Origin of the sequence: Thalassobius vesicularis (assembly GCF_004799325.1) — a bacterium.
Taxonomy (GTDB): Bacteria; Pseudomonadota; Alphaproteobacteria; order Rhodobacterales; family Rhodobacteraceae; genus Thalassobius; species Thalassobius vesicularis.
This window is the reverse complement of sequence record NZ_SSMD01000004.1, coordinates 56,271-430,918: the sequence shown is the minus strand read 5'-3', so window position 1 is coordinate 430,918 and position 374,648 is coordinate 56,271. Positions and strand designations below refer to the sequence as shown.

Annotated in this window: 367 protein-coding genes, 2 tRNA genes, 1 pseudogene and 1 riboswitch (1 of these 371 only partly in view); of the genes and pseudogenes, 166 read left to right on the top strand and 204 right to left on the bottom strand. The window is 63.8% G+C overall.

Translation table 11 applies throughout. The annotated features are described in order from the left end of the window. Positions 1 to 342, top strand: a pseudogene (locus E7681_RS18955) (hypothetical protein); the annotation flags it as partial. Between the two features lie 146 nt (positions 343 to 488). On the opposite strand, the gene msrQ reads toward E7681_RS18955, so the two are convergent. Continuing rightward, positions 489 to 1,088, bottom strand: a complete 600-nt coding sequence (msrQ, locus tag E7681_RS11030; protein ID WP_136339336.1) for a protein-methionine-sulfoxide reductase heme-binding subunit MsrQ — start codon at positions 1,086 to 1,088, stop codon at positions 489 to 491. Then, complete coding sequence (gene msrP, locus E7681_RS11025) at positions 1,088 to 1,987, bottom strand: protein-methionine-sulfoxide reductase catalytic subunit MsrP (RefSeq protein ID WP_136339335.1); 900 nt, start codon at positions 1,985 to 1,987, stop codon at positions 1,088 to 1,090. The genes msrQ and msrP overlap by 1 nt, the downstream gene beginning before the upstream one ends. A 230-nt stretch (positions 1,988 to 2,217) precedes the next feature. On the opposite strand from msrP, the gene E7681_RS11020 reads away from it, so the two are divergent. Further along, a complete protein-coding gene (locus tag E7681_RS11020; protein WP_136339334.1) occupies positions 2,218 to 2,661 on the top strand; it encodes a DUF302 domain-containing protein in 444 nt (147 codons plus the stop codon). A 196-nt stretch (positions 2,662 to 2,857) separates the two neighbouring features. Continuing rightward, entirely contained in the window at positions 2,858 to 3,340 is a 483-nt protein-coding gene (locus E7681_RS11015) for a fasciclin domain-containing protein (RefSeq protein WP_136339333.1), read from the top strand. Between the two features lie 48 nt (positions 3,341 to 3,388). Here E7681_RS11015 and E7681_RS11010 read toward each other — a convergent pair whose 3' ends face one another. Then, positions 3,389 to 4,246, bottom strand: a complete 858-nt coding sequence (locus E7681_RS11010; RefSeq protein ID WP_136339332.1) for an SDR family oxidoreductase — start codon at positions 4,244 to 4,246, stop codon at positions 3,389 to 3,391. A gap of 83 nt (positions 4,247 to 4,329) precedes the next feature. Here E7681_RS11010 and E7681_RS11005 point away from each other — a divergent pair, with 83 nt between their 5' ends. Then, positions 4,330 to 4,779 carry a winged helix-turn-helix transcriptional regulator gene (locus E7681_RS11005; protein WP_136339331.1) on the top strand — a complete coding sequence of 150 codons (450 nt, stop codon included), beginning with the start codon at positions 4,330 to 4,332 and terminating at the stop codon, positions 4,777 to 4,779. Positions 4,780 to 4,812: 33 nt separating this feature from the next. On the opposite strand, the gene clpB is transcribed toward E7681_RS11005, so the two are convergent. After that, positions 4,813 to 7,431 carry an ATP-dependent chaperone ClpB gene (gene clpB / locus E7681_RS11000; RefSeq protein ID WP_136339330.1) on the bottom strand — a complete coding sequence of 873 codons (2,619 nt, stop codon included), beginning with the start codon at positions 7,429 to 7,431 and terminating at the stop codon, positions 4,813 to 4,815. Between the two features lie 196 nt (positions 7,432 to 7,627). Between clpB and E7681_RS10995 the strand changes: the two genes are divergently transcribed. After that, entirely contained in the window at positions 7,628 to 7,867 is a 240-nt protein-coding gene (locus E7681_RS10995; RefSeq protein WP_136339329.1) for a hypothetical protein, read from the top strand. 56 nt (positions 7,868 to 7,923) lie between these two features. Further along, entirely contained in the window at positions 7,924 to 8,619 is a 696-nt protein-coding gene (gene pyrF / locus E7681_RS10990) for an orotidine-5'-phosphate decarboxylase (protein ID WP_136339328.1), read from the top strand. Positions 8,620 to 8,621: 2 nt separating this feature from the next. Here pyrF and E7681_RS10985 read toward each other — a convergent pair whose 3' ends face one another. Then, positions 8,622 to 9,050: an NUDIX hydrolase gene (locus E7681_RS10985; protein ID WP_136339327.1), complete on the bottom strand. Its 429-nt coding sequence runs from the start codon at positions 9,048 to 9,050 to the stop codon at positions 8,622 to 8,624. 82 nt (positions 9,051 to 9,132) lie between these two features. Between E7681_RS10985 and E7681_RS10980 the strand changes: the two genes are divergently transcribed. Next, positions 9,133 to 10,386 carry a DNA polymerase IV gene (locus E7681_RS10980; protein WP_136339326.1) on the top strand — a complete coding sequence of 418 codons (1,254 nt, stop codon included), beginning with the start codon at positions 9,133 to 9,135 and terminating at the stop codon, positions 10,384 to 10,386. Here E7681_RS10980 and E7681_RS10975 read toward each other — a convergent pair whose 3' ends face one another. Beyond that, entirely contained in the window at positions 10,387 to 11,247 is an 861-nt protein-coding gene (locus E7681_RS10975; RefSeq protein WP_136339325.1) for an N-formylglutamate amidohydrolase, read from the bottom strand. It abuts the gene before it with no gap. 150 nt (positions 11,248 to 11,397) lie between these two features. On the opposite strand from E7681_RS10975, the gene E7681_RS10970 reads away from it, so the two are divergent. The 3 genes from E7681_RS10970 to E7681_RS10960 all read left to right on the top strand — a co-directional run bounded on the left by E7681_RS10970 (position 11,398) and on the right by E7681_RS10960 (position 13,641). Continuing rightward, positions 11,398 to 11,472: transfer RNA gene (locus E7681_RS10970), tRNA-Val, on the top strand. 68 nt (positions 11,473 to 11,540) lie between these two features. Next, complete coding sequence (gene ykgO / locus E7681_RS10965; RefSeq protein WP_012177066.1) at positions 11,541 to 11,666, top strand: type B 50S ribosomal protein L36; 126 nt, start codon at positions 11,541 to 11,543, stop codon at positions 11,664 to 11,666. Between the two features lie 148 nt (positions 11,667 to 11,814). Beyond that, positions 11,815 to 13,641, top strand: coding sequence for a PHA/PHB synthase family protein (locus E7681_RS10960; RefSeq protein ID WP_136339324.1), 1,827 nt, complete (start codon positions 11,815 to 11,817; stop codon positions 13,639 to 13,641). A gap of 2 nt (positions 13,642 to 13,643) precedes the next feature. Here the strand turns inward: E7681_RS10960 and E7681_RS10955 are convergent, their stop codons facing one another. The 9 genes from E7681_RS10955 to E7681_RS10915 all read right to left on the bottom strand — a co-directional run bounded on the left by E7681_RS10955 (position 13,644) and on the right by E7681_RS10915 (position 24,002). Further along, a complete protein-coding gene (locus E7681_RS10955) occupies positions 13,644 to 15,269 on the bottom strand; it encodes a peptidoglycan-binding protein (protein WP_136339323.1) in 1,626 nt (541 codons plus the stop codon). Positions 15,270 to 15,310: 41 nt separating this feature from the next. Continuing rightward, entirely contained in the window at positions 15,311 to 16,531 is a 1,221-nt protein-coding gene (locus E7681_RS10950; RefSeq protein WP_136339322.1) for a phenylacetate--CoA ligase family protein, read from the bottom strand. A gap of 101 nt (positions 16,532 to 16,632) precedes the next feature. Further along, positions 16,633 to 17,457 (bottom strand): ABC transporter ATP-binding protein, encoded by an 825-nt coding sequence (locus E7681_RS10945; protein WP_136339321.1) that lies wholly within the window; start codon positions 17,455 to 17,457, stop codon positions 16,633 to 16,635. Between the two features lie 76 nt (positions 17,458 to 17,533). Then, complete coding sequence (locus E7681_RS10940; RefSeq protein ID WP_136339320.1) at positions 17,534 to 18,817, bottom strand: ABC transporter substrate-binding protein; 1,284 nt, start codon at positions 18,815 to 18,817, stop codon at positions 17,534 to 17,536. 82 nt (positions 18,818 to 18,899) lie between these two features. Continuing rightward, the gene (locus E7681_RS10935) at positions 18,900 to 19,976 is read right to left on the bottom strand and encodes a branched-chain amino acid ABC transporter permease (protein WP_136339319.1); all 1,077 of its coding nucleotides are present in this window, start codon (positions 19,974 to 19,976) and stop codon (positions 18,900 to 18,902) included. A 6-nt stretch (positions 19,977 to 19,982) separates the two neighbouring features. After that, complete coding sequence (locus tag E7681_RS10930; protein WP_136339318.1) at positions 19,983 to 20,210, bottom strand: hypothetical protein; 228 nt, start codon at positions 20,208 to 20,210, stop codon at positions 19,983 to 19,985. Positions 20,211 to 20,212: 2 nt separating this feature from the next. Further along, positions 20,213 to 21,199, bottom strand: a complete 987-nt coding sequence (locus E7681_RS10925; protein ID WP_136339317.1) for a branched-chain amino acid ABC transporter permease — start codon at positions 21,197 to 21,199, stop codon at positions 20,213 to 20,215. Positions 21,200 to 21,240: 41 nt separating this feature from the next. Then, positions 21,241 to 22,062: an ABC transporter ATP-binding protein gene (locus E7681_RS10920; protein WP_136339316.1), complete on the bottom strand. Its 822-nt coding sequence runs from the start codon at positions 22,060 to 22,062 to the stop codon at positions 21,241 to 21,243. Beyond that, entirely contained in the window at positions 22,059 to 24,002 is a 1,944-nt protein-coding gene (locus E7681_RS10915; RefSeq protein WP_136339362.1) for an AMP-binding protein, read from the bottom strand. Before E7681_RS10915 ends, E7681_RS10920 begins: the two co-directional genes overlap by 4 nt. A gap of 284 nt (positions 24,003 to 24,286) precedes the next feature. Between E7681_RS10915 and E7681_RS10910 the strand changes: the two genes are divergently transcribed. From E7681_RS10910 to E7681_RS10880, 7 genes are all read left to right on the top strand, one after another. Further along, complete coding sequence (locus E7681_RS10910) at positions 24,287 to 26,200, top strand: hybrid sensor histidine kinase/response regulator (RefSeq protein ID WP_136339315.1); 1,914 nt, start codon at positions 24,287 to 24,289, stop codon at positions 26,198 to 26,200. Beyond that, a complete protein-coding gene (locus tag E7681_RS10905; RefSeq protein WP_136339314.1) occupies positions 26,197 to 26,901 on the top strand; it encodes a response regulator transcription factor in 705 nt (234 codons plus the stop codon). The genes E7681_RS10910 and E7681_RS10905 overlap by 4 nt, the downstream gene beginning before the upstream one ends. Before the next feature lie 58 nt (positions 26,902 to 26,959). Continuing rightward, positions 26,960 to 27,193, top strand: coding sequence for a WGR domain-containing protein (locus tag E7681_RS10900; protein WP_136339313.1), 234 nt, complete (start codon positions 26,960 to 26,962; stop codon positions 27,191 to 27,193). A 68-nt stretch (positions 27,194 to 27,261) separates the two neighbouring features. Further along, a complete protein-coding gene (locus E7681_RS10895; RefSeq protein WP_136339312.1) occupies positions 27,262 to 27,921 on the top strand; it encodes a histidine phosphatase family protein in 660 nt (219 codons plus the stop codon). Between the two features lie 25 nt (positions 27,922 to 27,946). Further along, positions 27,947 to 28,999, top strand: a complete 1,053-nt coding sequence (locus E7681_RS10890) for a saccharopine dehydrogenase (protein ID WP_136339311.1) — start codon at positions 27,947 to 27,949, stop codon at positions 28,997 to 28,999. Between the two features lie 3 nt (positions 29,000 to 29,002). Beyond that, positions 29,003 to 29,251 (top strand): SemiSWEET family sugar transporter, encoded by a 249-nt coding sequence (locus tag E7681_RS10885; protein WP_136339310.1) that lies wholly within the window; start codon positions 29,003 to 29,005, stop codon positions 29,249 to 29,251. A gap of 14 nt (positions 29,252 to 29,265) precedes the next feature. Beyond that, positions 29,266 to 30,405 carry a saccharopine dehydrogenase family protein gene (locus E7681_RS10880; RefSeq protein WP_136339309.1) on the top strand — a complete coding sequence of 380 codons (1,140 nt, stop codon included), beginning with the start codon at positions 29,266 to 29,268 and terminating at the stop codon, positions 30,403 to 30,405. A gap of 51 nt (positions 30,406 to 30,456) precedes the next feature. Here the strand turns inward: E7681_RS10880 and E7681_RS10875 are convergent, their stop codons facing one another. The 5 genes from E7681_RS10875 to E7681_RS10855 all read right to left on the bottom strand — a co-directional run bounded on the left by E7681_RS10875 (position 30,457) and on the right by E7681_RS10855 (position 35,857). Beyond that, positions 30,457 to 30,762 carry a hypothetical protein gene (locus tag E7681_RS10875; RefSeq protein WP_136339308.1) on the bottom strand — a complete coding sequence of 102 codons (306 nt, stop codon included), beginning with the start codon at positions 30,760 to 30,762 and terminating at the stop codon, positions 30,457 to 30,459. 308 nt (positions 30,763 to 31,070) lie between these two features. After that, positions 31,071 to 31,397, bottom strand: a complete 327-nt coding sequence (locus tag E7681_RS10870) for a DUF3775 domain-containing protein (protein WP_136339307.1) — start codon at positions 31,395 to 31,397, stop codon at positions 31,071 to 31,073. Between the two features lie 86 nt (positions 31,398 to 31,483). Then, positions 31,484 to 32,659, bottom strand: coding sequence for a DNA recombination protein RmuC (locus E7681_RS10865; protein ID WP_136339306.1), 1,176 nt, complete (start codon positions 32,657 to 32,659; stop codon positions 31,484 to 31,486). Continuing rightward, the gene (gene mutL / locus E7681_RS10860; RefSeq protein ID WP_136339305.1) at positions 32,656 to 34,506 is read right to left on the bottom strand and encodes a DNA mismatch repair endonuclease MutL; all 1,851 of its coding nucleotides are present in this window, start codon (positions 34,504 to 34,506) and stop codon (positions 32,656 to 32,658) included. The genes E7681_RS10865 and mutL overlap by 4 nt, the downstream gene beginning before the upstream one ends. Before the next feature lie 130 nt (positions 34,507 to 34,636). Next, complete coding sequence (locus E7681_RS10855; protein WP_136339304.1) at positions 34,637 to 35,857, bottom strand: urate hydroxylase PuuD; 1,221 nt, start codon at positions 35,855 to 35,857, stop codon at positions 34,637 to 34,639. Positions 35,858 to 35,952: 95 nt separating this feature from the next. Here E7681_RS10855 and E7681_RS10850 point away from each other — a divergent pair, with 95 nt between their 5' ends. From E7681_RS10850 to E7681_RS19285, 3 genes are all read left to right on the top strand, one after another. After that, entirely contained in the window at positions 35,953 to 36,888 is a 936-nt protein-coding gene (locus E7681_RS10850) for a LysR family transcriptional regulator (protein ID WP_136339303.1), read from the top strand. Between the two features lie 27 nt (positions 36,889 to 36,915). After that, the gene (locus tag E7681_RS10845) at positions 36,916 to 37,293 is read left to right on the top strand and encodes a rhodanese-like domain-containing protein (RefSeq protein WP_136339302.1); all 378 of its coding nucleotides are present in this window, start codon (positions 36,916 to 36,918) and stop codon (positions 37,291 to 37,293) included. Between the two features lie 187 nt (positions 37,294 to 37,480). Next, complete coding sequence (locus tag E7681_RS19285; RefSeq protein ID WP_211089789.1) at positions 37,481 to 38,386, top strand: collagen-like triple helix repeat-containing protein; 906 nt, start codon at positions 37,481 to 37,483, stop codon at positions 38,384 to 38,386. Between the two features lie 48 nt (positions 38,387 to 38,434). On the opposite strand, the gene E7681_RS10835 is transcribed toward E7681_RS19285, so the two are convergent. The 3 genes from E7681_RS10835 to E7681_RS10825 all read right to left on the bottom strand — a co-directional run bounded on the left by E7681_RS10835 (position 38,435) and on the right by E7681_RS10825 (position 40,683). Then, positions 38,435 to 38,857: a PACE efflux transporter gene (locus E7681_RS10835; RefSeq protein ID WP_136339301.1), complete on the bottom strand. Its 423-nt coding sequence runs from the start codon at positions 38,855 to 38,857 to the stop codon at positions 38,435 to 38,437. A gap of 130 nt (positions 38,858 to 38,987) precedes the next feature. Beyond that, positions 38,988 to 40,313 carry an ammonium transporter gene (locus tag E7681_RS10830; protein ID WP_136339300.1) on the bottom strand — a complete coding sequence of 442 codons (1,326 nt, stop codon included), beginning with the start codon at positions 40,311 to 40,313 and terminating at the stop codon, positions 38,988 to 38,990. 31 nt (positions 40,314 to 40,344) lie between these two features. After that, positions 40,345 to 40,683, bottom strand: coding sequence for a P-II family nitrogen regulator (locus E7681_RS10825; protein ID WP_136339299.1), 339 nt, complete (start codon positions 40,681 to 40,683; stop codon positions 40,345 to 40,347). 258 nt (positions 40,684 to 40,941) lie between these two features. Between E7681_RS10825 and E7681_RS10820 the strand changes: the two genes are divergently transcribed. Next, positions 40,942 to 43,089: a transglycosylase domain-containing protein gene (locus E7681_RS10820; RefSeq protein WP_136339298.1), complete on the top strand. Its 2,148-nt coding sequence runs from the start codon at positions 40,942 to 40,944 to the stop codon at positions 43,087 to 43,089. A 146-nt stretch (positions 43,090 to 43,235) separates the two neighbouring features. Here E7681_RS10820 and E7681_RS10815 read toward each other — a convergent pair whose 3' ends face one another. Together E7681_RS10815 and E7681_RS10810 are read right to left on the bottom strand one after the other, a co-directional pair. Next, positions 43,236 to 43,838, bottom strand: coding sequence for an MlaC/ttg2D family ABC transporter substrate-binding protein (locus E7681_RS10815; protein ID WP_136339297.1), 603 nt, complete (start codon positions 43,836 to 43,838; stop codon positions 43,236 to 43,238). A gap of 2 nt (positions 43,839 to 43,840) precedes the next feature. Further along, positions 43,841 to 44,572 carry an MlaA family lipoprotein gene (locus E7681_RS10810; RefSeq protein WP_136339296.1) on the bottom strand — a complete coding sequence of 244 codons (732 nt, stop codon included), beginning with the start codon at positions 44,570 to 44,572 and terminating at the stop codon, positions 43,841 to 43,843. 221 nt (positions 44,573 to 44,793) lie between these two features. Here E7681_RS10810 and E7681_RS10805 point away from each other — a divergent pair, with 221 nt between their 5' ends. From E7681_RS10805 to E7681_RS10780, 6 genes are all read left to right on the top strand, one after another. Further along, on the top strand, positions 44,794 to 46,527 hold the full coding sequence (locus E7681_RS10805; RefSeq protein WP_136339295.1) for a type I secretion system permease/ATPase: 1,734 nt from the start codon (positions 44,794 to 44,796) through the stop codon (positions 46,525 to 46,527). Further along, a complete protein-coding gene (locus E7681_RS10800) occupies positions 46,524 to 47,831 on the top strand; it encodes an HlyD family type I secretion periplasmic adaptor subunit (RefSeq protein ID WP_136339294.1) in 1,308 nt (435 codons plus the stop codon). Before E7681_RS10805 ends, E7681_RS10800 begins: the two co-directional genes overlap by 4 nt. A gap of 114 nt (positions 47,832 to 47,945) precedes the next feature. Continuing rightward, positions 47,946 to 48,407 carry a RidA family protein gene (locus E7681_RS10795; RefSeq protein ID WP_136339293.1) on the top strand — a complete coding sequence of 154 codons (462 nt, stop codon included), beginning with the start codon at positions 47,946 to 47,948 and terminating at the stop codon, positions 48,405 to 48,407. Beyond that, positions 48,404 to 49,168, top strand: coding sequence for a glycerophosphodiester phosphodiesterase family protein (locus E7681_RS10790; RefSeq protein WP_136339292.1), 765 nt, complete (start codon positions 48,404 to 48,406; stop codon positions 49,166 to 49,168). The genes E7681_RS10795 and E7681_RS10790 overlap by 4 nt, the downstream gene beginning before the upstream one ends. 48 nt (positions 49,169 to 49,216) lie before the next feature. Next, positions 49,217 to 50,395, top strand: coding sequence for a GNAT family N-acetyltransferase (locus tag E7681_RS10785; RefSeq protein ID WP_136339361.1), 1,179 nt, complete (start codon positions 49,217 to 49,219; stop codon positions 50,393 to 50,395). Beyond that, positions 50,392 to 50,685 (top strand): 4a-hydroxytetrahydrobiopterin dehydratase, encoded by a 294-nt coding sequence (locus E7681_RS10780; RefSeq protein WP_136339291.1) that lies wholly within the window; start codon positions 50,392 to 50,394, stop codon positions 50,683 to 50,685. The genes E7681_RS10785 and E7681_RS10780 overlap by 4 nt, the downstream gene beginning before the upstream one ends. Before the next feature lie 136 nt (positions 50,686 to 50,821). Here the strand turns inward: E7681_RS10780 and E7681_RS10775 are convergent, their stop codons facing one another. Beyond that, a complete protein-coding gene (locus E7681_RS10775; RefSeq protein ID WP_136339290.1) occupies positions 50,822 to 51,307 on the bottom strand; it encodes a peroxiredoxin in 486 nt (161 codons plus the stop codon). Positions 51,308 to 51,396: 89 nt separating this feature from the next. On the opposite strand from E7681_RS10775, the gene E7681_RS10770 reads away from it, so the two are divergent. Continuing rightward, positions 51,397 to 52,605: an NAD(P)/FAD-dependent oxidoreductase gene (locus E7681_RS10770; protein WP_136339289.1), complete on the top strand. Its 1,209-nt coding sequence runs from the start codon at positions 51,397 to 51,399 to the stop codon at positions 52,603 to 52,605. Continuing rightward, positions 52,602 to 53,159, top strand: coding sequence for a 16S rRNA (guanine(966)-N(2))-methyltransferase RsmD (gene rsmD / locus E7681_RS10765; RefSeq protein ID WP_136339288.1), 558 nt, complete (start codon positions 52,602 to 52,604; stop codon positions 53,157 to 53,159). Before E7681_RS10770 ends, rsmD begins: the two co-directional genes overlap by 4 nt. Before the next feature lie 94 nt (positions 53,160 to 53,253). On the opposite strand, the gene E7681_RS10760 is transcribed toward rsmD, so the two are convergent. From E7681_RS10760 to sfsA, 4 genes are all read right to left on the bottom strand, one after another. Next, positions 53,254 to 54,105 (bottom strand): universal stress protein, encoded by an 852-nt coding sequence (locus E7681_RS10760; protein ID WP_136339287.1) that lies wholly within the window; start codon positions 54,103 to 54,105, stop codon positions 53,254 to 53,256. A 10-nt stretch (positions 54,106 to 54,115) separates the two neighbouring features. Then, positions 54,116 to 55,600 carry a SulP family inorganic anion transporter gene (locus E7681_RS10755; RefSeq protein ID WP_136339286.1) on the bottom strand — a complete coding sequence of 495 codons (1,485 nt, stop codon included), beginning with the start codon at positions 55,598 to 55,600 and terminating at the stop codon, positions 54,116 to 54,118. A gap of 410 nt (positions 55,601 to 56,010) precedes the next feature. Continuing rightward, positions 56,011 to 56,826: a type I methionyl aminopeptidase gene (gene map, locus E7681_RS10750; RefSeq protein WP_136339285.1), complete on the bottom strand. Its 816-nt coding sequence runs from the start codon at positions 56,824 to 56,826 to the stop codon at positions 56,011 to 56,013. A 28-nt stretch (positions 56,827 to 56,854) separates the two neighbouring features. Further along, positions 56,855 to 57,592, bottom strand: a complete 738-nt coding sequence (gene sfsA / locus E7681_RS10745) for a DNA/RNA nuclease SfsA (protein WP_136339284.1) — start codon at positions 57,590 to 57,592, stop codon at positions 56,855 to 56,857. Positions 57,593 to 57,643: 51 nt separating this feature from the next. On the opposite strand from sfsA, the gene E7681_RS10740 reads away from it, so the two are divergent. The 4 genes from E7681_RS10740 to E7681_RS10725 are packed head-to-tail and all read left to right on the top strand — an operon-like array spanning position 57,644 to position 60,597. After that, on the top strand, positions 57,644 to 58,363 hold the full coding sequence (locus E7681_RS10740; RefSeq protein ID WP_136339283.1) for a competence/damage-inducible protein A: 720 nt from the start codon (positions 57,644 to 57,646) through the stop codon (positions 58,361 to 58,363). Beyond that, a complete protein-coding gene (locus E7681_RS10735; RefSeq protein ID WP_136339282.1) occupies positions 58,360 to 59,091 on the top strand; it encodes a GNAT family N-acetyltransferase in 732 nt (243 codons plus the stop codon). The genes E7681_RS10740 and E7681_RS10735 overlap by 4 nt, the downstream gene beginning before the upstream one ends. A 1-nt stretch (position 59,092) precedes the next feature. Further along, entirely contained in the window at positions 59,093 to 59,665 is a 573-nt protein-coding gene (locus tag E7681_RS10730; RefSeq protein WP_136339281.1) for a peroxidase-related enzyme, read from the top strand. Continuing rightward, positions 59,665 to 60,597: an OmpA family protein gene (locus tag E7681_RS10725; protein ID WP_136339280.1), complete on the top strand. Its 933-nt coding sequence runs from the start codon at positions 59,665 to 59,667 to the stop codon at positions 60,595 to 60,597. Before E7681_RS10730 ends, E7681_RS10725 begins: the two co-directional genes overlap by 1 nt. Positions 60,598 to 60,622: 25 nt before the next feature. Here the strand turns inward: E7681_RS10725 and E7681_RS10720 are convergent, their stop codons facing one another. Together E7681_RS10720 and E7681_RS10715 are read right to left on the bottom strand one after the other, a co-directional pair. Then, positions 60,623 to 61,201, bottom strand: a complete 579-nt coding sequence (locus tag E7681_RS10720) for a LysE family translocator (protein WP_136339279.1) — start codon at positions 61,199 to 61,201, stop codon at positions 60,623 to 60,625. A 71-nt stretch (positions 61,202 to 61,272) separates the two neighbouring features. After that, positions 61,273 to 62,529, bottom strand: a complete 1,257-nt coding sequence (locus E7681_RS10715; protein ID WP_136339278.1) for a glycerate kinase type-2 family protein — start codon at positions 62,527 to 62,529, stop codon at positions 61,273 to 61,275. A 326-nt stretch (positions 62,530 to 62,855) separates the two neighbouring features. Here E7681_RS10715 and E7681_RS10710 point away from each other — a divergent pair, with 326 nt between their 5' ends. Next, positions 62,856 to 64,253, top strand: coding sequence for an aminotransferase family protein (locus E7681_RS10710; RefSeq protein ID WP_136339360.1), 1,398 nt, complete (start codon positions 62,856 to 62,858; stop codon positions 64,251 to 64,253). 83 nt (positions 64,254 to 64,336) lie between these two features. Here E7681_RS10710 and E7681_RS10705 read toward each other — a convergent pair whose 3' ends face one another. Continuing rightward, positions 64,337 to 65,221: a ketopantoate reductase family protein gene (locus E7681_RS10705; RefSeq protein WP_136339277.1), complete on the bottom strand. Its 885-nt coding sequence runs from the start codon at positions 65,219 to 65,221 to the stop codon at positions 64,337 to 64,339. A gap of 97 nt (positions 65,222 to 65,318) precedes the next feature. Here E7681_RS10705 and pdxR point away from each other — a divergent pair, with 97 nt between their 5' ends. The 3 genes from pdxR (at position 65,319) to E7681_RS10690 (ending at position 68,907) form a co-directional block, all read left to right on the top strand. Then, positions 65,319 to 66,785, top strand: a complete 1,467-nt coding sequence (pdxR, locus tag E7681_RS10700; protein WP_136339276.1) for a MocR-like pyridoxine biosynthesis transcription factor PdxR — start codon at positions 65,319 to 65,321, stop codon at positions 66,783 to 66,785. Between the two features lie 113 nt (positions 66,786 to 66,898). Continuing rightward, a complete protein-coding gene (locus E7681_RS10695; protein ID WP_246032462.1) occupies positions 66,899 to 67,849 on the top strand; it encodes a phosphate acyltransferase in 951 nt (316 codons plus the stop codon). Then, entirely contained in the window at positions 67,846 to 68,907 is a 1,062-nt protein-coding gene (locus E7681_RS10690) for an acetate/propionate family kinase (protein WP_136339275.1), read from the top strand. Before E7681_RS10695 ends, E7681_RS10690 begins: the two co-directional genes overlap by 4 nt. A 33-nt stretch (positions 68,908 to 68,940) precedes the next feature. Here the strand turns inward: E7681_RS10690 and E7681_RS10685 are convergent, their stop codons facing one another. The 7 genes from E7681_RS10685 to E7681_RS10655 form a co-directional block, all read right to left on the bottom strand. After that, positions 68,941 to 69,588, bottom strand: coding sequence for a DUF1523 family protein (locus E7681_RS10685; RefSeq protein WP_136339274.1), 648 nt, complete (start codon positions 69,586 to 69,588; stop codon positions 68,941 to 68,943). A gap of 12 nt (positions 69,589 to 69,600) precedes the next feature. Next, positions 69,601 to 69,867: a hypothetical protein gene (locus tag E7681_RS10680; RefSeq protein ID WP_136339273.1), complete on the bottom strand. Its 267-nt coding sequence runs from the start codon at positions 69,865 to 69,867 to the stop codon at positions 69,601 to 69,603. A 9-nt stretch (positions 69,868 to 69,876) separates the two neighbouring features. Then, positions 69,877 to 71,268, bottom strand: a complete 1,392-nt coding sequence (locus E7681_RS10675; RefSeq protein WP_136339272.1) for a DUF6638 family protein — start codon at positions 71,266 to 71,268, stop codon at positions 69,877 to 69,879. Next, on the bottom strand, positions 71,265 to 71,606 hold the full coding sequence (locus E7681_RS10670; RefSeq protein WP_136339271.1) for a hypothetical protein: 342 nt from the start codon (positions 71,604 to 71,606) through the stop codon (positions 71,265 to 71,267). Before E7681_RS10670 ends, E7681_RS10675 begins: the two co-directional genes overlap by 4 nt. A gap of 49 nt (positions 71,607 to 71,655) precedes the next feature. Beyond that, complete coding sequence (locus E7681_RS10665; RefSeq protein WP_136339270.1) at positions 71,656 to 73,590, bottom strand: AAA family ATPase; 1,935 nt, start codon at positions 73,588 to 73,590, stop codon at positions 71,656 to 71,658. A gap of 107 nt (positions 73,591 to 73,697) precedes the next feature. Then, on the bottom strand, positions 73,698 to 74,828 hold the full coding sequence (locus E7681_RS10660) for a hypothetical protein (RefSeq protein ID WP_136339269.1): 1,131 nt from the start codon (positions 74,826 to 74,828) through the stop codon (positions 73,698 to 73,700). Beyond that, entirely contained in the window at positions 74,829 to 75,905 is a 1,077-nt protein-coding gene (locus E7681_RS10655) for a coiled-coil domain-containing protein (RefSeq protein WP_136339268.1), read from the bottom strand. 205 nt (positions 75,906 to 76,110) lie between these two features. Between E7681_RS10655 and E7681_RS10650 the strand changes: the two genes are divergently transcribed. Both E7681_RS10650 and E7681_RS10645 read left to right on the top strand, forming a co-directional pair. Then, complete coding sequence (locus E7681_RS10650) at positions 76,111 to 76,665, top strand: hypothetical protein (protein WP_136339267.1); 555 nt, start codon at positions 76,111 to 76,113, stop codon at positions 76,663 to 76,665. 34 nt (positions 76,666 to 76,699) lie between these two features. Beyond that, the gene (locus E7681_RS10645) at positions 76,700 to 77,038 is read left to right on the top strand and encodes a cupin domain-containing protein (RefSeq protein WP_136339266.1); all 339 of its coding nucleotides are present in this window, start codon (positions 76,700 to 76,702) and stop codon (positions 77,036 to 77,038) included. Between the two features lie 74 nt (positions 77,039 to 77,112). Here E7681_RS10645 and E7681_RS10640 read toward each other — a convergent pair whose 3' ends face one another. After that, a complete protein-coding gene (locus E7681_RS10640) occupies positions 77,113 to 78,321 on the bottom strand; it encodes an aminopeptidase P family protein (protein ID WP_136339265.1) in 1,209 nt (402 codons plus the stop codon). A gap of 162 nt (positions 78,322 to 78,483) precedes the next feature. Here E7681_RS10640 and E7681_RS10635 point away from each other — a divergent pair, with 162 nt between their 5' ends. Continuing rightward, positions 78,484 to 79,485, top strand: a complete 1,002-nt coding sequence (locus E7681_RS10635; protein WP_136339264.1) for a P1 family peptidase — start codon at positions 78,484 to 78,486, stop codon at positions 79,483 to 79,485. Positions 79,486 to 79,578: 93 nt separating this feature from the next. Here E7681_RS10635 and E7681_RS10630 read toward each other — a convergent pair whose 3' ends face one another. Beyond that, positions 79,579 to 80,385 (bottom strand): alpha/beta hydrolase, encoded by an 807-nt coding sequence (locus tag E7681_RS10630; protein ID WP_136339263.1) that lies wholly within the window; start codon positions 80,383 to 80,385, stop codon positions 79,579 to 79,581. Between the two features lie 97 nt (positions 80,386 to 80,482). On the opposite strand from E7681_RS10630, the gene E7681_RS10625 reads away from it, so the two are divergent. Further along, positions 80,483 to 81,964, top strand: coding sequence for an NAD-dependent succinate-semialdehyde dehydrogenase (locus E7681_RS10625; protein ID WP_136339262.1), 1,482 nt, complete (start codon positions 80,483 to 80,485; stop codon positions 81,962 to 81,964). A 12-nt stretch (positions 81,965 to 81,976) separates the two neighbouring features. Here the strand turns inward: E7681_RS10625 and E7681_RS10620 are convergent, their stop codons facing one another. The 7 genes from E7681_RS10620 to E7681_RS10590 all read right to left on the bottom strand — a co-directional run bounded on the left by E7681_RS10620 (position 81,977) and on the right by E7681_RS10590 (position 89,315). After that, positions 81,977 to 82,384, bottom strand: a complete 408-nt coding sequence (locus tag E7681_RS10620; protein WP_168733192.1) for a globin domain-containing protein — start codon at positions 82,382 to 82,384, stop codon at positions 81,977 to 81,979. 112 nt (positions 82,385 to 82,496) lie between these two features. Further along, the gene (locus E7681_RS10615) at positions 82,497 to 83,711 is read right to left on the bottom strand and encodes an aminotransferase-like domain-containing protein (protein WP_136339260.1); all 1,215 of its coding nucleotides are present in this window, start codon (positions 83,709 to 83,711) and stop codon (positions 82,497 to 82,499) included. 179 nt (positions 83,712 to 83,890) lie between these two features. Then, positions 83,891 to 84,358, bottom strand: a complete 468-nt coding sequence (locus tag E7681_RS10610) for an Hsp20 family protein (RefSeq protein ID WP_136339259.1) — start codon at positions 84,356 to 84,358, stop codon at positions 83,891 to 83,893. A 126-nt stretch (positions 84,359 to 84,484) separates the two neighbouring features. Beyond that, positions 84,485 to 85,300, bottom strand: coding sequence for a trypsin-like serine peptidase (locus E7681_RS10605; protein WP_136339258.1), 816 nt, complete (start codon positions 85,298 to 85,300; stop codon positions 84,485 to 84,487). Between the two features lie 63 nt (positions 85,301 to 85,363). Continuing rightward, positions 85,364 to 86,686: a glycolate oxidase subunit GlcF gene (glcF, locus tag E7681_RS10600; RefSeq protein WP_136339257.1), complete on the bottom strand. Its 1,323-nt coding sequence runs from the start codon at positions 86,684 to 86,686 to the stop codon at positions 85,364 to 85,366. After that, positions 86,686 to 87,798: a glycolate oxidase subunit GlcE gene (gene glcE, locus E7681_RS10595; RefSeq protein WP_136339256.1), complete on the bottom strand. Its 1,113-nt coding sequence runs from the start codon at positions 87,796 to 87,798 to the stop codon at positions 86,686 to 86,688. Before glcE ends, glcF begins: the two co-directional genes overlap by 1 nt. Positions 87,799 to 87,881: 83 nt before the next feature. Beyond that, positions 87,882 to 89,315 (bottom strand): FAD-linked oxidase C-terminal domain-containing protein, encoded by a 1,434-nt coding sequence (locus E7681_RS10590; protein WP_136339255.1) that lies wholly within the window; start codon positions 89,313 to 89,315, stop codon positions 87,882 to 87,884. Positions 89,316 to 89,433: 118 nt separating this feature from the next. Between E7681_RS10590 and E7681_RS10585 the strand changes: the two genes are divergently transcribed. The 3 genes from E7681_RS10585 to E7681_RS10575 are packed head-to-tail and all read left to right on the top strand — an operon-like array spanning position 89,434 to position 90,960. Next, on the top strand, positions 89,434 to 89,844 hold the full coding sequence (locus tag E7681_RS10585; RefSeq protein WP_136339254.1) for a CopD family protein: 411 nt from the start codon (positions 89,434 to 89,436) through the stop codon (positions 89,842 to 89,844). A 3-nt stretch (positions 89,845 to 89,847) separates the two neighbouring features. Further along, the gene (locus E7681_RS10580; RefSeq protein WP_136339253.1) at positions 89,848 to 90,579 is read left to right on the top strand and encodes a DUF599 domain-containing protein; all 732 of its coding nucleotides are present in this window, start codon (positions 89,848 to 89,850) and stop codon (positions 90,577 to 90,579) included. A 24-nt stretch (positions 90,580 to 90,603) separates the two neighbouring features. Beyond that, complete coding sequence (locus tag E7681_RS10575; protein ID WP_136339252.1) at positions 90,604 to 90,960, top strand: hypothetical protein; 357 nt, start codon at positions 90,604 to 90,606, stop codon at positions 90,958 to 90,960. Between the two features lies 1 nt (position 90,961). Here the strand turns inward: E7681_RS10575 and E7681_RS10570 are convergent, their stop codons facing one another. From E7681_RS10570 to E7681_RS10555, 4 genes are read right to left on the bottom strand one after another with little or no spacing between them, the layout of a single operon-like run. Beyond that, positions 90,962 to 93,007, bottom strand: coding sequence for a glutamine amidotransferase (locus tag E7681_RS10570; RefSeq protein WP_136339251.1), 2,046 nt, complete (start codon positions 93,005 to 93,007; stop codon positions 90,962 to 90,964). Further along, positions 93,004 to 95,736, bottom strand: coding sequence for a DUF4159 domain-containing protein (locus E7681_RS10565; RefSeq protein ID WP_136339358.1), 2,733 nt, complete (start codon positions 95,734 to 95,736; stop codon positions 93,004 to 93,006). The genes E7681_RS10570 and E7681_RS10565 overlap by 4 nt, the downstream gene beginning before the upstream one ends. Further along, positions 95,736 to 96,611, bottom strand: a complete 876-nt coding sequence (locus E7681_RS10560; RefSeq protein ID WP_136339250.1) for a DUF58 domain-containing protein — start codon at positions 96,609 to 96,611, stop codon at positions 95,736 to 95,738. The genes E7681_RS10565 and E7681_RS10560 overlap by 1 nt, the downstream gene beginning before the upstream one ends. Then, the gene (locus E7681_RS10555; RefSeq protein ID WP_136339249.1) at positions 96,608 to 97,624 is read right to left on the bottom strand and encodes an AAA family ATPase; all 1,017 of its coding nucleotides are present in this window, start codon (positions 97,622 to 97,624) and stop codon (positions 96,608 to 96,610) included. Before E7681_RS10555 ends, E7681_RS10560 begins: the two co-directional genes overlap by 4 nt. 69 nt (positions 97,625 to 97,693) lie before the next feature. Here E7681_RS10555 and E7681_RS10550 point away from each other — a divergent pair, with 69 nt between their 5' ends. Further along, positions 97,694 to 98,284, top strand: coding sequence for a DUF1285 domain-containing protein (locus E7681_RS10550; protein WP_136339248.1), 591 nt, complete (start codon positions 97,694 to 97,696; stop codon positions 98,282 to 98,284). 8 nt (positions 98,285 to 98,292) lie between these two features. Next, complete coding sequence (locus E7681_RS10545) at positions 98,293 to 99,051, top strand: hydroxypyruvate isomerase family protein (protein ID WP_136339247.1); 759 nt, start codon at positions 98,293 to 98,295, stop codon at positions 99,049 to 99,051. A 16-nt stretch (positions 99,052 to 99,067) separates the two neighbouring features. Here the strand turns inward: E7681_RS10545 and E7681_RS10540 are convergent, their stop codons facing one another. From E7681_RS10540 to E7681_RS10530, 3 genes are all read right to left on the bottom strand, one after another. Then, on the bottom strand, positions 99,068 to 99,952 hold the full coding sequence (locus tag E7681_RS10540; RefSeq protein WP_136339246.1) for an acyl-CoA thioesterase: 885 nt from the start codon (positions 99,950 to 99,952) through the stop codon (positions 99,068 to 99,070). A gap of 87 nt (positions 99,953 to 100,039) precedes the next feature. Beyond that, positions 100,040 to 100,972, bottom strand: a complete 933-nt coding sequence (locus E7681_RS10535; protein ID WP_136339245.1) for a cation diffusion facilitator family transporter — start codon at positions 100,970 to 100,972, stop codon at positions 100,040 to 100,042. Between the two features lie 8 nt (positions 100,973 to 100,980). After that, the gene (locus E7681_RS10530) at positions 100,981 to 101,910 is read right to left on the bottom strand and encodes an ABC transporter ATP-binding protein (protein ID WP_136339244.1); all 930 of its coding nucleotides are present in this window, start codon (positions 101,908 to 101,910) and stop codon (positions 100,981 to 100,983) included. 75 nt (positions 101,911 to 101,985) lie between these two features. Between E7681_RS10530 and E7681_RS10525 the strand changes: the two genes are divergently transcribed. Continuing rightward, positions 101,986 to 102,162, top strand: a complete 177-nt coding sequence (locus E7681_RS10525) for a zinc-finger domain-containing protein (protein WP_136339243.1) — start codon at positions 101,986 to 101,988, stop codon at positions 102,160 to 102,162. A 140-nt stretch (positions 102,163 to 102,302) separates the two neighbouring features. Beyond that, the gene (gene polA / locus E7681_RS10520; RefSeq protein WP_136339242.1) at positions 102,303 to 105,104 is read left to right on the top strand and encodes a DNA polymerase I; all 2,802 of its coding nucleotides are present in this window, start codon (positions 102,303 to 102,305) and stop codon (positions 105,102 to 105,104) included. 238 nt (positions 105,105 to 105,342) lie between these two features. On the opposite strand, the gene E7681_RS10515 is transcribed toward polA, so the two are convergent. Together E7681_RS10515 and E7681_RS10510 are read right to left on the bottom strand one after the other, a co-directional pair. Next, entirely contained in the window at positions 105,343 to 105,729 is a 387-nt protein-coding gene (locus E7681_RS10515) for an HIT domain-containing protein (RefSeq protein ID WP_136339241.1), read from the bottom strand. 8 nt (positions 105,730 to 105,737) lie between these two features. Next, positions 105,738 to 107,315, bottom strand: a complete 1,578-nt coding sequence (locus E7681_RS10510) for a DUF5928 domain-containing protein (protein ID WP_136339240.1) — start codon at positions 107,313 to 107,315, stop codon at positions 105,738 to 105,740. A 208-nt stretch (positions 107,316 to 107,523) separates the two neighbouring features. On the opposite strand from E7681_RS10510, the gene E7681_RS10505 reads away from it, so the two are divergent. Next, on the top strand, positions 107,524 to 108,342 hold the full coding sequence (locus tag E7681_RS10505; RefSeq protein ID WP_136339239.1) for a sulfotransferase family protein: 819 nt from the start codon (positions 107,524 to 107,526) through the stop codon (positions 108,340 to 108,342). Positions 108,343 to 108,426: 84 nt separating this feature from the next. Here the strand turns inward: E7681_RS10505 and E7681_RS10500 are convergent, their stop codons facing one another. After that, positions 108,427 to 109,416, bottom strand: a complete 990-nt coding sequence (locus tag E7681_RS10500; protein ID WP_136339238.1) for an adenosine kinase — start codon at positions 109,414 to 109,416, stop codon at positions 108,427 to 108,429. Continuing rightward, positions 109,413 to 110,057, bottom strand: a complete 645-nt coding sequence (nth, locus tag E7681_RS10495) for an endonuclease III (RefSeq protein ID WP_136339237.1) — start codon at positions 110,055 to 110,057, stop codon at positions 109,413 to 109,415. Before nth ends, E7681_RS10500 begins: the two co-directional genes overlap by 4 nt. A gap of 109 nt (positions 110,058 to 110,166) precedes the next feature. On the opposite strand from nth, the gene E7681_RS10490 reads away from it, so the two are divergent. The 3 genes from E7681_RS10490 to E7681_RS10480 all read left to right on the top strand — a co-directional run bounded on the left by E7681_RS10490 (position 110,167) and on the right by E7681_RS10480 (position 112,374). Continuing rightward, a complete protein-coding gene (locus E7681_RS10490) occupies positions 110,167 to 111,000 on the top strand; it encodes a methylated-DNA--[protein]-cysteine S-methyltransferase (RefSeq protein WP_136339236.1) in 834 nt (277 codons plus the stop codon). A gap of 114 nt (positions 111,001 to 111,114) precedes the next feature. Then, complete coding sequence (locus E7681_RS10485) at positions 111,115 to 111,768, top strand: YiaD family glycine zipper/OmpA-like lipoprotein (protein ID WP_136339235.1); 654 nt, start codon at positions 111,115 to 111,117, stop codon at positions 111,766 to 111,768. Positions 111,769 to 111,837: 69 nt separating this feature from the next. After that, positions 111,838 to 112,374 (top strand): NADPH-dependent FMN reductase, encoded by a 537-nt coding sequence (locus E7681_RS10480; RefSeq protein ID WP_136339234.1) that lies wholly within the window; start codon positions 111,838 to 111,840, stop codon positions 112,372 to 112,374. On the opposite strand, the gene E7681_RS10475 is transcribed toward E7681_RS10480, so the two are convergent. Beyond that, positions 112,371 to 112,769 carry a VOC family protein gene (locus E7681_RS10475; protein ID WP_136339233.1) on the bottom strand — a complete coding sequence of 133 codons (399 nt, stop codon included), beginning with the start codon at positions 112,767 to 112,769 and terminating at the stop codon, positions 112,371 to 112,373. The genes E7681_RS10480 and E7681_RS10475 overlap by 4 nt on opposite strands. A gap of 44 nt (positions 112,770 to 112,813) precedes the next feature. Between E7681_RS10475 and E7681_RS10470 the strand changes: the two genes are divergently transcribed. Beyond that, complete coding sequence (locus E7681_RS10470) at positions 112,814 to 113,617, top strand: HTD2 family dehydratase (RefSeq protein WP_136339232.1); 804 nt, start codon at positions 112,814 to 112,816, stop codon at positions 113,615 to 113,617. A gap of 61 nt (positions 113,618 to 113,678) precedes the next feature. Here E7681_RS10470 and E7681_RS10465 read toward each other — a convergent pair whose 3' ends face one another. Next, positions 113,679 to 114,545 carry a DMT family transporter gene (locus tag E7681_RS10465; RefSeq protein WP_136339231.1) on the bottom strand — a complete coding sequence of 289 codons (867 nt, stop codon included), beginning with the start codon at positions 114,543 to 114,545 and terminating at the stop codon, positions 113,679 to 113,681. Further along, a complete protein-coding gene (gene mnmC2, locus E7681_RS10460; RefSeq protein ID WP_136339230.1) occupies positions 114,542 to 115,213 on the bottom strand; it encodes a tRNA (5-methylaminomethyl-2-thiouridine)(34)-methyltransferase MnmC2 in 672 nt (223 codons plus the stop codon). Before mnmC2 ends, E7681_RS10465 begins: the two co-directional genes overlap by 4 nt. Positions 115,214 to 115,278: 65 nt before the next feature. Here mnmC2 and E7681_RS10455 point away from each other — a divergent pair, with 65 nt between their 5' ends. Then, on the top strand, positions 115,279 to 116,313 hold the full coding sequence (locus E7681_RS10455; protein WP_136339229.1) for an NAD(P)/FAD-dependent oxidoreductase: 1,035 nt from the start codon (positions 115,279 to 115,281) through the stop codon (positions 116,311 to 116,313). Positions 116,314 to 116,402: 89 nt separating this feature from the next. Here the strand turns inward: E7681_RS10455 and E7681_RS10450 are convergent, their stop codons facing one another. Next, the gene (locus tag E7681_RS10450; RefSeq protein WP_136339228.1) at positions 116,403 to 118,361 is read right to left on the bottom strand and encodes a lytic transglycosylase domain-containing protein; all 1,959 of its coding nucleotides are present in this window, start codon (positions 118,359 to 118,361) and stop codon (positions 116,403 to 116,405) included. Positions 118,362 to 118,513: 152 nt separating this feature from the next. On the opposite strand from E7681_RS10450, the gene dapA reads away from it, so the two are divergent. Further along, a complete protein-coding gene (dapA, locus tag E7681_RS10445) occupies positions 118,514 to 119,386 on the top strand; it encodes a 4-hydroxy-tetrahydrodipicolinate synthase (RefSeq protein WP_136339227.1) in 873 nt (290 codons plus the stop codon). A gap of 279 nt (positions 119,387 to 119,665) precedes the next feature. Here the strand turns inward: dapA and E7681_RS10440 are convergent, their stop codons facing one another. From E7681_RS10440 to uraH, 5 genes are all read right to left on the bottom strand, one after another. Next, complete coding sequence (locus E7681_RS10440) at positions 119,666 to 119,872, bottom strand: cold-shock protein (RefSeq protein WP_136339226.1); 207 nt, start codon at positions 119,870 to 119,872, stop codon at positions 119,666 to 119,668. Positions 119,873 to 120,081: 209 nt separating this feature from the next. Then, a complete protein-coding gene (locus E7681_RS10435) occupies positions 120,082 to 121,266 on the bottom strand; it encodes an amino acid aminotransferase (RefSeq protein WP_136339225.1) in 1,185 nt (394 codons plus the stop codon). A 6-nt stretch (positions 121,267 to 121,272) separates the two neighbouring features. Next, the gene (sseA, locus tag E7681_RS10430) at positions 121,273 to 122,130 is read right to left on the bottom strand and encodes a 3-mercaptopyruvate sulfurtransferase (RefSeq protein ID WP_136339224.1); all 858 of its coding nucleotides are present in this window, start codon (positions 122,128 to 122,130) and stop codon (positions 121,273 to 121,275) included. Positions 122,131 to 122,199: 69 nt separating this feature from the next. Continuing rightward, on the bottom strand, positions 122,200 to 122,673 hold the full coding sequence (gene smpB / locus E7681_RS10425) for an SsrA-binding protein SmpB (RefSeq protein ID WP_136339223.1): 474 nt from the start codon (positions 122,671 to 122,673) through the stop codon (positions 122,200 to 122,202). Positions 122,674 to 122,815: 142 nt separating this feature from the next. Continuing rightward, entirely contained in the window at positions 122,816 to 123,175 is a 360-nt protein-coding gene (gene uraH, locus E7681_RS10420; protein ID WP_136339222.1) for a hydroxyisourate hydrolase, read from the bottom strand. Between the two features lie 155 nt (positions 123,176 to 123,330). Between uraH and puuE the strand changes: the two genes are divergently transcribed. The 11 genes from puuE (at position 123,331) to E7681_RS10365 (ending at position 137,018) form a co-directional block, all read left to right on the top strand. After that, on the top strand, positions 123,331 to 124,734 hold the full coding sequence (gene puuE, locus E7681_RS10415; RefSeq protein ID WP_136339221.1) for an allantoinase PuuE: 1,404 nt from the start codon (positions 123,331 to 123,333) through the stop codon (positions 124,732 to 124,734). Beyond that, on the top strand, positions 124,731 to 125,549 hold the full coding sequence (locus tag E7681_RS10410) for a bifunctional allantoicase/(S)-ureidoglycine aminohydrolase (RefSeq protein WP_136339220.1): 819 nt from the start codon (positions 124,731 to 124,733) through the stop codon (positions 125,547 to 125,549). The genes puuE and E7681_RS10410 overlap by 4 nt, the downstream gene beginning before the upstream one ends. Positions 125,550 to 125,623: 74 nt before the next feature. Then, a complete protein-coding gene (locus tag E7681_RS10405) occupies positions 125,624 to 126,112 on the top strand; it encodes an ureidoglycolate lyase (RefSeq protein ID WP_136339219.1) in 489 nt (162 codons plus the stop codon). A gap of 36 nt (positions 126,113 to 126,148) precedes the next feature. Continuing rightward, a complete protein-coding gene (locus tag E7681_RS10400) occupies positions 126,149 to 127,498 on the top strand; it encodes a uracil-xanthine permease family protein (protein WP_136339218.1) in 1,350 nt (449 codons plus the stop codon). A gap of 152 nt (positions 127,499 to 127,650) precedes the next feature. Further along, entirely contained in the window at positions 127,651 to 129,000 is a 1,350-nt protein-coding gene (locus E7681_RS10395; protein WP_136339217.1) for an aminotransferase class III-fold pyridoxal phosphate-dependent enzyme, read from the top strand. A gap of 125 nt (positions 129,001 to 129,125) precedes the next feature. Next, positions 129,126 to 129,362, top strand: coding sequence for a YgaP family membrane protein (locus tag E7681_RS10390; protein ID WP_342777057.1), 237 nt, complete (start codon positions 129,126 to 129,128; stop codon positions 129,360 to 129,362). 32 nt (positions 129,363 to 129,394) lie between these two features. Further along, positions 129,395 to 131,068 carry a bifunctional protein tyrosine phosphatase family protein/NAD(P)/FAD-dependent oxidoreductase gene (locus tag E7681_RS10385; RefSeq protein ID WP_136339215.1) on the top strand — a complete coding sequence of 558 codons (1,674 nt, stop codon included), beginning with the start codon at positions 129,395 to 129,397 and terminating at the stop codon, positions 131,066 to 131,068. Between the two features lie 70 nt (positions 131,069 to 131,138). Further along, positions 131,139 to 132,890 (top strand): SulP family inorganic anion transporter, encoded by a 1,752-nt coding sequence (locus tag E7681_RS10380; protein WP_136339214.1) that lies wholly within the window; start codon positions 131,139 to 131,141, stop codon positions 132,888 to 132,890. 35 nt (positions 132,891 to 132,925) lie between these two features. After that, entirely contained in the window at positions 132,926 to 133,612 is a 687-nt protein-coding gene (locus E7681_RS10375) for a 2-dehydro-3-deoxygalactonokinase (RefSeq protein WP_168733190.1), read from the top strand. Positions 133,613 to 133,684: 72 nt separating this feature from the next. Continuing rightward, positions 133,685 to 134,674, top strand: a complete 990-nt coding sequence (gene deoC / locus E7681_RS10370; RefSeq protein ID WP_246032461.1) for a deoxyribose-phosphate aldolase — start codon at positions 133,685 to 133,687, stop codon at positions 134,672 to 134,674. 4 nt (positions 134,675 to 134,678) lie between these two features. Next, entirely contained in the window at positions 134,679 to 137,018 is a 2,340-nt protein-coding gene (locus tag E7681_RS10365; protein WP_136339212.1) for an aldehyde dehydrogenase family protein, read from the top strand. 165 nt (positions 137,019 to 137,183) lie between these two features. On the opposite strand, the gene E7681_RS10360 is transcribed toward E7681_RS10365, so the two are convergent. From E7681_RS10360 to E7681_RS10320, 9 genes are all read right to left on the bottom strand, one after another. Beyond that, positions 137,184 to 137,726 carry a VOC family protein gene (locus E7681_RS10360; RefSeq protein WP_136339211.1) on the bottom strand — a complete coding sequence of 181 codons (543 nt, stop codon included), beginning with the start codon at positions 137,724 to 137,726 and terminating at the stop codon, positions 137,184 to 137,186. Between the two features lie 103 nt (positions 137,727 to 137,829). After that, positions 137,830 to 138,936 carry a THUMP domain-containing class I SAM-dependent RNA methyltransferase gene (locus tag E7681_RS10355; RefSeq protein ID WP_136339210.1) on the bottom strand — a complete coding sequence of 369 codons (1,107 nt, stop codon included), beginning with the start codon at positions 138,934 to 138,936 and terminating at the stop codon, positions 137,830 to 137,832. A gap of 47 nt (positions 138,937 to 138,983) precedes the next feature. Further along, entirely contained in the window at positions 138,984 to 140,294 is a 1,311-nt protein-coding gene (locus tag E7681_RS10350; protein WP_136339209.1) for a M16 family metallopeptidase, read from the bottom strand. After that, a complete protein-coding gene (locus E7681_RS10345; RefSeq protein WP_136339208.1) occupies positions 140,291 to 141,625 on the bottom strand; it encodes a M16 family metallopeptidase in 1,335 nt (444 codons plus the stop codon). The genes E7681_RS10350 and E7681_RS10345 overlap by 4 nt, the downstream gene beginning before the upstream one ends. A gap of 75 nt (positions 141,626 to 141,700) precedes the next feature. Continuing rightward, positions 141,701 to 142,216 (bottom strand): DUF3035 domain-containing protein, encoded by a 516-nt coding sequence (locus E7681_RS10340; protein WP_211089788.1) that lies wholly within the window; start codon positions 142,214 to 142,216, stop codon positions 141,701 to 141,703. A gap of 51 nt (positions 142,217 to 142,267) precedes the next feature. Beyond that, positions 142,268 to 142,738, bottom strand: coding sequence for a signal peptidase II (gene lspA, locus E7681_RS10335; protein WP_136339207.1), 471 nt, complete (start codon positions 142,736 to 142,738; stop codon positions 142,268 to 142,270). A gap of 111 nt (positions 142,739 to 142,849) precedes the next feature. Continuing rightward, the gene (gene purH / locus E7681_RS10330; protein WP_136339206.1) at positions 142,850 to 144,436 is read right to left on the bottom strand and encodes a bifunctional phosphoribosylaminoimidazolecarboxamide formyltransferase/IMP cyclohydrolase; all 1,587 of its coding nucleotides are present in this window, start codon (positions 144,434 to 144,436) and stop codon (positions 142,850 to 142,852) included. Positions 144,437 to 144,458: 22 nt separating this feature from the next. Further along, a complete protein-coding gene (locus tag E7681_RS10325) occupies positions 144,459 to 146,189 on the bottom strand; it encodes a heparinase II/III family protein (protein WP_136339205.1) in 1,731 nt (576 codons plus the stop codon). A gap of 93 nt (positions 146,190 to 146,282) precedes the next feature. Further along, positions 146,283 to 147,554 (bottom strand): RsmB/NOP family class I SAM-dependent RNA methyltransferase, encoded by a 1,272-nt coding sequence (locus E7681_RS10320; RefSeq protein ID WP_136339204.1) that lies wholly within the window; start codon positions 147,552 to 147,554, stop codon positions 146,283 to 146,285. Between the two features lie 66 nt (positions 147,555 to 147,620). Here E7681_RS10320 and E7681_RS10315 point away from each other — a divergent pair, with 66 nt between their 5' ends. Further along, positions 147,621 to 147,815 (top strand): DUF1674 domain-containing protein, encoded by a 195-nt coding sequence (locus E7681_RS10315; protein ID WP_136339203.1) that lies wholly within the window; start codon positions 147,621 to 147,623, stop codon positions 147,813 to 147,815. Between the two features lie 146 nt (positions 147,816 to 147,961). Here E7681_RS10315 and dapB read toward each other — a convergent pair whose 3' ends face one another. Next, positions 147,962 to 148,771: a 4-hydroxy-tetrahydrodipicolinate reductase gene (gene dapB, locus E7681_RS10310; protein ID WP_136339202.1), complete on the bottom strand. Its 810-nt coding sequence runs from the start codon at positions 148,769 to 148,771 to the stop codon at positions 147,962 to 147,964. A gap of 89 nt (positions 148,772 to 148,860) precedes the next feature. Here dapB and rbfA point away from each other — a divergent pair, with 89 nt between their 5' ends. The 10 genes from rbfA (at position 148,861) to pnp (ending at position 157,759) form a co-directional block, all read left to right on the top strand. Then, positions 148,861 to 149,283 (top strand): 30S ribosome-binding factor RbfA, encoded by a 423-nt coding sequence (gene rbfA / locus E7681_RS10305; protein ID WP_246032460.1) that lies wholly within the window; start codon positions 148,861 to 148,863, stop codon positions 149,281 to 149,283. Further along, positions 149,280 to 150,023 carry a phosphodiester glycosidase family protein gene (locus E7681_RS10300; protein WP_136339200.1) on the top strand — a complete coding sequence of 248 codons (744 nt, stop codon included), beginning with the start codon at positions 149,280 to 149,282 and terminating at the stop codon, positions 150,021 to 150,023. Before rbfA ends, E7681_RS10300 begins: the two co-directional genes overlap by 4 nt. A 57-nt stretch (positions 150,024 to 150,080) precedes the next feature. Further along, entirely contained in the window at positions 150,081 to 150,992 is a 912-nt protein-coding gene (gene truB / locus E7681_RS10295; RefSeq protein WP_136339199.1) for a tRNA pseudouridine(55) synthase TruB, read from the top strand. Between the two features lie 39 nt (positions 150,993 to 151,031). After that, entirely contained in the window at positions 151,032 to 151,556 is a 525-nt protein-coding gene (locus E7681_RS10290; protein WP_136339198.1) for a DUF1643 domain-containing protein, read from the top strand. Continuing rightward, entirely contained in the window at positions 151,553 to 151,867 is a 315-nt protein-coding gene (locus E7681_RS10285) for a DUF5665 domain-containing protein (RefSeq protein ID WP_136339197.1), read from the top strand. The genes E7681_RS10290 and E7681_RS10285 overlap by 4 nt, the downstream gene beginning before the upstream one ends. Positions 151,868 to 151,928: 61 nt before the next feature. Next, on the top strand, positions 151,929 to 152,849 hold the full coding sequence (locus E7681_RS10280; protein WP_136339196.1) for a calcium-binding protein: 921 nt from the start codon (positions 151,929 to 151,931) through the stop codon (positions 152,847 to 152,849). Positions 152,850 to 152,990: 141 nt separating this feature from the next. Continuing rightward, positions 152,991 to 153,260: a 30S ribosomal protein S15 gene (gene rpsO, locus E7681_RS10275; protein WP_136339195.1), complete on the top strand. Its 270-nt coding sequence runs from the start codon at positions 152,991 to 152,993 to the stop codon at positions 153,258 to 153,260. A gap of 303 nt (positions 153,261 to 153,563) precedes the next feature. After that, a complete protein-coding gene (locus tag E7681_RS10270; protein WP_136339194.1) occupies positions 153,564 to 154,481 on the top strand; it encodes a hypothetical protein in 918 nt (305 codons plus the stop codon). A 165-nt stretch (positions 154,482 to 154,646) separates the two neighbouring features. Further along, positions 154,647 to 155,411 (top strand): phytochelatin synthase family protein, encoded by a 765-nt coding sequence (locus tag E7681_RS10265; protein WP_136339193.1) that lies wholly within the window; start codon positions 154,647 to 154,649, stop codon positions 155,409 to 155,411. Positions 155,412 to 155,617: 206 nt separating this feature from the next. Next, positions 155,618 to 157,759 carry a polyribonucleotide nucleotidyltransferase gene (gene pnp, locus E7681_RS10260; protein ID WP_136339192.1) on the top strand — a complete coding sequence of 714 codons (2,142 nt, stop codon included), beginning with the start codon at positions 155,618 to 155,620 and terminating at the stop codon, positions 157,757 to 157,759. A 61-nt stretch (positions 157,760 to 157,820) separates the two neighbouring features. Here pnp and E7681_RS10255 read toward each other — a convergent pair whose 3' ends face one another. The 4 genes from E7681_RS10255 to ubiT form a co-directional block, all read right to left on the bottom strand. After that, positions 157,821 to 158,930, bottom strand: coding sequence for an NADH:flavin oxidoreductase (locus tag E7681_RS10255; RefSeq protein ID WP_136339191.1), 1,110 nt, complete (start codon positions 158,928 to 158,930; stop codon positions 157,821 to 157,823). Between the two features lie 125 nt (positions 158,931 to 159,055). Then, on the bottom strand, positions 159,056 to 159,952 hold the full coding sequence (gene ubiV / locus E7681_RS10250) for a ubiquinone anaerobic biosynthesis protein UbiV (RefSeq protein ID WP_136339190.1): 897 nt from the start codon (positions 159,950 to 159,952) through the stop codon (positions 159,056 to 159,058). Positions 159,953 to 159,954: 2 nt separating this feature from the next. Then, on the bottom strand, positions 159,955 to 160,932 hold the full coding sequence (ubiU, locus tag E7681_RS10245) for a ubiquinone anaerobic biosynthesis protein UbiU (protein ID WP_136339189.1): 978 nt from the start codon (positions 160,930 to 160,932) through the stop codon (positions 159,955 to 159,957). Further along, complete coding sequence (ubiT, locus tag E7681_RS10240; protein WP_136339188.1) at positions 160,932 to 161,480, bottom strand: ubiquinone anaerobic biosynthesis accessory factor UbiT; 549 nt, start codon at positions 161,478 to 161,480, stop codon at positions 160,932 to 160,934. The genes ubiU and ubiT overlap by 1 nt, the downstream gene beginning before the upstream one ends. A 127-nt stretch (positions 161,481 to 161,607) precedes the next feature. On the opposite strand from ubiT, the gene E7681_RS10235 reads away from it, so the two are divergent. From E7681_RS10235 to E7681_RS10225, 3 genes are all read left to right on the top strand, one after another. Further along, positions 161,608 to 163,113 (top strand): UbiD family decarboxylase, encoded by a 1,506-nt coding sequence (locus E7681_RS10235; protein ID WP_136339187.1) that lies wholly within the window; start codon positions 161,608 to 161,610, stop codon positions 163,111 to 163,113. Then, positions 163,110 to 163,679, top strand: a complete 570-nt coding sequence (locus E7681_RS10230; protein ID WP_136339186.1) for a UbiX family flavin prenyltransferase — start codon at positions 163,110 to 163,112, stop codon at positions 163,677 to 163,679. Before E7681_RS10235 ends, E7681_RS10230 begins: the two co-directional genes overlap by 4 nt. Before the next feature lie 111 nt (positions 163,680 to 163,790). Continuing rightward, positions 163,791 to 164,219 carry a YqaA family protein gene (locus tag E7681_RS10225; protein ID WP_136339185.1) on the top strand — a complete coding sequence of 143 codons (429 nt, stop codon included), beginning with the start codon at positions 163,791 to 163,793 and terminating at the stop codon, positions 164,217 to 164,219. A gap of 12 nt (positions 164,220 to 164,231) precedes the next feature. Here E7681_RS10225 and E7681_RS10220 read toward each other — a convergent pair whose 3' ends face one another. Together E7681_RS10220 and E7681_RS10215 are read right to left on the bottom strand one after the other, a co-directional pair. Continuing rightward, a complete protein-coding gene (locus E7681_RS10220; RefSeq protein WP_136339184.1) occupies positions 164,232 to 164,663 on the bottom strand; it encodes a c-type cytochrome in 432 nt (143 codons plus the stop codon). Positions 164,664 to 164,711: 48 nt separating this feature from the next. Next, complete coding sequence (locus tag E7681_RS10215) at positions 164,712 to 165,044, bottom strand: hypothetical protein (protein ID WP_136339183.1); 333 nt, start codon at positions 165,042 to 165,044, stop codon at positions 164,712 to 164,714. A 140-nt stretch (positions 165,045 to 165,184) separates the two neighbouring features. Between E7681_RS10215 and E7681_RS10210 the strand changes: the two genes are divergently transcribed. The 3 genes from E7681_RS10210 to arsJ are packed head-to-tail and all read left to right on the top strand — an operon-like array spanning position 165,185 to position 168,317. Further along, entirely contained in the window at positions 165,185 to 166,030 is an 846-nt protein-coding gene (locus E7681_RS10210) for a metalloregulator ArsR/SmtB family transcription factor (RefSeq protein ID WP_136339182.1), read from the top strand. Next, positions 166,030 to 167,037, top strand: a complete 1,008-nt coding sequence (locus E7681_RS10205) for an ArsJ-associated glyceraldehyde-3-phosphate dehydrogenase (protein WP_136339181.1) — start codon at positions 166,030 to 166,032, stop codon at positions 167,035 to 167,037. Before E7681_RS10210 ends, E7681_RS10205 begins: the two co-directional genes overlap by 1 nt. Positions 167,038 to 167,042: 5 nt before the next feature. Next, a complete protein-coding gene (gene arsJ, locus E7681_RS10200) occupies positions 167,043 to 168,317 on the top strand; it encodes an organoarsenical effux MFS transporter ArsJ (protein ID WP_136339355.1) in 1,275 nt (424 codons plus the stop codon). Here the strand turns inward: arsJ and E7681_RS10195 are convergent. Beyond that, positions 168,289 to 168,747, bottom strand: a complete 459-nt coding sequence (locus E7681_RS10195; protein WP_136339180.1) for an Lrp/AsnC family transcriptional regulator — start codon at positions 168,745 to 168,747, stop codon at positions 168,289 to 168,291. The genes arsJ and E7681_RS10195 overlap by 29 nt on opposite strands. A gap of 131 nt (positions 168,748 to 168,878) precedes the next feature. Between E7681_RS10195 and E7681_RS10190 the strand changes: the two genes are divergently transcribed. The 3 genes from E7681_RS10190 (at position 168,879) to E7681_RS10180 (ending at position 175,208) form a co-directional block, all read left to right on the top strand. Continuing rightward, positions 168,879 to 172,301, top strand: coding sequence for an indolepyruvate ferredoxin oxidoreductase family protein (locus tag E7681_RS10190; RefSeq protein WP_136339179.1), 3,423 nt, complete (start codon positions 168,879 to 168,881; stop codon positions 172,299 to 172,301). 99 nt (positions 172,302 to 172,400) lie between these two features. Continuing rightward, on the top strand, positions 172,401 to 173,348 hold the full coding sequence (locus E7681_RS10185) for a TAXI family TRAP transporter solute-binding subunit (protein ID WP_136339354.1): 948 nt from the start codon (positions 172,401 to 172,403) through the stop codon (positions 173,346 to 173,348). 66 nt (positions 173,349 to 173,414) lie between these two features. Continuing rightward, positions 173,415 to 175,208 (top strand): TRAP transporter permease, encoded by a 1,794-nt coding sequence (locus E7681_RS10180; RefSeq protein ID WP_136339178.1) that lies wholly within the window; start codon positions 173,415 to 173,417, stop codon positions 175,206 to 175,208. A 6-nt stretch (positions 175,209 to 175,214) separates the two neighbouring features. On the opposite strand, the gene E7681_RS10175 is transcribed toward E7681_RS10180, so the two are convergent. From E7681_RS10175 to E7681_RS10160, 4 genes are read right to left on the bottom strand one after another with little or no spacing between them, the layout of a single operon-like run. Beyond that, a complete protein-coding gene (locus E7681_RS10175) occupies positions 175,215 to 175,763 on the bottom strand; it encodes a hypothetical protein (protein WP_168733189.1) in 549 nt (182 codons plus the stop codon). Positions 175,764 to 175,797: 34 nt separating this feature from the next. Next, a complete protein-coding gene (locus E7681_RS10170) occupies positions 175,798 to 177,261 on the bottom strand; it encodes a glutamine synthetase family protein (RefSeq protein WP_136339176.1) in 1,464 nt (487 codons plus the stop codon). Positions 177,262 to 177,268: 7 nt separating this feature from the next. Beyond that, on the bottom strand, positions 177,269 to 178,492 hold the full coding sequence (locus tag E7681_RS10165) for an aromatic ring-hydroxylating oxygenase subunit alpha (protein ID WP_136339175.1): 1,224 nt from the start codon (positions 178,490 to 178,492) through the stop codon (positions 177,269 to 177,271). After that, positions 178,489 to 178,890, bottom strand: a complete 402-nt coding sequence (locus E7681_RS10160) for a Rieske 2Fe-2S domain-containing protein (protein WP_246032459.1) — start codon at positions 178,888 to 178,890, stop codon at positions 178,489 to 178,491. Before E7681_RS10160 ends, E7681_RS10165 begins: the two co-directional genes overlap by 4 nt. A gap of 87 nt (positions 178,891 to 178,977) precedes the next feature. On the opposite strand from E7681_RS10160, the gene E7681_RS10155 reads away from it, so the two are divergent. Beyond that, the gene (locus tag E7681_RS10155) at positions 178,978 to 179,739 is read left to right on the top strand and encodes an IclR family transcriptional regulator (RefSeq protein ID WP_168733188.1); all 762 of its coding nucleotides are present in this window, start codon (positions 178,978 to 178,980) and stop codon (positions 179,737 to 179,739) included. Positions 179,740 to 179,758: 19 nt separating this feature from the next. On the opposite strand, the gene E7681_RS10150 is transcribed toward E7681_RS10155, so the two are convergent. From E7681_RS10150 to E7681_RS10130, 5 genes are all read right to left on the bottom strand, one after another. Next, the gene (locus E7681_RS10150) at positions 179,759 to 181,099 is read right to left on the bottom strand and encodes an NAD(P)/FAD-dependent oxidoreductase (RefSeq protein ID WP_136339172.1); all 1,341 of its coding nucleotides are present in this window, start codon (positions 181,097 to 181,099) and stop codon (positions 179,759 to 179,761) included. After that, a complete protein-coding gene (locus E7681_RS10145) occupies positions 181,096 to 182,592 on the bottom strand; it encodes an aldehyde dehydrogenase (RefSeq protein ID WP_136339171.1) in 1,497 nt (498 codons plus the stop codon). The genes E7681_RS10150 and E7681_RS10145 overlap by 4 nt, the downstream gene beginning before the upstream one ends. A 3-nt stretch (positions 182,593 to 182,595) precedes the next feature. After that, positions 182,596 to 183,513 carry a dihydrodipicolinate synthase family protein gene (locus tag E7681_RS10140; protein WP_136339170.1) on the bottom strand — a complete coding sequence of 306 codons (918 nt, stop codon included), beginning with the start codon at positions 183,511 to 183,513 and terminating at the stop codon, positions 182,596 to 182,598. Between the two features lie 8 nt (positions 183,514 to 183,521). Further along, a complete protein-coding gene (locus E7681_RS10135) occupies positions 183,522 to 184,226 on the bottom strand; it encodes a GntR family transcriptional regulator (RefSeq protein WP_136339169.1) in 705 nt (234 codons plus the stop codon). Positions 184,227 to 184,361: 135 nt separating this feature from the next. Beyond that, on the bottom strand, positions 184,362 to 184,805 hold the full coding sequence (locus tag E7681_RS10130) for a winged helix-turn-helix transcriptional regulator (protein ID WP_136339168.1): 444 nt from the start codon (positions 184,803 to 184,805) through the stop codon (positions 184,362 to 184,364). A 90-nt stretch (positions 184,806 to 184,895) separates the two neighbouring features. Between E7681_RS10130 and E7681_RS10125 the strand changes: the two genes are divergently transcribed. Both E7681_RS10125 and E7681_RS10120 read left to right on the top strand, forming a co-directional pair. Then, on the top strand, positions 184,896 to 185,414 hold the full coding sequence (locus E7681_RS10125) for a PaaI family thioesterase (protein ID WP_211089787.1): 519 nt from the start codon (positions 184,896 to 184,898) through the stop codon (positions 185,412 to 185,414). Further along, complete coding sequence (locus E7681_RS10120; RefSeq protein WP_136339167.1) at positions 185,411 to 186,769, top strand: MATE family efflux transporter; 1,359 nt, start codon at positions 185,411 to 185,413, stop codon at positions 186,767 to 186,769. The genes E7681_RS10125 and E7681_RS10120 overlap by 4 nt, the downstream gene beginning before the upstream one ends. Positions 186,770 to 186,786: 17 nt before the next feature. Here the strand turns inward: E7681_RS10120 and E7681_RS10115 are convergent, their stop codons facing one another. From E7681_RS10115 to E7681_RS10085, 7 genes are read right to left on the bottom strand one after another with little or no spacing between them, the layout of a single operon-like run. Continuing rightward, on the bottom strand, positions 186,787 to 187,317 hold the full coding sequence (locus E7681_RS10115) for a gamma carbonic anhydrase family protein (protein WP_136339166.1): 531 nt from the start codon (positions 187,315 to 187,317) through the stop codon (positions 186,787 to 186,789). A 26-nt stretch (positions 187,318 to 187,343) separates the two neighbouring features. After that, on the bottom strand, positions 187,344 to 188,972 hold the full coding sequence (locus tag E7681_RS10110) for a thiamine pyrophosphate-binding protein (RefSeq protein ID WP_136339165.1): 1,629 nt from the start codon (positions 188,970 to 188,972) through the stop codon (positions 187,344 to 187,346). An 18-nt stretch (positions 188,973 to 188,990) separates the two neighbouring features. Continuing rightward, a complete protein-coding gene (locus E7681_RS10105) occupies positions 188,991 to 190,277 on the bottom strand; it encodes a TRAP transporter large permease (protein WP_136339164.1) in 1,287 nt (428 codons plus the stop codon). Further along, entirely contained in the window at positions 190,274 to 190,807 is a 534-nt protein-coding gene (locus tag E7681_RS10100) for a TRAP transporter small permease (protein ID WP_136339163.1), read from the bottom strand. The genes E7681_RS10105 and E7681_RS10100 overlap by 4 nt, the downstream gene beginning before the upstream one ends. 1 nt (position 190,808) lies before the next feature. Continuing rightward, complete coding sequence (dctP, locus tag E7681_RS10095) at positions 190,809 to 191,807, bottom strand: TRAP transporter substrate-binding protein DctP (RefSeq protein ID WP_136339162.1); 999 nt, start codon at positions 191,805 to 191,807, stop codon at positions 190,809 to 190,811. A 38-nt stretch (positions 191,808 to 191,845) separates the two neighbouring features. Beyond that, positions 191,846 to 192,787, bottom strand: a complete 942-nt coding sequence (locus tag E7681_RS10090) for a beta/alpha barrel domain-containing protein (RefSeq protein ID WP_136339161.1) — start codon at positions 192,785 to 192,787, stop codon at positions 191,846 to 191,848. Then, positions 192,784 to 193,977: a CaiB/BaiF CoA transferase family protein gene (locus E7681_RS10085; RefSeq protein ID WP_136339160.1), complete on the bottom strand. Its 1,194-nt coding sequence runs from the start codon at positions 193,975 to 193,977 to the stop codon at positions 192,784 to 192,786. Before E7681_RS10085 ends, E7681_RS10090 begins: the two co-directional genes overlap by 4 nt. Positions 193,978 to 194,068: 91 nt before the next feature. Between E7681_RS10085 and E7681_RS10080 the strand changes: the two genes are divergently transcribed. Further along, on the top strand, positions 194,069 to 194,992 hold the full coding sequence (locus E7681_RS10080; protein ID WP_136339159.1) for a LysR family transcriptional regulator: 924 nt from the start codon (positions 194,069 to 194,071) through the stop codon (positions 194,990 to 194,992). A 13-nt stretch (positions 194,993 to 195,005) separates the two neighbouring features. Here the strand turns inward: E7681_RS10080 and E7681_RS10075 are convergent, their stop codons facing one another. The 3 genes from E7681_RS10075 to E7681_RS10065 are packed head-to-tail and all read right to left on the bottom strand — an operon-like array spanning position 195,006 to position 198,461. Continuing rightward, complete coding sequence (locus tag E7681_RS10075) at positions 195,006 to 195,950, bottom strand: AEC family transporter (RefSeq protein ID WP_136339158.1); 945 nt, start codon at positions 195,948 to 195,950, stop codon at positions 195,006 to 195,008. Position 195,951: 1 nt separating this feature from the next. After that, positions 195,952 to 196,764, bottom strand: a complete 813-nt coding sequence (locus E7681_RS10070) for a sugar phosphate isomerase/epimerase family protein (RefSeq protein WP_136339157.1) — start codon at positions 196,762 to 196,764, stop codon at positions 195,952 to 195,954. Beyond that, positions 196,761 to 198,461, bottom strand: coding sequence for an FAD-dependent oxidoreductase (locus tag E7681_RS10065; protein ID WP_136339156.1), 1,701 nt, complete (start codon positions 198,459 to 198,461; stop codon positions 196,761 to 196,763). The genes E7681_RS10070 and E7681_RS10065 overlap by 4 nt, the downstream gene beginning before the upstream one ends. A gap of 112 nt (positions 198,462 to 198,573) precedes the next feature. Between E7681_RS10065 and E7681_RS10060 the strand changes: the two genes are divergently transcribed. The 6 genes from E7681_RS10060 (at position 198,574) to E7681_RS10035 (ending at position 205,531) form a co-directional block, all read left to right on the top strand. Further along, a complete protein-coding gene (locus E7681_RS10060; RefSeq protein WP_136339155.1) occupies positions 198,574 to 199,482 on the top strand; it encodes a LysR family transcriptional regulator in 909 nt (302 codons plus the stop codon). A 130-nt stretch (positions 199,483 to 199,612) separates the two neighbouring features. After that, positions 199,613 to 200,611 carry a Bug family tripartite tricarboxylate transporter substrate binding protein gene (locus E7681_RS10055; protein WP_136339154.1) on the top strand — a complete coding sequence of 333 codons (999 nt, stop codon included), beginning with the start codon at positions 199,613 to 199,615 and terminating at the stop codon, positions 200,609 to 200,611. A gap of 111 nt (positions 200,612 to 200,722) precedes the next feature. Further along, complete coding sequence (locus tag E7681_RS10050; RefSeq protein ID WP_136339153.1) at positions 200,723 to 201,295, top strand: tripartite tricarboxylate transporter TctB family protein; 573 nt, start codon at positions 200,723 to 200,725, stop codon at positions 201,293 to 201,295. Then, entirely contained in the window at positions 201,295 to 202,815 is a 1,521-nt protein-coding gene (locus tag E7681_RS10045; protein WP_136339152.1) for a tripartite tricarboxylate transporter permease, read from the top strand. Before E7681_RS10050 ends, E7681_RS10045 begins: the two co-directional genes overlap by 1 nt. Then, entirely contained in the window at positions 202,812 to 203,657 is an 846-nt protein-coding gene (locus E7681_RS10040; protein WP_136339151.1) for a shikimate dehydrogenase family protein, read from the top strand. The genes E7681_RS10045 and E7681_RS10040 overlap by 4 nt, the downstream gene beginning before the upstream one ends. Further along, positions 203,654 to 205,531: a bifunctional sugar phosphate isomerase/epimerase/4-hydroxyphenylpyruvate dioxygenase family protein gene (locus E7681_RS10035; protein ID WP_136339150.1), complete on the top strand. Its 1,878-nt coding sequence runs from the start codon at positions 203,654 to 203,656 to the stop codon at positions 205,529 to 205,531. The genes E7681_RS10040 and E7681_RS10035 overlap by 4 nt, the downstream gene beginning before the upstream one ends. Positions 205,532 to 206,030: 499 nt before the next feature. On the opposite strand, the gene E7681_RS10030 is transcribed toward E7681_RS10035, so the two are convergent. From E7681_RS10030 to urtA, 6 genes are all read right to left on the bottom strand, one after another. After that, positions 206,031 to 206,107 (bottom strand) — tRNA-Met (locus E7681_RS10030). A 91-nt stretch (positions 206,108 to 206,198) separates the two neighbouring features. Next, positions 206,199 to 206,894, bottom strand: a complete 696-nt coding sequence (gene urtE, locus E7681_RS10025) for an urea ABC transporter ATP-binding subunit UrtE (protein ID WP_136339149.1) — start codon at positions 206,892 to 206,894, stop codon at positions 206,199 to 206,201. Positions 206,895 to 206,897: 3 nt separating this feature from the next. Beyond that, on the bottom strand, positions 206,898 to 207,638 hold the full coding sequence (urtD, locus tag E7681_RS10020) for an urea ABC transporter ATP-binding protein UrtD (protein WP_136339148.1): 741 nt from the start codon (positions 207,636 to 207,638) through the stop codon (positions 206,898 to 206,900). Then, entirely contained in the window at positions 207,635 to 208,867 is a 1,233-nt protein-coding gene (gene urtC / locus E7681_RS10015; RefSeq protein ID WP_136339147.1) for an urea ABC transporter permease subunit UrtC, read from the bottom strand. Before urtC ends, urtD begins: the two co-directional genes overlap by 4 nt. A gap of 1 nt (position 208,868) precedes the next feature. Beyond that, positions 208,869 to 210,824, bottom strand: a complete 1,956-nt coding sequence (gene urtB, locus E7681_RS10010) for an urea ABC transporter permease subunit UrtB (protein WP_136339146.1) — start codon at positions 210,822 to 210,824, stop codon at positions 208,869 to 208,871. Between the two features lie 68 nt (positions 210,825 to 210,892). After that, on the bottom strand, positions 210,893 to 212,173 hold the full coding sequence (urtA, locus tag E7681_RS10005) for an urea ABC transporter substrate-binding protein (RefSeq protein ID WP_136339145.1): 1,281 nt from the start codon (positions 212,171 to 212,173) through the stop codon (positions 210,893 to 210,895). Positions 212,174 to 212,742: 569 nt separating this feature from the next. Between urtA and E7681_RS10000 the strand changes: the two genes are divergently transcribed. The 11 genes from E7681_RS10000 (at position 212,743) to E7681_RS09955 (ending at position 225,061) form a co-directional block, all read left to right on the top strand. Next, entirely contained in the window at positions 212,743 to 213,405 is a 663-nt protein-coding gene (locus E7681_RS10000) for an urease accessory protein UreD (protein WP_246032458.1), read from the top strand. A 2-nt stretch (positions 213,406 to 213,407) separates the two neighbouring features. Next, positions 213,408 to 213,710 (top strand): urease subunit gamma, encoded by a 303-nt coding sequence (locus tag E7681_RS09995; RefSeq protein WP_136339144.1) that lies wholly within the window; start codon positions 213,408 to 213,410, stop codon positions 213,708 to 213,710. 11 nt (positions 213,711 to 213,721) lie between these two features. Continuing rightward, positions 213,722 to 213,886, top strand: coding sequence for a hypothetical protein (locus E7681_RS18820; protein ID WP_168733187.1), 165 nt, complete (start codon positions 213,722 to 213,724; stop codon positions 213,884 to 213,886). Then, positions 213,883 to 214,188 carry an urease subunit beta gene (locus E7681_RS09990; RefSeq protein ID WP_136339351.1) on the top strand — a complete coding sequence of 102 codons (306 nt, stop codon included), beginning with the start codon at positions 213,883 to 213,885 and terminating at the stop codon, positions 214,186 to 214,188. The genes E7681_RS18820 and E7681_RS09990 overlap by 4 nt, the downstream gene beginning before the upstream one ends. A 547-nt stretch (positions 214,189 to 214,735) precedes the next feature. Next, positions 214,736 to 216,445 (top strand): urease subunit alpha, encoded by a 1,710-nt coding sequence (ureC, locus tag E7681_RS09985; protein WP_136339143.1) that lies wholly within the window; start codon positions 214,736 to 214,738, stop codon positions 216,443 to 216,445. Positions 216,446 to 216,452: 7 nt separating this feature from the next. Further along, positions 216,453 to 216,986: an urease accessory protein UreE gene (gene ureE, locus E7681_RS09980; RefSeq protein WP_136339142.1), complete on the top strand. Its 534-nt coding sequence runs from the start codon at positions 216,453 to 216,455 to the stop codon at positions 216,984 to 216,986. Continuing rightward, positions 216,976 to 217,614, top strand: a complete 639-nt coding sequence (locus E7681_RS09975) for an urease accessory protein UreF (RefSeq protein ID WP_136339141.1) — start codon at positions 216,976 to 216,978, stop codon at positions 217,612 to 217,614. Before ureE ends, E7681_RS09975 begins: the two co-directional genes overlap by 11 nt. Then, complete coding sequence (ureG, locus tag E7681_RS09970) at positions 217,611 to 218,234, top strand: urease accessory protein UreG (RefSeq protein WP_136339140.1); 624 nt, start codon at positions 217,611 to 217,613, stop codon at positions 218,232 to 218,234. Before E7681_RS09975 ends, ureG begins: the two co-directional genes overlap by 4 nt. A 130-nt stretch (positions 218,235 to 218,364) precedes the next feature. Next, positions 218,365 to 221,772, top strand: coding sequence for a transglutaminase family protein (locus E7681_RS09965; RefSeq protein WP_136339139.1), 3,408 nt, complete (start codon positions 218,365 to 218,367; stop codon positions 221,770 to 221,772). A 3-nt stretch (positions 221,773 to 221,775) separates the two neighbouring features. After that, a complete protein-coding gene (locus tag E7681_RS09960) occupies positions 221,776 to 224,175 on the top strand; it encodes a circularly permuted type 2 ATP-grasp protein (RefSeq protein ID WP_136339138.1) in 2,400 nt (799 codons plus the stop codon). A 4-nt stretch (positions 224,176 to 224,179) separates the two neighbouring features. After that, positions 224,180 to 225,061 carry a transglutaminase family protein gene (locus tag E7681_RS09955; RefSeq protein ID WP_136339137.1) on the top strand — a complete coding sequence of 294 codons (882 nt, stop codon included), beginning with the start codon at positions 224,180 to 224,182 and terminating at the stop codon, positions 225,059 to 225,061. A 59-nt stretch (positions 225,062 to 225,120) separates the two neighbouring features. Here E7681_RS09955 and E7681_RS09950 read toward each other — a convergent pair whose 3' ends face one another. The 8 genes from E7681_RS09950 to E7681_RS09915 form a co-directional block, all read right to left on the bottom strand. After that, entirely contained in the window at positions 225,121 to 226,026 is a 906-nt protein-coding gene (locus E7681_RS09950; RefSeq protein ID WP_136339136.1) for a LysR family transcriptional regulator, read from the bottom strand. Between the two features lie 150 nt (positions 226,027 to 226,176). Then, positions 226,177 to 227,091, bottom strand: coding sequence for an AEC family transporter (locus E7681_RS09945; RefSeq protein ID WP_211089786.1), 915 nt, complete (start codon positions 227,089 to 227,091; stop codon positions 226,177 to 226,179). Positions 227,092 to 227,158: 67 nt separating this feature from the next. After that, positions 227,159 to 229,192 carry an NADPH-dependent 2,4-dienoyl-CoA reductase gene (locus tag E7681_RS09940; protein WP_136339135.1) on the bottom strand — a complete coding sequence of 678 codons (2,034 nt, stop codon included), beginning with the start codon at positions 229,190 to 229,192 and terminating at the stop codon, positions 227,159 to 227,161. Positions 229,193 to 229,272: 80 nt separating this feature from the next. After that, the gene (locus E7681_RS09935) at positions 229,273 to 229,566 is read right to left on the bottom strand and encodes a monooxygenase (protein WP_136339134.1); all 294 of its coding nucleotides are present in this window, start codon (positions 229,564 to 229,566) and stop codon (positions 229,273 to 229,275) included. Between the two features lie 35 nt (positions 229,567 to 229,601). Next, positions 229,602 to 230,027 carry a GFA family protein gene (locus E7681_RS09930; protein ID WP_211089785.1) on the bottom strand — a complete coding sequence of 142 codons (426 nt, stop codon included), beginning with the start codon at positions 230,025 to 230,027 and terminating at the stop codon, positions 229,602 to 229,604. Beyond that, positions 230,024 to 230,401, bottom strand: coding sequence for a hypothetical protein (locus E7681_RS09925; RefSeq protein WP_136339133.1), 378 nt, complete (start codon positions 230,399 to 230,401; stop codon positions 230,024 to 230,026). The genes E7681_RS09930 and E7681_RS09925 overlap by 4 nt, the downstream gene beginning before the upstream one ends. A gap of 10 nt (positions 230,402 to 230,411) precedes the next feature. Then, a complete protein-coding gene (locus tag E7681_RS09920; protein ID WP_136339132.1) occupies positions 230,412 to 231,185 on the bottom strand; it encodes a DUF6478 family protein in 774 nt (257 codons plus the stop codon). 79 nt (positions 231,186 to 231,264) lie between these two features. Continuing rightward, positions 231,265 to 231,885 carry a hypothetical protein gene (locus tag E7681_RS09915; protein ID WP_136339131.1) on the bottom strand — a complete coding sequence of 207 codons (621 nt, stop codon included), beginning with the start codon at positions 231,883 to 231,885 and terminating at the stop codon, positions 231,265 to 231,267. A 132-nt stretch (positions 231,886 to 232,017) separates the two neighbouring features. On the opposite strand from E7681_RS09915, the gene E7681_RS09910 reads away from it, so the two are divergent. The 4 genes from E7681_RS09910 to E7681_RS09895 all read left to right on the top strand — a co-directional run bounded on the left by E7681_RS09910 (position 232,018) and on the right by E7681_RS09895 (position 236,069). Then, the gene (locus E7681_RS09910; RefSeq protein WP_136339130.1) at positions 232,018 to 232,911 is read left to right on the top strand and encodes a CPBP family intramembrane glutamic endopeptidase; all 894 of its coding nucleotides are present in this window, start codon (positions 232,018 to 232,020) and stop codon (positions 232,909 to 232,911) included. Further along, positions 232,878 to 233,813 (top strand): CPBP family intramembrane glutamic endopeptidase, encoded by a 936-nt coding sequence (locus E7681_RS09905; RefSeq protein ID WP_168733186.1) that lies wholly within the window; start codon positions 232,878 to 232,880, stop codon positions 233,811 to 233,813. The genes E7681_RS09910 and E7681_RS09905 overlap by 34 nt, the downstream gene beginning before the upstream one ends. Positions 233,814 to 233,877: 64 nt before the next feature. Next, positions 233,878 to 234,801 carry an acetyl-CoA carboxylase, carboxyltransferase subunit beta gene (accD, locus tag E7681_RS09900; protein WP_136339128.1) on the top strand — a complete coding sequence of 308 codons (924 nt, stop codon included), beginning with the start codon at positions 233,878 to 233,880 and terminating at the stop codon, positions 234,799 to 234,801. Further along, entirely contained in the window at positions 234,798 to 236,069 is a 1,272-nt protein-coding gene (locus E7681_RS09895) for a bifunctional folylpolyglutamate synthase/dihydrofolate synthase (protein ID WP_136339127.1), read from the top strand. Before accD ends, E7681_RS09895 begins: the two co-directional genes overlap by 4 nt. Before the next feature lie 389 nt (positions 236,070 to 236,458). Here the strand turns inward: E7681_RS09895 and zapE are convergent, their stop codons facing one another. Then, positions 236,459 to 237,520: a cell division protein ZapE gene (zapE, locus tag E7681_RS09890; RefSeq protein ID WP_136339126.1), complete on the bottom strand. Its 1,062-nt coding sequence runs from the start codon at positions 237,518 to 237,520 to the stop codon at positions 236,459 to 236,461. A gap of 121 nt (positions 237,521 to 237,641) precedes the next feature. On the opposite strand from zapE, the gene E7681_RS09885 reads away from it, so the two are divergent. Next, positions 237,642 to 238,877 carry an MFS transporter gene (locus E7681_RS09885; protein ID WP_136339125.1) on the top strand — a complete coding sequence of 412 codons (1,236 nt, stop codon included), beginning with the start codon at positions 237,642 to 237,644 and terminating at the stop codon, positions 238,875 to 238,877. Here the strand turns inward: E7681_RS09885 and E7681_RS09880 are convergent. From E7681_RS09880 to mbfA, 7 genes are all read right to left on the bottom strand, one after another. Beyond that, complete coding sequence (locus E7681_RS09880) at positions 238,859 to 239,794, bottom strand: alpha/beta fold hydrolase (protein ID WP_136339124.1); 936 nt, start codon at positions 239,792 to 239,794, stop codon at positions 238,859 to 238,861. The two genes, E7681_RS09885 and E7681_RS09880, sit on opposite strands and share 19 nt — an antisense overlap. Continuing rightward, positions 239,779 to 240,693 carry an ornithine cyclodeaminase family protein gene (locus tag E7681_RS09875; protein ID WP_136339123.1) on the bottom strand — a complete coding sequence of 305 codons (915 nt, stop codon included), beginning with the start codon at positions 240,691 to 240,693 and terminating at the stop codon, positions 239,779 to 239,781. The genes E7681_RS09880 and E7681_RS09875 overlap by 16 nt, the downstream gene beginning before the upstream one ends. Further along, positions 240,690 to 241,307: an HAD family hydrolase gene (locus tag E7681_RS09870; protein WP_342777055.1), complete on the bottom strand. Its 618-nt coding sequence runs from the start codon at positions 241,305 to 241,307 to the stop codon at positions 240,690 to 240,692. The genes E7681_RS09875 and E7681_RS09870 overlap by 4 nt, the downstream gene beginning before the upstream one ends. Beyond that, entirely contained in the window at positions 241,304 to 241,753 is a 450-nt protein-coding gene (locus tag E7681_RS09865; protein ID WP_136339121.1) for a YaiI/YqxD family protein, read from the bottom strand. Before E7681_RS09865 ends, E7681_RS09870 begins: the two co-directional genes overlap by 4 nt. Then, positions 241,750 to 242,580 (bottom strand): S-formylglutathione hydrolase, encoded by an 831-nt coding sequence (gene fghA, locus E7681_RS09860; RefSeq protein ID WP_136339120.1) that lies wholly within the window; start codon positions 242,578 to 242,580, stop codon positions 241,750 to 241,752. Before fghA ends, E7681_RS09865 begins: the two co-directional genes overlap by 4 nt. Before the next feature lie 57 nt (positions 242,581 to 242,637). Further along, entirely contained in the window at positions 242,638 to 243,567 is a 930-nt protein-coding gene (locus tag E7681_RS09855; RefSeq protein WP_136339119.1) for an AEC family transporter, read from the bottom strand. Positions 243,568 to 243,872: 305 nt separating this feature from the next. Continuing rightward, positions 243,873 to 244,847, bottom strand: coding sequence for an iron exporter MbfA (gene mbfA, locus E7681_RS09850; protein ID WP_136339118.1), 975 nt, complete (start codon positions 244,845 to 244,847; stop codon positions 243,873 to 243,875). 126 nt (positions 244,848 to 244,973) lie between these two features. Here mbfA and E7681_RS09845 point away from each other — a divergent pair, with 126 nt between their 5' ends. After that, positions 244,974 to 245,594: a TetR/AcrR family transcriptional regulator gene (locus E7681_RS09845; RefSeq protein ID WP_136339117.1), complete on the top strand. Its 621-nt coding sequence runs from the start codon at positions 244,974 to 244,976 to the stop codon at positions 245,592 to 245,594. On the opposite strand, the gene E7681_RS09840 is transcribed toward E7681_RS09845, so the two are convergent. From E7681_RS09840 to paaI, 6 genes are all read right to left on the bottom strand, one after another. After that, complete coding sequence (locus E7681_RS09840; protein ID WP_136339116.1) at positions 245,591 to 246,718, bottom strand: S-(hydroxymethyl)glutathione dehydrogenase/class III alcohol dehydrogenase; 1,128 nt, start codon at positions 246,716 to 246,718, stop codon at positions 245,591 to 245,593. The two genes, E7681_RS09845 and E7681_RS09840, sit on opposite strands and share 4 nt — an antisense overlap. Before the next feature lie 68 nt (positions 246,719 to 246,786). Continuing rightward, a complete protein-coding gene (locus E7681_RS09835; protein ID WP_136339115.1) occupies positions 246,787 to 247,221 on the bottom strand; it encodes a c-type cytochrome in 435 nt (144 codons plus the stop codon). A 93-nt stretch (positions 247,222 to 247,314) separates the two neighbouring features. Beyond that, complete coding sequence (locus tag E7681_RS09830; protein WP_136339114.1) at positions 247,315 to 247,890, bottom strand: TetR/AcrR family transcriptional regulator; 576 nt, start codon at positions 247,888 to 247,890, stop codon at positions 247,315 to 247,317. Continuing rightward, positions 247,890 to 249,200: a phenylacetate--CoA ligase PaaK gene (paaK, locus tag E7681_RS09825; protein ID WP_136339113.1), complete on the bottom strand. Its 1,311-nt coding sequence runs from the start codon at positions 249,198 to 249,200 to the stop codon at positions 247,890 to 247,892. Before paaK ends, E7681_RS09830 begins: the two co-directional genes overlap by 1 nt. 41 nt (positions 249,201 to 249,241) lie before the next feature. After that, positions 249,242 to 250,435 (bottom strand): 3-oxoadipyl-CoA thiolase, encoded by a 1,194-nt coding sequence (gene pcaF / locus E7681_RS09820; RefSeq protein ID WP_136339112.1) that lies wholly within the window; start codon positions 250,433 to 250,435, stop codon positions 249,242 to 249,244. Beyond that, positions 250,432 to 250,866 carry a hydroxyphenylacetyl-CoA thioesterase PaaI gene (gene paaI, locus E7681_RS09815; RefSeq protein ID WP_136339111.1) on the bottom strand — a complete coding sequence of 145 codons (435 nt, stop codon included), beginning with the start codon at positions 250,864 to 250,866 and terminating at the stop codon, positions 250,432 to 250,434. Before paaI ends, pcaF begins: the two co-directional genes overlap by 4 nt. A 116-nt stretch (positions 250,867 to 250,982) precedes the next feature. Between paaI and paaZ the strand changes: the two genes are divergently transcribed. The 4 genes from paaZ to E7681_RS09795 all read left to right on the top strand — a co-directional run bounded on the left by paaZ (position 250,983) and on the right by E7681_RS09795 (position 255,222). After that, on the top strand, positions 250,983 to 253,010 hold the full coding sequence (gene paaZ / locus E7681_RS09810) for a phenylacetic acid degradation bifunctional protein PaaZ (RefSeq protein ID WP_136339110.1): 2,028 nt from the start codon (positions 250,983 to 250,985) through the stop codon (positions 253,008 to 253,010). A 95-nt stretch (positions 253,011 to 253,105) separates the two neighbouring features. Beyond that, the gene (locus E7681_RS09805) at positions 253,106 to 253,900 is read left to right on the top strand and encodes a PaaX family transcriptional regulator C-terminal domain-containing protein (RefSeq protein WP_136339109.1); all 795 of its coding nucleotides are present in this window, start codon (positions 253,106 to 253,108) and stop codon (positions 253,898 to 253,900) included. Positions 253,901 to 253,948: 48 nt separating this feature from the next. Beyond that, positions 253,949 to 254,293, top strand: coding sequence for a DUF2794 domain-containing protein (locus E7681_RS09800; RefSeq protein WP_136339108.1), 345 nt, complete (start codon positions 253,949 to 253,951; stop codon positions 254,291 to 254,293). 2 nt (positions 254,294 to 254,295) lie between these two features. Further along, a complete protein-coding gene (locus E7681_RS09795) occupies positions 254,296 to 255,222 on the top strand; it encodes a 3-hydroxyacyl-CoA dehydrogenase NAD-binding domain-containing protein (RefSeq protein ID WP_136339107.1) in 927 nt (308 codons plus the stop codon). A gap of 18 nt (positions 255,223 to 255,240) precedes the next feature. On the opposite strand, the gene speB is transcribed toward E7681_RS09795, so the two are convergent. From speB to E7681_RS09775, 4 genes are read right to left on the bottom strand one after another with little or no spacing between them, the layout of a single operon-like run. After that, a complete protein-coding gene (gene speB / locus E7681_RS09790) occupies positions 255,241 to 256,188 on the bottom strand; it encodes an agmatinase (RefSeq protein ID WP_136339106.1) in 948 nt (315 codons plus the stop codon). Next, entirely contained in the window at positions 256,185 to 257,030 is an 846-nt protein-coding gene (locus tag E7681_RS09785; RefSeq protein WP_136339105.1) for a C40 family peptidase, read from the bottom strand. The genes speB and E7681_RS09785 overlap by 4 nt, the downstream gene beginning before the upstream one ends. 3 nt (positions 257,031 to 257,033) lie before the next feature. Next, on the bottom strand, positions 257,034 to 258,419 hold the full coding sequence (locus E7681_RS09780) for a leucyl aminopeptidase family protein (protein ID WP_136339104.1): 1,386 nt from the start codon (positions 258,417 to 258,419) through the stop codon (positions 257,034 to 257,036). Positions 258,420 to 258,479: 60 nt separating this feature from the next. Then, a complete protein-coding gene (locus E7681_RS09775) occupies positions 258,480 to 258,860 on the bottom strand; it encodes a hypothetical protein (protein WP_136339103.1) in 381 nt (126 codons plus the stop codon). A gap of 155 nt (positions 258,861 to 259,015) precedes the next feature. Between E7681_RS09775 and E7681_RS09770 the strand changes: the two genes are divergently transcribed. Beyond that, positions 259,016 to 259,666: a carbonic anhydrase gene (locus tag E7681_RS09770; protein WP_136339102.1), complete on the top strand. Its 651-nt coding sequence runs from the start codon at positions 259,016 to 259,018 to the stop codon at positions 259,664 to 259,666. A gap of 83 nt (positions 259,667 to 259,749) precedes the next feature. On the opposite strand, the gene E7681_RS09765 is transcribed toward E7681_RS09770, so the two are convergent. From E7681_RS09765 to E7681_RS09690, 16 genes are all read right to left on the bottom strand, one after another. After that, the gene (locus E7681_RS09765; RefSeq protein ID WP_136339101.1) at positions 259,750 to 260,772 is read right to left on the bottom strand and encodes an aspartate-semialdehyde dehydrogenase; all 1,023 of its coding nucleotides are present in this window, start codon (positions 260,770 to 260,772) and stop codon (positions 259,750 to 259,752) included. 68 nt (positions 260,773 to 260,840) lie between these two features. Further along, entirely contained in the window at positions 260,841 to 262,019 is a 1,179-nt protein-coding gene (locus tag E7681_RS09760) for an MFS transporter (RefSeq protein WP_136339100.1), read from the bottom strand. Between the two features lie 137 nt (positions 262,020 to 262,156). Further along, positions 262,157 to 263,212: a branched-chain amino acid ABC transporter permease gene (locus tag E7681_RS09755; RefSeq protein ID WP_136339099.1), complete on the bottom strand. Its 1,056-nt coding sequence runs from the start codon at positions 263,210 to 263,212 to the stop codon at positions 262,157 to 262,159. A gap of 1 nt (position 263,213) precedes the next feature. Then, entirely contained in the window at positions 263,214 to 264,245 is a 1,032-nt protein-coding gene (locus E7681_RS09750) for a branched-chain amino acid ABC transporter permease (protein WP_136339098.1), read from the bottom strand. Positions 264,246 to 264,306: 61 nt separating this feature from the next. Next, positions 264,307 to 265,032 carry an ABC transporter ATP-binding protein gene (locus E7681_RS09745; protein WP_136339097.1) on the bottom strand — a complete coding sequence of 242 codons (726 nt, stop codon included), beginning with the start codon at positions 265,030 to 265,032 and terminating at the stop codon, positions 264,307 to 264,309. Beyond that, positions 265,025 to 265,789 carry an ABC transporter ATP-binding protein gene (locus tag E7681_RS09740; RefSeq protein WP_136339096.1) on the bottom strand — a complete coding sequence of 255 codons (765 nt, stop codon included), beginning with the start codon at positions 265,787 to 265,789 and terminating at the stop codon, positions 265,025 to 265,027. Before E7681_RS09740 ends, E7681_RS09745 begins: the two co-directional genes overlap by 8 nt. A gap of 93 nt (positions 265,790 to 265,882) precedes the next feature. Continuing rightward, positions 265,883 to 267,064 (bottom strand): substrate-binding domain-containing protein, encoded by a 1,182-nt coding sequence (locus tag E7681_RS09735; protein ID WP_136339095.1) that lies wholly within the window; start codon positions 267,062 to 267,064, stop codon positions 265,883 to 265,885. A 171-nt stretch (positions 267,065 to 267,235) separates the two neighbouring features. Beyond that, complete coding sequence (locus tag E7681_RS09730; protein ID WP_246032457.1) at positions 267,236 to 267,976, bottom strand: sulfite exporter TauE/SafE family protein; 741 nt, start codon at positions 267,974 to 267,976, stop codon at positions 267,236 to 267,238. A 10-nt stretch (positions 267,977 to 267,986) separates the two neighbouring features. After that, positions 267,987 to 268,727 (bottom strand): SDR family oxidoreductase, encoded by a 741-nt coding sequence (locus E7681_RS09725; protein ID WP_136339094.1) that lies wholly within the window; start codon positions 268,725 to 268,727, stop codon positions 267,987 to 267,989. Then, a complete protein-coding gene (locus tag E7681_RS09720) occupies positions 268,717 to 269,181 on the bottom strand; it encodes a transglutaminase domain-containing protein (protein ID WP_136339093.1) in 465 nt (154 codons plus the stop codon). The genes E7681_RS09725 and E7681_RS09720 overlap by 11 nt, the downstream gene beginning before the upstream one ends. After that, a complete protein-coding gene (locus E7681_RS09715) occupies positions 269,174 to 270,625 on the bottom strand; it encodes an aldehyde dehydrogenase family protein (protein ID WP_136339092.1) in 1,452 nt (483 codons plus the stop codon). Before E7681_RS09715 ends, E7681_RS09720 begins: the two co-directional genes overlap by 8 nt. Continuing rightward, positions 270,600 to 272,213: an ABC transporter ATP-binding protein gene (locus E7681_RS09710; RefSeq protein ID WP_136339091.1), complete on the bottom strand. Its 1,614-nt coding sequence runs from the start codon at positions 272,211 to 272,213 to the stop codon at positions 270,600 to 270,602. The genes E7681_RS09715 and E7681_RS09710 overlap by 26 nt, the downstream gene beginning before the upstream one ends. Further along, on the bottom strand, positions 272,210 to 273,028 hold the full coding sequence (locus tag E7681_RS09705) for an ABC transporter permease (protein WP_136339090.1): 819 nt from the start codon (positions 273,026 to 273,028) through the stop codon (positions 272,210 to 272,212). Before E7681_RS09705 ends, E7681_RS09710 begins: the two co-directional genes overlap by 4 nt. Beyond that, positions 273,025 to 273,972: an ABC transporter permease gene (locus E7681_RS09700; protein WP_136339089.1), complete on the bottom strand. Its 948-nt coding sequence runs from the start codon at positions 273,970 to 273,972 to the stop codon at positions 273,025 to 273,027. The genes E7681_RS09705 and E7681_RS09700 overlap by 4 nt, the downstream gene beginning before the upstream one ends. A gap of 115 nt (positions 273,973 to 274,087) precedes the next feature. Further along, positions 274,088 to 275,572 (bottom strand): ABC transporter substrate-binding protein, encoded by a 1,485-nt coding sequence (locus tag E7681_RS09695; RefSeq protein ID WP_136339088.1) that lies wholly within the window; start codon positions 275,570 to 275,572, stop codon positions 274,088 to 274,090. Positions 275,573 to 275,586: 14 nt separating this feature from the next. Continuing rightward, on the bottom strand, positions 275,587 to 276,885 hold the full coding sequence (locus E7681_RS09690; RefSeq protein WP_136339087.1) for an acetylornithine deacetylase/succinyl-diaminopimelate desuccinylase family protein: 1,299 nt from the start codon (positions 276,883 to 276,885) through the stop codon (positions 275,587 to 275,589). 90 nt (positions 276,886 to 276,975) lie between these two features. Between E7681_RS09690 and E7681_RS09685 the strand changes: the two genes are divergently transcribed. Next, positions 276,976 to 277,521: a PAS and helix-turn-helix domain-containing protein gene (locus E7681_RS09685; protein ID WP_136339086.1), complete on the top strand. Its 546-nt coding sequence runs from the start codon at positions 276,976 to 276,978 to the stop codon at positions 277,519 to 277,521. A gap of 84 nt (positions 277,522 to 277,605) precedes the next feature. Here the strand turns inward: E7681_RS09685 and E7681_RS09680 are convergent, their stop codons facing one another. The 9 genes from E7681_RS09680 to E7681_RS09640 all read right to left on the bottom strand — a co-directional run bounded on the left by E7681_RS09680 (position 277,606) and on the right by E7681_RS09640 (position 287,340). After that, positions 277,606 to 278,310: an HAD family hydrolase gene (locus tag E7681_RS09680; RefSeq protein ID WP_136339085.1), complete on the bottom strand. Its 705-nt coding sequence runs from the start codon at positions 278,308 to 278,310 to the stop codon at positions 277,606 to 277,608. Further along, positions 278,304 to 278,969, bottom strand: coding sequence for a phosphoglycolate phosphatase (gene gph / locus E7681_RS09675; RefSeq protein WP_168733185.1), 666 nt, complete (start codon positions 278,967 to 278,969; stop codon positions 278,304 to 278,306). The genes E7681_RS09680 and gph overlap by 7 nt, the downstream gene beginning before the upstream one ends. A 60-nt stretch (positions 278,970 to 279,029) precedes the next feature. After that, positions 279,030 to 279,719, bottom strand: a complete 690-nt coding sequence (gene rpe, locus E7681_RS09670) for a ribulose-phosphate 3-epimerase (protein WP_136339083.1) — start codon at positions 279,717 to 279,719, stop codon at positions 279,030 to 279,032. A 54-nt stretch (positions 279,720 to 279,773) separates the two neighbouring features. Continuing rightward, the gene (locus E7681_RS09665; RefSeq protein WP_136339082.1) at positions 279,774 to 281,159 is read right to left on the bottom strand and encodes a ribulose-bisphosphate carboxylase; all 1,386 of its coding nucleotides are present in this window, start codon (positions 281,157 to 281,159) and stop codon (positions 279,774 to 279,776) included. A gap of 43 nt (positions 281,160 to 281,202) precedes the next feature. Continuing rightward, the gene (fba, locus tag E7681_RS09660; RefSeq protein WP_136339081.1) at positions 281,203 to 282,258 is read right to left on the bottom strand and encodes a class II fructose-bisphosphate aldolase; all 1,056 of its coding nucleotides are present in this window, start codon (positions 282,256 to 282,258) and stop codon (positions 281,203 to 281,205) included. Positions 282,259 to 282,424: 166 nt separating this feature from the next. Further along, positions 282,425 to 283,426 carry a type I glyceraldehyde-3-phosphate dehydrogenase gene (gene gap / locus E7681_RS09655; protein WP_136339080.1) on the bottom strand — a complete coding sequence of 334 codons (1,002 nt, stop codon included), beginning with the start codon at positions 283,424 to 283,426 and terminating at the stop codon, positions 282,425 to 282,427. A gap of 9 nt (positions 283,427 to 283,435) precedes the next feature. Further along, positions 283,436 to 285,421 (bottom strand): transketolase, encoded by a 1,986-nt coding sequence (gene tkt / locus E7681_RS09650; RefSeq protein WP_136339079.1) that lies wholly within the window; start codon positions 285,419 to 285,421, stop codon positions 283,436 to 283,438. 11 nt (positions 285,422 to 285,432) lie between these two features. Further along, positions 285,433 to 286,305, bottom strand: coding sequence for a phosphoribulokinase (locus E7681_RS09645; protein WP_136339078.1), 873 nt, complete (start codon positions 286,303 to 286,305; stop codon positions 285,433 to 285,435). Positions 286,306 to 286,332: 27 nt separating this feature from the next. Beyond that, positions 286,333 to 287,340 carry a class 1 fructose-bisphosphatase gene (locus tag E7681_RS09640; RefSeq protein ID WP_136339077.1) on the bottom strand — a complete coding sequence of 336 codons (1,008 nt, stop codon included), beginning with the start codon at positions 287,338 to 287,340 and terminating at the stop codon, positions 286,333 to 286,335. 105 nt (positions 287,341 to 287,445) lie between these two features. On the opposite strand from E7681_RS09640, the gene cbbR reads away from it, so the two are divergent. From cbbR to E7681_RS09620, 4 genes are all read left to right on the top strand, one after another. Continuing rightward, positions 287,446 to 288,366, top strand: a complete 921-nt coding sequence (cbbR, locus tag E7681_RS09635; RefSeq protein ID WP_136339076.1) for a LysR family regulator CbbR — start codon at positions 287,446 to 287,448, stop codon at positions 288,364 to 288,366. Between the two features lie 90 nt (positions 288,367 to 288,456). Further along, the gene (locus E7681_RS09630; protein WP_136339075.1) at positions 288,457 to 289,221 is read left to right on the top strand and encodes an SDR family NAD(P)-dependent oxidoreductase; all 765 of its coding nucleotides are present in this window, start codon (positions 288,457 to 288,459) and stop codon (positions 289,219 to 289,221) included. Between the two features lie 14 nt (positions 289,222 to 289,235). Then, positions 289,236 to 290,915 (top strand): long-chain-fatty-acid--CoA ligase, encoded by a 1,680-nt coding sequence (locus tag E7681_RS09625; RefSeq protein ID WP_136339347.1) that lies wholly within the window; start codon positions 289,236 to 289,238, stop codon positions 290,913 to 290,915. A gap of 94 nt (positions 290,916 to 291,009) precedes the next feature. Beyond that, positions 291,010 to 291,837, top strand: coding sequence for an IclR family transcriptional regulator (locus E7681_RS09620; protein WP_136339074.1), 828 nt, complete (start codon positions 291,010 to 291,012; stop codon positions 291,835 to 291,837). Positions 291,838 to 291,900: 63 nt separating this feature from the next. Here E7681_RS09620 and E7681_RS09615 read toward each other — a convergent pair whose 3' ends face one another. Next, positions 291,901 to 292,866, bottom strand: a complete 966-nt coding sequence (locus tag E7681_RS09615) for an NADPH:quinone oxidoreductase family protein (RefSeq protein WP_136339073.1) — start codon at positions 292,864 to 292,866, stop codon at positions 291,901 to 291,903. Positions 292,867 to 293,147: 281 nt separating this feature from the next. On the opposite strand from E7681_RS09615, the gene E7681_RS09610 reads away from it, so the two are divergent. After that, positions 293,148 to 294,779, top strand: coding sequence for a long-chain fatty acid--CoA ligase (locus tag E7681_RS09610; RefSeq protein WP_136339072.1), 1,632 nt, complete (start codon positions 293,148 to 293,150; stop codon positions 294,777 to 294,779). Positions 294,780 to 294,865: 86 nt separating this feature from the next. Here the strand turns inward: E7681_RS09610 and E7681_RS09605 are convergent, their stop codons facing one another. From E7681_RS09605 to E7681_RS09585, 5 genes are all read right to left on the bottom strand, one after another. Further along, on the bottom strand, positions 294,866 to 295,573 hold the full coding sequence (locus E7681_RS09605) for an ABC transporter ATP-binding protein (protein ID WP_246032456.1): 708 nt from the start codon (positions 295,571 to 295,573) through the stop codon (positions 294,866 to 294,868). Continuing rightward, positions 295,570 to 296,346: an ABC transporter ATP-binding protein gene (locus tag E7681_RS09600; RefSeq protein WP_136339071.1), complete on the bottom strand. Its 777-nt coding sequence runs from the start codon at positions 296,344 to 296,346 to the stop codon at positions 295,570 to 295,572. Before E7681_RS09600 ends, E7681_RS09605 begins: the two co-directional genes overlap by 4 nt. Next, positions 296,343 to 297,626 carry a branched-chain amino acid ABC transporter permease gene (locus E7681_RS09595; protein WP_136339070.1) on the bottom strand — a complete coding sequence of 428 codons (1,284 nt, stop codon included), beginning with the start codon at positions 297,624 to 297,626 and terminating at the stop codon, positions 296,343 to 296,345. The genes E7681_RS09600 and E7681_RS09595 overlap by 4 nt, the downstream gene beginning before the upstream one ends. Then, a complete protein-coding gene (locus E7681_RS09590) occupies positions 297,623 to 298,555 on the bottom strand; it encodes a branched-chain amino acid ABC transporter permease (protein WP_136339069.1) in 933 nt (310 codons plus the stop codon). Before E7681_RS09590 ends, E7681_RS09595 begins: the two co-directional genes overlap by 4 nt. A 70-nt stretch (positions 298,556 to 298,625) precedes the next feature. After that, complete coding sequence (locus E7681_RS09585) at positions 298,626 to 299,861, bottom strand: branched-chain amino acid ABC transporter substrate-binding protein (protein WP_136339068.1); 1,236 nt, start codon at positions 299,859 to 299,861, stop codon at positions 298,626 to 298,628. A 140-nt stretch (positions 299,862 to 300,001) separates the two neighbouring features. Between E7681_RS09585 and E7681_RS09580 the strand changes: the two genes are divergently transcribed. Genes E7681_RS09580 through E7681_RS09535 form a run of 10 tightly spaced genes read left to right on the top strand, consistent with a single transcriptional unit; the run spans position 300,002 to position 308,987 of the window. Further along, on the top strand, positions 300,002 to 301,198 hold the full coding sequence (locus E7681_RS09580) for an acyl-CoA dehydrogenase family protein (protein ID WP_136339067.1): 1,197 nt from the start codon (positions 300,002 to 300,004) through the stop codon (positions 301,196 to 301,198). 11 nt (positions 301,199 to 301,209) lie between these two features. Then, positions 301,210 to 302,331 (top strand): acyl-CoA dehydrogenase family protein, encoded by a 1,122-nt coding sequence (locus E7681_RS09575; protein WP_211089784.1) that lies wholly within the window; start codon positions 301,210 to 301,212, stop codon positions 302,329 to 302,331. A 5-nt stretch (positions 302,332 to 302,336) separates the two neighbouring features. Beyond that, entirely contained in the window at positions 302,337 to 303,155 is an 819-nt protein-coding gene (locus E7681_RS09570; protein ID WP_136339344.1) for an SDR family NAD(P)-dependent oxidoreductase, read from the top strand. A 2-nt stretch (positions 303,156 to 303,157) separates the two neighbouring features. After that, entirely contained in the window at positions 303,158 to 303,622 is a 465-nt protein-coding gene (locus E7681_RS09565) for a MaoC family dehydratase (RefSeq protein ID WP_136339066.1), read from the top strand. Continuing rightward, entirely contained in the window at positions 303,623 to 304,555 is a 933-nt protein-coding gene (locus tag E7681_RS09560) for an SDR family NAD(P)-dependent oxidoreductase (protein WP_136339065.1), read from the top strand. Between the two features lie 3 nt (positions 304,556 to 304,558). Next, a complete protein-coding gene (locus E7681_RS09555; protein WP_136339064.1) occupies positions 304,559 to 305,761 on the top strand; it encodes an acetyl-CoA C-acyltransferase in 1,203 nt (400 codons plus the stop codon). A gap of 51 nt (positions 305,762 to 305,812) precedes the next feature. Further along, complete coding sequence (locus E7681_RS09550) at positions 305,813 to 306,481, top strand: histidine phosphatase family protein (RefSeq protein WP_136339063.1); 669 nt, start codon at positions 305,813 to 305,815, stop codon at positions 306,479 to 306,481. A 9-nt stretch (positions 306,482 to 306,490) separates the two neighbouring features. After that, positions 306,491 to 307,519: a phosphotransferase family protein gene (locus E7681_RS09545; RefSeq protein ID WP_136339062.1), complete on the top strand. Its 1,029-nt coding sequence runs from the start codon at positions 306,491 to 306,493 to the stop codon at positions 307,517 to 307,519. Beyond that, entirely contained in the window at positions 307,519 to 307,917 is a 399-nt protein-coding gene (locus tag E7681_RS09540) for a PaaI family thioesterase (RefSeq protein WP_136339343.1), read from the top strand. Before E7681_RS09545 ends, E7681_RS09540 begins: the two co-directional genes overlap by 1 nt. A gap of 35 nt (positions 307,918 to 307,952) precedes the next feature. Continuing rightward, positions 307,953 to 308,987 (top strand): NADP-dependent oxidoreductase, encoded by a 1,035-nt coding sequence (locus E7681_RS09535; protein WP_136339061.1) that lies wholly within the window; start codon positions 307,953 to 307,955, stop codon positions 308,985 to 308,987. Positions 308,988 to 309,153: 166 nt separating this feature from the next. Here E7681_RS09535 and E7681_RS09530 read toward each other — a convergent pair whose 3' ends face one another. From E7681_RS09530 to ade, 4 genes are all read right to left on the bottom strand, one after another. Further along, positions 309,154 to 310,227 carry an acyl-CoA dehydrogenase family protein gene (locus E7681_RS09530; protein WP_136339060.1) on the bottom strand — a complete coding sequence of 358 codons (1,074 nt, stop codon included), beginning with the start codon at positions 310,225 to 310,227 and terminating at the stop codon, positions 309,154 to 309,156. A gap of 3 nt (positions 310,228 to 310,230) precedes the next feature. Then, positions 310,231 to 311,418, bottom strand: coding sequence for an acyl-CoA dehydrogenase family protein (locus E7681_RS09525; protein ID WP_136339059.1), 1,188 nt, complete (start codon positions 311,416 to 311,418; stop codon positions 310,231 to 310,233). 12 nt (positions 311,419 to 311,430) lie between these two features. Further along, positions 311,431 to 313,524, bottom strand: coding sequence for a 3-hydroxyacyl-CoA dehydrogenase NAD-binding domain-containing protein (locus E7681_RS09520; RefSeq protein WP_136339058.1), 2,094 nt, complete (start codon positions 313,522 to 313,524; stop codon positions 311,431 to 311,433). Between the two features lie 155 nt (positions 313,525 to 313,679). Beyond that, positions 313,680 to 315,374, bottom strand: a complete 1,695-nt coding sequence (ade, locus tag E7681_RS09515; RefSeq protein ID WP_136339057.1) for an adenine deaminase — start codon at positions 315,372 to 315,374, stop codon at positions 313,680 to 313,682. Positions 315,375 to 315,541: 167 nt separating this feature from the next. Here ade and E7681_RS09510 point away from each other — a divergent pair, with 167 nt between their 5' ends. Then, entirely contained in the window at positions 315,542 to 316,837 is a 1,296-nt protein-coding gene (locus E7681_RS09510) for an efflux RND transporter periplasmic adaptor subunit (protein WP_136339056.1), read from the top strand. Next, positions 316,834 to 319,914 carry an efflux RND transporter permease subunit gene (locus E7681_RS09505; protein ID WP_136339055.1) on the top strand — a complete coding sequence of 1,027 codons (3,081 nt, stop codon included), beginning with the start codon at positions 316,834 to 316,836 and terminating at the stop codon, positions 319,912 to 319,914. The genes E7681_RS09510 and E7681_RS09505 overlap by 4 nt, the downstream gene beginning before the upstream one ends. A gap of 28 nt (positions 319,915 to 319,942) precedes the next feature. On the opposite strand, the gene gyrB is transcribed toward E7681_RS09505, so the two are convergent. The 11 genes from gyrB to mutM all read right to left on the bottom strand — a co-directional run bounded on the left by gyrB (position 319,943) and on the right by mutM (position 334,207). Continuing rightward, positions 319,943 to 322,360 carry a DNA topoisomerase (ATP-hydrolyzing) subunit B gene (gene gyrB / locus E7681_RS09500; RefSeq protein WP_136339054.1) on the bottom strand — a complete coding sequence of 806 codons (2,418 nt, stop codon included), beginning with the start codon at positions 322,358 to 322,360 and terminating at the stop codon, positions 319,943 to 319,945. 98 nt (positions 322,361 to 322,458) lie between these two features. After that, positions 322,459 to 324,354, bottom strand: coding sequence for a polysaccharide biosynthesis protein (locus E7681_RS09495; protein WP_136339053.1), 1,896 nt, complete (start codon positions 324,352 to 324,354; stop codon positions 322,459 to 322,461). Between the two features lie 175 nt (positions 324,355 to 324,529). Further along, positions 324,530 to 325,141, bottom strand: a complete 612-nt coding sequence (locus E7681_RS09490) for a sugar transferase (RefSeq protein WP_136339052.1) — start codon at positions 325,139 to 325,141, stop codon at positions 324,530 to 324,532. Next, positions 325,138 to 325,965 carry an NAD-dependent epimerase/dehydratase family protein gene (locus E7681_RS09485; protein ID WP_136339051.1) on the bottom strand — a complete coding sequence of 276 codons (828 nt, stop codon included), beginning with the start codon at positions 325,963 to 325,965 and terminating at the stop codon, positions 325,138 to 325,140. Before E7681_RS09485 ends, E7681_RS09490 begins: the two co-directional genes overlap by 4 nt. 66 nt (positions 325,966 to 326,031) lie before the next feature. Beyond that, entirely contained in the window at positions 326,032 to 327,561 is a 1,530-nt protein-coding gene (locus tag E7681_RS09480; protein ID WP_136339050.1) for a class I adenylate-forming enzyme family protein, read from the bottom strand. A gap of 51 nt (positions 327,562 to 327,612) precedes the next feature. Next, entirely contained in the window at positions 327,613 to 328,719 is a 1,107-nt protein-coding gene (gene recF / locus E7681_RS09475) for a DNA replication/repair protein RecF (protein ID WP_136339049.1), read from the bottom strand. Between the two features lie 58 nt (positions 328,720 to 328,777). Further along, positions 328,778 to 329,896, bottom strand: coding sequence for a DNA polymerase III subunit beta (gene dnaN / locus E7681_RS09470; protein WP_136339048.1), 1,119 nt, complete (start codon positions 329,894 to 329,896; stop codon positions 328,778 to 328,780). A 156-nt stretch (positions 329,897 to 330,052) separates the two neighbouring features. Continuing rightward, the gene (gene dnaA, locus E7681_RS09465) at positions 330,053 to 331,423 is read right to left on the bottom strand and encodes a chromosomal replication initiator protein DnaA (RefSeq protein ID WP_136339047.1); all 1,371 of its coding nucleotides are present in this window, start codon (positions 331,421 to 331,423) and stop codon (positions 330,053 to 330,055) included. Positions 331,424 to 331,969: 546 nt separating this feature from the next. Continuing rightward, positions 331,970 to 332,233 carry a 30S ribosomal protein S20 gene (rpsT, locus tag E7681_RS09460; protein ID WP_136339046.1) on the bottom strand — a complete coding sequence of 88 codons (264 nt, stop codon included), beginning with the start codon at positions 332,231 to 332,233 and terminating at the stop codon, positions 331,970 to 331,972. Positions 332,234 to 332,513: 280 nt separating this feature from the next. Further along, on the bottom strand, positions 332,514 to 333,290 hold the full coding sequence (locus E7681_RS09455) for an enoyl-CoA hydratase (protein WP_136339045.1): 777 nt from the start codon (positions 333,288 to 333,290) through the stop codon (positions 332,514 to 332,516). Positions 333,291 to 333,355: 65 nt separating this feature from the next. Next, on the bottom strand, positions 333,356 to 334,207 hold the full coding sequence (gene mutM / locus E7681_RS09450) for a bifunctional DNA-formamidopyrimidine glycosylase/DNA-(apurinic or apyrimidinic site) lyase (RefSeq protein ID WP_136339044.1): 852 nt from the start codon (positions 334,205 to 334,207) through the stop codon (positions 333,356 to 333,358). 85 nt (positions 334,208 to 334,292) lie between these two features. Between mutM and ubiE the strand changes: the two genes are divergently transcribed. Together ubiE and ubiB are read left to right on the top strand one after the other, a co-directional pair. Continuing rightward, entirely contained in the window at positions 334,293 to 335,045 is a 753-nt protein-coding gene (ubiE, locus tag E7681_RS09445; protein WP_136339043.1) for a bifunctional demethylmenaquinone methyltransferase/2-methoxy-6-polyprenyl-1,4-benzoquinol methylase UbiE, read from the top strand. Position 335,046: 1 nt separating this feature from the next. Then, positions 335,047 to 336,579, top strand: coding sequence for a 2-polyprenylphenol 6-hydroxylase (gene ubiB / locus E7681_RS09440; protein ID WP_136339042.1), 1,533 nt, complete (start codon positions 335,047 to 335,049; stop codon positions 336,577 to 336,579). Here ubiB and E7681_RS09435 read toward each other — a convergent pair. The 3 genes from E7681_RS09435 to E7681_RS09425 are packed head-to-tail and all read right to left on the bottom strand — an operon-like array spanning position 336,571 to position 339,469. Then, a complete protein-coding gene (locus tag E7681_RS09435; protein WP_136339041.1) occupies positions 336,571 to 337,407 on the bottom strand; it encodes a phosphotransferase family protein in 837 nt (278 codons plus the stop codon). The two genes, ubiB and E7681_RS09435, sit on opposite strands and share 9 nt — an antisense overlap. 60 nt (positions 337,408 to 337,467) lie before the next feature. Further along, positions 337,468 to 338,124 (bottom strand): flagellar hook capping FlgD N-terminal domain-containing protein, encoded by a 657-nt coding sequence (locus tag E7681_RS09430; protein ID WP_136339040.1) that lies wholly within the window; start codon positions 338,122 to 338,124, stop codon positions 337,468 to 337,470. Positions 338,125 to 338,134: 10 nt separating this feature from the next. Beyond that, positions 338,135 to 339,469, bottom strand: coding sequence for a flagellar hook-length control protein FliK (locus E7681_RS09425; protein ID WP_211089783.1), 1,335 nt, complete (start codon positions 339,467 to 339,469; stop codon positions 338,135 to 338,137). On the opposite strand from E7681_RS09425, the gene E7681_RS18945 reads away from it, so the two are divergent. From E7681_RS18945 to E7681_RS09395, 7 genes are all read left to right on the top strand, one after another. Continuing rightward, positions 339,450 to 339,719 (top strand): hypothetical protein, encoded by a 270-nt coding sequence (locus E7681_RS18945; RefSeq protein ID WP_211089782.1) that lies wholly within the window; start codon positions 339,450 to 339,452, stop codon positions 339,717 to 339,719. The genes E7681_RS09425 and E7681_RS18945 overlap by 20 nt on opposite strands. Then, positions 339,685 to 339,957, top strand: coding sequence for a rod-binding protein (locus tag E7681_RS09420; protein WP_136339038.1), 273 nt, complete (start codon positions 339,685 to 339,687; stop codon positions 339,955 to 339,957). Before E7681_RS18945 ends, E7681_RS09420 begins: the two co-directional genes overlap by 35 nt. Continuing rightward, on the top strand, positions 339,947 to 340,291 hold the full coding sequence (locus E7681_RS09415; protein ID WP_136339037.1) for a hypothetical protein: 345 nt from the start codon (positions 339,947 to 339,949) through the stop codon (positions 340,289 to 340,291). The genes E7681_RS09420 and E7681_RS09415 overlap by 11 nt, the downstream gene beginning before the upstream one ends. A 206-nt stretch (positions 340,292 to 340,497) precedes the next feature. Further along, entirely contained in the window at positions 340,498 to 341,709 is a 1,212-nt protein-coding gene (locus E7681_RS09410; protein WP_136339036.1) for a flagellin, read from the top strand. 74 nt (positions 341,710 to 341,783) lie between these two features. Continuing rightward, entirely contained in the window at positions 341,784 to 342,152 is a 369-nt protein-coding gene (flaF, locus tag E7681_RS09405; protein ID WP_136339035.1) for a flagellar biosynthesis regulator FlaF, read from the top strand. Beyond that, positions 342,152 to 342,556: a flagellar biosynthesis repressor FlbT gene (flbT, locus tag E7681_RS09400; protein WP_136339034.1), complete on the top strand. Its 405-nt coding sequence runs from the start codon at positions 342,152 to 342,154 to the stop codon at positions 342,554 to 342,556. Before flaF ends, flbT begins: the two co-directional genes overlap by 1 nt. Beyond that, complete coding sequence (locus E7681_RS09395) at positions 342,553 to 343,341, top strand: DUF1217 domain-containing protein (protein ID WP_136339033.1); 789 nt, start codon at positions 342,553 to 342,555, stop codon at positions 343,339 to 343,341. The genes flbT and E7681_RS09395 overlap by 4 nt, the downstream gene beginning before the upstream one ends. Here E7681_RS09395 and E7681_RS09390 read toward each other — a convergent pair. Then, positions 343,288 to 344,706 carry a FliI/YscN family ATPase gene (locus E7681_RS09390; RefSeq protein WP_136339032.1) on the bottom strand — a complete coding sequence of 473 codons (1,419 nt, stop codon included), beginning with the start codon at positions 344,704 to 344,706 and terminating at the stop codon, positions 343,288 to 343,290. The genes E7681_RS09395 and E7681_RS09390 overlap by 54 nt on opposite strands. A gap of 84 nt (positions 344,707 to 344,790) precedes the next feature. On the opposite strand from E7681_RS09390, the gene E7681_RS09385 reads away from it, so the two are divergent. The 9 genes from E7681_RS09385 to E7681_RS09345 are packed head-to-tail and all read left to right on the top strand — an operon-like array spanning position 344,791 to position 349,331. Next, on the top strand, positions 344,791 to 345,162 hold the full coding sequence (locus E7681_RS09385) for a FlgB family protein (RefSeq protein ID WP_136339031.1): 372 nt from the start codon (positions 344,791 to 344,793) through the stop codon (positions 345,160 to 345,162). Between the two features lie 10 nt (positions 345,163 to 345,172). Continuing rightward, positions 345,173 to 345,565: a flagellar basal body rod protein FlgC gene (gene flgC / locus E7681_RS09380; RefSeq protein ID WP_136339030.1), complete on the top strand. Its 393-nt coding sequence runs from the start codon at positions 345,173 to 345,175 to the stop codon at positions 345,563 to 345,565. A 36-nt stretch (positions 345,566 to 345,601) separates the two neighbouring features. Beyond that, entirely contained in the window at positions 345,602 to 345,892 is a 291-nt protein-coding gene (gene fliE, locus E7681_RS09375; protein ID WP_136339029.1) for a flagellar hook-basal body complex protein FliE, read from the top strand. Continuing rightward, positions 345,892 to 346,161 (top strand): flagellar biosynthetic protein FliQ, encoded by a 270-nt coding sequence (locus tag E7681_RS09370; protein WP_136339028.1) that lies wholly within the window; start codon positions 345,892 to 345,894, stop codon positions 346,159 to 346,161. Before fliE ends, E7681_RS09370 begins: the two co-directional genes overlap by 1 nt. Before the next feature lie 3 nt (positions 346,162 to 346,164). Then, the gene (locus E7681_RS09365; protein WP_136339027.1) at positions 346,165 to 346,878 is read left to right on the top strand and encodes a flagellar hook-basal body complex protein; all 714 of its coding nucleotides are present in this window, start codon (positions 346,165 to 346,167) and stop codon (positions 346,876 to 346,878) included. 21 nt (positions 346,879 to 346,899) lie between these two features. Beyond that, positions 346,900 to 347,685, top strand: coding sequence for a flagellar basal-body rod protein FlgG (flgG, locus tag E7681_RS09360; RefSeq protein ID WP_136339026.1), 786 nt, complete (start codon positions 346,900 to 346,902; stop codon positions 347,683 to 347,685). Then, on the top strand, positions 347,685 to 348,095 hold the full coding sequence (flgA, locus tag E7681_RS09355) for a flagellar basal body P-ring formation chaperone FlgA (RefSeq protein ID WP_136339025.1): 411 nt from the start codon (positions 347,685 to 347,687) through the stop codon (positions 348,093 to 348,095). Before flgG ends, flgA begins: the two co-directional genes overlap by 1 nt. A 7-nt stretch (positions 348,096 to 348,102) precedes the next feature. Beyond that, entirely contained in the window at positions 348,103 to 348,828 is a 726-nt protein-coding gene (flgH, locus tag E7681_RS09350; protein ID WP_136339024.1) for a flagellar basal body L-ring protein FlgH, read from the top strand. Between the two features lie 11 nt (positions 348,829 to 348,839). Beyond that, positions 348,840 to 349,331, top strand: a complete 492-nt coding sequence (locus E7681_RS09345) for a flagellar basal body-associated FliL family protein (RefSeq protein ID WP_136339023.1) — start codon at positions 348,840 to 348,842, stop codon at positions 349,329 to 349,331. Here E7681_RS09345 and E7681_RS09340 read toward each other — a convergent pair. The 9 genes from E7681_RS09340 to E7681_RS09300 form a co-directional block, all read right to left on the bottom strand. After that, positions 349,303 to 349,680 (bottom strand): hypothetical protein, encoded by a 378-nt coding sequence (locus E7681_RS09340; RefSeq protein WP_136339022.1) that lies wholly within the window; start codon positions 349,678 to 349,680, stop codon positions 349,303 to 349,305. The genes E7681_RS09345 and E7681_RS09340 overlap by 29 nt on opposite strands. Continuing rightward, entirely contained in the window at positions 349,677 to 350,759 is a 1,083-nt protein-coding gene (locus E7681_RS09335) for an EscU/YscU/HrcU family type III secretion system export apparatus switch protein (RefSeq protein WP_136339021.1), read from the bottom strand. Before E7681_RS09335 ends, E7681_RS09340 begins: the two co-directional genes overlap by 4 nt. Continuing rightward, positions 350,756 to 351,508 carry a flagellar biosynthetic protein FliR gene (locus E7681_RS09330; RefSeq protein ID WP_246032455.1) on the bottom strand — a complete coding sequence of 251 codons (753 nt, stop codon included), beginning with the start codon at positions 351,506 to 351,508 and terminating at the stop codon, positions 350,756 to 350,758. Before E7681_RS09330 ends, E7681_RS09335 begins: the two co-directional genes overlap by 4 nt. A gap of 14 nt (positions 351,509 to 351,522) precedes the next feature. Continuing rightward, on the bottom strand, positions 351,523 to 353,547 hold the full coding sequence (gene flhA, locus E7681_RS09325; RefSeq protein ID WP_246032454.1) for a flagellar biosynthesis protein FlhA: 2,025 nt from the start codon (positions 353,545 to 353,547) through the stop codon (positions 351,523 to 351,525). A gap of 267 nt (positions 353,548 to 353,814) precedes the next feature. Beyond that, on the bottom strand, positions 353,815 to 355,740 hold the full coding sequence (locus E7681_RS09320; RefSeq protein ID WP_136339019.1) for a hypothetical protein: 1,926 nt from the start codon (positions 355,738 to 355,740) through the stop codon (positions 353,815 to 353,817). Further along, positions 355,740 to 356,609, bottom strand: a complete 870-nt coding sequence (gene motA / locus E7681_RS09315) for a flagellar motor stator protein MotA (RefSeq protein ID WP_136339018.1) — start codon at positions 356,607 to 356,609, stop codon at positions 355,740 to 355,742. The genes E7681_RS09320 and motA overlap by 1 nt, the downstream gene beginning before the upstream one ends. Before the next feature lie 63 nt (positions 356,610 to 356,672). Then, a complete protein-coding gene (locus E7681_RS09310; protein ID WP_136339017.1) occupies positions 356,673 to 357,290 on the bottom strand; it encodes a MotE family protein in 618 nt (205 codons plus the stop codon). Next, positions 357,287 to 357,655 (bottom strand): SlyX family protein, encoded by a 369-nt coding sequence (locus E7681_RS09305; protein ID WP_136339016.1) that lies wholly within the window; start codon positions 357,653 to 357,655, stop codon positions 357,287 to 357,289. Before E7681_RS09305 ends, E7681_RS09310 begins: the two co-directional genes overlap by 4 nt. Before the next feature lie 13 nt (positions 357,656 to 357,668). Beyond that, positions 357,669 to 358,208, bottom strand: a complete 540-nt coding sequence (locus E7681_RS09300) for a flagellar basal body-associated FliL family protein (protein WP_136339341.1) — start codon at positions 358,206 to 358,208, stop codon at positions 357,669 to 357,671. Between the two features lie 120 nt (positions 358,209 to 358,328). On the opposite strand from E7681_RS09300, the gene fliF reads away from it, so the two are divergent. Genes fliF through fliP form a run of 4 tightly spaced genes read left to right on the top strand, consistent with a single transcriptional unit; the run spans position 358,329 to position 361,522 of the window. Next, the gene (gene fliF, locus E7681_RS09295; protein WP_136339015.1) at positions 358,329 to 359,912 is read left to right on the top strand and encodes a flagellar basal-body MS-ring/collar protein FliF; all 1,584 of its coding nucleotides are present in this window, start codon (positions 358,329 to 358,331) and stop codon (positions 359,910 to 359,912) included. Then, positions 359,912 to 360,508 carry a FliH/SctL family protein gene (locus E7681_RS09290; protein WP_136339014.1) on the top strand — a complete coding sequence of 199 codons (597 nt, stop codon included), beginning with the start codon at positions 359,912 to 359,914 and terminating at the stop codon, positions 360,506 to 360,508. Before fliF ends, E7681_RS09290 begins: the two co-directional genes overlap by 1 nt. Next, positions 360,501 to 360,794 carry a FliM/FliN family flagellar motor switch protein gene (locus E7681_RS09285; RefSeq protein ID WP_136339013.1) on the top strand — a complete coding sequence of 98 codons (294 nt, stop codon included), beginning with the start codon at positions 360,501 to 360,503 and terminating at the stop codon, positions 360,792 to 360,794. The genes E7681_RS09290 and E7681_RS09285 overlap by 8 nt, the downstream gene beginning before the upstream one ends. Beyond that, positions 360,791 to 361,522: a flagellar type III secretion system pore protein FliP gene (gene fliP, locus E7681_RS09280; protein ID WP_136339012.1), complete on the top strand. Its 732-nt coding sequence runs from the start codon at positions 360,791 to 360,793 to the stop codon at positions 361,520 to 361,522. Before E7681_RS09285 ends, fliP begins: the two co-directional genes overlap by 4 nt. Here fliP and E7681_RS09275 read toward each other — a convergent pair. Beyond that, positions 361,519 to 362,379, bottom strand: coding sequence for a LytTR family DNA-binding domain-containing protein (locus E7681_RS09275; RefSeq protein WP_211089781.1), 861 nt, complete (start codon positions 362,377 to 362,379; stop codon positions 361,519 to 361,521). The genes fliP and E7681_RS09275 overlap by 4 nt on opposite strands. Before the next feature lie 107 nt (positions 362,380 to 362,486). After that, the gene (locus E7681_RS18940) at positions 362,487 to 362,627 is read right to left on the bottom strand and encodes a hypothetical protein (RefSeq protein WP_211089780.1); all 141 of its coding nucleotides are present in this window, start codon (positions 362,625 to 362,627) and stop codon (positions 362,487 to 362,489) included. Positions 362,628 to 362,710: 83 nt separating this feature from the next. On the opposite strand from E7681_RS18940, the gene E7681_RS09270 reads away from it, so the two are divergent. The 5 genes from E7681_RS09270 to E7681_RS09250 all read left to right on the top strand — a co-directional run bounded on the left by E7681_RS09270 (position 362,711) and on the right by E7681_RS09250 (position 366,264). Continuing rightward, positions 362,711 to 363,568: a DMT family transporter gene (locus E7681_RS09270; protein ID WP_168733183.1), complete on the top strand. Its 858-nt coding sequence runs from the start codon at positions 362,711 to 362,713 to the stop codon at positions 363,566 to 363,568. Positions 363,569 to 363,625: 57 nt separating this feature from the next. After that, on the top strand, positions 363,626 to 364,414 hold the full coding sequence (locus E7681_RS09265) for an exodeoxyribonuclease III (protein WP_136339009.1): 789 nt from the start codon (positions 363,626 to 363,628) through the stop codon (positions 364,412 to 364,414). 69 nt (positions 364,415 to 364,483) lie between these two features. After that, positions 364,484 to 365,419, top strand: coding sequence for a tetratricopeptide repeat protein (locus tag E7681_RS09260; protein ID WP_425471381.1), 936 nt, complete (start codon positions 364,484 to 364,486; stop codon positions 365,417 to 365,419). 27 nt (positions 365,420 to 365,446) lie between these two features. Next, a complete protein-coding gene (locus E7681_RS09255) occupies positions 365,447 to 366,085 on the top strand; it encodes an LON peptidase substrate-binding domain-containing protein (protein ID WP_136339007.1) in 639 nt (212 codons plus the stop codon). Beyond that, positions 366,082 to 366,264 carry a Trm112 family protein gene (locus tag E7681_RS09250; protein ID WP_136339006.1) on the top strand — a complete coding sequence of 61 codons (183 nt, stop codon included), beginning with the start codon at positions 366,082 to 366,084 and terminating at the stop codon, positions 366,262 to 366,264. Before E7681_RS09255 ends, E7681_RS09250 begins: the two co-directional genes overlap by 4 nt. 40 nt (positions 366,265 to 366,304) lie before the next feature. Here E7681_RS09250 and E7681_RS09245 read toward each other — a convergent pair whose 3' ends face one another. Genes E7681_RS09245 through thiB form a run of 3 tightly spaced genes read right to left on the bottom strand, consistent with a single transcriptional unit; the run spans position 366,305 to position 369,502 of the window. Then, on the bottom strand, positions 366,305 to 367,009 hold the full coding sequence (locus E7681_RS09245; protein ID WP_136339005.1) for a thiamine ABC transporter ATP-binding protein: 705 nt from the start codon (positions 367,007 to 367,009) through the stop codon (positions 366,305 to 366,307). Further along, positions 366,996 to 368,549, bottom strand: coding sequence for a thiamine/thiamine pyrophosphate ABC transporter permease ThiP (locus E7681_RS09240; RefSeq protein WP_136339004.1), 1,554 nt, complete (start codon positions 368,547 to 368,549; stop codon positions 366,996 to 366,998). The genes E7681_RS09245 and E7681_RS09240 overlap by 14 nt, the downstream gene beginning before the upstream one ends. Further along, on the bottom strand, positions 368,525 to 369,502 hold the full coding sequence (thiB, locus tag E7681_RS09235; RefSeq protein ID WP_136339003.1) for a thiamine ABC transporter substrate binding subunit: 978 nt from the start codon (positions 369,500 to 369,502) through the stop codon (positions 368,525 to 368,527). Before thiB ends, E7681_RS09240 begins: the two co-directional genes overlap by 25 nt. Positions 369,503 to 369,540: 38 nt before the next feature. Further along, positions 369,541 to 369,651: riboswitch (TPP riboswitch) on the bottom strand. 90 nt (positions 369,652 to 369,741) lie between these two features. Between thiB and aroC the strand changes: the two genes are divergently transcribed. From aroC to E7681_RS09220, 3 genes are read left to right on the top strand one after another with little or no spacing between them, the layout of a single operon-like run. Then, the gene (gene aroC, locus E7681_RS09230) at positions 369,742 to 370,845 is read left to right on the top strand and encodes a chorismate synthase (RefSeq protein ID WP_136339002.1); all 1,104 of its coding nucleotides are present in this window, start codon (positions 369,742 to 369,744) and stop codon (positions 370,843 to 370,845) included. After that, entirely contained in the window at positions 370,845 to 371,501 is a 657-nt protein-coding gene (locus E7681_RS09225; protein ID WP_136339001.1) for an HD domain-containing protein, read from the top strand. Before aroC ends, E7681_RS09225 begins: the two co-directional genes overlap by 1 nt. Continuing rightward, the gene (locus tag E7681_RS09220; RefSeq protein ID WP_136339000.1) at positions 371,486 to 372,430 is read left to right on the top strand and encodes an AEC family transporter; all 945 of its coding nucleotides are present in this window, start codon (positions 371,486 to 371,488) and stop codon (positions 372,428 to 372,430) included. The genes E7681_RS09225 and E7681_RS09220 overlap by 16 nt, the downstream gene beginning before the upstream one ends. 94 nt (positions 372,431 to 372,524) lie before the next feature. Here E7681_RS09220 and E7681_RS09215 read toward each other — a convergent pair whose 3' ends face one another. The 3 genes from E7681_RS09215 to E7681_RS09205 all read right to left on the bottom strand — a co-directional run. Next, positions 372,525 to 373,397: a DMT family transporter gene (locus E7681_RS09215; RefSeq protein WP_136338999.1), complete on the bottom strand. Its 873-nt coding sequence runs from the start codon at positions 373,395 to 373,397 to the stop codon at positions 372,525 to 372,527. Between the two features lie 72 nt (positions 373,398 to 373,469). Further along, a complete protein-coding gene (locus E7681_RS09210; protein ID WP_136338998.1) occupies positions 373,470 to 373,757 on the bottom strand; it encodes an HU family DNA-binding protein in 288 nt (95 codons plus the stop codon). Positions 373,758 to 373,902: 145 nt separating this feature from the next. Continuing rightward, positions 373,903 to 374,648 carry the 3' portion of an AMP nucleosidase gene (locus E7681_RS09205; RefSeq protein ID WP_211089779.1) on the bottom strand. Its footprint extends 736 nt past the window's final position, so 746 of the gene's 1,482 nt are visible here — the last part of the coding sequence; its start codon lies beyond the right edge, outside the window; its stop codon occupies positions 373,903 to 373,905.

Below are 374,648 nucleotides of genomic sequence, written 5' to 3'. Positions count from 1 at the left end.
CGGCCGAAGCCTAAGGACCCCGATATGCAGTTGTTTGTTCATCGAATGAACCAAACCGCCCACATATCTCTTCAGATATTATCAATGTCAAAGAGCGCGGAGCCTAAGCCCCAGAGACAAAATCAACGGGAAGCGCCAGTTCTTCTTGGCGCAACCTGCGTCAGATGCCTCAGATTTCGTTCCGAACTTCCCTCAAGAGCACCGCCCCGTCGTTCCGACCGTACCACCGTCAAGCGCCTCAGCGCCGCCGGTGAAGGGGGTTCTATGGCTTTCACCAAAGACCCGCAAGCGCTTTTTTCATATTTCCCAATCTTTTTTCAAAAAACCGTCACAACACAATAAAATCAATAACTTACACCAAACCAACACCCCAAAATCACCGCAATGCCGCATTTGCATTGCCGCATCGCGGCAAGACGCACATCAGCATCTTGGGTTATCCTCAGAGTTACCCACAAGATGCCGAAGACTCGGGTACTCAGGGGCGGTCATGCGGCGTTGCGGCGACTCGCGCGCAGCGGCAATCTGAGGGCCAGCAACAGCAGGATTCCGGCCAGATAGAGCATCGGCTCCTGCTGAAGACCCTTTCGCAGCATCAGAAAATGCACGCCGGCCAGCAGAACCGCCGGATAGGTGAGCTTGTGCAACTTGCGCCACCCCTGCCCCATTCGGCGGACCGAGGCGTTATTCGAGGTCGCGGCCAGCGGCACCAGCAGGACAAGGCCCAGCATCCCCACCGTTATATAGGGCCGCTTTACGATATCTGCCCAGATGCGCGACAGGCTTTGGATATCCAGCACGGCCCAGACAGCCAGGTGACACAGTACCAGCGCAAAGGCGGACAGGCCCAAGGCGCGGCGGAAACGGATCAGGTTCAGTCCGGTGTGCCGCCGCAGGGGTGTTACCGCCAGGCCGACCATCAGCAGGATCAGGGCGGACTGGCCGTATTCATGCTCCAGCGCCTTGATCGGTTCCGGCCCCAACTGGCCCGTGGCACCCTGCCAGAACAGGAACGCCGCCCAGAGGGCCGTACATATATATATGCACCAGGTCGGGACGGTGCGCAGGGCGCGGTTCAGGCGATCCATCAGAAGTTCCGCTTCAGGTCCATGCCAGCATAGAGACCGGCCACCTGATCGGCATAGCCGTTGAACATCAGCGTGTCCTGCTTGGACGAGAACAACCCGCCGCCGATCACCCGCTCGGTCGCCTGGGACCAGCGGGGGTGATCCACCTGCGGGTTCACGTTGCTATAGAAGCCGTACTCGTTCGGCAGCAGCTTGTTCCAGCTGGTGGGCGGCTTGCGGTCGGTCAGGGTGATGCGGACCACGGACTTGATCGACTTGAAGCCATACTTCCACGGCACCACCAGACGCAGAGGCGCGCCGTTCTGGTTGGGCAGCGGTTTGCCGTAAAGGCCGGTGGCCATCAGGGTCAGGGGGTGGCGGGCCTCGTCCAGGCGCAGGCCTTCGACATAGGGCCAGTCGATCAGGGCGTATTTCTGGCCGGGCATTTCATCGGGACGATAGAGCGTCTCGAACGCCACGTATTTCGCGCCGTCCTGCACGCCGACCAGATCCAGCAGGTCCGCCAGTTCGAACCCGTTCCACGGGACGACCATCGACCATGCCTCGACACAGCGGAAACGGTAGATGCGTTCCTCGATCGTCATCTTGGAGAGGATGTCCTCGATCGCGTAATCGCCCGGGCGATCGACCATGCCGTCGATCTTTACCGTCCAGGGGGCGGTCGTCAGCGATTTGGCATAGCGTTTGGGGTCGTCCTTGCCGGTGCCGAATTCGTAGAAGTTGTTGTAGGAGGTAATGTCCTCCCAGCTGTTTGGCTGCAGCGCCTCGGCCTGCGCAGGGGCGGCCAGACCGGCAAGGGCGGTACCGGCGACACCGGCCATGATCTGACGGCGGCTGAGATACAGGTGCTCGGGCGTGATGTCGCCACGGGTAAGATCGTTCGTCCAGCGGTTGGCCATGGGTCCCCTCATTATTCGTTGAGGCCGAAGGTAAGGCCGCGCCCGGTTTGCGCCAATGAACAAGTTCTCACGTTGGCGTGGCCGGACTGTAACGAAACCGCCTGCGTCAGTCTGCCGGGTGGTGAAGAACCCAAGACATACGAGATTGTGAATACGTTAAGCGAATGAGCGGTTCTGCTTTGCCCCGCGCGGGGTATAATGGAGCGATACAAACCCGGAGGAGGCACCCAATGAAAGCTCTGGTTCTGGCGGCGGGTCTGGCCGTGGCGGCGACGGCCGCAGCGGCGGATGGCGTCATTTCCTACACCACGGACGAGTCGTTCGACGACGTGGTTTTCGGCCTTGAGAACGCGATCACCGATCAGGGTCTGGTCATCGACGGCATGTCCCATGTCGGCGAGATGCTGGAACGTACCAAGGCCGATGTCGGCTCGGACGTGACGGTTTTCGTGCGGGCGGACGTGTATTCGTTCTGCTCGGCCAAGCTGTCGCGCAAGGTAATGGAAGTGAACCCGATGAATATCCGGTTCTGCCCCTATGACATCTTTGTCGCCCAGCTGCCGGACAACCCGGACCAGACGGTGATCGGCTATCGCGAATTCCCCGAGGGCGAGATGCAAGAGGTGCAGGCGCTGCTGGACGCGATCGTACGCTCGGCTATCAGCCTGGACTGAGGGCGATCCGATCACGCCGCGCTGTCATTCGGTCACAAGGATGTCAGTTGAAATCCAACGCCCCGCTGGCTTAGCCGCGGGGCGTTTCGCGTCAAGCCCGCCCACGAAAATGTCAGACTGAACCAAGGCGGCAATGGGTCCGTAAACCTGTCGATGTCTCCGATGGCATCTCACATGTTTTCAAGGGAGATCTGACATGTTTCGCAGAACCGTTCTTGCACTGACCGCAGCCGCTGCTTTTGCTGGCCCCGCCTTTGCGGGTGGGCATTCGATGGATATCGTCGATACCGCCGTGGGTGCCGGCACCTTCAAGACCCTGGTCGCCGCCGTGGGCGCGGCAGGGCTGGTCGACACGCTGAAGGGCGAAGGCCCGTTCACCGTGTTCGCCCCCACCGATGACGCCTTTGCCAAGCTGCCCGCTGGCACCGTCGAGGACCTGCTGAAGCCCGAGAACAAGGACAAGCTAGTCGCCGTGCTGACCTATCACGTGGTGCCGGGCAAGGTGATGTCCACCGATCTGTCGAACGGCATGACCGCCGCGACCGTTCAGGGCGGCGAGATCACCATCATGACCGAAGGCGGTGTGATGGTGAACGATGCCAAGGTGACGGCGGCGGATATCGAGGCGTCGAACGGCGTGATCCACGTCATCGACTCGGTGATCCTGCCCAAGATGTAATCTGCGCATGGGGCGGCCCGGCGAATGTCTCGCCGGGCCGTTTTCGCATCAGGCGGCCAGCAGTCCGGCCAGCACCTGCTGCCAGGGCGTGGTCGGGCGCCCGATCAGCGTGCTGAGGTCACGGCTGTTGTTTTCCAACGCGCCCTTGGCGGCGCCGACGTCGGAATCGGCAAGCAGGTCGGCAAAGCCCTGCGGCAGTCCGACCTGCACCAGCGCCTCGGCATAGGCGGCCTGCGGCAGGTCGGTATAGGAGACGGGTTTGCCCGACAGGCGCGCGGTTTCGGCGGCCAGATCCGGCAGCGAGTACGAGGTGTCGCCCGCCAGCTCATACACCTTGCCCGCTTGCTGCGCGTCCGAGGTCAGCACGGCAGCGGCGGCGGCGGCGTAATCGGCGCGCGCGGCACCGGAAATCCGGCCATCGCCAATCGCACCGATATAGGTGCCATGCTCGATCGCGGCGGGGGCGTTGCCAAGGTTGTTTTCCGCATACCAACCATTGCGCAGCACCACATGAGGCACGCCGCTGGCGGCTAGATACGCCTCGGTCTCGACATGCTCTGCGGCCAGACCCAGCGGAGAGCGATCGGCGTGCAGCAGGCTGGTATAGGCGATCAGTTTCACGCCCGCCGCCTTGGCCGCGTCGATCACGTTGCGGTGCTGGGCGGCGCGCTGGCCCACTTCGGAGGACGAGATCAGCAGCAGCTTTTCAATGCCCTGCATCGCGGCGGTCAGCGCGGCGGGATCGGTGTAATCACCCAGGCGCGCCTCGACCGGCAGGGCCTGGGCGGCTTCGGGTCGGCGCACCAGTGCTGCGATCTGCCCGGCGGGCACGGTTTTCAGCAGCTCGGTCAGAACAAGCGCGCCAAGCTGGCCGCTGGCGCCGGTGATCAGGATGGTCGGGGTCATGTTGGGGTTCCTTTCGGTCTTGATTCCAGAGATGGTCTCTTTCCTAGACCACTGATTCAGTGTCCGTAAGGAGGCAGGTTTTCATGACCAAGGCACATCAAGGTAACCTTGTGACCGCAGAACTGCTGGCCCGGTTCTGGGCGTGGAAAGGGCAAGAGGTCGACCCCGCCGCCTGCCCCGTGCGCGACGTGCTGGACCGGGTGGGCGAGAAGTGGACGACGCTGCTGCTGATCCTGCTGGCCGAGGGGCCGAAACGGTTTTCGGAGCTGCAACGGGGCGTGCCGGATATCTCGAAACGGATGCTGACCCAAAGCCTGCGCAATCTGGAACGCGACGGGCTGATCACGCGGACGGTGTTTCCGACCAAGCCGCCCAGCGTGGAATATGCGCTGACCGAGATGGGGCAGTCGGTGATGACACCGCTGGCGCATTTGCTGAACTGGGCCGAGACGCATCACCAAGGCATCCGCGACGCCCGCGCCCGGTTCGATCAAGCGCAGGAACCGCAACGCAACCTGATCCCCTACGCATGAAAAAGGCCCGCCGTTTCCGGCGGGCCTGTTCGTTTAGTGGACCACCGCGTCCTGCGGCGGTTTGCGATCCGAAGTGCCGACACGATCCCCGATGATCAGGCCGTCGGGGCCTGCGCTGACGGGGACGGTGGCGCCATCCTTGATCTCGCCGCCCAGCAAAAGCTCGGCCAGCGGATCCTGAAGCGCCCGTTGGATGACGCGCTTCAGCGGGCGGGCACCAAAGACCGGGTCGTACCCTTCATCCGCCAGCCATTTCTTGGCGTCCCCGTCCAGTTGCAGCGCGATCTTGCGCTGCGCCAGACGTTTGCCCAGACGGGCCAGCTGGATATCGACGATGCCGTCCATGTCCTTGCGGCCCAGGCGGTCGAAGATGATGATCTCGTCCAGACGGTTCAGGAATTCGGGGCGGAAATGCGCCCGCACCGCATCCATCACGTCACGCTTGGCATCCGCGCTGTCCGCGCCATCCGGCAACTGGCTGAGCGCCTGCGCACCCAGGTTCGAGGTCAGGATGATCAGTGTCTGCTTGAAGTCCACGGTGCGGCCCTGACCATCGGTCAACACGCCGTCATCCAGCACTTGCAGCAGGACGTTGAACACGTCCGGGTGGGCCTTTTCGACCTCGTCGAACAGCACGACTTGATAGGGCCGGCGGCGCACGGCCTCGGTCAGGACACCGCCTTCGTCATAGCCGACATAGCCCGGAGGGGCACCGATCAGACGGCTGACCGAGTGTTTCTCCATGAACTCGGACATGTCGATGCGGACCATCGCGTTGTCGTCATCGAACAGGAACTCGGCCACGGCTTTGGTCAGCTCGGTCTTACCCACACCGGTCGGGCCGAGGAACAGGAAGCTGCCCAGCGGGCGCCCCTCGTCGTTCAGCCCGGCGCGCGCACGGCGCACGGCGTTGGACACAGCTTTGACGGCCGCCTTCTGGCCGATGACGCGCTTGTGCAGGCCGGATTCCATCGCCAGCAGCTTTTCACGCTCGCCTTCCAGCATCTTCGCGGTCGGGATGCCGGTCCAGCGCTCCACGACTTGGGCGATCTGCTCGGGGCGGACGGCCTCTTCGACCATGACGCCATCGTCCTCGGCCGCTTCGGCCTCGGCTAGCTGTTTTTCCAGCTGCGGAATCACGCCGTAGGACAGCTCGCCGGCCTTGGCCAGATTACCTTCGCGCTTGGCGATTTCCAGATCGGCGCGGGCACGTTCGAGCTTTTCTTTCAGGTCGCGGGCCCCGGCGAGTTTATCGCGTTCGGCCTGCCACTTGGCGGTCATCTCGGCGCTGCGGTCCTGCAGGTCGGCCAGTTCCTTTTCCAGCTTGGCCAGACGGTCCTTGCTGGCGGCGTCGTCCTCCAGCTTCAGGGCCTCGACCTCGATCTGCATTTGCAGGATCTGGCGGTCGAGCTGGTCCAGCTCTTCGGGTTTGCTGTCCACTTCCATCCGCAGACGGCTGGCGGCTTCGTCCACCAGGTCGATCGCCTTGTCGGGCAGGAAGCGGTCGGTGATGTAGCGATGCGAGAGCGTCGCCGCCGCCACCAGGGCCGAGTCGCTGATCCGCACGCCGTGGTGCAGTTCGTACTTTTCCTTGATGCCGCGCAGGATCGAGATCGTGTCCTCGACCGTCGGTTCCTCGACCATCACGGGCTGGAAACGCCGGGCCAGGGCCGCGTCTTTCTCGACGTATTTACGGTACTCATCCAGCGTGGTCGCGCCTATGCAGTGCAATTCACCGCGCGCGAGGGCCGGTTTGATCAGGTTGGCGGCATCCATCGCGCCGTCGGTTTTACCGGCGCCGACAAGGGTGTGCATCTCGTCGATGAACAGGATCACCTCGCCCGCGGCGGCCTCGATTTCCTTCAGGATCGCTTTCAGGCGTTCCTCGAACTCACCCCGGTATTTCGCACCGGCGATCAGAGCGCCCATGTCCAGCGCCAACAGCTTCTTGTTGCGCAGGGATTCCGGCACGTCGCCGTTGATGATGCGCAGCGCCATGCCCTCGGCAATCGCGGTTTTACCGACGCCGGGTTCACCGATCAGCACCGGGTTGTTCTTGGTGCGACGGCTCAGCACCTGCATCGCGCGGCGGATTTCATCGTCGCGGCCGATGATCGGGTCGATCTTGCCTTGCTCGGCGGCCTCGGTCAGATCGCGGGCGTATTTTTTCAGCGCGTCATACCCTTCCTCGGCCGAGGCGCTGTCAGCGGTCCGGCCCTTGCGGATGTCATTGATCGCGGTGTTCAGTTTTTGCGGCGTCACGGCGCCCGCATCCAGCGCGTCCTGCGCCTTGGATTTCACCAGCGCCAGCGCCATCAGGATGCGTTCCACGGGGACAAAGCTGTCGCCCGCTTTCTTGGCGACCTGCTCGGCCTCGTCCAGCACCTTGCCGGTCAGGCTGTCCAGATAGACCTGCCCCGCATCGCCCGAGACCTTGGGCATTTTCGCCACGGCGGCATCCACCGCTTCGCGCACTCGGGCGGGTTCGCCACCGGCGCGTTTGATCAGGTTGGCCGAAAGCCCCTGATCGTCGTCCATCAATGCCTTAAGAATGTGTTCCGGGGCCAGTCGTTGGTGACCTTCCCGCATGGCGATCGTCTGGGCGGCCTGAATGAAACCGCGCGACCGCTCCGTGAACTTGTTCAAGTCCATGGTTCTCTCCTTCTCCTAAGCGCCCGATTGCCGGATGCCCACCCTTGCGGCACATCCCCTGTCCGGGCCTTGAACCTAAGGTGGCGATCATGGCCGCGCGCTTCAAGCCCGAAGCTGCAATTTTCGTCGGACGTTTTGCGGTTAACTGGCGATTAACCAACTGCCTTTATCCCATGAGGATACAGGAGGGCGCGACATGGATGTGATCGAGGTTGGCATTTCCCAGATGCACGAAAACCCCGCCACTCGGCGGGTCACCGGTGTCGTGACCCTTCTGACGGCTGGCCGGCATATCGTCTTGCATTGTCAGACCGAGTATCCGGCCGACGGGCGCAATCGCGCGGCGCTGGTTCAGGATGCGTTGCGACAGCTGTCACGCATGCCCGAATACCGGCACATGGACCGACCCCTGCGCTGTCGCCTTGTCGCCGCTTGACGCAGCAGCCCGATCCCGCGAAAAGGGCGCAACCCTGAAAACAAGGAGCTGCCCCAATGTCCGATGACCGCCTGATTGTTGCCCTCGACGTTCCGAACGTGGTCGCGGGGATGGAGCTGGCGAACACGCTGGGCGACGCCGTGTCCTTCTATAAGATCGGCCTGGGGATGCTGACCGGCGGCGGTCTGGCCCTGGCGAACGAACTGAAGCAAGAACACGGCAAGCGCATCTTTCTGGACATGAAGTTCTTCGACATCGGCGCGACCGTGGAAAACGCGGTGCGCGGCGTGGCGCAGTTCGATCTGGATTTCCTGACGGTGCACGGCGACCCGCATGTGGTGCGCGCCGCCAAGGAAGGCGCCAGCGGTAAGGATCTGAAGATCCTGGCGGTCACGATCCTGACCTCGCTGGATCGCGGCGATCTGGATGCCGGCCTGATCAAACCCGGCGACGTGAAGGAGCTGGTGCTGGAACGCGCCGCCCGCGCGTTCGAGGCCGGGGCCGATGGCGTCATCGCCAGCCCGCAAGAGGCCGCGCTGATCCGCGCCCTGCCCCAGGCCGAAGGCCGCCTGATCGTCACGCCCGGCGTGCGCCCCGCAGGCGCGGCACTGGGCGATCAGAAACGCGTGGCCACCCCGGCGCAGGCGCTGACCGACGGGGCCGACCACATCGTCGTGGGCCGCCCGATCTGGGCCGCAGCAGACCCGCGTCAGGCCGCACTGGCCATTCTGGACGAAATCAAGTCGGTCTGAGATCAGTCGCGGGCCTCGACCTCAAGCAGGTAAAGGCGGACGCGTTCGGCGAAATGCGGAATTGCGCGCGGGTGCGCCAGGTAATCCTGCGGCGCCATCAGGGTCCAATACTGGCCTTCGGGGCCAAAGCGGATGTCCTGCGCGCGATGCGCGTCCAACTCGGCGGCAAAGAACCAGACGGGTTCGCCTGTGCGGGCACGGAAAGCACGCTTCCAGATCAGCGCCTCTTCGGGCAGGTCAAGGCCCAGCTCCTCTCGGGTTTCGCGCAGGGCGCAATCCTCGGGGCGTTCCAGCCCTTCGCGGCCCCCGCCGGGCAGGTCCAGATAGCCCGCCCAAGGTAGGTCCGGCTTGTCGTCGCGCATGATTACGGCCAATTGGCCGCCGATGAACAGCGCCAGCTTGGCGCCCCGGAATTCAGCTTCGTTGCTCATGGCCTGCATATTCTTTCGCCCTTTGCAGGTATATAATCCGACAGAGACGACCAACCGATGACAATCACGAAACTCTGATGTGATGCCCGCCCTCTGCCGCGACTGCCTGACCATGTTCGACGCCGGACGGCGCTGCCCGTCCTGCGGGCGGCCACGCATCGTGTCGCACCCCGAGCTGTTCGACCTGTCCATCGCCCACATGGATTGCGACGCCTTCTATGCCAGCGTCGAAAAACGCGACAACCCCGAGCTGGCGGACAAGCCGGTTATCATCGGCGGCGGGCGGCGCGGGGTGGTCTCGACCGCCTGCTATGTGGCGCGAATCCGGGGCGTACGCTCGGCCATGCCGATGTTTCAGGCGCTGAAACTGTGCCCCGACGCCGTGGTCATCAAACCCCGGATGGAGGTCTACGCCGAAGTCAGCCGCGCCATCCGCGCCATGATGGAAGAGCTGACCCCCGCGATCCAGCCGCTGTCGCTGGACGAGGCGTTTCTGGACCTGACCGGCACGCAACGCCTGCACGGCGCGCCGCCCGCAGTGATGCTGGCGCGGCTGGTCAAACGGATGAAGGCCGAGCTAGGCGTCACCGGCTCGATCGGGCTGAGCCATAACAAGTTCCTGGCCAAGGTCGCCTCGGACCTGGACAAACCCCACGGATTCGCGGTGATCGGTCAGGCGGAAACGGCGGATTTCCTGCGTGACAAACCGGTGCGAATGATCTGGGGGGTCGGTCAGGCCACGCAAAGCGCGCTGGAAAAGGCGGGGATTCGGACCTTTACCGACCTGCTGCGCTGGGACCGGCAGGATTTGCACCTGCGATTTGGCAGCATGGGCGACCGGCTGTGGCATCTGGCGCGCGGTCAGGACAGTCGCCGGGTGACGGCGCATGAGCCGATCAAGTCGATCTCGAAGGAAACCACGTTTTTCGAGGACACGGGCGACGCCGACATTCTGGATGGTCACATCTGGCGGCTGGCCGTGCAGGTCGCGGACCGGGCCAAGGCGCGCGGGCTGGCCGGGCAGGTCATCACGCTGAAACTGAAACGCGCCGACCACAGCCTGCTGACCCGTCGCCAAAGCCAGCGCGAGCCGGTGCAACTGGCCGACCGGATCTATCGCGTCGCGCGGTCGCTGTTCGACCAGGTGCCTGCGGGCGGGCAATACCGGCTGATCGGCGTCGGGATCTCGGAGCTGTCGCCGGACAGCGAGACCGGGCTGGACGGAGACTTGCTGGACCCGCAAGCCGCCACCCGCAGCCGGGCCGAGCGCGCCACGGACGAAATCCGCAAGCGGTTCGGCAAGGACGCAATCGTCAAGGGACGGTCGTTTCGCTGATCACTCGGCCGCCAGACGCTGCTGCGCCTCGCCGTAAGCGGTGATGCGGGCAATGACACGGCCCACGATGGCCTGCATCGCGGCAAAATTGCCGTTCGGGCGGATCATCTGCTCGTTCATGTAAAGCGCGCGGTCGATCTCGACCTGAATCACGTGCTGACGGCGCGAGGGGCGGCCGTAATGCTGGGTCGTGTAGGCCCCGGCGAAGGGGACGTTGCGGGCGACGACCAGCCCCTCTTGGGCAAAGGCGTCTTCGAGGACTTCCATCACCTCGGGGGCCGAAGCCGCGCCGAAACGGTCACCCAGCACGACCTCGGGGCGGCGCGAGCCGGATCGGGCGATACTGTCCAGCGCCTCGTGCGGCATGGAATGGCAGTCGATCAGGATCGCCTCTCCGAACAGTGCGTGCGATTCGGACAGAAGTGCCTGCAGACGCGCGTGATACGGGTGCCAATAGCGATCCAGCCGTCCGCGCACCTCCTCAAGCGGTAGCTTGCCGCGATAAATACAGCGCGAATTGGCCACCACGCGCGGCACCACGCCAAGGCCCGACACGATTCGCGGGTTGTAGGTCGTGTTGCGCATCCCCTGAATCAGCGCGGGGTCCAGCTCGTCCGGGCTGCGATTCATGTCGACATAGGCGCGCGGCGCCCCCGCTTCGAGGAACGGCGCACCGTGATGCGGGGCAACGTTGAACAGTTGATCGACGAATGCGTCCTCGGAGCTGCGAATCGAATGGTCGTCCAGCACCGATTGCTGCAAAAACGCCTTTGGATAGTCCCTGCTGCTGTGCGGAGACGCGAATATCACGCTGGTCGAGCGTGTCTGCGGCATCAGCAATCTGTAAGCAGCCTTGGGCATGTCTCCTCCTGTCACAAGAAATATCATAGACAGATTATTCTTGTTACCAAAAGCCCTTGATCCCCCCGCCGACTCTTTATATAGAGCGCAAACCGGCGCGGAATTCCGCGCCCCTTTCTTTCAGGGGCGAGGGCCGCAAAGGGAAAATATGGGCGGTTAGCTCAGCGGTAGAGCACTACGTTGACATCGTAGGGGTCACAAGTTCGATCCTTGTACCGCCCACCATTTACCTCGCCTTTTCAAGGCGACCCGCAAACCCAAGGCGCATGGCGCCGCGAATGAAGGAGAGGACCATGAAGGTCAAGAACTCGCTCCGCTCGCTGAAGCAGCGTCACCGCGACTGCCGTGTCGTGCGCCGTAAAGGCCGCGTCTACGTCATCAACAAGACGCAGCGTCGGTTCAAAGCCCGCCAGGGCTGAGTCTGAACAGACTTTGAGCAAAAGACCGCTTGGGCCGCCGCCTGAGTGGTCTTTTTCTTTGCGCGCGCAGAAATTTTGACGTGGGTCAAGAAAACGACACGCCTTGTTCCCATATGGGTGGTGCACCGACCTCAGAAGGTAATCGTTGATGCCCGCCAAGACCAAGCCCGCCGCCGCCCCTGTCACCGATCAGGCTCAGCTGCCCGTCCCAGTGGCCAAACCGCAGTCGCAGGTCCGTCCGACGCCGCAGCAGCAGCACAAGTACGAGACCTTTGACCGGGCTGTGCGGGCCTCGATGGCGCGGATGACGGCGGGGCTGTCGCCCTATGCGGCCGCTGTGGCATGGGCCGACTGGATAGCGCATCTGGCCACCGCGCCGGGCCGCCAGTTGGAGATGATCGAGCAGGCACAGAAAAACGCGCTGCGCCTGACCACCTACTTGACCGGCCAGACCCACGCCAGCGCCGAGCCTCCGTTCAAGCCCAAGCCCGAGGATCACCGTTTCGCCCATCCCAGCTGGCAGAAACCGCCGTTCAACATGCTGGCGCAAAGCTTTCTGGCCACTCAGGACTGGTGGGACAAGGCGACGTGCTGCGTGCCGGGTGCGATTCCCCAGAACACCGACCGGGTCGATTTCATGGTGCGGCAGATGCTGGACATGATCGCGCCCTCGAACATCCCCGCGCTGAACCCCGAGATTCTGGACGCCGCCCGTAACACCAAGGGCCAGTCGCTGATCGAAGGGTTCGAGCTGTGGATGCGCGATCTGGAGGACGCCGCGACCGGCGAAACCCACGCCGACACCGGTGACTTCGTCGTCGGAGAGACGCTGGCCTGCACCCCCGGCCAGGTTGTTTATCGCAACCAACTGATCGAGCTGCTGCAATACAGCCCGCAGACCGAAGCCGTGCATGCGGAGCCGATCCTGATCGTGCCCGCCTGGATCATGAAGTACTACATTCTGGACCTGAGCCAGCACAACTCGCTGATCAACTATCTGGTCGGTCAGGGCTTTACCGTCTTTGCGATCTCGTGGGTCAATCCCGGCGAAGAACTGCGCGACGTGACGCTGGATGATTACCGTCAGCAGGGCGTTCTGGCCGCGCTGGATGCGATCGGCACCATCATCCCGGATCAGAAGGTCCACGCCTGCGGCTATTGCCTGGGCGGCACGATCCTGTCGATCACGGCGGCCACGATGGCGCGAGAGCGCGACGACCGGCTGGCCTCGGTCACGCTGCTGGCCGCGCAGACGGATTTCACCGAAGCCGGAGAGCTGATGCTGTTCCTGGACGACAGTCAGGTCGCCTATCTAGAGGACATGATGTGGGATCAGGGCTTCTTGGATCAGCGCCAAATGAGCGGCGCCTTTCAGGCTCTGCGCGCCGAGGATCTGATCTGGACCCGCGCCGTGCGCCGCTACCTGATGGGGCTGGACGACAAGGCCGCCGACATCTCGGTCTGGAATATGGACGCGACGCGGATGCCCTACAAGATGCACAGCCAGTACCTGCGCGGGCTGTTCATGGAGAATCGTCTGACCGCCGGCCGCTATGCCGTCGATGGCCGGGTGATTGCGCTGAAGGACGTGCAGGTGCCGTTCTTTATCGTCGGCACGGAAAAGGACCACATCGCGCCGTGGCATTCCGTCTACAAAACGGCGCTGTTCACCAATGGCGACCTGACTTTTGTGCTGGTGAAGGGCGGCCATAACGGCGGCATCGTCAGCGAGCCGGGACACCCGCATCGCCACTACCGCAAGGGTCACCGCGCGCCGAACGCGCTGTACATGGACCCCGACACCTGGCTGGCCAGCCATGACAAGATCGAAGGGTCGTGGTGGCCGGAATGGAGCGAGTGGCTGACCTCGGTTCAGGGGGATGCGACGCTGGTCACACCGCCCCGGATGGGGGCGGCCGAGAAGGGCCTGCCGCCGCTTGCGCCGGCGCCAGGCACCTATGTGTTCATCAAGTAGCCTTAGCGGCTGAGCAACCGCACCATCGTCGCCTGCGAAACGTATCCGGTCACCGGCAGCTGGCTGGCGCGCTGGAACTGGCGGATCGCCTTGCGGGTGGCCTTGTCGAACTCGCCATCCGGGTTGCCGGGATCAAAACCCCGGTTTCGCAGGGTATTTTCCACCAGCAAGCGGGTGATCGGGTTGCCCGCCACGACGGCCTCTTCGGCCTTGTCCTTTTCGATCTGGTCGGCGTTTTTGCGTTCCTCGTCCAGCTCCTCGATCCGGGCGCGCGCGGTGGGCGCGAAGTCGCTTTCGGGGTATTGCGCCAGGAACCGGCGGTAGGCCGAGATCGTGTCGGCGGTGCGCGCCTCGTCCCAGGCGACCCGCATCCGGTAATCGGCATCGCGGCGGCGGCGCAGGTCGTATTCATCCAGACGGGCACGTGCCTCGTCCGAGAAAATGCCATCCGGGAAGCGGCGCAGGTATTCGCGCAGGCTGGCCTCGTCCCCGCGTACGCCGACGGTGGCCCAGAAATCGCGGTCACGCCGCTCTTCCTCGGCGCGGCGACGGCGCTCTTCTTCTTCCAGTTCGCGGGCGCGCCGCAGGGCATCCTGTCGCAGCGTTTCCAACTGGCCGTTGTTCACATATCCGGTTTCGATCCAGCCCTTCGAGCGCTGGTAGGCCACGATCGCGGTACGGGTGCCCGCGCCGAAAATGCCGTCAATCCCGCGGGTATCAAAGCCCAGCAGAGTCAGTTGACGCTGGATTTCACGCCGCGCATCGCGGGACAGGTTCAGCGCGGCCTCATCGGCTTCGGCCTCGCGGTTGGGGTGCTGGAGGATGTCCTCGATCATGCGCCGCGCCTCGTTGATGTACATGCCGCGCGGGAAACGCGACAGGTAGGCGCGATAGGCCTCGATCGTGCCGATGTCGCGGGCCGCACTCCAATAAGCCGACTCGCTATCCACCACGGGGCCCGAGGTCGCGCCAAGGGGTTGATCGGACACATAGCCCTGGAATGTGATGCCCTGCCCGGTTTGCGCCAGCTGTGCCAGCGACACGCGGGATTGCAGGATCTGGTCGCGCAGCACCGGCAACATCCGCTCCGCCCGCCCCTGCATCGCCGCCACGCCCTGCGGCAGGTCCGGCACTACGGCACCAGCGACAAGGCCCGCGCCGACCGGCGTATTATCGGGGCGCGAGGCCGAGATCAGCATCAGCGCCTTGCCGGGGTAATCTCCCAGCATATCCGCCAAGGCGTTCACCGACATCGCGTATTGCCCGACGTTGAGCGAGGTCACCTGACCGTAATCGCGCGCCAGCAGCCAGCCGTCGGTGGGCCCTTCGGCCATGCGGCCCGACAGGACCACGACAACGCGATCCACCTGACCCGAGGCCAGAGCCTGCTGGAAGTCATTCGCCGCGCGGGCCATGTTCCAGGCGTTCCAGCTTTCGCCGCCGAACACGCGGAAGCCCTGCTGCTGCAACGCACCGGCATAGGAAACGTAGGAGGCCGCATCCGTCGCCGTCGAGACGCGATCATAGTCGCGGTTGGTCAGGATCAGGGCATAGTCGGCCGCCCATGAAGAAAGGGCCGTGGTCGCCCAAAGCGCCGCGGCCCCAAGGATGGAGTGGGTGAATCGCATGACAGTCCTCCTTCTCGGGTCCTGTCATCATAGCAATCAAATCAGTCGTATGTTCTTTGATCTTCGATAACTTTGCCGTCATTCGGCAAGGAACCGGGGGTCAGAACCTCGATTTTGCCCTTCAGCTTCAGAACTTCGACGACAGATTTGCCGAAAGCGTCGATGCTGCCGCCGTTCGCTTCGATCTGAACGGTCATTGTGTCCATCTCGCCGTCGCGGCCGGCAATGACGCGGGCCTTGACGATTTCCGGGTGCTTGGCGACCAGCGAAGCCACCTGTTCGGGGCGCACGAACATGCCCTTGATCTTGGTGGTCTGGTCCGCACGGCCCATCCAGCCCTTGATCCGGGTGTTGGTGCGGCCGCAGGGGCTGATACCGGGCAGGATCGCGCTCAGATCGCCGGTAGCGAAACGGATCAACGGGTAATCGGGGTTCAGCGTGGTCACGACGACCTCGCCCACCTGGCCGGGGGCGACGGGGTCGCCGGTGCCGGGGGTGACGATCTCGACGATGACATGCTCGTCCACGATCATGCCTTCCATCGCGGCGGATTCGTAGGCGATATTGCCCAGATCGGCGGTGGCATAGCATTGCAGGCAGTCGATGCCGCGGTCCTTGTATTCCTGACGCAGCGAGGGGAACAGCGCCCCGCCACCAACGGCAGCCTTGGTAATACCCAGCGACAGGCCCATCGCGTCGGCCTTGTCCAGAATCACCTTCAGGTAATCGGGCGTGCCGGCATAGGCGGTCACGCCGACATCGGCGGCAGCGCGGGCCTGCAGTTCGGTCTGGCCGGTGCCGGCGGGCAGCACGGCGGCGCCAACGGCGCGCGCACCGGATTCAAAGATCATGCCGGCGGGCGTCAGGTGGTAGCCAAAGCAGTTCTGCACGATGTCGCCCAGACCAATGCCACAGGCATGCAGGAAGCGGCCCATGCGCCACCAGTCATGCTCGGTTCCGCCCGGTTCATAGATCGGACCCGGCGATTGGAAGATATGCGCGAACCCGCTGGCCGGACGCGTGGTCAACCCGCCGAACGGAGAGGCATTGGCCTGCGCCTTGCCCAGATCGGATTTGCGCAGCACCGGCAGACGCGCCAGATCGGCAACCGAGGCAATCTGATCGGCGTCGAAACCCGCCAGACTGTCACCATACCCGGCCAGAGCCTGCGCGCGGGCGATCTGCCTCGGCAGCGCCTCGGCGAGGGCCGCAGCGCGCTGATCGTCGCTGCGCGTTTCGAGGTCATCGAAGAAACGGGTCATGTACAGGTCTCCTGGCCGAGGAACATCATCTGCCCGGCAATCACTTGCTTTTCGCTGGGGCGGGATCGGCCCGCCCCCTGTCTTTTCGTTGTGAGCGGCCGTTAGCTGAGCCAACGCTTGCGGCGACGATAGGACCGCACTTCGCGGAAGCTCTTGCGGCCCTCATCAGACATGCCGAGGTAGAACTCTTTCACGTCGGGGTTTTCGCGCAGATCCTTGGCCGGGCCGTCCATCACGACACGCCCCGATTCCAGGATGTAGCCATAATGCGCAAACCGCAGCGCCACGTTGGTGTTCTGTTCGGCCAGAAGGAAGGTCACGCCTTCTTTCTCGTTCAAGCCTTTGACGATGTTGAAGATTTCTTCAACCAGCTGCGGCGCCAGACCCATCGAGGGTTCGTCCAGCAGGATGGTTTCGGGCTTCGACATGATGGCACGGCCAATGGCGACCATCTGCTGCTCACCGCCCGAGGTATAGCCAGCCTGACTGCGGCGGCGTTCCTTTAGACGGGGGAAATAGTCGTAAACCATGTTCAGGTCGGCATCGATATCGCCGCGCGACGCGCCGCGCGTGTACGAGCCGGTCAGCAGGTTTTCCTCGACCGTGAGGTGTTCAAAGCAGTGACGGCCTTCCATGACCTGGATCACGCCCTTTTTCACCAGCTCTGCCGGGTTCAGGTCCTGCACGCGCTCGCCGCGATAGTTGATCGAGCCCTTGGTGACCTCGCCGCGCTCAGAGTGCAGCAGGTTCGAAATCGCCTTGAGCGTGGTGGTCTTGCCTGCGCCGTTGCCGCCCAGCAAGGCGGTGATGCCGCCCTTGGGGACTTTCAGGCTGACGCCCTTCAGCACAAGGATAACGTGGTTGTAGATCACCTCGATGTTGTTGACCTCCAGAAGGGTCTCATCGGTGGGTCCAGCGTCCAGCATCTGCGTCTACTTTCTGATAATCGTTCGGGTAGGCCCCGGCCACGCACAAGGCGCAGCCGGGACGGTGATCAAGGACTTAGTTACAGCCCGGCGTGATGCCATTTTCCTTGGCATACGCTTCCGAGTCGCCAGCGATCAGCGGGTTCAGAACCTCTTGATCCGACTGCATGTACTCGGTGATCATGTTCCATTTGCCAGCTTTTGCATCCCACTGGGTCACAGCACCAAAGCCATCACCACCGTGGTTGGCGCAGGACACCTTGAACGACGGGCCGAAGTTCGGCAGACCCAGAGCGGTCATTTTGTCTTCGGTCATTTCAAGGTTTTCCATCCCGTCGCGCATTTGCTGCGGGGTGATGGTCGCGGTGCCGTGCATCGCCTGTGCGGTCTTGGCTGCTTCTGCGGCCAGCATTGCGGCATACAGACCACGGTTATACAGAACCGTACCCAGTTGATCGCCCGCGCCTGCGGCTTTGCCTGCGTCAACGACATATTTCTTGATGTCGTCATACAGCGGGTAATCCGAACCGACGTTGTGGAAGGTCAGCGCCTTGTAGCCGTTGGCACCTTCACCGGCGGGCAGCACGTCGTTTTCCGAACCCGACCACCAGATACCGATGAAGTTTTCCATCGGGTAACGGATGTTCACAGCTTCCTGAATGGCAACCTGGTTCATTACGCCCCAGCCCCACATGATCACATAATCCGGGCGTTCGCGGCGGATTTGCAGCCACTGGGATTTCTGTTCCTGACCGGGGTGGTCAACAGCCAGTTGGGTCAGAGTGTAGCCGTGCTTTTTCGACAGTTCTTCCAGCGTGCGGATCGGTTCCTTACCGTAGGCCGAGTTGTGGTAAACCAGCGCGATTTTCTTGCCCTTCAGATCACCGCCATTGAGGTCCAGCAGGTGCTTGATCGCAACCGAAGCGCCATCCCAGTAGTTTGCGGGATAGTTGAAGATGTTGTTGAACACAGCGCCGTTCTTGGCCGAGGTCCGACCATAGCCCATCGAGTGAACCGGAATACCGTCTGCGGTGGCTTTGGGGATCAGCTGATAGGTGATACCAGTCGACAGCGGTTGATACACCAGCGCGCCCGAACCTTTGGTGGATTCATAGCATTCCACGCCTTTTTCGGTGTTATAGCCGGTTTCGCATTCCACCAGATTGATCTTTTCACCGCCGATGCCGCCATCGCGTTCGTTCAGCAGGGTGAAATAGTCCTGATAGCCATCCGCAAAGGGGATGCCGTTCGCGGCATAGGGACCAGTCCGGTAGCTCAGCGCGGAAAAGGTCAGGTCAGCCATTGCCGGGGCTGCGGCCACAATGGCAGCAACAGCGGCAGAGATCAGTTTCAGTTTCATCGGTTTAATTCCTCCCTTTGGTCATATCCGATGGTTTCGGTTTACCGAGGGTTTTGCCCCCCGGTGTTTGGCTGGCCCCGCCTTAGTGCGGGAAGGGCCAAAGCCGTAGTTTTTCCTTGGCGACGCGCCACAGTTGCGCCAGCCCATGTGGTTCGGCGATCAGGAACGTGATGATCAGACCGCCCACAATCATGAATTCCAGATGCGCAGCCAGATCGGTGGGCCAGCCCAGACCGGACACCAGCACGTTCTTCAGCAGCACCGGCAACAGCACCAGGAACGCCGCCCCGGCGAAAGAGCCAAAGATCGACCCCAGACCGCCGATGATGATCATGAACAGCACCAGGAACGATTTGTTGATGCCGAAAGCCTCCCCAACTTCGACAGCGCCCAGGTAGACCGAGAAGAACAGCGCCCCGGACACCCCGATGAAGAACGAGCTGACAGCGAAGGCGCTGAGCTTCGAACGCAGGGGATCCACGCCGATGATCTCGGCCGCGATGTCCATGTCACGGATCGCCATCCACTTACGACCGACCGAACCACGGGTCAGGTTACGGGCGATGATGGCGCAGATGGTCACGAACACCAGGCAGAACAGGTAGGTCGTCCAGGCCGAGGCATGGGGGCCGGTCACGGCATAGCCGAACACCGTCCGCTCGGGCGAGCTGATCTGACCCGAGGCCGAGTAGTTGTAGAACCACGGCACCTTGTTGAACAGCCAGACCAGGAAGAACTGCGCCGCCAGCGTTGCCACGGCCAGATAGAAGCCCTTGATCCGCAGCGACGGCAGGCCGAACAGCACACCGACGATGGCGGTGATGCCACCGGCCAGCAGGACGTGGAAGAACACGTTCACTTCGGGGAAGGCGGTCATCAACTTGTAGACGGCATAGGCGCCCACAGCCATGAAACCCCCGGTGCCCAGCGAAACCTGGCCGCAATAGCCCACCAGGATGTTCAGACCGATCGCCGCGATCGAGTAGATCAGGAACGGCAGCAGAACGGCGTTGGCCCAGTAGTCGTTCACGATGAACGGGATCACGCAGAAGGCGACGAACAGGACAAAGTAGTACCGGTACCGATCGAACTTGATCGGAAAGGTCTGGTTGTCATCGGTGTAGGACGTTTTGAAATCGCCCGCTTCACGATAGAACATGTTTCCTTACCCCTGCTCTTGTGCGTGGGTGAACCCCATCGCCGAATTGTTGATCTTGTGGCCGCGCGAGAGTTTCAGATAGGCGAGAACGCCCGTCAGAAAGCCCAGTCCGGCCAGCGCAGTCGCCGTGATGATCTGCGATTGCGTCATGTCGCTGGCGGTCAGGGCGATGTAGCCAAAGGCCCAGAACCCCGACCAGGAGATCACGTTGATGATGGCAATCAGCTTGTTCATGCTCAGACCCTCTCGATGATCTTTTCGCCGAACAGGCCCTGCGGACGGAACACCAGGAACAGCAGCGCCAGCACGTAGGCGAACCAGTTCTCGGTCGCGCCGCCGACCATCGGGCCGATCAGGAATTCGAACATCTTCTCGCCCACACCGATGATCAGGCCGCCAACGATGGCGCCGGGGATCGAGGTGAAGCCACCCAGCATCAGAACCGGCAGGGCCTTCAGTGCGATCAGCGACAGCGAGAACTGCACGCCCGACTTGGCACCCCACATGATACCGGCAACCAGCGCGACGAAGCCCGCAACCGACCAAACCATGACCCAGATGAAGTTCAGCGAGATGCCGACCGACAGAGCGGCCTGGTGATCGTCCGCCACGGCGCGCATGGCGCGGCCTTGCTTGGTGTACTGGCTGAACAGAACCAGCAGGATCACTAGGATGGTCGCGATGACAGCCGCAACGATGTCCAGGTTGTCGATGAAGAAGCCGTAGCCGAACGCGCCGTAGGTCACTTCGTCGATCAGGGCGTTCATGCCCTGGGGAATACCGACATCCAGTTTCTTGATGTCCGAGCCCCACATGATGTCGCCGAAGCCTTCCATGAAGTAGGCAAGACCGATGGTCGCCATGAACAGGATGATCGGTTCCTGGTTGACCAGGTGACGGAAGATCAGCTGCTGCACGATCCAAGCAAGCGCCACCATCACACCCATTGTCAGGATGATCGCCAGGAAGGATGGGATGTTCCAGCCGAAGTGGTGCACCTCGGTGCCGAATACAGCGTTGATCAGGTGCGCGAACGGCACCTGGCCGTCCATGATACCCACCAGCGTCAGTGCTGCGAACAGCGCCATCACGCCCTGGGCGTAGTTGAAGATGCCCGACGCCTTGTAGATCAGAACGAAGCCCAGTGCGACGAGTGCATAAAGCACGCCCGCCATCAGGCCGTTCAGGAAGACCTCGGTGCCGAAGAGAAGTTGATCAGGCATGGCTCGTGCCTCCGGTCAGAGTGGTCGGGAAAAGTGCGAAATCAGTCATGAGAAACCCCCAGATAGGCGTCGATCACGTCCTGGTTGTTTCGCACTTCGTCGGGAGTGCCGTCACCGATCTTCTTGCCGTAGTCCATCACGACCACGCGGTCGCTAAGGTCCATCACGACGCCCATGTCGTGTTCGATCAGGGCGATGGTCGTGCCGAATTCGTCGTTCACGTCCAGGATAAAGCGGGACATGTCCTCTTTTTCCTCGACGTTCATGCCGGCCATCGGTTCGTCCAGCAGCAGCAGGCTGGGTTCAGCCGCCAGTGCGCGCGCCAGTTCGACACGCTTTTTCAGACCATAGGGCAGACGGGCCACCGGGGTCTTGCGGATCGACTGGATTTCCAGGAAGTCGATGACCTTTTCCACGACTTCGCGGTTGGCCACTTCTTCCTTCTCGGCAGCACCTTTCCAGATCGCCTGCTGGGCCATGTTGGCCTTCATGTGGTTCAGGCGGCCGGTCATGACGTTGTCCAGCACGGTCATGCCTTCGAACAGCGCGATGTTCTGGAAAGTACGGGCGATGCCCTGACGGGCGACCTCGTAGGGCTTCATCGAAGGACGACGCGCGCCCTTGTACCAGACTTCGCCCTCTTGCGGGACGTAGAAACCCGAAATCACGTTCAGCATCGAGGACTTACCAGCACCGTTCGGGCCGATGATGGCGCGAATTTCGCCTTCCTTGATGTCAAAGCTGATGTCCGTGATCGCCTTCACACCGCCAAAGCGCAGCGTGATGTTCTTCATCTCCATCAGAGTGCCGCCGATTTTGCGGCCGTCTGCGGTGACGTATCCTTCGTTCTTGTTCTCGCTCATTCCGCAGCCACCTTCTGAGTAGTCACCGGCGCAATCGCCGCATCGATCAGTTTCAGCGTTGCGCTGATCGAACCTTTGCGACCGTCTTCGTAGGTCACTTCGGTGGTGGTAAAGATCTGGTCCTTACCGTCGTACAGCGCGTCGATCAGATCCTGGAATTTCTCTTCCACGATCCGGCGGCGCACCTTACGGGTCCGGGTCATTTCGCCGTCATCCGCATCCAGTTCCTTGTGCAGAACCAGGAAGCGGTGGATCTGGCAGCCCGACAGCATCTCGTCCTGGGCGACCGAGCGGTTCACCTCTTCGACGTGCGCTTTGATGGCGTCCAGAACCTTCGGGTGACCGGCCAGTTCCTGATACGAGGAATAGGCGATGTTGTTCCGTTCGGCCCAGTTGCCGACGGCACCCATGTCGATGTTGATGAACGCCATGCAGCGATCACGGCCATTGCCGAACAGCACGGCTTCCAGAATGTTCGGGAAGAACTTCAGCTTGTTCTCGACATACTTGGGCGCGAACATGCTGCCATCGGCCATTTTGCCAACGTCCTTGGCACGGTCGATGATGCGCAGGTGGCCGGTGTCGGGCTCGATGAAGCCAGCGTCGCCGGTGGCAACCCAACCCTCGGCATCCTTGGTCGAGGCGGTGCTTTCCGGGTTCTTGTAGTATTCTTCGAACACGCCGGGGCTGCGATAGAACACCTCGCCGCTGTCGTCGATCCGCAGTTCCACGCCGGGGGCCGGTACGCCAACGGTATCGTTGCGCACTTCGCCATCGGGCTGAACGGTGATGAACACGGTGGCTTCGGTCTGGCCGTACAGCTGCTTCAGGTTGATACCCAGCGAGCGGTAGAATTCAAAGATTTCCGGACCGATCGCCTCACCCGCAGTGTAGCCGACGCGAACGCGGCTCAGGCCCAGGGTGTTCTTCAGCGGACCGTAAATGAACAGGTCACCCAGCGCATATTGCAGACGGTCGATAAAGCCGACCGGCTTGCCGTCCAGGATCTTGGGGCCGACGCGCTTGGCCACGGCCATGTACTTGTCGAACAGGCGCTTCTTGAACTTGCTGGCGTCTTCCATGCGGATCATGACGTTGGTCAGCTGGGTTTCGAACACGCGCGGCGGGGCGAAATAGTAGGTCGGCCCGATTTCGCGCAGGTCTGCTGCCATGGTCTCGGGGCTTTCGGGGCAGTTCACGCAGAACCCGCACCAATAGGCTTGACCCAGCGAAAAGATGAAGTCACCGACCCATGCCATCGGCAGGTAAGCCAGGATTTCTTCGTCGATCTTCAGATGGTCGAACTCGGCCGAGTTCTTGGCGCTCTCGATCACGTTGCGGTTCGACAGAACCACGCCCTTCGGCTTGCCGGTCGTACCCGAGGTGTACAGCATAACGCAGGTGCTGGAGTAATCCAGCTTGGCCTTGCGGTTATTCAGCTCGGGGGTCAGTTCGTCACGGGCGGCAAAGCCCTGTTCCTGAACGTGGCTGAATTCATGCAGGCGCGTGTGGTCGTATTTGCGCATGCCGCGCGGATCGACATAGATCATGTGCTCGAACTGATGCAGGCGGTCCTGCACCTCGATGACCTTGTCGACCTGTTCCTGATCTTCGGCGATGACGAAACGCGCACCGCAGTGATCCAGAACATAGGCCATCTCTTCGGCGGCGCTGTCCTGATAGATCGGCACCGGGATGGCACCCACCGACTGCGCGGCGACCATCGACCAGTAGAAGTGCGGACGGTTGCGGCCAATGATGGCGATGAAGTCGCCCTCGTTGACGCCCAGATTGATCAAACCACGCGCAAGATTGTTGATCTCGCGCTTGGTTTCATTCCACGTCCAGCTCTGCCAGATGCCAAACTCTTTTTCCCGATATGCGGGTCTGTTCCCGAACTCGGTGGCGTTACGGTGCAAAAGCGCCGGAATGGACTGCAGTCCACCGGCCGCCTGTGACGACTGTGCCAATTCTATTCCTCCCAAATGGCCGTTCTGCCTGGCCTGCGACCGCCTGCAAACGGCGATTCTCCCGCTTGCTAGGGTGCGCATCCATATTGCGCCGTCAACTTTTTCCTGAACATTTCGCAAATCTTACGAATTGTAACAGGATGAATTTATTCACTTTTTCCGCAGCGCAGCATAACAATGGGGGGCTTTCCCCGCTTGGCACAATGATGCTAATCGTTTGAAATCCTTGGCTCACAAAGGGAAGGCCGCCCAAGATGCGCGACACCGAAGCCCTGACCATGGCAGGACTGAATTTGATCCAGCAGGCCCTGTCGATCTACGACAGCAAGCTGAATCTGGTGATTTGTAACCGTCGTTTTCAGGAAATGTTCGAGCTTCCCGAGGCACTTGTGACCCCCGGGGCCAGTTTCGCGGACACCATCCGGTTCCTGTCTGAACGCGGCGAATACGGCCCCCTTGCCGACCATGACGAGGTGGTCGCCTACCGCGTGGAACAGGCGCTGGCCTTTGCGCCGCACTATATCGAACGGGTCCGCCCCAACGGGCAGCGCATCTCGGTCGAGGGGAACCCGCTGCCGCAGGGCGGCTGGGTTGCGGTCTACACCGACATCACCCGGATGAAGCAGCAAGAGGAATTGCTGCGCACCCGATCCGAGGAAATGACAGACAAGGTGCTGGCCTATGCCGAGGAGCTGGCCACCGCGAACCGCAAGCTGCAATCGACCATCGCCGCGCTGGAAGAAACCAAGCGTTTTGTCGTCGAGGCCGAGGCCCGCACCCGTCTGACGACGGAAATGATGCCCGCCCATATCGCGCATGTGGGGCGGGACCGGTGCTATACCTTCTCGAACCGTCGCTTATCCTCGGTCATGCCTGGGCGTCCGGTGGACATCATCGGGCTCAACATCGGCGACGCCTTGGGTGAATCGGCCTATGCCGCGATCCGCCCGCATCTGGACGAAGCCTTTGCTGGCAAGGCTTCTGCGTTCGAGTTCAATGACGAGATCAGCTCGCGCCGCATTCGCACCTCGTTCACGCCGGACATGACGAAGGACGGCAAGATCGCTGGCGTCTACATCATGTCGGTGGATATCACGCAGGAAACGCAGGCGCGCTCGGCCTTGCAACAGACCCGCCGCCGGGAAATGGCCGCGCAGCTGACCAGTGGGATGGCGCATGATTTCTCGAACCTGCTGACTATCATCCTTGGCAGCCAATCCCGCCTGCAACGGATGGAGCTACCGGATGCCGCCCGCGAGTTGGTCAACGCCACGCTGTCGGCGGCGCATCGGGGGGGCAGTTTGCTCAACCGGCTGGCCGACATCACGGGCGCGCGCGACTGGAACCCGCAGCCCGCCAGCCTGTCCGCTGTGCTGGCCGATTTGCGGACTCTGGCCCTGCCCGCTTTGCCGGAAACGATCCGGTTTCACCTGAACAACCTGATGCGCGACGACATGCTAATGCTGGACACCGGCATGTTGCAGGACTCGCTGTTGAACCTGATCCTGAACGCGCGGGATGCCTGCGGCGGCAACGGGAAAATCACGCTGACCGTGACCCCGGTTCAGGGGCTTTGGGTGGAATTCGCGGTCATGGACACCGGCCCCGGTTTCTCTGAGGCCGCAATGGCCCACGCGTTGGAGCCGTTCTTTACCACCAAGGGCGGCGAAGGGTCGGGCCTGGGGCTGGCTATGGTCTATGACATGACGAAACTGGCCGGTGGGCGCGTTCGCTTGGGCAATACCGAGGACGGCGGCGGCCTTGTCGTGCTGCGCCTGCCCCTGCGGCTGGCCGCGCCCGCGGTGGCACCCGGCCTTGTCCTGCTGGTCGAGGACAGCCCCGATCTGCGCACGGGCATCCGCGAAATGCTGACGGATATGGGCCACACCGTGATCGAAGCCGCCAGCGCCGAAGAGGCGTTGCTGCTCAATTCCGAGCTTCCCGAAATCTCGCGCATTCTGTCGGATATCACGCTGGCCGGGGACATGACTGGCGTAGATTTTGTGCAGGCCCTTCCAAAGGGGCACCCACCCTGTTACCTCATGACATCGCTCAACCCCGAGGATGCCCTGTTCCGAGAGGCCGAAGATTTGGCCCCGGTTCTGCGTAAACCCTTCTCGGGAAAACAACTTTCGACACTATTCGCAACGACGAAGACGACCCAATGACCCAAGCGCCCCTTGTCACGATCCTGGACGACGAACCGGCCATCCGCACCATGCTGGCCGACGCGCTGGAGGAAGCCGGGTTCCGCACCATGGGATTCGCCCGCGCGACCGAGTTCGAAGCGGCCCTGAAAACCGCCGCCCCGGATGTGTGCCTGGTCGATCTGTCGCTGCCCGACCGCGACGGGCTGAGCCTGGTGCACCGCCTGGCGCTGGAGCAAGGCGCGACGGTCATCATCATCTCGGGGCGCGCGCAGGTACAGGACCGGGTAACCGGGCTGGAACTGGGCGCCGACGACTACATCATCAAGCCGTTCGATCCGTCCGAAGTGGTGGCCCGCATCCGCGCCCGGCTGCGCCGCGAAAAGCCCGCCACCCAAACCGGAAACACCGCCCGTTTCAACGGCTGGACCGCACATTTCGACAGCTACATCCTGACGGATGAGACCGGCGCAGAAACCCCGTTTTCACATGCCGAGGGCGAGGTCCTGCGCCTATTCCTGGAACGGCCAAAGCGTTTGATCTCGCGCGCGATCATGCAAGAAACCCTGGGCGGTGCGGCAGGCGAAAGTTTCGACCGGGCGATGGATGTACGGATTTCCCGCCTGCGCACCAAACTGCGCGAAGATCCCAAGAACCCCCGCCTGATCAAAACGATCTACGGTGCAGGCTACATCTTTCTGGGCGACGTCAGCTGGAGCTGAGTTTTCCGAGCAGAGTCAGGCTCTTGCCCCCGTCCGCAGGCGCGGATACGATTCGGGTATGCTCAGCTGCCTCATGTATCGAACCTGCCAGAAATCCGGTCGCCGACGCTTCTACCGCGTCGAGCTGACCTATAACCTGTTCCAAGAGGTTTCGGTGCTGCGCGAATGGGGCCTGAGCGGCGGGCGCGGGGTGTCGCGGATCGACATCTACCACAGCCTGCGCAACGCCTCGGAAGCGGCGGACCGCATTCGCAACAACACCCTGAAACGCGGGTATTCCCGCGCCGCGTGACCTTGCACAGCGGGTTGCGCCCGGCCTCGGAACGCCCTACCCCTGTGGCGAACAGGAACGAGGCCCCAATGTCCACGATTACCCTAGTACGCCACGGTCAGGCCAACACCTCGGCCCAGGACGAACACAACTACGACCGGCTCAGCGATCTGGGGCACCGTCAGGCACAATGGCTGGGCGACCACCTGGACGCCACGGGCGAGCATTTCGAGCGTGTCTACTGCGGCACCCTGCTGCGCCACCGCCAGACCGCCGAGGGGATGCGCGCTCAGAACCGTTCCACCCTTGTCGTCGACAAACGCCTGAACGAGATGGAGTTCTTTACCCTGGCGAACCTGCTGCGCGACCAGCAGGGCGTTCCCATGCCAAGCTCTCGCGAGGCCTTCGTGACCTACATGCCGATGCTGCTGGCAAAATGGCAGGCGGGCGAGATCGCCTCGCCCCCCGAGACGTTCCAGCAATTCGAATCCCGCGTGGCCGAGATTCTGGCCGAAATCGCCGCAGGACGCGGACCGGCGCTGGTGGTGACGTCGGGCGGGCTGATCGGGATGGCGTTTCGTCAGGCCATGGGGTTGGACATCACCGCATTTTCACGGACTTGCATTGCGATCATGAATACCTCAGTTCATCGACTGCATCCGATCGGAGAGCGCCTCTCGATGACGCAGTTCAACGCTGTGCCGCATCTGGATCGCCCGGACCGCCAGTTTGCCCAGACCCATCTGTAACCCGACGCCAGCAAAGGACGAACCGATGACACATCTGTGGGTACGCGCCGAACAACGCCCGAACGAAGACCGCGTCGGATTGACCCCCGAAGGGGCCGCCGCGCTGATCGCCGCCGGCATCCGCGTCACGGTCGAGGAAAGCGCGACCCGCGCGATCCCAATGAAAGGCTATGTCGAGGCAGGCGTCGAAATCGCACCGGAAAACAGCTGGCCCGATGCTCCGCTGGACGCGATCATCTTTGGCCTGAAAGAGCTGCCCGACGATGGCACGCCCCTGCCGCATCGTCACATCATGTTCGGCCACGCCTTCAAGGGCCAGTATTCCGGCAAACGGCTGTTGGAGCGGTTCAAGGTCGGCGGTGGCACGCTCTATGATCTGGAATATCTGGTCGACGAAACCGGCCGCCGTGTCGCGGCCTTTGGCTATTGGGCCGGCTATGCGGGCGCTGCGGTCACGCTGAAGGCGTGGGCGGCACAGCAACGCGGCGAACTCTGCGGTCCGGTCGGGGCCTATCCGGGCAAAGACGCCCTAAACGCTGAACTTCTGGCCGAGTTGGAGCAGATCGGCACCCGGCCAAGCGCCATCGTCATCGGCGCGCTGGGTCGCGTCGGCACCGGCGCGTCGGACCTGTGCGAGGCGATGGGCATCACCGTCACCAAATGGGACATGGCGGAAACCGCAAGCGGTGGCCCCTTCCCTGAAATTCTGGACCACGACCTGTTCCTGAACTGCATCTTCGCACGCCCCGGCACCCCGGTGTTTGTGCCTCGGGAATCCCTGTTGTGGGCCCGCAAACTGACGGCCATTGGCGACATCGCCTGCGACCCGGACAGCGATTACAACCCCGTGCCGGTCTATGACCGCGCCACCAGCTGGCAGGCCCCGGCCCTGCGCGTCGCCGAAGATCCGGTGATGGATGTCATGGCGATCGACAACTTGCCCTCGATGCTGCCGGTTGAAAGCTCTGAGGATTATGCGGCGCAATTGCTGCCGTCGCTGCTGACCCTGACCGAGCTGGAAAAGGGCGTCTGGAACCGGGCCCGAGAAACCTACCTGCAGCACGTCGCAAAGGTGTAGGCCATGGCGCTCTATGTTGGGTATCTCGCAGCGTTTCTGGGTATGGTCTGCTGGATTCCGCAGGCGCGGCAGGTCTGGGTGACCAAGGACACCAAATCGCTGTCACTGACGGCCAACCTGCTGTTTCTGGCCACGGTCAGCCTGTGGCTGGTCTATGGCTTGATGATTACCGACTGGCCGATCATTCTGGCCAATATCGTGGCCGTGATCGCGATGATCGCCATCGTCGCGGCCAAACTAAAGTTCAAATAGACGGAGGACACCCCATGACCATCCACTGGTGCGGCACCGGCCTTTCGGCCATCCCCGGCCTGCGTCGGCTGTTGCAGGCGGGGCAGCCTGTCACGGTCTGGAACCGAACCACCGCCAAAGCCCAAGAGGCCGTCGGCGACCTGACCCAGAACATCCACGCCTTCAGCCTTGAGGCGCTGACCGCCGTTCTGGCCAAGGGCGACGTGGTGGTCTCGATGCTGCCGGCGGACATGCACGTCCCGCTGGCGCAGCTGTGCCTTGAGAAGGACGCGCATTTCGTCTCGTCCTCCTACATCTCGCCGGAAATGCGCGCGCTGGATGATGCCGCCCGTGAAAAGGGCCTGCGCTTTGTGAACGAGGTCGGTCTGGACCCGGGCATCGACCACCTGATGGCTCATGCGCTGGTCGCGGATTATCGTGCGTCGGATGCCTATGACGCCTCCAACACGATCTCTTTCACCTCCTATTGCGGCGGCGTTCCGAAGATCCCGAACGCGTTCCGGTATAAATTCAGCTGGTCGCCACTTGGCGTGCTGAAGGCGCTGCGCTCGCCTTCACGCTCAATCCGCGACTTCTCCGAACTGCGCGTGAACCGCCCGTGGGACGCGATCACCAGCTACGACGCCCCCCTGCCCCAACCCGAAACCTTCGAGGTTTACCCGAACCGCGACTCGCTGCCGTTCATCGAGGATTACAAGTTCGATCCGAATTGGCCCGTGAAGGAATTCGTACGTGGCACGATCCGACTGAACGGCTGGGCCGATGCCTGGGCAAGCGTCTTCCGCGAGATCGAAACCCTGACCGGCCCCGAGGGCGATGCGCGCCTGAAGCAGATGTCCGATCAGTTCTGGGCCGAGAATGCGTATGACGAGGATGAGCCCGACCGCGTGGTCCTGTTCGTCGACCTGATCGCCCAGAAGGACGGGCAGGATGTCTGGCACAAGACCTATGTCATGGATGCCTGGGGCGACGCCCGTGGCACGGCGATGGCGCGCCTGGTTTCGGTTCCCGTGTCCCTGGCCGTCGAGGCGGTTCTGAACCGCACGGTGCCGGCCGGTGTCACGGCCGCCCCGTCTGACCCGAAACTGGTCAGCGAGTGGATGGGGGAAATCGACAAACTGGCGCAGCACTTGCAAATCGTGACCCGCGCCTGAAACGCAAAAGCGCCCGCCTGAAAAGGCGGGCGCTTTCGTCAAGTCCGGCGCTTAGCGTGCGCCGAAGCCGGTTTCGACAGCCACATCCGAGCCACCGAAGTTGTACGCCACGACAGCGCCGTTTTCGGCGATGGCGGCTTCGCTCGGGTTCAGCAGGTCCGCGGCTTCCAGCGACAGTTGGTCACCAACGGTGACGCTCAGTGCGCCAAACAGGGCAATCGCGGCATCACGCGGTGCCAGGATGCTTTCGGCGGGCACGTTGCGGGTCATCAGGGTGCCTTTGGCATAACCATCCTCGGCCACTGCGGCAGAGGCGAAACCAAGGGCTGCGATGGAGGCGATCAGTGCGTATTTCATTGTATTTCCTTTCCGTTTTTCTAGGGGCGATCATTCGTCCTGGCTGGGAAATGGGAGGGATTTCGGGGGACTTCAAGGAACGCAACCCGTTGAGAAACGTGCGAAAATTGAGGATCAGCCTGCATTCTTGCACGACACATCGGCGTGATTGAACCCGGCCTTGCTGCACTGGCAAATCGCGCATTTGCCGCCCGTTTTCCCACACGTTCGATCACGAAAAATCACGGAGCGTGCGAACCCATCGCCGCCCCTTGAAACGAAAAAACGGGCCGATTGGCCCGTTTTGGAACTCCGGTCAGGGCGACAGGTCAGCCCCCGCGGATCAAATCGTCTTCTTCGTCGTAGGCTGACAGCCCCAATTCCTCTAACCCGGCCTCAAGATGGTCCGACAGATGCGGTGTTCCCATCAGATAATCGGGCGTTGGCACGGTCGCTTCGGCCATCGCCGTTTCGCGGGCCTCTTGAAACTCGTCGGCATCGAAACTGCCACGGCCGACCCACATCAGGGCGACAAGGTCTGTCTGCTCTTCTTCGGTCAGCCGCTCCAGAAAGGCGCGCAACTCTCCCTCGGCACGATCCAGCTCTCGTGCCATCAAGATGACATTGGCGACTTTGTTCAGCGAGATCTCAAGCATCGGGGGGCCCTCCTGTCTGCGCATGCTTGCATGACAGGTTCCTCTGCGACAAGGGATAAGTCCTTGATCTGGGGCAAATCGCCGGGTCAGTTATCTTGCGGATGTTCCAGACGCAGGACCGGCGTTTCAGGCTCGGGCGCCAGTTCCTCAAAGTCGAAATTGTCCAGACGGCGCGCACGGCGACCGGCCTTGTCGGCGCTGATCTTGATCTCGGCGATGTCCTTGGCGGCCTGGCCGAAATGACGGTCCAGGTTTTCAACACGCGTGCCCAGGCGTTCGACATCGGCAAACAGCAGCCCCAACTCGCGCCGGATCGCGCCCGCCTGTTCGCGCATCCTTGCGTCCTTGAGGATCGCGCGCATCGTGTTCAGCGTGGCCATGCAGGTGGTCGGAGACACGATCCAGACCCGCGCGGCAAAGCCTTCGCGCACCAGTTCGGGGAAATTGGCGTGCAGCTCGGCATAGACCGCCTCGGACGGCAGGAACATCAGCGCGCCGTCGGCTGTTTCACCCTCGATCAGGTAGCGTTCGGAAATCGCGCGGATGTGGGTGCGTACGGTTTGCCGCAAAAGTTGTGCAGCGCGGTTGAGTTGATCCTGAGTTTCAGCGCGGCGCAGGGCCTCGTAGGCCTCCAGCGGGAATTTCGAGTCGATCACGATCGGCCCCGGCGGGTTGGGCAGATGGATCAGGCAGTCAGCCCGCCGCCCGTTCGAAAGCGTTGCCTGCCAGGTGTAACTGTCTGACGGCAAAGCCTTTCCCACGATGTCGCGCAATTGGATTTCTCCGAATGCGCCGCGGGTTTGCTTGTTCGACAAGATGTCCTGCAGGCTGAGAACGTCGCCAGACAGCTTGGTGATATTCTCTTGCGCCTTGTCGATGGCCTGCAGACGCTGCTGCAATTCACCTAGCGAATGCGCCGTCCGACGGGCCGAGCCTTGCAGGTTCTCGTTCATCTGCAAGCTGACCTGCGCCAGACGTTTTTCCATCAATTGCAGCATGTTAGCCTGGCTGGCCGCCTGCGCTTCGGACACGTGGTGCAGCCCACCGGCCAGTTGCTGCTGCCCGTCCGAAAGCGACTGCACCCGCTGGCCCAGCACCTGCATCTGCTGCGAAATCGGGGCGGCCAAGCGGGCGGATTGACCGGCTGCGCGCACCGCCATGATCAGCAGGATCAGCACCAAAAGGACCACCCCGGCACCGGCCAAAACGGCCAAAACCAAAGGATCGTTTAACGCATAGCTCTGTCCACCGATGGTAATCATGTGCGCCCAAAAAGTCGTTCAATATCAGAGAGTTTCAGTTCCACATAGGTGGGACGGCCGTGGTTGCACTGGCCCGAATGCGGGGTCGATTCCATCTCTCTTAACAGAGCGTTCATCTCTTCTGCGCGCATGCGGCGGCCGGAGCGGATGGAGCCGTGGCAGGCGACGCGCGACAGGATCGCCTCGATACGTGCGTTAACCAATTGCGAGTCGCCCATGTCCGACAGCTCGTCCAGCACGTCCAGAACCAAGGCGCGGGCGTTCACTTCGCCCAGAATGGCAGGGGTTTCGCGCACGGCGATGGCGCCGCCGCCAAACGGCTCCAGAAATAGGCCAACACGTTGTAAATCATCGGAAATATCCATGATCCGCGCGCAGTCCGCGGGCGAGAGTTCGACCACTTCGGGGATCAGCAGCGCCTGCGACGGGACGCCGTTTTCGGCCATCTGCTTTTTCAGTTTTTCATAGACCAGCCGTTCGTGGGCGGCGTGTTGGTCCACGATCACCATCCCAGTATCCGTCTGGGCGATGATATAATTTTCGTGAAGTTGCGCCCGCGCAGCACCAAGCGGAAGGGTTTCGAGCCTCTCGTCGCTGCCTTCCGGGCGCGCCTCGATCACTTCGACCCGCGCGCTGTAGCTTTGGCTGAGTTCGGCAAAGCCCGGCGTGGGCATTTGCGCCTGGTAAACGCTGCGCACGGTTGCAGGGTTGGGCCGATCCATTTGGTAAACGCGGGGTGTCGTTTCCGGACGGAAGGCGCCAAGCGTCGCAGAAGCCACCGTCGAGGACGCCCGATGCCCCGATTCGGCCAGTGCATGACGCAGCGCCGAGACGATCAAACCGCGGACGATGCCGGGGTCGCGGAAGCGGACTTCGGATTTGGCGGGGTGGACGTTCACGTCGACCAGATGGGGGTCGCATTCTATGAACAAGGCCGCCGCGGGGTGGCGATCGCGGCTGAGAAAGTCGAAATATGCCCCCTTCAGGGCCCCGATCAGCAGCTTGTCCCGCACCGGGCGGCCGTTGACGAACAGGAACTGCGCCACCGCCGAACCGCGCGAATAGGTCGGCAGGGCGGCGTAGCCGGTCAGCATGAAGCCTTCGCGTTCCGCGTTGATTTTCAAAGAGTTTTCCGCAAATTCAGCCCCCAGGACGGTGGCCAGACGGCCATGCAGCGCGTCGAACAGGTCGCCGGTTTCGGGGTCGGCGCGAAAGGTCACGCGGCCCTCCCCTCCCTTTTCCGTCACGTCACGCAAAATAAATCCGACGAAGGGTTCGGCCATCGCCAGACGTTTGACCGTGTCGGTGATGGCCTGCATCTCGGCGCGGTCGGTTCGCAGAAATTTAAGACGTGCGGGGGTGGCGTAGAACAGGTCTCGCAGCTCGACCACGGTGCCACGGGTCAGCGCGGCGGGTTTGACCGGCCCGATCTGCCCGCCCGAGACGGTGATCTGCGCGGCGTCATGGCCCCCGGCGCGGCTGGTGATCGACAGGCGGCCAACGGCGCCCAAAGAGGGTAACGCCTCGCCGCGAAAGCCAAAACTGTGGATGTCCAGCAGGTCAGAGCCGTCGATTTTCGAGGTCGCATGACGCGACAGGGCCAGCGGCAACTGATCCGGCGTGATGCCGCATCCATCGTCGGCCACACGGATCAGCGTCTTGCCGCCATCGGCGATGGCGATGTCGATTCGGCGCGCGCCGGCATCGAGCGCATTCTCAACCAGTTCTTTGACGGCAGAGGCGGGGCGTTCGACCACCTCGCCCGCCGCGATTCGGTTGATTGCGGCCTCGTCCAGCTGCCGGATTACGGGCTGATCTGTGGATATTTTGGGGTTCGCCTGCGACATACCCCAATCTGTAGCATGGCCCCGCCCGATTCTGCCAACGGGATTTCGGCCAGTCGTAAACGCGCCAAACGCGGCTTTACGATCCGTTAAGGCGCGAAATTGTATGATTCTTGTCGATTTTTGTACGCTGTTAACCGGCCAATGCGGCGCGGTACCAGGCGGCGAGTTTGGCGCGCTCCTCGGGCTCCATCCAGGACAGGTTGGCGGGGGGCATGGCGTGGGTGATCCCGGCCTGAAGGTAGATGTCGCGGGCGTGGCGGGCGATCTGGGCCTCGGTTTCCAGCACGACGCCCTTGGGCGCGTGGCGGAGGCCGTCCCAGGAGGGTTCGGCGGCGTGGCACATGGAGCAGCGGCCCATCACGATGTCATAGGTGTCGGCGAAACCGTCCGCCTCGACAAAGCGGGCCTCGGCGGCGGTCAGTTCCTCGGGGGCGTCTTTCCACATGGGGGCCAGCGACAGGGCCATGACGGCGATGAACAGCGCGGCGGTCAAGGCCCAGGTCCAGTAGGGCGTGCCTTTGCGGGCGTGCATCGAGTTGAAGAAATGCCGGATGGTGACGCCCATCAGAAAGACCAGCGCGGCGATCAGCCAGTTGTATTCAGTGGCGAAGGCCAGCGGGTAGTGGTTCGACAGCATCATGAAGATGACCGGCAGCGTCAGGTAGTTGTTGTGGGTGCTGCGCTGCTTGGCGATCTTGCCGAACTTGGGGTCGGGTTTGCGGCCAGCGATCAGGTCGGCGACGACGATCTTCTGGTTCGGGATGATGATGAAGAACACGTTGGCGGACATGATGGTGGCGGTGAAGGCCCCAAGGTGCAGCAGCGCGGCGCGGCCCGCGAAGACGGAAGTGTAGAAGTAGCTCATGCCGACCAGCACCACGAAAAGGGCGAGCATCAGCACGGTCTGGTTGGCGTTCACGAAGAGCTTGCACAGGGTGTTGTAGACGATCCAGCCAAAGGCCAGCGAGGCGACGGAGATGCCGATGGCCTGCCAGGTGGTAAGTTCCAGCACGGCGGGGTCGACCAAGTAGAACTCGGCCCCCCAGTAGTAGACCACGGCCAGCAGGGCGAAGCCGGTCAGCCAGGTGGAGTAGCTCTCCCACTTAAACCACACGAGGCCGTCGGGCATGTTGGCGGGGGCGACCAGGTATTTCTGGATGTGGTAGAAGCCGCCGCCGTGGACCTGCCATTCCTCTCCGTCCGCGCCCGATGCTAGGTTGCGGTCGCGGTGCAGGCCCAGATCCAGCGCGATGAAGTAGAAGGACGAGCCGATCCAGGCGATCGCGGTGACGACGTGCAGCCAGCGCACGGCAAATTCCAGCCATTCGGTGATGGCGATCCAGTCCAGCATTTGGCCTCTCCTGTTCGTTTTGTGCAGGCTATCGCGGCGGGCACTTGTTTGTTAATCCTCACAATCGCAGCAACAGTTTCAAGAGATCGCTGAAAATGTCCTATGTGAACAATATCCGCATGTTCGTGCGCGTCTACGAATTGGGCAGCATGAGCGCGGCGGCACGGGATCAGCGGTGCTCGCCTGCCGTGGCGTCGGCACGGATCGCGGAGTTGGAGAAACATCTGGGCGTGCGGCTGTTCAACCGGACCACGCGGGCGCTGAGTGCGACGGAGCACGGAGAGCTGTTCTATGACGGCGCCAACCGCATCCTTGAGGCGATCGACAGCGCCGAGGCGGCGGTGATGGAGGCTAGCCAGTCGCCGCGCGGGACGCTGTTCGTCTCGGCCCCGCTGGGGGTGGGGCGGCGGTTCATCGCGCCCGCCGTGCCCGCGTTCAAGGCGCAGTACCCGGAAATCGACATCCGCCTGCGCCTGTCGGACCGGGTGATTGACGTGACCGGCGAAGGGCTGGACCTGGCGTTTCATCTGGGGCCGCTGGGCGATAGCGACCTGAAAATCCGGGTGATCGCGGATTGCCCGCGCATCCTGTGCGCCGCCCCCGACTATATCGCCCGACGCGGCATGCCCGAGGACGGACAGGCGCTGGTCGACGAAGGCCACGACTGCCTGAACCTGCGATTCCCCGGCGCGAAGGAATTCCAGTGGACCCTGCAAACCCAACGCGGCCCCCGCAAGTTCGAAATCCGCGGCCCGTTTGAATCCGATGATGGCGACGTGCTGACCGGATGGGCGCTGGCCGGGGCGGGGATCGTGCTGAAGCCGGTGTTCGAAGTGGCCGAGCATTTGCGCTCGGGCGCACTGGTGCCGGTGGCGGTGGCGACGCCGCCTTTGCCTACGCAATTGGCATCGCTGGCCCCCAGCCGCAAATTTCGTGACCCGAAAGTGCGGCTTTTTGCCGATTTCATCACGACCCACTGCAAGGAGGCGCTGGCCTCCTTACATTCCGGTCATGACTTGCGTCCCGAGTGACGCCAGACCCAAACAGGAGACCCCGATATGAAAACCGAAACCGTTGGCAGCGCGACGCTGGAAACATGGACCGTGGACGAGGTGCAGGCCGCGTTCGACGCCGATCAGATCGTGCTGATCGACGTGCGCACCCCGCAGGAATACATGTTCGAACATATCGACGGCGCGCTGCTGATGCCGATGGCGTTTTTCAAGGCGGCCAAGCTGCCGGGGCAAAGCGACAAACGGATCGTGTTCCATTGCGGTTCCGGCATGCGGTCCGAGCGCGTGGCGCGGGCGGCGATCGAGGGCGGGATCACCAACATCGCCCACATGGCCGGCGGCATGGGCGCGTGGAAAGAGGCGCAAAAGCCCTATATCGGCACCAACATGGCCACCGGCGCCCCTCAGCGCGTCGAGGCGTAACTCACCAGCTAGAATAAGGCCGCGCCTGCGAGTGCGGCCTTTATTATTTTGGGCAATGCTCTGAAGGTCTAAGAAAACAGTCAACGCTGCGCCCAAATTTATCTGATTCAGCCACCCAGGATTGTTGTACCCCCCTTAAATTTATCTAATATTCAACTGAAAATTTCATTCAGGGGGAGGGTAGCAAGTGAGCTTTAAAGAACACATCCCGATAATTAAGGATCTTGGGACACTTGGCATTGCGGTTGTAAGCCTCGTGATGTCAGGAACATCACTGCGACAGACTAATGAGTTGTCTGTCGCCGATTACGCAGAGCGTATTCGTGAGAACGAGACCCGTTTGAAATACGTCGAAACAGGACAATCATCAGCAACCACAAAATTGGACGCGCTGACTTCGCGGGTTGCTAGTCAGACGACGGTTGGCGATGTCGAGTTGCTGCGAAGCAAGATTTCCCAGCTAGAGGCTGAACTGGCGCGTGTCGCCGAGCTGAAGACATCCGGCGGCGCGGGGCCGTCGGCTGAACAGGTCGCCTCGGTGCTGGCGAACCGTTATTCAGAGGTGCTGCGCGGCCCAGACGGGCCGCAGGGTCCGCAAGGGCCGAAGGGCGAAGCGGGGCCAGCCGGACCTCAAGGGCCAGCCGGGGCGGCAGGAACAGGAGGAGCTACAGCGCTACCGGCATCCGATCCGGCGGTTCGGGCGGGGCTGGTGTTCACGAGCGATTTTCCGGCGCGACAGGTCGGGGATATGAAGATCGAATTGGTGAAATGCAACAATGGCGGGTCTTCGGTGTCTTGTGAGTTTCAGATGACGTCATCAAGAGAAGAATTGGGCGATTGGATGCCCAAAGCTTACAACTCTTATGTCGCATTGGAAAATTCAAAATGGTTGGAGGGTGATCGCGTAACTATTTTGGGCGTTAGCGACAATGCCGTTAGACACACATTCATCAAAGATATTCCCGTCCGTGTCACGATGAACTTTGTCTCAAAGGGTTCCATCAGCGGCTCAGGCTTGGCACACGTCAAGTTTTGCAGTGGAGACAATTGCAGAACCAAGGCTGAATGGAGCAACGTAGCCTTTGCGTCATGACAATCTAAGTAATCGCACAAAAAGTCCGCGCCTTAGGTGCGGATTTTTTTATGCCGGACCATTCTGAAACGGAAACACCAGGTCGTAGCCCCAGTTGAAGACGAAGGCGTAGACCAGGTAGAACAGCGACAGCGACACATCCATCGTCAGCGCCTCGGCCAGCCCGACGCCCAGATACCATGCGATGAAGGGCACGAGGACGATCAGCAGCATCGCCTCGAACCCGATGGCGTGGAGGATGCGGATCGGCACGGTCTTGCGCAGGGACATCCCCAGCCGCAGCAGCACGTGGTCAAAGCCCAGATTGTAGACGTAGTTGCCGGCCATCGCGATGGCCGAGCTGACGGCCGCGACGACCCCGAAATGCCCCATCGACACGCCGAAGACCGATCCGCCCAGAGGCGCAAGGATCGCAAGGGCAATCAGTTCGAAGGCGACCGCGTGGCGAAGGCGGTCCAGGCGGGTTCTCATGCGGGCACCGGATGGTTGATCTGGCCGCGAGACTAGCCGCACCACGCGCAGGCGCAAGGCGTCCCGCCAAAGAAAAAACCCGGGCGACGCGCGCCCGGGTCAGGGAGTAAAAGCTGATCAGGAAGGTATATCAGCCTTTGGAGAACTCCGGGTAGGCCTCCATGCCCAGCTCTGCCATGTCGAGACCGTTGATCTCGTCCTCGGCGGGGACGCGGATGCCGATGGTCACTTTCAGGATGAACCAGATCACCGCCGACACCACGAAGGTGAAGATACCGACGATCACGATCGAAGCCAGCTGACCGTACAGGGTTGCGTCCGAGTTGGTCAGGACAACTGCGATGGTGCCCCAGATACCGCAAACCAGGTGGACCGGGATTGCGCCGACGACGTCGTCGATCTTCAGCTTGTCCAGCAGCGGGACCACGAAGACAACCAGCACACCGCCCACGGCACCGATCAGGGTTGCTGCGCCCAACGACGGGGTCAGCGGTTCTGCGGTGATCGAGACCAGGCCAGCCAGAGCGCCGTTCAGAACCATGGTCAGGTCGGGCTTCTTGTACAGCAGCTGGGTCATGATCAGGGCTGCGATTGCGCCGCCTGCGGCTGCAGTGTTGGTGTTTGCGAAGATACGGCTGATGTCAGCAACGTTGGCAGCGGTGTCCATGTACAGCTGCGAGCCGCCGTTGAAGCCGAACCAACCCAGCCACAGGATGAACGTACCCAGGGTTGCCAGCGTCAGGTTCGAACCGGGCATCGGAACGGTACGGCCATCTTTGTACTTGCCGATACGCGGACCCAGGATCAGCGCGCCAGCCAGAGCCGCCCAGCCACCAACCGAGTGCACAACGGTCGAGCCTGCGAAGTCCAGGAAGCCGAAATCTGCGTCCAGGAAGCCACCGCCCCATTTCCACGATGCCTGGATCGGGTAGATGAAACCGGTCAGGATCACGGTGAAGATCAGGAAGGGCCACAGCTTGATACGCTCGGCCAGAGTGCCCGACACGATCGAGGCCGTGGTGGCGCAGAACATCAGCTGGAAGAAGAAGTCCGAGCCAACCGACGCATAGGTCAGATCGGTTTCGGTGTCGGCCAGACCGACCGGCTCCATCGCTGCGGTGCCGAAGGCGCCCAGGATGTTGGTCACGGTCCAGGCATCACCCGGATACATCAGGTTGTAGCCAACCAGGTAGTACATCAGGCCCGCAATCGCGAACAGCGCGACGTTTTTCAGCGACTGCATCGCCACGTTCTTGGAGCGGACCAGGCCTGCTTCGAGCATCGAGAAGCCCGCGCCCATCCACATCACCAGGAAGCCGCACACCAGGAACATGAAGGTGTTGAGAATATAGCCGATCTCTGCGTTCGGCGGGGTCACATCGGCCTCTTGGGCCAGACCCAGGCTGGGCATCGCGATCAACGCGGCGGCCACGGCCAGTTTCGAGAAAGTATTCATTTGCATTTCCTAAATTTCCCCCGTCCGCGGATCAGATCGCGTCTTCGTTCGATTCACCGGTGCGCACGCGAACCGCCTGTGCGACATCCAGCACAAAAATCTTGCCGTCACCGATCTTGCCGGTGCGGGCGGTGTTGACGATCGTCTCGACGACCTGATCGGCCATGGACGCGTTCACCACGATTTCCAGTTTGATTTTCGGCACGAAATTCACGGCGTATTCCGCGCCGCGGTAAATCTCCGTGTGGCCCGACTGCGAACCGAAACCCTTGATTTCGGTCACCATCATGCCGCGCACGCCGATCTCGGTCAGCGCCTCGCGGACCTCCTCGAGCTTGAACGGTTTGATCGTTGCAATGATGAGTTTCACCTTGATCCCCTTGTCGTTATGCTGCGGAAAGCCCGCATGTTGCATCCGCAGCAAAGCACGACATGAGGGCCTCGAGGGAAGCTGACAGCCCAAAATCTCGACTTGAATTGTGATCTTGCGCCTGTTTTTTGTGCGACCGGAATTTTTCGCATAAAATTAAGGCATGATAAAAACGGTATCTGCAGTGCAGCTATGCCTCAACATTCAAGACTCAGGGCGTTATGATGCGAAAAAAGGCAGGCTCGGGCAGGGCAGAGAATGAGTGATTCAGGGCGCAGGAAACCGCCATTGGTGGCGGAGAAGCGGTACAAGAGCGCGGCGAAACCGGCCAAGCCGGCGAAAAAGCCGTCCCCCAAGCGCAAGAAACCCGCCCCGCGCAAACGCGGCAACTTTGTCACCAATGCCATCACCGGCCTGTTTCGGTGGATTCTGCGCCTGATCTGGGCCTTCACCTGGCGCATCGGCCTGCTGAGCTGCGTCCTGCTGGGATTGGCGGTCGGCTATTTCTACCTGACCCTGCCCCCGGTCACGGAATTGCTGGACGGGCGGGCCAATGGCTCGGTCACGATGATGGACCGCGACGCCAAGATCTTTGCCTGGCGCGGCGACACGTTCGGCGGCGCGGTGACGGCCAGCTCGGTCAGCCCGCACCTGAAGAACGCGGTGATCGCGACCGAGGACAAGCGGTTCTACTATCACTTCGGCGTCAGCCCGCGCGGCATCGCCAGCGCCATCCGCATCAACCTGCGCGAAGGGCGCGGGCCGCTGTCGGGGCATGGCGGGTCGACCATCACCCAGCAGACGGCGAAACTGCTGTGCCTGGGCGTGAAATACGACGAAACCCAATGGGAGAGCGAAGCCGCCTATGAGGCGGACTGCCGGAAGGGCTCGCTGTGGCGCAAGGGCAAGGAAGCGATCTTTGCCATGGCGATGGAGACGAAGTACTCGAAGGACGAGATCCTGAGCATCTACCTGAACCGCGCCTATATGGGTGGCGGCGCCTACGGGGCCGAAGCGGCCGCGCAGCGGTTCTTTGGCAAGTCGGCGGCGCAACTGAACCCCGCCGAGGGCGCGATGCTGGCCGGTCTGCTGACCGCGCCGACCAGCCTGGCCCCGACCAACGACCTGGAAAAATCGCAAAACCGCGCGGGCGTGGTGATCGGGCTGATGCAGGAACAGGGTTACCTGTCGGACCGCGCCGCCAAAGAGGCGCTGGCCAACCCCGCCGAGCTGTCCGAGGCCGCCGAGGCGCGCGCAGGCGGCTATTTCGCGGATTGGGTGATGTCCTCGGGACCCGAGTTCTTTACCCGCAACTCGACCGCGGACGTCGTGATCCGCACGACGCTGGATCAGCGCATCCAGAAGGCCGCCGAGGACGCGCTGGCCTATATCTTTGAGAACAAGGTTTCCGAGGGGTCCAAGGCGCAGGCCGCCATCGTGGTGATGAGCGCGGACGGCGCGGTGCGGGCCATGGTGGGCGGACGCAAGACCAAGGTGGCGGGCGCGTTCAACCGCGCGACACAGGCGCTGCGGCAGACCGGGTCCAGCTTCAAGCCGTTCGTCTATGCGACGGCGCTGGAGATGGGGTGGTCCTCGAACGACACGATCCTGGACGAGGAGTTGACGATCAATATCCCCGGCTCCGGCCCGTGGACGCCGCAGAACTATGACCGGAAATTCCACGGCCGGGTGACGCTGACCGAGGCGCTGCAATCCTCGCTGAACATCCCGGCGGTGAAACTGGCGCAGAATGTCGGCCTGGAGAACGTGCGCCAGATCGCGGCGGACTTTGGCCTGCAATCGGACCTGGCACAGGGGCCGGCGCTGGCGCTGGGGGCCTCGGAATCGACGCTGATCGAGATGACGGGCGCCTATGCGGGTATCCTGAACGGCGGTAGCTCGGTCACGCCGTACGGGCTGGTGGAACTGAAGATGCAGGGCGACGACGAGCCGCTGATGACCGCCACCGGCGGCATCGGCGAGCGGGTGATCCGCGAGGACGCCGCGCGCGAGCTGATCTGGATGATGTACAACGTAGCCCAGCATGGCTCGGGCCGGAGGGCGCTGCTGGATGACCGGCAGATCGCGGGCAAAACCGGCACGACACAGGCGGCGCGGGACGCTTGGTTCATCGGGTTCAGCGCGGATTACGTGGCGGGCGTGTGGATGGGCTATGACGACAACACCCCGCTGAAGGGCGTCACCGGATCGGGCCTGCCGGCCGAGATCTGGCACGAGACCATGGTGCGTGTGCACGAAGGCGTGCCGGTGTCGCCGCTACCGATGCTGGAAGGCGGATCGGACCCGAAGAAGTCGCCGGGCGCCGGGAATGGCGAGAATGATCGCACCCGCCGGGGGATCGAGAAACTGCTGGACGACCTGCTGGGCAACGGCGGCAACCGTTAAGCCTGAAGGCTTGGGTGGCGCGGTAGAAAATTCCTGCAAGGAATTTTGAACGGAAAATTTGAAATTTTCCGTGCCTCCGGCGGGAGTATTTCGGATCAGAAAGAAGCGGGAAAGAAAAAGGCCACCCGAGGGTGGCCTTTGATGGGTCAGCCGGCCTTGGCCAGGTCGGCGATCATGGCATCGATATCGCCTTTGCGGCGGTCGAGCATCGAGCCGACCTCTTCCCGCTCGGTCAGGAGCATGTTGATGCCCTCGATATACATGTTGAAGAACAGGTTCTTGCCGCTGCGGTCGGAGACGTGGAAGTCCACCTCGAACGGGGCTTCGCCGCGCAGGAAGGCGGTCGTGGTGACCTGGTAGAAGCTTTTGACCTGTTTCACGCCCTGCACTTCGAGGCGGCCGCCGATGAATTCGCGGAAGCGTTTGCCGTATTTGCGCGAGATGTAGCCGGTGAAGGCGTTGGTGAACGCCTTTTTCTGGCTGTCGCTGGCGCGGCGGGCGTCGACGCCCATTGCATAGGCGGCGATATAGGGCAGGTCGGCGTATTTGCGGAAGATCCGCTCGAAATCGCCGTACATCGCGGTTTCGGATTTGCCCGAGGCGATGACGTCGTTGATCTCGCTCACGAGGTTGTCGACGAGGCCGCGGGCCTCGGCGTCATTCAGCGCGAAGGCGGGCAGCGGCAGGGCCAGCGCCATCAGGGCGGCGGCAGAGGTGGCCATGAAGGTGCGACGGGTGAAACGACTCATGCTCAGAAACCTTGGGTGTTGACGTCTTCGGGCGCGATATAGGTATCTTCGGTGTCCATTCCCAGATCATGCCGACGATTTTGCAGATAAAGGATGCGGCCCTGCGCATAGCTGTCCGCACTTTCGTACAGCACCGAATCGACCAGATCCGAATAGCGGCCGCGATCGCCCAGCTTGGCGGCGACTTTGGCGCTGTTGGCGGCGGCGGCCTCTTGCGTGGGCAGGACGTAGCTGAGCGGGTTGGTGAACATGTCGACGACCCGGCCGGCGGCGTCACGCTCGGTCGAGGGGCCGAAGACGGGCAGTTCGACATAGGCGCCTTCGGACGCGCCCCAGACGTGCAGGGTTTCGCCGAAATCGGTCTTGTCGGGATAGAGGCCGAAATCCGAGGCCGGATCGAACAGCCCCGCGAATCCCAGTGTCGAGTTGATCAGGAACCGGGTCACGTTGCGCCCCACGCCGCGGACATTGCCCTGCAGCAGGTGGTTCACGGCGTTCGATGGCTCGCCCAGGTTTTCAGCGAATTTGCCGACGCTGATGACGATGCCATCAGGCACGACGGCGACATAGCCCTTGGCCAGTGGGCGCAGCAGGGCGCGATCGACGTCACGGTTGAATTCGTGGGTTTTGCGGTTGCCGGACTCGTACGGATCAAAGATGCCGTCGCGCCCTTCGTACTGGGCAGGTCGGGTGCAGCCCGCAACACCCAGAACGGTGACTGCGGCAAGGGCCATGATTGCACTGCGAGAAAAGGAACTGTATCGCTGTACCGGCACGTGTTTTTCCAATATCTGAATTCTTGTGATCTATTTAGTCGATGTCTTAATGAAACCCAGCCATGTTGACCGGCAAGGATGGCGCCTGTGGCAGAACTGCGACAGCCCCATCGAAACGGACCATACCGAAGCCCGTGGCAAAAGCCTAGGCGTGATAAAAGAACGGCGGAATTGAGCTTATGATTAACCACCGACTCGAGGCAGGCAAAGACGAACTGCGGGCAGCACGGCGCGAAAGCCGGGGCCTGTTCTGGGCGGTCGCCCTGTTCAGCCTGATGGTAAACCTGCTGATGCTGACGGGCCCGCTGTACATGCTGCAGGTCTATGACCGCGTGCTGGGCAGCCGCTCGTTCGAGACGCTGATCGGCCTGACGCTGATCGTGGCGTTCCTGTACGGCATGATGGGCCTTCTGGATTTTTCCCGCGCACGAATCATGGCGCGGGTCGGCAGCCGGTTTCAGGCGCGTCTGGACCGGCGGGTGTTCGATGCGGTGATCCGCAAATCGGCCGTCGCCCCGGATGAGACCAGCACCACGGGTCTGCGTGATCTGGAGTCGATCCAACGGTTGCTGATCTCTCCGGCGTTGATGTCGCTGTTCGACATGCCCTGGACGCCGTTCTTTCTGGCCGGGATCATGCTGTTTCACCCGTGGCTGGGCTATCTGGCCATCGGCGGCGGGCTGTTCCTGATCGCGCTGGCCATTCTGAACCAGACCACGACGCGCCTGCCGATCGCCAAGGCGAACATGGCCGTGGTGCAATCCGAGAAGATCTCGGGGCAGTTGGTGAATGAGGCTGAGATGGTGCAGGCGATGGGCATGCGCGAGGCCGGGTTCCGCCGCTGGGAGGCCGCGCGCAACGATTCGCTGTCGCAGTCGCTGGCGGCCTCGGACGCGGGCGGCATGTACGGCACGCTGACCAAGACGTTCCGCCTGTTCCTGCAATCGGCGATGCTGGGTCTGGGCGCCTACCTGGTGCTGCAAGGCGAGCTGAGCCCGGGCGCGATGATCGCGGGCTCGATCCTGATGGGCCGTGCGCTGGCCCCGATCGAGCAGGCCATCGGCCAGTGGCCGATGTTCCAGCGCGCCAAGAAGGGTTGGGATTCGCTGGCGATGCTGCTGGGCAGTGTCCCGGTTGAGCCGGCCCGCACCGCCCTGCCCGCCCCGCAAGCCAAGCTGGAGGTGCAGCAGCTGACCGTGGTGCCCCCGGGCCAAAATCAAGCCACGCTGCGAATGGTCAACTGCGTGGTGCAACCCGGGCAGGCCTTGGGCGTGATCGGCACTTCGGGCGCGGGGAAATCCACGCTGGCCCGCGCGATCACCGGCCTCTGGCGCCCCGCTGGCGGCAAGATCCGCCTGGATGGCGCGGCGCTGGACCAATACGACCCCTCGGTTCTGGGTCAGCTGATCGGCTATCTGCCGCAGCGGGTGGAACTGTTCGACGGCACCATCGCCGAGAATATCGCCCGTCTGGACCCCAACCCCGACGCGGAAAAGATCGTGGCCGCCGCCCGCAAAGCCGACGCGCATGACATGATCCTGAAGATGCCCGACGGGTACGACACCCGCGTCTCGGCCTCGGGCGGGCGGTTGTCGGGCGGACAGATCCAGCGGATCGGGCTGGCCCGCGCGATGTATTCCGACCCCGTGATCCTGGTGCTGGACGAGCCGAACTCGAACCTCGACAACGAGGGCAGCATGGCGCTGAACACGGCGATCCGGGCGATGAAAGAGGCGGGCAAATCGGTGCTGATCATGGCCCACCGCCCCGCGGCGATCCAGGAATGCGATCTGCTGCTGATGCTGGAGGGCGGCAATGTCCGCGCCTTCGGCCCGAAAGATGAGGTTCTGAAGAAGATGGTGCAAAACCACCAGACCATCGCCCGCGACGGCAACCCCGGAGGCATGCGATGAGCGATCCAGTCAACTCGCGCTTTCCGGTGCGCAGCCCGTTGGTTCTGGGCATGTTGGCGCTGGTGCTGTTGGTGGTGGGCTTTGGCGGCTGGGCCGCGATGACCACGATTTCAGGCGCCGTGGTGTCCAGCGGACGGATCGAGGTGGATCAGAACCGCCAGGTCGTGCAGCACCCGGACGGCGGCGTGATCGAGGAAATCCTGGTGGACGAGGGCGACCTGGTCGAGGCCGGTCAACTGCTGATTCGGCTGGACCCGACGGACCTGACCTCGCAGCTGACGATCCTAGAGGGGCAGCTTTACGAACTGATGGCGCGCCGTGGCCGGCTGGAGGCCGAGCGCGACGGGCTGGACGACATCACCTATGACCCCGAACTGCTGGAAGCCGCCGCGCTGAGCCCCAAGGTGGCCGCGCTGGTGGACGGGCAGACGCAGCTGATGGCGGCCCGCACGGCCTCGATCCGGCAGGAGGTGGACCAGCTGGACAAGCGCCGCATCCAGATCCAGGCACAGATCGTCGGGATTGATGCTCAAAGCGCGGCGCTGCAATCGCAGCTGACCCTGATCCAAGAGGAACTGTCGGGCCAGAAAACCCTGCTGGACAAGGGGCTGGCGCAAGCCGCCCGCGTGCTGGCGCTGCAACGCGAAGAGGCGAAACTGGCCGGGCAAGTGGGTCAGCTGGCCTCGGAACGGGCGCAGGCCGAGGGGCGGATCACCGAGATCGACCTTGAGATCCTGAAAAAGGACACCCTGCGCCGCGAAGAGGCCCTGACCACCCTGCGCGACATCGAATATCGCGAGCTGGAGATCGCCGAGAACCGCCGCGCCGTGCGTCAGCGGCTGGACCGTCTGGACATCCGCGCGCCGGTCTCGGGCGTGGTCTACGGGCTGCAGTTCTTCGCGCCGCGCTCGGTCATCAAACCGGCCGATCCGGTGCTGTTCCTGGTGCCGCAGGACCGGCCGCTGATCATCGCGGCGCAGGCGCTGCCGATCCATGTGGACCAGATCTATGTCGGCCAACAGGTGACGCTGCGATTCTCGGCCTTCGACCAGCGCAGCACGCCCGAGCTGTTCGGCACCGTGGTGCAGGTCTCGGCGGATGCGTTCACCGATCAGGCGACTCAGCGCAGTTTCTACCGGGTGGAAATCGACGTGAACGACGGCGAGTTGGAGCGCCTGCCCGAGGGCATGACGCTGCTGCCGGGGATGCCGGTCGAGGCGTTCCTGCGCACGCAGGACCGCACGCCGCTGGCCTATCTGGTCAAACCGCTGGCGGATTATTTCGCCAAGGCCTTCCGCGAATGACGAAACGGCGCCTTCGGGCGCCGTTTTCGTATCACCGACCGGAACCACACGGGGTTTGCAAGCGCGCGCCACCCCGCTAGCCTGCGCGCAAAACCAACCGGAAGGACCACCGACATGAGCACCATCGAATCCCGCCTGGCCGAGCTGGGCGTCACCCTGCCCGACGCCCCTGCCCCGGCTGCCAACTATGTGCCGTACGTGATCGTGGGCGACATGGTCTACGTGTCCGGGCAGGTGTCCGCGAATGCTGACGGCTTCATCAAGGGCAAGGTCGGCGCGGACATGACCACGGAACAGGGCGCCGAGGCGGCGAAACGCTGCGCGATCAGCCTGCTGGCCCAACTGAAGGCAGCCTGCGGCGGCGACATTGACCGGCTGGTTCGCGTGGTGAAACTGGTGGGCTTCGTCAACTCGACCCCCGATTATGTCGAGCAGCCCAAGGTCATCAACGGCGCGTCGGATTTCCTGGTCGCGGCGCTTGGGGATGCGGGTCGTCATGCGCGCTCGGCCGTGTCGGCGGCGGCATTGCCGCTGGGCGTCGCCGTCGAAATCGAAGCGATTTTCCAGATCAAATGAGCCTGCCCGCCAGCTTTCTGACCGCCCCAATCGCCCATCGCGCCTATCATGACAAGGCGGCGGGACGGGTCGAAAACTCGCCCGCTGCGATCCGCGCGGCGGTCGAGGCGGGCTATGGGATCGAGATCGACCTGCAACTGTCCGCGGACGGGCAGGCGATGGTGTTCCACGATTATGACCTGAAGCGGCTGACCGGCCAGCCCGGTCCGATCCGGGGCAAAACCGCTGCCGAGTTGGGCCAGATCACCCTGACCGGTGGCAATGACACGATCCCGACCTTTGCGCAGGTGCTGGAGATGGTCGCGGGCCGCGTGCCCCTGCTGGTCGAGATCAAGGATCAGGACGGCGCGATGGGGGCCAATGTCGGCCAGCTGGAACGTGCCGCGGCCGAGGCGGCGCAGGGCTACGACGGGCCGCTGGCCTTCATGTCGTTCAACCCGAACTCGGTCCTGCAAATGGCAATTCTGGCCCCGGACATCCCGCGCGGCCTGACCACCAGCGCCTACACGCAGCAGGATTGGCAACTGCTGCCCGCCCGCACCCGCGACAAGCTGCGCGAGATCCCGGATTACGACTCGACTGGATCGTGTTTCATCAGCCACGAAGCCGCCGATCTGGAGCGCCCCCGCGTGGCCGATCTGAAACGGCGCGGCGCAGCGGTGCTGTGCTGGACCATCCGCTCGCCCCAAGCCGAGGCAAAGGCGCGCGAGGTCGCCCAGAATGTCACGTTCGAGGGTTACGCCGCCGCGATCCCCGCTTGATCGCGGCCCCCACGGCCCCAGATACTGAGGGGCGAGGGAATGGGTGACATGGACGGACAGACCATCGAAATTCAGGTGCTGGGCAGCCTGACCCAGATCGACGCGGGCGCATGGGATGCCTGCGCGCGGGCGGGCTCGGGTCGTGCGACCGATCCGTTCACCACCCACCGCTTCCTGAGCGCGATCGAGCAGAGCGGCTCCGTCGGGCCGGGCACTGGCTGGCAGCCGCGCTATCTGGCGGCCTATGCGGGTAGGCAGCTGATCGCCTGCGCGCCGATGTACGGCAAATCCCACAGCCAGGGCGAATACGTGTTCGACCACTCCTGGGCCAACGCGTATGAACGCGCGGGCGGGCGCTATTACCCCAAGCTACAGATCGCGGTGCCGTTCACGCCGGTCACAGGGCGGCGCTTTCTGACCCTGCCGGGGCACGAGGTGCAGGGCATGCACGCGCTGATCCAGGGCGCCACGCAACTGGCCGAGCAGAACCGGGTCTCCTCGGTCCACGCCACGTTCTGCACCGAAGCCGAGGTCGCCGCGGGCGAGGCGATGGGCCTGATGCACCGCACCGGGCAACAGTTCCACTGGCTCAACCGGGGCTACGCGGGCTTCGACGATTTCCTGGCCGACCTCTCCTCGCGCAAGCGCAAGACCATCCGCAAGGAACGCACCACGGCGCAGGCGTTCGGCGGCACGATCCGGCAGCTGACCGGGGACCAGATCGAACCGCATCACTGGGATGCATTCTGGACCTTCTACCAGGACACCGGCGCGCGCAAATGGGGCCAACCCTACCTGACACGCGCGTTCTTCGATCAGGTCCACGACACGATGCGCGACGACGTACTGCTGATCCTGGCGGAACGGAACGGCCAACCCGTGGCCGGCGCGATGAACTTTATCGGCGCGGACACGTTATATGGCAGGTACTGGGGCTGCACCGAGGATCACCCGTGCCTGCATTTCGAAGCGTGCTATTATCAGGCCATCGAAACTGCCATCGCGCAGGGCCTGACCAAGATCGAGGCCGGCGCACAAGGCGAACACAAACTGGCGCGGGGATACCTGCCGGTGACGACCCACTCGCTGCATTGGGTGGCCGACCCCGGCTTCGCCCGCGCCGTGCAGGATTTTCTGGCGCAGGAACGCGCCGCCGTGGCCGAGGATATCGAAATCCTGACCGACTACGGCCCGTTCCGCAAAGCCAAAGCGGAGGACAAGGAATGACCGAACGACTGAGCGACACAGGTCGCAAAACCATGCTGGAGCCACTGCTGGCCAACGGCTGGCGCCTGCTGGACGGGCGCGACGCGATCATCAAAACCTACGAATTCACCGACTTCCCCGAAGCCTTCGCCTTCATGACCCGCGCAGCCCTGTGGGCGGAAAAGTGGAACCACCACCCGGATTGGACCAACGCCTGGAACCGGGTCACCGTGACGCTGACCACCCATGACGTGGGCGGCCTCAGCGCCCAGGACGTAAAACTGGCCCGCAAGCTGGATCAACTAACCTAGCCAGACGAAAAAAGGCCGCCCCAAACCCGGCGCGGCCCCCTGTTTCTTTCTGACAAGAAATACTCCCGCCGGAGGCTCGGAAAATTTCAAATTTTCCGATCAAAATTCCGTGCCGGAATTTTCCCCCTGGACGATGTCACATATCGTCCAGCAGTGCTTCGCCGCTGGAAATCTCGCAGCCGCGCGTTGTTTCAGGATGGAACACCGTCACCACCCCATCCTCGACCAGCATCGCGTAGCGCTTGGAACGCCCGTAAAAGCCCACCACGGGCGCTTCCATCACCTGGCCAAGCGCCTTGGCATAGCTGCCATCGGCATCCGACAGGCAGGTGATCCCGGCCTTGTCCGCGCCGGTCGCCTCGGCCCACATCTTCATCACGAAGGGGTCGTTAACGGCCACGCAGATGATCTCGTCCACGCCCTTGGCCGCGAACTGATCCTTGGTGCGGATGAAGCTGGGCATGTGTGCGACGTGGCAGGTGGTCGAAAACGCCCCCGGCACGGCAAAGATCACGACCTTGCGGCCCTTGGTCTTTTCGGCCAGCGATACGGTCGCGGGGCCTTGGTCAGTCATCACCAGAAAGTTGGCTTCTGGCAGGCGGTCTCCGACGGCAATTGTCATTGGGGTGTCCTTCATTGCGTTCCCTGTCCGGCAGGATATAGGGTGCGGCCCATGGCGGACCAGAGGCAATGAACACGAAGGAACGAATGATGCAAAAGATCGTTGTCATAGGGGCCGGACAGGCCGGAGCCTCGGCCGTTGCCAAGCTGCGCGCATTGGGATTTGACGGCTCGATCACCCTGATCGGCGAGGAATCGGCCCCGCCCTACCAGCGCCCGCCGCTGTCCAAGAAATACCTGCTGGGCGAGATGGAGCTGGAGCGGCTGTACCTGCGCCCCCTGTCCTTTTACGCCGAGAACAGCATCGACCTGCGCCTGAACTGCCGCGCCGATGCGATCGACCGCGCCGACAAGGTGGTGATCGCGGGCGGTCAGCAGATCGCGTATGACGCGCTGATCCTGGCGACCGGCTCGGTCCCGCGCCGCCTGCCGCATGCGATCGGAGGCGCGCTGGACGGCGTCCACGTCGTGCGCGGGCTGGAGGACGTCGACGCCATGGCCCCCGAGTTCCGCCCCGGCGCGCGGGTGCTGATCGTGGGCGGCGGCTATATCGGGCTTGAGGCCGCTGCCGTCGCTGCCGCGAAGGGTCTGCACGTCACGCTGGTGGAAATGTCCGAGCGTATCCTGCAACGCGTCGCCAGCCCCGAAACCAGCGACTATTTCCGCCAGTTGCACCAATCCCACGGCGTCGAGATCCGCGAAGGCACCGGCCTGACCCGCCTGACCGGCGACACCCGCGTCACCGGGGCCGAGCTGTCGGACGGCACCTCGCTGCAGGTGGATTTCGTGATCGTCGGCGTCGGCATCACCCCCGCCACCGCCCTGGCCGAAGCCGCCGGGCTGGAGCTGGACAACGGCATCAAGACCGACACCCAGGGCCGCACCAGCGACCCCTCGATCTGGGCGGCAGGCGACTGCGCTTCGTTCCCCTACCGCGACGGGCGCATCCGGCTGGAATCCGTCCCCAACGCCATCGACCAGGCCGAATGCGTGGCTGAAAACGTGCTGGGGGCAGGTAAAACCTATGTCCCGCAGCCGTGGTTCTGGTCAGATCAATACGACGTGAAACTGCAGATCGCCGGGCTGAACACCGGCTATGACCGCGTGATCAGCCGCCCCGGCGACAAACCCGGCGCGATGTCCTTCTGGTACTACCGGGGCGACACGCTGCTGGCCGTGGACGCCGCCAATGACGCCCGCGCCTACATGATAGGCAAACGCCTGATTGACGGCAGCAAATCCCCCGACCCACTGGCAATCGCAAGCCCCGAAACCGACCTGAAGGCGCTGCTGAAATGAGGATCGTCGCTGGCGCCTTCAAGGGCCGCGCACTGGCCGCCGTCGGCAAGGGTGACCCAGGCGCACACCTGCGCCCCACCACCGACCGCACCCGCGAAAGCCTGTTCAACATGCTGGCGGGCGGCCGCTTCGGCGCCCCGATCGAGGGCGCCCGCGTGCTGGACCTGTTCGCCGGCACCGGCGCATTGGGGCTCGAGGCGCTGTCACGCGGCGCCGACCACGTCACCTTTGTCGACGATGGCAACAAATCCAACACATTGATCCGAGAGAACATCCGCATCTGCAACGCACAGGCGCAAACGAAAATCATCCGCCGCGACGCCCGCAAACTGCCCGCCAATCCCGACGCGCCCTATGACCTGATCTTTCTCGACCCACCCTATGCCAAGGGCCTGGGCGAGGTCGCGATGCAAACCGCCCTGACCCAAGGCTGGATCGCCGAAAGCGCCCTGATCGTGTGGGAGGACAGCGCCCCCATCACCCCGCCCGACGCCCTGACCCTGCTGGAAGCGCGCCAATACGGGGACACCACGATTTCCATCCTGGAAACCTGACCCTGGTTTCTTTCTGACGCAAAATACTCCCGCCGGAGGCGCGGAAAATTTCAAATTTTCCGATCAAAATTCCGTAGCGGAATTTTGCCCCGCCCTACTTGACCAACACCACCGGTACCTTGCAGGTGCGGATCATCTGCGTTGTGGTCGAGCCGATGATCATCGCGCGAATCCGTGAATGCCCATAGGCGCCCATCACCAGCAGGTCATAACCCTTGCCCTCGACCAACTCGCCCAGCGCCGTTTCAGGCGCGCCCTGCACAACCTCGACCGCCGCCTTGTGACCACCCGCTGCCAGCGTGGCGCGTGCATCCTCCAGACCGCGCTTCACCGCGTCCGAGGGCGTGCCCACCGTCACCAGCGTGCAGTCCATCCCGGCGAACAGCGCGTTGCGAGCGACGTAATCCACCGCCTTCATCGCGGACACCCCGCCGTCATAGGCGATCAGCACCCGCTCGATCGGCTTGAAGGCCCGGCTGGCGACAAACACCGGCGCCTTCACCGCGCGCACGATCCGCTCTAGGTTCGAGCCAAGGTGCATCTTGGCGAAATCCGCAGCCTCGCCACGTTTACCGATCACCACCATCGAGGCGTCGGCCTCTTGCTCGGCTACCGTCTCGACGATGTCGCCGTTGCGCAGGCGTAGGGCCACTTCGGCCACGCCGTCGCCCTCGATGATCGCCTTGGCGTCGTCCAGAATGGCGCGCCCCTGCGCTTGCGCCAGCTTGGCGCGTTGGGCGTCCAGCTCGGCCAGTTCGGACATGATCTTGGTCCGCGCACCCAGCCGCAGGTTGCCGCTCAGATCGCCCGAGCCGCCCTCGCGCCGACCCAGCACATGGAACAATTCGACCGGGGCCTGCGTCCGCCCGGCGATCCAGGCGACGTGGTGGCACACGCTCTCGGAATAGATCGAGCCATCCACCAATGCGATGATTTTGCCAGTCATGTCCGCCTCCTCAATGTGCCAGCAGCTTGTCGGCCGCGCCGGGTTTGTCATGCTCGCCCAGCCGGTCGACGATAGTGCGCGACGCTTCGTTCATGCCCAGGATCTCGACCTCGGCCCCTTCGCGGCGGAATTTCAACACCGCCATGTCCAGCGCCGCAACCGAGGAAATGTCCCAGATATGCGCGCGGGTAACGTCGATAACGACACGCTCCAGCGCCTCGCGGAAATCGAACGCCTTCATGAAATCCTCGGATGAAGCAAAGAACAACTGCCCCTCGACGATATAGCGCCGCTCGCGCCCGTCCGCCGACAGCTCGGATCGCACGCCGAACAGCTGCGCGATCTTCCAGGCAAAGAAGATGCCCGACAGCAGCACGCCCACCAGCACGCCAATCGCCAGGTTATGGGTGAAAACCACGAACACCACGGTCGCCACCATCACGATCGAAGACGAAGGCGGGTGATCGCGCAGGCTCTTGAGCGACGACCAGCTGAACGTCCCGACCGAGACCATGATCATGATCGCCACCAGTGCAGCCATCGGAATGCGTGCCACGTAATCGCCCAGAAACACCACCAGGATCAGCAGAACCGCGCCTGCGACAAAGGTCGACAAGCGCCCGCGCCCGCCGGATTTCACATTGATCATCGACTGGCCGATCATCGCACAGCCCGCCATACCACCAATGAAACCGGTGCAGAAATTCGCCACGCCCTGACCGATACACTCCTGGTTTTTGCTGGAGGTCGTGTCCGTCAGCTCATCCACCAGGTTCTGCGTCATCAGGCTTTCCAGCAGGCCCACGGCGGCCACGGCAGCCGAGTAGGGCAGGATGATCATCAGCGTCTCCCAGGTCAACGGGATGTCCGGCAGCAGAAAGATCGGCAGGGTATCGGGCAGCTCGCCCATGTCGCCCACGGTGCGCAGATCCAGCCCCAGAGTCAGCGACACGGCAGTCAGGATAAGGATACACACCAGCGGCGAGGGGATCGCCTTGGTCAGCAGCGGGAAGGTGTAGATGATCACCAGACCGGCCGCGACCATCACATAGGTCAGATACGGCACCCCGATCAGCTCGGGCAGTTGCGCCATGAAAATCAGGATCGCCAGCGCATTCACAAAGCCCGTCATGACCGAGCGCGACACGAAGCGCATCACATAGCCCAAGCGCAGCAACCCCGCACCGATCTGCAACACACCCGCCAGAACGGTCGCGGCCAGCAGGTATTGCAGCCCATGCTCTTTTACCAGCGTCACCATAAGCACGGCGGTCGCAGCCGTGGCAGCTGAGATCATCCCCGGACGCCCGCCCACGATGGCCGTAATCACCGCGATGGAAAACGACGCATAAAGCCCGACCTTGGGATCAACCCCGGCGATGATCGAAAAGGCAATCGCCTCGGGGATCAGCGCCAGTGCCACGACCAACCCGGACAGCAGGTCGCCTTTCACGTTGCGGGTCCATTCCCGGCCATAGGAAGATAGGGAAATCATCGGCAATCGAGCCTCCGTCTCCAGCGCGCATACGCGCTGAACCATGCGTTCATCTGTCTGCAATTCCCGGCCCGACCCCAACAGCCAGCCCGCGCGTTCCCCCCGCGCTTATACGCCTGCCCCCCGAAGGGCAACCAAAACGCCCGGAATCTGGCTGGTTTCGCCCAGAAGACCGGACCACGCACAGAGACTGAACAGGGAAAGGGGGCCAGCCCCCTCGGCCTGCGGCCTCACCCCCGGGATATTTGGAAAAAGAAGAAGGACAAGGCGCGCTCTTCCTTCTTCTTTTTCTTAAATATCCCGGGGGGAATGCGCCAAAGGCGCAGGGGGGCCGCGCCCCCAAACCCGCAGGCAGCGGCCGCAGGACGATGACGAGATATCATGCGCGCGCCTTGGCGCGCACAATGGGATCACTCGGAATAGGTCGGGTGGAACGTGCCTGCGGGCGACAGGGTGAAGATGTCGAACCCGTCTGCTGTCACGCCGATGGAATGTTCGAACTGCGCCGACAGGGATTTGTCGCGGGTGACCGCCGTCCAGTCGTCGGCCAGCACCTTGGTTTCGGGGCGGCCGAGGTTCACCATGGGTTCGATGGTGAAGAACATGCCTTCTTCCAGCACGGGGCCGGTTCCGGGGCGGCCGTAGTGCAGCACGTTGGGCGGGGCGTGGAAGACGCGGCCCAGGCCGTGGCCGCAGAAGTCGCGGACGACGCTCATGCGGTGGGCCTCGACGTAGGATTGGATCGCGTGGCCGATGTCGCCGAAGGTGTTGCCGGGCTTGACCATTTCGATGCCCTTGAACAGAGCGTCATGGGTCACCTGGATCAGGCGTTCGGCCTTGCGGGGCAGTTTGCCCGCCACGTACATGCGCGAGGTGTCGCCGAACCAGCCGTCCACGATCACCGTCACGTCGATGTTCAGGATGTCGCCATCCTTCAGCTTCTTATCACCGGGGATGCCGTGGCAGACCACGTGGTTGATCGAGATGCAGCTGGCGTGCTGATAGCCCTTGTACCCGATCGTCGCGGATTTCGAGCCCTTCTCGGTCACCTTTGCCTCGATGATCTGGTCGATCTCGGCGGTGGTCTGGCCGGGGAAGACATGCTCGGCGATCTCGTCCAGGATTTCGGCGGCGATGCGGCCAGCCTTGTGCATCCCGGCGAAATCCGCCTCTTGGTGGATACGGATCCCCTCGCGGGTCACGCGGCCATCGTGCTTGTCCTTCAAAAGTCTTCTCCGTCGCAGGATCGTTTGGTCAGCTTTTACATTGATCTGGCGCCAAGGGCCAGTGCGGCAGTTCGGCCAAGGGCAGCGGCGCGCCCAGGTCGACGCCCTCGGGGCTGATCCTGGTGTCAAAGCCCAGCACTTGTACCCCCGCCCGACGCGCCGCGACAAAGGCGGCGTCATAGGTGGGGTCGATGTCTGCGGCCAGGGTGAAGCGGGTGCAATCGTTGCGCTGCACCAGGTACAGCATCACCGCGTTGTGCCCCTGCGCGACCATCGCCGCCAGTTCCGCCAGGTGTTTGGCGCCGCGCGCGGTGACGCTGTCGGGAAACTCGGCCAGGCCGTGCTGGCGGCTGAGGGTCACCGATTTCACCTCGACATAGGTGTCTTGTGCGCCCGACAGCAAGAAGTCGATCCGGCTGTTCGCGCCGTATTTCACCTCGGCCCGCACGGTTTCATAGGCGGGCAGGCCCGGCACCTGGTGCGCCTCCAGCGCGGCCTTCAGCGCGCGGTTGGGGACGGATGTATCGACGCCGGTGAAATGGCCGCCGTCATGTTCGACCAGCCGCCAGCCGTATTTCAGCTTCTTCTTGGGATCGTCGTTCGGCTCCAGCCAGATTCGCATTCCCGGCTCGGCCAGACCCAGCATCGAGCCGGGGTTGGCGCAGTGGGCGACCACCTCTTGCCCATCTTCCAGCAGGCAGTCGGCCAGAAACCGCTTATACCGGCGGATCAGCGTGGCGGGCACAAGAGGGGTTTGAAAGCGCATATCCCGCGCCTATACCGGTGACAGAGTATTCGCAAGACGAGGGAGCACGCGATGGCCAATCCGACCGCAGCCATTCTGGTCATCGGGGACGAGATCCTCTCGGGGCGGACCCGCGACAGCAACATGCATTACCTGGCGCGCGAGCTGACCCGCGTCGGCATCGACCTGCAAGAGGCGCGCGTCGTGTCCGACAACCGCCGCGCCATCATCAAGGCCGTGAAATCGCTGTCGGCGGCTTACGGCTCTGTGTTCACTTCGGGGGGGATCGGGCCGACGCATGACGACATCACCGCCGAATGCGTGGCCGAGGCGTTCGACACCCCGATCAGCATCCGCGACGACGCGCGCGCTCTGCTGGCCGCCCATTACGCCCGCACCGGCGCCGAGCTGAACGAGGCCCGCCTGCGCATGGCGCGCATCCCCGACGGGGCCACGCTGATCGAAAACCCGGTCTCGGTCGCGCCCGGTTTCACCATCCAGAACGTGCATGTCATGGCTGGCGTCCCGGCGGTGTTCGAGGCGATGGTGGCGAGCGTGCTGCCGACGCTGACCGGCGGCTCGCCGCTGTTGTCGCAATCGCTGCGGATCGAACGTGGCGAGGGCGAGATCGCCGGCCCGCTGTCAAAGCTGGCCGATGATTTCCCCGAGCTGTCCATCGGCTCTTATCCCTTTCAAAACAATGGCATATACGGCGCCAACATCGTGATCCGCGGCCATGACGGCGCGCAGGTCGATGCCGCCATGACTCGCCTGTCGGAGATGTTCGCATGACCCTGCCCACCGCCGCGCAACTTTATGATGTGACCGATGGCACCTGGCCTGCCGCCGCTGAAAAAACGCTGGGCCCCTGGCTGATCCGCGAAGGCAAGAATGGTGGCCAGCGTGTCTCGGCCACCGTGGCCATGCAGCCGGTGACGGCGCAAGATCTGCCCGCCGCCGAGGCCGCCATGCAGGCGCTGCACCAGCCCCGCCTGTTCCAGGTCCGCGAAGGTCAGGGCGATCTGGACGCCCTGCTGGCCGAGCACAACTATGCCATCGTCGATCCGGTCAACCTGTGGGTCGCACATGTCGATACCGTCGCCACGCAATTCCCGCCGCCCGTCACCGCCTTTGCCGTGTGGGAACCGCTGGCGATCCAGATCGACATCTGGGCCAAGGGCAAGATCGGCCCCGGCCGCATCGCCGTGATGGACCGCGCGCCGCAGCCCAAGACCGCCCTGCTGGGCCGCCTTAACGACAGCCCCGCCGGCACGGCCTTTGTCGGCATCCACGGCGACACCGCCATGCTGCACGCCATGTACGTGCTGCCGCATCAGCGCAAGCAGGGCATGGCCCGCTGGTTCATGCGTCTGGCCGCCTTCTGGGCGCGCGACAACGGGGCCAGCTACCTGTCGGTCGTCTGCACACAAGACAACACGGCCGCGAATGCGCTATATTCCGACCTCGGAATGGCCCTTGTCGGGCAGTACCATTACAGAAAACACAAAGAAGATATTTGAGATGAGCACCCCCGAGCGCCCCATTGCGCTGAACCTGCCGCCGCTGGACCCGCTGCCCGAGGCAACCGCCAAGTATTTCCGCATCTGTCAGGAAAAGCTGGGCCTGATCCCCAACGTGCTGATGGCCCACGCCTTTGACATCGAAAAGCTGAACGCCTTCACCGCGCTTTATAACGACCTGATGCTGGGCGACAGCGGCCTGACCAAGCTGGAGCGCGAGATGATCGCGGTCACGGTGTCCTCGGAAAACAAGTGCTTCTACTGCCTGACCGCCCACGGCGCCGCCGTGCGCGAGATCTCGGGCGATCCGATCCTGGGCGAGGCGCTGGTGATGAACTACCGCGTTGCTGATCTGACCCCGAAACAGCGCGCCATGCTGGATTTCGCCGTGCAGATGACCAAGGCCAGCGCCACGATCGAGGAAGCCGACCGTCAGGCCCTGCGCGATGCCGGTTGGACCGACCGCGACATCTGGGACATCGCCAACACGGCGGCGTTCTACAATATGACCAACCGCGTGGCCTCGGCCCTGGATATGCGTCCGAACCGGGAATACCACGCTCAGGCCCGGTGATGCTGCGCGCGCTCGCCCTGTGCTGTGCCGCCCTGTCCCTGTCCGGGACGGCCCATGCGCTGACGCTGGAACTGCCTGCCTCTGCCAAGCCGCTGGCCGATCTGTCCAGCGCGGCCGACAGCTATGCCCTGCCGCTGGGATCGTTTGCCGATGGCGCGGTGCCCGTTCAGGACCTGGAGGGCGCCGTCACCCGCCAAAGCTGGCTGATCGGCGCGCAGGGGCTGACCTCGCTGCAGATTTTCGGGCCGTTGCGCCAGCAGCTCGAGGATGACGGCTACGAGATCCTGTTCGAATGCGGCGATGATGCCTGCGGCGGGTTCGATTTCCGCTTTGGCACCTTCATCTTGCCCGCCCCCGACATGCATGTGGACCTGACCGATTTCCGGTTCCTTTCAGCCCGCAACGGAGACAAGGATCACCTGTCGCTGCTGGTCAGCCGCACCGACAACGCCGGCTTCGTCCAGCTGATCCGCGTAACGACCGAGGCGATGGAACCCGCCAAGATGTCCACCATGACGGGCACAGCGCGGCTGGCCCCGGCGGCCGCCCAAGGCAAACCGCTGGGCGAAAGCCTGTCGACCCTGGGCCATGCCGTCCTACACGATCTGACGTTCGAGACTGGCTCCTCCTCGCTGGGTGAGGGGCCGTTCGCCTCGCTTCAGGCGCTGTCGGCGTTCCTGCTGGCCGATCCGTCCCGCCGCGTGGCGCTGGTCGGCCACACCGATGCCGTCGGCGCGCTGGAGGGCAACGTCGCCCTGTCCAAACGCCGCGCCGCCTCTGTTCTGGAACGGCTGGTCAGCATCTACGGCGTCCCCCGCGCCCAGATGGAGGCCGAGGGCATGGGCTATCTCTCCCCCATCGCGCCCAACCAGACGGAAACCGGTCGCGAGGCCAACCGCCGCGTCGAAGTGGTGCTGCTGAACACCCAATGACCGGCTGGGCGAAAGCCCCGCCCCCTCAGCCCAGCAGCATCCACACCGCCACCCCGGCCAGAATCGCCCCGAACAGCTGGTTCGCCCCGCCTCTAGCCGCGAACAGCCGCCCGATCCGGTCGCCCAGCAGGGTCCATGCCGAAAACGCCACCAGATTGTTCAGGGTAAAGACGCTGGCGATCAGCAGCACCGCGCCCCAGCCCGCCGCCTCGCCCAGGAATTGCGAGAACATCAGCGCGATGATGACATAGGCCTTGGGGTTCAACAGCAACAGTAGCGCCCCATCGCCAAACCCCGCCGGTCGCGCCTGCCCCTGCGCCGCCCCTCCGGCCCGCGCCAGCCCCCAGGCCAGCCACAGCACATAGCCCGCCCCGGCCCATCGCAGCACCAGCATCGCCTGCGGCACCGCCGCCAACAGACTGGCAAAGCCCAGCCCGATCGCCACCGTCACCACCCACGTCGCCACATGATACCCGACCGAGGCCGGCAGCGTCGCCCGAAACCCGAAGCGCGCCCCGTTGGCGGCAAAGAACATGTTGCCGGGGCCGGGGCTATAGGCCAGCGGCAGCAGGAAAAGCAGCAAAGCGGGAACGATCTGGATCATGGGGCACCTCTGGTCACGGGACCACACTGCCCTTGGCTGCGCGCCAGGGCGATCCGATTGGTGCGCAAAGCTCAGCGGATCAGGATCGCCCGGAAATCGTTCACATTGGTGCCGGTCGGGCCGGGTGCGAACAGCCCGTCGATGGCGTTGAACGCGGTCCAGGCATCATTGCCCGCCAAGGCCTGCGCCGGGTCCACCCCGGCCCGCCGCATCTGCGCGGCACTGGTCCCGTCAGCAAAGGCACCCGCGTTATCCTCGGACCCGTCGATGCCATCCGTGTCGGCGGCCAGCGCGGTGATGCCCGTGACCCCGTCAATCTCCAGCACCAGCGACAGCAGGAATTCACTGTTGCGCCCGCCCTTTCCTTTGCCGCGCAGGGTCACCGTGGTTTCGCCCCCAGACAAGATCACCACCGGCTTGGCAAAGGGTCGATTGCGCAAGGCCACCTCGCGCGCCATCGCGGCATGCACCTTGGCCACCTCGCGCGCCTCGCCCTCGATCGCATCGGACAGGATCGCGGCAGATATACCCGCCGCCTCTGCCACCTCGGCCGCCGCCTCCAGAGATTTCGCGGCCGAGGCGATGACATGCACCTCATTGCGGGCAAAACGCGGGTCATCCGGGGATGGCGCATCCTCGGGCGCATCTCGCAGGAAATCGGCAATACGCTCTGGCAGGGCAATTCCGTAATCGCGCACGGCCGCCAGCGCCTCGGCCCTGCCCACACGGTCAGGCACGGTCGGCCCGCTGGCCACCTGCGCCGGATCATCGCCGGGCACGTCCGAGACGATCAGACTGATCACTCGCGCCGGAGACGCCGCCGCCGCCAGACGCCCGCCCTTGATCCGGCTGACCTGCTTGCGCACCGCGTTCATCGCCCCGATCGGCGCCCCGCTGGCCAATAGCGCGCGGTTCAGCGCCACCTCGTCCTCCAGCGCCAACCCTTCGGCCGGGGCCGCCAACAGGGCCGAACCACCGCCACAAACCAGCGCCACCACCAGATCGTCAGGGCCAAGCCCGCGCACCGCCTCGAACAGCGCCTGAGACGCGGCCAACCCCGCCTCGTCCGGCACCGGATGCGCTGCTTCCAGCACGCGCACATGGCGACACGGACAGGCATAGCCGTAACGGGTCACCACAACCCCTTCGACCGGATCGCCCCACAGCTCCTCGAACGCGGCGGCCAGTTGCGCCGCCCCCTTGCCCGCGCCAACCACCACGACACGCCCCTTGGGCCGCGCTGGCAGTTGCACCGCCAGCGCCTGCTTCGGATCCGCCGCCCGGATCGCCGCCTCGAACAACGATGTCAGAAAATCTCGCTCTGCCATGGCTCCCCCTTTTCCTCTATCCGACCGCCCCCTGCCCGAAACCGCAAGCCCAATTCGCAAGCCAGCGCCGACTCTGCCTTCGGGACGCCTCCGGCGGGGGAGTATTTTTCATCAGAAAGAAGGCCAATTCTGCTTCTTTCTGATCCTAAATACTCATGGCCCAGCGGCCGCGGCCGCGATGACGAGTCTTTGGGATCGCCACATCTGGACTTATCAACGTGCCACACTGGACCTATTCAACAGGCCCCTTGCGGGTGTGTAATGCCGGTAGCAGTCCACGCCGGTTTCAGCGTGGCATTATTCTTTTCTGACGGAGCCCGAAGATGATGGATGGCACTCTCGACAACGATATTCGCGCCGTGGTGGACGCTGACCGCGCCCATGTCTGGCATCACCTGACCCAGCACAAGCCGTTCGAGACCGGCGATCCGCGTATCATCATCGAAGGCAAAGGGATGCGCGTTTGGGATCAGAACGGCAAGGAATACCTGGACGCTGTCTCGGGCGGGGTGTGGACTGTGAACGTCGGCTACGGGCGTGCGCAGATTGCCGATGCGGTGCGCGATCAGCTGATGAAACTGTGCTATTTCGCGCAGTCGGCGGGCTCGATCCCCGGGTCGATCTTTGCCCAGAAGCTGATCGAGAAGATGCCGGGGATGAGCCGGGTCTACTATACCAACTCGGGCTCTGAGGCGAACGAGAAGGCGTTCAAGATGATCCGCCAGATCGCGCACAAGAAATACGGCGGCACCAAGCACAAGATCCTGTACCGCGACCGCGATTACCACGGTGGCACTCTGGCCGCGATGTCGGCGGGTGGGCAGGACGAGCGCAACATGCAGTACGGCCCCTTCGCGCCGGGCTTTGTGCGTGTGCCGCATTGCCTGGAGTATCGCAAGGAAGAGCTGGGCCTGGGCCATCTGTCGGGTCGTGAGTTCGGCATTGCTGCCGCGAACCTGATCGAAGAGGTCATTCTGCGCGAAGGCCCCGACACCATCGGCGGGCTGTGTCTGGAGCCGGTCACCGCGGGTGGCGGCGTCATCACCCCGCCCGAGGGCTATTGGGAGCGCGTGCAGGAGATCTGCAAGCAATACAACATCCTGCTGCATATCGACGAGGTGGTCTGCGGCATCGGGCGGACCGGCTCGCAATGGTTCGGGTATCAGCATTACGGCATCAAGCCGGATTTCGTGACGATGGCGAAGGGTGTGGCCTCGGGCTATGCGGCGATCGCGATCTGTGTGACCACCGAAGAGGTGTTCGAGATGTTCAAATCCGATCCCTCGGACAAGCTGGACCATTTCCGCGATATCTCGACCTTTGGCGGTTGCGTGGCCGGACCGGCGGCGGCGCTGGAGAACATGAAGATCATCGAGGACGAGGGTCTGCTGGAGAACTGCACCGCCATGGGCGCGCGGCTGATGGGCAACCTCCGCGCGCTGATGGAGAAGCATGCGGTGATCGGTGACGTGCGCGGGATCGGCCTGTTCCAGGGCGCCGAGCTGGTGAAGGATCGCACCACGAAAGAGCCGGTGGACGAGAAGGACATGGCGGCCGTGGTTGCGGCCTGTGGCGCGGCGGGGCTGATCATCGGGGCGTCCAACCGCTCGATCCCCGGGCGGAACAACGTGCTGTGTTTCTCGCCGGCGCTGATCGTGACGGCGGATGATATCGACTTCATCACCAACACGGTGGACGCGGCGCTGACGAAGGTGTTCGGGTAAGGGGGCGCTGCCCCCCGGCCTGCGGCCTCCCCCCGGGATATTTGGAAAAAGAAGAAGGGCTGGGGAGTTTTCCCGGCCCTTTTTTACTGCATCTCGGCCAGCTTGGTCAGCAGGGTCAGGGTGCGGTTGATCGGCACGTCGATGCCGTGGCGCGCGGCGCGGCGCAGGATTTCGCCGTTGAGGAAGTCGATTTCCGTGGGGCGGCCGCGCATCACGTCCTGCGCGGTCGAGGAATATTGCGCGGGCATCCAGCCGGGGACGTTGCGGATTGTTTGCAGGGTGCCTTCGGGGAGGGTGACGCCCTCGGCCCGGGCGACGGCGAGGCATTCGGCGGTGATATCCTCGATCAGTTGGGGAAGTCCGTCGACGGCGTAGAAGGTGCCGTAGGGCATGCGCGCGATGGCCGAGATCGCGTTGTAGGCGCAGTTGATCAGCAATTTGCCCCACAACAGGCCCATGACGTTAGCCGACACCTCGGTCTGGATTTGCGCGGCGTTCAGGGTTTCGGCGGCGCGTGTGGCATCGGGGCCGCCGATGGCCAGCTCGCCGCGCCCTTCGTGGCGCACGACGCCCGGGGCGACCATTGCGCTGGCCATGTAGACGACGGCGGCGATGGCCTTGTGATCCGTGGCGTGCTCCAGCGTTTCGGGGTTCGAAATGCCGTTTTGCAGGCTCAGCAGCAGGGTGTCATCGCCAAGGTACGGGGCGATCTGGGCGCCTGCAGCGGCGGTGTCGCCGGATTTGACGCAGAACAGCACCATCTGGGCCCCGGTGATTGCAGAGGGGTCGGTGCTGGCCTGCACCGCGCAGACATGGCGCGCGCCGGCTTTCTCCAGGATCAGGCCGTTGGCCGAGACCGCCTCGACCAATGCGGGGCGTCCGATCAGGGTGACCTGGTGCCCCGCCAGCGCCAGCATCGCGCCGTAGTAGCACCCGACCGCACCCGCGCCCATCACTGCAATCTTCATCTGCGCCTCCTGTCGTTACCGACCAACCTGCCCGATCCGCCGCCCGATGTCATCAGACCAGATTGTTTCGCGGATAAGTCCAGACTAAGCTGATCGCATGAGCATTCCGGCGGAAACCTTTTTCCTGGACCCGCAGTCGCAGGGCACCTTTCAGGCGCAGATCCAGCAGATGATCGCGCAAGGCATCCTGTCCGGCCGGTTCGCGCGCGGGGAAAAGCTGCCCTCGTCCCGCAAGCTGGCCCTGCACCTGGGCGTCAGCCGGATCACCGTGACCCTGGCCTATACCGAGCTGGTCGCCAGCGACTATCTGTCGTCGCGGGGGCGCTCGGGGTATTTCGTGTCGGACACGGCGCCCGAGCCGCCCGCCGATCCGCCGCAAGTGGCCCCGTCCGAGGCGGTGGATTGGGCGCGCGCCATCGGTCAGCGCTTCACCGGCGGGGTCGTGCCCGAGCGCCCGCAGGACTGGTCTCGCTACCGGTATCCGTTCATCTACGGGCAGACGGACCCGGCGCTGTTCGACCATGCGAACTGGCGGCTATGTGCGCTCAAGGCGTTGGGGCAAAAGGATTTTACCGCCCTCACCACCGACTATTACGACAAGGACGACCCCAAGCTGATCGAGTTCATCCTGCGCCACAGCCTGCCCCGGCGCGGGATCATTGCGCGGCCCGATCAGGTGCTGCTGACGCTGGGCGCGCAGAATGCGTTGTGGCTGGCCGCGCAGGTGCTGCTGACCCAGCGGCGCGTCGCCGTGGTCGAAAACCCCTGCTACAGCGCGCTGCGGGATATCCTGACGCAATCGCGCTGTCACATGGCCCCGGTCAGCGTCGATTCCAACGGCTTGCCGCCGCAGGACATCCCGCAGGCGGACGTGATTTTCACCACTCCGTCGCACCAATGTCCGACCGCCGCGACCATGCCGCTGGACCGCCGCCGCGCGTTGCTGCGCCGGGCACGAGAGATGGACGCGCTGATCGTCGAGGATGACTACGAGTTCGAGATGTCGTTCCTCTCGCCGCCATCGCCAGCCCTGAAATCGCTGGATGCGGACGGGCGGGTGATCTATGTCGGCAGCTTCTCCAAGTCGCTGTTTCCGGGGTTGCGGCTGGGTTATCTGGTCGGCTCCGAACCCTTCATCCGCGAGGCCCGCGCCCTGCGTGCCAGCGTGCTGCGCCACCCGCCGGGGCATGTGCAGCGCACCGCCGCCTATTTCCTGTCGCTGGGCCATTACGACGCGCAAATCCGCAAGATGGGCAAGGTGCTGGCCGACCGTCGTCGCGTGATGGAGGCCGCGATCCGCCAGCATGGCCTGACCATCGCGGGCAGCGGCGCGTTTGGCGGCTCGTCCTTCTGGATGCGCGCGCCCGATCACGTGGACACGCAGGCTTTGACCGCCGCCCTGATGCAGCGCGACGTGCTGATCGAGCCGGGGCGGCACTTCTTTTCCGCCCCCAATCCGCCCGCGAATTTCTACCGTCTGGCCTATTCCTCGATCCCGGCCGAGCGGATCCCCGAAGGCATCGCGCGCATCGCCCAGGCGATCGCCGCCCTGCCCGCCCCGTAGGCGGACAAAAATGCCGCAGCGCGGCGACCGCAACGGAAGGTATGGCCCCCCGACACGGCTCTGTTACGCTGCCCAGCGATGCAAAGGCTGCCCCGCAGCGAAAGGTAAGTACGATGCAAATGTCGGTTCGTGACCCGTTTCCGTTTCTGTCCCCCGTCACCGCGCAGGCCCCGCAGCGCCTGCTGAATCAGGCGCATGACCTGCCCAAACCGCGCGTCGCGCTGGTCAACGCGGGCTCTGTCAACGCGTTGGAGGGGATCCGCGAAGCCGCCGATCTGGGGCTGGCCAAGCCGGTGCTGATCGGCGACGTCGACAAGATCAAGGCCACCGCCGACGAGATCGAGTGGGACATCACCGGCATCCCCCTGATCGAGGCCCCCCACGTAACCGCCGCCCCCAAGGCCGCCGAACTGGCCCGCAACGGCGAGGTGCAGGCGATCATGAAGGGGCAGATCCACACCTCGACCTTCCTCAAGGGGTTGCTGCCGGTCTCGGCTGGCCTGCGTGAACCCGGCACCCGCTGCGGCCACGTGTTTCACATCACCGCGCCCGGTTCGGACCGGCCGTTGCTGATGACCGACGGCGCGCTGAACGTCGATCCGGATGTCGAGACCCGCAAGGAATGCCTGCGCCACGCCGTAAAACTGGCGCATCAGTTGGGCATCAAGGACCCGAAATGCGGGATTCTGTCCGCGACCGAGGACCCGATCCCCTCGCTGCCGAACTCGGTCGAAGCGCGCCAGATCGCCGAGTGGGCCAAGGACGCCCTGCCCCATTGCGTCGTGACCGGCCCGATGGCGATGGACCTGATCCTGTCGAAAGAGGCCGCCATCGCCAAGGGCTTTGACTCGCCCGTCTGTGGCGATGCGGACATCATCCTCAGCCCCAACATCACCACCGCCAACGCCGTGTTCAAGCTGATGGTGCTGGGCATGGGCTGCTGCGCCGCCGGTCTGGTGCTGGGGGCCAAGGTACCGATCCTGCTGACCTCGCGCGCGCAAGCGGCCCCGGCGCGCATCGCCTCGGCCGCGTTGGGCGTGATCGCGGCGGGGGCACCGGAATGATCCTGGTCGTCAATGCTGGCTCCAGCTCGATCAAGGTCGAGCTGTTCGACGAACACCTGACCGCGATCCTGCAAGGCAAGGTGACCGAGATCGGCGGCAAGGCCCGCATCAAGCTGGGCACGCTGGACCAGCCCGCCTTTGCCCCCGACCACAAGGCCGCGTTCAAGACGATCCTGCAGGCGCTGGCCGCTCAGGGCCACCCGGCCGAGGCGCTGACCGGCGCCGCCCACCGCATCGTCCACGGCGGAGAATTGCACGACCCGGTGCGCCTGACCGACGCCGTGATGACGCAGATCGAGGGGTATAACCCCTTGGCACCGCTGCACAATCCGCACAACCTGTCGGCCATCCGCGCGCTGGCCGCGCTGGTGCCGGACCTGCCGCAATATGCCAGCTTCGACACCGCCTTTCACGCTGGCAACGCGCCCCTCGTAACCACCTACGCCATCCCGCAATCCGAGCGGGACAAGGGCATCCGCCGCTACGGGTTCCACGGGCTGTCCTATGCCTCGCTGGTCGAGGCGCTGGGGCCCTCCCTGCCGCGCCGCCTGCTGGCGCTGCATCTGGGCAACGGCTCATCGCTGTGCGCGATTGTCGATGGCAAATCCGTCGCCAGTTCGATGGGTTATTCCCCGGTCGAGGGGCTGGTCATGGGCACCCGTCCCGGTGCCTTCGACAGCATGGCCGTGCTGCGACTGGCGCAGGATTACGGCATCGACGCCACCATCAAGATGCTGAACAAGGACTGCGGGTTGAAGGGTCTGGGCGGCACCAATGACATGGTGCAACTGCTGGCCACCGACGCCCCCGAGGCGCATTTCGCGATCGAGCATTACTGCTATTGGGCGGCGCGAGAGGCAGGCTCGGCCATCGTTGCAATGGGGGGCATCGACGCCATCGCCTTTACCGGCGGGATCGGTGAGAATGCGGAACCCATACGCACCCGTATCCTACAGCATCTGGCATTCCTGGGGGATCTGCCCGTGCATGTCGTTCCGGCGGACGAAGAGCGTCAGATCGCCCGCGATGCGCTGAACCTGATCGCCGCGGGGCGCTAAGCGAAAGGCCGGGCGAACCGCCCGGCCCTTGCCTCATTTCTTGGATTTCCAGCTGTCCAGCCAGCGCCGCACCCGGCCGCGTTTTTCCGCGATCCGGTCGCCCGCGGCGTCCCAGCCGTCCTCGATATCCTCCAGCACCGGGTCGATCCGCGCCTGACGGAAGCGGATCCAGCGCACGCGCACGGCCCAGATCAGCGCAAAGAACAGCGTCAGGATCAGGATGTTCAGCCACGGAATAATCGTCGCATCAGGCCCGTCCACCCGCTTGATCGCCACCGCGTTGGGGAAGACCGTCCAGTATTCGTTGCGCCAGCCGTAATGGGTGATCGCGTACCACTCGGGGTTTTCCTTGGTGGATTTCGCGTCATTCGCCTCGGTGTACAGGTTGGCCGTGTCGAACTTGAAATAGGGCGGCCAGTGCCAGCCGGTATCCTCGTTGCGATAGACCTTGGCCTTGCCCTCGGGGGTGACCGCCTGAATGAACTGCACATCGCGGTTGATCAGGTTGGCCGACTGGTCGTCCGGCGTCGCCCAGAAGATGCGGGTCCAGTCGCCCAGTTCCTCGCGTTCTTCGTAGGTGTTGACGATGCGCACGATGTCGTGTTGCGGCAGCGTGTAGTGAAAGAACGCCCCGACGATCAGCCAGATCGTGATCCAGAACGTCCATTTGACATAGACCATTCGCGGCCCTCCTTAGTAGATGTTCACCATGTAGATGATCGCCAGAACGATCACCACCGGGATGATGTAGACCAGCCAGATCAGCTTGCGCCGGAACGAGTTTTCGTACTCGTCCAGCCCGTCCTCGACGAAATCCTCGCGGTCGCCCTTCTTGACCTCTTCGTCCCATTCGCGTTCCAGCTTGTCGCGCCGGACCGAGCGGGAATAGAGCGACACGCCCACATAGATAATGGTCAGGATGACAAATCCAATGATCACCAGGCGCAGCAGTCCGAACATTGCTCCCTCCTATCCGCCCCAGGGGCCCTTGATTTTCTTTGGTTGCGCCCGGCGCACCGCGCCCCACGGACCGACCTGATCCAGCAGGTCCCGCTTTGGCGCGGGCGGAGGCGGCGGCGGCGCGGGTTCTGCCATCGGCGCATCATGCCCGAACAGCGCCCGACGCGCGCCCGCTTTGTCCGCCTGATACTCGCGTTCCAGGAAATCGGCCACATAGGATTTCTTGGTCTCGGACCAGCCGGCATAAAGCCTGTAGAACAGCTCTTTGTGGCAGATGAACAGCTGCCGCACGTCCTTGGGCGACAGCTCGGCCAGCAGCATGTTCACCAGGTCCGCATCCGGGTGATCGGCCGCCCGCAGCGTGTAGAAATAGGCTGGGTGATCGCTGCCGATGCGGGGCCATTCGCCCTCGTCCTCGGCCCAGCGCACCAGCGCCTGTAGCCCGTGAAACTCTGCCGGCAGGGCATCCGCATGGGCCCGCGCCAGCGCCCGGATATCGCGCCGCGTGGCCCCCGTCAGGTCGATGCCGCGATCCTGCGCCACGTCCACGACGATGAAGTCCATCTTCTGCCGCAGGATCGCCCCCGCATCGATGCCCCGCGCCTTGACGATGGGTTCGGCCAGGCGGTTCAGCTCCAGGAAATGGGCGATCTGGTTGCGGTCGGCAAAGTCGAACACGTGCTTCATCGCGATATCCCGCAGCGCCGTTTTGTCCTGCGCGATCACCGCCGGATGCGGAACCGAGCGGAACAGGTACACCCCGCCGAAATGCGCCGTCCAATAGTTGTCCTGCGTGAACTCCATCTGTTTCAGCCGCACCGGGTTGCGCGTCACGTCGCCCGTGCGTTTGGCCAGCCCGATCATGTCCGCGATCAGCACGTCGTCGAACCAGGCGTCGTCCTCCTCCATGAAGCGGTCGACCATCTTGCCCAGCTTTTCGGCGTCCTTGACCGTGCCCGCCGTCGTATCCGCCTCGATCTTGATCTTGCGAATGTCCAGCAGCCGCGCCGGATCGGCCACCGAATAGACCGAGTTCAACAGCTCCCCCGCCACCGCATCCCGCGCCGTCAGGGCGAACAGCTGCGCCTCGTTCTCCTCGATGAACTGGCGCAGAATGCTGCGCGACATCGAGAACTTGGCATTCAACAAAGGCGCCGTCTTCTGCGCGGTACTCAGCAGGATGAACTGCCGGTTACACCCCCCCTGATTGAGGTAGAGCATATCCCCCAGCTCGTCCCCCACCTCGGGCGAGTAGCCGCTGATGTCGATGTGAAAATCCGTCAGCTGCGTCCGCTTGCCCGTCAGATGGATCAACGCCCGGTTATACCGCTCGACCAGCGCAGGCGAGGACACATGGATCAGGTTCCCGAACATCAGGCCTTTTTCGATGAGGCGTTTCATTGGCTGGCCTCCCGTGCTCTTTTTCGGTCATTCAGACCATTCCAGACAGGGCCGAAAATCATCAAAACCACCAGCGAGAAGGGTAAGCCAAGTCCAGTCATCCACAGGCGCGTGACGGGGCCAACCGCAAACCCGCTGTCGTAATGCCCGCCACCAAAGGCCGCGTAACACAGCAGCACGATCACCGAAAAGGCGACCGCCACACCCCAGTAATTCGACCCCGCGAAACCGGCTTCGGGGTGCCGGCCCCACGCGCGATTGATGTACCAGGCAAGGAAGATCAAACCAAAGAAGGTGTTCAAAACGAAATACCCGGTGGCATAGCTCAGCAACAGCATCTTGCCCTCCCAGCAGACTGGCGTTTCCCTCTGGTGTCAGAAACAGCCATCACCCCTTCCCCTCCAGATACCGCCGTTTCGCCTCTTCCGTACGCCCGAAATCCCGTACCATTGCCTCGATGGCCACCTCGTCCGACTTGTCGGCATAGCGGAACTCAGAGTCGGCGTAGCGGTTGATCTCCTGGATCACCATCTCCACCGTGATCGGGCGGCGCAGGTCTTCGATCATCGCCAGCTTGCGTTCATACGGTTGGAACAGGAACAGGTCGGGCTGCTCCATCCACTCATCCGGCAGCTCGAAATCCATCGCGCGGACCTTCACGGCGTCGGTGATGTTCTTGATCGCCCGCCCGGTGAACCGTTCATCCGCCTGCTGGATCGCCTTCAGGTACGTCCCCAGCTTGGCAATCGTGTTCAGATCCCCGACCTGCCCCTGCACGCGGTCGTAAACATCGATCAGTCCGGCCTCATGCGGGCGCGCGTGCCCCTCGAACGAGCGTGCAACAGCCCGCTTGATCTCCTGGGCGGCGTAAAGCTCATGCTCACCCAGCGGGATGTCGTGCTTCTTGCCCAACAGCAGCGCCAGGATGTCGATGTAATCCTCGCGCGTTTGCGGCCCGTCCACCAGGAACCGCGCCCCGGCCCGCTGGCGCAAGGCGTCGTCCACGTTCTCGGGGTAGTTCGAGAACATCCCGAAGGTGCAGTTCCCCCGCACCACCGTATTGGCCCCGGCGAATGCTTCCATGAACACCGCCGTCACCTCTTGCTGGCCCGCGCTGGACTGACGATCCCCCCGCTTCCCCGCGATCTGGTCGATGTCGTCGATGGTCCCAAATCCGATCACCGAAGGATCCAACACGTTGTTCACAAAGGCCTTTGCATTCTGCCCCGACTTGCCCTGATAGCTGTCGATATTGTCGATGCCAAAGTTCTGATACCGGAACGGATAGCCCGCCACCTGACAATATTCGTGAACCAACCCCGCCATCATCTGGATCAAGGTCGTCTTGCCCGTTCCCGGCTTGCCGTCGCCCATAAAGGTGAAAATGAAGCCGCCCAGTTCCGCGAACGGGTTCAGTTTCCGCGAAAAATCATAGGCCATCAGCATCTTGGCCAGACGCATCGCCTGATACTTGGCGATGTGGTTGCCCACCACCTGATGCGGCGCCTTGAACTGCATGGTCAGGGTCGTGCCCACCGCCTTGCGCGCGGGGGTAAAGCCCTGCAGCGTCAGATCATCCGCCTCGATCCGCCAACTGGCCGTGCCGAACCCCTCCAGCCGCGGCGCGGATTGGGCACGCAAGGCCACCCGCTCCATCAGCGCCTCGGCAAACGCGGCCAGCGTGGCCACCAGATGCGGCTCGTCAGAGGCATGGGTTGCGATATCCTGATCCAGCTCCCACAACACACCGTGCAAAGCCAGCTGAGCATTGTCCGTCAACACCTCCTGCGGCTGGGCCACGGCCACCGCCAGCTCGGGCTGATGCGGCGCCAAAAGATACGCCAGCGTATTGCCGAAGACATGCATCGAAACCAACGCCTCAGCGGCCAGCAACTCCGCAAACTCGCCCTTGCGCGCGGGCGGCAAAGACCCCTCCAGATTGGCCCGCTTCAACGCGTCCAAGCCGACCTGTGCCGCATAGCCCTGCCCCATCGCCAAGGCGACCGCCAAGGCCCGCCGCAACGCATTCATCACCGTCGCCTGCAAGGGCGAGACCAACGCATCCCCCCCATCCGCCGCCTCGATCCGCTCCAACAGGCGCACCCCTTCGGCCCGCACGGTCGAACGCGTCACCATCCCCGGCGTGGTCGAACGGAACCGCCGATGCCCCACCACCCCCGAGGACCGCTCCGGCCCCGGCACATCCCGCGCCTTGCCCAGCCGCGGCGTGTGGTCAAACCCCTCCAACAACGCCAAGGCCGCCGGATAATGCGCGCGAATCTCGTCTTCGCGCAGCTCCATCAAATCGCTCGTCAGGCTCATCTCACAGCCCTTTCGCTTCTTTCTGACTCAAATACTCCCGCCGGAGGCACGGAAAATTCCCAATTTTCCGTTCAAAATTCCGTCCCGGAATTTTCCTCCGCCAGACATCACCGATAACTCAACACCCGACCTGCGGCGCCCACGACGAACTTGCGCACGCTGGCGAACCCGGCCGGCGCTTTCTCGGCCAGCACCTGATAGGGCCGCTCCGGCAGGATGATGCTCCGCTCGGTCCGCGTGGCCCCGGTATCCACGCCGCGCCCGCCGAACGGGTCCAGCGCGAACACCTCGCGCTCGGCGGTGCTGAACCAGCCGACCTTGGCCTCGGTCACCCGCTCGCTTTCCAGCTCTTCCACGGTCCAGGCCAACGCCCAGTCCTGACCTTCGGGGCTTTCGGCCTCGGCCAGCACCTCGCGCAGCGGGCCTGATTGCAGCGTGTAGGCATGCGAATACATCGGCCCCAGATGGATACGCCGCAGCCGCTTGGGATGCAGGTCGTTGAACTGCTCGTCGAAGCCCTTGGCAATGGTCACCAGCTTCAGCCCGCCCAGGGATTGCCCCATCAGGTGCGCCTGCGCTTCGGGCCAGCGGTGTTCGTCCTTGGGCAGGGCGTCCTTGCCGCTGTCCTCGACCTCCATCATGTAGATCACCGGCAGGTTCAGCTGGCTGTCATAGACCGCCCAGTGCAGCAGATAGCGCCGCCGGTCCTCCAGCCCGCTCAACCAGATCGCCCGAGGATCGTTGCGTGCCCAGAACAGCTGTCCACGCTGCAATTCCTCGTAGTACAGCCGCTGCGACAGCGCGAATTGCAGCCGCGTCGGCAGGCTCTGCTGGCCGACGATCTGCTCGACCATCTGCCGTTTGATCGCCTCGACGCCGGGCAACCCCTCCAGATGTTGCCGCGCCTGCAACGCGTCATTGGCCATCACCAGCAACTCGTTGAACACCGGGAACCCGCTGTCCACCGTGTCGATCGAGAGCGAGCCAAAGAACTGCCCCGTCTCGCGCCCGACCAGCAGGTATTTCATGCTCAGCGCGCGGAAGGTGTAGCCGATCATCGCCAGATAGCGCGTCAGCACCTCGACCTCGTCGCCCGACAATTCCCCGTCCGCGCGCATCTGCGCGGCGACGCGGGTCAGGTGGCCGGTGATCACATCGAACTTGCGGAAATACCTCCGGCTGGCGAAGGTATCGCGCAGCGCCGCGTGATCGGCCTGAAGATCGACCTTGTCCGCCATTTACTGACCATACAGGTTCTTGTCGTGCTTCTCGACGATGGCTTGGAACCGACGGGCAAAGCGTTCGTCCGCCTTGGCCTTGGCCTCCAGCACCTGCCGGGCAAAGACCATGTGTTCCTCGTGCTTTTCCATCATGTCGGCCATGCGCTGGTTGGTCGCCGTGCCGATCGCGGCCATGGCGGCCTGCGCTTCCTTGTCGGTCTGCACGCCGATCTCGTTGATCCGGTGCGCGATGTCCTGCTGCTGGGCGGTTTTCAGCGACTTGGTCAGCGCATCGTACAGGATCACCCGCTGCTTGGTATCCGTCTGCAGCTTGTTGATCAGCACCATCTGCGTCGCCGCCTGGTTCTGCAGGGAATCGACCCAGGTCTTGCCCTTCTCGATATAGCGTTCCAGCGTCTGCGACTTGGCCAGCTTGACCTGCTCTTGCTGCACCAGCTCGTTGTACTGCTTGTTCAGCTCGGCCAGCTGAGTCTCCAGCTTGGTGCGTTCCGCCGCGTCCTGCGTGACGCTGATCTTGTTCTCCAGCTCGATGATCTTGGGGTCCATGCCCAGGATCTCGGCCCGCACGGTTTCCAGCTCCTGCACGGTGAATTCCCGCTCGTCCAGCGTTTCCGTCAGGTTGGTTTCCACCTTGCCCTTCTGGTCGTTCAGCGTGGCCAGCTGGCTTTCCAGCAGCTTGGTGATGATGTCCGACTTGCCGATCAGGTCCTGCAGCTTGTCGTCGATATTGGCCGTGCGCATCCGCTCCTGCCGCAATGAGTCTGACTTGCCCTTGCTGAAGATGCCGACAAAACTTTCCCACCCGGTTTTCGAGCGCATTTCGTCGAAATCCTTGGAAAACGCCGCCGTCACATCGTCCAGCCCCATGATCAGCTCGGCGATATTGGCGTTCATCACCTCGGTATGGGCGTGCACGTCGTCCAGCGTCGCGTTCTCGATGTCGATCATCGCGTCGTCGCCGGTCTTGATCTTCTGGCGTGCCGTGTCGATGCGGGCGGTCAGCTCCGAAATCCGGGCCTGCGCCTCGGCCACCTGCTTTTGCGATTCCAGGACCTGCGCTTCAAAATTCGCCATCACATACTCCCTGAATGAAACCTTTAATTCATATGGGGGATGTGAAACGGCTTTACATCCCCCGGTCAAAACGAAACCTGCAGGGATGTTCGCAAATCGCCCCCCCGTTGGAAAGAGGCAAGCCGCCAAAGGTCAGGAAAATCCCACTTGCCCGCGCGCACACGCCCCGCCACAGTCCGATCATTCCCAACCCCCGGAGATTTCGATGACCCGCCTGATTGCCCCGCTCCTTGCGCTTGCCCTGCTGCCCGCCACCGCCCACGCGGACGAGATCACGGACGCGCTCGACGCCGCCACCGCCGCCTACAAGAACGGCGAAATCCAATACGCGCTCGAGGAGCTCGACTTCGCCCGCAACAAGATGCTGACCCTGAAAACCGACGCGCTGACCGCCTACCTGCCCGAGGCCCCCGCCGGCTGGACCCGCACCGTCAACACCGAGATGAACGCCGGCATGGCCATGATGGGCGGCGGTGTCGGTGCCGAGGCGCGCTATAATTCCGACGACGCCGAGTTCACCATCACCATGATGGCCGACAACCCGATGGTCGCCAGCATGGGCGCGATGCTGGCCAATGCCGGCATGATGGGCCTGAAACTCGAACGCATCGGGCGCCAGAAATTCATGGTGCAAGAGGGCGAATATACCGGCCTCGTCGACAACCGCGTCCTGATCCAGGCCCGCGGCGACCAGCCCGATCTGATCCTCGACACCCTGAAAACCATCGACTTCACGGCCCTTGGCAAATTCGGCAACTAAGGCCAGTCTGGCGCGAAACAGCCAAAGGCCCGCCATGACCGAATACCTGCCCGTCACCGCCTCCGTCCCCCCGGAAACCGACCGACCCGCCCCCGATCGCCTGATCGAGGGCGACCCGGTCTTCACCACCTGGAACCTGGAAGAGGCCGACGGCCTCTATTGCGGCATCTGGCGCTCCACCCCGGGCACCTGGCGCGTGCAATATGACGAATGGGAATACTGCCGCATCCTGTCCGGCCTCTCCATCCTCACCCAGGACGGCCAGCCCCCGGTGACCCTGCGCGCCGGAGACAGCTTCATCCTGCGCCCCGGCTTCCGCGGCACCTGGCAGGTCGTCGAAACCACGACCAAGGACTACGTCATCCGTCTCTGACGCCTGTCCTTCTTCTTTTTCCAAATATCCCGGGGGGCGGCCGCAGGCCGGTTGGGGGGCAGCGCCCCCCTCCCTCAGCCCACCACGTTGAACTCCGGCCCGTACGGGTAGCCCGTGATATCCTCGGCCCCGTCCTCGGTGATGACCAGGATATCATGCTCGCGGTATCCCCCGGCCCCCGGCTGGCCATCCGCGATGGTCAGCATCGGCTCCATGCTGATCACCATGCCCGGTTCCAGCACCGTGTCGATATCCTCGCGCAGCTCCAGCCCCGCCTCGCGCCCGTAATAGTGCGACAGCACCCCGAACGAGTGTCCATACCCAAACGTACGGTACTGCAGCAGGTCGCGCTCCTCGAAGAAGGCGTTTACCGCATGCGTCACCTCGGAGCAGCTGACCCCCGGCTTCAACAGGCTCATCCCGTATTCATGGGCGGCGACGTTGGCCTCCCAGATTTTCAGGCTGGCCGCATCGACCTCGTGCACGAACATGGTGCGCTCCAGCGCGGTGTAATAGCCGCTGATCATCGGAAAGGTGTTGAGGCTCAGGATATCGCCCCGCTCCAGCACCCGCGCCGTCACCGGGTTATGCGCACCATCGGTGTTCAGCCCCGACTGGAACCACACCCAGGTGTCGCGGTATTCGGCATCGGGGAAAGAGCGTGCGATCTCCGCCTCCATCGCATCCCGACCGGCCATCGCCACGTCAATCTCGCGCGCGCCCAGCTTCACCGCATCACGGATCGCATAACCGCCCACATCCGCAACCCGAGCCCCCTCGCGGATCAGCGCGATCTCGGCCTCGGATTTGTGCATACGCTGCCGCATGGTCGCCTCGTGCAGGTCCACCATCCGGGCCGGCGCCAGGAACGCCTGCAGCTTGGCGCGCTGCAACATGGTCAGGTGGTCGCCCTCATAGCCGATCACCGCCGCCGATCCCGCGACCGAGCGCACCGCCCGCCAGTAGTTATCCCGCTGCCAGTCGGTATAGGTGATGTTATCGCACCAGCACCGCCGCCACGGCTGCCCCGCGTCGATGCCCGCGCTGATCGTCACGCAATCGCTCGCCGTCACGACCAGCCCATAGGGCCGCCCGAACGAGCAATACAGAAACCCGCTGTAATACGCGATATTGTGCATCGAGGTCAGCACAACCGCGCCCACCCCCGCATCCGCCATAATCGCGCGCAGCCCGGCCACGCGCGCCTCATACTCAGCCACCGCGAACGGCAGGACAACCTTGTCCCCGTTGTGATAGCGATACATTTCAGGACGTTCAGTCATTTCGACCCTCCTAAGAAATAGAAAGGTCCCGGCGTACAGGACGGCAAAGGGCGCATGATCTCACGTCATGTGGCGACGCCATCGCCTCGCCCTGCGCACACCTTGCCCAATCCGCCCGATCTGGCAAGATGGTTTGCGACACATAGACAGGATTTCCGACAGATGAGCAGCACTCCGCGCCCCGGCCCGCAGAATTTGATCACCGATGTGGCGGGGCTGCGAGTCGGCAACGCGCAGGACGACCACATCAAGACCGGCGTGACCGTGCTGGTGGCCGACGCGCCCTTCACCGCGGGCGTCTGCGTCATGGGCGGCGCCCCCGGTGCGCGCGAAACAGACCTGCTGGCCCCCGACAAGACCGTGGAACAGGTGGACGCCCTCGTCCTCGCCGGCGGCTCGGCCTTCGGTCTGGACGCCGCCTCGGGCGTAGCCGACGCCCTGCGCGCCCAAGGCCGAGGCTTTGCCGTGGGTGACCAGCGCGTCCCCATCGTCCCCGGTGCGATCCTGTTCGACCTGATCAACGGCGGCGACAAGAACTGGCCCGAGAACCCCTATAAACGCCTCGGCGCCCAGGCCCTCGCCAACGCCGCCCCCCATTTCACGCTGGGCACCACAGGCGCCGGGACAGGCGCCACAACGGCCAACTGGAAAGGCGGCCTCGGCTCCGCCTCCATCGTGCTGCCCTCGGGCCACACGGTCGGCGCGCTGGTCGCGGTGAACGCCCTCGGCTCGGCGACGGTCGGCGACAGCAAACACTTCTGGGCCGCCCCGTTCGAGCACGCCTCCGAATACGGCCACCACGGCCCCGCGCTGCACTACGAGGACACTCATATCCCGCCGACGAAACTGGCCAGCCACGCCAACACGACGATCGGCATCGTCGCCACCGACGCCCACCTGACCCAAGCCCAATGCACCCGCATGGCCACGGCCGCACATGACGGCTACGCCCGCGCGCTCTTCCCGTCCCACACCCCAATGGACGGAGACCTGATCTTCGCAGCCGCCACCGGCACCAAACCGCTGGGCCACGTCGCATCGGACACGCTCTACCTCGGCCACGCCGCCGCCACCGTCATGGCCCGCGCCATCGCCCGCGCCATCCACGCAGCGATCACGGCCCCGGGCGACACGCACCCGACCTACCGCTCCCGCCACGGCTGACCTGGTTTCTTTCTGAACCAAATACTCCCGCCGGAGGCCCGGAAAATTTCAAATTTTCCGGTCAAAATTCCTCGAAGGAATTTTGCGCCCCGCTCAGAGGTCCGGCAACAGCCGGGCCAGCATCCGGCTTCCCACCTCGGCCATCCCGTCGACCACATCGAAATGATGCTTGCCCGGGTCGATCACGCAAGGACAGCCCCAGGCCTCGGCCAGTGCGGCGGCTTGCTCCAGGAACACCGGGCGTTCCTCGGCCCCGACCCAGACGACCACGGCGATCCCTTCGCGCGGCACCATCAGCGCCGGGCTTTCGGCTTCGGCCGCCGCCAGATCCAGCTTGAACGCGTCGTTCATCGAGGTCCGCAGCAACGGCCGCAGATCCGCCACCGGCGAGATCGGCATCACGCGCACCACCCGCTCGGCCACCGTCTCGGGCAGCACGCCGGGCACGCACATCCGCGCCACCAGGTGCCCGCCCGCCGAATGCCCCACCAGCACGATCGGCCCGGCCACCATGTCGGCCGCCACCGGGATCATATGCGCGATCTGCTGCGTGATATCCGCAATCGACACGTCCGGGCACAGATCATAGCTGGGCATCGCCACCGCCCAACCCGCCTGCACCGCGCCAGCCGCGAATCCCGACCAGTAGGACTTGTCGAACCGCAGCCAATAGCCCCCGTGCACGAAAACCAGCAGCCCCTTTGCCGTGCCCTCGGGCAGGAACAGGTCGAACCGCTGCCGCGCCGATGGCCCGTAGGGGATGTTCAGCTCGGCCGCTCCGGCCTCGCTCATCCCTTCGCGAAAGGCGGCTGCAGTTTCGGCCCAACGCAGCGGAAACGCATCGGCACCGGGAATATACGCCGCATTGGCATAGGCATCATCGAGGGTATCTTGACTCATTTGCTTAACATGTTAAGTTTCATTTGATCAAACGCGCTGGACAACCGTACTGCCAAGTGTTTTCCCTGTGCCAGAGCAAAATTCGAGAGGGGATGTTATGCTGGACACCAAAACCGATCTCAAATCGCTGTTGAAAGACCCCAGCCTGCTGGCCGAACGCGCCTATGCGGGCGGCGAGTGGCTGGACGGCGAAAATGGCGCGACCTTCCCGGTCACCAACCCGGCGCGTGGCGATGTCATCGCCAACATGTCCGATCTGTCGCGCGCGCAGGTGGCTCAGACCATCGCCGTGGCCGAAAAGGCCCAGAAAGAATGGGCCAAGTGGACCGGCAAGGAACGCGCCGCCGTCATGCGTCGCTGGTTCGACCTGATGATCGAAAACGCCGACGACCTGGCCACGATCCTGACCGCCGAGCAGGGCAAACCCCTGGCCGAAGCGCGCGGCGAAATCGTCTATGGCGCCTCGTTCATCGAATTCTTCGGCGAAGAGGCCAAGCGCATCTACGGCGAAACCATCCCCGGCCACCAGCGTGACAAGCGCATCACCGTGATCAAGCAGCCCATCGGTGTGGCCGCCTCGATCACGCCGTGGAACTTCCCGAACGCGATGATCACCCGCAAGGCCGGCCCCGCGCTGGCCGCCGGTTGCGCCTTTGTCGCCCGTCCCGCCGCCGAAACGCCGCTGTCGGCCACCGTTCTGGCCGTTCTGGCCGAGCGCGCCGGCATTCCCAAGGGCGTGTTCAGCGTCGTCACCTCGTCGCGCAGCAGCGAGATCGGCAAGGAGTTCTGCGAGAACCCCGCCGTCCGCAAGCTGACCTTCACCGGCTCGACCGAGGTTGGCCGCATCCTGCTGCGTCAGGCCGCCGATCAGGTCATGAAATGCTCGATGGAGCTGGGCGGCAACGCGCCCTTCATCGTGTTCGATGACGCCGATCTGGACGCCGCCGTCGCGGGCGCGATCCTGTGCAAGTTCCGCAACAACGGCCAGACCTGCGTTTGCGCGAACCGCATCTACGTGCAGGACGGCGTGTACGACGCCTTTGCCGAAAAGCTGAAGATCGCCGTCAGCCAGCTGAAGGTCGGCGATGGCCTGACCGCCGGCACCGATCTGGGCCCGCTGATCAACACCGACGCGATCACCAAGGTGCAGGAACACGTCGCCGACGCCACCGCCAAGGGCGGCAAGGTGATTCTGGGCGGCGGTGATCCGATCCAGGGCGCGGGGTATTTCCTGCCCCCGACCATCGTCACCGGCGCGACTCAGGACATGATGTTCGCCACCGACGAAACCTTTGGCCCGCTCGCGCCGCTGTTCCGCTTCAAGGACGAGGACGAGGTGATCCACATGGCCAATGACACGATCTTCGGTCTGGCCTCGTACTTCTACGCCAAGGACCTGAGCCGCGTGTACAAGGTCGCCGAGGCGCTGGAATACGGCATCGTCGGCGTCAACACCGGCATCATCTCGACCGAGGTCGCCCCCTTTGGCGGCGTCAAGCAGTCCGGTCTGGGCCGCGAAGGCAGCCACCACGGGATCGAGGATTACCTGGAGATGAAATACATCTGCATGTCCGTCTGATCACGACTCCGGTTAGTTTTCTGGCGGGTCGATCATTGCCGCGATCACCCGCCGGATCGCCGCCTGCCAGGCCAACAGGGCCGGCGGCGGCAGCTTGGGCGCCATCACGCTGCCCAACGCCTCCATCAGGGCCGTCTCTCCGGCGCGGAACTGCGCTTCGGTGATGCCCAGCCCGGCATGACTGCGCGCCAGCCGCGCGATGACGTCCTGCAATTTCTCCGGATCGAAACTCGCCTTGGCCAGCGTCGTCAGCACCGAGGCCAGCATTTCCTTTTGCGTCGCCATCTCGGCCCGGAACATCTGCCGCGTCTCAGGCACGGACGCGAACAGCCGGTCATAGAACTGCGTCGCAATTTCCGCCTTGTGCTGGAAAACCGACGGAAAGCTGTCCTTGATCAGGTTCAGGTTCTGCGGGTCCAAGGCGTGCCTCCGGAATGAAATGGGTTGGGCGAAATAGTCAGGGTCAGATTGCGCGAAATGCCTTAGCAAACCCTTAACGCGGCACGGAAAATCGGCCGCCTTCGCCCCCCATTCACGCCGGGGTCAGCGCCGCCGTCAGCACACGACCCAGCCGCGCGATGCCTTCGTCGATCGCCTGCTGCGACGGGCTGGAGAAGTTCAGCCGCAGCGAGTTCCGCCCCGAGCCGTCCGCAAAGAACGCGCCACCCGGCACGAACGCCACCTTTTCCGTCCGCAGCGCCTGCGCCAACAGCTCGGCCCCGTCCATGCCCTTGGGCAGGGTCAGCCAGACGAACATGCCGCCCTCGGGCCGGGTCCATTCCACGCCCGCCGGCATGTGCCGCTCCAGCGCCGCCAACATACGGTCCCGTCTGGAGCGATACAGCGCCCGCACCTGCTCGATATGGCCGTCGAAATCGTCGTTGGCGACCTCGGCAATCGCCATCTGGTTCAGCGTCGGCGTGTGCAGGTCGCCCGCCTGTTTCAGCAGCACCATCTGGCTGATCACCGGCTTGGCCGCACAGACCCAGCCGATCCGCAGACCCGGCGACAGCGTCTTGGAGAACGAGCCGCAATAGACCGTCCGGCAGGCGTCAATCGATCCCTTCCGCGCGATCTCCAGCGACAGGATCGGCGGGATCGCGGGGCCGTCATAGCGCAGCGACTGATAGGCCGCGTCCTCGATCACGGCGCAGTCCAGCTCCTCGGCCAGATCCAGCACCTGCTCGCGCTCGGTCTGGGTCAGCGTCACCCCGGTCGGGTTGGCGAAATCCACCGACAGGTAGGCGAACTTCACCCGGCCCGGCGCAGCCTGCGCGGCATAGTCCTGCGCGCTGCGATTGCCGCCCGGCTGCAGCCGGTCATAGCGCGGCTCATAGGCGTTGAACGCCCCCAGCGCGCCCAGATAGGTCGGCCAGCCCACCAGCGCGGTATCACCCGGCGACAGGAACAGCTTGCCCAGATAGTCCAGCGCCTGCTGAGACCCGCTGGTGATCAGGATATTGTCCGGCGTGCAGGCGATGCCGATGCGGCCCATCTCGGCCGCGATCCACTCGCGCAGCGGCTTATGCCCCTCGGACGTCGAATACTGCAGCGAGGCCGCGTGATTCCCGCCCCCCAGCACCTTGGCCATCGCCGCCTGGAACTTCTCGACCGGGAACAGCGCCGGGTCGGGGATGCCGCCGGCAAAGCTGATGATGTCGGGCTGATCCAGCAGTTTCAGCAGCTCCCGGATTTCCGAGGCCTTCATTCCCTTGATCCGGGTAGCGAAAAGATTAGGCAAGCTCATGGCCCGACTCCTGCAATTATGTTGCGCACCTTCGGGCAAGCGCGACATTAAGTCAATATAGCTGACATAATTCGTGATCGGCACGAAAAAGCCCGCCTTGCGGCAGGAGCAAGGCGGGCGCGCAGGGTCAGATTTCGGACGTACGGTTTACGGCAGAAATCTTACGATTCGGCGGGTTATCAATTCACTGCCTTGGCGTCCAAAACGTCCTTTTGGGCCGCAACACCGTTGGCGATTTCGATGCGCCGGGGCTTCAGCGCCTCGGGCATTTCGCGGATCAGATCGATGTGCAGCATCCCGTCGGCATGGGCCGCGCCGGTGACGCGCACGTGGTCGGCCAGGGTGAAGCGACGCTCGAACGCGCGGGTGGCGATGCCACGGTGCAGGTAGGTGCGCGGCTCGGCCTCTTCGGCTTTGCGGGCGGACACGACCAGCGCGTTTTCCTTCACCTCGACCGACAGATCATCGGCGGAAAACCCGGCGACAGCGATCGAGATGCGGTACGCATTCTCGTCGGTTTTTTCAATGTTATAAGGGGGATAGCTGGGCTGAGCCACATCGGCTGCAAACGCCCGGTCCACCATGTCCGCCAGTTGGTCAAAGCCGACAGTGGCGCGGTACAGGGGGGCAAGATCAAAGCTACGCATCGGGAATCCTCCGGTTGAGCGATACCAAAATTGGGTGCCTTCCAATGTGGACAGGCGGGTTGGGGGACCCATCCTTGGCGTCCCCGTATCGTTCAGGTGGTGGTGGATTTCCCCGGTTTCAAGGGGTTACGGTTTGACCGACTTCGCCCCGCCCGGGAACCGCCCCGTCACGGGGACCGCACCCTTGATCCGCGGCATGAAATCCTGGGTGACGCCGACGCCGCTAACCAATTGATTTTTCAGCAATTCCACGGCCCCATCCAGCTGTGCCCCCAAGGCGACACGCTTGCCCCCCATCTCGGCCTTGGCCGACACGACCGAGACAACCTGCGCCTGCCCGTTCCGCACCCGGAAAATCGGCGCCCCGGACGAGCCGAAATTCACGTCGCAACTGGTCACCAGCACGCCTTTGGTCCGCTGCAATACGTTGCAGCTGTTCTGCAGCGACGGTGCCGCCGCCCGGTCCAGCGCATAGGATACCACGCTGACGGATTCGCCCCGATCTGCCTGTTCCGCGGTCTCGAACGGGGTCACGATTGTGTTCTGCACCGGGCGCAAAAGTTGCAGCAATGCCAAGTCGTTACGTACTCTTTCAGCGGTGACATCCCCCTCGTACCGGTACGAGGGATGGATCACCACGCGCCGCACCCGGCGGTAAGCTTCGGCGCGGCCGTTGCGCAGGCCGGCCAGGAATTCGATGCTGCCGAAATCCACGCGCTGTCCGGTCGATGGTTCAAACAGGCAATGCGCCGCCGTCAGCACCAGATCGGGCGCGATCAGCGTGCCGGTGCAAAAGCCCTTGCCGCCCAGCTCCAGCCGCCCCACGGCTTCCCACCCGCGCGACTCGTCGCCCGTGTTCAACCGGCGTAGCGCCGAATCCTCGGCGCAAGCCGTTGAGACGACGCTGAAAAACGCCAATACGCTCAGGATCGCGCGGATCATGCTGCCTCCGGGTGTCTTGCCTGTTACGGTCTTATAGCACCGATTTGGCGAAAATTGGGCAGGTCAGCGCAGGATCGGCACGCCGTCATTGCGCCGCGCCTTGCCGTCCAGCGCCGGCGGGATCGGCCCGCCCGTCGCCCAATCCAGCAGCTCGACCGTATGCACCACCGGCACCTGCGTGCCAGATCCGATCTGGACCATGCACCCGATGTTCCCCGCCGCGATGATATCCGGCTTCACCGCCTCCAGCGTGCGCACCTTGCGCGCCTTCAGCTTGGCCGAAATCTCGGGCTGCATCAGGTTGTAAGTCCCTGCAGATCCACAACAAAGATGGCTATCCGCCGGCTCCGCCACCTTGAAGCCCGCGCGTTTCAGCAGGTCCTTGGGAAAGGTTTTCACCTTCTGCCCGTGCTGCAGAGAACAGGCGGCGTGATAGCCCACGGTCAGCTTCTTGTCCTCGCCTTCGGGCAAGTCCAGCTTCATCAGCAGCTCGGACACGTCCATCGCAATCCCCGAGACCCGCGCCGCGTCCGCAGCCAGCGGCTCGTTGCGGAACATGTAGCCGTAATCCTTCACCGTGGTGCCGCAGCCGCTGGTGTTGATGACGATCGCATCCAGCCCGTCGCCGTCCATCTCGGCCACCCAAGCCCGGATATTTTTCGCAGCAGTTGCGTGCGACTCGTCCTCGCGCCCCATATGATGTGTCAGCGCCCCGCAACAGCCCGCGCCCTTGGCCACGACCACCTCGCAGCCCAGACGGCGCAGCAGGCGGATCGTGGCGTCGTTGATGTCGGTGTTCAGTGCCTTCTGCGCACAGCCCGTCATCAGCGCCACCCGCATCTTGCGCGGCCCCTGCGGAGCAAAGCTTTGCGGGTCGTCATTGCGGCTGACCGGAGGGATGCTCTTCGGCGCCATCTGCAGCATCGCCTTCAGCCGCGCATCCGGCATCAGGAACGCAAACGGCCGCCCGATCTTGGCCCCCAACAGCGCCAGCCGGAACCGCCCCGGATAGGGCAGGATGCGCGACAGGATCCAGCGCAAGGCCCGGTCACTGAACGGCCGCTTGTATTTCTGCTCGATATAGGCCCGCGCCTGGTCGATCAGGTGCATGTAATGCACCCCACTGGGGCAGGTCGTCATGCACGCCAGACAGGACAGGCAGCGGTCGATATGCTTGACGGTCTTGGCGTCGGGGACCCGCTCGTTCTCCAGCATATCCTTGATCAGGTAGATACGCCCGCGCGGGCTGTCCAATTCGTCGCCCAAGACCTGGTAGGTCGGGCAGGTCGCAGTACAAAATCCGCAATGCACACAGGCGCGCAGGATTTCGTTGGCGCGCTGGAGCGCCGGGTCTTCCAGCTGTTTTTCTGTGAAATAAGTCTGCATCAGCCCATCAGCCCCGGATTGAAAATGCCACGCGGGTCGAACTTCGCCCGCAACCCGCTAGAGATCGCCGCCACCGGCGCCAGCTCGGGCTGGAACACCGGCACACCGGCCTGCGCCCGCCCCCGGATCAGCGTCGCATGGCCGCCAAACGCCGCCAGAGCGGGCCGAATGGCCGTCGCATCACCCGGTTGCACCAACAGCCAGACCAAACCACCACCCCAATCGTAAATCGCCCGGTGCCGCACACCCGCCGCGTCCAGCGCCTCGCTCAGCTTCGGCCCGTCGGACGGCTTAACCGACACGCGCCACACATCGCCCTCGGCCTCAGCAAAGGGCGTGACATCGCGCACCTCCTGCCACAGCGCCTGGCTTTCCGCCCCCTCGACCACATCGAACCCCGCCAGACAGCCCTTGCGCAACTGATCCACACGGTAAGCGACCGAGCCCGCCAGCCCCTCCAGCCGAACCTGCGTCCGCCCTTCCAGATGCGCCGCCCCCGACACGTCATAAGGCGCGCCCAAGGCTTCGCTCAGCAGCGCCACGCCCTCAGCCGCACTCGCCCCGCGCTTGACCAGCGTGGCCTCGGCCTGCGGCACAGCCAGCACCTTGAACGACAGCTCGGTCATCACGCCCAACGTGCCCCACGACCCCGCCATCAATTTCACCAGATCATAGCCGGTCACGTTCTTCATCACGCGCCCACCGTTCTTCAGCACCCGGCCCGTACCATCGACGAACCGCACCCCCAGCAAGAAATCCCGGCACGCCCCAACCTGCACACGCCGAGGCCCGCTGACATTCGCCGCAACAACCCCGCCCATGGTCGGCTCCCCGTCCGAGCCCAGCAAAGCCCGATGATCCATGGGCTCGAACGGCAGTCGCTGCCCCTCGGCCGCCAGCACCCGCTCCACCTCGGCGACCGGCGTCCCCGCCTTCACCACCAGCGTCAACGCCCCCGGCTCATGCAGCACCACTCCCGACATCCCGGACATGTCCAGCACCTCGCCCGCCATCGGCGCCCCGATCGGCCGAGTTCCACCGCCGCGCACCCGCAAGGGCCCGTTGGTTCCGGCCACCATCTCGGCCAGTTCGGCCTCTGTCTGCGGTTTCATATCGTCTTCTTTCTGATGCAAATACTCTGGGGGTGAATGCGTTGAAAATGCACGCATTTTCGACGGAGAGGGGGCAACGCCCCCTACCCCGCCCGCCGCAGGCGAGACGCCTCCAACGGGAACACTTTCGCCGGGTTCAGCAGCCATTTCGGGTCGAACACGTCCTTCACGGCCATCTGGATATCCAGATCATCCGGCTCGAACTGGCTGACCATCAGGTCGCGTTTCTCGATGCCCACGCCGTGCTCTCCGGTCAGGCAACCTCCCACCTCGACGCACAGCCGCAGGATATCGGCCCCGAACGCCTCGCACAGTTCCAGATCGCCCGGCTTGTTGGCGTTGAACAGGATCAGAGGGTGCATGTTCCCGTCACCCGCGTGGAACACGTTACCCACGTCCAGACCGTATTCTTTCGACATCTCTCCGATCCGGCGCAGCACGAACGGCAATTGGCTGACGGGGATCGTCCCGTCCAGGCACATGTAGTCGTTGATCTGCCCCATCGCGCCAAAGGCCGATTTCCGGCCCAGCCAGATCTTGGCGCTTTCCTCGGCGCTGGTGCTTTCGCGCAACTCCACCGGATTGTGACTACGCGCGATTTCCAGGATCAGGTCCAGCTGCTCCTTGATTTCCGCGTCCGAGCCTTCGACCTCGACGATCAGCAGCGCCTCGCAATCCGGGTAGCCCGCCTTGGCAAAGGCTTCGGTGGCGCGGATGCAGGGGCGGTCCATGAACTCGATCGCCACCGGCAGCACCCCGGCCTTGATGATGTCGCTGACGCACTGGCCGGCCACTTCGTTGCTATCGAATCCCATCAGCACGGGCCGCGCGCCCTCGGGCTTGCGCAGGATGCGCAGCGTCGCCTCGGTCACCACGCCCAGCTGCCCTTCGGAGCCGCAAATCACCCCCAGCAGGTCCAACCCGCCCGAGTCCAGATGCGCGCCGCCGATCTCGACCACGGTGCCGTCCATCATCACCAGCGTCACGCCCAGCAGGTTGTTCGTCGTCACCCCGTATTTCAGGCAATGCGCCCCGCCCGAGTTCATCGCGATATTCCCCGCGATCGCGCAGGCCAGCTGGCTGGACGGGTCGGGCGCGTAAAAGAAATCGTCCTGCTCGACCGCGCCGGTGACGCTCAGGTTGGTGCGCCCGGTCTGCACGCGGACGAAACGGTTGTCATAGTCCGTCTCCAGCACCGCGTTCATCCGTGCCACGCCCAGAATCACGCTATCCGCCGTCGGCAGCGCCCCCCCGGCCAGCGAGGTGCCCGAACCGCGCGGCACAACCGGCACGCCCATCTCGTGGCAAATGCGCAGCACATCCGATACTTCCTGCGTCGAGGACGGCAGCACCGCGCACATCGGCGGGCACTTGTAAGCCGTCAGCGCGTCGCATTCATAGGCGCGGGTCTCGGCGTCGTCATGGATGACGGCGTCGGCCGGCAGCACCTGCAGCAGGCGTTTCACCAGTTGCGGCTTTTTCGCCAGCACTGCCAGATCGGGTTTCGGCATTTCCACGGGCAATCTCCTCAAATTGGTAAAATAATATAACCAAAATCATGCGCGGCGCAATTCTTTTCCCCGGCACCTGCCGCGACATCTTGCGTCGCCCTGCGCAGAACGCCATCAAGGATGCATGGAATGGGTGAAAATCATACATATTCTCTGCGTGATGGGGTGGATGACCTCGATCTTCGCAGTTCCGCGCGCGCTGATCTACTGGAAGCGTGAATTTGACCGCCTGCAGGAATTCGGCCCGCTGGGCGACCTGACGATCCGCCTCTACCGGTTTTCAGCAGGGTTGGCGGTGATCGCCATCGCGACCGGCCTGTGGCTGGCCTGGGATCTGGGCTGGCCCGCCTGGGTGCACCTGAAGCTGGCGCTGGTCACCGCACTGGTCCTCCACTACGTCTGGACCGGGCGCCTGGTCATCCGCGCCAAGCGCGGGCAATTCGACGAATCCGAGCTTTTCCTGCGCATTTTCAACGAGGTCAGCGTGTTCGGCGCCATCGCGGTTCTTTGGACCGTCGTCACCAAACCGTTCTGAGCCATGAGCTGGGCCGAGTTCCAAAGCCTGTTCTCGCCGCTGGATCTGGCGGCGGTCTGCGTGTTGTTCGCGGCCTGGCTGTCCATCGGCTGGCGGATTGAACACCCCAGCGCCCGTCGCCCCTCGGTGTCCCGCCTGATGGCGGAATACCGGCGCGAATGGATGCGCCAGATGGTGATGCGCAACCCCCGGATATTCGATGCGCAAACCCTGTCCACCCTACGGCAGGGCACCTCGTTCTTTGCGTCGGCCTCGATGCTGGCGATCGGTGCGGTGCTGGCGGCCATCGGCAACGCCGAACAGCTTGTGGGCATCGCCCAGGACCTGTCCATCGCCCATGACCCCAAGCTGGTGTGGGAGGTCAAACTGCTGGTCGTGATGTTCTTCCTGACCAATGCCTTCCTGAAATTCGTGTGGTCGCACCGGCTGTTCGGCTATTGCGCCGTGCTGATGGGCGCGGTCCCCAACGACCCGGCCGATCCCGTCGCCATCCCCCGCGCTGCCAAGGCCGGCGAGATCAACATCACCGGCGCGCGCAGCTACAATCAGGGGCTTCGCTCGGTCTATTTCGCGCTTGGCTCGACTGCGTGGCTGTTGGGTCCGTGGCTTCTGATCGGGGCTGTTGCGGTGACCTGCTGGGTGCTGTGGCGTCGTGAATTCGCGTCCCGCTCGCGCTCGTTCCTGATCGAGAACGCCGACGGCATGGGCCACACGCGAACGTCAACGGACAAGTAAGCAAACCGCTGCTAGGATCGGGGCATGACTCGCACATTTCTGCTTCTTCTTGCCCTAGGCACCGCCCCCGCGCTGGCCGACGCCCCCGAGGTCAAACAGGTGCGGGCGGAACGCTCCGGCATGGGCTGGCGGATCAACGTCACCGTGCAGCACCCCGATGTCGGCTGGGATCATTTCGCCGATGGGTGGGAGGTTCTGGACGCCGCCGGGCATCGCCTGGGCTACCGCGAGTTAATGCATCCCCACGTGGCCGAGCAGCCCTTCACCCGGTCCCTGTTCGACATCATGATCCCCGATGGCACGCGCGAGGTTTTCGTGCGCACGCGCTGCTCGGTCGGGGGCTGGTCCAAGACCCTGACGCGGGTCGAGCTGCGCCGCTGATCTAGCGCCGCCCCTCGCGCAGCCAGCCGATCAGCGTCAATCCCAGCACCATCAGCAGCACCAGCCACGCGGGCAACAGCGGCACCTGCGTCACGGCCAGCGTTTCATAGGCGTTGCGCGGGGTCAGCCCGATCCAACCGCGCCCCGATGCCGGACGGCCCGCCCGCACATCGCGGACAGATGGCAGACCCGCGCTGACCGGCATCACACCACCGCGCATCGCCTCGACCGCAGGCATCAGTGCGCTGGCATCTGCGATGGTCGCCTCGAACTCTTTCGGGGCCGAGGGGCCCAGCCCGATCACAGCCATCTTGTCGCCGTTAGCCAAATGGTACAGCCCGATATCAGGGCCGGTATAGTCCGCTTCGAACCGACCCGGGCTGGTCTCGCTCAGCGTCAGGTCGACTGTTTCGCCGGTCGGCGTGGTTACCGTCACCGGCGCGACCGTATCCGCCAAAGTGCGGCGCACGATCTTCATCGTTTGTCCCACCGGCTCGGCCCAAAGCGCCTCTTCCTCCAGTTCGGGTTCCTTCATCATCCAATGGGCCAGCCGGCGCAGCAGTTCCAGCTGCGGGCCGCCGCCTTCGAACCCGCGATCCCACAGCCATGCCTGATCCGAGGCCAACAGCGCCACGCGCCCCTCGCCGACCCGGTTCAGCACCAACAGCGGCTTGTCCTCGACGCCCGACATGACAGTGCTGCCCGCGACCGGCTCCACCTCGATCTGGCGCAGCCAGCGGCCCCAGTCGCCTTCGCCTTTGGGGGCCAATCCGGCCGTAACGGGGTGACGCTGTCCCAGATCCGTGACTGCCGGGCGATAGCCCTGATCGATCACCCGCGCCGACGGCCGCGCCGGGATGACCGACGACAAGGGCGAGCGGAAAATCGAATCCGCGCTGGCGAAATCGGGGCCCGCCGCGATCAGCACGGCGCCGCCCTTCTCGATGTAATTCTTGACGTTCTCCAAGTAGATCGAGGGCAGGATCCCTCGCCGCTTGTACCGATCAAAGATGATCAGGTCGAAATCGTCGATCTTCTCCAGGAACAGCTCGCGCGTCGGAAAGGCGATCAGCGACAGCTCTCCGACCGGGACGCCATCCTGTTTCTCGGGCGGGCGCAGGATGGTGAAATGCACCAGATCGACCGAGCTGTCGGACTTCAGCAGGTTCCGCCAGGTCCGCCCGCCGGGGTGCGGCTCTCCGCTGACCAGTAGAACGCGCAGGCGGTCGCGCACGCCGTTGATCTGGATGACCGCGCTGTTGTTGCGGTCCGTCAACTCGCCCTCGGCCAGCGGCAGCGAGAACCGGATGACGTTCATGCCACCATGCTCCAGCGTCAGCGGCAGTTCGATCGGCTGGCCAACCGGCACCGAGAACGGCCCCATCTCGACCCCGTCGATCGACACATCCATCGGCGTGTGCGTCACACCGGACGGCGCGGCGCCCATGTCCTGGATTTGCAGCTTCAGCGTGATCGGCTCGCCCAGAATGGCAAAGGCGGGCGCGGTTTCCACGATCAGGCGGCGGTCCCAATCCTCGGGCTGGCCCGACAGCAGCACGTGCAGCGGTGCGGGCAGATCCGGCGCGCGCTCGGCGTCGTGGATCTGGCCGTCGGTCAGCGCGACGATCCCGGCGATCCGGCTTTCGGGTTCCTCGGCCAGCACCTCGGCCAGCTTGCTCATGACCAGCGTGCCGGAATCGTCCGGCCCGTCACCGACATCGACCCGGCGCACCTCGGTATTGGGACGGGCGCGCAGGCGGGCCTCCATCGCGTCGGCGGCAGTCTGCATCTGTGCGGGGCGCGTTGCCAGCCCCTGACTGGCCGAGCCATCGACCAGCATCACCACGATATCCGACAGGGTGCCGCGATCCTCGGTCCGTAGCGAGGGGCCGGCCAGCGCCATCAGGATCAGCGCCGCCGCAAACCCGCGCCACATCCACCCCGCCAGCCCGCGCCACAGCGCCAAGGCCACGGCCAGCGCGGCGATGCCCGCCAACGCGCCCCAGGCCATCCACGGCAGCAGAGGATCAAACACGACCGAGCTCATTGTCCCAACCTGTCCAGCAGCGCAGGCACGTGCACCTGGTCCGATTTGTAGTTGCCCGTCAGCACATGCATCATCAGGTTCACACCAAAGCGATAGGCCAGTTCGCGCTGCCGCTCGCCGGTATAGCCGCGCCCGACCGGGTACAGCGGATTGCCCCGGTCATCGGTGGCCCATGCGGCGGCCCAGTCGTTGCCCCCGATCACCACCGGCGTCACCCCGTCATTGAGGTTGCGGAACGGCATCCCCTCGACTTTTTCGGCACCCGGAGGGGCGGCCTCGACCCAGACATCGCGGCTGGTGAAGCGGCCCGGAAAATCCTGCAACAGGTAGAAACTGCGCGTCAGAACGTGGTCATTCGGCACCGGCTCCAGCGGCGGAATATCCAGCGGGGCCGCCAGTTGCCGCAGCTTGCGCCCGTTCGGGCTGGACGACCCGAACCGCGCAATATCAGCGTCCCGCGTGTCGAACAGGATCATCCCGCCCGAGCGCAGATAGCGGTTCAGCCGGACATAGGCCTCGGCCGAGGGGGTCGCCTGCGTGGTCGTGATCGGCCAGTAGATCATCGGAAAGAATGCCAGTTCATCCGCCTCCAGGTTCACGCCGATGGGCGGCGCGGGTTCGACCGAGGTGCGAAAGAACAGTACGTCGGACAGGCCCAGCAACCCGGCGGCGGACATCTTGTCCTGCTCGGCATCGCCGGTGATGACATAGGCCAGCACCACCTCTTGCGTGGCGGCAATCGCGGCGGCATCGTCAGCCTTGGAGTGCGAGGGCAGCATCACCGCCGCCAGCAGCATCGCCACCGCCCGCGCCCCGAACAACCGCCCCGACAGCGCGAGCGAGGCCAGAACATCCGCCATCAGCAACCCGATCGCAGCCGCCAGCACGTAGCCGCCCAAGGGCAGCTCGGACGGGCCCTGCATCCCGGTGACGGGGATGCGCGCGGGCCATTGGAAAGGGGTCAACGCCCGCTCGGCGGTCAGCGCGTTCAGCGCAAGACGCCGCTCGCTGCTTTCGTAAATACCGGGGCGCAAATCGGGGCCAAGGCGCGCGTCGGCCAGCACGGCCCCGTCGATCCCCGGCAGGTTCCCTGCGTCCTCGCTCCGGCCCAGCCCGTCCAGCACCTGAAGGGGTTTCCAGATGGTGCCCGCCATCTCGGTCGCCTCGGCGGACACCCCGCCCGAGGACACCGACAAACGCTCCAGCATCCGCACGAACAGACCCGACAGCGGCAGGCTGCTCCACTCCGCATTGGCCGAGACGTGGAACAGCACCACCTGCCCCTGCCCGATCGGCTTGCGCGTGACCAGAGGGGTGCCGTCGCTCAGCTGCGCGATCACGCGGTCGGCCAGCGTCGGGTCCGGCTGCGCCATGACCTGAGAGCTGACCTGCACATCCCCCGCCACCGGCAGCCCGTAGAACGGCGTACCTTCGCGGAATGGCGCCAGCGTTTTCGGCTCGCCCCAGCTCATGGCCCCACCCACATTGCGCCCTCCCGAGCGCAGGCGGACCGGCATCAGCGGGTCTTCTTCGGCGCGACTGACCTCGCTTCCGGCCAGACGCGGGCCGGCAAACCGGATCAGCAGCCCGCCCTTGTCCGCCCACTCCTGCAGGCTGGTGCTTTCGGCATCGGCCAGCGTGGCAACATCGGCCAGAATGATGACATCGGGATTGGCGGGGATCACATCGCTCAGCGCGCCGTTCAGCAGGTCAGTCGTCGGTGCCAAGGCCTGCGTCAGGTAGTGCAGCGGATCCAGCAGCTCCAACCCCTCGCGGTCATCGCGCCCGGCGATCAGGGCGACTTCGCGGCGGCGCAGGCTGTCATCCGTCAGCGCCACCGCCCCGGCAGAACGCACGCCTTCCAGTTCAAACCGCGTGATGCGCGCGCGCAATTCCGCGGGCAAAATCAGGGTGTTCGACGCCTCAACCGCGTCCGGTTCAAACCGCAGCGGCAGGCGCGCCAGAACCCGTTGCACCCCGTTCGGATCGCGCCCATGCGCCAGCGCCGTCACCTCGCGCGCGGGGCCGGGGACCGAGCGGACCGACCTCACCTCCAGCCCGCCATCGGCCACGGTGACGGGCCGCAGCCCCAGCACCGCGCGCCCGCTTTCGTAGACATGCACGGCGCCGCGTTTTTCCAACTCGGCCAGCAGAGCGCCTTGTCCGTCCCAGGCCACACCATCCGACAGCCACGCCGTGTCAAACACCCCGTCGCCCAAGGCAGCCAGCGCGCGGGTCGCATCCGCCTCCCATGGCATCGGAGCGAACCCGGCCAGTCGCCCCCGCCAAGCCTCTGGCGTCTGGAATTGCACCGGTTCGGGCGCGGTCAAACGCAGGATCGCCACCGGGCGCACGGCCCGCGCGGCCTCGGCCAGCAACTGGTTGGCCTGCTGGCTACGCAGGCTCCAGTCCTGCGCGCCGGTCCAGCCGCCATCCATCACGATCAGCAGCGGCCCCTTGCCCTGCCCCTGATCCGGTTCGGGGTTCAGCACAGGCCCTGCCAGCCCGACAATCACCGCAGCCGCCGCCAGCATCCGCAGCAACAGCAGCCACCACGGCGTGCGATCGGTGACCGAGTCGTCATCCTTCAGCCCCAGCAGCAGCGCCACACCCGGAAACCGCCGCCGGATCGGCGCGGGGGGCACGGCGCGCAGGATCAGCCACAGCACCGGCAGCAGCACCAGCGCCCACAGCAACATCGGTGCGGCAAACCCCACCGGCCCCAGCATCACGCCGTCCCCCGGTTCAGCGCCTGCCACAGCCACAGCAGCGCCGCCTGCGCGCTGTCGCTGCTGTGATGCGTGTGGAATTGCCAGCCGGTGGCGCGGCACAGCGCGTCCAGCTCGTCCTTGCGAGCGGCCAAGCGTTGCAAATAGCGGTCCCGCAGATCCCCCGCCTTCAGCGTTTCATGCACCAGAGAGCCGCCCATCGACTGGAAAATTGTCCGCCCGGTGAAGGGAAACGCCTCCTCTGACGGGTCCAGCACCTGCATCAGGATGCCCCGAACACCACGATCCGCGGCCTTGGTCAGCGCCGTGCGCACCGCCGCGATATCGCCCATGAAATCCGACATGAACACCGCCCGCGCATGGGGGATCATCGCGCGGGATTCAGGCTCGGCGTAATCTTCGGGCGCGTCGATGGAGAAAAACTCGGCCAGCCGCAGGATCTGGTTCTGCCCCCGTCGCGGCGGCAGGCTGGAGCCGGTCAGGCCCACACGTTCGCCGCCCCGCACCAGCAGGATCGCCACGGCCAGCGCCAGCAGGCGCGCGCGGTCGGCCTTGTCCGGCAGGTTCTTGTCCGACGAAAACCGCATCGAGGCGCTCTGATCCACCCACAGCATCACGCTTTGGGCAATCTGCCATTCGCGTTCACGCACGAATTGCGCATCTCCCCGTGCGGACCTGCGCCAATCGATCATGCGGCTGGTATCGCCGGGCTGCACCGGGCGGTATTGCCAGAAATCATCCCCCAACCCCGCGCGGCGTCGCCCGTGTTCGCCCAGCAGAACGGTGCCGGCCAGATGCTCGGCCCGCGCCAGCAGGGGCGGCAGGCGCGCGGCCTGATCCTCGGACCGGGCGCGCAGGGTTTGGGGGGAATTCAAGCGGCCACCTCGACCCGCGTGATCCGGGTCGCCGTGGTGTCGATCAGGTCGGCCAGGCTATCGCCACGTGCCCGCGAGGCGAAATTCAGCGCCATCCGGTGCGACAGCACAGGGCGTGCCATCGCGACCACATCCTCGACCGAGGGGGCCAGCCGCCCTTGCAGCATCGCCCGTGCCCGCACCGTCAGCATCAGCGCCTGCGCGGCACGCGGCCCCGGGCCCCAGGCCACAGTCTGGCGCACACGCTCATCGGCAGAGGCATCCTGCGGACGGAAGGCGCGGACCAGGTCCAGGATCGTCTCGACCACGCTGTCGCCCACCGGCATACGACGCAGCAGCGCCTGAGCCTCCAGCAACTCGGCGGCGGTGAAAACCTCGTGCGCCTGTTCCTCGGTCGCGCCGGTGGTGGCCAGCAGGATGTCCCGCTCAGTCGCGCGGTCCGGATAGGTCACGTCGATCTGCACCAGGAACCGGTCCAGCTGCGCCTCGGGCAGCGGATAGGTGCCTTCTTGCTCGATCGGGTTCTGCGTCGCCAGCACGTGGAAGGGCACGCCCAAAACGCGGTCTTCTCCGGCCACGGTCACGCGCTTTTCCTGCATCGCCTGCAGCAGCGCCGACTGGGTGCGCGGGCTGGCGCGGTTGATCTCGTCCGCCATCAGCAACTGGCAAAACACCGGCCCCGGCACGAAGCGGAACTGCCGTTTGCCGTCCGCCCCGGTCTCCAACACCTCCGAGCCCAGAATGTCCGCCGGCATCAGGTCCGGCGTGAACTGGATGCGGTTGCCATGCAGGCCCATGACGGTGCTCAGCGCCTCGACCAGGCGGGTTTTTCCCAGCCCCGGCAGGCCGATCAGCAGCCCGTGCCCGCCGCACAACAGCGCCGAAAGGGTCAGGTCCACGACCCGTTCCTGCCCGATGAATCGCCGCGTGATCGAGGCCTTGGCCTCCGCCAGTTTCTCCTCCAGCGTTTCGATCCGGGCGACCAGATCCTCGGGGCCGGGTGCATCGGTCATGGTCAAACTCCTGCTCAGACACTATGTTCTGAAACAACTGTATCGCGCCGCACGGAAATGGCAAAAACTATGAGCGAACAAATGATCGTGAGCCCAACCGCAGACGGCATCGCCGCCGCTGCCCGCGCCGCCGCCAAGGGCAAGGGCCTGCCCCCGGTGCATAAGTGGAATCCGCCGTTTTGTGGCGATCTGGACATTCGCATCGCCCGCAACGGCACGTGGTTCTACCTTGGCACCCCCTTTGGCCGTCCGGAACTGGTGCGCCTGTTCTCGACCATCCTGCGCAAGGACGGAGATGCCTATTTTCTGGTCACCCCGGTCGAAAAGGTCGGGATCACGGTCGAGGACGCGCCCTTTGTCGCCGTCGATTTCGACGTGACGGGCGAGGGGCAGGATCAGTCGCTGACCTTTCACACCAACGTGGGCGATCAGACCTCCGCAGGCCCGAACGCCCCGATCCGTGTGGTCCGCGACCCCGAAACGGGTGAACCGTCGCCCTACGTGCTGGTGCGCGCCAACCTCGAGGCGCTGATCGACCGCAAAAGCTTCTACCGGCTGGTGGATCTGGGCGCCCATCATGACGTCGACGGAACCAGCTGGTTCGGCCTGTGGTCGGGCGGCCAATTCTTCCCGGTCATCCCGTCCGCCGAACTGCCCTGACGGCGCCGATGCCGAAGTTTGCCGCAAACCTGACCCTGCTGTTCACCGAACTGCCGCTGCTGGAGCGTTTCGACGCCGCCCACCGCGCCGGGTTCCGCGCCGTTGAACTACTGATCCCCTACGATGCCCCGGTTGACGACCTAGCCCACGCGCTGCGCGACACCGGCCTGCATCTGGCCTTGATCAACACCCCCGCGCCCGACTGGGCAGCCGGTCAACGCGGCCTTGCTGCCCTCCCCGGCCAGACCGCCGCGTTCCGCGACACGTTCGAGACCGCCCTGCACTACGCCGCCCACCTGCGCCCCGACCACATCCACGTCATGGCCGGTCTGGCAGTCGGCCCCGAGGCGCACGCGACCTATCTGCAAAACCTCCGCTGGGCCAGTCAACGCGCCCCCGACCAATCCCTGCTGATCGAGCCGATCAATCCCCACGACATGCCCGGCTTTTTCCTGAACGATTTCGCGCAAGTCGCCGCGATTCTGGACGAGATCGCCGCCCCCAACCTGGCCCTGCAATTCGACGCCTATCACGCCCACCGCATCACCGGTGACATGCCCGGCGCTTGGGCCAAATACGGCCCCCGCGCCCGCCACATCCAGGTCGCCAGCGCCGAAGGCCGGCACGAGCCCAACCGGGGCGCCATCGACTACCCCGCCTTCTTTGCGCTGCTGGATGCACAGGGCTACACCGGCCACGTCGCAGGCGAATACGTCCCCTCCGCCCGGACCGAGGATGGTCTGGACTGGATCAAAGCCGGCGTTTGACTGTCTGCGAAGGCGATCAGCCCTTGAATCCGACGTTCCGCACCAGACCCTCTTGCGCTGTGCTGGCGACAAGACGCCCGTCGCGGGTGAAGATCTGACCGCGGTTGAACCCGCGCGCACCACCGGCCCAGGTGCTGTCCATCGTGTACAGCAGCCATTCATCCATGCGGAAATCGTCGTGGAACCAGACCGCGTGGTCCAGGCTGGCGAATTGCATATCCGTGTCCGAGAACGCCTTGCCGAACGGCAGCACACAGGTGCCCAGCAGCCCGAAATCCGAGGTATAGGCCAGCGCCGCCCGGTGCATCGCCGGCTCATCCCCCAGATTGCCGCGCACCCGCATCCACATGGATTGCGACGCCTCGCGGGCACCACGCTGGAACGGCGGGCGCAGCTCGATCGGGCGCATCTCGACGGGGCGGGGCGTGTTCAGCCATTCCAGAAACAGCGGTGGCAGATCCCCGGCACGCTCGGCGCCCAGCTCTTCCTCGTTCTTCAGGTCTTCGGGCATCGGCACGTCGGGCATCTGCGACTGGTGATGCAGCCCCGGCTCGGCCTGATGGAACGAGGCCGCAAGGTTCAGGATCGGCTTGCCGCCCTGCACCGCGATCACCCGGCGTGTGGCGAAGCTGCGGCCATCGCGGTCACGCTCGACCTGGTACAGCACGGGCTGCGTGGCGTCGCCAGGGCGCATGAAATAGGCGTGCAACGAGTGTACCGGCCGTTCTTCCCCCACGGTGCGGATTGCCGACATCAGCGCCTGCCCGACCACCTGTCCGCCAAAGGACCGACCCTTGCCCTGAGGCGTGGCGATCCCGCGGAAATAGTTCAGCTCGACCTGCTCGACATCCAGCACATCATGCAGCCACTGGCCAAGTTCGCGATCTTCCTGTGCGCTCATCTGCGTCCCCACTGATTTCCCTCGGGTCACCAGTCAGGGCCAAATCCGTGCCGGTTGCAAGGGGTTTCGCGGCGTCGCGGCGTGCGATCAGTGCCCGACGACCCGCGCATCCGGGCAAACCGCACCCGCCGCTTCCAGCTCCAGCACCGTGTGACGGATACCGAAGCGGTCGCGCAGCACCGTCTTTGCGGCATGTTTGACCTGCTCGGGCTCGCCACCCGGCTCCAGCACGACATGCGCCTCAAGTGCGGTTTCGTGTTCCTGCATCCGCCACAGGTGGACGTGGTGCACGCTGGCCAGCCCATCGACGCCGCGCAGGGCGGTCAACACCTCGTCCAGATCGGTATCTTCGGGCGCGCCCAGCATCAGGATGCGGATCACCGGCATGATCCCCTGCCACGAGTGCCACAGGATGTACCCCGCGATCATCAGCGTCACGATCGGGTCGACCAGCCGCCAGTCATACAGCAGGATCATCGTCCCCCCGACAATCACCGCGACCGAGCCCAACGCATCCGCCACGTTATGCAGGAACGCCGCGCGCATGTTGGCGCTGTCCTTGCTGAGCCGCATCACCAGCAGCGCCGTGATCGTGTCGATCACCAGTGCCACACCGGCGACGACAACCACGATCCAGCCCTCGACCTCTTGCGGGTTGAACAGGCGCTGCACGCCCTCGGCCGCCAGGTAAAAGGCCACAACGATCAGCGTGGTATAGTTGATCAGGGCTGCCACCACCTCGGCCCGGCCATAGCCAAAGGTCATATGCGCGTCCGCTGGCCACTTGCCGATCCGCCGCGCGAAGAACGCGATGACCAGCGACAGCGCGTCGGACAGGTTGTGGATCGCATCCGCGATCATCGCCAGAGAACCCGAGACCACCCCGGCGACGATCTGCGCCAGCGTCAGCAGGATGTTGACCGCTACCGCCGCGACGACGCGCTTGTCACCGCTGTCCAGATCGGCGTGGTGGTGGTGCGCATGGCCGTGGTCGTGCCCGTGATGATGGTCGTGCGGCATGGGCCCTCTTATCGGCTGCGGGTCAGTTCCAGAAAGACGTCCTGAAGATCGGCCTCTTCGGTCTTCACGTCGCGGATGCGGATGCCCGCGGCATGGACGGCGGCCAGAACGGCCTCGGCGCTGGTCTGACGGGCGTGATAGCTGAGCGCAATCGCCCCGCCGGGACGGGTCGAAACCTCGACCCCCTCGGCTTGCGGCAGTTGCGCGGGGGGATGGTCGGGCTGGATGATCATGGTCTTGGCGTCGATGCTGCCCAGCAGGTTCGCCGTGGTATCGCGCGCCACCAGCGTACCCTGATTGATGATGGCGATCTCGTCGCACATCTCCTCGGCCTCTTCCAGGTAATGGGTCGTCAGGATGATCGTCATGCCCTGCCGGTTCAGCATCCGCACGTTTTCCCACAGCATCTGGCGCAGCTCGATATCCACGCCCGCCGTGGGTTCGTCCAGCACCAGGATATGCGGCTGATGCACCAGCGCCTTGCCCAACAGCAGCCGCCGCCGCATCCCGCCCGAGAGGGTGCGGGCATAAGCCTCGGCCTTGTCCTGAAGACCGACCAGACGCAGGATTTCATCCGCGCGGCGCTGCGATTTCGGCACGCCGTAGAGGCCCGCCTGCACCTCTAGCGCGCCACGCGGGGTGAAGAACGGATCAAGGTTCAGCTCTTGCGGCATGACGCCAATCGAGGCGCGCGACTGGCGTGGATTCACGTCCTGATCAAAGCCCCAGATTCGCACCGAGCCTTCGGTTTTCACCACCAAACCGGCCAGAATGTTGATCAGCGTCGATTTCCCGGCCCCGTTCGGCCCCAGCAACCCAAAAACCGAGCCGCGCGGGATGTCCAGATCGACGCCTTTGAGCGCCTCTTTGGGCGGCTGGCCATGCTGACCGCCGTAAACCTTGCGCAAACCCCGGATTTCAATTGCGTTGTCGCTCATGGCGCCCTTGCCCCTGCTCGTCTGATCGCTCATAACAGGACCTAATTCTTTTGCAGCCAAAAGGAAACGGCCCGGATGACGACGCAAGCGCCCGAAACCAAGATTGTCGAGAAATCCAAGATTGCCTGCGACGGCGGCGAGGGTGCTTTGGGCCATCCCCGCGTCTGGCTGACGATCGCCGAGACCGAAGGGTCCGTCGAATGCCCCTATTGCGACGCGAAATACGTCCTGAAGGGCCGCGACGCCGCGTGATCGGCCAATGACGGTGCCCCGTGGCGGGTGCCGAATTTGAGTATTTTCATCAGAAAGAAGCAGCAGGGCGTGCCGGGATACTGGCCGCGCCCTCTTTGGCATGGCACAAAGGCCGCACGCGCAACAGGAAGGGGATCGTCATGCAATTCGGAAAAGGGTGCCACCTGCACCTGATCGACGGCTCGGCCTTCATCTTTCGCGCCTATCACGCGCTGCCGCCGCTAACGCGGAAATCGGATGGGTTGCCGGTGGGGGCCGTGGCCGGGTTCTGCAACATGATCCACAAGTATGTCGAGGCGAATACCGGCCCCGATGCGCCGACCCATGTGGCGGTGATCTTTGACCATTCCGGCAAATCGTTCCGCAATGATCTCTACGACAAGTACAAGGCCAACCGCCCGCCCGCGCCCGAGGATCTGGTGCCGCAATTCCCGCTGACCCGCGAGGCGACCCGCGCTTTCAACATCGCCTGCAAGGAGCTGAAGGGCTATGAGGCCGACGACATCATCGCCACCCTATCCTGCCAGGCGCGCGACGCCGGGGGGCGGGTGACGATCATCAGCTCGGACAAGGACTTGATGCAGCTGGTCGGCGGCGGCGTCGAAATGCTGGACGCGATGAAGAACAAGCGCATCGACCGCGACGGCGTGGTCGAGAAATTCGGCGTCTACCCCGAACGCGTGGTCGACGTGCAGGCCCTGGCCGGGGACAGCGTGGACAACGTACCGGGCGCGCCGGGGATCGGGATCAAGACGGCAGCACTGCTGATCAATGAATTTGGCTCGTTGGAGGAGTTGCTGGAGCGCGCCGCAGAGATCAAGCAGCCCAAGCGCCGCGAGACCCTGATCGGGATGCGCGACCAGATCGAGCTGTCCAAGCGGCTGGTCCAGCTGGACTGCAACACCCCGCTGGATTTCACGCTGGACGATCTGGAGGTGCGCGAGCCTGACCCCGAGGTGTTGCTGCCCTTCCTGGCGGCGATGGAGTTCCGCACCCTGACCAAGCGCGTGGCCGAGCAGTTGGGCGCCGAGGCGCCGGCGATCACCGACACCGACCCGCGCGGGGCCGAGCCTGAGGCCGCCGATGCGCCCGACGCGATGCCCTTCAAGCCCGAAACCTACACCTGCGTCCGCGATGCTGCGGGGCTGGCTCCGTGGCTGGAGCGTGCGCGGGAGCGCGGCTATGTCGCCGTCGATACCGAGACCACCAGCCTTGACGAAATGCGTGCAGACCTGGTCGGGATTTCCCTGTGCATTGACGCGGGGCAGGCCTGCTATATCCCGGTCGGCCACAAGGACGGCTCGGACGATTTGTTCGGCAGCGACAACCTGGCCGAAGGGCAGATGCCGCTGGATCAGGCGCTGGAGATGCTGAAGCCGGTGCTTGAGGACGCCTCGATCCTGAAAATCGGGCAGAACATGAAATACGACGCCAAGATTTTCGCGCGTCTGGGTATCACTGTCGCCCCGTTCGATGACACCATGCTGATGTCCTATGCGCTGAATGCGGGGCTGCACGGACATGGGATGGACGCGCTCTCGGAACGCTACATGTCGCACACGCCGATCCCGATCAAATCCCTGCTGGGCACCGGCAAATCCGCCATCACCTTTGACCGCGTGCCAATCGACGACGCCGTAAAATACGCCGCCGAAGACGCCGACATCACCCTGCGCCTGTGGGAACTGTTCAAGCCGCAACTGCACCAGGCCCGCGTCACCACCGTCTACGAGACACTGGAGCGCCCCCTCGCCCCTGTCCTGGCGCGGATGGAGATGCACGGCATCAAGGTCGACCGCGATACCCTGTCGCGCATGTCCAACGCCTTCGCCCAGAAAATGGCGGGGCTGGAGGCCGAGCTGTACGAGCTGGCCGGCCATGATTTCAACGTGCAATCCCCCGCACAGGTCGGCGCGATCCTGTTCGAGGAAATGGGTCTGGAGGGCGGCAAGAAAACCAAGACCGGCCAATGGTCCACCCCCGCCGATGTGCTCGAGGATCTGGCCACCGAACACGATTTCGCCGCCCGCGTGCTGGATTACCGCCAGCTGCAAAAACTGAAATCGACCTACACGGACGCGCTGCAAGACCACATCAACCCCGAAACCGGGCGCGTGCACACCTCCTACATCCAGACCGGCGCGAACACCGGGCGTCTGGCCTCGACCGACCCGAACCTGCAAAACATCCCCGTCCGGTCCGAGGAAGGCCGCCGCATCCGCGAGGCCTTCGTCGCGGACAAGGGCAAGGTGCTGCTGTCGCTCGACTATAGCCAGATCGAGCTGCGCATCCTCGCCGAAATGGCCGACATCCCCGCGCTGAAACAGGCGTTCAAGGACGGGCTGGACATCCACGCGATGACCGCTTCGGAAATGTTCGACGTACCCCTGGACCAGATGACCCCCGACATCCGCCGCCGCGCCAAGGCAATCAACTTCGGCGTGATCTATGGCATCTCGGGCTTCGGCCTGGCCCGCAACCTGCGCATCCCGCGGGCCGAGGCGCAGGGCTTCATCGACCGCTATTTCGAACGCTTCCCCGGCATCCGCAGCTACATGGATGTGACCACGAACTTCGCCAAGGAACACGGCTACGTTCAGACCATGTTCGGTCGCAAGATCCACACGCCCGAGATCAACGCCAAAGGCCCCGGCGCCGGCTTCGCCAAACGCGCCGCGATCAACGCGCCCATTCAGGGCACCGCCGCCGACGTCATCCGCCGCGCCATGATCCGCATGGAGGACGCCATCACCGGCCTGCCCGCGAAAATGCTGCTGCAGGTCCACGACGAACTGCTGTTCGAGGTGGACGCAGACCGCGCCGACGACGTGATAGCCCGCGCCCGCGAGGTCATGGAATCCGCCGCCGCCCCCGCGTTGCATCTGTCCGTCCCGCTGACCGTGGACGCCGGACAAGGCCAGAACTGGGCCGAAGCACACTAATCCCCGCCGCGTGCCCGGCCATCGCGTTGAGCCGTGAGTATTTTCATCAGAAAGAAGCAGCAGGCTTCGCCCCGTTCCCCCGCCGTCTCCGGGTTGGGAACGGGGCGGCTTCTTCCTGAGCGGTCATCGGCTCTCCAGCCTGTACCGCGCCAATGGGATCGCACGGCAGGGTTAAGAAAGCCTTTCTCTGGCTTCTTTCTGATAAAAATACTCACGGCGCGACCTGCGCCATCAGCGCTCAGGTTCCCGGGTCGCGCAGCATCCGCCCCAGCAGGCGCCCGCCAAGGATGTGGACGTGCAAGTGCGGCACTTCCTGGATGGCGGCCCTGCCGGAATTGGCGATCAGGCGATAGCCACCGCCACCTTCGCCGGGCTGGACTTCTGTCATCTTGCAGATTTCACCCACGGTGCGGGTGAAGTCGACGATCTCGGCCTCTGACGCCTCCAGCGCGAAGTGGTCATAGGTCACGTAGCGCCCTTTGGGGATCACCAGCACATGCACGGGCGCCTGTGGATCGATGTCGTGGAAGGCCAGCGAGTGCGGCGTCTCCAGCGCCTTTTTACACGGGATTTCGCCGCGTAGGATGCGGGCAAAGACGTTCTGGTCGTCATAGGCGTAGGGCATTTGGGTCCTCAGTCGGAAAACAGGTAATCGGCGTCCAGAATCTCGCGCGCCTTGTCCTGCGGGATCGACAGGAAGCGCGCCAGGCTGGCGGCGTTTTCATCCAGCGAGGCGCTCTGGCGCAGGCGCGTGTGGTTCTCGAACTCGGCGTCGCGGATGGTGTCGCTTTCGTAGACGATGTCGTAGCGGATGGTGGGGATCAGACGTTCCCACGTCTCGGGCGAGGTGTGTTCGCCCGCCAGCCCGATCCGCATGGCGTGGCCCACCAGGAAGTCGTCGCTGAACTCGCACTCGACCTCCAGCATGCGGGTGACGGATCGATCCCCGGCAAAGTCGCGCAGCAGCTCGATATTGGCGGGGTCGACGCAGATGATCAGCCGGTTGGTGTTGAAATAGTCGAACAGCATCCGCATCAGCGCGCGCTGGTGGCGCATCCGTTTGGGCAGGCTAGCCTGGATGCCCCCCAGATCGGGCAGCAGCGTGTCTTCTTCGCTGAACAGGTATTCGATGGCGGGCACGTCCATGTGGTGCTTGATGAAGCCCAGCAGGCGCTTGGCCACGTGCCATTTCTTGCAGACCACGATCAGCAATTCGCGTTCGCGGCCCAGGGTGCTTTCGGTTTCCCAGAAGCGTTGGCCAAAGCGGCGGCCGATCCGGCCCCGGCCAACCAGGAATTTGTACAGGCTGCGCCCCTCGTTCGAGACCTTGAAGCGCACGCCCGTCGCCGAATAGAGATCGCCCAGCCGTTCCTTCAGCTCGGTCGCTTCGGGGCTGATCTTGCGGGCGAACAGGAAATCCTGGCTGAGAAGCAGATCGTAGTGATCGTTGTAGAACGTCACCGGCATCCCGTAGTCCGAGAACATCAGGAATGTCAGCGTCCGGCAGCGGATTTCGCCCTCGGGCACCAGGTGGCGGACGAGGGTCTGGAAAAACGTCTCATCGGGAATCCAGGTGGTGCGGAAAAAGCGCATCACGTCGGGACGCTTGCGGATGAAATCCAGGATCCACTCGATCGTGCGGCGGCGCAGGCACCACCACTGGCTGCCGATCATGATCTGCAAATCCTCGGGGATGGCGCGTTTCAGGCCCAGTTTGCGTTGGGTTTCCAGCGCCCAGTAGAACAGCCGCTTGTGTTTGCGTTCGTTCAGGTAGTGGCGGTAGATCAGCCGCTCGTCCTTCATCCCGGTCTTGATCCAGTCGCTTTCGAAGAAATCGAAGCTTTCGACATAGTCGCAGTCGTCGGCATCCAGGAATTCGTGGGCGTATTCCGCCGACTTGATCGCCATGCAGTCGCCCGACACCATCATGAAATGCGTGGCGCGCGGAAAGGCGTCAACTGCGGCCTCGACCGCGTTCAGGGTGGCTTGCACCAGGCTCCATTCACCCCAGCCGCACTTGATCCGGCGCTTGGCAAAGGTGACACGAGGGTTATCCGCCAGCGCATCGCGGATTTTCGCGTAATCGGCCGCACCGGCATTGGCGTCGAAATGGATCGCCATGCAGTCGCCAGCCGCCGTCAGCCGCTGCGCCTGCTGGATGATGGCCTCGGGGTCCTTGTGGCACAAAAGGATGAAGGCGATGGTGGCCATATGTGGGCGAACACTCCGGGTGTCAGACGCGGTACGGTTATCTTAGGCGGCATTTTCGCCGTGGGGAACAGGCCAGCCGCATTTTCCGCACCCTGCCGGGCGCCCTGCTTGCGATTGACCAAACGTCACCCAACCAAGTAACTTGGCGAAATAAATGTATAATTAAGGCGGATGGTTTGTTAATCGCCTGAAAACGGAGGCAGTTTTCATGGGTTTTCCCGGCACATGGATGACGGAAAGCGAAAGCGTCATCTATCGCGTAGTTCCGAAATGCGCCTGCTCGACCATCGGGCAGATCATGTATTATTCGGATCACGGCGCCTTTTTTGACGGTGACATCCACGATGCCGACGCAGGCCTGCACAAATGGGCCTTTGACGCCAGCCAGCCGGTGATCGAGGCCGCGGTGCGCGATCACACCGCCTATGCTTTCACCTGCGTGCGCAATCCCTATACGCGGGTGCTGTCCTCGTTCTTTGACAAGATTTGCGGCATCCAACGCAACGGCAAACGCTATCGCGGTAACCTAGTGCCGCTGTTGATCCAGAAATACGGGATCGAGGTGGGCGGCCCCGACGGCAAGGACGAGTTCGACCAGATCCGCAGCTTCCGCCGCTTCCTGCTGTTCGTGCGCGACACCATCCGGTTCCGCAAACCGATGGACCCGGATATCCACTGGTCCTCGGTTTCGGGGCATGTGTCGACGTTCATCCATAACGGCGGCAGCTACGACCACATCTTCTGGACCGAGGCGTTCAACGACGGGATGCAGACCGTGCTGGACAATATCGAGACGAAGCACCCCGTGGTGCTGTCCGACATCCCGCGCTTCAACGAATCCGAGGGGCACGGGCCGAAACGCCTGCACCCGGTCGAGGACTATTTCGACGACCTGTCGATGCACCTGATGTACGAGATCTACAAACCGGATTTCGAGCTGTTCCGCTATGATTTCGAGAACCCGGGCAACAAGATGCCGCTGGGCGAGATCGACCTGGCCGAGGTGCACGCGAAACTGGGCAGCTAGGGGGGCGCTGCCCCCCACGTTGAACCCTGCGGCTTCAACGCCCCCCCCCGGGATATTTTCAAAAAGAAGAAGGCAGGGCCGCGCTCAGATCAGCCCGGCCTTTTTGAAGAGCGCCTTGGTGTCAGCCTCGGGGCGGGCACCGATATGCGAGATGACCTCGGCCGCGGTGATGCAGCCCATGCGGCCAGCGACATCCAGCGGCGCGCCGGTGGCGTAGCCGTAGAGGAAGCCCGCGGCGAACTGGTCGCCCGCGCCGGTGGCATCCACAGGGGTGATTTCCGTGACGGGGACGGTGACCTGTTCGTCGCCGCGCACCAGCACCACGTCATGGCCCGAACGGGTGCAGACCACCAGCCCGGCATCCTGCGCGGCCTGTTCCAGCGCGCTGCCCAGGTCGGTCTGGTAGAGCGATTCCCATTCGTGCTGGTTGCCGATCACGTAGTCCAACTCTTTGACCAGACGGCGGAAATCATTGCGGTGACGATCGACGCAGAACGGATCGCTGAGCGCGATCCCGGCGCGGCCACCGGCGGTGCGGCAGGCGCGGGCGGCGGCCTCGAACGCCTCTTTGCCCTTGGGTTTGTCGTACAGGTAGCCTTCGAGGAACAGCACCTCGGCCTGGCCTGCCACGTCGTCGGACACGTCATCGGGGCCCAGTTCCGAGGAAATCCCCAGGTAGGTGTTCATCGAGCGTTCGCCATCCGGCGTCACGAAGATCATCGAGCGCGAGGTGGGCAGATCGCCCGCCCCCATCGCGACCGGCGCATTGGGGAAATCGGTGCCGCCCTTGGCCATTTCTTCGGCGTAGAAACGGCCCAGCGCGTCGGCGCGAACGCGGCCGATAAACGCGGTGGACAGGCCCAGATTGCCAAGCCCTGCCAACGTGTTGGCGACCGAGCCACCGGGGATTTTCAGGTGATCGGCCATGTGATCGTAGAGGTGTTCGCCCCGGTCCTGTTCGACCAGTTGCATGATCCCCTTTTCGATTCCCATCTTCGACAGAAAGGCATCGTCGCAGCGGCTGATCACGTCGACGATGGCATTACCGATGCCGACAACCTGGTATTTCTTCATGGGGTCTTGTCCTCAAACATGCACAGATCGCGGATCAGGCAGGCGTTGCATTTGGGTTTGCGCGCGACGCAGGTATAGCGCCCGTGCAGGATCATCCAGTGGTGGGCGTGCAGCTGGAAATCGACGGGGATGTTGTCCTCGATCGCGCGTTCCACGGCGACCACGTCCTTGCCCGGACACACGCCCGAGCGGTTGCCGAAGCGAAAGATATGCGTGTCCACCGCCTGCGCCGGGTAGCGCCACCACATGTTCAGCACCACGTTCGCCGTCTTGCGGCCCACGCCGGGTAGCGATTCCAGCGCGGCGCGGGAACATGGCACCTCTCCGCCGTAGTCATCGACCAGGATGCGGGACATCTTCATCACGTTCTTGGCCTTGTTGCGATAGAGGCCGATGGTCTTGATGTGCTCGATCAGCCCCTCTTCGCCCAGATCCAGCATCTTTTGCGGGGTGTCGGCGATCTTGAACAGCTCGGCCGTGGCCTTGTTCACGCCCTTGTCCGTGGCCTGCGCCGACAGCGCGACCGCCACCACCAGCGTGTAGGCGTTGACGTGGTCCAGCTCTCCTTTCGGCTCGGGTTCGGCCTCTTGGAAGCGGGTGAAAATCTCTCGGATCGTGTGATAGTCAAGCTGCTGTGCCATGGGTCTGCTATGCCCCGACCTGCCGCCACGCTCAAGCCTTTCCCGCATGTTTCGGGTCGATTGGCCGCGCCGTTCCGGTCTATCGTGGTCCCAACGAAAGAGGCCCGACATGCACGACACCGACCCCGGATACCATTACCACGTGATGCGCCGCGCGCTGGATCTGATCGACGCCGAGCCGGGCCTGTCCCTGGCCGATCTGTCCGACCGCATGAACATGAGCCGCGGCCATTTCCAGCGCATCTTCTCGCAATGGGTGGGGGTGTCGCCGAAGCGGTATCAGCAATACCTCACGCTGGATCACGCCAAGGCGATGCTGCGTGACAACATGACCACGCTTGAGGTCAGCCATAACGTCGGCCTGTCCGGCAACGGCCGCCTGCACGACCTGTTCATCCGCTGGGAAGCGATGAGCCCCGGCGACTATGCCCGCGCCGGCGAAGGCGTCACGATCTACTGGGGCTGGTTCGACAGCCCCTTCGATCTGGCGCTGGTAATGGGCACGGATCGCGGACTGTGCGGTCTGGCCTTCGCCGCCGAAACGGGGACCGAGCACGCCATGCAGGACATGCGCAGCCGCTGGCCCAAGGCCACCTTCGTCGAGGATCCGATGGCGCTGAAGCCGCTGGTTGACGCGGCCTTTGCGCAAAAGGGCGAAACCGCGCTGCACATGATCGGCGCGCCCTTCCAGATCAAGGTGTGGGAGGCGCTGCTGCAGATCCCCTCGGGGCACGTCACGACCTATTCCGAGATCGCCCACTCCATCGGCAGCCCCAAGGCCGTCCGCGCCGTCGGCACCGCCGTGGGGCGCAACCCGGTCAGCTGGCTGATCCCCTGCCACCGCGCCCTGCGCAAATCCGGCGCTTTGGGCGGGTATCACTGGGGCCTGCCGGTCAAACGCGCGCTGCTGGCCTACGAATCCGCCCGCGCCGAGGCTGTCTGACCCATGCGCGAAATCCCGCGCAAGTTTACACAATCGTGTTTAGCGCGGAACAAATCACCCGCATATACTGTTGAAGACCCGACATATCGGAACACTTCAATAAGGCATTTGATCATGACTATCGCCCGCAAATCCGTCGCCTTTCTGGCAGCCTCGGCGCTGCTGCTGACCACCGCCTGCACCGACGGCGCCATGAGCGACTCGGACCCCAACAAGAACGCCAAGGAAGGCGCCCTTGTCGGCGGCATCATCGGTGCCGTGGGCGGCGCAATGCTGTCCGGCAACAAGAAAAAAGGCGCCATCGTCGGCGCGGCGCTGGGGGCTGGCGTGGGTGCCGCCATCGGCAACAACCTTGATAAGCAAGAGGCCGAGCTGCGCCAAAGCCTGGACGGCCGCGTCCGCATCATCAACGAAGGCGACCGCCTTGTCGTGATCATGCCGCAGGACATCCTGTTCGGCACCGACAGCACCTATGTGCAGGGCGGCCTGCGCGACGATATCCAGGCCGTCGCCACCAGTCTGAACCGCTATCCCGAATCCACCGTGCAGGTGATCGGCCACACCGACAACACCGGCTCGGCCCAGTATAACCTGGACCTGTCGCAGCGCCGCGCCGCCGCCGTTGCGAACATCCTGATCGGCTCGGGCGTCTATTCGGGCCGCGTTCAGATCATCGGCCGGGGCGAGGATGCGCCCATCGCCACCAACCTCACCCCCGAAGGCCGCGCCCAGAACCGCCGGGTCGAGATTGTCATCCTGCCGAACTGATCCATCTATACGGACAGACCGAAACGCCCCGCGCCCCCTCGGCCGGGGCGTTTTCACATGAGGGACCCGATGACCGAACCGACACTCCTGACGATCTCCGGCTCGCTGCGCGCGGGCAGCTACAACCGCAAACTGCTGGCCCAAGCCGTGCAGGCCTTTGGCCCCGCCACCGTCGTGCAGGCCGACCTGCGCCTGCCGCTTTACGACGGTGATCTGGAAGCCGCCGAAGGCATCCCCGCCGCCGTCCTGACCCTGGCCGAGCAGATCCGCAACGCCGACGCCATCGTCATCGCCTCGCCCGAGTACAACAAGGGCATCACCGGCGTGCTGAAGAACGCGCTCGACTGGGTCAGCCGGGTCGAGGGCAACGTCCTGCGCGGCAAACCCCTCGCCGTGATGTCCGCCAACGGCGGCCGCACGGGCGGCGAAACCGGCCAATACATGCTGCGCGCCTGCCTGACCCCGCTACAACCCCGCCTGATCCCCGGCCCCTTCGTCATGGTCGCCAACGCGTCCAAGGAATTTGAGACCGGCACGCTGGACAACGCCCACTACCTGAAAGCCATCTCCGAACTGATGCAGGCCCTGCGCGCCGAGATCCGCTAAGCGGCGGTCGACACCTCGATCAGGTTGCCATCCGGGTCGCGCACATACAGCGACATGATCGCCCCGGTGGCCCCGGTGCGCTGCACCGGCCCTTCCTCGACCGTGACGTGATGATCGGCGAACTGCGCCAGCCATACCTCCAGCGGCGCATCCGTCAGGAAACACAGATCGGCCGAGCCCCGCATCGGCACCGCCGCCTTCGGCTCGAACTCCTGCCCGGCCTGGTGCAGGTTGATCTTCTGTTGCCCGAACAGCAGCGCCTGCCGCTCTGTCCCATCCGAGCCCCGGAACGCCTGCGCCTGCATCCCCATCACCTCGGTGTAAAACCGGACCGAGGCCGCAATATCCCCCACCGTCAGAACCAGATGGTCCAGCGCCTTCAGCTTTGCCGTCATTTCCCGATTGCCCCCACTGCCATTCATTCTGTACCGTTTCGCTCATGCAGAATGACGCCCCGATTCAAACCCGTCAAACCGATGTGATGGACCCCGCCCGCGCCAAAGCGCTGCAGGCGACCCTCGGTCTGCACGTCACGATCGAGGACGGCTCCCCGCTGCCCCCGTTCTTCCACCAGATCTACTTCTGGCAGCCCGAGCCGCCGACCCGTCTGGGCCGCGACGGCCACCCCAAAACCGGCCTCGGCATCATCCCCGATCTGGGCCTGCCGCGCCGCATGTGGGCTGGCGGGCGCCTTGCCTTCCACGGCCCCCTGCGCGCCGGACGCGTGGCCGAAAAGGTCACCACCCTGGAAAGCACCACCCGCAAGGACGGCCGCACCGGCCCCCTCGCCTTCGTCACCCTGCGCCACGACATCTGGCAGGACGGCGTGATTCGCGTCACCGAATGGCAGGACCTGGTCTACCGCGAGGACCCCGCCCCCGGCACCCCCGCGCCGACACCCCCCACCGCCCGCACCGACGAAACCGCCGCGGAAACCGCCAGCTTCACCTCGACCCTGCTGTTCCGCTACTCCGCGCTCACCTTCAACGGCCACCGCATCCACTACGACGAACCCTACTCCCGCGGGACCGAGGGGTATGACGGCCTCGTCACCCACGGTCCCCTGCTGGCACAATTGCTGATGCTGATGGCCGAACGCAAACTCGGAAAACTGTCCGAGTTCAGCTTCCGCGCCTCCTCCCCGCTTATGCACCACGAGGACGCCACCCTGTGCTGGTCCGACGGCCAGATGTGGGTCCGCGCCCCCGACGGCCGCCAGAACATGACCGCTCAGGCCCGCTGACGCAGCCCCTGCTTCTTTCTGACCCAAATACTCAAATCCCCGCCCACCACGGGCGACGACCTCACCGCGCCTGGCGCTCGCGCCACAGGGTGAACAGCCCCGCCGCCACGATCAGCCCGGCCCCGATCAGCACGTTGGTCCGGATCGTCTCGGCAAAGACGAACACCCCGATCACCGCGCCGAACGGCAGCTGCAGATAGGCAAAGGGCTGCACCGCGCTCGCCTCGGCCACCTCGTAGCAGCGGATCAGCAGGTAATGCCCCGTCGCCCCGGTCAGGCACAGCGCCGCCATCCAGATCCAGTCGGGGCCGGTCATCGGCTCCCATGTCCAGATGCCCACGGCGGTCATCGCCAACATCCCCACCGTCCCCGTCCAGAAGAACGAGGTCGCCGACTTGTCCTTGCGCGCCGCATAGCGCGTCAGCAGCCCGTACAGCGCGAACATCAGCGCCGACAGCAGCGGGATCGCGGCGGCGGGTTTGAACACGCCGTATCCCGGCTCCAGGATGATCAGCACGCCGACAAAGCCGACCCCGATCGCCACCCAGCGCCGCCAGCCCACACGCTCGCCCAGCACCGGGCCGGAGAGCGCCGCCACCATCAGCGGATAGCTGGCAAAGGCGGCATGGCTTTCCACCAGCCCCAGGATGGTAAAGCCCCAGATCGCCACGCAAATCTCGGCCACCAGCAGCACCGCGCGAAAGGTCTGCAACCACGGCTGGCTGGTCGCTGCCGCCTGCCGCAACCCGCCCGCCTTGCGCGCCGCCACGGCCATCACGAAGGCCGCAAAGAACCAATAGCGGATCATCACCACCATCAGCACGTTGTATTCCCCCGCCAAATGGCGCGAGATCCCGTCCTGCATCGCAAAGACAAAGGTCGCGGCGACCATCAGCATGATGCCCAGCCGGGTTTGATCCTGACTCATGAATGGCCCTTTCGCGCGACCGTCATATGCCGTTTTCGCCCGAACCCGGGTCGGCGCTCTACACTGAAACCGGCATCCTGCAGCCCGCGACGGACAAACCCCGCCGCCGTATAGGTCGCCGCCGTACCATCCGCTTGCGTATGGTCAGCCACATGCCGCATCAGCGACGGCTCCCACAGCTCGGGGTTCTTGGCGGGCGAGAATCCGTCCAGAAACCATGCATCCGCGCGCCCCTCCCACCCCGGCAAGGTCTCGCGCGCGTCTCCCTTGATCATGCGGAACTCCAGCCCCGGCAACGACAGCTTGCGCGCGGGCCAATGCGGCGCGAACTCGGCCGCGATCTCGGCGATCTCGGGAAACGCCGCCTGCGCACGGATCATCTCGGGCCCAGTCATCGGGAACGCCTCGAACGTGGTGTAATGCAGTGTCCCCGCCTGCCCGCTTTCGCGCCACAGCTTGACCGCCGCCAGCAGGTTCAGCCCGGTGCCAAAGCCCAACTCGGCAATGCGGAACCCGTCGCGAAACCGCCCCGGCAGCCCGTTGCCGTCCAGAAACACATAGGCCGTTTCGGCCAACCCGTTATCCAGGCTGAAATACGGATCGTCGAACCGGGTCGAGACCGGGATCTCGCCGTCGCGCCATTCCAGTTCGGCATGCTGGTCATGCATCCGTCGATCCCTTAAGAAGCCGTGGAAAACCAGCCGAGAATGCATCAGGCACAAGGGGAATGGCAATGGTCGATGTCACAGTTTACGGCGCGGGCGCGTTCGGCCTGTCGGTGGCCTGGTCCTGCGCCCGGCGCGGTGCCTCGGTCCGGGTGATCGACCCCAACGGCCCCGGCGCCGGCAGCAGCGGCGGGCTGGTCGGCGCACTGGCCCCGCACGTCCCCGAAAACTGGAACGACAAGAAACAGTTCCAGCTCGAATCCCTCCTGATGGCCGCCGACTGGTGGGCCGAGGTCGCCGCAACCGGCGGTCAGGACAGCGGTTATGGCCGCACCGGCCGCCTGCAACCCGTCGCCAACGAGGACGCCCTGACCCTCGCCCATGCCCGCGCCGAAGGGGCCGCCCAGCTGTGGCACGGCCGCGCCGACTGGTCCGTGATCCCCGCCGATCAGGCCGGGGATTTCGCGCCGCTCACGCCCACCGGCTGGCTGATCCGCGACACGCTGACGGCCCGGATGCACCCCCGCATGGCCTGCGCCGCCCTGATCGCCGCCATTACCGCGCGCGGCGGCCAGATCACCCGCGACGGCGACCCCGAGGGCCGCATCGTCTGGGCCACCGGCGTCGCCGGCCTCGAACAGATCAGCGCCGCCCATACCCGCAGCTTCGGCACCGGCGTCAAAGGCCAGGCCGCCCTGCTGCAATTCGACCGGCGCAGCGCGCCGCAACTCTTCGCGGACACCGTCCACATCGTGCCCCACGCCGACGGCACCGTTGCGATCGGCTCCACGTCCGAGCGTGACTACACCGACCCCACCTCGACCGATGCCCAGCTCGACACCGTGCTGGCCCGCGCCATCGCCGCCGTCCCGGCCCTGGCCGACGCGCCCATCCTCGAACGCTGGGCCGGGGTGCGCCCGCGCGCCCGCTCCCGCGCGCCCGTGCTGGGCGAACACCCGCTCCGCCCCGGCGAGTTCATCGCCAACGGCGGCTTCAAGATCGGCTTCGGCATGGCCCCCAAAACCGCAGAGACAATGGCCGACCTCATCCTCGACGGCCGCGACACCATCCCGCCCGGTTTCGCGCCCGCCGCCAGCCTCTGACCAGACCCGATTCGCCTTAACAAATCCCTGCTTCTTTCTGAGCGGAAATACTCCCGCCGGAGGCTCCCTCACCCCCCACCAGCGCGCCTTTACCGACGGCGCACCGTCGCGCCCACCAGCTCTCGGCTGAACGGCACCGGATGCGGGTTCAGCCCCAGGCGCGCGCGGTAAACCGGCAGCGATTCAGCCACCCGCATCACGTAGTTCTGGGTCTCGGTGAAGGGGATCATCTCGATCCAGTCCACCACGTCCACACCACCCCCGCGCGGATCACCGAAGCGCTCGATCCACTGGTCCGGCCGGCTGGGTCCGGCGTTATACCCCGCCGCGACCATCACCACGTTGCCATCGAACCGGTCCGCCAGCTTGGCCAGATAGGCGCTGCCCAGCGTCGCGTTATAGCTCCAGTCGCTCAGCACCTGGCTCGCCTGATGCGTCACGCCCAGCTCGCGCGCCATCTGCGCCGCCGTGCCCGGCATCAGCTGCATCAGCCCCTGCGCCCCGGCCCCGCTGATCACCGATGGATCAAACTCCGATTCCCGGCGGGCGATCGACAGCGCCAGCTCTACCGGCACCGGCAGGGTCATCTTGCGCATCGGGTGCAGCGCGTAATAGGGCGCGTGGATCGTGATGCCCTTTTGCGCGGCCGCCTTGGCGATCATCACCTGCAAATGCGGCTGTTTCAGTTCTTCGGCCATGTCAGCCAGCTGCCCCATGCCGGTGCGGTCCAGCCCCTCGGCCAGATGCGTAAAGAACTGCTCTGACAGCGAGACCTCACCCGCGTTCAGCGCCAGAATGCCCGCCTGATAGACCTCGGACTTCACGAACGCCGCCTGCCGCCAATCCGGGAACCGCTCGGTTCCCGCCAGGCTGGCATCGAACGCCACGCCGCCACGCTCTGCCGCCAGCAAGCCGTAAAAACTGGTCTGGAACTGCGCGCCCTCGGCATAGGCGTGCTTGGCGGCTTCCTTGTCGCCCAACGCCTCTTGCGTGCGCCCGATCCAATATCCCGCCCGGCCGAGCGAGATCGGAGTCTCCACCGACGCCCGGAACCGCTGGAAATGGTCCAGCGCGCGCTCGGGTGCCTTCAGGAACCGCAGCGACAGGTAGCCCGACAGCCATTCCAGATCCGAATAGCCATAGCCATCCTCGGACCGCATGTAATGGGCCGAGGCGACGCGGTACGCCTTGTCATACTGTCCATCGCGCATCAGGTCGCGCACCACGTAGCGCCGCCAGCCCGACCATTCCTCGGGCCGCCCAAGCGCCTTGGCGCTGGTGCTTTGCGCGATGATCAGATCGACCGCATCCGCGCGGCCCTTACGGACGCGCCACAGGAACCGCTCATAGGCCAGACCCGGATCGGACTGCAGCTTGCCCGGCACCGCGCCGATCAGCCCGTCCACGCCCTTGGCCTGCGCTCGCAGCCCCAGCCGCGCGCGCGCCAGCGCCTGCCAGCCCTCGCTGACCAGCGGCATCATCTTTTCGGCGTCGCCCTTCAGCCCGCGCCACAGCGCCATGTCCATGCGCTGCGGGTGATGCGGCGCCAGCACCTTGCCGAACGCCGCCACCAGCGCATCGTGCGAATCCGCGTCCAGATCCATTGTCTGCCACGCCCGCACCAGCATCTTTTCCGCCTCGGCCGTCTGCCCTTTGGCCGTCAGCGCCTGCGCCAGCGCCAGCACCCCCGCCCCGGTCTGCGGCGCGGCCCCGTCAAAGAACGCAACCACCTGCGAAGACGAGGCCTCCGCCAGCCCGGATTCCGCGCGCTTGCGCATCAGCGACAGCCCCGGCCAGTCGGGATGGGCGGCCAGAAAGGCGCGGACCTCGGCGAAACTGCCCTCTCCGGCGCGCAGGCGCGTCCATGTCAGCAGGGCGCTGCCCACCGGCCCCGCGCGTGCTGCGATGGCGTCGGCGTTGCTCCAATTCCCCGCGCGCGCGGCTTCCAGAGCGCTGGCGATCGGCTGCGGCCCCTCGGCCCGTGCGGGCCCCGCGATGGGGGCCAGACCAAGGCAAATCGCCAAAAACAGGGTAAAACCGCGCAACATCTCTTGCCTTTCCAAACGAACAAAGGATATGCAACCGCAGCTTAATTGTGCGACCTGCCGCCTGCAAATCACGAAGACGCAGGCGGGCGAATCCTCGCCGGGTGCACAAATATCCTCCGGGTCTTTACCCGCCAACACGAAAGGAGCGTGTCATGTTCAAAGGGTCCTATCCTGCCCTGGTCACGCCGTTCAAGAACGGCGAGCTGGATCTGGAGACGTTGAAGAAACTCATCGAGTGGCATATCGGCGAAGGCACCAACGGGTTCGTTCCCGTCGGCACCACCGGCGAAAGCCCCACCCTGACCCACCGCGAGCATGAGATCATGATCGAGGAAGTGGTCAAGGCCGTCGCGGGCCGCGTGCCCGTCATCGCCGGTGCGGGCAGCAACAACACGCTCGAAGGCATCCGCCTGATCCAGCACGCGCAGAAAGTCGGCGCCGATGCGGCCCTGGTCGTGACGCCCTACTACAACAAGCCGACCCAACGCGGCCTGATCGCGCATTTCACCGCGATGCACGATTGCTGCACCCTGCCGATCATCATCTACAACATTCCCGGTCGCTCGGTCATCGACATGACGCCCGAGACGATGGGCGAACTGGCGAAACTGCCCCGCATCGTCGGGGTCAAGGACGCCACCGGCAAGATCGAGCGTGTCAGCCAGCAGCGTGCCGCCTGCGGCGCGGATTTCATCCAGCTGTCCGGCGAAGACGCGACCGCTCTGGGCTTCAACGCCCACGGTGGCGTTGGCTGCATCTCGGTCACCGCGAACGTGGCCCCGCGCCTGTGCGCTGAATTCCAGGCCGCAACCCTGGCCGGCGACTACGCCAAGGCGCTGGAGTATCAGGACCGTCTGATGCCCCTGCACGAAGCGATCTTTATCGAGCCCGGCCTCGTCGGCGCCAAGTACGGCATGTCGCGTCTGGGCCTGTGCTCCGAAGAGGTGCGCCTGCCCCTGACCGGCCTGACCGACAGCACCAAGGCCCGCATCGACGCGGCCATGCGGCACGCCGGTCTGCTCTGACCACGGCCCAAGCCTGAACAACAAAGCCCGCCTTCCCGGCGGGCTTTTTCATGGGCGCTAAGGGCTGCGCCCGACCCTGGGTGGGCGCTCCGCCCGGTTGATCCGCGAACCACCTCAAAGCCCGAATGCCGCCCCCATTCCGCTCGACATCGCCAATGCGCCCTCCCGGGGGGGAGGGTCGGGCGCGGCCCGGGCTGACGCCCGTGCCAAACATCTTGGCCCCACAAACGAAAAACGCGGCCCCAAGGGGCCGCGCTTCAATCCGTCCTGATATCGAAATCAGGCGACAGCGATGTTCACTGCCGATTCGCGGCCGTCACGGCCTGCTTCGATGTCGAAGGTCACCTTCTGGTTGTCCTTCAGACCGGTCAGGCCCGAACGCTCGACGGCCGAGATGTGCACGAACACGTCTTTTTTGCCGCCTTCGGGTGCGATGAAGCCGTAGCCTTTGGTGGTGTTGAACCATTTCACGGTGCCGTTGGCCATATCCGTGGTCTCCTGTTTTAAAATACAGCCCGCGGAAGTGCGGCTGTCCGGCGTAGTCGGTCTGTATCGAAGACTGAACGCCGTCAGAAACGGGAGACAGGTCGAGATAGAATAACGTTAGCCCTTTTGATATGCGCTAACATCGAGGCAATTTCAAGCCCCCTCAGCGAAAGGGCGGACCCAAGGCCCGCCCTTCGCGTATTTCCGGCTCAAATCCCGGTATCGACGATCGCTTTGGCCAGGATCGGCACCGTGGTGCTGTTCAGCCCGGCGATGTTCAGGCGCGAATCGCCCACCATGTAGATCGCGTGCTCGGCGCGCAGGCGCTCGACCATTTCGGGCGTGGTGCCCAGCCGCGAGAACATGCCCCGGTGCTGTGCGATGAACCCGAACCGGTCCGAGCCCGACAGCCGCTGCAGCTCGTCCGCCATCTGCTGACGCAGGTTCAGCATCGACAGGCGCACTTCTTCCAGCTCGGTCGCCCATTCGGTGCGCAGCTTGGGGTCGTTCAGGATCATCGTCACCAGACGCGCGCCGTGATCCGGCGGGAACGAGTAGTTCTGGCGGTTCAGGTAGTTCAGCGTGCCCTGGGTCAGGGTCCGCAGGCCCTTGTCCTGCGCGACGGCCATCAGGATGCCGGTGCGTTCGCGGTAGATCCCGAAGTTCTTGGAACAGCTGGCCGCGATCAGGCATTCCGGCACCGACGAGGCCACCAGGCGGGTCGCCGCCGCGTCTTCGTCCAAGCCGTCGCCAAAGCCCTGATAGGCCAGGTCGATCATCGGCACGCCACCGGTTTTCAGCAGCACGTCCACCACGGCCTGCCACTGGGTCAGGTTCAGGTTGGCGCCGGTCGGGTTGTGGCAGCAGCCGTGCAGCAGCACGACGTCGCCCGCCTTGACCTGCTGCAGGTCAGCCAGCATGCCTTCGAAGTCCACACCGCGCGACTCGGCGTCGAAGTAGCGATACTCGACCACCGGCATGTTCAGGTGCTTCAGGATCGACAGGTGGTTCGGCCAGGTCGGGTTCGACACGAAAATCCGTGCGTCGGGGTTGGCCATCTTGACCATCTCGAACGCCTGACGGCACGCGCCGGTGCCGCCCGGGGTTGCTGCCGCCGCCACGTTTTCACGCGCGACCGCACCGGCCAGCACCATGTCCACCATCGCGTCTGCGAACCCGGGGTCACCGGCCAGCGCGACATAGGTCTTGGTGGTTTCCTGTTCCCACAGCTGTTTTTCGGCGGCCTTCACGGCGCGCATCACCGGGGTCAGCCCGGTTGCGTCCTTGTACACACCGACGCCCAGGTCGATCTTGTTGGGGCGCGGGTCGTCCTTGTACAGCTGCATCAGCGCAAGGATCTTGTCTGCGGGGTGGGTCTTCAGGTTGCTGAACATTTTCTCTCAGGCTTCTCCGGTGGCGACGGGCAAGGTGGGGAAGGCCCCCCATTCGGTCCAGGACCCGTCATAAATCGAGTGATCGGTTTTCCCCATCCGCTCCAGCGCCAGGCACAGCACGGCGGCGGTCACGCCAGAACCGCAGGACGCGATCACCGGCTTGCCCAGATCGACGCCGGCGGCCTCGAACACGGCGCGGCAGTCATCGGGGGATTTCAGGGTGCCGTCGGCCTGCAACAGCGTGTTGAACGGCACGTTGCGCGCGCCGGGGATGTGGCCACGACGCAGACCGGCGCGGGGCTCGTCCACCTCGCCGCGGAACCGCTCGGCCGAGCGCGCGTCCACGATCACGTAATCCCCCAGCTTCGACGCCGAGGACACCTGCGTGACGTCCTTCACCATGTGGTTCTGACGGCGCGTGGTCATGTGGCGGTCGCGCACGATCGGCGGCATGTCCTCGGTCTCGCGACCTTCGGCAACCCATTTCGGCAGGCCACCGTCCAGCACCGCGATGTTGTCCTGACCCATCAGGCGGAACAGCCACCACACGCGCGGCGCCGAGTAGATCCCCTGGCTGTCATAGACCACCACCTGGTGCCCGTCGCCCACGCCCATCGCCCGCAGGCGCGACATGAATTTCTCGACCGGGGGCACCATGTGCGGCAGTTCGGACCGCAGATCGCTGATCTCGTCCACGTCAAAGAAACGCGCGTTCGGGATGTGGGCCTGGTCGTATTCGGCCTTCGCGTCCCGTCCGACGCCCGGCAGGAACATCGAGGCATCCAGAATCCGCAGATCCGGGTCCTTGATATGTGCGGCCAGCCATTCGGTGGAAACAAGCGTTTTAGGATCGTCTTGTGCCATGCGGTCCCCCATGTATTAAGCTTTGTCCTGCCTACAATGCAGGGGGATGAAGGGCAAGACTAGGTGGCGTCAGCCCTCCTTCAGAAGGCGTGCTTTCTGGCGATTCCAGTCGCGTTCTGCCTCGGATGCGCGCTTGTCGTGGTTCTTCTTGCCCTTGGCGATGCCGATCTTCAGCTTCACCAGGCCCTTGTGGTTGAAATACATGACCAGCGGGACCAGCGTCATGCCCTTGCGCTGGGTCGCGTTCCACATCCGCGCCAGCTCTTTTTTCGACACCAGCAGCTTGCGCTTGCGCCGCTCTTCGTGCCCCCAGGTTTTCGCCTGTTCATAGGGCGCGATGTAGCCGTTGATCAGCCACAGCTCGCCCTCTTCGACCGAGGCGTAGCTTTCCGTGATATTGGCCGAGTTCTCGCGCAGCGATTTCACCTCAGAGCCCTGCAGAATGATCCCGCATTCCAGATCGTCCTCGATCGCATAATCGAAGCGCGCCCGGCGGTTCTCGGCGATGATCTTGTAGTTGGGGTCTGATTTCTGCTTGGCCATGCGCCTTCCCTATCGCGCCCCTTCGGCGCTGTCCATCGGAAGGCCAGATATAGGCGCGTCGGGGGCGGAAAAACAGGGGAAACGAATCGTACGGTTTTCGCCGGAAATCTGGCGATTTTCCGGGTTAACGGGGTGTTGCGGCTCAGCTCCCGCGGTAGGTCGACATGCCGAACGGGCTGATCAGCAGCGGCACGTGGTAATGCGCCTGGTCGTCCGAAATCCCGAAGCGGATCGGCACGACGTCCAGAAAACGCGGGCTTTCGGCGGGGGCGCCGCTGGCATCCAGATAGGCGCCGGCCTCGAATACCAGCTCGTAAGTGCCTGTATTCATTTGCCCCTTCGGCAGGATCGGGCTGTCGGTGCGACCGTCATCATTGGTCACCATCTGTGCCAGCTGGGTGCGCGTCTCGCCCTCCAGCCGGAACAGCGTGATCCGCAGGCCCGCGGCGGGGCATCCCTTCGCGGTGTCCAGCACATGGGTGGTCAGATAACCTTCGGACATGAAATCGCTCCTTTTTCAGGCACTTAGCCTATATGATGCCGACAGGATAGGCGGCAGCGCGCGGCAACTCACCCCTGAAAGTGTTTCAAGAATTTCTTGAAAGTGGCAAGCGCTCCTACTGCCGTACAACCGTTCACACGTGAAAGAGGTCAAAAATGCAGCGCTATCCCCGCAACCTGATCGGCTACGGCCCCCGCACCCCCGACGCCCAATGGCCGGGCGGGGCGAAAATTGCCGTGCAATTCGTGCTAAACTACGAAGAAGGCGGGGAAAATTCCGTTCTGCACGGCGATGCCGCGTCCGAGGCCTTCCTTTCCGACATCGCCGGCGCCGCACCCTGGCCTGGTCAGCGCCACTGGAACATGGAGTCGATCTACGACTACGGCGCCCGCGCGGGCTTTTGGCGACTGCATCGCCTGTTCACCGGCGCCAACATCCCCGTCACCATCTACGGCGTCGCCACCGCCCTCGCCCGTTCGCCTGAACAGGTCGAGGCCATGAAAGAGGCCAGGTGGGAGATCGCCTCCCACGGGCTGAAATGGGTCGAACACAAAGACATGCCCGAGGACGCCGAGCGCGCCGCCATCACCGAAGCAATCCGCCTGCATACCGAGGTCGTCGGCGAACGCCCGCGCGGCTGGTACACCGGGCGGTGCTCGGCCAACACGGTCCGGCTGGTCGCCGAAGAGGGCGGTTTCGATTATATTTCCGACACTTACGACGACGATCTGCCCTATTGGTTGCCTGTCGGGGACCGCGACCAACTGATCATCCCCTACACGCTCGAAGCCAACGACATGCGTTTCGCCACCGCCCCCGGCTACATCACCGGCGAGCAGTTCTTCACCTATCTCAAAGACGCCTTCGACACGCTGTATGCCGAGGACAAGCCCAAGATGCTCAGCATCGGCCTGCACTGCCGCCTCATCGGGCGCCCCGGCAAACTGGCCGGTCTGAAGCGCTTCATCGACTACATCCAGTCGCATCCCAACGTCTGGACGCCCCGCCGCCTCGACATCGCCCGCCACTGGGCCACCACCCATCCGCCACAGCGCAAGGACCGCCCCAGCCAGATGGATCGCGCCACCTTTGTCACCAAATACGGCAGCATTTTCGAGCATTCCGCATGGATCGCGGATCGCGCCTTTGATCTGGAACTTGGGCCAGCGCATGACACGCCTGCGGGCCTGCACAACGCCCTGGCGCGTATCTTCCGCAGCGCAACGCCGGACGAACGCCTTGGCGTCCTGCGCGCTCACCCCGATCTGGCCGGCAAACTGGCCGCCGCCAAACGCCTGACCGCTGATTCGACCGCCGAACAGTCCAGCGCCGGCCTCGACGCCCTGACCGATCAGGAACGCGCCGATTTTACCCAGCTGAATCAAGACTATACCCAGAAACACGGCTTCCCCTTCATCATCGCCGTCCGCGATCACACAAAGGCCAGCATCCTGGAAAACTTCAAACGCCGGGTTAACAACGACACCGAGATCGAGCTGCAAGAGGCCTGCAAGCAGGTCGAACGCATCGCCCGCCTACGACTGGAGCCCCTGCTGTGACCACCTACGCCTTCCCCCCCGGCGGCCTGCCCGACCAAACAGTTAACCCCGAAGGAACCGCCATCTTTACAGAGGCTTACGCCGTCATCCCGGCCCATACGATGCGCGACATCGTGACCAGCTTCCTGCCCGGCTGGACAGGTGCGCGCGCTTGGATTCTGGCCCGACCGCTGACCGGCTTTGCCGAAACCTTCGCCCAATACGCGGTCGAGCTGTCCCCCGGCGGCGGCAGCGCCGAACCCGAACCCAACCCCGAGGCGCAGGCCGTCATCTTCATCGCCCACGGCACAGCCCGCCTGACCCTTGGCCGCGACGCCTACGACCTCGGTCCGGGCCACTTCGCCTTCATCCCCGCCAGCGCCGTCTGGACCCTGTGGAACACCGGCGACACCCCCTGCGGTTTCCACTGGATTCGCAAACGCTTCGAACCCGTGCCCGGCCAACTCCCGCCCGAGGCCCGCGTCGTCCACGAAACCGACGTTCCCAAATCCGCCATGCCGGGAACCGAGGGTATCTGGGAAACCCAACGCTTCGCCGACCCGCTCGACCTTCGACACGATTTCCACGTCAACATCGTGAACTTCGCCCCCGGCGGCCGCATCCCTTTCGCCGAAACCCACGTGATGGAGCACGGCCTCTACGTCCTCCAGGGCACCGCCCGCTACCTGCTGAACAAGGACTGGGTCGAGGTCGGCCCCGGCGATTTCATGTGGCTGCGCGCCTTCTGCCCTCAAGCCTGTATCGCCACCGGCACCGAGCCCTTCCGTTACCTCCTCTACAAGGACGTGAACCGCCACCCCAAGCTGACCCTCTGACTTCTTCTTTTTGCAAATATCCTCGGGGGGTGCGGGGGGCAGACAGCCCCCCGCCTGCCCGGACCAGGACGCCCATGACCACTTCGATCCATCTCGAACCGCTGACCGCCACCGCCTTCGCACCTTATGGGGACGTACTCGATGCGTCCGGCGACCCTGACAAGATCATCAACCAGGGCAATTGCGGGCGCTTCCACGACCGCGCGCGGCTGGACTTCGGGCCGCAGGGCCGTGCCGGCATCTCGATCTTCCACGCCCGCCCGCGCAGCCTGCCCTACACGCTCGACCTGCTGGAGCGTCACCCCGACGGCAGCCAGGCCTTCCTTCCGATGTCGCAACATGAATGGCTGGTGATCGTCGCCAGCGACGCCAACGGCACCCCCGCCAACATCCGTGCCTTTCTGGCCGCGCCGGGTCAGGGCATCAACCTGCACCGAGGCACCTGGCACGGCGTGCTGACGCCGCTGCATGAACCCGGCCTTTTCGCCGTGGTCGACCGGATCGGCGGCACCCCGAACCTGCAAGAGTACACACTACCCCAACCCATTCAAATCACACGATAACCCCCGCCAAGAGGGGCCCCCAACAGGAGTAGAGGGATGACTAACAGCTACCTAGGAACTCCGGATCAGTTAAAAGATCCGAACTACACCCCGCCGTTGATCGACGCGGTACCGCTGGGCATCCAGCACGTGCTGGCGATGTTCGCCAGCAACGTCACCCCGGCAATCATCGTCGCGGGGGCGGCGGGCTTCGGCTTTGGCTCGAACAGCCCGGATTTCCCGAACCTGATCTACATGATCCAGATGTCGATGCTGTTCGCAGGCATCGCCACGCTGTTCCAGACGCTGGGCATGGGCCCCGTCGGCGCGCGTCTGCCGATCGTGCAGGGCACCTCGTTCGCGTTCCTGCCGGTGATGATCCCGGCGGTCGCGGGTCAGGGCACCGCCGGTCTGGCCGGGCTGATGACCGGCATCGTGATCGGCGGCATCTTCCACTTCTGTCTGGGCACCGTGATCGGCAAGATCCGCTTTGCCCTGCCGCCGCTGGTCACCGGGCTGATCGTGCTGATGATCGGTCTGTCGTTGCTCAAGGTCGGCATCCAATACGCCGCTGGGGGTGTGCCGCTGATGGGTAAGCCCGAATTCGGCACACTGGCGATGTGGACCCCGGCTCTGGTCGTGATTCTGGTCACGCTGGGCTTCAAGTTCTTCACCCGCGGCCTGTCCTCGGTCGCAGCCGTTCTGATCGGCCTGATCGCGGGCTATGTCGTCGCCTATCTGATGGGTCAGGTGAACTTCGGCAATATCGGCCGCGCAGCGGTGTTCGCCCTGCCCATGCCCTTCAAATGGGGGGTCGAATTCAACGGCGCGATCATCCTCGGCATGTGCTTCATGGCGGTGATCTCGGCGATTGAGACCGTGGGCGATGTCAGCGGCATCACCAAGGGCGGCGCGGGCCGCGAGGCGACCGACAAGGAGATCGCCGGTGCGACCTTTGCAGACGGCCTTGGCACCGCCGTCGCGGGTGTGTTCGGCGCCCTGCCCAACACCTCGTTCAGCCAGAACGTCGGCCTGATCAGCATCACCGGCGTCATGAGCCGCCACGTCGTCACCATCGGCGCGATCTTCCTGATCGTCTGCGGCCTGATCCCCAAATTCGGGGCCATCGTGTCCACCGTGCCGATCAACGTGCTGGGCGGCGGCGTGATCGTCATGTTCGGCATGGTCGCCGCAGCGGGCGTCAACATGCTGTCCGAAGTATCCTGGAACCGCCGCAACATGGTGATCTTCGCGATCTCGCTGTCGGTCGGCTTTGGCCTGCAACTCGAACCCTCGGCGCTGCAGCACCTGCCCAAGACGGCGCAGATTCTGCTGACCTCGGGCCTGTTGCCTGCCGCCGGGCTGTCGATCCTGCTGAATTTGATCCTGCCGGAAGAGCTGGACTAAGCCAAACGGGCTGAAAACCGGCCGGAATACCGTAAAACCCCCGTCCCCGTGGCGGGGGTTTTCGTTTTCCAACGCCGAATGTCGCGGATAGGCTTGGAGTGGGTAAAGACTCGGGATAACATTTGATCAAATTCCCGCTTCGGAGTAGCGACATGAAAGACCAGAACTTCCTTAAAGAGAACAACGCGCGCCAGCTGTGGCACCCGATGGGGGCCCCCGCCGACATCCGTGCGAACGCGCCGACCATCATCACCAGCGCCGAAGGGGTGAAGATCACCGACATCGACGGGCATTCCGTCGTGGACGCCGTGGGCGGCCTGTGGTGCGTGAACTTGGGCTACTCGAACAACGTCGTCAAAGACGCCATCGCCAAGCAGCTGTACGATCTGCCCTATTACTCGGCCTTCGCCGGCTCGACCAACCCGCCCGCGATCGAGGCCGCCTACGCGGTCCAGGAAATGTTCGCCGAAGATGGCGTCGAGCGCGTGTTCTTCACCTCGGGCGGTTCTGACTCGGTGGAAACCACCCTGCGTCTGGCGCGCCAGTACCACCGCCTGCGTGGCGAGCCGACCCGCACCAAGTTCCTGTCGCTGAAAAAGGGCTATCACGGCACCCATTTCGGCGGCGCGTCGGTGAACGGCAACGCACGTTTCCGCACCGCGTATGAACCGCTGCTGGCGGGCTGTTTCCACCTGCCCAGCCCCTACACCTATCGCAACCCCTATAACGAGACCGACCCGGCCAAGCTGGCGCAGAACATCGCCGCCGCGATGGAGGACGAGATCGCGTTCCAGGACCCGAAAACCATCGCCGCCTTCATCATGGAGCCGATCCAGGGCGCGGGCGGGGTGATCGTGCCCGACGCCTCGTTCATGAAGCTGATGCGCGACATCTGCGACCGCCACGGCATCCTGCTGATCTCGGACGAGGTCATCACCGGCTTTGGCCGCACCGGCGACTGGTCGGGCGCGCGTCATTGGGGCGTGAAGCCCGACATGATGAGCATGGCCAAGGGCATCACCTCGGGCTACTTCCCGGTCGGCGCGGCGCTGATCAGCGGCAAGGTCGCCGAAGTGTTCGAAGGCGCGGGTTCCGAGGGCGGCATCTACCACGGCTACACCTACTCGGCCCATCCGGTGGGCGCGGCTGCCGTCACCGCCACGATCTCGGAAACCCTGCGTCTGGACACCAAGACCAACGCGGCCGCGCGTGGCAAGCAGCTGCACGAGGGCATCCTGAAACTGGCCGAAAAGCACGACATCATCGGTGACGTGCGTGGCGGCCACGGCCTGATGCACGGGATCGAGATCGTCAGCGACAAGGCTGCCAAGACCCCGATGGACGCCGCCTCTATGAAGCGCATTCACACCGCCGCCTATCAGGCCGGTGCGATGGTCCGTCTGGGGATGCACAACATCCTGATGTCGCCGCCGCTGACCATCACCGAGGCCGAAGTGCAGGTGATTCTGGACGCGCTGGACGCCGGTTTCTCGGCCGTCTGATCCACGCCAAACCCCTTGCGAAAGGCCCGCCGTTCTGGCGGGCCTTTTGTTTTGGGGAATTATTCCCGCTCCATTCCGCCGCACCCGGTACAGAGTTGTTGAAATATACATTCACATTACTTTATATGTTCACTATCCGAGGAGGAGCCATGACCTGTAACGTTGGAAATTTGGACCGGTTGGTCCGACTAGTCGCCGGAGTGGGTATCTTTCTGATGCCGTTTGTTGCTGGATGGGACATCTGGAACGTTGATGCGGCCAAGTACGCCGTCGCCGCGATTGGCGGCGCGATTGCTTTGACCTCGGCCTTCCGTATCTGCCCGCTGTACCGCGTACTGGGGCTGAACACCTGCCGCTTGTGACCCCCCCAAAGACCCCAACAAGGACCCCCCACATGGACCCCAAGAAAATCTCTGACGAGCTGTCCGTCGCCGCCCAGATCCTGCCCGAAGACGTGGCCGAGCTGGCGCGGATGGGCTTCCGCTCGATCATCTGCAACCGCCCCGATGGCGAGGCCGCCGACCAGCCCACCTTTGACGAGGTGGACGCCGCCGCGCAGGCCGCCGGTCTGCAAACCCGTTATCTGCCGATCGAATCCGGCAAGGTGCTGGACAGCGACGCCGCCGATTTCGGCAAGGCCCTGATCGAGCTGCCCGGCCCGACCCTGGCCTATTGCCGGACCGGCACGCGCTCGACCACGTTGTGGTCGCTGGCCGTGGCGAAATCCAAACCGGCCTCCGAGATTCTGGCCGCGACCAAGGCCGCTGGCTATGACATGGCCGGCGTGGTTCGCCGCATCGTGAACGGCGGCAAGACGCCGACCGATACCGGCGACGCGAAATTCGACGTGGTGATCGTCGGCGGCGGCGCGGCAGGCATTGCCGTGGCCTCCTCGATCAAGGCGCGCAAGGGCGATCTGAACATCGCGATTCTGGATCCCGCCGACATTCACTATTACCAGCCCGGCTGGACCATGGTCGGCGCGGGCGTGTTCGACGCCCAGACCACCGCCAAGACGATGGGCAGCCTGATCCCGCAAGGCGTGCACTGGATCAAATCCGCCGTCGCCGCGTTTGAACCTGCCGACAACGCCGTCATCCTGGATGGCTGCCGCGTGGTGAAATACGACCGTCTGGTCGTTTGCCCGGGCCTGAAACTGGACTGGCACAAGGTCGAAGGCCTGGTCGAAACGCTGGGCAAGAACGGCGTCACCTCGAACTACCGCTACGATCTGGCCCCCTATACCTGGGAACTGGTCAAGGGCCTGAAGAAAGGCCGCGCGCTGTTCACCCAGCCGCCGATGCCGATCAAATGCGCCGGGGCGCCGCAAAAGGCGATGTACCTGTCCGGCGACCATTGGTTCAAATCCGGCGTCCTGAACAACATCGACATCAACTTCATGAACGCCGGTGGTGTGCTTTTCGGGGTCAAGGACTACGTCCCCGCGCTGGAGCAATACGTCAAGAAATACGACGCCAAGCTGAACTTCTTCCACAACCTCGTGGCCGTGGACGGCCCGGCGAAGAAGGCATGGTTCGACGTGGCCAAGCCCGACACGCCCAAGGAACGCATCGAGGTCGAGTTCGACATGATGCACGTCTGCCCGCCGCAAACCGCGCCCGATTTCATCCGGGTGTCACCGCTGGCCGATGCCGCTGGCTGGGTCGACGTGGATCAGGCCACCCTGCGCCACAAGACTTATGACAACGTCTGGTCACTGGGCGACGTGATGAACGCGCCGAATGCCAAAACCGCCGCCGCCGCCCGGATGCAGGCCCCGATCGTGGCCGAAAACCTGGTGGACGACATCCTCGGGAAATCGCCAACCGCCATCTACAACGGCTACGGCTCGTGCCCGCTGACGGTGGAGCGCGGCAAGATCGTCCTGGCCGAATTCGGCTATGGCGGGGCGCTGCTGCCTTCGTTCCCGAAATGGATGATCGACGGCACCAAACCGACCCGCGCCGCCTGGATCCTGAAGGAACAGATCCTGCCGCCCGTCTACTGGAAGGCGATGCTGCGCGGCAAGGAATGGCTGGCCAAACCCGAGAAGGTCTCGGCCAAGTAACCCAAAACGACAAACAGGGCGGGGCCTTCCCCGCCCTGAGACTTTCCTCACCCGCAAGGACCCAAAGCCGATGCGCTTGCCGACACTGACCCGCAAATCCCTGGAACGCCACTTGCCGATCCTGGGCTGGTCGAAAACCTACGACAAGGACACGCTGACCAACGATCTGGTCGCCGCCCTGATCGTGACCATCATGCTGATCCCGCAATCGCTGGCCTATGCGCTGCTGGCGGGTCTGCCAGCCGAGATGGGGCTGTACGCGTCGATCCTGCCGCTGGTGGCCTACGCGATCTTCGGCACCTCGCGCGCGCTGGCCGTGGGTCCGGTGGCCGTGGTGTCGCTGATGACCGCCGCCGCCGTGGGCAATATCGCGGTGCAAGGCACGCCCGAATACGCCGCCGCCGCGATCACGCTGGCCTTTCTGTCGGGTCTACTGCTGACCGTGATGGGGATCTTCCGGCTGGGCTTTCTGGCGAATTTCCTGTCCCACCCGGTGATTGCGGGCTTCATCACCGCCTCGGGCGTGCTGATCGCGACCTCGCAGCTGAAGCACATCTTCGGGATCAAGGCCGAGGGTCACAACCTGATCCAGCTGACCGTCTCGCTGTTCGAAAACCAGCACCTGGCCAACCCGATCACCCTGTTCATCGGCCTTGCCACCACCGGCTTTCTGTTCTGGGTCCGCAAGGGGCTGAAACCTCTGCTGCTCAGCCTGGGCCTGAAGCCCCGCCTGGCCGACATTCTGGCCAAGGCGGGCCCCGTGGGCGCCGTTGCCGTGACCACGCTGGTGACCTTTGCCTTCGGGCTTCAGGACAAAGGCGTGAAGATCGTCGGTGACGTGCCGATGGGCCTGCCGCCGCTGACCCTGCCCTCGTTCGATGCGGGCATGTGGTCGTCGCTGTTCATGTCGGCGGTGCTGATCTCGATCATCGGCTTTGTCGAGTCCGTCTCGGTCGCGCAAACCCTGGCCACCAAGAAACGCCAGCGCATCGTGCCCGACCAGGAACTGGTGGGCCTTGGCACCTCGAACATCGCGGCCGCGCTGACCGGCGGCTACCCGGTGACAGGCGGCTTTGCGCGCTCGGTCGTCAACTTCGACGCGGGCGCTGAAACCCCGGCTGCCGGTGCCTTTACCGCCGTCGGCATCCTGCTGGCCGCCCTGTTGCTGACCCCGCTGCTGTACTTCCTGCCGCAGGCGACGCTGGCCGCCACGATCATCGTCGCCGTGCTGTCGCTGGTCGATTTCTCGATCCTGAAAAAGACCTGGACCTACTCCAAGGTCGATTTCGCCGCCGTGGCCGCGACCATCCTGCTGACGCTGGGCTTTGGTGTGGAAATGGGCGTGTCCGCAGGCGTGATCCTGTCGATCGGCCTGTTCCTCTATAAAACCTCGCGCCCGCACGTGGCCGAGGTGGGCCTGGTCCCCGGCACCCACCATTTCCGCAACATCCTGCGCCACAAGGTCGAAACCCACCCCGAGATCGTGACCCTGCGCATCGACGAAAGCCTGTATTTCGCCAATGCCCGGTTCCTCGAGGATTACATCTACAACCGCATCGCTTGCGATCAGCCGATTCGGCATGTGGTGCTGATGTGCTCGGCCGTGAATGAAATCGACATGTCCGCGCTGGAAAGCCTTGAGGCGATCAACACCCGCCTCAAGGATCTGGGCATCAAGCTGCACCTGACCGAGGTGAAAGGCCCCGTGATGGACCGCCTCAAGCGCAGCCATTTCCTTGAGGAACTGACCGGAGAGGTCTTCCTGGCCCAGTATGACGCGGTCATCAAACTGGCACGCCCGTCCGCGATGGCGGCGCAGTGATTGACGCCATGCCCCGCGGGTCCTATCTGCGGGGCATGAGCGACTGGATCGGTATCATCGAAGACAAGAACGGCGTGCGTGGCTGGGGCTTTCGCGGCGACACGGTGGTGTCCGAGGCGACGGGCCTGACCGCCGATGCAATCCTGGCCGACCTGGGCGAGGCGGACGTGATCGCCGTCGCTCCCTCGCGTCAGGTGGCAAGCGTTCCCGCGAAACTCGCCCCCGCTGGCGCGTTTGTGGACCTGCAAGACGGAACCAGCCGCCTGCCCGCGCCGCAACGCCTGCAACTGCTGGGGTTTCAGACGGATCATGCCGATTGGGACGGCGTGGCGCTGATCCTGACGGGATCGCACAGCTACTGGTGCCTGCTGTCCGCGCGCGAACTGGTCGGGTTTCAGACCTTCCTGACGCCCCGCCTGATCCATGCCCTTGCCTGCCCTGACGGCGCAAGTCCGGGCGCTCTGGCCGAAACCCTGTCGCGCCCCGAACGTCTGGCCGCGCATCTGGCCGCCTCAGAGGCCGATCCCGCGGCCCAAACCGGTCACCTGATCGGGGCCGAGATGGGCGCCGCCCGCGCTTGGTGGCTGGGTCAGCAGGTCGCGATCCTGTCCGACACCCCCTTGTCCCAATCCTATGCCGAAGGGCTGCGTGCGCAGGGCGTTCCCGTCACCTTGCATGACGACCCCAGCCCGCGCGGGCTGATCGCGCTGCGCACCGCCTGACCCCACGCCCTGCCTTGCCAATCGCCCCGCGCCCGTGTCACCCTGCCCGCGAAACCGCGAAGGGAGGGACCGGTGCACACCGAACCCCAAGTCATTCAAACCCATCTGCCGCAGCTGACCGAACCCCGCAATCCGGGGATGGAGTTGGACCTGGACTGGGTGCGCACCGCGCAGGCCAACACCTCGGCGATCGAGCGGCGCGCCGCCACCCTGCCGGGCCGTCGCAGCGTGAAAAAGGACTATCAGGCCGCGTGGCTGTGCAAGGCGATCTCGTGCATCGACCTGACCACGCTGGCTGGCGATGACACCGCAGGCCGCGTCCAGCGCCTGTGCGCCAAGGCCCGCCAACCCGTCCGCGCCGACCTGTTGCAGGCGCTGGGGATGCAGGGTCTGACCGTCGGCGCCGTCTGCGTCTATCACGACATGATCGCCCCTGCCGTCGAGGCGCTGAAGGGCTCGGGCATCCCCGTCGCTGCCGTCTCGACCGGCTTCCCGGCGGGCCTGTCGCCCTTCCACCTGCGCGTCGCCGAGATCGAGGAAAGCGTGAAGGCCGGGGCGCATGAGATCGACATCGTGATCTCGCGCCGCCACGTCCTGACCGGCGACTGGCAGGCGCTGTATGACGAGATGAAGACCTTCCGCGCCGCCTGTGGCGATGCCCATGTCAAAGCGATCCTCGCCACCGGAGAGTTGGGTAGCCTGCGCAACGTCGCCCGTGCCAGCCTGATCTGCATGATGGCCGGGGCCGATTTCATCAAGACCTCGACCGGCAAGGAAAGCGTCAACGCCACCCTGCCCGTCAGCCTGGTGATGATCCGCGCCATCCGCGACTATTATGACCGCACCGGCTATCGCGTCGGCTACAAACCGGCGGGCGGGATTTCCAAGGCCAAGGACTCGCTGGTTTACCTGTCCCTGATCAAGGAAGAGCTGGGCAATCGCTGGCTGCAACCCGACCTGTTCCGCTTTGGCGCCTCGTCCCTGCTGGGCGATATCGAGCGCCAGCTGGAGCATCACGTTACCGGCGCCTACTCTGCCTCTTACCGCCATCCGATGGGCTAAGCACATGACTGTCAAAGATATCTTCGAAACCATGGACTACGGCCCCGCCCCCGAATCCGCTGCTGATGCACTGGCCTGGCTGGTCGATCAAGGCGACCGCTTCGGGCATTTCATCAACGGCGCATTCACCGAACCCGGCGACGGATTCGACTCGAAAAACCCCGCCACCGGTGAAACCCTCGCCACCCTGACTCAGGCCACCCAAGCCGATGTGGACGCCGCCGTTGCCGCCGCCCGCAAGGCACAGCCGAAATGGGCGAAACTGGGCGGACATGGCCGCGCCCGCCACCTCTATGCCCTCGCCCGCCTGCTGCAAAAACACGCCCGCCTGTTCGCGGTGCTTGAGACGCTGGACAACGGCAAACCGATCCGGGAATCGCGCGACATCGACATCCCGCTGGCGCAGCGGCATTTCTACTATCACGCCGGCATGGCCCAGCTGATGGACAGCGAACTGTCGGGGCGCGAGGCATTGGGTGTCTGCGGCCAGATCATCCCGTGGAACTTCCCTCTCTTGATGCTGGCGTGGAAGGTCGCGCCCGCGCTGGCGATGGGTAACACCGTGGTGCTGAAACCGGCCGAGTATACCTCGCTCACAGCCTTACTCTTCGCCGACATCTGCCGTCAGGCGGGCCTGCCCAAGGGCGTCGTCAACATCGTCACCGGCGACGGCGCGGTCGGTCAGATGATCACCGCCCATCCCGGCATCGACAAGATCGCCTTCACCGGCTCGACCGAGGTCGGCCGCCAGATCCGCGCCGCAACCGCTGGCAGCGGCAAGGCGCTGACATTGGAACTGGGCGGCAAATCCCCCTACATCGTGTTCGACGACGCCGATCTGGATTCCGCCATCGAGGGGCTGGTCGATGCGATCTGGTTCAATCAGGGACAGGTCTGCTGCGCCGGATCACGTCTGTTGGTGCAGGAAGGCATCGCCGCGCGATTCCACGACAAGCTGCGCGCCCGGATGCAGACCCTGCGCATCGGTAACCCGCTGGACAAAAGCATCGACATGGGCGCGCTGGCCGACCCGATCCAGCTGCAGACCATCCGTGACATGGTCGACAGCAACACCGATGGCGAAACCTTCCGCGTCAACGCCCAACTGCCGGCCGAGGGGTGCTACTACCCGCCAACCCTGATCACCGGGCTGGACCCCGCGCATCGCCTGATGCAGGACGAAATCTTTGGTCCCGTGCTGGTGTCCACGACCTTCCGCACCCCGGCCGAGGCCGTGCAGATCGCCAACAACACCCGTTACGGGCTGGCCGCCACGGTCTGGACAGAAAACGTGAACCTCGCCCTCGACATCGCGCCGAAACTGGCTGCCGGGGTGGTCTGGGTGAACGCCACCAACCTGTTCGACGCTGCCGCCGGGTTCGGCGGCATCCGCGACAGCGGATTTGGCCGCGAGGGCGGATGGGAAGGCCTGCGCGCCTACACCAAGCCCACCGGCAAGCCCAAACCACTGGCCCCGATCGCGGCCTACGAGGGCGACGGTGCCGCCGACGGGATCGACCGCACCCCGAAACTCTATATCGGCGGCAAGCAGGCGCGCCCTGATGGCGGCTACTCGCAGGCCATCTATGGCAAGTCCGGCAAGCTGTTGGGCCACGCCCCCATCGCCAGCCGCAAGGACATCCGCAACGCGGTCGAGGCGGCGCGCGGTGCGTCAGGCTGGGCCAAATCCACCGCCCATCTGCGCGCGCAAATCCTGTATTACATCGCCGAGAACCTCTCCTCCCGCGCCAGCGAATTTGCTGCCCGGATCGACGCGCTGACCGGCACCCGTCAGGGCGCGCAAGAGGTCGAGACCGCGATCACCCGCCTGTTCACCGCCGCCGCATGGGCCGACAAGCTGGACGGCGCGGTGAAATCCGTCCCGATCCGGGGCGTCGCCATGGCGATGCACGAACCCGTCGGCGTCATCGGTGCGCTGTGCCCGGACGAAGCGCCGCTGCTGGGCCTGATCTCGGTCATGGCCCCGGCGATTGCGATGGGCAACCGCGTGGTGCTGTGCGCCAGCCAGCCCTTCCCGCTGGCCGCCACCGATTTCTACCAGGTGCTGGACACGTCCGACGTGCCCGCCGGGGTCGTCAACATCCTGACAGGCCCGCATGCCGATCTGGCCCCGACGCTGGCCAGCCATATGGACGTGGACGCGGTCTGGAGCTTCTCCTCCACCGACCTGTCCGCCACCATCGAACGCGCCAGCGCCGGGAACCTGAAACGCACCTGGGTCAACAATGGCCATGCCCGCGACTGGCAGGCCGACCACAGCCGCGCCGTCATGGACGCCGCGACCGAGATCAAGACCATCTGGGTGCCCTACGGCGAGGGCTGACGAGTCATCGCCAGTCCGGGGGATGGCGATCCACCGGAGGAGCGAGGCGCTTTATCCCCGCCAAATCCGGCAAACGCCGAAACAGATCGTGCCAAAACAAAATCGCCAGCCCGCGGGACGGACTGGCGATGGCGCGGCGGCCTTCGGCCTCGATTCCGCGGTGACTTACACGTCCGACAGTTCCTTGGCGTGCATCCATTCCGCGTGTTTGGGGGCTTTCTTGGTGCGCGACCATTCCTCCAGCATGTCCCACTTCACGCTGTCCAGACGGGCCAGCATCGCCTCTTCTTCGGGATCCGGGCAGGCCAGTTCCACGCGGTGGCCGTTCGGATCGAAGAAATAGATCGAGTGGAAGATCGAGTGATCGGTCACGCCCAGCACCTCGACCCCCTTGGCCTCCAGATGCTCTTTGAAGGCGACCAGTTCGTCGCGGTCCTTCACCTTGAACGCGATGTGCTGCACCCAGATCGGGGTGTTCGGATCACGGCCCATTTCGGGCTTGGTCGGCAGTTCAAAGAAGGCCAGTACGTTGCCATTTCCGGCATCCAGGAAGATGTGCATGTAGGGGTCCGGCTCGTGGGTCGAGGGCACGTGATCCTCGGCAATCGCCAGGATGAAATCCATGTTCAGCATGTCGCGATACCACTCGACCGTCTGCTTGGCGTCCTTGCAGCGATAGGCGACGTGGTGGATTTGTTCGATCTTCATGGGGTCCTCCTCGGGGTGTTTCCGAAGGGGATATTTGTTACATTTGTAACCATCAATGCGAAACTTGCTTTGTTATGTAATGTTCCGCATGCGGGGATTTCGCTTACAGCGGATCGGTGCGGTACAGGTCCACCTTCAGCCCGCCATGCGCGATCGACGGGCCCTTGGGCAGGAACGGCAGCGCCGTCGCCTTGGCCAGACCGGGGTCCGAGGTGATGATCGCGACGCGCCAGCCCCGGAACCGTTCCTTCAGCACCGTCCCCATCGAGCCATAGAGCGCGAACAGCGGCTTTTTATTACCGATTCGCGCGCCGTAGGGCGGGTTGCCGATGATCAGCCCGGCGGGGCCGGCGGGCGGGGTGATGTCGCTGATTGGCAGGGTCTGGAACTCGGTCCAGGCGCTGACACCCGCGCGTTCGGCATTGGCTTGGCTCATCCGGATCGCTCCGGCATCCCGGTCGGAACCATAGAACCGCGCCGCAGGCTGGCGCGTTTTCACCGCCGCCTTCATCTGCGTCCAGGCTGCCTCGTCATAGCTGGCCAGCCGCTGGAACGCGAAATCGCGGGTGCGTCCGGGGGCCAGACCCGCCGCCATCTCGGCCGCCTCGATGACAAACGTCCCCGAGCCGCACATCGGGTCCAGCACCGTTTGCGTGCCGTCAAACCCGCATTGGCGCAGGAACATCGCCGCCATCGTCTCGCGCATGGGGGCCTTGTTCACGGCCTCTTTGTGCCCGCGCTTGTGCAGGCTTTCGCCCGAGGTATCGACGCTGAAGGTGCACAGGTTGTCGTCGATCCGCAGCTTCAGCACCAGATCGGCCTCGGGTGACAGGGGGATGCCCGCCGTCGTCAGCGCGCCCTCGACCCGTTGGGCCGCAGCCCCTGCGTGGTAAATCTTTGATCGTTTCGAGGTCGCCTCGACCCGCACCGGCACATCCGGGCGCAGCACCGCGCGCCAGTCGAATTTCGTCGCCCGCTTGTCCAGCTGCGCCAGATGGAACGCCCGGAATTCCCCGATCCGCGCCAGCACCCGCGTCGCACCGCGCAGCACCAGATTGGCGCGCCAGACATCCGGCCAGCCGCCCTGAAAGGTGACGCCGCCGGGAATCAGCGTGGCACCGGCGAAACCGGCCTCATGAGCCTCGGCCAGCAGGGGGGCCTCCAACCCGGGGGTGGCGACCAGGAAAATCTCGAAACGGGGGTGTGTCATGCGCCCGCCTTAAACCAGAAACGCGGGCGCAGCGACAGGTATTTCGTTCAGTTCGCGGGCAGGTCCTGCGGCTGACCCACGATGACAAAGGTCAGGTGCGCCGGGTCCACCAGCCGCTTGGCGACGCGCTGGATATCCTCCAGCGTCACCGCGTTCACCTTGTCGTTGCGGGTGGCGATATAGTCGATCGGCCGCCCCGAGGTCTGCATCCCCACCAGGATTTGCGCGATCTGCGCGTTGCCGTCGAACCGCAGCGGATAGGCGCCGGTCAGATAGGTCTTGGCGTCGTCCAGCTCTTTCTGGGTCACGCCGTGCTCTTGCAGCTTCTGCCATTCGTCGCGGATCACCTGAACGGCCTGCGCCACGCGCTCGTTCCCTGACGCGACCGAGCCCATCCACAACTGCGCCCCGTCCTTGTCGGCCAGGTAGGTGTAGACGCCATAGGTCAGCCCGCGTTTTTCGCGCACCTCGTGCATCAGCCGGCTTTCGAAACCGCCACCACCCAGGATCAGGTCCAGCACGAAGGCCGGAAAGAAATCCGGGTCGTCCTGACTGATGCCGGGTTGCGCGAACAGCACCACCGATTGCGGGGTCTGGTAATCGGTCACTTGCACGCCGCCGGGCAGGTTCAGCGCTGCGGCGGCGGGCAGTTCGGGCCCGGTTGCGGGCAGATCGGCCAGCAGCGTGTCCATCAGCTGCGCCAGCTCGTCCGGAGTGATATCCCCCACCGCGCCGATATAGACCCGGTCGCGGGTCAGCGCGGACTTATGCGCAGCGATCAAGTCATCACGGGTCAGCGCCGTCACCGTTTCGGCGGTGCCGCTTTGCGGACGGGCATAGGGGTGGTCGCCATAAACCAGCTCTCGGAACTGGCGCGAGGCGATGTCGCGCGGGTCTTTGTCATCGGACATGATGCCCGACAGAACCTGCTGGCGCACGCGCTCCACCGCGTCCTCGTCAAAGCGCGGGGCAATCAGACTGTCGCGCAGCAGCGCCACCGCCTGGTCCCGGTTCTCCGTCAGGAACTTGGCCGAGACCGAGGTGAAATCGTCCGAAAGGTCATAGCCGAAACTCGCGGCCAGCTCCTCCAGCGCGCGGGCGAACTGGCGAGAATCACGGTCACCCGCGCCTTCCTCCAGCAGCCCGACCATCAGGTTCGTCGCGCCCGATTTGTCCGCCGCATCCAGACGCGCGCCGCCACGGAACCGCAGCTCCAGCGCGGTGAAGGGGATGGTGTGATCCTCGACCAGCCACGCCTTCAGCCCACTGGCCGAGGTCACCTGCTGGATATTCACGTCGGCCCAGGCCGGCAAAGCGGCCAGCAACAGGCCCAGCGACAGAATAAAACGCGCGATCATTGGCCCACCTCTTCACTCATCAACCAGCCGGTCACGGATTGGCGGCGATCCAACACGCGGCGCGCCACGTCCAGCACATCCGCCACTGAGACAGCCTGCAACACGTTCGGCCATTCCTGCACGTCCTGGATCGTCAGCCCCTGCGTCAGCGCGCGGCCATAGCGGTTGGCCAGCCCCTCGGTATCGTCCAGCGCATAGATCTCCGAGGCGCGCACCTGCATCTTCACGCGGGCCAGCCGCTCTTCGTCGATGCCGTTTTCCAGCAGGCCCGACAGCACGTCATCCATCGCATCCTCGGCCTGTTGCATGGTGACACCCGGCGCGGGCACGACGACCAGCTCGAACGTGGTCCGGTCCAGCGAGGTGCCGCCATAATAGGCCGCCGTGTACAGCGCGGTCTTGCTGTCGAATTGCAACTTTTCCGCCATGATCGAGGTGGTCGAACCGCCCAGAACCTCGGCCAGAATCGCCAGCGCGGCGGCGTCGGTCTGCGCACCGCTGTCACGTTCCGGCGCCAGGTACGAGCGCACTACATAAGGCTGCGCCACCCGCGCGTCCCGGAACAGCAAGCGCCGCTCGGCAGTTTGCGGCGGCTCGGCGCTGCGGTAGCGTTCGGCGGGTAGATCCGGGTTGGCCGGGATCACGCCGTAATACTGCTTGGCCAGGTCCAGCACCGCGTCGGGCTGCACGTCCCCGGCCACGACCAGAATCGCATCGTTGGGCGAATAATAGGTGCCGTAAAAGGACAGCGCGTCGTCCAGACCCAACTCGGCCATTTCATGACGCCAACCGATCACCGGCACGCCGTAGCGGTGGTTCAGGTACTGCGCCGCCGCCAGCTGTTCGCGGAACAAGGCCGAGGCGTTGTTCTCGACCCGCATGTTGCGCTCTTCCAGGATCACGTTGCGCTCGGTCACGATGTCGCCCTCGGACAGGCGCAGGTTCTTCATCCTGTCCGCTTCCATCTTCATCATCAGCGGCAGGCGGTCCGCCGCGACGCGCTGGTAATAGGCGGTGTAATCGTAGCTGGTAAAGGCGTTGTCCGTGCCCCCGTTCAGCGCCACCGTCGCCGAGAACTCGCCCGGGGCCAGCGTATCCGTGCCCTTGAACAGCAGGTGTTCCAGGAAATGCGCGACACCGGACTGACCCGGCGGCTCATCGGCCGATCCGGCGCGATACCAGACCATGTGCACGACGACCGGGGCGCGGTGATCCTCGATCACCACGACCTTCATGCCGTTATCCAGTTGGAAATCGCTGACCGTGCCCGCAGCCAGCAGCGGAGAAGACAGAACCAGAGTCGCCAGCAGGGCGACGGCAGCTCGGATCATGGGCAACCTCCCGTTGTTTTTCCGAAAGATACGCCCAATGCCTGCCCGTGCAACCCCGCGCACGCGGTTGTGACCTTAGCGGTTCGAGGGCGGCGCCGAGGGAACGTTCGCACCGGCGGCACGCCAGCGATCCGCCTCGGCATAGGCGTCCAGACGCTGCTTGCGATAGGCTTGCTCGTAGCGATCGATCCGGATCAGGCGAATCTTGGTAAAGCGCGACTGCGACTTGCGGAACTTCTCGTCCTCGGCGGCCAGATCGGCGCGGATCGACGGCGTCACGCCATTACGGCTGACATGATTGACCAGCGCCACCTCGGTCGAGGGCACGCCCGACGGAACCAAGCGCGAGGGCTTGCCGCCCAGGGCCGCAACCGCATCCTGCAGCGGGTACTGGTCCGTCAGGTTGGCCCCGCCCGGCGTCGGCGCGGGCAGAGAAGTGTAATCCTTGGGCTGCTGCAATTCCTTGCCCGGCAGAATGCCGAACTCATCCGGCCCGCCCGTGAAAGAGCGCAGATCCCGCAAACGGGTATCCCCGCTGCAAGCCGCCAGGCCGAAACACGCAACAATGATCAACGCGCGAGAGATCCGCATCGCCACCCTCCAGTACAGTCAGCCAAGCTTTAGCCGATCAAGACGGCCGCGTCACGACTGCTTTTTCCTGCCACCCAGCACGATCAGCCCGAATGCGCCGACAAAGATCGCAATATCGGCAATGTTGAACGCATAGGGGTTGGAAATCCCGCAGCACGACATGTTCAGGAAATCGGCAACCGCCCCGTACAGCAGCCGGTCCACCACGTTCCCCAGCGCCCCGCCGATCAGCAACCCGGCCGACAGCATCCCCCAGCGCCCCTGCGGGTCCGAGTTCACCCACCACAGAACCGCGGCCACGATGACCAACGCCAGCACGATCAGCCCCCAGCGCACCACGTCCGATCCGCTGGCGAACAGGCCGAAATTCACGCCCTCGTTCCAGGCCATGCGCAGGTTCAGAATCGGGGGGATGACGTCGATTTCGCCACGCACGCGCAGGTTCAGGATATGCACCACAAGGTACTTGCTGGCCTGATCCAAAAGGAACGTCCAGAAGCCTGCCCAGAAAACCAGCCTCATATGCCTACCCTATCCTGCCTCGTGCCGGATCCGTTTGCCGGACCTCGGAAATGAATTGTCCAGCGAGTCTATCACGATCCCGCCGGACTTGCTGTTTTTTTGTGCGCCGCCTTAGTGGCGGAAATGGCGCATCCCGGTAAAGACCATCGCCAGCCCGCGTTCGTTTGCGGCGTCGATGACCTCTTGGTCGCGCATCGAGCCACCGGGCTGGATGATCGCGGTCGCACCGGCCTCGGCGGCGGTGATCAGGCCATCAGCGAACGGGAAGAACGCGTCCGATGCCACGACCGAGCCCTTGGTCAGCGGCTGCTCCAGCCCCATCACCTCGGCCATGTCCTGTGCCTTGCGCGCGGCGATACGGGTCGAGTCGACGCGGCTCATCTGGCCCGCACCCACACCGACGGTGGCGCCGTCCTTGACGTAGATGATGGCGTTCGACTTGACGTGCTTGGCGACTTTCCACGCGAAAAGCAGGTCGCGCAGTTCGTCCTGGGTGGGCTGGCGCTCGGTCACGACCTTCAGATCGTCCAGCGAGATCGCGCCGTTGTCCTTGCCCTGCACCAGGAAACCGCCGCCAACCTGGCGGAAGGTGGTGATCGCCGACTTCGGATCGGGCAGCGCGCCGGTGGTCAGCAGGCGCAGGTTCTTCTTGGCCGCAAAGATCGCCTTGGCCTCGTCGGTGGCTTCGGGGGCGATGACGACCTCGGTGAAGATCTTGCAGATTTCCTCGGCGGTGGGCGCGTCCAGGGTCTGGTTCAGCGCGATGATCCCGCCAAAGGCCGAGGTCCGGTCGCAGTCGAACGCACGGCTATACGCTTCGGCCAGGGTCGCGCCCGAGGCAACGCCGCAGGGGTTGGCGTGCTTGATGATCGCGCAGGCCGGGGCATCCGAGCCGAACTCGGCCACCAGCTCGAACGCGGCATCGGTGTCGTTGATGTTGTTATAGGACAGCTCTTTGCCCTGATGCTGCTGCGCGGTCGCCACGCCGGGGCGGTTCGAGCCATCCAGGTAGAACGCCGCCGACTGGTGCGGGTTTTCGCCGTAACGCAGGGTCTGGGCCAGCTCGCCGGCGAACACGCGGCGACGCGGGGTTTCCTGACCGATAGCGCCAGCCATCCAGGTGCTGACCGCAGCGTCATAGGCACCGGTGCGGGCATAGGCGATCTGAGCCATCTTCTGGCGGAATTTCAGGCAGGTCTGGCCGTCGTGGCGGTCCAGCTCGGCCAGCAGGGCGTCGTAATCCTGAACGTCCACCACGGTGGTGACGAAGCCGTGGTTCTTGGCTGCGGCGCGGATCATCGCGGGGCCACCGATGTCGATGTTCTCGATCATCTCGTCATAGTCGGCGCCACGGGCCAGCGCGGCCTCGAACGGGTACAGGTTCACGACCAGCAGGTCGATGCCGCCGATGTCGTGCTGCTCCATCGCGGCGACGTGGTCGGCGTTGTCACGCAGCGCCAGCAGGCCGCCATGCACCTTGGGGTGCAGGGTCTTGACGCGGCCGTCCATCATTTCCGGGAACCCGGTCACATCCGCCACGTCGCGCACATCCAGCCCCGCATCGCGCAGCGCCTTGGCCGACCCGCCGGTGGACAGCAGCTCGACGCCACGCGCGGACAGCGCCTGGCCCAGCTCGATCAGGCCGGTCTTGTCGGAAACGGAAATCAGCGCGCGGCGCACGGGATAAAGGTTCGTCATGGGGCAGCTCTTTTACTCTGGTTCAGCTCAGGTCAGGCTCGTCCCGGTTCAGGTCGCGGATACTGATTGGGGTATCCTGCGGCTTGGCCAGGGACCAGCGGATGCGCGTCGCATAGTCCATCGCGCGCCCAGATAAAACGATTTGTTTGGTCGCACGTGGGCGCAAACGGCCTTTTTCCAGGAAAACCGAGGGTTCCAGCGTCATCTCGGCGACCCCTTCGTGCCGGAACAGCCACAATTCCCCGCTTTTCAGCGCCAGCGAGATCGACGCCCCCCCCATGTCCACGGTCGCATCGACCTCGGGGTGCAGGTGGAACCGGATGTGAAAGGGGATGCCCTCCAGCGCCACGACTTGCGGCACCTTGTCGAACCGACGCTTGGCCTTGTCGCTCAGCGCGATCAGCAGCTCTTCGCCCGCCATGGCCCGCCCGTCAAAGGTCATCTCCAGCGTACGCGCGTGGGTCAGCCCATAGGTCTTGGCATAGCCGTCATGCGCGCCTTCGAACCGCACGCCGTCCGGGGCCTGGCTGACCTCGATCGGCACTTCGCGCGGGGCGTCGGTCAGCAGCTCGGCCTTGCCGCGCGTGCCCAGCCGCGCGCTGGACAGCCCGTCCAGACACAGCGTTGAATGGCTGGGCGTCGCCCGCCCCGCCCGTCGCCATTTCGCACCGAAAATCGCGCCCGAGCCGCAATTGACCACAACCGGCCTGCGCCCCGAGGTCAGCTCGAACGCCAGCGTCGAGGCATGCGCATTATACGACGCCTTCCCACCCGGCGGCGGGCTGGCATCCACGATCACGCTGGTGCGCCCCGCCGACAGCCGCGCATAGCCCATCGCCAGCCCGTCCGGCGCGCGCGATTTCACGCCCGAGGCCGCCAGCGCCGTGTCCAGCCGCCCCTCGATCCCGCGCCCGCCACCGTGGAACCGCGCCAGCCCGCCATCCGCATGGCGCAGGGTGCGCAGCGTGGGGGCGATGCGTTCGATCGCGGCCTGATGTTCGGGCAAAACTGCCTGCCCCGCCTCGATCAGCGCGGCGGCGGCCCAGGTCAGCAGGGTGAAAACCTCCAGCAACTCCTCGGGGTTGCGCGTGGGTATACCGCCCTGCGCATCCACCTGCGCGGCGCAGTCGCGCGACAGGGCCTGCACGGCGGGACCGACATGTTTCGCCATCCCCTGCAGCGACAGGCCCGCATAGATCAGCCCCGTCAGCGCCTCGAACCGCGGCAAACCGGGCGAACACGCCCGCCAGCGCCGCGACAAGAACACCGTCTGCCGCGAGAGCGAGCGATAGAACGCGTCCGATTGCTCCTTATCCACACCGCGCAGCACGAACAGCGCGTGGTGGATCCAGCGGATCAGCCGGCGGCCGGTCAGGTCCGGCGTCCAGCCCGGCCCCTTGCCCGCGCCGTACCGCTCGATCCAGGCAAACAGCCAGGCCTGTGCGCGTTCCCGCGTCGACGGGTCAGCCACGGCAGCCAGATCGTCCAGCCAGCCAAAGCCGTGGATTTCTTCCTCATAGGCGGCATCAGGGGTATCGGCGTCCCACAGAAGGGTGTTCGGCGCCTCGACCAGATGACCCGCGAACAGGAAATTCCCGGCCAACAATTGGCGGCCCTTGGCAAAGCTGCCGATGGTGCGTGGTTCAGGCTGGCTGACAAAACCGGTGGCCGGACGCGACAGGCCACTCAGCCGCGCATGCAGCCGGTGATTCCAGCGCGTCAGGCGCGCCGTCGTCCGGTCGGGTTTGAACATTGCTCTGCCTCTCACGCTCTGACGGCGGGTTGGCGGCAGAATAGACCCAGAGAGCGCCTGTGTCACCGTCCAATGCCGGTGCTCACAGGATTATCAATCCTTGCGCAGACAGGCGATATAGAATCCGTCCATCCCGCCCTGCTTGCGCCAGTAAGAGGGCAACAGACGCAGCCCGCCCTCCTCGGTCCGCCACGCAGGGTCGATGCCGGGCAGGTCCAGCGCGTCCGGGTCGGTGCGCAGGCCGGGATGCCGCGCCAGCGCCTCGTCGATCTGCACTTCGCCCTCGTCGGGCAGCAGCGAACAGGTGGCATAAACCAGCCGCCCGCCGGGTTTCAGCAGGCTCAGCGCGTGGTCCAGCATCCGCGCCTGCAATTCGAACAGCTGCCAGAAATCCGAGCCATCCTTGGCCTGCGGCAAATCCGGGTGACGGCGGATGGTGCCCGTGGCCGAGCACGGCGCATCCAGCAGAATCGCATCGTATTGGCCGGTGTGTTCCAGCGCATCGCCGGTCACCAGATGCGCAGACAGGCCGGTCCGCGTCAGGTTCTCCTGCACACGGGCCATGCGCGGCGCGGAGATATCCAGCGCGGTCACATCCGCACCCGCGGCGGCCAGTTGCATCGTCTTGCCACCCGGGGCCGCACACATGTCCAGCACGGTTTCACCCGGTTGGGCGCTCAGCACCTTGGCAGGCAGCGCGGCGGCGGCATCCTGCACCCACCAGTCGCCCGGCTGAAACCCCGGCAGGGCCGAGACCTGACCGGCCTCTGCCAGCCGCACTGACCCCGTCGGCATCAACTCTCCGCCCAGTGCGTCACACACCGCCTGCGCGTCGGCCTTGGCCGAGATATCCAGCGGAGCACCGGCGAAATGCGCCTGCTCCATCCGCGCGACCTCTTCGGGGCCGTAGCAATCCACCAGCGGATCGCGCAGCCAGCGCGGCAGGCGCGGGGCGCGTTGCTTGGCCCAATCCTCGACAGCGGTTTCCGCGACCTTGCGCAGCACCGCGTTGACCATGCCCTTCATCGTCTGAATGCGCTTGTTGGCGCCGGTCAGCGTCACCGCCTCGTTCACCACGCCATGCGCGTCGCCGCCCTGCGCCAGTTCCACCGCGGCCAGCCGCAGGATGTTGCGCACGGCCAGCGGCGGGGCCTTTTTCAGGTGCTTCGCCAGCAGCTTATCGGCGCGCTCAAGCCCGCGCAGCGTGTCCATCGCCAGCCGTTGCGCCCTTGCGCGATCGGCGGGGTCCAGCCGCTCCAACGCGCCTTGGGCGGTCAATTCCGAGACCAGCCGCCGCTCGACCAGCACCTGGTTGAGCAGGTACAAAGCTGCCTTGCGCGGGGTCTGGGCGGGGCGTGAGGTCATGTGTCATCCTTGCGGTCGGGCTGTGGGCGCGTATATCAACAGGCAGCCGCATAAGGAAGAGACCCCATGAGCGAGCCCGCAGACGAGCCGAAAAAAGACCTGCCCCCCGCCGCGATCCGCGCCCTTGCCGAAGCCGAAGAGCGTCGCAAGAAGGCCGAGGCCGACGCCAAGGCCATGCCCAAGGAACTGGGCGGCCGCGACGGCCCCGAACCCGTGCGCTACGGCGACTGGGAGAAAAAGGGCATCGCGATCGATTTCTGAGTGGTGCTGCGCATCGTCGGGCCGCGGTGCGGCGATCCGCGCTTGGATCAGTGGTGCTTTATGACTGCCAAACACCGCCGACAGTCGCACGTCGCGCCTGTGGCAATCAAATCGCCGTGCCGGGGGGCGGCCCGGCGATGCGCGGCTTACAGTCCCAGCACGTCCATCATGTCATATTCGCCGGGCTTCTGGCCCTGACCCCACAGTGCAGCCTTCACGGCCCCGCGCGCGAAAATCGCACGGTCAGTGGCGACGTGGCGCAGGATGATGCGCTCTCCGGGGGCGGCGAACAGCACGTCATGCTCGCCCACGATGTCGCCGCCACGGATGGCGGTGAAGCCGATATGCCCACGCTCCCGCGCGCCGGTGATGCCGTCGCGGCCCCGATCCGACACCGCATCCAGCGACACGCCGCGCCCATCGGCGGCGGCCTGCCCCAGCATCAGCGCAGTCCCGGACGGAGCATCCACCTTCTTGTTATGGTGCGCCTCGATCACCTCGATGTCGAAATCCTCGTCCAGCGCGGCGGCGACCTTCTTGGTCAGCTGCACCAGCAGGTTCACGCCCAGCGACATGTTCCCCGCGCGCACGATGATCGCGTGACGGGCGGCGGCATTGATCTTGGCCAGATGCTCGGCATCCATGCCAGTGGTGCCGATCACGTGCACGATACGCGCCTGCGCGGCGATGGCGGCAAATTCAACGGTGGCCGCCGGAGCGGTGAAATCAATCACCGCCTGCGCGTGCAGGAACGTCTGCAGCGGGTCATCCGACACCACCACGCCAATCGGCGCGCCGCCCATGCACTCGCCGACATCGCGGCCCACCCAATCATGACCCGAGCGTTCAACCGCGCCCACAAGCTTGCACTTGTCACTGTCCTGAATGGTGCGGATCAGCATCTGGCCCATGCGGCCCGAGGCTCCGGTCACGACGATTCCGGGCAGGTTGGTCATCGGTCATACTCCAAGGTTTCTGCGGTCCCGCCCTCTTACCCGCTTGCACGGCGCTTGGCAAAGCCATTGCGAAGGCGTAGATGCGGGGCATGGCCAAAGGTAACAGCTCTTTCGGTTCCGGACCCGGCATGCGCCAGCTGCGGGTGGGGGAACAAATCCGCCGGACGATGTCCGAACTCCTGATGCGTGGGGAAATCCATGATCCGGATCTCAACCGCATGTCGATCACCGTGGGCGAGGTCCGCCTCAGCGGCGACCTGCGCGTCGCCACCGTCTATGTCCTGCCGCTGGGCGGCGAGGGCAAAGAGGACGCGATCCGCCTGCTGTCGCGCCATCAGGGCGAACTGCGCCACCTGATCGGCCGCAAGATCGGCCTGAAACACACGCCCGAGCTGCGCTTCCAGCTGGACCAGACCTTTGATCGCATGGACGAAACCCGCCGCCTGCTGTCGCAAGACGAGGTGCGCCGCGATCTGGACGCCCGCGACGAAAACGGGGACGAGGAAGAATGACCCGTGCAGGGCGCTGGCTGCTGCGCGCGGCGCTGGCCCTGCTGCCCCTTCCCGCCCTCGCCGTCGAGTGCCGCGACATCGACCTTGGCACCAACCGCTTCACCGTGTGCGAGGCCCGCGCCGCCGAAGACATCCGCCTGTTCCTGCGCGATGAAACCGGGGCTGTGATCGGGCATTTCTCGACCCTCGCCGACCGGCTGGCCGCACAGGGGCAAACCCTGCAACTGGCGATGAACGGGGGCATGTATCACGACGACCGCGCGCCCGTCGGCCTCTATATCGAGAACGGCCAGCAGGAAATGCGGCTGATCCCCAACGCCGGCCCCGGCAATTTCGGGATGCTGCCCAACGGCGTCTTCTGCATCCGCAACGGCCGCGCCGACGTGATCGAGACCCTGCTGTTCCAGCGCGAAGCCCCCGCCTGCCGCTATGCCACGCAATCCGGCCCGATGCTGGTGATCGACGGCGCGCTGCATCCGCGGTTCCTGCCCGACAGCACCTCTCGCAACCTACGCAACGGGGTTGGCACCTCGGCGGACGGGCAGCGCGTGGTGTTTGCCATCTCGCGCAATCTGGTGACGTTCCACGAATTCGCCAGCCTGTTCCGCGACACGCTGGGCCTGCCCAACGCGCTGTATCTCGACGGCAAGGTCTCGCGCCTGTACGCGCCGCAGATCGGTCGGGACGATCCCGGTTTCTGGCTGGGGCCCATCGTCGGAATCGTCACGCCTGCAAATTGACAGCGCGGGCGGCTTGGCGTAGGTCGCCACCCTTGAACGATTGAACGGAACGGGATCATGGGACGCAAACGCAAGGGACGCGATATTTCCGGCTGGCTGGTGGTGGACAAGCCCGCGGGCATGACCTCGACCGCCGTGGTGAACAAGGTCAAATGGGCCTTCAACGCCAACAAGGCCGGCCACGCGGGCACGCTTGACCCCGATGCCACCGGCGTTCTGGCCGTCGCCTTGGGCGAGGCCACCAAGACCGTCCCCTTCATCACCGACGCGCTGAAAGCCTACCGTTTCAGCGTCCGTCTGGGGCAGGCCACCAACACCGATGACTCCGAAGGCGAAGTGATCGCCCAATCCGACGCGCGCCCCACCGACGAGCAGATCAAAGAGGCGCTCAGCGGCTTTCTGGGTGACATCATGCAGGTGCCGCCGAAATTCTCGGCCGTGAAAATCGACGGGCAGCGCGCCTATAAACTCGCCCGCGCCGACGAAGAGTTCGAGATCGAGGCCCGCCCGCTCTGGGTCGAGGAACTGGTCATGGACGACCGCCCCGACGCCGACCACGTGGTGCTGGAAATGACCTGCGGCAAGGGCGGCTACGTCCGCGCCGTCGCCCGCGATCTGGGCGAGGCTCTGGGCTGTTACGGCCACGTCGAATGGCTGCGCCGCGTCTGGTCCGGCCCCTTTGACGCGGACGAAGACGGCGTCAGCATCGAGCGTATCAACGAGCTGGCCCGCACCCCCGAACTGGACGCCCTGCTGCGCCCGATCGAAGAAGGCCTGATCGACCTGCCCGAAGTCAAAGCCACCGATGCCGGCGCCGTCCGCCTGCGCAACGGCAATCCCGGCATGGTCATCGCCCATGACGTGGAGTTTGGCGAGGAATGCTGGGCCTCTTACAACGGCAAACCGCTGGCCGTGGGCATCCTGCAAGGCGCCGAACTGCACCCCAACCGCGTGTTCAACCTGGACTGAGCGCTTGCGCCGCCCGCGCGGCACAGGCACAAACAGCCCATGATCACGCGCGATTTCCAAAAGGGCGACGCCCACTCGACCGCCGTCTATTCCGACTGCGAGAAATACCGCTATCTGCTGACCCGCACCTGGGATCCGGCGGGGCGCAAGGCGCTGTTCGTGATGCTCAACCCCTCGACCGCGACCGAGGTGCAGAACGACCCCACCGTCGAACGCTGCGAGCGCCGCGCCCGCGCCCTGGGCTTTGGCGCGTTCCGCGTGACCAACATCTTTGCCTGGCGCGACACCGATCCCCGCGCCATGCGCGCCGCCGCCGATCCCGTGGGCCCCGCCAATGACGCCGCCATCACCGACAGCTGCGCCTGGGCCGACCAGATCGTCGCCGCCTGGGGCACCCACGGCGCCCATCTGGACCGTGGGGCGCAAGTGGCGCGGCTGCTGCGCAACACCGGCCTGCCGATCTTTCATCTGGGGCTGACAAAGGACGGTCATCCAAAGCATCCTTTGTACATCGCCTATACCCAGCAGCCCCAGAAATGGGACCAGCCCAAGGATCCCCGATGACTCAGCCGCCCCCGCAGGACGACACGCTGGCCGCCCTCCACCAGTTGACCAAAGAGCTGAAGGTGCTGAACAGCCACCGTTTCATCACCGTGCAGAACTCGGTCATCCGGGGCGTGGTGTTCCAATTCGTGCGCGGGCTGGCCTTCGGGCTTGGCTCGGTTCTGGGAGCGACGCTGCTGGTGTCGATCATCACCTGGTGGCTGTCGCATCTGGATTTCCTGCCCATCATCGGCGACTGGCTGGTCCAGCTGGCCAATGAATTCGAGCGCGCCGCCAGCGGTCAACCAGCGATTAACCAGACGACCCAATAGGTTTTGACCGACTCGACCCGACATGCGGTAATACCGGCGGACCATTCCGTGGGTGAAAAAGATGTTACTTATTGCGGGTTTGCTGGGCATCATGGCGGTCAGCGCCGTGTTCATCGGCAGTGATTTCAGCGACGATACTGACCTCGATCCGGACGACACCAGTACGGCCGAAGATGACACGATCGACACCGGCGAGCCCAGCGGCGGCGCCGACATTCTGGCCGGTGGCACCGAGGGTGACGTGATCGATGGCGGCGCGGGCGACGACCAGCTGAACGGCTACGGCGGCGACGATGTCGTCGACGGCGGCACTGGCGACGACGACCTGCACGGCTGGGACGGCGAGGATACGCTGCTGGGCGGCGACGGCTCTGACACCCTACATGGCGAGGGCGGCGCGGACGACATCTCGGGCGGCGCGGGCGACGACCACCTGTTCGGCCATAACGGCGACGACAGCCTCAGCGGCGATGACGGCAGCGACAGCCTCGTCGGCGGCGCAGGCGACGATTCCCTTGACGGTGGCGAAGGCGACGACGCCCTGCACGGCGGGCTGGACAACGACACCCTGACCGGCGGCGCAGGCAACGACACATTGTTCGGTGGCGCAGGCAACGACCTGCTGCGCGGCGACGATGATTCCGAGGCGGACTTCCTCAATGGCGGCGACGGCAACGACACAATCATCGCCGGAGGGGGTGATTTTATCGATACAGGAAACGGCGCCGACATGGTGCTGATCGGAGATTGGCTGGACAATCCCACCACGGTTCAGGATTTCGACCCCGAGTCTGACCGCCTCGCCGTGATCTACGACGACACCACTGGCGCCGAACCCGATCTTGACCTCGTCCCCGCGACTGACGGCACGGATACGATGGCGCTGATGGTCAACGGGGTGCAGGTCGCCACGCTGTCCGGCGCCTCGGGGCTCAGCGTCTCTGACATCGCCTTGGTCGCGCGCTCGGACACTGCGCTGTAAGGCGGTTTTCCCTTTCCTTTCACGCAAAATCCCCGTATACGCGCGCATCCGTTGCGGCCTGTGCCGGGGCGGATACCTCCATGGACCTGGCTGGACGACATCCCGGCTACGGCCCCAACCCTTAACCGTAAGGAGACCCCGATGTCGATCACCGTTGAAGAAAAGAACCGCGTTATCAAAGAGTTCGCCACCAAAGCAGGCGACACCGGTTCCCCCGAAGTCCAGGTTGCGATCCTGTCGTCGCGCATCGCCACCCTGACCGAGCACTTCAAGACTCACACCAAGGACAACCACGGCCGCCGCGGCCTGCTGAAGCTGGTTGCCCAGCGTCGTAAGCTGCTGGACTACCTGAAAGCCAAGGACGAAGCCCGTTACGCCTCGCTGATCGAGCGTCTGGGCCTGCGTCGCTAAGCCGACCGGTTCCGCTGGAACTCCGAAACGCCCGCTTCCCCGAAGCGGGCGTTTTTCTTTGCGCGCATACGGCGCCAAACCTGCCCTGCGACCGCATCATTGCGTGCCCGCACAGGCCCCCGCCCCACCGCTTTTCAAAAACGGAAACGATCTGTTTCGCCTGAAACGATCACCGTCGACTCGGGCCACCCCATAAATTGTGGCAACTTTCGGGCAGAATTAAGTCAGCAACCGATCTGGCCCCTTACGGCACTCGTCAGGCGACACCCGCCTGACCAGATCGATTTACTTGGGGAAGTTATCATGCCTGATGTTAAAACGTTTTCTTACTCGGTCGAGGGGCTGTCCTACACCGTCACAGTGTACGAAGATCCCGACAACGCCGGCCAGTTTCTGGCCGATATCACCGTCAACGAAGGCGCGATGGACGTGAACGCCGTCTACTTCGGCGATGACGAATTTTCCGGCGACAGCGCCGATCTGGGCAAGGCGCTGAACATGAACGGCCGGACACTGGATGGTCAGGAAATCCAGTGGGACGACGCCGTCAAACTCAGCGATCCGGGTCTGGGGCCGGACGGCGCCGACAAGGAAACCTATGTCACCGAGGGCGACACCCTGACCATCTCGCTGGACATCAACAGCCTGGATGACATCGACGTGTTCGGCATCCGCGCCACCTCGACCACGAATGACGCGGGCTCGATCAAGGGCGTCTCCGAGGAAGACCCCGAGGACGACGACGAACCCACCTTCGACAAGGTCGGCTTCGGCATCGAGATGGCGGATAACGGCTTCATCGCGAACGGCGTCTACATCTTCGAGGACAACCTGCCCGAAGGCGAAGAAGGCACGTTCGAAAACTACGTCAACTTCTACGAAAGCCAGTTCGGCGACGATCCCGATTACAATATCACCCAGGTCGACTCCGTCATCTTCTTCAACGTGACCGAGGAAACCCTGCCCGATGGCAGCACGATCGAAGTCCCGACCGAGCTGTTCCGCCTCGACGCCCCCGAGGGTGGCTGGCAAAGCGCCGACGACCTGCTGGACGCCTATGACGAGGCCATCGCCAACGGCGCGCTGGACGGCGTCAGCCCGGCCGACGATGGCGGCCTCAACTTGATGGCCGCACTGGATATGGGCGCGACCTCGGAAGACGACGAACCCGGCGAGGAAGACCCAAGCCAGGAAGAAGAGGAACTGGACGAACTCGTCTGATCCCCTGCCGATCCGGTCCGGACGGGCCCGTTGACCGCCAAAGGTGCACCCGGACCTTTGGCGGTTTCGCATCTCCGCCCCTGACCCGACGTCGCCCAACACGCCCGATTGACGGAAAACCGGCCCATGCTACCGTCGGCTGTCCAACTTTCATTGGTGTTCATCATGACGTTACGGTTCCCCACGACGCCCCTGGCCGCGCTGGCCCTGGGTGCATTTTTCCTGTCCCTGCCCGCCAGCGCGGCCGAGGAAACGCCGCTGCCGAAACTCGGCCCCAACGCGGTTCCGATCACCGCCGACAACGCCTATCTGCGCAGCCATGACGCGCCCGATTACTGGGCCTTTTCCCCCTTCGTGAAGCCGCAATTCACCACCTCGGCCTGCTCGATCGCTGCCGTGACGGCCGCGCTCAACGGGCTTGGCGGCCTGCCCGCCCTGGCCGAGGAGACCGTCACCACCCAGCCCGCCCTGCTGGAGGCCGTGAACAGCGCCGACTGGTCCGCCCTGTCCGCCGAAGGCGGGGATGGCGTGAAGTTCGACCAGCTGGTCGAGTTCACCCGCGCCGCCGTCAACGTCACCGGCCTGCACGGGGCCGAGGTCGCGCCCTGGAAACCCGCCGACGACAGCGCCGACACCCTGGCCGCGCTGAAGGCCGCCCTGACCGCGAACGAGGCCAGCGCCACCGACGCCCTGCTGATCTACTTCAACCAAGGGGTCGTTACCGGCGACTGGGACGGCCCGCACGTGTCCCTGATCGGCGCCTATGACGCCGAGGCCGACAAGGTGCTGATCCTCGAGGTCGATCAGGAATGGTACATCCCCTACTGGACGCCCACCCCCGTCCTGCTGGCCGCGCTGCTGAAACCCACCTCGGCTGAACATGGCCCGCTCGAAGGCGAAACCGGCGGGCTGGTCCGGATCATGAAATAAAGGCCCCGGCAGGCCCTGCACGCGGGGCCTGCCTGCAAACTCAGCACTTTTCTAATCGCGCGTTTTCCTATATGGCCCCCCTATCTGAGACGTGGCGCCCGGACCCCGGCGCCGTGAAGGATTGATAGAGGGGTCGGCGGCAATGGGGCCGCCATGCAAAACGGGAGACCCGGAGGGCCGGGAGTGCTCCCATAAGGATACGCTAGATGTTTAACGTTACGACCAAAACCATGCAGTGGGGCGATGAGACGCTGACACTGGAAACGGGCAAGATTGCCCGTCAGGCCGACGGCACCGTGATCGCCACCCTGGGCGAGACCTCGGTCATGGCCAACGTGACCTTCGCGAAAGAGCCGAAGCCGGGCCAGGACTTCTTTCCGCTGACCGTCCACTACCAGGAAAAATACTACGCCGCCGGTAAAGTGCCGGGTGGCTTCTTCAAGCGCGAAGCGCGTCCGACCGAAAAGGAAACGCTGACCGCGCGCCTGATCGACCGTCCGATCCGCCCGCTGTTCGTCGATGGCTTCAAGCACGAAGTGCTGGTCATGTGCACCGTGCTCAGCCACGACCTGGTCAACGACCCCGACGTCGTCGCCATGATCGCCGCTTCGGCCGCGCTGACCATCTCGGGCGTGCCGTTCATGGGCCCGATCGCGGGCTGCCGCGTTGGCTTCGTCGATGGCGACTACGTGCTGAACCCGTCCGTCGATGACATGCAGACCCTGCGCAACAACCCTGAACAGCGTCTGGACCTGGTCGTCGCCGGCACCAAAGACGCCGTGATGATGGTGGAATCCGAAGCTTACGAGCTGACCGAAGCCGAAATGCTGGGCGCCGTGACCTTTGCACACGCACAGATCCAGCCGGTGATCGACCTGATCATCAGCCTGGCCGAATCCGCCGCGAAAGAGCCGTTCGCCTTTGCCGCCCCGGATTACTCGGACCTGTACAACGTCGTGAAAGCCGCCGGCGAAGAGCAGATGCGCGCCGCCTACGCGATCACCATCAAGCAAGAGCGCGTCGCCGCCGTTGCCGCCGCGAAGGAAGCCATCAAGGCCACCCTGACCGAAGAGCAACTGGCCGACGCCAACCTGGGCCCGGCGATCAAAAAGCTGGAATCCTCGGTTCTGCGCGGCACCGTCGTGAAAGAAGGCAAGCGGATCGACGGCCGTGCGCTGGATCAGGTGCGCCCGATCGTGTGCGAAACCGGCCTGCTGCCGCGGACCCACGGTTCGGCTCTGTTCACCCGCGGTGAAACCCAGGGCCTGGTCGTGACCACGCTGGGCACCGGCGATGACGAACAGATCATCGACGCCCTGCACGGGAACTTCCGCTCGAACTTCCTGCTGCACTACAACTTCCCGCCGTACTCGGTTGGCGAGGTTGGCCGCGTTGGTTCGCCCGGTCGCCGCGAAATCGGCCACGGCAAGCTGGCATGGCGCGCGCTGCAAGCCGTGCTACCCGCCGCCACCGACTTCCCCTACACCATCCGCGTTGTCTCCGAGATCACCGAGTCGAACGGCTCGTCCTCGATGGCATCGGTTTGCGGTGGCTCGCTGTCCATGATGGACGCAGGCGTTCCGCTGAAATCGGCCGTTGCCGGTGTGGCCATGGGTCTGGTGCTGGAAGATGACGGTTCCTACGCCGTTCTGACCGACATCCTGGGTGACGAAGACCACCTGGGCGACATGGACTTCAAAGTGGCTGGTACCGAAGCAGGCATCACCTCGCTGCAGATGGACATCAAGGTCGCGGGCATCACCCCCGAGATCATGGAGAAAGCCCTGGCACAAGCCAAAGAGGGCCGGATGCACATCCTGGGCGAGATGAACAAGGCCCTGTCGGGTGCTGGCTCGTTCAGCGTCCACGCGCCGCGCATCGAGACCATGCAGATCCCCACCGACAAGATCCGCGAAGTGATCGGCTCGGGCGGTAAGGTCATCCGCGAAATCGTCGAAGTGTCGGGCGCCAAGGTCGACATCAGCGACGACGGCACCATCAAGATCGCTTCGGCCAACGGTGAAGCCATCCAGAAGGCATACGACATGATCTACTCGATCGTGGCCGAGCCCGAAGAAGGCGGCATCTACAAAGGCAAGGTCGTGAAGATCGTCGATTTCGGCGCCTTCGTGAACTTCTTCGGCAAGCGCGACGGCCTGGTGCACGTCAGCCAGATCGAAAACCGCCGCCTGAACCACCCCTCGGACGTCCTGAAAGAAGGCCAAGAGGTTTGGGTCAAGCTGCTGGGCTTTGACGATCGCGGCAAGGTGCGCCTGTCGATGAAAGTCGTCGATCAGGAAACCGGCAAAGAAGCCGTAAAAGAAGCGAAAGAGGGCGACGCGGAATAATCCGCCCCTCGGACAAACGAAAAGCCCCGGTGCATCACCGGGGCTTTTTGCGTTTCAGGGCTTAGTGCAGCTTGTGCAGCATCTCTTTTTCGTAGGCGGCCAGATGCGCGAAATTGCCCGCCTGCACCTGGTTGGCCCAATCCGGGTTGGCGATCAGCGCGCGGCCCACGGCGACCAGGTCGAACTCGTCCCGCTCGGCGCGCTCCAGCAGGTTGTCGATGCTGGCGGGCTGGGCCTCGCGGAAATCGGCGGTGCCGTCATCGGGCAGGAAGTCGGCGTTCAGCCCGACGCTGCCCACGGTGATCGCGGGCTTGCCGGTCAGCTTGCGCGCCCACCCGGCCAGGTTCAGGTCGCTGCCTTCGAACTCGGGTTCCCAGAACCGGCGGGTCGAGCAATGGAAGATGTCCACGCCCGCCTCGGCCAGCGGGGTCAGGAACGCGCCCAGCGCCTCGGGGGTTTCGCACAGGCGCGCGCTGTAATCCTGCTGTTTCCACTGCGAAAAGCGGAAGATGATCGGGAAATCCGGGCCAACGGCGGCGCGAACGGCGCGCACGATCTCCAGCGCAAAGCGCGACCGCGCAGCCAGATCGCCGTTATAGCCGTCCTCGCGCTGGTTGGTCCCCTCCCAGAAGAACTGGTCGATCAGATAGCCATGCGCGCCGTGCAGCTCGATCGCGTCAAAGCCGATCCGCTTGGCATCCGCCGCGGCCTTGGCAAACCCGGCGACCACGTCGTCGATATCCTGCTGGGTCATGGCATGGCCCGTCACCTTGCCCGGCCGCGCCATCCCCGAGGGGCTGTGTCCGGGCGTCGCCCCACCGGGGTTCACGCCGGGGCGCCGAATGCCGCCCACATGCCACAGCTGCGGCGCGATCTTGCCCCCCGCCGCATGAACGGCATCGACAACGCGCTTCCAGCCGGCCAGCGCCTCTTCGCCGTAGAAAGACGGCACGTTCGGATAGCCGCTGGCCGCCGGGTGATCGATGCAGGTGCCCTCGGTGATGATCAGGCCGACACCGCCTTCGGCGCGGCGGCGATAGTAGTCCACCACCAGATCGTTGGGAATGTTGCCGGGCGAAAACGTGCGCGTCATCGGCGCCATCACGATGCGGTTTTTCAGGCTCAGCTTGCCCAGATCAACGGGGCGGAACAGGGTGTCGGTGCGGCTCATGGCGGGGTCCTTTATTGCGTCAGGGCCGGTCGCCCGCTGGGGCGAACACGGCGAATTGGCATAAGGAGTAATGCCCTTCGGCTCCGAAGCAATTGTTCCCTTCCGTCACAAATTGAACACGAGTGTCAGCCCCGCGACCACGCAACCCCGGTTTCGCCGGTCAGGAACCCGTCGCTCAGCCGCGTTCCAGCGGGCGAGGCCGCGCGCAATCGCGCCTCCAGCGCCGTGTCGGTGATCGCCCCGTCCAGCGCCCCGCGATAGGCGGCGCACACCTCGTCGAACCCTTGCGATTGCGGCGACAGACGCAGCGCGCCAACGCCCGCCTCTTGCAGCAGGTCCAGCTGATAGGCCGCGCAGGCATGAGTGTCCGACAGGGTCTGCACCCCGTTGATCGCCAGAAACGGCGTGTCGTCCAGCGTCCGCACATCCGCGCCGTCGGGGTCATCCTCGCAGGCGAACAGGCAATTGTCCTTGGGCCGGCCATGCATCCGCGCGTGGTAGCACCGCCCCGAGATCGCCAGCGGCAGCCTTCCGTGCCCCCAGACCTCGATCATCACGCCATTGTCCCGCGCCGCCCGCACCAGCGCCTGAACCGAGGCGATGGGCAATTCCGGCGGCAGGCTGATCCGTGTCGCCCCGCGCCGGGCCAGCCACTCCAGCGTGCCCGCGCTGTAAACGTTGACCAGCGGCCCCACCGAGAACGCCGCCCCCTGCGGCAGATAGGCCAGCGCGGTCAGGTCGTTCACCTCGACCTCCATCCCCATTTCCGCCAGTTCCGCCGTTTGCTTGCGTTCCCGCTTCAGCGTCACCAGCGCCAGACTTGTCACCGCCACCTGCTTGCCCGCCGCCTGTAGGGCCGCCAGCGCCTCGGGGATGCGGTGCTGAAAGAACGGCAACCGTTTCGAGCAGACCAGCTCCCCCACGACCACCCGGTCCACCGGGCTGTCGGCCAATCGGGTATAGAAATCGGCCCAGTTGTCCTCGCTCCAGAAATACTGGATCGGTCCCACGGTCAGTTCCATCGTCATCTCCAGGTTTTCTTGTAGGCCCCGGCGGTCATCGCCTGCCCCTCGGACAGCCGCGCCAGCATCCCTTCGGGCATGGGTCGTCCCTGATCCAGCGCGTCGACGGCCATGCGGAAATTGCGCACCACCTGCGACACGTACGAGGCCGAGCGTTGCCGCCCCTCGATCTTCAGCGCCGTGACGCCCGCCTTTTGCAGCGCGGGCATCAGCGCCTCGGCGTTCAGGCTCACGGGGTCTTCGAACAGGTGGCCGGTCTTGTCCCCCGCGCTGAAACAGCCCTTGCACAGGGTCGGATAGGGCGCCGGTTCGCCCGCCCCCACGCGGTGGATCGTGTACCCACCCAGCTGCGCATCCAGACGGCCCGCGGTCTCATGATAGGCCACGTGACTGGCGGGCGAGCACACCCCGTTCATGTTCGGCGACTTCCCCGTCGCGTAGGACGACAAAGAGCACCGCCCCTCAGCCATCACGCACAGCCCGCCAAAGACGAACACCTCGGTCTCGACCTCGGTTTCGGCGTTGATCGCGGCGATTTCGGGCACCGACAACACGCGCGGCAGCACCACGCGCTTCACCCCGAATTCCCGCCCGTAAAAATTGATGGCATCCGCATTCGCCGCCGCAGCCTGCACCGACAGGTGCCGCCGCAGCCCCGGATGGTGCCGCGCGGCGTGGTCCAGCAGGCCAATGTCGGCCAGTATCACCGCATCCGCGCCGAACCGTTCCGCATCCGCGATGGCCTGATGCCATATCCCTTCGGCCCCGGCGCGTGGATAGGTGTTGATGGCGATCAGCACCTTGGCCCCGTAGTCATGAGCCAGCGCGATGCTCTCCTCCATCTCGTCGCGGTCAAAGTTCAGGCCGGGAAAATTGCGCGCGTTGGTCTCATCCGCGAACCCACAATAGACGGTATGCGCCCCGGCCTTCACGGCAGCACGCAAGGCGGCAGGGGTGCCCGCCGGACAGACGATTTCCATTACCAATGCTCTGCCTCCTCGTGGCGGGTCAGGGCGACGCCGGTACGTTTCTCGACATACTCGCTCAGCCGTTCGATCATCACCCGCGCCGGGCCAGCGGCCTGCGCCAACTCTCCGGTCAGGTCGATCTCGGCGGCGTCGATCGCGTTGCGCAGGGCCAGCACGGCGGCGGTATCCCCTTCGATCACCAGATCGCGCGAGAAAAACAGCGCATCGCCATCATAGGCCCCGTGCACCATTCCCAGCAGCGCCGCCATCGGCCCCGCGATTCGCGCATCACAAGGCTGCGCGCTCCGCGTCAGCCTCACCGAGGGCGTGCCGCCCCTCGGCTCGATCTGGATCAGGAACGGCAGGTCCGTCGGGTCCAGTTCGAACCGGGCATGGGCGTGCTCTCGCATCCGGCGGAACATCTTGGGGTGGGTTTTGCCGACCTGCTTGGCGAACCGGTCCAGCACCACCTGAATCGGGTACAGCGGTAGAACGGTCAGCGGCGCCGCGGCCAGACGCGGAAAGAGCGGGATCCGCTCCGAAGTATGCATGGCGTCCATTCAGGACTCCCTGTGGCAACTGTTGCTGCCCCGGTTCTAGCCGCCCCGTCCCCGCCCCAACTTGACAATTCTCAAGAGAACACAAGCCCGCCCTTGCTATGGCTCGCAAAACCGATGGGGAATAGAGATGAGAGAGCTGCCCGCCTTCCGATCCTTGCGCGGCTTTCTGGACTGGTGCCACGACCAGGGCCAGCTGCTGACCCTGCCCGAGCCCGTGAACATCGCCCACCAGATGACCGCCGTCCACCGCGCCGTGCTGGAAACCGGCGGGCCGGTGCTGCGCTTTGATGCGCCCACGCACAATGGACAAGCGCTGGACATCCCCGTGATCGCCAACCTGTTCGGCACGCGCGAACGGGTCATGGCCGGGCTTGGCGTCTCGGACGAAACGCTGGACGGGTTCGCCGCGTTTCTGGCCGCCCTGCGCGCCCCCACCCCGCCGCAAGGGATGCGCGACGCGCTGTCCCGCTGGCCGATGCTGCGCGCCGCCCTGTCCACCCGCCCCGTCCTGCAACGCGCCGCCTCGGTGCAACAGGTCGTGCACACCGGCGACCAGATCGACCTGTCGCGCCTGCCGATCCAGACCCACTGGCCCGAGGACGCCGGCCCGCTGATCACATGGCCCGTCGTGATGACCCGCCCGCATGGTTCGGACCCGCAAGAGGCCGCGCTCTACAATTGCGGCGTCTACCGCGCGCAGATGCTGGACGGCCAGCGCCTGATCCTGCGCTGGCTGGCCCATCGTGGCGGCGCCGCGCATCACCGCAGCTGGGCCAGGGCCGGGCAGGACATGCCCGTCGCCATCGCACTGGGTGCTTCGCCGGGCCTGCTGCTGTCCTCTGCCCTGCCGCTGCCCGAAACCGTGTCCGAGCTGACCTTCTCCGGCGTTCTGTCCGGCGCCCGCCCGCGCCTGACCCCGGCGCATTCGATCCCCATGCTGGTCCCCGCCGACGCCGAGATCGTGATCGAGGGCACCGTCAGCCCCTCCGACACCGCCCCCGAAGGGCCCTTCGGCGATCACACCGGCTATTACAACGCGGTCGAGCCGTTCCCCGTGATGACCGTCACCGCCATCACCCACCGCCGCGACCCGCTGTACCTGTCCACCTATACCGGCCGCCCCCCCGACGAACCCGCGATCATCGGAGAGGTGTTCAACCGCCTCGCCCTGCCCACCATCCGCGCCCAGATCCCCGAGGTCCGCGACCTCTGGCTGCCGCCCGCCGCCTGCTCCTACCGCATGGCCGTGGTCAGCATCGACAAGCGCTATCCCGGTCAGGCGCGGCGCGTGATGATGGCGCTGTGGGGGATGCTGCCGCAGTTCAGCTACACCAAGACGATCATCGTCGTGGATGACGACATCGACCCCGCCAATTGGGATGACGTCGCTTGGGCGATGGCCACCCGCATGGACCCGTCGCGCGACGTGATGTTGCTGTCGGACACGCCGATGGACTACCTCGATTTCGCCTCGCCGCAGCCGGGGCTGGCCGGCAAGATGGGCATCGACGCCACCAACAAGCTGGGCTCTGAGACCACCCGCGAATGGGGCCGCGTCATGCAGATGCGCCCGCAGGACATCGCCTTTGCCAGCGATCTGCTGGCCCGCCATACCCCCAAAGGTGCCGCATGAAGAACCCGCACGTCATCCTTGGCATCTCGGGCGCGTCCGGTGCCGCCCTCGGGGTCTGGGCCGCGCAGCATCTGGCGAAACTGGGCGCTCAAATCCACCTGGTCTGCAGCCCCGCCGCCCACCGCACCATCGCCGAGGAATGCGCCCCCGGCACCCTGTCCGCCCTCGAACAGATCGTGACGCAGGTTCACCCCGCCACCGACATCGGCGCCACCATCGCCTCGGGCTCTTTCCCCGTGGCCGGGATGATCGTCGCCCCCTGCTCGATGCGCAGTCTGGCGGCCATCGCCCACGGGCTGGACGACAACCTGCTGACCCGCGCCGCCTCGGTCCAACTGAAGGAGCGCCGCCCGCTGATCCTTCTGACCCGCGAGGCCCCCCTGACCCTGGCCCATCTACAGAACATGACCGCCGTCACCCAGATGGGCGGCATCATCATGCCCCCGGTCCCGGCCTTCTACCTCAAGCCCGAAACGGTCGAAGACATGACCCGCCAGATCGCCGCCCGCGCGGTCGACATGCTGCGCCTTGGCGAGCGTCAGGCGGCCGCGTGGTCGCCCACCTGAAACGGCGTACAAAAATCGCCCAAAACCTTACGATTCGCCGGGTAAACACCCCGTTACCCCGCCGCACATACCCGTTGCGCGCCGCGCCCCTCTCATGCACTGAGGGGGCACATGAACGCGATCATCGGCCTTTTCCTTGCTGCATTCCTTGCGGCCTCACTGTTTCCCGCCCAGTCCGAGGCCGTTCTGGTCGGCCTTTTGCTGTCCGAAACCCATCCCGCCTGGCTGTTATTCGCCGCCGCGACGGTGGGTAACGTATTGGGATCACTACTGAATTGGCTGATTGGCCGGTTTCTGGCCCATTACGCTGACCGCCGCTGGTTTCCCGTCTCACCGCGTCAGTTCGACAAGGCAGCGGGCTGGTATGCGCGCTGGGGATATTGGAGCCTGCTGGCCTCGTGGGTGCCGATCATCGGCGATCCGCTGACCCTCGTCGCCGGAGTCCTGCGCGAACCCCTCTGGCGTTTCACGCTGATCGTAACCGTGGCAAAGGGCGGCCGGTATCTGGTTTTGACACTGGCCACCCTGTCATTTATTTGACTTTAGTTTCAATCAGTTGATGCCATTTGCGCGCTGCAACTCGCGCACGTAGGCGGTGATCGCGATCACGTCCGCCTGGGTCAGCCCGGGCTGCGGAGGCATGTTGCCGAACCGCCAGTGGTGCGACTGAACACCGCGCTGAACGGCCATCACGAACGACATGTCGCCGTGATGCGAGGGCTCATAGATGACATGCACCAACGGCGGCCCAAACCCCTCGACGCCAGAGCCGTTCAGCCCGTGGCAGGTGGCGCATTTCACGTCAAAGGCCCGCTGGCCTATTTTCGCATTTTCTGACAGGTTATCAGGCACTTGGACCTGAACAATAGCCGCGCCTTTGGCCGGTTTTCCGGCCTGTTCAGGGGCGTCAGCGGGGGCATAGGCAAGGTATCCGGCCAAGCCAAGCGCCACCGCGCCAGCCGCCAGCAGCAGGGATTTTTTCATAGGAGTCTCCGTATCATTTCGGGGCGGCACCACGTGCCGCTTCGGGGTTCAAACAGTGCTGAACCGGATACGAGGAGGCGGCAAATCCAGCGCCAACGGCGGCGCACGCAGCACCGCGTCAGCCATTTGAGGATAACGGAACGGCGCCGTGACCTGCCCGAATTCGCCATCCACCAAGACGGCCAAAGTGGCTGGCAGGCACAAGGCGCACTGCTGGCACGGCATTGAATGGTCGTCGGCCAGGTCCACGCAATCAGGACAACCGTCGTGTTGGGACATCGACATATTGTGGCCCGCAACCTCGGCCCGCACCATCCCTGCCCCGGAAACCGAGAACACGGCCAGCAGGCCGACCAGAAGGATGATGAGTGCGGCGCGCACGGTGCCTCCGATTTTGACGCGGCCCCACCATGCGTCAGGCGGCACGGGCGGTCAACGCGTCACCGCCTGCCATCTTGCCGCGCCCCGACTGTCATCAAAGTTTCACTCGACTCCACCAATATTTCCGATATTCCGGAATTATGGATACCTCAACAGCCGCCCACGCCTTTGCTACCCTTGGTCACCCGGATCGCCTTGCCGTGTTCCGGCTGCTGATGCGGTTCACCCCGCGCAGCGTCCGCCCGACCGAGATCGCCGCAGCCCTAGGCCTGAAACAAAACACCCTGTCGCACCACCTGTCCGACCTGACCGCCGCGCGTCTGGTGCAGGTCCGCCGCGAGGGGCGCTCGCTGTATTACTCGGTCGACCTTCACACGACTGAAACGCTGCTTGGCTATCTGGCACTGGATGTCGGACGGGCGCGTCCGGATTTGCTTGGCGGCCTCATCGCCGCCCCACACGAGGACAAACCGATGGAGAACAAGACTTGGAACGTTCTTTTCATCTGCTCGGGCAACTCCGCCCGCTCGCTGTTCGCCGAGGCGCTGCTGCGCGATCTGGGGCAAGGCAAATTCGCCGCCTACTCTGCCGGAACGCAACCCGCCAAGGGGCCGAACCCCTTCGTTCTGGACGTGTTGAAACGCAATGGCCATGACGTGACGGGCCTGCGCTCCAAGGACATTTCCGAGTTTCAGGGGCCCGACGCCCCCCGCATGGATTTCGTCTTTACCGTCTGTGACCATGCCGCCGCCGAAGAATGCCCGCCCTGGAGCGGCCAGCCCATCACCGGCCATTGGGGCCTGCCCGACCCGGTAAAGGCGACCGGCACGGATGCCGAAAAAGCCCTTGTTTTTGCTCGTACTTATGGCGCCCTGCGCCGCCGCATCGCGGCCTTTGTCGAGCTGCCATTCGCCAGCCTTGACAGGCTGTCCCTGCAATCGCGCGTCGATGAAATCGGCGCACCCTTTCCCGAAGGAGCCGAATAATGACCCGCATCGCACTCAATGGCCTTGGCCGCATCGGCAAACTGGTGCTGCGTGACCTGATCGACACCGGCATGGGCGGCGAGCTTGTCCTGATCAACGAGCCCATCGGCGATGCCGAGCAACTGGCCCTGCTGACCGAATTCGACTCGGTCCACGGTCGCTGGCACCGCCCTGTCACCCATCAGGACGGCGCGCTGGTGCTGGACGGCAAACCCGTCCGCCTGACCAACGAAAAAACGATCGAGGCCCTGCCCCTGCAAGAGATGGGCGTCGATCTGGTCATCGACTGCACCGGCGTGTTCAAGACGGCAGCCAAGATCGCCCCCTATTACGCAGCCGGCGTCAAGAAGGTGGTGGTCAGCGCCCCGGTCAAGGATGGCGGCGCGCTGAACATCGTCTACGGCATCAACCATGATCTGTACGACGGCTCGCAGCCGCTGGTGACGGCGGCGTCCTGCACCACGAACTGCTTGGCCCCGGTGGTCAAGGTGATCCACGAGTCGCTGGGCATCCGCCACGGCTCGATCACCACGATCCACGACGTGACCAACACCCAGACCATCGTCGACCGCCCGGCCAAGGACATGCGCCGCGCCCGTTCCGCGATGACGAACCTGATCCCCACAACCACCGGCAGCGCGACGGCGATCACCCTGATTTATCCCGAGCTGAAGGGCCGCCTCAACGGCCACGCCGTCCGGGTGCCGCTGCTGAACGCCTCGCTGACCGATTGCGTGTTCGAGGTCGAGCGCACAACCACCGCCGAAGAGGTGAACGAACTGTTCCGCGCCGCCGCCGAAGGGCCGCTGAACGGCATCCTCGGCTATGAGACCCGTCCGCTTGTGTCGTGCGACTTCACCAATGACGCGCGCTCATCAATCATCGACGGCCCCTCGACCATGGTCATCAACGGCACGCAGGTGAAAATCTACGCCTGGTATGACAACGAGTGGGGCTATTCCTGCCGTCTGGGCGATATCGTCCGCATGGTCACGGCCTCGATGTGAGCGACATGAGTCAGCCCGCCAATCCCTTGCGCGCCTATGCGGCCGTCACGGCGGCCTACTGGGCCTTCATGCTGTCCGACGGCGCCCTGCGGATGCTAGTTCTGCTGCAATTTCATAGCCTTGGCTTTACTCCGGTACAGCTGGCCTGGCTGTTCCTGCTATATGAAATCGCCGGGATCGTGACCAATCTGGGTGCCGGCTGGCTGGCCGCGCGCTTTGGCTTGGCGGCCACGCTGTATGGCGGGCTTACGCTGCAGATCGGAGCATTGGTCGCGCTGGCACAGCTGGACCCAAGCTGGGGCGTCACCGCCTCGGTCATCTTCGTGATGGCCGTGCAGGGTGTGTCGGGCGTGGCCAAGGATTTGGCCAAGATGTCCTCGAAATCGGCAGTCAAACTGCTGGCCCCGTCCGAGGATGGCGGGCTGTTCCGCTGGGTTGCGGCGCTGACGGGCTCGAAAAACGCGGTCAAGGGGCTGGGCTTTTTCCTAGGCGCGGCGCTGCTGGGTTTGGCGGGATTTGAGGCCGCGATCTGGGGCATGGCCGCCGTTTTGGCGCTGATCCTGACGGGCGTCGTTCTGTTCCTGCCTGCGGGCCTGCCCGGACGGATGAAATCCTCGGAAAGCTGGTCGGGATGGCGCTCCAAGGACGCACGGGTGAACCGGCTAAGCCTGGCCCGCATGTTCCTGTTCGGGGCCCGCGATGTCTGGTTCGTGGTCGGCATCCCGGTCTATTTCCAGTCCGTCCTCTCGGACGGCACCGAGGGCGGTCGGCGCGAAGCGTTCTTTCTGGTCGGCGGCTTCATGGCGCTTTGGATCATTGCGTACGGACTGGTTCAGGCCCTCGCCCCGCGCCTGTTGGGCCGCAAGGGCCAGCCCGAGGGCGACATCGTGCACAAGGCCATCCTGTGGTCGGGCTTTCTGGTCCCGATCCCGTTTGCTTTGGCCGCAGCGGCATGGCTATCCGGCGGGGTGGCCCCGTGGCTGACGGTGACGCTGGTCGCGGGCCTGCTGGTGTTCGGCTTCGTGTTCGCGGTGAATTCCTCGGTCCATTCCTACCTGATCCTTGCCTTCGGCTCGGCCGAGCGGATCACGCGAGATGTCGGGTTCTACTACATGGCCAACGCGGCGGGGCGGCTGATCGGCGCGCTTCTGTCCGGCGTCAGCTTTCAGCTCGGCGGGTTGCCCCTGTGTCTGGCCACCGCCGGAGCCATGGCCGCTGCCAGTTGGCTGGCCGCGCGGCGGTTGGCCGACCTCAGACCGGCACCTGCGGACTGCGCTTGATCTCACGCAGCACCACGTTGGTTTGCGCACTTTCCACGGCCGGCAGGCGGAACAGGAAGTTCTCGAGGAAATCGTTATAGGCGGCGATGTCCCGGCACAGCACCCGCAGGTGATAGTCGGCCTGCCCGGTGGTGGCGTAGCAATCCACGACCTCTTGCCGGGTTTTGACGGCGGTGATGAAGTCCGTCAGATGCTCGGGATTGTGGCGGGCCAGTTGCACATGGACCAGCGCCTGGAACCCTAGGCCGACCGCCTGCGGCGACACCCCGGCGCGATAACCTTCGATGACGCCGCCGTCCTCCAACGCGCGGATCTTGCGCCAGCAGGCCGAGGCCGACATGCTGACCTGCTCGGCCAGATCGGCGTTGGAAATCCGGCAGTCCGATTGCAAAAGTTTCAGAATCTGCTTGTCCCGCTCATCCAGCTGCATTCGGTCATCCTGTTCATCTTGCGGCCAATTTCTGAACAGGTTAACCGAACAAAGGGTAAGAGGCGAGCAAATCTGGTCACTCTTTTCACGCATTACCGGGCAAAATGAGAGAAATTTCCGGAAGTGAGCCCATGAAAGACACAGTCCACCAGCCCCAGCCCTATGCCCTGTCAGACCGTTACACCCTGCCCGAGGGGCGCGTCTTCCTGACCGGCACGCAGGCGCTGGTGCGGATCATGCTGGATCAGGCGCGGCGCGATCGCCGGAACGGGCTGAACACGGCCGGGTTCGTCTCGGGCTATCGCGGCTCGCCGCTGGGGGCGCTGGATCTGGAGATGTGGCGCGCGAAACAGGAAACCGCCCGCAACAACATCACCTTTCTGCCCGCCGTGAACGAAGACCTGGGCGCCACTGCCGTTCTGGGTGCGCAACAAGCCACGCTGGACCCGGCCTGCGAGGTCGAGGGCGTGTTCTCCATGTGGTACGGCAAGGGCCCGGGCGTGGACCGCTCCGGCGACGCGCTGCGCCACGGCAACGCCTATGGCTCGGCTCCGAAGGGCGGCGTGCTGGTGGTCGCGGGCGACGACCACGGCTGCGTGTCCTCGTCGATGCCGCACCAGTCGGACGTGGCCTTCATGACGTGGTTCATCCCGACGCTGAACCCCGCCAGCGTGGGCGAATACCTGGCCTTTGGCGAATACGGGCTGGCGCTTAGCCGCTATTCGGGCACTTGGGTCGGGTTCAAGGCGATCTCGGAAACCGTCGAAAGCGGCCAGTCGGTCGAATTGCAGCCCGACCGCAGCTTTGTTCTGCCGCAGATCGATCTGCCCCCCGGCGGCCTGCACGTCCGCCGCTCGGACCTGCCAAGCGCCGAGATCGAAACCCGGATCGAGCACAAGCTGCGCGCCGTCGAAGCCTTTGTCGAAGCCAACCCGATCGACCATCGGATCTATGACATCGACGCGGCCAAGTTCGGCATCGTCACCACCGGCAAGGGCCATCTGGACCTGATGGAGGCGATGCGCCTGCTGGGTCTGGACGAACCCGCCTGCCGCCGCCTGGGCATCGACATCTACAAGGTCGGCATGGTCTGGCCGCTGGCCCGCCGCGACGCGCTGGCCTTTGTGCGCGGCAAAAAAGAGGTGCTGGTGATCGAGGAAAAGCGGGGCATCATCGAAAGCCAGTTCAAGGAATATTTCTATGACTGGCCGGGCGACAAACCCGAAAAGATGGTCGGCAAACACCGCGCCGCCGGCGACCCCCTGCTGCCCTGGACCGGAGAGCTGAGCCCCCTGGCCATCGTCCCTGTACTGGCCGAACGACTGAACGAGTTCTTTCCCGATGAGCGCCTGATCGAAAAGGCGCGCGCGCTGTGCGGCCAGCAACCGCCCGTCCTCAGCATCCCCGGTGCGACGCGGACGCCCTATTTCTGCTCGGGCTGCCCACATAACAGCTCGACCAAACTGTCTGAGGGCAGCACCGCCGCATCTGGCATCGGCTGCCACGTCATGGCCAGCTGGATGAACCGCAACACCTTTGGCTTTGCGCAAATGGGCGGCGAAGGGGTGCCCCATGCGGTGGCGTCGAAATTCAACGGCGGCAAGCATATCTTCCAGAACCTGGGCGAGGGCACTTGGTATCACTCCGGCTCGCTGGCGATCCGGCAGGCCGTCGCGGCCAAGACCAACATCACCTACAAAATCCTGTTCAACGATGCCGTCGCCATGACCGGCGGACAGCCGGTGGACGGGCCGGTCAGCGTGTCAGGCATCGCGCAAACCTGCCGGGCCGAGGGCGTGCAGCGGATTGCGCTGGTCTCGGACGACATCGCCAAGTTCGACCGCGCCGATTTCCCCGGCGGGACCACCTTCCACGACCGCGCCGATCTGGATGCTGTGCAACGCGAATTGCGGGACATCCCCGGCGTGACCGTTCTGATCTACGAACAGACCTGCGCCACCGAAAAGCGCCGCCGCCGCAAGCGGGGCAAGATGGACGACCCCAAGCGGTTCGCCTTCATCAACCCCGCCGTCTGCGAAGGCTGCGGCGATTGCTCGGTCGAAAGCAACTGCCTCAGCATCGAACCGCTGGAGACCGAGTTCGGCCGCAAGCGTAAGGTGAACCTGTCCACCTGTAACAAGGATTTCTCGTGCCTGAATGGGTTCTGCCCCAGCTTCGTCACCGTCGAAGGGGCCGTGCGCCGCAAGAAAACCGGCGCGGATATCGACCTGCCGGCGTTGCTGCGCGATCTGCCCAAGCCGGTCTTGCCCGCGCTGGACGACCCGTTCGACCTGCTGGTGACGGGGGTCGGCGGCACCGGGGTTGTGACCGTCGGCGCGCTGATCACCATGGCCGCGCATCTGGAGGGCAAGGGCTCCAGCGTGCTGGATTTCACCGGTTTCGCGCAGAAATTCGGCACCGTCCTCAGCTATATCCGGCTGGGCAAGACGCCCGAAGCGATCAACCAGGTCCGGATCGAGAAAGGCGCTGCAGACGCGGTAATCGGCTGTGACGTCGTGGTGTCGTCCGCCCCCAAGGCGTCGATCCATTACCGCACGGGCACGCAGGTCGTTCTGAACACCGCCGAGATGCCGACGGGTGATCTGGTGCTGCACCGGGATGCCCAACTGAAGGTAGACCAGCGCGTGGCCGCAATCGGCAAGGCGGTTGGCGATGATGCGGTCTGGACGCTGAACGCCAACCAGCTGGCCGAGACCTTCCTCGGCGACAGCGTCTTCGCCAACGTCATCATGCTGGGTTTTGCCTGGCAGCGCGGCCTTGTCCCGGTCAGCGAGGACGCCCTGAAACAGGCGATCACCCTGAACGGCGTCGCGATGGAGCGGAACACCCGCGCGTTCGAGCTGGGCCGGGTTCTGGCCGCCGCGCCGGACTCTGTCCTGGTAGAACCCGCCCCCACCCCGGCGCTGACCGCCGCCCAACTGATCGACCGGAACGCCGCGTGGCTGACCGAGTATCAGGACGCCGCCTATGCCGCCCGCTATCGCGCGACGCTGGCGCAGTTCCGCGCGACCCTGCCCCAAAACGAAGCCGACGACCTTTTGGCCACAGCCGCCAAATCGCTGTTCAAACTGATGGCGATCAAGGACGAATACGAGGTGTCCCGCCAGCACATGCACCCCGATTTCCAAGCCATGCTTGAGGCCGAGTTCGAACCGGGCTTCAGCATCAACTACCACCTCGCTCCGCCACTTCTGGCGCGGGGCAAAGATGCGCGCGGACGCCCCCTGAAACGCCGCTACGGCGCATGGCTGTCGCCCGTCCTGTCCCTGCTGTCTCGGGTGCGCCGCATCCGTGGCACCGCGCTGGACCCGTTCCGCTGGACCCATGATCGGAAACAGGAACTGGCGCTGATCGCGTGGTACGAGGACGTTCTGACCCAGCTATCTGCCCTGCCCGCAACGGCCGATCCCAAGGCAATGGCCAAAATTCTGGCCGCCCCGATGGACATCCGCGGCTTTGGCCCGGTGCGCGAGACCGCCGCAAGTGACTGCCGCGCCCGCGTTCTGACACACCTCGAGGAGCTGACCCGCTAACCCCCGTCGCGGCAGTGCAGCGAACTTCGCCGATTGACCGCCCCCCGATTATGTTGCTTGCTAACGAAATCAAAGGGAGGTTTTCAGATGTTCAATGCAATGAAGTGGGCAACCGGTGCGGTTCTGGCCAGCGCGATTCTGGCGCTGCCGGCAGCGGCCGAAACGCGTATCACGTACAAATCGGCCAAGGCCGGCACCTCGTACTACCAGATGGGTGTGCAGATCGCCGAGGCGATGAAATCCGGCTCGGACGGCGGCATTATCGTCACCGTCGAAGAGGGCCAGGGCTCGGTCCAGAACGTGATGGAGGTGCGCGCACGTGGCGGCGACTACGTCTTCACCACCCCGCCCAGCCTGGTCGGGCTGGCGCAGGCTGGCAAAGCGATGTTCGACGGCAAGGGTGATCCGGCCTTTGACGAGATTCGCGCGCTGTTCCCCATCCCCTCGCTGACCATGCATTTCGTGATGTCTGCAGCAAGCGGTGCAACTGATTTCGCAAGCCTCGAAGGTAAGACGATCCTGTTGGGCAAGGGCAGCTTTGGCGCCAAAGAAGGCGAAAAATACCTGGGCCTCTTCGGGCTGGAGGGCAAGGTGACCATCGCCGACGCCGAGCTGTCCAACGCCACCGCCGCGCTGAAGAACGGCCAGATCGACGGCTTCGTCACCGCCGGATCTTGGCCCGCGCCCAACGTGGTCGAAGCCGCCGCCTCGACCGGGGTCGTCGTTCTGTCGCTGAATGACGAGCAGGTTGCCCAAACCAAACGCACCCGTCTGGTCATTCCCGCTGGCACCTATGCCGGGCAGGACACGGACATCGTCACGACCTCGCTGCCAGTGGTCGCCTATGCCACCACCAAGATGGATGACGAAACCGCCTATCAGCTGACCAAGACCTTCTGGGACAGCAAGGCCACGATGGCCGAGGGCGCGGCATGGTGGGGCGGCGTCGATGCGTCGATGCTGTCCAACATCAACGGCAAAATCCACCCCGGCGCGGCACGCTACTATGCCGAGGCAGGCATCGCCCTGACCGCCGAGCAGCAGTAAACCGCCCCCGCGTGACAACACAGGCCGGGCCAGCGCGCCCGGCCTTCCGTTTGGAATATCAAGGTCATGGCCGAAAACTCCGATCTTCCCCGCAATCGCTGGCTGCGCCTGATGTGGATCACGCTGGCCGTGGCGCTGGTCGCGTTTCACATCGGCCTGATCTTTTCGGGACTGGTGCCCAACCTGGTCAGCCGCCCGCTGCATCTGGCGCTGATCCTGCCGTGGGTCTTCGTGTTCGGGGTGACGGGGCGCTGGCGCCTGACCTCGGGCGTTGTGCTGAGCGTCATTGGTATCGCGGCGGCCCTTTGGGTCGCGCTGAACGCCGATATGCTGGGCGATCAATACGGATTTCTGGAAAGCCGCTTCCAGATCGGCGTCGGTTTCGCCCTTCTGGCCGTGGTGATCGAAGCCGCCCGCCGCGCGATCGGCTGGCCCCTGCCGATGGTCGCCAGCGCGGCGCTTCTCTACGCGTTTTTCGGCCACCACATCCCCGGAGAATTCGGCCATTCCGGGCTGCCGCTGCGCTCGTTCCTGGGCACGATGACCATTGCCGAGGGCGGCATCTGGGGCAGCCTGACCGCCGTCTCCGTCGGCGTCGTGTCGATCTTCGTGATCTTCGGCGCGGTCCTGAACGCGGGCGAGGCCGGACAAGGTTTCATGAACATCGCTGCTGCCGCCGCCGGGCGGCTGAGCGGCGGGGCGGCCAAGGTCTCGGTCCTGTCTTCAGCTTTGTTCGGCTCGATCTCGGGCTCGGCCAGCGCGAATGTCGCCTCGACCGGCGCGATCACCCTGCCCGCTATGACTCGCCTGGGATATCCCAAACGCCTTGCCGCCGGGGTCGAGGCAGTGGCCAGTTCCGGCGGCCAGATCATGCCGCCACTGATGGGCGCCGGCGCCTTTGTAATGGTCGAGCTGACCAGCACCCCCTACACCCAAATCATGGGTGCCGCCCTACTGCCAGCGATCCTGTATTTCTGGGCGGTTTGGGTCGGCATCGACGCCTATGCCACCCGCTATGATCTGAAGGGGCTGGACGCCGCCGACCGCCCCGCCCCGCGCGACGTGATCGTGACCTCGCTGTTCTTTCTGCTGCCCTTCACGGTGCTGATGCTGGGCATGTTCGCCGCCGGGTACACGCCGCAATACGCCGCTTGTCTGGCCATTCTGACCGGAGCCATTCTGCTGTTGCTGGACGGCAAACTGACCTTTGACATGACGCGTACATCGCAACGGCTGATCGAGGCGCTTCTGACCGCCTCTCGGCAGGTGGCGATGATCGCGGCGATCATCTTTTGCGCGTCGATCATCATCGGGGTGTTGGGGTCCACGGGGCTGGGGGTCAAAATCACCTCGGTCATCCTGCAAGGCTCGGGCGGCACGCTTTGGGGCTCGCTGCTGCTGACGGCGCTGGCCTGCCTGATCCTGGGGATGGAGGTGCCGACGACCGCCGCCTACGTGATCTGCGTTTCTGTCGCCGGCCCCGCACTGATGAAACTGGGGTTGGAGCCGTTGCAGGCGCACCTGTTCGTGTTCTGGTTCGCCCTGCTATCCACGATCACCCCCCCCGTTTGCGGCGCGGTGTTCATCGCCTCGGGGATGGTGCAAGAGAACTGGATCAAGGTAGCCGTCACCTCGATGGCGCTGGGGGTCGGGCTGTACCTGATCCCGCTGGGCATGGTGACGTGGCCCGCTGTGATCCGCCTGCCCTCGGACCCGGTTGGTGCGATGGGGGCTTTCGTGGTGCTGGGCGTGGCGCTGGCTGCGCTGTCCTTTGCCCTGATCAGCCGCAGACCAAGGGCGCAGCGCGCGGGTCTGCTGATCCTTGGGGCGGGGTTGCTGTTCGGGCCAGCGTTTCTGTAGACCCGCTCAGATCTGCCAGTCACGCTTCATCTGTGCCGCCTTGGCGGGCGTCGCAGCGTCCGGCGCATGTACCACCAGATCGGCGCGAGGGGAGCTGTCGCCCGCAGAAACCACGGCCTCTGACAGGCTGACAATCCCGTTGGACGCATCGAACCCCCAGCTCTGAGCAAACCCGTCCGGCCCCGACAGCCGCCACAGGCAGCCGTCCACATCCTGCGCCACGGCGATGCCGCGCACAAAGGCAGGCTCGGCCAGACGCGTATCCGGCGTCAGCGCGGCTGCGCTGTCACCGTGATGCCAACGCCATGCCCCGACACCGCGCAACTCAGCTTGCCCGGTTTCATCCAACCGCACGACCATCATCAGCCGCCGCACAAGGCCCGAAACCTCGGCCTCCAGCCGCAGCGGCACCGGCGCATCGCCCGGCCGGTCGGGCAAATGCAGGATCGGCGCGTAGGTCAGCACGAACAGCCCCGTCGCCGCCCGCTGCCGGATCAGGCACTGGCGCAGGCTTTCGCGCAGGGGGAAATAGCCGTCGAGGATATCTTCGAACAACCAGCCATCGCATGTGGGAACCGCGCCCGTCATCCTAGTATAGATTGAAATATTCGGTCTGCTCCCATTCCGAGACCGTCATCAGGTATCGCTGCCATTCTGCGCGCTTCAGATGCGCCAGGTACCGGGGGAAATCCGCGCCGAACGTGTCCGCGAACAGGGGACTGCCCTCGAACGCCTCGATCGCGGCGATCAGGCTGGGCGGCAGCATCACGTTGTCCTTGGCATAGGGCGTGTCCGTCGGCGCCGGAGCCTTGGCCTTGCGCGTCAGCCCGTGCAGCCCGGCCACGATCTGCGAGGCCAGCGCGAAATACGGGTTGGCGGTGGTGTCCGCGACCCGGTTCTCGACCCGCGATGCCGGATCGCCCGCGTAAAGCAGCGCCCGCAGCATCGCGCCCCGGTTATCCGTGGCCCATTGCACCCGGTTGGGGGCCAGCTGGAACTCGGTGAACCGTTTGTAGCTGTTGACCGTCGGGTTGGTCATCAGGCAGCACGCGGCGGCGTGGTCCAGCAGCCCGGCCACCCAATGGCTGGCGGTTTCGGTCAACGCACCATCGGCATCGGGGGTGAACACGTTCTGGCCGGTCTCGCGCGACACCAGCGATTGGTGGATATGCCAGCCGTTGGCGGCCGAGTTGGCCACGCGCGGTTTCGCCATGAAACTGGCGTGCAGTCCCTGCGCGCGGCAGACCTCTTTCACCATGGTGCGGAACAGCACGAAACGGTCGGCCTGCGTCAGCGGATCGCTGGCGTCAAAGGTGAACTCGAACTGGCTGGGCCCCATCTCGATCTCGACCGAGCGGGGGGAAAGCCCCATCGCCTCGGCATGGCGGCGCAGGGTGTCCAGCAGCCCTTCGACCTCGCCGTAGCGGGTCTCAGACAGGTAGGACCAGCCTTGCGTCAGGTTCCGGGTGCGGATCGCGGCGGGGGGCATAGTGGCGTCGGTATGCGCCAGCCCGTCTTCTTCGATCTGAAAGACCTGGAACTCGACCTCCAGCCCCATGACGGCGTTCAGACCCGCGGCGGCCAGTCGATCAACGGCGCGGCGCAGGATACCACGCGGCGCGACGGACACCGGCCCGCCCGAGGCATAGGCCAGATCGCACATCAGGATCGCGGAATGCGGCGACCACGGCAGCCGGGTCAGCGCGTCGGGATCGGGCACCAGCACCACATCCCCCGCCCCGGACAAAGGTCGGCCGTCCAGCGTCACATCCCCGGCCCAGATGTCAAAGACGGTCCGGTTCGCGGTGTCTTTCAGCAGCACGGTCGAAGGCACCGACAGCCCTGACGCAAAGACCGAGGCCAAGGTGCGCGCGGCGATGTTCTTGCCGCGCAACAGGCCGTGCTGATCGGGGAAAACGACGCGGATCGTCTCGAGCCCCAGCGCGGTGACTTCGGACACCAGATGGGCGGCGCGCGTCACCTGTTCATCGGTCAGCAGCCCGCGTTGGGCCAGCTTTCCGGCTGCAATCTGCTCCAGCGTCTGTTTGCTCATGGGCGGCTCATACCGAGGCATCCCAGGGGCACGCAGCGCGGCGCTGCATATCGGCCTGATGGCTTGCGTTACGCCAGTCGTCGCTTTGAGCGATCGCGTCGTTTGACAGCGGGCCGCGCATGTTCGCGGTCTCGTCCTCTTGCATCAGCAGGGTCTGGTCCGCGCCCTGTTCAAGCGCGTCCATCGCGCGGCGCAGCAGGCGGCGGTAGCGGATGATCGCCACGTCCGACCGACCCAGATGTTCCTGCGTGCGGTCCTGGATCGCGCCCATCCCTTCGACGGCCCACTGGTCGTGTACGTTGATGTCCAGCCCCATGCCCGTATAGGTCAGCGAGGCTTGCTCGGACGGGTCATAGTGGTAGTCGTTGGCGCGGTTCTTTAGCGGGGCGTAATCCGGCAGGCTGTGCTCTTTCAGACGCTGGGCGCGCATCAATTCCTTGTTCACGGGCTTGTCGAAGCTGGTGAAGATCGTGAACCAGTAGCAGGTTCGGTCGTCGACCGGCACGTGCCATTGGGTGATTGTCATCTCGCGCGACATCGGAATGCAGATCGCATCCGGGAAAATCTGGTTGGTGACGCGGACATGTGTCCGGCCGTCCTCCATATGGCGCAGGGCGGTGATTTTCAGGCCGTAATCAGTCTCATCGACCAGAATGTCCGGGCGCGGGTAATCGCGCAGCAGCTTGGTCATCGGGATGTTGGTGCTGCCCGCCTTGTCGCGGAACTGTTTGCCATAGCTTTGATCGGGATCCTCATCCTCGAGGAACCGATGCAGGAAAGAGGCATGGGCCGGGTCGATCCCGATCTCCAGCGCCTGTAGCCAGTTGCATTCCCACAGCCCTTTGAACGCAAAGACATGGGTGTCAGGCGCGCGGAAACAGTCGAAATCCGGAAAAGCCGGGGGCGTCCCGCCGCCCAGATATGCGAACACCGCGCCAGCACGCTGCACCACCGGATAGGTCGGGCCGTCGGCGTCGATCTGGATCTGGTCCGAGGGCGGATAATGCGTCGGCGCCTCATCGGCATCTGCCACGCGGGTCGCCAGCAGCAACTGCCCCGCATCGTCGCGGATCAGGGCCAGACGCTCGCCCATCAGGTTCACGGGGACACGCGCGCCATGCTCCAACTCTTCGATCAGGGCGGCGGGCTGCCAATAGCGCCGCAATACCGCCCCCGCCGGAGTGCCCGGCCCGACCCGTGTGATCCGCTTGTTCAACTCTTCGCTGATCATTTCCCCGTTTCCTTTCCCGCGGACTGTTCCAGTTCGCTGCCCAGCAGGGCCAGAATTTCCCCGTCCCGCTCGATCACCGGCACCATCGGCACCTTGATCTGCTGGTACATGACCGAGCCTTCGGGCTCTGCCGGTTGTTCCACGCATTGGCCGGTGCGGTCGAAATGCCAGCCGTGGAACGGACAGCGCAGGCCGTTATCCTCCAGTCGACCATAGCACAGATCAGCGCCCCGATGCGGGCAATGTCGCCCGATCAGGCCAAGCTGGCCGTCGTCATCGCGGAACAGCACCAGCCGCCGCCCTTGCAGGGTGATCGGCATCACCGGGCGTGGGATGTCCAGATCGGCGCTTTGGGCGATCCGCACCCACGTCTCCCCGTCGATTTGCGTGGCTTGCATTGAGCCGGCCCTCCCCTTGCAATCCGTGCGATATTCGCACATAATATGTATTTATCGAACAGTGACAGAGCGTCAGGCAGGTGTCAAATGATCAATCGCGACATCGCGGCGACCTTGGCCAAGGGGCTGGATGCCCTGGCCTGTTTTGAACAAAGAGGCGGCACTCTGACGATGCCCGAGCTGGGCGAGCTCAGCGGTTTCGACCGCGCCACCACCCGGCGGTTATGCCTGACGCTTGAACATTGCGGCTATCTGGAACGGCACGGCAAAGGCTACCGCCTGGCCCCGCGCGTGCTGTCACTGGCCGGCGGCTACCTGCATCAGATCGAGGCAGGACGGAAAGTTCAGCCCCTGCTGCGCCACGCCGCCGAAACGCTGGATCTGGAGGTCGCCCTTGCCACCCGTGACCGCATGCAGGCCGTGTATGTGGACCGCGCCGCGCCTGCCTCGGCCCGGGTGACATTGGGCCTGTCGGTGGGCAGCACCCTGCCACTGCTGCATACGGCGGTCGGGCGGATGCTGCTGGCACGCAGCGCGCCCGAAACCGTGCAACAGGCGCTGGAGCAGGCGAACAACCGCCCCCACACCGAAGCCTCGCAGATGGACCCGGACGCATTGCGCGCCGCCATCCAAACCGCGCGCGATCAGGGTTATTGCCTCGCCCGCAACGAATTCGAAACGGGCGCGGCCGGTGTGGCCGTGCCGGTCGGCGCCCTGGACGACACACCCTTCGTTCTGGGCGTCACGGCGTCGGTCAACCGGTTCGATGACAGTACAACGCTGGACCGGGTGCTGGACGTCCTGCGCCACACCGCGATTTCAGTCGGACGCATAAGCGCCGACGCATAAGCTTGCACAGTTCGGCCCGTTATTCGGCGCGGGCTTTCCACTCTTTCCACCGCAGCACGGTGTTCGCCCCCAGATCACGCACAGGCCGGGGCGGCAGTCGTTTCGGCGCCTCCTCGGTCCCGAAATGCCGCGTGATGTCCGAGGTCACGCCGCAGGCCAGCTCAGCCGCACCGATCCCCGTCAGCGTGCCCCGCGCGGTGCCCAGACCGTTCTGAACGCACCCGGCGAAGACGCCCTGCTCCAGCTCTCGCATCACCGCCACGCCGTTCAGGCTCAGGCACAGGTGTCCGGCCCAGGCGTGCTCCATTTTCAGCCCCGCCAATTGGGGGAACCGGCTGTCGAATTTCGTCTGCATGACCCGCGCGGCACGGGCCAGATCCTGCGCCGTCGCCTGCATCCCCGAGCGCAGCACCGCGCATGTCCGCGTCACGATCCGGTTGCCCCCCTGCCCCGAGTCTATCCGGCGCATCGTGGTCCCCATCGGGTCGGACGGGGTGATGCCCCAACGGCTTTGCCCCCCAAGTGCATCCAGCGCCGCTGCGGGCAGTTCCGGCGTCATCGTGGCGAACAGGAACAGTTGCATCAGCCGCCCCCGCTGCACGCCGAAGCTCTCCAGATGCCCGTTCACCGTCAGGATCACCTTGCCGGTCGCCACCGTTGCGCGCGGGGTCTGCACGACCCAGCCGTCACCCTTCTGCGTGAACTGGCTGACTGGGCTGTTCTCGTAGATCGCCACGCCCGAACGGCGCAACCCATCCGCCATACCACGCACGAACCCGGCGGGCTGCAGCATCACCGTCCCCGGCGTGTACAGGCCCGACAGGTAGTGCGGGCTGCCCGTCATCTGTTGCATGGCCTGCGCGTCCAGCATTTCCGACGCCTCACCCAGCGTCTGCAAATGCTGCGCATAGCTGAGGTTGTGGGAATGGGCCCCTTCACTGGCCGCCCCGTTCACCTTGCCCGCCCGGTCAAAGAAGTTCCGGTCGATCCCGTAGTCCTCGACCGCCTCGGCCGCGAAGACCTGTGCATGGCGGTTTAACGCAATCACCGCGCGGTCGTCGCCCGTGCCCGCGTAATCCTCGCTGGTCAGCTCGTGCGGCAGGTCGATCATGAAGCCCGAATTGCGCCCCGAGGCGCCTTCGGCAATGCCGCCCGCCTCCAGCACCACGATTTTGGCGCCGGGGGCCAGTTGCGTCAGCCGCCGCGCCGCCGCCAGCCCGGCGAAGCCGCCGCCTATGATGGTGAAGTCGGCGGTCCGGTCCGCCTCCAACGCCGGCCCAGCGGGACGGGCAGGCAGGATCGCGCTCCACCCCGCTGGGCCCCGGTGCAGAGGCAGATGCGTGGCGCGATAGAGGCTCAATCCACGGCCTCGTCCGTGTCGTCAGCCAGGTCGATCCAGATGGTTTTCAGCTGGGTGTACTGGTCATGCGCATGAATGCCATTGTCGCGCCCGCCAAAGCCGGACTGCTTCCAGCCGCCGAACGGTGTGGTGATGTCGCCCTCGCCAAAGCTGTTGACGGTCACGGTGCCTGCCCGCAACGCCCGCGCGCCGCGGATCGCCCGTTTGACGTTTGCCGTGAAGATCGAGGCGCACAGCCCATATTCGGTATCATTGGCTACCGCGATCGCCTCGTCGAAACTGGCGACCTCGATCACGCTCAGCACCGGGCCAAAGATTTCCTCGCGCGCCAGCGCCACGTCATTGCCCGACACTTCGACCACCGTCGCCTCGACGAACCCGTCCGCTGCCTTGCCGCCCAGAACGATGTTCTCGGCCTGCTCCAGATAGCTGCAAACCTTTGCGAAATGCGCCTTGGATACCAGCGCGCCCATCCGGGTTTCCGGGTCCAGCGGGTCGCCCACGTTCCACTGTTTGGCGTGGTGCGCGATCCGGGTCAGCAACTCGGCCTTGACCGATTTATGCACGATCAGCCGGGACGAGGCCGAGCAGTTCTCGCCCATATTCCAGAACGCCCCGTTGACGACATGCTGCGCCACGCGGTCCAGATTTTCGGCATCGTCCATCACGATGGCGGGGTTCTTGCCGCCCATCTCCAGCACGACTTCCTTGGCGTTGGATTCGGCGGAGTAGGACAGGAACCGCTTGCCCGTCACGGTCGAGCCGGTGAAGGAGACCGCGTCCACATCCATGTGACGGCCCAGCGGTTCGCCCACTTCGGCACCACCACCGGGGACCACGTTGAACACACCACGCGGCAGGCCCGCCTCGATGGCCAACTCGGCCATGCGCAGGGTGGTCAGGGTCGTCTCAGCCGCAGGTTTCACCACGACCGAGCAGCCCGCCGCCAGCGCCGGCCCGATCTTCCACGCCAGCATCAGCAAGGGGAAGTTCCACGGCAGCACCAGCCCCACCACACCCACGGGTTCGCGCACCACCATCGCGATATGGTCGTCGGAGGCAGGCGAGACCTGATCGTAGATCTTGTCGATAAGCTCGGCATGCCATTTCAGGACGTGGATGGTTTCGGGGATATCCACCGTCTCGCAGTCATAGATCGTTTTGCCGCTGTCGATGCTCTCCATCACCGCGAGTTCACGCGCATTGCGGGTCATCAACTTGGCCAGCCGGATCAGCACGTCCTTACGCTCCGCCGGATGCAGGCGCGACCAGCGACCATCGTCGAACGCCTCACGCGCCTTTTGCACGGCGAAATCCACGTCCGTTGCATCGCAGGCCGCAATGTCGGCCAGATGCGCGCCCGTCGCCGGGTTCACGCTGGCAAAGGTTTTCCCCGAGGCCGCAGGCCGGGACATCCCGTCGATGAACGCCCCGGTCGGCAGGTCCAGCCCGGCGGCGATGGCCGTGTATTCGTCTTTCGTCAGCAAGGTCATGGCTCAGCCCTCCGCCCGGATGTTGGCAATCGTCGATTTCAGTACGCGCACCACCTGTTCCAGCTGGCGCTTGTCGTCCTTGTTCAGCCCGCGCAGCGGCGCGCGCATAGGGCCGGTGTCGATCCCGTTCATGGTGACGCCGTGCTTGATCGTCTGGATGAACTTGCCGCCCTGCTCCAGCACCCGCATCAGCGGCATCATCGCACTCATGATCCGGCGACCCTTGGCGAAATCGCCTTGCAGCACGCAGGCCTCGTACAGCGCGACATGTTCCGCCGGCAGGAAGTTCGAGCCACCACACACCCAGAACGGCGCGCCCCAGGCAAAGAACTCCAGCGCCTGATCGTCCATGCCGCAACCCAGCTGGATATGCGGATAGTCCCGCGCCAGCAGGTGCACCCGGTTGATATCGCCCGAGCTTTCCTTGATCCCGCAGAAATTCCGGCTGCGTCCAACGCGGTCCAGAAACTCCTCTCCCATCATGGTGCCGGTGCGGTGCGGGTAGTTGTAGAGCATGATCGGCAGGTCAGCCGCCTTATCGATGGCCAGCGCGTTCAGCGCGTTTTCCTGATCGGTCGGCACCGCATAGGGCGGGCTAGCCAGCAGGATCGCATCCGCCCCCATCTGACGCGCGCCACTGGCCAGCGCGATCGAGTCGCTGGTCAGCATCGCCCCCGTCCCCACGACAAAAGGCAACCGCCCGTTCAGGCGGTCGTGGGTGAAACGCGCGATCTCCAGCCGCTCGGCCACCGTCTGGGCATAATTCTCGCCGGTGGACCCGCCCGAGATCAGCCCATGCACGCCATGCGCAACCAGGTATTCGACCACATCGGCCAACGCGTCCCAATGCACCGAGCCATCGGCGTGAAAGGGGGTGACAACGGGGGTATAGATCCCCTGGAATTGAAAGATCGGGGTCATGTGGTCCCTCATGCAGATGTCTTGCGGGTGATTTCGCCCAACGGCGCATCAAGTGCTGCAGGCATCACGAACAGCTCGATCTGGTCGCGCGACAGCGCCCAGTGATCCTCGGCCAGCTCGGCGGCGCGGTCTTCGTCACCGACCTCGATGGCGGCGATGATCAGGTCGTGGTGGTGCCGCGCCGTGTCCAGGTTCTGCACCATCTGGCTGGTGCGCGGCCGGTAAAAGCTCATGCCGATGCGGGCATGGTCGATCAGTAGCCGCTGGAACGAGGGCAGCAGGTAGATGTTGCCCGCCATCTCTCCGGTGATCTCGTGAAAGCGGTTGTTGGCCAGCGCCCGTTCGGCGGCAACGCCGGTGCGCAACGCCTCGCGGAACTGCGCCTGTGCAGCCTTCAGCGCCTCGATCTGGGCCGGGCGGGCATTGCGCGCGGCCAGCCGCAGGATCGCGGCATAGATCATCGGTGCAGCCAGAAAGAAATCGCGCAAAGTCGTGTGCGACAGCGCCGCCACCCGTGCGCCGCGATTGTCACGCAATTCAACAAATCCCAGCCCGTCCAGCTGGCGGAACACCTCGCGCACCGGGGTGCGCGACAGCTCGAACGCCTCACCCAGCGCGACCTCGTCCAGGTCCGAGCCCGGCTCCAGCTCCAGCGTCAGGATGGCGTGTTTCAGATGGTCAATCAGCGCGGTCTTGCGGTCTTTGGCGGCCATTGCACCCTCCTTTCAGATGGAATCGGAGTGGGGAAGTTGCGTGACCCTAGCAAATATACCAATTGTATTCAATTTGTATTTTCTGGACACAGCAACGCCAAAACCCACCACCACACAGCCCATCCTGTCGGGATTTCAGCGGTTCGAGCGCGCCGTCACAGTCAAATGCGTGATCTTCTGCCCGGTTTTCGCGTCGGTCAGCGTCGGCTCCAACGGCTCTCCGGTGTCGCGCGACAGCAGGGTGATGCCGGATTGTTCACGCGCGGGGACGTGCTGATCGGCCCATGCCACCAAGGAAACCAGCACCGGATACAGCGCCTTACCCTTTTCCGTCAGCCGATATTCGAATCGCGCAGGACGCTCCTGGTACTGATCGCGGCGAAGCACTCCATCGGCTTCCAGCTTGCGCAGCCGATCCGCCAGAACGTGCCGCGTGATACCCAGACGGGCCTGCATTTCTTCGAACCGGCGGATGCCGAGAAAGCAATCACGCAAGACAAGCATCGTCCAACGGTCGCCAATCACGGACAAGCCGCGGGCGACGGGGCAGTCTTCTTCTCTCAGCTCGTCCCATTTCATGCGCTGACCATATCGCAAGTTGACAGGTTCCAAAAGGGAACTTATCAAACAAGTGCGTTCCTTTTTGGAACTTACGAAAAAGGAAACCCCATGACCATGATGACCCGCAGCTACGACTACGCGCCCGCCACCTTCGATCCGACGGCAGCGATGCGGATGAACGGTCTGGACTACATGAAGGCGCTGGCGGCGGGTGAGATCGGTGCGCAGCCTTCGATCGCGGCGACCATCGGCATGTCGGCAGCCAAGCAGTTGGAGTACGGCAAGGTCACCTTCGAATGCCAGCCCGGAGATTTCCTGCTGAACCCGATGGGCACCGTCCACGGCGGCTTTGCGGCGACAGTGCTGGACTCGGCCCTGGGCATTTCCGTGCACACCACGCTGGAGCCCGGCTGGGGCTTCACCACCGCCGAGCTGAAAATCAACTACACCCGCGCCATCCGCCCCGACATCGGCCTGATGCGCGCCGAAGGCACGGTGATCCACCGCGGTCGACGCATGGCCACCTCCGAAGGGCGGCTGATCGGGGTCGAGGACGGCAAGCTTTACGCCCACGGCTCGACCACCTGCTTCCTGTTCCCCCTGACCGAAGCGCAGTCGGCCAAATGAGCGCCGCCGCTGCACGGGCCGCGCGCACCCGCGCCATGCTAGAGGGGCCGATCGGCCCCACGCTGGCCCGTCTGGCCGCGCCCAACGTGCTGGCGATGATCGTGCAGGCGTTGATGAGCATTTCCGAGGGCATCTTTGCCAGCCGCCTGGGCGTCGACTCGCTGGCCGGGCTGGCGTTGGTGTTTCCGCTGGTCATGCTGACGCAGATGTTGTCCGCGGGTGCGATGGGCGGGGCGATCTCCTCGGCCGTGGCCCGGGCGCTTGGCGCGGGCTCGCCCGAGCGGGCGGGCAACGTCGCCCTGGCCGGGCTGGCCATCGCGGTTGTCTCGGCGCTCCTCTCTGCCGCCCTGATGGCCGGCCTCGGCAGACCCGTGTTCGAGCTGCTGGGTGGCGCGGGCCAACCTGCCGAAGCCGCGCTTAGCTATGCCGCGCTTTTCTTTCCCGGCTGCATCACGATCTGGCTGTGCCACGCCACCCTCAGCGTCATTCGCGGCACCGGCGGGATGATGTTCGCCTCTCTGACACTGCTGTTCGTGTCGCTGGTGTCGATCCCGCTGGCGGGTACCTTTGCGCTGGGATGGCTGGGCCTGCCCGCCCTTGGCATGGCGGGCCTTGCGCTGGGAACCGTCGCCGCGCACGCGCTTGGCGGGATGGTGGCGCTCGTCTATGTGCTGACGGGTCGCGCCGGGCTGACCCTGAGCGGCACCCGCCTGCAAGCGGACATGTTCAACGAAATCCTGAAGGTCGGCCTGATCGCCTCGGCCAACTCGGCCCTGACCGTGCTGACCATCGTCCTGATGGTTGGTGCCGTCGGTCGCCATGGCAAAGAGGCGCTGGCGGGCTACGGTCTGGGCGCGCGGTTGGAATTCCTGCTGATCCCCATCGTCTTCGGGATCGGAGCGGCCATGACCGCTATGGTCGGCGCCAATATCGGCGCGCACCAGAAACGCCGTGCCTTGCAGATCGCCTGGACAGGCTCTGTCGCCGCTGCCCTCATCGTCGGGCTGATCGGGTTGGTCGTCGCCATTGCACCCGACCTGTGGCTGGGGCTGTTCCTGTCCCCGAGCGAGTCCGGACCCCTGGCCGCCGGGCGCAGCTATTTCCGCGTCGTCGCGCCGTTCTACAGCTTTTTCGCCATCGGTCTGGCGATGTACTTTGCCAGCCAGGGCGCGGGCCGGATGCTCTGGCCGTTCCTGGGCGGCGTCGTTCGCATCAGCGTCGCCTTCGGAGGCGCGATCTACCTGAGCGGCACCACCGATCTGGGCGTGACCGCCGTGTTCGTGGCTATCGCGGGCGGCATGGTGAGCTACGGCATCTTCATCGTCGCCAGCATCCTGCTGACCAAGTGGCGCTGATGGCGCAACCCAAGCCGTCAGGCTTCGGCGCTTAGATCCCGCGCAAAGCGTTTCCAGTTATCGACATAGGACCGCGCCGATGCGCCCAAGCCTGCAATCGCGGTTTCATCGAGCGCGCGCAGGACCTTGGCCGGGCTTCCGACCACCAGTGATCCGTCCAGAATGTCCTTGCCCTCGGTCACCAGCGCCCCCGCCCCGATCAGGCAGTTCTTGCCGATCTTGGCACCGTTCAGGATCACCGCCCCCATCCCGACCAGCGTGCCGTCGCCAATCGAGCATCCATGAACGATTGCCCTGTGGCCGATGGTAACGTCCTCTCCGATCGTCAACGGATAGCCAGGGTCGGAATGCAGCATCGCGTGTTCCTGAATGTTCGTTCTGGCGCCGATGGTCATGGGCTCATTATCGCCACGCAGCACGGCGCAAAACCAGATGCCGACGTCCGGGCCAAGGCGGACATCGCCAATGACATGGGCCCCGGGCGCGATCCAGTAGTCACCGGACGCAGTCAAAGAGGGCGCTGCCGCACCCAGAGAATAGATCGTCATGTCGGTCTCCTAGTTTGTGTGCCGGATCAGATCCGCATGCGTGGCACATCGTTGGGGTCGAGGCGCAGCTCGATCAGAAGCGGGCGGTCGCGGGTCTCGATCGCGCGGATCGCAAGGCCCAGGTCTTCGTCAGACCGGACACTTACCCCCTGCCCGCCAAGCGCAGTCGCCACGTCGGCAAAGCTGGGCCATTCGAACATGGCAAGGCCGGGGTCCATTTGGCGGTCGAGGAACTGGATATGCTCGGCCCCATAGGCCGAGTCGTTGGCGACGATCACGATCAGGTCCTGCTTCAACCGGACGGCGGTGTTGAACTCGTTCACCCCGCCCATCATGAAACCACCGTCCCCGGTGAACAGAACCACGGGCCGGTCAGGATCGGCCAGGCCCGCGCCAATCGCCTCTTGCAGGCCCAGCCCGATAGAGCCGAAATTCGCCGTCACGATAAAGCTGCGCGGATCAGGGGCCGAGATACGGCACCAGACCTCAGTCATGAAGCGGCCGCCATCCGTGGTCAGGATGCGGTTCTTGGGCAACGCCTGCTCCAGCTGCTCCAGCGCGTAGACGTAAGACACGAACCCGTCTCCCGATGTCCCCGGCTGGCCCGCCGGATGCGCCGTCAGCATTTCCATGTCCAACTCAGCGGTGAAGCCGCTGGGGGCGATCTCGGCCTCGTCCAGCCAATAGACGATGTTATCCGCCGTCAGCCCCGCATCGGCCACAAGGGCTGCATCGGGATGAAAATTCTTGCTGACCTCGGTCACGGTATCGTTGACCTGCACGATCCGCTTGCCCTTCATCAGCGCGCCCTTGTCGGTGGTGAAATGGTGCAGACTGGTGCCGAAACAGATGATGCAATCGGCCTTGGCAATCGCGTCATAGGTTGCCGGAGTGCTAAGCGTGCCGAAGATGTCCATGTTGTAAGGGTGGCCGTTGAACAGCCCCTTAGCCTTGAGCGTGGTCGCCAGCGGCGCCTGCAGACGGTCGGCCAGCCGGATCAGCTTGTCCCGCGCGTCGACGGCCCCACCCCCGGCCAGCACCACGGGCCGCCGGGCCGAGGCGATCATGCCCACCGCCTGATCCAGATCGTCGCCTTCGGGCACCATCGCGGGGGCTGAAAACGCCGGGAACATCACGGGGGTATGCGGCACCTCTTGCCACATGAAATCCGACGGCATGTTCAGCACGATAGGCCGTTTCTCGACCCGCGCCCGATAGAAGGCATGCGCCACGTCATGGGCCGCCGTCGCGGCCGAGCGCATCTGTTCGAACCCCGCGCCGGTGACTTTGACCGCCTCACGCTGGTCGATGTTCTGCAGGTTCTGCGGGTTCATCACCGGGGTATCCCCGGCCAGCAGCACCATCGGGATATGCCCGCGCGCGCCTTCGGTCAGCGCCGTGATGCAGTTGGTCAGGGCCGGCCCATGCGTCACCGTGGCAACCCCGATCCGGCCCGAGACATGGGCGTATGCCTGCGCCATCAGCACCGCGCTACCCTCGTAGGCGACGGGGACGAACGTCCCTTTGCACGCCCGAACGTAGTGATCCACCATGAACAGGTTGGCATCGCCCATCAGGCCGAACATGGTCGTTACGCCATGATCCTGTAGCGCCTGCGCAATGGATTGGAACGCGTATGATTTACCGTCAGTCATGTTTCCCCCGCTGTGCCGTTATTGCCCGAACCCTGCGGCATAAGGCAGCCACGTGGCCAGCCCCGGCACCAGCATCATCAACACCAGACCGCCCAACATCAAGATGACATAGGGCGCGGCACCCCGCACCACCTCGGACAGCGGGGCATCGGTGATCCCCTTGATCACGAACAGGTTCATCCCGACGGGCGGCGTGATCATCGCCAGCTCAAGGTTGATCATCAGCAAGACCCCGTACCAGATCAGGTCGATATCCAGCATGTGCATGGTTGGCAGCAGGATCGGCGTGGTGATCAGGATGATGGCGATGGATTCAAAGAACATCCCCATCACAAAGATCATCGCCATGACCATCAGCACGAACCCCAGCGGGCCCAGCCCCATGTTCGCGACAAGCTCGGTCACGCCCATGGGCAGGCGGATGATCGTGATCGCGTGGCCGAACATCGCGGCCCCGGCAATGATCATGAACACCATCATCGAGGTCAGCATGGACTGGCGCGCGCATTCCCAGATCTGGCGCAGGCCCAGGCTGCGATAGACCGTCAGTGCCACGATCAGCGCATAGAGAGAACCGAAGGCGGCCGCCTCGCCAGCGGTGAAAACGCCGAAATAGATACCGCCCATCACGATCGGCGGGGCCATGACCGCCCAGATCGACCGGCGCAGCGCCGAAAGCACACGGCCCCATCCCGCCCAATCCGGCGCAACCTGCGACGGATCACGGCTGGCCCGAACGACGCAGTAGACCGAGAAGATCAGCGCCAGCAGCAGACCAGGAACGATCCCCGCCAGGAACAGCGCGCCGATCGAAACTTCGGACACGATGGCATAAAGGATCATCGGCCCCGACGGCGGGATCAGAATGCCCAGCGTCCCGCCCGCAGCGATCACGCCCAGTGCGTCACGCTCGGGGTAGCCAAAGCGCTTCATCTGCGGAATGGCGCTGGAACCGATGGACAAGGCGGTCGCCACCGAAGACCCCGAGATCGCGGCGAAGATGGTACAGGACAGCACGGTGGCCACGCCCAGCCCGCCCCGGATATGGCCGACGACCGTGTGCGCCATGTCATACAGATCGTCGATCACCTTGGCGCGGATCATCAGCTGCGCCATGAACACGAACAGCGGAATGGTCATCAGGATCGGCTTGTCGAAATTGGCAAAGACGGTGTCGGCGATGCTGCCGATGTTGCCCTCGAAGATCAGCAAAATCGCACTGGCGGACAGGCCCAGGGCCACGAAAATCGGCATACCGCTCAGCAGCAACAGAATCAGCCCGCCGAAAACAAGGATCATGGTCATTTCGAGCTTCCTTTGCTCAGTCGGGTCAGAATGCGGCTGATCGCGACCAGCCCCAGCAAGGCCGCGCCGATCGGCAGCGGAAGCTGGACTTGCCAAAGCGGCACCTCGACGGTGCCCGAGGTATAGGCATCAAACGCGTACGAGAACGTCACCGCCTCCCACGCGCTGATGCCCAGCAGGATGGCACAGGTCAGCACCGCCAGATCGGCAAAGGTTTCCTGCGCGCCCTTGGCCTTGTTGCCCAGGCGCGCGGTCAACAGGTCAATACCGATATGGATGTCCCTGCGGTATGCCTCGGCGCAGCCCAGCATGATCAGCGTCACCAGCATCCAGCCCGACGCATCGTCCGACCACATCAGCGGGGCGTTGACGACGTAGCGCATGAACACCGCAAAGATGGTCAGCGCAAAGGCCACCAGGATCAGCGCAGTGCTGAGCGCGCCCGCGATCTGCACCACGGCATCGGCCAACCGGGAAACGGCACCTTTCGGTGCCGCCCCCTTTGATTTGATGTTCGCGCCGGTTTCCATGTCAGCCCTGACCGCGCAGCTGGTCGATCAGCTCCAGCAGCTTCTGGCTTTCGGGATCGTCCGAGCTGAACTTGGCGTCAAAGGCAGGTTGCATCACCGCCTCCAGCGCTTTGTTCTCTTCGGGCGTCAGCGTGTAGACGTTCACGCCTTTCGTAGCCAGATCAGCGGGCGCGGCAGCGGCGGCGGCCTCAGCCTCCTCCACGGCCCAGACGGCGGCTTTCTTACCTGCTTCGTCCAGCGCGGCCTTGGCGGTGTCGGACAGGCCCGCATAGAATTTCGGGTTCAGGTAGCCGTGGAAGTAGACCGAGATCACGGGAACCACTGCGAAATGGTCCTGCACCTCGTAGTATTTGCGGGACACGGCCGCGTCAGTGCCCGTCAGCGCCGCGTCGATCACGCCGGTCGCCAAGCCCTGATAAACCTCGCCACCCGACATCGACACGGGCGACGCGCCCAGTGCCTCGATCGCCGAGTTGAAGGCGGGCACCAGGCCACGGATTTTCAAGCCTTTGAAATCCTCGGGGGCCTTCAGGTACTTGCCCTTCGAGGTGAAAACCGAATCCGAGGTCTGGAACAGCCATACGACGTTTTCGACACCCTTCTGGCGCAGCTTGTCCTCAAGGAAATTGGCCGCGTCAGAGCCGTCCCAGTTCCGCCAGATATTCATGTCGGAAAACGCGAAGGGACGAGTCGTCACGGTCATGATCGGCAGGGTCTTGCCCCACTGGAACTGCACCGAGAACGCGCATTCGATATCGCCCTTGGCGGTGGCGGTGATGTTCTCTTTGGCGCCCACCAGACTGTCCGCGCCAAAGACCTGAACGTCGATCTCGCCCTGCGACAGGGTTTCGACTTCGGCCGCCCAGCGGTCGATGACCTTTGACACGGCATGGGCTGGCGGCAGCTGGTGGCTACACCGCATGGCAGTGGCATCGGCCAAAGCCGTCGTGGCAGTCAGCGAAAGCGTTGTGGCGACAAGCGCCTTGGTCAGATGTTTCATGGGTTCCTCCCTTATTTGAACTCTTTCAGACCGCCTCCTCAAGCGGTCCATTTCACACGCGGCGGCAAACCCGAGCGGGCCAGCGCGCCATGCAGCTCTTCTTCTGGCATTTCGGTTTCGAGAATCCGGCGCACCGCGATCAGCGCGGCCAGGTCGATGCCGGTCGGCACGCCCATCCGTTCACACAGGAACACCAGATCCTCGAACACCGCGTTCCCCGTTGCGCCGGGGGCAAACGGACAGCCACCCAGCCCGCCAAGCGAGCCATCCAGCGCACGCGCACCGGCATCAATGGCGGCGGCGGCATTGACGACGGCCATGCCGCGCGTGTCATGCAGGTGCACCAGCACCGGAATGTCGCCGCACAGGTCCACAAGCTGGCGGGTCAGCGCGGCCACCTGCGTGGGCCCCGCGAAGCCGACCGTATCGGCGACGCCGATGGCATCCGCGCCCGCCTCCAGACATCCCTCGGCAAGGCGCAGCACGTCCTCGGGCTTCACCTCTCCGGCGATCGAACAGCCAAAGGCCATCGCGATCCCTGCGTTGACCAGGGGCTTGTGATCGCTTGCGGCCGACAGCGCCTTTGACCGGCGCACCAGCTCGACCGCATCAGCGCGCGACCGGCGCATGTTGGCCTGGCTGTGCTCTTCGGTGGCCGAGATGACGTTGATGATTTCGTCCACCCCGGCGGCGCAGGCATCCATCGCCCCGCGTTCATTCAGGGCCAGCGCCGATGACCAGGCACCCAGCCGCGCTGTCTCGTCGATCAGCTCGCGGACGTCGGCGAATTGCGGCATCCGCGACGCGGGCAGGAACGATCCCACCTCGAAATGCCGCACACCCGCCGCGTATTCCTGACGCAGCCACTGCTTTTTCGCCTCGGTCGAGGGGAACCGGCGTACCAGTTGCAGCCCGTCCCGCAGCCCGACCTCGCGCAACGTGATCTGTCCCGCTGGATAAAGGTGCTGGGCGGAAATCATGCCACCTGCCTCCGCGCCTGACCCGAGGCCGTGCGAATCTCATCCGGCTCCAAACCCAGGGCGCCAAGGATTTCAGCGGTGTCGTCCCCGACATCGGGCAGATCGACCGAGGCAGGCACGGCAGGCCGCCCGTCAACCTCGAACGGCAGACCCGGCGCACGATAGCTGCCGCCCTCGGGCAGGGTCGAGGTCATCAGACCACCGGGCCGCGTGACATGCGGGTCGTCATACATCTGCGCCGGACGCGCGATCGGGGAAAAGGGGATGCCATCGCGCTCTAACGCAGAAGCGAGGGGCGCGTAGGTCTGACGCGCGATGGCATTTGCGATGATGGGCAAGGTCCAGTCACGGGCCTTGATCTGGTCGGGGCGTGTCTGAAGCCGGGAGTCTGCCTTCAGCGCGGCCAGACCCAACACATCGCAAAGTTTGGCCCATTGGCCTTCGGTGACGGCGCCGACGAAAATCGACTGCGCGTCACTTGTGTGGAAAATATCGTAGACCGGCCACGAGAAATCGCGCTCGGGCATCGGCGGTGCCTCGGTCCCTTCGATGTCGTATTGCACCATGTGCTGCGCGACCAGCAGCAGGCAGTTTTCGAACAGCCCAATGCGCACCGCATGGCCCTGCCCGTCGCGATCCCGCTGCATCAACGCCGCCAGAACCGAGAACGCGCCGAACAGCCCGCCCATGATGTCATTGGCCGACGATCCAATCCGCAGCGGCCGCCCGGTCGGGCCGGTCATGTAGGCCATTCCGGTCATCATCTGAACGACCTCGTCCATCGCGGTGCGGTTTTCGTACGGCCCGTGCAGGAACCCCTTGCACGACGCAACGATCAGCGTCGGGTGACGCTGCCGCAGAACTTCGGGCGCAAACCCCATCGCAGCCAGCGAACTATCCCGAAAATTCTCGACAAAGACGTCGGCGTCTTTCAGCAGCCCGTCCAGCGCGGCGCGGCCAGCCTCGGATTTCAGGTCCAGCGTGATCGACTTCTTGCCGCGATTGAAGGTAGGGAAAAAGCCGCGCCCCATCCCGGTCAGATCGCGCGTCTTATCGCCTTCGGGCGGCTCGACCTTGATGACCTCGGCCCCCAGAAACGCCAGGAACATCCCGCAGGACGGCCCCATGATCATGTGGCTCATCTCGATGACACGCACGCCCTCCAGCGGGGCAAAACCAGTGACGCTCATTGCCGTCCTCCCTTTCGAGACGACCATAGGCTTGCCAGTGAATTATAAAAATTATAGAGTTTAGAAGGTTCCGTTCTAGAATTTAGAAACCATGGACTCTCGTCAGCTTCGATACTTTGCCGCCATCCATGAACACGGCTCGCTCTCTCGGGCGGCAGAAAACCTGCATGTGGCCACGTCGGCGCTCAGCCATCACCTCGCCAACCTCGAGGATCACTTGGGCACGCAGCTTTTCGTCCGCCGCCCCCGTGGATTGGTGCCAACCGCCGCCGGAGAGCGGCTGTACGAGCACGCACGCGGCATCCTGCGTTCGATGGAGGCGGCCGAACAGGACGTGCGCGGCGAGGCGCGCGATATCGTCGGGGAAATCTCGGTCGGCATGGCGCATTCAGCTGTGCGGGCCATCGGCCTGACGCTGATCGAAACGGTGCTGCGCGACTACCCGCGCCTGAAACTCACCCTCTCCGAAAGCCTGTCAGGCTCGACGCTGGTGCATCTCATGGCGTCCGAGGTTGATCTGGCCGTCGTCTACAACCCCCCACAGGACGCCGCGCTACGCACCCAGCCGATACTCGAGGAACGGATGGTCTGCGTCGGTCGCCCAGAACTGATTGGCGACACCACCGAGCCGATCACCTTTGACGCGTTGCTGGAGCTACCCATCATCCTGCTGAAACAGGGCCTGTCTGCGCGGGCCCTGATGGATGACGTCAATCTGCTGAAAAAGCTCGAGGCCCGGGCGCGTCTGAACCTGAACTCGGTCAGCGCGATCTCGGGGGCGCTGAAGGCCGGGCTGGGCTGCGCCATCGGCACCTCGCTGTTCATGCACGATCAGCTGCAATCCGGCGATCTGGTCGCGCGTCCGATCATCGAACCAGAGCTCAGCCGAACGCTCTACATCTGCGAACTGTCCGACCGCCCCGCGACCTTTGCGCTAGAGCGGGTGCGCAGCCTGATCCTGCAAATGATCTTTGACGCGATCGCCAAGGGCGAATGGGACGCCCGGGCCGCCTAGACCATCCACAAGCCTAAAGGCGCAGCAACGCCAGCACGCCACTCATCGTCAGGAACGACAGCGCCGTGACGACCAACATGACCTGAGACGCGGTCCGCTCCTCTCCGAATTGCTGGGCGAGGACGGGGTAAACGCTCATCGTCGGGACCGAGGCCAGCAGCACGCCAGCCGCGAACATGGTCTCGCTGACATCAAACCCCGCGGCCCGGACCGCCACCATGCCCAGCATGACCAGAACCGGATGCATGACCAACTTGCCCAACGTCACCGACAGCACTGCCCCGCCGATCCGCCGCAACGGGATCGCTGCGACCATGCCTCCGATGGCAACCAGCGACAAAGCCGAGCTGGCATTGGCCAACATGTCGATGGGCCGGGACACGACCGAGGGGATCGGCACGCGCAGCGCGGACAGGATTGCCCCGAGAATGAGTGCAAAAATGATCGGATTTCGTACAAGACGCCCTCCGATCACCGTGACCAAGCCAGTCTGACCGGCAGCCTTGCCCCTGGCATTTTCGGCCAAGGCCAGCGCCAGCGGGATCATCACCAGATTCTCGACGATCATGTTCAGCGCCAGTGCCGGCCCCGCGACCTGCGGGATCACTAGCAACAACACCGGATAGCCAACGAACCCGGAATTGCCATTCGCCGCTCCCATGGATCGGAACGTACTGGCGATCGCACTCTCCTTGTCGATGTATCGCGCCCAGCCGTATTGAAAGGCAAAGGCCGCCAGCGACCCGAACAGCACGGCCAGCAGATAGCCGGTGTCGAACACCTCGCCCAGCGGCCGAGACAGAAGGGCGCGCAGGATCAGGGCAGGCAGCGCGATACGCACGACGAACCGGCCGAGCGTGGCGAAATCCGCCGCCGAGAAAATCTGACCGCGCGCCAGTGCGAACCCGACGCCGATCAGCGCAAAGATCGAGCCGGTGATCGAAAGGACCGTGAACATCTCAGCCCGTCAGTCCGTTCAGAAACCGGCGCGTCGAACTCATGATGCGCTCGATCACCGCCTTCGGTCCTTCGGCAGAGGCGAGCGCAGTCATCGGCACTTCCAGCGCCAAAGGCAGGTCACAAGGCAGCGCGTTCACAAAGCTGGCAAGGTCGATCTGCCCCTCGCCGGGCGCCAGACGCTCGGCCCGGCCCGCGAACAGCAGGTCTTCGGTGCTATAGGGCGGATGGACCGGCGCGTCGCACAGATGTGCGAAACGCAGACGCTCGGGTGCCAGCGTGCGCAGGGTGTCCAACCGGCTGGGGGAGCGGTCGAAATGCAGGCTGTCCGGCAGGATGCCAACGGTCGGGCCAGCGGCGGTGACGACGTCCAGCGCGGCCTTGAGCGTCGGCACAACGGTCCAGGGAAAGAACTCCAGCACCACGCCAAGACCACGGGCATTCGCGCGCTCCGTCAGATCGGCCAGCCGGTCGGCAAGGCGGCCAAGATCGGGGTCGTAGGGGGCGGTGATGACCTCGGTCGCGCCCAGCTCGGCACCGGCATCCAGAACCCGCTCCAGCGCGGCAACATCCGTGTGCGGCTCGATCTTGATGAACTCGATGTCATGGACCTTCAGGCCGGTGGCCTGTATGGCCGCGCGGGTCGCCCGCATCATCGCGGCATCGTCCATCAGGGCGTAGCCCGGGCTGGTCTCGGTCACCCGGATCAAGCGCAATCCGACCGCGCCGAACCCAACATCCGCGGCCGTATGGATCAGCTCGGGCGGGGGCAGATCAATCGCCGACAGGTGGGCAAGGGACAGAAGGCGGCTCATTTCGCACCTCCGGCGGCGTGACGTCCGGCGATGTAGCCAAAGGTCAGTGCCGGGCCCAGATTTATCCCGCCCGCCGGGTAATGCCCGCCCATGACGCTGGCCATGTCCGTTCCGGCAGCATAGAGGCCCGCGATGGGTCGCCCGTCCGCATCCAGCACGCGCGCATCGCCATCGGTTTGCAGCCCGGCGAAGGTGCCGAAACTGCCGGGGATAACGCGAACCGCGTAGAACGGCCCCGTTTCGATGGGGGCCAGACACGGGTTCGGCGAGACATCGGGGTCGCCTTGAAGGCGCATGTAGGGCGTGGTGCCGCGATGGAACTCGGGGTCTTCGCCGTTGGCAGCATGGGTGTTGAAACGGGCAACCGTGTCCTCAAGGCCAGCCGGATCAATGCCGCAGGTGCGGGCCAGATCACCCAGCGTTACGCCGGTCGACAGATAGCCCGACTTGATCCACGGCCCCAGCGGCAGCGGCGCGGGGCGCACGATGCCCAGCCCGTAGCGACGGATGAACCGGTGATCACAGATCAGCCAGGACTCAACGGGCGATCCGCCCGGCACGGCGTTGTACAATTCTTTGACGTAATCGTAATATCCCAGCCCCTCGTTGCAGAACCGGCGCCCCGAGGCGAGCACGCCGATCACGCCGGGTTTGCCGCGCTCGATGATATGGGGAAACACGCCTTTGGAGCCATCGGGCCAAAGAACCTCGGACACGGGGCACCACGCGCCCGCAGAGGCGAGCGTTTGCGCCTGATGACCGCCCGCCGCTTCGCCCAGTTGAAGCCCGTCGCCGGTTGCACTTGGCACCGCCAGGGTCCGGTGCTGATCCGGATGCGGAAAGGTCGCCTTGCGGCGCGCCAGATCGTAGGGATAGCCGCCGCAGGCCAGCACGACGCCGCGTGCAGATGCGACCCGCGAGGGGCCAGCCGGGCCATCCAGTACAGCGCCGCTCACCTGACCGTTGTCGCGCAGCAGTTCTGTCACGGCGACACCAGTGCGCAGCTCGACCCCGGCGTCCAAAGCCGCGCGCATCAGCCGGGCAACCAGAGCATTGCCGTTGCGCAGCTCCATCCCCCGGCCATAGCGCGCCAGCGACCACAGGTGCCGCGTCAGCCGCAACCCCACATGCACCGCCGAGCGCACCGAGCGCGTTGCCGTCATGAACGCCCGCAAATCCGCACCCGCCTGGATCGTCATCCCGATGAACGAAGTCTCGCGCATCGGACGCCGCAGCATCCCGATCGCGCCGCCCAGCCGTCGGCCATCATAGGGCGCTGCGATGACCGAACGGCCGCCCGTCCCCGCACCCGGCAGGTGGCCATAGGTGTCGGGAATGCGCGCACCGCATTCGAACTCCATCCCCGCATCTTCGAGAAAGCCGATCATCTCGGGTGCGGCGTCCAGAAAGGCATCCACCAGTTCGGGGTTGAAATTGTTGCCCTGCACCGCTTCGAGGTAGGTGCGCGGCCCGCTGCTGTCTTCGGTGAACCCGTTGCGGCGGGCGACGGGGTTGCAGGGCGCCCAGATCCAGCCACCGGACCAGGCGGTGGTGCCGCCGATCACCTCGGCCTTCTCGGCCACGATGACCTTCAGCCCGCGCCGTGCGGCCGCCACAGCGGCGGCAAGCCCCGCAGCCCCCGACCCCGCAACCAGCAGATCACAGGTTTCATTCCACTCTGCGCGGGCGTCGGACATTTTGGACCCTCCTATTCCAGCCCCGGTTTTTCCGCCACGCGGCCCTAACGTCAAATGCTTGTTTGCGCGATTGCGTAACATCAGGTTAAATGCGCCAATCAGGGAGGATCACATGCGGGAAATCACATTGCGCCAGGTCGAGGTGATCCGGGCGGTCATGCTTCGCGGCACGATCAGCGGCGCGGCCGAGCTGCTGGGCGTCTCGGCCCCCGGCATTTCGCGGCTGGTCAAGCACACCGAGGAAACGCTGGGCCTGCGGCTGTTCGAACGCCGCGCCGGGCTGTTCGTACCTTCGGTCGAGGCTGGCAAGGTGTTTGACCAAATCCGCGAGGTCTATAAGGGCGTCGCCAACCTGCAATCCGCCATCGACTCGCTTCAAAAAGGGGAAGAGGTCCAGCTGTCCTTTGCCTCGGCCCCGTCCGTCGCGCAGTTCATCGCCGCGCGGGCGCTGCGGACCATCCGGTCGCGCTATCCCGATTTGTACATCGACCTGAACATCCTGAAGATCGAAGAAACGGCCGACTACCTGCTGCTTGAACGGGGCGAGTTCGTGATCATGAGCTCGGCCATCCACAACCCCGGCATCCAGAACGAGAAGCTGGCACATGGCCGTGTGATGGCGATCCTGCCGGAAAATCACCCGCTGGCCGACCGGGATGTGGTGTCGGTCCATGATCTGGCGAATGACGCTCTGGTGGGGATCGACCCTTCGGATCCGTATGGTCGAATCGTCTCGCGCCCCTTTCACGAGGCCGGGATCGACATCCGGCATTCGATGCGCGGACGGTTTGCCCAGACTATCGTAAGCCTGGTTCGGCACGGGCTTGGCGTGGCCCTGATCGACGAATTTTCGGTGGCCGAGGTGTACCTGCCCGGCATCGTTCGCAAGCCGATCCTCGAAGAAACATTCATCGATATCTACGCCGTCACCAAGAAAGACAGGGTGCTGTCGAACTTTGCCGAATACAGCATCAAGCAGTTCCGAAAAGAGTTGCTGGATGCAGGGCGGCATTGGGCCTAGTCGAAACCAAAATAACATCATGTTAATGATGGCGCAGTAATCGTATTTGACGTTACGCAACAGGTTGGCGCATTACCGATGCATCGGACGCGTGGAGGATCGCGTTCATTGCTTTAACGGGAGGAACCTCATGAAGCGTTTCGTATTCGGCGCCGTATCGGCGCTTGTCCTTGGTGTGTCGGCAGCAGCCGCAGCTGATTATCCGGCCAAGGAAATCCAGGGCATCATCCAGTGGGGGGCCGGCGGCTCTACCGACACCGTGATGCGCTCTGTCACCCCCCATGCCGAGGCCGTTCTGGGCGGCACCGTCGTCATGCAGAACATGACCGGCGGCGTCGGTGCCATCGCGCTGAACCATGTCGCAGGTCAGGATGCTGACGGCTACACCCTGCTGATGGGCGCGGAAAACCCGCTGCTGTACAAGGTCATGGGCCTGGGCGACAAGGACTACTCGGACTTCATCCCGATCTCGATCCTGGCACGCGGCACCCCGATCTTGGTGGCCAACCCGGACGCGCCCTTTAACGACTACGCCGGCATGATGGCCTATATCAAAGAGCACCCCGGCGAGCTGCGCGTCGGCGCAACCGGCCCCGGCGGTCTGCCCTCGGTCGTGACCGCGATGATCAACACCGTCGAAGGCAAGATGAACGTCATCTCGGTGCCCTACGATGGCGACGGCCCCGCACTGACCGCGCTGCAGGGTGGCGCAATCGACGTGATGCCCGCCGTTCTGGGTGCAGCGATCGAAGGCATCCGCGCTGGCAAGATGAAGCCACTGGCGATCTTCGACGTCGCCGCGAACCCCAAGCTGCCGGACGTGCCGCCGGTCACCGACTTCAACGCGGCCTATAGCACCTATCTGCCCTGGGGCCCGTTCTTCGGTGTCTTCGTCAAGAAGGGCACGCCGGACGATGTCGTCGCCAAGCTGGCCGCCGCCTACGCCAAAGGAGCCGAGAACGCCGAGTTCAAAGAGCTGATGGACAACCGCGGCTTCAACATGCTGGCGATCTCGGGTGCCGAGGCCGAAGCCTTCCTGGCCAAGTGGCAGCAGGGCACGACCTGGCTGCTGCAGGACGCTGGCCTGACCAAAACCTCGCCCGAAGCGTTCGGTATCGCCCGTCCGTAACACCGGGCCGTTCGGCGCCTGAAACCTGAACGACCAAGCTGGCGCCGCACTTTGCACTGAAGTGCGGCGCCTTTGATTTTCGCGGTCACCGCGGACGCGGGAGGAAACCCAATGACCAAGATTGAAACCGACCACCACGACGGAACCTCGGATGCAACACCCGGCGGGTACGAGGGGCAGCGCCGCCCGGGCGAGTTGGTCTTCGGCGCGCTGCTGACCCTGGCCAGCCTGGTCCTGCTGTGGGACGCCTGGGGCATCGAGAACACCTTTGGCCCCAACGGTTTGTCCTCGCCGCGGGCGATCCCGCTGGCCACGACCCTGGTCATGGTGATCGCGGCAGCAGTCATCCTGCTGAAAGATATGCGCCTGCCCCGCGTCACCGGCGAAACGGTGATGAAGGACATCCTGCCGACCACTGTGATCATCGTGGCCGTGCTGCTGGTCGCGTTCGGCGTGCTGCTGAAACCGCTGGGCTTCCTGCCGACCTCGGCCCTGTTCCTGATCGCCACGATCAAGCTGCTGGGCGACCGTGGTTGGGGCTGGACGATCGGCGTCGCCCTCGCTTGCCTGGTGCTGATCTGGATCGTCTTCCGCATCGTTTTCACCGTCCTGATGCCCGCCGGGATCGTCCCCGAGGCCGAGCTGATTCAAGTCGTCCGCAACCTCTTTGAAGGAGCCAAGTGATGGACGCCGTTCTTGCCTTCCTGACTGTCTTTACCCACCCCGAGCTGTTGCTGCTGGTCGGACTGGGCACCTTTGCCGGGGTCTATGTCGGCGCCATTCCGGGCCTTTCGGTGACCATGGCGGTGTCGATCCTGATCTCGTTCACCTTTTCCTGGGACGTCCATCCTGCCATCGCGCTGATGATCGGCATCTATATGGGCGGCGTCTATGGCGGCTCGCGCACGGCGATCCTGCTGAACATTCCCGGTGCCCCGTCGGCCATCGCCACCGCGCTGGACGGCTACCCGATGGCCAAACGCGGAGAGGCGGGCACCGCCATCGGCGTGACCACGGTGATGTCCTTTATCGGCGGGTTCATCGGCATCGGCGTGCTGGCCGTCGCGGCACCCTTCGTGTCGGATTTCGCACTGAAATTCCAGCCGCGGGACTACATGCTGCTGGCCGTTCTGGGCATCCTTCTGGTCGGTTCGCTGTCCACGGGCAGCCTGGTGAAGGGCATCTTCGCCGGCGCGCTGGGGATTGCCATCGGGGCTGTCGGGCGTGACCCGCTGACCTTTTCCGAGCGGTTCACCTTTGATCTGCCGCTGATGCAGGGCGGGATTTCCTTCATCGCGGTGATGATCGGTATGTTCGGTGTGTCCGAGGCGCTGATGCAGCTGCACCACGTCAACAAGGACGCCGTCCGCCAACAGATCAGCCGCATCGTTCCCTCGCTGAGCACCGTGAAAAAGCACCTGCCGCTGTCGGTCCAGACCTCGGCCATCGGGGTGCTGATCGGCGCCCTGCCCGGCACTGGTGGCGACATCGCGGCGCTGATGGCCTATGACCACGCCAAGCGCGTCACCAAGAACCCCGAGCGCCCCTTCGGTGATGGTGCTATGGAAGGGCTGGTCGCCCCGGAAACGGCAAACAACGCGGCCGTGGGTGGGGCCTTCATTCCGATGATGACGCTTGGCATTCCCGGAGACGCAGTGACCGCGATCATGATCGGTGCGCTGTTCATCCACGGCCTGAACCCCGGCCCGATGCTGATGATCGACCAGCCGGACATGTTCTGGTTCATCGTCGGCGCGCTGGTGATGGCGAACTTCTTCATGCTGCTGTTCGGCCTGACCGGTATCAAGCTGTTTACCAAGATCGTCGAGATGCCGCGCTCGGTGCTGATCCCGCTGATCATGCTGCTGTCCATCGTCGGGGCCTATGCGGTGAACAACTCGCTGACCGACGTCTACTGGATGCTGGGCTTTGGCTTCTTCGGCTACTTCATGCGGCACTACGGTTATCCGCTGGGTCCGGTGATCCTGGGCGTGATCCTGTCGCGCCTGCTGGACGACAACTGGCGCCGGGCGATCATCTCGGAACGCGAGGATCTGGGCCGGTTCTTCCACGGTGTGTTCACCAGCCCGCTGTCGACGGTGCTGTTCATCGCGGTGATCCTGATCTTCGTCTCGCAGACCCCGATTTGGGCAAAGGCAAAGGCGAAACTGCTGGGCGGCTCTGGCCAAGGGGTGGAACAATGACCAACACGCTGAAACTGGGTCTGATCGGCGACAACATCGCGCGTTCGCGCTCGCCGCTGCTGCATCGCCTAGCCGGCGAGCAGAATGGGGTCGCCGTAACCTATGACCGGCTGGTGCCCAAGGATCTGGAGCTGACCTTTGACGAGGTCTTCTCCAGCTGCGCCTCGGCCGGGTATCGCGGGATCAACGTGACATATCCCTACAAAGAGATCGCGGCGGGCAAGGTTCAGGTCGACGACCCGCTGGTCCGCGCGGTGGGGGCAGTCAACACGGTCATCTTCGCTGCGGATGGCCCCAAGGGGTTCAACACCGACTACTCGGGCTTCATGGCGGCCTATCGCAACGTGCGCGGCGAGAAACCGACCGGCCCGGTGCTGATGATCGGCACCGGCGGGGTCGGACGGGCGGTTGCCTTCGGTCTGGCCGGGCTGGGTACGCGTGTGCTGCGTCTGGTTGACCGTGACCCCGCCAAGGCCGAGGCGCTGGCAGCGGCCTTGCAGACGGTGGTGCCCGACATGGACATCACGATCTGGCAAAGCCCCGAAAAGGCGGCCGAAGGGGCGACCGGGCTGATCAACTGCACCCCCGTTGGCATGGTGGGCTATGGCGGCACGCCGCTCAACGCTGCGGCCATGCCGGGGGCCGAATGGGCGTTCGACGCGGTCTACACCCCGACCGACACGCAGTTCATGACCGACGCCGAGGCTGCGGGCCTGTCGACGATTTCCGGGTGGGAGCTGTTCTTCTTTCAGGGCGTCCACGCCTGGGCGCTGTTTTCGGGCCTGGGTCTGGACGAGGCCGGATTGCGCTCCAGCTTGCTGACCACCGGAGAAGCCGCATGAAAACCGCGATCGCAACGGTGTCGATCTCTGGCACTCTGGCCGAGAAGCTGGACGCAATTGCGGACGCTGGCTTTGACGGAATCGAGATCTTCGAGCAGGACTTCATCACCGATGCAGGCAGCGCGAAAGACGTGGGCAATCGCATCCGTGACAAGGGGCTGGAGATCAGCCTGTTCCAGCCGTTCCGCGATTTCGAAGGGTTGCCTGCTGACCTGCGCGCCAAGGCGTTTGATCGGGCGGAACGCAAGTTCGACCTCATGCAGGACTTGGGGGCCGAGTTGATCCTTGTCTGCTCGTCAGTGCATCCCAAGGCGCTTGGCGGGATCGACCGCGCCGCCGATGACCTGCGCGAACTTGGCGAACGCGCGGCCGCACGTGGCCTGCGCATCGGCTACGAGGCGCTGGCATGGGGCCGCCATGTCAACGACCACCGCGACGCATGGGAAATCGTGCGCCGCGCCGATCATGCGAATGTCGGGATCATCCTCGACAGTTTCCACACGTTGGGGCGCGGGCTGGACCCCGAGTCGATCCGGCGCATCCCCGGCGACCGGATATTCTTTGTCCAGATGGCCGACGCGCCAAAGATCGACATGGACCTGCTGTACTGGTCCCGCCATTTCCGCAACATGCCGGGCGAAGGCGACCTGCCCGTAACCGACTTCATGCGCGCCGTTCTGGCCGCCGGGTATGCAGGCCCCGTCAGCCTTGAGATTTTCAACGACCAGTTCCGGGGTGGTTCGGCCCGGACCATCGCAAAGGACGGCTACCGCTCGCTCATCACGCTGCTGGACGACGTGCGCCGCGCCGAGCCCGAGATCGACGTCCACCTGCCGCCGATCCCCGCGCGCCAGCATGTCGATGGTACCGCCTTTGTCGAATTCACCACGCGCGGGGCCGAGGGCGACGAGCTCAAGGCGCAACTGTCGGCACTGGGATTTGCCGAAACCGGGCGGCATCTGGCAAAGGCGATCACGCTTTGGCAGCAGGGCGATATCCGCCTTGTCCTGAACGAAGAAAAGTCGGATTTCGCCGGTTCGGCCTTCAACATGCACGGAACATCCGTATGTGACATCGGCCTTTCGGTGTCATCGGCCGCCGACACCATGGCTCGTGCCGCCGCGCTTGGCTCGCGCAGCTTTGAGCAGGTGCCGGCGGTCGGTCAGCTGGATATTCCAGCGATCAGGGGGCTGGGCGGCAGTGTGCTGCACTTCCTTGATCGCGGTCATGCAGACGTCTGGGAAACCGAATTCGGTGCCAATGCGACGGGGCCGATAGGCGCGGGCCTGCAAGTGGTCGATCACATCGCGCAGACCATGACCTATGACGAGATGCTCAGCTGGTCCCTGTTTTACGGGTCGCTGTTCGAAATGACAAAGGCCCCGATGGTCGATGTTGTCGATCCGGACGGTCTGGTCCGCTCGCAAGCTCTGGGGACAGAAGACGGCGCATTCCGCATCACCCTGAACGGAGCCGAGACGCACCGCACCCTTGCGGGGTCGTTCTTGGCCAGCAGCTTCGGCGCGCCCGTGCAGCATATCGCGCTGACGACCGATGATATCTTTGCTACGGCAGAGCAGCTGTTCGTAAGCGGCTTCAACGCGCTGCCGATGCCCGACAACTACTATCAGGACCTGATTGCGCGCTTCGACATCGACCCGGCCCGTCTGGCCGAAATGAAGCGGTTTCAGATCCTCTATGACGCGGATGAGGATGGCGCATTTTTCCAGCTTTACAGCCAGCCGACACAGAACGGGTTCTTCTTCGAGATCGTGCAGCGCAACGGGTATCTGGGCTATGGCGCGCCGAACGCACCCTTCCGGATTGCCGCGCAAAAGCGGCTTGGACGGCAAAAAGGCGTGCCGTCGAACTAGGCGCGCTACGTGGACTTGAATAGCCTTACCCCAGCTCAGTCAGGGTGATGTTGTCAGCCCAAGCAGGCATGGCAATGAACGCCGCCAAGGCGACTGCGGCACAGCCGCGCGTAAACGATTTGAACAAAGGTTTTCCTTTGGTTCACAAGAGATATCCACCGCCCGCCAAAAGGGCGGTCCGGATCGATCAGTCAGTTTGTGAAGTTCAAAGGGTCGGAGGGGCTCGACTGTGGAAATCCGCCCCGAGGCGCAGCGGTTTATGCGGCTGCGGAGACAGAGCCAGATCATGCTGATAGCTGCGCGCCGCAAAAGGTCTCCATCACCAGCAGAAATCGCCTGTTGATCTCAAGTCCAACGAACAGATTCAACCCAGCATGGAGTGTCGCGATGAAGGCGGCCACTCGGCAAATTTCCGCGAAGGATGGAATTCTGCGCTTCGGGGTCTGCGGGCACCCAACGACCCGAACAGGGGCGCAGCAAACCATCGATGTAGGGGGGATGGTAGCGGAGGAGGGACTTGAACCCCCGACACGCGGATTATGATTCCGCTGCTCTAACCAACTGAGCTACTCCGCCAGAGTGGGTGCGAATTACGCAAGCTGGGCGCGGGCGTCAAGGGCGAAAAGACAGGTCCCCGCGCATTTTTTCCGCCCACCCCCCGATGGCGTCAGACCGAGACGGCCTCAACCAGTTCCTCGCGCGTCAACTCGGCCTTGGTGCCTTGTTTCAGGACCGCGCCGCGGCGCATCACCACGAATTTGTCGGCCAGGCCGTAAGCGAAATCGAAATACTGTTCGACCAGCACGATCGCCATTGTCTGCTGGTCGCGAAGGTATTCGATCACGCGGCCGATCTGCTGGATGATGTTCGGCTGGATGCCCTCGGTCGGTTCGTCCAGCAGCAGCAGTTTCGGCTTTGTGATCATCGCACGGGCAATCGCCAGCTGTTGTTGCTGGCCGCCCGACAGGTCGCCGCCCCGGCGATGCAAGAAGTCCTTGAGGATCGGGAACAGCTCGAACACCTCTCTAGGGATCTTGTGTTCGGATCGCGGCAGGCAAGCGTATCCCGTCTCCAGGTTCTCTTTCACGGTCAGCAGCGGGAAAATGTCCCGCCCCTGTGGCACGTAGCCGATCCCCTTGCGGGCCAGCGCGTAGGCGGGCAGCTTGCCAATCTGTTCGCCGTCCAGCTCCATCATCCCGCCGGACCGCGCATGCGTACCCGAGATCGCCTTCAGCAGGCTGGTCTTGCCGACGCCGTTGGTGCCCATCACGCAAGTAACCTGGCCCAGGGCGGCCTCCATGCTGATGCCGTTCAGGATTTGCGAGCTGCCATAGTGCAGGGTCAAATTGTCGATCTTCAGCATGTCTTAGCGCCCCAGATAGACGTCGATGACGTCCTGATTTTGTGTCACGTGGTCCAGCGAACCCTCGGCCAGAACGCTGCCTTCGTGCAGCACGGTGACTTTGCAGTTCAGACGGCGGACGAATTCCATATCGTGTTCCACCACCACCACGGCGCGGGTTTTCGCGGCTTCGACCAGGATGTCGGTGGTGTGCTCACGCTCGGCCAAGGTCATGCCCGCGGCGGGTTCGTCCACCAGCAGCAGGCGCGGTTCCTGCGCCAGCAGCATGCCGATTTCCAGCCATTGCTTTTGACCGTGCGACAGCTCGCCAGACTTGCGGTGCAGCTCGTCCGACAGACCGATTTCCGAGGCCAGTTCCTCGACCTTGCCCAAGTCCTTGAACTTGGGCTTGAAGGTCAGCACCTGCCACGGCGAACGCTCGTTTTTCAGCGCCATCAGCAGGTTGTCGAACACGGACTGATCCTCGAACACGGTGGGGCGCTGGAACTTGCGGCCCACACCCGCGCGGGCGATTTGCGCCTCGTTCATCTTCAGCAAGGACACCGATTTCTCACCCCAGACCACGCGGCCCTCGTCTGGCTTGGTCTTGCCGGTGATGATGTCCATGAACGTGGTCTTGCCCGCCCCGTTCGGGCCGATGATGGCGCGCATCTCGGCCGGGCCGATGCGGAACGACAGGTTGTTGATGGCCTTGAACCCGTCAAAGCTGACCGAGACGCCCGAGACCTCCAGCAGAGTGCTCATTCCTGGGCCTCCTTCTCTTGCAATGCGCCTTGGCCGGGGCCCAGCGGCTGACCGTGACGGCGCGGAGCGCGAATGCCTTGCGCTAGGTCGAACAGACCTCCGATGCCCTTCGGCGCGAAAAGGGTGACCAGCACAAAGCTGAGGCCCAGAACGACCTGCCACCAGTCCACCCAGTTGATCGTGTAAAAGCCCAGCGGGATCGACGGCGCCTGCCCGCCCGTGAACCATGTCGAGACCAGCGAGACGAAGGCCGCGCCGATCACCGCGCCATACAGCCGTCCGCGCCCGCCGATGGCCACCCAGACCGCCAGATAGATCGAGGCGATGGGCGCAATCTCGGCCGGGTTGATGATGCCCGCCTGCGGGTAATACAGCGCCCCGGCGATGCCCGCGATCATGGCGGTCAGCACGAAGATGAACAGCTTGTAACCCTCGACCGAGTAGCCAAGGAAACGCACGCGCTGCTCGTCATCGCGGATACCGCGAATGACCGAGCCGAATTTGCCCGACACGACCCACGCGGCCAGCACGTAGCCCAGCCCCAGCGCCAAGGCTGAGGCCCAGAAGAACCACATCGAGATCACGCTTTGCGGCACCGAGCCCAGACCGGGCAGGTTTTGCAGGCCCGACAGACCGTTGTTGCCGCGCAGACCCGAGTCGTTCTGGAACAGGTACAACGACAGCGCCAGCGTCATCGCCTGTGTCAGGATCGACAGGTACACGCCGGTGACGCGGCTGCGGAAGGCCAACCAGCCAAAGACCAGCGCCAGCAGGCCGGGGATGATCAGCACCAGCGCCAATTGCAGCGTCAGGCTGTCCGCAAAGGCCCAGACCAGGGGAAACTCGCTGCTGCCTACGACGCCGAAGATCTGAGTGCCGATGGCGTCCACCACCTCTTGGGGTGTGGGCGGAATCTCGGTGTTGGCCAGCGATTTCTCGACGATGAGGCGGGTGCGTTCGTACATCAGCCACATGCCGACCATGTAGCCGCCCAGCCCGAAAAAGGCGAAGTGGCCCAGCGACAGGATCCCGCAATAGCCCCAGACCAGATCCATCGCGATGGCGATCAGGCACAGGCACAGGGTCTTGCCCAGCGTCTTGACAAACGAGGTCGAGATCAGCGCCGCGCCCGTTGCCTCGGACATCAAGGTGACGCCCAGGGTGAACAGGGCCAGCAGACCAAGGAAGACCAGAACCGAAGGGTTACGCATCAGGAAGGTGTTTTTCATGTCAATCTCCTGCCGCGCGACCCTTGAGGGCGATGATCCCACGGGGGCGGAACTGGATGAAGATGATGATGAAGATGATCATGTAGGTCTGTGCCGCCAGGGTGTTCGACGGGTTCAGCCACTCGATCCCTTTCTGCAGGAAGCCGATCATCGCGGCGCCCGCCAGCGTGCCCCAGATGTTGCCGACACCGCCGACAACCACGGTCATGAAGCTTTGAACAATGTAGTCAGAGCCGAGCTCGGACGTGACCTTGGCGAACAGGCCGATGGCGACACCGGCGATGCCAGCAATGCCCGAGCCAAGGCCAAAGGTCAGCATGTTCACACGATCCTTGTTGATACCCATGCTGGAGGCCATGCGTGGGTTTTGCGTCACTGCGCGGGTTTCCAGACCCAGACGGGTTTTCTTCATCAGGAACAGGAAGAAGCCCAGGAAGATCAGCGCCAGCACGAAAATCGCGATACGGATATAGCTGATCGAAACCACGTCGTTCATCACCCACGCCCCGTCCAGCCATGCCGGAGAGGTCAACGGACGCGCCTGCGTGCCGAAGATGTTCTTGGCGACCTGCTGCAGGGCGATCGAGATCCCGAAGGTGGCCAGCAGGGTTTCCAGCGGACGGTTGTACAGCCAGCGGATCACCAACCGCTCCATCGCCACGCCAGCGGCAAAGGTCACAGCAAAGGCCATCGGGATCGCGACGATGATCGAGAGCGTGTAATCGGGAATGATCTGCTGAACGACATAGCCGGTATAGGCGCCCATCATGATGAACTCGCCATGCGCCATGTTGATGACGCCCATCACACCAAAGGTGATGGCCAGACCAATCGCCGCCAGGAAATAGATCGAGGCCAGCGACAGCGCGTCCAGCCCCAGGTCCAGCGCCTGGTTCAACCCGACGCGCATCTGGATCGCATCCATCGCATCGCTTGCGGCATCGGTGACGGCCTTTGACGGTTCTGCATAGACGTCAACAAAGCTGTGGGCGGCCAGGGCAGCCTCGAACTGCGCTTCGGTCACGGTCGGGGCGGCCTTACCGCCGGCGGCCAGAGCGGCATAAGCCGTGGCGCGCGCCTCGTCCGAGTTCAACTGAGCGACAGGGATGCCCGCCACCTTGCCATCCACGATATTGGCAGCCAGCGCCGCGCGTTTGTCGGAGGCAGAAATCCGCGGCGTGCTAAGCCTGGCATCCACCAGCATTGCGTAGGCGGCGTCGCGAGGCAGCTCATCGCTGCCGGGGCGCAGGGTCCGCGCGATATTCAATTCGGCGCCGGGTTTACCGGCAACCACGATGCGACGCGTCGCCAGCAACGGGTTCAGCGTGGCGCGAAGATCGACACCCAGATCACCGCCGAAGCTTTCAATCGCGGCAATACGCGCCTCGATTTCAGGATCGAAACGGATGGTCAGCAACCGCTCCAGACGCTGTTTGCGAGCCAAAACCGCGGGATCAGCCTCGGTGGCGATCGACTTTCGCAGGGGCTCCAGATGGTCGGCGGCGGCGTTGCGTTCGATGGCGGTCAGCGCATCGGAACGGCGCGCGGGATCGGGGTCGGACAGCTGGAACTGCACCAATGCAGTGGCGATCACGGCGCGGATGCCGCTGTTGGGCTTCAGCTGGTCGATCTCGTCCTTCGCGACTTCGCCAACCGTCTCGCCGGTATCGAAATCAATCAGGGCATAAGTCTTTGCGTTGACCTTTTTGGCTTCGAAAAAGAACCCGTCGGACTTGCGCTGCCACATGTCCTTGGCCTGCCAGGTTTCCAGAACCTTCTGGGCTTGGGGCAAACCGCTGTTGGCCAGCGCATCAATGGCGGGTTCGATGGTCTTGCGCGAGCTTTTCTCGATCACTGCGCGATAGTTTTGCAGGATGTCCTGGACCGGACCGGCCATCAGCTGCGCCGGAAGCGCAAGCAAGACCAGCGCGAGCAGGACGTGAAAGAAGTGCCGCATGTCAAAAACCGAATTTCAGGGATGGGGCGGAGGGGGCGCGAACGCCGCCCTCCAGTGATCAACAGAGATCAGTAGTTCGACTTGATCTGCACGCAGGTCTTGGTGTCGGTGTTGTACATACCGCAACCCAGGTCTTTCCAATCCGAGTCCAGCACGGCCGATTCCGGCAGGAAGTCGGTCCAGGCGTCGCCGGCGACCGGCTCGGTCTGGCTGATGATGTCGAACTGGCCGTCTGCGCGGATTTCGCCGATCAGGACGGGCTTCGACAGGTGATGGTTCACGCCCATCTTCGAGATGCCGCCGGTCAGGTTCGGGAATTCCTGGCCCCACATTGCCGTGCGGACAGCGTCAACATCGGTGGTGCCGGCTTGGGTCACGGCGTTCACCCACATGTTGAAACCGATGTAGTGCGCTTCCATCGGGTCGTTGGTGACGCGCTTTTCGTCGCCGATGAAGGCATGCCAGGACTTGATGAATTCAGCGTTGGCGTCGCCTTCGGCGGTCATGAAGTAGTTCCATGCGGCCAGGTGGCCGACCAGGTTCGCGGTATCGAGGCCCGACAGTTCCTCTTCGCCGACCGAGAAGGCCACGACGGGGATGTCATCAGCCGAAACGCCAGCTGCGGCCAGTTCCTTGTAGAAACCGATGTTGGCGTCGCCGTTGATGGTGCTGATCACGCCGACTTTCTTGCCGTCAGCGCCCAGGGCCACGACGTCAGCCACGATCTTCGACCAGTCCGAGTGACCGAACGGGGTGTAGTTGACGAAGATGTCGTCCTTGGCGATGCCTTTGCCCGTCAGGTAGCTTTCCAGGATGTTGTTGGTGGTACGCGGGTACACATAGTCGGTGCCCAGCAGCGCGAATTTCTCGACGCCCAGTTCTTCCAGAAAGTAGTCAACAGCCGGGATCGCCTGCTGGTTCGGGGCCGCACCGGTGTAGAACACGTTCTTCGACGATTCTTCGCCTTCGTACTGGACCGGGTAGAACAGCAGGCCGTTCAGTTCCTCGATCACCGGCAGAACCGATTTACGCGACACCGAGGTCCAGCAGCCGAACATGACATCGACGTTCTGCACGGTCATCAGTTCGCGGGCTTTTTCAGCGAACAGCGGCCAGTCCGATGCGGGGTCGACAACGACGGCTTCCAGCTGTTTGCCCAGCAGGCCGCCCTTTTTGTTCTGCTCGTCGATCAGCATCAGCATTGTGTCTTTCAGAGTGGTCTCCGAAATGGCCATGGTGCCGGACAGCGAGTGCAGCACACCAACCTTGATGGTGTCTTCGGCGGCGAAGGCCGGGACGGTCAGACCCAGACTCAGGGCGCCCGCCAGAGTGGCTTTGAGAAAATTCATGTCATCCTCCGAGGCGGGGCGCGCAGGCTGGGCCTTGCGCCAGGCGGTCCGAGACCTTACCTGACCCCCGCAACATTGTTTTTGTTGCATCCGTGTGGCGGCCGTTTCTGATTTCCACGCCAGGGCGGTCGTCACACACCCAGATCACGCCGATGTGAGGCTATGAGCGGGCATCGCCAGCAAGCGCACGAAGATGCTGCGGTCGCAAAGTCCTTAACGGGAGTCGCGTCGCACTTGGCCAATTCTGATTAATTTCTAGCCAGACGCCGGCGAAACTGCCCGCTTTTCACGCGACGTTGATCCGCGCCGCGCCTTCCAGCCCGCATTTTCAGCATCCAGCTTCCTCCTGCTGCGTGCGTGTGCGACTCATGCCGCAACCGATGGAGGGGCCAATCACCACCTTGACCGACATAGCGACCGAAAGGCCAAGCCCGCGCCAACCACGCGCAGTTGGCCGCGCTTTTTTGCGCTCCAAGGCCCGTGATGGCCTGTCGGTTTTGTCGGACCTGAAGACTCAGGGCTGTCTCAAGACACTTTTCCCACACGGGGCCCGCGACCGTTTAACGGGGGTGTTGCTGAATACAGCTGGCGGCATCACTGGCGGCGACCACCTGCAATTCAATGCGGGCGCGCGCGAGGGGTCTCGCCTGTGCCTGACCACCCAAGCCGCCGAACGCATCTACCGCGCCCAACCCGGCGAGGTTGGCCGGGTCGAAAACCGCCTGACCATTGAAGCTGGCGCCCGTCTGGACTGGCTACCGCAGGAAACCATCCTGTTCGACCACGGGGCGCTGGACCGCGCTCTGCATGTCGACATGGCCGCCGATGCGCGTCTGCTGGCGGTGGAATCGCTGGTTCTGGGCCGCAGCGCGATGGGCGAGACGCTGACCGCCACCCATCTGATTGACCGCATTCGCATCCGTCGCGGCGGCGATCTGGTCTTTGCCGACACCCTGCGCCTGAGCACCCAGACCCTGCCCCGCCTGACCGCGCCCGCCATGCTGGGCCATGCCAGCGCGCTGGCCTCGGTCCTGCTGGTCGCCCCCGAGGCCGAGGGCCACCTGCCCGCCCTGCGTGATCTGATGCCCGCCACCGGGGGTGTCTCGCTGATCCGCCCCGGCGTTCTGTTCGCCCGTATCCTGGCCGAGGACAGCTTTGTCCTGCGCCAAACCCTCATCCCCGTTCTGACCCATTTGAACGGCGCCTCTCTTCCACGAACCTGGATGATCTGACCATGAACCTGACCCCCCGCGAAAAAGACAAACTCCTGATATCGATGGCTGCCGAGGTCGCCCGCAAACGCCTGGCCCGTGGCGTCAAACTGAACCACCCCGAGGCCATCGCCCTGATCACCGACGCCGTGGTCGAAGGGGCCCGCGACGGGCGCAGCGTGGCCGACCTGATGATGGCCGGCGCGCAAGTCATCACCCGTGACCAATGCATGGAGGGCATCCCCGAGATGATCCACGAAGTGCAGGTCGAAGCCACCTTTCCCGACGGCACCAAGCTGGTCACCGTCCACAACCCCATCCGCTGAAAGGAACCGCCATGAAACGCCTCGCCGCAACCGCCCTGATCCTGTCCGCCGCGCCCGCACTGGCCCATGACGGTGTGCACATTCTGCCCCATGCCAGCGATCCCAACTGGCTGCCGCTGATCGCCGGGTCTGTCGCCGTCGGCCTGGCTGCGCTGGTCGCATGGGGCCGCAAATGATCCCCGGAGAGCTGTTCCCCGCCGAGGGCGACCTGATCCTGAACGAAGGGCGCGAGGCGCTGACCCTGATGGTTGCCAATACCGGCGACCGCCCGGTTCAGGTCGGCTCGCACTACCATTTCTACGAAACCAACCCCGCGCTGGACTTCGACCGCAACGCCGCCCGCGGCATGCGCCTGAACATCGCCGCCGGCACCGCCGTCCGGTTCGAGCCCGGCCAACGCCGCGAAGTGACCCTGGTCCCGATCTCCGGCGCCCGCACGGTCTACGGCTTCAACCAAAAGGTCATGGGGGCGCTGTGATTTGTTGACGGCCCCTGTATCATACGCCCAACGCAGGTTCGCGCCCGGCCCGAGGGTGGGTGCGTATTCGCGCCCGCCCTGGGGGGCGGGTCGGGCGCGAACCGGATCGCAAGCGATCCGGTGGGATCAGAACCAGCCACGGTATTTCCCCCAAATGGCCAGAGCTGCAAGAAACAGTGAAAAGAGTCGGAGCGATAGCTCGATAGTTGTCAAAGTTGCCTCCTTAGACGGGCTTTCAGGCTCATCCCGAAAGCTGGCAACCTCTCTAATAGTCACGAAATTTGGTTCGGTGTGGTTTATTTTATACCGACTGGGCGACCCACTAATTTCCACTTTTCTGTACACGTTGAAATTTCAGATGCTTAAGAGAAATAGGCTACGATATTCTGCCCTAGAGGTCGGCCGCATCCTTCAATATTTTCAAGACCTTATTCCATCTTCACATTTTTCATTTCGCCTTTTTTTCGATCGAGAACAAAAGCTTAAGCCGCGTCCGAGCGAACAGATTCGGACGGCTGCAACACTATGAAACAGTTGTGAGGATTCCATGCCCGCCAAAATCTCCCGCTCCGACTATGCCGCCATGTATGGCCCCACCACCGGCGACCGCCTGCGTCTGGCCGATACCAATCTGATCATCGAGGTGGAAAAAGACCTGACCACCTATGGCGAAGAGGTCAAATTCGGCGGCGGCAAGGTGATCCGCGACGGCATGGGCCAGTCCCAGGCCACCCGCGCTGCAGGGGCGGTGGATACGGTCATCACCAACGCCCTGATCGTAGACCATACCGGCATCTACAAGGCGGACGTGGGCCTAAAAAACGGTCGCATCCACAAGATCGGCAAGGCGGGCAACCCGGATACGCAACCGGGCGTGGACATCATCGTCGGCCCCGGCACCGAGGCCATCGCGGGCGAGGGCAAGATCCTGACGGCGGGCGGGTTCGACAGCCACATCCACTATATCTGCCCGCAGCAGATCGAGGACGCGCTGCATTCCGGTCTGACCACCATGCTGGGCGGCGGCACCGGCCCTGCGCATGGTACGCTGGCCACCACCTGCACCCCCGGCCCCTGGCATATCGGGCGGATGCTGCAAGCCGCCGATGCCTTCCCGATGAACTTGGCCTTTGCGGGCAAGGGCAACGCCTCCCTTCCCGCCGCGTTGGAGGAACAGGTCCGCGCCGGGGCCTGCGCCCTGAAACTGCACGAGGATTGGGGCACCACCCCCGCCGCCATCGACTGCTGCCTAGGCGTGGCCGACGCGATGGATGTGCAGGTGATGATCCACACCGACACGCTCAACGAATCCGGGTTCGTTGAACACACCGTGAAGGCCATGAAAGGCCGGACCATCCATGCCTTCCACACCGAGGGCGCGGGTGGCGGACACGCCCCCGACATCATCAAGATCTGCGGCGAGAGCTTCGTTCTGCCGTCCTCGACCAACCCGACCCGCCCGTTCACTGTGAACACCGTCGATGAACACCTCGACATGCTGATGGTCTGCCACCACCTGGATAAATCCATCCCCGAGGACGTGGCCTTTGCCGAATCCCGCATCCGCCGCGAAACCATCGCCGCCGAGGATATCCTCCACGATATGGGCGCATTTTCTATCATCGCGTCGGACAGTCAGGCGATGGGTCGTGTCGGCGAGGTGCTGATCCGAACCTGGCAGACCGCCGATAAGATGAAGAAGCAGCGCGGCCGTCTGGCCGAGGAAACCGGCGACAACGACAATTTCCGCGTCCGCCGCTACATCGCCAAATACACCATCAACCCCGCAATCGCACATGGGATCAGCCACGAGATCGGCTCGATCGAAGAAGGCAAACGCGCCGACCTGGTGCTGTGGAACCCGGCCTTCTTTGGTGTGAAGCCCGAGATGGTCCTGATGTCCGGTACCATCGTCATGGCACAAATGGGCGACCCCAATGCCTCGATCCCGACGCCGCAGCCGGTCTATTCGCGCCCGATGTTCGGGGCCTATGGTCGTTCGGTCGAACATTCCGCCGTCGTGTTCGTGTCCGAGGCCGCGCAGGCCGACAGCATCCGCGACAAGCTGGGCCTGGCCAAGCAAACCGTCGCCGTCCAGAAAACCCGCAACATTGGCAAGGCCGACCTGAAGCTGAACACCGCCATGCCGCATATCGAGGTGCACCCCGAAACCTACGAGGTGCGCGCCGATGGTGAATTGCTGACCTGCCAACCCGCCGAGGTTCTGCCGATGGCCCAACGCTACTTCATGTTCTGAGGCCGAAATGACCCAGCCCACCGCCCACACCATCCTGCACGCAGGCGATGCCCAGGCCACCGATCTGGTCACGCTGACCTATGACGAACGGTTCCTGCGCCGCAAGGTTCTGACCACCGTTCAAGGCGATCGCTTCCTTGTCGATCTGGAGCACACGACATCCCTGGATCACGGCGATCTGTTCCTGCTGACCGATGGCCGCTGCATCGAGGTGATCGCCGCCGAGGAGAACTTGCTGGCCGTCACCGGCCCCGACATGCCGCGCCTGGCCTGGCATATCGGTAACCGTCACACCCCCTGCCAGATCGAGGCCGACCGCCTGCTGATCCAGCGCGATCACGTCATCATGGCGATGCTCTCGCATCTGGGGGCGACGGTGACCGAGGTGTCTGAGCCTTTCACCCCCGAAGGCGGCGCATATGGTCATGGCCGCACCCACGCGCATGAACACGGGAACACGCTGCACACCCACAGCCATGACCATACGCATTCGAATGGTCATTCTCATGACGACGGGCACCATCATCCCCATGATCACTGACGCGGCCCTTCTGACCCTGGCGCAATGGCTGTCGCCCGCCTATCCGGTGGGGGCGTTCAGCTATAGCCACGGACTGGAATGGGCGATCGAGGCGCAGCAAGTCACAAACGCCGCCAGCTTCCGCGACTGGCTTACGGACATCCTGCAACACGGCACCGGGCGCAATGATGCGATCCTTCTGTGCCACGCCTATCGCGCCGATGATCCGAGCGAAATCGACGAACTGGCGCGCGCCTTTGCGCCGTCCGCCGAACGGCTGTTGGAAACAGAGCAACAGGGCGCAGCCTTCTGCCGGACCACCACCGCGATCTGGGGCGATGCACTACCCGCGCTGACCTACCCGGTCGCTTTGGGCCATGCCGCCGCGCGTCAGGGCCTGCCGCTGCAACAGACCTGCGCGATGTATCTGCATGCGTTCGCGTCCAACCTGACCTCGGCCGCGATCCGGCTGGTGCCGCTGGGACAAACCGAAGGTCAGGCCAGCCTGACCCCGCTGGCCCCGTTGTGCCAGACCCTTGCCGCCGAAGCCCTGCATCTGACGCTGGACGATCTGGGCGGGTCTGTCATGCTGGCTGACATCGCCTCGATGAAACACGAAACCCAATATACAAGGCTTTTCCGCTCATGAGCTCTCCTCACGGTCCACTTCGTATCGGTATCGGCGGCCCCGTTGGCGCAGGGAAAACCACGCTGACGGCGACCCTGTGCAAGGCGCTGTCGCAGAAATATTCCATCGGTGCGATCACCAATGACATCTACACCCAAGAGGATGCCGAGGCGCTGATGCGGATGCAGGTGCTGCCGCAAGACCGCATCATCGGCGTCGAAACCGGCGGCTGCCCGCATACCGCGATCCGCGAGGATGCCTCGATCAACCTGGCTGCCGTGGACGAGATGCGCAAACGGCACCCCGAGGTCGAGATCGTGCTGATCGAAAGCGGCGGTGACAACCTGTCGGCGACCTTCAGCCCCGAACTGGCGGACCTGACGCTCTATGTGATCGACGTCGCCGCGGGCGAGGAAATCCCCCGCAAGGGCGGCCCAGCCATCACCAAATCCGACGTGCTGATCATCAACAAGACCGACCTGGCCCCCTATGTCGGCGCCTCGCTAGAGGTGATGGACCGCGACGCCACCCGGATGCGCGCCGGTCGCCCGTTTGTCTTTACCGCCCTGCGTCACGGCAAGGGCGTGGATCAGGTCATCGCCCTGATCGAGGAAATCGGTGGGCTGGTTCCGGTCGCCTGACCGGGACCGCCTGAATATTAAACAGTTTACCCGGCCAGACTTTGCAAGTCAGAATGCCAGGGCGTTTCCAACTGTCGCCGACCCGCAGGCTGATCATACTGCAGGGACTTCACTCACGAACGGGCACCCAATGGCCATTATCGCAAGCATCCACCACCTGACCCATTACAAATACGATCGCCCCGTGACTCTGGGCCCGCAGATCATCCGCCTGCGGCCTGCCCCGCATGGGCGCACACGCGTGATCGCGCATTCGCTGAAGGTGGGGCCGCAGCCGCATTTCGTGAACCACCAGCAGGACCCCTATGGCAACTGGCTGGCGCGCTTCGTTTTCCCCGAGCCGGTGACCGAGTTCAAGATCGAGGTGGACCTGACCGCCGACATGTCGGTCTACAACCCGTTCGACTTTTTCGTCGAGGAAAGCGCCGAGCATTGGCCGTTCGAGTACCCGCTGGACATCGACCAAGACCTGTCGATCTACCTGAAACCCGAGCCGACCAGCCACCATTTCGACCAGTTCTTGCACACCGTTCCGCGCGACAAGATGCGGATCGTGGACAAGCTGGTGCAGCTGAACCAACTGGTCGCGAACCACGTGAACTACACCATCCGGCTGGAACCGGGCGTGCAAACGCCTGACGAGACGCTGGAGATCGGCAGCGGATCCTGCCGCGATTCCAGCTGGTTGCTGGTGCAGGTACTGCGGCATCTGGGGATCGCCGCGCGGTTTGTCTCGGGCTATCTGATCCAGCTGAAACCGGACCTCAAGGCGCTGGACGGCCCGTCGGGCACCGAGGTGGATTTCACCGACCTGCACGCCTGGGTCGAGGCCTACATCCCCGGCGCGGGCTGGATCGGGCTGGACCCGACCTCGGGCCTCTTGGCGGGTGAAAGCCACATCCCGCTGGCCGCCACCCCGCATTACCGCAACGCCGCGCCCATCGCGGGCATGGCCAGCTATGCCGAGGTCGATTTCAGTTTCGACATGACGGTGAAACGGGTCTCCGAACACCCGCGCATCACCAAACCGTTCTCGGACGACGCCTGGGACGACCTGCTGAAACTGGGCCACAAGGTGGACGAAAGCCTGGCCGAAGGCGACGTTCGCCTGACAATGGGCGGCGAGCCGACCTTTGTCTCGATCGACGATTTCGAAAGCGCCGAGTGGAACACCGCCGCCGTCGGGCCGCAGAAACGCGGGCTGGCGGATACGCTCATCCGCCGCTTGCGCGACCGCTTCGCGCCGGGCGGGTTCCTGCACTATGGTCAGGGCAAATGGTATCCGGGCGAGACGCTGCCGCGCTGGACCTTCTCGCTCTACTGGCGCCGCGACGGGAAACCGGTGTGGAAGAACCCCGACCTGATCGCCCGCGAAACCATTAAGCAACGGGCCAGCGCCGACGATGCCGGACTGTTCCTGGGGTGCTTTGCCAAAAAGCTGGGCGTGAACCCCGACTATGCACAGCCGACCTATGAAGACCCCGGCGAGTGGATACTGAGAGAGGCGAACCTGCCGCCGAACGTCTCGCCTGAGAATTCGAAGCTGAAGGATGCCGAGGAACGCGCCCGTTTCGCCCGCGTGTTCAGCCGCGGCCTGACTGAACCGGCGGGCTATGTCCTGCCGGTGCAACGCTGGCAAAGCCGCAACGCGCCCGAACGCTGGCGGTCCGAGATGTGGCGCCCCCGGCGCGGGCACATCTTCCTGGTCCCCGGTGACAGCCCGGTCGGCTTCCGCCTGCCGCTGAACGCGTTGCCCTATGTGCCGCCCTCACAGTACCCCTACACCTATCCGGCGGACCCGACCGTGCCCGTGGCGCCGCTGCCCGATTTCCACGCCGCGCTCACCGAACGCCGCCGTTTGGTTCAGGCCGAAATCGACCGCCTGGCCGAGGAAGAGGCCGAGCGCGAGGCGATGATGCCCGCCGTCTCCGAAGGGCATTCGCAGCCGTCCGAGACAACCGCCGAAAACACCCCGCGCCAGAAGGTGATGGAACAAGGCGTCGATCCGGCCGGCGGCGCCGTCCGCACCGCGATCGCCGTGGAACCCCGCGACGGGCGGCTGTGCGTCTTCATGCCCCCGACCGAAACGCTGGAGGATTACCTGGAGCTGCTGGCGACCGCCGAGGCCGCTGCCGAAGAAACCGGCCTGCCCGTGCATATCGAGGGCTACGCGCCGCCCCATGACAGCCGCCTGAACGTGATCCGTGTCGCCCCCGACCCCGGCGTGATCGAGGTGAACATTCACCCCGCCGCCAACTGGGATGAATGCGTCGCCACCACGCAGGCGATCTATGAAGAGGCCCGCCAGTCCCGCTTGGGTGCCGACAAGTTCATGATCGACGGTCGCCACACCGGCACCGGCGGCGGCAACCATGTCGTCGTGGGTGGCGAAACCCCCAACGACTCGCCCTTCCTGCGGCGGCCCGACCTGCTGCGCTCGCTGATCCTGTATTGGCAGCGCCACCCCTCGCTGAGCTACCTATTCTCGGGTCTGTTCATCGGCCCGACCAGCCAGGCGCCGCGCATCGACGAAGCCCGCCATGACAGCCTGTACGAGCTGGAAATCGCGCTGAGCCAGATCCCCAACCCGGACGAAGGCATGCAGCCTCCGGCCTGGCTGGTGGACCGTCTGCTGCGCAACATCCTGATCGACGTGACCGGCAACACCCACCGGGCCGAGATCTGCATCGACAAGCTCTATTCCCCCGACGGCCCCACCGGCCGCCTGGGCCTGGTCGAATTCCGCGGATTCGAGATGCCGCCGGACGCCAAGATGTCGCTGGCCCAGCAATTGCTGATCCGCGCCATCATCGCGCGCATGTGGAAATCCCCGCTCAAGGGCAAACCCGTCCGCTGGGGCACCGTACTGCACGACCGTTACATGCTGCCGCATTTCCTGTGGCAAGACCTGCTGGACGTGCTGCGCGATCTGGGCGACCATGGGTTCCAGATGAACCCCGAATGGTACAAGGCGCAGGCCGAGTTCCGCTTCCCCTTCTGTGGCGAAGTCACGTACGAAGGCACCACGCTAGAGCTGAAACAGGCGCTGGAACCCTGGCATGTGCTGGGCGAAACCGGCGCCATCGGCGGCACCGTGCGCTACACCGACAGCTCGGTCGAGCGTCTGCAAGCCAAGCTGATCACGCCCAACCCGGACCGCTACATCGTCACCTGCAACCAACGCCGCGTGCCCATGGCAGCGACCGAGGAATCCGGCACCTTTATCGGCGGCGTGCGGTTCAAAGCGTGGCAGCCGCCCTCAGCCCTGCATCCGGTGCTACCGATCAACGCGCCCTTGACCTTTGACATCTACGACACCTGGTCGAACCGGGCGATCGGCGGTTGCGTTTATCACGTCGCGCATCCGGGCGGACGCAACTACGACACCTTCCCGGTGAACGGCAACGAGGCGCAGGCACGCAGGCTTGCACGGTTCCAGCCGAACGGGCATACATCGGGGGGATACCTGCCACCGACAGAAACGCCGCACCCCGAGTTTCCGCTGACGCTGGACCTGAGGCGGCCCACCGGGGTTTAACCCATGTCCGAAACCTCTTCCGCGCCGCAGGCCCTGCCGGGCGCGGACATCCTGAGCGACTACGCGGTGCCCACCGGCACCGCCGACGAGTTATTCGACGCATCTGGCCATATGCGCCCCGTGTGGGAGCCCTTCATCTCGCGGCTTCAGGAACTCTCGCCCGAGGAGATCGACGAGCGCATCGCGCGTGGCGACCAGTACCTGCGCGACGCGGGTGTGTATTTCCGGCGCTATTCGGACAAGACCCCGGGCGAGCGGGATTGGCCGCTGTCCCACATTCCAGTTCTGCTGCCCGAGGCGGAATGGGCGGACATCTCGGACGCGATGACGCAACGCGCGGATATCCTTGAACGGATCGTGGCCGACATCTACGGCGAACAGACGCTGGTGCGGGACGGACACCTGCCTGCCAGCTTCCTTGCGCAGAACCCCGAGTGGCTGCGCCCGATGGTCGGCGTGCGCCCGGTCTCGGGCTATTTCCTGCACCACATCGCGTTCGAGATCGGCCGCAACCCCGACGGCAGCTGGTTCGTGCTGGGCGACCGCACGCAAGCCCCCTCGGGCGCCGGGTTCGCGCTGGAAAACCGCCGCGCGACAAGCCGCGTGTTCCCGGGTCTGTTCGCCCATACCAACGTCCACCGGCTGGCGGGCTTTTTCCGGGCGTTCCAAACCGCCCTTGGCGCGCGCGGGGCGCAAGGCCGCGACGCACCGGCGATCCTGACCCCAGGCCCCGGAACCGACACCTATTTCGAGCATGTCTACATCGCCCGTTACCTGGGCCTGATGCTGCTGGAAGGCGAAGATCTGACCATCGAGAACGGCCAGGCGATGGTGCGCACCGTAGACGGATTGAAACCGATCAGCCTGTTGTGGCGCCGGATGGATGCGCGCTTTGCCGACCCGCTGGAATTGGACGAAACCTCGCGCATCGGCACGCCGGGCATGCTCAACGCGATCCGTTCGGGACGACTGCAGATGGTGAACGCGCTTGGCACCGGCATTCTGGAAACCCGCGCGCTGCTGGCCTTTGTCCCCCGCATCGCCGAGGCCGCCTATGGCATGCCGCTGAAGATGCCCAACATCGCCACCTGGTGGTGCGGCACCCAGTCCGAGCGCGATTACGTCATGGCCAATGCCGAGCATATGACGCTTGGCCCCGCGCTTTCTACGGGCCTTCCGTTTGACCCGAATTCGATCGTGTCCGTCGCAGGCGCCAGCAAGGCCGAAGGTCAGGAAGCACTGGCCGACCGCGTGGCCCGCGAAGGCGAACAACTGGTCGCGCAACAGGCGGTGACGCTGTCGACCACCCCGGTCTATGCCGATGGCAAGCTTTCGGCGCGACCGATGACCGTTCGGGTGTTCATGGCGCGTACGGCGGACGGCTGGGCCATCATGCCCGGCGGCTACGCTCGCATCGGCGCATCCGGCGAAAGCACCGCAATCGCCATGCAGCGCGGCGGCACGGTTGCCGATGTCTGGGTGGTGTCGGACTCGCCCGTTCAGCCCGAAACCCTGACCCCCGGCAATGGCGTCCAACGACTGCCGGAAAACCCGCTGCCCAGCCGCGCCGCCGACAACCTGTACTGGATGGGCCGCTACGTTGAACGCGCGGAAACCACGATCCGAATTTTGCGGGCCTATCATCTGCGGCTGGCCGAAACCGGCAATGCCGAGGACGTGAACGTCCAGCAAATCTCGGACTACCTGAAGGGTTTTGGCACCGACACGGATGAACCGATCCCCAGCAACCTGATCGCCCAGATCGGCGCAGCAGCGGGTTGCGCGTCCAAGGTGCGGGACAGGTTCTCGGTCGATGGCTGGGCGGCGTTGCGCGACTTGCAACGATCGCTGAACCAGCTGCAAGGCACGACACAGCCGGGGGCCGACTGCGCCCGGGCGATGGTCACCCTGCTGCAGATGCTGTCCGGGTTCGCCGGGTTGGTGCAGGACAACATGTATCGCTCGACCGGGTGGCAGTTCCTGGAATTCGGCCGCGCGCTGGAGCGGGCCCAAAGCACCACGCTGATGCTGTCCAAGTTCGCCGATTTCGACGCCCCCTCGGGCAGTGTCGATATCGCGGTCGAGCTGGGCGACAGCATCATCATCCACCAGCGCCACTACATGGGCGACCCGACCCCCGCCAGCGTGGTCGACCTGCTGGCGCTGGACGTGCGCAACCCGCGCTCGATTCTGTTCCAGTTGGAAACCATGCGCGACCTGCTGGCCACGCTGCCCCACCCCGGAGAGGCTGGCCAACTTACCCCCCTGCGCCGCGAGGCCCTGCGCCTGCATACGCAACTGGCCGTCGCCGCACCGAAAGATATGACGCTGAAGGCATTGAAATCGCTGAATAAAGCACTGTCAGAAATGTCCAATCTTCTGTACAACACCTACCTTGGATAGGGCCATGCTTTACGATTTGTCACTTGTCCTGACGAACACCTATCCCGGCAGCACGGATAGTGTGCGCAACCTTGTGCGCTTGATGCCGTTGTCTTTGCCCGGCCAGCAGCAACTGGTGACGGGTCTTGTGCAGGTGTCTCCGCGTCCGTCCGAACGGATCGAACGGCACGATTTTTTCGGCAATGCCGTGACCGAAATCGCCTTTCGCCAACCCCTGACAGAGCTGACTGTCACGCTGAAGGCCCGCGTCATGCGCACCGCGCAGGCACCGGCGTTGGATCTGTCCCCGACGCTCCCCACCCTGACGACAGAGCTGCAATCGGTGACGGACCTGTCGCCGCATTCGCCATTGCACTATCTGGCCCCGTCCCCTCGTGTCCGCCCGAATGCCGAGTTCGCCGACTATGCCACCGCGTGCAGAACCCCCGGCCAGACGGTGATGCAAACCGTTCTGGTACTGGGCAAATCGCTGCACACCGACATGCGTTTTGACGCCAACGCCACCGACGTCGACACCCCCCCGATCGAGGCGTTCCGTAACCGGCATGGTGTCTGTCAGGACTTTTCCCATATCATGCTGGCCTGCCTGCGGGCCCTTGGGATACCCGCAAGTTACGTTAGCGGCTTCCTGCGGACCACCCCACCCGAGGGGCAGGAACGGCTCGAAGGCGCAGACGCAATGCATGCCTGGATTCGCGCCTGGTGCGGGCAGGAGCTGGGTTGGATCGAATATGACCCCACCAACGACCTGCTGGTCGGCACGGATCACATCGTGGTCGGCTATGGCCGCGATTATTCGGACGTCTCGCCGCTGAAGGGCGTGCTGCGCACCTCGGGCGGGCAATCGGGCAAACATGCCGTCGACGTCATCCCCGTATCCAACTGATCCAAAAGAAAAACGCGCCCCGAAGGGCGCGGAGTTTCAGGAGGATACTCGGAGGAAAATTACCAGTCGTTCGGGCCCTTGTCCGCGAACTGATGCACAAGGAAGTCGATGAACGCGCGGACCTTGGGCTGCGTGAAACGGCCCGGCGGATAGACCGCATAGATGCCCTGCGTTTCGACGGGCAGGTCGGGGATCGCGTCCTCGACCAGACCCTGCGCCATCGCGTCGGCGTACAGGAACGAGTGCAGATAGGCGATGCCCAGGCCGGAAACCGCAGCGTTCAGCAGCGACTGACCGTCGTTCACGCTCAGCCAGCCAGCGGTGCGCACCTGGCGCTTCTCGCCGGACGGAGCGGTGATTTTCCACACGTTTCCAGCGGCTTGGCTGGAATAGTGCAGCAGCTTGTGCTCGTTCAGATCGTCGATCTTGGTCGGGCGACCGTATTTTTCGAAATACGCGGGCGAGGCGATCATCCGTTTGGTCGTCTCGGTCAGCTTGCGAGCCCGCAGGGTGCTGTCCTCCAGCTCGCCGATGCGAATGGCCATATCAAAGCCCTCGCTGATCAGCTCGACATAGCGGTTGTTCAGCACCATGTTGACCGTAATATCCGGGAATTCCGCCAGAAATTCGCCCAGCACGGGGCTCAGGTGATTGACCCCGAAATCGGTGGCGACACTGATCCGCAGCAGACCCGACGGCGCGGATTGCATCGAGGTGACCAGCGCGTCGGCCTCTCCGGCATCGTTCAGCACGCGGCGTGCACGGTCGTAGTAGGCCAGGCCGATCTCGGTCGGGCTGACCCGGCGGGTCGTGCGGTTCAACAGGCGGGCGCCCAGGCGGGCCTCCAGGCTGGAGACATGCTTTGACACCGCCGATTTAGAGATGCCCATTTTCTTGGCGGCATCGGTAAACCCACCTTGGTCTACCACGGTGGCAAAGGCTTCCATCTCGGTCAGGCGGTCCATTCGCGATCCCCTTCGGTATTCGTCATTCCTCAGCATCTGGTATTGCCGAAGATTGGGGCGCGACTGGGGCACGGGACGGACAATATCGGGGTAATCTGTGGGATCGTTTAAGGCGGGGAAACACGGAAACAATCGGTCAGACGCGCCATTTCAGCCGAAAAAAGTCAATTGTGCCAATGTGATCCACACCGGTAACGTCACTGCGGCCAGCAATGTTGTCTGGGCAACCAGCGTTGCGGCCAATTCCCGATCCGCCCCAAACCCCGCCGCCAACACGTGCGCGGCCGACGCGGTTGGGAGGGCGGAAAAAAGGACCAGCGTGGCCGAAATCGCCGGATCGATGCCCAGGGCCAGACAGGTCGAAATGGTTAACGCGGGCAAAAAAATCAGCTTTGTCGCCACAATTATTCCGCTGAAGGCGTTCAGACGGGCCAGCGCGCCCCAGTTCATCGTCGCGCCGACCGAGATCAGGGCCACCGGGATCGCGGCGCGTGACAGCATCTCGAGCGGAGCCATGATGGGCCCCGGAATTTTCAGGCCAGACAGGCCGACAAGCACGCCGCAGACCGATGCCAGAAGGAAAGGATTGGTCCCGATCTTAACCATTGTGTGCCGAAATCCGCCTGCCCCGCGCGACAGGGCGGTGACGGCAAACAGGTTCGCCATCGGGATCGCCATACCCACCGCGACGGCCAGAATACCGACAGGTTTAACCGAGAGTGTCTCGACCGCGACGAAGCCAAGCGCCGTGTTGAAACGCCACGCCGTCTGCCAAGCCCCTGCAAAATCAGTAAAATTTTTGGGACCAAAGCGCCGAGCCCCATAGCCCAGACACAGCCCCGCCAGCAGGATCGCCCAGACCGCCGGACCAATATGCACGATGTCCGCCACGGCGATGGGGCGGCTGGAGGCGGCGGTGAAGATGAGGGCGGGGAACAGGATTTCGAAGTTCAGCCGATCCAGACCCTGCCACGCGTTAACCGATAGCCGGTTGCGGATCACTCCGCCCAGAATGACCATCAGAAAGCTGGGCAAAAGCCCCAGCAGGATCGTCAGAAAGACCATGTATGTTTCCCCCGCGCATGGCCATTAGACCGCCGCGAGGGAAAAATACAAGTGTAACGCCAAGACCTTAGAGCGACAGCGCCAGACGGACGCCCTGATTGATGGCGCGTTTGGCGTCCAGTTCCGCCGCGACATCGGCCCCGCCGATAACGTGACAGGGGATGCCGCGCTGTTCCAGCGTGTCGGCAAGGCTGCGATCGGACAGCTGACCGGCGCACAGAACCACGGTATCGACGGCGATCACGGTCGGATTTTCGCGCGCCTCGCCGAACGAGACATGCAGGCCGTCATCATCGATGCGTTCGTAATTCACGCCGCCCAACATCTTGACGCCCTTCATCTTCAGCGCGGCGCGGTGAATCCAACCCGTTGTTTTTCCAAGACCTTTCCCCAAAGCCTGCGCCTTGCGCTGCATCAGGGTGACCTGGCGGACGGGCGGTTCGGGCTGCGGGCCTTCGGGGGCCAGACCGCCGCGAACGGCCTCGGGATCGGTGACGCCCCATTCGCGGAGCCACTCGGGCAGGTTCTCGGTCGGGCTGTCGCCGGTGACCAGATATTCGGCCACATCAAAGCCGATGCCGCCCGCGCCGATCACCGCGACGCGATCCCCCACAGGTTTTTTATCGCGCAAAACATCTATGTAACTCAGGACGTTAGCGCGATCCTGACCCGGAATTTCCGGATCACGCGGAATAATTCCGGTGGCGACGATCACCTGGTCGAAATCACCCAGCATATCGGCGGTGACCTCGGTGTTCAGGCGGAGGGTGATTCCCTCGTGCGCGACCATGCGTTCGTACCAGTCGACAAGGCCGTGAAACTCTTCTTTTCCGGGCACTTGGCGGGCCATGTTCAGCTGTCCGCCAACCCGCCCGGCGCGGTCGAACAGGGTGACATCCCAGCCGCGGCCAGCGGCCGTCAAAGAGGCTGACAACCCAGCGGGGCCCGCCCCGATAACGGCCAGTTTACCCCGTTTTTCGTCAGATTTTGCCGAAGAATCGTACAACTCGGTTTCGTGGCAGGCATAGGGGTTCACCAGGCACGAGGTCAGCTTGCCGCCGAAGGTGTGATCAAGGCAGGCCTGGTTGCAGCCGATGCAGGGGGCGATCAGATCGGCCTGATCGTTGGCGGCCTTGGCGACGAAATCGGCGTCGGCGAGGAAGGGGCGCGCCATCGAGACCATATCGGCGCAACCCTCGGCCAGGACCTGTTCGGCGACCTCGGGGGTGTTGATGCGGTTCGAGGTGATGACGGGGATCGTGACGTGGCCCATCAGTTTCTTGGTGACCCAGGCAAAGGCGCGGCGGGGAACCGAGGTGGCGATGGTGGGAATGCGCGCCTCGTGCCAGCCGATGCCAGTGTTGATGATCGAGGCACCGGCGGCCTCGATCGCTTTGGCCAGTTGGATCACTTCGTCGAAGGTCGAGCCGTTGGGGACGAGGTCGATCATCGACAGGCGGTAGATGATGATGAAATCCGGGCCGGTCGCCTCGCGGACGCGGCGGACGATCTCGGTCGCCAGTCGGATGCGGTTTTCGTAGGAGCCACCCCAGCGGTCGGTACGCTTGTTGGTGTGGGTCACGATGAACTGGTTGATGAAGTAGCCCTCGGAGCCCATCACCTCGACCCCGTCATAGCCGGCTTTCTGGGCCAGCGTGGCGGCGGTGACAAAATCGGCGATCTGTTTCTCGATCCCGTCCTCGTCCAGCTCTTGCGGCGAGAAGGGGGAGATGGGGGATTTCACCGGCGAAGGGGCGACGCATTTGGGGTTATAGGCGTAGCGGCCCGCGTGCAGGATCTGCATGGCGATCTTGCCGCCCGCATCGTGCACGGCCTTGGTGACGACGGAATGGTTGGCGACGTCCTTTTCGGTGGTCATCATGGAGGCGCCGAACGCGACCGAGCCTTCGGGGTTCGGGCCGATGCCGCCGGTGACCATCAGGCCGACACCGCCGCGGGCGCGGGCGGCGTAGAACTCGGCCACGCGGGGCCAGTCGCCGGTTTCTTCGAGCCCGGTGTGCATCGAGCCCATCAGGACGCGGTTCTTCAGCGTGGTGTGGCCCAGATCCAACGGGGCCAACAGGTGCGGATATGATGTCATGGCGTGCCTCCCAGCTTTGGCTCAGTCTGGGGGCGGTTGCTGGCGTTTGTCACGCCCAAACGCGACGTCAGGCCGCTGCGTCAATGGCCGTTGTCTATGATGAACAGGGCGTCGAAGTAGTCGAAATGCGGCGGGCTGCCGTACATCTCCTCGGCCATCTTGCACCAAGCGGCATCGTGGGCGGCCTTTGCGGCGGCCTTGGATTTCCACAGGTAGATGCCACCGCCCCGATTGGTGTCGGGGTCATAGACATAGGTCTTGCGGATCAGATCCTTGTTGGCCCGCCAGCGCGGCACGGTGGCGTTGTACTTGTCCAGAAGCTCGGATTTGGTGATGCCTGCGGGCAAGGAAAAGGTGACGATTTCGGTGATCATGTGCGCCTCCCTGAGTGGGGAAAGCATAGCACGGATCAGGGCATCGCGGGAAATTTCGGAAGCTGCGGATGCATCAGATCCCAGGGCTGGGCGCTGGCCGTGTAGATGTCGCGGCTGGGGTGATACCACGAGGGATCATCCAGACTGCCGGCATAGATCACCACCATCCCCGACCGCGCGGTGTTGTCCAACAGCACCGGAGAGCCGCACTCGCCGCAAAAGCCGCGGCGCATGGCGTGGCCGGCATCGGCGGGGCGGGTGAACCATTTCGGCTGACCGCGCTCCAGCGTGAAATCCGTGTCCTTGACCACCACGGCCGGGAAATAGGCGCTGCCGGTGGCCTGCTGGCAGTCGCGGCAATGGCAATTGCCCATGTAGCGCGCCGCATGGGCCGAGCGGTAGCGGATCGCGCCGCAGGCACAGCCGCCGGTGAAGGTGTCGGGGATCGGCGCCGCGCTCATGCGGTTTCGACGCAATGGCGGCGGAAGGCGCGTTTGAGCATGTCCAGCTCCTCGCGTAGCAGGGTGACTTCGGCGCGCAGGTCGTCGCCCAGCGCCTCTCCGGCGAGGATGGCAAAGCTGTTCAGCACCTCGCCGCTGCGTTTTTCGCGGATGACAAAGGTCTGCACCCCGTCCGAGAGGGTTTCCAGCGGCACCGGGATGCGGACGACCCAATGGCCGTTCTCTCGGTCCTCGGTCATTTGCAGGCCAAGGACGGGTTCGTTCAGGTGGGTGACTTCCAGTTCCGGCTGGAGGTTGTCCATCGAGGCCGAGGTCAGGAACCCCTCCCACACGCCTTCGAACAGGCGGGTCTTGGTCAGTTTCAACTCGCTCATCTGCATCCTCTCACAATTCGGCGCGCGGGCGGCGGCTGAAGGTCAGATCGCGGATCGTGACCTGGTTCATCTCGGGGCCCTCGAAGATGAGGTCGATCCACGCCTTGTCGATCCGCTTTTCGTTCAGGCGGGAATAGGCGAGGTCGAACTCGACCATGATCTCGGACTCGTGCAGGGGCAGTTCGCGCACCAGCTGTTCGGTGTTCGGCCCGTGGCGGATGTTCAGGCGGGCGAAAATCTCCAGCGGTTTTTCCATCTCGACGATGGTGTCCATGCGGATCAGGTGTTTCTTTTGCAGCCCGTCGAGCGCGCCCTGCGGCAGGTCCACGACCAGCGACAGGAACGAGCCGTCAAAGCGGAACACGTCCAGCCGCAAGCCATAGGGTGCCAGATCGGATTCGCGCTGGTTGCGCAACTGGCGCAGGGTCAGTTCGGAAAAATGGCAGTCGTGGAACAGCGTCACCTCGTCCCCCAGCATCTTGCCGTTGGGGACCGAGGACATGCCGGGCACAGGCAGCGGGCCGCGCCACAGTTCTGGCCGCCACGACCAGTCCGAGCCGTGCGGCTTGCGGAACGCGGTGTTGCCCAGCAGGGGCAGCGCAAGGCGGTTGTCGGCGTCGTGGATCAGGGCGTCCAGCTGGGCCCGCAGCTCGCGCGCCATGGTGCGCTGCTGGCGCAGGCGGTGCAGCCCGGTGGTGCCCGCATCGCGCGCCAAGGCCGCCCAGTGGCGAACCACGCGGCGATGGGCCAGTCTGCTGAGAATGCGGCTGTTGATCAATGACATGCGAATTGGCCTGTACCTGCGCGCCTATCCTACGGGAAACCGTTCTAAGGGGAAGCCCGTTAATGAAACCTGCATACCCTCAGGATTTCGAGCGGGCCTTGGCGGTGGCCGTGCGCACGCCCTGTGCCAGTTTGGTCAGCAAGGCGCGGCCCTTGTCGCCCGCGATCCCGTCATTGCCATAGACCGCCATCGTCACCAGCGCCCCGTCCAACACCATCGCGCCGCGCCAATGGGTGGGGTCGCTGCCCTCGGGGACCAGTTTGTCGTCGCGGACCTGCACGATCAGCAGCCCGTCCTTTTCCGAGCGGGAAAGGATGTCGTCCTCGCCCAGCGCGCGGAGCATGTTCTGGACGTCCGGGGTGCCCTGCTGCGGGATCAGCGCCGAAACGGTCAGGATCGCCGGCGTGACCATCGATCCGGGCGGCAGACCCGACAGGCCGTCGCACCCGGCCATCAGCACGAAACCGGCGCGGGCGTGGTCTTTCTGGCTGGCGGGATCGACGCAATAGCCCTGCGGCGCGGGGATCTGGATCTGGCCCTGCAACAGGGACGATTTGCGCAGCGCCACGCGGTCCTTTGTCTGGCTGCCGCCATCCGACGGCAGGCAGCCGGCCACCAGGACCAGGCCCAGCGCGGCACTCAGCCCGCGCGCGTATGAGATCGGTGTCCGGATGGGATCGTCCTCGTGGTTGTCGTCCAAACGGGATAGCGCGCGTCTGCGCACCGGGCAAGAGGGACCAAGGGGGGAAAAAGTTACCCCGACTTGCCCCTGTCACACCGCCCCAAAGCCGGATAAACAGGTTTGGACCCGATTTCCCGCCCGAGGCCAGACATGCCGCCCGCCTACGCCGCCCACGAGTTGATGCTGCGCCCTGCCCGCGCCCGCGCGGAACTGTGGCGGACGGGGATGGGGCTGGCCGTGGGGACGGTGATCTTTGCAGGGCTGCAATGGGCGGTGATCGCGGTGCTGATCGCGCTGCTGCCGCCCGACGCCCTGATGACCGTGCAGACCGAGATGGCCCTGGGCAACACCCAGATGGGCGCGGTGATGATGCTGGCCAGTTTCGGGCTGATGGCGATCTCGGTCATGGCTGTCGCCGGGCAGGTGCACAAGCGCCCCGCGCTGAGCCTGCTGGGCCATCTGCCGCTGGTCGGGCCGCAATTCGTGCGGGTGCTGGCGGCTGTGGCCCTGCTGAACGTGGTGATCTGGATCCTGCCCCCGTCCGAGGCGCTGGACGGGATCGAGGCGAATGTTCCCCTGTCGAACTGGCTGCGCTTTCTGCCGCTGGCCCTGCCTGCGCTGCTGATTCAGGTCAGCGCCGAGGAGATGCTGTTCCGGGGCTACCTGCAACAGCAACTGGGCGCACGTTTCGCAAGCCCGTGGGTCTGGATGGGCGTTCCGGCGATGATGTTCGGGCTGCTGCACTACCGCCCGGATCTGCCCGAGACGACGTGGCTGATGATCGCCTGGGCCGTGCTGTTCGGCGTGCTGGCGGCGGATTTGACGGCGCGCTCAGGTTCGCTGGGGCCGGCGATCGCGCTGCATTTCGCCACCAATGCCTCGGCCATCCTGTTCGTGGCGCCGGATGACCTGCTGTCGGGGCTGGCGCTGTACCGGCTGCCAGTGTCGCTGGACGACCCGGACCGGCTGTGGCCCTACCTGCTGATTGATCTGGGCGTGATGGTGACATCGTGGCTGGCCGCCCGTCTGGCGCTGAAATGCTGAGCGCGTATCGCCTGCACGAACATATCGTAGCCCCCGCCCGCGCGGTGTCTGACCCGGTGCGGCTGCTGATCGGCGTGGCTCTGGTCGAGGCGCTGTATGCCGCGGCGATGGCACTGACCGACGCGATGCTGGACCCTCTGCCCGGTGTCTGGACCGAGGGGTACTATTACGGCACGACCCGACTGGGGCTGATCGCGCAGCTGTTCAGCTTTGTGCTGCTGGGGGCGGCGGTGGTGCTGGCCGCCAAGATCCTGCAGCGGCGAGAGGCTTTGGGGCTGTTCGGCATCGGCCCCGGATGGCGGCAGATGCGGCAGGTGACGCTGGCGGTGCTGGGCCTGTTCCTGCTGACCGAGCTGCTGCCCCCCTACTGGAACACCGACGGGATCGTGGTGAGCGGCCTGTTCAGCTGGATCGCGCTGATGCCGGTGACGCTGGCCGCCCTGCTGACCCAGGTCGGCGCCGAGGAGCTGTTCTATCGCGGCTACGTGCAAAGCCAGATCGCCGCGCGGTTCAACAGCCCCTGGGTCTGGCTGACGGTGCCCAACCTGCTGTTCGCTTATGCCCACTGGGATTCGGCAGCGCCGCTGAACGATGCGATCCAATACGTGGTCTGGGCGTTCTGTTTCGGGGTCGCCGCCTCGGATCTGACGGCGCGGACGGGCAATCTGGGGGCCGCGGCGGGGTTCCATCTGGCCAACAACATCTACGCCTTCATGTTCTTCGGCGACGAGGGCATGGACGACAGCGGCCTTGCGCTGTTCCTGTTCCCCTCGGACGGGGGCGAGGAATACGGCACTTACGCCGAGGGCGCGCCGCTGGACTGGCTGAACGCAAGCTTCGCCGTCGAGCTGGGTTTCGTGCTGCTGATGTGGCTGGCAGCACGGGTCGCGGTACGGCGCTGATTGCATTTCCCTTGCGTCCGCCTTATCTGACTGTGCAACACCGTATAACAGGGGCCCTTGCCGTATGAACTGGATCACCAACTACGTCCGCCCGCGCATCAACTCCATCTTCTCGCGCCGTGAGGTGCCCGAGAACCTGTGGACCAAGTGTGACGAATGCGGAACGATGCTGTTCCACCGCGAGCTGTCGGACAACCTGAACGTCTGCACCAACTGCGGCCACCACATGGCGATCACCCCGCGCGCGCGCTTTGACGCGCTGTTCGACGGCGGTGTCTACAACGAGGTGGACGTGCCGGAACCGCTGGCCGACCCGCTGCATTTCCGCGACCAGAAGAAATACCCCGACCGCATGAAGTCGGCCCAGAAATCCACCGGCGAGAAAGAGGCGATGCTGGTCGCCCACGGCGAGATCGGCCGCACGCCGATCGTGGCCGCCTGCCAGGATTTCAGCTTCATGGGTGGCTCGATGGGGATGTATGTCGGCAACGCCATCATCGCCGCCGCCGAAAAGGCAGTGGAACTGAACCGCCCGCTGGTGCTGTTCTCGGCCGCCGGTGGCGCGCGCATGCAAGAAGGCATCCTGTCGCTGATGCAGATGCCCCGCACCACCGTCGCCGTGCAGATGCTGAAAGAGGCGGGCCTGCCCTATATCGTCGTGCTGACCCACCCGACCACGGGCGGCGTCACCGCGTCCTACGCGATGCTGGGCGACGTGCAAATCGCCGAGCCCAACGCGCTGATCTGTTTCGCCGGTCCCCGCGTGATCGAACAGACCATCCGTGAAAAGCTGCCCGAAGGGTTCCAGCGCGCCGAATACTTGCTGGATCACGGCATGCTGGACCGCGTCACCCCGCGCACCGAGATGCGGGACGAGCTGATCACCATCATCCGCATGCTGCTGGCGATGCCCCCCGCGGTGATGGGCGACCTGCCCGCCCCCGAGGACGAAGCCGCCCCCGAAGCGCCCGCCAAGCCCAAGAAATGAGCCCGGACGCCTCCTCTGCCCTTCTGGAGCGGATGAAGACCCTGCACCCCGTCACCATCGACCTGGTGCTGGACCGCATGTGGCGCCTGCTGCACGCGCTGGACGACCCGCAGGACAAGCTGCCCCCGGTGATCCATATCGCCGGGACGAACGGCAAGGGCTCGACCCAGGCGATGATCCGGGCGGGGCTGGAATCGCAGGGGCTGCGTGTGCATGCCTATACCTCGCCGCATCTGGCGCGGTTTCATGAGCGTATCCGGCTGAGCGGGCAGATCATCTCGGAACCCGCGCTGGCGCACGTGCTGGAGGATTGCCTGACCGCGAATGCCGGGCAAGAGATCACGTTCTTCGAAATCACCACCGCCGCCGCCCTGCTGGCAATGGCGCGCGAGCCCGCCGATTACTGCCTGCTGGAGGTCGGCCTGGGCGGCCGCCTGGACGCAACCAACGTGATCCCGCACCCGGCGATGACGATCATCACCCCGGTCTCGCTGGACCACGAAAGCTATCTGGGCACCACCCTGGCGCAGATCGCCGGCGAAAAGGCCGGGATCCTCAAGCGCGGCGTGCCCTGCGTCGTCGGCCCGCAAGAGGACGCGGCGCTGGAGGTGATCGAGGCCAAAGCCGCCCGCCTCGGCGCGCCGCTGCTGGTCTACGGGCAACACTGGCAGGTGTGGGAAGAACGCGGGCGGATGATCTATCAGGACGAACGCGGCCTGCTGGACCTGCCCCTGCCCAACCTGCCCGGCGCGCATCAGCTGCACAACGCAGGCGCCGCCCTGGCCGCCTTGCGCCACCTTGGGATGGACGCCGCCGCCGAGCCCGCCGTCACCCGCGCCGACTGGCCCGCCCGGATGCAACGCCTGCGCCACGGCCCGCTTGTGGAGGCCGCCCCAGGGGTCGAGCTTTGGCTGGACGGCGGCCACAATCCCGCCGCCGGTCAGGCGCTGGCCGCACATCTGGCCACGCTGCCGAAACGCCCGACCTACCTGATCTGCGGGATGCTCAACACCAAGGACGTGGTGGGCTACCTGACCCCGCTGGCCGGTCTGGCCGAACGCCTCTATGCCGTCACCATCCCCGACGAGCCACTGACCCTGCCCGCCGAAGCCACAGCAGCCGCCGCCACAAAGGCAAAGCTGCCGAACGAGATCGCCACAACCACGCTCTCGGCCCTGCAGGCAATCGCAGCCACCGACGCCCATGCGCGCGTCCTGATCTGCGGGTCGCTGCACCTGGCCGGCGCGGTGCTGCGCGAAAACGGCTGATCCCGAATCGGACCGAATCACTTTCTGTTGACTGATTCGCACCGATTCGCCTATGGTCGACCCAAGGCATTCGTCGGTGGCCCACCCACCGAACCGTAGATGGTACATCCGCACCATCCGGGACGACAGGTTAGACAGGCAGGACAGAAAGAGGGGCCGAACCAACGGCCCCCTTTTTATTAGGGGGCGCTGCCCCCGTCCTCTTTCAGAGGACTCCCCCGGAGTATTTTAGTCAGAAAGAAGCCAAGACGCGCGCTTATCTTCTTCTTTTTGAAAATATCCCGGGGTGAATTGGCCGCAGGCCAAGAGGGGCAGCGCCCCTCAACACCGCAGGCAACGGCCGCAGGCCGATGCCAAGATATCCAGCGCGCCGCAGGCGCACAATTGGATCAGTCTTCGGCGGCCCAGTCCTCGGACTGCATTTCGCGCAGGCGGCTGGCGGTGCGTTCGAACTCGAACACGCCTTCGCCTTCGATGTACAGGCTCTCGGGTTCGTCCGCGGCTGAGCAGATCAGCCGGACCTTGGCCTCGTACAGGGCGTCGATCAGGGTGACGAAGCGTTTGGCCTCGTTGAAGTTCGTGCGGCCCAGGCGGGGGACGTTTTCCAGGATCAGCACCTTTACCGCCTCGGCGATGGCCAGGTAGTCGCCGGCGCCCAGCATCTTGCCGCACAGGTCGTAGAAGCTGGCGCGCGCGACGCCGTTGCGGAACTCGGGCAGTTCGACGTCGCGGCCTTTGACCTTGAGCACCAGTTTCTCGGACTCGCCGCCCGACAGGTGTTCCCAGACTTCGCGGATTTTCTGGCGGCTGGCGTCGTTGATCGGCGAGAAGTAGACTGGCGCGCCCTTGAGGCGGTCCTGGCGGTAATCGCGGGGAGAGATCATTTCCCACACGACCATCTGGTCCTTGATGATCTCGATAAAGGGCAGGAACAGTTGGCGGTTCAGGCCGTTCTTGTACAGGTCATCCGGCACGCGGTTCGAGGTCGTCACCACGACCACCCCCTTGGCGAACAGGATCTCGAACAGGCGGCCCACGATCATCGCGTCGGTGATGTCGGTGATCTGCATCTCGTCGAAGGCCAGCACCTTGACCGAGGCGGCGACGTCGTTCGCGACGGGGGCCAGCGCGTCCTCGACCCCGGCCTGACGGTTCAAGTGCATGGCGGCGTGGATTTCCTGCATGAAGGCGTGGAAATGCACGCGGCGGGCGGGCACGGTCAGGTGGTCGACGAACAGGTCCATCAGCATGGATTTTCCGCGACCGACCCCGCCCCACAGGTACAGGCCCTTGGGCGGCGGCGGGGCCTTGCGGAACAGGCCCTTTTTCGCGGGGCGCGAGACCTCCTCGCAGATGCGGTCAAACTCGGGCAGGACGGCTTGCTGCGCCTCGTCGGCGTGCAAAGAGCCATCGGCCACGCGGGTGCGGTATGTGTCCTGAATCCGGGTCATGGCGAGTGGCATACCGTGGGATGCGGGCGTTGTCACGAAAAGTGATGCTGCAGTGCACAAATCCTGAATTGACGCTGCCCGTAATTGTCTTACGAATGCCCGGCGCAACAGGAGAGCCGACATGCAGGCCAAAGCCCCCCTTTTCAATCCCGTGCTGGTCATTGGCTGTCTGATCATCCTGGTCGGCTTTTCCGTGCGGGCCAGTTTCGGCGTGTTCCAGATCCCGATCGCGACCGAGTTCAACTGGCCGCGGGCCGAGTTTTCGCTGGCGATTGCCATTCAGAACCTGGCCTGGGGGATCGGGCAGCCGCTGTTCGGCGCGCTGGCCGAGAAGGTCGGGGATCGCAAGGCTATCGTCGTGGGCGCGTTGTTCTATGCCGCCGGATTGGTGCTGTCGTCCTTTGCGGTGACGCCTGAGGCGCACCAACTGTATGAAATCCTTGTCGGTTTCGGCGTTGCGGGCACCGGGTTCGGGGTGATCCTGGCGGTGGTCGGACGGGCGGCCTCGGATGCCAACCGTTCGATGTCGCTGGCGATTGCAACGGCGGCGGGTTCGGCGGGCCAAGTGTTCGGCGCCCCGGTGGCCGAGTGGATGCTGAGCATGATGCCCTGGCAAGAGGTGTTCCTGGTCTTCGCCGCCGCGCTGATCGTGATGCTGGCGCTGCTGCCGATGATGCGCAGCCCGGTCACCGCCAGCAAGGCCGAGCTGGAGGAAAGCATGGGCACGATCCTGCGCCGTGCGTTCCGCGACCCCAGCTATACGTTCATCTTTTTGGGCTTCTTTTCCTGCGGCTACCAGCTGGCCTTTGTGACCGCCCACTTCCCCGCCTTCGTGACCGAGATGTGCGGCCCCATCGGCGACGGCAGCATCCTGGCCGCGCTGGGGATCAGCAGCACCTCGGCGCTTGGGGCGGCAGCGATTTCGCTGATCGGTCTGGCCAATATCGGCGGCACGCTGCTGGCCGGGTGGCTGGGCAACCGGTACCAGAAAAAGTACCTGCTGGCCGGGATTTACGCGTTGCGCACCATGGTGGCTGCGGCGTTCATTCTGGTGCCGATGACGCCGGCGACGGTGATCCTGTTCTCGATCAGCATGGGCGCGCTGTGGCTGGCGACGGTGCCACTGACCAGCGGGCTGGTCGCGCATATCTACGGTCTGCGCTACATGGGCACGCTGTACGGCATCGTGTTCTTCAGCCATCAGCTGGGCAGCTTTCTGGGCGTCTGGCTGGGGGGCCGGATGTACGACATTTACGGCGATTACACCGCGGTGTGGTGGGTCGGCGTGGGGGTTGGCGCGTTCTCGGCGCTGATCAACCTGCCCATCCGTGAAAAGCGTCAGGCCGTTCCCGCCTGAGCCATGAAGGCCCGCATCGCCGCCGTCAGGTCGGGGGTGTGGGTGTAGACCAGCCCATGCCCGGCCCCGGCCACGGTGTGGTGCTGCAAGGCAGGGTTCCAGCCTGCGGCGACGTCGCGGGCGGCGATGGGGATGGTGCGGTCCTCTGCCCCCCACAGCGCCAGCATCGGCAGGCCCGAGCGCGCCAGCTTCAGGTGGTCGTCGCGGCGCGGCTCGGCGATGATGCCGCGCAACGAAGACAGGACCGCCGGCACATAGCCCGAGGTTTTCGGCTGCGACAGCTGGTAGGCGCCCATGCCGGGGATGAAGGTCGGCAGGGTGGCCTCGGCCGCGACGGCCTGTTGCTGCGAGCGTGCGAACAGCACCCGCATCAGCCAATCCCCCAGCACGGGCAGATCGGCCAGCTTTTGCGCACGGCCCAGCTGGTGTCCCATGCCGACGGGGGCGAACAGGATCAACTGGCGCAGCATTCGGGCATGGCGAGCGGCAAAGCGGGTCGCGATCGCCCCACCCATCGAGTAGCCCAGCAGCGTAATGTCGTCGTGCAGGTTCAGGTGGGCCAGCAGTTCCTCGAGTTGATCGAGGAAGAACGCGCTGTCCTGTCGCCCGTAAGGCCGGTCGGAATAACCGCGCCCGTAAAGGTCATAGACCAGCACCCGGAAGCCCTGCGCGATCAGGTCATCGGCAATCGCGTCCCACACCCGCGAGGGGGTCGTCAGCCCGTGAACGCAGACCGCGACGGGGCCATCGCGCCGCCCGCGCCAGTGGTAATGGGTGATGCCGCGCGACAGCTGAACGAACTCTCCGGGCGCGTCGGTGCGGGCGTTGGAGATGCGCGGCTTGGCCGCCTCGCGCAGGAAGGGCGCTGCCGCGATCGCAGCAAGGGCGGCGACCGGCCAGATCACCGCGCCCGCCATTGATCGAGGATGTAGCGGCTGGTCATCAGGTCCAGATGCGCGCCGCCGCCGTTCTTGAACAGGGTGATCTCGTCATCGCTGCTGCGCTGGAATTTGGCGATGTCATAGTAATCGGCGATCAGGTGGTCGCGAGTGATCGCGCCGGTTTGCAGGGGGATCTCGATCTCGCCGATATGGCCGATGGTAGTGTCGAAGCTGTCCACGAACACGCGGGCGCGTTGCAGGGCGGTGTCGTCAGCCTCGCGCATGTCGGGGCGGTAGGCGCCGATCAGGTCGAGGTGCTGGCCGGGGCGCAGCCAGTCGCCCTTGATGTTGGGCTGGGTGGACATGGTGGCAGAGGTCACGATGTCAGCGGCGCGGACGGCGGTTTCCAGATCGGTGGCGACCTGCATTCCGGGGAATTCGTCGGCCATCGCCCGAGCATTCGCCACCGTACGGTTCCAGATGGTAAAAGTGGCATCCGGGAAGGCCGCGCCATAAGCCTGCCGCAGCGAGCGGCCCACGGTGCCGGCACCGACGATCAGGATGTTGCGGCTGTCGGGACGGGCAAGCTTGGTGGCGGCCAGCAGGCTGTCGCCGGCGGTTTTCCACTTGGTCACCAGGTGGAAATCGACCAGCGCCTCGAGCATCCCGTCCGTGTCGGAGTAGAGCGACACGCCGCCGTTGACCACGCCCAGCCCGCGCGCCGGGTTTCCCGGAAACACGGTGGCAGATTTCACGGCCAGGCCCATTCCGTCGATCCACGCGGCGCGGTTCAGCAGGGTGTCCTTGCCACGGTAAAGGAAGGTGTCCGCGATCTCGGCCTTCGGCAGCTTATGCCCGGCCTCAAGTGCGGCGATGAAGCCCATCCAGTCGAGCAGTTTCTCGCCTTCGTCAAAGGGGATCATGGGGATGGTCATTGGATATCCTCGTGGTTCAGCAGGCCGTGGGCCAGCAGGCAATCGGCCCAGCCGTCGGGGCCTTGGAACAGGTGGGTCTGCCAGCCGCGCGCGGCGGCGGTGGCGATGTTCTCGGGCTTGTCGTCGGTAAAGAGCAGACGGGACGGAGCATAACCGCTGTCACGCTCCAACGTCTCGTAGAAATCGGGGTTGGGTTTGATCTGGCCCAGATGCGCCGAGATATAGGCGCGGTCGAAGGTGGTCAGGAACGGGTAGCGGGCGCAGGCGATGTCAAAGGTTTCGCGGCCGAAATTGGACAGGGCCAGTACCGGGATACCGCGTTGTTTCAGCGTGACCAACAGGCGGACCGAGCCGGGGATTTCGGGGCTGGCCATGTCGATCCAGTGATCCCAGAACATACCGATTTCATTGGCGAAATCGGGGTGGTCGGCAGCAGCCTCGGCCATGGTGTCGCGCAGGGGTTCGCCAGCGTCCGAGCGCAGGTTGTAGGACTCAAGATCGACGGTGTCGAACAGGGCCTTGGTGCGGTCTGGGCCAACGGCGCCGGTAAAGAACCGTACGGGATCGTATTCAATCAGAACGCGGCCGATATCCCACACCACGGCGTCGATCATGATTTGGCCTTTCGCAGCACACGCTCCAGCGCGTCCAGAAAGCGCGAGCGGTCGGATTTCGAGAATCCCTTGCCGCCGCCCTGCCGGAACGGATCGGCGGCGCGCAGGTCTTGCATCAGGTCGCGCATCGCAAGGGCGTTGCCGATATTGACCTGGGTCAGCGCCTCGCCATCATGTTTCAGCACCTGGGCACCAGCCGCCACGCATTTCGCGGCCAGAGGGATATCGCCGGTGATCACCACATCCCCAGGCCCGGCGCGGTCGGCGATCCACATGTCGGCCACGTCCGGCCCTTCGGGAACGATGACCACCTCGACCAGCGGGTTTTGCGACAGGCGCAGGCCGCCGTTGCAGACCAGTTTCACCGGGACGCGGTGACGGGTGGCCACGCGCTCGGCCTCGTCCTTGACGGGGCAGGCATCGGCATCGACGTAGAGGGTGGTCACGAATACAGCGCCTCGGCGTGGAAGGCGACGTGATCCTCCATGAAGGTAGAGACGAAGAAGTAGCTGTGATCGTAGCCCTTTTGCAGGCGCAACTGCGCGGGGATGCGGCGGGCCATGACGGCGTTGGCCAGCGCCTCGGGCATCAGGTGATCAAGGAACTGGTCGTTCGAGCCGGTGTCCACCAGCAGCGGGATGTCCAGCCCTTCGGCCTGCATCATCAGGGTGGCGTCGTGGGGTGTCCACATATCCTCGTCCGGGCCGAGATAGGCCAGCAGTTGCTTGCGGCCCCATTCCCCGGCAGTCGGGTGGCAGATCGGCGCAAAGGCCGAGACCGAGCGGAACCGCCCCGGCAGGCCCATCGCCAGCGTCAGCGCGCCGTGGCCGCCCATGGAATGGCCGGTGATCGACTGGCGGTCCTCATCGACGTTGAAATTGGCGGTGATGATGCGGGGCAGCTCCTCGGCCACGTAGTCCCACATTTGGTAATGCGGCGCCCAGGGGTCTTGCGTGGCGTTGACGTAGAACCCAGCGCCCTTGCCCAGATCGTAGCCCGGATCGTCGGCCACATCTGCCCCGCGCGGAGAGGTGTCGGGAAAGACCAGCGCGATGCCCTGCTCGGCCGCCCAGGCCTGCGCGCCCGCCTTGACCATCGCGTTTTCATGGGTGCAGGTCAGGCCCGACAGATACCACAGGACGGGCACCGGGGCGTGCTGCGCCTCTTCGGGCATGAACAGCCCGAACGTCATGCTGCAATTCGTGCTGTGCGAGGGATGGCGGTAGACGCCCTGAGTGCCCCCGTAGCAGCGGTTTTCCGAAATCGTTTCCATCGCACTCTCCTGCAGCTTTGCCCAATGGCTAGCGCAGGGGGCGCGCATGGGCAAGGATCACGGCAGCTGAACCCATGCGATCACGGCGGAAACCGTGAAAATGCTCAGCGCGGTGGAGATCAGGATCGAGGCAGAGACGCGATGCGGCGCCACCCCGTAATGCCGCGCCAGGATGTAGACGTTGCCCGCGACCGGCAAAGCCGCCGCAGCGATCATGACCGAGGCGGCGTAGGGCTCGACCTCGAACAGTACCAGCGCGGCAAAGGCGACGGCAGCGGGATGGAGCACCAGCTTGCCAAAGGACAGCCATCCGGCCACCGCCAGCCGCTCGGCCGATTTGGAGGCCAGCGACGCCCCGATCGCAAACAGAGCGCCGGGCGTGGCGGCGGCACCTAGGATGCTGACGAACTCGTTCAGAGGAGTGGGGATCGGAATGCGCAGCGCCGACCAGGTCAGGCCAAGGGTAATCGACACGATCATCGGGTTCTTCAAAAGGCCCATCCCGACGGTGCGCAGGATCGCAGGCGACACCCGCCCGTCGCGCGCCCCGGTGATCAGGATCACGATCAGGCTGCCGAACACGATCAGATCAACCGCCAGCACCAGCATGACAGGCCCGATCGCCGCCTCACCCATCAGCAGCACCAGCATCGGCACGCCGAGGAAACCGACATTGCCGATCACGGCGCATTGCGCCTCGACGGCGGCCTCTTCGATCCCGCGTTTGCGCAGCAGGGCCACGGCAGTCGCCACCAAATAGATCGCGCCGGTGCCCGCCAGGTAGGCCAGAACAAACGGCAGATCGAAGACCTCGGCCAGGGTCAGGTTGGCAGAGAACCGGAACAGCATGGCGGATAGCGCGAAGTAGAAGACAAACTTCGTCAGCCAACCCGTCGCCTCGTCTGTAAAGAACCGGGTTCGCCCGGCGCCATAGCCCAGCCCAATCAGCGCAAAGAAAGGAAGCGTTTTGAAGAAAATCTCGATCATTGGGCATGCGTAGCAGGATGGTGTTCTTCGTCAATCGTTTTGGCAGACTGAGAGGGAGGAAAGGGGGGCTGTCTGCCCCCCTCGGCCTGCGGCCTCACCCCCCGAGGATATTTTCTAAAAGAAGAAGCAACGGAATGTTAACCAAACCCCGCCATACCGGACGGGCGGTACAGGCGGGGACGCCGATGACCGTAAAAGGAGAAGCCCCCTGCCGTCCGATGTGATGCGCAGGGGGTCGCCTTGTCTTCTTCTTTTTCCAAATATCCCGGGGGAGTCGCCCGTAGGGCGGCGGGGGCAGCGCCCCCTTAACCCGAGCCGATCAGCACGCCCGCCGCGAAGACAAGGGCGCCGCCTAGAACCACCTGAAAGGCCGCGCGGAAGAACGGGGTATCCATGTATTTGTTCTGGATCCAGGCGATGGCCCACAGCTCGAAGAACACCACGACGAAGGCGGTGATGGTGGCCGTCCAGAAATCCGGGATCAGGTAGGGCAACGCGTGGCCCAGGCCGCCGACTGCGGTCATAACGCCCGACGCCACGCCGCGTTTCACCGGCGAGCCACGGCCGGAGAGTTCGCCGTCGTCCGAGGCGGCTTCGGTGAAGCCCATCGAGATGCCCGCGCCGATGGAGGCGGCGAGGCCGACGAGGAATGTCTCCCAAGTGTTTTGCGTAGCGAAGGCGGCGGCGAAGATCGGGGCCAGGGTCGAGACCGAGCCGTCCATCAGCCCGGCCAGGCCCGGCTGCACCCAGGTCAGCACGAATTGGCGGTGCGCGGCGCGGTTTTCGGTGTCGCGGGCGTCGTCATCCAGGTGTTTCTTTTCCAGCTTACCGGCGGTGTACTGGTGGCCCGCTTCGGCGGCGGCCAGGTCGCCCAGCAGTTTGCGCGTGTCGGCATCCTGGGTGCGCTTTGCGGCGGCCAGGTAGAAATGCTCGGCGTCGCGTTCCATCGCCTCGGCCTCGGCGCGGATGCGTTCCAGGCCCAGGTTCTCGACCAGCCATACGGGGCGACGCGCGTAGTAGCCGGCGACGTGTTCGCGGCGGATCAGGGGGATGACCTCGCCAAAGCGGCGGCGGTGCAGCTCGATCAGGCGGGCGCGATGGCCGTCTTCTTCTTCGGCCATGCCTTCGAAGATCTTGGCGGTGTCGGGAAATTCGGCGTGCAGCATCTGGCCGTAGCTGCGGTAGATGCGGGCGTCGTCCTCCTCGGACGAGATGGCAAGCGCCAGGACCTCTTGCTCGGACAGGTCGCGAAAGCGGCGGCGTTGGCTGAAGAAACGCATGGCGAACCCTTTTTGGAATAATTCTAATCATATTGGCCTTTTGGGCGGCGACAAGCCCCCTCTGGCACCTTGCTGAAACTAAACCGGACAGTTTATAGTTTTGCAATCGCACCCAAGGACGCAGGCATGGACCAAGCCGAAAAGCCGATCATTCGTACCGGACGCAAATTCGAGCAAGTTCTTGAAGGGGCGCGTGAAATCTTTATGCGGGATGGGTTCGAAGGCGCCAGCGTGGACGACATCGCGCGGGCGGCGGGCGTGTCCAAGGCGACGCTGTACAGCTATTTCCCGGACAAGCGGCTGCTGTTCATGGAGGTCGCGCAGACCGAGTGCAACAGGCAGGCAAACGAGTCGATGGACCTGGTGGATCGGCACGCGCCGGTGCGGCAGGTGCTGGAGTTCGGCGCGCGGCGGATGGTGCAGATTCTGACCTCGGACTTTTCGCAGCAGATGTTCCGGGTCTGCGTGGCCGAAAGCGAACGCTTTCCCGAGTTGGGGCGCAAGTTCTACGAATCCGGCCCGGCGACGGGCAGGCGGCACATCATGGATTACCTGAAAGAGGCCGCGCAGCGCGGCGAGGTGGCGATCGAGGATATCGAGTTGGCCGCCGATCAGTTCATGGAGCTGTGCAAGGCCGATCTGTTCGTGAAGATGGTCTTTGGTATCCGCAACAGCTTTACCCCCGTGGAAATCGACCGCGTCGTGATGGGCGCGGTCGATACGTTCATGGCGCGGTACGGGGCTTAGTAGACCACGACGGCGCGGATCGACTTACCCTCGTGCATCAGGTCGAAGCCGTCGTTGATCTGCTCCAGACTGAGGGTGTGGGTGATCATCGGGTCGATCTCGATCTTGCCGTTCATGTACCAATCCACGAATTTCGGCACGTCGGTGCGGCCCTTGGCGCCGCCGAACGCGGTGCCTTTCCAGACCCGGCCGGTGACCAGCTGGAACGGACGGGTGCTGATCTCGGCGCCCGCGGGGGCGACGCCGATGATGACGCTGACACCCCAACCGCGGTGCGAGCATTCCAGCGCGTCGCGCATGACCTTGACGTTGCCGGTGGCGTCAAAGGAGTAATCGACGCCGCCGATCTGGTCCTTCTCGGTCTTGGTCAGGTCAACGATGGCCTGAACGGTGTTGTCCACCTTGGACGGGTTCACGAAATGGGTCATGCCGAACTTCTTGGCCATCTCGGCCTTGTCGTCGTTCAGGTCCACACCGATGATCATGTCGGCCCCGGCCATGCGCAGGCCCTGGATCACGTTCAGACCGATGCCGCCCAGACCGAAGACAGCGGCCTTTGAGCCGATCTCGACCCCTGCCGTATTGATCACCGCGCCGATGCCGGTGGTGACGCCGCAGCCGATGTAGCAGATCTTGTCGAAGGGGGCGTCCTCGCGCACCTTGGCCAGCGCGATTTCGGGCATCACGGTGTGGTTGGCGAAGGTCGAGCAGCCCATGTAGTGATAGATCGGCGTGCCATCCAGCATGCTGAACCGGGTGGTGCCGTCGGGCATCAGGCCCTGACCTTGGGTGTTGCGGATCGCGGTGCACAGGTTGGTCTTGCCCGACAGGCAGGACGGGCATTCGCGGCACTCGGGCGTGTAAAGCGGGATGACGTGATCGCCGGGCTTCAGGGTGGTGACGCCCTCGCCGACCTCGATCACCACGCCTGCGCCTTCGTGGCCCAGAATGCAGGGGAACAGCCCTTCGGGGTCCGCGCCGGAACGGGTGAATTCATCCGTGTGGCAGATGCCGGTGGCCTTGATCTCGACCAGGACTTCGCCCTTTTTGGGGCCGTCCAGGTTGACTTCCATGATCTGCAGGGGTTCGCCGGCCTTCAGGGCCACGGCTGCCTTGGTACGCATATATTCCCTCCGATGCGTTTACTCGTTCTAACCATACGCTTGCGTATGCAATGGCATCGCCCGCGCGCCTAGTTGTCCATGCGGTAGAGCTTATGGCAAGCGCCACATGTCTGCCCAATGGTTCGCATCCCGGTTTGGACGCTTTCCAGCGAGTCCACATTCACGGATGCGACCGCCCGGCCCATGTCTGCGGCCTTGGCGGTGAAATCGTCCCAATTCTGCCAGATCGCGGGCAGGGCCTCGGATTTCGGATCGGTGGCAGGGGATTTGAAGGCCGCCGGGATGGCGGCGGCGTTTTCGATCAGCGCGGCCTTGGCCTGTTCGACCGCGTCGGGATCAAAGGCCAGCGCGCCCTTTGCGGTGTCGCCCAGCACGGCCATGTTGTTCTTGACCGAGCCCATCAGGTCCATGCGCGCCTTGACCTGCGGATCCTTGACCCCGCCATGAGCCAGCGCGGCGCTGGCGGCAATCAGGGCCACGAAGGTCAGATATCGGATTTTCATGCGGCCTCCTGTGATTTGTACAGGGGGACAGCCTAGCCCGTTGGACGGGAATGAAAACCAAGGCGAGGCGATTTTTCGCCTCGCGGTGCGTTTTTATAGCGCGCGCAAGCCGCCCACCACGAAATCCGTCGCCAACACGGCATAGGTCGCGCGGTCCATCCCCTTGCCGGGGCGGTGCCACATGTAGAACCAGTTCAGGATGGCGAACACCGTCATGGTGGCGCCGCGCAGACGCTCGGCATCGTTCGCCAGTTTGGGCTGAACCTGCAGAACGGCGGTGCTCATGATCTCGACCAGTTCGCGCTGGGTGGCGACCAGCGGGGCCTGCTTGTCCTTGGGCAACACGCCCAACGCGTCGATCTGGAGCTTATGCTCGGCGTCGGCGTCTTCGTAGGCCGTCAGGATGGCGCGGATCAGCTGGCCGATCCCCTCGCCCTCGGACGCCTGAACCTGATCCAGCAGCTGGCCCAGATGATCGTCGAGGATGTCGAACAGCAGATCCTCTTTCGAGGACCAGTAGTGGTAGATCAGCGCCTTTGACACGCCACAGGATTTCGCCGCGCCGGTCATGCTGGCGCGGTCGAACCCGTGGGCGGCGAAATAGGCCGCCGCCCCCTTGCGCAGGCTTGCGCGTTTCTCGTCGTGATCTCTGGCCAGACCCCTCGCCATCAGCGTTCCTTAGGACGGTTGTCGATGATGCGAACCGCCTTACCCTCGGAACGGGCCACTTTACCAGAGCCAGCGACGTTCACCTTGACGCTGATGCCGACGTTCGACTTGACCTTGCCGGCCAGATCGCGCGCCGCGCGCTCGGTCACGTCCAGCGACATCCCCTCGGCCAGTTCGACATGCACGGTCATGATGTCCATGCGGTCGGGGCGGCTGAGTTCGATCTGGAAATGCGGCGCCAGGGCCGGAATTTCCATCAGCTGTTCCTCGATCTGGGTCGGGAAGACGTTGACGCCGCGCAGGATGATCATGTCGTCCGAACGGCCCGTGATCTTTTCCATCCGGCGCATCGAGCGCGCGGTGCCCGGCAGCAGGCGGGTCAGGTCGCGGGTGCGGTAACGGATGATCGGGAAGCCCTCTTTGGTGAGCGAGGTAAAGACCAGCTCGCCCAGCTCGCCGTCGGGCAGCACTTCGCCGGTGTTGGGGTCGATCACCTCGGGGTAGAAGTGGTCCTCCCAGATGTGCAGGCCATCCTTGGTTTCGACGCACTCATTCGCGACGCCGGGGCCGATGACTTCGGACAGGCCGTAGATATCGACGGCGTGCATGTCGAAGGCGTCTTCGATCTCGCGGCGCATGGCGTTGGTCCAAGGTTCCGCGCCGAAGATGCCGACCTTGAGCGGCGATTTGCGCGGGTCCAGGCCCTGCTTGGCATATTCGTCCAGAATGGACAGCGCGTAGGAGGGGGTCACGGTGATGCCGTCGGCGCCGAAATCCTCGATCAGGCGCACCTGGCGCTGGGTCATGCCGCCCGAGACCGGGACCACGGTCAGACCGGCACGCTCGGCGCCGCCGTGGATGCCCAGACCGCCAGTGAACAGGCCATAGCCATAGGCGTTGTGCAGCACGTCGCCCGCCCGCAGACCCGAGGCGCGCAGGCAGCGCGCGACCACGTCGGCCCACATGGACAGGTCGTTCTTGGTGTAGCCCACCACGGTCGGTTGGCCGGTCGTCCCCGAGGACGCATGCAGGCGCGCGATCTGTTCGCGCGGCACGGCAAACAGGCCGAACGGGTAGTTGTCGCGCAGGTCCTGTTTGACGGTGAAGGGGAACTTCGCCAGATCAGACAGGGATTTCAGGTCGTCTGGATGCACGCCCGCCGCGTCGAATTTCTGACGGTAGAACGGGACGTTATCGTAGGCGTGCCGCAGCGACCACTTCATGCGTTGCAACTGCAGCGACGCGATTTCGTCACGCGATGCGGTTTCAATAGGGTCCAGGTCGCCGGGCTTGGGCGAAAGATCTTTCATGACACGTTCCTCCACTAAACGGTGCCGTATGGTTTATTCGGTCAGACGGATTCCAGCATCAGGGCGATGCCTTGGCCCACACCGATACACATCGTGCAGATCGCGCGTTTGGCGCCTGCATCCATCAGGTTGATCGAGGCGGTCAGCGCCAGTCGCGCGCCGGACATGCCCAGCGGGTGACCCAGCGCAATCGCGCCGCCATTCGGGTTCACATGATCGGCGTCATCGGGCAGACCCAGCTGCCGCATCGAGGCCAGACCCTGCGCGGCAAAGGCCTCGTTCAGCTCGATGAAATCGACGTCGCTGATCTTCAGCCCGTGGCGATCCAGCAGGGCCTGCGTCGCCGGGGCCGGGCCGATGCCCATGATGCGCGGCGGCACACCGACGGTGGCCATCGAGACGATCCGCGCCTTGGGCGTCAGGCCGTATTTTTCAACCGCTGCCTTGCTGGCGATGATCAGCGCAGCCGCACCGTCATTCACGCCCGAGGCGTTGCCAGCGGTGATCGAACCACCCTCGCGGAAGGGGGTCGAGAGTTTGGCCAACTGCTCCAGCGTGGTGGCGCGGGGGTGTTCGTCGGTGTCCACGATCACCGCGTCGCCCTTGCGCTGCGGGATGCTGACCGGGGTGATTTCCCGCGCCAGACGGCCCGAGGCAATCGCCGCAATCGCCTTGGTCTGCGAGCGCAGGGCAAAGGCGTCCTGATCGGCGCGCGAGATGTTGAAATCCTCGGCCACGTTTTCCGCCGTTTCGGGCATGGAATGGGTGCCGTATTGCTTGTGAATCAGCTTGTTGACGAAGCGCCAGCCGATGGTGGTGTCGTAGATTTCGGCCTTGCGGGAAAAGGCGCTGTCGGCCTTGCCCATGACGAACGGCGCGCGGGACATCGACTCGACCCCGCCAGCGATCATGACGTCCGCCTCGCCGCACTTGATGGCGCGCGCGGCGGTACCGACCGCATCCAGGCCCGAGCCGCACAGACGGTTCAGCGTGACACCCGGCACGCCCTCGCCCAGACCGGCCAGCAGGGCGGACATGCGGGCGACGTTGCGGTTGTCTTCGCCCGCGCCGTTGGCGTTGCCCATGATGACTTCGTCGACCTTCAGCCCCTCGAACGGGGCGACCAGTTCGCGCATCACATGCGCCAGCATGTCATCCGGCCGCACCGAGGCCAAAGCCCCGCCGTAACGGCCAATCGGGGTGCGCAGCCCCTCGCACAGGTAGGCTTCGGTCATTGATCGGTCTCCTCGAAATGCTGGCCCTTGATCTGGCGCGAGAGGCCGCGGAACAGGGCGACCTTGCGCCCGTCCTCGCCGGTGACCAGCACGTCGTAGACGCCTGATCGCCCGGTCAGCGAGATCTCGTCGGCGACGGCGGTCAACAACTCGCCGTGCTTGCCGGGGGCCAGAAAGGTGATGGTGTTTTCCTGCGCCACAACCAGCGCGTTATGGCTGTTGCAGGCATAGGCAAATGCGGTGTCGGCCAAGGTAAAGATGTACCCGCCGTGGCAGATCGAATGCCCGTTCAGCATGTCGTCGCGCACCGGCATCGTCATGGTCGCCTGACCCGGCGCGATGCGTGTCAGTTCCATGCCGGCGGCATGCGCGGCCACGTCCTTGGACCACATCGCAGCAGCACTGCGTTCGGCTATTTCCTGTGGTGTCATCCGGCCCTTCCTCCCTGTCGCCAATCAAAGCTTGCACAAAACCGACCGGTCGGTCAATAGTGTTGAAACAGGAATTATTTTGCTCCATAGTGCGGCAAACCCGGAGGAGAGACCCGATGCTGAAACCCGAAAGCTTTATCGCTGGCGCATGGATCGCGCCCGGTGCCGCCGCCACGTCCGTGATTGGCCCCGTCAGCGCCACGCAGATCGCGCTGGCAGGCGGTTCCGCGCTGGATACGGACGCCATGCTGGCCCATGCCCGGCAGGTCGGCGGCCCCGCCCTGCGCGCGCTAACCTTCCATGATCGCGCGAAAATTCTGAAGAAGCTGGCGCTGTACATCGACAGCCGCAAGGAAGAGCTTTACGCGATCAACGGCCTGACCGGCGCCACCCGCCGTGACGGTGGCGTGGACATCGAGGGCGGCATCGGCACGCTGTTCGTCTATGCCTCGAAGGGACGCAGCGGCCTACCTGATTCGCATGTCTACGTGGATGGTGAGGTCGAACAACTGGGCCGCTCGGGCGCCTTCCTTGGGCAACATATTGCAACCCCGCTGCAGGGCGTCGCCGTTCACATCAACGCGTTCAACTTCCCGGTCTGGGGCATGTTGGAGAAACTGGCCCCCACCCTGCTGGCCGGTGTTCCCGCAATCGTGAAACCGGCGACTCAGACCTGCTATCTGACCGAGGCGTGCTTCCGCATGATCATCGAATCGGGCCTGCTGCCCGAGGGCGCGGTGCAGCTGATCATCGGTCGCACCGGTGATCTGCTGGACAAGATGGGCCCGCAAGATGTGGTCAGCTTCACCGGCTCGGCCGACACCGCGATGATGCTGCGCAACACCCCCGCGCTGATCCGCAACTCGACCCGGTTCATGTCGGAACAGGACAGCCTGAACGCCTCGATCCTCGGCCCGGATGCGGATGTTGACAGCCCCGAATTCGCGCTGTTCCTGAAAGAGGCAGTGACCGAGATCACCACCAAAGCGGGCCAGAAATGCACCGCGATGCGCCGCCTGCTGGTGCCCGCGCACCTGGCCGATACCGTCGCTGCCGCGCTGGCGGATCGCCTGGGCCAGATCACCGTTGGCCACCCCGATGCCGATGGCGTCCGCATGGGCGCGCTGGCCTCGCTTAGCCAGAAATCCGACGTTCTGGCCAAGGCCGCTCAGATCGGCACCGAGGCGCGCATGATCTGCGGTTCGCTGGACGGGTTCCAGCCTGTCGATGCCTCGCCCGAGGCTGCGTTTATCCCGCCGACCCTGTTCCAGTGCGATGACCCGGACGCCGCCAAGATCATCCACGAGGTCGAAGCCTTCGGCCCCGTCTCAACCATCCTGCCTTACCGCGACACCGCCCACGCCGCCGAGCTGGCCAACCGCGGCGAAGGCTCGCTGGTCGCCTCGGTCTTCACCCATGACCCGCAAGTCGCGCGCGAGATCACCCTGTCCAGCGCCGCTTGGCATGGCCGCCTCTACATCAACAACCGCGACACTGGGCGCGAGGCCACGGGCCACGGCGCACCGATGCCCCACATGATCCACGGCGGCCCCGGCCGCGCTGGCGGCGGCGAGGAACTGGGCGGTGTGCGCGGCGTCATGCACTACATGCAGCGCACCGCGATCCAGGGCACCCCGGAAATCATCAGCGCCATCACCGGCCAATGGATCAAAGGCGCTCCGGAGAAATCCAACCCGACCCACCCGTTCCAGCGCACCTTCACCGAGATCGAGATCGGCGAGACCATCCACACCGATCCGCGCACGATCACCATGGACGATATCGAGCATTTCGCCCATTTCACCGGTGACACCTTCTACGCCCACATGGACGAAGACGCCGCCAAGCGGAACCCGTTCTTCCCGGGCCGCGTCGCGCATGGCTACCTGCTGCTCAGCTTTGCCGCTGGTCTGTTCGTGGAACCCAACGAAGGCCCGGTTCTGGCCAATACCGGCCTCAACGGCCTGTCGTTCCAGAAACCTGTCAGCGCCGGCGACAGCATCAAGGTCCGCCTGACCTGCAAACGCAAGACCAAGCGCACCGACACCTATGGCGAGGTCGCCTGGAACGTCACCCTGACCAACCAGGACGGCGACCAGGTCGCGGAATACGAACTGCTGACGATGGTCTCCTACGACCGCTAAGGCTTCTTTCTGAGCCAAATACTCCCGCCGGAGGCGTGCAACAGCGCCTTCGGCACCCCCTTTCGCAGGAGCAAAACCCCGTGTAACAAGGGGTTATGGACCCGCTTGCCCCACTCATCTCTGCCCTGCATGCCGAAGGACGCCTGCGCGTCTGGTCGCTGGTCATCACCGTTTTCGGGGACAGCGTGCAATATCGCGGCGGGCGCATCTCGAACGTCCGTTTGCAGGCGCTGCTGGGCCGTCTTGGGGTCGAACCCGGTGCCATCCGCACCGCCCTGTCGCGGCTGGGGCGCGATGGCTGGCTGACCTCGGAACGCGAGGGGCGCAACAGCTATTACCAACTGACCCCGCAAGGCCAGGCGCGGTTCACCGACGCGACCAGCCGCATCTACGCAGCCCCCCGACAAGACCCGGTGACGCGCTGGACTCTGGCTGTCGGCCCCGGGCAACCCGGCCTGCCCGTCGCCCCCGGCATCGTTCTGCGCCCCGCCGATCAGCCCGCGCCGACACCGCCCGATTGCGCCGTGACCGGATCGCTGACCGAGCTTGCGCCGCAGCTACGTGCCGCCCTGCTGACCCCGACCCACCATGCCGCACTGACCGCGCTTTATACCGATCTCGAAACGCTGCGCCCGCTGCGGCTCAGCGGTCTGGATGCTGCCGCCGCGCGGACCCTGCTGATCCACCGCTGGCGCCGGATCGTGCTGCGCCACCCCGAGCCGCCGGTCGAACTGTTGCCCCCCGACCTGTCGCGCCAAGACCCCCGCACCGCCGTCGCTGCCGCCTACGAGGCCCTGACCTCGGCCGCCGAGGAATGGCTGGACACGCCCATTCAGGACATCGCACCGATGCCCAAGGCGCACCCACTTTTCGCGCGACGTTTCCTCTGATCCGCGCATTGTCTTGATTTGCGGCCCGTTTGGCGCAACTCTGTACCCATGAACGTGCAAACTCCCACCCCCTTTCCCCGCCCCGGAGTGCCCGAGCAAGTGGCCTTTGACCGGCATGAGTTGGGCGCGATCCTTGGTCTTTATGGCCGCATGGTCGCCGCCGGGGAATGGCGGGATTACGGCATCTCGCACCTGCGCGATCATGCGGTGTTCGCCGTGTTCCGGCGCACTGCGGAAAACCCGCTTTACCGCATTGAAAAGCACCCCAAGTTGCGCGCGCGTCAGGGCATGTACGTGGTGTTCGGCACCGACGGGCAGGTGCTGAAACGCGGCCACGACCTGCCAACCGTGCTGCGGGTGCTGGAGCGTAAACTCATCCGACCGGTGGACTGATCATGCAGATTGCAATTCTTGGCGGCGGCCTGATCGGGGCCAGCTGGGCCGCGCTGTTCCTGGCGCATGGACACTCGGCACATGTGGCCGACCCGAACCCCGCCGCGCCGGACTACGTGCGCGATTTCATCCGCAAGGCATGGCCGCATCTTGCGCAGCTGACTCCGGATTTGCCCGACGTGGCACCGCTAGAGAGGCTGTCCTTCACGCAGGACATCGCCACTGCCTGCGCGGGGGCCGAGTTCGTGCAGGAATGCGGGCCGGACCGGATCGGGCCGAAACAGCAGATCGTCGCGTTGGCCGAGACCACACTTGCGCCCGACGTGCTGATCGCCTCGTCCACGTCCTCGCTGATGGCGTCGGACATTCAGGCGCAGGCCCGCCATCCCGGCCGCATCCTTGTGGCGCATCCGATGAACCCGCCGCACCTGGTGCCGTTGGTCGAGCTGGTCGCCGGCCAAAAGACCGACACCGACGCGCTGATCCGGGCCGAGGCGTTCTACCAATCGCTGGACCGCGTCACCATCCGCGTGCAAAAGGAACGGCCCGGCCATCTGGCGAACCGGTTGACCTCGGCCCTGTATCGCGAGGCGGTGAATATCGTGGCAGAGGGGATCGCCAGCGTCGCCGACGTGGACCGTGCGATAGCGTATGGTCCGGGGATGCGGTGGGCGCTGATGGGGCCGCACCTGATCTATCACCTGGGTGGCGGACCCGGCGGCTATCGCCATTACCTGGACCATCTGGGCCCGACGCAAGAGGCGCGGTGGAAAGACCTGGGCGAGCCGAAACTGACGCCCGAACTGGTCGCGCAACTGGTCCAAGGGCTGGAGTCCGAGATCGCCGGAATCGACCCGGACGATCTGGAAACCTCGCGCGATCGGGCGTTGGTGGCGCTGGCCAAGCTGAAGCAGGGCCTGCCGTTTTGATCGCATCCGGGGCCGTGGTCAGGCCATGACGCAGAGCATCTCGAACATGATCGACACCGCCAGATAGGCCGTGGCGCCGCTTTGATCGAAAGGCGGCGACACCTCGACCACATCCGCGCCCACGATCTGCACGCCTTTCAGCCCGCGCACCACTTGCAACGCCTGGTACGAGTTCGGCCCGCCAACCTCAGGCGTGCCGGTGCCGGGGGCAAAGGCCGGGTCCACGAAGTCGATGTCGTAAGACACATAGGTGGGCGCGGCGCCAACGATTTCTCGCGCCTCGGTCATCACGTCCTCGGGGCCGCGGGCGTGAAACTCGTCAATGGTGATGACGCGGATGCCCTCGGCCTTGGCGAAGTCCAGATCTTCGCCATCGTATTGCGTGCCGCGAATGCCGATCTGCACCATGCGGCGCGGGTCCAGCAGCCCCTCTTCGACGGCGCGGCGGAAGGGGGTGCCGTGGGTGTACATCTGCCCGTTGAAATAGGAGTGGTAGAGGTCGGTGTGGCTGTCGAAGTGGATCAACCCAAGCGGCCCGTCCGCAGCAACGGCGCGCAAAACGGGCAGCGTGGTCAGGTGATCGCCGCCCGCAGTCAGCGGCCGGATACCGGCCCCCACGACCTGTCGGTAGAACGCGGTGATCCGATCCATACTGTCCCGTATGTCGGCAGGATTGGGGCCGACATCGCCCAGATCCGCGCAATTCATCGCTTCGAACGGGCGCACGCCGGACAGCAGGTGCTGAGCGCGGATCATGGTCGAGGCATCGCGCATCTGTCGCGGCCCATGACGCGGACCGGGGCGGTTGGTGGTGCCGCTGTCCCACGGCACACCGATAAGGCCGACATCGACATCACCAAAGCGGTCATGGCCGGGCTGCACCAGCGGCAGGCGCATGAACGTGGGCACCCCGGCAAAGCGCGGCAACTCGAACCCCGAGACGGGATGGAAGAACGGGTCGTTCATCTTGTGTCTTTCTTCACGGTCGGCAACCGGCGGCGAGCCACGACGGGGCCGCTCCCCTGCGCCTCGATCCGGGCGAGGGCGACGTCCAAATCCTCGCACGCAACGGCCATGTGGTGGGCGTTGGCGTGCAGCAGCTTGTTCTTGCCGGCGACCAGCGCGACGTGCCCTTTCCAGAACAGCAGATCGCCCCGGCGTAGCGGGACATCCTCGGCCAGAACGCGGCCCGCGTTGGCCTGTTGCATGTCACTGTCGCCCGGGCAGGGAATGCCGCAGCCATAGCAGGCCGCCTGCACCAGACCCGAGCAATCAATCCCCCAGATCGAGTTTCCGCCCCACAGGTACGGTACGCCCAGATAACGCTCGGCCACTTCGACAGGGTCGCGGGCCAGTTTTGACAGCTCGGCCAGGTGCGGTTTGGGGATGTAGCCCAGCGGCGTTTCATAGAAGCGCGCGGTTTCCCCGATCACCCGAAACTGAGAGCCCATCGACAGGCACATCCGCTCGTGGCTTTTGAAATCCGGCTCGGTGTACAGATGCGAGGCGCGCGCGATCACCCAATGGGTCGCGGGGCGGCGCTCCTCTAGCTGGTCAAAGCGCAGGTAGCCGACATAGCCGTCTTTCTCCGCCTGAACAAAGGCCCAGCCCGCGCGTTCTTCGTACATGGCGACGCGTTCGCCCAGCAGCAATTGCCGTTCGCGGCGACCATGTGGGGCGGACAGCAGGTCGGCCAGCGGCACCGCGACCATCTTTTCGGTCCCCGAGACGTAGCGCGGTGCCTCGACCTTGCCGCGCAGAAAGGCGGCGGCGACGCGGGCGTTGGCGGGGATCAGGCGGCGGTCCATCGGTCAGATCCCCAGCAGTTCGGGCAGCGCCTCCAAGAGGGCGCGGGCCCCCATCCCGACACCGCCCTTGGGCCGCGCCGGTTTGCTGGAAGGGGACCAGCCATAAATGTCGAAATGAGTGTAGCGGCAAGCATCCCCGGCAAAGCGGCGCAAGAACAGCGCGGCGGTGATCGCCCCGCCGAAACCGCCCTTGGGGGCGTTGTCCAGATCGGCAATGCCGGGTTCCAGATCGGCCTCGTACGGGTCCCAGAACGGCAGACGCCAGACCGGATCGGCGACACGCGTGGCGGCGGCGGACAGCGAGGTCGCCAGCGCCTCGTCATCGGTGAAGAACGGCGACAGGTCCGGCCCGACGGCCACACGGGCGGCGCCGGTCAGAGTGGCCATCGACAGCATCAGGTCGGGTTGCCCCTCGGCCCCCAGCGCCAGCGCGTCGGCCAGAACCAACCGCCCCTCGGCGTCGGTATTATTGATCTCGACGGTCAGGCCCTTGCGACTGGTCAGGATGTCACCGGGGCGGAAGGCGTTGGAGGAAACGCTGTTTTCCACCGCCGGGATCAGCACGCGCAAGCGCAGGTTCAGGCCCAGAGACATAATCATATGGGCCAGACCCAGCACCGTGGCCGCCCCGCCCATGTCCTTTTTCATCAGCCCCATCGTGGTCGAGGATTTCAGGTCCAGACCGCCGGTATCAAAGCAAACGCCCTTGCCCACCAGCACCAGCGACGGCCCCGTATCACCCCAAGTCATGTCGATCAGGCGCGGCGGCTGGGCAGCAGCACGGCCAACGGCGTGGATCATCGGGAAGTTCTGCGCCAGAAGATCCTCGCCCACCGTCACTTTGATCGAGGCACCGTGGCTGGCCGCCAGATCACGGGCAGCCTGCTCCAACGCGCGGGGGCCCATGTCGTTGGCGGGGGTGTTGATCAGGTCGCGGGTCAGACGCTCGCCTGCGGCGATGACCTCCAGCCGCGGGGCATCCACGCCTTCGGGGGCAACCAGCCGCGCCGAAGAGCCGTGCGATTTGTGATAGCGGCCAAAGCTGTAGGCCGACAGCAGCCAGCCCAGGGCCTCCTCTTGCGCCATGTCTTCGGGCAGACCGTCCGCGATGCGGTAGATGCCTTCGGGCAGGGCGGCGGCGACGGCGGCCAGATGGAACCGCCCGCGCTTGCGCTGATCAGCCGAGCCATAGCCCGCCAGAACGGCGACCGGTTTGCCATTGGCGTCGGGGATCAGCAGGGATTTCCCCAGGCTGCCTTTGAACCCGCTGGCCCGCACCCAGTTCTGCACCGGCGTTGGCTGCGCCTCTAGCCAGGCAGGCAGGGCGTCCGACTCCAGAACATGAACGGGAATGGCATCCGAAGATGCCGCGGCAAAGGTCATAGTCATCTGAGGCCCCATTGTTGCGTGACCCCAGCCTACGCCGATTGTCGGCACCTGCAAGGGGGGCTAAAGCGACTGGCCCTGCAACTCCCACACGGCGGTCAGCGACCCCTCTCCGATGCGCAAAAGCCGGGCCAGTGTCGCGGCCAGGGCCACTGGGTCACCCCGGTCGATGCAGCCCACCACGTCGCATGCGACGCGCGCCAGTTTGGGCATGCCCATCTGCCGGGATATGCCCACCAACGAGCGCGTGGTCTTGCGCAGGTCCAGAAAGCGGCCATCGGAATAGTGCTTCTCGGCCTCGGTCAGGCGCTGCGCCACCTCGTCCAGCGCGCGGCAGATCACCTCTCCGGCACCGACATCGCCCAGTTCGCGGTACAGGTTGCCAAGTTGCCCTGCATCCAGCCGAACGGGTTCGTTCATCTCGATCAAAGTTACGTAATTCATGGTCTCACCCCATATCAGGCCCCCACGGCCCGGGCGGACCTTGCCCTGCAAGAGGTTCCCAAAAGGTTGAGGCGGACAATTGTTTTCCCTCGAAAACTGGTTAAATGCGGGGTATCTCACTCGGTCAATAGTAGACGAGACGCAAGGACGACGACATGCACAACGCCAAGCCCCTGCCCAGCTATCTGGTCCAAAGGTATCACGGTTGGAAAGCAACCACCTACTCAGAGAACCAGAGCTGGTATCGCCGCTTGGCGGACGAGGGCCAGCGCCCCCGCGCGATGGTCATCTCGTGCTGCGATTCCCGGGTCCATGTGACCGCGATCTTCGGCGCAGATCAGGGCGAATTCTTCATCCACCGCAACATTGCCAACCTGGTGCCCAGCTACGAGCCCGACGGCCAGCAGCACGGCACCTCGGCCGCGGTGGAATACGCGGTGACGGCGCTGAAGGTGTCGCACATCGTCGTGATGGGGCATTCGCAATGCGGCGGCGTCGCGGGTTGCCACGACATGTGCACCGGCCACGCCCCGGCGCTGGAGGAGAAATCCTCGTTCGTGGGCCGCTGGATGGACATCCTGCGCCCCGGCTTTGAAAAGGTGAAAGACATCGCCGACGAGGCCGAACGCAAGCGCGCCCTGGAAAAGCAGGCGGTGCTGACCTCGCTCGACAACCTGATGACGTTCCCCTTCGTTCGGGAAGCCGTGGAAAAGGGCGACCTGTCGCTGCACGGTCTGTGGAACGACATCGGCGAGGGCACGCTGGAGCAGTACCTTCCGGCCGAGGACACGTTCAAGGTCATCTGATTAACGACCCGCTGCAGACCCCACAAAATCAAACGGGCGCCCAACTGGACGCCCGTTTCTTTTTGGCAAGGTTCTGAGAGACCTCAGCCCTTTTTCAGCACTTCGCGGCCCAGCAGCTCGGCGATCTGGACGGCGTTCAGGGCAGCGCCCTTACGCAGGTTGTCCGACACGCACCACAGGTTCAGGCCGTTCTCGACGGTCGAGTCCTGACGGATCCGGCTGATGAAGGTCGCGTAGTCGCCCACGCATTCCTTCGGGGTCACGTAGCCGCCCGGCTCACGCTTGTCGATCACCATGATGCCCGGCGATTCCCGCAGGATGTCGCGTGCTTCGTCTTCGTCCAGGAACTCTTCGAACTCGATGTTGATCGCTTCCGAGTGGCCAACGAACACCGGCACGCGCACACAGGTCGCGGTGACCTTGATCGAGGGGTCGACGATCTTCTTGGTCTCGACGACCATCTTCCACTCTTCCTTGGTCGAGCCGTCTTCCATGAAGACGTCGATCTGCGGGATCACGTTGAAGGCGATTTCCTTCTGGAACTTCTTCGCCGGCACGTCCGCGGTGGGGTTATAGACCGCCTTGGTCTGTTCCCACAGCTCGTCCATGCCGTCCTTGCCCGCGCCCGACACCGACTGGTAGGTCGACACGACGACGCGCTTGACCTTGGCACGGTCATGCAGCGGCTTCAGTGCGACAACCATCTGCGCGGTCGAGCAGTTGGGGTTCGCGATGATGTTCTTGTTCTTGTAATCGTGGATGGCCTGCGGGTTGCATTCCGGCACGATCAGCGGGATTTCCGGGTCGTAGCGATACAGCGACGAATTGTCGATCACCACGCAGCCAGCGGCAGCCGCCTTGGGCGCGTATTTTTTGGTGGCTTCCGAACCCACGGCAAACAGGGCGATATCCCAGCCGGTGAAATCGAAAGTGTCCAGGTCCTTGGTAGTGATGGTCTTGTCGCCAAAGCTGACCTCGGTGCCCAGCGATTTCCGGCTGGCCAGAGCGGCAATTTCATCCACCGGGAACATACGTTCCGCCAGGATATTCAGCATTTCACGGCCCACATTCCCCGTGGCACCGGCAACAACGACCTTATAGCCCATTTCGAGCGACTCCTTTGTTTAGGACGAGGCTCCATACCGCAGGGGAACGCAGGTTTAAAGAGGTTTTGCTAGTCCACACGGTCGCGGCAAAACAGGTATAGCGCCAGCCCCACAACCATAGCCCCAAAGAACAACGCAAAGAGCGCGTCGAATGGCACCTCGGGGGTTGCAGCCCCAACACTGGCGGCACGATAGACCTTGCCGGTGACCACCTGGAATATGCCCACCCCCCCGATCGAGAACAGGTTCATAAGCGTCACCCCGCGCCCCACCAGATGCGGCGGAAAGAAACTGCGCCCATGCGCCATCATCATCGGATAAGCCGCGCAGAAGAACCCGACCGCCGCGAACAGCGCGACCGAGGTCCAGGCGCTCCCCGCCGGCAGCAGCCACAGCGTGCCCAAGGCCACGGCCCCGATCAGGTTGCCACCAAAAATCACCCATTTGCGCGTGCCCAGGATGCGGTCCAGCGGCCCATAGGCAAAGGTGCCCAGGATCATCGCCACGCCCATCACCAGCGTCGCATTGCCCACCTGCCCGGCATCAAAGCCGAACACATCCGTCAGATAGGGCCCGACCCACAGCCCGCGCAGCCCCGCAGCAGGGGCATATTGCACAAAGGTCAGCGGAAAGATCAGCCACAAGGCGGGCATCTTCAGCAGGTCCAGCACGCTGCCCTTCTGGTCATGTACCACGCGCTCGGGGTCCTTCACCGTCACCAGCAGCCCCAGCGCCACCACGGCACTGACAGCAGCCAGCCCGAACAAGGTCTCGCGCCAGCCTAACACCTCAGCCGCCCGCGCCATCGGCAAGGCCCCCAACAGGTTGCCCAAACTGCCCACGCCCAGCAGCACCGCCGCCAGCGTGGCAAAAACCCGTGCCGGGTAATTGCGCGCGAAAATGTAATAAGAGGCCATCAGCACCGGCGAACAACCCACGCCAATCAGCCCCATCGCCAACAGGATATGCACCGGCTGCGTCGCCATTCCGAACAGCGCCGCCCCCCCGGCCCCACCGATCAGCAACAACACCCCCGCCGTGCGCCGCGGCCCGATCCGGTCCAACGCCGCGCCGACCGGGATCTGCATTGCCGCAAAGGTCAGGAACCACAGCCCCGAGGCATTGGCCAGATCCTCGGGCACCGCGCCCACATCCTGCTCCAACACCTTGGTCAACACCGCCAGAAACGAGCGATAGAACTGACTCAACACATAGGCCGCACAAAGCAGCACCAGACCTGCGCGCATTTCCGCCTCCTCCCAAAAGCCCCCAAGCTTTCCCTGAAAACCACAAGGGGCGCAACCCCGATACTGGCCGCGCCCCTGGCTTCTTTCTGATCCAAATACTCACCGGTGCGCGCCCTCAGTCCGCGCGCGGCCGGGGCTTATTTCCCGGCCCGCAGCCGCCCGACCACTCCGGTAGGGAAGAAATAGACGCTCAGGATGAACAGGATCCCCAGCCACAGCAGCCAACGATCCGCATCCAGCAGCTGCGGCAACAGCGGTACCCCCTCGACGGAGTTCGAGGCGACCTCCATCAGCTCTTGCAGGTAGTTCTGCGCCACCACCAGCACCGTCGCCCCGATCACTGCGCCATACATCGTGCCCATGCCGCCGATCACGACCATCAGCAGGATGTCCACCATGATCTCGAAGCTCAGCACCGTGTCCGGCCCGACATAGCGCAGCCAGATCGCATAGAGCGACCCTGCCAGCGCCGCCACCGCAGCCGAGATACAGGTCGCCGCCGTGCGGTAGTTCACCACGCGATAGCCCACCGACTCGGCGCGGAAATCGTTCTCGCGGATCGCCTGCAGCACCCGGCCAAAAGGCGAGTTCACGATGCGCAGCAGCACCAGGAACAGGATCAGCGACCCGCCGAACACCAGGTAGTAGTTCAACAGCTTGCCATTCAGCTTCACGCCCATCACCTCGCCGCCGAACTTGAAGGCCGGTGTCAGCTCGCGCGGGATCTGATAGTTCAGCCCGTCCTCGCCGCCGGTCAGACCCGACAGCTGACTGACCAACACTGCAACAGCCGAGGCCACCGCCAGCGTGATCATCGCAAAGAAAATCGCGCGAACCCGCAGGCTGAAAAGCCCGATCAGAAACGCCACGACAGCCGCCAGAACGGCCCCCGCCACGGCCCCCACGATCAGCGCATCATAGCCGCGCCCCATATGGGTACTGGCCAGCGCCACGCCATAGGCACCCATGCCGAAGAACATCGTATGGGCAAAGCTGACGATCCCACCGTACCCAAGCATCAGGTCGTAGGACGCCACCAGCAGGATGAACACGCAGATCCGCGCCGCCGTATCGACCGAGCGGATGCCCGGAAACAGGAACGGAGCCAGCGCCAGCGCCACCAGGATCATCAACAGGATCGCGCCCAGGATTTTCGAGCGGGGCGTATCCCCCGACAACAATTTCACGATCATCTCACTTCGCCTTCACAACCGGGATCATGCCCTGCGGCCGCCACATCAAAATGGCCACCATCAGCGCGATATTGGAAATCAGAGCGGCTTTGGGCTCAATGAAGGCAATGTAGTTCTGCAACAGCCCCACCAGCAGCGCGCCGATGAAACAGCCCTCGACACTGCCCAGGCCCCCGATGATCACCACGATGAAGATCAGGATCATCATCTGCTGGCCCATATGCGCGGTGATCACCTCTTGGTAGAGGCCCCACATCACGCCGCCCAAACCCGCCAGCGCCGAACCCGCCACGAACACGCCCACGAAGACCAGCCGCAGCCGGTATCCCAGCGCCTCGACCATCTCGCCGTTCTCAACGCCCGCGCGGACGATCAGCCCGATCTTGGTCGAGCGCAGCACATAGCGCATCCCCAGGAACAGCACCAAACCCACAGCGACGGCGACCAAGCGGTATTTCTCCAACGCGGCCCCGGCAAAGGTGATCGCGCCCTGCAAGGCTTGCGGCCGAAGGATGTAGATCTCTTCCGGACCCCAGAGAACGACGATCAGCTGCTCGACCACGATCAAGCCGCCCATTGTCACCAGGATCTGCTTCAGGTGCGCGCCGTAGACCGGTTTGACGATGACTTTTTCAAAGGCCCAGCCCAAGCCGCCCGTCGCAATTGCCGCTGCGATGATCGCCAACAGCACGGCCAACAGGTTCAGCACCAGGCTGGGGGCCTCGGTCATGCTGGCCAGCACCATCAGCACGCTGACGCCCACGAAGGCCCCAACCGAGATGAACACCCCGTGGCCGAAATTGATGACGTCCATCAAGCCAAACACAAGCGTCATGCCCGAGGCCATGATGAAGATCATCATCCCCATCGCCAGCCCGCTGACCGTCAGCGTCAGCCAGCTGGACATGGACGGGATCGAGGCCAGACCCAGCACCATGATCGCCGGCACCAGCAGCATCGGCAGCCACGGACCGATCTTGTCCGCAAAACTCATCTTCGCCATCGTCGGCGCGTGTTTCGGAGCCGCACTCATTGCACCCACCCCCAGCGAGGCTCGCCCGTAACGGAGGGGCGAGCGTTTCCACCCAAACAAATCATTGATGCGCCTCCATGCTCAGCCCCATCAGGCGCTCTTGCAGCCCGGCATCGGTGGCCAGCTCGGCCATTTCGCCCGACCAGACCACGCGCCCGTCATCCATCACGACACAGCTGTCGCCCAGCGCCTTGGCAACGCTGAAATTCTGTTCCACCAGCAGGATGCTCGCCCCCTGCTCTTTCAACTCGCGCAGCGCCCGGGCCATCGTGCTGATGATCGCCGGAGCCAGCCCCTTGGTCGGTTCATCGATCAGGTAAAGGCGCCGCTCCTCGACCATCGCCCGCGCGATCGAGAGCATCTGCTTCTGCCCGCCCGACAGGTTGCCTGCGTGGCCTTTCCAGAACGTCTTGAGCGGCGGGAAGGCCGAGAAAACCCACTCCAGCCGCGCCGGATCAATCGGGCCGGACACGGCCGCCAGGATCATGTTTTCCTCGACGGTCAGGTCGCTGAAAATTCCCATGTTCTCGGGCACAAAGCCCACGCCTGCCCGCGCGATCTGCGGGGTCGGCAGCGTGGTGATATCCTGCCCGTCCAGCAGCACCTTGCCGGTCTTGGCCCGCCAATGGCCCATCACCGTGCGCAGCGTGGTCGTCTTGCCCACACCGTTACGGCCCAGCAGCATCGTCACGCCACCGCGCGGCACCTCTAGGTCCACCCCTTGCAGGATGTGGTATTGCGCGATGTCGGTGTAGACGCCTTCGAGTTTCAGGATGGGGTCAGACATCGGTCAGCTCCTTGCCCATATAGGCCTCTTGCACCACGTCCGAGGCCATCACCTCGGCCGGGTCACCATCGGCGGCCAGTGCGCCGTTGTGCAGCACTATGATACGATCCGCCAGCGTACGGATCACGTCCATCTTGTGCTCCACCAATAGAATCGTGCGGTCCTTTTCGGCCTTCAGTTCTGCGATCAGGTCCAGCACGACGGGGGCCTCGTCCACGCTCATCCCGGCGGTGGGTTCGTCGAACATGTAAACCGCCGGGTCCAGCGCGATCAGCATCGCAACCTCCAGCTTGCGCTGGTTGCCGTGGCTCAGCGCCGAGACCGCCTGATCCTTCAGAGAAAACAGTTTTACCTTGTCCAGCACCGACAGCGCACGGTCGGTGATCTCGGAATGGCTGTCCGCCATGCTGAAGAAACTGAAGCCCAGCTTCGCCCGTTGCTGGATCACCAGCCGGACGTTTTCCAGCACGGTCAGGTTCGGGAACAGGTTGGTCAGCTGGAACGCCCGCCCGATCCCCAAATCACAGCGCTGCGAGACCGAGGCCCGCGTGATGTCGCGCCCGTTCAGTTCGACCCGTCCTTCGGAAATCGGGATCTGCCCCGAGATCAGGTTGAAATAGGTCGTCTTGCCCGCGCCATTGGGGCCGACGATGGCCGTCAGCTCGCCCGTTTTGAAGGCGCAGCTCACGTGGTCCACGGCCACATGCCCGCCGAAACGGACCGTCAGGTCGTGGGTTTGCAGTATCACCCTGCTCATCCGAAACATCCTGTCTGGAAAATCACCCCACCCCGGGGAAAAGCAACACCGGGGGCCGCACCTACGCCGCCCCCGGTGCCATAGCCGTTCAGATCACTTGCCGTTGCGGATCGGAATCGGCAGATCGTCGATGGTCAGTTCGCGCACCAGCTCGGGGATGGCCCAATCGACGCCGTCTTCGACCTTGATCTTGAAGTGGTACATGGACTGCAGCGCCTGGTGGTCTTCGGCGCGGAACTTCATCTTACCCTTGGGGGTGTCCCACTCCATGCCTTCCATCGCGGTGATCAGCGCCTCGGTGTCGGTGCCACCGGCCTTCTTGATCGCTTCGACCACGGCCAGACCGGCCGCCATGCCACCCGCGGTGAAGAAATCCGGCGGAGTGCCGAACCGCTCCTGGTGGGTTTTCACCAGCCAGTCGTTGATCTCGTTCTTCGGGTTTTCATAGAAGTAGTAGGTCGCGCCTTCCATGCCCGGGAACTGCTTGTACGCTGCCAGAGCCGCCAGGATGTTGCCGCCGGTCGCCATTTCGATGCCGAAACGGCTGGGGTCCATCGCCTGGATCTTGCTCATCGGGTTGCCGCCGCCGGCCCAGATCACGAACAGCTTCTTGGTGCCATCCACGTCCTTCATCGCGTTGAAGATACGCTCGGCCGCTGCGGTGAAATCGGTGGTGTCGGTGGGAACGTATTCCTCGCTCACGATCTCGGCGCCGGTGTTGGCCAGAGCTTCCTTGAACGCGGCCACACCATCACGGCCAAACGCATAGTCCTGCGCCAGGGTGGCGATCTTCACGTTCTCGCCGCCCAAAGCAATCGCGTTCGCAACCGCATCCTGCGAGCTGTTACGCCCGGTGCGGAAGATATAGCGGTTCCAGTTTTCCCCGGTGATCGAGTCGGCCACGGCGGGTTCCACGATCAGGATCTTTTCATATTCTTCGGCCACGGGCAGCATCGCCAGCGCCACGCCCGAGCTGACGGGACCAACGGCCAGATCCACCTCGTCGTCGCCATAGGCTTCGGCCAGCAGCGCCTTGCCGTTGTCCGGCTTCAGCTGGGTGTCCTTCTCGATCACGACGATCTTCTCGCCGTTGATCTCCATGGTGCCGCCGGTGGCGTATTCCAAGCCCAGCATCAGGCCATCATGCGATTGCTTGGCATAGGCCTCGAACGGGCCGGTTTTGCCATACACGTGGGCGATCTTGATGTCGGCCAGTGCGCCCGAGGCAGCCAGAGCCAGAACCGAGGCGAGCCCGGCCAGAACAGTACGTTTCACGGTGATCCTCCCTGATCAAAAAAGATGCGTTCAACCATCTGTCCATATGCTAGATTTTGGGCTTCCAACCTGTCAATCAGTACAAACCCGTACATTTTGCAGGGCCGTTTCGCCCTTTGAAAACAGGGGTTTTCGACGATTTTCCTACCGGAAACTACGTAGGTCAAAGCTTCAGGCAAACGCGCCCCAGATCAGCTTGGCCGCCAGGATCGACAGCACCCCAAGGATGATCCGGTCGAACGCCTGCTGCGACAGTTTCCGCCCCAGCCAGGCCCCGATCGGCATGCCACTGACCAGCGGAATCAGCGCACCGGCCGACAGCGCGGCCATGTGGGTGTCCAGCAGCCCGTACCAGATCAGCAACGGCAGTTGCACCAACCCCAGCCCCACGAAAAACGCCGAGGCCGTCGGCATGAACGTCTCGCGCCGCAGCCGCATCGCGTTCAGGAATGTGATCGAGACTGGCGCCGACAACCCCGCCGCCGTCTGCATCGTTCCGGCAACGAAGCCGGCCACCGGAGCCAGTGGCAACGCGCGCTCATAGCTCAGCATCCAGCCGGGTCGTGCCAGTCGCAGCACGATATACAGCACCAACGCGCCCGCGACGCCCAGCACCAGCCAGTCGGTGTGCACGTTGGCCAACACCCAGGTGCCCACCGCCGCGCCTGCCATCCCCGTCAGCACAAAACGCGCGATGAACGCGCGTGGCAGCAGCGTCTTGCGATAGGCCCAGACCTGCCAGATGTTGGGCACCAAATTGGGGATCGAAAACACCACGATCGCAAAGCGTACATCCACCGCCGCTGCCAGCAACGGCACCGCGATCAGGGGCGCGCCCACTCCGGTCGCGCCCTTCAGGATGCCACCCAGCACAAAGCCGATGGCGACGATGGCGATGACCTCGGGGGTCACGAGGACGGCCTCAGATACACCGCCCGCCGTCCACTTCCATCGCGACGCCCGTGATCATGCTCGCTTCGTCGCTGCACAGGAAGCAGGCTGCATTGCCCATATCCTCGGGCTGCGAGAACCGCCCCAGCGGGATCGTCGACAGGAACTTTGCGCGCATCTCCGGCGTGTCCTCACCCATGAAGCTGGCCAGCAACGGCGTTTCACCGGCCACCGGGCAAAGGGCGTTCACGCGGATACCCTTGGGCGCCAGTTCCACCGCCATCGTTTTGGTCGCGGTGATCATCCACCCCTTCGAGGCATTGTACCAGTTCAGGTTCGGACGCGGACTGAGCCCCGCGGTCGAGGCGACGTTCAGCACCGCCCCCTTACCCGCCGCGATCATCATCGGGTTGAACGCCCGCGCCATAAGGTAGACTGACTTGCAGTTGACCCGGAACACCCGGTCGAACTCCTCTTCGGTGACCGTCTCCATCGGCTTCGGCAGGTGCGTGATGCCCGCGTTGTTCACGATGATGTCGACACCGCCCCAGGCTGCCTCGGCCGCCCTGGCCATCGCCGCCACGCTGTCGCCGCTGCTGACATCCGCGTGCTGGGCGATCCCACCCACCTCGTCCGCCACCTGCTGTGCCAGCGCGATATTCAGATCGGCCACCATCACCTTCGCGCCCTCGGCTGCGAATTTGCGCACGATCCCCGCACCGAACCCGCTGGCCCCGCCGGTCACGATTGCCCGTTTTCCTTCAAGTCGCATAAATCTCTCCCTCGCGTTCATTCCATTCCACCATCAGCCGCCGGGCCACTTTCTCCCGCCGGGCCAGAAACTCTGGCGCCGAGCCATCGACTCCGGCCTTGTACCGCCGATCACCCACATAGGTGACGATCACCGGATCATCCCCGAATTGATCCGCCGTCACGTCCACGATCCAGCCCGCGCACTCCACCCAGGCGTGCCCACACCATACGGTACCGCATCGAAACCCTTCATCGCCTTCCGAGGGCGTACCCGCCACGAACTCTGCCTGAAGCCCGTGGCCGCGCAGCACGTCGCGCAGAAACAGGCTCGACCGTCCACACGTCCCCTGAGAGGGCGTCTTCAGGCTGGGGCTGCCCTCGTGCAAGTGCCACTCCGCCCAGCGAGGCTCCAGAAACGCCCGGACAGCCCGCGCGATCGCCTCGATCCGGCCGGACAGGCAGACGTCATCCATGAAACGCCGCCACGGTCTTCAAAGTGGTGAAGCCGTACATCGCCTCGAACCCCTTTTCCCGCCCGTGACCCGACTTGCCGCGCCCACCAAAGGGCAGTTCGACCCCGCCGCCGGCCCCGTAGTTGTTGATGAACACCTGCCCCGTGCGAATGCGTTTCGCCATCCGCATCTGCCGCGCCCCGTCGCGCGTCCAGACGCTGGCGACCAGCCCGTAATCGGTGCCGTTTGCGATCGCGATCGCCTCGTCCTCATCATCGAAGGGGATCACCACCTGCACCGGCCCGAAAATCTCGTCCCGCGCCAAAACGTGGTCGGGCCGCACGCCTGCGAACAGCGTTGGCTGCACATAGTTCCCGCCCGCCGGAGCATCCTGCAACAGACCCTGCGCCGCCGTCTCCAGATCATGACCCAGATCCAGGAACCCGCTAACGATCCCGCGTTGCTTGGCCGAGATCAACGGCCCCACGTCCAGGTCCGCCATCGCCGGACCGACCCGCAGCGCGCCGTAGCGTTCGGCCATCTTTGCCAGTACCTCGTCATGGATCGAGCGGTGCACCAGAATGCGCGAGGACGCCGAGCAGGTCTGCCCCGCGTTCTGAACCCCCGCGTTCACCAGGAACGGCAACGCCGCCGCGATATCCGCGTCGCCGAACACGACTTGCGGCGACTTGCCCCCCAGCTCCAGCGTCACCGGCACCACGTTATGCGCGGCGGCCAGTTGCACCTGAATGCCCGTCGCGACCGAGCCGGTAAAGCTGATGTGGTCGATCCCCGGATGCCCGCTCAGCGCGGCACCGGCCTCGCTTCCCAGCCCAGGCACCACGTTCAGTGCCCCGTCCGGGAAGCCCGCCGCCTTGGCCAGATCGGCAAAGGCCAGCGCGGTCAGGCAGGCATCCTCGGCGGGTTTCAGCACGCAGGCATTGCCCGTCGCCAAGGCCGCCCCGACCGAGCGCCCGATGATTTGCATTGGATAGTTCCACGGCACGATATGCCCCGTCACCCCATGCGGTTCACGCAGGGTGTAAACGGTGTAGCCGTCCAGATAGGGGATCGTTTCGCCATGCAGCTTGTCCGCAGCCCCACCGTAGAATTCGCAATACCGCGCCAGAGCGATTGCATCCGCCCGAGCTTGTTTCAGCGGCTTGCCGACATCCATCGCCTCAATCCGGGCCAGATCCTCGACCCGCTCAAGCACCAGGTCGCGCAGCTTCAGCAACATACGTCCACGTATGGCTGCCGGAGTCCGCCCCCATTCCCCTTCGTACGCCGCCCGCGCCGCAGCCACGGCAGCATCCACATCGTCCGCCCCACCGCGCGCGATTTCGCCAATCTGTTCGCCGGTCGAGGGGTCCATCAACGGCAGTACCCGCCCACCGACCGGCGCCACCCATTCGCCGTTGATCAGGCATTTTGACGGGTCAAACCACAGGTTCAGGTCGGTCATGTCTCTCTCCTCCGGTGACGTCCGCAGGCAGCACGGGCGCTGCGGCGATCAGTTGTTTCGTGTACTCATGCTGCGGGGCGTCGAAAACCGCCGCTGTCTCGCCCTGCTCGACGATCTCGCCCGACTTCATCACCATCACCCGGTCTGTGATCGAGCGCACCACACTCAGATCATGGCTGATGAACAGGTAAGACAGCCCGTACTCACCCTGTAATTTCGCCAGCAAATCAAGGATTTGTGCGCGGATCGACACATCCAGCGCCGAGACCGCTTCGTCCAAGATCACGATTTCGGGACGCAGGATCAGGGCCCGCGCGATGGCGATCCGCTGCCGCTGTCCGCCGCTGAACTCATGGATGTAGCGATCCATCGCCTCCGGTTCCAGCCCAACATCCTGCAAAACCTTCGCCACGCGGTCCCGCCAATCGTCGGGGCGTTGCGACATCAGATGGAAGGGTTCGGCGACCAGCCGCGCCACCTTCCAGCGCGGGTTGAAGCTGCTGTACGGGTCCTGAAACACCACCTGAATTCCAGATCGCAGCGCGTTCGGAAAGTCCCGCCCAACAGGAACGCCAAACGCCCGGATTTCGCCGCCCTGAATCTCCTCCAGCCCCAGAATTGCGCGCGTCAGCGTAGATTTCCCGCAGCCGGATTCCCCGACCAATCCCAGGCTCTCGCCTTTGCGCAGCTGGAACGAAACCCCCTTCACCGCGCGGAATGTTTCCATCCCACCCCACCAGCCCTTGCGGTGGATCGTGTAGTCGCGCACCACCTCGCGCACGTCCAGCAGAACGTCGTGCTGCTCTTCGGCCGATCGGTCCGGTTGGTGGGTCGAGGCCGCCAACAGCGCCTTGGAATACGGGTGCTGCATGTTGCGCAGCAGCCAGTCGGCGGGGCCGCTCTCCACCACCTCGCCCTTGCGCATGATGACGATCTCGTCCGCCATGTCCGCGACCACCGCCAGATCGTGAGAGATCAGCAGCAGGCCCATTCCTTCTTCATCCACCAGCCGCCGTAGCAGCTTCAGGATCTGCGCCTGAGTGGTCACGTCCAGCGCCGTCGTCGGCTCGTCCGCGATCAGCAATTTGGGCCGCAGCGCGATCGCCATCGCGATCACCACGCGCTGCCGCTGCCCACCCGACAGCTCGTGCGGATAACGGCTCAGCGGGAACCGATCCTGAGGCAACTCGGCCCGCCGCAACGCCTCGGCCGCGCGTTCCATCGCCTCGGCCCGCGTCACATCCTCGTGGATCAGGATCGTCTCGGCAACCTGCTCCCCAATGGTCTTGATCGGGTTGAGCGCGGTCATCGGCTCCTGGAATACCATGCCCACATCGCGGCCGCGCATCTTGCACAGGTTTGCTTCGGACAGCGCCAGAACCTCGCGCCCGCCCAGGTCGATCCGGCCAGAACATACGGAGCCGTACGGTAACAGCTGCATCGCCGCAAAGGCCGTCATCGACTTGCCCGAGCCACTCTCTCCGATCACGCCCACCACCTGCCCAGCGCTGACGCTCAGCGAGACGCCCTTCAGGATCGGCGCGCCGTGGATCTCAAGGCTCAGGCGATCGATCACCAAGAGACTCATGCCCGCGCCCTCCGCAATTTCGGGTCCAGCAAGTCGCGCAGCCCGTCGCCCATCAGGTTCAGCCCCAGCACCGTCAACAAGATCGCCAGACCGGGAAACAAGGCCATATGTGGCGCGAACGAAATCATCGTTTGGCTATCCGCCAGCATCCGCCCCCAGCTGGGAATGGGCGGCTGCGCGCCCAAGCCAACATAGCTCAGCCCCGCCTCGGCCAGGATACCCAGCGAAAACTGAATTGTCCCCTGGACGGTCAACAAATTCAACACGTTGGGCAGGATATGCTCGACCGAAATCCGCGCCGCCCCCTTGCCCGAAACCCGCGCCGCCATAACGTAATCACGCGTCCACAGGCTCAGCGCGCCCGAGCGTGTCAGCCGCGCGAAAACCGGGATATTGAAAATCCCGATGGCGATGATCGCGTTTAGCGCAGATGCCCCAAACACCGCGGTAATCATGATCGCGATCAGCAACGACGGAAACGCGAACACCAGATCGTTGCCGCGCATGATCAGCTCGTCCAGCAGGCTGCCTTTGCGCGCCGCCGCCGCCAGCCCCAGGGGCACACCGATCCCCATCCCGATCCCCACGGCCACCAGCGCCACAGCGATCGAGGTCCGCGCACCCACCATGATCATGCTCAGGATATCGCGCCCAAAATGGTCGGTGCCCAGCCAATGCGCGCCGCTCGGCCCCTTGATCTTGTTGGCAATATCCAGCGCCGTTACGTCATACGGCACCCAGATCAGGCTAACCAAGGCCGCCACCACAAACACTGCCGACAGCAGCCCGCCGATCCACAGGTTCCGCGCCCTCATCTGCGCCCCCTCAACCGCGGATCCACCACGGCATATGCCATGTCCACCGCGAAATTCACCACGATCACGGCGAACACCAGCAACATCACCACGCTTTCCACCACGATCAGGTCACGCGCAGAAATCGACTGGAAAACCAGCCGACCCAGGCCGGGCAAGAAGAACACGTTCTCGATGATGATCGCCCCGGCCAGCAGGAACGAAAACTGCAATCCGATGATCGTCAGCACCGGGATCAGCGCGTTTCTCAAAGCATGCCGCCACAATGCCTGCCGCTGGCTCAGCCCTTTGGCCCGCGCGGTCCGTATGAAATCCTCGCTCAGCGTGTCCAGCAACGAGCTGCGCATGACACGCGCCAGAATGCTCGCCTGCGGCAAGGCCAGTGCCACCGCCGGCAGCGTCAGCGATTTCATCGCCACGAAAAACCCGGTATCCCAGCCCGGAAACCCGCCCGCACTGAACCAACGCAGGTTGATTGCAAAGACCAGCACCATCAGCATCGCGAACCAGAAATTCGGGATCGCCACACCCAGCTGCGTCACTCCCATCACCGAGACATCCACGGCCGAGCCACGCTTGCTGGCCGCCCAGATTCCCGCCGGAAACGCAATCGCCGTGCTAAGCGTCAGCGCGTAAAGCGCCAACGGCAGCGAAATCCATAGCCGCTCGCCGATCATCTCGGCCACAGGCGTCCGATATGTGTAGGAGACACCGAAATCCCCGGTCAGCAGCCCGCCGACCCAGCCCGCATACCGCGCCCAGACCGAACCATTCAGCCCCAGCTCTTCGCGCAGCGCCGCCAGCGTATCCTCTTGCGCGTTGATCCCCAGCATATAGGCCGCCGGATCCCCCGGCACGACCTCCAGCGCCAGGAAAATCACCCCCGAGGCCACCACCAGGCTCAGCCCCAAAGACACCAACCGTTTCAGGAAATAGCGCAGCATTCCGCCCGTCACCCACGCCCGCAGGCTTGGCGCCCGGGCCTTGTTTCTTTCTGACGGAAATACTCCCGCCGGAGGCGTCCGCACGCGTCACACGCGCGAACGCCCAAGGATCAGATCAGTCTTCCCAATACACCGCAGTCAGGTCCGTGGCCTGGGTCGGCGCGTCCTTCCACAGGCCCTTGATCTTGGCATTCGCCACGGTCGGGAAGGCCAGCTCGAACAGGTAGCCGTTGACGTAATCCTTGGCGATCATCGTCTGTGCTTCCTTCAGGATCTCCGAGCGTTTCGCCGGGTCGGTGGTGGCGTTCAGGTCGGTCATCAGCTGCTGGAACGCCGGGTTGTCATACTGGAAGTAGTAGTCCGGACGCGCATAGATGCCGATGTCGAAGGGCTCGGTATGGCTGACGATGGTCAGGCCAAAATCCTTGCCGCGGAACACCTGCTCCAGCCACTGGGCCCATTCCAGATTGCTGATCTCGGTTTCAATGCCGACGGCCCGCAACTGCGCCGCGATGATCTCACCCCCGCGCCGCGCATAGGACGGCGGCGGCAGTTTCAGCGTGGTTTTGAACCCGTCGGGGAACCCGGCCTCGGCCAGCAGCTTTTTCGACAGGTCCGGATCATAGGCGCTCATCCCGGTCAGATCGACGTAATCGGGGTTGTGCGGCGCGAAGTGGGTGCCGATGGGTGTACCATAGCCGAACATCGCGCCGTCGATGATCGCCTGACGGTCAATCGCATGGGCCACGGCCTCGCGCACCTTCACGTTGTCAAACGGAGGCATCTTGTTGTTGGTCGACAGGATCGTCTCACCCTCGGTCGAGCCAACCAGAACCTGGAACCGTGCATCCGCTTCGAACTGCGGCAGGTTCTCTGGCGCGGGGAAGCCGACGAAGGCGTTCACATCCTCGGCCATCACAGCGGCAAAGGCGGCGGTCGGGTCGCTGATGAACTTGAAGGTCACCTTGTCCAGCTTGGCCGGAGTACCCCAGTAATCTGCGTTCTTCTCCAGGTCGATCTTGTCGCCCTGAACCCAGTTGGTGAACTTGAACGCACCGGTGCCGACCGGGTTGGTCTTGATGTTCTCGATCGACTCGGGCGCCACGATCACCGCGTCACCCCAGGCCATGTTGAACAGGAAATTCCCGTTCGGCCCGTCCAGCGTGACCTTCACGGTCATCGGGTCAACCACGGTCACGTCCGTGATCCCCTTGAACAGCGCCTTCTGCGCGTTGGCGCTGTCTTCGGCGCGAGCGCGGTCCAGGCTGAACTTCACGTCCTCGGCGTCCATCGCAGAACCGTCGTGGAACTTCACGCCCTCGTTCAGGTGAAAGGTGTAGACGGTGCCGTCCTCGGAAATCTCCCAGCTGGCCGCCAGACCGGGGTTAACCGACCCGTCCGAACCGAAGCGCGTCAGCCCCTCGAACACGTTGGAATACAGCACCGAGTCAATCGCCCCGGCCGCGGCCGAGGTCGGATCCAGGTGCGGCGGCTCCAGCTGCATCGCCACCACGATGTCGCTTTTTGCCTGGGCCATGCCCATGCTGGCTGCCAGCGCCAAGGCACTGATCAGACCGGTCTTGAAAACCTTCTTAGTCATCCACTTACTCCCTGTTATAAGGCCGCCTCTTCCGGGCTTGCCAAAAGCGCGATCAGCGTGCGGCCCATCACCTTTGCGGAATCGAGCATATCATCCACGCCAACATATTCATCCGGTTTATGCGCCAGATCCAAAATCCCCGGACCATAGGCGATGCAGTTCTTCAGCTTGCCGATCCGGTCAATGTGTTTCTGGTCATAAGTCCCTGGGGACACGACATATTCCGCATCCTTCCCAAGAGTCTTAGCGATCGCCTGCGCGACCTGCTGCACGATCGGGGCGGATTTTTCCGTCATCGTCGGCAGCACCCGATGCAGTTCCGTCACGTCATAGCGGAAGGCGTCCCGCTTGCCCTCGACCCGCTTCAGAACATCCATGATCTCGGCCTGAACGTCGTCGATATTCTCTTCGATCAGGAACCGACGGTCGATGATCATCCGGCAGCTGTCAGGCACGCAGGGGCTGGGCAACCCGGTGAAATCCGCGTCCCCCTCGGCCTGCCCGCCGTGGATCGAGTTGATGTTCAGCGTCGACTGTTTCGCCCCCTCCGGCACCACCGGCATATCCGTGCGTTTCAGCGCCAGCGCCGGGAACAGGGTCTCTTCCATCTCCTGCATCACGGCCCCCATGTGCCGCACAGCGCAATCCCCCAGAAACGGCATCGAGCCATGCGCAATCTCGCCATAGGTCTCGATCTCGGCCCACCACACACCGCGATGGCCCAAGCAAATTCGGTCCTTGTTCAGCGGCTCCGGGATGATCACGTGCTGCACCCGTTCGGGCGCAAAGAACCCCTGCTTGGCCAGATAGGCAACACCGCCGAACCCACCCGATTCCTCGTCCGCCGTCCCGCTGATCTCGATCGCACCGGCGAAATCCGGGCACACGGCGATGAATGCCTCGGCCGCCACGATAGACGCTGCCAGCCCGCCCTTCATGTCACAGGCCCCTCGGCCATAGACCTTGCCATCCTTCAATACGCCACCGAATGGGTCGACGGTCCAGCCCTTGCCCACATCCACCACGTCGATATGGCTGTTGAAATGGACACACTCGCCCGCACGCTTGCCTTCTCGCCGCGCGATCACGTTCCAACGCGGATATTTCTCGGAATCCCCCGGCGTCCCATGCGCCCGCACCAACTCGATCTCGAACCCCTTGCCGCGCAACCGCTTGGCCAGAAACTCGCAAATGTCCCGGTAATTCTCACCCGGAGGGTTCAGCGTCGGAATACGGATAAGATCCCCCGTCAGCTGGATCAAATCCTCGCGGCGGGCGTCGATCTCGTCACTCAGGCGCTGGTCGATGGACATGAAGGCAGGCTTCCTCGAGTCTTGCAATTGTCACCAAAACCATGCATCTCTGTCGCATACGGTGCCAATACCGTATGAACACGGTGAGCAATGGACGACCTCGAAACCCTAGCCTTCGATCAGGCCCCGATGGGCATCGCCCTGACCGAGCATCGCATGATCCGCGCCTGCAACGACACCTTCGCGCAGATGTTCGGCTTTGCGAAACCCGAGTTGATCGGCCAAAGTTTCCGCCTGCTCTACGGCACGGATCAAGAGTTTCACCAGATCCGCGACATCGGCCTGGAGCCCCTGCGCCAATCGCTGCCCTATTCGGACGAACGCATCATGCGCCACCGCGACGGGACGCAATTCTGGTGCCGCTTCCGCGCCCGCACCCTGACACCCGACGACCCGCTTGCCCGCATCGTCCTCAGCTTTGCGCTGATCGACACCGACAGCACCGGCCCCACTTTGACCCCGCGCGAACGCGAGGTGCTGATGTGGCTATCACGCGGCTATACCAGCAAGGAAATCGCCAAGGTGCTCGACCTCTCCCCCCGCACGATCGAGGACGTCCGCGCCCGCCTCCTGCGCAAGTTCAAGGTCAAGAACGTCGCCGTCCTTCTCTCGCGCCTCTCCGGCGTCGCCCACTAAACACGCGCCGAATCAGCGCCCGCCCTATTGCTTCTTTCTGATGCAAATACTCACGGCTCCACGCCGCAACGGGCGCAGGTCAAGTCAGGCGCGCGCCATCACCGCTCCGGCCAACATCCCCGGCAGGTTCTCGGCGCGCAGATCGGAAATCACCCACTCTGCGCTGCCGAAATCATCCGCCTGCGTGTAGGCTGAAGGCGTCACCAAAACCCGCAGCCCCGCCCCTTGCGCCGACAGCACGCCGTTGCGGCTGTCCTCGAACGCGATGCAGTCACCCGCCGGCAACCCCAGCCGCTCCAGCGCCAGCAGGAACACGTCCGGCGCGGGTTTCTTGGCTGTCACCATGTCGCCTGCTGCGATCACCTCGAACACCCCTGTCGCCGGGCGCCCCCAGCAGCACTGTGCCAAAGCCTCGACGTTGGGCGTGTTCGTCGTCGTGGCCACCGCCACCCGCACGCCCGCCGCCTTGGCTGCCTCAATCAGCTCGGCCACACCGGGGCGCAGCTCCAGTTCTCCGCGCGCCAGAATATCGGCATAGGCCTGCGTCTTTTCCTTGTGCAGCGCTGCGATCTCGTCGTCCGTCAGCCGCCGCGCGTCTTGGGGCAAGTTTTGCTGGAATCGCTTCATCCGTTCCTTGCCGCCGGTGGTTTTCAGCAGCCAGGCATAGTCCTCACGGCTCCAGTTCCAGTCCAGCCCCCACGCCCTAAACGTCGCGTTGAAGGCCGCGCGATGCGCTTCTTCGGTTTCGGCCAGCGTGCCGTCCACGTCGAAAATAAGTGCCTTCAGCATGTCTGCTCCTCCCGTAGCGCGCGCTCGACCAGCCCCGGCAGGGTGGTGAAATCGCTGAATTGATGCTGGTGCGGAATCGCCTCGACCGGGCTTTTGCGATAGCCCTCGGTGAACAGCGCGAACCGCACCCCGGCGCGCACCGCCGTTTCCGCGTCCACCTCGCTGTCCCCGACGTAGAGTGCTGGCCCCTCCCCCAAATGGCGGATGATGTGCAGCAGTGGCTCGGGGTCCGGCTTTTTCACCGCCAGTGTATCGCCCCCAACGACTCCGTTGAAGAACCGCTCGATCCGCAGATCGCGCAGGATCGAGCGGGCGGGTTCCTCGGGCTTGTTGGTGCACATGGCCAGCACATGCCCCGCCGCCGACAGGGCCTCCAGCGCCTGAACGACGCCGGGATAAGGACGCGTCAGATCGGTCGTCGCCGCGTTGTAATGGGCCAGCGTGACCGCCGTCAGCTCGCTGTGCCGGGACATGTCCAGCCCCGTCCGCTGCATCACCCGCTCTACCAGTTTCGGCAGACCGTTCCCGATGAAGCTGATGATCGTCGGCAGGTCCAGCCCGGCGATCCCCTGCTCGCACAGCATCTTGTTCGCCGCCGCGCGGATGTCGGGGGCCGAGTCGATCAGCGTCCCGTCCAGATCGAAAACTACGATGGCCATGGGCATACCTTTCCTGTCCCCACCCTTTCGGGTCGGGTAAATTCGTTGAATGTCAGTCTCTTACAGGGCCGTTTCGGCAGCTGCCCGGATCGCGCGGATGTTGTCGCCATAGACGCTGGGGTTCGACACCGAGCCACCCTTGAACACTGCCGACCCCGCAACAAAGCAATCCGCCCCGGCGGCCACCAGTGGGCCAACGGTGACGGGGTCAACGCCGCCATCCACCTGGATCATGATCTCGCGATCGCCGATCATTTCGCGGACTTGGCGCACCTTTTCGATCGACGAGGGGATGAACTTCTGCCCGCCAAAACCGGGGTTCACACTCATCACTAGCACCATGTCGACCAGGTCCAGCACCTCGGAAATCACGCTGGCGGGCGTGCCCGGGTTCAGCGAGATGCCCGCCATTTTCCCCGTCGCCTTGATCGCTTGCAGCGTGCGGTGCGGGTGGGGGCCGGCCTCCCAGTGGGCGGTGATCATGTCGGCGCCCGCGTCGGCATAGGCCTGAATATACGGGTCGACCGGCGCGATCATCAGGTGCACATCCATGAAGGTTTTCACATGCGGACGGAACGCCTTCACGGCGGGCGGGCCAAAGGTCAGGTTCGGCACGAAATGCCCGTCCATCACGTCCACATGGACCCAGTCGGCCCCCTGTGCCTCGATGGCCTGGATCTCTTGTCCGAAGTTGGCGAAATCGGCGGACAGGATCGACGGAGCGATCTTGATGGAGCGGTCAAACGACATGCGGCTATTCCTTTTGATCGGTCAGGGCGGGGGCAGAACCCCCGCCCCCCTATATTACGCGGCCGAGTTGATGCGAAGGGCCTGACGCCAGTTCGGGAACAATTTGTCCGCATCTTTCGGGAAGGATTCGAAGGCACGTGCGAATTCTTTGTGCTCTTTGGCGAATTCGACCGGGTCTGCACCCTCTTTCCAGCACTGTTCGGCCTGACGCAGACTGGTCGCCCCCGCAGCCGCACCGTCGATATGCCCGAACGAGCCACCGCCCGCGGTCATCACCAAGTTCGAGTGCCCAAGGTTCGAGAAGAACCCCGGCATCCGCAGCGCGTTCATCCCGCCCGAGATGATCGGCGTGGTCGGCGCCATTCCGGCCCATTCCTGGTGGAAGTAGGGCCCATCGGCGCTATCCTCGGTGATCATGTAGGCGATTGCCCGGTCGGCGGCCTCGCCCTCCATCTTGCCGAAGCCCATGGTGCCGACATGGATGCCCGACGCCCCCTGCATCCGCGCCATTTTCGACAACACGAAGGCGGTATAGCCACGCTGCGTCTGCGGGCTGGTCACCGCCCCATGCCCGGCACGGTGATAGTGCAAGTACTGACGCGGGAAGCGACGCCGCGCGGTGGTGATCGCCGCCGGGCCAGTGACATAACCATCCACCAGAAAGGCAACGTGATCGGCGTTTTCGGCAAACGTCTCCAGAATGAACTCGGCGCGAGCGATCATCTCGAACGGGTCATCGGCGGTGATATTCGCGCTGAACAGCTTGGCCTGGCCGGTCTTGTCCTGCGCGCGCTTCATCGCATCCGCGACCAGCCGCATCGTGTCCTTCATCGGAGCGAAGATCTGGTTGCCCTGCGGTTCATCGTTCTTGATGAAATCGCCGCCCAGCCAGAAATCATAGCACGCATCGGCGAAGGGCTTGGGACGCAGGCCCAGCTTGGGCTTGATGATCGTGCCCACGACAAAGCCGCCATTCACATGCGGACGGCCCAGCACACGCCACATATCGGCGATGGTAGTCGAGGGACCATCGAACAGGCGCAGGTAATCCGGCGGCACGTAGAAGTCATGCATCTTGGCATATTCCACGTCGCCCATGCCCTGGTTGTTGCCAATGGCCAGCGTCAGGAACGAGCAGATCATCGCCCGCCCGTCGGTGATGTTCCGGTCGAACAGGTCGACCGGATAGGCGATCTTCATCAGCTCTTTGTCCGGGTCGATTTCATACACCAGCGCGTCCACGCCGCGGGTGAAATCGTCGGTCGTGGACACGTCCACGTTCGTTCCGGTCGAGCTTTCGGCCGCGAAGTGGGCCGCCGTTTCCAGGTATCCGTACCCCGCCTTGGGCTTCATGATGTAGGCGACCAGCACATGGCGGCCTCCGGCGATCAGGTCTGCCTCTTTCAGGTCAAGACGGGCGTAACGATTTGACTGGTCCATAGTCATTCCTCCTGCTGGGTTGGCGGCCCCCTCCCGGGCCGCCTTATGGGTCGAGCGACCCGCTTTCGTAGCGGGCCGCCATGTCATCCATGGAAATGACCTTGATCTTGCTGGCATTGCCGGCGGTGCCGAAGCGTTCGAAACGATCGCGGCACAGGTCTTCCATTTCCTTCATTGCGGGAACCAGGAATTTGCGCGGGTCAAATTCCTGCGGGTTCTGAGTGGCCACCTTGCGGAACTGGCCGGTCATGGCCATGCGGCAGTCGGTGTCGATATTCACCTTTCGCACGCCATGTTTGATGCCGCGCTCGATCTCTTCGACCGGCACGCCATAGGTTTGGGGCATCTCGCCGCCATATGCGTTGATCAGGTCCTGCAATTCCTGCGGAACCGAGCTTGATCCATGCATCACCAGGTGAATCCCCGGCAGCTTCTTGTTGATCGCCTCGATGGTGGCCATCGACAGGATATCGCCATCGGGTTTGCGGCTGAACTTGTAGGCGCCGTGGCTGGTGCCGCAGGCAATCGCCAGCGCGTCGCACTTGGTGGCCTTCACGAATTCCACAGCCTGATCGGGGTCGGTCAGCAGCTGGTCATGGCTCAGCTTGCCTTCGGCACCCGAGCCATCCTCGGCCGCAGCCTCGCCCGTCTCCAGGCTGCCAAGCACACCCAGTTCGCCCTCGACCGAGGCACCGACCCAGTGGGCAGCGTCGGTCACGCGCTTGGTGATGTCCAGGTTATACTCGTAGGACGCGGGGGTCTTCATGTCCGCCTCAAGCGAGCCATCCATCATCACGCTGGTGAACCCGTGACGGATCGCGCTCAGGCAGGTCGCTTCGTTGTTGCCGTGATCCTGGTGCATACAGACGGGGATGTCGGGGTACATTTCCGACAGCGCCTGCACCATGTGGCGAAGCATGATGTCGCCCGCGTATTTCCGGGCCCCGCGGCTGGCCTGCATGATGACCGGCGCGTCGACCTTTTGGGCGGCCTTCATGATGGCCAGACCCTGTTCCATGTTGTTGATGTTGAAGGCGGGGACGCCGTAGCCATACTCGGCCGCGTGATCCAGCAATTGACGAAGTGTGATCAGAGCCATGTTCTGTTCCTTTCAGGCAGCTGCTCCGGAAAAACCGGGCAAAGCGGTGGGTTGGGGATGCGCCGGGGCGCGCTCTGCCCCCGGCTTAGCCTGCGCGGCAAGTCCTTGCCACTGTCAATGACCCCACCTGTCCTTACGGACAGTCTGGACGCAGGCTGCCAGCGCATCAGGCCAATCCCCCCATCAGTGCCGCGTTATCCGCCATCCGGCAGCTAAAACCCCACTCGTTGTCGTACCAGGCCAGCACCCGAACCAACCGTGTCCCCATGACCTTTGTCTGGTCGCTGGCGAAGTTGCACGAGTGGCTGTTGTGGTTGTAATCCACGCTGACCTTGGGCTCGGTCTCGTAGCTGACGATCCCTTGCATCGCGCCCTGTGCCGCCTCGGCCATGACCGCGTTGATGTCCGCCACCGTCACGTCCTTGCCCGCCACAAAGGTCAGGTCCACTGCGCTGACATTCGGCGTGGGCACGCGGATCGCGCTGCCGTCCAACTTGCCTTTGAGCTCGGGCAGCACCTCGCCGATGGCCTTCGCTGCCCCGGTCGAGGTGGGGATCATGCTCATCGCCGCCGCCCGTGCGCGGTACAGGTCCTTGTGCCGCCGGTCCAGCGTCGGTTGGTCGCCGGTGTAAGAGTGAATCGTGGTCATGATCCCGCTCTCGATCCCGATCGCATCGTTCAGCGCCCGCGCCATCGGGGCAAGGCAGTTCGTCGTGCACGACCCGTTCGAGACCACCAGATCGCTGCCCAGCAACTCGCGGTGGTTCACTCCATACACAACCGTACGGTCAACCCCCTTGGCCGGTGCCGAGATCAGCACCTTCTTCGCGCCGCGCTGCAAATGCACCACGCTGGCGTCTTTCGAGTTGAATTGACCCGAGCATTCCAGCACCACGTCAACGCCGTCCCAGTCCAGCTCGGCCGGATCATAGGTCGACATCACCCGGATCGGCCCCCGCCCCATGTCCAGCGTGTTGCCGTTCACCGTGATCGGATCGCCATGCCGCCCGTGGACCGAGTCATAGCGCAGAAGATGCGCCGTGGTTTCGATCGGGCCGGTGGCGTTCATCGCCACGACCTCGATATCGTTGCGGCCCGCCTCGAAGATGTGCTTCAGGGTGCACTTCCCTATTCGGCCAAGGCCGTTGATCCCTACTCGGATGGTCATTGCTGTCTCCTATTTCAGCCGGTCGCGCGCAGCCTGCGCCACCGCGTCGGGGGTGATCCCGAAATACTCATACAGTTCTTCTGCCGGTGCCGAGGCGCCAAAGCCCGTCATCCCGACAAACCCGTCCTCGGGGCGCAGAAACGCGCACCAGCTTTGCCGGATGGCGGCCTCCACCCCCACGCGAGGGGCATCGCCCAGAACCGCAGCGCGATAGTCAGCCGGTTGCGCCGCGAACAGCTCGAAACACGGCGCAGACACGACCGCCACTCGCTTTCCCTCGGCCTCCAACCGATCCGCTGCGGCCAGGGCGATCTCAACCTCCGAGCCCGTTGCGATCAGCGTCACATCCCGCGCGCCCGGATCGCGTAGCAAATAGGCCCCGCGTGCCGTCTGGTTCTGCGCCACATGCTCTACCCGCACGGTCGGCAGCCCCTGCCGCGACAGGCACAGCACCGATGGCGTCGCCGGTTCCAGCATCGCGATCTCCCACGCCTCGGCGGTCTCCACCACATCGGCTGGGCGGAACACCAGCAGGTTCGGCATGGCACGCAGGCTGGCGATGGTTTCCACCGGCTGGTGGGTCGGTCCATCCTCGCCCAATCCGATCGAGTCATGCGTCATCACATAGACCACCGGCTGCTGCATCAGCGCCGACAACCGGATCGCCGGGCGGCAGTAATCGGCAAAGGCCAGGAACGTGCCGCCATAGGGCTTGAAGCCCCCATGCAGCGACATCCCGTTCATAACCGCCGCCATACCGTGCTCACGAATGCCGTAGTGGATGTAGTCGCCCACGTAATCGCCGCGATGCACGGCCAGCATCCCCTTGGTCCGGGTGTTGTTCGAACCGGTCAAATCCGCGCTGCCGCCCACCGTGTTGGGCAAGGTGGCATTGACCACCTCCAGCGCCATCTCAGAGGCTTTGCGCGTCGCCACCTTGGGCCGATCGGCCGACAGTTGCGCGCGATAAGCCGTCATCGCCGCGCGCAGCGCCCCGGCATCCGGTGAGGCCTGAGCCGCCTCGAACGCCGCCCGCTTGGGATGCGTGGCCAAGCGCCCTTCCCAGTCGGTTCGCGCCGCGAGGCCACGCGTGGCCACCTTGCGCCAAGCATCGTACACATTCTGCGGGATTTCGAACGCTGGCGCGGTCCAGCCCAGCGCCTCGCGCGCCGCAGCAATTTCCGCGTCCCCCAGCGGAGAGCCATGCGTCGCGCTTGTCCCCTGCTTGTTCGGCGCGCCATAGCCGATGATCGTCTTGCACGCGATCAGGCTGGGGCGCGGGTCGGCCTGCGCCGACGCGATCGCCTCGGCCACGGCCTCTTTGTCATGCCCATCCACCGCCTGAACGTGCCAGCCTGACGCCGCAAACCGTGCCTTCTGATCCGTCGAGGTGGACAAATCCGCCGCCCCGTCGATGGTGATGTTGTTGTCATCCCACATCACGATCAGCCGTCCCAGCCCCATATGCCCTGCGAAATCAATGGCTTCGTGGGAAATTCCTTCCATCAGGCAGCCATCGCCCGCGATCACGTAAGTGTGGTGATCCGCCAGATCGTCAAAGCGCGCATGGCTCATCCGTTCGGCCAGCGCCATACCGACCGCCGTTGTGATCCCCTGCCCCAGCGGGCCGGTCGTCGTCTCGATCCCCTTGGCATGGCCGTATTCCGGGTGGCCCGCCGTGCGGCTTCCCATCTGACGGAACGCGCGGATCTGGTCCATCCCCATATCGTCATAACCCAGCAGGTGGTTGATCGCGTAGACCAGCATCGAGCCATGCCCCGCGCTCATCACGAAGCGATCCCGATCCGGCCAGCGATCCGCGCTGGGGTCGATCTTCATGAAGCGGTTGAACAACACCGTCGCCACATCCGCCATGCCCATCGGCGCGCCGGGATGCCCCGAATTCGCCGCCTGCACCGCGTCCATTGTCAGGGCGCGGATGGCATTGGCCATCAGGTCCTCGGTCGTGGGGGCCAGTTTGACTTGCGTATTCATCTTGCCCTCCCTCACGCTTTTCTGGAGTCTGCCACTAGGCGGTGAACCATCGGGGTGAAAATCAGCTGCATCGCCAGATCCATCTTGCCGCCCGGAATGACGATCGAGTTGGCCCGCGTCATCCAGCTGCCCTGGATCATCGAAGTCAGATACGGAAAGTCGATGCCGCGCGGGTTCTTGAACCGGATCACCACCAGCGATTCATCCGCCGTCGGGATCCAGCGCGCGATGAACGGGTTCGAGGTGTCGACCACCGGCACCCGCTGGAAATTCACATCGGTTTCCACGAATTGCGGGCAGATGCAGTGCACATATGCATGCATACGCCGCAGTATGGTATCGGTCACCGCCTCGGTCGAATACCCCCGGCTGGCCTTGTCGCGGTGGATCTTCTGGATCCATTCCAGGTTGATCACCGGCACCACCCCGATCTTCAGATCGGCATGTTTGGCGATGTTCAGACCGTCCGCCACGACCGCGCCATGCAGCCCTTCGTAGAACAGCAGGTCCGAGCCCGCGTCCAGGTCTTCCCAATCGGTGAAGTTGCCCGGCGCGACGCCCCATTTCTCGGCCTCGCGGTCGTCATGCACATAGTGGCGCGTCTTGCCCAGGCCGGTGGCGCCATAGCTGCGGAACACGCCTTCCAGCTCGCCCAACTCATTGGCGTCATAGGAAAAGTGGCTGAACGTCTCGTCGCCGGCCGCCTTCCGCGACTCCAGTTCGGCTTTCATGTCAGCACGATTGTAGCGGTGGAACGCGTCCCCCTCGATGCTGACGGATTTGATGCCTTCGCGGCGGAAAATCTGGTCGAAGGTCGATTTGACCGTTGTGGTCCCGGCACCGGACGAACCGGTGACCGAGATAATCGGGTGCTTCTTGCTCATCCCAGCCTCCTCCCAAAGGCAAGTGGATCAGCCGCGGAACAGCCCCCTTTGTCCGAACAGAGCCGAGACTTCCTCCTCCGGCAAGTCGTGGTAGGCCGCGACGCGATCCACCTTCTCGGCGCTGCCGAACACCAACGGGGCGCGCCCGTGCAGGGTTTCAGCGGCTTGGTTCATGATCGGGTCGCTGCCGTCGGTGGCGCGGCCCTTGGCCTGCTCGATCACAAAGGCGATCGGGGCACATTCGTAGACCATGCGCAGGCGACCGTTTTCGTATCCCTTCCGCCCATCGCGAGGGTACAGGAAGATGCCGCCGCGGGTCAGGATGCGGTGCGTTTCCGCCACCAGAGAGCCAACCCAGCGCATGTTGAAGTTCTTCTCACGCGGACCCTCAACACCGGCAAGACAGTCGTCGATATAGGCGCGCACCGGCTTGGTCCAGTGGCGGTAGTTCGAGGCGTTGATCGCGAACTCTTTGGAGGTCTGCGGGATCTCCATCGCCTTTTCGGCCAGCGCGTAGGCACCAGTGTCGGGGTCCAGCACGAACTGCATCGTTCCGTTGCCGAAGGTCACCACCAGGGCGGTCGCCGGGCCGTACACGATATACCCGCCGGCCAGTTGCTCCTTGGCGGGACGCAGGAAGCTTTCTTCGGCGCCCTCCTTGGTTTCGTAAATCGAGAAGATGGTCCCGATCGACACGTTCACGTCGATGTTCGACGACCCGTCCAGCGGATCAATCGCCAGCGCATATTTCCCAGCCTCGTTCAGCAGGATGGCGTCTTCCTGCTCTTCCGAGGCGTACCAGCGCACCGAGGTCTCTTTCAGAGCCGCCGCGAACATGTCGTCGGCGATCACGTCCAGGGCCTTTTGCCCGTCGCCATCGCTGTTTTCGCCCACCTGATGGGCCAGGGACTGGCCCAGAGAGCCTTTGGCGATGATCTTGGCCACGTCCTTCGACACAAGGCACAGCGCCTCGATGATGGGGGCCAGGTTGGCGGGGATCAGGTCACTCTGGATGACTTTGGTTTTGCTGGTCATTTTTTCATTCCGGATCTTATCGGTTGCAACACGATGTCCTTGCTATTTCACGTCTGGATGGATAGTTGAATTTAATAAATCTGGCAGAGCATTAAGGAAAATTTAATGCCTATCAAAGAAGCCATTACAATCAAGCAGTTACGTGCTTTGCGCGCGGTGGCGGAAAATGGCTCTATCGCCGCAGCGGCCGATATTCTGGGCCTGACGCCCCCAGCGGTGCACACGCAGCTGAAAACACTCGAATCGAACCTTGATTGTGTGCTGATTGAACGGCACACCTCGGGCCGCTCCTCGCTGACCGCCGAGGGCCGCGCTGTCCTGACCGCCGAGCGGAACGTGGACACCGCCCTGGACACCTGCATCGAGAAGCTTCGCGCGTTGAAGGCCGGCCTGTCCGGCGTCGTCGTGCTGGGCGTTGTGTCCACCGGCAAATACTTCGCCCCCAGTCTGGTCTCCCGCCTGCGCGACGCCTATCCGGATATCGACGTGATCCTGAAGGTCGGCAACCGCGACATGACGATCAACACGTTGCAGCAACGCTCGATCGACTTGGCGATCATGGGTCGCCCGCCCCGCAGCCCCGCAGTTCTGGCCGAATCCATCGGCGATCATCCCCATGTCATCATCGCCAAGCCGGACCACCCGCTGGCCCAGCTTTCGGACGTCCCCGCCGACGACCTGCTGAACGAAACCTTCATCGCGCGCGAAAACGGCTCGGGCACCCGCATTCTGATGACCCGCTATCTGGACCGCATCGGCAACGGCACCCCGTACCGCTGTATCGAAATGGGCTCGAACGAGACTATCAAACAGGCGGTCATGGCCGGGCTGGGTGTCGCCATGATCTCGGGCCACACCGTGACTGAGGAATTGCGCACCGGCCGCCTGGCCGTTTTGCAGCGCGAGGACCTGCCAATCATCCGTCAATGGTTCCTGCTACATCGCGAGGATCTGGAGCTGACTCCAGTCATCGAAACGGTCCGCGCCTATATCTCTGCACAGCAGGGCGGGTTTCTGCCCTGCTGACCCTATTCCCACCATGCGGAAAAATATTTCACTCTATTGAACAGCCGGTTCCTTTGTGCAAACATATTCCCAAATGGGAGGAACATACCGGTGAGATTTGGCGGAAAAATCGCCATCGTGACCGGCGCATCCAGCGGCATAGGCAAGGCGACTGCAAACCGTCTCGCGTCCGAGGGTGCGTCCGTGGCGCTGGTCGATATCAACAAGTGCGAACTGCCCAAGGGTGGCGGTGATCACCTGTCGCTGATCTGCGACGTGTCGAATGAAGCCGAGGTGCAAGGCACCATTCAACAAGTGCTGGATCATTACGGCCGGCTGGACGTGATCTGCAACAACGCCGGGGTGGTCTGCACGCATAGCCCGATCACCGAGATCGACACCAGCCAGCTGCAACATGTGTTCGGCGTGAACCTGTGGGCGATGATGTATTTCACAAAGCACGGGGCGCCCGCGATGATCGCTCAGGGCAGTGGCGCGATCGTGAACACAGCCTCTGTAGCAGGTGTTCGCTCGGGGGCGGGTGGCAACATCTATTCGGCCAGCAAGGCCGGTGTCATCAACCTGACTCAGACCACCGCCTGTGATCTGGGCGCCTACAACATCCGCGTCAACGCTGTCTGCCCCGGCCTGATCGAAACCGGCATGACCAAACCGATTTTCGACTACGCCCGATCGAAAGGCAAAGAAGACAAGCTGGGCAGCCGCGCCGAGTTGCGCCGCTATGGCCGACCCGAGGAGGTCGCGGCCGTTATCGCGTTTCTGGCAAGTGATGATGCCAGTTTTGTCACCGGGCAGGCGCTGCCGGTGGACGGTGGCAACACCGCGTCCCTCAATCTACCTGGAATGAAAGTGTGAGCTTCGCTAACCCCATGTTCGACCGTCACCTCAAAGTCTGGCCCAAAGGCGTTCCGCATCACTTCGATCTGCCCGAACAGACACTGACACGGAACCTGACCGACACAGCTGCCCGCAATCCGTCCAAACCGGCGATCATTTATCATGGGCACACACTAACCTACGCCGAGCTGAATGCTCAGGTCGAGGCGCTGGCCGGCTACCTGCAAAAACGCGCAGGGGTGAAACGCGGCGACCGGGTGCTGCTGTATATGCAGAACAGCCCTCAGTTCATCATCGGCTACTACGCGATCCTGCGCGCCGATGCGGCCGTAATCCCGGTCAACCCGATGAGCAGACACGCCGAACTGATCCACTATGCGGACAATGCCGGGGCCAGCGTGATGCTAACCGGGCAAGAGTTGTTGCCCTTCGCCACCCCTGTCGCCTCCGAGGGTCACCTGAAGACCATCATCGCCGCGAATTACGGCGAATTGTCCGACCCCGCCTGCGACATCCCCCTGCCAGAACCTTTGAACACGCTGAACCCCGCTGACATTTCCGGCCCAGGCGTCGTGCGCTGGACGGATGCCGTGGCCGAAAACATTACTCCTGACGCACCGCAGGCGACCCCTGATGATCTGGCCGTCATCCCGTATTCCTCGGGCACGACTGGCGCACCCAAGGGCTGCGTGCACACGCACCGAACGGTGCAGGTGACCTGCATCGGCGGGCTGATCTGGAACCCAATGGGCGAACATGACGTCAGCCTGACCGTGCTGCCCCTGTTCCATGTCACCGGAATGCAGGCAGCCATGAACTCGCCGATCTACTCGGGTGGCACGATGGTCGTGATGACCCGCTGGAACCGTGCCACCGCCGCCGCATTGATACAGCGGCACCGGGTGACACGGTGGCGCTCGATCTCGACAATGGCGATCGATCTGGTGAACGACCCCGATTTTGACTCCTATGATCTCTCTAGTCTGACAGCCATCGGCGGAGGCGGCGCAGCCATGCCCGCCGCGATTGCGACCAAGCTCAAGGATATGACCGGGCTGGATTACATCGAAGGCTACGGCATGTCGGAAACGATGGCCGCCACACATATCAACCCAACCGATGCGCCCAAACGGCAGTGCCTGGGCATCCCTGTTTTCGATGTCGATTGCCGGGTGGTGGACCCCGCCACCGACCACGAGTTGGGCCCCAACGAAACCGGCGAGATCCTAATGTCCGGCCCCCAGGTTTTCAAAGGCTACTGGCGCAACGATCAGGCCACTGCCGAAGCGCTGATCCAGCGGGACGGCAAGACCTTCCTGCGCACCGGCGATCTTGGGTACTACGACGAAGATGGCTATTTTTTCATGGTCGACCGCGTCAAACGCATGATCAACGCCAGCGGTTTCAAGATCTGGCCGGCCGAAGTCGAGGCATTGATGCACAAGCACCCCAACATCGCCGAGGTTTGCATCATCTCGACCAAGGACCCGCGCCGCGGCGAAAGCGTCAAGGCGGTGATCGTCCGCAAACCCAAAGCCGGAGACAACCTGACCGCCGAGGACGTGATCACTTGGTGCAAGACCGAGATGGCAGCCTACAAGTGCCCTCGCACGGTTGAATTCACCGACAGTCTGCCGAAATCCGGCTCGGGCAAGGTTCTGTGGCGGGAGTTGCAACAGATCGAAGACGCCCGAAGTGGAAAAGCGAGCTGAGACGATGCTTCACTTGACCCAGAAACCCGCAATAAAGTAGGTGCGGCCAAGCCCTTGCCGCCAATTTCGCGTAACCGCCACCCCGGAGACCGCAATGAGAAAACGAACAACAGACCACGCCGAAGACCTGATCGAGAACGAACACACCGGTGACCGGCAGTTCGTTACGGCCTTGCATCGCGGGCTGGAGATCTTGCGCGCCTTCCAACCGACCGACAACAGCGGGCTGGGCAACCGGGAATTGGCCGAACGCACTGGCCTGCCCAACTCGACCGTCTCTCGTCTGACCTACACCCTGCTGAAGCTGGGCTATCTGGTCTATCACGAAGAAACCGGACGCTACCGTATGGGCGTGCCTGTCCTGGGTTTGGGCTATGCCTGCCTGGGCGGGCTGCGCATCCGAGAAACCGTGCAGCCCCACATGCAGCGCCTAGCCGACGAATGCGGCGACGGCGTAATGGTTGCGCTTGGCGGGCGCGACGACATGAAGATGACCTACATCGCCGTGGCCCGCGCCTCTGCCGGCATGATCTCGCTGCAACTGAACGTCGGCTCGCGCATCTCGCTGGCCCGCTCGGCCATGGGTCGGGCCTATATCGCCGGAACGGACGACGCCGAACGCGCACAGATCATGCAGCGCATCCAGGAACGCACCCCGACCGACGAATGGGCGCAGCTGGAGGACCAGATCCTGGACGCATCCGAGCAGATCCGCACGCGCGGCTTCTACCTGAGCATCGGCATGTGGCAACAGGACGTGAACGCGGTGTCGGTGCCCTATCGCTCGATGCACGGTGACGCGCCGATGCTGGCGTTCAACCTGGGCGGTCCGGCCTATATCCTGCCGCGCGACCGGCTAGAAAACGAGCTTGGCCCCAAGCTCGTCCAGATGCGCAACACCGTCGCCCGCACCAGTGGCTGAGCAGGTGCCGGAATTTTCGAAAAATTCCGGCCCGAATTCTTTGCAAGAATTCGCCCGCGCCCCTTACGGAACCAGCACCAGTTTTCCGGTTGCACCGCGGCCCAGTACGCGCTTCAGCACCTCGGCCGCATCAGTCAGCGGATAACGCCCCTCGATCAGCGGCTTGACCTTGCCTTCGCCGTACCAGCCAATCAGCTCTTTCATATTGTCGGCATAGACCTCGGGCTCGGCCCGGGTGAAGTTACCCCAGAACACGCCGACCACCGAGTATTCCTTGACCAGCGACAGGTTCACCGGGAATTTCGGAATCTCTCCGCTGGCAAAGCCGATAATCAGCAGCCGCCCGTTCCGCGCCATCGAGCGCGAGCAGGCATCGAACGCCGCGCCTCCGACCGAGTCATAGACCACGTCCACACCCTTGCCGTCGGTCAGCGCCTTCAGATCGTCCTTCAGAGTCTCATAACCGATCGCCTCGTCCGCACCGGCCTCCAGCGCCAGCTTGCGCTTTTCCTCGGTCGAGCACACCGCGATCACCCGCGCGCCCATGATCTTGCCGATCTGCACCGCCGCGATCCCCGTCGCACCTGCCGCGCCCAGCACGCACAGAGTCTCACCGGCCTTCAGCGCCGCGCGCTGTTTCAGCGCGTGGTGCGAGGTGCCATAGGCCACCAGCAGCGCACAAGCGTCGCCGCCGTCCATCTCTCCAATCGGGAACACCGCGCGTTCGTCCGCCAGCACCTTTTCGGCGTAACCACCCAGCGAGCAGATCGTCGCCACGCGCTGGCCAACCTTCAGCCCCTTGACCTCTGGCCCCGCGCTTTCGACCACGCCAGCCACTTCCATGCCGGGGGTAAAGGGGTGTGGCGGTTTCATCTGGTACAGGCCCTGCACCAGCAGCCCGTCGGGATAGTTCACCCCTGCCGCCTCGACCTTGATGACCACCTTGCGGCCGTCGGCCACCGGGTCCGGCACGTCCTCGTATTTCAATGCATCCAGCGGCGCGAATGCGTGGCTGACAATGGCTTTCATCGGAACCCCTCCCGTCCTGACGGGGCGATTTGGGCCCCTTTTCGCTGCGTCCGAATGTACGGCCCGGGCCTCGAATCGGCAACAATTACGCCGCGTTTTCGCAAAGTGACGGTACGGCACTTTTCTCATTCAAGCCTTTGAATTTTCGCAGAAATCTCTGCCTCTGAAAATCTTCTTCCAAAGCGCCAAAATCGCCATGCGGAATCGAATTTCGCTTTGGCTTCACTCTGGCTTCGCGCTAGTCTCTGCCCCAGGGAGTTTACATTTCACGGGAGGAAACCATGCTCGGCATGATGATGCAGCGGCCGCTGCTTATCAGTGACATCTTGGCCTACGGAGCCGAGGCCAACCCAAACGCAGAGATCGTCTCGGCGCGGACCGAGGGCGACATTCATCGCCAAACCTATGCCGAAACGCTGCCCCGCGTGGCCAAGCTGGCCCACGCTCTGGTTGGCCACGGCGTAAAGCAGGGTGATCGCGTCGCGACGCTGGCCTGGAACGGATACCGTCATTTCGAGCTGTATTATGCGATCTCGGGGATCGGCGCGGTGTGCCACACGATCAACCCGCGCCTGTCGGCCGAACAGCTGATCTACATCGTCAACCATGCCTCTGACAAAATGATCTTCGTGGACACCACCTTTGTCCCGATCCTTGAGGCTGTGAAAGAGCATCTGCCCTCGGACATCGTCTACGTGGTCATGACCGACCGCGCGCATATGCCGGAAAACAGCCTAAACGCACTGTGCTACGAGGAACTCTTGGTCGGGATGGAGGACAGCTATGACTGGCCCGATCTGGACGAAAACGCCGCGGCCGGCCTGTGCTATACGTCGGGCACCACCGGCAACCCCAAGGGTGCGCTGTATACCCACCGCTCCACCGTGCTGCACGCGCTGATCGTGGCCAGCACTGTCGGCGGCGCCATCCCGAAAGAGGGCAAGGTTCTGCCCGTCGTTCCGCTGTTCCATGTGAACGCCTGGGGGCTGCCCTATTCGGCTCCGATCCTGGGCCTGTCCCTGATCATGCCCGGCCAGCATCTGGACGGTGCCAGCCTGTTCAAATTGATGGACGACGAAAAGGTCGATTCCGCTTGGGGTGTGCCCACCGTCTGGATGGGACTGATGGCCGAGATCCAGAAACAGGGCCGCAAACCCGAAGGGTTCTCGGACGTGGTGGTTGGCGGATCCGCCGCACCGCGCGCGATGATCGAGAAATTCGAAAAGATGGGGGTTTCCGTCGGCCACGCTTGGGGCATGACCGAGATGAGCCCCATTGGCACCCACGGTGTCATGCCGAAATGGATCGAAGCCCTGCCCTTCGACCAGATGATCGACAAGAAGGCCCTGCAAGGTCGGCGCGTCTTTGGGGTCGACCTGAAAATCGTCGACGATCACGGCAACAAGCTGCCGCATGACGGCAAAGCCGTGGGCGAGCTTTATGTGCGTGGTAACACCGTCGTCGCCGGTTACTTCAACAACCCCGAAGCCAGTGAAAAGGCGCTCGACGCCGATGGCTGGTTCGGCACCGGTGACATCGCCAGTATCGGCACCGACGGCATCCTTTCGATCCAGGACCGCGCCAAGGACCTGATCAAGTCGGGCGGCGAATGGATTTCGTCCATCGACCTGGAAAACGTCGCAATGGCCCACCCGGCAATCGCCAGCTGCGCCGCCATCGCGATGCCGCACCCGAAATGGGACGAGCGCCCGATCCTGATCGCCGTGCCTGCGGGTGACGAACGTCCGTCGCTCGAGGAAATCCACGAACACATGTCAGAGCATTTTGCGAAATGGCAGCTGCCCGACGACGTGATCTGGGTCGAAGCCCTGCCGCTAACCGCGACCGGCAAAACCTCGAAACTGACCCTGCGCCAGCAGTTTAGCGATTACAAATTGCCGGATCTGCGCTGACAGGTTTCGCGCAAAGCCCAATGCAAATGAAAACGCCCGGCGGAGATACCTCTCAGCCGGGCGTTCTTTTTGCTTTTGCGGCGGAATCAGACCTCCAGCCACTCCTTCCGGACATCTTCACGCTCGCGGAAATCCTCGGGCGTACCCGACCAGACGATCTCTCCGTGGCCCATGACGTAGACGCGGTTGGCGATCCGCAGGGCGATGCTAAGCTTTTGCTCTACAAGCAAAATTGACACACCCGTCTTCGCGATTTCCGCGATCATGTCGCCGATCTGGTGGACGATCTTGGGGGCCAGACCCTCGGTCGGTTCGTCGATGATGATCAGCTCCGGGTCGCCCATCAGGGTCCGGCACATGGTCAGCATCTGCTTTTCACCCCCCGACAGAACACCAGCCGCATTATCTGCCCTGGCGCGCAGGTTCGGGAACATGTCCAGCATCTGATCGACCGTATACTTGCCCGGCACCTTCATGTTCTTGATGCCCAGGATCAGGTTTTCCCGCACGGTCATCGTGGGGAAAATATCGCGACTTTCAGGGACATATCCCAGACCCATATGCGCGATCTGGTGGCTTTCCATGCCCGAGATCGGCTTGCCCTTGAAGGTGATTTCCCCCTTGGGCGGCACCTCTCCCATGATCGCCTTGGCGGTGGTGGAACGGCCTACGCCGTTCCGCCCCAACAGCGCGATGACTTCACCCGGCATGATCTCCATGTTCACACCGCGCAGCACGTGGCTTTTGCCGTAAAAAGCGTGCAGGTCGCTTACTTTCAGCATGGGTTCGGTCATGCGGCATCTCCATTTTCCAGCGCGTCCGCTTCGTCGCCCAGATAGGCCTCGCGCACCCGCGGGTCGCCGCGGATTTCCGAAGGCGCACCCGTCGCGATGATTTCACCGTAGACCAGCACGCTGATCCGGTCGGCCATGTTGAACACCACACCCATGTCGTGTTCCACGATCACCAGTGTCTTGCCTTCGGTCGCCTGCTTGATCAGCGCCACGGCGCGTTCGGTTTCCGAATGCGACATGCCAGCCGTCGGTTCGTCCAGCAGGATCACCTCGGCGCCGCCCGCGATGGTAATGGCGATCTCCAAAGTGCGCTGATCTGCGTAGGGCAACAGTGCCGCCGGCAAATTGGCCTTATCCAGAAGATCAACCTTTTCAAGGATTTCCGCAGTCTTACGCTGCACCTCTTTCAGGTTCCCGACGTTCCGCCAAAAGCTATAGCCGTAGCCCATCGAGTACAGCACGCCGCAGCGCACGTTTTCCCGGACAGACATATTGGCAAAGATGTTGGACACCTGGAACGAGCGGGAAAGACCCATCCGGTTGATCAGGTAAGGCTTGGTCCCGCCGATCTCGGTCCCGTTCAGCCTGATGCTTCCCGAGGTCGGGTGGTACCCGCCCGAGATAAGGTTGAACAGAGTCGATTTCCCGGCCCCGTTCGGGCCGATGATGGCGTGGCGTTCGCCTTTCTCGATCTCCAGATTGACGCCCTGGATGATCTTGGCCGGACCAAAGCTTTTCCTCAGGTCCGTGATGGAAAGCGCGGGGGTCGTCATGCGTGGCCCTCCTCTTTGCGTTTCATGGCCAGACGCAGCAGGCCCACGCCAGCCGCGATCGGGATCAGGATCAAGGCCCAGGTCAGAGCCGAAGCCGTCGGAAGATGCATGCCGAAGGGCTCGAACACTTCGCCATAGCCGTTCGACCAACGCACGGCGACCTCGATCAGGACGATCAGTCCGGCAAAGGCCAGCAGGCCGCCCGCACTGACGGTCAGCCAACGGCCGATACGTTCATTGCGATCCTCGGCGCGCATACCGTTGATAAGGCCAGCGACGATCCCAGCCAGACCACCCGGTGCGAACATCACGACGACCATGAACAGGATACCCAGATACAGCAGCCAAGCTTCGGAATAATCCGACATCATGGACTGCATGTAGGTCAGCACGACTGCACCCACGATCGGGCCGGCAAAGTACCGGATACCGCCGATATAGGCCATCAGCAGCACCATCCCGGACGGAGCCAGAGACACGGCTTCGGGGGTGAAGATCTCGTACTGGACAGCAGCCATGCCACCGGCAAGCCCTGCGAATCCACCGGCGAAGATGAACACCAGATACCGGACACGCTGCGGGTCATATCCAACGAATTCAACACGTTCCGGGTTATCACGGGTCGCCTCGGACATCTTGCCCAGCGGCGTGCGCGTAAAGGCGTAGATGCAGAAGGTGCCAACGATCGTCCAGAAGGCGATGAACCAGTAGACCTCGCTGATCGGGCCAAGCGACAGGCCGAACAGCTCGGGCCCGTTCATGCGGTCACCAGAAATGCCTTCTTCTCCGCCAAAGATCGATCCGAACATGAAGCCCGCCGCGGCGATCAGCTCGGCCACGCCAAGCGAGATCATGGCAAAGGGCGTTCCAGCGCGGCGGCACGACGGCCAGCCGATGACGGCCCCGGCCAATGCACCGCAAGCGAACCCGATGACGGGCAGAAAGAACACCGGGTAGCTAGCCCAGAAACCGCCATCACCGTAAGATGCCTCTTCGATCATGCGCATCGCGTGGACGGCCGCATAACCACCCAGACCGAAATACACCGCATGACCGAAGGACAGCAGCCCGCCTCGTCCCAGCAGCATGTTGTAGCTGAGAGCAAAGACGATGTTGATGCCCATGACGTTCAGCAGCGTCAGCACAAGGCTGGACGGGTTGAACATCGGGATCATCAGCACCACGACGGCAAAGACCACCAAAGGCAGCAGGCGCTGGGTGAATTTCTGGCTATTCGAAGGGGCCAGGTTCTTGAAATCTTGCATGGTTTGATCGCTCATAGTTCACGGTCTCCCAGCAGGCCACGCGGGCGCACCATCAGGATCAGCACCAGCATCAGGAACGGGATCATCGGGGCGAGGGACGCAATCGAGATTCGTCCGACCTCGGATGTGGGCGACAGGCCCAGCCAGCCAAACATATCTGCGAAATTGGCGTCGATCGCGACGGCGAACGTCTGCAACAGACCCAGCAACATGGCGGCCAGGAAGGCGCCCATCAGGCTGCCAAGACCGCCGACAACGACGACAACGAAAACGATCGGTCCCATCTGCACGGCCATCGCCGGATCCGTCACCAGGTAGTTGCCCCCGATCACGCCTGCCAGACCGGCCAGGGCACAACCCACGCCAAACACGGTCATGAAAATGCGTGGCACGTTATGGCCCAGGTGGCCCACCATATGCGGATGGCTCAGCGCGGCTTGGATGATCAGGCCGGCACGGGTGCGATTCAGGATGAACCACAGGGCGACCAGCATCGCCAGCGCGACGAACAGCGTGAAGATTCGATAGGCCGGGTATTGCGCTCCGAACAGTTCGAACAGCGGGAAGTCCAGTAATTCCGGGATCTGGTAATCCACGGCATTACGACCCCAGATGATTTTCACCACCTCGTCGATCAGGTAGGCCAGACCAAAGGTGAACAGCAGCTCGGCGACGTGACCGTTCACGTGCACCGTCCGCAAACCCCAGCGTTCAACGGCTGCGCCGACAAGCCCAACCAGAATCGGGGCAAAGACAAGCGCCAACCAGAAGCTGCTGGCATCCGAAATCGTGTATGCGAAGTAGGCCCCCAGCATGTAAAAGCTGGCATGTGCAAAGTTTAGCACGCCCATCATGCTGAAGATCAGTGTCAGACCACTGGACAGCATGAAAAGCAGGAGGCCGTAAATCACTCCGTTCAGGAGCGAAAATACGATCGTTTCCATGGAAACCTCTTGTAAAGCGGGTGCCATCCCGGCGGGGACGGCACCCTGTTTTCAGATGAACGGCAAGTACTTACGACGGGCGTTCCATCTTGCAGGTCGTCTCGGTACGCGTTGCGTCGGCCTCGATCCGGTCCGCATCACCCGAAACCCAACCCAGCGGCAGTTTTTCGACACCACGGGTCACGTTGTCCGAGAAGGTCGACATGAACAGCGGCTGCAGGATCTGGTGGTTGTCCTCACGCATGGTCAGCGTGCCGGTCGGCCCTTCGTAGGTCATGCCTTCCAGCGCGAATGCAATGGCCTTCGGCTCGGTGCTGCCCGCCTTGTCGGCAGCCATCGCCAGCATGTTCATCGCATTGTGGATCCGGTGGTAGTAGTAGTTGTCCTCCGGATAGGCCGCTTCGTAGCCGTCCACATAAGCCGTTTGCGCATCAGACAGCTGCAGGTTGGTGTTGTGCTCGACAATCGCTTTGACCTGGCCGACAGCGGCTGCGCCCATTGCGGTCGCGGCACCTTTGGAGCCGCCATAGTAGGTCAGGATCGGACCCTTGTAGCCCGAATCGATGGCCGCCTTGATCATCAGAACCATGTCGGCACCCCAGTTGCCGGTGATGATCGCATCCGCACCCGAGCTGATGATTTTCTGGATGTAGGGAGTGAAGTCCTTCACCTTACCCAGCGGGTGCAGTTCGTTGCCGACGATCTCGATGTCGGGGCGCTTCTCGCCCAGGTTCTTGACTGCAGCAGCTGCCACGGCCTTACCGAACGAGTAGTCCTGACCGATGATGTAGACCTTCTTGATGCTGTCCTGACCTTTCACCCAGTCGGTGACAGCTTCCATTTTCATGTCCGCATCCGCATCGAAACGGAAGTGCCAGAAGTTGCAGCGCTCGTTGGTAAAGGCGGGGTCAACCGCGGCGTAGTTGATGAACAGAACTTCCTGTCCGGGGTTACGCTTGTTGTGCTTTTCGATCGCGTCGATCAGCGCCGAAGCCACCGACGAACCGTTGCCCTGCGCGATGAATCGCACGCCCTGGTCGATCGCTTTTTGCAGCTGAACCAGTGATTCTTTCGGGTTGACCTTGTTGTCCAGGCCGATGATTTCGACCTCTTGGCCGCCGACACCGCCCTTGGCGTTGATTTGTGCCGCAGCGTAATTCCATTCGTTCAAACCAGCCTGACCCGACGGCCCAAACGGACCCGAAAGCGGGTCAATAAAGGCGATTTTCAGCGATTCCGCAGACGCACCCGCAGTAGAAACAAAGGCAATCGCGGCTGCCAAGGCGGCAGATTTCACAAGTTTCATAACTTTCCTCCCATTAGAAAAAGAGACCAGATCACCCAGTCGTCTCTTCGGTGCCGATAAAAAGGGTGCACAGTCTGCTTGTCAATCGTTTTGTGAAATTCTATTCTGCACAGCGAACAAACACCAGAGGGAGGGGTGTGATGGTCGAGGAAACTACGGAGCAGTCCGGCTTCCGTTCCGAAATCGCGGATTGGATCACCGCGAATTGCCCAAGCTCGCTGCGTAGCGAGGTGATGGACGAAAATTTGATCGTCTGGGGCGGCAAAAATTGGAAATTCAAGCGACAGGACCAGAAGGACTGGATGGAGGCGGCGATTGCCCGCGGCATGACCGCGCCCCGGTGGCCGGTCGAATATGGCGGTGCCGGGCTAAGCCGTTCTCAGGAAAAGATTTTCCGCGAAGAAATGGCCCGCCTTGAGGCCCCCACCCCGCTGGAAAGCTTTGGCTTGTGGATGCTGGGGCCGGCCCTGCTGGAATTCGGTACACACGAACAGAAATCGCTGTTCCTGCCCCCGATCACCCGCGGCGAAATCCGCTGGTGCCAGGGCTATTCCGAACCCGGCGCGGGCAGCGATCTGGCGAATGTCCAGACCAAAGCCGAGGACATGGGCGACCACTGGCTGGTGAATGGCCAAAAAATCTGGACCTCCTACGCCGATCAGGCCGACTGGATTTTCGCACTGGTCCGCACCGACCGCGATGCGCCCAAGCACAAGGGGATCAGCTTCATGCTGATCGACATGCGCAGCGCCGGCGTGACCACCAAGCCGATCCGGCTGATCTCTGGTAAGTCCCCTTTCTGCGAAACTTTTTTCGACAACGTGAAGGTGCCCAAGTCCTATGGCGAGGGGATTTCCTCGATCGTCGGAGAGGTGAACCGCGGCTGGGATGTGGCCAAGCACTTGCTGACCCACGAACGCGAAATGATCGGCGGCGGCGCGCGCGGCCTCCTCGGCGGTCGTTCTCTGGGCGACTTCCTGTCCTCGCTGGACGACAATATCCTGGCCGATCCGGTCATCCGCACCCAAGCGATGGAACTGGAAATCGACAGTCTGGCCTTTGCCATGACGATGGAACGCTACAAGGATCAGGCCCAGTCCGGGCGCGGAGTCGGAAATGCTTCGGCCATGCTGAAGTATTGCGGCACCGAGATTAACAAACGCCGGTACGAGCTTTTGATGTCCGCAGCGGGCAGCGAAGGCGTGGAATGGGACGGCCCGCACGGTGCGCTTGCGCCCGAATGGTTGCGCACCAAGGCGAACTCGATCGAGGGCGGCACGAGCGAGGTGATGCTGGACATCATCTCCAAGCGTGTTCTGGAACTCCCCGGTAAATAAGGAAAATTTCGATGACCAGCCTTCTGGAAACCGAAGACGAAACCATGCTGCGCGACGCCGCGCGCGGGTTTCTGACCGAAGCCTCGCCGGTGCGGGCGCTTCGAGAAAACCGCGATCAATCACGGGCTTACGACCCCGGCCTGTGGCGCGAAATGGCGCAGATGGGGTGGACCGGCGTTCTGATCGGTGAAGATCAGGGCGGAGCCGACATGGGCCACCGTGCCGCCGGCATCCTGGCCGAGGAAATGGGCACGACCCTAGCCGCGAGCCCCTTCATCTCGACCGCCGTCATGGCCGCGACCGCACTGCGGAACGCCGCCTCGGACCGGCTGTCGCAGATCGCCGAAGGGGGCGTGACCTATGCGCTTGCCGTCGATGAGGGCGCCAAGCACAACCCGGCGCAAACCTCTGTGAGCGCAGAGAAATCCGGCAACGCCTATCTTATTTCTGGGGTGAAGACCTTTGTGGCGGATGGCCGATCGGCGGATCGTATCCTGCTGCTGGCGCGCACCGCTGGCAGCGCAGGTGAAACCGCAGGTCTGACCGTTTTCGACATCGACGCGACCCGTGCGGGCATCACCCGTGACGCCAAGCCGACCGTCGATTCGCGCGACCACGCCCGCATCACGCTGGACAATGTCGAGGCCACCGGTGCCGACATTCTGGGCACGCTGGACGACGGCATGACCCTGATCGCCCGCGCGCTGGAAGCCGGACAGGCCGCCCTTGCGGCCGAGCTGTCGGGTGTTGCTGGCGGGGCCTATGCGATGACGGTTAACTACTTGAAAGAGCGCAAGCAATTCGATCGCACCATCGGTAGCTTCCAGGCATTGCAACACCGCGCCGCACATCTGTGGAGCGAGATCGAAGTCACCTCCTCTGCCATCATCAACGCCGGTCGTGTGCTGGATACTTCGCCCAAGGAGGCCTCGCTGGCCGTCTCTCTGGCCAAGGCGCGCGCAACCGCAACGGCGAAACTGGCCGTGTCCGAGGGCGTCCAGATGCACGGCGGCATCGGCATGACCGACGAATACGACATCGGGTTCTACATGAAACGTGCCCGCGTCGGGGCCGAATGGCTGGGCGACTACGGCTATCACGCGGCGCGGGTCGCGCAGGCACGGGGGTTCTGACCATGATGACTCCGGCAGAACTATATGATCTGACAGGGAAAACCGCGTTGGTGACCGGCGGGGCCACCGGCATCGGCCGCATGGCCGCCGAAGGGCTGGTCGCCGCGGGTGCCCGTGTTCTGATCGCCAGCCGCAAGGCCGATGCGTGCGAGGCCGTCGCGGCCGAGCTGAACAGCATGGGCTATCCCGGCCATGCCGAAGGTTTCGGCGGGGATGTGGCGACCGAGGACGGCATTGGCGCCTTGGTGGCCGAGGTGACCAAGCGCACCGACACCCTGCACATCCTGATGAACAACGCGGGCCGCACTTGGGGTGCGCCCTTGGGCCAGCACCCCTACGGTGCCTGGGACAAACTGCTGAGCCTGAACGTCACCGGCATGTTCCACCTGACGCAAAGCCTGCTGCCGCTGATGCTGAAGGCCAGCACGCCGAACGATCCGGCGCGCATCATCAACGTCGGCTCGGTGATGGGGGACATTCCGAAAGGGACGGCGACCTATTCCTACGCCGTGTCCAAGGGCGCTGTGCACCACATGACCCGCGTTTTGTCCAATGACCTGGCTCCGCAAGGGATCACCGTCAACGCCATCGCGCCCGGCCCGTTCGTCTCGAAAATGACCGCCTTCGCCATCGGCACCGAAGAAGGCCAGAAAAAATCCGCCGAAGGCGTGCCGCTGGGCCGCGTCGGCCGCCCCGAGGATATCGCAGGCACCCTGCAATTCCTGTGCGGCAAGGGCGGAGCCTACATCTCGGGCGCCATCATTCCGCTGTCGGGGGGGATGCAATCCAACGCCCCGGGCAGCCTGTTCAACGAGGATTTGTAAGCATGACCAAGACCTTGACCCGCGCGGCCTTTGAGGCGCTAGAGGGCCAGCCCATCGGCACCTCTGACTGGATGACTGTCAGCCAGGGCCAGATCGACACCTTCGCCGACTGCACCCATGACCACCAGTTTATCCACATCGACCCCGAGCGCGCCGCGCAGACGCCCTTTGGCTCGACCATCGCGCATGGGTTCCTGACGCTGTCGCTGCTGTCGGCGATGGCCTACCAGATGCCGGGGATCGACGGCACGGTGATGGCGGTGAACTACGGCTTCAACAAGGTGCGCTTTGTCTCGCCGGTAAAGGTAGGCGCGCGCATCCGGGGGCATTTCACCCTGCAGAAATTCGAGGAAATCCGCCCCGGCGAGATTCAGACAACAATCGCCGTCACGGTCGAGATCGAAGGCCAGGACAAGCCCGCGCTGGTCGCGGAATGGCTGGGCCGCCGCTATTTCGGAGGGAAATGAATGAGCGAAGTACGTTTTGACGGCCGCGTGGCCATCGTCACCGGCGCGGGCGTCGGTCTGGGCCGCAGCCACGCGCTGGGTCTGGCCGCACGTGGCGCCAAGGTCGTCGTGAACGATCTGGGCGTGGCGACGGACGGCACCGGCAGCAGCTCGGCCGCCGCGCGCGCCGTGGTCGAGGAAATCCGCGCCGCCGGTGGCAAGGCCATCGCCAACGGTGCCAACGTCGCTGACGCGGCGCAGGTTCAGGCGATGGTGGACGAGGCGATTGCCGAGTTCGGCCATGTCGACATCCTGGTCAACAACGCGGGCATCCTGCGCGACAAGACCTTTGCCAAGATGACGCTGGACGACTTCAAGATGGTCGTCGACGTGCACCTGATGGGCACCGTCAACTGCACCCATGCCCTGTGGCGCCACATGCTGGAGCGTGAATACGGGCGCATCGTGCTGACGACCTCGTCCTCGGGTCTGTACGGCAACTTTGGTCAGTCGAACTATGGTGCGGCCAAGGCATCGATGCTGGGCTTCATGAACGTGCTGCACCACGAAGGCAGCCGCAAGAACGTGCGCATCAACATGCTGGCCCCCACCGCCACCACCCGCATGACCGAGGAACTGTTCCCCGCCGCGGTCAAAGACTTGCTGAAGCCGGAAACCATCACCCCCGGCCTGCTGGCGCTGGTGTCCGAGGACGCCCCCAGCCGCATGATCCTGGGCGCGGGTGGCGGCTGCTTTGCCGAAACCAAGATCTACGAAACCCAAGGCGTGGCCCTGATGGGCGATGACCTGTCCCCCGAGGGCGTCCTGGCCAACCTGGACACCATCCGCAGCGAAGACGGCCAGACCCTGATGGCGGGCGCCTTCGATCAGACCAACAAATACATCAAGATGGCCGCCGAGCTGCGCGGCATCCCCCTGGAAGCAAAGGAATAATCCATGCGTGACGCAGTAATCGTCTCGACCGCGCGCACCCCGATCGGCAAGGCCTATCGCGGTGCATTCAATAACACCTCGGCGCAGGAACTGATCGGCCACGCGGTGAAAAACGCCGTGTCGCGCGCCGGTCTGGAAGGGCACGAGATCAGCGATTGCGTGATCGGCTCGGCCATCCAGCAGGGCTCGACTGGGGGCAACATTGGCCGTCAGGCCGTGATCCGCGCGGGCCTGCCCGTCACCATCGCAGGCATGTCGATGGACCGTCAGTGCGCCTCGGGCATGATGGCGATCGCGACGGCGGCCAAGCAGGTGATCCATGACGGCATGGATGTCTGCATCGGCGGCGGCGTGGAATCCATCAGCCTGGTGCAGAACCAGAAGATGCGCACCGACTGGCTGGCCGATCCGTGGACCAAGCAGAACAAACCGTCGCTGTACATGTCGATGCTGGAAACCGCTGAAATCGTGGCCGACCGCTACAACGTGTCCCGCGAAGATCAGGACGCCTACGCCCTGCAATCGCAGCAGCGCACCGCCGCCGCACAGGACGCGGGCAAGTTCGATGACGAGATCGTGGCCCTGACCACCCAGATGGGCGTCATGGACAAGGAAACCAAAGAGGTTTCGTTCAAAGAGGTGACGCTGGCCAAGGACGAAGGCAACCGCCCCTCGACCACGCTGGAAAACCTGCAATCGCTGGCCCCGGTCTTCAAGGACGGGCAGGCCGTAAAAGAGGGCAAGTTCATCACCGCCGGCAACGCCAGCCAGCTGTCTGACGGCGCCTCGGCCTCGGTCATCATGGAAGCGAAAGAGGCCGAAAAACGCGGTCTGCAACCGCTGGGTCGCTATGTCGGCGTGATGGCTGCCGGTCTGGAACCCGACGAGATGGGCATCGGCCCGATCTATGCGGTGCCGAAACTGCTGGCCGCACACGGGCTGAAGATGGACGACATCGGCCTGTGGGAGCTGAACGAGGCGTTCGCCTGCCAGGTCCTGCACTCGGCCCGCGTTCTGGGCATCCCGAACGAGATCCTGAACGTGAACGGGGGTGCAATCTCGGTCGGCCATCCTTACGGTATGTCTGGCGCCCGCATGGTCGGGCACGCACTGATCGAGGGCAAGCGCCGCGGTGCCAAATACGTCGTCTGCACCATGTGCGTCGGCGGCGGCATGGGCGCTGCTGGCCTGTTCGAAGTGCTGTAAACCACTGGGGGCGCGGGATTTTCCGCGCCCCACCAATCAGGAAGGCCGTGAATGCCCGAACTCTATCTGATACGTCACGCCCAGGCCTCGTTCGGCGCGGCGAATTACGATGTCCTGTCCGATCTGGGCCATGAACAATCGTACGAGCTGGGCAAGGCCCTGGCCGTTCAGGGCGTACAGCCCGACACGCTGTTCATCGGCGCCCAACGTCGTCACCGCGAAACGATGGAGGGCATCCTGAAGGGCATGGGCCGCGACCCTGAGCAGGCCGAGATTCTACCGGGCCTGAACGAATTCGACTTCAAGAACCTGCTGGACGCCCATTACCGCAGCGGCGGCGCGCCCGAAAACATGCATACCGAGCGCAAGTCGCACTTCCGCACGCTGCGCGACACCGTGCTGGCCTGGCAACGGGACGAGATCGATAACCCCCCGGAAACATGGGCACAATTCGCCGGCCGGGTCGAGGCTGCGCGGCAATCCATCACCGCCAGCAAGGGCCAGGTGATCGTCGCCGTCAGCTCGGGCGGGGCGATCGGGCAGATGATCGCGGCGGCGCTGCAGGCGCCCTCGGAACAGCAGATCAAACTGCAATTGCAGATGAAAAACTGCGCCGTGAACCGCTTTGTTTTCTCTGACCGCAGCTTCTACCTGCACGGTTTCAACGAGACCCCCCACATCACCGCGGCCAATGCCGACCCCCTGCTGACCTATAGCTGAGGACATGACATGAGCGACCCGACCAAACTGGATACCGATGCCGTCGCAGCCTATCTGAGCACCCATCTGGACGGGTTCGCCGGCCCGCTGGAGGCCGAGAAGTTCAATGTCGGCCAGTCCAACCCGACGTTCCGGCTGATCACCCCGTCGCGGCGCTATGTCCTGCGGCGCAAACCCCCTGGGGTCTTGCTGAAATCCGCCCATGCGGTGGACCGCGAATTCCGGGTCCAAAGCGCGCTGCAGGGCACCGATGTGCCCGTCCCGCGCATGTTTCTGCTGTGCGAGGATGACAGCGTGATCGGCTCGGCCTTTTACGTCATGGAAGAGGTCGTCGGCCGCCATTTCGATGACCCCCGCATGAACGAGCTGTCCCGCGACGAACGCCGCCCCATTCAGGACGAGATGAACCGCGTTCTGGCTGCGATCCACAACGTGGATCTGGCCGCCGTCGGCCTGACGGATTACGGCCCCGAGGGCAACTATTACCGCCGCCAGATCGACCGCTGGACCAAGCAATATCGCGCCTCCGAGACCGAAAACATCCCGGCGATGGAGGAACTGATCGCCTGGCTGGACGCCAATATCCCCGCCGAAGACGGCCAGCGCACGCTGGTGCATGGCGATTATCGCATCGATAACATGTTGTTCCACAAGGATAAACCGCAAGCCGCCGCCATTCTGGACTGGGAACTGTCGACCACCGGCCACCCCTATGCCGACCTGGCCGCAGTGATCATGCAGTGGATGATGCCTCCGGGTGCCGAGGGCCGTGGACTGGGCGGCGTGAACCGCGCCGAACAGGGTCTGATGAGCGATGAGGAATTCATCGCGTCCTATTGCGCGCGCCGCAACCTGCCGGGCGTGGACAAGTTCGGGTTTTACCTGGCGTTCACCTTCTTCCGCATGGCGGGCATCATCCAGGGCGTCTACAAGCGCGCGCTGGACGGCAACGCCTCGAACCCGGAACGCGCGCGGGCGCTGGGAACCTACGTGCCGACCTTTGCCCAACACGGGCTGGACGCGGCGGGGACGGTGTGATGGACGCCCGCCTGCTGGAGGACCCCTATGCGCTGCAACGCCATCTGGGGTTCGAAATTACCGAGTGGAGTCAAGACTTTGCTCGGGTTGAACAGCCCTTGCTGCCGCATCTGATGAACCGCTACGGCATCCCGCACGGCGGCGTTTACGCGACGCTGCTGGACACCGCGATGGGGTTCTGCGGCTGCTTTACAGGCGATCCTGAGACCAAGCGGCTGGCGATGACCCTGTCGATGAACGTCAACTACGAGGGCCGCGCACAGGGCACCCGGTTGATCTGCGAAGGACGTCGGACCGGCGGGGGGGCAAAGACCTTTTTCGCCGAGGCTCTGGTCACCGATGAACTGGGTACGCGGATCGCCTCGGGCACCGGCGTGTTCCGTGTTCGCGGCACCTAAGTTACTGAAAACATGCGCTGAATGGGAGTAAAGCGATGACTGAGAAAATGCACCGAGTCGTGCTGGCACGGCGTCCGCAAGGGGCGCCGGTGGACGCTGATTTCCGGTATGAAGAAGCCGCTATGCCGGTGCCGGGTGAGGGCGAAGTGCTGGTGAAAGTCAGCCACATGTCGCTGGATCCGTACATGCGCGGGCGGATGGACGACGCAAAGTCCTATGCCAAGCCGGTCGAGCTGGACCACACCATGGAAGGCGGCGCCGTGGGCGAGGTGATCGCCTCGAACCACCCGAAATATTCCGTTGGAGATCAAGTGTTTGGCATGTTCGGCTGGGCCTCGCACGGGTGCCTGAACGGGCGCGAGCTGCGCAAGCTGGACCCGCGTCTGCCGATCACCACGGCTCTGGGTGTGCTGGGGATGCCGGGGTTCACCGGCTGGTACGGGTTGATGGAATACGGCAAGCCAAAAGCGGGCGAAACGCTGGTCGTCGCAGCGGCGACGGGGCCGGTTGGCAGCATGGTCGGACAGATGGCCAAACTGCTGGGTCTGCGCGTCGTCGGCATCGCGGGTGGCGACGATAAGTGCAAGATGGCTAAGGAGAAATTCGGGTTCGACGAGTGCCTGGATCACCGCGCCTATGCCGACGCCAACGCCCTGCGCGCAGCCCTGAAAGAGGTGTGCCCGAACGGCGTGGACATCTATTTCGAGAACGTCGCGGGCAAGGTTCTGGAGGCGGTTTTGCCGCTGATGAACGTGGGCGGGCGCATCCCGCTGTGCGGCATGATCGCGTGGTATAATGCCGGCGCTTTGGGCGGCAATATGACCGGAGAAAAGGACAACCTGCCCAAGATGTGGCGGTCGATCCTGGTGAATCGTCTACATGTGCACGGCTTCATCATCTCGGACCACTTCGCCAGCTTCCCCGACTTCCTGACCGACGTCGCCCCGCGTGTCGCCGCCGGAGAGATCAAGGTGGTCGAGGACGTTGCGCAGGGCCTTGAAAACGCACCGAAAGCATTCATGAACATGCTGAACGGCGGGAATTTCGGGAAACAGATCGTCAAGATCTGACACCCCCGATTTCCTATCGAATTGTCCAATCCAGACCCCGGCCGCGCGCCGGGGTCTTTTTTCGTTAACCGGCAGAATCGTAAGATTTCGGACGAAAACCGTACAACGAAAAACCCCCGGCAGGACGTGCCTGCCGGGGGTCTCTCCCTCCTCCCAAAGGGCGTGATCAGGCGGCCTTGTAACCATCCATCACGCGAGCCAGGTGATAGTCGGTATCCCCCAGCTGAGCGTCGAGCATCACCAGACGCTTGGCGTAATGCGAAACCGGGTATTCCCAGGTCATCGCGATGCCACCGTGCATCTGGACGGCTTCTTCGGCGATCAGACGCGCGGAGCGGCCGATCAGGTTCTTGGCCATCGAGGCGTAGCGCGAGGCGTCATCGCCGCCCAGCTCGGCTGCGGCCTTGATGACGATCGAGCGCGACTGCTCGATCTCGGTCAGCATGTCGACGGCGCGGTGCTGCAGCACCTGGAATTTGCCGATGGCGATGCCGAACTGCTTGCGCTGTTTCAGGTAGTCGACGGTGATCGCGTGGGTGACATCCATCGCGCCCACGGCCTCGGCGCAGAGGGCGACGATGCCCGCGTCGATGGCGTCCTGCATCGCGGCGGTGGCGTCGGCCAGCAGCAGCGCGGCAGGGGTGTCGTCCAGCAGCAGTTCCGCCGCGCCGGCGCCGTCCATCAGGGCGTAGCCGGTGACGTTGGCGTCAGCCGCAGCGACCTTGAACAGGGCCAGTTTGCCGTTCAGTTTCGCGGCCACCAGGAAGATGTCGGCGACCTGACCACCGTAGACGGTGCTTTTGCGGCCCGACAGGGTGTAGGCGTCGCCCTTGGCGGTCGCGGTGGTGGCGATCTGGTCCAGATCGTAGGCGGCGTCCAACTCGGTGAAGGCGACAGCGTATTTCGACGCGCCGGAGAGGAGCGCATCCTGATCGGCACCCGCCGCAGTCAGCAGACGCGACGCCATCAGCGCACCCAGGATCGGCTCGGGCGTGATCTGACGGCCCAGCGCCTCGAACACGACGGAGATATCGAAACCGGTGCCACCCATGCCGCCGGCCTCTTCGGGGGCCAGGGCGTAGAGGGTGCCGAGTTCGACCAGCGCATCCCACAGCTTGGGATCGTGGTAGGGCGCGTCGTAGGCGACCTTGTTGCGGTGCTCGACGGGGTACTGATCGGCCAGGAAGCGGTTCAGCGTGTCCGCCAGCATCTGGCGGTCTTCGGTGAGGTTAAAATCCATCGGTCACAGCTCCAGCATGGTCTTGGTCAGGATGTTGCGCTGGATCTCGTTCGATCCACCGAAAATCGAGGTCTTGCGGTTGTTGAAGTACCGCGCGGCGTTGTGCGCGGTTTCGGCGGGGCCGAACATCAGGTTGCCGTCGGTGATGTAGCCGGGGAACGGAGCCGCTGCCGGGCCGAGGGCGCGACGGGCCAGATCCTTCAGCTCTTGGTGGATGACGGTGCCCTTGATCTTGAGGATCGAGGTCTCCGGTCCGGGCGCGCCTTGTTGTTGCGCCTTGAACAGCATCCGCAGGTTGGTGATTTTCATCGCTTCGAGGTCAATCTCGGCCTTGGCGATGCGCGAGGCAAAAAGCGGGTCTTCGATCAGCGGGCGGCCGTTGCGCAGGGTCTTGCGGGCGAGGGCCTTCACCTCTTCCAGCGCCTGCATCGAGAAGCCCACGCCGGCGATGCCGGTGCGTTCGTGGGTCAGCAGGTACTTGGCGATGGTCCAGCCCTTGTTTTCCTTGCCCACGAGGTTGCCATAGGGCACGCGGACGTCGGTAAAGAACACCTCGTTCACCTCATGCCCGCCTTCGATCAGCTTGATCGGGCGCACTTCGATGCCGGGGGTCTTCATGTCGACGAGGATGAAGGAGATGCCTTCTTGCTGCTTGGCCTCGGGGTCGGTGCGGCACAGGCAGAAGATCCAGTCGGCGTGCTGGCCGAGGGTCGTCCAGGTTTTCTGGCCGTTGATGACCCACTCGTCGCCGTCGCGCACGGCGCGGGTTTTGAGGCTGGCAAGGTCCGACCCGGCGCCGGGTTCGGAGTAGCCCTGGCACCACCAGTCATCGCCGTTCAGGATGCGCGGCAGGTAGTAGTCCTGCTGTTCCTTGGAGCCGAATTTCTGCAGAACCGGCCCCAGCATCGACAGGCCGAAGGGCACGATGCGCGGGGCGTAGGCGCGGCAGCATTCTTCTTCGAAGATGTGCTTTTGCACGGGGCTCCAGCCGGGGCCGCCAAATTCCTTGGGCCAGATGGTGGCCAGCCAGCCCTTGCGGTTCAGGATGGCGTGCCATTCTTCCATGATTTCCTTGGTCAGCTCGCCGCCTTCGCGGACTGCCTTCGACATATGCTCGGGCAGGTTTTCCGCCAGATAGGCGCGGACTTCATCGCGGAAGGCGATGTCTTCGGCAGAGTAGCTCAGGTCCATGTGACCCCTCCCTTACTTGTTCAGATCTGCGAATGTGCTGCCATCGGCGGCCATTTTTTCCAGCAGGGCGGGCACCTGCCAGTAATGGCTGTCTTCCTTGGCGTATTCGGTGATGCGGCGCACCAGTTCCTTGGCGCCGATCGTGTCGGCGTAATGCAGCGGGCCGCCGCGGTGACGCGGGAAGCCGTAGCCAAACAGGAACACCATATCCACGTCCAGAGGACGCTTGGCGGTGCCGTCCTCGACCACGCGGGTGGCCTCGGCAATCATGGCGGTCATGTAGCGATCCACGATGTCCTGATCGCTGAACTGCTGCGGGGTGATGCCCTTTTCGGCGCGCACGGCGTCGATGATGGTGGCCACCTCGGGGTTGGGCACGGGTGCGCCCTGACCGTAGATGTAATAGCCCTGACCCGTCTTGCGGCCGAACCAGCCGTTTTCGCAGATGCGGTCGGCGATGTCGCCGCCGTAGCGTTCGGCCGGATCACGCAGCGAGGCCATGCGCTTGCGGTTGGCCCAGCCGATATCCATGCCGGCCAGATCGCCCACCTTGTGCGGGCCCATCGCGAAACCAAAGGCCTCGAGGGCGTCGTCCACCTGCTGCGGGCTGGCGCCGTCCAGCACCAGATACGAGGCGGTTTTCAGGTAATGCGCCAGAATGCGGTTGCCGATGAAGCCGTCGCAGACCTGCGCCAGAACGCCGACCTTGCCCAGTTTCTTGGCCAGCGCAAAGCCGGTGGCCAGAGCGTCGGGCGCGGTTTTGGCGGCCTGGACGATTTCCAGCAGGCGCATAACGTGGGCCGGGCTGAAGAAGTGCAGGCCCAACACGTCCTGCGGGCGGTTGGTGCAGGCGGCGATGTCGTCCACGTTCAGGTAGGACGTGTTCGAGGCCAGAATGGCGCCGGGTTTGCAGATCGTGTCCAGACGGCCGAAGATGTCCTTCTTCACGTCCATGCTTTCGAACACGGCTTCGATGACCAGATCGACGTCGGCCAGATCGTTCATGTCCAACGACGGCTGGAGCATGGCCAGCGCGGCGTCTTTCTTGTCGGCCTTCAGCTTGCCGCGGCTGACCGCGCCTTCGAGGTTCTTGGTGATGGTCGCAACGCCGCGATCCAGACCATCCTGCGCGACTTCGATCAGGCGGACGGGGATGCCGGCCAGCAGGCACGAGGTGGCGATGCCCGACCCCATGGTGCCGCCGCCGATCACGCCGATCTTGTCCAGCGGACGGGTGTCGCCCTTGGCCTCGGGGATGTTGGACACGGCGCGCTCACCAAAGAAGGCGTGGATCATGCCGGCGCGCTGGGGCGTCTGCATCGAGTCGATGAAGGCCTGACGTTCGATCTTCAGGCCCTCGGTGCGGGGCAGGTACGAGGCGCGGATGGCCTCGACGATCTTGTGCGGCGAGAACAGGTGCGCCTGCTTGGCCTTCAGCATGGCGGCGGTGTCGTCCAGCGCCTTGTCGTCATTCGGGGTTTCCAGCGAGCAGGTGGGACGCACGGCCAGTTTGCCGTCGATCACGTCCTGCGCGGCGGCCAGTGCGACGTCGCGCGGCTCGCCATTGGTCAGGCGGTCGATCAGGCCCTTTTCCAGCGCCTCTTTCGCGCCGACCATGCGGCCCGACAGCGACATGTCCAGCGCCATCTGGATACCGGACAGACGCGGCACACGCTGGGTGCCACCGGCACCGGGCAGCAGGCCAAGGTTGATCTCGGGCAGGCCGACGCGCAGCCCTTCGATGCCGACGCGGGCATGGGCAGCCAGGCCCAGCTCCAGCCCGCCACCAAGGGCGGTGCCGTGCATGACGGCGATCACGGGAATGTCGCTGTCTTCGATGATGTTGTAGACGTCGGGCAGCGCGGGCGGCTGCGAGGGCTTGCCGAACTCGCGGATGTCAGCACCCGCAACAAAGGTGCGCCCAGCGGCGTAAATCGCGATGACCTTGGCGGAGTCCTGGTCATTGAGTTGCTGGATCGCGTCCTGAAGGCCCTGACGGACGGCCTGCCCGGTGGCGTTCACGGGCGGGTTGTCGATGCAGATCAGGGCGATGTCGCCCACGTGCTCGATCGAGATCAGGTCATTTACAGGGATACGGTCTGCCATTTCGCTTCTTTCCGTTGATTCAACAAGACAAGAGGATATGGCCGCCTCCACTGCGGGCGCGTCTCCTCTCTTGCGGGGCAAACTAGTGGTTGACCCGAGGGTCGTCAATCTGTGGAATTAGGTTTTGCTGTGCAGAAATCACAAAAGACGCAGGGTTATGGGATGATCTGGAACGCGTTCACGTCAACCAGCCCGCGATCGGTGATTTTCAGCGCGGGAATCACCGGCAGCGCAAGGAAGGCAAGCTGCAGGAAGGGTTCTTCGAGCACCACGCCAAGCGAGCGCGCGGCGGCGCGCAGCCCCACCAGTTGATCGCGCACGGATTCGAACGGGTCAAGGGACATCAGCCCCGCGACGGGCAAAGGCAGCTCGGCCAGGATCACGCCGTCACGGGCGACGACAAAGCCGCCCTCGATCTGGCCCAGACGGTTCGCGGCCAGCGCCATGTCGGCGTAATCGGTGCCGACGACGGCGATGTTGTGGTGATCGTGGCAGACGGTTCCGGCAATGGCGCCGTGTTGCAAGCCAAAGCCACGGACGAACCCGGTGGCCATGTTGCCGTTCTTGCCGTGCCGTTCGATCACGGCGATCTTGACCAGATCACGGGCGGGGTCGGGCAGCTTGTCGCCGTCGACGATGGGGATCACCTCGTGCAGGTGTTCGGTGATGATCTTGCCCTCGATGATGCCGATCACGTCGGTTTCCGTGCGGTTGCCCGCGGTGCGGAAATGGTCGGGCGTGACGGTGGGCGCGTTGACGGAATGGCGACCCACGGGCGGGATCGTGTCGCGGGCGGCAAAGGCAGCGTCGGTAACCTCGACGCCGTTGCACAGGACCAGCTGGGCGTCGCACTGTTCCAAGGAGGTCAGCGCAACGATGTCGGCGCGTTTGCCCGGCGCGATGAGGCCGCGATCTTTCAGCCCGAACGCCTCGGCCGCCGACAGGGACGCGGCGCGGTAGGCGGCCAAGGGCGGTGCGCCGAGTTCGATCGCGGTGCGGATCATGTAGTCCAGATGGCCGTATTCCGCGATGTCCAGCGGGTTGCGGTCATCCGTGCAGAGGCAGATGTAGGGAGAGTTCCGCTCCGTAATAATGGGCGCGAGGGCGTGGAGGTCTTTGGACACCGACCCCTCGCGGATCAGAACGCGCATCCCCTTGCGCAGCTTTTCGAGGGCCTCGTCGGCGGTGGTCGCCTCATGCTCCGTGCGGATGCCGGTGGCGATATAGGCGTTCAGGTCGTTGCCGGACAGCTGCGGGCAGTGGCCGTCGATGTGCTGGCCGCGGAACAGAGCGAGTTTTTCCAGCACGACCGGGTCTTTGAACAGCACGCCGGGGGAGTTCATAAATTCGGCCAGACCGATGCCCTTGGGGTGGTTCATCACCTGCGCCAGATCGGTGGCGTCGATGCGGGCACCCGCCGTCTCCATATCCGTCGAAGGCACGCACGAGGACAACTGCACCCGGATATCCATCAGCGTGTGCATCGCGGCCTGCTGGAAATAGCGGATGCCATCCAGGCCGATCACGTTGGCGATCTCGTGCGGGTCGCAGATGGCGGTGGTGATGCCACGGGGCAGGACGCAGCGGTCAAATTCAAACGGCGTGACCAGCGAGCTTTCGATATGCAGGTGCGTGTCGATGAAACCGGGGACAAGGATCAGGCCGGTCACGTCAATCTCGCGCGTGCCGGTGTAGCTGCCGCAGGTGCCGACGATGGTGCCGCCGCAGATGGCGACGTCGCCCTCCAGCAATTCGCCGGTCACCAGATCCAGCACGCGCCCGCCCTTGAGCACCAGATCGGCTGGGGTCAGGCCGCGGCCCTGGTCGATGATCTGGGACAGCTGAGTCATGGGGTGCCTCCGGGGTTTTGATCATGCTGCCACAGGTTTTCAGGGTTGGCGAGGCAAGCGCGCGCGACGTCATGGAAATATCACGGGATGATGCGGTCATATGCAGGTCTTGCAATTTGTCCGCGCTGCCCCTCAGGATGGTGGCGTAACGTGACCCGAGGTGCCCCATGTTCAAACCGCTGACCCTGCTGAGCCGCGCGCTGGCCTTTGCCGTTCCTGTCGCCTTGGGCGCACTGGCCGCCGTGAATGCCGACCAGCTGAAACAGCCCCCCGCCGGGGCGGAACGCGCGCCGCAGCCGACCGTGGTGCGGGTGGTGACGCTGGCGCCGGTGCCGGTGGTGCCGCGTGTCTCGGGGTTCGGGACGGTGGCGGCCGCGCGGGACTGGCGCGGCGTGGCCCGGATCGAGGGCGAGGTCGTGGCGACCGCGCCGGAACTGGCGAACGGGGCGCTGGCCGCCGAGGGGACGGAACTGCTGCGGCTGGACGACACCGACCTGCGGCTGACGCTGGCGCAGATCGCGGCGCAGATGGCGGCGCTGACGGTGAAGGACCAGACGCTGGGCGAAAGCCGCGCCATCGCCGAGGCCGATCTGGAGCTGTCGCGGCAGGAACTGACCCGGCAGGAAAAGCTGGTGGCCGAGGGCGTTGCGACGCAGGCCAAGCTGGAGGTGACGCGGCGGGCCGAGTTGACCGCCCGCGCCAAGCTGACCGAGGTGGACAACCAGATCGCGCTGAACGGGGCCGAGAGGGCGGTGCTGGCGGCACAGAAAGACGTGGCCGAGCGGGCGCTGGCCTTTACCGTGCTGCGCGCGCCGTATGATTTGCGGGTGGGCGAGGTCTCGGCCGAGGTCGGTCAGGTGGTGACCAAGGGCCAGGTTCTGGTGACCGGCGAAGGGGTGGAGGCCGTTGAAATCGCGGCACAGTTTCCCATCGGGCGGATTGGGCCCCTGTTGCGGGCCACGGGGGGCATGGTGACCGATCTGAAGGCGCGGGTACGGCTGCCTGCGCCCGGCCATTCGGTGGTGTGGAAGGCCAGCGTCGACCGCGTGGCCGAGGCGCTGGATGCCCGCACCCAAAGCACCGCCGTGGTGGTGCGCGTGGACGATCCGCTGGGGCAGGCCGAGGCCGGACAACGCCCGCCGCTGCGCCGGAATACTTTCGTCGAGGTGGTGCTGATGGCCCCGGAACAACAGGCGCTGATTGCGCCGGTCGATGCGGTGCGCAACGGGCGCGCGCTGGTCGTCAAGGACGGGGTGCTGGAGGTGCGCAAGGTCGCCGTGGCCTATGTGATCGGGGACGTGGCGGTGCTGAGCGACGGGCTGGCGGCGGGCGATCAGCTGGTCGTCACCGACCCCGCAATCGCGGTGCCGGGCATGGCCGTCAAACCCGCCGAGGACAAGGCGCTGACGGCGCTACTGGCCGCGCAGGCGCTGGGGCAACCCGCCAAAGGGGCCAAGAAATGATCCGCCTGTTCGCGGGCCACCCGACGGCGGCCAATATCCTGATGGTGATGTTTCTGGTGCTGGGCGCGGCCTCGGTCCCGTTGATGCAGCGGGACACGTTCCCGGTGGTGCCTCCGTCCGAGGTCGAGATCAAGGTCGCCTATCCGGGGGCCGCCCCGGCCGAGGTGGAGACCGGGATTTGCCAGGTGATCGAGGACCCGCTGCGCGCGGTCGACAACCTGTCCGAGCTGCGCTGCCTGTCGCGCGAAAACATGGCCGTCATCAGCGCCGAGATCATCGAAGGCGCGGATATGACGCGGTTTTTCAATGACCTGAAGGCGGCTGCCGATGGCGTGACCGGCCTGCCCGACCGCGCCGATGATCCGGTGTCGCGGATCGTCGAGCGGGTGGCGAATGTCGCCTCGGTCGCGGTCACCGGGCCCGAGGATCCGGCGGTGCTGCTGGCCTATGCGGATGCGTTCGCGGAAACGCTGCGGGGCGATCCGAAGATCAGCCAGGTCGAAATCAGCGGCTTTTCCGACCGGGAAATCGCGGTGGAGTTCGACCCCGCGGCGCTGGAACGGCATGGGCTGAGCATCGCGGATGTCGCCTCGGTTCTGGCGCGGGACAGTCTGGACATGCCGGCGGGCGTGCTGGAGGGGCGGCAGGCCGAAGCCTCGATCCGGTTCCTGGGGCAGAAACGCAGCGCGGCAGAGCTGGCGGCAGTGCCGTTGCGCGGATCAAGCGCAGGGGCCGAGGTGCGGCTGGGCGACGTGGCCACGATCACCGAGGGTTTCGCAGACCCCGCGCAGGCCGCCTATTACAACGGTCAACGCGCAGCCATCGTGCAGGTCAACAAGACCGCGAGCGAGGACGCGCTGACCGTCAAGGCGGCGCTGGACCGGCAAGTCGCGGATGCGCCAAGGCCGGGGAATATCGCACTGGCGATCTCGCAGGATTCGACCTCGAACATCGCCGACAGGCTGCGGATCATCTATGAAAACGGGCTTCAGGGCCTGATCCTGGTGCTGGTGGTGATGTGGGCGTTCTTCGGGCTGCGGGTCAGTTTCTGGGTGGCGATGGGGCTGCCGGTGTCGTTTCTGGGCACGCTGTTCGGGATGCAGATGCTGGGGCTGAGCATCAACATGATGACGATGGTCGCGCTGCTGGTCGCCATCGGGCTGCTGATGGACGACGCCATCGTGATCTCGGAAAACATCGTGCGACGCCGGCGCGAGGGCGAAGGCCCGCTGGAGGCCGCCGTCAACGGCGCGCGACAGGTGGCGCCGGGGGTGGTGTCTTCGTTCCTGACGACGGTGATGGTGGTCGGGCCACTGGGCTACATGAGCGGGGCCATCGGCGACATCCTGAAATTCATCCCGATCGTGCTGGTGATGACGCTGGTCGTCAGCTTGGTCGAGGCGTTCCTGATCCTGCCCAACCACCTGCATCATTCGCTGGGCTCGACCGAGGTGGGCGCGGCCAGCCGGGCGGTGAACCGGGGCTTTGACTGGCTGCGCGACCGCGTTGTCGTGCCGTTTTCCGGGCTGACCCTGCGCCATCGCTATCTGACTTTGGGCGTGGCCGTGGGGCTGGTGCTGCTGTCGGCGGCACCCTACACGGGCGGGTTCATCAAGTACCAAAGCTTTCCGTCTTTGGAGAGTGACACGGTCGAGGCGCGGCTGCTGCTGGTGCAGGGCTCGCCGCTGGAGCGGACAGAGCAGCGGGTGGCCAAGGTCGTCAAGGCGCTGGAGGCGTTGAACGCGGATCTGACGCCGCAGCAGCCCGAGGGGCAGGCCTTGGTGCAAAGCTATACGGTAACGTATAGTCTGAACGCCGACACGCCCGAGACGGGGCCGCATATGGCGACGATCAGTGCGAAACTGCTGCCCGCTGGCACGCGCCGCGCCGAGGTGACGGACATTCTGGACCGCTGGAAAAAGGCGACGGGGCCGATGCCGGACATGGCCGCGATCCGGTTCACGGATAAGGAACGCGGGGCCGGTGGCAAGCCCATCGACCTGCTGGTGCAAGGCAGTGATCTGGACGCGCTGCGCGACACGGCCAAGGAATTGCGCAAGTTTTTCAGGGGCTTCGACGGGGTGCGGGACGTGACCTTTGACCTGCAACCGGGCAAGCCCGAGTTCATCGTGCGGATGCGGCCCGGTGCCTCGGCCTTGGGGATTTCGGCCAGCGAGGTCGCGGCGCAGCTGCGGGCGGCGTTCAAGGGCGACACCGCGCTGGAGGTGCGGGACGGCATCGGCGCGCTGGACATCGTGGCGCGGCTGAGCCCCGGACATCGCGCGACCGAGCAGGACATCACCGGCCTGATGCTGCGCGGCAGCGACGGCGGGCTGGTGCCGCTGACGGCGGTCGCGGATGTGACCCTTGGGCGGGGCTATGCGCTGATCAACCGGGTGGACGGGGTGCGCTCGGTCTCGGTGCAGGGGGCGATCAACCCGGCGGTGGCGAACGCGGCCGAGCTGATGGCCGCGCTGAAATCCGACTACCTGCCGCAACTGGCGCAGAAACGCCCCGAGGTGCGGGTGCAGATTCTGGGCGAGGCAAAGGACACCGCGACCACGGGCGCGTCGCTGGCGCGGAACATGGCGATCGGGCTGATCGGGGTGTTCCTGATCCTGTCGTTCCAGTTCCGCAGCTTTGTGCAGCCGCTGATCGTGGTCTTCACCATCCCGCTGAGCGTGATCGGCGTGGTCTGGGGGCACATGGCGCTAGGGCTGCAGATCAGCCTGCCCAGCCTTGTCGGGCTGGCGACGCTGGCGGGGGTGGTCGTGAACGACTCGATCCTGCTGGTGGAGTTCATGAAGGCGCGGCTGGCCGACGGGCAAGAGATGCTGAGTGCCGCGCAGGACGCGGTGCGCGACAGGTTCCGGGCGATTTTCCTGACCTCGCTGACCACGGTCGTGGGGCTGGGTCCGCTGCTGTTGGAACAAAGCACGCAGGCGCAATTCCTGCGGCCCATCGTGGCCAGCCTGGCCTTTGGGCTGACGGGGGCAACGCTGATGGCGCTGTTCGTGATCCCGGCGACAATGGCGGTGCTGCACGATCTGCGGATCGTGCGCGTTACCCCGGAATGAAAACAGGGCCCCGCGGGGCCCTGTTCGATCAGAAGTCCAGGTTCTCGACGCTGAGGGCGTTCTGCTGGATGAATTCGCGCCGGGGTTCGACGATATCGCCCATGAGCTTGGTAAAGATGTCGTCCGCCTCGACCACGTCGTCCACGCGGACTTGCAGCAGGGTGCGCGCCTCGGGGTCCAGCGTGGTTTCCCACAGCTGATCGGGGTTCATCTCGCCCAGACCCTTGTAGCGTTGCAGGGTCAGACCCTTTTCGCCCTCGCGCAGGATGGCGTTCAGCAGGTCGAGCGGCCCCATGATCAGCTGGCTGCGATCCTTGCGGACCAGCGTGGCGGGGGTGTCGTAGACCTCTTGCAGGGACTGGGTAAAGCTGCCGGTTTTGCGCGCCTCGCCCGAGCGGAGCATCGGGCCATCCAGGGTGCGGACTTCCTCGACCCCGCGCAGGATGCGGGCCAGGCGGATGCCGTGATCCTGCGTGATGCGGCCCGACCAGCCACGTTCGTATTCCAGCGCGATCACGTCCAGACGCTTGGCGACCTTGTCGGCCACGCCTTGCAGGTCGGCATCGACGGCACCGGGCACAAAGGCCCCGGCAATCGCGGCCTGTTCCAGAATGTGGCGCGGGTAATGGGTCGGGAAGGCGTCCAGCACGCGTTTCAGCTGGCGGGCTTCCTCGACCACGCGCTTCAGGTCGGCGCCGGCCATTTCCATGCCCGAGCCAAGACGCAGGATGGCGTCCTGGGTGCCTTGCTCGATCAGGTAGTCGTCCAGCGCGGCCTGGTCCTTGAGGTAAACCTCGGACTTGCCACGGGCGACTTTGTAAAGCGGCGGCTGCGCGATATACAGATAGCCGCCCTCGATCAGCTCGGGCATCTGGCGGTAGAAGAAGGTCAGCAGCAGAGTACGGATGTGCGCGCCGTCGACGTCAGCATCGGTCATGATGACGATCTTGTGGTAGCGCAGCTTGTTGATGTTGAACTCGTCCCGGCCGATGCCGGTGCCAAGCGCCATCACGAGGTTGCCGATTTCCTGGCTACCCAGCATCCGGTCAAAGCGCGCGCGTTCCACGTTCAGGATCTTGCCGCGCAGGGGCAGGATGGCCTGAGTGCGGCGGTCGCGGCCCGTCTGGGCAGAGCCACCGGCCGAGTCACCCTCGACCAGGAAAACTTCGGTCTTGGAGGGGTCTTTTTCCGAGCAATCCTTGAGCTTGCCAGCCAGGAAGTTCACGTCCATCGCCGTCTTGCGGCGGGTCAGTTCGCGGGCCTTGCGAGCGGCCTCGCGCGCCAGCGCGGCCTCGACGATCTTGCCGACGATCATCTTGGCTTCGTTGGGGTTTTCCTCGAACCACTCGGACAGCTTTTCGTTCATCAGGTTCTCGACCGCCGGGCGGACCTCGGACGAAACCAGCTTGTCCTTGGTCTGGGACGAGAACTTGGGATCGGGCACCTTGACGGACAGCACGCAGGTCAGGCCCTCGCGGGCGTCATCGCCGGTGAAGTTGATCTTTTCCTTCTTCGCAATGCCGGATTCGGTGGCATAGCGGGTCAGCGTGCGGGTCAGCGCGCCGCGGAAACCGGCCAGGTGCGTGCCGCCATCGCGCTGCGGGATGTTGTTGGTGAAGGGCAGCACGTTTTCGTGGTAGCTGTCGTTCCACCACATCGCCACCTCGACGCCGATGCCGTCGCGTTCGCCCTGAACGAAGATCGGTTCGGACATCAGCGGGTGCTTGGAGCGGTCAAGGTATTTGACGAATTCCTTGACGCCGCCTTCGTAGAACAGCTCGGTCTTCAGCGGAACGGCGGGGCGCAGGTCTTCGAGGATGATGCGCACACCCGAGTTCAGGAAGGCCAGTTCGCGCAGGCGTTTTTCCAGCGTTTCGAACGAATATTCGAGGTTCGAGAAGGTCTGCGTGGAGGCGAGGAAGCGCACCTCGGTGCCCTTTTCGCCCACGGCGTCGCCGACCACGCGCAGGTGCTCGGTGGTTTCGCCGTGTTCGAACTTGGCAAAGTGTTCCTTGCCGTTGCGCCAGACGCGCAGCTCCAGCCAGACGGAGAGGGCGTTCACGACCGACACGCCGACGCCGTGCAGACCGCCCGACACCTTGTAGGAGTTGCTGTCGAACTTACCGCCGGCGTGCAGCTGGGTCATGATGACCTCGGCGGCGGAAACGCCTTCTTCCTCGTGGATGTCCACGGGAATGCCACGGCCATTGTCGCGCACCGAAACCGAGTTGTCGGCATGGATCACCACGCGGACGAAATCGGCATGACCGGCCAGCGCCTCGTCGATGCCGTTATCCACGACCTCGTAGACCATGTGATGCAGACCCGAGCCGTCATCGGTATCCCCGATATACATGCCCGGCCGTTTGCGCACGGCCTCTAAGCCTTTGAGAACCTTGATCGAATCCGCGCCGTATTCCTGCGCGGTCTGCTGCGTCTCAGACATGCAGCCCCACCTTCTGTTTCCTTGCGGAGTATATACGAAACCTTGCGGGGCTTGTCACGTGCAAGCCCCAGATTTTGTAACGGCAGGGTGACGCCGGTTCAGCTGATCTGCAAGGGTTCGCGGGTCTGTTCGCGGGTCTTTTCCACCCAGCGGTTGATGACCGCCTGCGCCGCCAGTTCGTCATCCGCATCAATCGCGGCGCGCAGGTCACGCAGCGCGTTGGCCATCTCAAGCTCGGACAGATAGGTTTCCTGGGCGCGCATGATCTTGGGATGCGGGGTGGTCAGCATGTCGGGCGAAATCAGCAGCTCTTCGATCAGCTTTTCGCCGGGACGCAAGCCGGTGACGACGATCTCGATGTCGCCCTCGGGGTTGTGCTTGTCCATGACGCTGTAGCCTGCACCCTCGATCATCTGGCGGGCCAGTTTGCGGATCGGCACCAGTTCACCCATGTCCAGAACGAACAGATCCCCCCCGCGCGAGTAGGAGCCGGCCAGCAGCACCAGGCGCGCGGCCTCGGAGATGGTCATGAAGTAGCGGGCCACGTCGTTATGGGTCAGCGTGACGGGGCCACCACGGGCGATCTGTTCCTCGAACAGCGGAATGACCGAGCCGGAGGAGCCCAGCACATTGCCGAAGCGCACCATGGAAAAGCGGGTCGACTCGGACCGGGTGGCCAGGTCTTGCACGATCAGTTCGGCCAGACGCTTTGAGGCGCCCATGACGTTGGTCGGGCGCACGGCCTTGTCCGAGGACACCAGAATGAAGCGCGACACGCGGGCCTTGTAGGCGGCGTCGGCGATGGTCTTGGTGCCCAGCACGTTGTTGCGCAGGCCCGCGATCTGGTTCTTCTCGACCATCGGGACGTGCTTGTAGGCGGCGGCGTGCAGCACGACCTCGACCTTGTGCTTGGCCAGAACGTTGGCGCACAGGATCGGATCGGTGACCGAGCCGAGCACGGGTTCGATCGTGATGTTCTGGGTCAGGTCGAGGTCCTGAAGTTCCTTTTCGATCGTGTAGAGCGCCAGCTCCGAGTGATCCATCAGCACCAGCTTGTCCGGGCGGCAGGCCACCAGCTGGCGGCACAGTTCGGACCCGATCGAGCCCCCTGCCCCGGTGATCAGAATGCAACGGGCGTGATAGCTGTCGGCCACCTCGGGCAGTTCGGATTCCAGCTTGTTGCGGCCCAGCAGGTCGTCCAGCGACACCGGGGTGGTGCGCTTGCGCAGCTCTTTCCGCTCGATCAGTTCGGCGAAAGAGGGCAGCGAGTGGACCTCGCACCCCATCTGGCGCAGGCGCACGGCGATGCGGGCCTGCACGGCGGCCGTGGCCGAGGGCATCGCCAGAACGACGCGATCCACGGCCTTTTCGGCGATCAGTTCCTTGAGGTGGCTGGGCGCGAAAACCGGCGCGCCCGAGACGTTCAGACTTTGCAGTCGCGGGTTGTCATCGACGAAGGCGACCAGAACGACCGCATCGTCGGTGCGCAGCGCGGCGGCCAGCTGTTGGCCGGTCTGCCCGGCACCGTAAACGATGACACGGGTCCGGTTCTTGGCCCGGCGATACACCGACAGCAGAACATTTCGCATCAGATTCCGCGTCGCCACGACCCCGATCAGGAACATCATCCCGAAAACGGTGAAAGTCGCCGGCGCAAAGGGCGAATCAAGGACGATGTTCACGGCCAGACCCGCGACCGACAGGATCACCGTCAGAATGGCCGCAGGTTTCACCCCGCCGGTTTCAAAGGCGTTCAGGCGGATATTGGGCAATCCCAACAGCACCGAGGTGGCGCTGCCCAGCGCAACCAGGAAGGTCAGCAGGATCGAACCATTCCTTACCGTATGAATTTCATTGAATTTTTCGCCGAAAAGCAGCGCGGCCAGCCCGAAACAGGCAATGATCAACAGCGCGTCGATCAGAACGAATAGCTGAGCTTTCTTATGCGACGTCAGCGAAGTGACCAGCGCATAGAGGTCGATTTTCCGCCGCAAATACGTCCTCACCAATCGTTCACTCCACAGGTCGAAATGCCAAACTACTCTAAAAAATCAGTACGGAAGAACAAGATGGGCATAGTATATTGAAAAAAGGGGCAAAACCTCAAGGCGGGTATTCCTCACCCTCGGTTTTGCAGGCTGATCGTTGCCGAGTGCTGCATTGCGGCAACTAATGGATGCGGACGCGGCGGAAAACCGTCTTTACCATCAGCAGTATGTCCAGACACAGGTTGCGGTTGCGCTGGTAGATCAGGTCCAGACGCGCCTTTTGCGGCACGCAGCGGCGTTCGTAGACGGCCTCGGTTTCGGCGGGGGTGCGGCAAGTGGCCAGCAGCGATTCTTCGCGGCGGTGATAGACCAGCGTGGCCATGCCGGTGATGCCGGGGCGCGAGCGCAGCACTTGGGCGTAGAGGTCGGGGAAACGCTCGACATAGCGGCGCAGGGGCGGGCGCGGGCCGACAAAGCTGATATCGCCGCGCAGGACGTTCCACAGCTGGGGAATTTCATCCAGGCGGAAACGGCGCAGGTAGCCGCCGTTCTTGGTGATGCGGCTGGTCTTGTCCCCGCCCGAGACGCCGGAATCCGTGGCGACCGTGGTCATGGTGCGGAATTTCCACAGCATGAAGCCCTGCGTGGGCGTCTTCATCCGTTCCGAGATGTAGAGGATCGGGCGGCCGTCGCGCAGCAGGATCAGGCAGATGATGCAGCCAATGATGGGCAGCAACAGCAGGCCCAGAACCAGCGCGGCAGAGATGTCCAGCAGGCGTTTTGCGGGTGTCATGCGCGGCCCTCCAGGGTGAACCAGTCGGCGATGATGTGGGCCGGGTCTGCGTGTTGCGGTCCGAGGCCGGTCAGCGCGGCCATCCGGGTGCAATCCAGCGTGGCGGTCTGGCGGGCGCCGTCGGGGGCGGGCTGCCAGTCGAAGGGATGGCGGGCGGCGGTCAGCAGCGCCTCCATCCGGACGGGGGCGGGGGCGGCGAAGTTCAGGACGGGCGGCAGGGGTGCGGGGGCACTCGCCAGGCGGATCAGCGCGCGGGCCATGTCGGAGGGCGCGATGTAGCTGCGGGCGGGACCGTGACCATCGGCGAAGCGGTCCAGCCTTAGGGGTTGCGGATCGCCCGCCCAGCCGCGCCGGATCGAGGCGGCGAGGCTCTCGGCCCCGGCGACCGAACCGATGCGCAGGATGGTGCTGCCGGGGGCGCCGGTCAGCGCATGCTCCATCGCCAGCTTCGCGGCACCGTAGGGGTTGGTGGGGGCGGTCGGGGCGTCCTCGGCCACGGGCGCGTCCGAAGGCGAGTAGACCGCGACCGAGGAGCAATGCAGCACCCGCGAGGCCCCGCATTGCGCAGCGATGTCCTGCGCGGCCAAAGCCAGCGTGGTGTTCATGTCCAGATCGGCATCCGGGCCGGGGGTCACGCCCCAAAGCGCGATCACCGCATCGACCGCGCCGAACGGGTTCGGCTGGCCGGGTTGCCAGTGAATGCCGGGGCCCGAGCGCGATTGCAGGACCAGTTGGGCGTCGGGGGGCTGACGATCCCAAGCGGCGCAAAGCAGCCGCCCGACCCGCCCCGAGGCCCCCAGAACCAGTATGCGTTTGCCTGCCACGCGCGTGCCATCCTTGTCTGCCGAAGCCCCCACAGGACTAGCACCGCGCGGGCGCAGCGAACAAGGTCAATCGGGCCAATAGGGGGCGCGCAGCTCTCTCTTCAGGATCTTCCCGATCGAGGAACGAGGCAGGTCATCGCGGATTTCCACACCCGACAAGCGGTGGCTTTTGCCCAGACGGGCGTTGGCGTCGGCGCGGATTTGTTCGGCTGACCGCGTGGCCCCGTCGCGCAGGACGACCAGCCCCAGCGGGGTTTCGCCCCATTCCTCGGACGGGATACCGATGACGGCGGCATCCCGGACGTCGGGGTCGGCCAGCAGGATCAGCTCCAGATCGTTGGCGTAGATGTTCAGCCCGCCCGAGATGATCATGTCCTTCTTGCGGTCCGACAACACAAGGAAGCCATCCGCGTCAAAGCTGCCCATATCGCCCGAGCGGAAGAACTGCGTGCCGTCCGCCGCGGTCCAGATGTAGTCGGCGGTCAGGTCGTCGCGGCCGAAATACCCGCTCATCATCGCGGGGGCGCGGCCGACGATCTCGCCCACCTCGCCTTGCGGGACTTCGGTGCCATCGGGGCCGATCAGGCGAATATCGACGCCGGGGCCGGGCTGGCCCACGGTGTGCAGCTTGTCGGGGAATTCATGCGCGGCCAGAACGGTGACGCCGCCGCCCTCGGTCAGGCCGTAATATTCGAACAGCGCCCCCGGAAAGCGCGCCAGCACATCGCGTTTCACATCCTGCCGCAGCGGGGCCGAGGTCGAGAATTTCACCTTCATCGCGGACAGATCGAAGCTGTCGAAATCGGGGATATCCATGATGCGCTTGTACTGGACGGGCACCAGCATGGTGTGGGTGATACGCTCGGCCTCGGCCAGTTCCAGATAGCGGCGGGCGTCGAATTTCGGCATCAGAACGGCGGTCGAGCCGCCCACCATCGTCGGCAGGAAACTGACCAGCGTGGTGTTGGAATAAAGCGGCGTGGACAAGAGCGTGCGCGCGTGATCGCAATAGCCGCTCGGCTCGGCCCGGCTCATGTGGAGCGCGCGCATCCAGTGCGAATGCACGATCCCCTTGGGCGTGCCGGTCGTGCCAGAGGAATAGATCAGGTTGAACGGATCATCCCAGCCGATCGGCACCATCGGATCGGTCTCGGACGCGCTGGCCAGCAGCGGCTCATACTCAGCCTCGAACCGGATCACCGGACAGGGCGGATTGGGCATCAGGTCGCGGTATTGATCGGCCAGAAACAGCACCTTGGCCCCGCAATCCAGCAGCATCCGGTGCAACGCATCCGGCGCGGCCATCGTGGACAGCGGCGTGATGCAGGCCCCGGCACGCAGGCCACCGATGAACACCTCGGCATAGGCGGCCGAGTTCGGAGACAGCACCGCCACCCGATCCCCGACCTGCACCCCCATGCCGATCAGCGCATTCGCCACCCGGTTCACGCGGGCGTCGAACTGCGCCCAGCTCAGGCGGGTGTCACCGCAGATGATCGCCTCGGCCTGCGGGTCCTTCTGCGCAGCCTCGCGGATCATCTGAACAACGGTTTTATCGGGCAGCGTCTCGGGCTGCGGCGGCTTGATGGTAATCATGATGTCTCCTCCCTCCGCGACTATTGTCACGGGTCCGAGACAAGGCAAGCGTCAGACGATCCGAGCGACTTGCGACGTTCCGTCGGTTTCGGTGACCTCCAGATATTGCGCCCTCTGGTCCAGCTCGGCGAACAGCTCGGGGCCGGTTCCGGTCATCCACGCCTGCGCCTTCAGCGCGCAAATCTCGTCATAAAGCGCGGCACGGCGACCGGCATCCAGATGGGCGGCCACCTCGTCCAGCAACAGGATCGGCGGCGCCCCCAGGTCCCGCGCCAGGGCCCGCGCATTGGCCAGGATCAGCGACACCAACAGCGCCTTCTGCTCGCCGGTCGAGCAATCCTTGGCCGGCACCCCCTTGGCGGCAAACACCCCGTACAGATCGGCGCGATGCGGCCCCACCAAAGACCGCCCGGCGGCCAGATCGCGGAACCTGCTTTCGGCCAGGGCGGCGCGCAGATCGTCCTCGCCCTCGGGCATCTCGCCCTCGGTCTGCACCAGCTCCAGATCGGCCACGGGAAACGCGGTCTGCGCCTGATCCTGCGCACCCTGCAACAGCGCCAACGCGGCCTGCCGATTGGCATGGATCACCGCCCCGGTCCGCGCCATCTGCGCCTCCAACGCGGCATACCAGTGGGCATCGCGCACCTGGTCCTTCAGCAGGCGGTTCCGCTCGCGCATGGCCTTTTCGTAATCCAAAGACGCTTCGGCGTGATGCGGGAAAAACGACAGGGTCATGCGGTCCAGAAACCGCCGCCGCCCCTCGGCCCCTTCGATCCACAGCCGGTCCATTGCGGGCACCAGCCACAGCACGCGGCTGATGTCGCCCAGCATCCCCTGCGTCGCGGCCTTGCCGTCGATCCGCAACTGCCGGGCCGCCCCGCGCTCCGACCACATCTCGATCTCGTAAATCCCGGCCAGAGAGCGCAACACCCCGCTCACCTTCCAGCCCAGCACTTCGGGCCGGCGCGTCATCTCTTCGGCAGACGAGCGCCGCAGCCCCCGCCCCGGCGAAAACAGCGACACCGCTTCCAGAATGTTGGTCTTGCCCGCCCCGTTCGGCCCGTAAATCGCCACGGGCCGCCCATCGCACTCGATCCGCGCCACCTTGTGCGAGCGGAAATGCGACAGGGTCAGATGCGTCAGGAAAAGGCCGGACACGCCCCTGCCCTTCTTTCTGAATCAAATACTCTCGCCGAAGGCACGGGCGTCAGCCCGTTCAGACGCGCATCGGCATCACGACATAGACGGCGCTGGTGTCATTGCCTTCGCGCATCAGGGTCGGATCCCCGGCCGAGTTGAACAGGAACACGGCGTTTTCGCGGTCCACCTGGCTGGCGATCTCCAGCAGGTATTTCGCGTTGAAGCCGATCTCCAGCCGCTCGTCGCCATAGGCCACGGCCAGTTCTTCCTCAGCCGCACCGCTGTCGGGCGCGTTCACGGACAGGACCAGGCGATCTTCGTCCAGCGACATCTTCACGGCGCGCGAGCGTTCGGACGACACGGTCGCCACGCGGTCCACCGCGGCGGCGAATTCCGAGGCGTCCACCTCCAGCTTGCGGGTGTTGCCCTGGGGAATGACGCGGGTGTAGTCGGGGAAGGTCCCATCAATCACCTTGGATGTCAGGGTGATGTTGGGCGTCGCAAAACGGATCTTGGTTTCCGAGACGGACACGGCGATCTGCATCTCGTCATCGTCCAAGAGCTTGCGCAGCTCGCCCACGGTTTTGCGGGGCACGATCACGCCGGGCATGCCGTCGGCACCCTGCGGCAGATCGGCGTCGATGCGGGCCAGGCGGTGGCCGTCGGTGGCCACGGCGCGCAGCACCTTGCCGCCGTCCGAGGTGGACACGTGCAGGTAGACGCCGTTCAGGTAGTACCGGGTTTCCTCGGTCGAGATGGCGAATTTCGACTTGTCGAACAGGCGGCGCAGCATCGGCGCGGGCGCGCTGAAATTCGACGCGTATTCCGACGAGGCCATGACCGGGAAATCTTCCTTGGGCAGGGTCGCCAGATTGAAATGAGAGCGCCCGGCCTCGACGTTCAGGCGGCCTGCAACGCCGTCATCGGACAGCGTGACCAGCGCTCCGTCGGGCAGCTTGCGGACGATTTCGTGCAGGGTCACGGCGGACACGGTGGTGGCGCCGGCCTTTTCGACCATGGCGGCGGCCTTGTCCACGACCTCGATATCCAGGTCGGTGGCGCGGAACTGAACGGTGTTGCCGTCAGCCTCGATCAGGACGTTGGCAAGGATCGGGATGGTGTTGCGGCGTTCGACAACCGACTGCGCCTGCGCCACGGCTTTCAGAAGCGTTCCGCGTTCAATACTGAATTTCATACCCTTGCTCCTATCGTCTGGCGGCCAGATGCCGGGAGGGGCAAGGTAACCAATTCCCCATACGGCTCAAGCTCTTTCTTGCTTTGTCCGCTGGTTTGGAAGGCCCGTCAAGGGCTGCAAGGGCCGCTCGCGCTGCGAACGGCCCGGATGTTGGATTTACGCCTCAAGAGCGCGGCGAAGCAGCTCCAGATCTTCGGCGATCTGGCCATCGGTGGCGCGCAGCTCTTCGATCTTCTTGACGCCGTGCATGACGGTGGTGTGGTCGCGCCCGCCAAAGCGGCGGCCGATTTCCGGCAGCGAACGGCTGGTCAGCTGTTTGCACAGGTACATGGCGATCTGGCGCGGACGGGCAAAGGTGCGCACACGCTTGGGCCCGATCATGTCCGACAGGCGGATGTTGTAATGCTCGGACACCTTGCGCTGGATTTCCTCGACGGTGATCTTGCGCTCGGAGGCGCGCAGCACGTCGGCCAGGCAATCCTGGGTCAGCGCCATCGTGATCGGACGGCCGACCAGCGAGGCAAAGGCGAACAGACGGGTCAGCGCCCCTTCGAGCACGCGGACGTTGGTGCTGATCCGGTGCGCCAGGAATTCCAGCACGCCGCTTTCCAGCTTCAGCCCCGGGTATTGCAGGCGGTATTGCTCGACCTTGGACTGCAGGATGCCCAGGCGCAGTTCGTAATCGGTGGGGTGCAGGTCGACGACCAGGCCGCATTGCAGGCGCGACTTGATCCGCTCTTCCATATCCTTGATCTCGCCCGGCGCGCGGTCGGCGGAAATGATGATCTGCTTGTTCTGGTCCACCAGCGCGTTGAACGTGTGGAAGAACTCCTCTTGGGTCGAGTCCTTGCCAGCGATGAACTGCACGTCATCCACCATCAGCACGTCGACCGAGCGGAACAGCTGTTTGAAGTCCATCATCTTGCGGTCGCGCAGCGCCTGCACGAAGCGGTACATGAACTGTTCCGCCGACAGGTAAACGACGTTCAGATCGGGGCGACGCTGCTGCAGCTCCCATGCGATGGCGTGCATCAGGTGGGTCTTACCCAGACCGACGCCACCATAAAGGAACAGCGGGTTGAAGGTGACGGGACCGCCTTCGGCAACGCGGCGCGCGGCGGCGTGGGCCAGCTCGTTCGGCTTGCCGACAACGAAGGTGTCAAAGGTGAAGCGCGAATCCAGCGGGGCGTTCGGCAGCTGCTCATCGGCCGCACGAGGGGCCGGGGCGGCCTCAACCTCGTCCGGGCGGACGGCATGCGGACGGGTCACGGGGCGCGTGGGCATGTTGGCGGCGACACGGAAATTCAGACGGCGCACCGTGTGACCGGCCTGGCCCAGCTGGTGAAGAATCAGGTCACCGAAATTGCGCGAGACGTAATTGCCCAGAAAGGTGGTCGGCACGGTGAACGTGGCCACGCCTTCGGCGATTTCGTCAAATTCCAGCGGATCAATCCAGTTCTTGAAGTTACTCTGCCCAACGGTCCCCATCAGCGACTGCTTGAGTTGACCCCATTGTTCCTTCGTCATTTTTTCTTCCGTCCAGCCTGTTTCCCCAAGTCGCGGCAACAACACGCCGCCAAGCACTCGAACACTCAAAACACGGCAACGAAAGAGGAGTCCCGCTGTCACGATGCAGCAGGTTTTCAACCCTGTTTCGGTCCGTTTGCCCCCTTGGCCCAAAGCGATCCGGTCGTCCCTGATCCGGAGCGCCCATTGGGCACCAAAAGTGCGTCTTGCTGGACAAGTTGTGGTTTCCCACAAGAGTTTCATACGTCCCCGTTCGGCAGATCGAACGGGCGTCTTTAAACTCATAACTGATCCTGCGCCGCGTAGCAGTGAGCGCTTTGGATCAACCTGTCCCCCCAAGGCGATGTGAATCGCATGCCAAAGCTAGCAAGTCGCCTGCGGAGGGGGCAACCGATCTTCGGGGCTTGACTCGGAGATTCCGAAAAAGAATCTCCACCGCCCTTTCAGATGCGCCTCAAAAGCCACAGCCCGGCCGGAAAAGCAAAAGGCGCCCCAAAACGGGACGCCTTTGAAAATCTTGTATTTTCAGTCGTTTAGGCTGAAAAATCAGGCCATCGACTTCACGCGCGATGCCAGACGCGACATTTTGCGGGATGCGGTGTTCTTGTGGAAGACGCCTTTGGTGACGCCGCGCATCAGCTCGGGCTGAGCAGCTTGCAGAGCGGCCTGAGCGGCAGCCTGATCGCCCGATGCGATCGCTTCTTCGACTTTACGCAGGTAGGTGCGGATACGCGAACGACGGGCTTTGTTGACGTCCTGACGACGCTCGGTCTGACGGGCGCGTTTCTTTGCCTGGGGCGAGTTTGCCATTTCAAATCATCCCTTTGATTGGGGTTAACATTTCGATTGCACGCAACCCCATCTGACGGATCTCCCGTCGGGAATGATTCTAGCCAGAGCGGGCCTCACGCGCATGTATCGGGGGCGTATAGGCGCTGCGGCAGCAAAAGGCAACGCGTTTTTCGGGGCGCTGCTTTACCCACCGTTAATCTGCGCGCGCGAGGCTGGGTCATGCGAATCGTGCCCCCCATCCAGAAACGCGAACACCGGCCACTCTGGGCCGGTGTCCTGATGATTCTGGTGCGATGGCTTAGCGGTCGCGGAATTGCGGGGTCCGCTTTTCCACGAACGCAGCCATGCCTTCCTTCTGGTCCTCGGTGGCGAACATCGAGTGGAACAGACGGCGCTCGAACAGCAGCCCTTCGGCCAGCGGCACCTCGAAAGATCGATTTACGGCCTCCTTGATCGCACTGACCGAGATCATCGACTTCTCGGCGATCTTGGCGGCGGCGGCCATGGTTTCTTCCATCAGCTTCTTGGCGGGCACGATGCGGCTCACCAGTCCGGCGCGCTCGGCCTCTTCGGCGTCCATGAAACGGCCCGTCAGGTTCATGTCCATCGCCTTGGCCTTGCCAATGGCGCGGGTCAGGCGCTGCGTGCCGCCGATGCCGGCCATGACGCCCAGGTTCACCTCGGGCTGACCGAATTTCGCGGTATCCGAGGCGATGATGAAATCGCACAGCATCGCCAGCTCGCAACCACCGCCCAGGGCATAGCCCGACACGGCCGCGATGATCGGCTTGCGGACGCGACCGATTTCAGCGGTTTCGCCGCCGAACAGGTCTTCGGTGAAAACCTCGGTATAGCTTTTCTCGCTCATCATCTTGATGTCGGCCCCGGCGGCGAACGCCTTTTCCGAGCCGGTCAGAACGATGCAGCGCACCTTGTCATTCGCCTGGGCCGCGGTCATCGCGTCGGCCAGTTCCGTCAGCAATTGCGCATTCAGGGCGTTCAGGGCATCGGGCCGGTTGAGTTTCACCAGCGCGATGTGGTCTTCGATTTCGACGATGATCGTCTCGTAGGCCATGACTCCATGCCTTCCTTGTTTCCGGTCAAGGGTGATTGATGGCCCGTCCCGCCGCCCGGATCAAGCTATCTTTGACAAGTCGGACAGTAAAAGCTGGAGCGCCCCGACTGCACGATCCGGTGGATCAATGAGGCGCAGCCAGGTGTGGTGCAGGGGTTGCCCTCTTGGCCGTAAACCCGGAAATTGTGCTGAAAATAACCCAATTCGCCGTCCGCCTGACGGAAATCCTTCAGGCTGGAGCCCCCTGCCTCGATCGCTTCGGACAGCACCTGGCGGATGATCGGGACAAGTGCCGCGGCGCGGGGGGCGGCGATCTGTCCCGCCTTGCGTTTGGGGTGGATGCCGGCGCGAAACAGCGCCTCGCACACATATATATTGCCCAGACCGGCCACGATATGCTGATCCAGCAGCGCCGATTTGACGGGTGTCATGCGGTTTTTGAACGCCTCGACCAGGTAAGGTTCGTTGAAATCGTTGCCCAGCGGCTCGGGCCCGATGGCGGCCAGCAGTTTGTGCTGATCGGCAGTCGCGGTCTGCAACAGGTCCATCGCGCCAAAACGGCGGGGGTCGTTGAAGGTGACGCGCGCGCCGTTGTCCATGTCCAGCACGACGTGGTCATGTTTCTGCGCGGCCGGGTGATCGTGCACGAATTGGCCGAGCGGATCGCCCGACACCAGCATCCGCCCGGACATGCCGAGGTGAATCAGCAACGTCTCGCCCGACGCCAAATCCGCCAAGATGTATTTCGAGCGCCGCCGCAGCCCCAGAACGCGCTGACCGGTCAGCCGCTCGGCCATGCGGTCCGGAAAGGGCCAGCGCAGATCGGGCCGGTTCACCTGCGCGCGGGCGATCACGGCCCCCTCCATCGCGGGCAACAGGCCCCGGCGGACGGTTTCGACCTCGGGCAATTCGGGCATTGCGGCTCCTTTGACAGTTCGGCGCATTGCAGCGGCGGATCAGCGTCCTATAAGAAGGACCAGAACAAAGGACTGGCAAGAGCCCATGACCCAGACAGATCAGAAAACCACCCATTTCGGTTTCCAGGAAGTGCCCGAGCATGAAAAGGCCGGGCGCGTGCAGGGGGTGTTCGGCTCGGTCGCGTCGAAATACGACGTGATGAACGACGCGATGAGCATGGGCATCCACCGCATCTGGAAGGACGCGATGATGGATTGGCTGGCCCCGCGCCCGAACACCCGGCTGCTGGATGTGGCGGGGGGCACGGGCGATATCTCGTTCCGGTATCTGAAGCGCGCGGGACAGGCCCATGCCACGGTGTGCGACCTGACCGAACCGATGCTGGTGGCCGGCCGCCAACGCGCCGAGGCGTCAGCGATGGCCGACAGCCTGGACTGGGTGGTCGGCGACGCGATGAAGCTGCCCTTCGCGGACAACACCTTTGACGTTTACACGATCAGCTTTGGCATCCGGAACGTGACCCGCCCGCAAGAGGCCCTGAACGAGGCGTTCCGCGTCCTGCGCCCCGGCGGTCGCCTGATGGTGCTGGAGTTCAGCCAGATCCCGAACGAGCTGATGCAGAAAGTGTACGACCTGTACTCGTTCAACATCATCCCCAAGATGGGGCAGATGATCGCGAACGACCGGGACTCGTACCAGTATCTGGTTGAGTCCATTCGAAAATTCCCTGATCAGGACACGTTCCTGGGAATGGTCCAGAAGGCCGGGTTCGCCAATGCGAAATACCGGAACCTGACGATGGGCATCGCCTGCCTGCACTCGGGCTGGAAGGTCTGAGATGCGCGGACCCCACAATATCTGGCGGCTGATCCGCACCGGCGCCACCCTGGAACGTACTGGCGCAATGGGCGCCATTCTGGACGCGATGGACGCGCCGCGCCCCGTCCGTATCCTGGCCCGCACCGTGGCGTGGCCGTTTGCCTGGCTGGGCTACAAGGGTGACCCGTCGATGCCGCCCGCCACCCGCGCACTGACCGCGCTGGGGCCGGCCTATATCAAGTTCGGCCAGATTCTGAGCACCCGCCCCGACGTGGTGGGCGAGGAAATGGCCTGGCACCTGCGCGTGTTGCAGGACAAGCTGCCGCCGTTTTCCATCGAGCAGGCCAAAGCCGCCGTCGCGGCCGAGCTGGACCTGTCCGTCGAAGAGATTTTCGAGGAATTCAGCGAGCCTGTTGCCGCGGCCTCGATCGCGCAGGTGCATCGCGCGCGGCTGAAGGACACGGGCGAGCAAGTCGCCGTCAAGGTACTGCGCCCGGGAATCGAACGGGCGTTTCAGCGCGACATCGACGCGTTCTATTTCGCCGCCGATGTGATCGAATTCCTGTCCCCCGCCTCGCGCCGGTTGCGGCCCCGCGACGTGATCGAACATTTCGAAGGCGTCGTCATGGGCGAGCTGGACCTGCGGCTGGAGAGTGCCTCGGCCTCGGAATTCGCGGCGAACACGGTTAACGATCAGGGTTTCAAGCTGCCGCAGATCAAGTGGGGCCTGTCCGGCCGCCGCGTGATGACCATGACCTGGGCCGAGGGCGTGCCGCTGGGCGACAACGACGCCATCGACGCCGCCGGGCTGGATCGCCGCGTGTTGGGCGAACGGGTGCTGCAACTGTTCCTGAGCCACGCCCTGCGCGACGGCTATTTCCACGCGGACATGCACCAGGGCAACCTGAAGGTCGCGCATAATGGCGACATCATCGCCTATGATTTCGGGATCATGGGCCATATCGACGAATACACCCGGCGCGTCTATGCCGAGATCCTGTTCGGCTTTATCCAGCGCGATTACCAGCGCGTCGCCGAGGTGCATTTCGAGGCCGGATACGTGCCCAACGACCGCGACGTCGATGAATTTGCCCGCGCCCTGCGCGCCGTGGGCGAGCCGATTTTCGGGATGGACGCCACGCATATCTCGATGGGGCGGCTGCTGAACTACCTGTTCGAGGTGACCGAACGCTTCGGAATGGAAACCCGGACCGAGCTGATTCTGTTGCAACGCACGATGGTGGTGGTCGAGGGGGTGGCACGCTCGCTGCATCCGCAGATCAACATCTGGGAAGTCGCCAAACCGGTGGTGCAGGATTACATCACGCAATCCATGGGGCCGCTCGCCCTGGCCCGCGATCTGGGCAAGACCCTGCGCGTACTGACGCGTTTCGGCCCGCGCCTGCCCGGTCTGGTGGAAAACGCGTTGATCCGGCAGTCCACCGGCCCCGAGGAGCCTGCGAAACCGTCGGGCAAAGCGCCTGTTCTGTGGGCGATTCTGGGTGCGGTGATCGGCGGCGGGCTGGTCGCGGCGATCGAGGCGCTACTCTAACGCCGCCAACTCCAACTCCATCGCGCGGGCGTACGGGTGTGCGCCCCGCGCGGATTTCCACGCGCAATAGGCCGCCATCGCCCAGTGGTGCCACGGCTGCATCTGCTGGACCCGTACAGTGATCTGCGGGTCTTTGTAGGCGGACAGAAAGGCGTGTTGTTCGGACGGGTCCAGCGGTTGGCCCCGGTAAATCAGCTGCATCGCGGGCGACAGGAAAACCGCCAGATCCTCGACCGGGTCGCCCATCGCGGGGCATTGCCAGTCGATCAGACGCGGCCCGTCAAGCGTGACCACGATATTGCCCGGCACCACATCCCCATGCAGCAACGCCTGCGCGGTCGAACGGGCAACATGCCCCGACGGGCGGCACGCGGTCAGGCGCTGCGCGATCGGCCCCGGCAAGTCGGGCAGGAAACTGTCGACCATCCGCTCCACCGCGCCGGACCCACCGGGCAACTGGCGCGTCCCTTGCGGCGCGGGCATCGCGTGCAAGCGCCTTAACAGAGCGCCGACCGTCGCGGCATCGGCGTTCCAGGGTATCCCGTTCAAGTGCTGATACAGCAGGTAATGCGAACCATTCACCTGCCGCTGGTCCAGCAGTTTTGGCGCAATTTCAGTGCTTTCCAGATGCTGCAGGGTCAGCGCCTCGATCCTCGGGTCGTTCGGGAACCTCGGGTTATCGTCCTGCGGCGCGAATCGTTTGACCACCACGTCACGCACGCGCCAGAGCCGATTGGTCTGCCCGCCCTGCATGGGAGCCCAGTCCGCATCGGGCGGGATCAACCCCTCAGCCACAAGCTGAGACAGAAGGTGCGGATCGGGTGACATGGCGGCCCTGGTCGTCAAAAAAGGTGTGGCGACGCTAGGCGATCAGGGCCGGAACGGCAATCAGCCTTGGCGCACCCCGCTGACCTGATCCGAGTAAATCTCTCCCCCGCCGGCAAGCACCAGGACCACGGCCCCGGCATCGCTGCGCGCCTCGACGATGCGGGACCACGATTCGCCCGCGCTGGTGGCGGTCAGGTTCCCGTCGACGTAACTTTCGACCTGGAAAGTGTACAAACCGGCGGGCAGCGCCGTGCCGGTCGGGCCGGTCCCATCCCAGCTTGCAGTCTCCGAGGCGACGTCGATGTTCATCCTGTCCACCTCGACCCCGTTTTCATCGTAGACCACCAGCTGCGCGGTATCGGCGTAGTTGACCGGGCTGACCATGACATCGACCGGGGCATCCCCGTCGTAATAGGCGGGCCCCGAGGAGCGCCCTTCGAGGCCGATCCAGCCGGCCAGATCCGCCATGCCCGACTGGCTGCTCATGTAGATCAGACTGCCCAGCAGATCGTTCGTCAGCACCTGTTGTTCAAGCCCCGAAAACGTCGCCAGCTGCATCGCGTATTCCGACGAATCCATCGGGTTCAGCGGGTCCTGATTCTGCATCTGGACGGTCAGCATTTTCAGGAACGTCTCGAAATCCGAGTTCAGGACGGTGGCGGACTGCGCGGCGGAAGTATTCGAGACCCCGCTTGTCGCGGCTGCAATGGTGGTCATGATTGCTCCTTCAAAGTCTGATATCCAGGCCGGATTTGGCGACGTAGATCGGCGCCTCGTCCTCGGGTTGGGCCGCGACGGTGGCGGATCCGCCGCGCCCCGAGGGGGCCTGCTGCTGGCCGCGTTCGCCCGAATAGCTGATGTCGCCAAACCCCATGTCCCGCAGATCCTGCATCAATTCGGGCAGGTGGCGGCGCATCAGATCCAGCGTCTCGGGCCGTTCGGCCTGCACGACCAACATCACGCCGTGTTCCGTCTTGGCGGCGCTGAGCTGGACGCGGCCCAGTTCCTCTGGCGAGAGGCTGATTTCGATCGTATCACCGGCGGCGGGCGTGGCCTCGGTTAGTTGCTGCAGGATTTGGCGCGGGATGGTCGCACCCGGCTCCGTGGCACGAAAATGCGGGGCGGTGGTTTGAGGCTTGAATAATGCGTCCGTTGCAGCGCCCTCTGGTTGCTTCGCAACCCCCTCCACCTCGTCTGGCTGAGGCTGCGCGAATTCGGTTGTGTTGGGGTCGGGTTGCTGGGGGGGGGCCGTACGGTTGGCAAAGGGGGTTTCGACAGACGCCGCGTTGGTCTGCCGCTCTACGCGCAGGTCCGTGGGGTGTTCGGTGGGGGCGACGAATGCCTCTCTGACTGTCCTTGTTTGCTGCGGGACCAGCGGCTTGTCGGCAAGCATCGGAACCTCCCTCAGCTCGCCTTGCGGATGGACGCTTTGCGGGTCCCCCTCGGGCTCCGTTACGGTGGCTTCGTGGTGTGTTGGGTTTGTCTGCGGAACCAGAGGAAGGCGCGAGTCGGCTCCGGGTTGGGTCGACGCCGCGTGCGCTGCCGGAATCGACCAGTTTGACGCGATCAATTCGCCGGTATTGCGTTGCATCGCGTCGGGCGCAGTAGGCCGAAAAGCGGCATCGGTCCCCGCCGTTTGATCATACTGACCCACACCTGTTTGCGGCCAGAAACGCCCCGTTTCCAGAGGCTCTGCCATTGGCGGGTTAGCTGCGGTGGGCGCCGATATCCGGCCCGTGCGCGGCAGCACTTGAATCGCTTCAGCATCATCCGTCAGCACCGGGAAAACACCGTGCCCGGCGATGGCGCTGCGCGGTTTGGGGATTACCAAACCAACTTCCTCTGTCTCGGCGCCGGCGTCGGGGTCGTCGGTGACCGCCAGTAGCGGCAGGGCAACCAAGGGGTCGGACGCCTCAATGTCTTCCTCCTCTGGCGCGCCCTCATCTGCCTCAGGCGCGTCGGATTCGTCGGTCAGAGCCACGTCGGTTTCTGTCGTTTCCGGCGCGTCCTCGTGGCCCTGCTTGCCGATGGCTGGCTGCTGAATGGCCACCGATTTCAGCAACTCCTCGAACGAGACGCCGCGCAACATCACCGGACCGGGCGACCGATTTTCAGGCCCTTTCGCAATCCCGGACAACATGTTTGCCAATGCCGGACTCAACCGCATCGAACCCTCCGAATTTCTTTCGTTGGGCCTGAAAGTCGCGGATTTTGGTTACCGCTTCTTTACCGCTTCTCGGTCATCCTTGGAAAAACTCGCTCAAATTGGAGATACCCATGACTTCCGTCTCGCCCATTGCGCAGCCCCCTGACGCCCATCAGCAACAACTGCGGCAGGTCGCCCAGAAACTGGAAACGGCTTTTCTGTCCGAGATGTTGAAGGCCGCAGGAGTGGGAAAGCCGTCGGAGGCCTTTGGTGGTGGCGCCGGAGAGGAGCATTTTGCCTCGTTCCTGCGCGACGCACAGGCCGAACGGATGGTCGCCGCCGGTGGCATCGGGCTTGCCGAAACTTTTTTCAACGCATTGAAGGACAAAGAAAATGCACAGTGACAAAAAGCTGGCAGACAGCCTGATCGGCCTGCTGGAGGAAGAGCGGACGCTGCTGCTAAAGGGCGACCTGGCCGGTCTTTCTGGCCTGCTGGATCGCAAGCAGTCCCTGATCGAACAGCTGCAGGCCAATCCCGAGGGCGATCTTTCGGCGGTCCACGACAAACTGACCCGGAATCACGCGCTTCTGGGCAGCGCGATGGAGGGGATTCGCCAGGTTTCCGAGCGGCTGGAGGCGTTGAAACGGACGCGCCTGTCGCTGGCGACCTATGACCGTCAGGGACACCGCCAGACCATCGACACAACAACGTCGAAACGGTTCGAGAAACGCGCCTGAAAAACGGTTTGAGTCAAATCTGGATAATTCAATTTTGGGGTTTAGCACTCTCTTAGTCTTTGGTCGCACATGGTGATCCCGCATCCTTAGGGGTGGCACAGCGCAAAACATACGGCGCTGTACGGTCTGAAGGACCCTCGATCCGTCCTTTGGGGGCGGGATGATCAACAGGCCGCGAAAAGCGGCCAAGACCAGAGGTACATGCTATGTCCAGCATTCTGACCAACAACGGCGCAATGGTTGCGCTGCAAACCCTGAAATCGGTGAACGCCAACCTGGCGGAAACCCAGACCCAGATCTCGACGGGTAAATCCGTGGCGTCGGCCAAGGACAACTCGGCCGTCTGGGCCATCTCGAAAGTGATGGAATCGGATGTGACGGGCTTTCAGGCCATTTCCGACAGCCTTTCGCTGGGGGAATCGACGGTTGCCGTGGCTGCAAACGCCGCCGAAACCATCACCGACCTGCTGACCCAGATGAAAGAAAAGATCGTGTCGGCCCAGGGCAGTAACGTCGATCGGTCCAAGATCAACGACGATGTGACCGCGCTGAAGAACCAGATCGACTCGGTCGTCAGTGCCGCACAGTTCAACGGCCTGAACCTGGTGGACGGCTCGACTGGTTCGACGTCGATCCTGGCGTCGCTGGATCGCGACAGCTCGGGCAACGTGACCGCTTCGTCGATCACGGTGAACGCGCAGGATCTGTCCACCGGCGGCTATACCGCGAACGACATCTTCTCGGGTAGCTCGACCGGGTCTTCGGGTGACGGCGACACCGTTGCGCTGGTCCTGGACAACGGTGGCGGCAACGAGCAGATCGAGATCGCGGAAAACGGTGCGAACTTCGTCACCGGCGACAAGGTCAGCCTGACCGTTGGCGACCAGACGGTGTCGTATACCGTGACGGCCGACGACGCTGCGGCCACCACCACGGCCGACATCGTGGCAGTCGCACTGAAGTCCAAGATCGACGAGCTGGGGATCTCCGGCCTGACTGTCGACTATGACAGCGGCGCTGCGGGCACCCTGGACTTCACCAATGCCGGCGGCGTCGACCTGAGCATCAGCGGCCAGTTCACCAACGCAGGTTCGGGCGGTCTGGGTGCGATGGCCGGGATCGACGTATCGACCGCAGGTGGCGCAACCTCGGCGCTGGCAACCGTCGAGTCGCTGATCGACACGGCCATCACGGCGGCCGCGTCCTTCGGTTCGTCGCAGGGCCGGATCGAAACCCAGGCCGATTTCGTGTCGTCGCTGACTGACGCGTTGAAGTCGGGCATCGGGTCGATGGTGGACGCCGATATGGAAGAAGCCTCGGCGCGTCTGCAGGCCCTGCAAACGCAACAGCAGCTGGCCATCCAGTCGCTGTCGATCGCCAACCAGGCACCGCAGTCGATCCTGTCGCTGTTCCGGTAAGCGCAAACCGCGAGGCGCTTCGGCGCCTCGCCCTTGCCTGATCTCATTTCCTCAAGCGATAGGAAGTTTTCGCCGTGAACGCCCAAATGAACGCGCAACGCGCATACTCGCAAACCGCGGGGTCCATCCGCACGCCCCGCAGCGTGGAATACGAAGCTTTTGCCCGCATCACGCACCGCCTGAAATCGGCTGCGGACTCGGGCAACATGTCCGGACTGGCCAGCGCCATCCATCTGAACCGCAAGCTCTGGACCCTGCTGGCGCGGGACGTCGCTGACGCGGATAACGGGCTGCCCACCGATCTGAGGGCACGCATTTTCTATCTGGCCGAGTTCACGAACGAACACAGCCGGAAAATCCTGCGCAAAGGGGCCAGCGCCCTGCCTTTGATCGACCTGAACACCGCCATCATGCGCGGTTTGCAACAACAGGAGAACGTGTGATGAGCGGACTTGTCCTGAAACTCGGCCCGAAAGAGCGCGTCCTGGTTAACGGCGCGGTCATTGAAAACGGCGACCGGCGCAGCCGTTTGTCGATCATGACGCCCGACGCGAAAATCCTCAGGCTGCGCGATGCCATTCACCCCGAGGAGGTGAACACGCCGGTGCGACGTGTGTGCTATGCCACCCAGCTGGTTCTTTCCGGTGATGCCGAACCCGGCGAAACGCGCATTCAACTGCTGCGCCGGATCGAAGAGTTGAGCCGCATTCTGACGGACACCGATAGCCGCAAGCTGCTGGACATGGCCTCCGACGCCATCATCCACGAGCGGTACTATGCCTGCCTGAAGGCCCTGCGCCTACTGCTGCCGCGCGAGGACCGCCTGTTGGCGACACGCGCATCATGAGCTTCCAGCCCATTCTACCTGCGACCGGACTGGTCGGCTGGAAATTCCTGGAACGGACCCAGGCGGCGCAGACGAAGGCGTTCAATACCTCGCCAACGATAACGCGAGACACAGAGTATTTTGCGGACCGCATCGCTGACATCAAATCGGCAGAGGATCTGGTTTCCGACCGCCGGTTGATGCGCGTGGCCCTTGGGGCATTCGGGCTGGATGACGACATCAACAACACCTTTTTCATCCGGAAAATCCTGGAGGAAGGGACGCTTGACCCGGGTTCGCTGGCAAATCGTCTGGCGGACAACCGATACGCCGAGCTGGCGAAAGCGTTTTCATTCGACTTGGGCGCGCCGAATACTGCCCTGTCGGATTTTGCCTCGGGCATCATCACGAAATATAACGCCCACCAATTCGAATTGGCGATTGGCGACCAAGACCAGACCATGCGCTTGGCCCTGAACGCCAAGCGCGAACTGAGTGAGTTGGCCGGCTCAGACGACTCGGATCGCACGCGCTGGTTCCAGATCATGGGCAACGCCCCACTGCGCGAGGTTATGGAGGTCGCGCTTGGCCTTCCTGACAGCTTTGCGCAGATCGACCTGGATCAACAATTGCAAGTATTCATGGAAAAGGCCGAACGCCAGTTGGGGATCGACAGCCTGAGTGATCTGACGGACGAGAACACGATGGGCAAGCTGATCGAGCGTTACATTTTGCGATCCGAAGTCCAGACGTCATCCCTGTCGGATGCGGGGTCGATTGCCCTTATTTTGCTGGGGTCCGGTTGACGGGCGGCCCGAGGGCGGCAGCACCTTCGCGGGCTTCTGCGTCGCGCGGGCGCGGCGCAGCATAAGCTGAAGTTTCGCAAAACTGGCGTCTGTTCCTTGCGTTTCGATCTGGCCGACAAACGCATCCAGTTCGGCCCAAACCGACACAGCGCGATCCAGAATTTCGTCATTTCCAGGCGTATAGAGCCCGGAACGGATCATCATTTCCGAACGATCATAGGCCCCCAACAACTGGCGCGCCTCGGCAATCAGGGCGTTTTCCGGTGCAGTCGCCGCACCAGGCAAACTGCGCGACACAGACCGGAGAAGGTTGATCGCAGGATAACGCCCGCGTTCCGCAATCGCACGGTCCATGACGACATGGCCATCCAGAACGCCCCTGAGGATATCTGCAATCGGCTCGTCCATGTCAGAGCCGGCGACCAAAACGCTGAACAGCGCCGTGATATCGCCCTGATCCGGCACGCCCGGCCCCGCACGTTCGCACAGCGACATGATCATGTGGGCAGTCGAGGGCGGGAAGCCGCGTAGGGCAGGTGCCTCGCCCGAGGCGACGGCAACCTCGCGGTGCGCCTCGGCGAAGCGGGTGATGGAGTCGGCCAGGAACAAAACCTGCTGCCCCTGATCGCGAAAATACTCGGCAATGGCCATCGCGGTCCAACCGCAGCGCCGGCGGGCAAGCGCAGATTGATCCGAGGTTGCCGCGACGATGACCGACCGCTGCATGCCTTTTTCGCCCAACGTATCCTCGACAAAGTCCCGCAATTCCCGCCCCCGCTCGCCAATCAGGGCGATGACGACGACATCGGCCTGCATGTTTTGCGCAAGATGGGCCAGCATGCTGGATTTCCCGACGCCCGAACCCGCGAACAAACCCAGCCGTTGCCCCCGAACGATGGGCAACATCGTATTCATCACCGCCAATCCGGTGTTCAAGCGCGGCCCCAACGCACGGCGCTGTGACGGCGCTGGCGGTGGCGATTGCAGCGCGCGCGAAACGAACCCACGCAACAACGGGCGGCCATCCAGTGGGCGACCATAGGGGTCGATCACCCGGCCAATCCAGTTCTCTGCCGGTGCAATGCTGGCGGGCGGGCAGAGCGCAACGGAATCGCCCAAAGATACGCCTTCGTATGGATCGTCGGGCAGCATGATCAGCTCGTCCGCTTCCAGCCGAACCACCTCACCCCGCAACGACGCACCGGTCTGTCGTGTCAGAACCAACTGATCACCGATCGCAGCGTGCCGGGCCAACCCCCTGACGTGAATGACGCCCGCCTTGACGCCCGACACCCGGCCGATCCGCCGCACTGCCGGGATTTTCGAAATCTGGGCCTTCAGACAATTCAGATCAGTCGCGAGCATCGGTCTCTCCAATCATTTTCTGAAAACGGTTTCTAAAGGAATCAGGGTTAAGCCTTGATTGAAATCGCCAAGGGAGAACCCCGAATGTTTGAGAATCTGGACATTTTTCGAATGGCCCAATCGATGGCCATCCACGCCGGGAAACGGCAGGCGCTGATCGCTCAGAACATCGCGAATGCGGACACGCCGGGCTACAAGCCGCTTGAAATCACCTCGTTTTCCGAAGTCATTCAACGCAGCAACGCTGCCGGACAGACCGCGCGAAACCGCCTCCCGCAAACGGTCGCGGGCTTGGAGCCGTTCGCCTCGGGCGACGGCTCTGCGCCGAATGGTAACGCCGTCTCGATCGAGGCCGAGATGGTCAAGGCGGTCGAGTCGAAACAACAGCACGATCAGGCACTGGCGATCTACAAATCCAGCATGTCGATCCTGCGCGGCGCCATTGGTCGACGCTAAGGAGGTTGGGATGAGTGACTTTCAATCAGCCCTCAGCGTCGCGGCAAGCGGTCTGAAAGCGCAGGCCAGCCGACTGCGGCACGTCTCGGAAAATATCGCGAACTCCGACACACCAGGCTACCGACGCAAAAGCGTTTCCTTCGAAAACGCGACGGATGCCAAAGGCGGTGTTCCTGAGGTCCGCACCGGCAAGGTCAATCTGGATCAGTCCGATCTGAAGCTATTGTACGACCCGTCGCATCCGCTTGCCGACGACTCCGGTCACTACGAAGGGTCGAACGTCGATCTGATCATCGAGATCGCCGACGCGCGCGAAGCGCAGCGCAGTTACGAAGCCAACCTGAAAATGTTCGAGCAGGCCCGGCAAATGTCGGCCAGCCTGCTGGATCTGCTTCGTCGTTAACCCCGGAAAATCCGGCTCGAAAACAGGAGAAACAGAATGGAAATCCGCACCCCCTTTGCCGCGCAGAACTATGCAGCCGCCAAACCCGCTACGTCGCCCCTGCCCGGCAGCGGCACCGCTGGAGAGATGCTGAAAGACGCCGCCCGCGATTTCGCCCAAAGCATGCAAGAGGCCGAAAATACCGCGAAGGCCGCGATGTCCGGAAACGCCGATCCGCATGCACTGGTTCAGGCTCTGGCGCAAACGGAACTGGCTGTCGAAACCGCGGTGGCGGTCCGTGACAAGGTCGTCGAGGCCTATCAGGAAATCTTGCGGATGCCCGTGTGATGCTGGACGAAGCCATCTATTTCGACACGCTTCGGCAGGGCCTTTGGGCCGCAGTCACGGTGTCGGCCCCCATTCTGGGCGTGGCCCTGGTGGTCGGCCTTGTGGTTGGCCTGTTCCAGGCTCTGACCTCGATCCAGGAAATGACGCTGACCTTTGTTCCAAAGCTATTGGCCATCGTCGCGGTCTTCTGGGTTTCGATGGGGTTCATGGCCGAAACGATGGTTTCGTTCTTCCAAAACAAGATCATCCCCGCAATCGTTGGAGGATAGCCAATGGACAACACAGGCTACACGACACTGACCCGGCAATCCGGCCTGATGCGCGAAATGCAGGTGATCGCCAACAACATCGCGAACGCCGCCACGACCGGCTTTCGGCAAGAGGGGCTGCTGTTTTCCGAGCACGTCAAGGACACGTCGAACGGCGAGTCTCTCTCGATGGCGACGGCAAACATCCGGCAAACCTCGATGCTGCAGGGATCGCTCACGCAGACCGGCGGCACGCTGGATCTGGCGATCGAAGGCGAAGGCTTCTTTCTGATCGCAACGCCAAGCGGCGAACGGTTGACCCGGGCGGGCAGTTTCTCGCCCGATGCGGCTGGGAACCTTGTGACGAACGACGGATTTCACGTGCTCGACTCGGGCGGCGCGCCGATTTTCCTGCCGCCCGGGGATTCGGATCTGAAGATCGCCGCGGACGGCACCGTATCGGCCTCAGGCCGCCCCATCGCGCAGGTTGGCCTTTATCAACCCCTCGAAGCCTCGGATCTGGTGCGCGAGGATGGCGTCATGTTCCGCGCCGATCAGGGCTTTGAGCCCGCCCCGGACGCACGCATCGTTCAGGGCTTTCTCGAAGCCTCTAACGTGGACCCGATCAGCCAAATCGCGCGGATGATCGAAGTCCAGCGCGCCTATGAGATGGGGCAAAGTTTTCTTCAGGCCGAAGATGAGCGCGTGAAGAACGCGCTTCGCAGTTTCACCAGCTAACTCACCAAAAGGAGGTGCAGAATGCGCGCTCTGAAAATCGCTGCAACCGGGATGTCAGCACAGCAAATGCGTGTCGAGACGATCTCGAACAACTTGGCGAACATGTCGACCACCGGGTACAACGCCCGACGTGCTGAATTTGCCGACCTGCATTACCAGCAACTGGCACGGGCAGGCACCGTGAATGCGGCCGATGGCACAGTGCTGCCGACCGGCGTTCAGCTGGGCTTGGGCGTCCGGCCGGCGGCGGTCTCGGTCCATCTTGCACAGGGTTCGCTTTCGGCAACACAGGGCGATCTGGATGTCGCCATTGATGGCAAGGGCTTTCTCGAAATCACGCTCCCGTCCGGGCAGGCAGCGTATACGCGCGACGGTGGCCTCAAAAGATCAGCCGATGGTCTGATCGTGACATCGGACGGATACCCCGTGTCGCCGGAAATCACGATCCCCTCAGATGCGCTGTCGATATCGATCAACGCGGACGGCGAGGTCTACGCCTATTTCTCGGAAACAGCCGAGGCGCAGCTGCTGGGGCAGTTTTCCCTGGCCGGGTTTTCCAACCCCAAGGGGTTGGAAGCGATCGGTAGCAACCTGTTCACCGAGACCGAGGCTTCGGGGCCGGCCAATGTCTCGACCCCAGGTCAGGACGGGCTTGGCACCCTGCGCCAAGGCTATCTGGAGGACAGCTCTGTCGACGCGGTCCGCGAAGTGACGGAACTGATCGAAGCCCAGCGCGGATATGAGCTGAACGCCAAAGTGATCTCGGCCGCCGATCAAATGCTGGGCGCAACGACGCAGGTGCGGTGATGCGGTTCCTGCTACTGTTTCTTGTGATCGGGACACCAGCTTTCGCCGACATCGTCGTCACCACGCGAACGCTGCGCCCCCAAACAGTCGTGACTGCGGCGGATCTGGCTGTCAGGCCGGGCGACATCGCGGGCGTGCCATCCGACCCGACAGAGCTGATCGGCCTGGAAACCCGGGTCGCCCTGTACGCAGGGCATCCCGTCCGACGCGGTGATGTCGGCGAACCTGCGGTCGTCGATCGAAATGAAATCGTGCCCCTTCTGTTTGAGCGCGGAGGGCTGACGATCCAGGTCGTCGGACGCGCACTCGCCAGGGCCGGCGCCGGGGATCGCTTGCGCGTGATGAATCTGGACTCGCGGACCGTTGTATGGGGTAGCGCGCAGCCCGATGGCACTGTGATTGTTAAGTGAGGTTAGAATGAACCTGCGGACTCCCATTGTTTTGACATGCGCATGCCTTGCAGCCGCTTGCGGGCAAGGCCCCATCGGTCGCGCCCCGGATTTTTCTCCGCTTCAGGGCAATTCCGAACAGCTGGCGATGCTGTCACCCGGCTTACCCCTTGTGGCTGACAAACGGCGGGTTGATCGCTCATCGCTTTGGACTTCGGGCCAATCATCGTTGCTTGGCGACAGGCGCGCGCTAAAGCAGGGGGACATCCTGACCGTGGTGGTGGAAATCGACGACAAGGCCGAGATCAGCAATTCGACCTCGCGCAGTCGGAACGGCACTGAATCGCTTTCCCTGCCCCACCTGTTCGGCATCTCACAGCGCCTGAACCGGCGCATGCCCGAAGGCGCCAGCATGGACGAGGCGGTTTCCATTGGATCCTCGAGTGAATCGAGTGGCGACGGCGCGGTGCGTCGGAACGAGAAACTGACACTGCGCATCGCCGCGACCGTGACAGGGGTTCTGCCAAACGGAATCCTCTCGATCGAGGGGCTGCAAGAGGTCCGGGTCAATTTCGAACTTCGCGAACTCGTGGTCGCTGGCTTCGTCCGCCCTCAGGACATCTCGCGCCAGAATGAAATCACCTACGACAAGATCGCCTCGGCGCGGATTTCCTATGGTGGTCGGGGGCAGATATCTGAAGTGCAGCAACCCCGCTACGGTCAGCAAATTCTGGGCCGGGCCCTGCCTTTCTGAGGAGCACACCAATGAAAAAGTTGATCCCGCTGATCCTTCCCCTGTTGGGCGTCTGCGCCGGCATCGGAGCTGGCATTTACCTGAAAACCGGCGCCGCCCCGCACGCTGTCACTGCCGAGGACCATTCATCTGCCGCGTCCGATCATGCCAACCCGGATCACGAGGGTGAGCCCCAAAGCCCGCCCCAATATGTGAAGCTGAACAACCAGTTCATCGTGCCGGTGATCGAGAAGGATCAGGTCAGCTCGATCGTGGTACTGTCGATCAGCCTGGAAGTTGAATCGGCCGACAGCGAAAGCATTTTCGCGATGGAGCCCAAACTGCGGGACAGCTTTCTCCAGGTGCTGTTTGACCACTCCAACATGGGTGGATTTCAGGGTGCGTTCACGAACGCATCAAAAATGGCCTCGCTGCGTCGGTCACTTTTAGCAGTGGCCAAGCAGGTATCCGGCGACAAGATCACCAATGTTCTGATCACGGATCTCGCTCGTCAGAACGTTTGATCGCAGCAGCTTCGGCACACATTTTCGCAGCAACTTCTTTTCTGCCGAAAGCAAACTTCATCTTCTGCAGACGGCGCTCCTTTTCGGCGAGGACCGCCGCCAATTCGGTGTTCAGCGATTTGCGCTGCTGGCCAAGCCAAGCCTGCCACATCACATCAGCCCCCCCGAAACGAAGGCCCACGTCGCTTTGAAACCGTGCCTGGGCATCTTCGCTGGCCTTTGACAACTTCGCCAATTTGCTTTCGATAAGAGCTTGTTGGCGTGTAGTTTCCTGGATTTCCGCACTTTGCATCGCGAAAACCAAATCCGTGATCTCAGCCAACTCCCGCAATTTCTCTTTGTCACTCATCGGAAACTACTCGCTTTCTTGCGCATCTTTTCAGCAAACCTAATCGCCACGGCGACGGCCCTGAAATGCTCTTCTCGGATTTGGGCATTCACATCCGTGCTGGCGTACAGCGCCCGGGCTGTTGGTGGGTCAGAGTGAATCGGGACACCGTTTTCTCGTGCTATCTGTCGGATTTGATACGCAATTTCGTCCACGCCTTTCGCAACGCAACGCGGCGCCTCTTTGGCGGTTCGGTCCCACTTCAGCGCCACGGCGTAGTGCGTGGGGTTCACAATCACAACGTCGGCCGATTTGACCTCGGTCACGATATTGCGCGATGCGACTTGTTGGGCCCGTTGCCTGCGCTGGTTCTTGATGTGGGGATCGCCTTCGGCTTCCTTGTGCTCGTCACGCATTTCCTTCATCGACATTCGATTTTTCTGAAGATGCCGATGCCGCTGCCACAGATAGTCGACCGCCCCGAACACAAACATTACCACCACCACGACAGCCAAAAATCGCAGCGAAATTGATCCCAGGAACACAATGGTAAGCGCCGGCTCTCTGCCAGGGCTCAGAGCTAGAAGCGGAAAACTGGAGTAAATGAAAATCCCCAGAACCGTGGAGAACACCACCAGTTTCAAAAAGTTCTTGCCGAAATCGAACAAGCCCGCAGGCCCGAATTTTTGCTTTGCGTTCGAGACCAATGAAATTCTTTGCAGCTTTGGCATCAGCTTCTGGGGCGTAAAAAGAAACGCGCGCTGCAAGAAAATCGCTATCGAAGCAGCCAGGACCGGGAACGCGAACCAAGCCCCGATATGAAGCCCGACTTCTGCAAGAAGTTGACCAGTTAACGTGCCCGACCCGCCTGCAAACAGGTCGGTTGAAATTGAATCCGCGCGCGCAAGGATGGCCGCGAGGGAACCACCCAGGCCCATCGACGCAGACTGTCCGAAAACCGCAAGCGCCAACAGAAGACCGGCAAGTGACGAGGCCGCGATAATGTCATTTGAGCGAGCAATCTCGCCTTTCTTGCGCGCCTCGTCGAGCTTCCGCTGGGTCGGCTCGAAAGACTTGTCTGAGTCGTCCTCAGAACTCATCTGACTACCCCCGATGGATTTGCCAAGAAGGAGTCTAGGGCCTCGAGCCAGATGGTCAGAAGGAAAGGCGTCAGAAGCGCGAGTAGCGCCAGGCCGGCGGCAGTGATCGCTGGAGCGCCAACGAATGCGACCATCAACTGCGGCATCGCCCGATTAATGGCCCCAAGCGCGAGATTGTAAAGCAAGGACACAAGAACGAAGGCACCCCCCAGCTGAAAGGCGAGTGAAAAGGCCGCCGCAACATTCGCCAGCGCCCAACTTGAGACCTGTGCTGGAGAAAAGAACTCCCCCGATGGGATCAAATCATAAGTGATGATGGTTAATCCCAGAAATTTTACGTGCAGACCTGCTTGCATGACCAGCGCTGTGCCAGCGATCGCAAATAGTTGCCCAATCGCCGGCATCGGCTCGGATGAGACGCCCAATATTTGCGAAAGTGACGTCGACTGTGCTGCGATAGTGCCGGCCGTTTGAAGCGCCATCAGCAGCAGTCGTAAACCCAGGCCAAAGATCAATCCGGCGAAAGTCTCTGCGAGGGCGAAGCGAACCAGACCGACCAACTCAAAAGCCTCGACATCGGCCACGCTGATCATCGGTGCGATGGCGACCGTCGCCACCAATGCCAAAGCAAGCTTGACCCGTACGGGAACGTACTGCTCTCCGAATCCGGGCAACAGCGCCACAATCGGCGTTACGCGCAAGAAAACCAAGAACCCGTGCCACAGGCCCTCGTTCCAGTATTCGAACAATACCGGCAATCCGCTCACGGCGCGACGACCCCGACTAGGGTGGGGCGGGCCTCCAGGCCGATCTCATCAAATGAGAGGATCGGTGCCGAAATTCCCTTGGCCTTTACCAGCGTTTTCAAGAATCTGCGCCGCTGCGTCGAGGTCACGACAGCCGCAAAGATCCCCCGATCTGCTGCCTCGGACACCTTTTCCGACATGTTGCTGGCCAGCCGATTGAATAAATCGGGCGGAAGCGCAACATTGCTGCCGCCGATATCTCCGTCCAGCTGATATGCGGTGAACGCTTCTTCCCATTCTGGCGCGAGTTGAATGAGGGGGATCGTACCGTCTGCCCGTTTCAGCCCCGCAACCAGCTGAAATCCCAGCCTTTGCCGAACATGTTCGCTGATGATGTCGATGCTCGGGCTGAAAGCGCGCCCTTCGGCAATCGCCTCAAGGATCAGCGGCAGGTTTCGTATCGATACCTGTTCCTCCAGCAACTGCTTCAGCACGCCTTGCAAGGTCTCGAAAGGCACCTTTTCAGGGATCAGATCATCCAGCAGTTTGCGGTTTGCCTCAGATCTGGCGCGATCGGTTTGGTTAACCATTTCATCCAGCAATCGGCGCATTGCTTTGAATGTCAGCAACTTGCTGAAATTGCGTTTGACCACCTCAAGCAGATGGGTCGCAAGAACCTCGGCCGGTAGGACAATTGTTGCACCCGCAAGTGCTGCCGCTTCCTGGTCCGTTTTTTCAAGCCATCGCGCAGGAGCGTTGTAGACCGGTTCGGCGATGTCTTCACCCGCCGGCAACGCCTTTGCATCACCGGACAAGAGAGCCAAAACCTTTTCGGAACGCAGTTTGGCGCGCGCAATCTCTACCCCTTGAATCCGGATCACATACGAGCCGGAGGGCAATGCGGGCTCATCCGTCAGGCGAATTTCGGGCAAAATAAGCCCATAAACGCTCGCCACATGCGTTCGCATGTTGGAAATGCGAACATCCAGTCCCGTAGCCGGATCCAAAACCATGTTCACTAGGTCCGGAGCAAATTCGAGATGGATATCCTCCAGGGCGAGAATATCAGCGATCGGCTTGTCACGCGGGATAGGTTCCGGTGCCGACACTTGTTCGTCCACTGCCATAGCCTGGCGCTTTCGGTGCAAATGAAAGGCCGCGTATGCAAGGCCGCCCCCACCGAGAACAAAAGGCAGGAAAGGAAGGCCTGGCACCAGCGCAAACAGCAACATAATCGTTGCAACCGTCGCCAGCGCGGTCGGATGTGCCCCCATTTGTTTGAGCAAAGTCAGGTCCGTAGCCCCAATCGCACCGCCCCGAGCCAGAAGCAGGGCGGACGCGATCGAAATAATCACAGCCGGGATTTGGGTCACCAGACCGTCCCCGACAGTCAAAATCGCATAGGTCTCAAACGCGGTTGAGACGGGCATGCCGTGAACAGCGACCCCCATGATCAATCCCATAACCAAGTTCAAAAGCGTGATCAGAAGGCCAGCTACCGCGTCCCCTTTGACAAACTTCGAAGCACCGTCGAGCGACCCGAAAAATGTAGTCTCGAGCTGTTCGCGTTCCCGCCGTTCGCGCGCCTCTGCATGGTTAATGGCACCGGCAGACATGTCACTATCGATGGCAAGTTGCTTGCCAGGCATACCGTCCAATGCAAAACGAGCGCCAACCTCCGCCATTCGTGCGGCGCCCTTTGTTATCACCATGAAATTGACGATCAAGAGAACGCCAAAAACCACCAAGCCAAGAAAAATGTTGCCGCCCATTACAAAGTTGGCAAATCCTTCGATAACATTTCCAGCAGCGCGAGTACCCGTGTGGCCCTCTCCGATAATCAGCTTGGTGGAGGATACATTTAGCGAAAGTCGCAACATCAAAGATGCTAACAGCACCGTCGGAAAAGATGAGAAATCCAAAGGCCTTTCTATAAAAAGCGTCATTGTAAATATGAGAATGGCAAGCGCAAAGGAAACCGCCAAGCCAACGTCTAAAACAAACGCTGGAACCGGCAAAACCATCATAACGATGATTGCCATGAGAGCGAGCGCGAGCAAAACCGGGGGTCTAAGCATCCACTTATGAAAGTTCACGCTTTCACTTCCTTTGTTAAGACCATGGATCTCATTTTCCCAATTAATTACAGCGTCTCCAGCATCAAAATATTAGAGATCAGACAATAAAAATTTCGTAAAAATTGGCCTTTTCGCAATGGATATTTGCATTTCAATTACGTTGTCTTGGAGTAACATCCATCGCTGGCAACCGCGTAAAGTTTACCAGGCGTTAAGCTTATGCAAGAAACACTATTTTGATATCTGCAGCCTCGCCATTGACTGAGCGACAACCCGCCTCAACTCTTTGCTTTGCCCCAATAGTTGCCCTCCAAAAGTGAGAGGGCTTTCCGTGATTAAATCACTACCTTTTTGATCCTGAGAAGAATGATCCAGTGTGTTCACTTCATTTGATCGCTCCACCTCAAGTTTAACCTCTAACTTTTTAGCAGTGGGAGAGAGAACTTTGTCAGATTCATCAAATATCCCAAGTTTTTGCATACGGTCAGAGGCTTGGCTATTGGCTTGAATAAGTTTATCTTGATCAAATTCAGAAAGCAAAGTTATGTACTTCAGAAACTCATAATCCGAGGCATTTTCCGTTAGCTGCTCGAAAAAAATTCTCGAAGCCGCAGTATTCTTGATATTTGTATCTAATAACATTTTGAATGCAGTTGAAAATCGCCCTGAACTCGAATCAGCCAACACTAACGCCACAATCAAATCCTCCGAAATATCACTTCCGCGATGCTGGTTGTAATAGCCTTTCAAAAGCTCACTCGTCTCAATGTCGACATTTCGACCAACCCTCACCTCTCGTTGAACATAATCTATAAGGTGCATTGGAGCCATTTCGGAGTTTTTCGCGATCAGCTGTGAAGCAATCTGCGCATCACCAGACCTGGCACCCTCTGACACGTCATCAGTCGCAGGCAATTCTAACCCGAGTTGAGTTTCTAGCTCATTCCCTTCATCCGCTTTTCGAAGCACAGTCTGCGCCAATTCACCCTCACCCCTATCCATCAGGATTTCAGCAAACTGGGACGCTAAAACCTCCTGCAATTGCTCAGGTAACTTTAGAAAAGCTGAGGTCGACGATAGCAATTTCTTGCCACCGATACCGGAAGTTTTCCGACCAACCAAAATCGCCCAAAAAACGATGTCGGAATTACAGGACCTGAATTTATCAAATGCACCGCTTGCCTCTTCCGGATTGGTTATGGCGTCTGCTAGGTCAGAAATTAGCGCCCACATTTGATTTTGCTTTGTCGATTGAACAAGGTTTTTTACCTCCTCGCCCATCCCAAAGCTGAGATACAATTTTGCCAATTCAAGTTTAAGTGCTTCATCAACTCCGTCCCCATCTACAGCCAGTTCACTTCGGAGTTTGGCAAGACTATCCGAAAACCCGTCCGTATACTCATGAAATATTGACGACAACGTGGAGTTCGATACACACGCAGCCTGGGCAGCACCGGCATTGCCCTCGCTCATCACTCTTTCTAATTCTTCATCAAGGTTGGGAAATGCATTCAGGTTGACACTGCTTGAGCTGATTTTTTCCTCAGCCTTGACCTCAATCCCATTTGGGAAAGTAGGTGTGGCCTGGAATTTTGCCAAACCCAACCCCGACGCCCGGCTCAATTGTTCAATCAAATTCCTTTCCGAGTCTTTCACCAATCGCGCGACGTCTGGATTCACCACGTCATCAGTTGGCATTTCTAGGGAACGAGCCGGTGAAACTCTCTCTGAATAACGCTGCTGCTCTTCTAATAGAGGATATTCTGACTTTGATCCGTCAACCACGTCTGTTTCGTTTTTAACGTGGGCAGGGCGTATGTCGAGCACCAGCATATCGCCACTACTTTCCTCTGCCTGGATTTCGCATTCACATCCGAGCGTAAGATCAAGAACGCCGGGGCTAGCGACTGCCGCGCTCAGCCGATTTCTATCTATTCTAGAAAAGGTATCGGAAAGATCAAAATCCACACTTTTGTCTGCAAAGGATACTTTGTACTGGCTTCCTTCTGACTCCAAACTCCAAGAATCGTTCGGACGCACATGCAGAACAACGCGAGTGAAATCTCCGTGCTCTCCAGTCCGAACCACAATTGGGCCTGCAAGTGAAACACTCGGCAACAAGGACAAAATAAAGGCAAACTTAACGAGCCGTTTCATTATGCCGCCCCTTGCTTGACAACCTTAAGAGCCTCTTCCAGATCCGAAAAACTGGGGCGACAGTGCGAGGGCGTATTTTGGCGGCCGACTTCGATGCAAATGTTGGTCGGGTGCTTGTACAAGTTTGCGACAAGCACCTCTCGGATCAGCTGGTAGAACTGACCATCCTCTTCAACAACTGCCTTAACTTTTGAGGCAAATGGCGCGACGAGTCCGTAAGCTAGGAAAACGCCCAAAAACGTCCCCACCAATGCGCCGCCGATCATTTTTCCCAAGATTTCAGGTGGTTGGTCAATTGACCCCATGGTTTTGATCACACCGAGAACAGCGGCAACAATCCCAAGCGCAGGCAGGCCGTCGGCAACGGTCTGAAGCGCGTGACTGGAATGCAGAGCGTGGTGGAGGTTCGCCTCCATCCGTTTTTCCATGACCTCTTCGACCTGGTGAGGGTCATCGTAGTTCATCGCGGCCGAACGAAGCGTATCGCAGATAAGGTTAACAGCCTCTCCATCGGACAAGATCTTGGGATATTTTGAAAAAATCGCGGATTCCTTTGGATTTTCGATATGCTCATCCAAGGCAACCGGATTGGTTCGTGCCACTCGAATAAGTTCGAACAGAAGGCAAAGCAGATCCTTGTAGTCTTCCGGCTTCCACTTCACGCCTTTGAAAACTTTCCCAATATCTTTCAGCGTGTGCTTGATGGCCGACAGGTCGTTGCTGATGAAAAACGCCCCGACTGCAGCGCCCCCGATCATCATCATCTCGAAAGGCAGCGACTTCAGAATGATCCCGAGTTTGCCTCCGGCGGCGATATAGCCTCCGAAAACCATTGCAAAGATGACAACGATCCCAAGTAGCCCAAACATCTAATTTTGACTCCTACGTTTTTCCGCAGATTGATCGACAGGCATTAAGAAATGCTGACCAACCTATTGAGTTGGCGCTTCTGCATTTCGTCCTGCCAGTACGGCACTGATCGTGTAGGCAGCGGTCGGACTGAGGCCCGCCATCACTCCGGCGGCCAGTTCTGGCTGCATTCGCGCCAGAAAGCCTGCTGCAAAGCTGGGTTCCATTTCCTCGAACAGCAGGGCCGCGTCCTTCGGCTTCATCGCTTCGTAAACCGCAACGAGTTTTCCGATGTCTTTTTCCGCAGCCTGGTCGGCGATCGCCAGAGTGCGGCTCAGCTCGTCCTCTACCGCCTTCAACTCTTCGAGTTTGACGGAAATGTCGCGCTCTGCATTTGCAAGCATCGCCATACGTTCCGTAATTTTCGCATCTTTTTCGTTCAGGCGTTTTTCACGGTTTTGCAGGACCTCGAACACCGCTCGCAGATCCTCATCGGTTTTGCACACTTCTTGCTGCACCACGTCATGGGGCTCCGGTGCCTCTTTGGGCGCGTCGATTTTGCTCAATACTTCCGATGCCTTTGCCCAAGCCTGCCCGCTGTTCACACCGACCCGAATGACGCCCGAGCAAAGCAGGAAAAGCGCGATCAACGACAGCGCGCTTCGTCCCACACGATGATATCGCACCTTCTTCTTGCTCATTGCTGGTGCCCCTCTTGCCCGTGGCGAAAGAACATCGCCTCGGGGCGTGTTTTCGGCTTGTGTTGCGGCGGGGCTTCGGCTGCGGGCAAGTCGTGCATGGACGCAACAAGCAGTTCCAATCGACGCGCGACCTGCTCGGCCCGGTCCGTCAGGTCATCCAGCGAAACCGTCGACGATTCCGCCACTTTCTGGGCCGAGGTCAACGTCTGGGTCAGGTCATCGACTTGCGACGACAGCACAGCGACGGCCCCGCCGATCCCATTCTCCAGATCGTTGAACCGGCTCAGCCTGCGCGACAGGACGAAACAGTAAACCCCGGCGCCAAGCGCGCCTGCGACCAGCAGTAAGTCAGCAACAAATTCCATCTTCATCCCTCTCTCAATTCAAAACGAATTCCATCACCAGAAGGTCGTTCACACGTCCCTTCCCCATGACGATCTGAATTCGGCGCAACATGTGGGTTCGGATTTCCACTAGCGCGGCCGGCCGCTCCAGATCGGACAGCTGAACGGCCCTGAGATAGCTGTTCAGAACATCCACGATCCGGGGCATCATCGCCTCGACCTCTGCCGCGTGGACCACCGGCGCCTCGATCTGCCCCCGGAAACGCAGGTGTCGGGCGTCTGCCGCAGTGCCCAGTGAGATCACCAGCGGCTCGATCGGGACAAAGGCGATATTCTTGTAATCCTGAGGGCCGCTGCGTGCCGCCGCCAGGGCAAAATTCGATTGGTCAGCGGCCGCCGCATGATCCCCGGCCGGCGCTGCATGTTCGGACGATTCGCCCAAGGGAATCAGCCCGGACTGGACCGCGTAAAACCCACCGCCGGCGCCGACCAAAGCCAGCAAAACCCCTGCAATCATTGGGATTTTCGAAGGTTTTTTCGTCTCTGTCGCGGCATCCGTCTCAGTTGCGGCCATCAATGCCCCCATCGGTTTGAACAAATCCTCAATAGACCGAGAGGCACTAACCGATTGTTAAGCCTGGTCGGGGAATATCGCCGTCACAGGGCAGAACGCCCGCCGTGACGGAGGAATGACGTGCAGCAGCTTCAACAGGTCTGGTCGGCGCTGGATTTGCGCAAACGTGTGATTGTTGGTTTCGCCACTTTGGCGATGTTTGCGGCGATCCTTGCGATGTCCAGAATGGTCACAGCTCCGAACATGGTGCTGCTATACGCGGGCCTGGAAAATGCAGCGGCGGGTGACGTCGTGCAGGCGCTAGAGGCGCGGGGTGCCCCTTATTCGGTACGGGGCACGTCGATCTTCGTGCCGAACGATCAACGGGATGAGCTGCGCATGACCCTAGCCAGCGAGGGGCTGCCAGCAAACGGTGGCAGCGGGTACGAACTGCTGGATAATCTGACCGGATTCGGCACCACCGCGCAGATGTTCAATGCCGCCTACTGGCGCGCGAAAGAAGGCGAGCTGGCGCGCACAATTCTGGCTAGCCCGAACATCTCGAAAGCTCGCGTTCACATCGCGAATACCAGCGCGACGCCGTTTCAGCGCGATCTGAAACCCTCGGCCTCGGTGTCCATCATCGCCTCTGGGGGTCTGTCGCCGAACCAGGCGCGGGCGATCCGATTTCTTGTCGCCTCGGCGGTGTCCGGGCTGCAGCCGGATGACGTCGTGGTGATCGACGGTGTCGGGAACGTGCTTGAAGTGGCTGAAAAGAACAGCGCCAACACGGGCGAGGACCGCTCGACCGAGTTGAAGGACCGCGTTCAGCGCCTGTTGGAGGCGCGAGTCGGGCCGAACAACGCGGTTGTCGAGGTCTCCGTAGCCACGATCAACGAGACCGAGTCGATCCAGGAACGGCTGGTCGACCCCAAAAGCCGCGTTCTGGTTAGCTCGGACACCGAAGAAAATACCAACAATTCGCGCAATGGGGCCGGGGGCGACGTCACCGTGGCGTCCAACCTGCCATCCGGCGATGCGGCTGGCGGCAAGGATTCGTCCGAGCAAACCAACCAGACCCGGGAACGCGTAAGCTACGACGTGTCGGAAACCCGGCGCGAGGTTGTGCGCGCGCCGGGTGCGGTCAAGCGGTTGACCGTCGCCGTTCTGGTGAATGGCATCATGGAGCCAGACGCCAACGGCACCCCGACGCTGAAACTGCGCGAGCAGGAGGAGCTGGAGTCCCTGCGGGAACTGGTGGCCTCTGCCGTGGGTTTTGACGAAGAGCGGGGCGACGTCATCACGATCAAATCGATGGCCTTCCAGCCCGTTATCCCCATGGGGACCGAGGCGACCTCCAGCCTACTGAACATCCCGCCGCTGGATTTGACCAACGTGATCAAGCTGGCGCTGGTCGCCGCCGTCACGCTGATCATGGGGTTGTTCGTGCTGCGGCCGATTCTGTCCAACAAGGACAGCCGCCGCCCCTTGCCCTTGCCCGCCCCCGAAAACTCCCCGTCTCCGGCGCTGAGCGGAGAGATCGACGAAAGCGACAGCGACCTGTCGAACCTGCCGGTGGTCGGCAGTCAGAACTCGTCGCTCATCCAGGGGGGGCGCACACAGGAAAACGCGGTCGAACGGCTCCGCTCGCTGATCAATGACCGCCGCGATGAAACCGTCGAAGTGCTGCGCATGTGGCTGGAAGACGAGGAGGAGGAAGCGTAATGGCGATCACTCACCTCCTTCAGGATTTCGACAAATTTCACGGGTCCGGCACCGAAACGGTCATCACGGACGCGACCCTGGAAGAGCACCAGCTTGAGGCGTTCGAGCAGGGGTACAAAGCCGGCTGGGACGACTCTGCCAGCGCCCATTTCGAGGACAGCGCCCGCCATAAAGCCGATCTTGCCGCGTCCTTGCAGCAGTTTTCGTTCACGTTTCACGACGCGCAATCGCAACTGCTGAAATCGCTCCGCCCGCTTTTCCAGCAAATCTCGGAAGCGCTGCTGCCCGAAATCGCCCGGGCATCCCTGCCGCAACTCGTGGCCGAACAACTGGCCCAGCTGGCGGCGGATCAGCTGGGCGACCACATGACGCTGAGATGTTCCGGCGCAGATCGCGCAAACCTGGAATCTGCGCTGAGCGAGTTCGGCGACTACGCGATCAAGATCGAGGCCGCGCCGGACATGAAACCGGGAGAGGTAGAGATCTCGACTGATCACGAAGAGCAACGCATTGATCTGACACATGTTCTAACCGGCATTGCCGAAGCGCTGGAAGCCTTCACACACGAAGCCGAAAGGAAAAGAAAACATGCCTGACACGTCAAAGACGACGGCCGACCCGCAAAAGAAAAATCCGTTCTCGGCGCTTCCGGTGGAAATCACGATTTCGGTCGGGAAAGCGCGGCCATTGATCCGGGATCTTCTGAGCTTGCAGGAAAACTCGGTCCTGGCCCTGGACCGGCGCATCGATGATCAGGTCGAGCTGTTCATCGGGGACCGGCTGATTGCCCGCGGCCAGTTGGAGGAAATGGAAGGCGACGCAAAGGGCCAACTGGCAGTGCGCCTGACCGAGGTTGTCACGCTCCGAGACATCTCAGCATGACCCTGACGCGCTTTGCCTTGCTTGCGGCCTTGGTATTTTTCCCGACCTTTGCGGCCGCGCAATCGGTGTCGATCGATTTCGGAGAGGGCACGCTGACCGGCCGCTCGATCCAGCTGTTTGTCTTGATGACGGTCCTTAGCCTGGCGCCCGGCATCGCGATCATGATCACCTGTTTTCCCTTTCTGGTGACGGTGCTGTCGATCCTGCGGCAGGCGATCGGCCTGCAACAGGCGCCGCCAAACATGCTGATCGTCAGTCTGGCCTTGTTCCTGACCTACTTCGTGATGGAGCCCGTCTTTACCCAGGCATGGACCGACGGTGTCGCCCCGATGCTATCATCCGCTTTGGGTCCGGAGGAGGCGTTTGAAAAGGCGCTGGTGCCCTTCAGATCCTTCATGGCCGCGCGGATCGACCATGCCACCCTTCAGGAAATCCTGGGATGGAGGGACGCAGTGCAGCCCGATGTCAAAGCAGAAGACGCGCCCCTTGCGGTGCTGGTGCCCAGCTTTCTTCTGTCGGAAATGTCGCGCGCATTTCAGATCGGGTTTCTGATCTTCCTGCCCTTCGTGATCATCGATTTGGTCGTGTCCGCCGTTCTGATGTCGATGGGCATGATGATGGTGCCGCCTGCCGTGGTGTCCTTGCCGTTCAAGCTGGCGTTTTTCGTTGTGGCAGATGGATGGACGCTGGTCGCCGGAGCCTTGGTCAACGGCTACATGACCAACTAGCTTTCCCCGCCCGCGTCCAGCCACGCCTCCACCTCGGCCCTGCGATGGCGGGACACCGGCACCTCTGTCCCGTCGGTCAGGATCAGAACCGGGTTGCCGTCACGTTTCGCCATTCTCTTGACCGCCGCATGACTGACCCACCAGGACCTGTGCGGCTGGATTCCGTCCCAGCCTGCGGCCTGCTCGATCATGTCGCGCAGCACGGCGCGCTCGGTCGCGGATCGGGTCTCGCAGTGGAACTCCACGTAGTGCTCGACCGACTTCATCCACTGCAATTGCCCGCGCAGGATCGTGCGCCCGTTCACCGACAGCGATTCAGCCGGGATTTCGGGCAGATGCACAACCGGTTCGGCTGGCGCCTCAGGCTTCACCTGCACCGGATCGGCCGTCATTGGCGGCATGTTTTTCGGCGCGGGGCCGGGGGGCGGGTTCTCGAACGTGACCTGCTGAAACCGCGGCAGGATGAAGGACACCGTGACCACCTCGATCACCAGGGCGATCAGGAAGTAGCGCAGCGCATCAATCCAAACACTCAGGGCCGAGACTCCTTGGGTGTCCACCAGCAGCCGGGTGATCGCGAAATTGGTCCAGACCATGATCACGACCGCGACCCCGAGCAACAGGAACTGAAAGACCGGCACATTCCATCCCGTCCGGCGCCGCAACTGCGAGTACAGCCAGAACTGACCGATCCACAGGAAGGTGACGAAATAGCAGATCACCAGCCAGTAAAAGAACCGCCCCACCAGCCCGGTTTCCAGCCCGAACATCGGCGGATTGAACAACGCGACCATCACGCTGAACAGCGACAGCTTCAGCAGCATCAGCCGCGACAGGCAAATGTGGAGGACACCCAACAAGTCCACGCGAAACGCCCTGCCATTCATGGCAATGACGCGCAATTCGTGACTCGTCACTTGGTTTTGCGCTGAATCCATTCGTAAAAAACGCTTACCCGATGGGTTTATACAGTTTGAGTTCGATCGCTTTTCGCCTGCCAGGTCATGAATTGTCGATTGGCATTTTGCCAGTTTGCCACCATCGGAATCTTGCCCGTGACAGAGATGTCACGGGCAACCTTTTCCAGACTCATCCGTTTGGTCAACTGGGGATTTCCACAGAGCGTAGCGTTACGGCTTGCCTTGCTGTGCAAACGCGCACAACCTGCCGTCAAGGGAAGAGGGTTTCGTGGAAATCGTAGCGTTTTCGGTCGCGTCGGCCGTTCTGATCGCATTGGGGATCGTGCTGACACGGTTCGGTCTGCGCGGGCTTGGCCCGATCAGGGGCGGCTCGATTTCTGTGCCGACCAGCGCGGTGATGTTTCTGGCCCTGTCCCCCGTTACCGTGGATTTCGCGAACTGGAATTCACACGCGGCGCTGATCTTTGGGGCCGCCGGGCTGATCTATCCGGCCGCCGTGACGCTGCTGACCTTTGCGTCGAACCAGCGACTGGGGCCGAACCTGACCGCAGCGATGGGCAACCTGACCCCGCTGTTTGCCATCGCGTTGGCCATGTTGTTGCTGGACGAATGGCCCCATCCCACGCAGGCTGCCGGGGTCGCGGTGGTCATGACCGGCTTGTTCATGGTGACGACGGCTCAAATGGGGGGGCTGCCGCGCGGGGCGTTGTGGCTGTTGGGCATCCCCCTTGCCGCTGCCTTTTTGCGCGGGGCGGCGCAGCCTTTGGTCAAGGTCGGCCTGCAGGACTGGCCCAACGCCTTTGCCGCTGCCCTGCTGTCCTACATCGTGTCCGGAGTGGTGATCTGGATCGTGCGCTTGATCCGCAACGCCCCACCCCTTCCCTTCGATCTGGCCGCGCATCTGTGGTTCGCGCTGGTCGGAGTCGTCAACGGCCTGGCGCTGGTGGCCATGTACGCCGCGTTGGCGCGGGGCCCGGTGGCCGTGGTCGCGCCAATTGTCGCCTCGTACCCGCTGATCACGATGGGCATGGCCTGGCTGATGCATGGGCGCGAACCGCTGTCCCTGCGCGCCATTCTGGGCATGGTGATCTCGGTCGCGGGGGTGATCCTGGTGCTGCGCGGCTGAACCCTTTCCCCTGCCGCCGTCATCGCCTAGGGTGCGCCAACCAAACCGGAGAGACCCATGCCCTTCACGCTTGCCACCTGGAACATCAACTCGGTCCGCCTGCGCGAACCGCTCGTCTGCAAGCTGCTCGAGGAAGAAGGCCCCGACGTCCTGTGCCTTCAGGAATGCAAAAGCCCGGTCGAGAAGATCCCGCTCGAACGGTTCCACGCGCTGGGCTACACCCACATGGTTGCGCGCGGGCAAAAGGGCTATAACGGCGTCGCGATCCTGTCCAAGCTGCCGATCGAGGATGTCGGCGACAAGGATTTCGCCGATCTGGGCCACGCGCGCCACGTCGCCGGGCGGCTGGAAAACGGCGTGACCATCCACAACTTCTATGTCCCCGCCGGTGGCGATGTCCCCGACCGCGAGGTGAACGAGAAGTTCGGTCAGAAACTGGACTACCTGACCGAGATGCGCGACTGGTTCCACGGTGACGCGCCGCAAAAGTCGATCCTGGTCGGTGACCTGAACATCGCCCCGCGCGAGGATGACGTCTGGTCCCACAAACAGTTGCTGAAAATCGTCTCGCACACGCCGATCGAGGTGGATCACCTGACCGACGTGATGGAGGCCGGCAAATGGGTCGACATCACCCGTCAGGACATCCCCGAGGGGCTGCTTTACAGCTGGTGGTCCTACCGCGCCAAGGACTGGGACGAGGCCGACAAGGGCCGCCGTCTGGATCACGTCTGGGCCACGCCCGACATCTCCAACGCTGCGCATGGCAGCCGCATCCTGCGCGACGCCCGCGGCTGGCAGCAACCCAGCGACCACGCCCCGGTTTTTGCAACCTTCGATCTGTGATCTGAACGCATCGACGGGTTGTTCCCGGCCCGCGCACGCTCCATATATGGGGCAACCAATTCCGTAAGGATGACCGATATGCTTGAACTTGGAAAAACCGCTGCCCCCGCCACCGACCTGATCAAGGACGTGACCGAGGCGAACTTCATGGCCGACGTGATCGAAGCTTCGAACGAAGTGCCCGTGATCGTCGATTTCTGGGCCACCTGGTGCGGCCCGTGCCGCACGCTGGGCCCGCTGCTGGAAAGCGCCGTGACCAAGGCCAAGGGTGCCGTCAAGATGGCCAAGATCGACGTCGATCAAAACCAGCGTCTGGCTCAGGCCTTGGCGCAGCAGGGTCTGCCGCTGCAATCGATCCCGACCGTCGTCGCCTTCGTCAAGGGTCGCCCGGTGGACATGTTCCAGGGTGCCGTGCCCGCCTCGGAAATCGACGCCTTCATCAAGCGCGCGATCGAGCAAGCCGGCGGCGATCCGTCGGGCGGTCTGGATGACGCGCTGGCCGCGGCCGAGGAAATGCTGGCCGAAGGCTCCGTTGCCGATGCCGCGCAGGTCTTTGGCGCGGTGCTTCAGGAAGACCCCGAAAACGCCACCGCCTTTGCCGGTCTGGCCCGCTGCCACCTGGCGATGGATGACGTCGATCAGGCCGAGGCCGTGCTGAACGGCGCCCCCGCCGCGATCAGCCACGATCCCCAGCTAGAGGCCGTCCGCGCCCAGATCGAACTGGCCCGTCAGGCCGCCAACTCCGGCCCGCTGGACGAACTGCGCGCCAAGGTCGAGGCCGATCCGGCCGACCTGCAGGCCCGCTTTGATCTGGCCCAGGCACTGCACGCCGCTGGCCAGGTGCAAGAGGCCGTCGATCAGCTGCTGGACCTGTTCCGCCGCGACCGCGAATGGAACGACGGTGCCGCCAAGGCCCAGCTGTTCACGATCTTCGACGCGCTGAAGGCAAACGACCCCATCGCTTTGCATGGCCGCCGGAAACTCAGCTCGATGATATTTGCCTAAGGTCGGGGCCGTACTAGGTCCGTCATCATGGCTTTGAAATTCGACCTGCCCAAGATCATTCCGGTTTTCCCGCTGCCCGGGGCGCTGCTGCTGCCCCGGTCGCGCCTGCCGCTGCATATCTTCGAGCCGCGGTACCTGGCGATGCTGGATGACGCGCTGAAATCACCCGGTCGCCTGATCGGGATGGTCCAGCCCTGCCAATGCGGGTCCAAAACGCGCCTGCACCAGATCGGCTGCGCCGGTCGCGTGACGCAATTCTCGGAAACCGAGGACGGGCGCTATATGATCACCCTGTCCGGTATCTCGCGCTTCCGCATCACCGAAGAGGTCGAGGGCTTCACCCCCTACCGCCGCTGCGCCGTGTCCTGGGACGATTTCAGCCGCGATCTGGGGCACGAGGAACAGGACGACGCCTTTGACCGCAACGCCTTCCTGAACAAGCTGTGCCGTTACTTCACGCAGCAGGGGCTGGAAACCGACTGGGAAACGCTGGAAGGCGCGGATGACGAGCTGCTGATCAACTCGCTGTCGATGCTGCTGGACCTGACGCCCGAGGACAAACAGGCGCTGCTTGAGGCACCCTGCCTGTGCACCCGGCGCGAAACCCTTGTCACCCTGATCGAATACGCCCTACACAGCGGCGACAAAGAGGAGCCGATGCAATGAGCGACACCCCCGCCTTCGACCGCCGTATGCTCGAAGCACTGATCTGCCCGCTGACCCATGGCCCGCTGGATTACGACGCCGAGGCGCAGGAACTGGTCAGCAAATCCGCCAAACTGGCTTTCCCGATCCGCAACGGCATCCCCGTGATGCTGCTCGACGAAGCGCGCGCGCTGGACTAAGCGCCCCGCTTTCTTTCAAAGAAAGCGGTCCGAAATCTTTTCAAGATTTCGGCACCCCCAGATACGACCGCAGCGCCAAAGGCGGATCCGCGAACAGCTGGGCCGTCGCAACCGGCGCATTGGCCCAGCCATCCGCCACCAGAATGGTCTGCGGGGCGATCCGCAGCGCATCTGCCGGGTCGTGTGTGACCAGCAGCAAGGTTGCGCCGGTCTCGTCCAGCACCTCCTCCAGCAGGTCCAGCATCTCGGCCTTCAGCGCCGGTCCCAGCGCGGCAAAGGGTTCGTCCAGCAGGACCAGCCCGCGCCCCTGCACCAGCACCCGCGCCAGCGCCACGCGGCTGGCCTGCCCGCCCGACAGTTGCCCGGGTTTGCGCCCTTCCAGCCCTTGCAGGCCAACCCTCTCCAGCGCCTGCGCCACGCGGGCGCGTTGCGCCGCGTCCAGCCGCAGGTCGGGGCGCAGACCCAGACCGACGTTTTGCGCAGCACTCAGATGCGGGAACAGGTTGTTGTCCTGAAACAGCATCGACACGGGCCGTTTCCCCGGCGCCAGCCCGGTCACGTCGCGCCCCTGCATCCGGATGCGTCCCTCGTCGACGGGCTGGAACCCCGCCACCGCGTTCAGCAGCGTCGATTTCCCCGCCCCGGACGGGCCGATCACCGCCACCCGCGCGCCGTCGGGCACGTGCAGATCCGCGCTCAGCTCGAACCCGTCTTGCCGGATCACCAGCCCTTCAAGCGTCAGCATCGCCGCGCCCTCCTCGATCGAAAATCCAGAACAGCGCCAGGCTGGTGGCCAGCAGCAGCAGCGCCGCGCCAAAGGCCGCCTCCATCCGGTACGCCCCCATCAGCCGATACATCTGCAGCGGCAGCGTCGCCTGACGCGGGTCGGCGAACAGCGCGATCACGCCAAGATCGCCCATCGCCATCGCCGCCGACAGGCCCGCCGCAAAACCCAGACTGCGCCGCGCGCGCGGCCAGATCAGCAGCTGCAGCCGTGCCCAGCCGGTCAGGCCCAGACTGTCGGCCAGACGGCCGTAATCCGTCTCGATCCGGCGCAGGCTGGGCGTCAGCACCCGCAGCGCGAAGGGCAGGATCATCACCGCGTTCACCGCCGCCGTCACCACAAAGGCCAGCCGCGCCGGGTTGATCCACGGGTTCACCAGCAGGAACAGCCCCGTCCCCAGCACCAGCGGCGAGGTCGCGATGCCCATCATCCCCAGCACCTCGACCCATCCGGCCCGGACCGAGGCCAGCCCGATCGCCAGCGCCATGCCCACCCCCAGCAAGGTCGAGGCCAGCGTGACCGCCAGCGACGCCCAGAACGCCTCCCAGACTGACGGGGGGAGCTGCCCCAGCCCTGCGGCGCCGCGCGCCACGATCAGCCCCAGCGGCACCAGCAGAAAGACCGAGACCAGCGCCAGCACCGCGCCGTCCTGCACCCGCAAGACCCAGCCTTCGCCATCCCAGCGCCGCAGCACGCGGTCGTGACCCAGCCCCTGCCCGTCGGGGCGCATGATGCGCAGGCCGATCCACAGCACCGCGCCGACCAGCACCGCCTGAATGGCCGCCAGCGTGGCGGCGCGGCCCAGATCGAACTCGAACCGGAACGCCTGATAGATCGCCAGCTCCAGCGTGGTCGCCTTGGGGCCGCCGCCCAGCATCAGCACCACGGCGAAACTGCTCAGGCACAGGCCGAACACGGCCAGCAGCGCACCGGGCACCATCGCCCGCAGCATCGGACCTTCCAGAAACCGCATCACCTGCGCCGGGCCCATGTCCAGCGCGGCGGCCAGACGGAATCGCTCGGCCGGGATTTCTTGCCAGCCTTGCAGCAGGATCCGCGTGGCCAGTGGTAGGTTGAAAAACACATGCGCCAGCAGCACACCGTGCAGCCCGTAGATCGAGAGCGGAGGCAACCCGACCAGCGCCAGCCCCTGGCTGACGATCCCGTTCCGCCCGAACACGGCCAGCAGGCCCAGAACGGCAACGATGACCGGCAGGATAAAGGGCGCGCCCAGCAGCGTGATCAGCGCCCCGCGCCCCGGGAAATTGCGCCGCGCCAGCGCCCGCGCGGTGGGGATGGCCAAGGCCACGCTCAGCACCGCCGACAGGCTGGCCTGCATCAACGTGAATCGCAGCGCGGCCCAGTCGCCGGGGCCCGGCGCACCGCCACCCCCCGCGAACCACAGGACCGCGCCCAAGGACGCCAGGACAAAGGCCGCGACCAGCGCCGCGGCCAATATCCCGGGCCAGGCCCGTCTTATTGCGACAGCGCCGACAGCCATTCCGTCATCGCCTGCTCGCGCACGGCATCGGCCATGTCGGCCGGCACCAGCAGCGATTTCACGGGCTGGATCAGGGTCTCAAAGCCCTTCGGCAGCCCGTCCTTCGGCATCACCGCCGGGTACATCCAGTTGGTCGTCGGGATCAGCGACTGGAACGCGTCCGAGACCATGAAGGCCAGGAACTTGTCCGCCAGCTCGGGCTGATCGGTGCCAGCGATCTTGCCTGCGACTTCGATCTGCATGTAGTGCCCCTCGTCGAACGCGGCGGCGGCCTTGGAGGCATCCTCCTCGGCGATCAGGTGATACGCGGGCGAGGTGGTGTAGGACAGCACCATGTCGGCCTCACCTTCCAGAAACAGGCCATACGCCTCGGACCAACCCTTGGTCACGGTGACGATGTTGTCAGCCAGACCGGCCCAGATCGCGGGGGCCTCGTCGCCATAGGCGGCCTTCACCCACATCAACAGCCCCAAACCGGGGGTCGAGCTGCGCGGATCCTGGATCACGATCTTCAGATCGCTGTCGGCCAGTTCCTTGAAATTCGCGGGGCCCGCCTGATCGGCCTTTTTGACAAAGGCGAAATAGCCCCAGTCATAGGGCACGAAATGCGTGTCTTCCCACGCCATCGGCAGGTCATAGGCGGCCGTCAGCTCGACCGGCGCGAACAGGCCCGTGGCCGTCGCTGCCGCCGTCAGCGTGGTGTCCAGGCCCAGCACGATGTCGGCCTCGGTGCGGTCGCCTTCCAGCTTCAGGCGGCCCAGCAGCGCGGCGCCATCACCCGCGCCCACGAATTGCAGGTCACAGGCGCATTCGGCCTCGAACGCCTTTTCCACGGCGGGGCCAGGCCCCCATTCCGAGACAAAGCTGTCATAGGTGTAGATCGTCAGTACAGGCGTTTCGGCCACGGCAGTGGTGGCAGCAAACAGTCCCGTGGCAAGCGCAAGATACTTCATTCGGTATCCTCCATATCTGCGACGGGCGGAGATCGTGTGGAGCATATCCAGACCTTCCCTCCGCCGGTCTTAACCGGTTCAGGTTCAACGGGTTCGCAGGATGCATCTCAGCCCTGCGCTTCTGTCGCAGGGCACCCCGAGGTACGCGCACAGCTAGCGCCTTGCCCCCCACGTTTCAAGGCAAAACCGCTTGTCGCGCGCGCCCCGCCCCGCTATTCCACCCCCAAAGGAGCCGCCCCATGAGCATGAACACCTTCGGTCATCTTTTCCGCGTCACCACCTGGGGCGAAAGCCACGGGCCTGCACTGGGTGCCACCGTGGACGGCTGCCCTCCGGGTGTCGTGCTGGACGAGGCGATGCTGCAACACTGGCTGGACCGCCGCAAACCGGGCCAGAACAAGTACACGACCCAACGCCAGGAACCCGACCAGGTGAAAATCCTGTCGGGCATGTTCGAGGGCCAGACCACCGGCACCCCGATCCAGCTGATGATCGAGAACACCGACCAGCGCTCCAAGGACTACGGCGACATCGCCGAGAAATTCCGCCCCGGCCACGCCGACATCACCTATTGGCAGAAATACGGCATCCGCGACTATCGCGGCGGCGGGCGCTCCTCGGCCCGTGAAACCGCTGCCCGCGTGGCCGCCGGCGGCATCGCGCGCGAGGCGATCAAAGCGCTGGTTCCGGGCGTCGAGATCAAGGGCTACATGACCCAGATCGGCCCGCACAAGATCGACCGCGCCCGTTTTGACTGGGACCAGATCGAACAGAACCCGTTCTGGTCGCCCGACGCCACTGCGGCGGGTGAATGGGCCACCTATCTGGACGGCCTGCGCAAATCCGGCAACTCGGTCGGCGCCGTGGTCGAGGTCGTCGCCCGTGGCGTCCCCGCCGGTCTGGGCGCGCCGATCTACGGCAAGCTCGACACCGATCTGGCCGCCGCGATGATGTCGATCAACGCCGTCAAGGGCGTCGAAATCGGCGAGGGCATGAACGCCGCCTGCCTGACCGGCGAAGACAACGCCGACGAGATCTTCATGGGTAATGACGGCCAGCCGGTCTATTCCTCGAACCACGCCGGCGGCATTCTGGGCGGTATTTCCAGCGGGCAGGATCTGGTGGTGCGCTTTGCGGTCAAACCGACCTCGTCCATCCTGAAAACCCGCCAGACCATCACCAAATCCGGCACGGCCGCCGAGATCATCACCAAGGGCCGCCACGACCCCTGCGTCGGCATCCGCGCCGTCCCCGTGGGCGAGGCGATGATGGCCTGCGTGGTGCTGGACCACCTGCTGCTGCATCGCGGCCAGATCGGCGCCAATCGCGGCAAGATCGGCTGATGCAAGCCCTGCGCCAGACCCTGCGCGACATCGCGAAACGGGACATGGCGCAGGACGCGGCCCATGATCTGGCGCATCTGGATCGGGTCTGGCTGACCGCCCGGGACATCGCCGAAACGATGGGCGGCGCGACCCGCCCGCTGCTGGCCGCCTGCTACCTGCACGATCTGGTGAACCTGCCCAAGGACGCCCCCGACCGCGCCCGCGCCTCGACCCTCTCGGCGCAGGCCGCCACCCCGCATCTGCGCGCGCTCGGCTTCTCCGACGACGAAATCGCCGAGACCACCCACGCCATCGCCGCCCACAGCTTTTCCGCTGGAATAGAGCCTGTTTCAGACACGGCCCGCATCCTGCGCGACGCCGACCGGCTGGACGCTCTGGGTGCCATCGGCATCGCCCGCACCTTCGCCGTTTCGGGCGCGCTCAGCCGCCCGTTCTACGACCCGACCGACCCCTTCGCAGCCAACCGCCCACTGGACGACACCGCCTATGCGCTGGACCATTGGCCGCTCAAACTGCTGCGCCTGCCCGACACGATGCTGACCGCACGCGGCAAACAGATCGCACAAGACCGCGCCGCCACGATGCGCGACTTCCTGACAACCCTCGCCGCCGAAATCGGATTCACCCCGGAGCACCCATGCTGGACATCCTGACCATCACCTTCCCGATCTTCGCGGCCATCGCCATGGGCTACGCCACCACCCGCGCCGGCGTCTTCGCCCCGTCCGAAATGCGCACGCTTGGCAAATACGTCCTGAACATCGCCCTGCCCGCGCTACTGTTCTCCGCCATCGGCAAGCAAGACCCGGCCGCCGTGCTGAACTTCAGCTACATGACGGCCATGCTGATCGGCGGCCTGCTGACCATCGCCGCCACCTACCTGTTCCTGGCGGCCCAAGGCGTCGGCCCCGCCCGCCGCGCCATCGGGGCAATGGGGGCAAGCTGCCCCAACTCGGGCTTCGTCGGCTTCCCGGTGATGCTGCTGATTTTCCCCGACAAGGCCGGCGTCATCCTGGCACTGAACTTCGTGGTCGAGAACTTCTTCATCATCCCCGCCTGCCTGATCCTGCTGGAACTCTCCCGCAAGGAAGAGCATCACTCGCTGGCCAAAATGCTGGGCAAGCTGTTCTGGTCGATCCTGAAACGCCCGATGGTCATCGCCCTGATCCTGGGCTTCGCGCTGATGCTCAGCGGGATGCAACTGCCCTCGGGCGTGAACCGCCTGATGGGCATGCTGGCCGCGTCGTCCTCGGCCCTGGCACTGTTCGTGATCGGCGGCTCGCTGGTCGGCCTCCCCCTACGCGGAGACGCCCCCCTCGCCGCACAGATCACCATCGGCAAACTGATCCTGCACCCCGCCCTGGTCTTCGCCGCCGCGGCCCTGCTACCCACCCTGGGTCTGCCCGCCCTGACCGGAGACATGCACACCGCCCTGATCCTGTCCGCAGCCATCCCGATGTTCACCATCTACACCGTGCTGTCCCAGGAATACGGCTACGAAGGCCTCGCCTCCATCGCCCTGCTGGCCGCGACCACGGCCTCGTTCTTCACCCTGTCGATCTTGCTGGCCCTGCTGACCTGACCCCTGCTTCTTTCTGAAGCAAAATACTCCCGCCGGAGGCCCGGAAAATTTCAAATTTTCCGGTCAAAATTCTTTGCAAGAATTTTGACCCCGCTCAGCCCTTCGGCTTTTGCTTCGACAGTTGCACCGCCAGAATACCCAGCGTGATCACCACCACGCCGACCACGTCCAGCAGGCCCAGCTTTTCGCCCAGTAGCACCGCCGCGATCGCCACGCCGAAGAACGGGTTGAGGAAGTGGAAGGTCGCCGCCTTCACCGCGCCGATATGGTTGACCAATGTGAACCAGACCCATGTCGCGGCCAGACCCGGCACCAGCGTGGTGTAGAAGAACGCCACCACCAGCTTCCAGTTCCACTCGACATGGATCGTCTCGAACGCGGCCGATGCCACGGCAAGGCACACCGCCCCCACCAGCATCTGCAGCCCCACGATCATCATCACGTTCCCGCCCGAGCTGGCCCCGCGCACCGACAGCGTCGCCACCGTCAGCGCCGCCGCCGCGATAAAGCACAGCGCCAGGCCGTACCGATCCACGCCGCCCTCCAGCCGTGCGCCCATGATCAGGACCACGCCGATGATGCCCAGCGCCAGGCCGATCACGCCCAACACGGGCAGCTTGTCGCGGAACACGATCCAGCCCGCCAGCGCCACCATCAGCGGCATCGTCGACGCGATGATCGAGGCCAGACCCGCCTCGACCGTCTGCATGGCGATGAAGTTCAGGCCCAGATACAGCGCGTTCTGGCAGATCCCGAAGATGATCGTCGCGCGCCATTGCGCCCGGCTCAGCCGGAACGTCTGCCCCAGCAGCAGCGCGATCGCGATGCCCAGCAGTCCCGAGATCAGGAACCGCAGCGACAGCGATGCCATCGGCGGCGCATAGGCCACGATGACCCGCGCCGAGGTAAAGGCCGAGCTCCACATCAGGGCGAAAGCCAGCCCCATACCAATCGCGCGAAAATCCACCCGTCGCCTCCTGATGCAAAAAGGGCCGTCCACTCGGGACGACCCTTTCGTAAACTCACATCAGATGCAAGATCAGCCGTTCACGCTGTCCTTCAGCGCTTTGGCGATGGTCATCTTCACCACCTTGTCGGCTTCTTTCTTGATCTGCTCGTTGGTGGCGGGGTTACGCACCATACGCTCGGGGCGCTCGCGGCAATAGATCTTGCCCAGGCCCGGCAGGGTCACGGCGCCGCCACCGGCGACTTCTTTGGTGACGATCGCGGTGATCGCGTCCAGCGCGGCACCGGCGGTTTTCTTGTCTGCGCCCATTTCCTCGGCCAGAGCGGCAACCAGCTGGGTTTTGGTCATCGGTTTGGTCATTTTTTTGTTCTCCTTGAATTGCCCGATCGTTGGGCCTCATTGCGCGACATTTAAAGGAATGTCACGGGGGAGCACAATCAATAGTGTCCCGATACCCCCTAAAAACATGCCTTTTGTGTTTGTTGACGCTTGGTCAGGGGTGCACCTACAGGAATGCCGTCTCGTCAAAGCTGCGCAGCTTGCGGCTGTGGATGCGTTCCAGTGGCATCTCTCGCAGCCGCTCCATTGACCGGATGCCGATCAACAAGTGCCGCGACACCTGCGTCTTGTAGAACTCGCTGGCCATGCCCGGCAGCTTCAATTCCCCATGCAGGGGCTTGTCGCTGATACACAAGAGGGTGCCGTATGGAACCCGGAACCGGAACCCGTTCGCCGCGATCGTGGCGCTTTCCATGTCCAGCGCGACGGCGCGCGATTGGCTCAGGCGCTGCACCGGGCCGGTATGGTCGCGCAGTTCCCAGTTGCGGTTGTCCAGGCTGGCCACGGTCCCCGTCCGCATGATCCGCTTCAGGTCATAGCCTTCCAGCGCGGTCGCCTCGGCCACGGCCTGTTCCAGTGCGATCTGGATTTCCGCCAGCGCGGGCACCGGCACCCAGACCGGCAGGTCGTCGTCCAGCACCTTGTCCTCGCGCAGGTAAGCATGGGCCAGCACGAAATCCCCCAGCGACTGCGACGAGCGCAGCCCCGCGCAATGGCCCACCATCACCCACGCATGAGGCCGCAGCACCGCGATGTGATCCGTCGCCGTCTTGGCGTTCGACGGCCCCACCCCGATATTCACCAGCGTGATCCCCGCGCCGTGTTTGCGCTTCAGGTGATAGGCCGGCATCTGGGGCATCTTGTCGGAATGCGGCAGCACCTGATCCGCCTCGGTGATCATGGCGTTCCCGG

Excerpts from the sequence above, each read along its gene's own strand:
- msrQ (WP_136339336.1), bottom strand. The coding sequence starts at position 1,088 with ATGGATCGCCTGAACCGCGCCCTGCGCACCGTCCCGACCTGGTGCATA.
- msrP (WP_136339335.1), bottom strand. The coding sequence starts at position 1,987 with ATGGCCAACCGCTGGACGAACGATCTTACCCGTGGCGACATCACGCCC.
- E7681_RS11020 (WP_136339334.1), top strand. The coding sequence starts at position 2,218 with ATGAAAGCTCTGGTTCTGGCGGCGGGTCTGGCCGTGGCGGCGACGGCC.
- E7681_RS11015 (WP_136339333.1), top strand. The coding sequence starts at position 2,858 with ATGTTTCGCAGAACCGTTCTTGCACTGACCGCAGCCGCTGCTTTTGCT.
- E7681_RS11010 (WP_136339332.1), bottom strand. The coding sequence starts at position 4,246 with ATGACCCCGACCATCCTGATCACCGGCGCCAGCGGCCAGCTTGGCGCG.
- E7681_RS11005 (WP_136339331.1), top strand. The coding sequence starts at position 4,330 with ATGACCAAGGCACATCAAGGTAACCTTGTGACCGCAGAACTGCTGGCC.
- clpB (WP_136339330.1), bottom strand. The coding sequence starts at position 7,431 with ATGGACTTGAACAAGTTCACGGAGCGGTCGCGCGGTTTCATTCAGGCC.
- E7681_RS10995 (WP_136339329.1), top strand. The coding sequence starts at position 7,628 with ATGGATGTGATCGAGGTTGGCATTTCCCAGATGCACGAAAACCCCGCC.
- pyrF (WP_136339328.1), top strand. The coding sequence starts at position 7,924 with ATGTCCGATGACCGCCTGATTGTTGCCCTCGACGTTCCGAACGTGGTC.
- E7681_RS10985 (WP_136339327.1), bottom strand. The coding sequence starts at position 9,050 with ATGAGCAACGAAGCTGAATTCCGGGGCGCCAAGCTGGCGCTGTTCATC.
- E7681_RS10980 (WP_136339326.1), top strand. The coding sequence starts at position 9,133 with ATGCCCGCCCTCTGCCGCGACTGCCTGACCATGTTCGACGCCGGACGG.
- E7681_RS10975 (WP_136339325.1), bottom strand. The coding sequence starts at position 11,247 with ATGCCCAAGGCTGCTTACAGATTGCTGATGCCGCAGACACGCTCGACC.
- ykgO (WP_012177066.1), top strand. The coding sequence starts at position 11,541 with ATGAAGGTCAAGAACTCGCTCCGCTCGCTGAAGCAGCGTCACCGCGAC.
- E7681_RS10960 (WP_136339324.1), top strand. The coding sequence starts at position 11,815 with ATGCCCGCCAAGACCAAGCCCGCCGCCGCCCCTGTCACCGATCAGGCT.
- E7681_RS10955 (WP_136339323.1), bottom strand. The coding sequence starts at position 15,269 with ATGCGATTCACCCACTCCATCCTTGGGGCCGCGGCGCTTTGGGCGACC.
- E7681_RS10950 (WP_136339322.1), bottom strand. The coding sequence starts at position 16,531 with ATGACCCGTTTCTTCGATGACCTCGAAACGCGCAGCGACGATCAGCGC.
- E7681_RS10945 (WP_136339321.1), bottom strand. The coding sequence starts at position 17,457 with ATGCTGGACGCTGGACCCACCGATGAGACCCTTCTGGAGGTCAACAAC.
- E7681_RS10940 (WP_136339320.1), bottom strand. The coding sequence starts at position 18,817 with ATGAAACTGAAACTGATCTCTGCCGCTGTTGCTGCCATTGTGGCCGCA.
- E7681_RS10935 (WP_136339319.1), bottom strand. The coding sequence starts at position 19,976 with ATGTTCTATCGTGAAGCGGGCGATTTCAAAACGTCCTACACCGATGAC.
- E7681_RS10930 (WP_136339318.1), bottom strand. The coding sequence starts at position 20,210 with ATGAACAAGCTGATTGCCATCATCAACGTGATCTCCTGGTCGGGGTTC.
- E7681_RS10925 (WP_136339317.1), bottom strand. The coding sequence starts at position 21,199 with ATGCCTGATCAACTTCTCTTCGGCACCGAGGTCTTCCTGAACGGCCTG.
- E7681_RS10920 (WP_136339316.1), bottom strand. The coding sequence starts at position 22,062 with ATGAGCGAGAACAAGAACGAAGGATACGTCACCGCAGACGGCCGCAAA.
- E7681_RS10910 (WP_136339315.1), top strand. The coding sequence starts at position 24,287 with ATGCGCGACACCGAAGCCCTGACCATGGCAGGACTGAATTTGATCCAG.
- E7681_RS10905 (WP_136339314.1), top strand. The coding sequence starts at position 26,197 with ATGACCCAAGCGCCCCTTGTCACGATCCTGGACGACGAACCGGCCATC.
- E7681_RS10900 (WP_136339313.1), top strand. The coding sequence starts at position 26,960 with ATGCTCAGCTGCCTCATGTATCGAACCTGCCAGAAATCCGGTCGCCGA.
- E7681_RS10895 (WP_136339312.1), top strand. The coding sequence starts at position 27,262 with ATGTCCACGATTACCCTAGTACGCCACGGTCAGGCCAACACCTCGGCC.
- E7681_RS10890 (WP_136339311.1), top strand. The coding sequence starts at position 27,947 with ATGACACATCTGTGGGTACGCGCCGAACAACGCCCGAACGAAGACCGC.
- E7681_RS10885 (WP_136339310.1), top strand. The coding sequence starts at position 29,003 with ATGGCGCTCTATGTTGGGTATCTCGCAGCGTTTCTGGGTATGGTCTGC.
- E7681_RS10880 (WP_136339309.1), top strand. The coding sequence starts at position 29,266 with ATGACCATCCACTGGTGCGGCACCGGCCTTTCGGCCATCCCCGGCCTG.
- E7681_RS10875 (WP_136339308.1), bottom strand. The coding sequence starts at position 30,762 with ATGAAATACGCACTGATCGCCTCCATCGCAGCCCTTGGTTTCGCCTCT.
- E7681_RS10870 (WP_136339307.1), bottom strand. The coding sequence starts at position 31,397 with ATGCTTGAGATCTCGCTGAACAAAGTCGCCAATGTCATCTTGATGGCA.
- E7681_RS10865 (WP_136339306.1), bottom strand. The coding sequence starts at position 32,659 with ATGATTACCATCGGTGGACAGAGCTATGCGTTAAACGATCCTTTGGTT.
- mutL (WP_136339305.1), bottom strand. The coding sequence starts at position 34,506 with ATGTCGCAGGCGAACCCCAAAATATCCACAGATCAGCCCGTAATCCGG.
- E7681_RS10855 (WP_136339304.1), bottom strand. The coding sequence starts at position 35,857 with ATGCTGGACTGGATCGCCATCACCGAATGGCTGGAATTTGCCGTGCGC.
- E7681_RS10850 (WP_136339303.1), top strand. The coding sequence starts at position 35,953 with ATGTCCTATGTGAACAATATCCGCATGTTCGTGCGCGTCTACGAATTG.
- E7681_RS10845 (WP_136339302.1), top strand. The coding sequence starts at position 36,916 with ATGAAAACCGAAACCGTTGGCAGCGCGACGCTGGAAACATGGACCGTG.
- E7681_RS10835 (WP_136339301.1), bottom strand. The coding sequence starts at position 38,857 with ATGAGAACCCGCCTGGACCGCCTTCGCCACGCGGTCGCCTTCGAACTG.
- E7681_RS10830 (WP_136339300.1), bottom strand. The coding sequence starts at position 40,313 with ATGAATACTTTCTCGAAACTGGCCGTGGCCGCCGCGTTGATCGCGATG.
- E7681_RS10820 (WP_136339298.1), top strand. The coding sequence starts at position 40,942 with ATGAGTGATTCAGGGCGCAGGAAACCGCCATTGGTGGCGGAGAAGCGG.
- E7681_RS10815 (WP_136339297.1), bottom strand. The coding sequence starts at position 43,838 with ATGAGTCGTTTCACCCGTCGCACCTTCATGGCCACCTCTGCCGCCGCC.
- E7681_RS10810 (WP_136339296.1), bottom strand. The coding sequence starts at position 44,572 with ATGGCCCTTGCCGCAGTCACCGTTCTGGGTGTTGCGGGCTGCACCCGA.
- E7681_RS10805 (WP_136339295.1), top strand. The coding sequence starts at position 44,794 with ATGATTAACCACCGACTCGAGGCAGGCAAAGACGAACTGCGGGCAGCA.
- E7681_RS10800 (WP_136339294.1), top strand. The coding sequence starts at position 46,524 with ATGAGCGATCCAGTCAACTCGCGCTTTCCGGTGCGCAGCCCGTTGGTT.
- E7681_RS10795 (WP_136339293.1), top strand. The coding sequence starts at position 47,946 with ATGAGCACCATCGAATCCCGCCTGGCCGAGCTGGGCGTCACCCTGCCC.
- E7681_RS10790 (WP_136339292.1), top strand. The coding sequence starts at position 48,404 with ATGAGCCTGCCCGCCAGCTTTCTGACCGCCCCAATCGCCCATCGCGCC.
- E7681_RS10785 (WP_136339361.1), top strand. The coding sequence starts at position 49,217 with ATGGACGGACAGACCATCGAAATTCAGGTGCTGGGCAGCCTGACCCAG.
- E7681_RS10780 (WP_136339291.1), top strand. The coding sequence starts at position 50,392 with ATGACCGAACGACTGAGCGACACAGGTCGCAAAACCATGCTGGAGCCA.
- E7681_RS10775 (WP_136339290.1), bottom strand. The coding sequence starts at position 51,307 with ATGACAATTGCCGTCGGAGACCGCCTGCCAGAAGCCAACTTTCTGGTG.
- E7681_RS10770 (WP_136339289.1), top strand. The coding sequence starts at position 51,397 with ATGCAAAAGATCGTTGTCATAGGGGCCGGACAGGCCGGAGCCTCGGCC.
- rsmD (WP_136339288.1), top strand. The coding sequence starts at position 52,602 with ATGAGGATCGTCGCTGGCGCCTTCAAGGGCCGCGCACTGGCCGCCGTC.
- E7681_RS10760 (WP_136339287.1), bottom strand. The coding sequence starts at position 54,105 with ATGACTGGCAAAATCATCGCATTGGTGGATGGCTCGATCTATTCCGAG.
- E7681_RS10755 (WP_136339286.1), bottom strand. The coding sequence starts at position 55,600 with ATGATTTCCCTATCTTCCTATGGCCGGGAATGGACCCGCAACGTGAAA.
- sfsA (WP_136339284.1), bottom strand. The coding sequence starts at position 57,592 with ATGCGCTTTCAAACCCCTCTTGTGCCCGCCACGCTGATCCGCCGGTAT.
- E7681_RS10740 (WP_136339283.1), top strand. The coding sequence starts at position 57,644 with ATGGCCAATCCGACCGCAGCCATTCTGGTCATCGGGGACGAGATCCTC.
- E7681_RS10735 (WP_136339282.1), top strand. The coding sequence starts at position 58,360 with ATGACCCTGCCCACCGCCGCGCAACTTTATGATGTGACCGATGGCACC.
- E7681_RS10730 (WP_136339281.1), top strand. The coding sequence starts at position 59,093 with ATGAGCACCCCCGAGCGCCCCATTGCGCTGAACCTGCCGCCGCTGGAC.
- E7681_RS10725 (WP_136339280.1), top strand. The coding sequence starts at position 59,665 with ATGCTGCGCGCGCTCGCCCTGTGCTGTGCCGCCCTGTCCCTGTCCGGG.
- E7681_RS10720 (WP_136339279.1), bottom strand. The coding sequence starts at position 61,201 with ATGATCCAGATCGTTCCCGCTTTGCTGCTTTTCCTGCTGCCGCTGGCC.
- E7681_RS10715 (WP_136339278.1), bottom strand. The coding sequence starts at position 62,529 with ATGGCAGAGCGAGATTTTCTGACATCGTTGTTCGAGGCGGCGATCCGG.
- E7681_RS10710 (WP_136339360.1), top strand. The coding sequence starts at position 62,856 with ATGGATGGCACTCTCGACAACGATATTCGCGCCGTGGTGGACGCTGAC.
- E7681_RS10705 (WP_136339277.1), bottom strand. The coding sequence starts at position 65,221 with ATGAAGATTGCAGTGATGGGCGCGGGTGCGGTCGGGTGCTACTACGGC.
- pdxR (WP_136339276.1), top strand. The coding sequence starts at position 65,319 with ATGAGCATTCCGGCGGAAACCTTTTTCCTGGACCCGCAGTCGCAGGGC.
- E7681_RS10695 (WP_246032462.1), top strand. The coding sequence starts at position 66,899 with ATGCAAATGTCGGTTCGTGACCCGTTTCCGTTTCTGTCCCCCGTCACC.
- E7681_RS10690 (WP_136339275.1), top strand. The coding sequence starts at position 67,846 with ATGATCCTGGTCGTCAATGCTGGCTCCAGCTCGATCAAGGTCGAGCTG.
- E7681_RS10685 (WP_136339274.1), bottom strand. The coding sequence starts at position 69,588 with ATGGTCTATGTCAAATGGACGTTCTGGATCACGATCTGGCTGATCGTC.
- E7681_RS10680 (WP_136339273.1), bottom strand. The coding sequence starts at position 69,867 with ATGTTCGGACTGCTGCGCCTGGTGATCATTGGATTTGTCATCCTGACC.
- E7681_RS10675 (WP_136339272.1), bottom strand. The coding sequence starts at position 71,268 with ATGAAACGCCTCATCGAAAAAGGCCTGATGTTCGGGAACCTGATCCAT.
- E7681_RS10670 (WP_136339271.1), bottom strand. The coding sequence starts at position 71,606 with ATGCTGTTGCTGAGCTATGCCACCGGGTATTTCGTTTTGAACACCTTC.
- E7681_RS10665 (WP_136339270.1), bottom strand. The coding sequence starts at position 73,590 with ATGAGCCTGACGAGCGATTTGATGGAGCTGCGCGAAGACGAGATTCGC.
- E7681_RS10660 (WP_136339269.1), bottom strand. The coding sequence starts at position 74,828 with ATGGCGGACAAGGTCGATCTTCAGGCCGATCACGCGGCGCTGCGCGAT.
- E7681_RS10655 (WP_136339268.1), bottom strand. The coding sequence starts at position 75,905 with ATGGCGAATTTTGAAGCGCAGGTCCTGGAATCGCAAAAGCAGGTGGCC.
- E7681_RS10650 (WP_136339267.1), top strand. The coding sequence starts at position 76,111 with ATGACCCGCCTGATTGCCCCGCTCCTTGCGCTTGCCCTGCTGCCCGCC.
- E7681_RS10645 (WP_136339266.1), top strand. The coding sequence starts at position 76,700 with ATGACCGAATACCTGCCCGTCACCGCCTCCGTCCCCCCGGAAACCGAC.
- E7681_RS10640 (WP_136339265.1), bottom strand. The coding sequence starts at position 78,321 with ATGACTGAACGTCCTGAAATGTATCGCTATCACAACGGGGACAAGGTT.
- E7681_RS10635 (WP_136339264.1), top strand. The coding sequence starts at position 78,484 with ATGAGCAGCACTCCGCGCCCCGGCCCGCAGAATTTGATCACCGATGTG.
- E7681_RS10630 (WP_136339263.1), bottom strand. The coding sequence starts at position 80,385 with ATGAGTCAAGATACCCTCGATGATGCCTATGCCAATGCGGCGTATATT.
- E7681_RS10625 (WP_136339262.1), top strand. The coding sequence starts at position 80,483 with ATGCTGGACACCAAAACCGATCTCAAATCGCTGTTGAAAGACCCCAGC.
- E7681_RS10615 (WP_136339260.1), bottom strand. The coding sequence starts at position 83,711 with ATGAGCTTGCCTAATCTTTTCGCTACCCGGATCAAGGGAATGAAGGCC.
- E7681_RS10610 (WP_136339259.1), bottom strand. The coding sequence starts at position 84,358 with ATGCGTAGCTTTGATCTTGCCCCCCTGTACCGCGCCACTGTCGGCTTT.
- E7681_RS10605 (WP_136339258.1), bottom strand. The coding sequence starts at position 85,300 with ATGATCCGCGCGATCCTGAGCGTATTGGCGTTTTTCAGCGTCGTCTCA.
- glcF (WP_136339257.1), bottom strand. The coding sequence starts at position 86,686 with ATGCAGACTTATTTCACAGAAAAACAGCTGGAAGACCCGGCGCTCCAG.
- glcE (WP_136339256.1), bottom strand. The coding sequence starts at position 87,798 with ATGAAACCGCAGACAGAGGCCGAACTGGCCGAGATGGTGGCCGGAACC.
- E7681_RS10585 (WP_136339254.1), top strand. The coding sequence starts at position 89,434 with ATGGAATGGGTGAAAATCATACATATTCTCTGCGTGATGGGGTGGATG.
- E7681_RS10580 (WP_136339253.1), top strand. The coding sequence starts at position 89,848 with ATGAGCTGGGCCGAGTTCCAAAGCCTGTTCTCGCCGCTGGATCTGGCG.
- E7681_RS10575 (WP_136339252.1), top strand. The coding sequence starts at position 90,604 with ATGACTCGCACATTTCTGCTTCTTCTTGCCCTAGGCACCGCCCCCGCG.
- E7681_RS10570 (WP_136339251.1), bottom strand. The coding sequence starts at position 93,007 with ATGAGCTCGGTCGTGTTTGATCCTCTGCTGCCGTGGATGGCCTGGGGC.
- E7681_RS10565 (WP_136339358.1), bottom strand. The coding sequence starts at position 95,736 with ATGCTGGGGCCGGTGGGGTTTGCCGCACCGATGTTGCTGTGGGCGCTG.
- E7681_RS10555 (WP_136339249.1), bottom strand. The coding sequence starts at position 97,624 with ATGACCGATGCACCCGGCCCCGAGGATCTGGTCGCCCGGATCGAAACG.
- E7681_RS10550 (WP_136339248.1), top strand. The coding sequence starts at position 97,694 with ATGAGCGAACAAATGATCGTGAGCCCAACCGCAGACGGCATCGCCGCC.
- E7681_RS10545 (WP_136339247.1), top strand. The coding sequence starts at position 98,293 with ATGCCGAAGTTTGCCGCAAACCTGACCCTGCTGTTCACCGAACTGCCG.
- E7681_RS10540 (WP_136339246.1), bottom strand. The coding sequence starts at position 99,952 with ATGAGCGCACAGGAAGATCGCGAACTTGGCCAGTGGCTGCATGATGTG.
- E7681_RS10535 (WP_136339245.1), bottom strand. The coding sequence starts at position 100,972 with ATGCCGCACGACCATCATCACGGGCACGACCACGGCCATGCGCACCAC.
- E7681_RS10530 (WP_136339244.1), bottom strand. The coding sequence starts at position 101,910 with ATGAGCGACAACGCAATTGAAATCCGGGGTTTGCGCAAGGTTTACGGC.
- E7681_RS10525 (WP_136339243.1), top strand. The coding sequence starts at position 101,986 with ATGACGACGCAAGCGCCCGAAACCAAGATTGTCGAGAAATCCAAGATT.
- polA (WP_136339242.1), top strand. The coding sequence starts at position 102,303 with ATGCAATTCGGAAAAGGGTGCCACCTGCACCTGATCGACGGCTCGGCC.
- E7681_RS10515 (WP_136339241.1), bottom strand. The coding sequence starts at position 105,729 with ATGCCCTACGCCTATGACGACCAGAACGTCTTTGCCCGCATCCTACGC.
- E7681_RS10510 (WP_136339240.1), bottom strand. The coding sequence starts at position 107,315 with ATGGCCACCATCGCCTTCATCCTTTTGTGCCACAAGGACCCCGAGGCC.
- E7681_RS10505 (WP_136339239.1), top strand. The coding sequence starts at position 107,524 with ATGGGTTTTCCCGGCACATGGATGACGGAAAGCGAAAGCGTCATCTAT.
- E7681_RS10500 (WP_136339238.1), bottom strand. The coding sequence starts at position 109,416 with ATGAAGAAATACCAGGTTGTCGGCATCGGTAATGCCATCGTCGACGTG.
- nth (WP_136339237.1), bottom strand. The coding sequence starts at position 110,057 with ATGGCACAGCAGCTTGACTATCACACGATCCGAGAGATTTTCACCCGC.
- E7681_RS10490 (WP_136339236.1), top strand. The coding sequence starts at position 110,167 with ATGCACGACACCGACCCCGGATACCATTACCACGTGATGCGCCGCGCG.
- E7681_RS10485 (WP_136339235.1), top strand. The coding sequence starts at position 111,115 with ATGACTATCGCCCGCAAATCCGTCGCCTTTCTGGCAGCCTCGGCGCTG.
- E7681_RS10480 (WP_136339234.1), top strand. The coding sequence starts at position 111,838 with ATGACCGAACCGACACTCCTGACGATCTCCGGCTCGCTGCGCGCGGGC.
- E7681_RS10475 (WP_136339233.1), bottom strand. The coding sequence starts at position 112,769 with ATGACGGCAAAGCTGAAGGCGCTGGACCATCTGGTTCTGACGGTGGGG.
- E7681_RS10470 (WP_136339232.1), top strand. The coding sequence starts at position 112,814 with ATGCAGAATGACGCCCCGATTCAAACCCGTCAAACCGATGTGATGGAC.
- E7681_RS10465 (WP_136339231.1), bottom strand. The coding sequence starts at position 114,545 with ATGAGTCAGGATCAAACCCGGCTGGGCATCATGCTGATGGTCGCCGCG.
- mnmC2 (WP_136339230.1), bottom strand. The coding sequence starts at position 115,213 with ATGCATGACCAGCATGCCGAACTGGAATGGCGCGACGGCGAGATCCCG.
- E7681_RS10455 (WP_136339229.1), top strand. The coding sequence starts at position 115,279 with ATGGTCGATGTCACAGTTTACGGCGCGGGCGCGTTCGGCCTGTCGGTG.
- E7681_RS10450 (WP_136339228.1), bottom strand. The coding sequence starts at position 118,361 with ATGTTGCGCGGTTTTACCCTGTTTTTGGCGATTTGCCTTGGTCTGGCC.
- dapA (WP_136339227.1), top strand. The coding sequence starts at position 118,514 with ATGTTCAAAGGGTCCTATCCTGCCCTGGTCACGCCGTTCAAGAACGGC.
- E7681_RS10440 (WP_136339226.1), bottom strand. The coding sequence starts at position 119,872 with ATGGCCAACGGCACCGTGAAATGGTTCAACACCACCAAAGGCTACGGC.
- E7681_RS10435 (WP_136339225.1), bottom strand. The coding sequence starts at position 121,266 with ATGTTCAGCAACCTGAAGACCCACCCCGCAGACAAGATCCTTGCGCTG.
- sseA (WP_136339224.1), bottom strand. The coding sequence starts at position 122,130 with ATGGCACAAGACGATCCTAAAACGCTTGTTTCCACCGAATGGCTGGCC.
- smpB (WP_136339223.1), bottom strand. The coding sequence starts at position 122,673 with ATGGCCAAGCAGAAATCAGACCCCAACTACAAGATCATCGCCGAGAAC.
- uraH (WP_136339222.1), bottom strand. The coding sequence starts at position 123,175 with ATGTCCGAAGGTTATCTGACCACCCATGTGCTGGACACCGCGAAGGGA.
- puuE (WP_136339221.1), top strand. The coding sequence starts at position 123,331 with ATGCAGCGCTATCCCCGCAACCTGATCGGCTACGGCCCCCGCACCCCC.
- E7681_RS10405 (WP_136339219.1), top strand. The coding sequence starts at position 125,624 with ATGACCACTTCGATCCATCTCGAACCGCTGACCGCCACCGCCTTCGCA.
- E7681_RS10400 (WP_136339218.1), top strand. The coding sequence starts at position 126,149 with ATGACTAACAGCTACCTAGGAACTCCGGATCAGTTAAAAGATCCGAAC.
- E7681_RS10395 (WP_136339217.1), top strand. The coding sequence starts at position 127,651 with ATGAAAGACCAGAACTTCCTTAAAGAGAACAACGCGCGCCAGCTGTGG.
- E7681_RS10390 (WP_342777057.1), top strand. The coding sequence starts at position 129,126 with ATGTTCACTATCCGAGGAGGAGCCATGACCTGTAACGTTGGAAATTTG.
- E7681_RS10385 (WP_136339215.1), top strand. The coding sequence starts at position 129,395 with ATGGACCCCAAGAAAATCTCTGACGAGCTGTCCGTCGCCGCCCAGATC.
- E7681_RS10380 (WP_136339214.1), top strand. The coding sequence starts at position 131,139 with ATGCGCTTGCCGACACTGACCCGCAAATCCCTGGAACGCCACTTGCCG.
- E7681_RS10375 (WP_168733190.1), top strand. The coding sequence starts at position 132,926 with ATGAGCGACTGGATCGGTATCATCGAAGACAAGAACGGCGTGCGTGGC.
- E7681_RS10365 (WP_136339212.1), top strand. The coding sequence starts at position 134,679 with ATGACTGTCAAAGATATCTTCGAAACCATGGACTACGGCCCCGCCCCC.
- E7681_RS10360 (WP_136339211.1), bottom strand. The coding sequence starts at position 137,726 with ATGAAGATCGAACAAATCCACCACGTCGCCTATCGCTGCAAGGACGCC.
- E7681_RS10355 (WP_136339210.1), bottom strand. The coding sequence starts at position 138,936 with ATGACACACCCCCGTTTCGAGATTTTCCTGGTCGCCACCCCCGGGTTG.
- E7681_RS10350 (WP_136339209.1), bottom strand. The coding sequence starts at position 140,294 with ATGATCGCGCGTTTTATTCTGTCGCTGGGCCTGTTGCTGGCCGCTTTG.
- E7681_RS10345 (WP_136339208.1), bottom strand. The coding sequence starts at position 141,625 with ATGATCCGAGCTGCCGTCGCCCTGCTGGCGACTCTGGTTCTGTCTTCT.
- E7681_RS10340 (WP_211089788.1), bottom strand. The coding sequence starts at position 142,216 with ATGCGGATCTCTCGCGCGTTGATCATTGTTGCGTGTTTCGGCCTGGCG.
- lspA (WP_136339207.1), bottom strand. The coding sequence starts at position 142,738 with ATGAGGCTGGTTTTCTGGGCAGGCTTCTGGACGTTCCTTTTGGATCAG.
- purH (WP_136339206.1), bottom strand. The coding sequence starts at position 144,436 with ATGACGAACCTTTATCCCGTGCGCCGCGCGCTGATTTCCGTTTCCGAC.
- E7681_RS10325 (WP_136339205.1), bottom strand. The coding sequence starts at position 146,189 with ATGTTCAAACCCGACCGGACGACGGCGCGCCTGACGCGCTGGAATCAC.
- E7681_RS10320 (WP_136339204.1), bottom strand. The coding sequence starts at position 147,554 with ATGACCTCACGCCCCGCCCAGACCCCGCGCAAGGCAGCTTTGTACCTG.
- E7681_RS10315 (WP_136339203.1), top strand. The coding sequence starts at position 147,621 with ATGAGCGAGCCCGCAGACGAGCCGAAAAAAGACCTGCCCCCCGCCGCG.
- dapB (WP_136339202.1), bottom strand. The coding sequence starts at position 148,771 with ATGACCAACCTGCCCGGAATCGTCGTGACCGGAGCCTCGGGCCGCATG.
- rbfA (WP_246032460.1), top strand. The coding sequence starts at position 148,861 with ATGGCCAAAGGTAACAGCTCTTTCGGTTCCGGACCCGGCATGCGCCAG.
- E7681_RS10300 (WP_136339200.1), top strand. The coding sequence starts at position 149,280 with ATGACCCGTGCAGGGCGCTGGCTGCTGCGCGCGGCGCTGGCCCTGCTG.
- truB (WP_136339199.1), top strand. The coding sequence starts at position 150,081 with ATGGGACGCAAACGCAAGGGACGCGATATTTCCGGCTGGCTGGTGGTG.
- E7681_RS10290 (WP_136339198.1), top strand. The coding sequence starts at position 151,032 with ATGATCACGCGCGATTTCCAAAAGGGCGACGCCCACTCGACCGCCGTC.
- E7681_RS10285 (WP_136339197.1), top strand. The coding sequence starts at position 151,553 with ATGACTCAGCCGCCCCCGCAGGACGACACGCTGGCCGCCCTCCACCAG.
- E7681_RS10280 (WP_136339196.1), top strand. The coding sequence starts at position 151,929 with ATGTTACTTATTGCGGGTTTGCTGGGCATCATGGCGGTCAGCGCCGTG.
- rpsO (WP_136339195.1), top strand. The coding sequence starts at position 152,991 with ATGTCGATCACCGTTGAAGAAAAGAACCGCGTTATCAAAGAGTTCGCC.
- E7681_RS10270 (WP_136339194.1), top strand. The coding sequence starts at position 153,564 with ATGCCTGATGTTAAAACGTTTTCTTACTCGGTCGAGGGGCTGTCCTAC.
- E7681_RS10265 (WP_136339193.1), top strand. The coding sequence starts at position 154,647 with ATGACGTTACGGTTCCCCACGACGCCCCTGGCCGCGCTGGCCCTGGGT.
- pnp (WP_136339192.1), top strand. The coding sequence starts at position 155,618 with ATGTTTAACGTTACGACCAAAACCATGCAGTGGGGCGATGAGACGCTG.
- E7681_RS10255 (WP_136339191.1), bottom strand. The coding sequence starts at position 158,930 with ATGAGCCGCACCGACACCCTGTTCCGCCCCGTTGATCTGGGCAAGCTG.
- ubiV (WP_136339190.1), bottom strand. The coding sequence starts at position 159,952 with ATGGAACTGACCGTGGGACCGATCCAGTATTTCTGGAGCGAGGACAAC.
- ubiU (WP_136339189.1), bottom strand. The coding sequence starts at position 160,932 with ATGGAAATCGTCTGTCCGGCGGGCACCCCTGCCGCCTTGCGTGCTGCC.
- ubiT (WP_136339188.1), bottom strand. The coding sequence starts at position 161,480 with ATGGACGCCATGCATACTTCGGAGCGGATCCCGCTCTTTCCGCGTCTG.
- E7681_RS10235 (WP_136339187.1), top strand. The coding sequence starts at position 161,608 with ATGAGAGAGCTGCCCGCCTTCCGATCCTTGCGCGGCTTTCTGGACTGG.
- E7681_RS10230 (WP_136339186.1), top strand. The coding sequence starts at position 163,110 with ATGAAGAACCCGCACGTCATCCTTGGCATCTCGGGCGCGTCCGGTGCC.
- E7681_RS10225 (WP_136339185.1), top strand. The coding sequence starts at position 163,791 with ATGAACGCGATCATCGGCCTTTTCCTTGCTGCATTCCTTGCGGCCTCA.
- E7681_RS10220 (WP_136339184.1), bottom strand. The coding sequence starts at position 164,663 with ATGAAAAAATCCCTGCTGCTGGCGGCTGGCGCGGTGGCGCTTGGCTTG.
- E7681_RS10210 (WP_136339182.1), top strand. The coding sequence starts at position 165,185 with ATGGATACCTCAACAGCCGCCCACGCCTTTGCTACCCTTGGTCACCCG.
- E7681_RS10205 (WP_136339181.1), top strand. The coding sequence starts at position 166,030 with ATGACCCGCATCGCACTCAATGGCCTTGGCCGCATCGGCAAACTGGTG.
- arsJ (WP_136339355.1), top strand. The coding sequence starts at position 167,043 with ATGAGTCAGCCCGCCAATCCCTTGCGCGCCTATGCGGCCGTCACGGCG.
- E7681_RS10195 (WP_136339180.1), bottom strand. The coding sequence starts at position 168,747 with ATGCAGCTGGATGAGCGGGACAAGCAGATTCTGAAACTTTTGCAATCG.
- E7681_RS10190 (WP_136339179.1), top strand. The coding sequence starts at position 168,879 with ATGAAAGACACAGTCCACCAGCCCCAGCCCTATGCCCTGTCAGACCGT.
- E7681_RS10185 (WP_136339354.1), top strand. The coding sequence starts at position 172,401 with ATGAAGTGGGCAACCGGTGCGGTTCTGGCCAGCGCGATTCTGGCGCTG.
- E7681_RS10180 (WP_136339178.1), top strand. The coding sequence starts at position 173,415 with ATGGCCGAAAACTCCGATCTTCCCCGCAATCGCTGGCTGCGCCTGATG.
- E7681_RS10170 (WP_136339176.1), bottom strand. The coding sequence starts at position 177,261 with ATGAGCAAACAGACGCTGGAGCAGATTGCAGCCGGAAAGCTGGCCCAA.
- E7681_RS10165 (WP_136339175.1), bottom strand. The coding sequence starts at position 178,492 with ATGATCAGCGAAGAGTTGAACAAGCGGATCACACGGGTCGGGCCGGGC.
- E7681_RS10160 (WP_246032459.1), bottom strand. The coding sequence starts at position 178,890 with ATGCAAGCCACGCAAATCGACGGGGAGACGTGGGTGCGGATCGCCCAA.
- E7681_RS10155 (WP_168733188.1), top strand. The coding sequence starts at position 178,978 with ATGATCAATCGCGACATCGCGGCGACCTTGGCCAAGGGGCTGGATGCC.
- E7681_RS10145 (WP_136339171.1), bottom strand. The coding sequence starts at position 182,592 with ATGACCTTGCTGACGAAAGACGAATACACGGCCATCGCCGCCGGGCTG.
- E7681_RS10140 (WP_136339170.1), bottom strand. The coding sequence starts at position 183,513 with ATGACCCCGATCTTTCAATTCCAGGGGATCTATACCCCCGTTGTCACC.
- E7681_RS10135 (WP_136339169.1), bottom strand. The coding sequence starts at position 184,226 with ATGGCCGCCAAAGACCGCAAGACCGCGCTGATTGACCATCTGAAACAC.
- E7681_RS10130 (WP_136339168.1), bottom strand. The coding sequence starts at position 184,805 with ATGAAATGGGACGAGCTGAGAGAAGAAGACTGCCCCGTCGCCCGCGGC.
- E7681_RS10125 (WP_211089787.1), top strand. The coding sequence starts at position 184,896 with ATGACCATGATGACCCGCAGCTACGACTACGCGCCCGCCACCTTCGAT.
- E7681_RS10120 (WP_136339167.1), top strand. The coding sequence starts at position 185,411 with ATGAGCGCCGCCGCTGCACGGGCCGCGCGCACCCGCGCCATGCTAGAG.
- E7681_RS10115 (WP_136339166.1), bottom strand. The coding sequence starts at position 187,317 with ATGACGATCTATTCTCTGGGTGCGGCAGCGCCCTCTTTGACTGCGTCC.
- E7681_RS10110 (WP_136339165.1), bottom strand. The coding sequence starts at position 188,972 with ATGACTGACGGTAAATCATACGCGTTCCAATCCATTGCGCAGGCGCTA.
- E7681_RS10105 (WP_136339164.1), bottom strand. The coding sequence starts at position 190,277 with ATGACCATGATCCTTGTTTTCGGCGGGCTGATTCTGTTGCTGCTGAGC.
- E7681_RS10100 (WP_136339163.1), bottom strand. The coding sequence starts at position 190,807 with ATGGAAACCGGCGCGAACATCAAATCAAAGGGGGCGGCACCGAAAGGT.
- dctP (WP_136339162.1), bottom strand. The coding sequence starts at position 191,807 with ATGAAACATCTGACCAAGGCGCTTGTCGCCACAACGCTTTCGCTGACT.
- E7681_RS10090 (WP_136339161.1), bottom strand. The coding sequence starts at position 192,787 with ATGATTTCCGCCCAGCACCTTTATCCAGCGGGACAGATCACGTTGCGC.
- E7681_RS10085 (WP_136339160.1), bottom strand. The coding sequence starts at position 193,977 with ATGAGCGTCACTGGTTTTGCCCCGCTGGAGGGCGTGCGTGTCATCGAG.
- E7681_RS10080 (WP_136339159.1), top strand. The coding sequence starts at position 194,069 with ATGGACTCTCGTCAGCTTCGATACTTTGCCGCCATCCATGAACACGGC.
- E7681_RS10075 (WP_136339158.1), bottom strand. The coding sequence starts at position 195,950 with ATGTTCACGGTCCTTTCGATCACCGGCTCGATCTTTGCGCTGATCGGC.
- E7681_RS10070 (WP_136339157.1), bottom strand. The coding sequence starts at position 196,764 with ATGAGCCGCCTTCTGTCCCTTGCCCACCTGTCGGCGATTGATCTGCCC.
- E7681_RS10065 (WP_136339156.1), bottom strand. The coding sequence starts at position 198,461 with ATGTCCGACGCCCGCGCAGAGTGGAATGAAACCTGTGATCTGCTGGTT.
- E7681_RS10060 (WP_136339155.1), top strand. The coding sequence starts at position 198,574 with ATGCGGGAAATCACATTGCGCCAGGTCGAGGTGATCCGGGCGGTCATG.
- E7681_RS10055 (WP_136339154.1), top strand. The coding sequence starts at position 199,613 with ATGAAGCGTTTCGTATTCGGCGCCGTATCGGCGCTTGTCCTTGGTGTG.
- E7681_RS10050 (WP_136339153.1), top strand. The coding sequence starts at position 200,723 with ATGACCAAGATTGAAACCGACCACCACGACGGAACCTCGGATGCAACA.
- E7681_RS10045 (WP_136339152.1), top strand. The coding sequence starts at position 201,295 with ATGGACGCCGTTCTTGCCTTCCTGACTGTCTTTACCCACCCCGAGCTG.
- E7681_RS10040 (WP_136339151.1), top strand. The coding sequence starts at position 202,812 with ATGACCAACACGCTGAAACTGGGTCTGATCGGCGACAACATCGCGCGT.
- E7681_RS10035 (WP_136339150.1), top strand. The coding sequence starts at position 203,654 with ATGAAAACCGCGATCGCAACGGTGTCGATCTCTGGCACTCTGGCCGAG.
- urtE (WP_136339149.1), bottom strand. The coding sequence starts at position 206,894 with ATGCTGAAGATCGACAATTTGACCCTGCACTATGGCAGCTCGCAAATC.
- urtD (WP_136339148.1), bottom strand. The coding sequence starts at position 207,638 with ATGAGCACTCTGCTGGAGGTCTCGGGCGTCTCGGTCAGCTTTGACGGG.
- urtC (WP_136339147.1), bottom strand. The coding sequence starts at position 208,867 with ATGAAAAACACCTTCCTGATGCGTAACCCTTCGGTTCTGGTCTTCCTT.
- urtB (WP_136339146.1), bottom strand. The coding sequence starts at position 210,824 with ATGCGGCACTTCTTTCACGTCCTGCTCGCGCTGGTCTTGCTTGCGCTT.
- urtA (WP_136339145.1), bottom strand. The coding sequence starts at position 212,173 with ATGAATTTTCTCAAAGCCACTCTGGCGGGCGCCCTGAGTCTGGGTCTG.
- E7681_RS09995 (WP_136339144.1), top strand. The coding sequence starts at position 213,408 with ATGAACCTGACCCCCCGCGAAAAAGACAAACTCCTGATATCGATGGCT.
- E7681_RS18820 (WP_168733187.1), top strand. The coding sequence starts at position 213,722 with ATGAAACGCCTCGCCGCAACCGCCCTGATCCTGTCCGCCGCGCCCGCA.
- E7681_RS09990 (WP_136339351.1), top strand. The coding sequence starts at position 213,883 with ATGATCCCCGGAGAGCTGTTCCCCGCCGAGGGCGACCTGATCCTGAAC.
- ureC (WP_136339143.1), top strand. The coding sequence starts at position 214,736 with ATGCCCGCCAAAATCTCCCGCTCCGACTATGCCGCCATGTATGGCCCC.
- ureE (WP_136339142.1), top strand. The coding sequence starts at position 216,453 with ATGACCCAGCCCACCGCCCACACCATCCTGCACGCAGGCGATGCCCAG.
- E7681_RS09975 (WP_136339141.1), top strand. The coding sequence starts at position 216,976 with ATGATCACTGACGCGGCCCTTCTGACCCTGGCGCAATGGCTGTCGCCC.
- ureG (WP_136339140.1), top strand. The coding sequence starts at position 217,611 with ATGAGCTCTCCTCACGGTCCACTTCGTATCGGTATCGGCGGCCCCGTT.
- E7681_RS09965 (WP_136339139.1), top strand. The coding sequence starts at position 218,365 with ATGGCCATTATCGCAAGCATCCACCACCTGACCCATTACAAATACGAT.
- E7681_RS09960 (WP_136339138.1), top strand. The coding sequence starts at position 221,776 with ATGTCCGAAACCTCTTCCGCGCCGCAGGCCCTGCCGGGCGCGGACATC.
- E7681_RS09955 (WP_136339137.1), top strand. The coding sequence starts at position 224,180 with ATGCTTTACGATTTGTCACTTGTCCTGACGAACACCTATCCCGGCAGC.
- E7681_RS09950 (WP_136339136.1), bottom strand. The coding sequence starts at position 226,026 with ATGGACCGCCTGACCGAGATGGAAGCCTTTGCCACCGTGGTAGACCAA.
- E7681_RS09945 (WP_211089786.1), bottom strand. The coding sequence starts at position 227,091 with ATGGTCTTTCTGACGATCCTGCTGGGGCTTTTGCCCAGCTTTCTGATG.
- E7681_RS09940 (WP_136339135.1), bottom strand. The coding sequence starts at position 229,192 with ATGACATCATATCCGCACCTGTTGGCCCCGTTGGATCTGGGCCACACC.
- E7681_RS09935 (WP_136339134.1), bottom strand. The coding sequence starts at position 229,566 with ATGATCACCGAAATCGTCACCTTTTCCTTGCCCGCAGGCATCACCAAA.
- E7681_RS09930 (WP_211089785.1), bottom strand. The coding sequence starts at position 230,027 with ATGAGCGCGGCGCCGATCCCCGACACCTTCACCGGCGGCTGTGCCTGC.
- E7681_RS09925 (WP_136339133.1), bottom strand. The coding sequence starts at position 230,401 with ATGAGCGAGTTGAAACTGACCAAGACCCGCCTGTTCGAAGGCGTGTGG.
- E7681_RS09920 (WP_136339132.1), bottom strand. The coding sequence starts at position 231,185 with ATGTCATTGATCAACAGCCGCATTCTCAGCAGACTGGCCCATCGCCGC.
- E7681_RS09910 (WP_136339130.1), top strand. The coding sequence starts at position 232,018 with ATGCCGCCCGCCTACGCCGCCCACGAGTTGATGCTGCGCCCTGCCCGC.
- accD (WP_136339128.1), top strand. The coding sequence starts at position 233,878 with ATGAACTGGATCACCAACTACGTCCGCCCGCGCATCAACTCCATCTTC.
- E7681_RS09895 (WP_136339127.1), top strand. The coding sequence starts at position 234,798 with ATGAGCCCGGACGCCTCCTCTGCCCTTCTGGAGCGGATGAAGACCCTG.
- zapE (WP_136339126.1), bottom strand. The coding sequence starts at position 237,520 with ATGACCCGGATTCAGGACACATACCGCACCCGCGTGGCCGATGGCTCT.
- E7681_RS09885 (WP_136339125.1), top strand. The coding sequence starts at position 237,642 with ATGCAGGCCAAAGCCCCCCTTTTCAATCCCGTGCTGGTCATTGGCTGT.
- E7681_RS09880 (WP_136339124.1), bottom strand. The coding sequence starts at position 239,794 with ATGGCGGGCGCGGTGATCTGGCCGGTCGCCGCCCTTGCTGCGATCGCG.
- E7681_RS09875 (WP_136339123.1), bottom strand. The coding sequence starts at position 240,693 with ATGACCATCCCCATGATCCCCTTTGACGAAGGCGAGAAACTGCTCGAC.
- E7681_RS09870 (WP_342777055.1), bottom strand. The coding sequence starts at position 241,307 with ATGATCGACGCCGTGGTGTGGGATATCGGCCGCGTTCTGATTGAATAC.
- fghA (WP_136339120.1), bottom strand. The coding sequence starts at position 242,580 with ATGGAAACGATTTCGGAAAACCGCTGCTACGGGGGCACTCAGGGCGTC.
- E7681_RS09855 (WP_136339119.1), bottom strand. The coding sequence starts at position 243,567 with ATGATCGAGATTTTCTTCAAAACGCTTCCTTTCTTTGCGCTGATTGGG.
- mbfA (WP_136339118.1), bottom strand. The coding sequence starts at position 244,847 with ATGCGTTTCTTCAGCCAACGCCGCCGCTTTCGCGACCTGTCCGAGCAA.
- E7681_RS09845 (WP_136339117.1), top strand. The coding sequence starts at position 244,974 with ATGGACCAAGCCGAAAAGCCGATCATTCGTACCGGACGCAAATTCGAG.
- E7681_RS09840 (WP_136339116.1), bottom strand. The coding sequence starts at position 246,718 with ATGCGTACCAAGGCAGCCGTGGCCCTGAAGGCCGGCGAACCCCTGCAG.
- E7681_RS09835 (WP_136339115.1), bottom strand. The coding sequence starts at position 247,221 with ATGAAAATCCGATATCTGACCTTCGTGGCCCTGATTGCCGCCAGCGCC.
- E7681_RS09830 (WP_136339114.1), bottom strand. The coding sequence starts at position 247,890 with ATGGCGAGGGGTCTGGCCAGAGATCACGACGAGAAACGCGCAAGCCTG.
- paaK (WP_136339113.1), bottom strand. The coding sequence starts at position 249,200 with ATGAAAGATCTTTCGCCCAAGCCCGGCGACCTGGACCCTATTGAAACC.
- pcaF (WP_136339112.1), bottom strand. The coding sequence starts at position 250,435 with ATGACCGAAGCCTACCTGTGCGAGGGGCTGCGCACCCCGATTGGCCGT.
- paaI (WP_136339111.1), bottom strand. The coding sequence starts at position 250,866 with ATGACACCACAGGAAATAGCCGAACGCAGTGCTGCTGCGATGTGGTCC.
- paaZ (WP_136339110.1), top strand. The coding sequence starts at position 250,983 with ATGCTGAAACCCGAAAGCTTTATCGCTGGCGCATGGATCGCGCCCGGT.
- E7681_RS09805 (WP_136339109.1), top strand. The coding sequence starts at position 253,106 with ATGGACCCGCTTGCCCCACTCATCTCTGCCCTGCATGCCGAAGGACGC.
- E7681_RS09800 (WP_136339108.1), top strand. The coding sequence starts at position 253,949 with ATGAACGTGCAAACTCCCACCCCCTTTCCCCGCCCCGGAGTGCCCGAG.
- E7681_RS09795 (WP_136339107.1), top strand. The coding sequence starts at position 254,296 with ATGCAGATTGCAATTCTTGGCGGCGGCCTGATCGGGGCCAGCTGGGCC.
- speB (WP_136339106.1), bottom strand. The coding sequence starts at position 256,188 with ATGAACGACCCGTTCTTCCATCCCGTCTCGGGGTTCGAGTTGCCGCGC.
- E7681_RS09785 (WP_136339105.1), bottom strand. The coding sequence starts at position 257,030 with ATGGACCGCCGCCTGATCCCCGCCAACGCCCGCGTCGCCGCCGCCTTT.
- E7681_RS09780 (WP_136339104.1), bottom strand. The coding sequence starts at position 258,419 with ATGACTATGACCTTTGCCGCGGCATCTTCGGATGCCATTCCCGTTCAT.
- E7681_RS09775 (WP_136339103.1), bottom strand. The coding sequence starts at position 258,860 with ATGAATTACGTAACTTTGATCGAGATGAACGAACCCGTTCGGCTGGAT.
- E7681_RS09770 (WP_136339102.1), top strand. The coding sequence starts at position 259,016 with ATGCACAACGCCAAGCCCCTGCCCAGCTATCTGGTCCAAAGGTATCAC.
- E7681_RS09765 (WP_136339101.1), bottom strand. The coding sequence starts at position 260,772 with ATGGGCTATAAGGTCGTTGTTGCCGGTGCCACGGGGAATGTGGGCCGT.
- E7681_RS09760 (WP_136339100.1), bottom strand. The coding sequence starts at position 262,019 with ATGCGCGCAGGTCTGGTGCTGCTTTGTGCGGCCTATGTGTTGAGTCAG.
- E7681_RS09755 (WP_136339099.1), bottom strand. The coding sequence starts at position 263,212 with ATGATCGTGAAATTGTTGTCGGGGGATACGCCCCGCTCGAAAATCCTG.
- E7681_RS09750 (WP_136339098.1), bottom strand. The coding sequence starts at position 264,245 with ATGAGTGCGGCTCCGAAACACGCGCCGACGATGGCGAAGATGAGTTTT.
- E7681_RS09745 (WP_136339097.1), bottom strand. The coding sequence starts at position 265,032 with ATGTCTGACCCCATCCTGAAACTCGAAGGCGTCTACACCGACATCGCG.
- E7681_RS09740 (WP_136339096.1), bottom strand. The coding sequence starts at position 265,789 with ATGAGCAGGGTGATACTGCAAACCCACGACCTGACGGTCCGTTTCGGC.
- E7681_RS09725 (WP_136339094.1), bottom strand. The coding sequence starts at position 268,727 with ATGCGACTTGAAGGAAAACGGGCAATCGTGACCGGCGGGGCCAGCGGG.
- E7681_RS09720 (WP_136339093.1), bottom strand. The coding sequence starts at position 269,181 with ATGGATGACGTCTGCCTGTCCGGCCGGATCGAGGCGATCGCGCGGGCT.
- E7681_RS09715 (WP_136339092.1), bottom strand. The coding sequence starts at position 270,625 with ATGACCGACCTGAACCTGTGGTTTGACCCGTCAAAATGCCTGATCAAC.
- E7681_RS09710 (WP_136339091.1), bottom strand. The coding sequence starts at position 272,213 with ATGAGTCTCTTGGTGATCGATCGCCTGAGCCTTGAGATCCACGGCGCG.
- E7681_RS09705 (WP_136339090.1), bottom strand. The coding sequence starts at position 273,028 with ATGAGGGCGCGGAACCTGTGGATCGGCGGGCTGCTGTCGGCAGTGTTT.
- E7681_RS09700 (WP_136339089.1), bottom strand. The coding sequence starts at position 273,972 with ATGCTGCGCTATTTCCTGAAACGGTTGGTGTCTTTGGGGCTGAGCCTG.
- E7681_RS09695 (WP_136339088.1), bottom strand. The coding sequence starts at position 275,572 with ATGACTAAGAAGGTTTTCAAGACCGGTCTGATCAGTGCCTTGGCGCTG.
- E7681_RS09690 (WP_136339087.1), bottom strand. The coding sequence starts at position 276,885 with ATGTCCATCGACCAGCGCCTGAGTGACGAGATCGACGCCCGCCGCGAG.
- E7681_RS09685 (WP_136339086.1), top strand. The coding sequence starts at position 276,976 with ATGGACGACCTCGAAACCCTAGCCTTCGATCAGGCCCCGATGGGCATC.
- E7681_RS09680 (WP_136339085.1), bottom strand. The coding sequence starts at position 278,310 with ATGCTGAAGGCACTTATTTTCGACGTGGACGGCACGCTGGCCGAAACC.
- gph (WP_168733185.1), bottom strand. The coding sequence starts at position 278,969 with ATGGCCATCGTAGTTTTCGATCTGGACGGGACGCTGATCGACTCGGCC.
- rpe (WP_136339083.1), bottom strand. The coding sequence starts at position 279,719 with ATGTCGTTTGACCGCTCCATCAAGATCGCTCCGTCGATCCTGTCCGCC.
- E7681_RS09665 (WP_136339082.1), bottom strand. The coding sequence starts at position 281,159 with ATGGACCAGTCAAATCGTTACGCCCGTCTTGACCTGAAAGAGGCAGAC.
- fba (WP_136339081.1), bottom strand. The coding sequence starts at position 282,258 with ATGGCTCTGATCACACTTCGTCAATTGCTGGATCACGCGGCCGAGTAT.
- gap (WP_136339080.1), bottom strand. The coding sequence starts at position 283,426 with ATGACCATCCGAGTAGGGATCAACGGCCTTGGCCGAATAGGGAAGTGC.
- tkt (WP_136339079.1), bottom strand. The coding sequence starts at position 285,421 with ATGAATACGCAAGTCAAACTGGCCCCCACGACCGAGGACCTGATGGCC.
- E7681_RS09645 (WP_136339078.1), bottom strand. The coding sequence starts at position 286,305 with ATGAGCAAGAAGCACCCGATTATCTCGGTCACCGGTTCGTCCGGTGCC.
- E7681_RS09640 (WP_136339077.1), bottom strand. The coding sequence starts at position 287,340 with ATGACCAGCAAAACCAAAGTCATCCAGAGTGACCTGATCCCCGCCAAC.
- cbbR (WP_136339076.1), top strand. The coding sequence starts at position 287,446 with ATGCCTATCAAAGAAGCCATTACAATCAAGCAGTTACGTGCTTTGCGC.
- E7681_RS09625 (WP_136339347.1), top strand. The coding sequence starts at position 289,236 with ATGTTCGACCGTCACCTCAAAGTCTGGCCCAAAGGCGTTCCGCATCAC.
- E7681_RS09620 (WP_136339074.1), top strand. The coding sequence starts at position 291,010 with ATGAGAAAACGAACAACAGACCACGCCGAAGACCTGATCGAGAACGAA.
- E7681_RS09615 (WP_136339073.1), bottom strand. The coding sequence starts at position 292,866 with ATGAAAGCCATTGTCAGCCACGCATTCGCGCCGCTGGATGCATTGAAA.
- E7681_RS09610 (WP_136339072.1), top strand. The coding sequence starts at position 293,148 with ATGCTCGGCATGATGATGCAGCGGCCGCTGCTTATCAGTGACATCTTG.
- E7681_RS09605 (WP_246032456.1), bottom strand. The coding sequence starts at position 295,573 with ATGACCGAACCCATGCTGAAAGTAAGCGACCTGCACGCTTTTTACGGC.
- E7681_RS09600 (WP_136339071.1), bottom strand. The coding sequence starts at position 296,346 with ATGACGACCCCCGCGCTTTCCATCACGGACCTGAGGAAAAGCTTTGGT.
- E7681_RS09595 (WP_136339070.1), bottom strand. The coding sequence starts at position 297,626 with ATGAGCGATCAAACCATGCAAGATTTCAAGAACCTGGCCCCTTCGAAT.
- E7681_RS09590 (WP_136339069.1), bottom strand. The coding sequence starts at position 298,555 with ATGGAAACGATCGTATTTTCGCTCCTGAACGGAGTGATTTACGGCCTC.
- E7681_RS09585 (WP_136339068.1), bottom strand. The coding sequence starts at position 299,861 with ATGAAACTTGTGAAATCTGCCGCCTTGGCAGCCGCGATTGCCTTTGTT.
- E7681_RS09580 (WP_136339067.1), top strand. The coding sequence starts at position 300,002 with ATGGTCGAGGAAACTACGGAGCAGTCCGGCTTCCGTTCCGAAATCGCG.
- E7681_RS09575 (WP_211089784.1), top strand. The coding sequence starts at position 301,210 with ATGACCAGCCTTCTGGAAACCGAAGACGAAACCATGCTGCGCGACGCC.
- E7681_RS09570 (WP_136339344.1), top strand. The coding sequence starts at position 302,337 with ATGACTCCGGCAGAACTATATGATCTGACAGGGAAAACCGCGTTGGTG.
- E7681_RS09565 (WP_136339066.1), top strand. The coding sequence starts at position 303,158 with ATGACCAAGACCTTGACCCGCGCGGCCTTTGAGGCGCTAGAGGGCCAG.
- E7681_RS09560 (WP_136339065.1), top strand. The coding sequence starts at position 303,623 with ATGAGCGAAGTACGTTTTGACGGCCGCGTGGCCATCGTCACCGGCGCG.
- E7681_RS09555 (WP_136339064.1), top strand. The coding sequence starts at position 304,559 with ATGCGTGACGCAGTAATCGTCTCGACCGCGCGCACCCCGATCGGCAAG.
- E7681_RS09550 (WP_136339063.1), top strand. The coding sequence starts at position 305,813 with ATGCCCGAACTCTATCTGATACGTCACGCCCAGGCCTCGTTCGGCGCG.
- E7681_RS09545 (WP_136339062.1), top strand. The coding sequence starts at position 306,491 with ATGAGCGACCCGACCAAACTGGATACCGATGCCGTCGCAGCCTATCTG.
- E7681_RS09540 (WP_136339343.1), top strand. The coding sequence starts at position 307,519 with ATGGACGCCCGCCTGCTGGAGGACCCCTATGCGCTGCAACGCCATCTG.
- E7681_RS09535 (WP_136339061.1), top strand. The coding sequence starts at position 307,953 with ATGACTGAGAAAATGCACCGAGTCGTGCTGGCACGGCGTCCGCAAGGG.
- E7681_RS09530 (WP_136339060.1), bottom strand. The coding sequence starts at position 310,227 with ATGGATTTTAACCTCACCGAAGACCGCCAGATGCTGGCGGACACGCTG.
- E7681_RS09525 (WP_136339059.1), bottom strand. The coding sequence starts at position 311,418 with ATGGACCTGAGCTACTCTGCCGAAGACATCGCCTTCCGCGATGAAGTC.
- E7681_RS09520 (WP_136339058.1), bottom strand. The coding sequence starts at position 313,524 with ATGGCAGACCGTATCCCTGTAAATGACCTGATCTCGATCGAGCACGTG.
- ade (WP_136339057.1), bottom strand. The coding sequence starts at position 315,374 with ATGACTCAGCTGTCCCAGATCATCGACCAGGGCCGCGGCCTGACCCCA.
- E7681_RS09510 (WP_136339056.1), top strand. The coding sequence starts at position 315,542 with ATGTTCAAACCGCTGACCCTGCTGAGCCGCGCGCTGGCCTTTGCCGTT.
- E7681_RS09505 (WP_136339055.1), top strand. The coding sequence starts at position 316,834 with ATGATCCGCCTGTTCGCGGGCCACCCGACGGCGGCCAATATCCTGATG.
- gyrB (WP_136339054.1), bottom strand. The coding sequence starts at position 322,360 with ATGTCTGAGACGCAGCAGACCGCGCAGGAATACGGCGCGGATTCGATC.
- E7681_RS09490 (WP_136339052.1), bottom strand. The coding sequence starts at position 325,141 with ATGACACCCGCAAAACGCCTGCTGGACATCTCTGCCGCGCTGGTTCTG.
- E7681_RS09480 (WP_136339050.1), bottom strand. The coding sequence starts at position 327,561 with ATGATTACCATCAAGCCGCCGCAGCCCGAGACGCTGCCCGATAAAACC.
- dnaN (WP_136339048.1), bottom strand. The coding sequence starts at position 329,896 with ATGAAATTCAGTATTGAACGCGGAACGCTTCTGAAAGCCGTGGCGCAG.
- dnaA (WP_136339047.1), bottom strand. The coding sequence starts at position 331,423 with ATGACGAAGGAACAATGGGGTCAACTCAAGCAGTCGCTGATGGGGACC.
- rpsT (WP_136339046.1), bottom strand. The coding sequence starts at position 332,233 with ATGGCAAACTCGCCCCAGGCAAAGAAACGCGCCCGTCAGACCGAGCGT.
- E7681_RS09455 (WP_136339045.1), bottom strand. The coding sequence starts at position 333,290 with ATGGCCTACGAGACGATCATCGTCGAAATCGAAGACCACATCGCGCTG.
- mutM (WP_136339044.1), bottom strand. The coding sequence starts at position 334,207 with ATGCCCGAATTGCCCGAGGTCGAAACCGTCCGCCGGGGCCTGTTGCCC.
- ubiE (WP_136339043.1), top strand. The coding sequence starts at position 334,293 with ATGACCCAGACAGATCAGAAAACCACCCATTTCGGTTTCCAGGAAGTG.
- ubiB (WP_136339042.1), top strand. The coding sequence starts at position 335,047 with ATGCGCGGACCCCACAATATCTGGCGGCTGATCCGCACCGGCGCCACC.
- E7681_RS09435 (WP_136339041.1), bottom strand. The coding sequence starts at position 337,407 with ATGTCACCCGATCCGCACCTTCTGTCTCAGCTTGTGGCTGAGGGGTTG.
- E7681_RS09430 (WP_136339040.1), bottom strand. The coding sequence starts at position 338,124 with ATGACCACCATTGCAGCCGCGACAAGCGGGGTCTCGAATACTTCCGCC.
- E7681_RS18945 (WP_211089782.1), top strand. The coding sequence starts at position 339,450 with ATGGCCACCGATTTCAGCAACTCCTCGAACGAGACGCCGCGCAACATC.
- E7681_RS09420 (WP_136339038.1), top strand. The coding sequence starts at position 339,685 with ATGACTTCCGTCTCGCCCATTGCGCAGCCCCCTGACGCCCATCAGCAA.
- E7681_RS09415 (WP_136339037.1), top strand. The coding sequence starts at position 339,947 with ATGCACAGTGACAAAAAGCTGGCAGACAGCCTGATCGGCCTGCTGGAG.
- E7681_RS09410 (WP_136339036.1), top strand. The coding sequence starts at position 340,498 with ATGTCCAGCATTCTGACCAACAACGGCGCAATGGTTGCGCTGCAAACC.
- flbT (WP_136339034.1), top strand. The coding sequence starts at position 342,152 with ATGAGCGGACTTGTCCTGAAACTCGGCCCGAAAGAGCGCGTCCTGGTT.
- E7681_RS09395 (WP_136339033.1), top strand. The coding sequence starts at position 342,553 with ATGAGCTTCCAGCCCATTCTACCTGCGACCGGACTGGTCGGCTGGAAA.
- E7681_RS09390 (WP_136339032.1), bottom strand. The coding sequence starts at position 344,706 with ATGCTCGCGACTGATCTGAATTGTCTGAAGGCCCAGATTTCGAAAATC.
- E7681_RS09385 (WP_136339031.1), top strand. The coding sequence starts at position 344,791 with ATGTTTGAGAATCTGGACATTTTTCGAATGGCCCAATCGATGGCCATC.
- flgC (WP_136339030.1), top strand. The coding sequence starts at position 345,173 with ATGAGTGACTTTCAATCAGCCCTCAGCGTCGCGGCAAGCGGTCTGAAA.
- fliE (WP_136339029.1), top strand. The coding sequence starts at position 345,602 with ATGGAAATCCGCACCCCCTTTGCCGCGCAGAACTATGCAGCCGCCAAA.
- E7681_RS09370 (WP_136339028.1), top strand. The coding sequence starts at position 345,892 with ATGCTGGACGAAGCCATCTATTTCGACACGCTTCGGCAGGGCCTTTGG.
- E7681_RS09365 (WP_136339027.1), top strand. The coding sequence starts at position 346,165 with ATGGACAACACAGGCTACACGACACTGACCCGGCAATCCGGCCTGATG.
- flgG (WP_136339026.1), top strand. The coding sequence starts at position 346,900 with ATGCGCGCTCTGAAAATCGCTGCAACCGGGATGTCAGCACAGCAAATG.
- flgA (WP_136339025.1), top strand. The coding sequence starts at position 347,685 with ATGCGGTTCCTGCTACTGTTTCTTGTGATCGGGACACCAGCTTTCGCC.
- flgH (WP_136339024.1), top strand. The coding sequence starts at position 348,103 with ATGAACCTGCGGACTCCCATTGTTTTGACATGCGCATGCCTTGCAGCC.
- E7681_RS09345 (WP_136339023.1), top strand. The coding sequence starts at position 348,840 with ATGAAAAAGTTGATCCCGCTGATCCTTCCCCTGTTGGGCGTCTGCGCC.
- E7681_RS09340 (WP_136339022.1), bottom strand. The coding sequence starts at position 349,680 with ATGAGTGACAAAGAGAAATTGCGGGAGTTGGCTGAGATCACGGATTTG.
- E7681_RS09335 (WP_136339021.1), bottom strand. The coding sequence starts at position 350,759 with ATGAGTTCTGAGGACGACTCAGACAAGTCTTTCGAGCCGACCCAGCGG.
- flhA (WP_246032454.1), bottom strand. The coding sequence starts at position 353,547 with ATGGCAATCATCGTTATGATGGTTTTGCCGGTTCCAGCGTTTGTTTTA.
- E7681_RS09320 (WP_136339019.1), bottom strand. The coding sequence starts at position 355,740 with ATGAAACGGCTCGTTAAGTTTGCCTTTATTTTGTCCTTGTTGCCGAGT.
- motA (WP_136339018.1), bottom strand. The coding sequence starts at position 356,609 with ATGTTTGGGCTACTTGGGATCGTTGTCATCTTTGCAATGGTTTTCGGA.
- E7681_RS09310 (WP_136339017.1), bottom strand. The coding sequence starts at position 357,290 with ATGAGCAAGAAGAAGGTGCGATATCATCGTGTGGGACGAAGCGCGCTG.
- E7681_RS09305 (WP_136339016.1), bottom strand. The coding sequence starts at position 357,655 with ATGGAATTTGTTGCTGACTTACTGCTGGTCGCAGGCGCGCTTGGCGCC.
- E7681_RS09300 (WP_136339341.1), bottom strand. The coding sequence starts at position 358,208 with ATGGCCGCAACTGAGACGGATGCCGCGACAGAGACGAAAAAACCTTCG.
- E7681_RS09290 (WP_136339014.1), top strand. The coding sequence starts at position 359,912 with ATGGCGATCACTCACCTCCTTCAGGATTTCGACAAATTTCACGGGTCC.
- E7681_RS09285 (WP_136339013.1), top strand. The coding sequence starts at position 360,501 with ATGCCTGACACGTCAAAGACGACGGCCGACCCGCAAAAGAAAAATCCG.
- fliP (WP_136339012.1), top strand. The coding sequence starts at position 360,791 with ATGACCCTGACGCGCTTTGCCTTGCTTGCGGCCTTGGTATTTTTCCCG.
- E7681_RS09265 (WP_136339009.1), top strand. The coding sequence starts at position 363,626 with ATGCCCTTCACGCTTGCCACCTGGAACATCAACTCGGTCCGCCTGCGC.
- E7681_RS09260 (WP_425471381.1), top strand. The coding sequence starts at position 364,484 with ATGACCGATATGCTTGAACTTGGAAAAACCGCTGCCCCCGCCACCGAC.
- E7681_RS09255 (WP_136339007.1), top strand. The coding sequence starts at position 365,447 with ATGGCTTTGAAATTCGACCTGCCCAAGATCATTCCGGTTTTCCCGCTG.
- E7681_RS09250 (WP_136339006.1), top strand. The coding sequence starts at position 366,082 with ATGAGCGACACCCCCGCCTTCGACCGCCGTATGCTCGAAGCACTGATC.
- E7681_RS09245 (WP_136339005.1), bottom strand. The coding sequence starts at position 367,009 with ATGCTGACGCTTGAAGGGCTGGTGATCCGGCAAGACGGGTTCGAGCTG.
- E7681_RS09240 (WP_136339004.1), bottom strand. The coding sequence starts at position 368,549 with ATGGCTGTCGGCGCTGTCGCAATAAGACGGGCCTGGCCCGGGATATTG.
- thiB (WP_136339003.1), bottom strand. The coding sequence starts at position 369,502 with ATGAAGTATCTTGCGCTTGCCACGGGACTGTTTGCTGCCACCACTGCC.
- aroC (WP_136339002.1), top strand. The coding sequence starts at position 369,742 with ATGAGCATGAACACCTTCGGTCATCTTTTCCGCGTCACCACCTGGGGC.
- E7681_RS09225 (WP_136339001.1), top strand. The coding sequence starts at position 370,845 with ATGCAAGCCCTGCGCCAGACCCTGCGCGACATCGCGAAACGGGACATG.
- E7681_RS09220 (WP_136339000.1), top strand. The coding sequence starts at position 371,486 with ATGCTGGACATCCTGACCATCACCTTCCCGATCTTCGCGGCCATCGCC.
- E7681_RS09210 (WP_136338998.1), bottom strand. The coding sequence starts at position 373,757 with ATGACCAAACCGATGACCAAAACCCAGCTGGTTGCCGCTCTGGCCGAG.